This window comes from Streptomyces buecherae (assembly GCF_014295035.1).
GTDB classification, from domain to species: Bacteria; Actinomycetota; Actinomycetes; order Streptomycetales; family Streptomycetaceae; genus Streptomyces; species Streptomyces youssoufiensis.
The window spans coordinates 7,003,759-7,465,131 of the sequence record NZ_CP060404.1; the positions used below are offsets into that span (position 1 = coordinate 7,003,759).

379 protein-coding genes, 1 tRNA gene, 3 rRNA genes, 7 pseudogenes and 2 riboswitches (2 of these 392 cut by a window edge) are annotated in these 461,373 nt (G+C 73.5%); of the genes and pseudogenes, 216 read left to right on the top strand and 174 right to left on the bottom strand.

Annotated features, from left to right (window positions below):
* Nucleotides 1-36: the 5' end (the start) of an endonuclease/exonuclease/phosphatase family protein gene (locus tag H7H31_RS27910; protein ID WP_187061170.1), read on the bottom strand. 1,836 nt of this gene lie to the left of the window's left edge; the window shows 36 of its 1,872 coding nt (coding positions 1-36); it begins with the start codon at nt 34-36; its stop codon lies beyond the left edge, outside the window.
* A gap of 410 nt (nt 37-446) precedes the next feature.
* Here H7H31_RS27910 and H7H31_RS27915 point away from each other — a divergent pair, with 410 nt between their 5' ends.
* The 3 genes from H7H31_RS27915 (at nt 447) to H7H31_RS27925 (ending at nt 5,169) form a co-directional block, all read left to right on the top strand.
* Nucleotides 447-2,003: a hypothetical protein gene (locus H7H31_RS27915; RefSeq protein WP_187061173.1), complete on the top strand. Its 1,557-nt coding sequence runs from the start codon at nt 447-449 to the stop codon at nt 2,001-2,003.
* A gap of 421 nt (nt 2,004-2,424) precedes the next feature.
* Nucleotides 2,425-3,942: an alkaline phosphatase PhoX gene (locus H7H31_RS27920; protein ID WP_187061171.1), complete on the top strand. Its 1,518-nt coding sequence runs from the start codon at nt 2,425-2,427 to the stop codon at nt 3,940-3,942.
* 162 nt (nt 3,943-4,104) lie between these two features.
* Entirely contained in the window at nt 4,105-5,169 is a 1,065-nt protein-coding gene (locus H7H31_RS27925) for an MsnO8 family LLM class oxidoreductase (protein WP_232110121.1), read from the top strand.
* 341 nt (nt 5,170-5,510) lie between these two features.
* On the opposite strand, the gene H7H31_RS27930 is transcribed toward H7H31_RS27925, so the two are convergent.
* Entirely contained in the window at nt 5,511-5,690 is a 180-nt protein-coding gene (locus H7H31_RS27930; RefSeq protein ID WP_187059553.1) for a hypothetical protein, read from the bottom strand.
* Between the two features lie 302 nt (nt 5,691-5,992).
* Nucleotides 5,993-7,240, bottom strand: a complete 1,248-nt coding sequence (locus tag H7H31_RS27935; protein ID WP_187118295.1) for a TerD family protein — start codon at nt 7,238-7,240, stop codon at nt 5,993-5,995.
* A 325-nt stretch (nt 7,241-7,565) separates the two neighbouring features.
* On the opposite strand from H7H31_RS27935, the gene H7H31_RS27940 reads away from it, so the two are divergent.
* Nucleotides 7,566-7,985: a pyridoxamine 5'-phosphate oxidase family protein gene (locus H7H31_RS27940; protein WP_187059985.1), complete on the top strand. Its 420-nt coding sequence runs from the start codon at nt 7,566-7,568 to the stop codon at nt 7,983-7,985.
* On the opposite strand, the gene H7H31_RS27945 is transcribed toward H7H31_RS27940, so the two are convergent.
* The gene (locus H7H31_RS27945; protein WP_187059986.1) at nt 7,933-8,928 is read right to left on the bottom strand and encodes a DMT family transporter; all 996 of its coding nucleotides are present in this window, start codon (nt 8,926-8,928) and stop codon (nt 7,933-7,935) included. The two genes, H7H31_RS27940 and H7H31_RS27945, sit on opposite strands and share 53 nt — an antisense overlap.
* A gap of 158 nt (nt 8,929-9,086) precedes the next feature.
* Between H7H31_RS27945 and H7H31_RS27950 the strand changes: the two genes are divergently transcribed.
* From H7H31_RS27950 to H7H31_RS27960, 3 genes are all read left to right on the top strand, one after another.
* Nucleotides 9,087-9,722, top strand: a complete 636-nt coding sequence (locus H7H31_RS27950) for a TetR/AcrR family transcriptional regulator (RefSeq protein WP_187059987.1) — start codon at nt 9,087-9,089, stop codon at nt 9,720-9,722.
* Between the two features lie 225 nt (nt 9,723-9,947).
* Nucleotides 9,948-11,546, top strand: coding sequence for an aldehyde dehydrogenase (NADP(+)) (locus tag H7H31_RS27955; protein ID WP_187118114.1), 1,599 nt, complete (start codon nt 9,948-9,950; stop codon nt 11,544-11,546).
* A 144-nt stretch (nt 11,547-11,690) separates the two neighbouring features.
* The gene (locus tag H7H31_RS27960) at nt 11,691-12,752 is read left to right on the top strand and encodes an aminotransferase class V-fold PLP-dependent enzyme (protein ID WP_187061503.1); all 1,062 of its coding nucleotides are present in this window, start codon (nt 11,691-11,693) and stop codon (nt 12,750-12,752) included.
* A gap of 126 nt (nt 12,753-12,878) precedes the next feature.
* Here the strand turns inward: H7H31_RS27960 and thpD are convergent, their stop codons facing one another.
* The 4 genes from thpD to ectA form a co-directional block, all read right to left on the bottom strand.
* Entirely contained in the window at nt 12,879-13,790 is a 912-nt protein-coding gene (gene thpD / locus H7H31_RS27965; RefSeq protein ID WP_187061504.1) for an ectoine hydroxylase, read from the bottom strand.
* Nucleotides 13,791-13,882: 92 nt separating this feature from the next.
* A complete protein-coding gene (locus H7H31_RS27970; protein ID WP_176161001.1) occupies nt 13,883-14,287 on the bottom strand; it encodes an ectoine synthase in 405 nt (134 codons plus the stop codon).
* 79 nt (nt 14,288-14,366) lie between these two features.
* Nucleotides 14,367-15,635 carry a diaminobutyrate--2-oxoglutarate transaminase gene (gene ectB / locus H7H31_RS27975; protein WP_187061505.1) on the bottom strand — a complete coding sequence of 423 codons (1,269 nt, stop codon included), beginning with the start codon at nt 15,633-15,635 and terminating at the stop codon, nt 14,367-14,369.
* A 73-nt stretch (nt 15,636-15,708) separates the two neighbouring features.
* Nucleotides 15,709-16,272 carry a diaminobutyrate acetyltransferase gene (gene ectA / locus H7H31_RS27980; RefSeq protein WP_176160999.1) on the bottom strand — a complete coding sequence of 188 codons (564 nt, stop codon included), beginning with the start codon at nt 16,270-16,272 and terminating at the stop codon, nt 15,709-15,711.
* Nucleotides 16,273-16,699: 427 nt separating this feature from the next.
* Here ectA and H7H31_RS27985 point away from each other — a divergent pair, with 427 nt between their 5' ends.
* Nucleotides 16,700-17,800 (top strand): amidohydrolase family protein, encoded by a 1,101-nt coding sequence (locus tag H7H31_RS27985; RefSeq protein WP_187061506.1) that lies wholly within the window; start codon nt 16,700-16,702, stop codon nt 17,798-17,800.
* A 288-nt stretch (nt 17,801-18,088) separates the two neighbouring features.
* A complete protein-coding gene (locus tag H7H31_RS27990) occupies nt 18,089-18,889 on the top strand; it encodes an SCO1860 family LAETG-anchored protein (protein WP_187061507.1) in 801 nt (266 codons plus the stop codon).
* Between the two features lie 249 nt (nt 18,890-19,138).
* Here the strand turns inward: H7H31_RS27990 and cobC are convergent, their stop codons facing one another.
* Nucleotides 19,139-20,284 (bottom strand): Rv2231c family pyridoxal phosphate-dependent protein CobC, encoded by a 1,146-nt coding sequence (gene cobC, locus H7H31_RS27995; RefSeq protein WP_232110122.1) that lies wholly within the window; start codon nt 20,282-20,284, stop codon nt 19,139-19,141.
* 393 nt (nt 20,285-20,677) lie between these two features.
* Complete coding sequence (locus H7H31_RS28000) at nt 20,678-21,214, bottom strand: cobalamin biosynthesis protein (RefSeq protein WP_187118115.1); 537 nt, start codon at nt 21,212-21,214, stop codon at nt 20,678-20,680.
* Nucleotides 21,215-21,402: 188 nt separating this feature from the next.
* On the opposite strand from H7H31_RS28000, the gene H7H31_RS28005 reads away from it, so the two are divergent.
* Nucleotides 21,403-22,218, top strand: coding sequence for a ZIP family metal transporter (locus H7H31_RS28005; protein WP_187064105.1), 816 nt, complete (start codon nt 21,403-21,405; stop codon nt 22,216-22,218).
* 71 nt (nt 22,219-22,289) lie between these two features.
* Here the strand turns inward: H7H31_RS28005 and H7H31_RS28010 are convergent, their stop codons facing one another.
* The 7 genes from H7H31_RS28010 to H7H31_RS28040 form a co-directional block, all read right to left on the bottom strand.
* Nucleotides 22,290-23,807 (bottom strand): cobyrinate a,c-diamide synthase, encoded by a 1,518-nt coding sequence (locus tag H7H31_RS28010; RefSeq protein ID WP_187064106.1) that lies wholly within the window; start codon nt 23,805-23,807, stop codon nt 22,290-22,292.
* Nucleotides 23,801-24,397 carry a cob(I)yrinic acid a,c-diamide adenosyltransferase gene (gene cobO / locus H7H31_RS28015; RefSeq protein WP_187064107.1) on the bottom strand — a complete coding sequence of 199 codons (597 nt, stop codon included), beginning with the start codon at nt 24,395-24,397 and terminating at the stop codon, nt 23,801-23,803. The genes H7H31_RS28010 and cobO overlap by 7 nt, the downstream gene beginning before the upstream one ends.
* Nucleotides 24,398-26,647: a putative cobaltochelatase gene (locus H7H31_RS28020; protein WP_187064108.1), complete on the bottom strand. Its 2,250-nt coding sequence runs from the start codon at nt 26,645-26,647 to the stop codon at nt 24,398-24,400. It abuts the gene before it with no gap.
* A complete protein-coding gene (locus H7H31_RS28025; protein WP_232110378.1) occupies nt 26,647-28,470 on the bottom strand; it encodes a cobyric acid synthase in 1,824 nt (607 codons plus the stop codon). Before H7H31_RS28025 ends, H7H31_RS28020 begins: the two co-directional genes overlap by 1 nt.
* Nucleotides 28,471-28,484: 14 nt before the next feature.
* A complete protein-coding gene (locus tag H7H31_RS28030) occupies nt 28,485-29,492 on the bottom strand; it encodes a cobalamin biosynthesis protein (protein ID WP_187064109.1) in 1,008 nt (335 codons plus the stop codon).
* A gap of 175 nt (nt 29,493-29,667) precedes the next feature.
* Nucleotides 29,668-29,797, bottom strand: a riboswitch (cobalamin riboswitch).
* Between the two features lie 250 nt (nt 29,798-30,047).
* Nucleotides 30,048-30,290 (bottom strand): hypothetical protein, encoded by a 243-nt coding sequence (locus tag H7H31_RS28035; RefSeq protein WP_176160990.1) that lies wholly within the window; start codon nt 30,288-30,290, stop codon nt 30,048-30,050.
* A gap of 102 nt (nt 30,291-30,392) precedes the next feature.
* On the bottom strand, nt 30,393-31,793 hold the full coding sequence (locus H7H31_RS28040) for an inorganic phosphate transporter (RefSeq protein ID WP_187064110.1): 1,401 nt from the start codon (nt 31,791-31,793) through the stop codon (nt 30,393-30,395).
* A 364-nt stretch (nt 31,794-32,157) separates the two neighbouring features.
* Between H7H31_RS28040 and H7H31_RS28045 the strand changes: the two genes are divergently transcribed.
* The 3 genes from H7H31_RS28045 to H7H31_RS28055 all read left to right on the top strand — a co-directional run bounded on the left by H7H31_RS28045 (nt 32,158) and on the right by H7H31_RS28055 (nt 35,994).
* Nucleotides 32,158-32,910 (top strand): class II aldolase/adducin family protein, encoded by a 753-nt coding sequence (locus H7H31_RS28045; RefSeq protein WP_187064111.1) that lies wholly within the window; start codon nt 32,158-32,160, stop codon nt 32,908-32,910.
* Nucleotides 32,911-33,026: 116 nt separating this feature from the next.
* On the top strand, nt 33,027-34,145 hold the full coding sequence (locus H7H31_RS28050) for an alpha/beta hydrolase (protein ID WP_187064112.1): 1,119 nt from the start codon (nt 33,027-33,029) through the stop codon (nt 34,143-34,145).
* Nucleotides 34,146-34,428: 283 nt separating this feature from the next.
* Nucleotides 34,429-35,994, top strand: a complete 1,566-nt coding sequence (locus H7H31_RS28055; RefSeq protein WP_187064113.1) for a hypothetical protein — start codon at nt 34,429-34,431, stop codon at nt 35,992-35,994.
* 268 nt (nt 35,995-36,262) lie between these two features.
* Here H7H31_RS28055 and H7H31_RS28060 read toward each other — a convergent pair whose 3' ends face one another.
* A complete protein-coding gene (locus H7H31_RS28060; RefSeq protein WP_187064114.1) occupies nt 36,263-36,856 on the bottom strand; it encodes a TetR/AcrR family transcriptional regulator in 594 nt (197 codons plus the stop codon).
* An 80-nt stretch (nt 36,857-36,936) separates the two neighbouring features.
* Between H7H31_RS28060 and H7H31_RS28065 the strand changes: the two genes are divergently transcribed.
* On the top strand, nt 36,937-37,947 hold the full coding sequence (locus H7H31_RS28065; RefSeq protein WP_187064115.1) for a saccharopine dehydrogenase family protein: 1,011 nt from the start codon (nt 36,937-36,939) through the stop codon (nt 37,945-37,947).
* Between the two features lie 92 nt (nt 37,948-38,039).
* On the opposite strand, the gene H7H31_RS28070 is transcribed toward H7H31_RS28065, so the two are convergent.
* Nucleotides 38,040-38,453 (bottom strand): VOC family protein, encoded by a 414-nt coding sequence (locus H7H31_RS28070; RefSeq protein ID WP_187064116.1) that lies wholly within the window; start codon nt 38,451-38,453, stop codon nt 38,040-38,042.
* Nucleotides 38,454-38,780: 327 nt separating this feature from the next.
* Between H7H31_RS28070 and abc-f the strand changes: the two genes are divergently transcribed.
* The 3 genes from abc-f to H7H31_RS28085 all read left to right on the top strand — a co-directional run bounded on the left by abc-f (nt 38,781) and on the right by H7H31_RS28085 (nt 41,919).
* On the top strand, nt 38,781-40,379 hold the full coding sequence (gene abc-f / locus H7H31_RS28075; protein WP_176160982.1) for a ribosomal protection-like ABC-F family protein: 1,599 nt from the start codon (nt 38,781-38,783) through the stop codon (nt 40,377-40,379).
* A gap of 375 nt (nt 40,380-40,754) precedes the next feature.
* The gene (locus H7H31_RS28080; protein ID WP_176160981.1) at nt 40,755-40,976 is read left to right on the top strand and encodes a helix-turn-helix domain-containing protein; all 222 of its coding nucleotides are present in this window, start codon (nt 40,755-40,757) and stop codon (nt 40,974-40,976) included.
* A 163-nt stretch (nt 40,977-41,139) separates the two neighbouring features.
* Nucleotides 41,140-41,919, top strand: coding sequence for an enoyl-CoA hydratase/isomerase family protein (locus H7H31_RS28085; protein WP_187064117.1), 780 nt, complete (start codon nt 41,140-41,142; stop codon nt 41,917-41,919).
* A 72-nt stretch (nt 41,920-41,991) separates the two neighbouring features.
* Here H7H31_RS28085 and H7H31_RS28090 read toward each other — a convergent pair whose 3' ends face one another.
* Nucleotides 41,992-42,948 (bottom strand): hypothetical protein, encoded by a 957-nt coding sequence (locus H7H31_RS28090; protein WP_308284313.1) that lies wholly within the window; start codon nt 42,946-42,948, stop codon nt 41,992-41,994.
* A gap of 215 nt (nt 42,949-43,163) precedes the next feature.
* Between H7H31_RS28090 and H7H31_RS28095 the strand changes: the two genes are divergently transcribed.
* From H7H31_RS28095 to amaP, 5 genes are all read left to right on the top strand, one after another.
* Nucleotides 43,164-43,628 (top strand): Asp23/Gls24 family envelope stress response protein, encoded by a 465-nt coding sequence (locus tag H7H31_RS28095; RefSeq protein ID WP_187064118.1) that lies wholly within the window; start codon nt 43,164-43,166, stop codon nt 43,626-43,628.
* 44 nt (nt 43,629-43,672) lie between these two features.
* Nucleotides 43,673-43,864: a hypothetical protein gene (locus tag H7H31_RS28100; RefSeq protein ID WP_187064119.1), complete on the top strand. Its 192-nt coding sequence runs from the start codon at nt 43,673-43,675 to the stop codon at nt 43,862-43,864.
* Between the two features lie 6 nt (nt 43,865-43,870).
* On the top strand, nt 43,871-44,242 hold the full coding sequence (locus H7H31_RS28105) for an Asp23/Gls24 family envelope stress response protein (RefSeq protein ID WP_187064120.1): 372 nt from the start codon (nt 43,871-43,873) through the stop codon (nt 44,240-44,242).
* 218 nt (nt 44,243-44,460) lie between these two features.
* On the top strand, nt 44,461-45,144 hold the full coding sequence (locus H7H31_RS28110) for a DUF6286 domain-containing protein (protein WP_372456074.1): 684 nt from the start codon (nt 44,461-44,463) through the stop codon (nt 45,142-45,144).
* 8 nt (nt 45,145-45,152) lie between these two features.
* A complete protein-coding gene (amaP, locus tag H7H31_RS28115; RefSeq protein ID WP_187064121.1) occupies nt 45,153-45,782 on the top strand; it encodes an alkaline shock response membrane anchor protein AmaP in 630 nt (209 codons plus the stop codon).
* 174 nt (nt 45,783-45,956) lie between these two features.
* On the opposite strand, the gene H7H31_RS28120 is transcribed toward amaP, so the two are convergent.
* The 4 genes from H7H31_RS28120 to H7H31_RS28135 all read right to left on the bottom strand — a co-directional run bounded on the left by H7H31_RS28120 (nt 45,957) and on the right by H7H31_RS28135 (nt 50,869).
* The gene (locus H7H31_RS28120; RefSeq protein WP_187064122.1) at nt 45,957-46,712 is read right to left on the bottom strand and encodes an SDR family oxidoreductase; all 756 of its coding nucleotides are present in this window, start codon (nt 46,710-46,712) and stop codon (nt 45,957-45,959) included.
* Nucleotides 46,713-46,716: 4 nt separating this feature from the next.
* On the bottom strand, nt 46,717-48,576 hold the full coding sequence (locus H7H31_RS28125) for a glycoside hydrolase family 15 protein (RefSeq protein WP_187064123.1): 1,860 nt from the start codon (nt 48,574-48,576) through the stop codon (nt 46,717-46,719).
* Nucleotides 48,577-48,605: 29 nt separating this feature from the next.
* The gene (locus H7H31_RS28130; RefSeq protein WP_187064124.1) at nt 48,606-49,652 is read right to left on the bottom strand and encodes an SURF1 family cytochrome oxidase biogenesis protein; all 1,047 of its coding nucleotides are present in this window, start codon (nt 49,650-49,652) and stop codon (nt 48,606-48,608) included.
* Between the two features lie 206 nt (nt 49,653-49,858).
* The gene (locus tag H7H31_RS28135) at nt 49,859-50,869 is read right to left on the bottom strand and encodes a DEDDh family exonuclease (RefSeq protein ID WP_187064125.1); all 1,011 of its coding nucleotides are present in this window, start codon (nt 50,867-50,869) and stop codon (nt 49,859-49,861) included.
* Between the two features lie 485 nt (nt 50,870-51,354).
* Here H7H31_RS28135 and H7H31_RS28140 point away from each other — a divergent pair, with 485 nt between their 5' ends.
* Together H7H31_RS28140 and H7H31_RS28145 are read left to right on the top strand one after the other, a co-directional pair.
* Nucleotides 51,355-52,398 carry a sterol desaturase family protein gene (locus tag H7H31_RS28140; RefSeq protein WP_187118116.1) on the top strand — a complete coding sequence of 348 codons (1,044 nt, stop codon included), beginning with the start codon at nt 51,355-51,357 and terminating at the stop codon, nt 52,396-52,398.
* Nucleotides 52,395-53,192, top strand: a complete 798-nt coding sequence (locus H7H31_RS28145; protein ID WP_187059810.1) for a lysoplasmalogenase — start codon at nt 52,395-52,397, stop codon at nt 53,190-53,192. The genes H7H31_RS28140 and H7H31_RS28145 overlap by 4 nt, the downstream gene beginning before the upstream one ends.
* A gap of 115 nt (nt 53,193-53,307) precedes the next feature.
* Here H7H31_RS28145 and H7H31_RS28150 read toward each other — a convergent pair whose 3' ends face one another.
* Nucleotides 53,308-54,873: a S8 family serine peptidase gene (locus H7H31_RS28150; protein WP_187059811.1), complete on the bottom strand. Its 1,566-nt coding sequence runs from the start codon at nt 54,871-54,873 to the stop codon at nt 53,308-53,310.
* A gap of 420 nt (nt 54,874-55,293) precedes the next feature.
* Here H7H31_RS28150 and H7H31_RS28155 point away from each other — a divergent pair, with 420 nt between their 5' ends.
* The 3 genes from H7H31_RS28155 (at nt 55,294) to moaA (ending at nt 58,453) form a co-directional block, all read left to right on the top strand.
* Entirely contained in the window at nt 55,294-55,641 is a 348-nt protein-coding gene (locus H7H31_RS28155) for a DUF485 domain-containing protein (protein ID WP_187063572.1), read from the top strand.
* Entirely contained in the window at nt 55,638-57,260 is a 1,623-nt protein-coding gene (locus tag H7H31_RS28160) for a solute symporter family protein (RefSeq protein WP_187063573.1), read from the top strand. The genes H7H31_RS28155 and H7H31_RS28160 overlap by 4 nt, the downstream gene beginning before the upstream one ends.
* Nucleotides 57,261-57,463: 203 nt before the next feature.
* Nucleotides 57,464-58,453: a GTP 3',8-cyclase MoaA gene (moaA, locus tag H7H31_RS28165; protein ID WP_187063574.1), complete on the top strand. Its 990-nt coding sequence runs from the start codon at nt 57,464-57,466 to the stop codon at nt 58,451-58,453.
* Here moaA and H7H31_RS28170 read toward each other — a convergent pair.
* Together H7H31_RS28170 and H7H31_RS28175 are read right to left on the bottom strand one after the other, a co-directional pair.
* Complete coding sequence (locus H7H31_RS28170) at nt 58,436-58,660, bottom strand: hypothetical protein (RefSeq protein ID WP_176160967.1); 225 nt, start codon at nt 58,658-58,660, stop codon at nt 58,436-58,438. The two genes, moaA and H7H31_RS28170, sit on opposite strands and share 18 nt — an antisense overlap.
* A 222-nt stretch (nt 58,661-58,882) precedes the next feature.
* Complete coding sequence (locus tag H7H31_RS28175; protein WP_187063575.1) at nt 58,883-59,257, bottom strand: DUF3099 domain-containing protein; 375 nt, start codon at nt 59,255-59,257, stop codon at nt 58,883-58,885.
* A gap of 216 nt (nt 59,258-59,473) precedes the next feature.
* On the opposite strand from H7H31_RS28175, the gene H7H31_RS28180 reads away from it, so the two are divergent.
* Nucleotides 59,474-59,746 (top strand): GlsB/YeaQ/YmgE family stress response membrane protein, encoded by a 273-nt coding sequence (locus tag H7H31_RS28180; RefSeq protein ID WP_176160965.1) that lies wholly within the window; start codon nt 59,474-59,476, stop codon nt 59,744-59,746.
* Nucleotides 59,747-59,821: 75 nt separating this feature from the next.
* Here the strand turns inward: H7H31_RS28180 and tyrS are convergent, their stop codons facing one another.
* The 3 genes from tyrS to H7H31_RS28195 form a co-directional block, all read right to left on the bottom strand.
* A complete protein-coding gene (gene tyrS, locus H7H31_RS28185) occupies nt 59,822-61,090 on the bottom strand; it encodes a tyrosine--tRNA ligase (protein WP_187063576.1) in 1,269 nt (422 codons plus the stop codon).
* Nucleotides 61,091-61,182: 92 nt separating this feature from the next.
* Nucleotides 61,183-62,610: a metallopeptidase TldD-related protein gene (locus tag H7H31_RS28190; protein WP_187063577.1), complete on the bottom strand. Its 1,428-nt coding sequence runs from the start codon at nt 62,608-62,610 to the stop codon at nt 61,183-61,185.
* A complete protein-coding gene (locus H7H31_RS28195; protein WP_187063578.1) occupies nt 62,607-64,130 on the bottom strand; it encodes a TldD/PmbA family protein in 1,524 nt (507 codons plus the stop codon). The genes H7H31_RS28190 and H7H31_RS28195 overlap by 4 nt, the downstream gene beginning before the upstream one ends.
* Nucleotides 64,131-64,486: 356 nt before the next feature.
* On the opposite strand from H7H31_RS28195, the gene fabG reads away from it, so the two are divergent.
* The 3 genes from fabG (at nt 64,487) to H7H31_RS28210 (ending at nt 66,534) form a co-directional block, all read left to right on the top strand.
* Nucleotides 64,487-65,191, top strand: a complete 705-nt coding sequence (gene fabG, locus H7H31_RS28200) for a 3-oxoacyl-[acyl-carrier-protein] reductase (RefSeq protein WP_176160961.1) — start codon at nt 64,487-64,489, stop codon at nt 65,189-65,191.
* Nucleotides 65,192-65,196: 5 nt separating this feature from the next.
* A complete protein-coding gene (gene fabI / locus H7H31_RS28205) occupies nt 65,197-65,970 on the top strand; it encodes an enoyl-ACP reductase FabI (protein WP_176160960.1) in 774 nt (257 codons plus the stop codon).
* A 258-nt stretch (nt 65,971-66,228) separates the two neighbouring features.
* Nucleotides 66,229-66,534, top strand: coding sequence for a hypothetical protein (locus H7H31_RS28210; RefSeq protein ID WP_187063579.1), 306 nt, complete (start codon nt 66,229-66,231; stop codon nt 66,532-66,534).
* Between the two features lie 209 nt (nt 66,535-66,743).
* Here the strand turns inward: H7H31_RS28210 and H7H31_RS28215 are convergent, their stop codons facing one another.
* Nucleotides 66,744-67,418 (bottom strand): FadR/GntR family transcriptional regulator, encoded by a 675-nt coding sequence (locus H7H31_RS28215; RefSeq protein WP_187063580.1) that lies wholly within the window; start codon nt 67,416-67,418, stop codon nt 66,744-66,746.
* Between the two features lie 192 nt (nt 67,419-67,610).
* Here H7H31_RS28215 and H7H31_RS28220 point away from each other — a divergent pair, with 192 nt between their 5' ends.
* The 4 genes from H7H31_RS28220 (at nt 67,611) to H7H31_RS28230 (ending at nt 70,854) form a co-directional block, all read left to right on the top strand.
* Nucleotides 67,611-69,206: a CynX/NimT family MFS transporter gene (locus H7H31_RS28220; RefSeq protein WP_187063581.1), complete on the top strand. Its 1,596-nt coding sequence runs from the start codon at nt 67,611-67,613 to the stop codon at nt 69,204-69,206.
* Nucleotides 69,207-69,248: 42 nt separating this feature from the next.
* A complete protein-coding gene (locus H7H31_RS34675) occupies nt 69,249-69,365 on the top strand; it encodes an SGM_5486 family transporter-associated protein (protein WP_254391602.1) in 117 nt (38 codons plus the stop codon).
* A gap of 329 nt (nt 69,366-69,694) precedes the next feature.
* Nucleotides 69,695-69,940, top strand: a complete 246-nt coding sequence (locus tag H7H31_RS28225; RefSeq protein WP_187063585.1) for a hypothetical protein — start codon at nt 69,695-69,697, stop codon at nt 69,938-69,940.
* Between the two features lie 395 nt (nt 69,941-70,335).
* Entirely contained in the window at nt 70,336-70,854 is a 519-nt protein-coding gene (locus H7H31_RS28230) for a SixA phosphatase family protein (RefSeq protein ID WP_176160957.1), read from the top strand.
* Between the two features lie 223 nt (nt 70,855-71,077).
* On the opposite strand, the gene serB is transcribed toward H7H31_RS28230, so the two are convergent.
* Complete coding sequence (gene serB / locus H7H31_RS28235) at nt 71,078-72,322, bottom strand: phosphoserine phosphatase SerB (protein WP_176160956.1); 1,245 nt, start codon at nt 72,320-72,322, stop codon at nt 71,078-71,080.
* Between the two features lie 1,102 nt (nt 72,323-73,424).
* Here serB and H7H31_RS28240 point away from each other — a divergent pair.
* A complete protein-coding gene (locus tag H7H31_RS28240) occupies nt 73,425-76,184 on the top strand; it encodes an ABC transporter ATP-binding protein/permease (protein WP_187063582.1) in 2,760 nt (919 codons plus the stop codon).
* A gap of 161 nt (nt 76,185-76,345) precedes the next feature.
* Here H7H31_RS28240 and H7H31_RS28245 read toward each other — a convergent pair whose 3' ends face one another.
* Complete coding sequence (locus tag H7H31_RS28245; protein ID WP_187063583.1) at nt 76,346-77,131, bottom strand: transglycosylase SLT domain-containing protein; 786 nt, start codon at nt 77,129-77,131, stop codon at nt 76,346-76,348.
* Nucleotides 77,132-77,454: 323 nt separating this feature from the next.
* On the bottom strand, nt 77,455-78,156 hold the full coding sequence (locus H7H31_RS28250) for a nitroreductase family protein (protein ID WP_187063584.1): 702 nt from the start codon (nt 78,154-78,156) through the stop codon (nt 77,455-77,457).
* A gap of 216 nt (nt 78,157-78,372) precedes the next feature.
* Here H7H31_RS28250 and H7H31_RS28255 point away from each other — a divergent pair, with 216 nt between their 5' ends.
* The 3 genes from H7H31_RS28255 (at nt 78,373) to H7H31_RS28265 (ending at nt 80,577) form a co-directional block, all read left to right on the top strand.
* Nucleotides 78,373-79,533, top strand: a complete 1,161-nt coding sequence (locus H7H31_RS28255) for a GAF domain-containing sensor histidine kinase (protein WP_176160952.1) — start codon at nt 78,373-78,375, stop codon at nt 79,531-79,533.
* A 58-nt stretch (nt 79,534-79,591) separates the two neighbouring features.
* Complete coding sequence (locus tag H7H31_RS28260) at nt 79,592-80,221, top strand: response regulator (protein WP_187063848.1); 630 nt, start codon at nt 79,592-79,594, stop codon at nt 80,219-80,221.
* A gap of 116 nt (nt 80,222-80,337) precedes the next feature.
* Nucleotides 80,338-80,577 (top strand): chaplin, encoded by a 240-nt coding sequence (locus H7H31_RS28265; protein WP_187063829.1) that lies wholly within the window; start codon nt 80,338-80,340, stop codon nt 80,575-80,577.
* A 186-nt stretch (nt 80,578-80,763) separates the two neighbouring features.
* Here H7H31_RS28265 and H7H31_RS28270 read toward each other — a convergent pair whose 3' ends face one another.
* Nucleotides 80,764-81,609, bottom strand: coding sequence for a hypothetical protein (locus tag H7H31_RS28270; protein WP_187063830.1), 846 nt, complete (start codon nt 81,607-81,609; stop codon nt 80,764-80,766).
* A 110-nt stretch (nt 81,610-81,719) separates the two neighbouring features.
* On the opposite strand from H7H31_RS28270, the gene H7H31_RS28275 reads away from it, so the two are divergent.
* The 3 genes from H7H31_RS28275 (at nt 81,720) to H7H31_RS28285 (ending at nt 84,142) form a co-directional block, all read left to right on the top strand.
* Nucleotides 81,720-82,511 (top strand): ABC transporter ATP-binding protein, encoded by a 792-nt coding sequence (locus tag H7H31_RS28275; RefSeq protein WP_187063831.1) that lies wholly within the window; start codon nt 81,720-81,722, stop codon nt 82,509-82,511.
* A 128-nt stretch (nt 82,512-82,639) separates the two neighbouring features.
* Nucleotides 82,640-83,071: an NfeD family protein gene (locus H7H31_RS28280; RefSeq protein WP_187063832.1), complete on the top strand. Its 432-nt coding sequence runs from the start codon at nt 82,640-82,642 to the stop codon at nt 83,069-83,071.
* A 120-nt stretch (nt 83,072-83,191) separates the two neighbouring features.
* Nucleotides 83,192-84,142, top strand: coding sequence for an SPFH domain-containing protein (locus H7H31_RS28285; protein WP_176160948.1), 951 nt, complete (start codon nt 83,192-83,194; stop codon nt 84,140-84,142).
* A gap of 112 nt (nt 84,143-84,254) precedes the next feature.
* Here H7H31_RS28285 and H7H31_RS28290 read toward each other — a convergent pair whose 3' ends face one another.
* Together H7H31_RS28290 and H7H31_RS28295 are read right to left on the bottom strand one after the other, a co-directional pair.
* On the bottom strand, nt 84,255-84,758 hold the full coding sequence (locus H7H31_RS28290) for an HNH endonuclease (protein WP_187063833.1): 504 nt from the start codon (nt 84,756-84,758) through the stop codon (nt 84,255-84,257).
* Nucleotides 84,759-85,085: 327 nt separating this feature from the next.
* Nucleotides 85,086-85,625, bottom strand: coding sequence for a YbhB/YbcL family Raf kinase inhibitor-like protein (locus H7H31_RS28295; RefSeq protein WP_187063834.1), 540 nt, complete (start codon nt 85,623-85,625; stop codon nt 85,086-85,088).
* Nucleotides 85,626-85,725: 100 nt separating this feature from the next.
* On the opposite strand from H7H31_RS28295, the gene H7H31_RS28300 reads away from it, so the two are divergent.
* Nucleotides 85,726-86,067 (top strand): barstar family protein, encoded by a 342-nt coding sequence (locus H7H31_RS28300; protein ID WP_187063835.1) that lies wholly within the window; start codon nt 85,726-85,728, stop codon nt 86,065-86,067.
* Between the two features lie 132 nt (nt 86,068-86,199).
* On the opposite strand, the gene H7H31_RS28305 is transcribed toward H7H31_RS28300, so the two are convergent.
* Nucleotides 86,200-86,982 carry a sporulation protein gene (locus H7H31_RS28305; RefSeq protein ID WP_187063836.1) on the bottom strand — a complete coding sequence of 261 codons (783 nt, stop codon included), beginning with the start codon at nt 86,980-86,982 and terminating at the stop codon, nt 86,200-86,202.
* A 170-nt stretch (nt 86,983-87,152) separates the two neighbouring features.
* On the opposite strand from H7H31_RS28305, the gene H7H31_RS28310 reads away from it, so the two are divergent.
* From H7H31_RS28310 to rrf, 4 genes are all read left to right on the top strand, one after another.
* Nucleotides 87,153-87,836 carry a DNA-3-methyladenine glycosylase gene (locus H7H31_RS28310; protein ID WP_187063837.1) on the top strand — a complete coding sequence of 228 codons (684 nt, stop codon included), beginning with the start codon at nt 87,153-87,155 and terminating at the stop codon, nt 87,834-87,836.
* A gap of 550 nt (nt 87,837-88,386) precedes the next feature.
* Nucleotides 88,387-89,913 (top strand): 16S ribosomal RNA (locus H7H31_RS28315).
* A 316-nt stretch (nt 89,914-90,229) separates the two neighbouring features.
* Nucleotides 90,230-93,353 (top strand): 23S ribosomal RNA (locus tag H7H31_RS28320).
* 132 nt (nt 93,354-93,485) lie between these two features.
* Nucleotides 93,486-93,602 (top strand): 5S ribosomal RNA (rrf, locus tag H7H31_RS28325).
* The 16S, 23S and 5S rRNA genes sit together here, the layout of an rRNA operon.
* 30 nt (nt 93,603-93,632) lie before the next feature.
* Here the strand turns inward: rrf and H7H31_RS34875 are convergent.
* Nucleotides 93,633-94,850 carry a hypothetical protein gene (locus tag H7H31_RS34875; protein WP_187063838.1) on the bottom strand — a complete coding sequence of 406 codons (1,218 nt, stop codon included), beginning with the start codon at nt 94,848-94,850 and terminating at the stop codon, nt 93,633-93,635.
* A 348-nt stretch (nt 94,851-95,198) separates the two neighbouring features.
* On the opposite strand from H7H31_RS34875, the pseudogene H7H31_RS35090 reads away from it, so the two are divergent.
* Nucleotides 95,199-95,829 (top strand): annotated as a pseudogene (locus H7H31_RS35090) (hypothetical protein); the annotation flags it as partial.
* Between the two features lie 461 nt (nt 95,830-96,290).
* Here the strand turns inward: H7H31_RS35090 and H7H31_RS28340 are convergent.
* Entirely contained in the window at nt 96,291-96,920 is a 630-nt protein-coding gene (locus H7H31_RS28340) for a class I SAM-dependent methyltransferase (RefSeq protein ID WP_187063840.1), read from the bottom strand.
* A gap of 86 nt (nt 96,921-97,006) precedes the next feature.
* On the opposite strand from H7H31_RS28340, the gene H7H31_RS28345 reads away from it, so the two are divergent.
* Nucleotides 97,007-97,615 carry a helix-turn-helix domain-containing protein gene (locus H7H31_RS28345; protein WP_187063841.1) on the top strand — a complete coding sequence of 203 codons (609 nt, stop codon included), beginning with the start codon at nt 97,007-97,009 and terminating at the stop codon, nt 97,613-97,615.
* A 49-nt stretch (nt 97,616-97,664) separates the two neighbouring features.
* On the opposite strand, the gene H7H31_RS28350 is transcribed toward H7H31_RS28345, so the two are convergent.
* The gene (locus H7H31_RS28350; protein WP_187063842.1) at nt 97,665-99,116 is read right to left on the bottom strand and encodes an amidase; all 1,452 of its coding nucleotides are present in this window, start codon (nt 99,114-99,116) and stop codon (nt 97,665-97,667) included.
* A 131-nt stretch (nt 99,117-99,247) separates the two neighbouring features.
* On the opposite strand from H7H31_RS28350, the gene H7H31_RS28355 reads away from it, so the two are divergent.
* Complete coding sequence (locus H7H31_RS28355) at nt 99,248-99,874, top strand: TetR/AcrR family transcriptional regulator (protein ID WP_187063843.1); 627 nt, start codon at nt 99,248-99,250, stop codon at nt 99,872-99,874.
* Between the two features lie 89 nt (nt 99,875-99,963).
* On the opposite strand, the gene H7H31_RS28360 is transcribed toward H7H31_RS28355, so the two are convergent.
* Nucleotides 99,964-101,328 (bottom strand): DUF1015 domain-containing protein, encoded by a 1,365-nt coding sequence (locus H7H31_RS28360; RefSeq protein WP_187063844.1) that lies wholly within the window; start codon nt 101,326-101,328, stop codon nt 99,964-99,966.
* A 78-nt stretch (nt 101,329-101,406) separates the two neighbouring features.
* Here H7H31_RS28360 and H7H31_RS28365 point away from each other — a divergent pair, with 78 nt between their 5' ends.
* Nucleotides 101,407-102,507 carry an HAD hydrolase-like protein gene (locus H7H31_RS28365; protein WP_187063845.1) on the top strand — a complete coding sequence of 367 codons (1,101 nt, stop codon included), beginning with the start codon at nt 101,407-101,409 and terminating at the stop codon, nt 102,505-102,507.
* A gap of 160 nt (nt 102,508-102,667) precedes the next feature.
* Here H7H31_RS28365 and H7H31_RS28370 read toward each other — a convergent pair whose 3' ends face one another.
* Together H7H31_RS28370 and H7H31_RS28375 are read right to left on the bottom strand one after the other, a co-directional pair.
* The gene (locus tag H7H31_RS28370; RefSeq protein WP_187063846.1) at nt 102,668-103,603 is read right to left on the bottom strand and encodes a siderophore-interacting protein; all 936 of its coding nucleotides are present in this window, start codon (nt 103,601-103,603) and stop codon (nt 102,668-102,670) included.
* A 204-nt stretch (nt 103,604-103,807) separates the two neighbouring features.
* A complete protein-coding gene (locus H7H31_RS28375; RefSeq protein ID WP_187063847.1) occupies nt 103,808-104,872 on the bottom strand; it encodes an ABC transporter substrate-binding protein in 1,065 nt (354 codons plus the stop codon).
* A gap of 331 nt (nt 104,873-105,203) precedes the next feature.
* Between H7H31_RS28375 and H7H31_RS28380 the strand changes: the two genes are divergently transcribed.
* From H7H31_RS28380 to H7H31_RS28415, 8 genes are all read left to right on the top strand, one after another.
* Nucleotides 105,204-106,247: a FecCD family ABC transporter permease gene (locus tag H7H31_RS28380; RefSeq protein WP_232110380.1), complete on the top strand. Its 1,044-nt coding sequence runs from the start codon at nt 105,204-105,206 to the stop codon at nt 106,245-106,247.
* Between the two features lie 236 nt (nt 106,248-106,483).
* Nucleotides 106,484-107,503 (top strand): FecCD family ABC transporter permease, encoded by a 1,020-nt coding sequence (locus tag H7H31_RS28385; protein WP_187060010.1) that lies wholly within the window; start codon nt 106,484-106,486, stop codon nt 107,501-107,503.
* A 95-nt stretch (nt 107,504-107,598) separates the two neighbouring features.
* Nucleotides 107,599-108,519, top strand: a complete 921-nt coding sequence (locus H7H31_RS28390) for an ABC transporter ATP-binding protein (RefSeq protein ID WP_232110125.1) — start codon at nt 107,599-107,601, stop codon at nt 108,517-108,519.
* A gap of 118 nt (nt 108,520-108,637) precedes the next feature.
* Nucleotides 108,638-109,156: a hypothetical protein gene (locus H7H31_RS35095; protein ID WP_408647986.1), complete on the top strand. Its 519-nt coding sequence runs from the start codon at nt 108,638-108,640 to the stop codon at nt 109,154-109,156.
* Complete coding sequence (locus tag H7H31_RS28400) at nt 109,140-110,042, top strand: TlyA family RNA methyltransferase (RefSeq protein ID WP_187060255.1); 903 nt, start codon at nt 109,140-109,142, stop codon at nt 110,040-110,042. The genes H7H31_RS35095 and H7H31_RS28400 overlap by 17 nt, the downstream gene beginning before the upstream one ends.
* A 122-nt stretch (nt 110,043-110,164) precedes the next feature.
* Nucleotides 110,165-111,061, top strand: a complete 897-nt coding sequence (locus H7H31_RS28405) for an NAD kinase (protein ID WP_187060256.1) — start codon at nt 110,165-110,167, stop codon at nt 111,059-111,061.
* 283 nt (nt 111,062-111,344) lie between these two features.
* Nucleotides 111,345-113,096: a DNA repair protein RecN gene (gene recN, locus H7H31_RS28410; RefSeq protein ID WP_187060257.1), complete on the top strand. Its 1,752-nt coding sequence runs from the start codon at nt 111,345-111,347 to the stop codon at nt 113,094-113,096.
* Between the two features lie 622 nt (nt 113,097-113,718).
* Nucleotides 113,719-114,843 (top strand): glycosyltransferase family 4 protein, encoded by a 1,125-nt coding sequence (locus H7H31_RS28415; RefSeq protein WP_232110126.1) that lies wholly within the window; start codon nt 113,719-113,721, stop codon nt 114,841-114,843.
* A 108-nt stretch (nt 114,844-114,951) separates the two neighbouring features.
* Here H7H31_RS28415 and H7H31_RS28420 read toward each other — a convergent pair whose 3' ends face one another.
* A complete protein-coding gene (locus H7H31_RS28420; protein ID WP_187061452.1) occupies nt 114,952-116,640 on the bottom strand; it encodes a PucR family transcriptional regulator in 1,689 nt (562 codons plus the stop codon).
* An 11-nt stretch (nt 116,641-116,651) separates the two neighbouring features.
* The gene (locus H7H31_RS28425) at nt 116,652-118,454 is read right to left on the bottom strand and encodes a glycoside hydrolase family 15 protein (protein WP_187061460.1); all 1,803 of its coding nucleotides are present in this window, start codon (nt 118,452-118,454) and stop codon (nt 116,652-116,654) included.
* Between the two features lie 501 nt (nt 118,455-118,955).
* On the opposite strand from H7H31_RS28425, the gene H7H31_RS28430 reads away from it, so the two are divergent.
* Both H7H31_RS28430 and H7H31_RS28435 read left to right on the top strand, forming a co-directional pair.
* Nucleotides 118,956-120,644, top strand: coding sequence for a CTP synthase (locus tag H7H31_RS28430; protein WP_302185615.1), 1,689 nt, complete (start codon nt 118,956-118,958; stop codon nt 120,642-120,644).
* A gap of 154 nt (nt 120,645-120,798) precedes the next feature.
* On the top strand, nt 120,799-121,425 hold the full coding sequence (locus H7H31_RS28435) for an NUDIX domain-containing protein (RefSeq protein WP_187061454.1): 627 nt from the start codon (nt 120,799-120,801) through the stop codon (nt 121,423-121,425).
* Nucleotides 121,426-121,614: 189 nt separating this feature from the next.
* Here H7H31_RS28435 and H7H31_RS28440 read toward each other — a convergent pair whose 3' ends face one another.
* On the bottom strand, nt 121,615-122,169 hold the full coding sequence (locus H7H31_RS28440; RefSeq protein WP_187061455.1) for a TetR/AcrR family transcriptional regulator: 555 nt from the start codon (nt 122,167-122,169) through the stop codon (nt 121,615-121,617).
* Between the two features lie 112 nt (nt 122,170-122,281).
* Between H7H31_RS28440 and H7H31_RS28445 the strand changes: the two genes are divergently transcribed.
* From H7H31_RS28445 to H7H31_RS28495, 11 genes are all read left to right on the top strand, one after another.
* Nucleotides 122,282-122,932: an FMN-dependent NADH-azoreductase gene (locus tag H7H31_RS28445; protein ID WP_187061456.1), complete on the top strand. Its 651-nt coding sequence runs from the start codon at nt 122,282-122,284 to the stop codon at nt 122,930-122,932.
* Entirely contained in the window at nt 122,929-123,249 is a 321-nt protein-coding gene (locus H7H31_RS28450) for a DMT family transporter (RefSeq protein WP_187061457.1), read from the top strand. Before H7H31_RS28445 ends, H7H31_RS28450 begins: the two co-directional genes overlap by 4 nt.
* A 110-nt stretch (nt 123,250-123,359) precedes the next feature.
* Nucleotides 123,360-123,842: an RrF2 family transcriptional regulator gene (locus tag H7H31_RS28455; RefSeq protein WP_187061458.1), complete on the top strand. Its 483-nt coding sequence runs from the start codon at nt 123,360-123,362 to the stop codon at nt 123,840-123,842.
* Between the two features lie 77 nt (nt 123,843-123,919).
* Nucleotides 123,920-124,375, top strand: coding sequence for a carboxymuconolactone decarboxylase family protein (locus H7H31_RS28460; protein WP_187061459.1), 456 nt, complete (start codon nt 123,920-123,922; stop codon nt 124,373-124,375).
* 624 nt (nt 124,376-124,999) lie between these two features.
* Nucleotides 125,000-127,108 carry a tetratricopeptide repeat protein gene (locus tag H7H31_RS28465; protein ID WP_187060424.1) on the top strand — a complete coding sequence of 703 codons (2,109 nt, stop codon included), beginning with the start codon at nt 125,000-125,002 and terminating at the stop codon, nt 127,106-127,108.
* A 131-nt stretch (nt 127,109-127,239) separates the two neighbouring features.
* The gene (gene ald, locus H7H31_RS28470; protein WP_187060425.1) at nt 127,240-128,355 is read left to right on the top strand and encodes an alanine dehydrogenase; all 1,116 of its coding nucleotides are present in this window, start codon (nt 127,240-127,242) and stop codon (nt 128,353-128,355) included.
* Between the two features lie 383 nt (nt 128,356-128,738).
* The gene (locus H7H31_RS28475) at nt 128,739-129,857 is read left to right on the top strand and encodes a ParA family protein (protein ID WP_176160924.1); all 1,119 of its coding nucleotides are present in this window, start codon (nt 128,739-128,741) and stop codon (nt 129,855-129,857) included.
* Complete coding sequence (locus tag H7H31_RS28480; protein WP_187060423.1) at nt 129,842-130,423, top strand: hypothetical protein; 582 nt, start codon at nt 129,842-129,844, stop codon at nt 130,421-130,423. The genes H7H31_RS28475 and H7H31_RS28480 overlap by 16 nt, the downstream gene beginning before the upstream one ends.
* Before the next feature lie 90 nt (nt 130,424-130,513).
* Entirely contained in the window at nt 130,514-131,938 is a 1,425-nt protein-coding gene (locus H7H31_RS28485; RefSeq protein WP_232110127.1) for a segregation and condensation protein A, read from the top strand.
* 362 nt (nt 131,939-132,300) lie between these two features.
* Complete coding sequence (scpB, locus tag H7H31_RS28490; RefSeq protein ID WP_372454997.1) at nt 132,301-132,879, top strand: SMC-Scp complex subunit ScpB; 579 nt, start codon at nt 132,301-132,303, stop codon at nt 132,877-132,879.
* Nucleotides 132,879-134,033, top strand: a complete 1,155-nt coding sequence (locus H7H31_RS28495; RefSeq protein ID WP_176160922.1) for a pseudouridine synthase — start codon at nt 132,879-132,881, stop codon at nt 134,031-134,033. Before scpB ends, H7H31_RS28495 begins: the two co-directional genes overlap by 1 nt.
* A 91-nt stretch (nt 134,034-134,124) precedes the next feature.
* On the opposite strand, the gene H7H31_RS28500 is transcribed toward H7H31_RS28495, so the two are convergent.
* Nucleotides 134,125-134,487, bottom strand: a complete 363-nt coding sequence (locus H7H31_RS28500; RefSeq protein WP_176160921.1) for a DUF952 domain-containing protein — start codon at nt 134,485-134,487, stop codon at nt 134,125-134,127.
* A gap of 246 nt (nt 134,488-134,733) precedes the next feature.
* Between H7H31_RS28500 and H7H31_RS28505 the strand changes: the two genes are divergently transcribed.
* The 5 genes from H7H31_RS28505 to der all read left to right on the top strand — a co-directional run bounded on the left by H7H31_RS28505 (nt 134,734) and on the right by der (nt 140,125).
* Nucleotides 134,734-135,819, top strand: coding sequence for a prephenate dehydrogenase (locus H7H31_RS28505; RefSeq protein WP_176160920.1), 1,086 nt, complete (start codon nt 134,734-134,736; stop codon nt 135,817-135,819).
* 146 nt (nt 135,820-135,965) lie between these two features.
* Complete coding sequence (locus tag H7H31_RS28510) at nt 135,966-136,889, top strand: hypothetical protein (protein WP_222625023.1); 924 nt, start codon at nt 135,966-135,968, stop codon at nt 136,887-136,889.
* Between the two features lie 284 nt (nt 136,890-137,173).
* Complete coding sequence (gene cmk, locus H7H31_RS28515; RefSeq protein WP_187061422.1) at nt 137,174-137,896, top strand: (d)CMP kinase; 723 nt, start codon at nt 137,174-137,176, stop codon at nt 137,894-137,896.
* Nucleotides 137,857-138,606 (top strand): lysophospholipid acyltransferase family protein, encoded by a 750-nt coding sequence (locus H7H31_RS28520; RefSeq protein WP_372454993.1) that lies wholly within the window; start codon nt 137,857-137,859, stop codon nt 138,604-138,606. The genes cmk and H7H31_RS28520 overlap by 40 nt, the downstream gene beginning before the upstream one ends.
* A gap of 58 nt (nt 138,607-138,664) precedes the next feature.
* A complete protein-coding gene (gene der / locus H7H31_RS28525) occupies nt 138,665-140,125 on the top strand; it encodes a ribosome biogenesis GTPase Der (RefSeq protein WP_187061423.1) in 1,461 nt (486 codons plus the stop codon).
* A gap of 105 nt (nt 140,126-140,230) precedes the next feature.
* Here der and H7H31_RS28530 read toward each other — a convergent pair whose 3' ends face one another.
* Together H7H31_RS28530 and H7H31_RS28535 are read right to left on the bottom strand one after the other, a co-directional pair.
* A complete protein-coding gene (locus H7H31_RS28530) occupies nt 140,231-140,605 on the bottom strand; it encodes a hypothetical protein (RefSeq protein ID WP_187118117.1) in 375 nt (124 codons plus the stop codon).
* Between the two features lie 194 nt (nt 140,606-140,799).
* Nucleotides 140,800-141,582 (bottom strand): hypothetical protein, encoded by a 783-nt coding sequence (locus H7H31_RS28535; protein ID WP_187063941.1) that lies wholly within the window; start codon nt 141,580-141,582, stop codon nt 140,800-140,802.
* Nucleotides 141,583-142,207: 625 nt separating this feature from the next.
* Between H7H31_RS28535 and H7H31_RS28540 the strand changes: the two genes are divergently transcribed.
* From H7H31_RS28540 to H7H31_RS28555, 4 genes are all read left to right on the top strand, one after another.
* Nucleotides 142,208-143,458: a glycosyltransferase family 4 protein gene (locus tag H7H31_RS28540; RefSeq protein WP_187063942.1), complete on the top strand. Its 1,251-nt coding sequence runs from the start codon at nt 142,208-142,210 to the stop codon at nt 143,456-143,458.
* A complete protein-coding gene (locus tag H7H31_RS28545) occupies nt 143,455-144,399 on the top strand; it encodes a hypothetical protein (RefSeq protein ID WP_187063943.1) in 945 nt (314 codons plus the stop codon). Before H7H31_RS28540 ends, H7H31_RS28545 begins: the two co-directional genes overlap by 4 nt.
* 95 nt (nt 144,400-144,494) lie before the next feature.
* Entirely contained in the window at nt 144,495-144,665 is a 171-nt protein-coding gene (locus H7H31_RS28550; protein ID WP_187063944.1) for a hydrophobic protein, read from the top strand.
* A gap of 260 nt (nt 144,666-144,925) precedes the next feature.
* Nucleotides 144,926-145,927: a helix-turn-helix transcriptional regulator gene (locus tag H7H31_RS28555; RefSeq protein ID WP_187063945.1), complete on the top strand. Its 1,002-nt coding sequence runs from the start codon at nt 144,926-144,928 to the stop codon at nt 145,925-145,927.
* Here H7H31_RS28555 and ctaD read toward each other — a convergent pair.
* Nucleotides 145,887-147,581, bottom strand: a complete 1,695-nt coding sequence (gene ctaD, locus H7H31_RS28560) for an aa3-type cytochrome oxidase subunit I (RefSeq protein WP_187063946.1) — start codon at nt 147,579-147,581, stop codon at nt 145,887-145,889. The two genes, H7H31_RS28555 and ctaD, sit on opposite strands and share 41 nt — an antisense overlap.
* Nucleotides 147,582-148,140: 559 nt before the next feature.
* Here ctaD and H7H31_RS28565 point away from each other — a divergent pair.
* Nucleotides 148,141-148,356 (top strand): proteinase inhibitor I78, encoded by a 216-nt coding sequence (locus H7H31_RS28565; RefSeq protein WP_187063947.1) that lies wholly within the window; start codon nt 148,141-148,143, stop codon nt 148,354-148,356.
* A gap of 147 nt (nt 148,357-148,503) precedes the next feature.
* Here the strand turns inward: H7H31_RS28565 and H7H31_RS28570 are convergent, their stop codons facing one another.
* A complete protein-coding gene (locus H7H31_RS28570; protein WP_187063948.1) occupies nt 148,504-149,460 on the bottom strand; it encodes a phosphatase PAP2 family protein in 957 nt (318 codons plus the stop codon).
* Between the two features lie 759 nt (nt 149,461-150,219).
* Between H7H31_RS28570 and H7H31_RS28575 the strand changes: the two genes are divergently transcribed.
* Together H7H31_RS28575 and H7H31_RS28580 are read left to right on the top strand one after the other, a co-directional pair.
* Entirely contained in the window at nt 150,220-151,959 is a 1,740-nt protein-coding gene (locus H7H31_RS28575; RefSeq protein ID WP_187063949.1) for an MFS transporter, read from the top strand.
* Between the two features lie 184 nt (nt 151,960-152,143).
* Nucleotides 152,144-153,331 (top strand): acyl-CoA dehydrogenase family protein, encoded by a 1,188-nt coding sequence (locus H7H31_RS28580; RefSeq protein WP_187063950.1) that lies wholly within the window; start codon nt 152,144-152,146, stop codon nt 153,329-153,331.
* A gap of 170 nt (nt 153,332-153,501) precedes the next feature.
* Here the strand turns inward: H7H31_RS28580 and H7H31_RS28585 are convergent, their stop codons facing one another.
* Nucleotides 153,502-153,936: a cell division protein SepF gene (locus H7H31_RS28585; protein ID WP_176160906.1), complete on the bottom strand. Its 435-nt coding sequence runs from the start codon at nt 153,934-153,936 to the stop codon at nt 153,502-153,504.
* A 230-nt stretch (nt 153,937-154,166) separates the two neighbouring features.
* Here H7H31_RS28585 and H7H31_RS28590 point away from each other — a divergent pair, with 230 nt between their 5' ends.
* The 8 genes from H7H31_RS28590 (at nt 154,167) to H7H31_RS28625 (ending at nt 165,885) form a co-directional block, all read left to right on the top strand.
* Nucleotides 154,167-155,495 carry a DUF5685 family protein gene (locus tag H7H31_RS28590; protein ID WP_187063951.1) on the top strand — a complete coding sequence of 443 codons (1,329 nt, stop codon included), beginning with the start codon at nt 154,167-154,169 and terminating at the stop codon, nt 155,493-155,495.
* Between the two features lie 942 nt (nt 155,496-156,437).
* Nucleotides 156,438-158,537 carry an FAD/NAD(P)-binding protein gene (locus tag H7H31_RS28595; RefSeq protein ID WP_187063952.1) on the top strand — a complete coding sequence of 700 codons (2,100 nt, stop codon included), beginning with the start codon at nt 156,438-156,440 and terminating at the stop codon, nt 158,535-158,537.
* A 99-nt stretch (nt 158,538-158,636) separates the two neighbouring features.
* Nucleotides 158,637-159,662, top strand: a complete 1,026-nt coding sequence (locus tag H7H31_RS28600) for an LLM class flavin-dependent oxidoreductase (protein WP_187063953.1) — start codon at nt 158,637-158,639, stop codon at nt 159,660-159,662.
* Nucleotides 159,659-160,987, top strand: coding sequence for an NtaA/DmoA family FMN-dependent monooxygenase (locus H7H31_RS28605; RefSeq protein WP_187063954.1), 1,329 nt, complete (start codon nt 159,659-159,661; stop codon nt 160,985-160,987). Before H7H31_RS28600 ends, H7H31_RS28605 begins: the two co-directional genes overlap by 4 nt.
* Before the next feature lie 14 nt (nt 160,988-161,001).
* Nucleotides 161,002-161,991 carry a DUF1684 domain-containing protein gene (locus H7H31_RS28610; RefSeq protein ID WP_187063955.1) on the top strand — a complete coding sequence of 330 codons (990 nt, stop codon included), beginning with the start codon at nt 161,002-161,004 and terminating at the stop codon, nt 161,989-161,991.
* A 291-nt stretch (nt 161,992-162,282) separates the two neighbouring features.
* Complete coding sequence (locus H7H31_RS28615) at nt 162,283-163,206, top strand: S1 family peptidase (protein WP_187063956.1); 924 nt, start codon at nt 162,283-162,285, stop codon at nt 163,204-163,206.
* Nucleotides 163,207-163,393: 187 nt separating this feature from the next.
* A complete protein-coding gene (locus H7H31_RS28620) occupies nt 163,394-164,482 on the top strand; it encodes a slipin family protein (RefSeq protein WP_187063957.1) in 1,089 nt (362 codons plus the stop codon).
* Between the two features lie 338 nt (nt 164,483-164,820).
* Complete coding sequence (locus H7H31_RS28625; RefSeq protein WP_187063958.1) at nt 164,821-165,885, top strand: S1 family peptidase; 1,065 nt, start codon at nt 164,821-164,823, stop codon at nt 165,883-165,885.
* Between the two features lie 258 nt (nt 165,886-166,143).
* On the opposite strand, the gene H7H31_RS28630 is transcribed toward H7H31_RS28625, so the two are convergent.
* A complete protein-coding gene (locus tag H7H31_RS28630) occupies nt 166,144-166,575 on the bottom strand; it encodes an SSI family serine proteinase inhibitor (protein WP_187063959.1) in 432 nt (143 codons plus the stop codon).
* 596 nt (nt 166,576-167,171) lie between these two features.
* On the opposite strand from H7H31_RS28630, the gene H7H31_RS28635 reads away from it, so the two are divergent.
* The 4 genes from H7H31_RS28635 (at nt 167,172) to H7H31_RS28650 (ending at nt 172,936) form a co-directional block, all read left to right on the top strand.
* A complete protein-coding gene (locus tag H7H31_RS28635) occupies nt 167,172-168,140 on the top strand; it encodes an ABC transporter permease (RefSeq protein WP_187063960.1) in 969 nt (322 codons plus the stop codon).
* A 201-nt stretch (nt 168,141-168,341) separates the two neighbouring features.
* Nucleotides 168,342-170,114, top strand: coding sequence for an ABC transporter substrate-binding protein (locus H7H31_RS28640; RefSeq protein ID WP_187060703.1), 1,773 nt, complete (start codon nt 168,342-168,344; stop codon nt 170,112-170,114).
* 18 nt (nt 170,115-170,132) lie between these two features.
* Nucleotides 170,133-171,125, top strand: a complete 993-nt coding sequence (locus tag H7H31_RS28645) for an ABC transporter permease (protein ID WP_187060704.1) — start codon at nt 170,133-170,135, stop codon at nt 171,123-171,125.
* A gap of 50 nt (nt 171,126-171,175) precedes the next feature.
* The gene (locus H7H31_RS28650) at nt 171,176-172,936 is read left to right on the top strand and encodes a dipeptide ABC transporter ATP-binding protein (RefSeq protein ID WP_187060705.1); all 1,761 of its coding nucleotides are present in this window, start codon (nt 171,176-171,178) and stop codon (nt 172,934-172,936) included.
* A 49-nt stretch (nt 172,937-172,985) separates the two neighbouring features.
* On the opposite strand, the gene H7H31_RS28655 is transcribed toward H7H31_RS28650, so the two are convergent.
* Nucleotides 172,986-173,384 (bottom strand): RidA family protein, encoded by a 399-nt coding sequence (locus H7H31_RS28655; RefSeq protein WP_187060706.1) that lies wholly within the window; start codon nt 173,382-173,384, stop codon nt 172,986-172,988.
* Nucleotides 173,385-173,473: 89 nt separating this feature from the next.
* Nucleotides 173,474-174,463, bottom strand: a pseudogene (locus H7H31_RS28660) (Rv2578c family radical SAM protein); the annotation flags it as partial.
* Between the two features lie 145 nt (nt 174,464-174,608).
* On the opposite strand from H7H31_RS28660, the gene H7H31_RS28665 reads away from it, so the two are divergent.
* The 10 genes from H7H31_RS28665 to H7H31_RS28710 all read left to right on the top strand — a co-directional run bounded on the left by H7H31_RS28665 (nt 174,609) and on the right by H7H31_RS28710 (nt 191,497).
* Entirely contained in the window at nt 174,609-175,052 is a 444-nt protein-coding gene (locus H7H31_RS28665; RefSeq protein ID WP_187060708.1) for an SRPBCC family protein, read from the top strand.
* A gap of 501 nt (nt 175,053-175,553) precedes the next feature.
* The gene (locus H7H31_RS28670; RefSeq protein WP_372456028.1) at nt 175,554-178,205 is read left to right on the top strand and encodes an MFS transporter; all 2,652 of its coding nucleotides are present in this window, start codon (nt 175,554-175,556) and stop codon (nt 178,203-178,205) included.
* Between the two features lie 364 nt (nt 178,206-178,569).
* Nucleotides 178,570-181,092 (top strand): SpoIIE family protein phosphatase, encoded by a 2,523-nt coding sequence (locus H7H31_RS28675; RefSeq protein ID WP_187061364.1) that lies wholly within the window; start codon nt 178,570-178,572, stop codon nt 181,090-181,092.
* Between the two features lie 187 nt (nt 181,093-181,279).
* Nucleotides 181,280-182,002: a class I SAM-dependent methyltransferase gene (locus H7H31_RS28680; protein ID WP_187061365.1), complete on the top strand. Its 723-nt coding sequence runs from the start codon at nt 181,280-181,282 to the stop codon at nt 182,000-182,002.
* Between the two features lie 490 nt (nt 182,003-182,492).
* Nucleotides 182,493-184,757, top strand: coding sequence for an MMPL family transporter (locus H7H31_RS28685; RefSeq protein ID WP_187061366.1), 2,265 nt, complete (start codon nt 182,493-182,495; stop codon nt 184,755-184,757).
* A gap of 422 nt (nt 184,758-185,179) precedes the next feature.
* A complete protein-coding gene (locus H7H31_RS28690) occupies nt 185,180-186,013 on the top strand; it encodes a M55 family metallopeptidase (RefSeq protein WP_187061910.1) in 834 nt (277 codons plus the stop codon).
* Between the two features lie 13 nt (nt 186,014-186,026).
* Entirely contained in the window at nt 186,027-187,400 is a 1,374-nt protein-coding gene (locus H7H31_RS28695; protein ID WP_187061904.1) for a M20/M25/M40 family metallo-hydrolase, read from the top strand.
* Nucleotides 187,401-187,403: 3 nt separating this feature from the next.
* The gene (locus tag H7H31_RS28700) at nt 187,404-189,452 is read left to right on the top strand and encodes a S9 family peptidase (RefSeq protein WP_187061905.1); all 2,049 of its coding nucleotides are present in this window, start codon (nt 187,404-187,406) and stop codon (nt 189,450-189,452) included.
* A gap of 229 nt (nt 189,453-189,681) precedes the next feature.
* Nucleotides 189,682-190,062 carry an effector-associated constant component EACC1 gene (locus H7H31_RS28705; RefSeq protein ID WP_187118118.1) on the top strand — a complete coding sequence of 127 codons (381 nt, stop codon included), beginning with the start codon at nt 189,682-189,684 and terminating at the stop codon, nt 190,060-190,062.
* A complete protein-coding gene (locus tag H7H31_RS28710) occupies nt 190,055-191,497 on the top strand; it encodes a caspase family protein (protein ID WP_187061907.1) in 1,443 nt (480 codons plus the stop codon). The genes H7H31_RS28705 and H7H31_RS28710 overlap by 8 nt, the downstream gene beginning before the upstream one ends.
* Nucleotides 191,498-191,708: 211 nt before the next feature.
* Here H7H31_RS28710 and H7H31_RS28715 read toward each other — a convergent pair.
* The 3 genes and pseudogenes from H7H31_RS28715 to H7H31_RS28725 form a co-directional block, all read right to left on the bottom strand.
* Nucleotides 191,709-192,509: pseudogene (locus H7H31_RS28715) on the bottom strand (ABC transporter ATP-binding protein); the annotation flags it as partial.
* 2 nt (nt 192,510-192,511) lie between these two features.
* Entirely contained in the window at nt 192,512-193,675 is a 1,164-nt protein-coding gene (locus H7H31_RS28720) for a FecCD family ABC transporter permease (RefSeq protein WP_372456030.1), read from the bottom strand.
* A complete protein-coding gene (locus tag H7H31_RS28725) occupies nt 193,672-194,772 on the bottom strand; it encodes a FecCD family ABC transporter permease (RefSeq protein WP_187061908.1) in 1,101 nt (366 codons plus the stop codon). Before H7H31_RS28725 ends, H7H31_RS28720 begins: the two co-directional genes overlap by 4 nt.
* A 172-nt stretch (nt 194,773-194,944) precedes the next feature.
* On the opposite strand from H7H31_RS28725, the gene H7H31_RS28730 reads away from it, so the two are divergent.
* The 11 genes from H7H31_RS28730 (at nt 194,945) to H7H31_RS28780 (ending at nt 209,785) form a co-directional block, all read left to right on the top strand.
* Nucleotides 194,945-195,952 (top strand): ABC transporter substrate-binding protein, encoded by a 1,008-nt coding sequence (locus H7H31_RS28730; RefSeq protein ID WP_187061909.1) that lies wholly within the window; start codon nt 194,945-194,947, stop codon nt 195,950-195,952.
* Between the two features lie 273 nt (nt 195,953-196,225).
* Nucleotides 196,226-197,005: a 2,3-dihydro-2,3-dihydroxybenzoate dehydrogenase gene (locus tag H7H31_RS28735; protein WP_176160883.1), complete on the top strand. Its 780-nt coding sequence runs from the start codon at nt 196,226-196,228 to the stop codon at nt 197,003-197,005.
* Between the two features lie 424 nt (nt 197,006-197,429).
* Nucleotides 197,430-198,611 (top strand): isochorismate synthase DhbC, encoded by a 1,182-nt coding sequence (dhbC, locus tag H7H31_RS28740; RefSeq protein WP_187059872.1) that lies wholly within the window; start codon nt 197,430-197,432, stop codon nt 198,609-198,611.
* Nucleotides 198,608-200,326 carry a (2,3-dihydroxybenzoyl)adenylate synthase gene (locus H7H31_RS28745; RefSeq protein WP_187059873.1) on the top strand — a complete coding sequence of 573 codons (1,719 nt, stop codon included), beginning with the start codon at nt 198,608-198,610 and terminating at the stop codon, nt 200,324-200,326. The genes dhbC and H7H31_RS28745 overlap by 4 nt, the downstream gene beginning before the upstream one ends.
* Nucleotides 200,327-200,417: 91 nt before the next feature.
* Complete coding sequence (locus H7H31_RS28750) at nt 200,418-201,050, top strand: isochorismatase family protein (protein WP_187064813.1); 633 nt, start codon at nt 200,418-200,420, stop codon at nt 201,048-201,050.
* A 5-nt stretch (nt 201,051-201,055) separates the two neighbouring features.
* Nucleotides 201,056-201,286 carry a phosphopantetheine-binding protein gene (locus H7H31_RS28755; RefSeq protein ID WP_176160880.1) on the top strand — a complete coding sequence of 77 codons (231 nt, stop codon included), beginning with the start codon at nt 201,056-201,058 and terminating at the stop codon, nt 201,284-201,286.
* Nucleotides 201,283-205,641, top strand: coding sequence for a non-ribosomal peptide synthetase (locus H7H31_RS28760; RefSeq protein WP_187064815.1), 4,359 nt, complete (start codon nt 201,283-201,285; stop codon nt 205,639-205,641). The genes H7H31_RS28755 and H7H31_RS28760 overlap by 4 nt, the downstream gene beginning before the upstream one ends.
* Before the next feature lie 236 nt (nt 205,642-205,877).
* On the top strand, nt 205,878-206,117 hold the full coding sequence (locus H7H31_RS28765; protein WP_187064817.1) for a LapA family protein: 240 nt from the start codon (nt 205,878-205,880) through the stop codon (nt 206,115-206,117).
* Nucleotides 206,118-206,333: 216 nt separating this feature from the next.
* Nucleotides 206,334-207,278: a hypothetical protein gene (locus H7H31_RS28770; protein ID WP_187064819.1), complete on the top strand. Its 945-nt coding sequence runs from the start codon at nt 206,334-206,336 to the stop codon at nt 207,276-207,278.
* Nucleotides 207,262-208,482 carry a hypothetical protein gene (locus tag H7H31_RS28775; protein ID WP_232110129.1) on the top strand — a complete coding sequence of 407 codons (1,221 nt, stop codon included), beginning with the start codon at nt 207,262-207,264 and terminating at the stop codon, nt 208,480-208,482. Before H7H31_RS28770 ends, H7H31_RS28775 begins: the two co-directional genes overlap by 17 nt.
* 445 nt (nt 208,483-208,927) lie before the next feature.
* Nucleotides 208,928-209,785, top strand: a complete 858-nt coding sequence (locus H7H31_RS28780) for an alpha/beta fold hydrolase (RefSeq protein WP_187064820.1) — start codon at nt 208,928-208,930, stop codon at nt 209,783-209,785.
* A 29-nt stretch (nt 209,786-209,814) separates the two neighbouring features.
* On the opposite strand, the gene H7H31_RS28785 is transcribed toward H7H31_RS28780, so the two are convergent.
* A complete protein-coding gene (locus H7H31_RS28785) occupies nt 209,815-210,690 on the bottom strand; it encodes a sigma-70 family RNA polymerase sigma factor (protein ID WP_187064821.1) in 876 nt (291 codons plus the stop codon).
* Nucleotides 210,691-210,776: 86 nt separating this feature from the next.
* Here H7H31_RS28785 and H7H31_RS28790 point away from each other — a divergent pair, with 86 nt between their 5' ends.
* Complete coding sequence (locus H7H31_RS28790) at nt 210,777-211,235, top strand: carboxymuconolactone decarboxylase family protein (protein ID WP_187064822.1); 459 nt, start codon at nt 210,777-210,779, stop codon at nt 211,233-211,235.
* A gap of 54 nt (nt 211,236-211,289) precedes the next feature.
* On the opposite strand, the gene H7H31_RS28795 is transcribed toward H7H31_RS28790, so the two are convergent.
* Nucleotides 211,290-212,405: a MerR family transcriptional regulator gene (locus tag H7H31_RS28795; protein WP_187064824.1), complete on the bottom strand. Its 1,116-nt coding sequence runs from the start codon at nt 212,403-212,405 to the stop codon at nt 211,290-211,292.
* Between the two features lie 261 nt (nt 212,406-212,666).
* Between H7H31_RS28795 and H7H31_RS28800 the strand changes: the two genes are divergently transcribed.
* Nucleotides 212,667-213,215, top strand: a complete 549-nt coding sequence (locus tag H7H31_RS28800) for a DUF1062 domain-containing protein (protein WP_187064826.1) — start codon at nt 212,667-212,669, stop codon at nt 213,213-213,215.
* A 98-nt stretch (nt 213,216-213,313) separates the two neighbouring features.
* On the opposite strand, the gene H7H31_RS28805 is transcribed toward H7H31_RS28800, so the two are convergent.
* Both H7H31_RS28805 and H7H31_RS28810 read right to left on the bottom strand, forming a co-directional pair.
* Nucleotides 213,314-214,555: an FAD-dependent monooxygenase gene (locus H7H31_RS28805; protein ID WP_187064827.1), complete on the bottom strand. Its 1,242-nt coding sequence runs from the start codon at nt 214,553-214,555 to the stop codon at nt 213,314-213,316.
* 104 nt (nt 214,556-214,659) lie between these two features.
* Nucleotides 214,660-216,165: an MFS transporter gene (locus tag H7H31_RS28810; RefSeq protein WP_187064828.1), complete on the bottom strand. Its 1,506-nt coding sequence runs from the start codon at nt 216,163-216,165 to the stop codon at nt 214,660-214,662.
* Between the two features lie 206 nt (nt 216,166-216,371).
* Between H7H31_RS28810 and H7H31_RS28815 the strand changes: the two genes are divergently transcribed.
* The gene (locus tag H7H31_RS28815) at nt 216,372-216,941 is read left to right on the top strand and encodes a TetR/AcrR family transcriptional regulator (RefSeq protein ID WP_187064829.1); all 570 of its coding nucleotides are present in this window, start codon (nt 216,372-216,374) and stop codon (nt 216,939-216,941) included.
* Between the two features lie 34 nt (nt 216,942-216,975).
* On the opposite strand, the gene H7H31_RS28820 is transcribed toward H7H31_RS28815, so the two are convergent.
* Genes H7H31_RS28820 through H7H31_RS28830 form a run of 3 tightly spaced genes read right to left on the bottom strand, consistent with a single transcriptional unit; the run spans nt 216,976 to nt 219,480 of the window.
* Nucleotides 216,976-217,314, bottom strand: a complete 339-nt coding sequence (locus tag H7H31_RS28820; protein ID WP_187064830.1) for an STAS domain-containing protein — start codon at nt 217,312-217,314, stop codon at nt 216,976-216,978.
* Nucleotides 217,315-217,369: 55 nt separating this feature from the next.
* Entirely contained in the window at nt 217,370-218,677 is a 1,308-nt protein-coding gene (locus H7H31_RS28825; RefSeq protein ID WP_187064831.1) for a PP2C family protein-serine/threonine phosphatase, read from the bottom strand.
* Nucleotides 218,674-219,480, bottom strand: a complete 807-nt coding sequence (locus H7H31_RS28830; RefSeq protein WP_187064832.1) for an alpha/beta fold hydrolase — start codon at nt 219,478-219,480, stop codon at nt 218,674-218,676. The genes H7H31_RS28825 and H7H31_RS28830 overlap by 4 nt, the downstream gene beginning before the upstream one ends.
* Nucleotides 219,481-219,688: 208 nt before the next feature.
* Here H7H31_RS28830 and H7H31_RS28835 point away from each other — a divergent pair, with 208 nt between their 5' ends.
* Nucleotides 219,689-220,453: an alpha/beta fold hydrolase gene (locus H7H31_RS28835; protein WP_187064833.1), complete on the top strand. Its 765-nt coding sequence runs from the start codon at nt 219,689-219,691 to the stop codon at nt 220,451-220,453.
* Nucleotides 220,454-220,615: 162 nt separating this feature from the next.
* Here H7H31_RS28835 and H7H31_RS28840 read toward each other — a convergent pair whose 3' ends face one another.
* Together H7H31_RS28840 and H7H31_RS28845 are read right to left on the bottom strand one after the other, a co-directional pair.
* Entirely contained in the window at nt 220,616-225,316 is a 4,701-nt protein-coding gene (locus H7H31_RS28840) for a tetratricopeptide repeat protein (protein WP_187064834.1), read from the bottom strand.
* Between the two features lie 54 nt (nt 225,317-225,370).
* Nucleotides 225,371-225,709, bottom strand: a complete 339-nt coding sequence (locus H7H31_RS28845; RefSeq protein WP_187064835.1) for a trypco2 family protein — start codon at nt 225,707-225,709, stop codon at nt 225,371-225,373.
* A 326-nt stretch (nt 225,710-226,035) separates the two neighbouring features.
* On the opposite strand from H7H31_RS28845, the gene H7H31_RS28850 reads away from it, so the two are divergent.
* A complete protein-coding gene (locus H7H31_RS28850; protein WP_187064836.1) occupies nt 226,036-226,584 on the top strand; it encodes a DinB family protein in 549 nt (182 codons plus the stop codon).
* Between the two features lie 89 nt (nt 226,585-226,673).
* Here H7H31_RS28850 and H7H31_RS28855 read toward each other — a convergent pair whose 3' ends face one another.
* Both H7H31_RS28855 and H7H31_RS28860 read right to left on the bottom strand, forming a co-directional pair.
* Entirely contained in the window at nt 226,674-227,888 is a 1,215-nt protein-coding gene (locus tag H7H31_RS28855) for an MFS transporter (RefSeq protein ID WP_187064837.1), read from the bottom strand.
* Between the two features lie 239 nt (nt 227,889-228,127).
* Nucleotides 228,128-228,334: a DUF397 domain-containing protein gene (locus tag H7H31_RS28860; protein ID WP_187064838.1), complete on the bottom strand. Its 207-nt coding sequence runs from the start codon at nt 228,332-228,334 to the stop codon at nt 228,128-228,130.
* 117 nt (nt 228,335-228,451) lie between these two features.
* On the opposite strand from H7H31_RS28860, the pseudogene H7H31_RS34405 reads away from it, so the two are divergent.
* Nucleotides 228,452-228,684 (top strand): annotated as a pseudogene (locus tag H7H31_RS34405) (transposase); the annotation flags it as partial.
* Between the two features lie 26 nt (nt 228,685-228,710).
* On the opposite strand, the gene H7H31_RS28870 reads toward H7H31_RS34405, so the two are convergent.
* Both H7H31_RS28870 and H7H31_RS28875 read right to left on the bottom strand, forming a co-directional pair.
* Complete coding sequence (locus H7H31_RS28870; RefSeq protein ID WP_232110130.1) at nt 228,711-229,418, bottom strand: hypothetical protein; 708 nt, start codon at nt 229,416-229,418, stop codon at nt 228,711-228,713.
* A gap of 821 nt (nt 229,419-230,239) precedes the next feature.
* Nucleotides 230,240-230,734 carry an RICIN domain-containing protein gene (locus tag H7H31_RS28875; RefSeq protein WP_187064840.1) on the bottom strand — a complete coding sequence of 165 codons (495 nt, stop codon included), beginning with the start codon at nt 230,732-230,734 and terminating at the stop codon, nt 230,240-230,242.
* Nucleotides 230,735-230,974: 240 nt separating this feature from the next.
* Here H7H31_RS28875 and H7H31_RS28880 point away from each other — a divergent pair, with 240 nt between their 5' ends.
* Both H7H31_RS28880 and H7H31_RS28885 read left to right on the top strand, forming a co-directional pair.
* Entirely contained in the window at nt 230,975-233,842 is a 2,868-nt protein-coding gene (locus H7H31_RS28880) for an AfsR/SARP family transcriptional regulator (RefSeq protein WP_187064841.1), read from the top strand.
* Complete coding sequence (locus tag H7H31_RS28885; protein WP_187064842.1) at nt 233,805-234,176, top strand: VOC family protein; 372 nt, start codon at nt 233,805-233,807, stop codon at nt 234,174-234,176. Before H7H31_RS28880 ends, H7H31_RS28885 begins: the two co-directional genes overlap by 38 nt.
* 314 nt (nt 234,177-234,490) lie before the next feature.
* Here H7H31_RS28885 and H7H31_RS28890 read toward each other — a convergent pair whose 3' ends face one another.
* Nucleotides 234,491-236,332, bottom strand: a complete 1,842-nt coding sequence (locus tag H7H31_RS28890) for an eCIS core domain-containing protein (protein ID WP_456300655.1) — start codon at nt 236,330-236,332, stop codon at nt 234,491-234,493.
* 350 nt (nt 236,333-236,682) lie between these two features.
* Here H7H31_RS28890 and H7H31_RS28895 point away from each other — a divergent pair, with 350 nt between their 5' ends.
* Nucleotides 236,683-236,958, top strand: coding sequence for a hypothetical protein (locus H7H31_RS28895; RefSeq protein WP_187064859.1), 276 nt, complete (start codon nt 236,683-236,685; stop codon nt 236,956-236,958).
* Between the two features lie 188 nt (nt 236,959-237,146).
* Here H7H31_RS28895 and H7H31_RS28900 read toward each other — a convergent pair whose 3' ends face one another.
* From H7H31_RS28900 to H7H31_RS28910, 3 genes are all read right to left on the bottom strand, one after another.
* Complete coding sequence (locus H7H31_RS28900; protein ID WP_187064844.1) at nt 237,147-237,347, bottom strand: DUF397 domain-containing protein; 201 nt, start codon at nt 237,345-237,347, stop codon at nt 237,147-237,149.
* Nucleotides 237,348-237,562: 215 nt separating this feature from the next.
* On the bottom strand, nt 237,563-237,769 hold the full coding sequence (locus tag H7H31_RS28905) for a DUF397 domain-containing protein (protein ID WP_187064845.1): 207 nt from the start codon (nt 237,767-237,769) through the stop codon (nt 237,563-237,565).
* Complete coding sequence (locus tag H7H31_RS28910) at nt 237,766-238,590, bottom strand: helix-turn-helix domain-containing protein (protein ID WP_187064846.1); 825 nt, start codon at nt 238,588-238,590, stop codon at nt 237,766-237,768. Before H7H31_RS28910 ends, H7H31_RS28905 begins: the two co-directional genes overlap by 4 nt.
* A gap of 396 nt (nt 238,591-238,986) precedes the next feature.
* Between H7H31_RS28910 and H7H31_RS28915 the strand changes: the two genes are divergently transcribed.
* The 5 genes from H7H31_RS28915 to H7H31_RS28935 all read left to right on the top strand — a co-directional run bounded on the left by H7H31_RS28915 (nt 238,987) and on the right by H7H31_RS28935 (nt 242,146).
* On the top strand, nt 238,987-239,307 hold the full coding sequence (locus H7H31_RS28915) for a hypothetical protein (protein ID WP_187064847.1): 321 nt from the start codon (nt 238,987-238,989) through the stop codon (nt 239,305-239,307).
* Nucleotides 239,307-239,834, top strand: coding sequence for an NUDIX hydrolase (locus H7H31_RS28920; RefSeq protein ID WP_187064848.1), 528 nt, complete (start codon nt 239,307-239,309; stop codon nt 239,832-239,834). The genes H7H31_RS28915 and H7H31_RS28920 overlap by 1 nt, the downstream gene beginning before the upstream one ends.
* Before the next feature lie 119 nt (nt 239,835-239,953).
* Nucleotides 239,954-240,565 carry a GNAT family N-acetyltransferase gene (locus H7H31_RS28925; protein WP_187064849.1) on the top strand — a complete coding sequence of 204 codons (612 nt, stop codon included), beginning with the start codon at nt 239,954-239,956 and terminating at the stop codon, nt 240,563-240,565.
* Nucleotides 240,562-240,930: a glyoxalase superfamily protein gene (locus tag H7H31_RS28930; RefSeq protein ID WP_187064850.1), complete on the top strand. Its 369-nt coding sequence runs from the start codon at nt 240,562-240,564 to the stop codon at nt 240,928-240,930. Before H7H31_RS28925 ends, H7H31_RS28930 begins: the two co-directional genes overlap by 4 nt.
* A 766-nt stretch (nt 240,931-241,696) precedes the next feature.
* A complete protein-coding gene (locus H7H31_RS28935) occupies nt 241,697-242,146 on the top strand; it encodes an RICIN domain-containing protein (RefSeq protein ID WP_187064851.1) in 450 nt (149 codons plus the stop codon).
* Nucleotides 242,147-242,195: 49 nt separating this feature from the next.
* Here H7H31_RS28935 and fes read toward each other — a convergent pair whose 3' ends face one another.
* A complete protein-coding gene (fes, locus tag H7H31_RS28940; RefSeq protein WP_187064852.1) occupies nt 242,196-243,587 on the bottom strand; it encodes an enterochelin esterase in 1,392 nt (463 codons plus the stop codon).
* A 246-nt stretch (nt 243,588-243,833) separates the two neighbouring features.
* Here fes and H7H31_RS28945 point away from each other — a divergent pair, with 246 nt between their 5' ends.
* Nucleotides 243,834-244,313, top strand: coding sequence for a hypothetical protein (locus H7H31_RS28945; protein ID WP_187064853.1), 480 nt, complete (start codon nt 243,834-243,836; stop codon nt 244,311-244,313).
* Nucleotides 244,314-244,539: 226 nt separating this feature from the next.
* Here H7H31_RS28945 and H7H31_RS28950 read toward each other — a convergent pair whose 3' ends face one another.
* On the bottom strand, nt 244,540-244,992 hold the full coding sequence (locus tag H7H31_RS28950; RefSeq protein ID WP_187064854.1) for a MerR family transcriptional regulator: 453 nt from the start codon (nt 244,990-244,992) through the stop codon (nt 244,540-244,542).
* A 96-nt stretch (nt 244,993-245,088) separates the two neighbouring features.
* Between H7H31_RS28950 and H7H31_RS28955 the strand changes: the two genes are divergently transcribed.
* Both H7H31_RS28955 and H7H31_RS28960 read left to right on the top strand, forming a co-directional pair.
* A complete protein-coding gene (locus H7H31_RS28955) occupies nt 245,089-245,916 on the top strand; it encodes an oxidoreductase (RefSeq protein WP_187064855.1) in 828 nt (275 codons plus the stop codon).
* A 253-nt stretch (nt 245,917-246,169) separates the two neighbouring features.
* A complete protein-coding gene (locus H7H31_RS28960) occupies nt 246,170-248,296 on the top strand; it encodes a DUF5107 domain-containing protein (RefSeq protein WP_187064856.1) in 2,127 nt (708 codons plus the stop codon).
* Between the two features lie 213 nt (nt 248,297-248,509).
* On the opposite strand, the gene H7H31_RS28965 is transcribed toward H7H31_RS28960, so the two are convergent.
* The 5 genes and pseudogenes from H7H31_RS28965 to H7H31_RS28985 form a co-directional block, all read right to left on the bottom strand.
* Nucleotides 248,510-248,869 (bottom strand): VOC family protein, encoded by a 360-nt coding sequence (locus H7H31_RS28965; RefSeq protein WP_187061604.1) that lies wholly within the window; start codon nt 248,867-248,869, stop codon nt 248,510-248,512.
* 24 nt (nt 248,870-248,893) lie between these two features.
* Nucleotides 248,894-249,724, bottom strand: coding sequence for a methyltransferase domain-containing protein (locus H7H31_RS28970; RefSeq protein ID WP_187061605.1), 831 nt, complete (start codon nt 249,722-249,724; stop codon nt 248,894-248,896).
* A gap of 259 nt (nt 249,725-249,983) precedes the next feature.
* Nucleotides 249,984-251,900, bottom strand: a complete 1,917-nt coding sequence (locus H7H31_RS28975) for a bifunctional phosphatase PAP2/diacylglycerol kinase family protein (RefSeq protein WP_187061606.1) — start codon at nt 251,898-251,900, stop codon at nt 249,984-249,986.
* 295 nt (nt 251,901-252,195) lie between these two features.
* Nucleotides 252,196-252,615, bottom strand: a pseudogene (locus H7H31_RS28980) (CBS domain-containing protein); the annotation flags it as partial.
* Between the two features lie 658 nt (nt 252,616-253,273).
* Complete coding sequence (locus tag H7H31_RS28985) at nt 253,274-254,008, bottom strand: dienelactone hydrolase family protein (protein WP_187061608.1); 735 nt, start codon at nt 254,006-254,008, stop codon at nt 253,274-253,276.
* A 414-nt stretch (nt 254,009-254,422) separates the two neighbouring features.
* Here H7H31_RS28985 and H7H31_RS28990 point away from each other — a divergent pair, with 414 nt between their 5' ends.
* Nucleotides 254,423-255,010, top strand: a complete 588-nt coding sequence (locus H7H31_RS28990) for a TIGR03086 family metal-binding protein (protein ID WP_187061609.1) — start codon at nt 254,423-254,425, stop codon at nt 255,008-255,010.
* A 127-nt stretch (nt 255,011-255,137) separates the two neighbouring features.
* Here the strand turns inward: H7H31_RS28990 and H7H31_RS28995 are convergent, their stop codons facing one another.
* Complete coding sequence (locus H7H31_RS28995) at nt 255,138-255,686, bottom strand: type 1 glutamine amidotransferase domain-containing protein (protein ID WP_176160841.1); 549 nt, start codon at nt 255,684-255,686, stop codon at nt 255,138-255,140.
* A gap of 453 nt (nt 255,687-256,139) precedes the next feature.
* Between H7H31_RS28995 and H7H31_RS29000 the strand changes: the two genes are divergently transcribed.
* Complete coding sequence (locus tag H7H31_RS29000; RefSeq protein ID WP_187061610.1) at nt 256,140-256,934, top strand: SigB/SigF/SigG family RNA polymerase sigma factor; 795 nt, start codon at nt 256,140-256,142, stop codon at nt 256,932-256,934.
* An 88-nt stretch (nt 256,935-257,022) separates the two neighbouring features.
* On the opposite strand, the gene H7H31_RS29005 is transcribed toward H7H31_RS29000, so the two are convergent.
* Nucleotides 257,023-258,804 (bottom strand): PAS domain-containing protein, encoded by a 1,782-nt coding sequence (locus tag H7H31_RS29005; protein WP_187061611.1) that lies wholly within the window; start codon nt 258,802-258,804, stop codon nt 257,023-257,025.
* 180 nt (nt 258,805-258,984) lie between these two features.
* Here H7H31_RS29005 and H7H31_RS29010 point away from each other — a divergent pair, with 180 nt between their 5' ends.
* Entirely contained in the window at nt 258,985-259,923 is a 939-nt protein-coding gene (locus H7H31_RS29010) for an ANTAR domain-containing response regulator (protein ID WP_187118297.1), read from the top strand.
* On the opposite strand, the gene H7H31_RS29015 is transcribed toward H7H31_RS29010, so the two are convergent.
* Nucleotides 259,862-260,419, bottom strand: a complete 558-nt coding sequence (locus tag H7H31_RS29015) for a hemerythrin domain-containing protein (RefSeq protein ID WP_222624737.1) — start codon at nt 260,417-260,419, stop codon at nt 259,862-259,864. The genes H7H31_RS29010 and H7H31_RS29015 overlap by 62 nt on opposite strands.
* Before the next feature lie 361 nt (nt 260,420-260,780).
* Between H7H31_RS29015 and H7H31_RS29020 the strand changes: the two genes are divergently transcribed.
* Both H7H31_RS29020 and H7H31_RS29025 read left to right on the top strand, forming a co-directional pair.
* Nucleotides 260,781-262,106: an aminotransferase class I/II-fold pyridoxal phosphate-dependent enzyme gene (locus H7H31_RS29020; RefSeq protein WP_187118120.1), complete on the top strand. Its 1,326-nt coding sequence runs from the start codon at nt 260,781-260,783 to the stop codon at nt 262,104-262,106.
* A 424-nt stretch (nt 262,107-262,530) separates the two neighbouring features.
* Nucleotides 262,531-263,634: an MBL fold metallo-hydrolase gene (locus H7H31_RS29025; protein ID WP_187060169.1), complete on the top strand. Its 1,104-nt coding sequence runs from the start codon at nt 262,531-262,533 to the stop codon at nt 263,632-263,634.
* Nucleotides 263,635-263,725: 91 nt separating this feature from the next.
* Here the strand turns inward: H7H31_RS29025 and H7H31_RS29030 are convergent, their stop codons facing one another.
* Nucleotides 263,726-264,295, bottom strand: coding sequence for a hypothetical protein (locus H7H31_RS29030; RefSeq protein ID WP_187060170.1), 570 nt, complete (start codon nt 264,293-264,295; stop codon nt 263,726-263,728).
* Between the two features lie 175 nt (nt 264,296-264,470).
* On the opposite strand from H7H31_RS29030, the gene H7H31_RS29035 reads away from it, so the two are divergent.
* The 3 genes from H7H31_RS29035 to H7H31_RS29045 all read left to right on the top strand — a co-directional run bounded on the left by H7H31_RS29035 (nt 264,471) and on the right by H7H31_RS29045 (nt 268,022).
* Nucleotides 264,471-264,983, top strand: coding sequence for a GNAT family N-acetyltransferase (locus H7H31_RS29035; RefSeq protein WP_187060171.1), 513 nt, complete (start codon nt 264,471-264,473; stop codon nt 264,981-264,983).
* A 292-nt stretch (nt 264,984-265,275) separates the two neighbouring features.
* Nucleotides 265,276-266,487, top strand: coding sequence for a serine hydrolase domain-containing protein (locus tag H7H31_RS29040; RefSeq protein WP_372455994.1), 1,212 nt, complete (start codon nt 265,276-265,278; stop codon nt 266,485-266,487).
* Nucleotides 266,488-266,846: 359 nt separating this feature from the next.
* Complete coding sequence (locus tag H7H31_RS29045; protein ID WP_232110131.1) at nt 266,847-268,022, top strand: serine hydrolase domain-containing protein; 1,176 nt, start codon at nt 266,847-266,849, stop codon at nt 268,020-268,022.
* Between the two features lie 76 nt (nt 268,023-268,098).
* Here the strand turns inward: H7H31_RS29045 and H7H31_RS29050 are convergent, their stop codons facing one another.
* Nucleotides 268,099-268,980: an alpha/beta fold hydrolase gene (locus H7H31_RS29050; protein WP_187060663.1), complete on the bottom strand. Its 882-nt coding sequence runs from the start codon at nt 268,978-268,980 to the stop codon at nt 268,099-268,101.
* Between the two features lie 107 nt (nt 268,981-269,087).
* On the opposite strand from H7H31_RS29050, the gene H7H31_RS29055 reads away from it, so the two are divergent.
* Nucleotides 269,088-269,591 carry a CGNR zinc finger domain-containing protein gene (locus tag H7H31_RS29055; protein ID WP_187060664.1) on the top strand — a complete coding sequence of 168 codons (504 nt, stop codon included), beginning with the start codon at nt 269,088-269,090 and terminating at the stop codon, nt 269,589-269,591.
* Between the two features lie 29 nt (nt 269,592-269,620).
* Here the strand turns inward: H7H31_RS29055 and H7H31_RS29060 are convergent, their stop codons facing one another.
* Together H7H31_RS29060 and H7H31_RS29065 are read right to left on the bottom strand one after the other, a co-directional pair.
* Nucleotides 269,621-270,241 (bottom strand): DedA family protein, encoded by a 621-nt coding sequence (locus tag H7H31_RS29060; RefSeq protein ID WP_187060665.1) that lies wholly within the window; start codon nt 270,239-270,241, stop codon nt 269,621-269,623.
* Nucleotides 270,238-271,020: an MBL fold metallo-hydrolase gene (locus tag H7H31_RS29065; protein WP_187060666.1), complete on the bottom strand. Its 783-nt coding sequence runs from the start codon at nt 271,018-271,020 to the stop codon at nt 270,238-270,240. Before H7H31_RS29065 ends, H7H31_RS29060 begins: the two co-directional genes overlap by 4 nt.
* Before the next feature lie 342 nt (nt 271,021-271,362).
* Here H7H31_RS29065 and H7H31_RS29070 point away from each other — a divergent pair, with 342 nt between their 5' ends.
* From H7H31_RS29070 to H7H31_RS29080, 3 genes are all read left to right on the top strand, one after another.
* Nucleotides 271,363-272,793 carry a DHA2 family efflux MFS transporter permease subunit gene (locus tag H7H31_RS29070; protein WP_187060667.1) on the top strand — a complete coding sequence of 477 codons (1,431 nt, stop codon included), beginning with the start codon at nt 271,363-271,365 and terminating at the stop codon, nt 272,791-272,793.
* Nucleotides 272,794-273,003: 210 nt separating this feature from the next.
* Nucleotides 273,004-275,427 (top strand): phage holin family protein, encoded by a 2,424-nt coding sequence (locus H7H31_RS29075; RefSeq protein WP_187118121.1) that lies wholly within the window; start codon nt 273,004-273,006, stop codon nt 275,425-275,427.
* A 99-nt stretch (nt 275,428-275,526) separates the two neighbouring features.
* Nucleotides 275,527-276,966: an amino acid permease gene (locus tag H7H31_RS29080; RefSeq protein WP_187064020.1), complete on the top strand. Its 1,440-nt coding sequence runs from the start codon at nt 275,527-275,529 to the stop codon at nt 276,964-276,966.
* A gap of 40 nt (nt 276,967-277,006) precedes the next feature.
* On the opposite strand, the gene H7H31_RS29085 is transcribed toward H7H31_RS29080, so the two are convergent.
* Nucleotides 277,007-277,828: a class I SAM-dependent methyltransferase gene (locus tag H7H31_RS29085; RefSeq protein ID WP_187064021.1), complete on the bottom strand. Its 822-nt coding sequence runs from the start codon at nt 277,826-277,828 to the stop codon at nt 277,007-277,009.
* 192 nt (nt 277,829-278,020) lie between these two features.
* Here H7H31_RS29085 and H7H31_RS29090 point away from each other — a divergent pair, with 192 nt between their 5' ends.
* A complete protein-coding gene (locus H7H31_RS29090) occupies nt 278,021-278,620 on the top strand; it encodes a TetR/AcrR family transcriptional regulator (protein ID WP_187064022.1) in 600 nt (199 codons plus the stop codon).
* Between the two features lie 66 nt (nt 278,621-278,686).
* Here the strand turns inward: H7H31_RS29090 and H7H31_RS29095 are convergent, their stop codons facing one another.
* The 3 genes from H7H31_RS29095 to H7H31_RS29105 all read right to left on the bottom strand — a co-directional run bounded on the left by H7H31_RS29095 (nt 278,687) and on the right by H7H31_RS29105 (nt 280,847).
* Nucleotides 278,687-279,448 carry an SDR family NAD(P)-dependent oxidoreductase gene (locus H7H31_RS29095; protein WP_187064023.1) on the bottom strand — a complete coding sequence of 254 codons (762 nt, stop codon included), beginning with the start codon at nt 279,446-279,448 and terminating at the stop codon, nt 278,687-278,689.
* A 143-nt stretch (nt 279,449-279,591) separates the two neighbouring features.
* Nucleotides 279,592-280,203 carry a TetR/AcrR family transcriptional regulator gene (locus H7H31_RS29100; RefSeq protein ID WP_187064024.1) on the bottom strand — a complete coding sequence of 204 codons (612 nt, stop codon included), beginning with the start codon at nt 280,201-280,203 and terminating at the stop codon, nt 279,592-279,594.
* A gap of 227 nt (nt 280,204-280,430) precedes the next feature.
* Nucleotides 280,431-280,847, bottom strand: a complete 417-nt coding sequence (locus H7H31_RS29105) for a hypothetical protein (RefSeq protein WP_187064025.1) — start codon at nt 280,845-280,847, stop codon at nt 280,431-280,433.
* Nucleotides 280,848-281,368: 521 nt separating this feature from the next.
* On the opposite strand from H7H31_RS29105, the gene H7H31_RS29110 reads away from it, so the two are divergent.
* The 3 genes from H7H31_RS29110 to H7H31_RS29120 all read left to right on the top strand — a co-directional run bounded on the left by H7H31_RS29110 (nt 281,369) and on the right by H7H31_RS29120 (nt 285,873).
* Entirely contained in the window at nt 281,369-282,220 is an 852-nt protein-coding gene (locus H7H31_RS29110) for a helix-turn-helix domain-containing protein (RefSeq protein WP_187064026.1), read from the top strand.
* Complete coding sequence (locus H7H31_RS29115) at nt 282,217-282,444, top strand: DUF397 domain-containing protein (RefSeq protein ID WP_187064027.1); 228 nt, start codon at nt 282,217-282,219, stop codon at nt 282,442-282,444. Before H7H31_RS29110 ends, H7H31_RS29115 begins: the two co-directional genes overlap by 4 nt.
* Nucleotides 282,445-282,639: 195 nt before the next feature.
* Nucleotides 282,640-285,873, top strand: coding sequence for a chondroitinase family polysaccharide lyase (locus tag H7H31_RS29120; protein ID WP_187064028.1), 3,234 nt, complete (start codon nt 282,640-282,642; stop codon nt 285,871-285,873).
* A gap of 134 nt (nt 285,874-286,007) precedes the next feature.
* On the opposite strand, the gene H7H31_RS29125 is transcribed toward H7H31_RS29120, so the two are convergent.
* Nucleotides 286,008-286,364 (bottom strand): winged helix-turn-helix transcriptional regulator, encoded by a 357-nt coding sequence (locus H7H31_RS29125; protein WP_187064029.1) that lies wholly within the window; start codon nt 286,362-286,364, stop codon nt 286,008-286,010.
* An 89-nt stretch (nt 286,365-286,453) separates the two neighbouring features.
* Here H7H31_RS29125 and H7H31_RS29130 point away from each other — a divergent pair, with 89 nt between their 5' ends.
* Both H7H31_RS29130 and H7H31_RS29135 read left to right on the top strand, forming a co-directional pair.
* Nucleotides 286,454-287,014 carry a carboxymuconolactone decarboxylase family protein gene (locus H7H31_RS29130; protein WP_187064030.1) on the top strand — a complete coding sequence of 187 codons (561 nt, stop codon included), beginning with the start codon at nt 286,454-286,456 and terminating at the stop codon, nt 287,012-287,014.
* A 155-nt stretch (nt 287,015-287,169) separates the two neighbouring features.
* On the top strand, nt 287,170-287,463 hold the full coding sequence (locus H7H31_RS29135) for a DUF1330 domain-containing protein (RefSeq protein ID WP_187064031.1): 294 nt from the start codon (nt 287,170-287,172) through the stop codon (nt 287,461-287,463).
* 37 nt (nt 287,464-287,500) lie between these two features.
* Here the strand turns inward: H7H31_RS29135 and H7H31_RS29140 are convergent, their stop codons facing one another.
* The 3 genes from H7H31_RS29140 to H7H31_RS29150 all read right to left on the bottom strand — a co-directional run bounded on the left by H7H31_RS29140 (nt 287,501) and on the right by H7H31_RS29150 (nt 289,950).
* On the bottom strand, nt 287,501-287,896 hold the full coding sequence (locus H7H31_RS29140) for a VOC family protein (protein WP_187064032.1): 396 nt from the start codon (nt 287,894-287,896) through the stop codon (nt 287,501-287,503).
* A gap of 144 nt (nt 287,897-288,040) precedes the next feature.
* The gene (locus H7H31_RS29145; protein WP_187064033.1) at nt 288,041-288,769 is read right to left on the bottom strand and encodes a response regulator; all 729 of its coding nucleotides are present in this window, start codon (nt 288,767-288,769) and stop codon (nt 288,041-288,043) included.
* Nucleotides 288,770-288,774: 5 nt separating this feature from the next.
* Nucleotides 288,775-289,950, bottom strand: a complete 1,176-nt coding sequence (locus H7H31_RS29150) for a sensor histidine kinase (protein WP_187064034.1) — start codon at nt 289,948-289,950, stop codon at nt 288,775-288,777.
* 274 nt (nt 289,951-290,224) lie between these two features.
* Here H7H31_RS29150 and H7H31_RS29155 point away from each other — a divergent pair, with 274 nt between their 5' ends.
* A complete protein-coding gene (locus H7H31_RS29155; protein WP_187064035.1) occupies nt 290,225-292,624 on the top strand; it encodes an MMPL family transporter in 2,400 nt (799 codons plus the stop codon).
* 165 nt (nt 292,625-292,789) lie between these two features.
* Nucleotides 292,790-293,635 carry an EamA family transporter gene (locus H7H31_RS29160; protein WP_187064036.1) on the top strand — a complete coding sequence of 282 codons (846 nt, stop codon included), beginning with the start codon at nt 292,790-292,792 and terminating at the stop codon, nt 293,633-293,635.
* Between the two features lie 142 nt (nt 293,636-293,777).
* Here the strand turns inward: H7H31_RS29160 and H7H31_RS29165 are convergent, their stop codons facing one another.
* The 5 genes from H7H31_RS29165 to H7H31_RS29185 all read right to left on the bottom strand — a co-directional run bounded on the left by H7H31_RS29165 (nt 293,778) and on the right by H7H31_RS29185 (nt 302,890).
* Nucleotides 293,778-295,049, bottom strand: a complete 1,272-nt coding sequence (locus tag H7H31_RS29165; protein ID WP_187064037.1) for an acyltransferase family protein — start codon at nt 295,047-295,049, stop codon at nt 293,778-293,780.
* A 99-nt stretch (nt 295,050-295,148) separates the two neighbouring features.
* The gene (locus H7H31_RS29170; RefSeq protein ID WP_232110132.1) at nt 295,149-297,323 is read right to left on the bottom strand and encodes a PIG-L family deacetylase; all 2,175 of its coding nucleotides are present in this window, start codon (nt 297,321-297,323) and stop codon (nt 295,149-295,151) included.
* Between the two features lie 247 nt (nt 297,324-297,570).
* Nucleotides 297,571-298,770, bottom strand: a complete 1,200-nt coding sequence (locus tag H7H31_RS29175) for a L,D-transpeptidase (protein WP_187064038.1) — start codon at nt 298,768-298,770, stop codon at nt 297,571-297,573.
* 357 nt (nt 298,771-299,127) lie between these two features.
* Nucleotides 299,128-301,458, bottom strand: a complete 2,331-nt coding sequence (metE, locus tag H7H31_RS29180; protein ID WP_187064039.1) for a 5-methyltetrahydropteroyltriglutamate--homocysteine S-methyltransferase — start codon at nt 301,456-301,458, stop codon at nt 299,128-299,130.
* A gap of 177 nt (nt 301,459-301,635) precedes the next feature.
* Nucleotides 301,636-301,819, bottom strand: a riboswitch (cobalamin riboswitch).
* Nucleotides 301,820-302,032: 213 nt separating this feature from the next.
* Nucleotides 302,033-302,890, bottom strand: coding sequence for an RNA polymerase sigma factor SigF (locus H7H31_RS29185; protein ID WP_187064042.1), 858 nt, complete (start codon nt 302,888-302,890; stop codon nt 302,033-302,035).
* Between the two features lie 344 nt (nt 302,891-303,234).
* Here H7H31_RS29185 and H7H31_RS29190 point away from each other — a divergent pair, with 344 nt between their 5' ends.
* From H7H31_RS29190 to H7H31_RS29200, 3 genes are all read left to right on the top strand, one after another.
* On the top strand, nt 303,235-303,642 hold the full coding sequence (locus H7H31_RS29190; RefSeq protein ID WP_187064040.1) for an ATP-binding protein: 408 nt from the start codon (nt 303,235-303,237) through the stop codon (nt 303,640-303,642).
* Between the two features lie 513 nt (nt 303,643-304,155).
* Nucleotides 304,156-305,955 (top strand): ATP-binding SpoIIE family protein phosphatase, encoded by a 1,800-nt coding sequence (locus H7H31_RS29195; protein WP_187061028.1) that lies wholly within the window; start codon nt 304,156-304,158, stop codon nt 305,953-305,955.
* Between the two features lie 329 nt (nt 305,956-306,284).
* Nucleotides 306,285-306,698 carry a nuclear transport factor 2 family protein gene (locus H7H31_RS29200; protein ID WP_187061029.1) on the top strand — a complete coding sequence of 138 codons (414 nt, stop codon included), beginning with the start codon at nt 306,285-306,287 and terminating at the stop codon, nt 306,696-306,698.
* Nucleotides 306,699-306,744: 46 nt separating this feature from the next.
* Here H7H31_RS29200 and H7H31_RS29205 read toward each other — a convergent pair whose 3' ends face one another.
* Nucleotides 306,745-307,548, bottom strand: a complete 804-nt coding sequence (locus H7H31_RS29205; protein WP_187061030.1) for a helix-turn-helix domain-containing protein — start codon at nt 307,546-307,548, stop codon at nt 306,745-306,747.
* 69 nt (nt 307,549-307,617) lie between these two features.
* Here H7H31_RS29205 and H7H31_RS29210 point away from each other — a divergent pair, with 69 nt between their 5' ends.
* On the top strand, nt 307,618-307,923 hold the full coding sequence (locus tag H7H31_RS29210; protein WP_187061031.1) for a 4a-hydroxytetrahydrobiopterin dehydratase: 306 nt from the start codon (nt 307,618-307,620) through the stop codon (nt 307,921-307,923).
* Nucleotides 307,924-308,111: 188 nt separating this feature from the next.
* Here H7H31_RS29210 and H7H31_RS29215 read toward each other — a convergent pair whose 3' ends face one another.
* The gene (locus H7H31_RS29215; protein WP_187061032.1) at nt 308,112-308,603 is read right to left on the bottom strand and encodes an Asp23/Gls24 family envelope stress response protein; all 492 of its coding nucleotides are present in this window, start codon (nt 308,601-308,603) and stop codon (nt 308,112-308,114) included.
* Between the two features lie 344 nt (nt 308,604-308,947).
* Here H7H31_RS29215 and H7H31_RS29220 point away from each other — a divergent pair, with 344 nt between their 5' ends.
* From H7H31_RS29220 to H7H31_RS29235, 4 genes are all read left to right on the top strand, one after another.
* Nucleotides 308,948-309,493: an RNA polymerase sigma factor gene (locus tag H7H31_RS29220; RefSeq protein ID WP_176160799.1), complete on the top strand. Its 546-nt coding sequence runs from the start codon at nt 308,948-308,950 to the stop codon at nt 309,491-309,493.
* Between the two features lie 2 nt (nt 309,494-309,495).
* A complete protein-coding gene (locus H7H31_RS29225; protein ID WP_187061033.1) occupies nt 309,496-310,320 on the top strand; it encodes a hypothetical protein in 825 nt (274 codons plus the stop codon).
* Nucleotides 310,317-310,697 carry an Asp23/Gls24 family envelope stress response protein gene (locus tag H7H31_RS29230; protein ID WP_232110133.1) on the top strand — a complete coding sequence of 127 codons (381 nt, stop codon included), beginning with the start codon at nt 310,317-310,319 and terminating at the stop codon, nt 310,695-310,697. Before H7H31_RS29225 ends, H7H31_RS29230 begins: the two co-directional genes overlap by 4 nt.
* A gap of 192 nt (nt 310,698-310,889) precedes the next feature.
* Complete coding sequence (locus tag H7H31_RS29235) at nt 310,890-311,864, top strand: class I SAM-dependent methyltransferase (RefSeq protein ID WP_187061034.1); 975 nt, start codon at nt 310,890-310,892, stop codon at nt 311,862-311,864.
* A 311-nt stretch (nt 311,865-312,175) separates the two neighbouring features.
* On the opposite strand, the gene H7H31_RS29240 is transcribed toward H7H31_RS29235, so the two are convergent.
* Nucleotides 312,176-313,345, bottom strand: a complete 1,170-nt coding sequence (locus H7H31_RS29240; RefSeq protein WP_187060398.1) for a S1 family peptidase — start codon at nt 313,343-313,345, stop codon at nt 312,176-312,178.
* Nucleotides 313,346-313,681: 336 nt separating this feature from the next.
* Between H7H31_RS29240 and H7H31_RS29245 the strand changes: the two genes are divergently transcribed.
* Nucleotides 313,682-314,896 carry an MFS transporter gene (locus H7H31_RS29245; RefSeq protein WP_187060399.1) on the top strand — a complete coding sequence of 405 codons (1,215 nt, stop codon included), beginning with the start codon at nt 313,682-313,684 and terminating at the stop codon, nt 314,894-314,896.
* A 318-nt stretch (nt 314,897-315,214) separates the two neighbouring features.
* On the opposite strand, the gene H7H31_RS29250 is transcribed toward H7H31_RS29245, so the two are convergent.
* Nucleotides 315,215-316,204 (bottom strand): LysR family transcriptional regulator, encoded by a 990-nt coding sequence (locus H7H31_RS29250; RefSeq protein ID WP_176160794.1) that lies wholly within the window; start codon nt 316,202-316,204, stop codon nt 315,215-315,217.
* Between the two features lie 222 nt (nt 316,205-316,426).
* Here H7H31_RS29250 and H7H31_RS29255 point away from each other — a divergent pair, with 222 nt between their 5' ends.
* Complete coding sequence (locus H7H31_RS29255) at nt 316,427-317,203, top strand: SDR family oxidoreductase (protein WP_187060400.1); 777 nt, start codon at nt 316,427-316,429, stop codon at nt 317,201-317,203.
* A 251-nt stretch (nt 317,204-317,454) separates the two neighbouring features.
* Here H7H31_RS29255 and H7H31_RS29260 read toward each other — a convergent pair whose 3' ends face one another.
* Together H7H31_RS29260 and H7H31_RS29265 are read right to left on the bottom strand one after the other, a co-directional pair.
* Complete coding sequence (locus tag H7H31_RS29260) at nt 317,455-318,288, bottom strand: aldo/keto reductase (RefSeq protein ID WP_197995974.1); 834 nt, start codon at nt 318,286-318,288, stop codon at nt 317,455-317,457.
* 161 nt (nt 318,289-318,449) lie between these two features.
* On the bottom strand, nt 318,450-320,273 hold the full coding sequence (locus tag H7H31_RS29265) for an AMP-dependent synthetase/ligase (RefSeq protein WP_187060275.1): 1,824 nt from the start codon (nt 320,271-320,273) through the stop codon (nt 318,450-318,452).
* Between the two features lie 435 nt (nt 320,274-320,708).
* Between H7H31_RS29265 and H7H31_RS29270 the strand changes: the two genes are divergently transcribed.
* The 4 genes from H7H31_RS29270 to H7H31_RS29285 all read left to right on the top strand — a co-directional run bounded on the left by H7H31_RS29270 (nt 320,709) and on the right by H7H31_RS29285 (nt 324,639).
* Nucleotides 320,709-321,245, top strand: a complete 537-nt coding sequence (locus H7H31_RS29270) for a hypothetical protein (protein ID WP_187060276.1) — start codon at nt 320,709-320,711, stop codon at nt 321,243-321,245.
* Between the two features lie 141 nt (nt 321,246-321,386).
* Nucleotides 321,387-322,223: a DUF4097 family beta strand repeat-containing protein gene (locus H7H31_RS29275; RefSeq protein WP_187060277.1), complete on the top strand. Its 837-nt coding sequence runs from the start codon at nt 321,387-321,389 to the stop codon at nt 322,221-322,223.
* Nucleotides 322,224-322,861: 638 nt separating this feature from the next.
* Nucleotides 322,862-323,851 carry an ATP-binding cassette domain-containing protein gene (locus tag H7H31_RS29280; protein WP_187060053.1) on the top strand — a complete coding sequence of 330 codons (990 nt, stop codon included), beginning with the start codon at nt 322,862-322,864 and terminating at the stop codon, nt 323,849-323,851.
* Nucleotides 323,848-324,639, top strand: a complete 792-nt coding sequence (locus H7H31_RS29285; protein ID WP_187060054.1) for an ABC transporter permease — start codon at nt 323,848-323,850, stop codon at nt 324,637-324,639. The genes H7H31_RS29280 and H7H31_RS29285 overlap by 4 nt, the downstream gene beginning before the upstream one ends.
* Before the next feature lie 85 nt (nt 324,640-324,724).
* Here the strand turns inward: H7H31_RS29285 and H7H31_RS29290 are convergent, their stop codons facing one another.
* A complete protein-coding gene (locus tag H7H31_RS29290) occupies nt 324,725-325,591 on the bottom strand; it encodes a LysR family transcriptional regulator (protein WP_187060055.1) in 867 nt (288 codons plus the stop codon).
* A 139-nt stretch (nt 325,592-325,730) separates the two neighbouring features.
* On the opposite strand from H7H31_RS29290, the gene H7H31_RS29295 reads away from it, so the two are divergent.
* Entirely contained in the window at nt 325,731-326,786 is a 1,056-nt protein-coding gene (locus H7H31_RS29295; RefSeq protein WP_187118122.1) for a bile acid:sodium symporter family protein, read from the top strand.
* A 389-nt stretch (nt 326,787-327,175) separates the two neighbouring features.
* Here H7H31_RS29295 and H7H31_RS29300 read toward each other — a convergent pair whose 3' ends face one another.
* Nucleotides 327,176-329,086 (bottom strand): exo-alpha-sialidase, encoded by a 1,911-nt coding sequence (locus H7H31_RS29300; RefSeq protein WP_372455952.1) that lies wholly within the window; start codon nt 329,084-329,086, stop codon nt 327,176-327,178.
* Nucleotides 329,087-329,756: 670 nt separating this feature from the next.
* On the bottom strand, nt 329,757-330,401 hold the full coding sequence (locus H7H31_RS29305) for a TetR/AcrR family transcriptional regulator (RefSeq protein WP_187060358.1): 645 nt from the start codon (nt 330,399-330,401) through the stop codon (nt 329,757-329,759).
* Between the two features lie 129 nt (nt 330,402-330,530).
* On the opposite strand from H7H31_RS29305, the gene H7H31_RS29310 reads away from it, so the two are divergent.
* Nucleotides 330,531-331,142: an NADPH-dependent FMN reductase gene (locus H7H31_RS29310; RefSeq protein ID WP_187060359.1), complete on the top strand. Its 612-nt coding sequence runs from the start codon at nt 330,531-330,533 to the stop codon at nt 331,140-331,142.
* A 94-nt stretch (nt 331,143-331,236) separates the two neighbouring features.
* Here H7H31_RS29310 and fdhD read toward each other — a convergent pair whose 3' ends face one another.
* On the bottom strand, nt 331,237-332,292 hold the full coding sequence (fdhD, locus tag H7H31_RS29315; protein WP_187118123.1) for a formate dehydrogenase accessory sulfurtransferase FdhD: 1,056 nt from the start codon (nt 332,290-332,292) through the stop codon (nt 331,237-331,239).
* A gap of 314 nt (nt 332,293-332,606) precedes the next feature.
* Between fdhD and H7H31_RS29320 the strand changes: the two genes are divergently transcribed.
* Nucleotides 332,607-332,694 (top strand) — tRNA-Leu (locus H7H31_RS29320).
* A gap of 261 nt (nt 332,695-332,955) precedes the next feature.
* Here H7H31_RS29320 and H7H31_RS29325 read toward each other — a convergent pair.
* On the bottom strand, nt 332,956-333,252 hold the full coding sequence (locus H7H31_RS29325; protein ID WP_187061646.1) for a hypothetical protein: 297 nt from the start codon (nt 333,250-333,252) through the stop codon (nt 332,956-332,958).
* 207 nt (nt 333,253-333,459) lie between these two features.
* Between H7H31_RS29325 and H7H31_RS29330 the strand changes: the two genes are divergently transcribed.
* Nucleotides 333,460-333,864, top strand: coding sequence for a RidA family protein (locus H7H31_RS29330; RefSeq protein ID WP_187061647.1), 405 nt, complete (start codon nt 333,460-333,462; stop codon nt 333,862-333,864).
* A gap of 64 nt (nt 333,865-333,928) precedes the next feature.
* Here H7H31_RS29330 and H7H31_RS29335 read toward each other — a convergent pair whose 3' ends face one another.
* Nucleotides 333,929-334,297: a DUF4190 domain-containing protein gene (locus H7H31_RS29335; protein ID WP_187061648.1), complete on the bottom strand. Its 369-nt coding sequence runs from the start codon at nt 334,295-334,297 to the stop codon at nt 333,929-333,931.
* 314 nt (nt 334,298-334,611) lie between these two features.
* Nucleotides 334,612-335,967, bottom strand: coding sequence for a vanadium-dependent haloperoxidase (locus H7H31_RS29340; protein ID WP_187061649.1), 1,356 nt, complete (start codon nt 335,965-335,967; stop codon nt 334,612-334,614).
* A gap of 369 nt (nt 335,968-336,336) precedes the next feature.
* On the opposite strand from H7H31_RS29340, the pseudogene H7H31_RS29345 reads away from it, so the two are divergent.
* Nucleotides 336,337-337,269, top strand: a pseudogene (locus H7H31_RS29345) (TerC family protein); the annotation flags it as partial.
* Nucleotides 337,270-337,830: 561 nt separating this feature from the next.
* Here H7H31_RS29345 and H7H31_RS29350 read toward each other — a convergent pair.
* Entirely contained in the window at nt 337,831-339,516 is a 1,686-nt protein-coding gene (locus tag H7H31_RS29350) for a ribonuclease J (protein WP_187061650.1), read from the bottom strand.
* A gap of 210 nt (nt 339,517-339,726) precedes the next feature.
* Entirely contained in the window at nt 339,727-340,482 is a 756-nt protein-coding gene (locus H7H31_RS29355) for an FHA domain-containing protein (protein WP_232110134.1), read from the bottom strand.
* Between the two features lie 376 nt (nt 340,483-340,858).
* On the opposite strand from H7H31_RS29355, the gene gyrB reads away from it, so the two are divergent.
* The 3 genes from gyrB (at nt 340,859) to H7H31_RS29370 (ending at nt 346,618) form a co-directional block, all read left to right on the top strand.
* On the top strand, nt 340,859-342,910 hold the full coding sequence (gyrB, locus tag H7H31_RS29360) for a DNA topoisomerase (ATP-hydrolyzing) subunit B (protein WP_187061651.1): 2,052 nt from the start codon (nt 340,859-340,861) through the stop codon (nt 342,908-342,910).
* 68 nt (nt 342,911-342,978) lie between these two features.
* The gene (locus H7H31_RS29365) at nt 342,979-345,162 is read left to right on the top strand and encodes a DNA gyrase/topoisomerase IV subunit B (protein ID WP_232110135.1); all 2,184 of its coding nucleotides are present in this window, start codon (nt 342,979-342,981) and stop codon (nt 345,160-345,162) included.
* Between the two features lie 355 nt (nt 345,163-345,517).
* The gene (locus tag H7H31_RS29370) at nt 345,518-346,618 is read left to right on the top strand and encodes a winged helix DNA-binding domain-containing protein (protein WP_187118124.1); all 1,101 of its coding nucleotides are present in this window, start codon (nt 345,518-345,520) and stop codon (nt 346,616-346,618) included.
* 115 nt (nt 346,619-346,733) lie between these two features.
* Here H7H31_RS29370 and H7H31_RS29375 read toward each other — a convergent pair whose 3' ends face one another.
* A complete protein-coding gene (locus tag H7H31_RS29375) occupies nt 346,734-347,117 on the bottom strand; it encodes an RNHCP domain-containing protein (protein ID WP_187085851.1) in 384 nt (127 codons plus the stop codon).
* A 676-nt stretch (nt 347,118-347,793) separates the two neighbouring features.
* Between H7H31_RS29375 and H7H31_RS29380 the strand changes: the two genes are divergently transcribed.
* Both H7H31_RS29380 and H7H31_RS29385 read left to right on the top strand, forming a co-directional pair.
* On the top strand, nt 347,794-351,096 hold the full coding sequence (locus H7H31_RS29380) for a S8 family serine peptidase (protein WP_232110136.1): 3,303 nt from the start codon (nt 347,794-347,796) through the stop codon (nt 351,094-351,096).
* 147 nt (nt 351,097-351,243) lie between these two features.
* Nucleotides 351,244-351,915, top strand: coding sequence for a phosphatase PAP2 family protein (locus tag H7H31_RS29385; RefSeq protein ID WP_187118126.1), 672 nt, complete (start codon nt 351,244-351,246; stop codon nt 351,913-351,915).
* 6 nt (nt 351,916-351,921) lie between these two features.
* Here H7H31_RS29385 and H7H31_RS29390 read toward each other — a convergent pair whose 3' ends face one another.
* The 21 genes from H7H31_RS29390 to H7H31_RS29490 all read right to left on the bottom strand — a co-directional run bounded on the left by H7H31_RS29390 (nt 351,922) and on the right by H7H31_RS29490 (nt 379,846).
* The gene (locus H7H31_RS29390; RefSeq protein WP_187118127.1) at nt 351,922-353,292 is read right to left on the bottom strand and encodes a glutamate-1-semialdehyde 2,1-aminomutase; all 1,371 of its coding nucleotides are present in this window, start codon (nt 353,290-353,292) and stop codon (nt 351,922-351,924) included.
* Nucleotides 353,293-353,298: 6 nt separating this feature from the next.
* The gene (locus tag H7H31_RS29395) at nt 353,299-353,850 is read right to left on the bottom strand and encodes a dTDP-4-dehydrorhamnose 3,5-epimerase family protein (protein ID WP_187118128.1); all 552 of its coding nucleotides are present in this window, start codon (nt 353,848-353,850) and stop codon (nt 353,299-353,301) included.
* Nucleotides 353,847-355,079, bottom strand: coding sequence for a polysaccharide pyruvyl transferase family protein (locus H7H31_RS29400; RefSeq protein ID WP_187118129.1), 1,233 nt, complete (start codon nt 355,077-355,079; stop codon nt 353,847-353,849). Before H7H31_RS29400 ends, H7H31_RS29395 begins: the two co-directional genes overlap by 4 nt.
* Nucleotides 355,076-356,032, bottom strand: coding sequence for a glycosyltransferase family 2 protein (locus tag H7H31_RS29405; RefSeq protein WP_187085845.1), 957 nt, complete (start codon nt 356,030-356,032; stop codon nt 355,076-355,078). Before H7H31_RS29405 ends, H7H31_RS29400 begins: the two co-directional genes overlap by 4 nt.
* Nucleotides 356,029-357,354 (bottom strand): MATE family efflux transporter, encoded by a 1,326-nt coding sequence (locus H7H31_RS29410; RefSeq protein WP_187118130.1) that lies wholly within the window; start codon nt 357,352-357,354, stop codon nt 356,029-356,031. Before H7H31_RS29410 ends, H7H31_RS29405 begins: the two co-directional genes overlap by 4 nt.
* 5 nt (nt 357,355-357,359) lie before the next feature.
* Entirely contained in the window at nt 357,360-358,613 is a 1,254-nt protein-coding gene (locus tag H7H31_RS29415) for a DUF4910 domain-containing protein (protein WP_254391194.1), read from the bottom strand.
* A gap of 17 nt (nt 358,614-358,630) precedes the next feature.
* A complete protein-coding gene (locus H7H31_RS29420) occupies nt 358,631-359,656 on the bottom strand; it encodes an NAD-dependent epimerase/dehydratase family protein (RefSeq protein ID WP_187118132.1) in 1,026 nt (341 codons plus the stop codon).
* On the bottom strand, nt 359,641-360,306 hold the full coding sequence (locus tag H7H31_RS29425) for a PIG-L deacetylase family protein (protein WP_187118133.1): 666 nt from the start codon (nt 360,304-360,306) through the stop codon (nt 359,641-359,643). The genes H7H31_RS29420 and H7H31_RS29425 overlap by 16 nt, the downstream gene beginning before the upstream one ends.
* Nucleotides 360,303-361,109: a glycosyltransferase family protein gene (locus H7H31_RS29430; RefSeq protein WP_187118134.1), complete on the bottom strand. Its 807-nt coding sequence runs from the start codon at nt 361,107-361,109 to the stop codon at nt 360,303-360,305. The genes H7H31_RS29425 and H7H31_RS29430 overlap by 4 nt, the downstream gene beginning before the upstream one ends.
* Entirely contained in the window at nt 361,106-362,341 is a 1,236-nt protein-coding gene (locus tag H7H31_RS29435) for a class I SAM-dependent methyltransferase (RefSeq protein WP_187118135.1), read from the bottom strand. Before H7H31_RS29435 ends, H7H31_RS29430 begins: the two co-directional genes overlap by 4 nt.
* Nucleotides 362,342-363,616, bottom strand: a complete 1,275-nt coding sequence (locus H7H31_RS29440) for a glycosyltransferase (RefSeq protein WP_187118136.1) — start codon at nt 363,614-363,616, stop codon at nt 362,342-362,344. It lies immediately after the preceding gene.
* 7 nt (nt 363,617-363,623) lie between these two features.
* The gene (locus H7H31_RS29445; RefSeq protein WP_187118137.1) at nt 363,624-364,970 is read right to left on the bottom strand and encodes an O-antigen ligase domain-containing protein; all 1,347 of its coding nucleotides are present in this window, start codon (nt 364,968-364,970) and stop codon (nt 363,624-363,626) included.
* The gene (locus tag H7H31_RS29450; protein ID WP_187118138.1) at nt 364,960-366,513 is read right to left on the bottom strand and encodes a right-handed parallel beta-helix repeat-containing protein; all 1,554 of its coding nucleotides are present in this window, start codon (nt 366,511-366,513) and stop codon (nt 364,960-364,962) included. Before H7H31_RS29450 ends, H7H31_RS29445 begins: the two co-directional genes overlap by 11 nt.
* Before the next feature lie 9 nt (nt 366,514-366,522).
* Nucleotides 366,523-368,490, bottom strand: coding sequence for an alginate lyase family protein (locus tag H7H31_RS29455; RefSeq protein ID WP_187118139.1), 1,968 nt, complete (start codon nt 368,488-368,490; stop codon nt 366,523-366,525).
* On the bottom strand, nt 368,487-370,739 hold the full coding sequence (locus H7H31_RS29460) for a bi-domain-containing oxidoreductase (RefSeq protein ID WP_187118140.1): 2,253 nt from the start codon (nt 370,737-370,739) through the stop codon (nt 368,487-368,489). The genes H7H31_RS29455 and H7H31_RS29460 overlap by 4 nt, the downstream gene beginning before the upstream one ends.
* Nucleotides 370,740-370,765: 26 nt before the next feature.
* Complete coding sequence (gene asnB, locus H7H31_RS29465) at nt 370,766-372,694, bottom strand: asparagine synthase (glutamine-hydrolyzing) (RefSeq protein ID WP_187118141.1); 1,929 nt, start codon at nt 372,692-372,694, stop codon at nt 370,766-370,768.
* A 3-nt stretch (nt 372,695-372,697) separates the two neighbouring features.
* Entirely contained in the window at nt 372,698-374,302 is a 1,605-nt protein-coding gene (locus tag H7H31_RS29470) for a Wzz/FepE/Etk N-terminal domain-containing protein (protein WP_187118142.1), read from the bottom strand.
* Nucleotides 374,299-375,681: a Wzz/FepE/Etk N-terminal domain-containing protein gene (locus H7H31_RS29475; RefSeq protein WP_187118143.1), complete on the bottom strand. Its 1,383-nt coding sequence runs from the start codon at nt 375,679-375,681 to the stop codon at nt 374,299-374,301. The genes H7H31_RS29470 and H7H31_RS29475 overlap by 4 nt, the downstream gene beginning before the upstream one ends.
* On the bottom strand, nt 375,678-376,976 hold the full coding sequence (locus tag H7H31_RS29480) for a glycosyltransferase family 4 protein (protein ID WP_372455953.1): 1,299 nt from the start codon (nt 376,974-376,976) through the stop codon (nt 375,678-375,680). The genes H7H31_RS29475 and H7H31_RS29480 overlap by 4 nt, the downstream gene beginning before the upstream one ends.
* 7 nt (nt 376,977-376,983) lie before the next feature.
* Nucleotides 376,984-378,297: a nucleotide sugar dehydrogenase gene (locus tag H7H31_RS29485; RefSeq protein ID WP_187118144.1), complete on the bottom strand. Its 1,314-nt coding sequence runs from the start codon at nt 378,295-378,297 to the stop codon at nt 376,984-376,986.
* 70 nt (nt 378,298-378,367) lie between these two features.
* Nucleotides 378,368-379,846: a sugar transferase gene (locus tag H7H31_RS29490; RefSeq protein WP_187118145.1), complete on the bottom strand. Its 1,479-nt coding sequence runs from the start codon at nt 379,844-379,846 to the stop codon at nt 378,368-378,370.
* A gap of 1,131 nt (nt 379,847-380,977) precedes the next feature.
* Between H7H31_RS29490 and H7H31_RS29495 the strand changes: the two genes are divergently transcribed.
* The 14 genes from H7H31_RS29495 (at nt 380,978) to H7H31_RS29560 (ending at nt 401,505) form a co-directional block, all read left to right on the top strand.
* Complete coding sequence (locus H7H31_RS29495; protein ID WP_187118146.1) at nt 380,978-382,591, top strand: alkaline phosphatase D family protein; 1,614 nt, start codon at nt 380,978-380,980, stop codon at nt 382,589-382,591.
* Between the two features lie 389 nt (nt 382,592-382,980).
* A complete protein-coding gene (locus tag H7H31_RS29500; protein WP_187085828.1) occupies nt 382,981-383,196 on the top strand; it encodes a hypothetical protein in 216 nt (71 codons plus the stop codon).
* Between the two features lie 417 nt (nt 383,197-383,613).
* A complete protein-coding gene (locus H7H31_RS29505; RefSeq protein ID WP_187085827.1) occupies nt 383,614-384,126 on the top strand; it encodes an SRPBCC family protein in 513 nt (170 codons plus the stop codon).
* A 298-nt stretch (nt 384,127-384,424) separates the two neighbouring features.
* Complete coding sequence (locus H7H31_RS29510; RefSeq protein ID WP_187118147.1) at nt 384,425-386,719, top strand: FdhF/YdeP family oxidoreductase; 2,295 nt, start codon at nt 384,425-384,427, stop codon at nt 386,717-386,719.
* A gap of 209 nt (nt 386,720-386,928) precedes the next feature.
* Entirely contained in the window at nt 386,929-387,156 is a 228-nt protein-coding gene (locus H7H31_RS29515) for a hypervirulence associated TUDOR domain-containing protein (RefSeq protein ID WP_187085825.1), read from the top strand.
* A complete protein-coding gene (locus H7H31_RS29520; protein ID WP_187118148.1) occupies nt 387,153-387,494 on the top strand; it encodes a DUF3140 domain-containing protein in 342 nt (113 codons plus the stop codon). The genes H7H31_RS29515 and H7H31_RS29520 overlap by 4 nt, the downstream gene beginning before the upstream one ends.
* 1,224 nt (nt 387,495-388,718) lie before the next feature.
* Nucleotides 388,719-391,337, top strand: coding sequence for a Pls/PosA family non-ribosomal peptide synthetase (locus tag H7H31_RS29525; protein WP_187118149.1), 2,619 nt, complete (start codon nt 388,719-388,721; stop codon nt 391,335-391,337).
* Nucleotides 391,338-391,459: 122 nt separating this feature from the next.
* A complete protein-coding gene (locus H7H31_RS29530; protein WP_187118150.1) occupies nt 391,460-394,810 on the top strand; it encodes a non-ribosomal peptide synthetase in 3,351 nt (1,116 codons plus the stop codon).
* Nucleotide 394,811: 1 nt separating this feature from the next.
* A complete protein-coding gene (locus H7H31_RS29535; protein WP_187118151.1) occupies nt 394,812-395,819 on the top strand; it encodes a TauD/TfdA family dioxygenase in 1,008 nt (335 codons plus the stop codon).
* Nucleotides 395,816-396,883, top strand: coding sequence for a 2,3-diaminopropionate biosynthesis protein SbnB (gene sbnB / locus H7H31_RS29540; protein ID WP_232110137.1), 1,068 nt, complete (start codon nt 395,816-395,818; stop codon nt 396,881-396,883). Before H7H31_RS29535 ends, sbnB begins: the two co-directional genes overlap by 4 nt.
* A gap of 36 nt (nt 396,884-396,919) precedes the next feature.
* Complete coding sequence (gene sbnA / locus H7H31_RS29545) at nt 396,920-397,939, top strand: 2,3-diaminopropionate biosynthesis protein SbnA (protein ID WP_187118152.1); 1,020 nt, start codon at nt 396,920-396,922, stop codon at nt 397,937-397,939.
* 991 nt (nt 397,940-398,930) lie between these two features.
* Nucleotides 398,931-400,013 carry a helix-turn-helix domain-containing protein gene (locus tag H7H31_RS29550; protein ID WP_187118153.1) on the top strand — a complete coding sequence of 361 codons (1,083 nt, stop codon included), beginning with the start codon at nt 398,931-398,933 and terminating at the stop codon, nt 400,011-400,013.
* A 35-nt stretch (nt 400,014-400,048) separates the two neighbouring features.
* Nucleotides 400,049-400,483 (top strand): sigma-70 region 4 domain-containing protein, encoded by a 435-nt coding sequence (locus H7H31_RS29555; protein WP_187118154.1) that lies wholly within the window; start codon nt 400,049-400,051, stop codon nt 400,481-400,483.
* A gap of 194 nt (nt 400,484-400,677) precedes the next feature.
* The gene (locus H7H31_RS29560) at nt 400,678-401,505 is read left to right on the top strand and encodes an SAM-dependent methyltransferase (protein ID WP_176160737.1); all 828 of its coding nucleotides are present in this window, start codon (nt 400,678-400,680) and stop codon (nt 401,503-401,505) included.
* Nucleotides 401,506-401,543: 38 nt separating this feature from the next.
* Here H7H31_RS29560 and H7H31_RS29565 read toward each other — a convergent pair whose 3' ends face one another.
* Complete coding sequence (locus H7H31_RS29565; protein WP_187118155.1) at nt 401,544-402,449, bottom strand: helix-turn-helix domain-containing protein; 906 nt, start codon at nt 402,447-402,449, stop codon at nt 401,544-401,546.
* Between the two features lie 85 nt (nt 402,450-402,534).
* On the bottom strand, nt 402,535-402,774 hold the full coding sequence (locus H7H31_RS29570; protein ID WP_187085814.1) for a DUF397 domain-containing protein: 240 nt from the start codon (nt 402,772-402,774) through the stop codon (nt 402,535-402,537).
* 206 nt (nt 402,775-402,980) lie between these two features.
* Here H7H31_RS29570 and H7H31_RS29575 point away from each other — a divergent pair, with 206 nt between their 5' ends.
* Both H7H31_RS29575 and H7H31_RS29580 read left to right on the top strand, forming a co-directional pair.
* Nucleotides 402,981-403,649 carry an ATP-binding protein gene (locus tag H7H31_RS29575; RefSeq protein ID WP_187118156.1) on the top strand — a complete coding sequence of 223 codons (669 nt, stop codon included), beginning with the start codon at nt 402,981-402,983 and terminating at the stop codon, nt 403,647-403,649.
* 105 nt (nt 403,650-403,754) lie between these two features.
* Entirely contained in the window at nt 403,755-404,219 is a 465-nt protein-coding gene (locus tag H7H31_RS29580; protein WP_232110389.1) for a GNAT family N-acetyltransferase, read from the top strand.
* 52 nt (nt 404,220-404,271) lie between these two features.
* On the opposite strand, the gene H7H31_RS29585 is transcribed toward H7H31_RS29580, so the two are convergent.
* Nucleotides 404,272-404,820 (bottom strand): DapH/DapD/GlmU-related protein, encoded by a 549-nt coding sequence (locus H7H31_RS29585; protein WP_187118157.1) that lies wholly within the window; start codon nt 404,818-404,820, stop codon nt 404,272-404,274.
* A 298-nt stretch (nt 404,821-405,118) separates the two neighbouring features.
* On the opposite strand from H7H31_RS29585, the gene H7H31_RS29590 reads away from it, so the two are divergent.
* Complete coding sequence (locus H7H31_RS29590) at nt 405,119-405,664, top strand: pyridoxamine 5'-phosphate oxidase family protein (protein ID WP_187118158.1); 546 nt, start codon at nt 405,119-405,121, stop codon at nt 405,662-405,664.
* Nucleotides 405,665-405,982: 318 nt separating this feature from the next.
* On the top strand, nt 405,983-407,479 hold the full coding sequence (locus tag H7H31_RS29595; RefSeq protein WP_232110138.1) for an alpha/beta fold hydrolase: 1,497 nt from the start codon (nt 405,983-405,985) through the stop codon (nt 407,477-407,479).
* A gap of 121 nt (nt 407,480-407,600) precedes the next feature.
* Here H7H31_RS29595 and H7H31_RS29600 read toward each other — a convergent pair whose 3' ends face one another.
* Nucleotides 407,601-408,815 (bottom strand): GDSL-type esterase/lipase family protein, encoded by a 1,215-nt coding sequence (locus H7H31_RS29600; protein ID WP_187118159.1) that lies wholly within the window; start codon nt 408,813-408,815, stop codon nt 407,601-407,603.
* Nucleotides 408,816-408,919: 104 nt separating this feature from the next.
* Complete coding sequence (locus tag H7H31_RS29605; protein ID WP_187118160.1) at nt 408,920-409,813, bottom strand: alpha/beta hydrolase; 894 nt, start codon at nt 409,811-409,813, stop codon at nt 408,920-408,922.
* A 240-nt stretch (nt 409,814-410,053) separates the two neighbouring features.
* Between H7H31_RS29605 and H7H31_RS29610 the strand changes: the two genes are divergently transcribed.
* The gene (locus tag H7H31_RS29610) at nt 410,054-410,917 is read left to right on the top strand and encodes a helix-turn-helix domain-containing protein (protein WP_187118161.1); all 864 of its coding nucleotides are present in this window, start codon (nt 410,054-410,056) and stop codon (nt 410,915-410,917) included.
* An 805-nt stretch (nt 410,918-411,722) separates the two neighbouring features.
* Nucleotides 411,723-412,778, top strand: coding sequence for a sporulation protein (locus H7H31_RS34685; RefSeq protein ID WP_187061612.1), 1,056 nt, complete (start codon nt 411,723-411,725; stop codon nt 412,776-412,778).
* Between the two features lie 22 nt (nt 412,779-412,800).
* Here the strand turns inward: H7H31_RS34685 and H7H31_RS29620 are convergent, their stop codons facing one another.
* Both H7H31_RS29620 and H7H31_RS29625 read right to left on the bottom strand, forming a co-directional pair.
* Nucleotides 412,801-414,219 (bottom strand): MFS transporter, encoded by a 1,419-nt coding sequence (locus H7H31_RS29620; RefSeq protein ID WP_187061613.1) that lies wholly within the window; start codon nt 414,217-414,219, stop codon nt 412,801-412,803.
* Between the two features lie 249 nt (nt 414,220-414,468).
* Nucleotides 414,469-415,044 (bottom strand): helix-turn-helix domain-containing protein, encoded by a 576-nt coding sequence (locus H7H31_RS29625; protein ID WP_187061614.1) that lies wholly within the window; start codon nt 415,042-415,044, stop codon nt 414,469-414,471.
* A gap of 120 nt (nt 415,045-415,164) precedes the next feature.
* On the opposite strand from H7H31_RS29625, the gene H7H31_RS29630 reads away from it, so the two are divergent.
* The 4 genes from H7H31_RS29630 (at nt 415,165) to H7H31_RS29645 (ending at nt 418,858) form a co-directional block, all read left to right on the top strand.
* Entirely contained in the window at nt 415,165-416,001 is an 837-nt protein-coding gene (locus H7H31_RS29630) for an EamA family transporter (RefSeq protein WP_187061615.1), read from the top strand.
* 195 nt (nt 416,002-416,196) lie between these two features.
* The gene (locus H7H31_RS29635; protein ID WP_187061616.1) at nt 416,197-416,988 is read left to right on the top strand and encodes a serine/threonine-protein kinase; all 792 of its coding nucleotides are present in this window, start codon (nt 416,197-416,199) and stop codon (nt 416,986-416,988) included.
* Nucleotides 416,989-417,471: 483 nt separating this feature from the next.
* Nucleotides 417,472-418,065, top strand: a complete 594-nt coding sequence (locus H7H31_RS29640; RefSeq protein WP_187061617.1) for a 3'-5' exonuclease — start codon at nt 417,472-417,474, stop codon at nt 418,063-418,065.
* Nucleotides 418,066-418,339: 274 nt separating this feature from the next.
* The gene (locus tag H7H31_RS29645) at nt 418,340-418,858 is read left to right on the top strand and encodes an ArsI/CadI family heavy metal resistance metalloenzyme (RefSeq protein ID WP_187061618.1); all 519 of its coding nucleotides are present in this window, start codon (nt 418,340-418,342) and stop codon (nt 418,856-418,858) included.
* Nucleotides 418,859-419,038: 180 nt separating this feature from the next.
* Here the strand turns inward: H7H31_RS29645 and H7H31_RS29650 are convergent, their stop codons facing one another.
* The gene (locus H7H31_RS29650; protein WP_261801408.1) at nt 419,039-419,512 is read right to left on the bottom strand and encodes an Lrp/AsnC family transcriptional regulator; all 474 of its coding nucleotides are present in this window, start codon (nt 419,510-419,512) and stop codon (nt 419,039-419,041) included.
* 81 nt (nt 419,513-419,593) lie between these two features.
* Here H7H31_RS29650 and H7H31_RS29655 point away from each other — a divergent pair, with 81 nt between their 5' ends.
* Entirely contained in the window at nt 419,594-420,649 is a 1,056-nt protein-coding gene (locus tag H7H31_RS29655; protein ID WP_187061619.1) for an EamA family transporter, read from the top strand.
* Nucleotides 420,650-420,921: 272 nt separating this feature from the next.
* Here the strand turns inward: H7H31_RS29655 and H7H31_RS29660 are convergent, their stop codons facing one another.
* The 4 genes from H7H31_RS29660 to H7H31_RS29675 all read right to left on the bottom strand — a co-directional run bounded on the left by H7H31_RS29660 (nt 420,922) and on the right by H7H31_RS29675 (nt 424,185).
* A complete protein-coding gene (locus H7H31_RS29660; protein WP_187061620.1) occupies nt 420,922-421,524 on the bottom strand; it encodes a dihydrofolate reductase family protein in 603 nt (200 codons plus the stop codon).
* 132 nt (nt 421,525-421,656) lie between these two features.
* A complete protein-coding gene (locus tag H7H31_RS29665) occupies nt 421,657-422,223 on the bottom strand; it encodes a TetR/AcrR family transcriptional regulator (RefSeq protein ID WP_187061621.1) in 567 nt (188 codons plus the stop codon).
* A 665-nt stretch (nt 422,224-422,888) separates the two neighbouring features.
* Complete coding sequence (locus tag H7H31_RS29670) at nt 422,889-423,305, bottom strand: hypothetical protein (RefSeq protein WP_187060915.1); 417 nt, start codon at nt 423,303-423,305, stop codon at nt 422,889-422,891.
* 112 nt (nt 423,306-423,417) lie between these two features.
* Nucleotides 423,418-424,185 (bottom strand): SDR family oxidoreductase, encoded by a 768-nt coding sequence (locus H7H31_RS29675; RefSeq protein WP_187060916.1) that lies wholly within the window; start codon nt 424,183-424,185, stop codon nt 423,418-423,420.
* 197 nt (nt 424,186-424,382) lie between these two features.
* Here H7H31_RS29675 and H7H31_RS29680 point away from each other — a divergent pair, with 197 nt between their 5' ends.
* Complete coding sequence (locus tag H7H31_RS29680) at nt 424,383-425,330, top strand: RNA polymerase sigma-70 factor (protein ID WP_187060917.1); 948 nt, start codon at nt 424,383-424,385, stop codon at nt 425,328-425,330.
* 9 nt (nt 425,331-425,339) lie between these two features.
* Here the strand turns inward: H7H31_RS29680 and H7H31_RS29685 are convergent, their stop codons facing one another.
* From H7H31_RS29685 to H7H31_RS29720, 9 genes are all read right to left on the bottom strand, one after another.
* On the bottom strand, nt 425,340-426,461 hold the full coding sequence (locus H7H31_RS29685) for an LLM class flavin-dependent oxidoreductase (protein WP_187060918.1): 1,122 nt from the start codon (nt 426,459-426,461) through the stop codon (nt 425,340-425,342).
* 40 nt (nt 426,462-426,501) lie between these two features.
* Complete coding sequence (gene ssuE, locus H7H31_RS29690) at nt 426,502-427,059, bottom strand: NADPH-dependent FMN reductase (protein ID WP_187060919.1); 558 nt, start codon at nt 427,057-427,059, stop codon at nt 426,502-426,504.
* A 449-nt stretch (nt 427,060-427,508) separates the two neighbouring features.
* On the bottom strand, nt 427,509-427,583 hold the full coding sequence (locus H7H31_RS35100; protein WP_372454699.1) for a putative leader peptide: 75 nt from the start codon (nt 427,581-427,583) through the stop codon (nt 427,509-427,511).
* Between the two features lie 148 nt (nt 427,584-427,731).
* Nucleotides 427,732-428,829 carry an LLM class flavin-dependent oxidoreductase gene (locus tag H7H31_RS29695; protein ID WP_187060920.1) on the bottom strand — a complete coding sequence of 366 codons (1,098 nt, stop codon included), beginning with the start codon at nt 428,827-428,829 and terminating at the stop codon, nt 427,732-427,734.
* A 95-nt stretch (nt 428,830-428,924) separates the two neighbouring features.
* On the bottom strand, nt 428,925-429,908 hold the full coding sequence (locus tag H7H31_RS29700; RefSeq protein WP_187060921.1) for an ABC transporter substrate-binding protein: 984 nt from the start codon (nt 429,906-429,908) through the stop codon (nt 428,925-428,927).
* Between the two features lie 114 nt (nt 429,909-430,022).
* Complete coding sequence (locus tag H7H31_RS29705; protein ID WP_187060529.1) at nt 430,023-430,775, bottom strand: amino acid ABC transporter ATP-binding protein; 753 nt, start codon at nt 430,773-430,775, stop codon at nt 430,023-430,025.
* Between the two features lie 8 nt (nt 430,776-430,783).
* Complete coding sequence (locus H7H31_RS29710) at nt 430,784-431,794, bottom strand: amino acid ABC transporter permease (protein ID WP_187060530.1); 1,011 nt, start codon at nt 431,792-431,794, stop codon at nt 430,784-430,786.
* 14 nt (nt 431,795-431,808) lie between these two features.
* The gene (locus H7H31_RS29715) at nt 431,809-432,327 is read right to left on the bottom strand and encodes a GNAT family N-acetyltransferase (protein ID WP_187060525.1); all 519 of its coding nucleotides are present in this window, start codon (nt 432,325-432,327) and stop codon (nt 431,809-431,811) included.
* Nucleotides 432,324-433,451 carry an LLM class flavin-dependent oxidoreductase gene (locus H7H31_RS29720; protein WP_187060526.1) on the bottom strand — a complete coding sequence of 376 codons (1,128 nt, stop codon included), beginning with the start codon at nt 433,449-433,451 and terminating at the stop codon, nt 432,324-432,326. Before H7H31_RS29720 ends, H7H31_RS29715 begins: the two co-directional genes overlap by 4 nt.
* An 895-nt stretch (nt 433,452-434,346) precedes the next feature.
* Here H7H31_RS29720 and mtnA point away from each other — a divergent pair.
* From mtnA to H7H31_RS29750, 6 genes are all read left to right on the top strand, one after another.
* On the top strand, nt 434,347-435,495 hold the full coding sequence (gene mtnA / locus H7H31_RS29725; RefSeq protein ID WP_187060527.1) for an S-methyl-5-thioribose-1-phosphate isomerase: 1,149 nt from the start codon (nt 434,347-434,349) through the stop codon (nt 435,493-435,495).
* Nucleotides 435,492-436,178, top strand: coding sequence for a methylthioribulose 1-phosphate dehydratase (gene mtnB, locus H7H31_RS29730; protein ID WP_187118162.1), 687 nt, complete (start codon nt 435,492-435,494; stop codon nt 436,176-436,178). Before mtnA ends, mtnB begins: the two co-directional genes overlap by 4 nt.
* Before the next feature lie 6 nt (nt 436,179-436,184).
* On the top strand, nt 436,185-436,766 hold the full coding sequence (locus H7H31_RS29735) for a 1,2-dihydroxy-3-keto-5-methylthiopentene dioxygenase (protein WP_187062196.1): 582 nt from the start codon (nt 436,185-436,187) through the stop codon (nt 436,764-436,766).
* The gene (gene mtnC, locus H7H31_RS29740; protein WP_187062197.1) at nt 436,763-437,467 is read left to right on the top strand and encodes an acireductone synthase; all 705 of its coding nucleotides are present in this window, start codon (nt 436,763-436,765) and stop codon (nt 437,465-437,467) included. The genes H7H31_RS29735 and mtnC overlap by 4 nt, the downstream gene beginning before the upstream one ends.
* 197 nt (nt 437,468-437,664) lie before the next feature.
* Nucleotides 437,665-437,892, top strand: a complete 228-nt coding sequence (locus tag H7H31_RS29745; protein ID WP_187062198.1) for a hypothetical protein — start codon at nt 437,665-437,667, stop codon at nt 437,890-437,892.
* Nucleotides 437,885-438,469 (top strand): RNA polymerase sigma factor, encoded by a 585-nt coding sequence (locus H7H31_RS29750; RefSeq protein WP_187062199.1) that lies wholly within the window; start codon nt 437,885-437,887, stop codon nt 438,467-438,469. The genes H7H31_RS29745 and H7H31_RS29750 overlap by 8 nt, the downstream gene beginning before the upstream one ends.
* A gap of 78 nt (nt 438,470-438,547) precedes the next feature.
* Here the strand turns inward: H7H31_RS29750 and H7H31_RS29755 are convergent, their stop codons facing one another.
* Complete coding sequence (locus tag H7H31_RS29755) at nt 438,548-438,901, bottom strand: ArsR/SmtB family transcription factor (RefSeq protein WP_187062200.1); 354 nt, start codon at nt 438,899-438,901, stop codon at nt 438,548-438,550.
* Nucleotides 438,902-439,188: 287 nt separating this feature from the next.
* On the opposite strand from H7H31_RS29755, the gene H7H31_RS29760 reads away from it, so the two are divergent.
* Nucleotides 439,189-440,151 (top strand): D-2-hydroxyacid dehydrogenase family protein, encoded by a 963-nt coding sequence (locus H7H31_RS29760; protein ID WP_187062201.1) that lies wholly within the window; start codon nt 439,189-439,191, stop codon nt 440,149-440,151.
* Nucleotides 440,152-440,289: 138 nt separating this feature from the next.
* Nucleotides 440,290-440,700, top strand: coding sequence for a YunG family protein (locus H7H31_RS29765; protein WP_187062202.1), 411 nt, complete (start codon nt 440,290-440,292; stop codon nt 440,698-440,700).
* 90 nt (nt 440,701-440,790) lie between these two features.
* On the opposite strand, the gene H7H31_RS29770 is transcribed toward H7H31_RS29765, so the two are convergent.
* The gene (locus H7H31_RS29770; protein WP_187062203.1) at nt 440,791-443,631 is read right to left on the bottom strand and encodes a SpoIIE family protein phosphatase; all 2,841 of its coding nucleotides are present in this window, start codon (nt 443,629-443,631) and stop codon (nt 440,791-440,793) included.
* Nucleotides 443,632-444,060: 429 nt separating this feature from the next.
* Here H7H31_RS29770 and H7H31_RS29775 point away from each other — a divergent pair, with 429 nt between their 5' ends.
* Nucleotides 444,061-445,425: a radical SAM protein gene (locus H7H31_RS29775; RefSeq protein ID WP_187062204.1), complete on the top strand. Its 1,365-nt coding sequence runs from the start codon at nt 444,061-444,063 to the stop codon at nt 445,423-445,425.
* Between the two features lie 148 nt (nt 445,426-445,573).
* Nucleotides 445,574-446,164, top strand: a pseudogene (locus H7H31_RS29780) (phosphatase PAP2 family protein); the annotation flags it as partial.
* A gap of 111 nt (nt 446,165-446,275) precedes the next feature.
* Here the strand turns inward: H7H31_RS29780 and H7H31_RS29785 are convergent.
* The 3 genes from H7H31_RS29785 to H7H31_RS29795 all read right to left on the bottom strand — a co-directional run bounded on the left by H7H31_RS29785 (nt 446,276) and on the right by H7H31_RS29795 (nt 449,865).
* On the bottom strand, nt 446,276-446,971 hold the full coding sequence (locus H7H31_RS29785) for a response regulator transcription factor (RefSeq protein ID WP_187062205.1): 696 nt from the start codon (nt 446,969-446,971) through the stop codon (nt 446,276-446,278).
* Nucleotides 446,972-446,978: 7 nt separating this feature from the next.
* Nucleotides 446,979-448,565, bottom strand: a complete 1,587-nt coding sequence (locus tag H7H31_RS29790) for a sensor histidine kinase (RefSeq protein WP_408647998.1) — start codon at nt 448,563-448,565, stop codon at nt 446,979-446,981.
* Between the two features lie 94 nt (nt 448,566-448,659).
* On the bottom strand, nt 448,660-449,865 hold the full coding sequence (locus H7H31_RS29795; protein WP_187062206.1) for a DUF1266 domain-containing protein: 1,206 nt from the start codon (nt 449,863-449,865) through the stop codon (nt 448,660-448,662).
* Between the two features lie 615 nt (nt 449,866-450,480).
* Between H7H31_RS29795 and H7H31_RS29800 the strand changes: the two genes are divergently transcribed.
* On the top strand, nt 450,481-451,008 hold the full coding sequence (locus H7H31_RS29800; protein WP_187061931.1) for a hypothetical protein: 528 nt from the start codon (nt 450,481-450,483) through the stop codon (nt 451,006-451,008).
* Between the two features lie 183 nt (nt 451,009-451,191).
* On the opposite strand, the gene H7H31_RS29805 is transcribed toward H7H31_RS29800, so the two are convergent.
* The 6 genes from H7H31_RS29805 to H7H31_RS29830 all read right to left on the bottom strand — a co-directional run bounded on the left by H7H31_RS29805 (nt 451,192) and on the right by H7H31_RS29830 (nt 458,791).
* Nucleotides 451,192-451,452 carry a DUF5988 family protein gene (locus tag H7H31_RS29805; RefSeq protein ID WP_232110140.1) on the bottom strand — a complete coding sequence of 87 codons (261 nt, stop codon included), beginning with the start codon at nt 451,450-451,452 and terminating at the stop codon, nt 451,192-451,194.
* Nucleotides 451,453-451,653: 201 nt separating this feature from the next.
* The gene (locus H7H31_RS29810) at nt 451,654-453,363 is read right to left on the bottom strand and encodes an ABC transporter ATP-binding protein (RefSeq protein WP_232110141.1); all 1,710 of its coding nucleotides are present in this window, start codon (nt 453,361-453,363) and stop codon (nt 451,654-451,656) included.
* The gene (locus tag H7H31_RS29815) at nt 453,360-454,232 is read right to left on the bottom strand and encodes an ABC transporter permease (protein WP_187061932.1); all 873 of its coding nucleotides are present in this window, start codon (nt 454,230-454,232) and stop codon (nt 453,360-453,362) included. Before H7H31_RS29815 ends, H7H31_RS29810 begins: the two co-directional genes overlap by 4 nt.
* Nucleotides 454,233-454,249: 17 nt before the next feature.
* Complete coding sequence (locus tag H7H31_RS29820; protein ID WP_187061933.1) at nt 454,250-455,314, bottom strand: ABC transporter permease; 1,065 nt, start codon at nt 455,312-455,314, stop codon at nt 454,250-454,252.
* Nucleotides 455,299-456,849, bottom strand: a complete 1,551-nt coding sequence (locus tag H7H31_RS29825; RefSeq protein WP_187061934.1) for an ABC transporter substrate-binding protein — start codon at nt 456,847-456,849, stop codon at nt 455,299-455,301. The genes H7H31_RS29820 and H7H31_RS29825 overlap by 16 nt, the downstream gene beginning before the upstream one ends.
* 199 nt (nt 456,850-457,048) lie before the next feature.
* A complete protein-coding gene (locus H7H31_RS29830; RefSeq protein WP_187061935.1) occupies nt 457,049-458,791 on the bottom strand; it encodes a transcriptional regulator in 1,743 nt (580 codons plus the stop codon).
* 429 nt (nt 458,792-459,220) lie between these two features.
* On the opposite strand from H7H31_RS29830, the gene H7H31_RS29835 reads away from it, so the two are divergent.
* Nucleotides 459,221-460,084, top strand: a complete 864-nt coding sequence (locus H7H31_RS29835) for an isocitrate lyase/PEP mutase family protein (RefSeq protein ID WP_187061936.1) — start codon at nt 459,221-459,223, stop codon at nt 460,082-460,084.
* Here H7H31_RS29835 and H7H31_RS29840 read toward each other — a convergent pair.
* Nucleotides 460,056-461,054: a PP2C family protein-serine/threonine phosphatase gene (locus H7H31_RS29840; protein ID WP_187061937.1), complete on the bottom strand. Its 999-nt coding sequence runs from the start codon at nt 461,052-461,054 to the stop codon at nt 460,056-460,058. The two genes, H7H31_RS29835 and H7H31_RS29840, sit on opposite strands and share 29 nt — an antisense overlap.
* Nucleotides 461,047-461,373, bottom strand: the 3' portion of a protein-coding gene (gene ssgD / locus H7H31_RS29845; RefSeq protein ID WP_176160686.1) for a spore wall synthesis regulator SsgD. Its footprint extends 87 nt past the window's final position; the window shows 327 of its 414 coding nt (coding positions 88-414); its start codon lies off the right edge, out of view; it ends in the stop codon at nt 461,047-461,049. Before ssgD ends, H7H31_RS29840 begins: the two co-directional genes overlap by 8 nt.

A 461,373-nucleotide genomic window follows, 5' to 3' on the forward strand; every position in this document is an offset into this window, starting at 1 on the left:
GACCGGATGCGGCGACGAGGGGGACAGCGGCGACATGGCGGAGCCTTTCGGGGAGCGGGAGCGGGAGCGGGAGCGGGAGCGGGAGCGGACGGCGGCACGCGGCGGACGCCGCGTGCCGGGTGGTACCAGCGGGTCGGCGCGGGGCCGTGGGCCGGACGTGCGAGGGGACGGGCGGAACGAGCTGCGGGCAGTGGACGGGGCGGCGGAGGCCCACCGAGCGGCCGGGCGCCCGGGACGCCAGGCCCACGGACGGGTGCGCGCGGGCGTACCAACCCCTCTACGCGCGTCAATCTCGTGTGCGCGTCAGGGTGTTGTCAAGGCTCGCCGGATGGACGGCGGCTGACGGATACGTGAACCGGATGACCCCCCGCGAATCCGTCTACGCTGGGACACCGTGCCGTCACACGACTCGTACGGCCGCAACCCCCGAGGAGATGACCCAGCAGATGCCCGAAGACCGCCCCACCATGCCGCCGGTCATGCTGCACACCGAGGCAGAGCTCGCGCGGGACGCGCTGAGCGCACCGCTGTTCGTCCGCGCGGTGCGGCTCGCCCGCTGGGCCGATCCGCACAAGCCGGTGGGGGCGGGCGGCGAGCTCCTGGCCGACGAGTTGCGGGAAGCGGTCAAGGAACTGGGCCTCGACGACGACGAGGACGGCCCCGGCTACGCCGCCGAGGCGTGGCAGCTCGCCCTGGACATCGGGCTCGTCGAGGTGGAAGGCCCCGCAGGCCCCGAAGACGCAGCCGAGACAGCCGAGGCGGTCGACGCCGACGGCGCCCCGGCCGACGGGACGCCGCTCACCCCCGGCGCGGACGCGCCCGAGCCGGCCGGCACCGCGCGCCCGGGCGAGGAACTGCCCCGCTTCGCCGGCGGCGCCCCGCAGGAGGTGCTGGAGCTGTGGCTGAACGGGCTCGAGACGGTCCTGGCGGACGCGGCGGCCCCCGACCTGGCCGACATCATCGACCAGTTGAGCGAGGGCGACGAACTCGACCTCGACGCGCTCGACTGGAACCCCGAGGAGGAGGCCGACTTCCTCGACGGCGTGCTGGGCAACCTCTACCTGCTGACCGCGCTGGACGAGGAGACCACCGACCGCGCGGTGCCGCTGCCCGCGCTCGCCGCCTCCATGATCGTCCCGGACGACATGGACGAGCCGACCGACGCCGTCCTCGAAGAGGTCTCCGACGCGATGATGCGGCTGGACGAGCAGTTCCGCATGCTCGCGCCCACCGGCATCGTGGACTACCGGCCGGTCGACGAGGAGTTGATCGAGGAGGTCGACGGCGAGGGCCGGGTCTCCGAGCCCGAGCGCGGCATCGCCGAGACCGAGGTCGACGAGGAGGATGTCGCCCGCTACGGCATGGTCAGGCTCACCCCGCTCGGCCTGTACGCGGTGCGCTCGCGGATGCTGGAGGCGGGCGTGCACGCCCCCGTCGTCGGCGAGCTGGCGCCGGCCGACGCGCAGACGCTGCTCGCCGCCCTGCCCGGCTTCCCGGACGCCGCCGCGCGCGCCGAGGCCGAGCAGTGGTTGGCCGGGCGCACCGCGACCGACGCCGCGGCCGAACTGCTCGCGGCGGCCCGCGGCGACGACCCCGAGGCGCCGCTGCGCCGCCTGACCTGCCAGCAGACCCTGACCCTGGTCGGCCCGGAGGCGGAGCCGGCGCTGCGCGCGGTGCTCGAAGACCCGCATCTGGGCGGGCTCGCCCGCGTGTGGCTCGCCGAACACGGTGTGGACCAGGTGCCCGAGCCGTCGGAGGAGATGGTCTTCTGGCTGACCGTGGACACCATCGCGGCCCAACTGGCGGCCGGCGGCGACTCGGAGGAGCTGCGGGAGCTGGTGCAGGGCCTGGTGGACCGCAGCGCCGGCTTCTTCGACTCGGTGTGGCGCGTCGAGCACCCGGCGACGGCGGAGATCCTGGAGGCGATGGGCCGGCTGCACCCGGACAAGAAGACCGCCAAGGAGGCGCGCAAGGCCGCGTTCAAGGCCCGCTCGCGACACTGAGCCGGGGTGATCGGCGGCCGACGTGACCGACGGCCGGTGTGGCCGGTCCGGCCGGTGAGGCCGGTCCGGCTGGTGCGGCTGTCGAGGAGGGCTGGCTGTGCCGTCGGCCGTCGGGTGGCCTGTGGTCGCGCGGCCTGATGTCGCCCGCGCGCGGGTGGCCGCCGGGCGCGCGGCGGCGTGCGGTGCGGCGTGCGTGGCGGGTGGGTGCGCCGTACGGCGGCGGGCGGTGCGGCGGCGTGCGGTGTGCCGTGTGGTGGGGCCGGGCGCGGCGTTCGACCGCGCGCCGGGCGGGACGATCCGGGCGTACGGTACGGCCAACCGGTCCTCCCGATGTCGCACCGCGTTCAACTGGTGTTCGGCCGGGCGCGGCAGCCTGACCGCGGCACGTCAGGCGGACAGTTCCGGCCACCAGGAGATGAAGATGCCGCTTACTCGCAGGGATTTCGCGAAGCAGTCCGCGTACACCGGGGCCGGTGTCGCGCTGGTCGGCACGGTCGATGTGCTCGCCACCGCCCCCGGGGCCCTCGCGGCGGAGGGCGTGGATGAGCGGGGGCACCGGCCCTCGCTCGGCTACGGGCCGCTCGTCCCCGACCCCAAGGGCCTGCTCGCGCTGCCCGCGGGCTTCTCGTACCGGGTGATCACCCGCACCGGCGAGACGACGCTGGAGTCGGGCGAGTCCACCCCGTCCAACCACGACGGCACCGCCACCTTCGAGGGCCCGCGCGGGACGACGCTGCTGGTCAACAACCACGAGCTGAGCGGCCCGCGGTCGAAGTGGGCGCACCCGGTGCCGCTGGTGGAGGGCCTGGTCTACGACCCGGCCGCCTCCGGCGGTTGCACCGTCGTCGAGGTCTCCCGGCACGGCGACCACGTCAGCGAGTGGGTGGGCATCGCGGGCACCGCCACCAACTGCGCGGGCGGTCGCACCCCCTGGGGCACCTGGCTGACGTGCGAGGAGACCGAGGACAAGGCCGGCGAGAACGGCATGACCAAGGACCACGGCTACGTGTTCGAGGTCGACCCGCACGACCGACCGCGCGGCCACCGCGGCGCGGCGGAGGCGGAGGGCGCACACGCCCAGCGGGGCCCGAAGCCGATCAAGGCACTCGGCCGGTACGCGCACGAGGCGGTCGTGGTCGACCCGCGGCGCGGGCACTTCTACCTGACCGAGGACGCCGACGAGCCCAACGGCCTGTTCTACCGCTGGGTCCCGCCGCGCGGCTTCACGCCGGGGCGCCGCGCGCTGCGCCACCTCGCCGACGACGCGGGCGTGCTGCAGGCCCCGCAGTGCTACGACTCGGGCGGCCGGTTCGTGGACGACCTCTCCCGGGCGCGGAAGGTGGGCACCGTCTACGGCGTGGACTGGATCGACGTGCCCGACCGCGACGCCCAGCGGGTTCCGGTGCGCAAGCAGTTCCGGGACCACCAGGTCACGCGGGCGCGCAAGCTGGAAGGCATGTGGTGGGCCGACGGCGGTGCGTACATCGTGGCCTCCTTCGCCCGCGACGAGAGCCCGGTCGCGCACGACGGCCAGGTCTGGTTCTACAACCCGCGCCGCCGCACGCTCACCCTGAAGGTGCTGCTCGGCGTGAACCAGGACCCGGACAAGGACGGCGCCTTCGACGGCCCGGACAACATCACCGTCTCCCCGTACGGCGGCCTGATCATCGCCGAGGACGGCGACGGCATCCAGCACCTGTTCGGGGCGACGGACCGGGGCGAGACCTACCCGATCGCCCGTAACGAGCTGAACATCGGCACCGCCGAGAAGCCCTCGTACAGCGAGTTCACCGGCGTGGTCTTCTCGCCCGACGGGGACACCCTGTACGCGAACATCCAGGTGCCGGGCATCATGCTCGCGATCACCGGCCCGTGGCGGCGCCAGCCCCACCGACCGCACGGCCACGGCCACGATCGTGCGCAGGAGCAGAACAGCTAGCCGCCGCCCTCACCTCCGGCCTCGCCCGCCCGGCGCCCCGCGCGCCCGGGCGGGCGCTGTCGTGAGGGCGCTGCCCGGGTGACCGGCGGCTCCGGGTGGCCCGGGGCGGGGGTGGGGGAATCCTGGCCGGCGTGAGGTGTTGACATCCATGTGACCCCACGCGTGACGAGCACCCCGTTCTCCGTCCTCGACCGCTCCCGCACCCGGCAGGGCCGGGCGGAGGGCGAGGCGCTGCGCGACACCGTCGCCTTCGCCCGCCTCGCCGAAGAACTCGGCTACCACCGGTTCTGGGTCTCCGAGCACCACAGCGTGCCCGGGGTCGCGGGCTCGGCGCCGACCGTGCTGGCCGCCGCCGTGGCCGCGGCGACCGACCGCATCCGCGTCGGCACCGGTGGCGTGATGCTGCCCAACCACCAGCCGCTGGTCGTCGCGGAGCAGTTCGGGGTGCTGGCGGCGCTCCACCCGGACCGGATCGACATGGGCCTCGGCCGCTCCGTCGGCTTCACCGACGGCATCCGGCGCGCGCTCGGCCGGGACAAGGAGGCGGCCGGCGACTTCGGCGCCCAGTTGGCGGAGCTGCTCGGGTACTTCACCGGGCGGCAGCAGGTGCACCCGCAGGTGCACGCGCGGCCGGCGGAGGGCCTGCACGTACCCGCGTTCGTGCTGGCCACCGGCGCGGGCGCGACGGTGGCCGCCGAGGCGGGGCTGCCGCTGGTGATCGCCGCCGTGGTGGGCGAGGACCGGATGCTGGAGGCCATCGAGCGCTACCGGGCCGCCTTCCGTCCCTCCGCGCAGGCCGAGCGCCCGTACGTGGTGGTGGCCGGGACCGTCGCGGTCGCCGAGACCACCGAGCGGGCCCGCCGGCTGTTGGTGCCCGAGGCGTGGTCGAGCGCCTACTCGCGCACCCACGGGGTGTTCCCGCCGCTTGAGCCGGCCGAGGAGATCGAGGCGCGGACCATGTCGCCGCGCGAGCGCGAGCGGTACGAGGAGTCGATGCGCGGCCACATCCACGGCACCGAGCAGGAGGTGACCGCTGCCCTCGACGCCCTCATCGAGCGCAGCGGCGCCGACGAGATACTGGTGACCACGAGCACGTACGACCGCGCGGGGATGCTCGACTCCTACCGTCGGCTGGCCCGCGTCGCCCACCTGTCCGACGCGCGGGGGACGCGGGGGAGCGCGGCGGGCCCGCCACGCGGCTCGGCCGAGTTGGCCGGCACGCGCTGAGCGCACCGCGACGGGGGTGGACCGCGCCCGAGCCGACAAGCGGAGGCGGTTGCCGCCTGCCGGAAGCGGCCTGACCGAGCTGGCCCGACCGGGTTGGCCCGACCGAGCCGGCCCGACTCCGGCCTGAGGGAGCCCACCCGAGCTGTTTCGGCTGAGCCCGCCCGGGGCGTCCCGGGATGAGGCCGCCTGGGTGTGCCCCGGTGAACCCCGCCTGACTGGATTGGGCCTTCCGGGGGGCTGGCCCGGAGCGGCCGGCGGGTGTGCCGGCGGTCGGGTGGGGGCCGGGCGGCCGGCGCGTTGGGCGGCGGTACGCGGCGGGGGCGGGGCCCGGGCGGTGGGGCTCAGGCCGCCGTGACGACCTCTTCGCGTATCGCCTGCCACCACACCGCGCGCAGCCGGTCCAGCTCCCGCAGCTCCGCGGGGGACCAGGATCGCTTGCCTGCCACATACGCCCGGATGGCTTCGTTGGCGAGGGCGGCGGGCGAACGGGGGCCGGTGGATGGAGGGTTGGTGGGAACCATGCACACCACCATAGGGCCGGGGACTGACAACGGACTCACGGCGGGTGTCGCGCAGGCGTCGGCCACATGAGCTGACCGCCGCGCGCGCCCCGTACGCACCGCCCGCCCCGTAGACACCGCACGCACCACGCCACGCCCGCGCTCGCGTCCACACCCCGCCCGCGCCACGGTCACGCTCGCGCGCCGCCCGCCACCGGTGTCGGCGCGGCCGGGCCGGGCCGGTCCCACATCGGGTGCCGCGACCGCCGCCCGCGCCCGGAAACAGGGGCGGGGGCGGCGGCGCGGGCCGTCAGGGTGGGCCGTCAGAGCGCGGCGCCGCCGGGCTTGGCCATGCCGCGGACGGTGCGCGCGTCCACGTACTCGCCCAGTGCCGTCATCTCCCACTCGCCGCTGAACTGGCGAATCATCTTCGCCATCAGCACGCCCGTGCGCGGTTCGGCGTTGGTGAGATCGAAGCGGACCAGCTCCTCGCCGGTGCCGGCGTCGATCAGCCGGCAGTACGCCTTGGCGACGTCGGTGAACTTCTGGCCGGAGAAGGAGTTGACCGTGAACATCAGCCCGGTCACCTCCGGCGGCAGGCCGCCCAGGTGCACCGTGATGACCTCGTCGTCGCCGCCGCCCTCGCCGGTCAGGTTGTCGCCCGAGTGCTGGATCACGCCGTTCAGGATGGAGAGCTTGCCGAAGAAGCAGGCGTCGATCTTCTTGCGGTTGGCGCCGTACGCGATGACGGACGCGTCCAGGTCGATGTCCTTGCTGCGGAACGCGGGCTCCCAGCCGAGGCCCATCTTCACCGAGGTCAGCAGCGGGCGACCGCCCTTGACCAGCGACACCGTCTGGTTCTTCTGCAGGCTGACCCGGCCCTTGTCCAGGTTGATCTTCCCGCCGCCGGCCGGCGGCGGCGGGGGCGCGGCGGGGGCCGTGTGCGGCGCGGGCGGTGTCTGCGGCTGGGGGGCGGCGGCCGGCGGCGCGGGCGGCGCGGCCGGGAAGCCGGTGGCGGCCGGGGCGGCGGGCGGAGCCGGGGCCGCGGGGGCGGCGGGCTGCGGGGCGGGGGCCGCCGGCTCCTCCACGCTGACGCCGAAGTCGGTGGCGATGCCCGCGAGGCCGTTCGCGTACCCCTGGCCGACCGCGCGGACCTTCCAGGCGCCCGCCCGCCGGTAGACCTCGACGACGACCAGCGCCGTCTCCGCGCCGAGCTGCGGCGGCTTGAAGGTCGCGATGACCGAGCCGTCGTCGGCGCCGCGCACCGTGGCCGTCGGCTCCGTGCCGGCGAAGGTCGCGCCCGGGGCGTCCAGGCTGGCCGTCACCACGATCTTCTCGATGTCGGCGGGGACGGCCGCGGTGTCCACGGTGATCGAGTCGCCGGTGCCGCCCGCCGCCGCGCGGTGGCTCACGCCGGGCCCGGTGGGCTGGTTGTAGAAGACGAAGTCGTCGTCGGAGCGCACCTTGCCGTTGGCGGTGAGCAGCAGGCCCGACACGTCGAGCCGCGCCGGAGCGGTGACGTCCACCGTCACGCGCGGGACGGAGAGAGGAAGATTCGAGCCGGGTGTCATAGCGGTCATGTCCCGGGTAACGACCGGGCCCGCTTTACGGTTCCTTGACCAGCGCACCCGGTCAGGACCGGGAACGCGGGCGTCGGGCGGTGGCCGCCCACGGCCGGGCCGGCCTCTCCCGCCGGGTGCGGCGGCTGTCTCGATCTCGCCCTCGTCGGCCGGGCGGGGAAATAGCCGCGCCCGGCGGCGCGCTGGCCTCGGTGTGCGTGTCGGCCCGCGAACCGTCGGGCCCGGGGCGCACCGCCAACAGCGCCCCGCACCCCGTGGCGCGCCCCTGGCACCGGCGCCGCCGCGCGCCGGTGCCGCGAACGCGAGGAGGACGCGGATGCCCCTGTCCCTGTCGGAGCGTCAGGACTTTCTCGCCGAGCCGCACGTGGCGGCCCTGGCCGTCGCCGAGGCCGGCCGCGCGCCGTTGACCGTGCCCGTGTGGTACGCGTACGAGCCGGGCGGCGACGTGCTGGTGATGACCGAGCGCGACTCGCGCAAGGCGCGGCTGATAGCGGCGGCGGGCCGGTTCTCGCTCCTGGTGCAGCGGACGGAGCCGACGTACCGGTATGTCGCGGTGGAGGGGCCGGTGGTGGCCGTGGAGTCCGCGACGGAGGCGGAGCTGCGCGCGCTCTCCGCCCGCTACCTGCCCGCCGAGCGGGTCGACGACTACGTGGCGGGGATGGTGGCCGGCACGACGGATCTGGTCAACCTCCGACTGCGCGTCGAGCGGTGGCTGTCGGCCGATCCGGGGACGTGACCGGGTCGGCGCCGGTGTCCGCGGGCCGACCGGCCTCGGCGGTGGTGTCGGTGGTGGGCGCCGGGCGGGGCCGGTTGCCGAGCGTGGCAGCCGCCACGCCGGCCACGCAGACCGCCATGCCCACCAAGCCCAGCGCCGCCGGCCGCGTGCCCCACATCGCGTACGCCCACAGGGCCGTCGTCGGCGGGGTGAGGTAGATGAGCGCGCTGGTGCGGGTGATGCCGTCGCGGCGCAGGCTCAGCCAGTAGAAGCCGTAGCCGCCCAGCGTGGAAAGCAGGACGACCCAGCCGACGGCCACCCAGAAGGCGCCCGTGGCGGGCGCGTCGGCGTGGCCGGCGCCGCCGGCCACGGCGGAGAACAGCAGCGCGCTGGTCACGCAGTGCAGGGGCAGGGCGTCGGTGGGCGAGAGCGGCGCGCGGGCCCGGCGTTCGAGGAAGCTCGCGGCGAGCAGGGCCGCCATGCCGGCGAAGGGCAGCGCGTACGCCCACGCCGGAGCCGTCGCGCCGGACAGGTCGCCGCGCACCACCAGCGCGACGCCGACCAGCCCGACACCGAGCCCCCACCACTGCCGCGCGGTGACCCGCTCGCCGAGGAGCCGGCCGGCCAGCGCGCCCACGGCCAGCGGTTGCAGGGCCGCGATGAGCGCACAGGTGCCCGAGGGCACGCCGAGCCCGACGGCCCACACGATGGGTCCGACGTAGCAACCCTGCGAGAGCACGCCGATCAACGACTGCTCGGCCACCGCGCGGGCGGGCAGCCGCCTGCGGCGCAGCGCCAGCCAGGCCGCGCCGAGCAGCGCGGCGGCGACGGTGAACCGCCACATCAGCAGGGTGTCCACGGGGGCGTGCCGGGTGCCGAGCTCGGCCCCGACGAAGCCGGAGCTCCACATCACCACCAGGCCGCTGGCCAGGGCCGCCGAACCGATCGCGCTGGATGCGGGCATGGGAGTTCCCCTCGTCGGTCGCGGGCGCACGCCGGCGACGCACCCGGCGTGCGGAGGTAAACCGATCGGTTTACCTGACTCTCCCACTACACTAAACAGATCGGTTTACCGTCAAGCGGTCAACGCGTCGCGGGTACGACGAGCGGGAGGCGAGCGCGATGGGCTCTGGGGCCACGGGAGCGGCGGCGCGGCGCGCCGCGCTGACGCCCGGGGCGCGGCGGGTCCTCGACGCGGCGGCCGAGCTGTTCTACGAGCGCGGCATCAACGCGGTCGGCGTCGACCTCATCGCCCAGCGGGCCCAGGTCACCAAGAAGACGCTCTACGACCGGTTCGGCTCGAAGGAGGCGCTGGTCGCCGCGTACCTCCGGGAGCGCGACGAGCGCTGGCGCCGCTGGCTGCCGGCCCGCCTCGACGAGGCGGCGCGGGCGGGCGGGCCGGACCCGGAGGCCGTCGCCATCGCCCGGGTGCTGGCGACCTTCGACGCGCTGGAGGTGTGGACGTGCCGCGAGAACCCGCGCGGCTGCGGCTTCGTCAACGCCGCGGCCGAGCTGCCCGACCTCACGCACCCGGGGCGCGTGGTGATCGCCGAGCAGAAGCGGTGGTTCCGCGACTACCTGCGCGAACTGTGCCGCGCCACCTCCGCGAGCGACCCGGACGACCTGGCCGACGAACTCGCGCTGCTGCACGAGGGGGCCATGGTGCTCGGCGGCCTCGACGCCGTGGCGGAGCCGGTGCCGCTGGCGCGCCGGCTGGCCGTACGGGCCCTGACCCAGCGCGGCCTGCCGGCGGCGTGACCCGGGGCGGGCGCGCCGGGTACGGCCCGGCGAACCCACGGCCCGACAACCCCTCGGCGTACGCGGCCGACTCGGCCTTGGCCCCGCCCGCGACGGCCGCCGACCGGCGCCCTTGACCCCCCGGAAACGACGGCCCTAGAGTCCCCGGAGATTCGCCGTCGCGGTGGGCGAAAACGGAGCGGGAGCGGCCCCGGCGGGGCGCGCGCACGAGGGAGGGAGCCCGCCGTGCCGGTACCAGTGTGGAGCGTCGACCCGCGCACCGGGCAGCGGCGGGAGCAGGCGGCCACCGAGGCCGACGCCGCCGCCGTCGACCGGGCGGTGGACGCCGCCCACGCGGCCAGCGCGGCCCTCGCCGACCGGGCGACCCGCGCCACCTTCCTGCGCGCCGCCGCGGCGCTCTTCGAGGAGGAGGCCGAGGCCGTGGTGGCCGTCGCCGACGCGGAGACCGCGCTCGGCCCCGGCCGGCTCAACGGCGAACTCGCCCGTACCGCCTACCAGTTGCGCTCCTTCGCGGACGTGGTGGACGAGGGCGAGTACCTCGACGTGACCATCGACCACGCCGCCCCCGAACTCACCCCGCCCCGCCCCGACCTGCGCCGCTACAAGCTGCCGCTGGGCGTCGTCGCCGTCTACAGCGCCAGCAACTTCCCGCTGGCCTTCTCCGTGCCGGGCGGCGACACCGCGAGCGCCCTGGCGGCCGGCTGCCCCGTCGTCGTCAAGGCCCACCCCGACCACCCCGCCACCTCCGAGCTGTGCGCCGCCCTGCTGCGCCGCGCGGCCGAGCGCGGCGGCCTGCCCGCGGCGGTGCTCGGCCTCGTGCACGGCTTCGACGCCGGCGTCGCCCTCATCAACCACCCGCTGGTGCGGGCCGCCGGGTTCACCGGCTCCGTGCGCGGCGGCCGGGCGCTGTACGACGCCGCCGCCGCGCGCCCGCACCCGATCCCGTTCTACGGCGAACTCGGCAGCCTCAACCCGGTGGTGATCACCGAGGCGGCGGCGCGGGAGCGGGCGGAGACGATCGGCAAGGGGCTCGCGGGCTCGATGACGCTCGGCGTCGGCCAGTTCTGCGTCAAGCCCGGCCTGGTGCTCGCCCCGGCGACCGAGGCCGGCGACCGGGTCCTCGCCAGCCTGACCGAGACGGTCGGCGCCACCCCGCCCGGCGTGCTGCTCGACGCCCGGATGCGGGACGCGTTCGTGGCGGGCGTGCGGGAACGCGCCGCGCTCCCCGAGGTGCGCGCCGACCTGCCGGGTGAGGGCGCCGGGGAGCCGGGGCAACGGTCGCCGGACGGCTCGGTCCGCGCCGGGGTGCTCACCGTGCCCGCCGCCCACCTGGCCGCCGAAGGCCCGTACGACCTGCTGCTTGAGGAGTGCTTCGGCCCGGTCACCGTCGTCGCCCGCTACGCGCGGGAGGAGGAGATCGGCGCGGTGCTGCGGCGGCTGCCGGGGAACCTCACCGCCACCGCGCAGCTCAGCGCCGCCGAGTGCGGGGCCGACGAGACGGACGGTGCCCGGGCGGCGGAAGAGCCGGATGAGGCGCGGCGGCGGGCGGCTCGGCTGCTCGAACAGCTCACCCCGCTCGCCGGGCGGCTGCTGGTCAACGGCTGGCCCACCGGCGTCGCCGTCGCGCCGGCCCAGCACCACGGCGGCCCGTACCCGGCCACCACCTCCACCACCACGTCCGTGGGCACCCGGGCCATCGACCGCTGGTTGCGCCCGGTCGTCTACCAGGACACCCCGCCCGCCCTGCTCCCGCCCGAACTGCGCCCGCACAACCCGCTGGGCCTGCCCCGGCGCGTGGACGGACGCTTCGAGCCGCGCGCCTGACCGCGACGCCCGCCCGCGCGCCCGAGACGACTCCCGAGACGGCGCGCGGGAGCGCGGCACGGGCCGGGCAGCGGCGCGTACGGCGTGGTGGGGAGTGGCGATGCGGCATGGACGCGCCAGGCGCACGCCCCGCATAGTGAGGTCATGGAGAGCCTGGCAACGGATCGCACGGTCCGCGAGCAGTTCGCGGCGGAGACCACCTACCTCAACACCGCCTCCCTCGGCGTCCTGCCCCGGGACGCCGCCGACGCCGTACGCACCGCCATCGCCGAGTACAGCGTGGGGCGGCCGTACGTCCGCGAGGGCTTCGAGGCGGTGCAGGAGGCCCGCGAGTTGTTCGCCCGGCTGGTCGGGGTCGACGCCTCGCGGGTGGCGGCCGGCGCCTCGGTCGCGGTGTACGCCGGACTGCTGGCCACCGCGCTGCCCGCGGGCGCGGAAGTGCTCGTCGCGGACGACGACTTCAGCTCGCTGGTCAACCCGTTCGCCGTGCGCGGCGACCTCAAGCTGCGCAGCGTCCCGCTGCCGGAACTGGCGGACGCCGTGCGGCCCGGCACCGCGCTGGTCGCCGTGAGCGCCGTGCAGTCGGCGGACGGCCGGATCGCCGACCTCGCCGCGATCCGGGACGCGGCCCGCGCGCACGGCGCGCGGACCTTCGTCGACGCCAGCCAGGCCGTGGGCTGGCTCCCGCTGCGCGCCGACGACTTCGACTACCTGGCGACGGTGGGCTACAAGTGGCTGCTGGCCCCGCGCGGCGCGGCCTTCCTGGTCACCCCCGACGACCGGTCCGACGTCACGCCGGTCTTCGCGGGCTGGGTCGCCGGCGAGGTGCCGTACGACTCCTGCTACGGGCCGGTCACCCAGCTCGCGCGGTCCGCGCGGCGCTTCGACGAGAGCCCCAGCCTGCTCGCGTACAGCGCGGCCCGGCACACGCTCGCGCTGATCGAGCGGCTCGGCCCGCAGCGCATCGGCGCGCACAACGCCGCGCTCGCCGACCGCTTCCGCGCCGGGCTCGCGCGGCTCGGGCACGAGCCGGTGGCGGCCCCCGGTTCGGCGATCGTCGCGGTGCCGGGGCTCGGGCACGCGGCGGAGCGGCTGGCCGCGGCGGACGTGCTGGTCTCCAGCCGGAACGGCTTCCTGCGGGCGGCGTTCCACCTGTACAACACCGACGCCGACGTGGACCGGGCGCTGGACGTGCTCGGCGGCTGAGGCGCCACGGCCGAAGGCCGCACACCGCGGCCGCACGACACGACCGCACCACGCACCACACACCACGCGCCGCGGGGCGGCGGTGGCCCAAGGCCACCGCCGCCCCGCGGCGCTGCCGCCGGTTGCCTAGCGCACCGGCGTGAACGGTGGACGCGCGCCGATGAACTCGGGGCGCGGCACCGGGGCGGCGAACGGATCGGTCGCCGGGTTGTCCATGCTGTTGAAGACGATGAACACGTTGCTGCGCGGGTACGGGGTGATGTTGTCCCCGCTGCCGTGCATGCAGTTGCAGTCGAACCAGGTCGCCGCGCCGGCCTTGCCGGTGAACAGGCGGATGCCGTGCGCGTCGGCGAGCTTCGTCAGCGCCTCGTCGGACGGCGTGCCGGCGTCCTGCATCTGGAGCGACTTCTTGTAGTTGTCCTTCGGCGTCGCCCCGGCGCAGCCGAGGAACGTCTTGTGCGACCCGGGCATGATCATCAGGCCGCCGTTGGTGTCGTAGTTCTCGGTCAGGGCGATCGAGACGGACACCGTCCGCATGTTGGGCAGGCCGTCCTCGGCGTGCCAGGTCTCGAAGTCCGAGTGCCAGTAGAAGCCGGACGCGCCGAAGCCGGGCTTGACGTTGATCCGGCTCTGGTGGACGTAGACCTCGGAGCCGAGGATCTGCCGCGCCCGGCCGACCACGCGCGGGTCGCTGACCAGCTTGGCGAACACCTCGCTGATCTTGTGCACCTCGAACACCGACCGCACGTCCTGGGACTTGGGCTCGATGATGGAACGCTCGTCGGCCCTGATCGCGGGGTCCGAGACGAGCCGGTCGAGCTCGGCGCGGTAGGTGGCCACCTCGTCCGGCGTGATCAACTGATCCACCGTCAGGAAGCCGTCGCGCTCGTAGCCCATCAGGTCCGCGTGGTCGATGGGGCCCTGCGCCCATTCGCCGTCCGGCATCGCCCACACCACCGGGTCCTGCCGCGGGGTGGACACCTCGGTGGTCCCACGGGTCGGGTACAGGTCGGCGGTGCGCTCGGGTGCGGTGGTCATGGTGTTGCCTTCCTCTCCTCTCGTACGGTCCGTACGTGGCGGGCCGCAGCGGCCGGCAGCAAGCCGGCGGGCGGCCGGTCGCCGCCCGTGGCTCAGGCGTCCGCGGGCTCCGTGAGCAGCGGGTACACGCCGTTCTCGTCGTGGTCCTCGCGGCCGGTGACCGGCGGGTTGAACACGCACACGCAGCGGAAGTCGGTCTTCGGCCGCATCGTGTGCTTCTCATGGCCGTCCAGCAGGTACATCGTGCCGGGCGTGATCCAGTGCTTCTCGCCGGTCTCGTCGTTGGTGAGCTCGGCCTCACCCTCCACGCACAGCACGGCCTCGATGTGGTTGGCGTACCACATCGACGTCTCGGTGCCGGCGTAGAGGATGGTCTCGTGCAGGGAGAAGCCGACGCGCTCCTTGGCGAGCACGATGCGCTTGCTTTCCCAGGTGCCCGACGCGGCCTTCACGTGCCGGTCGGTGCCCTCGATGTCCTTGAACGAACGGACGATCACGGTGAGTTGATGCCTTTCTCTCGCGTGCCCGGGGGCACGGATGGCCTCCGCGCGGCGGCCTGCCGCGGGGGTGAAGGGGTCAGGCGGTCTCGCGGACGGCGCGCGCCAGCGTGCGCAGGCCCTCGTCGAGCTCCTCCGGGGTGATGGTCAGCGCCGGTAGCAGCTTGACGACCTCGCTCTCCGGGCCCGAGGTCTCGATCAGCAGGCCCAGCTCGAAGGCGCGGCGGGCGATGGCCGAGGCACGCGACTTCTCGGTGAACTCCAGGCCCCAGACCAGGCCGCGGCCCCGGTACTCGGCGCCGAGCCGGGTGTGCTCGTCGCAGATGGCGCGCAGCGCCTCCTCGACCTGCTCGCCGCGGGCCAGGGTCTGCTTCTCCATCTGGCCGTCGGCCCAGTAGGTGTCGAGGGTGGCGGCGGCGGTGACGAAGGCGGGGTTGTTGCCGCGGAAGGTGCCGTTGTGCTCGCCGGGCTCCCAGACGTCGAGTTCGGGCTTGAAGAGGGTCAGGGCCATGGGCAGGCCGTAACCACTGATCGACTTCGAGACGGTGACGATGTCGGGGACGATGCCGGCCTCCTCGAAGGAGAAGAAGGCGCCGGTGCGTCCGCAGCCCATCTGGATGTCGTCGACGATGAGCAGCATGTCGCGGCGCTTGCACAGGTCGGCCAGTTCGCGCAGCCACTGCGCGCGGGCGACGTTGATGCCGCCCTCGCCCTGCACCGTCTCCACGATCACGGCGGCGGGCTGGTTCAGGCCGGAGCCCTGGTCCTCGAGGAGGCGCTCGAACCACAGGAAGTCGGGCACCCGGCCGTCCAGGTAGTTGTCGAACGGCATCGGCGTGCCGTGCACCAGCGGGATGCCGGCGCCGGCGCGCTTGAACGCGTTGCCGGTGACGGCCAGCGAGCCGAGCGACATGCCGTGGAAGGCGTTGGTGAAGGAGACGATCGACTCGCGGCCCTTGACCTTGCGGGCCAGCTTCAGCGCGGACTCCACCGCGTTGGTGCCGGTCGGGCCCGGGAACATCACCTTGTACGGCAGGTCGCGCGGGCGCAGGATCGTCCGCTGGAAGGACTCCAGGAAGGCGCGCTTGGCCGTGGTGGACATGTCCAGGCCGTGCGTGACGCCGTCGCGCTCGATGTAGTCGATCAGGGCGCGTTTGAGGACCGGGTTGTTGTGGCCGTAGTTGAGTGATCCGGCCCCGGCGAAGAAGTCGAGGTAGGTGTGGCCGTCCTCGTCGTACATGCGGCTGCCCTGGGCGCGGTCGAAGACGGTGGGCCAGCTTCGGCAGTAGCTGCGCACCTCCGACTCCAGGGTCTCGAAGACGCTCAGGTCGGGTTGGGTGATGGTCACAGCGTGCTCCTGGAAGTTCAGTGGCGAGGGGTGACGAGTGGGGGAAGTGGTTCGGGGTGGGCCCGGGCCCGGGTCAGGGGCGCTCGGCGGGTGGGGCCAGCGGCCCGATGCGGTACAACACCTCGGGTTCGTGAGTCCCCTCGGGGAACATCTGCCCGTCGAACAACACCTCACGCTCCACCGTGGCTCCATGCCGCTCGGCGAACGACGTGAACAGCCGGTTCGAGGCGGCGTTGTCCGGCGTGATGGTGGTCTCCACGCGGCGGACGCCGCTCTCGGCGGTGACCCGCGCGGTCAGTCCATCAAGCAGTGCTCCCGCGAGCCCTCGGCCTCGGCAGGCGTCGTCGACGGCGACCTGCCAGACGACGAGAGTCTGCGGGCGCTCAGGGCGGATGTATCCGGTGACGAAGCCAACCGGCTCGCCACCATCGGAGCGGGCCACCACGGAGGTGGAGGCGAAGTCCCGGCACCACAGGAGGTAGCTGTACGAGGAGTTGAGGTCCAGCGCCTTGGAGTCGCGGGCGATGCGCCAGATCGCGGCTCCGTCTTCGACGCCTGGGGTGTCGAGCTCCAGGCCCTCCGGAATTTCCAGGAATTCGCTGTGGGCACGTGCAAGGTCTGCTTGTGCGGCGGTCATGCAAATTGAATTTACCCAGCTGAATCGAAAATTGCATCGCGAGATGGGGTTACGTGGGAGGGGGGATCTGTGGTATCACGCGGGGACGCGCGGGCGCGCAACCGGTCGGCGGAAGGTCCCGGTTTGACCCGTATTTACGGGGCGAAACGGGCGCGCTATGCGTTACGTCACAGATGCGTAACGGCCTTGAGGTGCCGCGGAATTGCCTACTCACCGCTAGCGAAACCTTGGCGTTTAGGGTCCGGGAAAGCGGGCAGGAGAATATGGGTTGCTGAGCTGAATAAGTATCTTCGCGGTGCTGGGAATTCATTAGCATAAGCGCAGAGTGGATGCTTCGGTTGAGTGTTCATCGGTCTTTTGGGAGCCCCCGTCGCGGCTGGGACGGAGCCTGTCCGGGCCGGTTCGCGGGGCTCGTAGAGTTCCGTCCATGAGTGAGAGCGCGGTGCTGCACATCAAGGGGCGGGTACTGGCCGGGCCGGTCGCCGACGACGATGTCCATGACGAACTCTGGGTCGTCGACGGAAAGATCACCTTCGACCGTCCGACCGGGGCCCGGGACGTACGGGTCGTGGAGGGCTGGGCGCTGCCCGGCCTGGTCGACGCCCACTGCCACGTGGGTCTCGACGCGCACGGCCCGGTGGACGCGTCGACCAGCGAGCAACAGGCGGTGACGGAGCGGGACGCGGGGGTCCTGCTGCTGCGGGACGCGGGCTCGCCGTCGGACACCCGGTGGATCGACCATCGAGACGACCTCCCCCGCATCGTGCGCGCGGGCCGCCACATCGCCCGTACCCGCCGGTACATCCGGAACTACGCACACGAGATCGAACCCGCCGATCTGGTCGCCTACGTGGCCGAGGAGGCGCGCCGCGGCGACGGCTGGGTGAAGCTCGTCGGCGACTGGATCGACCGGGAGAGCGGCGACCTGTCGGCGTGCTGGCCTCCCGGCGAGGTGGCGGCGGCGATAGCCGAGGCGCACCGGCTGGGCGCCCGGGTGACCGCGCACTGCTTCGCCGAGGAGTCGCTGGCCCCGCTGGTGGAGGCGGGCATCGACTGCGTCGAGCACGCCACCGGGCTCACCGAGGACACCATCCCGCTCTTCGCCGAGCGCGGCGTGGCCATCGTGCCCACCCTGATCAACATCGCCACCTTCCCCAAGCTGGCCGAGGGCGGCGAGGCCAAGTTCCCGCGCTGGGCGGCCCACATGCGCCGGCTCCACGCGCGCCGCTACGACACCGTACGGGCCGCCTACGACGCGGGCGTGCCCATCTACGCCGGCACCGACGCGGGCGGCTCGCTGGCCCACGGACTGATCGGCCAGGAGGTGGCCGAGCTGGTGAAGGCGGGCATTCCCGCCGTCGACGCGCTGTCCGCCGCCACCTGGGGCGCGCGCGACTGGCTCGGGCGCCCCGGCATGACCGAGGGCGCCGCCGCCGACCTGGTGGTCTACGACGCCGACCCGCGCGAGGACGTGCGCGTGCTGTCCGCGCCGCGCCGCGTGGTGCTGCGCGGGCGCGTCGTCGGCTGAGTCGCGCTGCGCCGAACGGGTGAGCCGGGCGGATGGGCCGGACGGGGGATCCATCCGCCGTCCGGGTCACCCGTGGGCGGGTGCGGGGCGGCATCGCGGGTGAGCCGCGTGGGGCGGAGGGGGAGGACGGAAGAAACAGGGACCGGATTCACCCGATGCGGTGAACGCGCAACGGGTAGCCGTCCGTTCACCCTTCGTGCGCCAGCATGGCGGAGCCAAGGTCGTCGGCGTGCGCGCGTCCTGCCGACCGCGACCGGCGACTCCGTGTCTGCCGTGGGGGTTCCACACGTGTCCCGTTCCAACGATTCCCTCTTAGCCGTCTCCGCGCGGCGCGCCGCCACCCTGGCCGCCTGCTGCGGCCTGCTGTGCGCCGCCACCGGCGCGCCCGCGCGGGCCGGCGACGGCGACGGGCGCGCCGACACCGGCGCGGCGAGCGCCGTGGTGCTGCGCGCCGGGCTCGACGTCGCGCTGCTCGACGGCGCGCTCGGGGTGCCGGTCACGGCCCCCGTCAACGAGGTGCGCGCGCCGCTGAGCGGGGAGAAGACCGCGCTCACCGTGCTGCTCGACGGCGTGGCGGAGGGCCGGCCGGTGACCGTCCTGCGCGCCGACGCCGTCACCGCCCGTACGACCCGTACGGCGCGCGCGGCGACCGGGTACGCCAGCCTGAGCCAGGCCCGGGTGTACGTTCCCGGCCTGCCGGCGCTGCCCCTGATCGAGGCCGAGCAGGTCGCCTCCCGCGCGGTGTGCGAGGTCGGCGCCAGGCCGGTCGCGACGTCCGCGCCGCTCGGCACGGTCACCGTGCTCGGCAAGCGGGTCACGCTCGGCGCCAGCCGTACAGGGAAGGTCACCGTGCCGGGCGTCGGCGAGGTGCGGCTCGCGGTGGCCGAGACCACCACCACCTCGCGTACGGCCGCGTCGGCCGCCCTCGACCTGCGGGTCACGGTCAACCCGCTGCGGCTGAACGTGGCCTCGGTCACCGGCCGGATCACCCTCGCCGAGGCGACGTGCGCCACGCCCGGCAGCCGCGCCGCCGCCCGCCCCGACGCGGGCGGGCCCAAGGCGCCGGGAACCCGCTCCGCGACGACCTGACGGGTCCGGTCGGTCTCATCGGCCTGGCAGGTCCGGACAGGTCGGACAGGTCCGACAGGCTTGACCGGTCAGACCTGCCCGACAGCCTGAACTGGCGTCCCGGGCCAGCGCCCGGGACGCCATCCGCCCGACCCACCACGCCCGCCGGCGCGGCGGCCCTCGCCGCCCCGGCCGTACGCCTCGGCCCGTACGCCCCGATCCGTACGTCCCAGCCCGACGCCTCAGTCGTCCGTCCCCAGCCCGTACGCCTCAGTCCGTGTGTACTCCCGGCAGGGCGCGGGCCAGAGCCGTCACGAAGCGGTCGGTGGTGGCCCGGTCCCGGACGGCGAGCCGTAGCCAGTCCAGGCCCAGGCCCGGGAACGTGTCGCCACGGCGGACCGCGAAGCCCAGCTCCCGCAGCCGCGCGCGCACCGCGTCGGCGCCCGGCAGGTGGATCAGGACGAAGGGCCCGGCGGCCGGCTCGCACACCCGGATCGACGGGAACTCGGCCAGCCGGGCGATCAGATGGGCCCGGTCGGCCGCGATGCGGTGGGCCGCGTGGGCGGCCTCGGCGCGGGCCGGCGGGGCGCTGCACGCCTCGGCCGCGGCCAGAGCCGGCGAGGAGACGGGCCACAGCGGCTGGGCCCGTTCGAGGGCCTTGACGGTCGGCGGGTCGGCGATGACGTAGCCGATGCGCAGGCCCGCCAGCCCCCAGGTCTTGGTGAGGCTGCGCAGCACCACCAGGCCCGGCACGTCGGTGCGCTCGGCCAGCGACGCGCTCTCGCCCGGCACCGCGTCCATGAACGCCTCGTCCACCACGAGGGTGCGCCCGGGGCGGGCCAGTTCGGCGATCGCCTCGGCGGGGTGCAGCACGGACGTCGGGTTGGTCGGGTTGCCGATCACCACGAGGTCGGCCTCGTCGGGCACCGCGTCCCGGCGTAGCCGAAAGCCGTCGGCCGACTCCAGCAGCACCCGCCGCACGGCGCGCCCCGCGTCCCGCAGCGCGGCCTCGGGCTCGGTGAACTGCGGGTGCACCACCACGGGGTGGTGGCCCGGCAGCGCCCGGGCGATCAGCACGAATGCCTCGGCCGCGCCCGCGGTGAGCAGCACCCGCTCCGGGGCGAGGCCGTGCCGCTCGGCCACCGCGGCGCGTGCGGCCGTCCCGTCCGGGTAGGCGGCCAGGGTGTCGATGGAGGCGGCGATGCGGGACCTGAGCCAGTTCGGCGGGGTGTCGGCGCGCACGTTGACCGCGAGGTCGGTCAGCTCGCCGGCGGCGCCGCGCACCTCGGCGTCACCGTGGTGGCGCAGGTCGGGCGCCGGGTCCGGCGCGGCGTCGGGGCGGTCGGCGGTGGGACGTTCACTGTCGGGGCGGTCGGTGGCGGGGCCCCGCGCGGTCGCGGCGCGCGACATCGGCATCGTCACGCTCCCCACGCCCCCGCCACGGCGGACCGACCAGCCGGTCGCCGACCTGGTACGCCACGGCCTGGTAGGCCACGACCTGGTACGCCACGACCTGGTACGTCACGACCTGGTACGTCACGGCCTGGTACGCCCTGGCCTGCGGGCCGCGGCGCTGGCGGGCTCATCACGCGATCTCCTCCGTGCTGGTGCTGGTGCTGGTGCTCGTGCTGGTGTGCCGGGTGGTGCTGTGCGGTGGGGGTGCCCGCGCCAGGCGCCCGGGCGCGGGGTGTCGCGCGCGGGGGCGGGTTCCGTCGTACCGGCGCCGCTGTTGGGCCTCGCGCGCGGGGCGGGGTGCGTCGCGCGCGGGTCGGTGGGGCCGTGGCGGGTGGCCGGGCGGCGCTCGTGACGTTACCGCTGGTCGCTCGGGTGCCGTCGGGCAGGTCCGGCGCCGGGCCGCCGCGGGGCGGGTGGCGGCTTCCGGCCGCCGGTCGGCGCGTCGGCCGGCGGGGCCGGGCCCGGCCCCGGCAGGGCCAGCGCGCAGGTCGCGGCCGGTGGGCCGCAGGGCGGGGCGGACTTGCGCTTGTCCACGACCAGCCAGGCGCCCGGGCCGGCCGCGAGGAGCGCGGCGGCCTCCGCGACGCTGGGCGTGCCGACGGCGGCGAGCGCGGCGCGGGTGGGGTGCGGCACCGCCACCGCCGCGAGGGCGGCGGCCGGATACGTCCACAGCTCCACCCCGAACCGCTCGGCCGCCTCGCGCAGCGCGGGCTCGTCGGCCTTGACGTCCACCGTGGCCAGGGCGGCGACGGCGGCGGGCGCGCGGCCGGCCTCGGCGAGGCAGTCGACGATGAGCCCGAGCACCTCGTCCACGGGCGCGTCGCGACTGGCCCCCACGCCGACGAAGACCGGCGCCGAGGGGCTTTCGGCGGTGGGTCGCGGGGCGGTCATGGCATCGCCCGCGAGCCCCGCGTACGCTGCGTGTCCGTCGTGGCACGCTGTGGCACCGGCGACCAGGCCGGGGCCGGACGCCGCGAACGGTGCCGTGGGCTTGGCGGGTGGGGGCGGGGACGCACCGTGGCGAGCACGGGGCGTCGCGGGCGGCCCGGGGGCGTGGTGAGCGTGAGAGGAGCGAGTCCATGCCGGTGGTGATCGCGCTGGGCGCGTTGGTGATGACGCTGCTCGGCGGCTGGACCGCACACCGTGTCACCGACCGCAGGCACCTGATCCTGGGCCTGGCGGGCGGCCTGATGCTCGGCGTGGTGGGGCTCGACCTGCTGCCGGAGGCGCTGGAGGTCGCCGGGGACGAGGTGTACGGCGTGCCCGCCGCCCTGCTGTGCTTCGTCGGCGGCTTCCTGCTCGCCCACGCGGTGGAACGCCTGTTGGCCGAGCGCGTCGCGGCCCACCACGTGGTGGAGCCGGCGCCGGTGGCGACGGGCGGGGCCGGGGTCCGTGCCGAGGCCGGGGCCAGCGCCGCCGGCCGGCCGTCCGCGCCGGCGAGCGCGCTGCCGGGGCGCGCGCCGCAGGTGGGGCTGACCGCAGCCGCGGCCATGGTCGGCCACAGCGCCATGGACGGCGTCGCGCTGGGACTGGCCGCCCAGGTCAGCGACGAGATGACGCTGGCCGTCGCGGTCGCCGTCATCGCCCACGACTTCGCGGACGGCTTCAACACGTACACGCTGACCAGCCTGTACGGCAACGCCCGGCGCAAGGCCGTGCTGATGCTGGGCGCCGACGCCGTCGCGCCCGTCGTGGGCGCCGCGTCCACGCTGCTGTTCACCGTGCCCGACCAGGCGCTCGGCATCTACCTGGGCTTCTTCGGCGGCGTCCTGCTCTACCTCGCCGCCGCCGACATCCTGCCCGAGGCGCACCACGACCACCCGGCGCTGTCCACGCTGGGCTGCACCGTGGCCGGGGTGGGGTTCGTGTGGCTGGTGGTCGGCGTCGCGCACTGAGCGGTGCGCCGGCGCGCACGGGCCGGGCCCGGCGCCGGGGCCCTGTCGCCCCGCGCCGGATGGTGCGCGGCTCACCGCGCGCAGCTCCGTACGAAGGACGCCGCGATGCCGGGTGTGGCCGTCCAGTGCACGTGCAGGTACGAGGCGTGCACGCCGCCGCGTACGAAGCCCTCGACCTGCCGGGTGGGGCGTACGACACCCCACGCGGGCAGCGCCGCCGGGCCACCCCCGGCGCCGTCTCCGGGCCCGTCGGGGCCCTCGCCCGCGCCCGGCGTGATGACCGTGCGGTGGAACTCGTGCCCGCGCACCCGGGCGCCGACCGGCAGCAGCGGGCTCGGCGACAGGGCCACCGCCTCCCGGTAGCCCAGGGTCAGCCGGCCCGACATGCGCGCGTCGGCCGGCAGCACGCCGCACATGGGCAGCGGCGCGGCCCTGGTCCCGGCTTCGGCGTCCGGCTCCGGGGTGAGCGAGCGGGCCAGGTAGAGCAGGCCGGCGCACTCGGCGGCGATCGGGGCGCCGGAGGCGGCGAGCGCGGCGACGGCGGCGCGCAGTGGCTCGTTGGCGGACAGCTCGGCCGCGTACACCTCCGGGAACCCGCCGCCGATGACCAGCCCGCGGGTGCCCTCGGGCAGCCGGGTCTCGCGCAGCGGGTCGAAGGTGACGACGTCCGCGCCGGCCGCGGTCAGCAGCTCGGCGTGTTCGGCGTACGAGAACGTGAACGCCGAGCCGCCGGCCACGGCCACCACGGGCCGCGCCCCGCGCCCGGAGCCCGACTCAGGGCCCGTACCCGACTCCGCATCCGGCTCGGCCGCGTGGCCGGCGTCCGCCGACCGCGCCTCGCGCAGGCTGTGCGCCGGGTCCCAGGCGGGCCCGGGCAGCGGGGGAGCCGAGCGGGCCAGCTCCAGGAGGCCCGGCAGGTCGCAGCCCGCGCGCACCCGGTCGGCCAGCGCGGCCACCGACTCCACGGCTTCCGCGTGGCGCTCGGCCACCGGGACGAGCCCCAGGTGCCGGCTCGGGGTGTGCACGGCGCCCACCCGGCGCAGCGCCCCGAAGACCGGCACGCCGGAGCCCGCGAGCGCCTCGCGCAGCAACTCCTCGTGCCGGTCCGAGCCGACCTTGTTGAGGATCACCCCGGCGACCCGTACCTCCGGGTCCCAGGACGCGAAGCCGTGCACCAGCGCCGCCACCGAGCGCGACTGCGACGCGGCGTCCACGACCAGCACCACCGGGGCCCGCAACACCTTGGCGACCTGGGCCGTGGAGGCCAACTCGCCCTGGTGCGCGGCCCCGTCGTACAGTCCCATCACGCCCTCGACCACGGCCAGGTCCGCGCCGCGCGCGCCGTGCCCGAACAACCCCGGCAGCGCCTGCGGCCCGCACAGGTACGCGTCCAGGTTGCGGCCGGGGCGGCCGGTGGCCAGCGCGTGGTAGCCGGGGTCGATGTAGTCCGGGCCGACCTTGTGCGGCGAGACGGCCAGGCCGCTCGCCGCGAAGGCCGCCATCAGCCCGGTCGCGACGGTCGTCTTGCCGCTGCCCGACGAGGGCGCGGCGATGACCAGGCGGGGGACGGAGGTCGTGCCTGTCACCACTCGATGCCCCGCTGGCCCTTCTGCCCGGTGTCCATCGGGTGCTTGACCTTGGACATGTCGGTGACCAGGTCGGCGAAGTCCACCAGCGGCTGCGGGGCGTTGCGCCCGGTGATCACGACGTGCTGGGTGCCGGGCCGGTCCCGCAGCGTGGCGACCACCTCGTCGACGTCCACCCACCCCCAGTGCATCGGGTACGCGAACTCGTCCAGCACGTAGAGCTGGTACGTCTCGGCCGCCAGGTCCCGCTTGACCTGCTCCCAGCCCTCGCGCGCCGCCTCCTCGCTGGAGGCCAGGTCGCGCTGGACCCACGACCAGCCCTCGCCCATCTTGTGCCAGGCGACGGTGCCGCCCTCACCGGAGTCGCCGAGCACGCGCAGCGCCCGCTCCTCGCCCACCTTCCACTTGGCGGACTTCACGAACTGGAACACCCCGATCGGCCAACCCTGGTTCCAGGCGCGCAGCGCGAGCCCGAAGGCGGCCGTCGACTTGCCCTTGCCGACGCCGGTGTGCACGAACAGCAGTGGCCGGTTGCGGCGCTGGCGCGTGGTGAGCCCGTCGTCGGGCACCATCGAAGGCTTTCCCTGTGGCATTTACGCGACCCTCTCCGTGATGTCGGTCCGTCGCCCCGGCCGCGCGCCCCGGTGCTGGGGCCCGTGCTCGGTCGTGGTTCGTTCACCCTGCCGGGCCCGTGCGGGGGCGCCGTCGCGCGCCGCACGCGCCCCGCGGACGAGCGCCGTGACGCTGTCTGCTCGCAGCTCCTCCAAGGTCACCGCGGGTCCGCGCAGTTCGCCGGCGAGCTGCGCCGCGAGGCCCAGGCGCACCATCCCCGACTCGCAGTCCACGACCACCGAGGCCACGCCGTCGGCCGCGAGCAGCCGCGCCGCGCGGGTGGCCTGGGCCACCGGTTGGCTGCCGCCGGTGGCCCGGCCGTCGGTCACCACCACGAGCAGCGGGCGCCGCGAGGGGTCCCGCAGCCGCTCGACCCGCAGCACCTCGCGGGCGCTGAGCAGCCCGGCGGCCAGCGGCGTGCGGCCACCGGTGGGCAGTTTCTCCAGGCGGGCCGCCGCCGCGTCCACGGACGACGTCGGCGGCAGCGCCAACTCCGCGCCGCGTCCCCGGAAGGTGACCAGGCCGACCTTGTCCCGCCGCTGGTAGGCGTCGAGCAGCAGCGAGAGCACGGCGCCCTTGACGGCGCTCATCCGCTGCCGCGCGGCCATCGACCCGGAGGCGTCCACGACGAACAGCACGAGGTTGCCCTCGCGGCCCTCGCGCACGGCCTCGCGCAGGTCGTCGCGGCGCAGCAGCAGGCCGGCGCCGGTGCGCCCCCGGGCCCGCTGGTGCGGGGCCGCGGCCCGGACCGTCGCCGACAGGTGCAGCTTGCCCAGCGCCCCGTGCGGGCGGCGCGAGCCGGTGGTGCGCCCGTGCGCGGTGCGGGCCCGCGAGCGCCGGCCGGCCGCGCCCTCGCCGAGCCCCGGCACGTTCAGCATGCGCGCGGCGAACGGCTCGCCGGCGGCCACGGCGGGCCGCTCCGGCGCCGCGCCCCGCGCGTCCACGCCCTGCCCCTCGCCGCCCTCGCCGGTGGCCGGGGCCTGGCGCGGGTCGGCCTCGGGTGCCTCCGGCCGTGCCGGGTCGTCCGCGCGCTGTTCCGGCACCGGCGGCTGCTCGGCGGGCTGTTCGGGCCCGGAGCCCTGGCCGTCGCCGTCCCGTGGCGGCCCGTCGTCGGGGGAGCGACCACCGCCGGGGCCGTCGGGACCATCGGGATCAGTGTCGTCGTCGCCGCCGTCGCCCTCGCCGTCCCCGTCATCGGGCGCCTGGCCCTCGGCCTCCGGCTGGTAGGCGTCGAGGATCTCGTCGAGCCTGTCCTCGTCCAGGCCCGGCGCGTCGAAGGGGTTGCGGCGCCGGCGGTGCGGCAGGGCAAGCAGCGCGGCCTGCCGTACGTCCTCGGTGGTCACCTCGGTGCGGCCGGCCCAGGCGGCCAGCGCGGTGGCGGTGCGCGCCGTCACGATGTCCGCGCGCATCCCGTCGACCTCGAACGCCGCGCACACGGCGGCGATCTGGCGCAGCGCCCCGTCGCCGAGCACGACGCTCGGCAGCAGCGCGCGGGCCGCCGCGATGCGCGCGCGCAGCTCGGCCTCGTCCTCGGCCCAGCGGGCGGCGAAGCCGGCCGGGTCCTCCTCGTAGGCGAGCCGGCGCCGCACCACCTCGACCCGCTCGTCGGGCTCGCGGGAGGCGGCGACCTCCACGGTCAGCCCGAACCGGTCCAGCAACTGCGGGCGTAGCTCGCCCTCTTCCGGGTTCATGGTGCCGACAAGCAGGAACCGCGCGGCGTGCCGTACGGAGACGCCCTCGCGCTCCACGTACGAGGAGCCCATGGCGGCGGCGTCGAGCAGTAGGTCGATCAGGTGGTCGTGGAGGAGGTTGACCTCGTCGACGTAGAGGATGCCGCGGTGGGCGTCCGCGAGCAGGCCCGGTTCGAAGGACTTCACGCCGTCCGCCAGCGCCCGCTCGATGTCGAGCGCGCCGACCAGGCGGTCCTCGGAGGCGCCGACGGGCAGCTCGACCAGGCGCGAGGGCCGGGTGGCGCCGGTGCCCGGCTCGTGCGGGCCGTCCGGGCAGCCCGGGTCGGGCGCGGCCGGGTCGCAGGAGAATCGGCAGCCAGGGACGGTCTCGATGGTGGGCAGCAGCGAGGCGATGCCGCGCACCATGGTCGACTTGGCGGTGCCCTTCTCGCCGCGCACCAACACCCCGCCGATCGCGGGCGATACGGCGTTGAGCAGCAGGCCGAGCCGCATGTCGGCCATGCCGACGACGGCGGTGAACGGGTAGGTGGCCGAGGTCATCAGCTGGTGCCCCTTTCGCGGGTGGTGCTCTGGCGGGGTGCGCCGTCGGTGGCGGCCCGCGCCACCGGATCGGCCTGGACCCCGCGCTCGCGGGGGTGCTCGACGGACGGCGCGGCCTGCGGCGCGCGCGGCCCGGGTGGTGCTGGTGGGACTGGTGGGGTCGGTGGCGCGGCGGCCTGACGCGGTGCGGGCATCCCGCCGTCAGTGCGGCCCGCACGGTCAGCGCGGCCGGCGCCGCCAGCGCGGTCGGCGCCGTCGGTCGGCAGGGGAGCGGGGGACGCGGGGGCGCCAGGTGGGACGAAGGGCAGCTCGGCGGGCGGCCCGTGCTCGATGAGGCGCAGCAGGGCGTCGGTGTCGGCGTGCTCCTCGATCAGGTCGCCGAGCCGGTCGAGCTGCTCCTCGCGCAGCGCCCCGAAACAGGTGTCGGGCGCCGGGACGAAGCGCCGGCCCGCCGCCTCGGCCACCTCGCGCAGGAACGCGCGCCGGAAGCCGTCGCTCTCCAGCGAGCCGTGCCAGTGCGTGCCCCACACGGAGCCGACCCGGCAGCCGTCGAGGAACGCCGTGCCGCCGCCGACCTCCGCGACCCCGTGGTGGATCTCGTACCCCTCCACGCGTTCGCCCAGGGCCTCGCCGACCGGCCTGGCCAGCGTCTTCTCGCGCGCGAAGCGCACCCGCACCGGCAGCAGCCCAAGCCCCGTGACGGTGCCCGCCCGTGACTCGACCTCGTCCTCGATGCGTTCGCCCAGCGCCTGGAAGCCGCCGCAGATGCCGAGCACGGGCCGGCCGTCGGCGGCGCGTCGGACCAGCGCGTCGGCGAGCCCGCGCTCGCGCAGCCAGGCCAGGGCGCGCACGGTGCCACGGGTGCCGGGCACCACGACGAGGTCGGCGTCGGCCAACTCGGCGGGCCGGTCGACGAACCGGACGAGCACGCCCGGTTCGGCCGCGAGCGCGTCCACGTCGGTGAAGTTGGACATCAGCGGCACGGCGCACACCGCGACCCGCAGCACGTCGTCGCCGACCGGCGGGGCGACGGGCGCCTCGCGGACGGCGCCGCGCAGCGAGACCCGCAGCCCGTCCTCCTCGTCGATGCCGAGGCCGGACGCGTACGGCAGGACGCCGAAGGTGCGGCGGCCGGTGAGCCCGCGCAGCATCTCCAGGCCCGGTTCGAGGAGGGTGACGTCGCCGCGGAACTTGTTGACCAGATAGCCGGCGACCAACTCCTGGTCCTCGGGCGCCAGCAGCGCGGTGGTGCCGAAGAACTGGGCGAAGACCCCGCCCCGGTCGATGTCCCCGACCACGACCACCGGCAGGCGGGCGGCCCGGGCGATGCCCATGTTCACGATGTCGGTGCGGCGCAGGTTGATCTCCGCGGGGCTGCCGGCGCCCTCGCAGATCACCGCGTCGTGCGTGCGCCGCAGCTCCTCGAGGCAGGCCACGACCGGCTCGAAGAGTGCCTGCCGCCCGCCGGGCACCGGGCTCGGGTCCTGGGCGCCGGGGGCCCGCTCGCCGAAGAAGCCGCGCGCGCTCAGCTCGCCCACCGGCTTGCCCAGCAGCACGACCTGGCTGGAGCGGTCGCTGCCGGGCTTGAGCAGCACGGGGTTCATCAGCGCGGTCGGCTCGACGCGGGCGGCCTGCGCCTGCATCGCCTGCGCCCGCCCGATCTCCGCGCCGTCGCGGGTGACGAAGGAGTTGAGGGACATGTTCTGCCCCTTGAACGGCGCGACCTTGACGCCCCGGCGCGCCAGCCAACGGCAGATGCCCGCCGTCACGACGCTCTTGCCGGCGTCCGACGTCGTCCCGGCGACCAGCAACCCACCGCCCATGCGTCCCGTCCCCCTCATCGGTCCCCCTGGTGCGTGCCCATGGTGGCGGCGCCGTACGCCAGTCGTCCGGCGACGGTCACCGCGAGAGCCAGCGCGCTCACCCGGCGCGAGAGCCGTACGGCACGCTCGATGTCGGCCACCTCGACCGGCCGGTTCTCCGCGCCCAGCACCGGCCGGTGCTCGACGCGGCCCGCGTACGCGAGGGTGCCGCCGAGCCGCACGCCGAGCGCGCCGGCGAACGCGGCCTCCACCGGGCCCGCGTTGGGGCTCGGGTGGCTGCCGGCGTCGCGCCGGGCGACGGCCCAGGCACCGCGCGGGTTCGGCCCGGCGAGCACGGCCAGCGCCGCCGTGAGCCGGGCGCCGGGCCAGCCGACCACGTCGTCGAGCCGGGCCGAGGCCCAGCCGAACCTGCGGTAGCGCGGCGAGCGGTGCCCCACCATCGCGTCCAGCGTGTTCACCGCGCGAAAGCCGAGCAGCCCCGGCACGCCGCCGGCCGCGCCCCACACCAGGGCGCCGACCACCGCGTCCGAGGTGTTCTCGGCGACCGACTCCACGACCGCCCGCGCCATCTGCTGGGTGTCCAGGGCCTGCGGATCGCGCCCGCACAGCCGCGGCAGCGCGTCCCTGGCCGCGTCGACGTCCGCCGCCGCGAGCGCGGCGCCGATCACCCGGGCCTCCCGCCCGAGCGTGGTGCCGCCGAGCACGGCCCAGGTGGCGGCGGCGGTCAGCGCCGTCTCGGTGGCGAGGCCGCCCAGCGTCGTGGCCGGGCGCGCGGGCCGACCGGTGACCGGGCGGCGCGCGGCGCGCGCCAACAGCGCCCCGGCGAGCACCGTGCCGCCGGCGCACACGGCGGTGTGCAGGGCCCCGCGGCCCCGGTCGTCGCGCCACAACCGTCGTTCCACGGCGCCGGCGGCGCGCCCGAAGGCGGCCACCGGGTGGCCCCGGCGCGGATCGCCGACGACACGGTCGCCCAGAAAGCCGAGGACGGCACCGCAGGCGTACGCAACATGATCGGTACGCATCGGTCAGTTCGCCGTCGCGCCTCGGAGGGGGAGGGCCGCGCCGGGTTGCCGTGGCCCGATGGGGCGGCGGCGACGTGGCGACGGGGGCAGGGCGAAGGGCGCTGGACGGCAGCAGGCCATGGCGGTGTGTCCTCACTCAGGGTCCGCGCCCTGGTTCGACGTGATCGGCGGCGAGAGTCTCCTGGCTCCCGGATCGACGCCGCACCCCGGCCTTCCAGCCCGCCGTGTGCGAGCCGTGACCATGCGCTGGGGGAGCGCTCCCCGGTGACAGTGGCGGGACCGCGCCGGACTCACACCGGCTTCCTCTGCTGTCGCCGTTTGGCCCCGGCAGTCCACCACGGCCCGGGAAGACCCGTCAACTCGCCGTTGACCTGCGACGGGACGGCCCACCGCGCGCGGCGCGCCCGAGCCGAGGGGCGCCCGGTGCGCGCGCCGCACGCCACGCACGCGCCCCGGGCGGGCGCCGCCGTGTCGACACGGCGCCGCCCGCCCGGGGCGAGGTGCCCGCGGCGGCGACCGCCGCAGGCGAGAAACTACGAGCTACGCACCACGGGCTCAGGCGACGATCAGATAGATCCCATACGCCACCGCCGCCGCGCACAGCGCGAAGCAGGCGTACGCGCCGGAGCGGGCCAGCGCGCCGGAACCACCGGCCGTGCCGGCGGCGCCCGTGGCCGCGTCGCGGGAGGGCTTGGCGGAGGTGCCGACGATGCCGAGCGTGAAGACGCCCACCATGGCGACGGTCACCACCAGGCTCACGCCGAAGACCTGGCCGAGTGCGGCCCAGTCGATGTTCATGGCACTGCTTCCTTGTCGTCGGGGCGGTTGCGCCACGTCGTACGGGGCTCGGGCGCGCGGCGCGTACCCGTGCCCCGTACGGAGGGGCGGGGCCGGCCGCTGCTAGACCGTGGCCTTGGCGGGCGCGGCGGCCGAAGTGACGGGTGTGGCGGCGGCCGGCGCGGCGCCGCGTGCCTCGCGCTCGGCGCCGATTGGCCGCGCCGGCAGCGAGTCGGCGGCGGTCGCCGACGGGGCGGCCGGGGCCGCGTCGCTGGCCGACTGGGCGAGGGCCGCGTCGGTGGGCGGCGGGGCGACGCTGCGCACCGCGGCGGTCACGATCCCGACCGGCTCGGCGGCGTCCGCCGTGGCGGGGGCGGTCGCGTCCGCGGCGACGGCCGCGACGGCCGGGGTCGGGGCGCCGTCGACGTCGTTGACGTTGGTGTGGTCGACCGGCTTGCGGCGCGAGGCCAGCCAGATGGCGCCGCAGGCGATGACGGCCAGCACGGCGACCGTGGCCACGCCCCAGTCGCCCTGGTCGGCGAGGAGGGCGGCGGCGCCGGCGACGAGGCCGGCGGCCGGCAGCGTCAGACCCCAGGCGATGACCATCCGGCCGGCGGTGGACCAGCGCACCACGCCGCCCTTGCGGCCGAGACCCGAACCCATCACGGAGCCGGAGCAGACCTGGGTGGTGGAGAGCGCGAAGCCGAGGTGCGAGGAGGCCAGGATGACGGTCGCGGCACCGGTCTGGGCGGCGAAGCCCTGCGGCGGCTGGATGTCGGTAAGGCCCTTGCCCATGGTGCGGATGATGCGCCAGCCGCCGAGGTAGGTGCCGAGCGCGATGGCCACACCCGCCGAGACGATGACCCACATCGGCGGGTCGGAGGCGGGCGCGACGACGCCGCCGGTGACCAGGGCCAGGGTGATGACGCCCATCGTCTTCTGCGCGTCGTTGGTGCCGTGTGCCAGCGAGACCAGGGCGGCCGAGGCGATCTGCCCGGCGCGGTAGCCCTTGGCGGTGTCCCGCGGGTCGCGGTCGCGGGCGATGCGGTAGGTGAGCCGGGTGGCGACGAGGGCGGCGACGCCGGCCACCAGCGGGGCGGCGACCGCGGGGATGAGGACCTTCATGACGACCGCGTCGCCGTTGACCCCGTCCATGCCGACGGAGACCAGGGTGGCGCCGATGAGGCCGCCGAAGAGGGCGTGGGAGGAACTGGAGGGCAACCCGGCGAGCCAGGTGAGCAGGTTCCAGACGATTGCGCCGACCAGACCGGCGAAGATGACTTCCGGTTGGATGCCGGACCCCTCGTCGATGATGCCGCCGGAGATGGTCTTCGCGACCTCCACCGACAGGAACGCGCCGACGAGGTTGAGCACCGCCGACATGGCCACCGCGGTCTTGGGCCGTAGCGCCCCCGTCGAGATGGTGGTGGCCATGGCGTTGGCCGTGTCGTGGAAGCCGTTCGTGAAGTCGAACACCAAGGCCGTGATGATCACGATCCCGATGAGAAGCGTGATGTGTTCCATTCACCCAGGCAATCGTTGAGGGAGCAACGTCCCGGCGACCGTAGGTACGAAGAGTGAACGGAAGGTGAACTGGATAGGGCATCGTGGTGACGCGGCCCGGGGGGTGTGGCGGGGACATGCTCACGCCTCCGCGTTGGCCGCCCAACGGCGCAGGTCAGCGGCGTGCGAGCGGCCTGCGGCGGACCTCAATCTGTTGTACATGTGACGGACATCCGATCTCCCGTTTCTGTTCTCCCGTCACCCGTATAGAGCACCCTTCCGCACCGTCCGTGACGACCCGGCGGAACGGCTCCGCCGGCCCCCTCGCCCACCGGCCGGCGCGCGGGGCGAGGGGGCCTGACAGGATCGGGCCCGGAGGTGGCCCATGGCACGGGAGACGGACGAGCGAGGCGTCGGGGACGAGCGGCACGAACGGGACGAGCGGCGGGCCCCGAGCGCCGTCCCGGACCCCGCGGCGCTCGCGCCGGCCTGGCGCGAGGTGGTGGCCACGGCCCGGCGCAGCACGCGCGACGGCCTGGTCGTCGGCACGTCGGGCAACGTCTCGGCGCGGGTGGGCGACACCGTCCTCGTCACCCCGAGCGGCGTGCCCTACGACGCGCTCGGCCCCCGGGACATGGTCGCCGTCGACCTCGACGGCCGCGTCCGCGTCGGTCACCTGCGCCCCACCAGCGAACTCCCGCTGCACCTCGCGATCTACCGCGCCACCGACGCCCGCGCCATCGTGCACACGCACGCCGTGCACGCCACCGCCGTCTCCACGCTCGTCACGGAGTTGCCCGCCGTCCACTACATGGCCGGCGCGCTCGGCGGCCCCGTCCGCGTCGCCCCGTACGCCCTCTACGGCAGCGACGAACTCGCCGGGCACGTGCTCGCCGCCCTCCGCGACCGCACCGGCTGCCTGCTGCGCAACCACGGCACGGTCGTCTACGCGGACACCCTGCGCCGGGCGTACGAGCACACCGCCCAACTGGAGTGGATGTGCCAGGTCTGGCTGGCCGCCGCCGCCGTACCCGGCCGCGCCCCCGCGCTGCTCACCGCCGCGCAACTCGACGAGGCCACCGACCGCCTGCGCGGCTACGGCCAGCCCCCCGGACCAGCCGGCGCGCCGCCCGCCTGACACCCTCCCGGCCGCGCGGCCCACGCCCGGCACCGGCGCCCCGGGCGGCGGGGCGGCTCACCCGGCGGACGGGTGCCCACTGGCCGGCGGGCCGCTCCCCGCCCACACTGGGGAGGATGCGCCCGCGTACCGCGGCGGCCGTCGCCGCCACCACCGTGCTGGGTGCCGGGACGGCCGTGCTGGCCGGCCGGTACGCCAGCGGTGCCGCCCTGACCCCCGGCCGCCCGCTGCCCGGCGAGCCCAGGCTCACCGTGCACTCGACCGCCGCCGGCCAGGTCACCCTGACCCGCACCCTGGCCTCCCAGCGCCCCGGGACGTACGGGCTGACCGGCGACGGCTGCCACGCCGCCGTCGGCCCCGTCGTCGAGGGGGCGCCGCACCCCGCCGACTGCGTCGTGCGCCGCCTGGAGTCGGTCACCCGCGGCACGCTGGAGCCGGGCGCGCGCGTCTGGTTCACGCCGCAGGTGTACGCGGGCGACCCCGGCCAGGCGCTCGGCCTCGCCTACGAGGACGTGGAGGTCCCGGGCGAACTCGGCGCGCTCCCCGCCTGGTACGTGCCGGCCGCCCGCGACACCTGGGTGATCACCGTGCACGGCCTGGGCGGCACCCGCGAGCACCCGCTGGTCGTCCTGGGGTTCCTGCACGACAAGCAACTCCCGGTGCTCGACGTGTCCTACCGAGGGGACGCCGGGGCGCCCCCGTCACCCGACGGGGTGAGCCACCTGGGCCACACCGAGTGGCGCGACCTCGACGCGGCCGTCGCCTACGCGGCACAGCGCGGCGCGCGGCGCGTCGTGCTCCACGGCTGGTCCACCGGCGCCTCGATGGCCCTGCGCACCGCGGCGCACTCGCCGCTGCGCCACCTGATCAGCGGCCTGGTCCTCGACTCGCCCGTGCTCGACTGGCAGGCCACGCTGCGCGCCATCGCCGCCGCCCGTGGCACGCCGGCCCCGCTGCTGCCGCTCGTGGTGCGCGCCGCGCAGGGCCGCGCGTCCCTGCACGCGGAGCACTTCGCCGAGTTGGCCGACGCGGGCCGCCTTGAGGTCCCCACGCTGATCGTGCACGGGCCCGACGACCACCTGGCCCCCTGGGCCGGCTCCCGCGCCCTCGCCGAACGCCGCCCGGACCTGGTCACCCTGCGGAGCGTGCCGCGCGCCCCGCACGCGGCGATGTGGAACGCCGACCCCGTCGGGTACGAGGAGGCGCTGCGCCGCTTCCTCACCCCGCTGGTCTGAGCGCCCCCTTACTCCGACGGGCCCGTCGGCCGCGCGCCCCGCCGTGGGCCTCGGCAGGGCGCGCCCGAGCGCGGCCGACGCCCGCCCTTCACCTGGCCGCCATGCCGCGCTCGCCCGACTTTCGCGCCACGGCCGTGTTCGGCTCGCGCGGGCGTTCGGATCGGCCGCCGCCCATACGGCCCAGGGAGGCGGCTCATCCGCCCCAACCGCCACACCCGTTGCGGGAACGCGGCCGGATGACCACCGATTGGGTTTTCGGGCCGTCAGGGGCAAGACTGCTCTTGTGACGTCCCGTACCCCGCGCGACTCCCGACTCCGACTCGTCCCCCACCGGCCGATCGCCGGTGCCCGCCGGGCAGTGCCGCAGCGCGGCACCCGCCCCGCTCCACGACCACCGGAGGGCACCCCGCCACCCGCGGAACTTGCCCGCCAGGCACGGGCCTCGCTCGCCGGTGCCGCCCGCGTCGCCCGCTGGGCCGCCGCCGAGCCGAACGGTGACGCGGCGCTGCGGCCAGGGGCGTACGGCGCCCTGTCCGACGTGGCCGCCGACCGCGCGGCCACGGCCCTCGGCCTGACGCCCGCTCAGGTACGTACCGACTGGGACCGGGCCCGGCTCGCCGGCCTGATCGAGTTGCACGGCGGCGCCGCCCGGGCGGGCTGGCGGCTGCGCGCCTGGGACCGCGACGACTCGGCCGTGCTCCGCGGCTGGGTCGCGCTCTTCGACGCCTGGTCCATCGCCCACCCCTGGCTGCCGGACGACCGGAGCCCGCGCGGCCGGACCGACGCGGAGGCCACCCCGGCCGCCGTCGCCGAAGTCATCGAGGCCGTGCCGCAGTTGCTCTCGCTGTTGCAGCTCTCGGCGGGCCCCGTGGGCTTCCCCGCCCTGCTCGACCTGTTGCGCAAGCGGGTCGCGGAGCTGCGTACGGAGCGCTGCGAGGTCCCCTACGGCCAGCGCGCCCCGCAGCGCGGCGCCGCCGAGCCGGGCCCTCGCCTGGCCGCCCCGCCCGAGCCGCTGCCCGGCCCGCACGCCGGCCTCGACCTGGCCACGGCCGCGCCGCCGAGTACCGCGGCGGCGGGGGAGCGGGCCGGCGCGGGTGCGTCCGCCTGTGAGGTTCCCGAGTCGCTGCTGACCTGGGCGCTGGGCGGGCTCGCCGAGGTCGACGCGCTCGTCGTGCGCGACGCCGACGCCGTGGAGGACCGCGAGGCCGAGCTGACCGCGCTCGGCAACTGGGCGGTGTGGGTCAAGCTGGAGCAGATCTGCGTCGCCGCCCAGAGCCCCGCCGGCAACATCGAGCAGCCCGCCGAGGACATGCTGCGCGGCTGCGCCCAGCTCACCCCGGGCCCGGCCCGCGCCGAGTACCGCGCCTGGCTCGCCGCCCGCCCGGTGGGCAGCGCGGTCACCGAACTGCTCGACGCGGCGCGCGGCGACGACGCGCTGCTGCGCGGACTCGCCTTCGAGGCGCTGCGGGTGGTCGGCGCCCCGGCCGAGCCCGCGGTGCGCGCTGCCGTGGACGAGTCCCGGCTGCGGCCCTACGCCCTGCTCTGGCTTGCCGAACAGGAGGGCGCCGACCCGGAGGACACCCTTGAGGTGCTCACCCGCGAGGAGGCCACCTGGCTCTGGGTGGACACGGCGGCGGCGATCGCCGACCACGGCGAGATAAGACTGTTGGTGCGCCACCTCGAATCGGCCGTCCAGGGCACGGTTCCCGCGCTGCTGGCCGAGGTCCGCGAGGTCGGCCACCCGCGCACGGTCCAGGTGCTGGTGGCCCTGGCCGCCGCCCACCCCGACCCGGCCCTGGCCAAGGCGGTGCGGCGCGCCGCCTTCCAGGTGCACACGGGCGGTACGTGAGGGGGCCGGCCCGGGCCCGTCAGCCCCACCGACCGGGCCCGCGCCCGGCCATCCCGGCTCACGGCTCACGCCCGGCCATCCCGGCTCACCGCCCGGCTCTGGCCACCCCGGCTCACCGCCCGCGCCCGGCCGTGCCCAGGCACGGCCGGGCGCGGCCCGGCGGCTCAGCGAGCCGTGAGCCGTAGGCCGCCCCGAGAACCGCGCCCGCCCGCCGACCAGTCCGGTCGGCGGGCGCTTCGCGTTGCCGCGCCCCTGCGCGCGGCGGCTGCTAGCGGTCGGTGGCGTCGCCGGTGAGGCCGCTCGCGATCAGGTCGGCCAGCGCGGTGGTGGCCTCGGCGGCGGTGGTCCGCCCCCGGTTCAGCTCGGTGGCCAGCGCCTCGGCCGCGCCCAGCAGGCCGACGCAGCGGAGCTGGATCGCCTCCGGGGCCAGCCCGGAGTGCGGGGCGAACGCGTCGGCCATCGCCCGCGTGTAGCTCTCCAGCATCTCGTGCCGCGCCGCCTCCATCTCCGGGTCGCCCTTCAACGCGGCGGAGACGGCCGCGAACTCCGGCATGTCGGTGGCGCAGGCGAAGTACGCGGCGCTCAGGACGTCGGCGATCGCCTCGGCGGTCGGCGCGGCGGCCGCCAACGCCCGGGTCGACGCCGCGCGATGCCGTTCGTCCAGCCGCCGGTAGAGCGCGAGCAGCAGCCCGGCGCGGGTGCCGAAGTGGTCGTACACGATCGGCCTGCTCACCCCTGCCGCCTCGGCGAGGGTGACCAGCGTCAGACCGTCGGCGCCGCGGGCGCGTACGAGCCCGAGCGCCGCGTCGAGCAGTTGCTCCCGCCTGGCCTGCTTGGACAGCCGGGTCGGTGATGTGGCCATGGCTCCCTCCTTGCGTCTGCGGCCCAGTCTAGCTACAAAATGTAAGCTACGAAATGTAACTTAGGGCTTGGAGGCCACTGATGGAACAACGATCGGTGTTGATGCTGGGCGGATCGGGGCAGGCGGGGACGGAGACGGCCGCCTTGTTGCGGCGGTGGTACCCGACGCTGCCGCTGACGATCGCGGGCCGGGACCTGGACCGCGCGCGGCGGGTGGCCGACCGGCTCGGCGCCGCCACCGCCGGCCGCGTCGACCTGACGCGCGGCGACCTCGGACGCCCGGCCGACGAGAGGTACTCGGCGGTTGTCGCCGCGCTGTGGGACGAGCGCCTGCACGGGCTGCGGTACGCCCAGCGGCGCGGGCTGCCCTACCTCAGCGTCTCCAGCGGCCCGGTGGACATCGCGCCGGAGGTCGTCATGGGGGCCCAGAACGCCGGTGCCGCGCCCATCCTGCTGGCCAGCCACTGGTGCGCCGGCGCCCTCACGCTGGCGGTCTCCCACCTGGCCCGGGAGTTCGAGCGGGTCGACGCCGTCCGGATCGGCGCCGTACTGGACGAGCGGGACACCGGCGGGCCGGCCGGCATGGCCGACCTGGAACGCTGGTCCGCCACCACCTCCGCGGCCCTGGTGCGCCGCGACGGCGTGTTCACCTGGCTCCCCGCCCCCGACGCGCGGGCGGAGGTGATCGCCTCCGACGGGACCGCCGTGCCCGGCGCGTACATCGCCATCCTCGACGTGCCGAGCATCGCCCACGCGACAGACGCGCCGAACGTCCACTTCGCCTTCGCCGTCGGCGTCTCCACGAGCCGCCGCCGCGGCGGCCCCGCCTCCCTGGAGGTCCGCATCGACATCGAGGGCGCCGCCCCGGGCGGCGCGCCGCTCCGCGCGGGCCGCTACCTCACCCACGCGGCGGGGCAGCGCCCCCTGACCGCGCTCGGCATGGCGCTCGGCGTCGAGCGGCTGCTCGCGCTGCGCGGCGCCCCCGTACCGCCCGGCATCCACACCCCGGAGGCGCTGGTGGACCCGGCCCACGCGGTCGAACGGATGCTGGAGGGCGGGGCCGTCCTCACCGACGCGCCCGGCGCCGGGTAACCGCGCGGGCCGCCGGCCCCGCTCGCGCACGACCGGCCCGGCCAGGGCAGCCCGACCCGGGCGGCCCGACCGGTCGTGCGCGGGCGCGGGCGTCAGCCGGCCGTGGCCGGGGCGTACGTGCCGAAGCTCCAGACGTTGCCCTCGATGTCGCGCGCCATGTAGTCCCGCGAGCCGTGCGCCTGGTCCGTGGGCGGCATGAGGATCTCGGCGCCGTGCTCGCGGGCCCGTGCGTGGTGCGCGTCCGTGTCCTCGACGACCACATAGATCCCGGCCGGCCCGGCGTCCGCCATCGCCCTGGCGAACGCGCCCTCGGTGCGCCGGGAGCCGAGCATCACCGTGCCGTTGCCGTAGGCCAGTTCGGCGTGCAGGACCACGCCGCCGTCTTCCTCGTACACCGCCTGTCTGGTGAAGCCGAAGGCCGTCGTGAGCTGTGCGATGGCGGCCTGGGCGTCGCGGTAGAGGAGGGTCGGGTAGGGCGTCGGGCGGCCGGTGGCGGTGCCTGCCATGGTGATCACCTTCCGGGTGCTGGTGCTTCCGGGGCGCTGGGGCGGCGGCGCGAAGCGCCTCATGACTGTGACTCGCTTCACAGTCTGGCACCGGGGTACGACAACGCCGGGAGCGGCGCGTTCCCGTCCTACCCCCGGTAAAGCACTTGCCGCGCACCGCTACAGTGGACGGCATGGCCATTCTCCTTGCGCACTAGACGGCTTCCGCCCGGCCCCGCCCTCGTCGCTGGGGTGCGCCGTCCGCCGCCGTCGCCCGGAGCGCCGCGTGCGGTCGTGGTTGCGCGCCTGTCCCTTCCGCCGTCCGTATTCCGCCCTGGAGTCTTCCCCGTGATCACCGCCACCGGCCTTGAGCTGCGCGCAGGCGCCCGAGTTCTCATCGAGTCCGCCTCGTTCCGTATCGCCAAGGGCGACCGTGTCGGCCTCGTCGGCCGCAACGGCGCTGGCAAGACCACGCTCACCAAGTGCCTCGCCGGCGAGGGCACCCCCGCCGCCGGCACCATCACCCGCTCCGGAGACGTCGGCTACCTCCCGCAGGACCCGCGCACCGGCGACCTGGACGTGCTCGCCCGCGACCGCATCCTCTCCGCCCGCGACCTCGACGTCGTGCTGCGCAAGATGCGCGAGAACGAGGAGCGGATGGCCGGCGGCCAGGGCGCCACCCGGGAGAAGGCGATGAAGCGGTACGAGCGCCTGGAGACGGAGTTCCTCACCAAGGGGGGCTACGCCGCCGAGGCCGAGGCCGCCACGATCGCCGCCAGCCTCGGGCTGCCCGACCGCGTGCTCGGCCAGCCCCTGCACACGCTCTCCGGCGGTCAGCGCCGCCGCGTCGAGCTGGCCCGCATCCTCTTCTCCGACTCCGACACGCTGCTCCTGGACGAGCCGACCAACCACCTCGACGCCGACTCGATCGTCTGGTTGCGCGACTACCTCAAGACCTACCGCGGCGGCTTCATCGTCATCTCGCACGACGTCCAACTGGTCGAGACGGTCGTCAACAAGGTCTTCTACCTGGACGCCAACCGCGCCCACATCGACATCTACAACATGGGCTGGAAGCTCTACCAGGCCCAGCGCGAGGCCGACGAGCGGCGCCGCAAGCGCGAGCGGGCCAACGCCGAGAAGAAGGCCGCCGCGCTCAACTCGCAGGCCGACAAGATGCGCGCCAAGGCGACCAAGACGGTGGCCGCGCAGAACATGGCCCGCCGCGCCGAGAAGCTGCTCGCCGGCCTCGACGAGGTGCGGGTCTCGGACAAGGTCGCCAAGCTCCGCTTCCCGGACCCCGCGCCGTGCGGCAAGACCCCGCTGACCGCCGAGGGCCTGTCCAAGTCGTACGGGTCGCTGGAGATCTTCACCGACGTCGACCTGGCCATCGACCGTGGCTCGCGGGTGGTGATCCTGGGCCTCAACGGCGCCGGCAAGACCACGCTGCTGCGGCTGCTCGCTGGCGTCGAGAAGCCCGACACCGGCACCGTCACCCCCGGCCACGGCCTCAAGCTCGGCTACTACGCGCAGGAGCACGAGACGCTGGACCCGGACCGCACCGTCCTGGAGAACATGCGCTCGTCCGCGCCCGACCTGGACCTCGTGGACATCCGCAAGACGCTGGGCTCGTTCCTGTTCTCCGGCGACGACGTGGACAAGCCCGCGCGCGTCCTGTCCGGCGGCGAGAAGACCCGGCTCGCGCTGGCGACGCTCGTGGTCTCCTCGGCCAACGTCCTGCTGCTCGACGAGCCCACGAACAACCTCGACCCGGCCAGCCGCGAGGAGATCCTGGGCGCGCTGCGCACCTTCACCGGCGCGGTCGTGCTGGTCACCCACGACGAGGGCGCGGTGGACGCGCTCCAGCCCGAGCGCATCATCCTGCTGCCCGACGGCGTGGAGGACCTGTGGGGCCAGGACTACGCCGACCTCGTGGCCCTCGCCTGACGCCCGCGAGCTGGCCCCTCGGGTCGCGTGCCGCCGCTTGATCCAGATGTTCTGGATCATTCGGCCGAGACGTGATCCTTCATCTGGGTGAGAAGGGCTCATCTCCCGGCGTGCCGGCGCCACCCGCGCGTGCGCACGCAGAGTAGCGCTCGGCGATCGTCGGGAGCCCCGTTGGTGCCCTCCCTGACCTGCCGCTTCGCCGCGCACTCCGAATGGCCGCACGCGCGCCGACATCCGGAATTCCGCCTTCCAGCGGCCTTTCGGCCGCTCGCCGCCGGCAAGCCGGTCACGCGGACCTTGTCGAATGGGTGGCCAGGAGCGCGGCTAGGGGTGATCATGAGAGTCCCATAGCGCACTTCCCATGAGGAGGCACGGGTGGCCGAGACTCTGAAGAAGGGCAGCCGGGTGACCGGCGCCGCGCGCGAAAAGCTCGCGGCAGACCTCAAGAAGAAGTACGACTCCGGTGCGAGCATTCGAGCGCTGGCCGAAGAGACCGGCCGTTCCTACGGCTTCGTCCATCGAATGCTCAGCGAGTCCGGAGTGACGCTGCGTGGTCGCGGCGGAGCGACAAGAGGGAAGAAAGCCGCCTCGACCTGACTCATGCAGCGCGTGTCCGTCCCAGGTTCGAGCGCGCGTCACGTCGCCGCGGCGTACCGGTCACGTCGTCGGCGGCACCCGGTCGGTGGTTCGGTCGGCACGCTGGTTACTGTGCAGTTAACTTAAGGCCGCAGTGACCGCTGCCGACCGACCGGAGGCTTCAGTGACCCTGCTCGACACGGACGGCGTACGCCTGACCGTCGATGACGCCATCGCCACGGTGACCTTGACCAACCCGGCCAAGCGCAACGCCCAGACGCCCGCCCTGTGGCGGGCCCTGATCGAGGCCGGACGGTTGCTGCCGGGCACCGTGCGCGTCGTGGTGCTGCGCGGAGAGGGCAGGTCCTTCTCCGCGGGGCTCGACCGGCAGGCGTTCACCCCCGAGGGCTTCGAGGGCGAGCCGTCCTTCGTCGACATGGGGCGCGGCCCCGAGGCGGAACTCGACGCGACCATCGCCGCCTACCAGGAGGCGTTCACCTGGTGGCGGCGCAACGACATCGTCAGCATAGCCGCGGTCCAGGGGCATGCCATCGGTGCCGGATTCCAGCTCGCGCTCGCCTGTGACCTGCGCATCTGTGCCGACGACGCGCAGTTCGCGATGCGCGAGACGAGCCTTGGGCTGGTGCCGGACCTCGCGGGCACCCACCCGCTGGTCTCCCTCGTCGGGTACGCCCGCGCGCTGGAGATCTGCGCCACCGGTCGGTTCGTGCACGCCGAGGAGGCGGAGCGGACCGGGCTGGCCAACCTCGTGGTGCCGGCCGCCGAGCTGGACGCGACCGCGCGGGACCTGGCCGCCGCGCTGCTGGCCGCGCCGCGCGACGCCGTCATCGAGACCAAGGCGTTGCTGCGCGGCGCGTCGGACCGCACCTTCGACGAGCAGCGCGCGGCCGAGCGCGCCGCCCAGGGCCGCCGCCTGCGAGACCTCGCCCAACCGGCCGAGTAGCCCACAGCCGCCGCGCCGGCCGCCCGACGGCCGCGCTCGCGCTCGCGCGGTACGGGCCTCGGTCTCGCCTCCTCAGGCGCGGTCCGCCGTGCGCTCGGCGCTCGTAGCGCTCCCAGCGCTCTCGGTGGCCTCGGGGTTCTGCGGGCCCCGCCCGTCCTCCGGGCGCTCTCGGGTCGCCGTATCCGCCGCGTCCACGGCCGTGACCAGCACCGCGACCGTCACCGTGCCCGGGGCCTCGGCCAGCAGGGCGGCGCGGGCCCGTTCGCGTACGGCGCGGGCCACCTCGACCGCCCGGTGTCCCGCCGCCACGGCCACCTGCACCTGCGCGTGGCGGGCCGGCGCGGGGACGGTCGCCGTCGGGGTCTCGGCCTCGGTGGCGGCGCGCGGGCCCTCGATCCGTACCGGGCGGGTCAGACCGCCGAGCGCGGGCGCGAGCCGGGCGACCCCCGGCACAGCCGCGACGGCGCCGGCCACCCGGCCCTCGACCGTGGCGTCCGAGACCGGGCGGGCGGCGGACGGGGCCCGCCCCGCGCGCGGTCCGAGGCGGCCCTCCGCACCGGCCGGGCCGGCGCCGCCGGGCGCCTCGCCCGCCGGCCCGGCCCCGCCTGGCGGCTGCGTGGCGTGCGCCGCCCGCGCCTCGTCCAGCAGGCCCGTGACCTGGAGGTCCACCGCGCCGACGACCAGGCCGAGCCGGTCGGTGGCCACCGCGTACAGGGTCGCCCGCAGCCGCTCCGCCGACGTGGGCAGCGGTTGCTCCGCCGCCGCGAGGAACTCGCCCGCCACCCGCAGCGGCCCCGGCCGCAGCGCGGTCGGCGGCGCCGGAACGGTGGGCTCCGCCGCCTGGTCGGGGGCCAGCAGATCGATGTGCAGCGCGGTCACGCGGACCTCGGGAAGTTCCGCCGCCGCCGCGCGCAGCACGGCCGTGGCCGCGTGTTCCGTCACCCATGCCCCGTCGTGTTCCGTGCCGAGCGGCAGCAGCCTGCCGAGCCCCAACTGCTGCCGTACCGCCTGTGCCAACGCGTCTGCCACCACGGCCCGCCACCCTTCCCGCCGTACGGAAACTCCGTCACCCGCTGCCGCTCACCCTGCCGTACCGTGGCGCGCCGGCCGACCGCGACCCACCCGTCGCCGGCGCGTTCCCGCGACTGCCACGTCCCGAGCGCGGTTCGCCGCGCGCCCGCTTACGGTGACATGAGGAACGGTCAGGCCGCTCCCCTGAGGCTCCGCAGGAAGGGACATGGGCGATGACGGACACGACACAGAAGCAGCAGGCGGGAGGCGCGACTGCCCCGGGAGCTTCGACTCCCCGAGGTGGCGGGCCCCCGGCGTCCCGAGGCAAGACGACGATCGCCGACGGCGTGGTGGAGAAGATCGCCGGCATGGCGGCCCGCGAGGTGCCCGGCGTGCACGCCATGGGCAGCGGCTTCGCGCGCACCTTCGGGGCGGTGCGGGACCGGGTACCCGGTGGCGGGCGCTCCGTCACGCGCGGCGTCAAGGCCGAGGTCGGCGAGGTGCAGACGGCGCTGGACCTGGAGATCGTGGTGGATTACGGCGTCTCCATCGGCGACGTCACGCGCGGCGTGCGGGAGGATGTCATCTCCGCGGTCGAGCGGATGACCAGCCTTGAGGTGGTCGAGGTCAACATCGTGGTAAGTGATGTGAAACTGCCTGACGAGCAGGACGACGAGTCCGACTCGCGGCTCCAGTAGCCGGAGTGGACCGACCGGGCGCGGTGGAGGCAAGGGAGTACACGATGAGCATGGCCGTGGTCGGCCTGGCCGCCGGGATGGCACTGGGCTTCGCCGGATACTTCGGCGGCTTCGGGGCCTTTCTCCTGGTGGCGGCGCTGGGCCTGATCGGGTTCGTGGCAGGCAAGTTCCTCGACGGAGATCTGGAGTTGGGCGATTTCTTCCGCCCCCGCGAGCGCGACGGCCGACGGCGGTGAGGCCGCGTGGTGCGATCGGGTGAACGCGGCTCGACGCGGATCGCCGACCGGGTCATCGCGAAGATCGCTTCGCAGGCGGCCCGGGAGGCGCTCGGTGACGCGCGGGAGGTACGCGGGGCCGGTGGCAAGCCACCGCAGGCCGCCGTCGCGGTGCGCGACCGGCCGGCCCGCGACGGGCTGCGCGGCGAGGCCCGGGTGCGGGTCGCCGTCGAACTCGGCTACCCCTCGGACATCGGCGCCCAGTGCGGCGCCGTGCGTCGTCAGGTGAGCGGACGGGTAAGGGCGTTGGCGGGCATGGACGTACGGGACGTGGCCGTCACGGTCGAGCGCTTGCACGCGCCGGAGCGGACGGGCGTCGGCCGGGGGAGGACGCGGTGAGCAACGAGGAACCAGCCGCCGGCGAGGGCTCCACCGGCGGCGAGGGCGAGGACACCGCCGCGCGGCGGCCCGGCGGCGCCCCGGGGCGCACGCCCCCCGGCGGCACTGACGCGGCCAGCGACGCTGGTAGGTCCGGTGACGCGGGCCCGGTGGGCGAGACGCGTGCGGCCAGCGGCGCCAGCGCGGCGGGTGGCGCGGGCGCGGAGACCACCCGGCGACTGCCACTGCTGGAGAAGGACCCCACGGGCGGCGGCGCCACGCTCGCCAGCCCGGACGGTGACGCCGACGCGGACGAGGGCGGTGGTACCGGGCAGGAGCGGCGCGCCTCCGCCGCCAGGTACACGCCCGCGCGCGGCGAGCACGAGCGCGCGCGGCGCTTCTGGGCCAGCCGCCGGCTGCCCGCCGCGCTGCTCGCGCTGGTCGTGCTCGGCGCCGCCGGCCTGCTGCTCTACGACGTGGCGGCGGTACGGGCCGACCGGAGCGCGATGCGCTGGCGGCGCCGGCTCAGCGACGAGTTGGCCACCCGCCCGCTGGACGACCCCTGGATCGTGGCCGGAGCCTGCGTCGCGGTCGTCCTCGGCCTGTGGCTGATCATCCTGGCGCTCACCCCCGGCCGGCGCGGCGTGCTGCCGATGCGCCCCGACCCGCGGGTGCGCGCCGGGCTCGACCGCTCCGCGGCGGCGCTGGTGCTGCGGGACCGCGCCATGGAGGTGCCCGGCGTACGGACCGTCCGGGTGGACGCGGGGCGACGCCGGGTCAGGGTGCGGGCCCAGGCGCACTTCCGGGAGCTCGACGAGGTGCGTACCGACCTGGACCACGCGCTGGATGATGGCATCCGACAGCTCGGCCTGGCGCGCCGCCCCGGGCTGCGGGTCCAGGTCCGCCGGCCGACGAGGAGATGAGGCGGAAGATGGCGGCGAAGCCGGTACGGGTGGGGCGTTCCAGGGTGCGGGTCGTCAACCGGGTGCTGCTCGGCCTGGCCGGGCTGCTCCTGCTGGCGCTGGGGGCCGCCGTCCTGGTCGGCGGGCTCGACCTGCCGCGCCGGTGGAACTTCGGTCTGCCCGGGAGCTGGCCCTTCGACGGGCCCGACGACGTGTTGCTGACCCATGACGATCGGCGGCGTTGGCGGGACGAGGGTTGGTGGTGGCCCACCGTCATCGCCGCCCTCGCGCTGATCGTCCTGCTCACGCTCTGGTGGCTGCTGGCCCAGGCGCGGCGGCGGCGCCTGCGCGAGGTGCTGGTCGCCAGCGGCGAGGGGGAGGGCGCGGTGTTGCGCGGCCGGGCCCTGGAGGGCGTGCTGGCCGCCGAGGCGGAGGCGATGGACGGGGTGGACCGCGCGCGCGTCACGCTGCGCGGACGCCGCACCGCCCCGGAGGCCCGGGTGCGGCTCGTGCTCGCCGCACACGCCCAACCCGCCGAGACGCTGGCCCGGTTGCGGGCCGAGGCCCTGGAGCACGCCCGGGCGTCGGCGGGCCTCGACCGGTTGCCCGCCGAGGTCAGGATGCGCGCGGTGCGCCACCGGGCGGAACGGGTGAGCTGACGCGCCCCGCTCGCGCGCCCGGAGTCCACGGGCTCGGAGCTGACGTGCCCGGGCTCCGGGTGCCCGGCGCCCGCGCACCCGGAGCCCGGGCCGTCGGGCCGTCGCCGGGGCCGCCGCTCCTCGCCGCGAAGCGAGAAAGCGGCGGCGTCGTCGGAGCGGCGATCCCGGCCGGGGTTACAGGCCGCGTAGCGCCCCGCCGTCCACCGGCACCATGAGGCCCGTCAGGTAGGAGGCGGCCGGCGAGAGCAGGAACGCGGCGGTGCGGCCGAACTCCCGCGCGGTGCCGTAGCGGCCCAGCGGGATGTTCGCGACGTTGCGCTCGCGCGCGGCGTCCGCGTCGCCCGTCGACGCGTCCAGCTCCCGCACCCGGTCGGTGTCGATGCGCGCGGGCAGCAGGCCCACCACCCGGATGTCGCGCGGGCCCACCTCGTCCGCCAGCGACTTCGCGAAGCCGGCGAGCCCGGGGCGCAGCCCGTTGGAGATGGTCAGGCCCGGGATCGGCTCGCGCACCGAGCCGGAGAGCACGAGGCCGATCACGCCGCCGGCGGTCAGCTCGGCGGCCGCGGTGCGGGCCAGCCGCACCGCGCCGAGGAACACCGACTCGAAGGCCGCCTGCCACTGGTCGTCGGTGTTCCCGGCCGCCGAGCCGGCGGGCGGGCCGCCCACGCTGATGAGGATGCCGTCGAAGCGGCCGAAGCGTTCCCGGGCGGTGGCGATCAGCCGTTCGGCGGCGCCCGGGTCGGCGTTGTCCGCCGGCAGGCCGTACGCGTTCGGCCCCAGCTCGCGCGCGGCGGCGGCCACCCGGTCGGCGTCGCGGCCGGTGATCACGACCTTCGCGCCGTCGGCCACCAGTTCGCGTGCCGTGGCGTTGCCGAGGCCGCGCGTGGCACCCGTGACGACGTACACCCGGTCTTTGAGTCCAAGATCCATGGCCTCAGTCTGCCGTGGCCCGCCCCGACAGCGCGAGGGCGGTACCCACCAGGCCGATGTGGCTGAACGCCTGGGGGAAGTTCCCGAGTTGCCGACCGCGGTGGACGTCGTACTCCTCGGCGAGCAGGCCGACATCGTTGCGCAGCGAGAGCAGCCGCTCGAACAGGGTCGTGGCCTCCTCCGTACGGCCGATCAGGTACAGCGCGTCCGCCAGCCAGAACGAGCACACCAGGAACGGCGCCTCCGTGCCGGGCAGCCCGTCGACCGACGTGCCGTCCGTGCTGTAGCGGAGCAGCAGGCCGTCCTCGCACAGCTCCTCGCGGACCGCGTCCACCGTCCCGACGACGCGCGGGTCGTGCGGCGGCAGGAACCCGACCCGGGGGATGAGCAGCGTCGCCGCGTCCAGCTCCGTCGAGCCGTACGACTGGGTGAAGGTGTTCCGCTCGGCGTCGAAGCCCTTCTCGCACACCTCGCGGTGCACCTCGTCCCGCATGGCGCGCCAGCGGTCCGGATCGCCGGGCAGCGAGGGGTCACGCTCCATGGTGCGCACCGCGCGGTCGGCCGCGACCCAGGCCATCACCTTGGAGTGCACGAAGTGCCGACGCGGGCCACGCACCTCCCACAGCCCCTCGTCGGGCTCGCGCCAACGCGATTCCAGGAACTCCAGGAAGGCGTTCTGCAAGCTCCACGCCGTGGGCTTGTTCCGCAGCCCGAAGCTGCGGGCGAGGGCGAGGGAGTCGATGACCTCGCCGTAGATGTCGAGCTGGAGTTGGTGGACCGCGGCGTTGCCGATCCGTACCGGTGCCGAGCCCGCGTACCCGGTCAGCCAGTCGAGTTCCGCCTCGGGCAGCCGGCGTTCGCCGCCGAGCCCGTACATGATCTGCAGGTCGGCCGGGTCGCCGGCGACCGCGCGCAGCAGCCAGTCACGCCAGGCGCCGGCCTCCTCGATGTACCCGGTCCGCACCAGCGCGCTCAGCGCCAGTGTGGAGTCCCGCAGCCAGCAGTACCGGTAGTCCCAGTTGCGCACGCCGCCCAGCTCCTCCGGCAGCGAGGTGGTCGGCGCCGCGACGATGCCGCCGGTCGGGGCGTAGGTGAGCCCCTTGAGCGTGATCAGCGAACGCATCACGGCCTCGCGGTAGGGCCCCTGGTACGTGCACTTCGCGGCCCACTCCTGCCAGTCCTCGCGGCTCTGTTCCAGGGCCTCGTACGGGTCGACCAGGTCGGGCTGCGACTCGTGCGAGGGGTGCCAGGTCAGCACGAACGCCACCCGCTCGCCCGCCGCGACGGTGAACTCGGAGCGGGTGCTGAAGTCCTGCCCGTACGTGTGGACCTCGGGCACGCTCCGCAGCCAGACCGAGTCGGGGCCGGCGACGGCGACGCGGTGCCCGTCACACCGGCGCATCCACGGCACCACGTGCCCGTAGTCGAAACGCAGTCGCAGCACGCTGCGCATGGACACGTGGCCGGTGACGCCCTCCACGATGCGCATGACGTCGGGGGTCCGGTCGCGCTGCGGCATGAAGTCGTACACCCGGACGGAGCCGGTGGCGGTCTCCCACACGGTCTCCAGGATCAGCGTGTCGGGCAGGTAGGAGCGGCTCGCGCAGCGGGCGGGTACGCCGTCTCCGTCGTCGGTGGCGTTGGTGCCGTCGGAGCCGTCGGTGCTTGTCGTGTTCTCCGTGCCCTCGTCGGGGGCCGGCGCCAGGGTCCAGTGACCGTTGTCGCGGTCGCCGAGCAGCGCCGCGAAGCAGGCGCCGGAGTCGAAGCGGGGCAGGCAGAGCCAGTCGATCGAACCGTCCCGACCGACCAGCGCGGCGGTCTGGAGGTCGCCGATCACGGCGTAGTCCTCGATGGGTTGGGCCATGCCCGAACTGGTTCCCGCTGAGCTGGGCCCTAGTCCGAAGCCGCAGCCGACCGGGCCACGGACGCGGTGTGCTCGGCGGGCGCGACGGGCTCGGCACCCGGTTCCATGTCGGCCTTGGCGTCGGGCCCGGCGTCGGACCTCGCGGCCTCGGCTCCGGGCTCCGCGGTTTCGGCTTCGGGCTCCGCGGCGTCAGCCTGGGCATAGGGGCGGGAAGTGGTGTCGGCGCCGGCGGCGGCCGGGGCGGCGTCGCTGGCGCCAGGGGCCTCGGGCTCGGCCGCCGCCTTCTCCCTCGCGGCCTCCGCGTCCTTGGCCGCCTTGGCGGCTGCCGCCGCCTGGTCCCGCAGCTCCCGACGGAAGAGCACCACCCAACCGACCGGCACCGCCGCGGTGAACAGCCACCACTGGACGGCGTACGCCATGTGGGAGCCGATGCCGCTGGTGTCGGGGGCCGGGACCGGCTCCGGCTGGTGGGCGCCACGGGGCTTGGAATCGGTCAGCTCCACGTAGCCGCCGAGCAGCGGCCGGCCCACCGTCTCGGCCTGGCGCTCGCTGTTGATCAGCATGACCTGGCGCGGCGGCAGGCCCTTCTTGTCCTTGATCCCGCTGCTGCCGGTGGTCTCGTCGGCCTTGAGCCGCCCGGTGACGGTGACCTCGCCGGTCGGCGGTGCCGGCACGTCCGGGAACTGGGTCAGGTTGCCGGGCGCCGGAATCCAGCCACGGTTTACCAGCACCGCGTTGCCGTCGGCCAGCAGCAGCGGGGTGACGACGAAGTAGCCGATGGACTGGTCGTCGGAGCCGGTGCGCTGGCGGACCACCACCTCGTGGCGGGGGTCGTAGGTGCCGGAGACCGTGACCTTGCGCATGGCGGTCTGCTTCGGCACGTCGCGGCCGACGCCGGTCAGCTCGCCGATGGGGACGGCCGGGGCGTCCAGGCTCTTGGACACCCGCTCGTTGTGCTCGACCCGCTGCTCGTGCCGGCCGAACTGCCAGAAACCCAGCTCGATCATCACGGGGATGAGGACGAGACCCACCAGCGTGAGGATCACCCACTGCCGGGTCAACAGAAAGCGGTACACCCCATGACCGTACAACTCGGTCGCGGGGCGGCGGTGAGCGGGGCGACCCCGTGGCCGGCCAACGGCGTCGGTGATCTTCGCCCGCCGAGCCACGGCCCGACCGGCACCCGGCCCGCGTCGACCGACGCCCGACCGACGCCCGACCGGCACTCGACGGCGCCCGGCCGAGGGTGCGCGCTCCCGCGCGGGGCCCGGTGGCGCGCCGGTCAGCCGCAGCCGGTCGGGGCCGGCGCCACGTCCTGGAGCAGTTGCATGAACGCCGCCTCGTCGACCACCGGTGTGCCGAACGAACGGGCCTTGACCACCTTCGAGGTGGGCGAGTCGGGGTCGTTGGTGACCAGCAGGCTGGTGAGCCGCGACACGCTGGTCGCCACGTGCATCCCGGCCTCGACGGCCCGGTCCTCCAGGAGTTCCCGGTCGACCGAGGTGTCGCCGGAGAACGCCACCCGCATGCCCTGCGCCAACCGGCCACCGGGCTCGTACCGGCCGGGGTTGGGGTACGGGCAGGCGGGCCGCTTGCGGCTGGGGCGCCAGCTCGTCTGGCCGAACCCGGAGCGCTGCCCCGGCGGGCGGGCGGTCGGCGCGTCCGACCACTCGGTGAGCGGCTGGCAGGCGAGCAGCGGCAGGCGGATCTCGGCCGCCGCCGCCAGGTGCAGGCTGGGCCGGAAGGTCTCGGCGAGCACGCGCGCGTCGTCGAGCGCGTGGTGGGCCCGCTCCTGGACGACGCCGTAGTGCGCGGCCAGCGACTCCAGCTTGTGGTTGGCCAGCGGCAGCCCCAGCTCCTTGGAGAGGGCGATGGTGCACAGCCGCTGGCGGACGGGGGCGGCGCCCCTCGCGCGCGCGTACTCCCGGGCGATCATCGACCAGTCGAAGACGGCGTTGTGCGCGACGAGGACCCGGCCGTCGAGGCGCCGGGCGAACTCGTCGGCGATCTCCGGGAAGAGCGGGGCCCGCGCGAGCTCGGCGCTGGTGAGCCCGTGGATCCAGACGGGGCCCGGGTCGCGCTGCGGGTTGACCAGCGTGTACCAGTGGTCCTGCACCTCGCCGCGCGCGTCGAGCTGGTAGACGGCGGCCGACACTATGCGGTCATCGCGGGCGAGTCCGGTGGTCTCCACGTCAACGACCGCGTACCCGTCGGGGTAGGCGGTCGGCCACGGGGGTGGCGGGGCGGACTGTGGGGGAATCCGCGGAGCGGCGGCCGGTCGGTCTTCAAGCATGGTTCACGAGGATACGGGCCACCCCTGACACTCGGTCGCGGCGGGCGGGCCGAGCACCTGTCAGGGGCCGCGGCCCCCGGGCCGGTCGCGGCGACCGGGCCCCGTGCGACCTGGGCCAACCTCCTTGGCGGGCGGGCTCGCTGGGGATGTGGTGGCGTCAACTGATCGGCCGAAAAGCGCGGTTGCCCGGCGCCCGGCCCGCCGTTCACGCCCCGACGACCCCGACGACCCCGACGACCCCGACGACCCCGACGACCCCGACGACCCCGACGACCCCGACGACCCCGACGGCGTGTGGGGAGCCGGGGGAGTGGCGCGGGTGGCGGCGGGGGCGCGCGCGTCGGGCGGGTCCTTCGGCACCGGGGTGGCCGGACGACGCGCTGGCGCGACGCGAACGCCGTGCCGGGGCGCTTACTTACCGAGTTTCGAAACTCGTCAGTAACAACATCTGTTCATCGCCTCGGGACCGCCCTTATCGTGCGGACATGCCGCACCTACCCGATGCCGTGCTCTGGTCCATACCGGCGTTCGTCCTGCTCACCGCCATCGAGATGGTGAGCTATCGGCTGCGCCCCGACGAGGACGCCGCGGGCTACGGGGCGAAGGACGCCGCGACCAGCGTGACGATGGGCGTCGGCAGCGTCTTCTTCGACCTGCTGTGGAAAATCCCGATTGTGGCGATTTACACCGCCCTGTACGAACTCACCCCGCTGCGCGTGCCCGTGCTGTGGTGGACGCTGCCGCTGATGCTGCTGGCCCAGGACTTCCTCTACTACTGGTCGCACCGGGGCCACCACGTCGTCCGCGTCCTGTGGGCCTGTCACGTGGTGCACCACTCCAGCGAGAAGTTCAACCTCACCACGGCCCTGCGCCAGCCGTGGACCTCGCTGACGGTCTGGCCCTTCTACGTGCCGCTGGTGCTGTGCGGCGTGCACCCGGCCGCGGTGGCCTTCCTGTCCGGGGTCAACCTGGTCTACCAGTTCTGGGTGCACACCGAGCGCGTCGGCAAGCTCCCCAGGCCGATCGAGTACGTCTTCAACACCGCCTCCCACCACCGCGTCCACCACGCCTCCCAGGGCGGCTACCTGGACCGCAACTTCGGCGGCATCCTCATCGTGTGGGACCGGATGTTCGGCAGCTTCGTCGCCGAGACCGAGCGGCCCGTCTACGGCCTCACCAAGAACATCCACACCTACAACCCGTTGCGGGTCGCCACCCACGAGTACGCCGCCATCGGCCGTGACCTGGCCGCCGCCGCCGACTGGCACGAGCGCGCGGGCCTCCTCTTCCGCGGCCCCGGCTGGCAGCCCGAACGCCGCCGCGCCGCCCACGCGCCCGACGACACGGCGCGCACGGGCCCCGTCGCCACGCGCACGGACCCCGTCGTCCCGGGCACGGACCCCGTCGCCACGCGCACGGCCGACGACGCCTCGCCGGCGCCCCCGCCCCCCGCGACCGGCGCCCAACCCGCGGCGGAGCCCGCCCAACCCGCCGCCGAGCCTGGCCGCCGCGTCAAGCGTGCCGCATGAGCGGCGAGGCGGCCCGCGCGCCCGGGTCCGCCCGGCCCGCCCGGTTCGGCGGTCACCTGACCGGCGGACACCGGCACGGCCGGGCCGTGTTCTCCTGTGCCGTCCTGTTCGTCCTGCTCGCGCTGGCGCACCTGACCGCGCTGCTGGTCCCGGCCGTCTCCGGCGCCTCCGCCGAGCCCGTCGAGTACGCCACCAAGCCCGCGTTGATGCCGGCGCTCGCGGCGTACGCGCTGCTGCGGGGCGGGCCGCGACCGCTCGTGGGCGCCCTGCTGTTCGGCTGCGGCGGCGACACCCTGCTGCAAGTCGGCGGCGAGCCGGCCTTCCTCGCCGGCATGGCCTCCTTCGCCGCGGGCCACGTCTGCTACCTGGTCCTCTTCGCCCGCCTCGGCACGAACACCGCGCCCCGCCGCACGGTGGCGCTCATCGCCGCCGGTTACGCGACGGCCTGGCTGGGCACGGTGGCCCTGCTGTGGCCGGGGCTCGCGGCCGACATGCGTGGGCCGGTCGCCGCGTACAGCCTGCTGCTGACGGCCATGGCCCTGGCGGCGTTGCGCCTCGGCCCGTGGGCGGGGGCGGGCGGGGCCCTGTTCCTGCTCTCCGACACGCTCATCGCCACCGGTATCGCCGACTGGCCCCAGCCCCCGGCGCCGCAGTTCTGGATCATGCTGACGTACGGGGGCGCCCAACTGGCCCTCACCGTGGGGGTGTTGCGCGCGTCGGGGGAGGCCGGGGCGCGCGAGGTCTCCGGCGCGGGCGTACCGGGCCCAGGCCGCGCGGCCCGGCGCGGCGCGTAGCGCGGCCGGGCTGCCGGGCTGCCGGGCACCGACGCGTCCCGGACGCACGAGGGCCGGGCCGCCGACGATCGGCTGCCCGGCCCCGCGCGCGTCCGCTGACGCCTCCAGCTCGCCGTTACTGCGTGACGGCCTTCAGCGCGTTGACGATGCCGTAGCCGTAGAAGCTGTTCACGTGCTTGGTGCCGGTGCAGGTGGCGTCGGCCTTGCCGTCACCGTTCGGGTCGTACGGGGCGGTCGGGCAGCCCGGGTTGTCGGCCTGCTGCTTGAGGAGCCACTGCACCTCCTGCGGGCTGGCGTTCGGGTGCGTGCTGCGCACGAGCGCGGCCACGCCCGCGACGTGCGGGCTCGCCATCGAGGTGCCCTGGAGGTAGGCGTAGTCGCCGCCGGGCATGGTCGACAGGATGCGGCCGTCCTTGGCGGGCAGCTCGGGCACCTGGTTCCGGTCGCCGCCGGGGGCCGCGACGTCGATCTGGCCGGAGGCCACCGACGGGTTGAGGCCGTAGTTGGAGTAGTACGACTTCAGCGACTTGACGCCGGTCGCCGAGACCGTGACCACGCCGGGCAACTGGGTCGGCGCGTCCAGGCACGTGGCCGGGTCGATCTCGCGGTCGACCTCCTGGGAGTCGTTCGGGCTCGACGTGTCCTTGATCGACTTCCCGCCGAGGTCGAAGTTGGAGTTGCCAGCGGAGGCGACGTTGACGGCGCCCTTGTCCTGCGCGTACTTGGCCGCCCGGCCCACCGCGTCAAGGATGGCCCGCTGGTCGGCGTCGTTCTTGCAGTTGAACATCCACGGGTCGACGTAGTAGCTGTTGTTGGTGACCTCGACGCCCTTGTCGGCCGCGAAGACGAAGGCGCAGACCACGTTCTCGGCGTAGAACAGGCCGGTCTTCTGGTCGCTGACCTTGATGGCGGAGACCTTCACGTTCGGCGCGACGCCGGCGACGCCGACCCCGTTGCGCGCGGCGGCGACCGAGCCGGCCACGTGGGTGCCGTGGTAGTCCGCGTCCGCGTCGTACGGGCGCCAGGTGCCCTTCGAGGTGTCCAGGACGCCGTTCGCGCAGTTGGCGGACGCCCGCCGGTCGAAGTTCGGGGCCAGGTCCGGATGGGTGTCGTCCACGCCGGTGTCGATGACCGCGACGGTGACGTTCCTGTCGCCCGGGTCGACCTTGGCCGCCTCGTCCGCCTTCATCGCGGGCAGGTGCCACTGCAGGGGCTCCAACGGCTCCTGACCGGCCGCTCTCGCCTTCGCCGCGCCCTGCGCGCTGGCGCGCGGGGCCTTGACCTTCTCCGGCTTGCCGACCTCGGTGGTCGCGGCCTGCGTCAGCGGCGAGGTGCGGGTCGCGCCCGCGGACTGCACGCCCTTGACGGACCGTATCTGCGCCGCGAAGTCGGGCGCCGACGCGTGGGCGACGAGCACCCCGATCTTCGGGTAGCTGGCGACGATCGTGCCGCCCGCCTTCGCTATCTCCTTCTTGACCTTGCCGACGGTGGCCTTGTCGGGGGCCGTGTTCACCACGTACGACAACGCCGGGCCGGCCGCGCGCGGGGCGCTGGCGGAGGAAGGCGCGTCCTGCGAGGAGGCCGAGGCCGCGCCGGGCAGGAACCCGATGGACGCGGTGAGCGCGAGTCCTGCGGGCACCGCGAGCAGGGCGCGCCGGCGTCTGGATCGCAGATGAGCCATGGGTTCTCCCCATCAGTCGTCAGGGCCGTCCGGGCGCGGAGCGCGACCGGACCGGTTATATGACGAGTGAAGCTAACGCCGAGCGAGGCCGTCCATCAATGGCTGACGTGGAAAAACTCGTTACGGCCAACGGAGTGACACACGGCGTCACCATCCCGAAATGGATCTTCTCGGATTCCGTCGCCTGCCCCCCTGTTCGGCGGCGCTACCTCGGCCTACGATGCGTGACCCGGATCACTCACCACCCGCCCGACGCCCCGTCCCCTCCACCCGCCACCCCCGACCCGCTGCCCGTCCCCGCCCCGCGCCCGGCGGCAACGCCCTTGCCCAGCACGCCAGTCGCCGCCCCCGTCGCCCCGCTCACCGCTTCCGCGCCCGCCCGTGATCCGTCCCCAGCCAGTCGCCACGTCAGGAGAGACCGTGGACCCCGCACCGCCCCAAGGTCCGGACCGCAAGGCCGGACGACCCGACTACATCAAGGTGCAGTCCAGCGAGGAATTCGCCGAACTGCGCCGCGCCCACCGCTCGTTCGCCTTCCCGCTCACGATCGCGTTCGTCAGTTGGTACCTGCTCTACGTACTGCTGTCGAGCTACGCGGGCGACCTGATGGGCAAGCAGGTCGTCGGCAACGTCAACGTGGCCCTCGTCTTCGGCCTGCTGCAGTTCCTGTCCACCTTCGCCATCGCCTGGTGGTACGCCCGCCACGCCAACGCCAAGCTCGACCCGCGCGCCAGCGCGATCAAGGCCCGCCTGGAGAGTGAGTCGTGACGGATACCCTCCACCTCGCCGCCGAGGGCGTCAGCGACCACCGGCCGCTGATTATCTCGCTGTTCGCGACGTTCGTCCTGGTGACCCTCGGCATCACGGTGTGGGCCGGCAAGCAGACCAAGGACGCCACCGACTTCTACGCGGGCGGCCGGCAGTTCTCCGGTTTCCAGAACGGCCTCGCCATCTCCGGCGACTACATGTCCGCCGCGTCCTTCCTCGGCATCGCCGGCGCCATCGCCCTCTACGGCTACGACGGCTTCCTGTACTCCATCGGCTTCCTCGTCGCCTGGCTGGTCGCCCTGCTCCTGGTGGCCGAGCCGCTGCGCAACTCCGGCAGGTTCACCATGGGGGACGTGCTGGCGTACCGCATGCGGCAACGCCCGGTGCGTACCGCGGCCGGCATCTCCACGATCGTCGTGTCGATTTTCTACCTGCTGGCCCAGATGGCCGGCGCCGGCGTGCTGGTCTCGCTGCTGCTCGGCATCACCAGCGAGGCGGGCAAGATCCTCATCGTGGTGCTGGTCGGCGTGGTGATGATCCTTTACGTCTCGATCGGCGGCATGAAGGGCACCACCTGGGTGCAGATGGTCAAGGCGGTGCTGCTGATCGCCGGCACCCTGCTGATCACGTTCCTGGTCCTGCTGAAGTACGACTTCAACATCTCGACGCTGCTCGGCGAGGCCGCGGACAACAGCGGCGCCGGCAGCGCCTTCCTCGAACCCGGCCTCAAGTACGGCATCGACGCGACGACCAAGCTCGACTTCATCTCGCTCGGCATCGCGCTGGTGCTCGGCACGGCCGGCCTGCCGCACATCCTGATCCGCTTCTACACCGTGCCCACCTCGCAGGCCGCGCGCCGCTCGGTGAACTGGGCGATCGGCATCATCGGCGGCTTCTACCTGATGACCATCGCGCTCGGCTTCGGCGCCGCGGCGCTCCTGAAACGCACCGACATCATCAGCTCCAACAAGGCGGGCAACACCGCGGCGCCCCTGCTCGCGCAGGAGATCGGCGGCGGGCCCGACTCGGCGGGCGGGGCGATCCTGCTCGCGGTGATCTCGGCCGTGGCGTTCGCCACCATCCTCGCCGTCGTCGCCGGGCTCACCCTGGCCTCCTCGTCCTCCTTCGCGCACGACCTGTACGCCAACGTCATCCGCAAGGGCCAGGCGACGCAGAAGGAGGAGGTCTCCGCGGCCCGCTGGGCGACGGTCGGCATCGGCATCGCGGCCGTGGCGCTCGGCGTCTTCGCCCGCGACCTGAACGTCGCCGGCCTGGTGGCACTGGCCTTCGCCGTCGCCGCCTCGGCCAACCTGCCGACGATCCTCTACAGCCTCTTCTGGAAGCGCTTCACCACCCAGGGCGCCCTGTGGTCGATCTACGGCGGGCTGTTCTCCTCGGTGTTCCTGGTGCTCTTCTCGCCGGTGGTCTCCGGCAAGGCGTCGTCGATGTTCCCGGACGTGGACTTCTACTGGTTCCCGCTGGAGAACCCGGGCCTGGTCTCCATCCCGCTCGGCTTCCTGCTGGGCTGGGTCGGCTCGCTGGTCTCCAAGGAGCCGGTGGACAGGGAGAAGTACGCGGAGCTTGAGGTGCGGTCGCTGACCGGCCACGGGGCGCACTGACCCCGCTGCTCCGCCCCCGCCGCGCGGGCCCGACGCCACCCGGCGCCTGGCCCGCGCCGCGCCTGGCCGCTCCCCGCAATCGCACGTTCTGTTGGGTTACGGGGAGATCGCGTACGCTGCGAGACACTTGACGCGGGGCCCCTCCGGCACAGGAGACCCGCCGGCAACGTCAGGTCGTGCGTCACGCGAGAAGGGTCGCCACCATGCTGCTCGATACCTACGGTCGGGTCGCGACCGACCTCCGGGTGTCCCTCACCGACCGCTGCAACCTCCGGTGCACCTACTGCATGCCCGCCGAGGGCCTGAACTGGCTGCCCAAGCCCGAGCTGCTCACCGACGACGAGATCGTCCGGCTCGTCTCCATAGCCGTCACCGAGCTGGGCGTCACCGAGGTCCGCTTCACCGGCGGCGAGCCGCTGCTGCGCCCCGGCCTGGTCGCCATCGTCGAACGCTGCGCCGCCCTCACCCCCCGCCCCCAGATCTCGCTGACCACCAACGGCATCGGCCTCGGCCGCACCGCCACCGCCCTGCGCGAGGCCGGCCTCGACCGGGTCAACGTCTCCCTCGACACGCTGCGGCCCGACGTCTTCCAGACCATGACCCGGCGCAAGCGGCACCAGGACGTGCTCGACGGCCTCTCCGCCGCCCGCGCCGCCGGCCTCGTACCCGTCAAGGTCAACGCCGTCCTGATGCCCGGGCTCAACGACGACGAGGCCCCCGACCTGCTGGCCTGGGCCCTGGAGAACCGCTACGAGCTGCGCTTCATCGAGCAGATGCCGCTCGACGCCCAGCACGGCTGGAAGCGCGAGGGCATGGTCACCGCCGGGGACATCCTGGCGAGCCTGCGCACCCGCTTCGCGCTCACCCCCGAGAACGAGGACGAGCGCGGCTCCGCGCCGGCCGAGCGCTGGCTGGTGGACGGCGGCCCGGCGCGGGTCGGCGTCATCGCCTCCGTCACCCGCCCCTTCTGCCGCGCCTGCGACCGCACCCGGCTCACCGCCGACGGCCAGGTGCGCACCTGTCTGTTCGCCCGCGAGGAGACCGACCTGCGCGCCGCGCTGCGCTCCGGGGCGCCGGACGCCGAGGTGGCCGAGCGGTGGCGGCGCGCGATGTGGGGCAAGAAGGCCGGCTCCGGCCTCGACGACCCGTCCTTCCTCCAGCCGCAGCGGCCGATGTCAGCTATCGGGGGCTGACCACTCGGCCAGCGGCACGGTGTCCTTGAGGAAGCCGCGGATGCTGAGGAACCGCGAGAGGTACTCGCGGTGGGCCGGGCACGCCAGCCACGTCTTGCGGCGCTCGGGCGTGTGCAGCTTGGGGTTGTTCCAGGCGAGCACCCACACCGCGGGCTCGCGGCAGCCCTTGGCTGAGCAGATGGCATCGGAGGTGTCGGACGCGTTCACGACTGCGACCCTACGCGACGGCAACCGGGGTGATCGGCGGCCCCGATATTGGTCTGGACATGACGACGCCGGGCAGCCACGGGGGGAGCCGCCCGGCGTCAGTCCGTCGCTCCGACGGGGGATGCGGAGCGCCTACGAAGTATGTCACGCGGGACCCAGTGCGGTGCAGCGGAACCGCGTGATTGATCTGAGGTTTTCCTGAGGTTGCCGCGCCGTCCCAGGTCAGCCGCGGTGCTCCCGGGACTCGCCCGGAGCAGGCGCCGCCTTCTCGTGTCCGGATTCCGGTGCGGAGGGCCGATTCGGAGCCATCAGCACGGGCCGGGCGGGGGACGGAATGAACGTGGACGGCAGCCGCGGCGCGTTCTCCCGCCCCGCGTTGGCGATCACCACGGAGAAGTACGGCAACAGGATGCCGAGCGCGAGGGCGACGAAGGCGACGTGCCGCTCCACGTTCCACAGCACGGCCGCCAGGACGACGGACAGCGTACGCACGGACATCGAGATCACATAGCGTCGCTGCCTGCGCCGCACGTCATCGGCCAGGCCCTCCCTGGCTCCAGTGATCCGGAAGACCTCGGGGCCGTTGTGCTTCCGCATCTCGCTCCACCACCTACCTGACGGGTCGAACGTACCCGGCTCCGGACACCGTCAACGGTACGCCGCGGCCGGTCCCGGTACGAGACCGGGGCACACCCAATGCGCCCGCTCAGCCGACGCCGGCTTGCCCCGAGCCCGTCTCCTGACATGCGGCGTGGGCGAACCGGTCGGACACTTGGACCGGGATGCGCACACCACGCCGACAGAGGAGGCGACATGAGCTGGTTGTGGGCCATCATCGTGGGTCTGGTCCTGGGCCTGCTGGCCAAGGCCATTCTCCCCGGCAAGCAGAACATCCCGATCTGGCTGACGATCATCTTCGGCATCATCGGCAGCATCATCGGCAACGCGGTCGCTGCCGGGATTGGAGTGGATGACACCAAGGGGATCGACTGGATTCGGCATCTGCTGCAACTGGCCGGTGCCGTGCTCGTCGTCGGCGTCGGCGACCGGCTCTGGGCATCGATCAAGGGCAAACGCCACGCCTGACCCGGTCGGCGACGACCGGGCAGCCCCGTCGGGGGCCGACCACGCGCCGCGCGGCCGGCCCCCGACGGCACCCGGTCAGTCGGCCACGACCTCGATCGCGGCCAGGTTCTTCTTGCCGCGCCGCAGCACCAGCCAGCGGCCGTGCAACAGGTCCGCCTCGTCGGGCACGGCGTCCTCGGAGGTCACCTTGGCGTTGTTCACGTAGGCGCCACCCTCCTTCACCGTGCGCCGCGCGGCTGACTTGCTGGCCACCAGGCCCACGGCGGCGAACAGGTCCACCACCGGGGCCAGCGTGCCCATCCGGGCGTGCGGCAGTTCGGACAGCGCGGCGCTCAGCGTCGCGGCGTCCAGCTCGGCCAGGTCACCCTGCCCGAACAGGGCCCGGGAGGCGGCGATGACCGCGGCGCACTGGTCGGCGCCGTGCACCAGCGTCGTCAGCTCCTCGGCCAGCGCGCGCTGGGCCGCCCGCGCCTGCGGGCGCTCCTCGGTCGACTTCTCCAGCTCCTCCAGCTCCTCCCGGCTCCGGAAGGAGAGGATGCGCGCGTACCGGGTCACGTCCCGGTCGTCCACGTTCAGCCAGAACTGGTAGAACGCGTACGGCGTGGTCATCTCCGGGTCGAGCCAGACGGAGCCGCCCTCGGTCTTGCCGAACTTGGTGCCGTCCGCCTTCGTCATCAGCGGCGTCGCCAGCGCGTGCACCGACGCCCGCGGCTCCAGGCGGTGGATCAGGTCGATGCCCGCCGTGAGGTTGCCCCACTGGTCGCTGCCGCCCTGCTGGAGCGTGCAGCCGTGGCGCCGGTACAGCTCCAGGAAGTCCATGCCCTGGAGCAACTGGTAGCTGAACTCGGTGTAGCTGATGCCCTGCTCGGACTCCAGCCGGCGGGCGACCGAGTCCTTGGTGAGCATCTTGTTCACCCGGAAGTGCTTGCCGATGTCCCGCAGGAACTCGATCGCCGACAGGCCCTCGGTCCAGTCCAGGTTGTTGACCAGCACGGCCGCGTTCTCGCCGTCGAAGGTCAGGAACGGCTCGATCTGGGCGCGCAGCCGGGTCACCCAGTCCGCGACCGTCGCCGGGTCGTTCAGCGTGCGCTCGGCGGTGGGCCGCGGGTCACCGATCTGCCCGGTCGCCCCGCCCACCAGCGCCAGCGGCCGGTGCCCGGCCCGCTGGAGCCGCCGCATCGTGAGCACCTGCACGAGGTGCCCGACGTGCAGCGACGCCGCGGTCGGGTCGAAGCCGCAATAGAAGGTGACGGGACCGTCCGCGAGGGCCTTGCGCAAAGCGTCCTCGTCCGTGGACTGGGCGAAGAGCCCACGCCACTTCAGGTCGTCGACGATGTCCGTCACGGTTCTCGTATCTCCTTGTATGGCTTGTTCGTCTGGAGCGTCCGCGGGCCGGCCCGATCCGCTGGGGCGAGCCGGCTCGCTCCGGTACGAGGTTATACGCCCTGGCTGACCGAGCTCATGTGGAAGTCGGGCACGCGTAGCGCCGGCATCGCGGTCCGGGGGAAGTAGTCGCCCCACTCGCGCGACAGCGTCCGATCGGTACGCCCCGCCTCGCTGGCCCGGGAGAGCAGGCCCACCGGCGACTCGTTGAACCGGAAGTTGTTCACCTCGCCGACGACCTCGCCCCGCTCCACCAGGTAGACGCCGTCCCGGGTCAGCCCCGTCAGCAGCAGCGTCGCCGGGTCGACCTCGCGGATGTACCACAGGCAGGTGAGCAGCAGCGCGGGCCCGTCCTGTCCGGCGTCGGCCACCAGGTCGGTGAGGGAGCGCGAGCCGCCCCCGTCCAGGATCAGGTTGTCCACCGCGGGGGCCACCGGCAGGCCGGTCAGCGCGGCGCTGTGCCGGCTGGTCACCAGGCGGGACAGCGCGCCGTCCCTGATCCACTCGGTGGGGCCCAGCGGCAGCCCGTTGTCGAAGACCGACGCGTCGCCGCCCGAGCTGTGCGCCAGCACGAACGGCGCCGCCTCAAGGCCGGGCTCGCCCGGGTCGCTGCGCAGCGTCAGCGGCAGCCTGGCCAGCCGCTCGCCGATCTTGGTGCTGCCGCCCGGCTTGCTGAAGACCGTACGGCCCTCGGCCGCGTCCCGCCCCGACGACGACCAGAGCTGGTAGATCAGCAGGTCCGCCACGGCCGTCGGCGGCAGCAGCGTCTCGTACCGCCCGGCGGGCAGCTCCGTGCGGCGCCGCGCCCACTCCAGGCGCTGGGCCAGCTCCGCGTCGAGCGCCAGCGGGTCCACGTCCGTGAAGTCGTTCGTGGCGCGCCCGGCCCAGGCGGAGCGCGGGACGGCCGCGTCGCCCACCCCCGGCGCCTTCGCGTTCAGCTCCAGCGTGCCGCTGGGCTGGTCGTGCCGCAGCCGCAGCCCGGTGGAGGTGCCCAGGTAGCTGGAGACCAGCTCGTGGTAGGCGAAGCCGTACAGGTCGCGGCCGGCCGCGCGGGCCCGGCCGAACGCCTCGCCGAGTGCCGGCGCGAACGCCGCGAAGACCTCGGACGAGGTCTCGGCCGGGGCCTGGTTGAAGGTCGCCGACGGCGTGCCGCCGCTCACCAGCGGCCCCGCGTCCTCGGCGGGGCCGGCGCCGCTGGCCGCCGCCTCGGCCGCGCGCACCAGCGGCTCCAGGTCGTCGGCGGTCACGGCGGAGCGGGAGACGACGCCGGAGGCGGTGCCCTCGCGGCCGTCGACCGTCGCGATCACCGTGAGCGTGCGGTCGCGGGTGACGCCGTTGGTGGTCAGCGCGTTGCGGGCCCAGCGCAGGTTGGCGCTGGAGCGCTCGTCGGCGATGACCACGCAGCCGTCGGCGCGGGACAGGTCAAGGGCGCGCTCGACGATCTCGTGCGGCGCGGTGGTGCGGTGCGTGGCGGCGCTCATCGCCCGGCCTCCTGCGTGGTGTTCAGGATGTTCACGTTGCGGAACAGCGCGGAGGGGCAGCCGTGCGAGACGGCGGCGACCTGACCGGGCTGGGCCTTGCCGCAGTTGAACGCGCCACCCAGCACGTAGGTCTGCGGCCCGCCGATGGCCGACATGGAGCCCCAGAAGTCGGTGGTGGTCGCCTGGTAGGCGACGTCGCGCAGTTGGCCGGCGAGCCGGCCGTTCTCGATCCGGAAGAAGCGCTGGCCGGTGAACTGGAAGTTGTACCGCTGCATGTCGATCGACCAGGACCGGTCGCCCACGACGTAGATGCCCCGCTCCACCTCGCCGATCAGCTCGTCGGTGCTCGGCCCGTCCGGCGCCGGCTGGAGCGAGACGTTCGCCATCCGCTGGACGGGCACGTGGCCGGGGGAGTCCGCGTAGGCGCAGCCGTTGGACCGCTCGAACCCGGTGAGCCGCGCGATGCGGCGGTCGAGCTGGTAGCCGACCAGCGTCCCGTCCTTGATCAGGTCCCAGGACTGGGCGGCCACCCCCTCGTCGTCGTAGCCGATGGTGGCCAGGCCGTGCTCGGCGGTGCGGTCACCGGTCACGTTCATGATCCCGGAGCCGTACTCCAGCGAGCCGAGCTGGTCGAAGGTGGCGAACGAGGTGCCCGCGTACGCCGCCTCGTAGCCCAGCGCCCGGTCCAGCTCGGTGGCGTGCCCGATCGACTCGTGGATGGTCAGCCACAGGTTGGACGGGTCGACGACCAGGTCGTACGTGCCGGCCTGTACGGAGGGGGCGCGCATCTTCTCCGCGAGCAGCTCGGGCATCCGCGCCAGCTCCGCGTCCCAGTCCCAGCCGGTGCCGGTCAGGTACTCCCAGCCCCGGCCGACCGGCGGCGCGAGCGTGCGCATCGAGTCGAACTCGCCGCTCTTCGGGTCCACGGCCACCGCCGTCAGCGTCGGGTGCAGCCGCACCCGCTGCTGGGTGGTGACGGTGCCGGCGGTGTCCGCGTAGAACTTGTTCTCGTGCACGGTCAGCAGCGACGCGTCCGCGTGCGCCACGCCCTCCGCGGCCAGCAGTCGCTCGCTCCACTGCGCCAGCAGACCGGTCTTCTCCGCGTCGGGCACGGTGAACGGGTCGATCTCGTACGCGGAGACCCAGGTCCGGTCCGCGTGTACGGGCTCGTCCGCCAGGCGCACGGACTCGGTGCTGCCGGCCGCCTCGATCACCTTCGCGGAGAGCCGGGCCATGGCCACCGCCTGCCCGGCCACCCGCGCCGCCGCGTCCATGGTCAGATCGACGCCCGAGGCGAACCCCCACGCCCCGCCGTGCACCACCCGCACCGCGTACCCCAGCTCGGTGGTGTCCGACGAACCCGCCGGCTTGGCGTCACGCAGGCGCAGCGACGCGCTGCGCACCCGCTCGAAGCGGAAGTCCGCGTGCTCGACGCCCAGCGCGCGGGCCCGTGCGAGCGCGGCATCGGCCAGCGCGCGCAGCGGCAGCGCGAGGAAGGTCTCATCAATCTCGTGCGCCACGGGCGCCTCACCTTCTCGATGACTCGATTCGTCCCGGCAGTGAATCATGTCGCCGCACTGGTCCGGCATGGTTTTGTGCCAGCGCGACGAGCCGGGCGGGGCGGCGGCCGGGGCCTCTCCTCCCGGCCGCCGTCGCGACCCGTGACGCCCGCCAGCGGCCGGGCACGCGCTGGTGTGCGCCGATCCACGCACCGTAGCCGTCAGCGCGCGAAGCGGGCCCTTGGCCGGTCGGATGGCCGGTTCTGTAGGGACCCGACAGCGCGCGCCGTACGCCCCTGTCGGAGGCGGCTTCTCCGTCGGGACCGGGGGACCGATAGCTTTCGGGTATCCAGACCGCTTATCGAAAGGGTGGACCCTTGAGCCGCTCGGTTCTCGTCACCGGTGGAAACCGGGGCATCGGCCTCGCTATCGCTCGCGCGTTCGCCGACGCGGGGGACAAGGTCGCCATCACCTACCGCTCCGGCGAGCCGCCGGCCGGATTCCTCGCCGTCAAGTGCGACATCACGGAGCCGGAGCAGGTCGAGCAGGCGTACAAGGAGATCGAGGAGAAGCAGGGCCCGGTCGAGGTGCTGATCGCCAACGCCGGCGTGACCCGTGACCAGCTTCTGATGCGCATGTCGGAGGAGGACTTCAGCTCCGTGCTGGAGACCAACCTCACCGGCACCTTCCGCGTCGTCAAGCGCGCCAACCGCGCCATGCTGCGCGCCCGCAAGGGCCGTATCGTGCTCATCTCCTCGGTCGTGGGTCTGCTCGGCTCGGCGGGGCAGTCGAACTACGCCGCGTCCAAGGCCGGTCTGGTGGGCTTCGCCCGCTCCCTCGCCCGCGAGCTCGGGTCGCGCAACATCACCGTGAACGTCGTCGCCCCCGGCTTCGTCGACACGGACATGACCCGGGTGCTCAGCGACGAGCAGCGGGAGAGCATCGTGAAGCAGGTGCCCCTGGGCCGCTACGCCCAGGTCGAGGAGATCGCCGCCTCGGTCCGCTTCCTGGCCTCCGAGGAGGCCGCGTACATCACTGGAGCCGTCATTCCCGTCGACGGCGGATTGGGCATGGGTCACTGAACGACATGAGTGGAATCCTCGCAGGCAAGCGCATCCTGATTACCGGCGTCCTGACCGATCACTCCATCGCCTTCCACGCCGCCAAGGTGGCGCAGGAGGAGGGCGCCGAGGTGATCCTCACCGGCTTCGGCCGGGTCACGCTGGTGCAGCGGATCGCCAAGCGGCTGCCCAAGCCCGCGCCGGTCATCGAACTGGACGTGCAGAACCCGGAGCACCTGGCCTCGCTCGCCGACAAGATCCGCGAGCACTCCAGCGACGACACCGGCCTCGACGGCGTGGTGCACTCGATCGCCTTCGGGCCGCAGGGCGCGTTCAACTTCCTGGAGGCGGACTGGGAGGACGTCTCGACGGCGCTGCACGTCTCGGCGTACTCGCTCAAGTCGCTGACCATGGCCTGCCTGCCGCTGATGGAGAAGCGCGGCGGTTCGGTCGTGGGCATCACCTTCGACGGCTCCATCGCCTGGCCGAAGTACGACTGGATGGGCGTCGCCAAGGCCGCCCTGGAGTCCACGGGCCGCTACCTCGCGCGCGACCTGGGCGCCAAGAACATCCGCTGCAACATGGTCTCGGCCGGCCCCATCAAGTCGATGGCCGCCAAGTCCATCCCGGGCTTCGAGGAACTGGCCGACGTGTGGAACCACCGCGCCCCGATCGGCTGGGACCTGTCCGACCCGGAGCCCGCTGGTCGCGGCGTGGTCGCGCTGCTCTCGGACTTCTTCCCGAAGACCACCGGCGAGGTCGTGCACGTCGACGGCGGCGTGCACATGATGGGTGCCTGACCCCGATGGGTGCCTGACCCACCGCCACCGCCACCCGGCGCCCACCGGGCGCCGCACGCGCGCGTAGGGACGACGCCCGCTCCGCCAGAACGGCGGGGCGGGCGTCGTCCGTCGTCAGCGCGGTCAGCTCCGGTCTCCGTCTCGGGCGCCCTTCTCAAGCGGCCCTCCCGAGTCGTGCGCCGGGGCCGTGCCGGCGACACTGTGAGGGAGTCGGGGGAGACCCCTCGGCAACGCGCTAAGAGAGGTGTCGGCGTGCGCATGTCCCGTCGCCGAATAGCCGCCCTGGCGATGGCCGCGGCCGGCCTCGGCCTGTCGCTGACGCCGCCCGCCGACGCCGCGCCCACCGAGGCGGACTGCCGCACCGCGGTGCGCGGCAGCATTGGAACCGCGACCTGCTTCAACCCGGACGCGGACGCGGACCACGTCCGACTGCACATCGAGTGCCGCCGCTGGTGGGACCCCGACGTCGACGGTCGCCCCGTCGAGCTGGGCCCGACCCAGGGCGTGACGCTGGCGGACCGCTGCTGGAAGGAAGTCCAGAGCGTGTGGATCACGCACGGCTGACGAGCGCCCCAGCGCCCGGGGCACCCCCGCGCTCGTATCCGCGCGCGGACGCGGCGCACCCGAGCCGGGCGCGGGCCCCGCTCCCCTGATCCGGCCGGCGCCAGGTGCTGGCTCCCTGGCGCCGGTCGCACCGCCCTGGACGGTCGCACCGCCCCCGGACGCGCGCCACGGCGCGCGGCGCGGCGGATGCCCGACCGGGGGCGCCGGCCTCACGCCTCCACGAACCGGCATCCGAAGGGGTGCGCCGACGCCTCCGCCGCGGCCCGCTCCTCGTCCCGGTCCCGGATCGCCGCCACCAGCCGCGCGTGGTCCACGTACGCCTCCGGACGCAACCGCTCGCCGACGTTGGCGCGCAGGAACTCGCGCAGCACCATGCCGAGGTCCGCGTACAACTCGGCCAGCACGTCGTTGTGCGAGGCCGCCACGACCGCCATGTGCAGCGTGCCGTCCGCCTCGACGAAGCTCGCCGCGTCCCCGGACTCCCAGGCCCGCTCGCGCCGCTCCAGGAGGACGCCGAGCTGGCGCATGTCCGGCTCCGTCCGCCGCCGCGCGGCCAGCCGGGCCGCCTCCGCCTCCAGCGCGCTGCGCAGCTCCGCGATGTGCTGCGGGTCGGCTCCGGCGAACCTGCGGTTCATCACGCCGGCCAGCTCGCTGGTGGCCACCACGTACGTCCCCGAGCCCTGCCGGATGTCGAGCAGGCCGTTGTGCGCGAGGGCGCGCACCGCCTCCCGCACCGTGTTACGGGCCACCCCGAGCTGCTCGACGAGCTCGGGCTCGGTGGGGATGCGCGAGCCGACCGGCCACTCGCCGGTGGTGATCTGGGCGCGGAGCTGGGCGATCACCTGGTCGGCGAGTGCGGAACGCCGGGGCGAGGTCAGCGGCATGACTCTCCTGGTCGGGGGCGGCCGAACCCTCCTGGGCGGGGGCGTCCGACGGGCTGGCGAAGTCCCCATTCTGTCGCCCCGCCGCGGCCCCGCACACGGGGCGGCCGGCCGTGGCGCGCGGAGGACGGCGCGGACGCGACCTCCGAAGCACGGAGTGGACAGGGATTCATCCCATGATTCTATGATGGCCGCATGACAGAAGACCACCTTGCGGAGGCCGGGCGTACGCCCGCGCGCGACCGGTCCACGGCCGAGCACGGCCGCACGCCCGCCGCGGGCGACAGCGCGGCGCGACACACGGGAACCGTCGCGCCGCCCGCGCCCGCCGTGCGCGAGAGCGCAGGCGAGGGCGCCATCGCGGGCAAGGGCGCACCGACCGCCGCCGGCGAGCGGCCCAGGACGGCGCTCCCGGGATCGCCCTGGCAGCGCCGGCTGCTGGTCGCCGGGCTGGTCCTGGCCGCGCTCAACCTGCGGCCCGCGATCACCAGCCTCGGCGCCCTCCTCGAAGAGGTGCGCGACGGCCTCGGGATGAGCGGCACCGTCGCCGGAATGCTCACCTCCATGCCCGCCCTGTGCTTCGCGATCTTCGGTCTGACCGCGCCCCGGCTGGCCAGGAAGTGGGGCCAGGAGACCGTCGTCTGCGCCGGCCTAGTGGCCATCGGCCTCGGCGTCCTGGTCCGCCCGTTCGCCGGCGGCACCGTCGGCTTCCTGCTCGCCAGCGCCCTCGCGCTCGCCGGCATAGCCGTCAGCAACATCCTGCTGCCGGTGATCGTCAAGCGCCGCTTCCCGGACCGGGTCGGGCCGATGACGGGCGTCTACACCATGGCGCTGGCCCTCGGCACCTCCATCGCCGCGGCCAGCACCGTGCCCCTCACCGACGCGCTGGGCGGCGACTGGCGCACCGGCCTCGTGCTGTGGACCGTGGTGGCCGCCGTCGCGGTGCTGCCCTGGGTCGTCATCGCCAGGTCCAGCCGCGCCGCCCGCCCCGCGGTGCCGGCCGGCCCGGCCGACGCGGACGGCTCAACTCCTACGGCTGGCCCGGCCGGTCCGGGCGGTTCGGCTGGCGCGGACGATTCGGCCGAGCCCGCGCGGGAGGCCGCGAGCGTGCCGGCCTCGCAGGGCCAGCCCGCCGCGCAGGGTCAGCTCGCCGCGCGGGGGCGGTCGGCCGCCGACGGCGACGCCGACGCCGGGCCGCAGGCCACGCCGGGGCGACGGATCACCCGCAGCCCCACCGCCTGGGCCCTGGCCGTCTTCTTCGGACTCCAGGCCACCGGCGCGTACATCACCATGGGCTGGATGCCGCAGATGTTCCGGGACGCCGGCGTCTCCGCGTCCACCGCGGGCGTCCTGCTCGCGGTCACCATGGCGCTCGGGGTGCCGTTGTCCTTCGTACTGCCCCGGCTCGCGGCCAGGCTGCCCCACCAGGGCGGGCTCGTCGTCGCGCTGGGGGCGTGTGGGCTGGTCGGGTACGCGGGGCTGTGGAGCGCGCCAGCCGGCGGCGCCTGGGCCTGGGCCGTGCTGCTCGGCCTCTCCAACTGCGCCTTCCCGCTCGCGCTCACCATGATCGGCATGCGGGCCCGCAGTAGCTCCGGGGTGGTGCGCCTGTCGGCCTTCGCGCAGAGCACCGGCTACCTGATCTCCATCCCCGGACCGCTCCTGGTCGGGGCGCTCTACCAGCACACCGACGGCTGGGACCTGCCGATCGCGTTGATGGGCGGGCTGCTGGTGTTGCAGATCGGCGCGGGTGTGCTGGCCGGGCGCGACCGCATCGTCGAGAACGAGCTCTGACCCCGACGCGCCCCGCGATCCGGCAGTGGGACACTGGGCCACATGTCTGTTCTCGACCCGAACCCCCAGAACGGTCAGAAGAAGCTGCTGACCATCCTTGGCGTCATGCTCGGCATCACCGTCGTCATCGGCATCATCGCGACGATCGCCTCCCCCTGATCCACCCGCCTCCGGGCGCCGTCTCCGCCAGAGCCTCGCCAGGCCCGGCGCCCTGAGGCACGCCGTCGACCAGTGGTACCGCGTCCGCGCCGAGCGGCCCGCGCGCAGGTCGGGGCCCGCCCGCGCGCGGCGCGGAGCCCGCGCGGCCGGGCGCCGTGGTGGGGCTAGCACCACCATCCCCTAGGGGGTCAGGCTCAGGGGCAACTGGGTGGATCACCGGATGGGCGCGGGGGCCGCGCTTTCGTAGGTTCGATGTACACCGCGCACAGCGGTGGGCGTGGCCGTGGCAGGCGGTCGCGCCGCCCCATCGTTCCCCGGAGGCGATCCCCATGGCAGCCCCTGCGTACAGCCACGCCGGACGGTCCGACCGCGCGCGGGCCACCGGCGCCGAGCAGCCGGCCGTACGGGAGGTGGAGCTTCCCTGGTGGGCCATCGCGCTGCCCGCCGTGGTCTTCGCCGCGCTGCTGTTGCTGCTCGCCGGCCCCTCCGACGCGCAGGCGGCCGAGGGGAGCACGGGACACGTGACGCGGTTCGTGATCCTGCTGCGCGACTCGATAGTCCAGCTCCTGTCCTGAGCCGGCGCCGCCGGCCGGCGGTGGAGCCCCGCCCCCCGCCCCAGCCCAGCCCAGTGCCGCGCCGGACCCGGGCCGCCCGCGCCCCGCGCCGCGACGGCCAGCCTCCGCGACGACCGGGCCGCGTGCCGGGAGCGGGCCTCGCGGGCCGCGCACGCCCGCGCGAGGAGCCGCGGAGCGCACGACTCCGCACATCGGTGGTGTGCGGTCCCGTTGAACCTGCCCCCGCCCCACCGCCGAGCCGATCCCGCCGCACGTGGCAGCCGGTTCTGTCCCCGCACCCGCCTCGTACCAGCGCGCATGCCCGGTAACACGGGGTCCTGGGCGCCGTCCCCCGTACCGAGTGCGCGTCCCAACACCCCGCGCCTTACGGCGCGTTTCATGCGAAGCTGGACGACATGAGCGTCGATGTTCCCCGCAGGATCGTCATTTTCCGACATGCGAAGGCCGACTGGTCCCAAGAATCCGATCATGAGCGGCCCCTCGCGGAGCGTGGCCGCAGGGACGCCCCGGCCGCCGGTCGCTGGCTCGCCTCGGCCGGCATCGCTCCGGAACTTACCCTCTGCTCCAGCGCGGTTCGTACCCGTGAGACGTGGAAGCTCGCGGTGCACGAGCTGCCGCAGCGCCCCAGGACGGTCTACGAGGACCGGATGTACGAGGCGTCGCTGGGCGAGCTCATCGCCCTGGTCAACGAGACCGCCGAGGACGTCAACGAGCTCCTGCTCGTGGGCCACAACCCCGGCATGCACGCCCTGGCCGACGCGCTGGCCGGCGACGCCGAGGGCGACGCCCTGGCGCGGATGAACCGTGCCGGCTTCCCGACCGCGGCCATCGCGGTGCTGACCTTCCAGGGCACGTGGAAGTCGGTCGAGCACGGCGTGGGCCGCCTCACCGCCTACTGGTCGCCGCAGGAGTAAGGACCCGCCGCCGCCCCGACGCGGTGCGCGCGGCCAGCCCGACGCCGCCCACCGCCTCGGGCCCGCCCCCGCCGGGCGGGCCGCCGGGCGGCGCTGCCCACCCCGCCTGAGCGAGCGGCCTCACGAGCGAGCGGCCCTCCGCCGCCGGACCACCGGCTGGCGGAGGGCCGCAGCCGCCTCGTATCCCGTACGTGACGGGGTGGGCCCGGTGCGTAGCGGAGGGTTACGCGTCCTCGGGCGAGTGCGTCTCCGCGGCCTCGACCTCTTCGCGGGTGATGCCGAGCAGGTAGAGAACGGTGTCCAGGAAGGGCACGTTGACGGCGGTGTGTGCCGCCTCGCGGACGACCGGCTTGGCGTTGAAGGCGACGCCGAGCCCCGCCGCGTTGAGCATGTCCAGGTCGTTCGCGCCGTCGCCGATGGCCACGGTCTGCGCCAGCGGCACCCCGGCCTCGGCGGCGAACCGGCGCAACAGGGCCGCCTTGCCCGCCCGGTCCACGACGTCGCCGATGACGCGCCCGGTGAGCTTGCCGTCCACCACCTCAAGGGTGTTCGCCGCGGCGAAGGCGAGTCCGAGCCGTTCCTTGAGGTCGTCGGTGACCTGCGTGAACCCGCCGGAGACCACGCCCACTTGGTAGCCGAGGTGCTTGAGCGTACGGATCAGGGTCCGCGCCCCGGGCGTGAGGCGCACCTCGGCCCGGACCTTGTCCACCACGGACTCGTCGAGCCCGGCGAGCAGCGCGACCCGCTCGTGCAGCGACTCCTCGAAGTCCAACTCGCCGCGCATCGCGCGCGCCGTCACCTCGGCGACCTCGGCTTCACAGCCCGCGTGCGCCGCGAAGAGTTCGATCACCTCGTCCTGGATGAGCGTCGAGTCCACGTCCATCACCACCAGCCGCTGCGCGCGTCGCTGGAGCCCGGAGGCCACCACGGCGACGTCCACGCCGAGCGCCGCGGCCTCCAGTGCGAGGGCCGTGCGCAGCGGCTCGGTCTCGGTGCCGGACACCGCGAACTCCACGGCGGTCACCGGGTACTTGGCGAGTCGGAAGATACGGTCGATGTTGCCGCCGACGCCGGTGATGCGGGCGGCGATGGCCGCGGTCGACTCGGCGGTCAGCGGGTGGCCGAGCACCGTGACGTGCGAGCGCCCGGTGCCGCGTGGCCGGTTGTCGCCGATGCCGGAGATGATCTCGGCCTGGAGGCGCTGCGCGTCCGCCCAGCTGTGCACGGTCGAGCGGAGTTCGCCGGCCGTGGCGCCCTTCTCGTCGGGAGCTGTGACGAGCGCGCACAGCACTATCCGGCCACGGGTGACGACCTGCTCCAGATCGATCACATCAACGTCGAAGGCGGCGAGCGTGTCGAAGAGCCCGGCGGTGATGCCGGGGCGGTCCTTGCCGAAGATCTTGACGAGGAGAGTGGGCACGTCGTCGCCGGTAACGGACGTGACGGGGGTGGTCTGCGGTGTGCTCATGGTGTTTCCACGGTAGCGGGCCAGGGACATCTGTCGTCCGCCTGTCCGGACCGCGGACAGTCGTACGGCCACTGGTCGCCGGACCGTTACCAGTGTGTGAGGTTCCGTTTCGGTACGGTCTGACCCCGTCTGCGCGGTGACGTAGACGGGGTACGCCAAAGATCGCCCCACCGCTCGCCGGGTCCGACACCCCGTGCTGCGACGCCTGGGCCACACGTGACGGAGGGGCGGGCCCGGGGCCGCTGGTCCGTTCCGCGCGGGCGGACCTGGACGCTCCGGAGCGTCCAGGTGGCAGGTGGCAGGTGGCAGGTGGCAGGTGGCAGGTGGCAGGGGACGGTGACAGGCGCCCGGCGACGGATGGCGAGCGGTGTGGGGCGGGTGCCACGTGAGCGAAGTCGGGAGGCGGCGGAGCATGTGCCGTCGCGCGCGAGCCCGGGTCGGGGACACGGCGGATCGGGGGATAGTCGACGGGCCGCGGTACGCGACGTGGCGGGGGATTCGATCATGTGGGTCCGCGGTCAATATCGCCGAAATCGGCGGCGACCCGGAGTTCACGCGGCGCGCCCTTTGCCGGGGATTTTGCCGACATCGCCTTCGGCGACTGCGCGGAAATCATCACGCGTGCCTCACGCGTCTTACGCGCGTAACACACGACGTCGATCGTGACCGTATCGTTGCGCCGTCGGACGCGAGGGGACCGCGTCGGTGGAAAACGCCGCTGTTACGGGCGCGATGCCCGCCGGCGCCGATGCCGACGTGCTTCCCGACCCGTGCCGGGCGCCCGGCCCCGCGTGGCCGCGCCGGGAGGCCGTGGGCCGCGGCGAGTCGGGCCGCCCGCCACCCGTCGCCCGGTGCTCGGCGCCGGTTCGGCCCGCGCGACAACGGCCGGGCCGGGCCCGCCAATTGCCCGGATACGTATGGTCCGTACGCATCCGTGGGTTCTTATTCCTCTCCGGGGGTCTTTCTCCGTACTGGGCGTCACCCGTTACAGGGCCGTGGCAAGGCCCGACTTTCCGTTGGGGGACCGAGCCTGAAATAGTTCCTCACGATGTTCGCCATCCCTAGACTCCCTGCCACAGGGGGTAACTCGGGGGACAAGTAATTGGGGCATGGAGTGCCGGAAGTCGTACTGGAATTGAATGGACAGACCTGGACGCTGGACCCGTCCAGGTCCTATAGCCTCGGGCGCGATCCGCAGGGCGACGTGGTGCTGGAGGACGCCCGGGTCTCGTGGCGGCACGCCACCGTGCACTGGAACGGGCGCGGTTGGGCCATCGAGGACCACGGCAGCACCAACGGCACCTACGCGCAGGGCCAGCGCGTCCAGCACCTGGAGATCAGCCCGGGTACGACCATTCACCTCGGAAACGCCTCCGACGGGCCGCGGTTGAACTTCACCGGCGCGGCCATGGCCGCCGGGCCCGACGCCCATCCGGGAGCCGGCGGCTACGCCGCTCAGCACGGGATAGCCGGGCAGCAGCAGGCCGCCGCGCCGCAGCAGCCCGCGGGCTGGCAGTCCGCCGGGCAACAGCAGGGATGGCAGCAGGCCCCGCAGCCCCAACATCCCCAACAGGCCGTTCCGCCCCAGCACGCGGCCCACCACCAAGCGGTCCCGCCGCAGCAGTTCCACGGGCAGCAGCAGACTCCGCACGCACAGCCCCCGCAGGCGCCGCAGCACCAGCACCCCGCGCAGCAGGCGCAACAGCACCAGCAGGTGCCACCGCAACACCAGCAGCAGGCGCCACACGCACAGTCCGCTCAGCCGCAGCAGCACCCGGTGCAGAAGGTCCAGCACCCCCACCAGCAGGCGCCGCAGGGCTTCCCCGGCCAGTCCGGGCCGGGCGCGGGGGGCGCCCCGGTGCACGGGGACCGCAGCCCGACCACGTTCCACCAGATCGCCGTCGGCCGCGTGATGCGGATCGGTCGTGCGCTGGAGAACGAACTCGTCGTCTCGGACCTCCAGGTCTCCCGGCACCACGCCGAGTTCCGGGCCATGGCCGACGGCCGGTTCGAGATCGTCGACCTCGGCAGTCACAACGGCACCTACGTCAACGGTCAGCCGGTCCGCCGCCAGATCATCGGCCCCAGCGACATCGTCGGCGTCGGTCACTCGGCCTTCCGGCTGGTCGGCGACCGCCTTGAGGAGTTCGTCGACACCGGCGAGGTCTCCTTCTCGGCCCGCCACCTGACCGTGACGGTCGACGGCGGCAAGCAGATCCTCAAGGACGTCACCTTCGGCGTTCCCGAGAAGTCGCTGGTCGCCGTCATCGGCCCGTCCGGCTCCGGCAAGTCCACCCTGCTGCGGGCGCTCACCGGCTACCGCCCGGCCGACCAGGGTGACGTCCTCTACGACAACCGGAACCTGTACAAGCAGTTCGCCGAGCTGCGGCAGCGCATCGGACTCGTTCCGCAGGACGACATCCTGCACAAGGAACTCACGGTCAAGAAGGCGCTGCGGTACGCGGCCAAGCTCCGCTTCCCCGGCGACACCGCCGAGGCCGAGCGCGAGGCGCGGATCGGCGAGGTGCTGCGCGAGCTCAAGCTCGACATCCACGCCGACAAGCGGGTCACCTCGCTCTCCGGCGGTCAGCGCAAGCGCGTGTCCGTCGCCCTCGAACTGCTGACCAAGCCGTCGTTGATCTTCCTGGACGAGCCGACCTCGGGCCTCGACCCGGGCATGGACCGCGACGTGATGCAGTTGCTGCGCGGCCTGGCCGACGACGGCCGTACCGTGCTCGTCGTCACGCACTCCGTGGCCGAGCTGGCGCTGTGCGACAAGCTGCTGGTCATGGCCCCCGGCGGGTCCGTCGCCTACTTCGGCCCGCCGGAGGAGGCGCTCAACTTCTTCGGCTACGAGACCTGGGCCGACGTCTTCTCGGCCTTCGAGAACTACCGCGACTACGACTGGGCCGGCCGCTGGCGCGGCTCGCAGCACTTCCAGATGTACGCGGCCGACATCGACGCCGTCGCCCCGCAGTCGGTGCACGTCCAGCCGCCGCCGGCCCGCACGCAGAAGCCGCAGAGCTGGGCCTCGCAGTTGTGGACCCTGATGCGCCGCTACGTGTCGGTGATCGCCTCCGACCGCGGGTTCATCGGCCTCATGATCATCCTGCCGGCGGTGCTCGGCGCGGTCAGCGTGGTCATCCCCTCCGACTACGGTCTGGTCGCCGGGCCCAAGGGCCAGTTCAACCAGGACGCTGGCACGATCATGCTGATCCTCGCGGTCGGCATGTGCTTCTCCGGCGCCGCCAACTCCGTACGAGAGCTGATCAAGGAACGGGTGATCTACGAGCGGGAACGGGCCGTCGGCCTGTCCCGGTCCGCCTACCTGATGTCCAAGGTCATCGTGCTGGGCCTGATCACCGCGCTCCAGGGCGTGATCATCTGCGCGATCGGCTTCTCCACCCGCGACCTGCCGGACGAGGGCCTGATCTTCCCGCCCGCCGTCGAACTGTGCCTGGTGATCATCGCCCTCGGCTTCACCTCGATGATGTTCGGCCTGGTCATCTCCGCGCTGGTGAAGACGGCCGAGAAGACCATGCCGCTGCTCGTGATGTTCGCGATCGTGCAGGTCGTCTTCACCGGCGTGCTGTTCAAGATCTTCGGCTCGCTCGGCATCGAGCAGTTCGCGTACCTGATGCCCTCGCGCTGGGCCATCGGCGCCTCGGGCGCGACGCTGGACCTCTCGCACGTCATGGCGCCCTGGGACCGCAAGCAGCCGAACGACCTCGACCCGCTGTGGGAGCACTCGGTCGGCCAGTGGACCATCGACATGCTCGCGCTGATCGCGCTCGGCGTCGCCTGCGGCTTCGCCGTCGCCCGGCTGCTGCGCCGCCACGAACCGGAGGTCATGCGCAAGTAGCGCCCCGGCCGCCGGCTCGCGCGGGCCATACGAACGCCGCAGGGCGGCACCCCGGGGAGGGTGCCGCCCTGCGGCGCGTGATGGAACAGGTGCCGCCTGCTGGCGCGGGCCGTGAGCGGTGGGCCCGCGCCGCCGGATTCGGCGGGTGGCCGAACGTCGGCTCAGTACGCCGAGTCGACGTTGTCCATGGTGCCGTACTTCTGGGCCGCGTAGTTGCAGGCGGCCGTGATGTTGGCGACCGGGTCGTAGATGTCCCAGGACGTGCCCTCGACGTGGAACGCCTTGAAGGTCGGCGGGATCACCTGGAGCAGGCCCTTGGAGGGAATGCCGGCGATGGCGTTCACGTCCCAGTCATTGATCGCCCGCGGGTTACCGCTGGACTCACGCATGATGTTGCGGTGAATGCCCTCGTAGGTGCCCGGAATACCGTTCTTCTTGAGAATGGCCAGCGATTCCTTGATCCAACCGTCGAGGTTGTCGGAGTAGGTGACCGGAGCCGCCTTGCGGGGCGCCGAACGGCTGGCGGTCTTGCCGGAGCGCTCCTTGGCCGCGCTCTGGGTGGAACGCTCCTTGGCCGCACTCTGCGCCGCGCTGCGCTCCCTGGCCGTCTGCATGTCGGCGGCGGCCCGGGTCTGCTCGGAGCGCACCGCCTCGGCGGCGGCCTTCCTCTTGTCCTGGGCGGCCTTCTGCAGGGCCTCGACGGCCGCGGTGCGCGGCAGGTCGGACTGCGCCTGCTGCGGGACGCCGGAGGACAGCGCCTTGCCACCGAAGGCGGCCTGGTTCACGGCGACGCTCTGCACGGACGGGGTCGCGTTCGACTCGGCGTGGGCGTCGCTGGGGACGGCGGCGAAGGCGATGGCGACGACACCGGTAGCGGCGATGCCGGCGGCGGAAAGCTTATGGGCCTTGGGCAGGCGGTGATAACCACGAATGCTGGGGACGAGCATGCGGAGAAAACCTCTTCCAATCGCGGGGGTCGCAGTCGCCGTGACGTCGGCGCAGAAGAAGAGCGCCGCGTCTGATGACGGCGCCGTGCGACTCCGCAATTGTTAGCGGTTGGAAAATCCCCTGGCAAAGGTGTGACGTACTATCTGGCTTCGTGGCAAAGGGGGGTTATCGAGAGCCCTCGATCGCGGCTATTTTCCCCGTGCGAGGCCATGGGAATTCAACTAATCCCATTCGTAGGTGATCTCGGTCCTATGCGCGGGCTCACACCGGACCCCCCGTGAGGTGGCCCGGTGTGAGCGGGCGCGTACCGAAAGTGGACGGTCTAGATCTCGACCAGGACCTGGGACAGCGACTTGCGCACCAGGTCGGGCACCGCGCAGTCGTCAGCCGGGTAGCCGACCGGGATGACGGCGAACGCCTTCTCGTTCTCCGGCCGCCCCAGCACCTGGGACAGGAACCGCATGGGGCTCGGCGTGTGGATCAGCGCGGCCAGCCCCGCCAGGTGCAGCGCGGACAGCAGCATGCCCACCGCTATGCCCACCGACTCGTCCACGTAGTAGTGCTTGCGCTTGGTGCCGTCCTCGCCCAGCCAGTAGCGCTGCTGGAAGACGATGACGAGGTGCGGCGCGTCCGTCAGGTGCGGCTTGACCTCGTCCGTGCCGAGCGGTCGCAGCGCCGCGAGCCACTCCTCGCCGAGCCGCCCCTCGTAGGAGCGGCGTTCCTCCTCCTCCGCCGCCTCCCTGATCCTGCGCCGCACCTCCGGGTCCTTGACCAGGACGAACGTCCAGGGCTGCTGGTGCGCCCCGGAGGGCGCGGTGGCCGCGCAGGCGATGGCGTCGCGCACCACCTGCTCGGGCACCGGATCGGTGGAGAACTGTCGTACGGTCCTGCGCTCGTCCATCCGGCGCCGCAGCTCGGCGGCGCGCTCCAGGGACTGTGCCGGGTCCATCCGCGCGGGGCGGTAGGGGACCGGCTGGTAGGGGTCGCCGTGGGTGGGGGTCCAGTTCCGCGTAGGTACAGACATATGCCGAGTCTGACTCCGCCCCGCCCGGAATGCGGGCCGGATACGAGAATTCGCCGCCCCACCCGCCCCTCGAACCCCGTACGACCCCGCATCCCGCTCCAGCGTCCGCCGCCCGGCCCCGCCCGGCGCAGGGTCCAACGGCCTAGGTCCCACGGCCTAATCACCGGCCGCCGCCGGCCCGATACGGCCCGCTGATCACGCCGGTACGGTGAAGCCATGACCAAAGGACCGGGAATCGGCCCCGGAACCGGGCTGGCGGCCGTGAGCACCGCGCTGCTCGCCATGAACCGGCAGTTGGAGGTCCGCGACGTCCTCAAGACGATCGTCGTCTCCGCCCGCGAGCTGCTGAACGCCAGGTACGCGGCGCTCGGGGTCCCCGACGACCACGGCGGCTTCGCACAGTTCGTCGTGGACGGCGTCAGCGAGAAGCAGTGGAAGGCCATCGGCCCGCTCCCGCGCCAGCACGGCATCCTCGCCGCGATGCTCAAGGACGCGACGCCGCAGCGCCTCGCCGACGTCCGCACCGACCCCCGGTTCGAGGGCTGGCCCGACGCCCACCCCGAGATGTCCGACTTCCTGGGCCTGCCCATCGCCGACGGCGACGAGGTCCTCGGCGCCCTCTTCCTCGCCAACAAGCAGTGCCCGAGGCCCACCGGCGGCTGCGGCTTCACCGCGGAGGACGAGGAACTCCTGGGCATCCTCGCCCAGCACGCCGCCATCGCCCTCACCAACGCCCGGCTCTACGAGCGCAGCCGCGAGCTGACCATCGCGGGCGAACGCGCCCGCCTCGCGCACGAGCTGCACGACGCCGTCGCCCAGAAGCTGTTCTCGCTGCGCCTGACCGCCCAGGCCGCCACCGCCCTCGTGCACCGCGACCCCGACCGCGCCAGGAGCGAGCTCCAGCAGGTCACGGCGCTGGCCGCGGAGGCGGCCGACGAGTTGCGCGCCGCCGTGGTGGAGCTGCGCCCGGCCGCGCTCGACGAGGACGGCCTCGTCGCCACGCTGCGTACCCAGACCCAGGTCCTCGACCGCGCCCAGAGCACCCGGGTCACCTTCTCCGCGCACGGCGTGCGCGCGCTGCCCTCCGCCCAGGAGGAGGCGCTGCTACGGGTCGCCCAGGAGGCCCTGCACAACGCGCTCCGGCACGCCGGGGCCTCCCGCGTCGAAGTCACGCTCGCTCGGCACGGCGCCAGCGGCGCGCTGCTGTCCGTACGCGACGACGGGCGGGGCTTCGACCCCTCGGCCGTCCGCCGCGCCGGCCGTCACCTCGGCCTGGTCTCCATGCGCGACCGGGCGGCGGCCGTCGGCGGCGCGCTCACCGTGGAATCCGCGCCCGGCAAGGGCACCCTGATCGAGATGGAGGTGCCCGGTGGCTGAGCCGGAGAGCACAGAGCAGACCGCGGCGGCCCACCCACCGCGCCCCGAACGCCAGCGCATCTCGGTGCTGCTCGTCGACGACCACCAGGTGGTACGCCGCGGGCTGCGCACCTTCCTCGAGGTCCAGGACGACATCGAGGTGGTCGGCGAGGCGTCCGACGGCGCCGAGGGCGTGGCCCGCGCCGAGGAACTGCGCCCCGACGTCGTCCTGATGGACGTCAAGATGCCGGACACCGACGGGATCGAGGCGCTGCGCCGGCTGCGCGAGCTACAGAACCCGGCCCGCGTGCTGGTCGTGACCAGCTTCACCGAGCAGCGCACCGTCGTCCCGGCCCTGCGCGCCGGCGCGGCCGGCTACGTGTACAAGGACGTGGACCCCGACGCCCTCGCCGGCGCCATCCGCTCGGTGTACGCCGGGCACGTGCTGCTCCAGCCGGAGGTGGCCGGGGCGCTGCTCTCGCAGGAGGAGGCGGGCGGCGGCCAGGGCCGCGGCGCCTCGCTCACCGACCGGGAGCGCGAGGTGCTGGCCCTGATCGCGGACGGCCGCTCCAACCGGGAGATCGCCCGCGCCCTGGTGCTCTCCGAGAAGACCGTGAAGACCCACGTCTCGAACATCCTGATGAAGCTCGACCTCGCCGACCGCACGCAGGCCGCCCTGTGGGCCGTCCGTCACGGGGTGGGCGACTGAGAATTTCATACGGTCGTGTGATCGACGGAGCGCAGGCGCAACTCCTCCGGCGGTTGGCCGTTCTCCAGTGCACGCCGCGGTGGTTCGCCGCGGCGAAAGCCGAGAAGGGTTCAGCAGTGAAGAACATCAAGAGGGCCGCCGCCGTAACGATCATGATGGGCGGCCTCGCCATGGCCGGGGCGGGCGTCGCGTCGGCCGACTCCGCGGCGCGGGGCGCGGCCACGGCCTCGCCGGGCGTGGGCTCCGGCAACCAGGTCCAGGTCCCGGTGCACGTGCCGGTCAACGCCTGCGGCAACTCGGTGGACGTCGTCGGGGTTCTCAACCCCACCTTCGGGAACTTCTGCACCAACATCTGATCGCGGAACCGCGGCACTTCGGCGCTCCTGGTACGGGTCGATAACGGCCCGACCAGGGGCGCTATCCACGCCCGCCGCCTTCCGCGCGCTTCTCCCAGCACCACCGGCCCCGCGGCGACCGTCGCGGGGCCGGACCGCTTCGCCCGCCGACCGCCCCGACGGGCAAGGGGTGACCGGCCGGCGCGGCTACGCCTGCCGCAGCCGCTGCTCCACGTACGCGTTGTACGCGGCCACCTGGGCCCGGCGCGCCGTGCGTTCCACCGGGCGCAGCGCCTCGGAGCGCGCCGCGATCTCGGACGCGCTCACCGCGCCGCCGTGCTCCGGCCCGTACGCGATGTCCACCAACGCCCCCACCCGCTGCGCCAGCTCCAGCACGCGCACCGCGCGCGGCGGATAGCCCGGGGCCAGCACCTCGCGCCCCCGCTCGGCGCGCGCCCGGTACGCCTCCAGGGCCGCCGCCGCGACCGGACCGGACCCCGCCACGTTCAGCCGGGCCAGCGCCTCCGTCGCCTCCCGCAGCGCCTCGGCCAGCTCCCGCTCCGCCTCGCCCAGCGACGGCACGTCGGCCGGCGGCGCCTCGCGCACCGGCAGACAGCGCCAGAGCACCTCGGTGTGCACGTCGCTCTCGGAGACCGGGCCGCCGTCCACGCCCACCTCCCGCGGCCCCGCCCGGTGGACGTCGGGCACCAGGCCGAGGCCCACGCCCACCGCGATGACCGCCTCCCCGGCCTCCAGCGCCCGCGCGTTGAACTCCGGCGGTCCGCTCAGCCCGAGCGGGTGCCCCGCCACGGGCAGCGCCACGCACAGGCCGGTGGCGCCCAGTGCGCGCAGCCGCCCTATCGCGAGGGTCAGGCCCACCGGCGCGGGGTCCGGCGCGGCGCCGGGCGGGGCGGATCTCTCCGGCAGGTCCACGACGCGGTGTGACGCATCCGTGCCGGTGATACGGTGCGCCGCGTCATCAGGTGAGACAAGTCCGGCAAGCAGGGCGTTTCCCCACGCGGCCAGGCGTCCTGAGCGAGGTTCGTCGAGCATGCCACCAGCCTAAGGACTGGCACCGACAACGGGTGGCGTAGGTTTTGACTGCGAGCTGTGCCCGCCGGCACACGCGACATGACGAGACTGCAATGGGAGACAACGCGCTCATGAGCGATGTTCTGGAGCTGGTGGACGTATCCGTGGTCCGCGACGGCCGGGCTCTGGTGGACCATGTCTCGTGGTCGGTCGCCGAAGGGGAACGCTGGGTGATCCTCGGCCCCAACGGCGCGGGCAAGACGACGTTGCTCAACATCGCCTCCAGCTATCTCTTCCCCACCACCGGCGCGGTGCAGATCCTCGGCGAGAAGCTCGGCGGCGTCGACGTCTTCGAACTCCGCCCGCGCATCGGCATGGCCGGCATCGGCGTGGCCGACAAGCTGCCGCGCAGCCAGACGGTGCTGCAGACGGTCCTCACCGCCGCGTACGGCATGACCGCCTCCTGGCGGGAGAGCTACGAGGCCGTGGACGAGGACCGCGCCCGCGCCTTCCTCGACCGGCTGGGCATGAGCGAGTACCTCGACCGCAAGTTCGGCACCCTCTCCGAGGGCGAGCGCAAGCGCACCCTGATCGCCCGCGCCATGATGACCGACCCCGAACTCCTGCTGCTCGACGAGCCCGCCGCCGGCCTCGACCTCGGCGGGCGCGAGGACCTCGTACGCCGCCTCGGCCGGCTGGCCCGCGACCCGTACGCGCCCTCCATGATCATGGTCACGCACCACGTCGAGGAGATCGCCCCCGGCTTCACCCACGTCCTGATGATCCGCCAGGGCGAGGTGCTGGCCGCCGGCCCCATGGAGACCGAGCTGAACTCCCGCAATCTCTCGCACTGCTTCGGGCTGCCGCTCGTGGTCGAGCGCCGGGGCGACCGGTGGACCGCGCAGGGCCTGCCGCTGAAGTGACCCGACGCCGGTAGCGGCCCCGTCGCCGCGGCGGAGCGCGGGGCCGAGGTCCGTGCACCGGACAGCGGTCGACTCACGATGGCGTGGAGTGAGCGGTCCCCTGTCCCCGGTGCGGGCCGAGAACTACCATGAACCACGTGGACGCATGGGTGTGGTGGCTGATCGCCGCCGTCGGACTGGGAATTCCTCTCGTACTGACGGCGATGCCCGAGTTCGGGATGTTCGCCGTGGGCGCCGTCGCTGGCGCGATCACCGCCGCGCTGGGTGGTGGCATCGTGCTCCAAGTCGTCGTCTTCGTCGTCGTCTCGGTCGCCCTCGTGGCCGTCGTACGCCCGATAGCCGCGCGCAACCGATCCCAACGCCCCGCGCACGCCAGCGGAATCGACGCCCTGAAGGGTCGTCAGGCCGTCGTGCTTGAGCGCGTTGACGGTGACGGGGGACGCATCAAACTCGCGGGCGAGGTCTGGTCCGCCCGTGCCTTCGACACAGGTCAGGCGTACGAGCCGGGCCAGCAGGTCGATGTGGTGGAGATCGACGGAGCAACGGCCGTCGTGATGTGAGCCGTACGCGTGGGGCGGAGGCCGCCGTCAGAGCGGCGGCGAAGCTGCGCGGCGGTGCGCTGATCTGACAGACTCACCTATCCAAGATCGACCGACAACCGAAGGGCACGGGGAGCCACTGTGGAACCGATCATCATCGTCCTGATCATCCTGGTGGTGCTCGTGTTCATCGCCCTGATCAAGACGATCCAGGTCATCCCGCAAGCCAGCGCGGCCATCGTCGAACGCTTCGGGCGCTACACGCGGACCCTCAACGCCGGGCTGAACATCGTCGTCCCGTTCATCGACTCCGTCCGCAACCGCGTCGACCTGCGCGAGCAGGTGGTCCCCTTCCCGCCGCAGCCGGTGATCACCCAGGACAACCTGGTGGTCAACATCGACACGGTCATCTACTACCAGGTCACCGACGCCCGCGCGGCCACCTACGAGGTCGCCAGCTACATCCAGGCCATCGAGCAGCTCACCGTCACCACGCTGCGCAACATCATCGGCGGCATGGACCTGGAGCGGACCCTGACCTCCCGCGAGGAGATCAACGCGGCCCTGCGCGGCGTGCTCGACGAGGCCACCGGCAAGTGGGGCATCCGCGTCAACCGCGTCGAGCTCAAGGCGATCGAGCCGCCGACCTCCATCCAGGACTCGATGGAGAAGCAGATGCGCGCCGACCGTGACAAGCGCGCCGCGATCCTCCAGGCCGAGGGTGTCCGGCAGTCGGAGATCCTCCGCGCCGAGGGTGAGAAGCAGTCCTCCATCCTCCGCGCCGAAGGTGAGGCCAAGGCCGCCGCGCTGCGCGCCGAGGGTGAGGCACAGGCGATCCGTACGGTCTTCGAGTCCATCCACGCCGGCGACCCGGACCAGAAGCTGCTCTCGTACCAGTACCTCCAGATGCTGCCGAAGATCGCCGAAGGCGATGCCAACAAGCTCTGGATCGTGCCCAGCGAGATCGGCGACGCCCTCAAGGGCCTCGGCGGCGCGCTCGGCAACTTCGGCCCGGGCGGCGGTGGCAACGGCGGCGGTGGCGGTACGGAGGCCGCGCCCGCCCCGCGTCGCGAACAGCCCAGGATCGACTGACCGGCGCCCCACGGCAGTGGGGACACGAGGGACAGTGAGGCGCGGGGCCCCGGCGTTCGACGTCGGGGCCCCGCGCCATGTCGCGCGCCATGTCCGCACTCTGGGCGCGGGCTCAGGCAGGCACCGGCAGCCAGTCCGGCAGCGCACCCCGCCCCGTGCCCCCGAGCGCCAGCACCAGCGCGTCCGACGGCGACGGCTCGTACGGCGTACGCAGCAGCCGCATCCCCGCCTGCTCCGGCGTACGGTCCGCCTTGCGGTGATTGTCCTCCGCACACGAAGCGACGGTATTCAGCCAGGTATCACCGCCCCCGCGCGACCGTGGCACCACATGGTCCACGGTCGTCGCCCGGCGACCGCAGTACGCGCACCGGTGCCGGTCCCTGACCAGCACCCCGCGCCGCGACCACGGCGCCCGTCTTCGAAACGGCACCCGTACGTACCGGCTCAGCCTGATCACCCGCGGCATGGGCAACTCCACCGTGGCGGCCCGCACCCGCAGCTCCGGGTGGGCCTGCTCGACCACGGCCTTCTCCTGTAGCACCAACACCACCGCACGCCGCAGCGTCACCGTCGACAGCGGCTCGAAGCTGGCGTTGAGCACCAGAGTCTCGCGCATCCCCCACACCTCCCGCGTCCGGCCTGCCCCCTTCGGGCACGGCACAACTCTGGACGCGCGAGCGGGGGAGGACAACGCAATTTCACGCGCGATCCCGCGCGCGAGGGCCGCTCGGCACCCGCCCCGACCTCCCGAACTCCCGCACACCGCCCCGGAGATGGGCCACCGCACCCCCGGCCCACCGCACCCTGAGCCCGCTCGCGTGGCGCGGGTCCGGGACACGCGAGCGGGGCGGACCCACCCGGGCCCGCCCCTCACACCGCTCACCGCCCGCCCCGGTCGGCCGAGCGACTCCGCGCCCGGCCCACTCCCGCGGGGCGGCGTCACTCAGCCCTCGGAGGGCGCCTCGTACTCGCCGATCAACTGGGCGCGCCCCAGCGTGTGGAAGCGCAGGTTGAAGCCCACCACGGCCGGCGACGCGTCCGCGTCCGGGCCCAGCTTCTCGGTGTCCACGGCGTACACCGTGAACACGTAGCGGTGTGAGCCGTCACCCGGCGGCGGCGCGGCGCCACCGAAGTCCCGGGTGCCGTAGTCGTTCCGTACGTGCACCGCCCCCGCCGGCAGCCCGGGGAAGCCTTCGCTGCCCGCGCCGGCGGACAGCTCGGTCACGTCGGCCGGGATGTCGAAGAGCGACCAGTGCCAGAACCCGCTGCCGGTCGGCGCGTCCGGGTCGAAGCAGGTGACGGCGAAGCTCTTCGTCCCCTCGGGAAAGCCCGACCAGCGCAGGTGCGGCGAGCGGTTGCCGCCGCTGAACACCTGGTCGTCCTTCAGCACACCGCCGTGGGTCACGTCGTCGCTCTGCACGGTGAACGAGGGCACCGCGGGGTGGAAGTCATGGGGGAGCGGGCGCCGGTTCTGCTCGGACACGTCGAATCCTCTCTGCTCGGCTCACGCGACTGTGCGATCACGGCCAGCGTAGCGAGATCGTCCGCCGCGGGCGGGCGCGCGGGCTGCGACGATGTCCCACATGACCGCATCTGAGCCCGGCACCCCCAGCACCGGCCCGCACCGTGCGGAACTCGACCTCGACGGCGTGCGCGACGAGCCGACGTTCCTCGACCGCTGCGCCCGTGACCTGGCCCTCCCCGAGTGGTTCGGCCACAACTGGGACGCCCTCGACGACTGCCTGCGCGACCTGTCCTGGTGGGGGCGGCCCAACGGCTACGAGATCCGGATACGCGGCTGGCAGCGGTTCCGCGCCGCCGCCCCCGAAACGGCCCGCACCGCGGCCGACGTGCTGGCGGACGCCATCGAGTACTGGGCGCCCGGGGACACGCCGCTGACGGTGACCTTCGACGACCAGGAGTAGGCCGGCCCCGGAAACCGGCGCGCACACGACGCGCGGGGCGTGCCCCGACCCGGTCGGCGCACGCCCCGCGCGACACCCGGACAACGGGCGCGTCGCCGACGTCAGAGGCTCACGGCCAGCACCGTGGCGACGTCAGAGCCAGTTGCGCTTGCCGCCCACGTCGGCCAGCCACTGGTTGAGGTAGGCCGCCCAGTCGGTGCCCTGGTAGTTGGACAGCTCCACCGTGAAGGCGCGGTAGGAGTCGCTGCCCTCGGTGAACAGACCGGGCTTCTTGTCCATCTCCAGTACGACGTCCATCGACCGGTCGTCGGCGATGAAGGTCAGCTCGACCTGGTTCAGCCCCCGGTACTGCTGCGGGGCGTAGAACTCGATCTCCTGGTAGAAGGGGAGCCGCTGCCGCGTGCCGCGGATGTGACCGCGCTCCAGGTCGGCACTCTTGAAGCTGAAGCCCAGACTCCCGAACGCGTCGAGAATGGCCTGCTGGGCGGGGAGCGGGTGCACGCTGATCGGGTCGAGGTCGCTGCTGTCGACGGCCCGGGCGATGGCCAGCTCCGTGGTCACCCCGATGTTCATGCCGGTGAGGTGACGCCCCAGGAACGTCGTCACCGGCGTCTCCCACGGGACCTCCAGCGCGAACTGCACGGCGTGCACCGCGCCGGGCTGCACCTCGAAGGCCCCGCCGAGGGTCTGCTTGGTGAACTCGATGTCCTGCTTGGTCTCCTGGTCGTTGCCCTCGACCTCGACCCTGGCCTGGAGCCCGACGGAGAGCCCCTCGATCTGCTGAGCCGCGGAACCACCCTGGATGCGGACCTCGCCCTGGACCACGCCGCCGGGTACGACGTTCTCCTCGGTGAGCACCGTCTCCACCGAGGCGCCGCCGGCCCCCAGGCTCGCGAGCAGCTTCTTGAAGCCCATGTTCTTCCTCCCCAGGACGCGACGGACTCTCGTCGCCTCATCGTGATGTGTATCGATCGGCTCGATCGGTACTCACGCGAAACCGTGTCGGCCGGTTCCGCGCCACACACCCTGGCAGCTCGCCGCGCGCACTCCAAGGTTCGCACCGCGGTCCCGTACCCTCGGAGCGCGTGACTGTGGGATGTGACCGTACGCCGCTCGACCGTTCCTTCTTCGACCGCCCCGTGCTCCAGGTGGCCCCCGACCTGCTCGGCCGGATACTCGTCCGCACGACGCCACAGGGGCCGATCGAGGTGCGCCTCACGGAAGTGGAGGCGTACGCGGGGGCCTCCGACCCCGGCTCGCACTGCTATCGGGGGCGCACCGAGCGCAACGCGTCGATGTTCGGCCCGCCCGGCCACGCCTACGTGTACTTCACGTACGGCATGTGGCACTGCCTCAACCTGGTGTGCGGTGCCGAGGGCACCCCGAGCGGCGTGCTGCTGCGCGCGGGCGAGATCATCCGTGGCCAGGAGCTGGCCCGCCCGCGACGTGCCGCCGCCCGCAAGGACCGAGAGCTGGCCCAGGGCCCGGCGCGGCTGGCCACGGCGCTCGACGTGGGCCGCGTACTGAACGGCACCGACGTCTGCGCCGGGCCACAGGCTCCCCTGAGCGTCCTGCACGGTGACCCGGTCCCCGCCGACCACGTGCTGAGCGGCCCGCGTACGGGAGTGGGAGGGGAGGGAGCGACCCATCCCTGGCGCTTCTGGATCGCCGACGACCCGACGGTCAGCCCCTACCGCGCGCACGCTCCCCGACGCCGCAATCGCTCAGCATCGGCGACGAAGCTTGACGCGAGGCGGCCGGGCGCCTAACGTAGCCCGAGCCGCTTGAGAAGGGCAGCGCTGTCGGCGCGATCGTAACGATCATGCAGACGCCACCTGAGCGGTAAAAAACCACTACTGCACGGCTCCCCAGACTGGGATGGATTTCGGCATGCCGGAATTCGATTCGAAAGCTTCGATTATGAGGCTCGGGGGAAATCCGCTAACGTAGTGGACACGCCGGAAGGCGCGAAACAAACCCCGCTCCAACAGGGGACCGGAAACAAATTCCCACCGGAAACGGCAGGAAAAAGGATCTGGTAAGGTTGGAAGCACCGAAGGGAAGCGCCCGGAGGGCCCGGTGAAACGGGACCGAAGGAAGCGTCCGTTCCTTGAGAACTCAACAGCGTGCCAAAAGTCAACGCCAAATATGTTGATACCCCGTCTCCCAACACTGTTGGGGACGAGGTTCCTTTGAAAAGTCCTCCCGACACCTTCAACGGGTTGGGGGGCGACACAGCGAGGACGCTGTGAGCATCGATCTTATTCCGATCGGTGTTCCGCTCTTATCGTGTGTGTGTGCCGGGATATCCCGGAGGCATTCATGGAGAGTTTGATCCTGGCTCAGGACGAACGCTGGCGGCGTGCTTAACACATGCAAGTCGAACGATGAAGCCGCTTCGGTGGTGGATTAGTGGCGAACGGGTGAGTAACACGTGGGCAATCTGCCCTGCACTCTGGGACAAGCCCTGGAAACGGGGTCTAATACCGGATATGACTACCGATCGCATGGTTGGTGGTGGAAAGCTCCGGCGGTGCAGGATGAGCCCGCGGCCTATCAGCTTGTTGGTGGGGTGATGGCCTACCAAGGCGACGACGGGTAGCCGGCCTGAGAGGGCGACCGGCCACACTGGGACTGAGACACGGCCCAGACTCCTACGGGAGGCAGCAGTGGGGAATATTGCACAATGGGCGAAAGCCTGATGCAGCGACGCCGCGTGAGGGATGACGGCCTTCGGGTTGTAAACCTCTTTCAGCAGGGAAGAAGCGAGAGTGACGGTACCTGCAGAAGAAGCGCCGGCTAACTACGTGCCAGCAGCCGCGGTAATACGTAGGGCGCGAGCGTTGTCCGGAATTATTGGGCGTAAAGAGCTCGTAGGCGGCTTGTCACGTCGGATGTGAAAGCCCGGGGCTTAACCCCGGGTCTGCATTCGATACGGGCAGGCTAGAGTTCGGTAGGGGAGATCGGAATTCCTGGTGTAGCGGTGAAATGCGCAGATATCAGGAGGAACACCGGTGGCGAAGGCGGATCTCTGGGCCGATACTGACGCTGAGGAGCGAAAGCGTGGGGAGCGAACAGGATTAGATACCCTGGTAGTCCACGCCGTAAACGTTGGGAACTAGGTGTGGGCGACATTCCACGTCGTCCGTGCCGCAGCTAACGCATTAAGTTCCCCGCCTGGGGAGTACGGCCGCAAGGCTAAAACTCAAAGGAATTGACGGGGGCCCGCACAAGCGGCGGAGCATGTGGCTTAATTCGACGCAACGCGAAGAACCTTACCAAGGCTTGACATACACCGGAAACGGCCAGAGATGGTCGCCCCCTTGTGGTCGGTGTACAGGTGGTGCATGGCTGTCGTCAGCTCGTGTCGTGAGATGTTGGGTTAAGTCCCGCAACGAGCGCAACCCTTGTTCTGTGTTGCCAGCATGCCTTTCGGGGTGATGGGGACTCACAGGAGACTGCCGGGGTCAACTCGGAGGAAGGTGGGGACGACGTCAAGTCATCATGCCCCTTATGTCTTGGGCTGCACACGTGCTACAATGGCCGGTACAATGAGCTGCGATGCCGTGAGGTGGAGCGAATCTCAAAAAGCCGGTCTCAGTTCGGATTGGGGTCTGCAACTCGACCCCATGAAGTCGGAGTCGCTAGTAATCGCAGATCAGCATTGCTGCGGTGAATACGTTCCCGGGCCTTGTACACACCGCCCGTCACGTCACGAAAGTCGGTAACACCCGAAGCCGGTGGCCCAACCCCTTGGGGAGGGAGCTGTCGAAGGTGGGACTGGCGATTGGGACGAAGTCGTAACAAGGTAGCCGTACCGGAAGGTGCGGCTGGATCACCTCCTTTCTAAGGAGCACTTTGACTGCCAGGTTCTGCTTGGTGGTCCAAGAGCCAGTTCGTCGGCGAGTGTTCGACGCTGGTTGCTCATGGGTGGAACGTTGACTATTCGGCATGGGGTCTTGTGATGGTTGCTAGTACTGCTCTTCGGAGCGTGGAACGCGCCAGAGCGGTGACCTTGTGTTGGGCGCGCTGTTGGGTGTCTGAGGGCATGGCCGTGAGGCTGGGTCTTCGGTTGCCGGTCCCAGTGAACTCGCCTGTTGAGGGTGGGGTGGTGGGTGGCTGGTCGTTGTTTGAGAACTGCACAGTGAACGCGAGCATCTGTGGCCAAGTTTTTAAGGGCGCACGGTGGATGCCTTGGCACCAGGAACCGATGAAGGACGTGGGAGGCCGCGATAGGCCCCGGGGAGCTGTCAACCGAGCTTTGATCCGGGGGTGTCCGAATGGGGAAACCCGGCAGTCGTCATGGGCTGTCACCCGTACCTGAATATATAGGGTATGTGGAGGGAACGCGGGGAAGTGAAACATCTCAGTACCCGCAGGAAGAGAAAACAACCGTGATTCCGGGAGTAGTGGCGAGCGAAACTGGATGAGGCTAAACCAGTCATGTGTGATACCCGGCAGGGGTTGCGTGGTTGGGGTTGTGGGATCGTACTTCGATGATCTGCCGGTCGTCGGGTGAGTCAGAAACCGTAGGTGTAGGCGAAGGGCATGCGAAAGGCCCGGCGTAGAGGGTAAGACCCCCGTAGCTGAAACATCTATGGCTTGCTTGTACGACACCCAAGTAGCACGGGGCCCGAGAAATCCCGTGTGAATCTGGCGGGACCACCCGCTAAGCCTAAATATTCCCTGGTGACCGATAGCGGATAGTACCGTGAGGGAATGGTGAAAAGTACCGCGGGAGCGGAGTGAAATAGTACCTGAAACCGTGTGCCTACAAGCCGTGGGAGCGTCGCTATGTGTGTTTACATGCATGGTCGTGACTGCGTGCCTTTTGAAGAATGAGCCTGCGAGTTTGCGGTGTGTTGCGAGGTTAACCCGTGTGGGGGAGCCGTAGCGAAAGCGAGTCCGAATAGGGCGTTGGAGTAGCACGCTCAAGACCCGAAGCGGAGTGATCTAGCCATGGGCAGGTTGAAGCGCGGGTAAGACCGTGTGGAGGACCGAACCCACCAGGGTTGAAAACCTGGGGGATGACCTGTGGTTAGGGGTGAAAGGCCAATCAAACTCCGTGATAGCTGGTTCTCCCCGAAATGCATTTAGGTGCAGCGTCGTGTGTTTCTTGCCGGAGGTAGAGCACTGGATAGGCGATGGGCCCTACCGGGTTACTGACCTTAGCCAAACTCCGAATGCCGGTAAGTGAGAGCGCGGCAGTGAGACTGTGGGGGATAAGCTCCATGGTCGAGAGGGAAACAGCCCAGAGCATCGACTAAGGCCCCTAAGCGTACGCTAAGTGGGAAAGGATGTGGAGTCGCAGAGACAACCAGGAGGTTGGCTTAGAAGCAGCCACCCTTGAAAGAGTGCGTAATAGCTCACTGGTCAAGTGATTCCGCGCCGACAATGTAGCGGGGCTCAAGCGTACCGCCGAAGTCGTGTCAATCCAGCATGTACCTCCAACGAGGGCTGGGTTGGGTAGGGGAGCGTCGTGTGCCGGGTGAAGCAGCCGCGTAAGCGAGTTGTGGATGGTTCACGAGTGAGAATGCAGGCATGAGTAGCGATTCACACGTGGGAAACGTGTGCGCCGATTGACTAAGGGTTCCTGGGTCAAGCTGATCTGCCCAGGGTAAGTCGGGACCTAAGGCGAGGCCGACAGGCGTAGTCGATGGACAACCGGTTGATATTCCGGTACCCGCTTTGAAGCGCCCAATACTGAATCTTCTGATGCTAAGGCCGTGAAGCCGCCCTGATCTCTTCGGAGTTGAGGGGAGTGGTGGAGCCGCTGACCCTAGGGGGTAGTAGGTAAGTGATGGGGTGACGCAGGAAGGTAGTCCAGCCCGGGCGGTGGTTGTCCCGGGGTAAGGGTGTAGCCCGTTGTCCAGGTAAATCCGGATGACATGAGGGTGAGACCTGATGCCGAGCCGATTGTGGTGAAGTGGATGATCCTATGCTGTCGAGAAAAGCCTCTAGCGAGTTTCATGGCGGCCCGTACCCTAAACCGACTCAGGTGGTCAGGTAGAGAATACCGAGGCGTTCGGGTGAACTATGGTTAAGGAACTCGGCAAAATGCCCCCGTAACTTCGGGAGAAGGGGGGCCATTTCTGGTGATCACTTTTGCAGTGTGAGCTGGGGGTGGCCGCAGAGACCAGCGAGAAGCGACTGTTTACTAAAAACACAGGTCCGTGCGAAGCCGTAAGGCGATGTATACGGACTGACGCCTGCCCGGTGCTGGAACGTTAAGGGGACCGGTTAGCTGACTTTCGGGTTGGCGAAGCTGAGAACTTAAGCGCCAGTAAACGGCGGTGGTAACTATAACCATCCTAAGGTAGCGAAATTCCTTGTCGGGTAAGTTCCGACCTGCACGAATGGCGTAACGACTTCTCGACTGTCTCAACCATAGGCCCGGTGAAATTGCATTACGAGTAAAGATGCTCGTTTCGCGCAGCAGGACGGAAAGACCCCGGGACCTTTACTATAGCTTGATATTGGTGTTCGGTTCGGCTTGTGTAGGATAGGTGGGAGACTGTGAAGCATGCACGCCAGTGTGTGTGGAGTCGTTGTTGAAATACCACTCTGGTCGTGCTGGATGTCTAACCTGGGTCCGTGATCCGGATCAGGGACAGTGTCTGGTGGGTAGTTTAACTGGGGCGGTTGCCTCCTAAAGGGTAACGGAGGCGCCCAAAGGTTCCCTCAGCCTGGTTGGCAATCAGGTGTTGAGTGTAAGTGCACAAGGGAGCTTGACTGTGAGACTGACGGGTCGAGCAGGGACGAAAGTCGGGACTAGTGATCCGGCGGTGGCTTGTGGAAGCGCCGTCGCTCAACGGATAAAAGGTACCCCGGGGATAACAGGCTGATCTTCCCCAAGAGTCCATATCGACGGGATGGTTTGGCACCTCGATGTCGGCTCGTCGCATCCTGGGGCTGGAGTCGGTCCCAAGGGTTGGGCTGTTCGCCCATTAAAGCGGTACGCGAGCTGGGTTTAGAACGTCGTGAGACAGTTCGGTCCCTATCCGCTGTGCGCGTAGGAGTCTTGAGAAGGGCTGTCCCTAGTACGAGAGGACCGGGACGGACGAACCTCTGGTGTGCCAGTTGTCCTGCCAAGGGCATGGCTGGTTGGCTACGTTCGGGAGGGATAACCGCTGAAAGCATCTAAGCGGGAAGCCTGCTTCGAGATGAGGGCTCCCACCCACTTGATGGGGTAAGGCTCCCAGTAGACGACTGGGTTGATAGGCCAGATATGGAAGCCTCGTAAGGGGTGGAGTTGACTGGTACTAATAGGCCGAGGGCTTGTCCTCAGTTGCTCGCGTTCACTGTGTGGTTCCCGGACTGCGAACAGTCGCACCGGTGCACCACTTAATAACCTTGTTGTTCAAGGCATTAAGTTACTCAATTGAAGAGTGTGCTTGTTCGCTAGAACCCAAAAGGGTTTCGGTGGTCATTGCGTTAGGGAAACGCCCGGTTACATTCCGAACCCGGAAGCTAAGCCTTTCAGCGCCGATGGTACTGCAGGGGGGACCCTGTGGGAGAGTAGGACGCCGCCGAACAATCTTTGACAGGACCTGTGGTCCCAGCGTTCACGCTGGGACCACAGGTCCTTTTTGTTTTGCCCGAAGCGCGCCGCCAAGTCCGGTGCGCGAGAATGATCGCAGTACCCAAAGACAGGAGTCACGCCGATGTCCACCAACTCTCCCGACGATCGATCGGATCGCGGGCCGCGCCGACGGGACGGCGGAGACCGGCGGGATTTCCGTGCCCCTGGCGGTGCGCGGCGGGACGACCGAGGAAGCAGCGGCCCGCGACGGGACGATGAGCGCGGTGGGCGTTCTGGTGGTGGCGGGTTCGCGCGGCGTGATGACCGGCCGCCGTTCCGTCGTGATGACCGGGACCGTGATCGGGACGCGCGTGGGCGTGGCGACCGGCCGCGTGGGCCGCGTCCGGACGACCGTGACCGTGGGCCCCGTCGCGACGACCGCGACCGTGGACCGCGCCGCGACGACGGACCGCGCCGTGACGACCAGCGCGGCGGCTTCCGGCGGGACGGGGACCGGCCGCGACCGGTCGGCCGGCCCGACGACCGCCGTGATGCCCGGGGCGGAGACCAGCGGCGCGATGACCGCAGCCGTGGTCCGCGCCGGGACGACGAGCGTGGCGGCTTCCGACGTGAGGGTGGTGGCGCTCGGGAAGGCTTCCAGCGCGACGACAACCGCGGTGGCTTCCGTCGGGACGACGATCGCGGTGGGTTCCGTCGCGATGACAACCGTGGTGGGTACCGCCGGGACGACCGCGGCGGGCCGCAGCGCGGCGACGACCGTGACCGTGGCGGGTTCCGCCGGGATCGGGACGACAACCGCGGTGGGTTCCGCCGCGACGACGACCGTGGTGGCTTCCGTCGGGATGACGACCGGGGTGGTCGGCGCGATGACCATCGCGGCGGGTTCCGGCGCGATGACGACCGTGGTGGCTACCGTCGGGATGACCGTGGTGGGCCGCAGCGCGGCGACGACCGTGCTCGCGGTGGCTTCCGCCGGGACCGGGATGACGAGCGTGGTGGGCGCCCTGGTGGTGGCGGGTTCGCGCGGCGTGATGACCGGCCGCCGTTCCGTCGTGATGACCGGGACCGTGATCGGGACGCGCGTGGGCGTGACGACCGGCCGCGTGGGCCGCGTCCGGACGACCGTGACCGTGGGCCCCGTCGCGACGACCGCGATCGCGGACCGCGCCGCGACGACGGACCGCGCCGCGACGACCAGCGCGGCGGCTTCCGGCGCGAGGGCTTCGACCGGGGTGGCCACGGTGGCGGGCAGCGCGACGACCGTTCCGGCGGCGCGTACCCGCGGCGTGACGACCGCTCCGGTGGCGGCTACGCCCGGCGCGATGACCGGGCCGGTGGCGGTGGCAGCGGCTACGGAAGGCGGGAGGAGCGCTCCGGCGGTGGCGGCGGCTACGGGCGGTACCGGGACGGGGAACGCTCGGGTGGCTCAGGTGGCTCGTACGGGCGGCGTGACGACCGGGCCGGTGGCGGGCACGGGCGGCGCGACGACCGGGGCGGCTTCGGCGGCCGGCGGGATGAGCGCGAGCGGGAGCCCGTACGACGGTTGCCGATCCCGGACGAGGTGACCGGCGACGAGATCGACAAGAGCGTGCGGCAGGAGCTGATGAGCCTGCCGAAGACCCTGGCCGAGGACGTGGCCAAGAACCTCGTCATGGTGGCGAAGCTGCTGGACGAGGACCCGGAGCAGGCGTACGCGTACTCGCGGATCGCGCTGCGTCTGGCCTCGCGGGTGGCGGCCGTGCGGGAGGCGGCGGGGTTCGCCTCGTACGCGACCGGGAAGTACGCGGAGGCGCTGGCCGAGTTCCGCACCGCGCGTCGGATGACCGGCTCCGCCGAGCTGTGGCCGGTCATGGCCGACTGCGAGCGGGGCATGGGGCGGCCGGAGCGGGCGCTGGCGATGGCCGGTGAGCCCGAGGTGCAGAAGCTGGACCGGGCCGGGCAGGTGGAGATGCGGCTCGTCGCGGCCGGCGCGCGCCGCGACATGGGCCAGACCGATGCCGCCGTGGTGACGTTGCAGAGTTCCGAGCTGGCCTCGTCCGCCGTCCACCCGTGGACCGCGCGGCTGCGGTACGCGTACGCCGACGCGCTGCTCGCGGTCGACCGTGCGGACGAGGCGCGCGAGTGGTTCGCGAAGGCGCTGGAGGCGGACCAGGGTGGTACGACGGACGCCTCGGACCGGCTCGCGGAGTTGGACGGCGTGGAGTTCGTCGACGTCCTGGAAGGCGAGGACGCCGAGGTGGCGGGCGAGCCGGCCGAGCGCGGCCGGGAATCGTACGAGGTCGCCGAGCGGGACGTGCCGGAGCAGGATGGTGCGGAGCGGGACGCCGCGACCGACGTGGACGACGAGCGCGGCGACGTGAGCGGTGAGCGTGGCGCGGACCTCGACCCCGAGTCCGTACCGGCCGAGGAGGCCGAGGCGGAGAGCGCTGACCGTGGCACCGATGCCGATGCCGATGCCGATGCCGATGCCGAAGCCGGTGCCGGTGCCGGTGTTGACGGTGATGTCGCGGCGGGTGAGGACGCGCCGGGTGCGGGTTCCGCTGAGGCGCGTGGCGTCGATGAGGAGGCCGCGGAGCGGCGGTCCGACGACATCTGATCGTTCGCGTGTGCGCCCGAGGGCGGAACCCATGGCGGGTTCCGCCCTCGGGCGTTTGTGGTGTGGGGCGCGGGTGGGGTCGCGTCAGGCGGTGCGGCGGATGAGGAGGACGTGGTCGGTGACCTCGGCGGTGCGTCCGTCCGGCCCGGTCGCGGTGCGGCGGGGCGTGTCGGCCCGCTCGATCCGCCAGGTGTCCGGGGCCAGGCCGATGCCGGCGGCGACCTCGCGGGGGCTCGGGAAGTGGTGGTCGGGGTCCTGGTTCCACGACCACGGCGCGGTCGAGCCGTGGTCGACGACCAGCAGCAGTCCGCCGGGGCGCAGGGCGTGCGCGGCCGAGCGCAGGACGGCCGCGCGGTCCAGGGTGTACGGGGTGTGCAGGTAGTGGGCGGAGACCAGGTCGAAGCGGCCGGGCGGGAAGGACGCGTGCAGGTCGACCCGGGCGGCGGTGACGCGGTCGCCCAGGCCGTACGAGCGGGCCAGGGTGGCCAGTCGGTCGACGGCCACGGTCGATATGTCGACGGCGGTGACGCGCCAGCCCAGGCGGGCGAGGGCCAGGGTGTCGCCGCCCTCTCCACAGCCGAGGTCCAGCGCGTCGCCGGGCGGCAGGTCGGGCACCGTCTCGGCGAGGCGGACGTTGGGCTGCGGGCCGCTGGCCGCCGGGCGGGTCGCGTAGACGTCGTCCCAGAAGGCGAGCGCGTCGGTGGTGGTGTCCATGGAGGCTCCTCGTGTCGGGGGTGCTCACTCTCGCCGGGGGTGTCGCGGTCTGGCACGGAAACTTGCGGTTCCGGCAAGATGGCGCGATGGGCGACGAGCGGGACGACGCGGTACTCGACGCGGTGGGGCCGAGGCTGCGCGCCTTGCGGCGGGCGCGTGGCCTGACGCTCGCCGGGGTCGCGGCGTCGATCGGGGTGTCGGAGAGCACGCTGTCCCGGTTGGAGAGCGGCCAGCGTCGGCCGAGTCTGGAGCTGCTGTTGCCCCTGGCGCGCGGCTACGACGTGCCGCTGGACGACCTCGTCGGCGCGCCGCGTACCGGCGACCCCCGGATTCATCTCACGCCGATCAGCCGGTTCGGGATGACTTTCGTGCCGCTGTCCCGGCGTCCGGGTGGGGTGCACGCGTTCAAGATGATCATTCCGGCCCGGCCGGCGCCGCTCGAACCGACGCCGCAGACCCACGACGGCTTCGAGTGGCTCTACGTGCTCAGCGGGCGGCTGCGGCTGGTGATCGGCGAGCGCGACCTGACGTTGCCGCCCGGTGAGGCGGCCGAGTTCGACACGTCCCTGCCGCACTGGCTGGGCAGCGCCGACGGCGGCGCGGTCGAGTTGCTCATCCTGTTCGGCCCGCAGGGCGTGCGGGCGCACGTGCGCGCCCAGACCCAGCGGTCGGTTCGGGCCGGGGGCCGGCCGTGAAGCGGGCGCGGGTGCGCCTCGCCCGTTTCACGGCTCGGCGCGCACGCCCTCAGCGGCCCGGGTGGTTGCCCGCCCACACCGTGGGGGTGCGGTCGGCCCACGGGCTGGCCTGTTCGAACTGGCCGGCGAGGCGGAAGAGGCGGTCCTCGCGGCCGTAGTCGGCGGCGAACTGCATGCCGACGGGGAGCCCCGTCGTGGGGTCGGGCGGGGCCGGCACGGACATGGCGGGGGTGCCGGCCACGTTGAAGGCCGCGGTGAACGGGGCGAGGTCGAAGAGGCGGCGGAGCCAGCCGAGGCCGTCCAGGGTCTCGGCGTCCTTGGCGTACGTGCCCAGCGGTACGGGGAGTTCCGGCAGGGTCGGGGTGAGCAGGATGTCGTGGGTCTCGAAGTACCGGGCCACGGCGCGGGAGAGGCGGTTGCGCAGCGCGAGGGCCGTGACGAACTCGGTGCCGGTGACCTGCCGGCCGTAGTGGTAGCTGGCCAGGATGGGCGGCTCCAGGGTCGAGGAGTCGATGGGGCGGCCGGTGGCGGCGGCCAGCTCGTCGATCGAGACCGCGAGGTTGGCCGTCCACTGTCGGGCGTTGGCCAGCAGGAACTCCTCCCAGTCCACCCCGAGATCGACCGTCACCTCCTCCACCCGGTGGCCGAGGGAGGCGAGGAGCCGCGCGGTGCCGGCGAGCGCGTCGGCCACCGGCGGCGCGGTGCGGTGGCCGCCCCAGGCATGGGTGAGGACGCCGACGCGAAGCGTGCCGGGGTCGCGGGTGACCTCTTCCGCGTACGGCCGGGAGGGCTGTGGGGCGACGTAGGGGTCACCGGGCTCCGGGCCGCGCATCTGGTCGAGCAGGGCGGCGCTGTCGCGCACGGTGCGGCTGACGCTGCCGTGTACGGCCAGGCCGTTGAAGATCTCGTCGAAGGCGGGGCCCGTCGAGACCCGGCCACGGGTGGGCTTGAGGCCGAAGAGGCCGTTGTACGCGGCGGGGACGCGGATCGAGCCGGCGGCGTCGGTGGCGTGGGCGATCGGGACCACCCCGGCGGCGACGGCCGCGCCGGCGCCGCCGCTGGACCCGCCCGCGCTGCGTTCCAGGTCCCAGGGGTTGCGGGTGGCGCCGTAGAAGACGGGTTCCGTCGTGGTGCTGTAGGCCAGCTCCGGGGTCGTCGTACGGCCGAACGTCACGAGGCCGGCCCGGCGGAAGCGCCGCATCAGGCTGGAGTCGGCGGCGGCGACGTGGCCGGCCGCCAGGCGGCTGCCCAGCTCCATGCGCTTGCCGGCCATGGCGACCGCGATGTCCTTGATCAGGAAGGGGACGCCGGCCAGCGGGCCGCTGCCCGGGCGGGGCGGGTCGTCGGCTTCCCAGGTCTCCACGATGGCGTTGATCCGCGGGTTGACCGCCTCGGCGGCCTCGCGGGCGGCTGCTTCGACCTCGGCGGGGGTCAGTTCGCCGTCGGCCATCAACGCGGCGAGCCCGACCGCGTCGAAGGTCACGTACTCGGTCACTCTCATCGGACACTCCCAGCAGGCAGAACGATACCGTTGCGTCCCGAGTGATACCCGACGGTATCGCTCGGGACGGACTGGTACCGTAGCAGGGCGTGGCGCGGGGCCCGCACCGGATCGGACGTCACGGAGCAGTCATGGCAGCGACCACGAGTAGGCCGAGCAGGGTGGCCAAGCTGCCGCCTCGGGAGCGCATCCTCGACGCGGCGGAGGAACTGTTCCAGCGCGAGGGCATCCGGCGGGTGGGGGTGCAGGCGATCGCGGAGCGGGCCGAGACCACCAAGATGGCGATCTACCGGCACTTCGAGACCAAGGACGCGCTGGTCGCCGAGTGGCTGCGGATCGTCGCCGCCGACTACCAGGCGGCCTTCGACCGGGTCGAGGTCGAGCACCCGGACCGGCCCCGGGAGCGGATCCTGGGCCTGGCCCGTTTCATCGCCGAGGGGCTGCCGTCGCTCTCGTACCGGGGCTGTCCGTTCATCAACTCCCTGGCCGAGCTGCCCGACCGGGCCCATCCCGCGCGGCAGGTGATCGAGGAGCACAAGGCCCGGCAGACCCGCCGACTGGTGGGCATGTGTGCCGATGCGGGGTTGCCCGATCCCGAACAGGTCGCGGCCGAGATCACGTTCGCGCTCGAAGGCGCGCAGGTCAGCATGCAGAACGGCAGCATCGACCGGGTGGGGGAGCGGCTGCTGCGGATCGTCGCGGGGATCGTCGACCGCCACCGCCCCCCGCGCGGCGCCGCCCGGCCGGCCACCGACTGACCGCCGCGCACGCGGGGCCTGGCCGGGTCAACCGGCCGCGCGTGCGCCCCGGTTGGGCGCGGCGGCCGGCCGTCGGGGCCGGGGCCGGATCAGCCCAGTTCGAGGCTGCGCAGGACCAGGCCGGTGGCGGGCTTGGGCCCGAACGACGTGGACTTGTGCGGCATGGCCACGCCCTGCCGCGCGAGGTCGCGTACGACGCCCTCCTCGACGGGGCGCATCAGCACCGCCGTTCCGCCGTGCCGCTCCGTCTGTTCCACGGCGGCGGTGGCGTCGTGGATGTACCCGATGTGCTCCGGGGCGTCGGAGATCCGCCAGACGCGGTCGAGCAGCAGCGCGTGCAACACCGTCGCGTCCAACGTGCGCCACGCCTCCGGGCGGTCCCGTGGGACGGCCGCGTCCAGCAGGGCCGGGTCGGGCCGGTCCAGGAGGTGGAAGCGGCCACCGCCCGCGAGGAGGAAGGCGTTGCGCGGGGCGCCGGCCCGCGCGGCCTCGTCCTGGGCCGTGGCCAGGGCGTCGAGGGCGGCGGTCAGCGGGCCGGCCACGGGGCGGACGCGGAAGGCGTCGCCGACGGCGGCGAGGGCGTCGGCGGGGGACAACCGCCGCAGCAGCCGGTGGATGGCGCGGACCCGCAACGGGTAGCGGGCGCTGTCCACGAGCAGCACTAGGCCGAAGTCCCAGGGCCCGGGATCGCGCCGCTCGTCCCGCAGCCGCAGGTAGGTGGCCCAGCGGTGGTGGCCGTCGGCGATCAGGGCCTGGCGCTGGCGCAGGTCGGAGGTGGCCTCGGCGATCTCGGCCGGGTCGGCGATCCGCCACAGCCGGTGGGCGACCCCGTCCTCGGTGGTGGTGGCGAGCAGCGGCGGGCGGCGCACCGCGCGGTCGATGACCGCGCTCGCGCCGGGCGCGGCCTCCGGGACGTGGCCGCCCGACCGGGCCCCGCCCCCGTTCAGCGCGTCGGCCCCGTGCGCGCCGGCCTCGTGCCCGTCGTAGGAGAGCAGCAGCGGTTCGAGGTTGGCCGCGGTCGCCCGCATCAGGGCGGCCCGGTCCTCGACGACGTGCGGCATGACGTTCTCGTGCGGGAGGACGACGCCCTCCCGTGGCGGGCTCAGCCGCAGGGCGCCGATCAGCCCGCGCTGGAGCAGCCCCTGGTCGCGCTGTTCGTAGACGTACAGTGCCGGCTCCGGATCGGGGGTCAGCACGCCCTCCGCCTGCCAGCGGCGCAGCGTCTGCGCGGCCTGCTGGTGGCGGGCCGTGGGCTCCCCGGTCTGCGGGAGGATCAGGCGGACGATGTTGTACGGGTCGGCCGTCTCCAGATGCCGCAGACCGTCCGGCCGCACGACGACGTCGTAGGGCGGCGAGGTGACGGCGGCAAGGCTGCTGACTCGCTCCGAGGCGTACCGCAGGCCACGGAACGGGGCGAGCTGAAGACCTTGCCCGACAGGTCCTGGAGTGCTCATTGGGGAATGCTATGCCGCTCCACAGGATGCGCGATGATCGGGGGACAAACATATGAGCCTATGAGGAGCGACGACCCCATGAGCGAGAGCACTCGTACTCGACCTGGCGACAGCGCGCGACCGCTACACGAGGCGTATGACACTGCACTCCTCGACCTGGACGGGGTCGTGTACGCGGGCGGGGAGGCCATCGCGCACGCGGTGGAGTCGCTGGACGTCGCTCGGGCGGCCGGGATGCACCTGGCGTACGTCACCAACAACGCGCTGCGCACCCCGCAGACCGTCGCCGAGCACCTGACCAGCCTGGGCGCGCCCGCGCAGCCCGATGACGTGATCAACTCGGCGCAGGCGGTGGCCCGGCTCATCTCCGAGCAGGTGCCGGCGGGCGCGCAGGTGCTGGCCATCGGCGGCGAGGGGCTTCGGGTGGCGCTGCGCGAGCGCGGCCTGGTGCCGGTGGACTCGGCCGACGCGGACATCGCGGCGGTGGTGCAGGGGTACGGCGGGCCGCAGCAGCCCTGGGAGCGGCTGATGGAGGCGGGGTACGCCGTGGCGCGCGGCGTGCCGTGGTTCGCCTCCAACACCGACCTGACCATCCCCACGGCCCGGGGCATCGCGCCCGGCAACGGCGCGGCGGTGGAGGTCGTACGGTTCGTCGCCGGCGGGGCCCCGCAGGTCGCGGGCAAGCCGCAGCCGCCGATGCACCGCGAGACCATCCTGCGCACCGGGGCCAAGCACCCGTTGGTCGTCGGCGACCGGTTGGACACCGACATCGAGGGGGCCAACGGTGGGGGCGTGGACTCCCTGCTCGTGCTCACCGGGGTGACCGACGCGGCGCAGCTCCTGGCCGCCGAGCCCGTGCACCGGCCGACGTTCGTCGCCGCCGACCTGCGCGGGATGCTGACGGCACACCCGGAGGTGCGGGCCACGGACGAGGGGTTCGCCTGCGGCGGCTGGACCGCCCGGGTACGGGACGCGCGGGCGGAGATCGACGGTGCGGGCGACCCGCTGGACGGGCTGCGGGCGCTGTGCGCGGCGACCTGGACCGCGAACGACGCGGATCGCGAGCGCACCGGTGAGCCGGCCAGGCGCGCGGGCGGGGCCGGGCCGGGCCTGAGCGCGGCCCACCGGGACGGCCACCGGATCAACGCCGACAAGGCGCTGGCGAAGCTGGGCCTGTGAGCGCCGCCGCGCGTTGAGGCCGCGCCGGGCCGGGCGCGCCGGCGCCCGGGGTCGGGCGCCGGCGCGTGCCAGCGGGGGCGGGGCCTGGCGTCGAAGCGGGCCAGCGGGGCGGCCCCGGGGCGGGGGCCACGGGCCGCCCCGACGCTCGGGCGGTGTCGCCTTACTCGTCCCCGGCGTCCGCGACGTCGTCCGTCTCGTCGGCCTCCTGGTCGAGGAGCTGGTCCTCGCTGGTGCCCTGCCGCCAGTAGCCGGTGAACTTGACCGCCCTGCGGTCGAAGCCGCGCTCGCCGACCAGGTGGCGACGGAGCGCGCGAACGGTGCTGGACTCGCCCGCGACCCAGGCGTACGGGGTGCCGTCGGGCAGCTCGGCGGCGCGCACCGCGTCCAGCGTGCGCTGGCCGTGCGCGAGCTGGACGTCGGCGGCGGCCGGTTCGGGCGCGGGGGTCTCGTCGCGCACGAGCCAGGTGACGTCCGCGTCGGCCTTGGTCGGGAGGGCCTGGCGGTCCTCGGCGTGCTGGACCTCGATCCACACCTTGGCGGGCGTGCCGGCCGGCAGCCAGGCGAGGGTGCTGGCCACGGCGGGCAGCGCCGTCTCGTCCGCCGTGATCAGCACCCAGGTGGTGGCCGGCCGCGGGTTGCCGCGCGCGTCGGTCGCGGGAACGCCGCCGAGGCCGGGGGGCTGGAAGTCCACCCCGCCGTTCTCCTCGGCACTCGGGCCGAGGAGGGTCACCCGGTCGCCGGGGGCCGCGGTGGCGGCCCAGCGGGAGGCGGGGCCGGTGTCGCCGTGGAGGGCGAAGTCGATGTCCACCTCGTGCGGGTCGCGGCGGTGTTCGCGCACGGTGTAGGTGCGCATGACGCCGCGTACGGCCGGGTCCATCGCGCGCCACTCCGGGTACCAGGACAGGTCGGCGGAGCGCGGCACCACCGGGGCCTCCTGGCCCGGCTGCGGCAGGAAGATCTTGAGCCGCTGGTCCCGCCCCCCGTTGACGAAGGAGGCCAGCTCCGGGCCGCCGAAGGTGACGCGCACGAAGCTGGGGCTCAGTCGCTCGGCCCGGACGACCCGCAGGTCAAAGAAGCTGTAGGGCGTGTTCGCCATGGTGGTTCCCTTCGGTCATGGGGTGGGGCTGCTGCCTGCGGGCAGGCGGTGCTGGGTGTGTCGCGTGCTGGGTGTCCTGCGTGCTGCGTCTGCGTGTCCTGCGTGTGCGCGCCGGGCGTTCGGCGGCTGGTGTGGGGGCTGGGGTCGCGGGGGTGAGGCCGCGCGGTTCCCGGCGGGCCGCCCGGGCCGGGATGCTCGGGTGCCTCAGCCGCCCTTGACCTCCCTGGCCTCCCGTACGGCCTTGGCCAGTGCCTCCAGGTGGGGCGCGAAGCCGGCGTAGGAGAGGCGGGGCTCGTAGGCCCACGGGACGACCTGGCCGGCCCTGACCGCCGGCAGTCGCCGCCAGGTGGGCTTGGCCTTCAGGTCGGCCGGCTGGAGGGACTGGCTCCGGTTGTCCAGGAGGATCAGGTCGGCGTCGTAGGCGTCGGCGTTCTCCCAGCTCAGGTTCTCGAAGAAGCCCTGGCCGCTGACCTTGTCGGGCGTGACGAGTTCGACGCCCAGCTCCTTGAAGTAGGTGAGGTCGGCGTACACCTTGGGGTCGGAGACGTAGAGGAGGTCGTTGCTGGCGGAGACGGCGAGGACCCGCAGGCCGCGCCGTTCCCGGGCGGCCCGGCGCAGGCTCTCGGAGGCGCGCTCGAAGCGGGCCTTGGCGTCGGTGACCCGGCGCGACCCCAGGTCGGCGCCCAGCGACGCGGCGAGCGCCGCGTACCGCTGGACGACGGCGGGCAGCGAGGTGTGGGACGCGGCGAGGCCGACGACGTTGGGGGACAGGTCGAGGATCTTCTCGCGGCTGTCCTCCGGGACGAACCACAGGTCGTCCTTGGCGTACATGTTGGTGACCAGCAGGTCCGGCCGGAGGGCCGCGTACTTCTCGATGCTGAACTCGCCCCAGGTGTCGCCGATGACGGTCGTCTTGTCGACATCGAGTTCGCCGGCGAGCACCTCCGGCCTGCCGTCCTCGCGCTTGGTCGGGCCGAAGACGCCGACGCACTCCACGCCGAAGTCGTGCAGGGCGGCGGCGGTGCCGACGTAGGCGACGATGTTCCTCGGCGTCGTCTCGGCCTTGGCGGTGACGCCACGGTCGTCCTTGAAGGCCCACGGGCCGCGCTGGCCGCCCGGGCCCGACGGGTCGTCGGCGCGGTTTCCGGCGCCCTTGTCGCTCTTGTCGTCCTTGCCGCAGGCGGCGAGCAGGGCGCCGGCGCCGAGCGCGCCACCGAGGGCGAGCAGGCCGCGGCGGGACATCGACGGTGCGGTGCGAGACGGGGTCATGGGATTCCTTTGGCCGGTCGCGTGCGGTGCGCCGGGCGCGGTCGGCGCACCGGGTCCGCTCCGGGGCTGGTCGGGGGCGGCGCGGGGCCGCCGCGGGGCGCCGGGCGGGTTCTTCGGTGGGGGTCGCGGGACGGCGTGTCGGCGTGGTGGTCGTGTGGCCGCGGCGAGTTGGGGGAGCCGGGCTGGTGAGGGTCGGGGACGGGGTACGGCGTACGCGGCTCGACAACGTACGCCAAACGAGGGTTAGGCTAACCTAACCTTCTGTGGGGTGGCGGGTCTGGTCGCCCCGTTGTCCCAAGAGGTGGAGTTCCGCGTGACCGTGGTGAGCCCCGTGACGGCCGCGGCGCCGACGGGGGCGGAGACTCCCGAGCCCCCGCCTCGCCGCCGCCGCGCGGCCCGGGCGGCCGGACTGGCCGTCGCGCTCGGCGTGCTGCTGCTCGTGCTCGCGGCCAGCGTCGCCGTCGGCGCCAAGCCGCTCGCCCTCGGTGAGGTGTGGCACGGCCTCGCGCACTACTCCGGAACCGACGCCGACGTCGTGGTCCGCGACGTGCGGCTGCCGCGCACGCTGCTCGGCCTGCTGGTGGGCGTCGGCCTCGGCCTGGCCGGCGCGGTGATGCAGGCCCTGACCCGCAACCCGCTCGCCGAGCCCGGCATCCTCGGCGTCAACGCCGGCGCCAGCGCCGCCGTCGTCTCCGCCATCAGCTTCCTCGGCGTCACCTCGCCGACCGGGTACGTCTGGTTCGCGTTCCTGGGCGCCGCGGTCGTCTCCGTGCTCGTGTACGCGCTCGGCGGCAGCCGCGGCGCGACGCCGGTGCGGCTCGCGCTCGCCGGGACCGCGGTCACCGCCGCCCTCTTCGGGTACGTGCAGGCCGTGCAGCTCCTGGACTCGGCCGCGCTGAACACGATGCGCTTCTGGACGGTCGGCTCGCTCGCCGCCGCCAACGAGGACGTGCTGAGCCAGACGGCGCCCTTCCTCGCGGCCGGCGCCCTGCTCGCGCTCGCCCTGGGCCGACCCCTGAACGCCATCGCGCTCGGCGACGACGCGGCCCGCGCCCTGGGCGCGCGGCTGAACCGCACCCGCGTCCTCGCCGTGCTCGCCATCACCCTGCTGTGCGGCGCGGCCACCGCGGCCTGCGGCCCGATCGCCTTCGTCGGCCTCCTCGTACCGCACCTGGTCCGCGCGCTCACCGGCCCCGACGTGCGCTGGACGCTGGCGTACGCGGCCGTGCTCGCGCCCGTCCTGCTGCTGGGCGCCGACATCGTCGGGCGCGTCATCGCCCGACCCGGCGAACTCCAGGTCGGCGTCGTCACCACGCTCATCGGCGGCCCGGCCTTCATCTACCTCGTACGCCGCCGAAGGCTGGCCCACCTGTGAACGCCGACGACCAGCCCACCGCCCGCACCACCGCCGACCAGCCCACCGGCGGCGGCAAGCCGCGCCCCGGCGGCGCTGCCCAGGGCACGAGCGCTGCCCAGGGCACAGGCGCTGTCCAGGGTAGACACGCCCCGGCGGGCCGCCGTGCCCGTGGCCCGGCTCCGGCCCGTACGCCCGCCGCCGGCGCGCGCCCCGGCAGCGGGTCGGCCGGGCGCGGCCACCGGCGGAGCGCCACGCTGCGCACCCGGGGCGGCCTCTCGGTCCGGGTGGACGTGCGGGCGAGCCTGGTCGGGCTGGCGCTGACGACGCTCGCCCTGGCCATGGGCGTGGTGCTGATCGGCACCGGCGACTACCCCATCGGCTTCGCCGACGCGGTGCGCACCCTGCTCGGTGACGGCACCGTCGCCCAGGACTACATCGTGCGCGAACTGCGGCTGCCCCGCGTGCTGGTGGCGCTGCTGGTCGGCGCCGCGCTCGGGCTCGCCGGCGCCGTCTTCCAGAGCCTGGCGCGCAACCCGCTGGGCAGTCCGGACGTCATCGGCTTCGGCCAGGGCTCGGCGGCCGGCGCGCTCACCGTGATCGTGCTCTTCCAGGGCACCAGCGCCCAGGTCGCCGCCGGCGCCGTGCTCGGCGGGCTGCTCACCGGCCTGGCCGTGTACGCGCTGGCCTGGCGGCGGGGCATCCAGGGCTACCGGCTGGTGCTGGTCGGCATCGGCGCCGCGGCCATGCTCAGCGCCGTCAACGGCTATCTGCTCACCAAGGCGGAGCTGGTGGACGCCGCGCGCGCCGTCGTCTGGCTCACCGGCTCGCTGGGCGGCCGCGACTGGGACCAGGTCTGGCCGCTGCTCCTGGTGTGCGCCGTGCTCGTGCCGGTGGTCATCGGCCACGCCCGGGCCCTGCGGATGCTGGAACTGGGCGACGACAGCGCGTACGCCCTCGGGGTACGCGTCGAGCGCACCCGGCTGGTCATGCTGCTGGCCGCCGTCCTGCTCACCGCCGCCGCGACGGCCGCGGCGGGCCCGGTCGCCTTCGTCGCGCTGACCTCGCCGCAACTGGCCCGCCGGCTGACCCGGTCGCCGGGCCCGAACCTGCTGCCCGCCGCCTGCATGGGGGCGGCCCTGCTGGTCACGGCCGACTGGGGCACGCAGCGGGCGTTCGGCGCCGACCAGCTCCCGGTCGGCGTGCTCACCGGGATGCTCGGCGGCACGTACCTGCTGTGGCTGCTGGTGGCGGAGCGCCGGGCGGGCCGGGTATGAGGGGCGGCGGGGGCGCACGGGCGCCCGGCGAGCCCGGCGGCCCCGGCCGCGCCGCGAGCACTGGCACCGACGACGACAAGGACACCGAGACCACCGTGGCTTCCTCTTCCGCATCCCCCGTGGCACCCGACGCGCGACAGCGGCTCACCGGGCAGGACCTCACCCTCGCCTACGACCGGCGCACCGTGGCCGAGCACCTGTCCGTGTCGATACCCGACCACTCCTTCACGGTCGTGGTCGGGCCGAACGCCTGCGGCAAGTCCACGCTGCTGCGCGCCCTGTCGCGGATGCTCAAGCCGACGGCGGGCTCGGTGCTGCTCGACGGGCAGGCCATCTCGTCCCTGCCGGCGAAGAAGGTCGCCAGGACCCTGGGGCTGCTGCCGCAGTCGTCCATCGCGCCGGACGGCATCACGGTGGCCGACCTGGTGGCGCGGGGCCGCTACCCGCACCAGGGGCTGCTGCGGCAGTGGTCGGAGACGGACGAGCGGATCGTCGACGAGTCGATGGCGGCCACCGGCGTCGCCGAACTGGCGGATCGCTTTGTCGACGAACTCTCCGGCGGGCAGCGGCAGCGGGTGTGGATCGCGATGGCCATCGCCCAGCAGACGCCGCTGCTGCTGCTGGACGAGCCGACCACCTACCTCGACATCCAGCACCAGATCGACGTGCTCGACCTCTGCGCCGAGCTGCACGAGGAGCAGGGCCGCACGCTGGTGGCCGTCCTGCACGACCTCAACCACGCGGCCCGGTACGCCACGCACCTGATCGCCATGCGGGACGGCGAGATCGTCGCCGAGGGCGAGCCGGGCGAGATCGTCACGGCCGAGCTGGTGGAGCGGGTCTTCGGCCTGCGCTGCCAGGTGATCGAGGACCCGGAGAGCGGCACGCCCCTGGTCATCCCCGCCGCCCGCCGCCCGCGCCGCCAGGCCACGGCCGTACCGGAGCCGGCCACCGGGACGAAGGACGCCCAGGCCCCCGAGCGGGTGGCGGCCGGGGAACCGACGCCGGGTCGCTGAGCACCGGGGCGCTGGCCGCGCCGCCGCCCGCGTGCCCCGCGATCCTGCTGCCGACCGTTCCCGGGCGCGGCCAGCGGGCCGCCTTGGCGAGGGCGTGCCGCACGGTAGCGTCGGGGCCATGGATGAGCCGATGTCCAGCGCGCCAGCCCACCCGGCGCAGCCCCACCCCACCACGGCCGACGCCCCCCACCCCACGGGGCCCGCCGCCGGGCCCGGCGCGCCCGGGCCCGTAAGCGTCGTACCCGGCCCCGCCGCCGCGCCGGCCGCCCCCACGGCGGTACCGGCGCCGGAGGGCGCCGCGCCACCCGCCGCCCCGTCCGGGCCGCACGAGACACCGCCCGTACAGCGCCGGGAGCAGCCGGAGCCGGAGCAGCCCCCGGTCGAGCGGCGGGAGGAGACGGGGGGACCCGGGGAGGAGACCGCCCCGCTCGGCCTCGTGCGCACGCCCACCGGCGACCCGACGGTCGACGCCGGCCTGGAGCGCCTCGGTGACCTCGACCACCTGCCCGTCGACGGTCACCTCGAGGTGTACGAGGATGTACACCGGGGCCTGCGCGACGTGCTCGACGCACTCGACCAGCGCCCCGGACCCGGCCGGCTCGTACCGGCACCGTCCCCGCATGATCACAGGAGCTGAACCGCACGTGGCAGTGAGCCGTCCACGCCGTAACCGACTCGACGCGGAGCTGGTCCGCCGTGAGCTGGCGCGCTCGCGCGAGCACGCGAGCCAGTTGATCGCCGCGGGCCGGGTGACCATCGGCGGGACGACCGCGACCAAGCCCGCCACCCAGGTCGAGACGAGCGCGGCCGTCGTCGTCACCCAGGACGACAGCGACCCGGACTACGTCTCGCGCGGCGGGCACAAGCTGGCCGGGGCCCTCCTCGCGTTCAGCGACGAGTACCGCGCCCGCACGGCCCCCGACCAGCCGCCCGCCCCCGACGGCGGCGCCGGGCGCGGCCTGCGGGTCGCCGGGCGCCGGGCGCTGGACGCCGGCGCCTCCACCGGCGGCTTCACGGACGTGCTACTGCGCGCCGGGGCGGCCCAGGTGGTGGCGGCGGACGTGGGGTACGGGCAGCTCGCCTGGTCGCTGCGGAGCGACGAGCGGGTGGTGGTGAAGGACCGTACGAACGTCCGCGAGCTGACGCTGGAACAGCTCGACGGCCAACCGGTCGACCTGGTGGTGGGCGACCTGTCGTTCATCCCGCTCGGCCTGGTGCTGCCGGCGCTGGTGCGCTGCTCGGCGCCGGACGCCGACCTCGTCCTGATGGTCAAGCCGCAGTTCGAGGTCGGCAAGGAACGACTGGGCAGCGGTGGCGTCGTACGCAGCCGGGAGCTGCGCGCCGAAACGGTGCGCACCGTCGCCGCCCGGGCGGCGGAACTCGGGCTCGGGGTGCTGGGCGTGACGGCCAGCCCGCTGCCGGGCCCGTCTGGCAATGTCGAATACTTTCTGTGGCTTCGCGCCGGTGCGCCTGACCTGGACCCGGCGGACGTTGACCGCGCAGTGGCGGAGGGGCCCCGTTGACCACTTCACAAGCAGCAGCACAGGAGCCGCCCACGGGCGCGGCGGCGCGACCGGCCGCGCTCGGGGCGGACTCGTCCGCGCCGGTGCCCGCGCCGGCCGAGCTCCAGGCCGGGACGGACGGAGTGGCGGGGGAGCGCACCGTCTTCCTGCTCGCCCACACCGGCCGGCCCGCGGCCGTCCGCAGCGCCGAACTCGTCGTCCAGGGCCTGCTGCGCAGCGGCATCGGCGTACGGGTGCTGGCGGCCGAGGCCGCGGACCTGCCGCTGCCCTCGCAGGTGGAGCGGGTCGACGCGACGCCGCGGGTGCTCGACGGCTGCGAACTCCTCATCGTGCTCGGCGGCGACGGCACCCTGCTGCGCGGCGCGGAGTTCGCCCGCACCTCGGGCGTGCCCATGCTCGGGGTCAACCTGGGCCGGGTGGGCTTCCTCGCCGAGGCCGAGCGGGACGACCTGGACCAGGTCGTGGAGCGGGTGGTCTCGCGCGCGTACGAGGTCGAGGAGCGGATGACGCTCGACGTGCTGGTCCGCAACGACGGCCACGTCGTGCACACCGACTGGGCCTTGAACGAGGCGTCGGTCGAGAAGGCCGCCAGGGAGCGCCTGCTTGAGGTCGTCACGGAGGTGGACGGCCGCCCCGTCACGGGCTTCGGCGGCGACGGCGTCGTGTGCGCCACCCCCACCGGCTCGACGGCGTACGCGTTCTCGGCGGGCGGGCCCGTGGTGTGGCCGGAGGTGGAGGCGCTGCTGATGGTGCCCATCAGCGCGCACGCCCTGTTCGCCAAGCCGCTGGTCACCGCGCCCGATTCGGTGCTGGCGGTGGAGGTGCAGCCGCAGACCCCGCACGGGGTGCTGTGGTGCGACGGGCGGCGGACCGTGGAGCTGCCCGCGGGGGCGCGCGTCGAGGTGCGGCGCGGCGCGGTGCCGGTGCGCCTGGCCCGGCTGCACCACGCCTCGTTCACCGACCGCCTGGTCGCGAAGTTCGCCCTGCCGGTGGCCGGCTGGCGCGGCGCTCCGCACTGATGCCGCACCGGCCCCGCCCGCCCCGGGCAGCCGCCGCGAGCGCCCGGCCCGAGCCGGCGCCCACCGGCCGCTTCGCCGATCGGCGCGTTCGGCCACTACGCTCGGCTCAAGCCGGAGGCGGGCGGGAGGAGGCGCGAAGCGCTCGCTACCCTCCTCGGTGGACAGAACGACGCGAGCGGGAGTGTGGAACAGGCTCCCCAAGATTTCCCCAGAGGGGCAAGTGAGCACTCGCCGAGAGGAAAAGTCGCAGGTCATAGCGGGTGCGCGCCCGCATCTCGAAGAGATGCGGATTCAGTCGCTCGGGGTGATCGACGATGCCGTCGTGGCACTGTCGCCCGGATTCACCGCGGTGACCGGCGAGACCGGGGCCGGCAAGACCATGGTGGTCACCAGCCTCGGTCTGCTGCTCGGCGGCCGGGCCGACGCCGCCCTGGTGCGGATCGGCCACAAGGCGGCGGTCGTGGAGGGTCGGATCGTCATCGCCGACCGGGGCACGGTCGCCGACCGGGTGCGGGAGGCCGGCGCCGACGTCGACGAGGGCACCCTGCTGATCAGCCGCACCGTCTCCGCCGAGGGCCGCTCGCGCGCCCACGTCGGCGGCCGGTCGGTCCCGGTCGGGCTGCTCGGCGAACTCGCCGACGAACTGGTGGCCGTGCACGGCCAGACCGACCAGCAGGGCCTGCTCAAGCCGGCCCGGCAGCGGCAGGCGCTCGACCGGTACGCCGGCGACGCCGTCGCCGCGCCGCTGGAGGCGTACGCCGGCGCCTACCGCCGGCTGCGCGCCGTCACCGCCGAGCTGACCGAGCTGACCACCCGCGCCCGGGAGCGGGCGCAGGAGGCCGACATGCTGCGGTTCGGCCTGGAGGAGATCGCCGCCGCCGAGCCGCGCCCGGGCGAGGACGCCGAGTTGGCCGCCGAGTCCCAGCGGCTCGGCCACGCCGAGGCCCTGGCCTCCGCCGCGAGCCTGGCGCACGCCGCGCTGGCCGGCGACCCGGAGGACCCGGAGGGCGTCGACGCGGCCACCCTGATCGCCGGCGCCCACCGCGCCGTCGAGGCCGTACGGGCCCACGACCCGGCGCTGGCCACCCTCGCCGACCGGCTGGGCGAGATCGGCATCCTGGCCGCCGACGTGGCGGGCGAACTCGCCGGATACGCGGACAACCTGGACGCCGATCCGCGACGCCTGGCGGCCGTGGAGGAACGCCGGGCCGCGCTGGCCCAGCTCACCCGGAAGTACGGCGCGGACATCGCGTCCGTACTGAGCTGGGCCGAGACGAGCGCGGCCCGGCTCGGCGAACTCGAGGGCGACGACGACCGGATCGGCGAACTGACCGCCGAACGCGACGCGCTGCGCGCCGAACTCGGCGCCCGGGCCCAGGAGTTGACCGAGGCCAGGAACGCGGCGGCCAAGCGGTTCGCCGACGCGGTCACCGGGGAGCTGGGCGAGCTGGCCATGCCGCACGCCCGGGTGACCTTCGCGATCCGGCAGACCGAGGTCGCCGACCCGCAGGAGGGCATCGAGGTGGACGGCCGGGCCGTCGCCTACGGGCCGCACGGCGCCGACGAGGTCGAGCTGCTGCTGGCCCCGCACCCCGGCGCGCCGCCCAGGCCCATCGCCAAGGGCGCTTCCGGCGGTGAACTTTCGCGCGTGATGCTCGCGGTCGAGGTGGTGTTCGCCGGCTCCGACCCCGTGCCCACCTACCTCTTCGACGAGGTGGACGCGGGCGTCGGCGGCAAGGCGGCGGTGGAGGTGGGCCGACGGCTCGCCAAGCTCGCCGAGTCGGCACAGGTCGTGGTGGTGACCCACCTGCCGCAGGTGGCCGCCTTCGCGGACCGGCACCTGGTGGTCGAGAAGACCCACGACGGGTCCGTGACGCGCAGCGGCGTCCAGGTGATGGAGGGCGAGGACCGGGTGCGCGAGCTGTCCCGGATGCTCGCCGGCCAGGAGGACTCGCAACTGGCCCGGGCGCACGCGGAGGAACTCCTGGAGACCGCCCGCGCGGCGGCCCACACCACGCGCCGCCCGCGCGACTAGAACCCGCGGGCCCGCAGCCCGCCGCCCGCGCCCGCGGCCCGCGCCGGTTCGTACGGAGCGGCCGACTCACCCGGCCCAGCGCCGGGACGGGCACGGGCGGCGGCGTCGGTCGCGTCGAGGCGCCGGCGCTCGGGGGCGGACCGACGGGACAGCCGAGGGGCGCCGCCCTCCGACCCGTGGGACGCCGACGCGGACGTGCCGACTCGCTCGTGTGAGTGAATCCGCCGGCAACCGGGCGGCGGGCGTGAGCAAAAAGGCGGAAACAGTGGTGCCGCGGCGCCGGCCGCGGCTGGCATCCTGGGCGCGGCACATGTCACCCGCGCATGCCACCCGCCGCACCCCGCCCCACCCGTTCCGCCCCGCCTCTCCCCACGCTCTTGTCCGCCCCGCCCCGTGACGCCGTCACGCTACGCGCATCACTCGGCCCAAATCACCCCCAATCGCCCCCACCGTCACCCCCGGCACCCCGCACCCCGGCCCCGCGCCGTATGGCCGCCGCCCCCAGCGACTCCCGCCCGACCCGCTCGTCCTGTCCCGCCTGCCCGTCCGCCCATCCCAGCCGCCCAGCCGTCCGCCCCCCACGCCGTCCCCGCCGTGCCGTCAACCGAGGAGCAGTGCCCGCGTGAGCCCTACCGTGAGCAGCCCCACGGCGTCAGCGCCGGGACCCGGTGTGACGCACGCGGTCCAGGTGCTCGGCAGCGGGGCGTCTGAGAGCGGCGCGCAGGTGCGTTCGCTCGCGGCCGGGCTCGTGGCGCGGGGCCTGCGGGTGACCGTGTGCGGGCCGGGCGGTTCCGAGGCGGCCTACGGGTTCCGGGCGACCGGGGCGCGGTTCGTCCCCGTGGAGCCGCGCGCCAGCGCCGCGACGCTGACCACGCTGCGGGCCGTGTGCGCGGACGCCGCGATCGTGCACGCGCACGGCACCGGCGCCGGCCTCCTGACCTCGCTCGCCCGTCGCGGCGGGACCGCGCCGCTGGTCGTCACCTGGCACGCCCGTTCCCCGGTCCACGGCGCCCGCGCCCACCTGCGCTACCTGGCCGAGCGGCGGGTGGCGCGCGGCGCCCGCGTCGTCCTGGGCACCTCGGCCGACCTGGTGGACCTGGCGCGCCAGCGCGGTGCCAGGGACGCCAGGCTGGCGCCGGTCGCGGTGCCGCCGCCCCCACCGGTGCCCCGGGAGGAGGACCCACGGCAGCACAAGGCGCGGGCCGAACTCGGCGCCGTCGACCGGCCGTTGCTGTTCGCCGCCGGCCGCCTGGAGGAGCGGCAGGGGTTCGACGTACTGCTCGACGCGGTCTGGTCCTGGCGCTCGGACGACCCGCCGCCCCTGCTGGCCATCGCGGGCGAGGGCCCGGAGCGCCTTCGGTTGCAGCGCCGGATCGACGCCGAGGGGCTGCCGGTGCGGCTGCTCGGCCGCCGCGACGACGTGCCCGAACTGCTGGCGGCGGCGGACGTGGTGGTGCTGCCGGGCCGTTGGGACGCGCGCCCGCACCTCGCCCACGAGGCGCTGCACGCCGGGGTGCCGCTGGTGGCGACGGCCGTCGGCGGCGTGCCCGACCTAGTGGGTGACGGCGCGGAACTCGTCCCGTACGGCGATCCCGAGGCGCTGGCCCGTACGGTGCTCGCGCTGCTCGCCGACCCCGCCCGGCGCGACCGTCTGGCCGCGGCCGGGCGCGCGCAGGCCGCGCAGTGGCCGACCGAGGACGACGCGGTCGCGCATGTGCTGGGCGTCTACGACGAGTTGACGGGTTGATGCGCCGACACCCACCCCGTCCCCTCCCACCTGGCCCGGACGGCCACCCCGGCACCCGCCCCGCCCGCGCCGCCGGGCGGGCTGCCGCCGCGCCGCCAGGGCCACGGTCTACGGCAGGTGGCGGCGGGCCTGGAGGGCCAGGCTGAGGGCGAGCACGGTGCGCGGTTCGTCCAGGTCGGTGCCGAGCAGCCGGGTGATCCGGGCCAGCCGGTCGTAGAGCGTCTGCCGGTTCACGTGCAGGGCGCGCGCCGTCTCGGCCTTGCGCCCCGCGTGGGCCAGGTACGCCATGAGCGTCGGCAGCAGCGGTGGCTTGGCCGTCTGGTCGTGTTCGAGGAGCGGGCCGATCATGCGGTGCACGAAGGCCGCGAGGTCACCGTGTTCGCGCAGGCGCCACAGCAGCAGGTCCACCTCAAGGCCGCGCACGTCGTGCCACGGCCGGTCCGGCAGCCCGCGCGCCGCGCTCGCCGCCGACGCCGCGTGCCGCAACTCGGCCCCGACCGCCTCCCAGCCGCCCACCAGGCCCACCACGACCACCGGCGGCCCCGAGCGCGCACCGCGTTGCCCGAGCGCCGGCGCCCGCTCGGGCCAGGCCCGCTCGACGCCGGCCCGCAGCGCGCCCGCCACCCGCTCCGCGACCGGCACCCGCTCGTCGGCCCCGCGCAGCCCGACCAGCAGCGGCACCCGCGCCTCCGGCAGGCGCACGCCCAGCAGCGCCGGCACGCCGACCGAGGCCAACTCCTCCCGCAGCGCCGCGGCGAGCGCCGCCCAGTGGTCGCCGCCGCCCAGCGGGGCCGTGGCGGTCGGCAGCGCCATCACCACCGGCAGCAGCGGCCCGTCACTCGGCCGGAAGCCCAACACCCGGGCCTGCGCGGGCGCGTCGGCCGCCGCGATCCGCTCCTCGGCCAGGTCGGTGAGGAAGTCGCCCCGGCCCCGCGCGGCCAACTCCTCCTCCTGCCGGGCCTGGAGCAGCACCAGGGCCAGCAGCGTGGCCGTGCGCTCGGCCGCGATCCGGTGCACCGGCGCGAGCGGCCCCGCCGCGGGCAGCACCACGAGCCGGGCCCGCACCGCGCCCGGCCCGGGGCCTCCGCCGGGCACCTCGACCAGCACGCTGCCGGCGGGCGGCTGCGGCGTCTCCAGGGTGTGGGCCGCGTCCTGGGTGGTTCCGGGGCGCCGGGCGCGCAGCCCGTCCCAGATCTGCAGCGGGTCGGCGAGCCCGGCCCGGCCGGTGGGCCCCGCCGCGTACAGCAGTCGCCCGTCCGCGGTCTCCAGGAAGACCGGGTTGTCGGCGAAGCGCGCGAACAGCCGCAGGATCTCCGGCACCCCGCCGCCGCGCAGCCGCACCTCGGTGCACTGCCGGTGCACCTCGTCGGCCTGGCGCAGCAGCGCGTAGTGCGCGTTGACCAGTTCGGTGTGGATCTCCTCGGTGACCGCCACGAACGGCACCTCGTGGCGCAGTTGGACCAGCGGCAGCCCCAGCGAGCGGGCGGTGTCCACGACGGCGGCGGGCAGCGCGGTGAACCGCGAGCCCAGCTCCACCACGAGGGCCGCGATGCCGCGCTCGGCCAACGTGCGGACGTACGCGCGCTGTTCGGCCGCCCGGCTGCCCAGTCCGATGCCGGTGGTCAGCAGCAGCTCGCCGCCCTTGAGTAGCGAGGCGATGCGCGGCGTCTCGCCCGCGTGCACCCAGCGCACCGGGCGCTGGAGTTCGCCCGGTGCGGTCAGGATCTCCGGCAGGCCACGGCGCAGCGCGGGCAGCTCAAGCGCCCGCGCCACGGTGATGGTGCCGGGCTCCGACACCGCGCCGGGAGTCAGCCGCCGTAGGCGCCGGAGGCGGTGAGCCGTAGCGCCGTGTCGATGAGGGGCACGTGGCTGAACGCCTGCGGGAAGTTGCCCACCTGGCGCTGGAGCCTCGGGTCCCACTCCTCGGCGAGCAGCCCGAGGTCGTTGCGCAGGGCGAGCAGGCGCTCGAAGAGCCTGCGGGCCTCGTCCACCCGGCCGATCATCGCCAGGTCGTCGGCCATCCAGAACGAGCAGGCCAGGAAGGCGCCCTCGTCGCCGGGCAGGCCGTCCAGGTTCTCGTCGCCGCTGCTGGTCGGGTAGCGCATGATGAACCCGTCCGGCGTGGACAGTTCGCGCTGGATGGCCTCGATGGTGCCGATGACCCGCTTGTCGTCCGGGGGCAGGAAGCCCATCTGCGGGATGAGCAGTAGCGAGGCGTCCAGCTCCTGGGAGCCGTAGGACTGCGTGAAGGTGTTGCGTTCCTTGTCGTAACCCTTCTCGCACACGTCGCGGTGGATGGCGTCGCGCATCTCGCGCCAGCGCTCCAGCGGGCCGTCCGCGTCGCCGGCCTCGATGAGCTTGATGGTGCGGTCCACCGCGACCCAGGCCATCACCTTGGAGTGCACGAAGTGTCGGCGCGGCCCGCGCACCTCCCAGATGCCCTCGTCGGGCTCGTACCAGTGCTTCTCCAGGTAGCTGATCAGCTTGAGCTGCAGGACGCTGGCGTAGTCGTTGCGGGCCAGGCCGGTCATGTGCGCCAGGTGCAGCGCCTCGGTGACCTCGCCGTACACGTCGAGCTGGAGCTGACCGGCCGCCCCGTTGCCCACCCGTACCGGCTGCGAGCCCTCGTAACCGGGCAGCCACCCCAACTCGGTCTCGCCCAGCTCCCGTTCGCCCGCGATGCCGTACATGATCTGGAGGTTCTCCGGGTCACCGGCCACCGCCCGTAGCAGCCACTCGCGCCAGGCGCGGGCCTCGTCGCGGTAGCCGGTGCGCAGCAGCGAGGACAGGGTGATGGCCGCGTCCCGCAGCCAGGTGAAGCGGTAGTCCCAGTTGCGCACGCCGCCGACCTCCTCGGGCAGCGAGGTGGTGGGCGCGGCAACGATGCCACCGGTGGGCGCGTACGTCAGGGCCTTGAGCGTGATCAGGGAGCGGACCACGGCGTCCCGGTAGGGGCCGTGGTACGTGCAGTGCTCGACCCAGTCGCGCCAGAAGTCCTCGGTCGCCTCAAGGGACGCCTCGGGCTCGGGCAGCGGGGGCTGGCCCTTGTGCGAGGGCTCCCAACTGATCGTGAAGGCGATGCGCTCACCGGGCGAGACGGTGAAGTCCGAGTAGGTGGTGAGGTTCTTGCCGTACGTCTCGGCGCTGGTGTCGTGCCACACCGAGTCGGGCCCGGCGACGGCCACCGTGCGGCCCTCCACCTTGTGCACCCAGGGCACCACGCGGCCGTAGGAGAAGCGCATACGCAGCTCGGAGCGCATGGGGACGCGTCCGCTGACGCCCTCCACGATGCGGATGAGCTGCGGCGCCCCGTCGCGCGGCGGCATGAAGTCGATGATCCGCACGGTGCCGCGCGGGGTGTCCCACTCCGATTCCAGGACCAGCGAGTCACCGCGGTAGCGGCGCCGGTCGGCGTGCGGCGCGGCGGTGTCGGCCGGGTGGGCCGGACCGAGCCGCCAGAAGCCGTGTTCCTCGGTGCCCAACAGCCCCGCGAAGATGGCGTGGGAGTCGAAACGGGGCAGACACAGCCAGTCGGCGCTGCCATCCCTGTTGATCAAGGCGGCGGTCTGCATATCGCCAATGAGTGCGTAATCTTCGATGCGCCCGGCCACGTGCATCCCCATTCGAACGGCCACCTCGCCCCGCGGGGCGTCTTGCGGTCTTACGGCTTTGGATCTTGGACGAGCTGGTACTCCGGAGGCAAACGGGGTTTGGTGCCACACCGGTCGGCTCGCAGCGTGCGTCCGTGCAGGATACGTCCCACGGACTTGATCCGTGGGCAGAGTCCCACATGGTGGCCGCGGCCTGGTGCGCCGATCGGGTGGTGCGGTAGGGGCGGCTGCGGACGATGTGTGCCCACCGTGTGCGCCCCGTGTCGAGGCCCGACGCTCCGGCGCAGGTCAGCGACTTCTCGGGCAGTCTGTTCCAGAAGCCGGGGCACTCCCTTCGGGAGCGGCGACCCCGGCGCGCTGATAGCCTGGTATCCCGTGGAAACCGGTGGGCACCCCAGCGACATTTCGGGTGACCCCGGACCGCAGCGACGGCAACGCCCGACTTCGGGACGGTGTCGGACGCACCTCACTTCGCGATCCCACGGGAGCCCCCTCTTGGCACTGCCACCCACATCCATGACGACCAAGCACATCTTCGTCACCGGGGGTGTCGCCTCCTCCCTCGGCAAGGGGCTGACGGCCTCCAGTCTGGGTGCGCTGCTGAAGGCGCGGGGCCTGCGGGTCACCATGCAGAAGCTCGACCCGTACCTGAACGTCGACCCCGGCACGATGAACCCGTTCCAGCACGGTGAGGTCTTCGTCACCAACGACGGCGCCGAGACCGACCTGGACATCGGCCACTACGAGCGCTTCCTCGACGTGGACCTCGACGGCTCGGCCAACGTCACCACCGGCCAGGTCTACTCGCAGGTCATCGCCAAGGAGCGGCGCGGCGAGTACCTCGGCGACACCGTCCAGGTCATCCCGCACATCACCAACGAGATCAAGCACCGCATCCGGCGCATGGCTACCGACGACGTCGACGTGGTGATCACCGAGGTCGGCGGCACCGTCGGCGACATCGAGTCGCTGCCGTTCCTGGAGACCGTCCGCCAGGTGCGGCACGAGGTCGGCCGGGACAACGTCTTCGTGGTGCACATCTCGCTGCTGCCCTACATCGGCCCCTCCGGCGAGCTCAAGACCAAGCCGACCCAGCACTCCGTGGCGGCGCTGCGCAACATCGGCATCCAGCCGGACGCCATCGTGCTGCGCGCCGACCGGCACGTGCCCACCGCGATCAAGCGCAAGATCTCGCTGATGTGCGACGTGGACGAGGCGGCCGTGGTGGCGGCGATCGACGCCAAGTCGATCTACGACATCCCCAAGGTGCTGCACACCGAGGGCCTGGACGCCTACGTCGTGCGCAAGCTGGACCTGCCCTTCCGCGACGTCGACTGGACCACCTGGGACGACCTGCTCGACCGGGTGCACAACCCCGACCACGAGGTGACGGTCGCCCTCGTCGGCAAGTACATCGACCTGCCCGACGCCTACCTGTCGGTGACCGAGGCCATCCGCGCCGGCGGCTTCGCGAACAAGGCGCGGGTCAAGGTCAAGTGGGTCACCTCCGACGACTGCACCACCCAGGCCGGGGCCCACGAGCAACTCGGCGACGTGGACGCGGTCGTCATCCCCGGCGGCTTCGGCGAGCGCGGCGTCAACGGCAAGGTGGGCGCGATCCAGTACGCCCGCGAGGCGAAGATTCCGCTGCTCGGCCTGTGTCTGGGCCTGCAGTGCATCGTCGTGGAGGCCGCGCGGAACCTGGCGGGCATCGGCGGGGCCAACTCCACCGAGTTCGAGCCGGCCGCCACCGACCCGGTCATCTCCACCATGGCCGAGCAGCTCGACATCGTGGCGGGCGAGGGCGACATGGGCGGCACCATGCGGCTCGGCATGTACCCGGCCAAGCTCGCCGAGGGCTCCATCGTCCGCGAGGTCTACGCCGACCAGCCCTACGTCGAGGAGCGGCACCGGCACCGCTACGAGGTCAACAACGCCTACCGGGCCGAGCTGGAGAAGAAGGCCGGCGTCGTCTTCTCGGGCACCTCGCCCGACAACAAGCTGGTCGAGTACGTCGAGTACCCGCGCGAGATCCACCCGTACCTGGTCGGTACCCAGGCCCACCCGGAGCTGCGCTCCCGCCCGACCCGCCCGCACCCGCTCTTCGCCGGCCTGGTCAAGGCCGCCGTCGCGCGCCAGCGCGCCGCGGGCGAGCAGGCCGGGACCGAGGGGCGGACCAGCGCGTCGTAACGCCGCGTCGCACCGATACGGTTGCCGGGGTACGGGCCGCTCAGCGGCGCGTACCCCGGTGTCGTACCCGGGCCGCCGGCCCGCCCCGGCGGGCTCGCGCCGCGCGGCACCGGCGCAGCTCCACACCGCACAGCCAGCTCAGGAAGGCGCACAGATGGGCATCAAGGACACCGCTGAGGAATGGCGGGTCGTGGCGAGCAGCACGCCGTTCACCGGCAACAAGACCAGCGTCCGCACGGACGAGGTCGTCATGCCCGACGGGTCCACCGCGACCCGCGACTACCAGGTGCACCCCGGCTCCGTCGCCATCCTCGCCCTCGACGACGAGGACCGCGTGCTGGTCCTGCGCCAGTACCGGCACCCGGTCCGCCACAAGCTCTGGGAGATCCCGGCCGGCCTGCTCGACGTGCCGGGCGAGAACCCGCTGCACGCCGCCCAGCGCGAGCTGTACGAGGAGGTGCACGTCAAGGCCGAGGACTGGCGCGTGCTCACCGACGTGTACACCACGCCCGGCGGCTGCGACGAGTCCGTGCGCATCTTCCTGGCGCGCCAGATCTCGGACGCCGAGGGCGAGCGCTTCGAGGTCTCCGCCGAGGAGGCCGACATGGAGTTCGCCCGCGTTCCGGCCGCCGAGCTGGCCCGTGGCGCCCTCGCTGGCGAACTGCACAACAACTCCCTGGTGGTGGGCGTGCTCGCGCTGCTGGCCGCCAAGGCCGGCGACGGCCTCGACGCGCTGCGCCCGGCCGACGCCCCCTGGCCGGCCCGCCCGTTCGACGCCTGACGGCGGTCCCGGGCCGCCCGGTGCGTGTCACCGGGCGGGCCGGTGGAGAGATCCCGACGGGGGAGACCGGCGTCCTCGGCGAGCACCGTCCGCGTGCCCCACGGCAGACCGCAGGTCCCACCGGTCCCGCCGGCCCCCGTGCTCCCCGCCCGCTGACCGGCCTTCGCCCGCTGGCCGGCGTGCCGGCGCTCAGCGGTCCAGGACGCGGGCGAGTTCGGCGAGCGCGGCGGTCAGGCGCGCCGGCGTGACGCCGCGCTCGCGCTGGTAGGCGAAGACGTCGGGCGCCAGCGGGGCCAGCAGGGCATCCGCCAGCGCGTCCGGGTCGGCCACCTCGGCCGCGCGCAGCAGGGCGATGACGTGAGCGCGCCAGAAGCCGTAGGCGCCGGTGACGTACCGCCTGGCGCCGGTCTCGGCACCGAGCGCCAGGTGGACGTGGCGGTCGAGGAGTTCGACCATGGCCGCGTAGAAGGCGGCCAGCCGTTCGCGCGGCGGCGCCCCCGGGCCCAGCGGCGGCGGGCCCTGGAGCAACTCGTGTTGCAGGGCCTTCTCGTGCTCGTCCAGCAGCGCGGTGGCGATGGAGGCGACGTCCGGGTACCGCCGGTACAGCGTCCCCCGGCCGACGCCGGCGGCCCGTGCGATGTCCTCCATCGTGACGGTGCGCGGGTCCTTCGCGGCGAACAGCTCGGCCGCGGCGGCGAGCACTTTTTCCCGGTTGCGAGCGGCATCGGCGCGTTCCTTGGTCACGGGGTCAGCCTAGAACCCTCTCCGGAATAAGTGGACGGCGTGTCCAGTTGCTAGTCTTCGATCGTGCAACCGGACACCGTGTCCGCTTCGCCTGACTCCAGGGAGGCACCTCATGAGCTCCACCCTGCTGCACCTCGACGCGAGCGCGCGCCGCGCTTCCTTCAGCCGCGAACTGGGCGACGCCGTCGCCGACGCCTGGCGCGCGTCACACCCGGACGGCACCTACCTCCACCGCGACCTCGCGCGCGATCCCGTCCCGCACATCGACGAGGCGTGGACCGAACTGTGCGACCACCTCCTGGAGCACCGGATCACCGACCCGCACCGGTACCGGGAGGCGGTCCGCACCCCGGCCCAGGCCGCGACCTGGGCCGTCGTCGAGCCGCTGCTGGCCGAACTCCTCGCCGCGGACGTGGTGTTGATGACCGCGCCGATGTACAACTTCTCCATACCCTCCGCCCTCAAGGCGTGGATCGACCAGGTGACCTTCCCGAAGATGTCCCTGGCCCCCCGCCGCTTCGTCGTCGCCCACGCCCGCGGCGGCGCGTACGGGCCCGGCACGCCGCGCCACCCGTACGACCACCAGGAGCGGTACCTGCGCGACTTCGTCCAGGGGCACTACGCCGTCGACGACATCACCTTCGTCGGCACCGAACTGGTCAACTCCCGCCTCGACCCCGCCCTGGCGGCCCGCCGCGCCCAGCACGACGACTCCCGGGCAGCCGCGCTCGCCGCCGCCCGGAAGCTGGGGAGCACGCTGTGAGCTGGCTGTTGCTGCTGGCCGCCGGCGCCGTGGAGGTGGCCTGGTCGCAGAGCATCAAGCCCACGGCGGGCTTCACCCGACCGCTGCCCACCCTGGTCTGCTTCCTCCTCGCCGCCGGCGCCGTCTACCTGCTGTCGTTGGCGATGCGGGACCTGCCGGTGGGCACGGCGTACGCGGTGTTCACCGGGATCGGCGCCATCGGTGCCATCGCCCTCGGCATCGCGCTGCACGGGGACCCGGTGAGCGCCGGCCGGGTGGCCGCGCTGGCGCTCATCATCGCCGGCGTCGCCCTCGCGCGCGTCACCTCGCCCGAGTAGGGAGACCGGGCGGACGAGGCGCGGGGAGGCGAGGGGAGGCGGCCGGTGTGGTCGTACCAGCCGCCTCCCCGGCGTTGATTGCCGGAGATCCTGAATGTTTAATGTCGAGTATGCAGATGAGCGAGGGCGTCGAGTGGGCCCTGCACAGTTGCCTCAACCTCGCCTGGGCGGAGCACCAGGCCGTGACGGCGCGGAAGTTGGCGGCGTTCTACGACCTGCCGCCGGCGTACCTGAACCGGCAACTCCAGGCGTTGGCCCGCGCCGGCATCGTCGCGTCGACCTCCGGGCCGCGCGGCGGCTTCCGACTGGCGCGGGCGCCGGAGGAGATCACGCTGCTGGACGTCGTGGTGGCGATCGAGGGCGGCCGAGACGCCTTCCGGTGCCAGCAGATCATGCGCGACGGGCCCGGCGGACGGTCGGACGTCGACTACCGCAGGCACTGCCTGGTCTCCCAGGCGATGAGCCGGGCGGAGTTGGCGTGGCGGCGGGAGCTCGCCGCCCAGACGCTCGCCGACATCAGGGACTCGGTCGAGGAGAAACACCCTGACGCGCCACGGATGGCGCGCAACCGCCTGGCCCAACCCGTGCGCTGAGCCGCAACAGGCCGTGCCCCGGCCCTCGCGGCGAAGAACCTGAATATTTTTTGTTCAGAAACGAAAGGACCACCGAGATGCAACCTCGCATGGAGAACGTGTACAAGGTCGCCGGCCCCGGCTACCAGGCCCTGGCCGCGATGGAGGAGTTCCTGCGCGACAGCCCCGCGCCCGACGACATCCTGGAACTGGTCCGCCTGCGGGTCAGTCAGATCAACGGCTGTTCGCTCTGCGTCGACATGCACGCACACCGGGCCAGCGACGCGGGCGAGACCAACGAACGGCTGTGGTCGGTCGCCGCGTGGCGGGACACGCCGTTCTTCACCGACCGGGAACGCGCCGCGCTGGCGCTCGCCGAGGCGGTCACGCGCATCGCGGACAACCCCGAGGGCGTGCCCGACGACGTCTGGGACACCGCCGCCGACCACTTCGCCCCGGACGCGCTCGCCGCCCTCGTGATGGCCATCGCGTCCATCAACGCCTGGAACCGCGTCAACGTCGCCGCGCGACTGGTGGCCGGTTCCATCCGTTGAGGGCCTGACACCCAGCGCTGACCCCGTTCGTGGGCGGGGCGTCCACCCCGGCGGGCGCCCCGCCCAGCGGCACCGACGCCGCGCCCGACGCGCCCCGCACGGCGCCGGCCTGACGGCCTGACAGAAGTGCGCGGTCGCCGCGCGAGGACCCGCGGCCCGGCGCCGATCCGATCAGGTGATGTTCGGGGTACGCGGCCCGCCGAGGCCGCCCGCCGCGCGGGTGTCGGTGAACTACGCTCGTCTCGCCCGGCCGCGCCCGCGGCCGGCGTATGCGCAGGACTGGGTCTCCCCGCGCACGGCGGGGAATAAGGAGCGTGGCCCGTGGCGGAGCAGGCGGTGGACACCCGGGGGGACGTCCCGCCGGACGAGCTCGCGACACCGCAGTCAGAGGTGCCACCGGGGGACATACGAACCCCGCGGCCCGACCCCGACCCCACCGCCGCGCCACACGCGCCCGCGGCGGAGCCGGCGGCGACAGCGGAGCCGGAGCGCACGGCCGCGCGCGCCCCGGGCACCGAACCCGCCGAGCCCGCGAGCCCGCCGCCCGCCTCCCGGCCACCCGCCGCGACGGCACCCGCGCCGGCGTCCGCGAGCCGCGCCCCGGGACGGCTCGGACCGGCCGCGCTGCCCAGCGGGTTCACGGGACGCCGGCAGGAGCTGGCCTCGCTGCGCGCCGACATCGACCGGGCCGGCCTCGACACGCTGGCCGGCCGCAAGGCCCCGCGCGGCCGGGTGCTGCTCATCGCGGGCCGGCCGGGCTCCGGCCGTACGGCGCTCGCCGAGGCGTTCATCGCGCAGGTCGCCGACCGCTACCCGAGCGGGGTGCTGCGCGCCGGGCTGACCACGCCCGACGGCGAGCCGGTGCCCGTCGCCCGCGCCGCCCGCGACCTGCTCACCGCGCTCGGGGTCGGCGCGCCGCCGGGCGCCGACAAGGACGAGCTGACCGAGGCGCTGCGCGCCGCCCTCGCCGGGCGGCGCGCGCTGCTGCTCCTGGACGACGCGGACAGCGCCGAACAGGTCGACGCCCTGGTGCCCGACGCGCCCGACTGCCTGGTCCTGGTGGTCAGCCGTGGCCCGCTGACCGGGGTGCCCGACGTGCGGCCGTGCACCGTCGGCGGCCTGGACGGGCAGGCCGCCATCGCGCTGCTCACCCAGTACGCCGGGCCCACCCGGATCACCGTCGACCCGGTGGCGGCCAGCACCGTGGTCGAGGAGTGCGGCGCGCAGCCCGCCGTGCTCGCGCTGGTCGGCGGCTGGCTCGCGGCCCGCCCCATGGCCTCGGTCTCGGACGCCGCCGCGCGGCTGCGGGAACTGTCGGCCGAGGTCGGCTCCGAGCACTCGGGGCGCCCGCTGGCCCGCGCCCTGCGCCTGGTGCACGCGTCGCTGCCGGCGCGGACCGCCCGGCTGCTGCGGCTGCTCGCGCTGGCCCCCGGCGGCTGGGCCGACGCCCACACCGCGTCGGCGCTCGCCGGCTGCTCCGTACCCAGCGCCCAGGAGACGCTGGCCGACTTCCTGGCCCACGGGCTGCTGCGCCCGCTGCCCCCCGAGGGCGCGGCCCGCACCGGCGCGCGCGACGTGATGCCGCCCCGCTACCAGGTGCCCGGCTGCCTGATGCCCGGACTGACCGCGCTGCTGCACGAGCACGAACGGGCCGCCGAGGTCGAGTTGGCCCGGGCGCGCATGCTGGAGCGCTCCGTACGGCTGTTGCACTCGGCCCACCTGGCCGCGGCGCCGGACGGCGAGGCCAAGGAGCAGCAGAGCGCCGAACTCCCCGCGGCGCTGCGCTTCCCCGACCGGGCCGAGGCCGCCCGGTGGCTGCGCTCGCGCCAGCCCGCGCTGCTGGCCGCCGCCCGCCTCGCGGCCGGCGACGGCGGCCTGGACACGCTGGCCAGGCGGCTGCTGTCGGCGCTGACGCACGCGCTGGCCGCGCACCGCGGCGCCGGCGGCGCGGCGCCCGAGCTCTACGAACTGCACGGGTTGCTGCTCGACGTCGCCACGCGCAGGGACCTGCCGTTGGAGCGGGCGGCGGCGCTGTTGAACCTCGGCGACCTCGACGCGCGGGCCCAGCGCGCGGACGCGGCGCTCGCCCGCTACCGAGGCGCCCTCAAGGCCGCGCGGGTGGCCGACGACCCGTACTCCATCGGCCGCGCCCTGGAGTCCATCGGCGCCACCTACCACGAGCTGGGCGACTGGGACCGGGCCGCCGACTGGTACCGGCGCGCCCTCGAACTGCGCCTGACCCGGCGCGAGCTGGCCGACCAGGCGCGGCTCTACGGGCGCCTTGGCACGGTGCACGCGTGCGCCGGCCGCTGGAGCGAGGGGCTGCGCGGCTGGCGGGCCTCGGCCGCGGCGCGGCGCAGGCTCGGCGACCAGGCCGGCTACGCGCGGGCGCTGGCCGAGGTGGCGCGGGTGTGGGAGGTCGCGGGCCGGCCGCACGAGGCGTTGCGCACCTGTCAGGAGGCGCTGGAACACGCGCGGGAGGCGGGGGACGCGCGGGCGCTCGCGGCGGTGCGGCTGCGGCTCGCGGACGCCCTGCAGCGGCTCGGCGACCAGCCGGTCGCGGAGTTGCACCGGCGGGAGGCCGGCCGGCTCCTCGGGCCGCGAAATCCGCGCAGGGTACCGGCGACCGCTGAAGCCGTACCGGAGGCCGAAGCGGAGGGCGCTGGAGAGCCGGTCCATAGGGGCAAGCCGGACTCGACCTGCGAAACCAGTAGCACTCCCCGGCAAGATTGATGCAATGCAAGGCTAGACAGCGCGACATCCTTCATTAGACTGGGATTACCGCGACCGCCACGGTCGTTTCCGGCATGCACAAGCATTGCCGATATTGTCCGGAAAATCCCAGAACAAGGACCGTGATCGACGTGAAGGTCGGCATCCCCCGCGAGGTCAAGAACAACGAGTTCCGGGTGGCCATCACCCCCGCTGGCGTGCACGAGCTCGTGCGCCATGGCCACCAGGTCTTCATCGAGCAGGGCGCCGGCCTCGGCTCCTCGATCGCGGACGAGGAGTACACCGGCGCCGGTGCGACCATCCTCGGCACCGCGGACGAGGTGTGGGCCACGGCCGACCTGCTGCTCAAGGTCAAGGAGCCGATCGCGGAGGAGTACCACCGCCTCCGCAAGGACCAGACCCTCTTCACCTACCTCCACCTGGCCGCCTCCCGCGAGTGCACGGACGCCCTCCTGGAGTCCGGCACCACCGCCATCGCGTACGAGACCGTGGAGACCGCGGGCCGCCAGCTTCCGCTGCTCGCGCCGATGTCCGAGGTCGCCGGGCGGATCGCCCCGCAGGTCGGCGCCTACCACCTGATGCGCTCGGCCGGTGGCCGCGGCGTGCTGCCCGGTGGCGTCCCCGGCGTGCAGGCCGGCAAGGCCGTCGTCATCGGCGGCGGCGTCTCCGGCTGGAACGCCACGCAGATCGCGGTCGGCATGGGCTTCCACGTCACGCTCCTCGACAAGGACATCAACAAGCTGCGCGAGGCGGACAAGGTCTTCGGCACCAAGGTGCAGACCATCACCTCCAACGCGTACGAGCTGGAGCGCGCGGTCCTCGACGCCGACCTGGTGATCGGCGCCGTCCTGATCCCCGGCGCCAAGGCCCCGAAGCTCGTCACCAACGAGCTGGTGTCCCGGATGAAGCCCGGAAGTGTACTTGTCGACATTGCGATCGACCAGGGTGGCTGCTTCGAGGACTCGCACCCGACCACGCACGCCGAGCCGACCTTCCCGGTCCACAACTCGGTCTTCTACTGCGTCGCCAACATGCCCGGCGCGGTGCCCAACACCTCCACCCACGCCCTCACCAACGCCACGCTGCCCTACATCGTGGAGCTGGCGAACCGTGGCTGGCGCGAGGCGCTGCGGCGCGACCCCGCGCTCGCCAAGGGCCTCAACACCCATGACGGCCAGGTCGTTTACGGCCCCGTCGGCGAGGCGCACGGCCTGGCCACCGTCGAACTGGGCACCCTGCTCGGCTAGATCGACGCCGAAGAACGCAACACCGAATCCGTGGCCGGGTCTTGCCGTGTGGCGAGGCCCGGCCACGGGTGCGTGCGACGCGCCCGGGGAACCACGCGATCCGGCGCCGTGTCAACTCGCCTTGAACGTAACTTTTTAGCCGCTATGGGCGGCTGGGAATCCTCGACGCGGGGCGCCTCTCACCCTTGACATCCGGGTGTTCCCTTGCCGACACATCGGGCCGGGTCCGGTGGATTGTGTTGCTGCGAACCGCCGACACGCCATAGAGTCGCCAATCGTCGGCATGGTGTCACGCTGACCAATCGAGAAATTTCCTGGTCACCAAGGAGGTAGGACGACTTGTGGTTGAGTCGACATTTTCTCCCGGGGGTGGTCAACCAGGAATGGGTGCGCGGGGCCAGAGTCCCTCGGGGCAACGGGCTGTCGGCTCCGTCGCTGTCCACACCTTCGCTGCCCACCAGAGCATGACGAGAGCCCACCAGAGCATGGACGGCCAACACGTGAACGCCATGGCCGGCGAGCAGGGCGGGACCGACCCCGCGACCTTCGCCGACTACGACGCAATGCCCGAGGGGCGCTTCTACGACCCCGACGCCGAGTACGAGCCCGATCCCGAGTACGCGGCCACCCTCGCGCCCGACGCGGCCCGTCAGCGCCGCGAGCGCATCGGCCCCACCGGGCGCCCGCTGCCGTACTTCCCGATTCCGGGACCGCTCACCGAGCACGGCCCCGCGAAGATCATCGCGATGTGCAACCAGAAGGGCGGGGTGGGCAAGACCACCTCGACCATCAACCTGGGTGCCGCGCTCGCCGAGTACGGCCGCCGCGTGCTGCTGGTGGACTTCGACCCGCAGGGCGCCCTGTCGGTCGGCCTCGGCGTGAACCCGATGGAGCTCGACCTCACGGTCTACAACCTGCTCATGGAGCGGGGCATGTCGGCCGACGAGGTGCTGCTCAAGACGGCCGTGCCCAACATGGACCTGCTGCCGAGCAACATCGACCTGTCGGCGGCCGAGGTGCAGTTGGTCAGCGAGGTGGCCCGCGAGTCCACGCTCCAGCGCGCGCTCAAGCCCCTGCTGGCCGACTACGACTACATCGTCATCGACTGCCAGCCCTCGCTCGGCCTGTTGACGGTGAACGCGCTCACCGCCGCGCACAAGGTCATCGTGCCGCTGGAGTGCGAGTTCTTCGCGCTGCGCGGTGTGGCGCTGCTCACCGAGACCATCGAGAAGGTCCAGGAGCGGCTCAACCCCGACCTGGAGCTGGACGGCATCCTCGCCACGATGTACGACTCCCGCACGGTGCACAGCCGTGAGGTGCTCGCGCGCGTCGTCGAGGCGTTCGACGACCACGTCTACCACACGGTCATCGGCCGCACCGTGCGCTTCCCGGAGACGACGGTGGCCGGCGAGCCGATCACCACGTACGCGTCCAACTCCGTCGGTGCCGCCGCCTATCGCCAGCTCGCCAGGGAGGTGCTCGCCCGGTGTCCCGCCGAGTGAGTCTGCCCGGAGCCGACGAACTGTTCCGTACCACCGGAGGCACCGCCCTCCAGGCGTCCTCTCCGCGCCGCCAGGCGGGCGGCGAGGAGCGGGCGCTGCCCGCCGACGGCCGGGGCCGGGTGCCGGCCCCGGCGTCCGAGGGGGACGCCGAGGCGGCGCGGCGCGCGGCCGAGGCCGACGAGCGGGCCGGCGCCGGCCACGAGGGCCGGGACGGGCACGAGAGCGCACCGGAGCAGCCGGGCGAGCGCCGCGCGTCGGCCGTGCAGGAGCGGCCCAAGGGGCGCCAGACCCAGGAGGGCCCGACCCCGCCCGCGCAGACGCGCCGCCGCGGCCGGGCCGCCGGCCGCCGGCCCAGCGGCCGGGAGCGTCACGACGAGAAGATCACGGTCTACGTCTCCGCCGAGGAGCTCATGGACCTCGAACACGCGCGCCTGGTGCTGCGCGGTGAGCACGGCCTGGCCGTGGACCGCGGGCGCATCGTCCGCGAAGCGGTCGCCGTCGTCCTCGCTGACCTGGAGTCGCGCGGCGACGCGAGCATTCTCGTGCGCCGGCTGCGCGGTCGCTGACCGGCGCGGAGATCCCGCACATCGCGGGGTGACGGCGGTAACCTGCCCGCTCGTACGGGCCTTTCGCCCGCCCCCGCACCTTGGACCCCCATGCCCACGAACGACGACCCCGCCCCGGCCCCGCCGCCGCGCGTCCCGCGCCGCGGCCTCGGCCGGGGCCCGGGCACGCACCAGGGCAGCACCCCACCGCCCCCCGGCACCGCGACCGGCGGGCCCGCCGCGCCCCCTGAGCCCGTCGACCCCGCCGGCACCCCGGAGCCCGCCACACCCGCCGAACCCGCTGAGTCGCCGCGGGAGGCCGCGCCGGAGCCCGCTGGCCACACGGGGGCCACGGAGCCGCGCGCGGGCGCTGACGGCGCCGCCCAGGCCCCGCACGGGGACGCCCCGCCCCAGCCGCCCGGCGCCGACGCGCCCCCGGCGGCGCCCGGCGACGAGGCCGTACCTCCGGGTGACCTGCCGCCGGACGACGTACCGCCGGGCGCGGAACCCGAAGCGGAGGCCGTCAAGGCGGCGGACGGGGGCGGCGAGCCACCCGCCGACGACGGCCGGTTCACGGTCCGCCTCGCCAACTTCGAGGGCCCCTTCGACCTGCTGCTCCAGCTCATCTCCAGGCGCAAGATGGACGTCACCGAGGTGGCGCTCTCGCAGGTCACCGACGAGTTCATGGCCCACATCCGCGCCATGGGGCCGGACTGGGACCTCGACCAGACGACGGAGTTCCTGGTGGTGGCCGCGACCCTGCTCGACCTGAAGGCGGCCCGGCTGTTGCCGTCGGCCGAGGTCGAGGACGAGGCCGACCTGGCCCTCCTGGAAGCCAGGGACCTGCTGTTCGCGCGGCTGCTCCAGTACCGGGCCTACAAGCGGATCGCCGACATCTTCCAGGAACGGCTGGACGGCGAGGCCCGCCGCTACCCGCGCACCGTCGGCCTGGAGGCGCACCACGCCGAGTTGCTGCCGGAGGTGGTGATCCGGATAGGAGCGGACGGCTTCGCGAAGCTGGCCGTGAAGGCGATGCAGCCCAAGGCCAAGCCGCAGGTGTACGTCGACCACATCCACGCGCCGCTGGTCAGCGTCAGGGAACAGGCCGAGGTCGTGATCGCCCGGCTGCGCCAGCTCGGCGCGACCGACTTCCAGACCCTGACCGCCGACGCCCCCGACACCCTCACCGTCGTGGCCCGCTTCCTCGCCCTCCTCGAGCTCTACCGGGAGCGCGTCATCACGCTCGACCAGGAGGAGGCGCTCGGCGCGCTGCGCGTCCGCTGGACCGGCGCGGAGGGGGAACGGCCGCGCGTCACCGACGAGTTCGACCAGCAGCCGGGCGAGCGCGAGCCGGCCACGCCCGCGCCACCGGCCGCCGACCCCGAGCCGGCGCCCCGTACCGCGGGGGCGGACCCCGGCGGTGCGGCGGACGAGCGGGTGGCCGGTACGAGCGCGGCGGTGCCGGCCGATCCGGGCGCGGCCGACCAGCAGCCGGGAGGACCCGGACCAGGCAGCGAGTGGGAGGCGCGGCGATGACCGAGCGGGACGAGGCACCGGAGCGGCAGGCGTCACGGGAGCCCGCCGACCGCGCGGCGCGGGCGCCGGGCGGTACGGACCCGGCCGAGGCGTACCCCACCCGGGAGCCGGACCCGGCACGGGCGGCCGACCTGGACGCGCCGTACGCGGCCGACCCCACCGATCCCGCCGACCCCACCGATCCCGCTGACCTCACCGATCCCACTGGCCCCGCCGACGCCGACACCGACCCCGCCGCCCCCGCCGACATCGACGACGCCGGAGAGGCCAGGGACGCCGGGGGAGAGGGGGCCCCCGACGGTGCCGGCGCCGCGGAGGGGGTGGCCGGGCTCGCGTTGCGGCCCGCGCTGGAGGCCGTGCTGATGGTGGTCGACGAGCCGGCCACCGAGGAACACCTGGCCAAGGTGCTCGGCCGGCCCCGGCGGGCGGTGGCCGACGCCGTGCGGGAGCTGGCCGACGAGTACACCCGTCAGGGGCGCGGCTTCGAGCTGCGCCTGGTGGCGGGGGGCTGGCGGTTCTACACCCGGCCCGAGTACGCCGCGGCCGTCGAGGGGTTCGTGCTCGACGGCCAGCAGGCCAGGCTCACCCAGGCCGCGTTGGAGACGTTGGCCGTCGTCGCGTACCGTCAACCGGTCAGCCGTTCGCGTGTCTCCGCCGTACGCGGAGTGAACTGCGACGGCGTGATGCGGACCCTCCTGCAGCGCGGTCTGGTGGAGGAGGCGGGCACGGAACCCGAAACAGGTGCGATCCTGTACAGGACGACGAACTACTTTCTGGAGCGGATGGGCCTGCGGGGCCTGGACGAGTTGCCCGAGCTGGCACCGTTCCTGCCGGAGGTGGACGCCGTCGAGGCGGACTCGCTTGAGGGGGTCCCCTCGTTCGACCCGGACGCACCGGACGACGCAGACACCACGACGGCCCACTCGACTACGGAACCTTGATGCGAAGCAGTGACAGGAACAGCGGCGGCAACCGGAACCCTCGGAGCGGGGGTGGCGGCAGGCGTGACGACAAGCCACGGCGCTCGGGCACGCCCCGGCCCGAGGAGCGCCGCTACGACGTCGGCAGCACGGGGCAGTCGGGCGCGAACCGGCCGGGCGGCGTCGGCGGCGGCGGTGGCAAGGGCGCGCCGAAGGGCGGCCCGAAGGCGGGTGGCCGCGGCGGCCCGGCGGCCGGCGGTCGCGGGGGTGCCCCGGCCGGTGGTCGTGGCGGCGCCCCGGCGGGCGGTCGCGGTGGCGCGGCCGGGCGGCCCGGCGGCAGCCGAGGGCGCTCCGTCCCGGCCCGCCCGCGCGAGCTGGACGCCCAGATCGAGGAGCGCAACCGGGCTCGGCACGACAAGCCGAAGCTCAACCTGCCCAAGACCTTCGGCGACCAGGACGGCGAGCGGCTGCAGAAGGTGCTCGCCCGCGCCGGCATGGGCTCGCGGCGCGCCTGCGAGGAGCTGATCGACCAGGCCAGGGTCGAGGTGAACGGCCAGATCGTCACCGAGCAGGGGCTGCGCGTCGACCCGGAGAAGGACGAGATCAAGGTGGACGGCCTGACCGTCGCCACCCAGTCGTACCTGTTCTTCGCCCTCAACAAGCCCGCCGGCGTCGTCTCCACCATGGAGGACCCGGACGGCCGCCAGTGCCTCGGCGACTACGTCACCAACCGCGAGACCCGGCTCTTCCACGTCGGGCGCCTCGACACGGAGACCGAGGGCATCATCCTGCTCACCAACCACGGCGAGCTGGCGCACCGCCTGACCCACCCCCGGTACGGCGTGAAGAAGACCTACCTCGCCGCGATCCAGGGCCCCATCCCGCGCGACCTCGGCAAGCAGCTCAAGAACGGCATCGAGCTGGAGGACGGGTACGCGCGCGCCGACCACTTCAAGGTCGTCGAGAACGTCGGCAAGAACTACCTGGTCGAGGTCACGCTGCACGAGGGCCGCAAGCACATCGTGCGCCGCATGCTCGCGGAGGCCGGGTTCCCGGTCGAGAAGCTGGTCCGCACGAACTTCGGCCCGATTCCGCTCGGCGACCAGAAGTCGGGCTGGCTGCGCCGGCTGACCAACACCGAGGTCGGGATGCTCATGCGCGAGGTGGACCTCTAACCACGCCGCACGGCCCGGGGCCCGTGCGGCGCGGGCGGGCCAGGCGGCCCGCCCCTGGCGTGGCCGGCCCCGGGGCCGGCCACGGCCCCGGTCACGACCAGGGGCCGAGCGACACCGCGCGCCCCTCCTCGTCCCGCTTGACCTCCATCATCCCGGCCACCGCGGTCCGGTTGACGTGCCCGTACACGTGCGGGAACCGGGTCGTGGCCGGCACGCCGGGCGGCGGCGCGGGGTCGGCGGCCTCCCAGCGCACCATCACGTCGAGCTTCCCCTCGTCGATGAGCAGCACCATCAGCGGGCCGACGGCGTACCGGAAGCGTGCCGTGGCCACGGCCAGCGTCGTGGCCTCGTCGGGCGAACAGTGCACGAATCCGTCCTCGGCGAGCGAGCGCGGGGCGTACGGACGGTCGGGCGCGACCAGCCAGTCGTCCAGGGGAACCACGTGGTAGATCATGCGGAACGTTCTACCGGAACCGGGGCGCTTCGTACCCCCTCCGCCCCGCGGGACGGCGCATCGCACCCCACTTGCCCGCCCCGGCCACCGGCCGCACACGCCCCCGGCGCGCGGCCCACTCGCGCCCCCGCCACGCGCCCGTCTCGGCTGTTGGGCGGCGGGCCATCGGCCGGCCGGCGCTGGTTAGGGTGGCGGTAAGCGGTAGGTGACAGCGCCAGCCCGTAGCCCGCAGAAGGACACCACTTCGTGAGAACCGCCCTCGTCATCGGTACCGGCCTCATCGGCACCTCGGCCGCCCTCGCGCTGGCGGGCCGGGGCGTCCACGTACACCTGGCCGACCACGACCCGGCACAGGCCCGCACCGCCGCCGCCATGGGCGCCGGCAGCGACGCCGAACCCGAGGGGCCGGTGGACCTGGTCATCGTTGCCGTGCCCCCCGCGCACGTCGCCGACACCCTCGCCGACGCGATGCGGCGCGGCCTGGCCCGCGGCTACCTGGACGTCGCCAGCGTCAAGGGCGGCCCGCGCCGCGAGCTGGAGGCCAAGGGCTGCGACCTGACGCACTACCTGGGCACGCACCCGATGTCGGGCCGCGAGCGGTCGGGGCCGCTGGCCGCCAGCGCCGACCTCTTCGAGGGCCGCCCCTGGGTGCTCACGCCGTCCCGGGACACCGACACCGAGGTGCTGAACCTGGCCCTGGAGCTGGTGGCGCTGTGCCACGCCGTGCCCGTGGTGATGGACGCCGACGCGCACGACCGCGCCGTGGCGCTGGTCTCGCACACCCCGCAGCTCGTCTCCAGCATGGTGGCGGCCCGGCTGCAGAACGCCGACGAGACGGCCGTGCGGCTGTGCGGCCAGGGCATCCGGGACGTCACCAGGATCGCCGCCTCCGACCCGGCGATGTGGATCGACATCCTCTCCGCCAACCCGGGCCCGGTCGCCGACGTGCTGGCCGAGCTGGCCGACGACCTCGCGGAGACCGTACGGGCCCTGCGCTCCCTGGAGTCCGGCGCCGAGGACGCGCGCGAGGACGGCGCGGCCGGCATCGCCGACGTGCTGCGCCGCGGCAACGCGGGCCGGGTCCGGGTGCCGGGCAAGCACGGCGCCGCGCCCGCCGCCTACGACACGGTGACCGTCCTCATCGGCGACCAGCCGGGCGAGCTGGCCAGGATCTTCGCCGACGCGGACCGGGCCGGCGTCAACATCGAGGACGTACGGATCGAGCACGCGACCGGCCAGCAGGCGGGCCGCATCCAACTGGTGGTCGAGCCGAACGCGGTGCAGCCGCTGACGGTGGCGCTGCGCGAGCGGGGCTGGCCGCTGCGCCCGTGAGCGCGCCGCGTCGCGACAGCCGGTTCTCGGCCATTGTGGTGGCCGAAGTGTGACGCCTCGCCCCGGGCCCGGCGGCGTGGGCGTGTACGCCGCCGGGCCCGGGGCACCCGCGTTTACCGACAGTCCACATGACCACGGGAGGCAGGATGCGCGCACGGCGGCTCACTCGACGGACAGGCAGCGGCACGGGCGCCGGGCCGGCGTCCCGCCGGGGGCGTACGACGATCGCCGCCCTCGCGGTGACCGGCCTCGCCGCGTGTACGGCCCTGACCGGGTGCGGAAGTGACGACGGCTCCGACGACAAGACGGACAAGGCGGGCGGCGGGAAGAGCTCGGAAAGCCCGGAGACGCCCGGCGCGGGGGCGGATCAGAGCCAGGTGGTCCAGACGGCCTACGAGAAGACCGCCGAGGCGGAGACCGCGAAGATGCGACTGGTCACGAAGACCAGCGCGGGCTCGAAGGACGTCACGGTGCGGGGCGAGGGCGTCATCGACTTCGACGACGGCGCGTCGAAGCTGAGGCTCTCCGGGGACGGGAAGCAGCTCGAACAGCGGGTCGTCGACGGCGTGCTCTTCCAACAGCCGCCGAAGGAGGAGCGCAAGCAGATCCCCGGCGGCAAGCAGTGGATCAAGGTGGACCTGGCGAAGGTCGCCGAGCGGAACGACCGCTCCGGAGGAGACCAGATCAGCGACCCGGCGGCGTCCGCCCAGTACACCAAGGCCATCTCCGACGGGAAGGTCAAGAAGCTCGGCAGCCAGGAACTGAACGGTGTGCGGACCACCCGTTACCAGGTGAGCATCGACGTGGACAAGCTCGCCGGCCCCCACAAGGCCGAGGCCGCCCAGCTCAAGAAGCAGTTCGGCCGGCACCTGCCGATGGACCTGTGGCTCGACGACGACGGCCGTATCCGGCGGCAGCAGATGGAGCTGACGCCGAAGCAGGGTGAGATGAACGCGCAGCGCGTGACGGCCCGCACGGTCATCGACTTCACCGACTACGGCACCGACGCGGAGGTCGAGGCGCCGCCGCGCGGCCAGACCGCCGACGTGACCAACAAGCTGACGGGATGACGTGGTGACGGGGTGACGGAGTGACGCGTGTGGGGCGGGGCGGCCGGAGCCGGCGGTTCTCGGGTCGTCCCCGCACCGCCGCCGACCCGGGTGAGACCCCGGGTGGGCCCCGGGTGGGGGCCCGCGCGGCGCTCGGGGCCGGTCGCCACACCACGGGTGGCGGCCGGCCCCCGGCCTACGGCGGTGGGCTCGGCTGCACGGGGTGGTCATTTCAACCAGTAACCTTGTCGGAGACCTCTCGTTTCGCGATCACTCCGCGTCCGCCCCGTAGTAACGCCCCGTGCATGAGGAAGGTGTCTGTCACCGTGGAAACCGCCGCCCGGACCGCATCGGCAGCAGTCATTGTCGGCATCGACGGCCCCTCCGGCACGGGCAAGTCCAGCACCTCCAAGGCCGTCGCCGCCAAGCTCGGCCTGCGCTACCTGGACACCGGGGCCCAGTACCGGGCGATCACCTGGTGGATGCTGAGCAACGGCATCGACGTGAACGACCCGGCCGCCGTCGCCGACGCCGCGGCCAAGCCCGCCATCGTCTCCGGTACGGACCCGGCCGCGCCCACCATCAGCGTGGACGGCGCCGACGCCGCCGGCCCCATCCGCACCGCCGAGGTCACCGCCGCCGTCAGCGCCGTCAGCGCCGTGCCCGAGGTGCGCGCCCGGCTGACCGCGTTGCAGCGCACCATCGCCGCCGAGGCGCCGCACGGCATCGTCGTCGAGGGCCGCGACATCGGCACCACCGTGCTGCCGGACGCCGACCTCAAGATCTTCCTGACCGCTTCGGAGGCGGCCCGCGCCGCCCGCCGCAGCGGCGAGCTGGGCAGCAGGAGCGCCGCGGACATCGCCGCCACGCAGGCGGCGCTGGCCAAGCGGGACGCGGCCGACTCGGGGCGCAAGACCTCTCCGCTGGCCAAGGCCGCCGACGCGGTCGAGGTGGACACCACCGAGCTGACCCTGGAGCAGGTCATCGAGTGCGTGGTCACCCTGATCGAAGACAAGCAGGGCGCGTGAGCACGGCCGCGGCACAGCGGGCGACGGGGCCGCGGCAGGCACCGAGCGGGCCGGGTGCCGCGGTCGGTCGCCGCATCGGCATCGGCCTGATGTACTCGCTGTGGCGACCGCGCGTGCTCGGCGCCTGGCGGGTGCCGACCAGCGGCCCGGTCATCCTCGCGGTCAACCACGCGCACGGCGTCGACGGACCGATGCTGATGGGCACCGCGCCCCGGCCGGTGCACTTCCTGATCAAGAAGGAAGCGTTCGTCGGACCGCTCGACCCGTTCCTGCGCTCCATCGGCCAGCTCAAGGTGGACCGGGAGATCGCGGACCGGACGGCGATCACCGACGCGCTCGCCGTGCTGCGCCGCGGCGACGTGCTCGGCATCTTCCCGGAGGGCACCCGGGGCGAGGGCGACTTCGCCGCGCTCCGCGCCGGCCTGGCCTACTTCGCGGTGCGCGGCGACGCCCCCATCGTGCCGGTGGCGGTGCTGGGCACCAGCGAGCGGCGCGGCCGGGCCATAGCGGCCCTGCCCCCGCTGCGGTCCCGCATCGACATCGTCTTCGGCCCGGCCTTCCGCGCCACCGACGACGCCGGCGGCGACCCGACCGGGGCGGGCGCCCCCCGCGCCCGGGCCACCCGGGCAGTCCTGGACGCGGCGACCGTCCGCATCCAGGCGCGGCTGAGCGAGCACCTGGCCGACGCCAGGCGCCGCACCGGCCGCTAGACAGACGTGAGCGGTGGGCCGTGAGGGCCCGCCGCCGAGGGACGACGAGGAACACTTCATGAACGACCAGATCCACACCGGCGACGAGCACGGTGAGCTTGGCGACGCCGAGTACGCGGAGTTCATGGAGCTCGCCGCGCAGGAGGGCTTCGACCCCGAAGAGGTGGAGAGTGGCATCGCGGCGGCCGGCCACGGCCCGCTGCCGGTGCTCGCCGTCGTCGGACGCCCCAACGTCGGCAAGTCGACCCTGGTCAACCGCATCCTCGGGCGCCGCGAGGCGGTCGTGGAGGACCGCCCGGGCGTGACCCGGGACCGGGTGACGTACGAGGCCGAGTGGGCCGGGCGCCGCTTCAAGGTGGTGGACACCGGAGGCTGGGAGCAGGACGTGCTCGGCATCGACGCCTCGGTGGCCGCGCAGGCCGAGTTCGCGATGGAGGCCGCCGACGCGGTCGTCTTCGTCGTGGACTCCTCCGTCGGCGCCACCGACACCGACGAGGCCGTGGTCAAGCTGCTGCGGCGGGCCGGCAAGCCCGTCGTGCTGTGCGCCAACAAGGTGGACGGCCCCGCGGCCGAGGCGGACGCCGCGGCCCTGTGGTCGCTCGGCCTCGGCGAGCCCCACCCGGTCTCCGCGCTGCACGGCCGGGGCACCGGTGACATGCTCGACGCCGCCCTGAACGCGCTGCCCGAGGCCCCGGCCCAGACCTTCGGTACGGCCATCGGCGGCCCGCGTCGCGTCGCGCTCATCGGCCGCCCGAACGTGGGCAAGTCCTCGCTGCTGAACAAGGTCGCGGGCGAGGAGCGGGTGGTCGTCAACGAGCAGGCCGGCACCACCCGCGACCCGGTGGACGAGCTGATCGAGCTGGGCGGCAAGACCTGGAAGTTCGTGGACACCGCCGGCATCCGCCGTCGCGTCCACCTCCAGGAGGGCGCCGACTACTACGCGTCGCTGCGCACCGCGGCGGCGCTGGAGAAGGCGGAGGTCGCGGTCGTCCTCATCGACGCCAGCGAGTCCATCAGCGTGCAGGACCAGCGGATCATCACGATGGCCGTGGAGGCCGGTCGGGCGCTGGTCATCGCGTACAACAAGTGGGACACCCTCGACGAGGAGCGCCGCTACTACCTGGAGCGGGAGATCGAGCGGGACCTCGTGCAGATCCCGTGGGCCCAGCGGGTCAATGTCTCGGCGCGTACAGGGCGGCACATGGAGAAGCTGGTCCCGGCGATCGAGACCGCCATCGCCGGCTGGGAGACCCGGGTCCCCACCGGGCGGCTGAACGCCTTCCTCGGCGAGATCGTGGCCTCCCACCCGCACCCGATCCGCGGCGGCAAGCAGCCGCGCATCCTGTTCGGTACGCAGGCGGGCATCAAGCCTCCACGGTTCGTCCTGTTCGCCTCCGGCTTCCTGGAGGCCGGCTACCGCCGCTTCGTGGAGCGCCGGCTGCGCGAGGAGTTCGGCTTCGACGGCACCCCGATCCACATCTCGGTGCGGGTCCGCGAGAAGCGCGGGCGCAAGAAGTAGCGGCCCGGGGTCAGACCCCAGGCCGCCGCGCGCACGGGCCGCTCCGGCGGCTCCGCCAAGCCGGTGCCCCCGCCGCCGCGTCCAGCCGACGCGGCGGCGGTCTTCCTACAGGCCGCGTCGCCTGCCGTCCCGGGGCGCGGGCGGCAGCGCCGCCGGCAGGTTGGTGCGCTGGTGGCGCCCGTTGCCCGACCAGCCGCCGCCGTCCCAGGTGCCGGTGCGCTCCCAGCCGCCCGGGCGCTCCCACGCGCCACGCTGCTCGCGGTGGCCGAACGCCGTGAACCCCAGGTCCTCCTCGCCCGAGCGGTCCCCCGGCAGGGCCCGGAAGGACCTGCGGTACTCCGCGTACAGGGCGTCGAAGATGGGCGTGGCCGACGCGACGTGCTGGTGGGGCCGCGCGTGGTCGGGTCCCTCGTGCGGGGGCCGCATGCTGGGGATCGGGGGCTGGTAGGGGTCGCGGGGGGCGGGCTCGTATGTGTGCACGTAAGCGCCAACGACCCGATCGCTCGTCGGATGCGGGGAGTATGGCGAATGCGCCACCCGTGAGGCGTATGGGGGAGTGTGTCCGAAGTGGGCGTTCGGGCGGGCGCGTTCCCGGTCCGGCGTCACGGACCGGGAACCGTACGGGGCGACGCCGTACGGCTGCGGGCCCTGCCCCCGCGCGGGCGCGGCCCGCATCACGTGCCCGCGAGCGGCATCGCCGCGGCGACCAACTGCCCGCTCGCCGCGGCCCGCTCCAGGGCCGAGCGGAGCAGGTCCTCGCGCGGCTGCTGGCCGATGACGCCGGCCGGGGCCGCGTAGACGAACACGGTGTTGCTCTTGTTCGCGGCGGCCCGCCACCCCTCGGTCACGTGCAGCGGCTGGTGGGCCTGCCACCACGCGGTGGACGCGGTGCCGTCGGCGCCGGGGGAGAGGACCGCGTGCAGTTGGCCCATGGCCAGCAGCACCGACCAGCCCGAGTTCCGCTCCGGCCGCTGCTCCAGGTCGGTGACCGGCCGGAAGCCCTGCTCGGTGAGGAGGGTCAGGAAGTCGTCGCCCGGGCCGTCGGAGCCGGGCCGGACGATGGGCCCGGTCGGCTCGACCACGAGCCCGGGGTGGACGTCGCCGTCGAGCAGGATCAGCCCGCTGGTGACGCCGAGCACCGCCTGCCGTGGGTCGCTCTTGGTGATGCTGTCGGCGTCCTGGCTCGCGGTGATGGACCGCACGGCCCCCTGCAACTGCTCCTCGGAGACCGTGACCACCTGCGAGGGGATGCAGGAGGCGTGCGCGAAGGCGAGGACGGCGGTCTCGTCACCCACGAACAGGACCGTGCTGGTGGGCTCCTGCGCGGCGTCGCCGGGGGTGCGACACGAGGTGCAGTCGTAGTTGCCCGGGGTGTTGTCGCCGACGAGCAGCCGTTCGGCCTCTTCGTCGCCGATCTCGGCGCGTACGTCGTCGCTGACGTCGAGCATGCGCGGCACGGGTGGCTCCTCGAAATCGTCTTCATGCGCCGGGTGGACCCCCGGCTCGTAATGAGCACAACGGGGGACCAGCGGCGGGGGTCACGCCGGGCGCGACGCGGAAACGCGCCGTCCCCGGGCCGCCGCCAGCCCCGCCTGGAAGCGCTTGCGGGCCGCTGTGACCCGCCCCGCCGCTGGCCCGCGAGGGGCCGGGCACGGGGCGGCTGGGCCCTGTGGGGCGGCCGGATCACGCCCCCGCGAACCGCCGCGCGCGAGCCCGACCGGCCGGCGCGGTGGCGCGTACGCGCTCGGGCGGGCACCCTTGGGCAGCGAGCGAACGATCGTCATGGCCTCGGGGCACCCGCTCCGAGCGGCCGGTGGTCCGGGTGCGCCGGGCGCGGGAGCGACCGCGCCGGTTCGCCCGACCCGGTGACGCCCGGCAGCGCGGCGCCCCGGGACGGACCGCGCCGACCGGCCATGATGATCACTCGGCTGGGAAAGTTCCCGTGGGGTGCTACCGATTGCACATCGCTTGGGGAACAAGATGGTGTGCGGGGCCAACCCCGCAACCGTTTTCCTGGTCTTACCCAGAAGTTAAGGCGGACGAGCGACCGTCCGCGGGGAAACCGTGGGATGACGGGGACGGATGCATATCTCATTCCTGATTCACAACGCGTACGGGATCGGCGGGACGATCCGCACCACGTACAACACTGCCCGCACGCTCGCGGAGCAGCACGACGTGGAGATCGTCTCCGTGTTCCGGCACCGCGACGAGCCGGTCTTCGACCCCGGCTCCAAGGTGACGTTGCGGCATCTGGTGGACATCCGTAAGAACAGCCCGGACTACGAGGGCAACGACCCGCGGTACACCAAGCCCGCCCGTGTGTTCCCGTACACCGAGGGCAGGTACAAGCAGTACAGCGAGCTGACCGACCTGCGCGTCGCCGAGCACCTGGCGGGCCTGGAGACGGACGTGGTGGTCGGCACCCGGCCCGGGCTCAACTGCCACATCGCGCGCGAGGCGCGGCGCGGGATCGTGCGCGTGGGGCAGGAGCACCTGACCCTGAGCACGCACTCCAAGGGCCTGAAGAAGACGCTGCGCGGCCTGTACCCGAGGCTGGACGCGGTCACCACGGTCACCGAGGCCGACGCGCGCACCTACCGGCGCCAGATGCGGCTGCCCGGGGTGCGGGTGGAGGCGGTGCCCAACAGCGTTCCGGAGCCGGGGATCACCCCGGCCGACGGCACCGGCAAGTGGGTCGTGGCCGCCGGCCGGCTGGCCCCGGTGAAGCGGTACGACCTGCTGATCAAGGCGTTCGCCAAGGTCGTGGCGCAGCGCCCGGACTGGCGGCTGCGGATCTACGGCGCCGGCACGGAGCGGGACAAGCTGCGTGCCCTGATCGACCGCCTCGGGCTCTACAACCACGTCTTCCTCATGGGCCCCGCCAACCCGCTGGACCCCGAGTGGGCCAAGGGCTCGATCGCCGCCGTCACCTCCAGCCTGGAGTCGTTCGGCATGACGATCGTCGAGGCGATGCGCTGCGGGCTGCCGGTGGTCTCCACCGACTGCCCGCACGGCCCCGGCGAGATCATCGACGACGGCGTGGACGGCCGGCTCGTCCCCGTCGGCGACGTCAACGCGATCGCCGGCGCCCTCCTCGACCTGATCAACAACGACGAACTGCGGCAGCGCATGGGCGGCGCCGCGCTCGCGAACTCGGCCCGCTTCGACCCCTCCCAGGTCGCCGGCCGGTACGAGGCGCTCTTCAGTGACCTGATGTCGCGCGGCGGACTGCGCGGCTCGCTCCACCGCACGCGAGGCGCCCTGCTCAGTGGCGTGTACGCGACCAAGGACGTCGGACGACAGGCGTTCAGAAAGGTACGTGCCGCATGACGACCCCCCCTGCACAACTGCCCACGCCCGCCTCCCGGCCCGAGGCGAGCGCGCCGCTGCGCGCGGACAGCGTCGCCGACTCCGCGGGCGGCCTCACCTTCGACATCGTCGACCTCGCGCTGCCCGACCCCGCCGACTGGAACGCGGCGCTCGTGCTCAGGCTCCGGGGCGACGCGGAGGGCGCCGACGAGGTGCGGCTGCCGCTGTCGCCGGCCGGCGAGCGTCGGGTACGGGCCGTGCTGCCCAGCACGGTCGCGCTGCCCGAGGGCCGCTGGGACGTGTACGTGGCCGTGGGCGACGAGCGGCCCCGGCGGCTCGCGCCCGGCCTGAACGACCTGCGCTCGCTGGTGGACCGCAGGCCGGGCCCGAGCCTGTCGCCGCTGGCCGTGTGCATCCCGTACACCACCAAGCACGGCAACCTCTCGCTGCGAAGCTGGCTGCGGGCCCCGCACGCGGAGGCCGGCGAGCTGCGGGTGGCGGACGGCACGCTGACCGGGCGTGGCCGGCTCTACCGGGTGGAGCGCCCGGTGGCCTGGCTGTCCGGCGCGGTGGTACGGGCCCGGCTGCGCCGCGACCCGTCGGTGGCGCACGAGGTCCCGGTCACCGCGGACTGCGCCGACTTCGACTTCTCGCTGGCCTACGCGGACCTGGCCGCGCACTGGGACGGCGGGCAGGACGTGTGGGACCTGTGGCTGGCCCGGGCCGACGAGGACGAGGAGGCCGACGGCCGGGCGGCGGCGGAAGCGGCGGCGGAGGCCGCCCCGGCGGACCGGCCGCCCGCGACGCGGGTGCGCATCGCGCGCATCCTGGACGACGTCGTGGACAAGAAGCCGGTCTTCGCCTACCCGGCGCTGTCGTTGAGCACCGACCGCGGCACGGTCCGCGTCACCCCGTACTACACGGCGGACAACGACCTCTCGGTGCGCGTCGAGGGGGCGTAGCGGCCGTCGGTGTGAGTCATGACACCGCCGCGGGGCGGGGCATTTTGCATGAGCCGTGGTGGGCGGGGCACTCGATTGTCCTGGAGGTGTGAACTATGGTTCCTGTTCTACTGGTTCTGCTGCTGGCCCTGATCCTGTTCGGCGCCGGCTTCGCGATCAAGGTGCTGTGGTGGATCGCCATCGCCGTGTTGGTCATCTGGCTGCTCGGCTTCCTGGTGCGCTCCACCACGCCGAGCGGCCACCGCTCCCGCTGGTATCGATGGTGAGCGGGTCGGTCCGGGCGCGCGGCACCCCACCACGGTGACCGCCGCGCCGGCGAGCCGTCCGGCGACCGGGCCGGCACCGAACGACGCGTTCGGTGCCGGCCCGGTCGTCACCTGTGGGCCCGTGCCCGCGCCCGACCACCGGGCGCGGGCACGGGCGCGCCGGGCCGAGGTAGCGGGCGATGACGGCGCCTCGCGTCCGCCCACCCCTACCGGTTCCTCGCGGACCGTAGCTGTCCGCGGTGGCTGGCAGACTGCTGCCCATGTTGGAGACCTCGGCCCGACTCCTGCGTCTGCTCTCGCTGTTGCAGACCCACGGCGGCCTCGCATCGACGGACCGGTACGGCGCGAGTGGCGGGCGCCGCAGTTGGGCGGGCGCGGAGCTGGCCGAGCGTCTCGGTGTCACCCCGCGCACCATCCGCCGCGACGTGGACCGGCTGCGCGAACTCGGCTACCCGGTGCACTCCGTGCCCGGCACGGCGGGCGGCTACCAGCTCGGCGCGGGCGCCGAACTGCCGCCGCTGCTGCTCGACGACGACGAGGCGGTGGCCGTCGCGGTGGGGCTGCGGATGGCCCCCGCCGGGGTGGAGGGCATGGACGAGAGCACCGTGCGCGCCCTGGCCAAGCTGGAGCAGGTGCTGCCGGACCGGTTGCGCCGCCGGGTCTCGGCGCTCAACACGTACACGGTGCCGATGGTCGGCGCGCAGGGTCACGCCGCCATCGACCCACGGGTGCTGACCGAGTTGGCGCACGCCTGCCGGGACCGGGAACGGGTCCGCTTCGAGTACCGCGACCACGGGGGCGGGGTGAGCCGCCGCACGACCGAGCCGTACCGCCTGGTGTGCTCGCGGGCGCGCTGGTACCTGGTGGCGTGGGACCTCGACCGCGCCGACTGGCGCACCTTCCGGGCCGACCGCATCACCCCCAAGCCGCCGCACGGGCCGCGCTTCGAGCACCGCGAGCCGCCCGCCGAGGACCTGGCCGCCTACGTGTCGCGGGGGGTGTCCGTGACCGCGTACGCGCACCGCGCCACCGTGCTCTTGCGCGTCCCGGTGGAGCGTGCCGCGGAGCGGATATCGCCGACGGCGGGCGTCCTTGAGGCGGTGGACGAGCACTCCTGCCTGCTGCACACCGGCGCGCACGCGCTGGACGTGCTGGTGCTGCACATCGTCCTGACGGGCTTCGACTTCGAGGTGCGCGAGCCGGCCGAGCTGCGCGAGCACATCAGACGGATTCGCGACCGCCTCGATCGGGCTCTGCCTTGATGCTCGCCTCTTCAAGGCGCGCCACGCGCGGGTGGTGCAGGTCGAAGGCGGGGGACTCGGAGCGGATGCGGGGCAGGGTGAGGAAGTTGTGCCGTGGTGGCGGGCAGGAGGTCGCCCACTCCAGCGAGCGGCCGAACCCCCACGGGTCGTCCACGGTCACCGGCGGCGCGTAGCGCGCGGTCTTCCAGACGTTGTAGAGGAACGGCAGCGTGGACAGGCCGAGCAGGAAGGCGCCGACGGTGGAGACCATGTTGAGCGCGGTGAAGCCGTCGGCCGCCAGGTAGTCCGCGTATCGGCGCGGCATGCCCTCCACGCCCAGCCAGTGGTGGACCAGGAACGTGGCGTGGAAGCCGACGAACAGGGTCCAGAAGTGGACGCGGCCCAGGCGCTCGTCGAGCATCCTGCCGGTGAGCTTCGGCCACCAGAAGTAGAAGCCGGCGAACATCGCGAAGACGACGGTGCCGAAGACCACGTAGTGGAAGTGGCCCACCACGAAGTAGCTGTCGGTGACGTGGAAGTCCAGGGGCGGCGAGGCCAGGATGACGCCGGTGAGGCCGCCGAACAGGAAGCTGACCAGGAAGCCGATCGACCACAGCATGGGCGTCTCGAAGGAGATCGACCCGTGCCACAGGGTGCCGATCCAGTTGAAGAACTTCACCCCGGTCGGCACCGCGATCAGGAAGGACAGGAAGGAGAAGAAGGGCAGCAGCACCGCGCCGGTGGCGAACATGTGGTGGGCCCAGACGACCACGGACAGCCCCGTGATGGCCATCGTCGCCCCGATCAGCATCACGTAGCCGAAGATCGGCTTGCGGGAGAAGACCGGGATGATCTCCGTGACGATGCCGAAGAACGGCAGCGCGATGATGTAGACCTCCGGGTGCCCGAAGAACCAGAACAGGTGCTGCCACAGGATCGCCCCGCCGTACTCGGCCTCGAAGACCACCGCCCCGAAGCGCCGGTCCGCCTCCAGGCACAGCAGCGCGGCGGCCAGCACGGGGAAGGCGACGAGCACCAGGATCGAGGTGAACAGCACGTTCCACGTGAAGACGGGCATCCGGAACATCGTCATGCCGGGCGCGCGCATCCCGATGATGGTGGTGAGGAAGTTGACCGCGCCCAGGATCGTGCCGAAGCCCGACATCGCCAGGCCCATGATCCACAGGTCGGCGCCGATGCCGGGCGAGTGGGTGGCGCTGTTGAGCGGCGCGTAGGCGAACCAGCCGAAGTCGGCCGCGCCGTTCGGCACCAGCATGCCGCTGGTCACCATGAGCCCGCCGATGAGGAACAGCCAGTACGACAGCATGTTCAGGCGCGGGAAGGCCACGTCGGGGGAGCCGATCTGGAGCGGCATGATCTCGTTGGCGAACCCGGCGAAGGTCGGCGTCGCGAACAGTAGCAGCATGATCGTGCCGTGCAGCGTGAACGCCTGGTTGAACTGCTCGTTCGAGATGAGCTGCAACCCGGGGCAGGCCAGCTCGGCCCGCATCACCAGGGCCAGTAACCCCCCGAGCAGGAAGAAGCCGAACGAGGTGATCAGGTAGAGGTGGCCGATCTTCTTGTGGTCGGTCGTCGTCAGCCAGTCCACCACCACGCGACCGGGCCGCCGCTCCCGAACCGGCCCGGTAGCCGCCTGGGCGGTCTCCGTTCCCATGCGTGCTCCCTCTGGGCGTCTGCTCTGCCGGGCTTCGGGTACCCGCCATGATGCGGGGCGCCCGCGGCGGGGGCGGCGGTACGACACGCGCACGGCGCGCCGTTTCGCCCCCTTCTGCCCTGTCCGCGAGCTACTTATGAGGACCTGTGTGGGGATCGTTGTCGGGCTTGTCTGGTGTGTCTGGCATGTGGGCGTCAGTGGGGGAAGTCGGTACGTGTAGCTATGGCCAAACCTGTGTGCGAACGGCCAGATCAATGTGGTGGAACTGTGCGCTCCCTGTGTGATGCGGTATGCATTTCCGTTAGCCGTTCAATTTCCTACGCGTAGCCGCCCGACGGCGCGCGACGCGGCCCTTTTCGGGCGCCGGAATGAGAAATTGATGAGAACTCGGCCGCCCCTTCCGACGGGGAACGGAAGGGCCTTACGGGTGACGCGGTACGCGGCAAACCGGGCCGTGTTTTCTGTGACCCAAGTGTGACCAGTGAGGCGCCCGTGGGCCATGTTCCGCTGGCAGGGCCCCGCCTTCCGTCACCCGGCGGGGGCGCCTACGGTGGCTGGCATGGCACCTCTACCGAACCCCCCGGCCGAACCGGCCGACGACCTGGACTCCTACGTGGGCCTCGCCGGCGAGGCCGCCGAGCGGCGGGCCAGGGAGCGCGGCTGGACCACCGTCAGGTCGCTGCCGAAGGGCGCGATCATCACCATGGAGTACCTGACCGGCCGACTGAATTTCACCGTCGAGGACGGCGTCGTCGCGCGCTGCTGGAAGGGCTGAGCCGGTGGCGGCGAAGCCCCGGCGCGGACGACGAAGGCCCCGACGCTCCATCGAGCGTCGGGGCCTTCGCCGTCGGGTGGCCCGCCGGTGTGCGCGCCGATCGTGCGGGCCGCGGTCGCGCGGGCGGCGCCGCGCGACCGCCGGCCGTCAGCCGCCGGTGCGTCCGCGCGGGGCGCCGGCCGAGCCGAGCGGCGCGCTGCGGGAGCGGTCCGCGTGCGGCGGGCGGCGGCTGCCGGTCGGGGTGACGGGGGTGCGCTCGGAGCGCGCGGTGTGCGGCCGGGCCGGATGGTGCGGCCAGCTCTCCGGGGCCCGCGCGGCACCGCCGGCGCGGCCGGCCAACGGCAGCCGCTCGCGGGGGTGGTGCTCCTCGTCCGAAGTGGCCCGCGGCGTGCTCAGCGCCGGGTTGGCCAGCGCGGCCGTCGGCTGCGGGGTGAACAGGGAGCCCGCGCGCAGGCGCGCCCAGGCGATCCGCAGCACCATCTCGGCCCAGGCCATCGGCGCCTCGAACATCGGCAGCGCCAGCAGGATCAGCAGGCCGGCGGCCCAGCCGAGGAGCACGTCGCTGACCCAGTGCGTGCCGAGGTAGACCGTCGTCATCCCCACGCCCAGGGTGACCACGGAGGCGATCACCGAGGCGACCCTGCGGGCCCCCGGCGTGGTCGCCAGGTAGGCCAGCACACCCCAGGTGACCACGGCGTTCGCGGTGTGACCCGAAGGAAATATATCGCCGTCGGCCCACATCTCGTTCGAGCCGACCACGGTCGCGTAGTGCGGGCCCAGGCGGCCCATGCCCAGCTTCGCGGCGCCCACGGTCGCGTTCAGCAGCAGCAGCGAGGTGCCGAGCAGCAGCAGCGGGCGCGGGCTGCGCTGCCGCCAGCAGCACCAGCCGAGCCAGGCGGTCACCATGACGGCCGTGGGCCCGCGCTGGCCGAGCACGACGAAGTAGTCCAGGAAGGTGTGGAATTCCGGCCACTGCTTGTACGGCCGGAACAACATGACTTGCCAGTCGAGCCTCACCAGCCAGGAGGTGGTGAGCACGCCGACCACCGTGGCCACGTAGACCGCGAGAGTGGACCCCAGCAGCCAGCCCCGCGTCCGCGTCATGCGCGGTCGCGCGACTTTGGCTGGGCGCTCCTCCGCCTGAGGAAGCTTGTCATCGGTACGCACTCAATCGACATTACATTGCGTGACAGGTGACATCGGTCGATCACGTCTCTTTGTGATGACGATGTGATGTGGAGAGGGTCTCGTTCTCGGCATTGCCGTTCACGATTTCACGGAATGCCGGGAGTGCTTGTCTATTCCCGTAGCGCTTCTCATCGGGATCGCGCGGAACCCGTTTATTCTATTAGCGCTCCTCTGTTTATCGCTGATTGGCCCTGGCGTTCCCCGCCGTTTCCCATCCGGTTGCCGGGCGGCGGCCGACCCCACCGGACGCGCGGTGATCATCTCGGTGAACGGCCGGTGTCGCGGCCCGAGTCCCGCGCGACGGCTCCTGGCGCGCGATCACATCCGGCCATAGTGCGCGCCGGTGGCCTCCGCGCGCGCCGCGGCCCCGGCCGGGGGCGCGAGGCTCGGGCGGATGTCCGACCGCCGACGGCTTGGTCGGGCCGTCGCCGAGCCCGGTACGGGCCCGGGCCGTGCGGGTCGGGCGGGGTGTGAGCGCAGGTCAGACGAATGGTTGGGGCAAATGGGGCAAGGGGCTCACAGGGCGGTGAGGTACGTGGCCCCCACCGCGACTCGCGTACGCTGACGTCTCACTCGCCCAATCCGCAGGGCCACCGGACTGCCTTCTCGACGTCACGTCGACGTCATGCCCCGAGCAGGTCCCGCGCCGCGAGCGCACCACAGGGAGGTACCTCTATGACCGGGACGACCACGACCGGCAACCGGCGGTCAGCGGGCGTTTCCCGGTCCGGGCCCGGTGCCTCGCGCTGGCGCGACGCGAGCGGCGGCGCCGACCGCTGGCTCGTGCTCGTGGTGCTGTGCGTGAGCCTGCTGCTGGTCGCCGTGGACGCCACCGTGCTGCACGTCGCGGTCCCGGCCGTCAGCGAGGACCTGCGCCCCGGCTCCATGGAGCTGCTGTGGATCGTGGACGTCTATCCACTGGTGTGCGCGTCGCTGCTGATCCTCTTCGGCACCCTCGGCGACCGGGTGGGCCGCCGGCGCGTCCTGCTCCTCGGCTACGGACTCTTCGGCCTGGCCTCCGCGCTCGCCGCCCTGGCGACCACGCCCGAGGTCCTGATCGTGGCCCGGGCGCTGCTCGGCGTGGGCGGCGCGATGATCATGCCGGCCACGCTGTCGATCCTCCGCCAGGTCTTCCCCGACCGGCGCGAGCGCGCCGTCGCGATCGGCGTCTGGAGCGCCGTCGCGGCCGTCGGCGCCGCGGCCGGCCCCCTGCTCGGCGGCTTCCTCCTGGAGCACTTCTGGTGGGGCTCGGTCTTCCTGATCAACATCCCGCTGATGGTCGTCGCCCTGCCCGTCGGCCGCTGGCTGCTGCCCGAGTCCACCGGCGACGGCAACGGCCCCTGGGACGTGACCGGCGCGCTGATGGCGGCCTTCGGCCTGTTCGGCGCCGTCCTCGGCGTCAAGCGGCTGGGCAACGGGCAGGGCCTGGCCGAACTCGGGACCGCGTGCCCGACGCTGCTGGGCGGCGTCCTCCTGGTGCTCTTCGTGCGCCGCCAGCGCCGGCGCGACAACCCGCTGGTGGACCTGGCCTTGTTCGCCCGGCCCGCGTTCGGCACGGCGGTGGGCTGCATCGTGCTCGCCATGCTGGCCCTGGTCGGACTGGAGCTGATAGCCGCCCAGTACCTGCAACTGGTCCTCGGCCTCACCCCGCTGGAGACCGGCCTCCGGCTGCTGCCGCTCACGTTCGCGGCCATGGCCGCCGGCCTCGTGGGCTCCCGCATGCTGCACCGGCTCGGCCCGCGCACCATGGTCGCCCTCGGCTTCGCGATCACCGCGGGCGCCGTCCTGTCGCTGACCGCGATGGGCCAGCACGACCGCCCCGCCGTCCTGGTCTGCGGCTTCGTCCTCCTCGGCTTCGGCCTGGAGACCACCCTGTTCGGGGCGTACGAGTCGATGCTCAGCGAGGCGCCGGCCAAGTGCGCGGGCGGGGCCGCCGCCATCGGCGAGACCTCCTACCAACTCGGCGCCGGCCTCGGCATCGCCCTGCTCGGCAGCGTCATGAACGCCGCCTACGCCCCACGGGTCGCCGCGACACCGGGCATACCCGACGACTCCGCCAGGGCCGCGAGCCATTCGCTCGGCGAGGCGTACGAGGTCTCCGACGCGCTCGGCGGGGCGTCCGGCGCGGCGCTGCGGGCCGCCGCCCGCGACTCCTTCGTCACCGGCCTGCACAGCACGCTCTGGGTCAGCGCCGGCCTGCTGCTGCTCGGCGCGCTCGCCGCGCTGTGCCTGCCGCGCACCATGGACGGCCCGGCGGACCCGGACGACGACACGACCCGCCCGACCCCCGCGCCCAAGCACGCGCGCGGCAAGGAAAACACCGTGCCGCGCCGGCGCCGGCATCCCGACGCGCCCGACGCGGACGAGCACGCCGTGCCCGACACGACCCCGGCCACCTCGTCCGCACGCCGCTGACACGCGCGCCCCGCGCCGACGCCGACGCCGAACCCGCGACGCTGGCGGCAAAGGGGGGCTGGACGCCGTCTCGTACCCGGAAGTAGCGTCGGACGCAACGGGATGATCACCCCGGTCGCCGAGGCGGTACGGGCCCCGGCCGCCGGTCCCGACCCAGACCGCACCCGAGCCGGAGGCCGCCCTCATGTCCGCGCGCACCTTGCCGCCGTTCGACCCGACCGACCCGCTGGGCATCGACGACCTCCTCGCGCCCGAGGACCTCGCGGTGCGCGACACCGTCCGTAACTGGGCCACGGACCGGGTGCTGCCGCACATCGCCGACTGGTACGAGCGCGGCGAACTGCCCGGCATCCGCGACCTGGCCAGGGAACTCGGCTCCATCGGCGCGCTCGGCATGTCCCTCACGGGCTACGGCTGCGCGGGCGCGAGCGCCGTCCAGTACGGGCTCGCCTGCCTGGAGCTGGAAGCTGCCGACTCCGGCATCCGCTCCCTGGTCTCGGTGCAGGGTTCCCTGGCCATGTACGCCATCCACCGCTACGGCTCCGAGGAGCAGAAGCAGCGCTGGCTGCCGCCGATGGCGGCGGGGGAGGCGATCGGCTGCTTCGGCCTGACCGAACCCGACCACGGCTCCGACCCCGCGGGCATGCGCACCACGGCCAGGCGCGAGGGCTCCGACTGGGTGCTCACCGGCCGCAAGATGTGGATCACCAACGGCTCGGTGGCCGCCGTGGCCGTCGTCTGGGCGCAGACCGACGAGGGCGTCCGCGGCTTCGTCGTGCCGACGGACGCGCCCGGGTTCTCCGCCCCCGAGATCCACCACAAGTGGTCCCTGCGCGCCTCGGTCACCAGCGAACTCGTCCTCGACCAGGTGCGGCTGCCGGCCGATGCGGTGCTTCCCGAGGTCACCGGGTTGCGCGGCCCGCTGAGCTGCCTCAACCACGCGCGGTACGGGATCGTGTGGGGCGCGCTGGGCGCCGCGCGCTCCTCGTTCCACGCGGCCCTGGACTACGCGAAGACCCGCGAGCAGTTCGGCAAGCCGATCGGTGGCTTCCAGCTCACCCAGGCCAAGCTCGCCGACATGGCGGTCGAACTCCACAAGGGCCTGCTGCTGGCGTACCACCTCGGGCGTCGGATGGACGCCGGCCGGCTGCGGCCCGAACAGGTCAGCTTCGGCAAGCTCAACAACGTGCGGGAGGCGATCGAGATCTGCCGTACGGCCCGCACCATCCTGGGCGCGAACGGCATCTCGCTGGAGTACCCGGTGATGCGGCACGCCACCAACCTGGAGTCGGTGCTCACCTACGAGGGCACGGTGGAGATGCACCAGCTCGTGCTGGGCAAGGCGCTGACCGGGCTCGACGCGTTCCGCTGACGGGCCCGGCGAGGCGGGTGGGCCGAGCGCGACGAGCGGGATGAGAGGCGCGAAGGAATCGAGCGGGGCGCGTGGGATGCGCGGGACGGGCGGGGTGGCGGCGCAGGTCGGGTGACCGGGGCCGGACCCGGCCCGGCGGCGTGCGCCGCGAAGGCGCGCACGCCGCCAGGTCAGCTCTGGTTGAAGAAGCCGCTGTTGCCGCGGCGGGCCTCGCCGCTGACGACCTGGTAGTCAGGCGGTGTGAGCAGGAACACCCGAGTGGCGACCCGCTCGATGGAGCCGCGCAGCCCGAAGGTCAGCCCGGCGGCGAAGTCCACCACGCGCTTGGCGTCGGCGGGCTCCATGGCGGTGAGGTTCACGATCACCGGGATGCCCTCGCGGAACAGTTCGCCGATGCCCCGCGCGTCACGGAAGCCGTCCGGGGTGACCGTGGCGATGCGCGAGCCCTGGTCCTGCGCGGCCTGGTCGGCGACCCGCACCCGCGGGTCGGTCACCCAGGCGTCGCCGGGCTCGGGGCCCTCGGAGTAGTCGTCGTCGTAGTAGCGCTCATCATCGCTGTCGTCGACGAGGCCAAGCCAAGCACTCGCCTTGCGCACCGATCCCATGGACGCCTCCTCTCACGTGCGGTGGGTACTGTCCGCTCCTCTATGGTCGGCCATGTTGTAGATGATGTGCCAAGCGGATTGCCGCCGCACAGGGGATTCGTGACGGTACTGGTGCACAACGCATGCCCAGGAATCAGAGTTCCTCCCCTGCAGGGGGCCTGACGGCATGGTAGTTAGACTCGCCGGCTAAATGAGTGACGCCACGCGGCGTACGGGGGAACGAGGAAGCTTTGTTTGGGATTGTCCGACCATGTCGGCATCGCTTGTCGGATCGTCTCCGCACCGACTGGATGGCACATCTGTGCGGGCTGTGCCTGGCGCTACGGGCCGACCACGGCCAGTTCGCCCGAGTTGCCACCAACTATGACGGCCTGATTATTTCCGTCCTGGTGGAGGCCCAGTCGCCGGAGGTCACCCGCGCGGCCGGGCGGCGCACCGCCGGGCCCTGCCCGCTGCGCGGCATGCGCACCGCGCCCGTCGCGCGCGGCGAGGGCGCCCGACTGGCCGCCGCCGTCTCCCTCGTGCTGGCGTCGGCGAAGGTCCGGGACCACATCGCCGACGGCGACGGCGCGCTGGGCCGCCGCCCGGTGGCCGCCGCGGCCCGTCGGGTGGCCACCCGCTGGGACCGGGCCGGCGCGCTCACCGGCTCCGACCTCGGCTTCGACACGGCCGTGCTGGTGGCGGCGGTGGACCGGCAGCCGGACATCGAGGCGCTCGCCGGCCGCGGCACCCCGCTGCTGACCATCACCGAACCGACCGAGACCGCGACCGCCGCGGCCTTCGCGCACACCGCTGAGCTGGCCGGCCGACCGGCGAACCGGGCCCCGCTCGCCGAGGTCGGGCGACTCTTCGGCCGTCTCGCGCACCTCCTGGACGCGGTGGAGGACCTGGACGAGGACGCGCGCACCGGCGCGTGGAACCCGCTGCTCGCCACGGGCGCGACGCTCGCCGAGGCGCGGCGGCTGTGCGAGGACGCGGTGCACGGGGTGCGGCTGGCCCTGCGGGACGTGGAGTTCACCGACGGCAAGCTCGCCCACGTGCTGCTCGCGCACGAGCTGCGGCACGCCGTGGATCGCGCGTTCGGCCCCACCTGCTCGCACCCGGCGGGCCACCCCGCGAACCCGTACGGCCCCGGAACCCAGCAGCCGTACGGCAATCCGTACGCCCAGCCGCACGGCGGCCAGCCCGCGCACGGCAACGGTCCGTACGCCCCGTACGGCGGCCTGAACGCGCCGCAGGGCTCCCACGGCACACCCCAGCCGCTGCACCCGGGGCCGGGCCACGGCGGTCCGGACGGGGACTGGTTCGGTGGCGGGGGCGGCGACGGCGGCGGAGGTGGCGACGCCGGCGGCTCCCCCGGCCGCCCGCCGCGCCGACGCTCACTGGTCCCCGGCTGCGCCGTCTGGCTCGGCCTGTGCTGCACGTGTCAGCTCTGCTGCCGCGAGGAGTACCACGACCCGTGGAGCGGCGACAAGCGCGGCGGCTGGTGCCACAAGTGCGAATGCTGCGAGTGCTGTGAGTGCTGCGAATGTTGTGAGTGTTGCGACTGTAGTTGCTGAGTACCTGCCTGCCCGCGCGGGCGGAACTGCTCGGTGGGGCTGCTGACCTCCGCCCGCTTTCGGCCCTCGCCGCGCTCGCGCGGCGGCTCGCGGTTCCGCTGACGCGGATCGAGCGCTCGGGGCACGAGCCCTGGCTGGAGCGGCCGGCGGCGGTACGCGCGCATGTGCGGCGCTTCGTCCGTGGCGCGGTTGGTTCTGGCGGGTAGTGGCGCGGCGAGTCTCCGATGGGTTACTCGGGTGCGGGTGTGGTGAGGGTGGCTGGTGGTGTCGGGGGCGGCGTGGAACCTCGTCACGCGCGTGAGTGGGCGCCGGAGGCGACGGTCGGTGGGTGGCCGTCGCCTCCAGGGTGGGGCGAGGTCGGGTTCAACAGGTAGCAGCGGCATGGGAGTTGAGAGGCCAGTGTCGTACGGCCGTGAGGTGGGTGGAGTTCGGGGCGGGACGGGCCGAGTCGTGGTGTGGGCGAGGGTGGGTGAAAGTCCGGGGGAGCGACGTCAGGACAGGGTGGTGCGTGAGCAAGGCGAGGGGAGGCCGAGCGTTGACCGTGTGGGGATGCGTGCCGAAAAGCGTGGGTGCGGGGCGCGTTCGCCCGCGCGGGGGTTGGGGCCGTAACGGCTGAGGTCACGGGGGGCCGAGCGCGGCCGGGCCGGTGAGGGCGGGCGCTCAGGCGTGAAGGAGCAGTGTCAGCCCGAACAGGAGGAGGACCACACCCGACCGAAGTCGATGTGGTCGCGGGTGACCAGGCGCTGCCCTGAGTACATGGGCCAAGTGGAGCAGGCTTCCGTTTGTCCGTCAACTGACGTGAGACGCGCCGTTCACAGTATGGACAGCCTTGACAGCGGGCAGTGGCCAACGCATAGCCTTCACAGTCCGGTCCTGCTGAGGGGCTCGACCGGTGTGTGGACAGGACGCGTGCTCGGATTCGAGCACCCACGGAGTCTTCGCATGTCCGTGTCACCGGATAGCTCCCTTCTCCCCCGACGCCCCCGCCCGCCAGCCATCGCGATCGTCGGCGCGGGCCCGCGCGGTGTGGGCCTGATCGCCCGGATCGCCGCGCGCGCCGCCCAACTCCTGCCGGCCTCCGCCGACCTGGTCGCCTCGCCGGCCGGCGCGTCCTCGCACGTCGGCGCGGGTTCGCCGGTCGGCGGTCGGCCGCGCGGCGGCGCGGGCCCCCTGCCCTCGCGACCTCGACGGGTCGGCGCCGGCGCGGGCCCGGGCGGCGGCGCGACGCCGTGGGGCGGGCGGCTCGTGCTGCACCTCGTCGACCCGCACCCGCCGGGCGGCGGTCGGGTCTGGCGACCGCGGCAGTCGCCGCTGCTGTGGATGAACTCGATGGCCGCCGACGTGTCCGTGTTCGACGACGGGAGCCGTGGCTGGGACGCCGAGCGGGACGGGCCGCCGGACTCCGGGCCCTCGCTCGCCGAGTGGGCCGAGGACATCCGCGCCGGGCGGCTGGCCGTGCCGCTGGCGCCCGAACTCGCGGCGGAGGTCGCCGCGTTGACCGGGCGCACCTTCGCCACCCGGCGGCTACAGAGCGCGTATCTGCGCTGGGTGTACGAGCGGGCGGTGGCCGCGCTGCCGGCCGGCGTCGAGCTGCGCGTCCACCGCCGTCGCGCGGTGCGGCTGACCGGCCCGCGCGACGGCGCGCAACGCGTGTGGCTGGAGGGCCGCGAACTGCCGCTCGTCGCCGACGCCGTCGTGCTCGCCCTCGGCCACCTCGACGCCGAACCCGACGCGCGAGAGCGGGAGTTGGGTTCGTTCGCGGCCCGGCACCGGCTGACGTACCTGCCGCCCGAGTACACCGCCGACAGCGACCTGCGGGCGCTGCGCCCCGGCCAGCCGGTACTGGTGCGCGGCTTCGGGCTGGCCTTCGTGGACCTGATGGTGCTGCTAACCGAGGGGCGCGGCGGGACGTACGCCGAGGCGCCCGGCGCCCGTGGCGAGGGGCCGGGCGACGGCCCCGAGCTGGTCTACCGGCCGTCGGGACGGGAGCCGGTGCTGTACGTCGGGTCGCGGCGCGGCGTGCCGTACCACGCCAAGCTCGGCTACGACTGGACGGGCGAACTGCCCCCGCTGCCCCGCTTCTTCGGGCCCGAGCAGGTGGCCGACGCGCTGCGCCGGCAGCGGCCGGTCGACTTCGCCCGGGACGCGTGGCCGCTGGTGCGCAAGGAACTGGGCTACGTGCACTACCACCGGCTGTTCGCGGCCCACCCGGAGCGCACGGTCGGGAGCTGGGCGGAGTTCGAGGCGGCGTACGCCGCCTGCGAGGTGGACGGTCCCGCGCTGGCCGCGCTGGTGGCCGACGCAGTGCCCGACCCCGCCGACCGGCTCGACCTGACCCGCCTCGACCGCCCGCTGGCCGGGGTCACCTTCGCGTCGCACGCCGCGCTCCAGGAGGGGCTGCGGGACTACGTCACCGCCGACCTGATACGCCGCCACGACCCGGAACACAGCCCCGACCTGGCCGTCTTCCTCGGCCTGTTGGCGGTGTACGGGCAGGTCGCCGGGCTGGGCGACATCGGCCCGTGGTGGCACGGCTTCTTCAGCTACCTCGCCTCGGGCCCGCCCGGCCCCCGGCTGCGGCAACTGCTCGCCCTGTCCCGGGCCGGCGTCGTGCGCTTCGTCGGGGCCGACATGAGCGTCACCGCCGATCCGGCGCGCGGCGCCTTCGTGGCGACCAGCGCCTCCGTGCCCGGCCACCGGATCGAGGCCGCCGCGCTGGTCGAGGCCAGGCTGCCCGACCCGTCGGTGGCCCGCTCCCGCGACCGGCTCCTGCGCGCCCTGCACGAGGAGGACCCGGACGGGCTGCGCGTGACGCCCGGCGGGCTGGTCGCCGTACGCCCCGAGGACGCCCGGCTGCTCGACCGGGCCGGCCGGCCGCACCCGCGCCGGTTCGCGATCGGGGCCCCCACCGACGCCCGGGTCGCCGCGGCCTTCGCCCGACCCGGCACCGGAGCCCCCGCCGTACGCCAGAACGACGCGGTGGCCCGGGCCCTGCTGCGCCTGCTCACCGAGGACGCCCGGCCGGCGCGGCTGACCGCCTGACCGGCCCCGGCGCGGCCCGGGCTCGCGCGCAGCGCCGGCCCGGGCCGACGCGAGAACGACCGCCCGACGCCTATCCACCCACGGACCCTGAGGACCCCCATGCCCCCCTTGAACCGTCCGCTGCGACTGGCCGTCGCCATCGACGGCGGCGCGCCCCAGACCGCGTCCGCCTTCGTCGACCGGGCCCACCTCGCCGAGCGTGGCGCCTTCGACTTCGTCACCCTGGACGACTCGCTCGGCCAGCCCGCGCCCGGCGTGGCGCGGCTCGACGCCCTCGCCGTGCTGGCCCGCGTCGCCCCCACCACGGACCGCATCGGCTTAGTGCCGACCGTCACCACCACCCACACCGAACCGTTCCACGTCTCCACCCAGGTCGCCACGTTGGACTGGGTCAGCCGTGGGCGGGCCGGCTGGATCGTCGAGGTCTCCGCCACCGAGGCCGAGGCCCGGCTCGTCGGCCGCCGGCCGGCGGCCCCCGCGCCGGAGCTGTGGCACGAGGCGGGCGAGGTGGTGGACGTCGTCACCCGGCTCTTCGACAGTTGGGAGGACGACGCGGAGATCCGCGACGTGGCCACCGGTCGCTTCGTCGACCGGGACAAGCTGCACTACGTCGACTTCGAGTCGGCCACCTTCTCGGTGCGCGGCCCCTCCATCGTGCCCCGCCCGCCACAGGGGCACCCCGTGACCGTCATCGACGCCACACCGTCCCACGCCCGCGCGGCGGCGGCCCGCCACGCCGACGTCGCCCTCATCCGCACCGATGACCCCGACGTGGTCCGCACCGTCCGCGCGGACCTGCGCGAACGCGCCCGCGCCTGCGGCCGGGAGCCGGACCGGCTGATCGTGCTCGCCTCGCTGCCGGTGGACCTCGACGCGTCGGCCGACGCGGTCGCGCTGGCCGAGTTCGCCGCGAGCTGGCACACCGACGGCGTCGCCGACGGCTTCCACTTCCGCCCCCGGAACCCCGAGCGCGACCTGCGGCTCCTGGTGGACGGCACGGTGCCCGTGCTGCAACACCGCGGCCTGGCGCGCCACTTCTATCCGGGCGCCACGCTCCGCGAACACCTGGGCCTGCCGCGCCCGGCCAACCGTTACGCCCTCGCCAGGGAGGCATCAGCGCGATGACCGACACCTCGGGCACCCCGCGTACCAGCCGTAAGCCCATCCACCTCGCCGCCCACTTCCCGGGCGTCAACAACACGACGGTGTGGACCGCGGCGCCGCAGGCGCTCGGCAGCCAGATCGACTTCGCGTCCTTCACGCACCTGGCCCAGACCGCCGAGCGCGGCCTGTTCGACTTCTTCTTCCTCGCCGAGGGGCTGCGGCTGCGCGAGCACCAGGGCCGCGTCCACGACCTCGACGTCCTCGGCAGGCCCGAGGCGATCACGGTGCTCAGCGCGTTGGCCGCCGTCACCGAACGGCTGGGGCTCGCCGCGACCGTCAACGCCACCTTCAACGAGCCCTACGAACTCGCCCGCCGCCTGGCCTCGCTCGACCACCTGAGCGGGGGGCGCGCCGCCTGGAACGTGGTGACCTCATCCGACGCCTTCACCGGCGAGAACTTCCGGCGCGGCGGCTTCCTGGACCGCGCCGACCGCTACACCAGGGCCGCCGAGTTCGTCGCCACCGCGCGCGAGCTGTGGGACTCCTGGCCGCCGGGCGCCGAGCGCGCGCGGGCCGGCGCCTTCGCGCACCACGGACGCCACTTCGACATCGAGGGCCACTTCAGCGTGGAGCGTGGCCCGCAGGGCCACCCGGTCGTCATCCAGGCCGGCGACTCGAGCGAGGGGCGCGAGTTCGCCGCGGCCACCGCCGACGTCGTCTTCACCCGGCACGGCACGTTGGAGGCCGGCCGGCGGTTCTATGCCGACGTCAAGGGCCGGCTCGCCGCGCACGGGCGCCGCCCCGCGGACCTCAAGATCATGCCGGGGGTGACGTTCGTGCTCGGCGACACCGCGGCCGAGGCCCAGGAGAAGGCGGCCGAGATCCGGCACCAGCAGATCTCGCCGCAGACGGCGCTGCTCACGCTGGAGCAGATCTGGGGAGTCGACCTATCGCGATATGACCCGGATGGCCCATTGCCGGACATCGAACCCGACTACGACGCCCAGCTCAGCCAGGGCCGGGTGCGGCACGCCGACCCGCGCGCCGTCGTCGCCTCCTGGCGGGCGCTGGCCGAGGAGAAGGGGCTGTCCATCCGGCAGACCGTGATCGAGGCCACCGGGCGGCAGTCCTTCATCGGGACGCCGGCGGCGGTCGCCGAGGAGATGGACACCTTCGTCCAGACGGATGCCGCCGACGGCTTCATCCTGGTACCGCACCTGACTCCGGGCGGGCTCGACGACTTCGTCGAGCAGGTGGTGCCGTTGCTCCAGGAGCGCGGGTCGTTCCGTACCCGGTACACCGGCAGCACGCTGCGCGCCCATCTCGGGCTCGCCCAGCCCTCGTGAAAGGACACAACAGCATGACGGACACAGCGGCACAGCGCGGTACGGCGGCCACCCCGGCGCGGCCCGCGGAGACGGCCTCGCCCAAGGGCGCCGTGCGGCCGGGAACGATCCTGCACTCCACGGCCCGGACCGGTAGCGAGCCCGGGGCCGGCGGTGAGCCGGAGATACCGGGGCCGGACGCGGCCCGGCACCAGCCGTCGGGCGAGACCTCCGAGCGAGCCGAGTGGCGCGCCTGGCTGCGGGAGCGAACCGAGGCGGTCGCCGCGCCGTACGGCCCGCTGTCGGTGACCGGCACCCACTGGCTGGCCGACGCGCCGGACGGCAGGCTGCCCGGGGTGCCGGGGCGATGGACCGAGGACGGCGAGGAACTCGTGGTCAGCGCCACCGCCGAGGACCTGCTCGCGGTGGACGGCCAGCCGCTGGAGGGCGAGGCCAGGCTCGGGCCCGAGCACGGACCGCTGGACGCCCGGGTCACCAGCGGCGACCGGCACCTGGTGGTGCTGCGCCGCGAGGGCCTGTGGGCGGTACGGGTCTTCGACCCCGACGCGGCGGCCCGGCGGGCGTTCGCGGGGATCGACGCGTTCGACTACGCCGAGCGCTGGGCGGTGCCCGCCGTCTTCCGGCCGTTCCCCGAGGGGCGCACCATCCAGGTGGCCAACGCCGACGGGGCGCGACGGGGGCTCGGGCTCACCGGCGAGGTGGTGTTCACGGTGGAGGGCGTGGAACACACGCTGGTGGCCGGGGACGAGGGGGACGGCTCGCTGTGGATCGTGCTCGCCGACGCCACCAGCGGGCGGGCCAGGGCCGAGGGCGGCAGCTACCGGTTCCGCTTCCTGCGTCCCGGCGCCCCGGGCGTCGACGGGAGGCTGACGCTGGACTTCAACCGCACCCTGCTGCCGCCGTGCGCGTTCACCGACCACTTCCTGTGCCCCTTCCCGCCGCCCGGCAACACCCTCCCGTTCCCGCTCACGGCGGGTGAGCGCAACCCGCTCGCGACGGGCTGAGCGGGGCCGGCCGCCGGCTCGACGGGGAAGTGGGCCGGTGGGGCGGCGGGGGAGCGGGCCGTTCCGGGCGCGGTGGGCGCCGGGCGCCGTCGAGGGCGGGTCAACACCCCCTTGTGCGGCGCCGGCCGCAGCCCGAATACTTCCGGGCAGCGCTCGTCAGGGGGGACGTGAAGCGTGGCGGAAGCGTCGTGTAGCTGTGCCGTGCCGTGCCGGCCGGGCAGCCGTACCCCCGTGGCCGTGCCACCCGGGGCCCGGCGCGGCAGCCGGCCCACGACTTCCCCGGAGGAAGAGTTGAGGAACACCCGCACCACGCTCCGCTCCCGCCCGCGCGGACGCGTCCGCCTCATCGGCGTGACCTGCGGACTCGCCGCCGTCTCCGCACTCGCGGTGCCGGCCGCCGGAGCCGCCACCGACGCGCCGGCCGCGCCCACCGCGGTCCGGGCGGTCACCGCGGGCGACGCGGTCCGCTCGGCGAACGTGCCCGGCACCGCCTGGTACGTCGACCAGGCCACCAACACCCTCGTCGTCACCGCCGACAGCACCGTCAGCCGGGCCGAGATATCCCGGCTCAGGCGCGCGGCGGGAGCGCACGCCGGCGCGATCCGCGTCGAGCGCACCCCTGGCACCTTCAACAAGCTCATCGCCGGCGGCGACGCCATCTACGCGGGCGACTGGCGCTGCTCGGCCGGGTTCAACGCGCGCAACGCCAAGGGCGAGTACTTCATCGTGACCGCCGGCCACTGCACCGACGGCAAGCCGCCCTGGTACACCACGTCGAACCACCGCACGAAGATCGGCAAGACCGTCGGGTCCAGCTTCCCCGGGAACGACTACGGCCTCATCCGCTACGACAACCGCTCCCTCAAGCACCCGGGGACCGTCAACCTGTACAACGGCTCGTCGCGCGACATCAAGAAGGCGGCCAACGCCACCGTCGGCCAGAAGGTCCAGCGCAGCGGCAGTACCACGGGGCTGCGCGGCGGCAAGGTCACCGGCCTGAACGCCACCGTCAACTACGGCGGCGGGGACGTGGTCTCCGGCCTCGTCCAGACCAACGTCTGCGCCGAGCCCGGCGACAGCGGCGGCGCCCTGTTCTCCGGCACCACCGCCCTCGGCCTCACCTCCGGCGGCAGCGGCGACTGCTCGTCGGGCGGCACGACGTTCTTCCAGCCGGTCAAGGAGGCCCTGAGCAAGTACAAGGTCAACGTCTACTGACCTGACCTGACCTGACCGGGCCCGGCCGTACGTGGTGGGTCGCCGCGGCCGAGAGGGCGGCGGCCCCGGCCGGGCCCGCCGCCCTCTCCACCTGGCATTACGGGGCCAATCGGGTGAATCGGGGCTATCGTGGACATCAGTAGCCCGGATGGGGCATCGCTCGCGCTACGGACGGCAGGTGGCCGTGATGATCGAGACGTTGCTGACGGTGTTGGTGGTGCTGCTCTGCTGCGGCGTGGCGTACGCCGTGGCGGGTGCCCGGGTGGTCAAGCAGTACGAGCGGGGCATCGTCTTCCGGCTCGGCCGGCTCCGGCGCGAGGTGCGGCAGCCCGGCTTCACGATGATCGTGCCGGCGGTGGACCGGCTGCGCAAAGTGAACATGCAGATCGTCACCCTCCCGGTCCCCGCCCAGGAGGGCATCACCCGGGACAACGTGACGGTCCGGGTGGACGCCGTCGTCTACTTCAAGGTCGTGTCGCCGGCGGACGCGGTGGTGGCGGTGGAGGACTACCGGTTCGCGGTCTCCCAGATGGCGCAGACCTCGCTGCGCTCGATCATCGGCAAGAGCGACCTCGACGACCTGCTCTCCAACCGGGAGAAGCTCAACCAGGGCCTTGAGCTGATGATCGACAGCCCGGCCGTGGGCTGGGGCGTGCACATCGACCGGGTGGAGATCAAGGACGTGTCGCTGCCGGAGACGATGAAGCGGTCGATGGCCCGGCAGGCGGAGGCCGACCGCGAGCGGCGGGCCCGCGTGATCAACGCGGACGCGGAGTTCCAGGCGTCCAGGAAGCTCGCCGACGCGGCCAGCGAGATGTCCCGGCAGCCGGCCGCCCTGCAATTGCGCCTGCTCCAGACGGTGGTGGCGGTGGCGGCGGAGAAGAACTCCACGCTGGTGCTGCCCTTCCCGGTGGAGTTGTTGCGCTTCCTCGAACGGGCCCAGCAGCCGGCCGCGCCGCCGCCCGCCGGCGTCCCTGACGGCTCCACCGGCTCTCCCGCGAACGGCCCCTCGGCGGACGGCTCCGCCGCGCGGGGCTCCCCAGCCGACGAGCCGATGGCCGAGCCGTCCGGCGCCGCCCCGGCCGGCGTGCCGAGTGCGGGTCGGGCTCCGGCGCGCGCCGGGGCGCTCGCGGGCGTCACGGCCCGGCGCGCGGCCGGCGAGGCGCCGGCGTCCACGGCGCGGGCCCGTACCCAGGGCACCCCGGCGCGGGCCGGCGGCGAAGCCGGGCCGGGCGCCGTCACGTCCCGCGACGAGCGGCGCGACGAAGGGCGCTAGCCGACCCGCGCGCGCCGGCCGCGCCCCGCCGGGCCAGACGGCGAGCGGGCGGCAGTATCAGCCACGCGCGGCGATCACCGCAGGTGTACGGCCCCGCACGGCGCGTGTCCGGGTGCGAGTCTGACGTGGGCGCGGTAGGTGTGTTCTGTGACTCGGGTAGCGCGTGGGGCGCGTCAAGGCAGCGACGTGAACGCGACCTTGTGTGCCGCGCGAGAGCCTGGGAATACTCAGCGGAGCAACTTGGCATGGACGCGTCCTCCTGGTGAGCGGCCCGTGCATGCCTCCTCCGGGTCCGAACCCCCACAAGCCGGGCCCATCCCCCCACTGGAGGTTTTGAGTTGAAGCGCACTAGCGTACGCCGTTCGGCCATCGCCGGCGTCGGCGTAGCGGCACTGATCACCACCACCCTCACGCTCCAGAGCGCCAACGCGGCGCCCACCGCCCCCGACCCCCTCACGGCCACCGCCGCCGGCGCGCTGGCCACCGACATCACCGCCGACCTCGGCGCTGACACCGCTGCTGGCTCGTACTACGACGCCAAGGACCGCAAGCTCGTCGTGAACGTGGTGGACGACTCCGCCGCCGAGCGGGTGCGCGCGGCCGGCGCCGAGCCCCGGATCGTCAAGCACTCGCTGGCCGCGCTGAACCAGGCGCGCGGCACCCTCAAGGCCAAGGCCACCATCCCCGGCACGTCCTGGGCGATGAACCCGAAGAGCAACACGGTCGTCGTCACCGCCGACCGCACGGTGCGAGGCGGCAAGCTGGCCAAGCTGACCAAGGTCACCGACTCGCTCGGCGACCGGGTCACGGTCAAGCGCTCGACCAACACCCTCAAGCCGCTGCTCGCGGGCGGCGACGCGATCTGGGGCAGCGGCTCCCGCTGCTCGCTCGGCTTCAACGTCACCAAGGGCGGCGAGCCGTACTTCCTGACCGCGGGCCACTGCACCAACGCCGTCTCCGGTTGGTCGGACTCGCAGGGCGGCCAGCAGGTCGCGGCGACCGAGGGCGGCAGCTTCCCGGGCGACGACTACGGCATCGCCAAGTACACGGCCGACGTCCCGCACCCGAGCGAGGTCAACCTGTACGGCGGCACGCAGGCGATCGCCAAGGCCGGCGAGGCCACCGTCGGCCAGAAGGTGACCCGCAGCGGCAGCACCACCCAGGTGCACGACGGCGACGTCACCGCGCTCGACGCCACCGTCAACTACCAGGAGGGCACGGTCGAGGGGCTGATCCAGACCACCGTGTGCGCCGAGCCCGGCGACAGCGGCGGCTCGCTCTTCGCGGGCGACACCGCGCTGGGCCTGACCTCGGGCGGCAGCGGCAACTGCGGCTCGGGCGGCGAGACCTTCTTCCAGCCGGTGACCGAGGCCCTGCAGGCCACTGGGACGCAGATCGGCTGACCGGCGCGTGGGCGTCGGCGCGGCGCACGGCCGTGGGCCGTACGACCCATCGGCGGGCGCCGCGCGCCACGACGCCCCGCACGGGGAGCGGCCCCCGGACACCCACACCGTGTCCGGGGGCCGCTCGTGCGCGCGGCGCTCACCGCCGCCGGCCCGACGTACCCGTGGGACCGCCCGGTGGGCGGGGTCGATCACGGGTCGCGCCCGGCGGGTGGATCGCGCTCAGCGGGCGGATCGCGCTCGGCGGACGGGCCGGGCTCAGAAGTGGAAGACCGTGCCCCGGGCGGCCTGCTGGAGGCAGGAGTTGCCGAAGGTGTGCGTGAAGGAGACGTTCCGTCCCTCCCACACGCCCTGCGCCACGACGGTGACCGGGTCGTACTCGCGGGTGCAGAACGAGCCGTCGGCCGACTCGGTCATGTGGGCGAAGTCCGCGCCGGTGACGCCCAGCTCGGCGCAGGCGGCGGTCGGCGCCGGGTGGCTGCCGCCCGCCTTGGGCTGACAGGTCAGGGTCACGGCGCGGGTGGCGACGGCCGTGGCGTCCTCGCCCGGCGCGACCGAGAGCACCAGGGACGAGGGCGGGTACAGCGAGGTGGTGCCTGCGGGCGCGGCGTGCGCGGTCCCGACGGCGGTGGCCAGGCAGCCGATGCTCAGCGCCGCGGCCAGTGCGAGTCCCCCAGCGATCTTCCGCATGTCGAACACTCCCTTGTTCGAGGTGGCAGATACGGACCGGAGTCTTACGGACGCATGCGGTGATCGCACGCGCGATGGCTCGCTTCCGGTCACCACTCGTAATCGAACGGTGGCTTATCGTGGCGTTACGCCTGGATGTGTCGGGCCGTGGTCGCGATGCGGGGACCTGGGGCGCGTCGGTGCGTCCGGGTTGATCGCGGGCGTGGCGTGCGCCGTGTGGGTTCGAAAGCCGGCGGGCGCGGATCGGCTGGAACGCATCGCTCGCACGCTCGCCCGTCGTGGATGGACAGGCGCACGCCGTCGATTGTCCTCTCAATCAAGGTCGATTGTTCGTTGAACCTTGGAACTGAAGGCAGTGTGAGCGGAATCTCAGCGTCGGCCCGCATGTGACGTCCGCCGGGTGCTGTGTGGCTTTTGTCCCGGTTTTTATTTCGGGTGCGTTACGTAAGCGTGAAATAAAGCCGCCTCCGTGAAATGTTTTCTTCGTCGTTTATGAGCCATCGAAAGAGATGATTTGCCACTGCATCGAGCCGTCGTTCTAATAGTCGCGAACTGGTTGCGGGCGATCCCCGCTGAGATTCAGGAGAACGGCAGCGATGGCCGAAGTGATGGCCGAAGTGAAGTCCAGTGGGCCCGCGGGCCCACTCGTCACCGCCGCCCGCGCGCTGCGTCGCGACCGGGTCGGGATGGCCGCCCTCGGTGTCGTCCTGCTGTGTGCCGTGCTCGCCGTCTGCGCGCCCCTGATCGCCGCGCTCTACGGCAAGAACCCCACCGAGCACTACGGCCAGAACGACCCTGACCTGCTCAGTCCCGAGGGTCTTCCGGTGCGGCCGAACGGCGGCATCTCCGCCGACTTCTGGTTCGGGATCGAACCGGGGCTCGGCCGCGACGTGCTGACCCAGTTGCTCTACGGCATGCGCACCTCGCTGCTCATCGCCCTCGCCTCGGTCGCCGTCATCGCCGTCATCGGCATCGTGCTCGGGGTGACCGCCGGTTATCTGAGCGGAATCACGGACCGGGTATTCGGCTTTATCTGCAATGTGCTACTCGCATTTCCCACGTTGCTGCTTCTGCTCGCCCTCAGCCCCATCATCCAGACCCGATTCGTGTCACCCGGCGAAAACGAACCCGCCTGGATGCAGTTCGCGGTCCTCATCGCGGTCTTCTCCGCCTTCGGCTGGGTGCCGCTGGCCATGGTGCTGCGGACGACCGTGCGGTCGCTGCGGGAGCGCGAGTTCGTCGAGGCGGCCCGGGCGGTCGGCGCGGGGCGGCGGCACATCATCTTCCGGGAACTGCTGCCCAACGTCTGGGCCCCGGTGCTGGTGCACGTCACGCTCGCCGTGCCGGGCATCGTCACCGCCGAGGCCGCGCTGTCCTTCCTCGGCGTGGGCATCAACGAACCGATCCCCGACTGGGGCCGGATGATCTCGCGCGGCTCCGAGGTCTTCTACGACGACCCGACCTACATGGTCTTCCCCGGCGTCACCATCCTCGTCTTCGTCCTCGCCTTCAACCTGCTCGGAGACGCCGTGCGCGACGCCATTGACCCGCGCACGGCCCGCTGACCCGCCGGCGGCGCCCCCGGGCCGCGCCGGAAGCGCCGCGAGCGCCCGCCCACGCGGCGGGCACCGACCCCGAGCGCCGCGCACCCGCCCCGGGCCCGCGCGCCAGCACCTCCCCCCTCACCCCACCCCCACGCCACTCTGCGCTCTCTCGTCACACCCACCCAACTCGCCCCATCCGCACCTCCCGCATCGGAGTTCCGCATGCCCAGCAAGCCCAGCCACCGCCCGCGCACCGTGGCCGTGCCGGCCATTGCCGTCGTCGCCGCCACGCTGCTGTGCTCCTGCTCCGCCGGTGCGGGCAAGAGCGGTGACGACCCGGCGCCGAAGGAGACCGCCCCGCTGACGGCGGCCCTCGGCACCGCCAAGGACAGCACCGGCCCCGCCCCCGCAATCGACGGGGCCCGTAAGGGCGGCACCATCCACATCGCCAACCCCACCGGCTACGCGCACCTGGACCCGCAGAAGATCTACGCCGGCGAGACGTACAACACCTCGCTGCTGTGGGGCAGGCAGCTCACCCAGTACCAGGTGGTGGACGGCAAGCCCACCCTCGTCGGCGACCTGGCCACCGACACCGGCACCTCGTCGGACGGCGGCCGGACCTGGACGTACCGCCTCAAGGACGGCATCGCCTGGGAGGACGGCAAGCCGGTCACCGCGCAGCAGGTCAAGTACGGCATCCAGCGCACCTTCGCGCCCGGCTTCGAACTCGGGCCCACCTACTGGCCGGAGTGGCTGACCGGCTCACCCGACCGCACCGCGGCGGTCAAGAAGTACGGCGGCCCCAAGGACGGCGACCTCGACGCCATCGAGACGCCGGACGACAAGACGATCGTCTTCCACTTCCCCAAGCCGCAGGCGGACGTGCCCTACATGGCCGCCCAGTCCTCCTCGTCACCGGTCCGCGAGGACAAGGACACCGGCACCGGGTACGACATCAAGCCGCTGGCCACCGGCCCGTACCGGATCGTCGAGCACCGGCAGAACCAGCGCCTGACGCTGGAGCGCAACCCGCACTGGAAGCCCGAGACCGACTCCATCCGGCACCAGTACGCCGACCGCTTCGAGTTCACCTTCGGCAAGAAGGCCCTCAACACCAGCCAGGAGATCCTCGCCGGACGCGGCGACGGCGCCTCCTCCGTCACCACCCGGGCCGACCTGCCGCCCGAGCTGTTCCGCGAGACCGAGCGCGACCCGGCCAAGCGGAAGCTCGTCGTCAGCGGCCGGCAGGGCGCGTACGTCAACGACCTGTACATCAAGAACAGCCGCGTCACCGACCCCGAGGTGCGCAAGGCCATCGCCTACCTCTTCCCGCGCCAGCAGGCCCGCCAGGTGATGGGCGGCCCGCGCGCCGGCGAGTTCGCCACCACGCTCTCCTCGCCGGCCGTCGTGGGCTGGAAGAAGTACGACCTGTTCCCCGCGCCGCCCACCGGGGACATCGCCAAGGCCAAGGAGCACCTGGCCAAGGCGGAGAAGCCGGTGACGAAGCTGACGTACGCCTACGAGAGCGACCCGGTGCAGGACCGCCTCGCCCAGGTCCTCGTCGACGCCTTCGGCAAGGCCGGCATCACGCTCGTCACCAAGCCGCTTGACCCGGCCTCCTTCACCCACCAGGTCTTCCGCGGGCCCGCCCCGTACGACCTGTGGCTGAGCACCAACTCCGTGGACTGGCCGACGCCCTCCACGCTGCTGCCCGACGGCTACCACAGCAAGCTGGACGCGCTCTCCAACGGCATCCGGTACAACAACCCGGCCGTGGACAAGGAGTTGGAGCGGATCGAGAAGATCGGCGACGCGGGGCAGAAGGCCGCGGCCCTCATCGATCTCGAACAGGTCGTGATGAAGGACGCCCCCGTGGTGCCGTTCCTGTACCCGCACGTCTCCCAGGTGCGCGGCGAGAACATCGGCGGCGCGTTCATCCACCCCATCTACGGCAGCATCAGCGCGGCCTGGCTCTACCGCGCCGACTCCTGATCCCGGGACCCACACTCCATGCTCAGCTACGTCCTCCGACGGACCCTCCAGGCGGCGGCGGTACTCCTGGCGATCACCGCCGCCGCCTTCGGGCTCTTCTACGCCGCGCCGTCCGACCCGGCGCTCATCGCCTGCGGGCCCAAGTGCGACACCGCCCAGGTCGAGGCCGTGCGCCACAGCATGGGCCTGGACCAGCCGCTGGTGGCGCAGTACGTCGACTACCTCGGCGGACTGGTCACCGGGCGCACCATCAACGACGTGGACGGCACGCCCATCGAGTGCGGCGCGCCCTGCCTCGGCTACTCGTACACCCTGCACCAGCCGGTCACCGAGGCCATCGCCGACCACCTGCCGGTCACCCTGTCGCTCGCCGTCGGCGCGCTCGCGGTGATCGTGGTGCTCGGCGTCGGCACCGGCCTGGTCTCCGCGCTGCGCCGCGGCAGCCGCACCGACCGGATGCTGTCCGCCTTCACCCTGATCGGCGCCAGCGTGCAGATCTACTTCCTCGGCTACGCGTTGCAGTACCTGCTCGTCTACAGCACTGATCTCTTCCCGCTGCCCGGGTACGTGCCGCTGGCCGACGACCCGGGTGGCTGGGCCGCCGGGCTGCTGCTGCCGTGGCTGGTCCTCGGGTTCGTCAACGCGGCCGTCTTCGCCCGGCTCTCGCGCGCCCAACTCCTGGAGGTCATGCACGAGGGGTACGTGCGCACCGCGCGCGGCAAGGGGCTCAGCGCGCGCCGGGCCCACCTGAAGTACACGGCGCGCGGCGCGGCGCCGCCGCTCGCGCAGTTGCTCGGCCTGGAGGCGGGCGCGCTGTTCGGCGGCGCGTTCATCACCGAGACCGTCTTCGGCCTCGGCGGTGTCGGCAAGCTGGCCGTGGACGCGGTGGTCGGCAACGACCTGCCGACCGTGGTGGGCACCGTGCTGCTGGCGGCGCTGTGCGTGGTCGTCTTCGTCGCCGTCGCCGACCTCGTCGTCGCCTGGCTCGACCCCCGGGTACGGCTCGCGTGAGCGCCACCGCCGCCCGGCAGCCGGGCCGCCCGCCCCGAGAGGAAGCCCCCATGGCCGAACCAGACCACCCCGCGCTGCGGGTTCGCGACCTGTCCGTCTCCTTCACCCGCGCGCGCGACGCCCACGGCGGCGCCGACGCGGTGCCCGCCGTACGCGAGGTGACCTTCGAGGTGGCGCCCGGCGAGGTGCTCGGCCTGATCGGCGAGTCCGGCTCGGGCAAGTCCACCGTCGGCCTGGCCGCCCTCGGCCTGCACGACGCGGCCCGTACCCGCGTCACCGGCAGCATCCAGGTCGGCGGCACGGAGATCGTCGGCGCCAGCGAGAAGCGGCTGTGCGCCGTGCGCGGGTCCCGGGCCGCCATGGTCTTCCAGGACGCGCTGGCCGCGCTCTCGCCCTTCCACACCGTCGGCGCCCAACTCGCCGAGGCGTACCGGCTGCACCACCCGGGCGCCGGTCGAGCCGCGGCGCGCGAGCGGGCCAGCGAGATGTTGGAGCGGGTCGCCATCCCCGCCGCGCGCGCCCGCGACTACCCGCACCAGTTCTCCGGCGGCATGCGGCAGCGCGTCATGCTTGCCATGGCCCTGATCAACTCGCCGGACCTGCTCATCGCCGACGAGCCGACCACCGCGCTCGACGCCCGCGTCCAACGCCAGGTACTGCGCCTCCTCGACGAGCTGCGCCGCGAGCACGGCACCGCCGTGCTGCTCGTCACCCACGACGTCGGGGTGGTCGCCGAGATGGCCGACCGGATGCTGGTGCTGCGCGGCGGCCGGGAGGTCGAGCAGGGTCCGGCGGAGAAACTGCTGACCGCCGCGAGCGAGCCGTACACCCGGGCGCTGATCGGCGCCGCGCCCACGCTGCGCACCGAGCCGGGCACCCGGCTGCCGACCGTGGACGACCCGGACCCGTCGCCCGCGCCGGCGCGCGCCCCGTCCGCGCGGCGGGACGGGGCGGCGCCCGCGCGGCGCTCCGGGCGCGAGGAACCCGCCGCCCCGACCACGGTGCCGGCCGCCGGCAAGCCCGTGCCGCCCATCGCCGAGGTGCGCGACCTGCGGGTGGAGTTCCCGGCGCGTGGGCCCCGGCTGCCGGGCCTGCGCCGGCCGCCGCTCCAGGCCGTACGCGGCATCAGCCTGGCCATCGCGCCCGGTGAGACGCTGGGCCTGGTGGGGGAGTCCGGGTCGGGGAAGTCCACCACGGCCCGGGTGCTGGCCGGCCTCCAGCGGCCGACCGCCGGCACGGTCCGCTTCGACGGGCGGGACATCTCCGCCGCCGCCCGCTCCACCGCCCTGCGCCGCGAGCTGAGCCGCGAGGTGCAGCTCGTCTTCCAGGACCCGTACGCCTCCCTCAACCCGCGCCGCACCGTCGAGCAGATCGTCACCATGCCGCTCCAGGTCCACACCCGACAGGGCGCGGCCGAGCGGCGGGAGCGCGCGGTGTGGCTGCTGGAGCGGGTGGGGCTGGGGGCGGAGCACCTCGGGCGCTATCCGCACGAGTTCTCCGGCGGCCAGCGGCAGCGCGTCGGCATCGCCCGGGCGCTGGCCGTCGAACCGAGGCTGCTGATCGCCGACGAGCCGGTGTCCGCGCTCGACGTCTCCGTCCAGGCCCAGGTGCTGAACCTGCTGATGGACCTGCGCGAGAAGTTCGGCCTCTCGCTGCTGTTCGTCTCGCACGACCTGGCGGTGGTGCGGCACTTCTGCGACCGGATCGCGGTGTTGCGCGGCGGCGAGATCGTGGAGACCGGCACCCGCGACGAGGTCTTCGACCAGCCCTCGCACGACTACACCCGGGAACTGCTGGCCGCGACCCTGTGACCGGCGCCGCGCCACGGGCGCCCCGACCGTCGGGGCGCCCGGCCGTCGCTCAGGCGCGGAGCACGGCCAGCGCGTCGACCTCGACCAGCAACTCGGGCCGGATCAGCCCGGCGACCTGGACGGCCGAACTGGCCGGGGGCCGCGCGGTGTCCACGTACGCGTCGCGGGCGGCGCGCACGGCCGGCAGGTGGGCGACGTCGGTGACGTAGAAGGTCAGCTTCACCACGTCGGTGAAGCTCGCGCCGGCCGCCTCCAGGCAGCGCTGGAGGTTCGCGAACACCTGACGGGCCTGGGCCTCGGGGTCGTTGCGGCCCACCAGTTCGCCCTGGGCGTCCACGGCTATCTGTCCGGAGACGGCCACGAGCGTGCCCGTGCCGATGACGACGTGGCTGAAGCCGTTGCCCGGCGCGACGCCGTCCGGTGCGGTGATGTGCTGGTGCTCGGCCATGGGACTCCTCGCGGTGCGGGTGGGTACGGCGGCTGCCGCCGACCCGTTTCTACAACAGCGCGAGCTGCGTCCCGGCGGCCGGGTCGGGCGGGGCGGGCGCGGCCCGGCGGCCGGGGGAGCGCGCGGGCGGCGCCGGGGCCGGCCGGGCCGATGCCGTACTCGGTGGCCAGCTCGTGCACCTGACGGGTGATGCGGCGCTGGTACCAGGTCGGCGCGTACGCCCCGTTCGCGTACAGCGCGTCGTAGCGCCGGCGCAGCCGAGGGTGGTGCTGGTCGAGCCAGGCGAGGAACCACTCGCGGGCGCCCGGCCGCAGGTGCAGCACCAGCGGCGTGACCGAGGTCGCCCCGGCCGCGGCGATGGCGGCCACCGTGCGGCGGAGCTGCTCGGGCGCGTCCCCCAGGTACGGGATGACCGGGGCCATCAGGACGCCGCATGCTATGCCGTGGTCGGTCAGGGTGCGCACAGTGTCGAGCCGCCGCTCGGGCGAGGGCGTGCCGGGCTCGACGGTGCGCCACAGCTCCGGGTCCGTGAAGCCGACGGACATCGATACGCCCACGTCGCTACGGGCCGCCGCCGCCCGCAACAGCTCCAGGTCGCGCAGGATCAGCGTGCCCTTGGTGAGGATCGAGAAGGGGTTGGACCGCTCGACGAGGGCGGACAGAATGCCGGGCATCAACCGATATCGGCCCTCGGCGCGCTGGTAACAGTCGACGTTGGTGCCCATCGCGATGTGCTCGCCCGTCCAACTCCCGGCGGCCAACTCGCGACGCAGCACCTCGGGCGCGTTGACCTTCACCACGATCTGCGAGTCGAAACCGATACCGGTGTCCAGGTCGAGATAGCTGTGCGTCTTGCGCGCGAAGCAGTACACACACGCGTGTGAGCAGCCGCGATAGGGGTTGACGGTCCACTCGAACGGCATCCGGGACGCGCCCGGCACGCGGTTGACCAGCGAGCGGGCCCGCACCTCGTGAAAGGTGATGCCGCGGAACTCGGGGGTGTCGAAGGTGCGCGTCACGCTGGCCGTGCCGAACAGCGCGGGTGCCGCCTTCTCCTCCGCCAGGGTCTCCCAGCGCATGTGCACCTCCTCGGTCGTACGCCCTGCCTAATAGAACATACGTGCTATCCGGAGGGTGTCAACCTCCGATTTGGGCGGATGCCGGGAAGGTGGTTGGCTTGCCGATCACGCACGACAGCACGCGCACAGGACCGGAGGAACAGCGATGGCGCAGGTCGAGGCCACCACGGAGCGGATCATCAGGGCGGGCGCCGAGGACGTGTTCGATGCGCTCGCCGACTACAACGGCACCCGCCAGCGGGTCATGCCCGAGCAGTTCAGCGAGTACGAGGTACGCGAGGGCGGCGACGGCGAGGGCTCCCTGGTGCACTGGAAGCTCCAGGCGACCAGCAAGCGGGTGCGCGACTGCCTCGTCGAGGTGACCGAGCCCACCGAGGGCCAGCTCGTCGAGAAGGACCGGAACTCCACGATGGTCACCACGTGGATCGTGACGCCCGCCGGCGAGGGCTCCTCGCGCGTCGTGGTCACCTCCACCTGGGCCGGCGCCGGCGGCATCGGCGGCTTCTTCGAGAGGACCTTCGCCCCCAAGGGGCTCGGCCGCATCTACGACGCCCTGCTGACCCGCCTCGCCGCGGAGCTGGAGAAGTGACCCGCTGACCGACCGGCGGCAGCGGAGCTGACGGGGCGACGCCGGGCGCGCCCCGTCGGCGGCACGGCGCCGCACGGCGCCCAACCCACCGCCCCGGCCCGCCGACGGGCCACCCGCCCGGCCCTGCCGAGCCGCCTCGCGGGCCACGTCCGTCCGCCCAGTCAGTCGCCTCGCGCGGCCCCGTACGCCCGGCCCGCCCCGCGACGTTCGCCCGGCCCGCCCGGCCCGCCGCGCCCGCCCGGGAGTCGCCCGCCCGCCCCGGAGCCGACGCCGAGCGCGCGGGGTGCCCACTCACCGGAACGAGTGGACTTGTCGACGCCGAGCCGGCCCCGCCCGTCCCCGCCGTGGGCGGTGAAACCCCTGATGGGCGCGTGACAGGCGCTTCAAGCAAGGGAGTTGGGGCCCGCCGCCGCCATGTTTCAGGGATTCGTCGCGGTTGCTCGCGGTTGTCGCGTAATGCGAGAAATGGTCGCGGTGTAGACGTGACGACGGGAGCGGTACGTGGGCGGGACCACCCTGGCGGACCGGGACGAGCCAAGCGCGGCGCTCGGCCCGGACCCCGCGACCCAGGACGACAGGACGGCGCGGGAGCCGACGGTTGAACCCGCCGTCGCGGCGGGTCAGGCGCGGCCGGCGCCCACCGGGTGGGGCGCGGCCGAGACGGCCGACCCCGGGCAGCCGGACGAGCCGCACCCGGCCGCTCCGGCGCCCGGCGCGCCACCGTCCGGCGCTGCCGACTCCCAGCCGCTCGGTCCGGGCCGGGCCGCGCTGGTCCGCGCCGGGTCGCTGCTGGCGCTGCTGCTCGCGGGCCTCGGCCAGACCGTCACCGCCGGCGCGCTGCCCGCCCTCGCGGCGGACGCGCACGGCGGCGACAGGCTGCCCTGGGTCGTGCTCTCCTACCTGCTGGCCGCGGCGCTCGCGCTGCCGGTCTACGGCAGGCTCGGCGACCTCGTGGGCCGCAAGGGCCTGTTCCTGCTCGCCCTCCTGGTGTTCGTCGCCGGCTCCGCGCTGGCGGGCTGGGCCCGCACGATGGACGAACTCATCGTCTTCCGCGCCCTCCAGGGCGCCGGCGCCGGCGGTCTCGTCATGGGAGCCCAGTCGATCGCCGCGACCGTCGCCCCGCCCCGGTGGCGCGGGCGCTTCCCGGCCCTGCTCGGCACCGTGTTCGGGCTCGCCGTTGCCGCGGGGCCGGCCGTCGGCGGCCTTGTCACCGACCACGCCTCCTGGCGCTGGTGCTGCTACCTCGGCGTGCCGCTCGGCCTGTTGGCGCTGGTCGCCACCCTGTGCGCGCCGCGAACGCCGCGCCCGGCCGGCCGGTCCGGGGCCGCCACGTTCGGCGCCCTGCTCATGGCCGCGGCCACCCTCTGCCTGGTGCTGCTGACGAGTTGGGGCGGCACGGACGGCGCCTGGGACGGGCGGACCGTCCTCGGCATCGGCCTCGGTGCCCTCGGCACCGTGCTCCTGTGCGTCGTCGTGCGGTACTTCGCCCGCCAGCGCACCGCGCCGCCGTCTCGGGCGCGCGGCTCGCTCCTGTCCGTCGACACGCTGGTCGGCGCGGCCGTGGGCATCGCGCTGTACGGGGCGAGCGACCAACTGCCCGCCCACCTCCACAGGATGGCCGGCGCCAGCGCGACGGAGACCGGGCTGCTGACGCTGCCGCTGTTGGGCGGCGCCGCCCTGGCCGCGCTCGTGGCGGGGTGGCTGGCCAGCCGTACGGGCCGCTTCCGCGCGTACCCGATCCTCGGCTGCGGCGTCGCGGCGGTCGGCATGTGGCTGCTGTCCCACCTCGCCGCGGACACCTCCCGGCTGACGTACGGCCTGTGGACGGGCGTGCTCGGCCTCGGTGTCGGGCTCGTCCTGCCGGTTCTGGTGCTGGCCGTCCGGGGCGCCGGCGGGCCGGCGAGCGCGGGCCCGGCCACCGGCGGGCACCCGGGGTTGCGGCGGGTCGGCGGCGGCGTCGGCGTGGCCGTGTTCGGCGCGGTCCTCGCGCACCGGGTCGCCGACGCCGTGGCGCGTCACCTGCTCTCCGACCTCAGGGCCCCGGAGGTGGTCCGCTCGCTTCCCGGGGCCCTGCGCGACGGACACATCGCCGCCCATGTCGACGCGCTGCCGCGCGTCTTCGGGTACCTCGTGCCCGTACTCGTCCTCGGCTTCCTGCTCGCCCTGCTGCTGAAGGAGAATCCCTTGGCGTCCCAGACCGACCAGCACGACCCGGCCGTCCCCGCCGCGCGCGGCCTGGCCGACACCGTCACCAGCGGCTCCCCGTCGCCCACCGCGGACCAGCGGGCGCCCGAGTCGTACGCCGACGCGTACAGCACCGACCCGTACGCCAACGACGCGTACGCCACCTCCTACGGCGCCGGCGACCAGCCGCGTCCCGACGCCCAGTCGCTGGCCGGCCCGCCGGTGTGCGGCACCGTGGCCCACCACGACGGCAGCACCGTCCCGCGCGCCGCGCTCACCCTGATCGACGTCGGCGGGCGGCAGGTCGGCCGGGGCGCGACGGGCGAGGACGGGCGGTACGCGCTGAGCACGCCGGGCGCGGGCGCCTACGTGCTGATCGCGGCGGCCAGCGGGCACCAGCCGCAGGCCGTCAGCGTCACCGTCGGCGACCGCCCGGTCGAACTCGACGTGGTGCTCGGCGGCGCGGGGCGGCTGGCCGGCGCGGTGCGCACGGCCGACGGCACGCCGGTGCGTGACGCGATGGTCACCCTCACCGACGTGCGCGGCGAGGTCGTCGCCTCCACCCGCAGCGGCCGGGAAGGCGGCTACCTGATCACGGAGTTGGTGGCCGGCGAGTACACGCTCGCCTCCAGCGCCCCCGCCTACCGGCCGGCCGCGCTGCCGGTGAGCGTGCAGGCGGCCCGCGAGACCCGGCAGGACATCGAGCTGGCCGGCGGCGCGGTGCTGCGCGGCACGGTGCGGGCCGGTGGCGGGCGCACCGTGGAGGACGCGCGGGTGACCCTGCTGGACGCGGCGGGCAACGTCATGGACACGGCCACCACCGGGGCGGACGGCGTCTTCCGCTTCATCGACCTGTCGGCCGGCGAGTACACGGTGATCGCGGCCGGCTACCCGCCGGTCGCCACCGTGCTGCGGGTCGCCGGCGGCGGGCGCACGGAGCGCGATCTGCAACTGGGCTACGAGGACTGAGCACCGCTCGCGGACGCGACGGCCACGGGACGGCCGCGCGCCGGGGGCGCCGCGTGCGGCCCGGCGCGGCCCGGTGGCGTGCGCGAAGCCCACCGGGCGGTAGCGCGGGGCCCGGGGAGCGAGGGGGCCGGGTCGGTGCGCCGACCCGGCCCCCAGGCGTGCGGCCGGACGGTGCCGGCGGTCCGGGCCACACCGGGCACGGGCGGCGGCGCGGTGTCGCGACGTTGTCCGGCGGCGTGGGGCGCTCACGGCGTGCGCCGGGCGCACTCCTATTCCGACAATGCCGCACGCCGTGCCGCGCCCAGGCCGTACCGTAGCCGCGGGGGCGCAGATCTTGCGTACGCGTACGAAGGAGACTTCGCCAATGGACCACGGCGCGTCGCCGGGTGAGGGCGACGACAGGGTGACCCCGGAGCCACCGGCCCGGGCGGCGCAGTCGCCTGCCCCGGGGCGGATACCGCTCGCGGTGGTCGTGGTGGACGGCGCCGGGCTCGTCACGCACTGGAGCATCGGTGCGCGCAAGCTGTTCGGCTACGACCGGGAGGAGGCCGTGGGCGCGCCCGCGGTGGACCTCATGCCGGTCTCCGGCGCGTTCCGCGACGGCCGCGACGGCCGGGGAGACGGCGGTGTACCGCGGCCCGCCGACGCATCGGACGAGGGCGGTGCCCTCGCCGACTTCGCCGATCTCGCCGACTTCGCGGGCCTCGGCCCCTCCCTCGACCTCTCGCTGACCGGCGGGTCCGGCTACCCCACCGCGGGCCGCGCGCACCTGGCCGCCACCGAGCGCGGTCCCGGCCAGGTGCTGTGGTGGGCCTACCCGCTGGTGGGGCCCGGGCCCGAGCGGCTGCTGCTGTTGGCCGCCGACGCGCGGCGGCTGGCCGGCGACCGGGACTGGCACGAGCGGGTGGCGCCCGGGTTCGCGCTGCACACCGAGTTCGGCGAGGCGCGGGAGCTGGCCCGCCGGCTGCCCGAGATCCTGCCGAGCATGAGCCCGCGGGAGAGCGCCCGCATCGTGGCGCAGGTGCTGGAACTGGGCTATCCCGTACTGGAGATCAGCCAACACGAGCGGGTGCCGGTCACCCCCGACTGGGGCGTGCCCAAGCGGGTCGAGCGACGCGCCCGGCTGGAGCGGGTGGTCCGCGACGAGGCGGCGGACCCGCGGACGGCCGCCGCTGCCGCCGCCGAACTGGCCTCCGACCTGGAGTACGCGGCGGTCCGCGAGCGGCTGGAGTTCCTGAACGAGGTCAGCGGCGCCATCGGCACCTCGCTCGACCTCGCCCGCACCATCGAGGAGGTCAGCGCGGCGGTCGTGCCGCGCTTCACCGACGTGGCGGGCACCTACCTGCGCGAACAGGTCGTCGCCGGCGAGGGCTTCCCGGACGGCCCGCCCGACGCGACCACGATGTGGCACCGGGTGGCCGTGGAGCACAACGACGAACCGGGCCGCTGGGAGGACGTCATCCCGGTCGGCGAGTCGATGCCCTTCCCCGTGCACACCCCGTTCTTCCAGTGCATGACCAGCGGCCAGCCGGTCCTGGTGCCGCGCATCTCCGAGCAGATGGGCAACGCGATCGCCGCGCAGTTCGAGAAGCGCGACATCAGCCCGCTGATCAACAACCGCTCCATGCTGGTGGTGCCGCTCAAGGCCCGCCAGGTGGTGCTGGGCTTCATGATCCTGCTCCGGCACCAGGAGCGGCCCGAGTTCAACGACATGGACCGGGTCACCGGCGCCGAACTCGCCGCACGGGCCGGGCTCGTGCTCGACAACGCGCGGATGTACACCCACCAGGAGAACGTCGCCGAGACGCTCCAGGACAGCATGCTGCCGCACATCGCCCCGCGCATGGCCGGCTGCGACACCGCCACCCGGTACCTGCCCGGCACCCGGCTCGGCCGGGTCGGCGGCGACTGGTTCGACAGCGTCAAGCTGCCCGGCTCGCGCACCGCCCTGGTGGTCGGCGACGTGATGGGGCACGGCCTGAACTCGGCCGCGATGATGGGCCAGTTGCGCACCGCCGTGCAGACCATGGCCGGCCTGGACATGCCGCCCACCCAGTTGCTGCGCCACCTCGACGACCTCGCCCAACGGCTCGGCGAGCACTACCTGGCCACCTGCCTGTACGCGGTCTACGACCCGATCGGCGGCGAGTTGGCCATCGCCAACGCCGGGCACATCCCGCCCGTCCTCGTCCGGGCCGGGGACGGCCGCAGCGAGCTGCTCAACCTGCCCACGGGCGCGCCGATCGGCGTGGGCGGCGTGCCGTTCGAGACGGTGCGGGTGCCCGTCGAGCCCGGCGACCGGCTGGTGCTGTGCACGGACGGCCTGGTCGAGGTGCGCGGCGAGGACATCGCGGTGGGCCTGGCCGCGCTGTGCGAGTCCGCCGCTCACCCGGCCGCCTCCATGGACGACGCCTGCGACACCATCATCCGCTCGCTGGCCGGGACGTTGAACCGGGGCCGTGGCGGGCGCAAGGACGACGTGGCCCTTCTCATGGCCCGGTTGAACGGCATCGCCGCCGAGGACGTGGCCGACTGGGAGCTGGCCCCGCAGCCGCGCTCGGTGCGCGCCGTGCGCCGCTACGTACGCGAGCAACTGTGCCGCTGGGGCCTGGACGAGGCCGTGCCCACCGCCGAGCTGCTGGTCAGCGAGGTGGTGACGAACGCGGTGCGGCACGCCAGGCAGGTCGTACGGGTGCGCCTGGTGCGCACGGACGCGCTGCTGTGCGAGGTGCGCGACGACGACCACACGCTGCCCGCGCTGCTGGACGCCGCGCCCGACGCCGAGTTCGGGCGCGGGCTGCGGGTGGTGAGCAGGCTGGCCAGCGAGTGGGGCACCAGCCGCACGGCCGAGGGCAAGACGGTCTGGTTCGAACAGTCGCTTGGCTAGCCGTACCGCCCTGTGAGGTGGGGGACGCGGCTGGCGCCCGCGTTCGGCGTCGGCCGGTCGGTGGACGCGGTTCCGGGTGGCGGCCCGTCGCGGGCGAGGCGGCGGGACGGCGGCTGGCCGGTGGCGGAATGGGGAAACTTTCGATCGGCCGCTTGTGCCGGCCGGCCCCGGCCAGTAGCAATTGGGCATGACTGAGTCGACCGGCTACGTACGGGCCTGGGAAGAGTACTGGCGGGACGCCCCCACCGAGCCGGGCGGCGTCCTGTGGGACGCCCCGGCGCAGCACACCGCGGGGTTGCACCTGCCGTTGTTCCAGGCCGAGTTCGACCCGGAGTTGCCGCTGCTCGACGTCGGGTGCGGAAACGGCACCCAGAGCCGCTACCTGGCCCAGCACTTCGACCGGGTGATCGGCGTGGACCTGTCGCACGCGGCCGTGACCCGCGCCCGCGCCGACGACCCGGCGGGCGTGGCCAGTTACCGGCAGTTGGACGCGGCCAACCTGCCGGCCGTACGGGCGCTGCACGCCGAACTCGGCGACGCCAACATCTACCTGCGCGGCGTGCTGCACCAGTGCGACAGCCGCGACCTGGCGCGCGTCGCCGAGGCCATCGCGGTGCTGACCGGCGCGCGCGGGCGGGCCTTCGTCGTCGAACTGGCCGAGGAGGCCGGGCGGGTGCTGCGGGGCCTGGCGAGCGGGCCGGGCGGGCCGCCGCCCAAGCTCGCCGCGGTCTTCGAGCACGGCATCGCCCCCGGCGAGGTCTCCGACCAGGTCGTGCCCGACCTGCTGAGCGCCGCGCGGCTGCACTGCCTGGCGAGCGGCGAACTCCCCCTCACCACGACCGAACACGCCCCCGACGGCACGCTGATCGTCCTGCCGTCCGCGTGGTGGCTGGTGACGCGCGCCGCCTGACCGTCCGTGACCGACCGTGATCGGCCCGGCGGGCCACCGGCCCGCCGGGCCGTCGTGCTGCCCGGACCCGACCGCGGCGAGGGGCGCGCGGCGCGTCGCCGTGCGGGCCGGCGCGCCCCGGTGTCATGGTGCCCGGCGCTCCGGGCGGGGTCGCGGCGGTGGTGGTGGGAGTCCACGGAGCGGGCGGGTCATGTGCCGTCGCCCACACCCCGTCCGCACGTGACGTTCGGTCATATCCGCATACCCAGGAATATGTCGGACCGTTCGGGCGGTGATCGGCGCCGGGCGTGCTCCGTTCGGCGGGTCCCAGGCGCCTGGTGGGGCGCCTGGGGAGGGGGGTCCGGTAGCGGGCCTTGAACCTGTGGGGCAGACTGTTCCACAGGGGCAGCTTGTTCCACAGTGCGTGGACGGGCGGCTCTGACATGCGCCGCCGTCGTCCTGGCCGCCGCCAGTCACCGCGGTCGATCGTTCGAGTTGAAGGAATTGTCAGATGTTCGCTTCCCTGGCCCGGTTCACCTCCGGTCGCAGCAGACTCGTTCTGTATCTCTCAGGTGTCCTCTTCCTCGTCGCGGGTGCGCTGGGCGGCGGAGTCATCTCCAAGCTGTCCTCCGGCGGCTTCGTCGACAGCTCCACCGAGTCGGCCAAGACCGCCGAGGTCATGGACGAACGTTTCCACGCCGGCGCCCCCAACCTCACCCTGCTGATCACCGACAAGCGCGGCGTGGACGCCCCCGAGGTGGCCAAGGCCGGCCAGGACATCACGGCCCGCCTCGGCAAGGAGCCGCACGTCGAGCAGGCCGTCTCCTACTGGTCCCTGGGCAAGGCCGAGTCGCTGCGCGGCAAGGACGGCGACAGCGCCCTGGTGATGGCGCGCATCCTGGGCAACGAGGACGAGGTCCAGGACCGGTTCGACAAGTTCGCCTCCCGGTACGAGGGCAAGGTCGACGGCGTCGAGGTCGAGATCGGCGGCACCGTCCTCGCCAACAAGGAGATCTTCGACATCACGGAGAAGGATCTCGTCAAGATCGAGATGATCACCTTCCCGATCCTGCTCGTCGTGATGCTCTTCGTCTTCCGCAGCCTGGTGGCGGCCACCGTGCCGCTCATGGTCGGTGGTCTGACGATCGTCTCCGTGCTGCTGACGATGCGTATCCTCACGCTGTTCACCGACGTCTCCGTGATGGCCACCAACGTCGCCACCGGCCTCGGGCTCGGCCTCGCCATCGACTACAGCCTCATCCTCATCAAACGCTACCGGGAGGAACTCGGGCGCGGCGTGGACACCGACGGGGCCATCTCCATCGCGCTGCGCACCGCGGGCCGCACCGTCGTCTTCTCCGCCGTCACCGTGGCGCTGGCCATGGGCGCGCTGCTCGTCTTCCCGTTCTACTTCCTGCGCTCCTTCGCCTACGCCGGCATCCCCACCGCGCTGCTCGCCGCGCTGGTGTCGGTGACCTTCCTGCCCGCGCTGCTGAAGGCGCTCGGCCCGCGTATCGACAAGGGCCGCATCCTGGGCAAGAAGAAGCCCACCACGCCCAGGCCGGAAGAGGGCTTCTGGCACCGTACGGCGATCACCGTCATGCGCTTCCCGGTGCCGATCGCCGCGGTCGTCATCGGACTGCTGCTCTTCCTCGGGGCGCCGTTCCTGGACCTGAAGATGAGCCTGGCCGACGAGCGGGTGCTGCCGACCAGCACCCAGTCGCGTCAGGTGGGCGAGACGCTCCGGAAGGACTTCAACGCCCAGGAGACGCAGGCCCTCAACGTCGTCCTGAACGATACGCCGGGCAAGGGCGAGCGCGGCAACGTCGCCGGCTACGCCGAGCGGCTGTCCACGCTGCACAACGTGGCCCGCGTCGACACCGAGATCGGCACCTTCGCCGGCGGCCAGCGCGTCGCCCCGCCGACCCCGGCCGCCGACCGGTTCGGCGTCACCGACAGCACGTACCTGTCGGTGGTGCCCAAGAGCCAGTCGCTGTCCGAGAAGGGTCGCCAGCTCGTCCAGGACATCCGCGCCGTCGACGCCCCGTACGACGTGCAGGTGGGCGGCCCGGCGGCGGAGCTGCACGACGCCATCGAGTCGATGAACGACAAGCTGCCGCTGGGCCTCGGCGTCATCGCGATCAGCTCGTTCATCGTGCTGTTCCTGTTCACCGGCAGCATCGTGCTGCCGCTCAAGGCGCTGGTGCTCAACTGCCTGAGCCTGAGCGCCACCCTCGGCGTGCTCGTCTGGGGCTTCCAGAACGGCCACCTGGAGGGGATCGTCGGCGACTTTGCGGTCACCGGGACCATCACCTGGACCGTGCCGATCCTGCTGTTCTGCGTCGCCTTCGGCCTGTCCATGGACTACGAGGTCTTCCTGCTCTCCCGGATCAAGGAGGAGCACGACCTCACCAAGGACAACACCCAGGCGGTGGCGCGCGGCCTGGAGCACACCGGGTCGACGGTCACCGCCGCCGCCGTGCTGATCGCGATCGTCTTCCTCGGCTTCATCATGAGCTCCATCAGCTACATGAAGGCCATCGGCGTCGGCCTCTCGCTCGCGGTCCTCATGGACGCCACGCTGGTACGTGGCGCCCTGGTGCCCGCGTTCATGCGGCTCGCCGGCCGCGCCAACTGGTGGGCACCGGGCCCGCTGCGGGCGCTGCACGCCAAGATCGGCCTGCGCGAGGGCGACGCGCAGCCCCTCCCGGCGCCGGTCAAGCCGGACGACTCGGGCGCGCCCGAGCGTGACCTGGAGCCCGCCAACCGCGACTAGCGCGCGGCCGGGCCCCGGGACGGGGGCGGGCGGGACCGAGCCGGTCTCGCCCGCCCCCGCTTTCTTGCCTCCCCGCCCCGCGCGCACTCGCCACGGCCCCCGCCGCCGACCCGCGCCCACCGCGCCCCGGCGGATACTCCGGCGGCCCGCCGGCCCGGCGCGCGTTCCCGCGCCCGGGGCGGCCCCACGCCGCGAGACGGTGGGACGCGGGCCGTCACAGGGGGTGCGCCGACCCGGCGTGCCGGGTCATCATGGGGCACGGTCGTGCCGGCGTGCCCGGCCGGCCGTCCGGCGCGCGCCGCGCCGGTCCGCGCGCGTCCCGGGCCGAGCGGGGGCCGGTGGGGTGTTCGGGTGCCGGCGGCGAACAACTGACGTCGGGGTTCGTGCGCGGCCCCTTCCGCCTGCGGTAGAACGGGTTAATGGTGAAGATCCTCATCTCCGCGGACATGGAGGGCGCCACCGGCGTGACCTGGCCCGCCGACGTCCTGCCCGGCACGCCCCAGTGGGAACGCTGCCGCGCGCTGTTCACCTCCGACGTGAACGCGGCCGTCCTCGGCTTCCTCGACGGCGGCGCCGACGAGGTGCTCATCAACGAGGCGCACTGGACGATGCGCAACCTGCTCCTGGAGCAACTGGACGAACGCGCCCTGCTCCTCACGGGCCGGCACAAGAGCCTCAGCATGGTGGAGGGCGTGCAACACGGCGACGTGGACGGCATCGCGTTCGTCGGCTACCACACCGGCGCCGGCAGCGAGGGCGTCCTGGCCCACACCTACCTGGCCAACTCCATCACCGGCGTATGGGTCAACGGTGTCCGAGCCAGCGAGGGCCGGCTCAACGCGCTGGTGGTCGCCGAGTACGGGGTGCCGGTCGTCCTGGTCACCGGCGACGACCTGACCTGCGAGGACGCCAAGGGGTACGCCCCGCGTGCGCGGATGGTCGCGGTCAAGGACCACGTGTCGCGGTACGCCGCGGTCTGCCGCCCCCCGGCCCGTACGGCGGCCGACATCCGGGCCGCGGCGCGCGAGGCGACCGCGCTGGCCGCGCGCGGCGAGCCGGAGCGGGCCGGGCCGCACGAGGTGGTGGTCGAGTTCGACGCCGAGCACCTGGCGGGCGCCGCGACGGTGGTGCCGGGCGTGGAGCGGCGCGGCGAGCGGCGGGTGGCGTACACCTCGCCGACGATGTACGAGGGCATCCGCTGCTTCAAGGCGGTGACCACCGTCGTATCGGCGGCGGTCGAGGAACAGTACGGCTGAGCGGGGGAGAGACATGACGCCGACGCGAGGCGGCAACGACACCACGGGCGGGCCCGCCCTCGACGGGCAGGCGCTCGACGAGGTGGTGCGCTTCACCTCGGACCTGATCCGGATCGACACCACCAACCGGGGCGGCGGCTCCTGTTGGGAGCGGCCGGCCGCGGAGTACGTGGCCGAGCGGCTGAGCGACGCGGGCGTGGAGGCGCACCTGCTCGAAGCGGCGCCCGGGCGCACCAACGTCGTGGCCCGTGTCGAGGGCCGGGACCGCGCCGCGCCCGGGCTGCTGGTCCACGGGCACCTGGACGTGGTGCCCGCCGAGGCGGCCGACTGGAGCGTGCACCCCTTCTCCGGCGAGATCCGCGACGGCGTGGTCTGGGGCCGAGGCGCCATCGACATGAAGAACATGGACGCGATGATGGTCGCCGTCGTCCGCGCCTGGCAGCGGCTCGGCCTGCGCCCGCGACGCGATGTCGTCTTCGCCTTCACCGCCGACGAGGAGGACAGCGCCGACGCCGGCTCCAGCTTCCTCGCCGACCGGCACGCGGACCTCTTCGCCGGCTGCACCGAGGGCGTCAGCGAGTCCGGCGCCTTCACCTACTACGGCACCACGCCGGGCGCCGAGCGGGTGCGCCGCCTCTACCCGGTCGCCGCCGGCGAGCGGGGCACCGCCTGGCTGCGGCTGACCGCGCGCGGCCGGGCCGGACACGGGTCGAAGATCAACCACGACAACGCGGTCAGCCGACTGGCCGCCGCCGTGGCCCGGATCGGGGAGCACCGCTGGCCGGTGCGGCTGACCCCGACGGTGCGCAGCGCGCTGACCGAACTGGCCCAGCTCTACGGCGTCAAGGCCGAGCTGGACGCCCCCGACTTCGACGTGGACGCCCTCCTCGCCGAACTCGGCAGCGCCGCCGACCTGATCGCCCCCACCGTGCGCAACAGCACCAACCCCACGATGCTCGACGCCGGCTACAAGGTGAACGTCATCCCCGGCAGCGCCACCGCCTACGTCGACGGGCGGGTGCTGCCCGGCTGCGAGGCGGAGTTCGAGGCCACCCTCGACGCGCTGACCGGACCCGGCGTCGACTGGGAGTACCACCACCGCGAGGTCCCGCTGTCGGCCCCGGTGGAGGCGCCCGCGTTCGCGGCCATGCGCGCGGCCGTCGAGCGCTTCGACCCGGACGGGCACGTCGTCCCGTACTGCATGGCGGGCGGCACCGACGCCAAGCAGTTCTCGCGCCTGGGCATCACCGGGTACGGCTTCTCACCGCTGAAGCTGCCCCCGGGCTTCGACTACGCGGCGCTCTTTCACGGCGTGGACGAGCGGGTGCCCGTCGAGGCCCTGCACTTCGGCGTCCGCGTCCTCGATCACTTTCTGCGGGAGGCATGAGAGATGGTGTCCACGGCCCCGTACGGAGCCTGGCGGTCCCCGATTGACGCGGCGCTCACCGCGGCGCACGACGGCAGCCCCGAGCATGTGGGGGTGGTCGGCGACGAGGTGTGGTGGACCGCCCCGCGCCCGGCGGAGGGCGGCCGGCGCACGCTGGTGCGCCGGCGCCCCGGCGGCGCCGAGGAACCGGTGCTGGCCCGGCCGTGGAACGTCCGCAGCCGGGTCATGGAGTACGGCGGCGCGCCCTGGGCCGCCGTCGCGCGCGCCACCGGCGGGCCGCTGCTGGTCTTCAGCCACTTCGACGACCAGCGGCTGTACGCGTACGAACCCGACGCCGCGACCACCGACGCCGCCGAGCCACGCCCCCTGACCCCGGTGTCCGCCGTCGGCGGCGGGCTGCGCTGGGTCGATCCGGTGCTGGTGCCCGAGCGGGACGAGGTGTGGTGCGTCCTGGAGGAGTTCACCGGCCCGGCCCCGAGCGACGTGCGCCGGGTGCTGGCGGCCGTGCCGTTGGACGGCTCGGCGGCGCGGGACCGGGGCGCCGTGCGCGAACTCACCGACGACGCGCACCGGTTCCTGACCGGCCCGCGCCGCTCGCCCGACGGGCGGCGGGTGGTGTGGATCGCCTGGGACCACCCGCGGATGCCGTGGGACGGCACCGAGTTGAAGATCGCCGACGTGGCCGCGGACGGCGCCCTCACCGGCGTACGCACCCTCGCCGGCGGCCCGCGCGAGTCCATCGTGCAGGCCGAGTGGGCCGCCGACGGCACGCTGATCGCGGCGAGCGACCGGACCGGCTGGTGGAACCTGCACCGGGTGGACCCGGACAGCGGGGCGGCGGTCAACCTGTGCCCGCGCGACGAGGAGTTCGCCGGGCCGCTGTGGAAGGTCGGCTTCCGCTGGTTCGCGCCGCTGCCCAGCGGGCTGATCGCGGTCATCCACGGCCGGGGCGTCACCACGCTCGGCATACTCGACCCGGGCCAGCGCGACGACCCGGCCCAGCAGCCCGGCGCGGCAGTCGACGGCGGCCCGGCCGGGGCGGGACCGGTGGACGTGGTCGGCCCGTGGAGCGAGTGGCAGCCGACGCTCGCGGTGGCCGGCACCCGGGTGGTGGGCGTGGCGGCGAGCCCGACCAGCGGGTACGAGGTGGTCGAGCTGGACACCCGTACCGGCCACGCCCGCGTCATCGGCGAGCCGCACACGGACGTCGTGGACCCGGCGTACTACCCCGAACCGGTGGCCCGCACCTTCCCCGGCCCCGACGGCCGGGAGGTCCACGCGCACCTCTACCCGCCGCGCAACCCCGACTACCAGGCGCCCGACGGCGAGTCGCCGCCGTACGTGGTGTGGGCGCACGGCGGGCCGACCAGCCGCTCCCCGCTGGTGCTCGGCTTGCCGATCGCCTACTTCACCTCGCGCGGCATCGGCGTCGTGGACGTCAACTACGGCGGCTCGACGGGGTACGGCAGGCGCTACCGCGAGCAGTTGCGCGGCCGGTGGGGCGTGGTGGACGTCGAGGACTGCGCCGCGGTGGCCGAGGCGCTGGCCGCCGAGGGCAGCGCTGACGGCGACCGGCTGGCCATCCGGGGCGGCAGCGCGGGCGGCTGGACCACCGCGGCGTCGCTGGCCGGCACCGACCGGTACGCGTGCGGCACCATCATGTTCCCCGTGCTCGACCTGACGAGTTGGGCGGCCGACGACACCCACGACTTCGAGGCCCAGTACCTGGAGAGCCTGATCGGCCCCCTTGCCGAGGTCCCGGACCGCTACCGCGAGCGCTCCCCACTCCACCAGGCCGACCGCCTGCGCGCCCCGTTCCTGCTGCTCCAGGGGCTCGACGACGCGATCTGCCCCCCGGTGCAGTGCGAGCGCTTCCTCGCGGCGATCGAGGGCCGCGACATCCCGCACGCCTACCTCACCTACCCGGGCGAGGGCCACGGCTTCCGGCGCGCGGAGACCATCGTCAGCGCGCTGGAGGCGGAACTGTCGCTCTACGGGCAGGTCTTCGGCTTCGAGCCGGCGGGGGTGCGGGCGGTGGCGTTGGCGCCGTAGGGCGCCTCTGGCCGGGCCTCGGCTGGAAGGCCGCGACGGGAGCCCGGGGTCGGCGGCGTGCGCGCCCCCGGCCCCGGGCTCTCGTCGGCCGCGGGTCCACGACCCACGCGCGTACGTCGGGGGCGGGGGAGCGGGGCGAACGGGCCACGGGAGCCGCCGACTTCACCCGATCGATTGCCGTTTCGTGGTTTCCGGGACCGGTCCCGGGCCTTGTGGCCAGGCTGCTCGTATGCCTGTACTAGACGGTGTGTCCGAAGGTGAGCTGAGACTGTCGGTGCGGGGTGCCGACAGTGATTCCCTCCTGCGTTCGCTGCGCGACTGGCTGAGCCGCGAGGACGCCCTGCGCGGCCGGGTGGCCCTGTGTCCCCGCCCCATCGCCGAAGGGGAGATGGGTGGCCTGGTGGAGGCCCTGGTCGTGAGCCTCGGTTCCGGCGGCGCCGGGGCCCTGATCGTGCAGTCCGTGTCCACCTGGCTCGGCCAGCGCCGCTCGGACGTGACGGTGACGATCAAGGCGAGCGACGGGCGTGAGGTGACGGTGGACGCCCGTGGCGTCCGCGATCCGCAGGCGATCATCAGTGAGGTCGAGCGACTGGCAGCCTCCGATGAGTGAGGCGGACGGGTCCGCGACGGGCGAGGTGCCACGGGCGGGCATCTGGTTCCCGAACGGCGCGACAAGCCGCGTCGTGCTGATCGGGGCGAGCACCTTCGCGTCGAAGGACCTGCCGGACATCCCCGCCGTCCGCAACAACCTGGAAGACCTGAAGGCCGCCTTCCTGCACCCCCGGCACGGGCTCTTCGCCGACACGCGGCCCGAGCACTGCACCGTACTCGGGCTCGACGAGAAGGAGGCGCTGGACCAGCGCGCGATCGGCGGCGCGCTCGGCAAGGCCCGGGCGGCGGCGGACGACCTGCTGCTGGTCTACTACACCGGGCACGGCCTGGTCGGTGACGACTCGAAGCTGCACCTGGCGCTGGAGCACACCGATCCGGACCAGACCGGCTTCACCGCGCTCCCACTCAGCGTGCTCCAGCGCGAACTGGCCGGCGCCCGGGCGGCGGCCCGCGTGCTGATCCTGGACTGCTGCTTCTCCGGCCGGGCGGTCGAGTCCATGGGGGCGAACCACCCGCTGGTGTCGGCGCCGCCTCCGACCAGGGGTGTGTACGTGCTCACGTCCACCAGCGCCAACAGCCTGTCCATGGCGCGGAAGGGCCACCGCAACAGCATCTTCACCGGCGCCCTGTTGCAGGCGCTGGCCCAGCCCGAGCCGCTGAGCCTCGGCGACGTGTACCAGTTCGTGCGCCACACCCAGCGGGTGCTCGAGGTCGCCGAGCCGCAGACCGGTGGCGTCGGCGACGCGCACCGGGTCGCCCTCGTACGCGGACCGGTGCCGGCCGGGCCGTCCCCCGTCCCGCAGCGCTGGTGGCGGCTCCCGCGCCGACGGTTGGCCTCGCGGTGGCTACGCGGTGGCGTGCTCGTCGCGCTGACGAGCGCGGGGGCGTTCGTCTACGCGACCCTGGACAACGGCACGGCGGAACCGAAATCGAAACCGCCGCCCAGCGCCACGCGGCCGACCCGTCCACCCGAAGCCCGGCAACCGCGCCCGGCAGAGCGTCCGACGGAGGGGAAGCCGTATGCCACGCGGAAGCTGACCGTGGTGTTGAACAAGACGAAACGCACGCCGGAGGGTGTGCTGGTCGGGGTGAACGGGTTGGTGGGCGACGTCTACCACAACGGCTCGAAGTCCGCCTTCGGCGGGGGACAGGGTCAGATCGGCGGCAGCTCAGCGGCGCGCTCCGACGACGGGAAGGGGGCCAACACCAGCGGACTCGTCTCGTTCTTCGTCGACACCTCCGCCCGCGGTTGCAGGGCGCACGGCGTGGCGATCGGGGAATCCACGGTCGTGCCCGGACCCTCGAAGGAATGGACGAAGGTGCTCGTCGTCGACGTGACGCCCAAGGTGCCGGGCACGGACGAGATGGGCGCCACGTTCGAGGTGACCCAGGGCCGCGGCCCGGCCCCCGAGGGCGACAAGACGTGCGCGTGACGGGCGTACGAGGTCGGGGGAGCGGGGCGCCTCAGGGCTGAGGCACAGCCACCGGCCCGTTCGCCGGCGGCTCGCCCGCGTCCGCCACCGTGACCGGTCCCGCCTTCGCCAGGGCGGCGTCGGCTGCCTCGGGCGCGTCGGCTGCGTCGGGCGCGTCGGCTGCCTCGGACGCGTCGGGCTCCCGGGCCTCCTCGGGCCCGGGCCCAGCCGCCACCCGCGCCCTCGGCACCACCACCGGCGAGCCGTCCACCGGGGCGGCCAGCACGTCGGCCGGGACCCCGTACAGCCGCTCCACCAGCGCGGCGTCGACCACCTCGCGGGGCGGGCCGCTGGCCACCACCTCGCCGTCGCGCATGGCCACGACGACGTCCGCGTAGCGGGCGGCGCTGGTCAGGTCGTGCAGGACCATGACGACGGTGCGGCCGGCGGTGGCCACCTCGCGGACCAGTTCGAGGACCTCCACCGCGTGGCCGAGGTCGAGCGCGCTGGTGGGCTCGTCGAGGAGGACCACCGGGGTCTCCTGGGCCAGCACCATCGCCAGCCAACAGCGCTGCCGCTGGCCGCCGGAGAGCTGGTCGAGCCGGCGTTCGGCGAGGTCGGCGACGCCGGTGGCGGTCAGCGCGGCGCGCACCGCGCGCTCGTCCTCGCGCGACCACTGGCGGAACAGGCCCTGGTGCGGGTGGCGCCCGTACCGTACGAGGCCGGCGACGGTGACCGCCTCCGGGGCCTGTGGGGACTGCGGGAGGAGCGAGACGCGGTGGGCGGCGTCGCGCTGGCGCAGTCGCCAGACGTCGTCGCCGCCGACGGTGACGGTGCCCGCGTGCGGCTGGTGCAGGCGGGCCATGGCGCGCAGCAGCGTGGACTTGCCGCAGCCGTTGGGGCCGACGATCGCGACGACCTGGCCGGGCGCGATGGTCAGGTCCACGCCGCGCACGGCGAGGTGGGCGGGTTCGGCCTTGCCCCGGGCGCCTGCCGGGTAGCCCGCCTTGAGCTGTTGGACGACGAGTTCCACGGTCATGCCTTTCGCGAGGGGGAGCCGCCGAACAGCACCCACAGCAGGAACGGTCCGCCGAGCACGCTGGTGATGACGCCGACGGGGATCTCCACGGGGGCCACCACCCGGCCCAGCGCGTCGCTCGCGGCCACCAGTGCCGCGCCCACCAGGGCCGATCCGATGACGGGGACCCGGGTCGGCCCGTACAGCTTGGTCGCGATGACCGGCGCGGCGAGTGCGACGAAGGCGATCGGGCCGCCGATGCCGACCGCGATGCCGGCGAGCGCGACGGCGAGGGCGAGCGTGAGGCCGCGCAGCAGCGGCACGTTGAGGCCGAGGGCCGCGGCCACGTCGTCGTCGAAGCGCAGGACGTCCAGCCGGCGCCCGGCGACCAGCGCGAGCGGGACCAGGACCAGCAGGCACAGGGCGAGCGGTTCGCCCACGCCGTAGTCGCGCCCGCTGAGGCTGCCGACGCTCCACAGGAAGACGCCGCCGGCGGTGTTGTCGTTCTGGCGCGACATCACCAGGTCGCTGATGGCGCCGATGATGGTGGAGACGCCGATGCCGACGACCAGGACCCGGTAGCCGCGGGTGCCGGCGCCGCCCGCGCACAGCACGACCAGGGCCGCCGCGCCCGCCGCGCCCAGCGGCCCGAGCCACCAGTCGCCGACCATGGCGGTGGAGCTGCCGACGACGGAGGCGACCACGGCGGCGGTGGCGCCCTCGTTGACGCCGATGATGTCGGGGGTGGCCAGCCGGTTGCCGGCCAGGGTCTGGGTGAGGCAGCCGGCGATGCCGAGGGCGGCGCCGACCAGCAGCCCCACCACGATGCGCGGCAGCCGGAACTCCTGTACGAGCATCACGGTCAGCCGGTCGCCGGTGCCCAGCAGCCCGCGCAGTGAGGTGCCCACGCCCATGCCGGTCGAACTGGCCAGCGTGGCCAGCGCGACGATGACGGCGATGACCGCGAGCAGGCCGAGCGAGACGAGCGCGGCCCGGTGCGGGAAGAGCCAGGACCAGGTGCCCGTGCGCAGCACGGTGCTGTCGGCCGGCGCGACGCGCGGCACGGCGTCGCCGCCCGCGGGGGCCGTCGCCGGCGGGGTCGGCGCGGGCGCGTCGGGCGCCGGTCGCGTGTCGGGGTCGCGGTGGGCGTCGGGCGCCGGGCGCGCCTCGGGGGGCGTCACGCGCCACCGCCGGGCGCGCCGAGGCCGAGCATGCGGTTGGTGCGGGCGATCCAGATCAGCAGCGGTCCGCCGATCAGCGCGAGTAGCACGCTCACGGGCGTCTCCCAGGGGCGGATGACGACGCGGGCCGCGATGTCGGCCGCGACCATGACGTTGGCGGCCACCAGCGCGGACAGCAGCAGTTGGGCCGCCAGCCGGGGGCCGGTGACCAGGCGCGCGGCGTACGGGGCGAGCAGGCCGAGGAAGGCGATCGGGCCGGCCAGCGCGACGGCGGCGCCGGCGAGGAGCGTGACCGCGCCGGCCACCACGAGACGGATGCGGCCCGGGTGGTGGCCGAGGGCCCGGGCGCTGTCGTCGCCGAGGGCCAGCGCGGACAGCGGGCGGCTCGCGCCCACGGCGATGACCAGGCCGACGACGATCAGCGGGGCGATCGACAGCGCGGTGCGCGTCTCCACGCCGGCCAACGAGCCGATGGTCCAGTAGCGGTAGACGTCGAAGGTGGACTGGGTGCCCAGGAGCACGTACGAGGTCATGCCGTGGAAGGTGGCGCCGAGCGCGGAGCCGGCGAGCACCAGGCGCAGCGGCGAGGTGGTGGCCCGTCCGGACGCGGCGAGCAGCAGGACGACGGCGCTCGCGGCCATGCCGCCGACCAGCGCCCACACGAGGATGCCGTAGGCCGACGTCACGTCGAAGTAGGTGAGCCCGATGACGACGCCGAGGGCGGCCCCGGAGTTGACGCCCAGCAGTCCGGTCTCGGCCAGCGGGTTGCGGGTGACGGCCTGGAGCAGGCAGCCCGCGGTGCCCAGCGCCGTGCCCACCAGGACGGCGGCGATGGTGCGCGGCAACCGCACGTCCACCACGGCCAGCCGCAGCGCGGCGTCCGCGCGGGCCGACGGGTCGCCGAGGAGGTAGTCCAGGGCGCGGCCCATCGGGGTCTTGCCCGAGCCGATGAGGAGGGACAGCAGACACAGGGCGAGCAACAACGCGACGAGTGCGGCGGCGGCCCACGCGGTGGGACGGTGCCTGGGCCGCACGGACTTGGTCAGCGTGGGCCTCGTCACGTCGATGGGAGGCCCGGCCTCTTGCGCAACGGACATGAGGTTAGCCTAACCTCGCTCTTGACCCGGGGTGCCGGGTGGGTCGCCAGACCCACCCGTCGAATGCCATGCCCCGGTGGTGCGGGCTTCCCGTCGCGACCAGCGGCGCGGCTCGTACGGCAGGACCGGTGGTGGCAACTGCCCTCCGCCGGCTGACACTTCGGAGAACCGCATGTCCCCGTCCCCCTCGTCCGCTTCTTCGCCCACCTCCCGCCCCGGCCTGGCGCGTTCCCCGCGCGCCCGGCTGACCGCGCTGGCCGCCCTCACCGTCGTCTCGGCCCTCACGCTCTCGGCGTGTGGGTCGGATGATTCGGACAAGGGGGATGACAAGGGCAAGTCCCGCGTCGTCAAGGACGTGACCGGCGCCGACGTGAAGGTGCCCGAGAAGGTCGAGCGGGTCGTGGTGCTCAGCGAGATGGACCTCGACTCCTCGCTCGCCCTCGGCGTGCAGCCGGTCGGCCTGACGGCGGGCCGCGGGCAGAAGGGCGCGCCGGAGTACCTGGCGGACAAGGCCAAGGACATCGAGGTCGTCGGCGCGGTCACCGGCCCCGACCTGGAGAAGGTCCTGGCGGCCAAGCCGGACGTCATCCTGGCCGGCCAGATCGCCGACGCCCAGGTACTCAAGCAGTTGCGCGGCATCGCGCCGACCGTGATGACGGTGGGCAAGGACAAGAACTGGAAGTCGGCGCTCACCCTCACCGGCGAGGTGCTGGGCAAGCAGAACGAGGCCAAGACCTTCCTCGCCGACTACGACAAGCGCGTCGCGGAGGTCAGGAAGTCGCTGGGCGACAAGGCCGGTTCGACGGTGAGCGTGGCCCGCTACTCCGCCAAGGGCACCGCCGTGATGCAGCAGGGCGTCTTCATCAGCGACGTCCTCAAGGACCTGGAGTTCAAGCGGCCGGCGCTGCAGAACAAGAAGGGCGCCGGGCACTCGACGCCGCTCAGCGACGAGGACATCCAGCAGATCGACGCCGACTGGCTGTTCATCGGCACGCTCTCCTCCAAGGGCAAGGACGCCGACCTCTTCGGCGAGTTGCGCAAGAAGCCGGCCTACCAGCAGCTCGGTGCCGTCAAGAGCGGCCACGTGACGCAGATCGACGGCTCCAAGTGGACGAGCCTGGGCGGTTCGCTGGCGGCCATGTCGGTGCTGGACGACGTCGAGAAGGCGATGGGCAAGTAGTCGCGTCCGGCCGGGGCGGGGCCGCTCCCGGGCGGCGTCCCGCCCCCGCGCCCCGCGTCCGCGTTCCGACGGGGCGTCACGCCTCGCGCCCCGCAAGGTCCCCGGTACGCGAGGGGGCCGTGTCCGCCCGGAGGGCGGCGCTCCGAAGGGTGCGGGAGGCGGCCGGGTCGCCGGCCGTCGCGGTGCCGCGACAGGCCCGCTACCTGGGGCGAAGCGGGCAACCCATGCTAGGTTAGGCTTACCTAAGTAAGGTCACGCCGAGGGGGCAACACCGTGCAGCAGCCAGAACTTTCCGGGCGGATCGCGCTGGTCACCGGCGCGGGCCAGGGCATAGGCGAGGCGGTGGCCAGGGCCCTCGCCGACCGAGGGGCCAAGGTCGCCGCCCTCGACCGCGACGCCGACGGCGTCACGGCCCTGGAGAAGGAGTACGGGGCGCCGCGCGTCAGCGCGTACGCCGCCGACGTCACCGACAGCGCCGCCGTGGACGCCGTCGTGTCCGTCGTCGAGGACCAGGTGGGGCCCATCGACATCCTCGTCAACGTCGCCGGGGTGCTGCGCCCCGCGCCGGTCGCGGAGCTGACCGACGAGGACTGGAGCCAGACGTTCGCCGTGAACACCACCGGCGTCTTCCACACCTGTCGCGCCGTCACCCGCCGCATGAGCGAGCGCCGCCGCGGCAGCGTCGTGACCGTCGGCTCCAACGCGGCCGGGGTGCCGCGCACCAGCATGGCCGCGTACGCCGCGTCCAAGGCCGCCGCCACCATGTTCACCAAGTGTCTCGGCCTCGAACTGGCCCGCAGCGGCGTGCGCTGCAACGTGGTCTCGCCGGGCTCCACCGACACCGCCATGCAGCGGCAGTTGTGGACCGACCCGCAGGCCCCGTTGCGCGTCATCGACGGCGACCCCGCCTCCTACCGGGTGGGCATCCCGCTCGGCCGCATCGCCGAGCCCAGCGACATCGCCGAGGCCGTCGCCTTCCTCGTCTCCGACCGCGCCCGCCACATCACCATGCACGACCTGTACGTGGACGGCGGCGCCACGCTGCGCGCCTGACCACGCGTCGGCCGCGACCCCGCCCGGCGGCCGGCCGGCCCGTACGCCGCCGCGCCGACACCGCCGGGCGCCACCGGGCGCCCCAGGCGCCGCGACCGACACCGGCCCCCGCCCGACGACCGGCCCCGCCCGACGAGCCCGCGCGTCAGGCGAAACGGCCCCATCGACACCCCGACCGGTGCCCCCGCACCGAACGAATGGAGTAGCAGGTGACGACGACACACGAGGTCGCCGAGCGCCCGATATCCGGCCCGTCCGAGCCGGATGCCACGCCGGGGCGGCCCGCCCCGCACCCCGCCCCGCCCCGCGCCGGGCACGCCGCCCCGCACGCCGCGAGCGCCGCGCGCCGGCCGAGGCGGCCCGTACGACCCGGGTGCGACCGGCGCGCGGCAGTGGCCGTGGCGCGGCGCCCGCCCAACGGCCCGTGCGCACGGTGGACACCGACGCCGTCGGCTCGGCCACCGCCCTGCTCGACGCCTACCCCGCGGGCGACGCCCGGTTCTTCGCCTCGCCCACCAGGACCCTGCTCACCCACGGCGTACGCGCCGAGGTCCCGCACGACGCCCGCCCGCTGCCCGAGCGGGTCGCCGCCACGCTCGCCGAGCAGGCCGGCGCCGGCGACCAGGCGCCGCTGGTGGTCGGCGCCGTGCCCTTCGACCACACGGCACCCGCGGCCCTCGCCGTCCCCGACGCCGTCCAGTGGGCCCCGCCGCTCGCCCAGGACCCGCTGATCGCCCTGCCCGCCGCCGCGCCCGAGGCCGCCGGCTGGTCGGTGCGCCCGGTGCCGGAGCCCGCGGCGTACGGGGCGGCCGTCGCCGCGGCCGTGGCCCGCATGCGGCGCGGCGAGTTCAGCAAGGTCGTCCTCGCCCGCACCCTGGAACTCACCTCGCCGGACGACCTCGACCTGCCCGCCATGGTGCAGCGGCTGGCCCGCCGCGACCCGCGCGGCTACACCTTCGCCGTGCCCGCCGGCGCGGGCCGCACGCTGCTCGGCGCCAGCCCCGAACTGCTCGTCAGCCGGCGCGGCGGGCAGCTCGTCGCCAACCCGCTGGCCGGCTCCACGCCGCGCAGCGCCGACCTCGCCGAGGACGTCCGCCGCGCCGCCGCGCTCCTGGAGTCCGAGAAGGACCTGCACGAGCACGCCGTCGTCGTGGACGCGGTGCGCGCCGCCCTCGCCCCGTACTGCGCGAGCCTGCACGTGCCCGAGCGGCCGACGCTGGTGCGCACCGCCGCGATGTGGCACCTGTCCACCACCGTCACCGGCGAGCTGGCCGAGCGCGACGGGCGCGCCGCCAGCGCCCTGGAGCTGGCCTGCGCGCTGCACCCGACGCCGGCCGTCTGCGGCACCCCCACCGCACTGGCCCGCGAGGTCATCGGCGACCTCGAACCCTTCGACCGCGGTCTGTATACCGGCATGGTCGGCTGGGAAGATGCCAGCGGAGACGGCGAGTGGGTCGTCACCATCCGGTGTGCCGAGGCGGAACGGCGCACGCTGCGCCTGTACGCGGGCGCCGGCGTCGTGGCCGCCTCCACGCCGGAGGCCGAGACCGCCGAGACCGGCGCGAAGTTCCAGACGTTCCTGCACGCGGTGGGGGTTGACCAGTGAGTACGCCGACCTGGCCGAGCGAGTTCGCCGAGCGGTACCGGGCCGCCGGCTGGTGGCGCGGCGAGACGTTCGGGCAGATGCTGCGCGAGCGCGCGGAGCGTCACCCGGACCGGATCGCGATCGTGGACCCGGCGCCCGCGCCCGGCTCCCCGGACGGCCGCCGCCTGACCTACGGCGAACTGGACGCCCGCGCCGACCGGCTCGCCGCCGGCTTCCTGGCCCGTGGCATCGGCAAGGGCGACCGGGTGGTGCTGCAACTCCCCAATGTCGCCGAGTTCTTCGAGGTGATGTTCGCGCTCTTCCGCGTCGGCGCGCTGCCCGTCTTCGCGCTGCCCGCGCACCGGGAGAGCGAGGTGCGCTACTTCTGCGAGTTCACCGAGGCCGCCGCGTACGTCATCCCGGCCACGCACGGCGGGTTCGACTACCGCGAACTGGCCACCGCCGTCCGCGCGCAGGTGCCCACGCTGCGGCACGTGTTCGTCGCGGCGGACCCGGCCGAGGCGGGCGGGCACACGCCGCTGTCCGACGTACCGGCCGAGCCGGTGCCGATCACCGACCCGCCCGCCCCCGGTGACCTGGCCTTCCTGCAACTCTCCGGTGGCAGCACCGGCGTGCCCAAGCTCATCCCGCGCACCCACGACGACTACATCTACTCGCTGTGGGGCTCCAACGAGATCTGCGCCGTGGACGAGACCAGCGTCTACCTGTGCGCGCTGCCCGCCGCCCACAACTTCCCGCTCAGCTCGCCGGGCACGCTGGGCGCGCTGTACGCCGGGGCCCGCGTCGTGCTGGCCCCGCAGCCCAGCCCCGACGTCGCGTTCCCGCTCATCGAGCGCGAGCGCGTCACCCTCACCGGGCTCGTGCCGCCCCTGGCCCTGGCCTGGATCGAGGCCGCCGGGCGCGGCGAACACGACCTCTCCAGCCTCCAGGTGCTCCTGGTGGGCGGCGCCAAGTTCAGCGAGGAGGCCGCCCGCCGCGTGCGGCCCGCTCTGAACTGCACGCTCCAGCAGGTGTTCGGCATGGCCGAGGGGCTGGTCAACTACACGCGCCTGGACGACGACGAGGAGACCATCGTCACCACCCAGGGCCGCCCCATCTCGCCCGACGACGAGGTGCGCGTGGTGGACGACGAGGACAACGACCTGCCCGTCGGCGCCACCGGCCACCTGCTCACCCGCGGCCCGTACACCATCCGCGGCTACTGGCGCGCCCCCGAGCACAACGCCACCGCCTTCACCGCCGACGGCTTCTACCGCACCGGCGACGTGGTGCGGCTGACCGAGGACGGCTACCTGGTGGTGGAGGGCCGGGCCAAGGACCAGATCAACCGGGGCGGCGAGAAGGTCGCCGCCGAGGAGATCGAGAACCACATCCTGGCCCACCCGGCCGTGCACGACGTCGCCGTCGTCTCCATGCCCGACGCCTACCTCGGCGAGCGCACCTGCGCGTACGTCGTACCCCGGGCCGGCGCCGAACCCGTGCGCCCCATCGCCATCAAGAAGTTCGTCCGCGAGCGTGGCCTGGCCGCGTACAAGGTGCCCGACCGGGTCGAGTTCATCGACGCGTTCCCGAGCACCGGCGTCGGCAAGGTCAGCAAGAAGGACCTGCGCGCGGCCATCGCCGCCCAGGTCGCCGCCCGCGCGGCGGAACAACCGGGACAGGCGCCGGCCGACCCGTCGCGGGCAGCGCCGCCCGCGACGGCCCCGACCCCCTGACGCCCCGCCGCCGCCCCGCGGGCCGCCACCCCGCACCGGCGGGGGCGCGCACCGCTCCACCCGCTCGACCCGAAGCCTGAAAGGCCCCGTCATGGCTCTGCCCGCCATCGCGCCCTACCCCATGCCCGCCGCGGCCGACCTGCCCGCCAACAAGGTGGCCTGGACGGTCGACCCGAGCCGCGCGGTACTGCTCGTACACGACCTGCAGAACTACTTCCTGTCCGCGTTCGACCAGAACGCGTCGCCGGTGACCGAACTGCTCGCCAACGTCGCCCGCGTCAAGAAGGACTGCGCCCGCCTGGGCGTGCCCGTCGTGTACTCCGCCCAGCCCGGCGGCCAGAGCCCCGCCGAGCGCGGGCTCCAGCAGGACTTCTGGGGGCCGGGGCTGCCCGACGACGAGCACGCCAAGGCCATCGCCGCCCCGGTGGCGCCGGAGCCCGGCGACACCGTGCTCACCAAGTGGAAGTACAGCGCCTTCGTCCGCTCCGACCTGGCCGAGCGGATGGCCGCCCAGGGCCGCGACCAGTTGGTCATCGTCGGCGTGTACGCCCACATCGGCGTGCTGCTCAGCGCCGCCGACGCCTGGATGCGCGACATCCAGTCCTTCCTGGTCGCCGACGCCGTCGCCGACTTCTCCGCCGCCGACCACGCCATGGCCCTGCGCTACGCCGCCGCCAAGTGCGCCGTCGTCACCACCACCGACACCGTTTTCGAGGGGAAGTAACCGCGATGGCCCTGACCGTGGAGCAGATCCGCGCCGACGTCGCCGACGTGCTCGGCGAGGACCCCGCCGACATCCCCGACGACGAGAACCTGGTCGACTACGGCCTCGACTCCGTCCGCGTCATGGCCCTGGTCGAGCGCTGGCGCCGGGACCACGGCGTCGAGGTGACGTTCGTGGACCTCGCCGAGGAGCCCGCCATCGAGCGGTGGGCCCCCCTCCTGGGGGCGCGGACATGACCACCCTGCTCGATCCGGCCGTGCCACGGCGCGGGGCGGCCACCGACGCCGCGCGGCCCGCGCCCGGACTGCCGCTGACCTCGGCCCAGTCGGGCATGTGGTTCGCGCAGGCCCTCGACCCGGACAGCCCGGCCCAGAACACCGCCGAGTACATCGAGATCCACGGCCCCATCGACCCGGCCGTCTTCGCCGAGGCCCTGCACCGCACCACCGGCGAGGCCGACGCGCTGCGGGTGCGCGTCATCGCGGGTGACGGCGACGGGGACGCCGACGGGGAGGCGGCCGGACCCCGCCAGGTGCCCATCGAGATCGAGCCGCCCGGCCGCCCGGCCGCGACCCGGTCCGCGCACCCGGACGGCGCGGCCCGCCGCGCCTTCCCGCTGCACCAGGCGGACCTGCGCACTGCGGCCGGCACCGACGCGGGCCCGGTCGCGGCGGCCCTGGCCTGGATGCGCGCCGACCTGGCCAAGCCCTTCGACCTGGCCAGCGGCCCGCTGTTCCAGCACGCCCTGTTCCGGGTCGGCGACCAGCGCTGGCTGTGGTACCAGTGCGTGCACCACCTCGTCATGGACGGCTACGGCTACTCGCTCCTGGCCCGCCGCGTCGCCGAGGTCTACACGGCCCTGGCCACCGGCGCCGAGCCCACCCCCAGCCCCTTCGGCCGGCTGACCGACCTGGTCGCCGACGACCAGGCGTACCGCGCCGGCGACGGCTACGCCAAGGACCGCGCCCACTGGGCGGCCACCTTCGGCGCCGCGCCCCCCGCCGGCACCGACCCGGCCACCGCGAGCGAGCCCGGCGCCGGCGCCCCGCGCGCCCTGGACCTGCCCGACGCGCCCAGCCTCGCCGGCCGCACCGCGCTGCCCGACCACACCTTCCTGCGCCGCACCGCGCACCTGGGCCACCAGGAGACCGAGCGGTTGCGCGCGCTGGCCACCGAACTCCGCGCCACCTGGCCCGACCTGCTCTTCGCCGCCCAGGCGCTGTACCTGTCGCGGGCCACGCACAGCGAGGACGTCGTGCTCGGCGTGCCGATGATGGGCCGCATGGGCTCGGCCGCGCTGCGCATCCCCGGCATGGTGATGAACGTGCTGCCGCTGCGACTGCGGGTGCGCCCCGAGGACACCCTGGCCCACCTGGTGCGCCAGGTCGTCCTCGGCATCCGCGCCGTCCGCCGCCACCAGCGCTACCGGTACGAGGACATCCGTCGCGACCTGGGACTGCTCGGCGACGGCCGGGCCCTGGTCGGCCCGCTGGTCAACGTGATGCCCTTCGACTACGGGCTGACCTTCGCCGGCGCCCGCTCGGACGCGCACAACCTGTCCACCGGCCCGGTGGACGACCTCACCGTCAACATCTACGACCGCGCCGACGGCGCCGGCCTGCGCATCGACTACGACGGCAACCCGAGGCTGTACGACGAGGACGACCTCGCCGGCCACCAGCGCCGCTTCCTGGACCTGCTGGCCCGCATCGCCGACCCCGCCACCGACGCGCACGCGCCGCTGGGCGAGCTGTCCGTGCTCACCCCGGCCGAACGCACCCTGGTCCTCACCGACTTCAACGACACCGCCCGCGCCCTGCCGCCCACCACGCTGATCGGCCCCATCGAGTACCGCGCGGCCCGCGTCCCGAACGCCCCCGCCCTCGTCTTCGGCGACCAGACCCTGACGTACGCGCAGCTCAACACCCGGGCCAACCGGGTCGCCCGGCGCCTGACGGAACTCGGGGTGCGCCCCGGCGTGCTGGCCGCCGTCGCCCTGCCGCGCTCGGTGGACCTGGTGGTGGCGCTGCTCGCGGTCCTCAAGGCGGGCGGCGCCTACCTGCCGCTCGACCCCGACTATCCGGCCGAGCGCCTGGCGTACATGCTGGGCGACGCCTCCCCGGCGTGCGTGCTCACCGACCGGGCCACCCACGGCGCGCTGCCCGAGACCGCCGTGCCGGCCCTCGTCCTCGACGACCCCGAGGTGCGGGCCGACCTGGACCGCTTCCCCGGCACCGACCCCGGCCGCGCGCTCACCCCGCACCACCCCGCGTACGTCATCTACACCTCGGGTTCCACCGGCCGCCCCAAGGGCGTCGTCGTCCCGCACCGGGCGATCGACAACCGGCTGCGCTGGATGCAGGACACCTACCCGCTGCGCGCCGACGACCGCGTGTTGCAGAAGACCCCCTCCGGCTTCGACGTCTCGGTGTGGGAGTTCTTCTGGGCGCTGCGCGAGGGCGCCACGCTGGTGGTCGCCGAGCCCGGCGGACACCAGGACCCGGCCTACCTCGCGCGCACCATCCGCGACCAGCGCATCACCACCGTCCACTTCGTGCCGTCCATGCTCGGCGTCTTCCTCACCGAGCCGGGCGCCGCGCACTGCGCCGGCCTGCGCCGCGTCTTCTGCAGCGGCGAGGCGCTGCCCCGGGAGACCGTCACCGACTTCCACCGCCTGCTGCCCGGCGTGCCCCTGCACAACCTGTACGGCCCGACCGAGGCCGCCGTCGACGTCACGTACCACCCGTGCGTGCCCGGCGAGAGCGGCCCGGTGCCGATCGGCAAGCCGGTGTGGAACACCCGGCTGTACGTCCTGGACGCCGCGCTCCAGCCCTGCCCGCCCGGCGTCGCCGGCGAGCTCTACCTCGCCGGCACCCAACTCGCCACCGGCTACCTCGGGCGGCCCGACCTGACCGCCGCCCGCTTCGTGGCCGACCCGTTCGCCGCCGAGCCCGGCGCCCGCATGTACCGCACCGGCGACCTGGCCCGCTGGCGGGCCGACGGGGCCGTGGAGTACCTGGGCCGCACCGACCACCAGGTCAAGCTGCGCGGCCTGCGCATCGAACTCGGCGAGATCGAGGCGGCCCTGGCCGCCACGGACGAGGTCGCCGCCGCCTGCGTGCTGGTCCGCGAGGACCGGCCGGGCGACCAGCGCCTCGTCGGCTACGTGACGGGCCACCAGCCCGCCGCGCGGACCGGGCGGTCGGCTCCGGCGGATGCCGCCGCCGGGGCCGACCGTCCAGCGATGGAGAGCGATGAGAGCACGCACGTGGCTGCCGCGCCGACGGCGCCGGAGCGGGCCGGTCATGCGGGGCCCGACGCTGCCGCCCGAGCCCGGCGCACAGGCGCCGCTGTCCCCGAGGGGACGCCGGGTCTGGGCCGCGGCCCGGACCCCGCCCTGCTCCGGGAGCACCTCGCGGCGCGGCTGCCCGACTACATGGTGCCGAGCGCCATCGTCGTTCTGGACGCGCTTCCGCTGAGCCCCAACGGCAAGCTCGACCGCAAGGCGCTCCCCGCGCCCCCGGCCGCCACCACGGGACCCGGCCGCGCCCCGCGCAGCCACCGCGAGGAGACCCTGACCCGGCTGTTCGCGCGGGCGCTCGGCGTGGACCAGGCCGGCGTCGAGGAGAGCTTCTTCGACCTCGGCGGCAACTCGCTGCTCGCCATGCGGCTCGTCGCCGCCATCCGCGAGACGCTGGGCGTCGAACTCGCCCTGGGCACCCTCTTCCAGGCCCCCACGTCCGCCGCGCTCGCCGAGCGGCTGCGCGCCGCCACCGAGGGCGAGGGCGGCGCCGGCGCCGCGGACGACGCGTTGGGCGTCCTGCTCCCGCTGCGCCCCGGCGGTGCCAGGCCCCCGCTGTTCGTCTTCCACCCGGCGGGCGGCATCAGTTGGTGCTACGCGGGCCTGCTGGCCCCGCTCGGCCCCGACCAGCCGGTGTACGGGCTCCAGGCCCGCGGCCTGACCGCCCCCGAGCCGCTGCCCGCCACCATGGAGGAGATGGCCGCCGACTACCTCGACCACATCCGCACCGTCCAGCCACACGGCCCCTACCGGCTGCTCGGCTGGTCGGTCGGCGGGGTCGTCGCCCACACCGTGGCCGTCCGCCTCCAGGAGGCGGGGGAACGCGTCGAACTCCTGGCCCTCATGGACGCCTACCCCTCCGACCAGTGGCGCGACCTGGCCATCCCGGCCCAGGCGGACGCCCCGCGCGCGCTGCTGCGGATGGCCGGCTTCGACATCCAGGAAGGCCGCGCGCTCACCCGCGAGCAGGTGCTCGACACGCTGCGCCGCGAGGGCAGCGCGCTGGCCAGCCTGCCGGAGTACACGCTCTCGGCGGTCGTGGACATCGTGGTCAACAACGCGACCCTGATGCGCAAGCACGAGCACCGCGCCTTCGACGGCGACGTCCTGTTCTTCACGGCCGCCGCCCCCCGCCCCGAGGACTGGCTGACCCGCGACGCGTGGCAGCCCTACGTCACCGGCCGCCTGGTCAACCACGACATCGACTGCCTGCACCCCCAGCTCACCCAGCCGGACGCGCTGGCGGTGGTCGCGGCGGCGATACGGGACTGGCCGACCGGCAGCGCCTGAGCACGCCGAGTGGCCAGACCCCCAGGGGCGCGCGAGCGGGCGCGCCCCTGGGCCTTCCCCGGCCCGTCCCTCACCCGTCTGGCCTACGCCCCGCCGCCACGCGGTGCGCGCCGCCGGCCGCGCCGCATCCTGGGAGGTAAGCCGCACTCCAGGCGTGACCGGACGTTGCCGGACGCGACGCGACGGGCCGCGACCGGACGTGCGGTGCGGTCCGACGTTCGAGGGAAGGGCGCGTCATGAGTCCCAAGACAAGGCCGGACACCGGCGGAGGCGGGCGCACACACGAGTTCTTCACGCCCGGCAGGATCGCCCTCCTCGTGCTGGGCGTCCTCGGCCTGATCTTCATCTTCGAGAACACCCGCCAGGTCAAGATCCGCCTGCTGATCCCCGAGGTCACCATGCCGCTGTGGCTGGTGCTGGCCGCGGTGGCGGTGATCGGGGGGTTGTGTGGGGCGTATCTGTTCCGGCGACGGTGATCCGGCTCCGGTCGGCGGGCGGCCCGTGAGAGGCCCCGCCCGGCCGAGTGGGCCAGATGGCGCGACGCCGGGCGGGGTGTCAGCTCCTGACCGGTGCCCTCCCGACCACGGCCCAGGCGACGCGACGTCACTCGATCGGCTCAACCATCGGGGCGGAACGAAGACGCCAGCCATGGCGGGGCGGACGCGTCGACATTCCTCGGTGAGGACAGCGATATGGCAGACAGCGGCTACTACGTGATCAGCCCGGCAGCGCAGGAGGAGAACGGCGACCTGGTACTGACGGCCGGAGCCGATGGGCGCCTGTGGCAGTCACCCGGAAAGAAGATCACACCCAGTCAGGTCTTCCACGTCAACGCGGACGGGTTGATCAGGCCCACCCTCCACGGGACGAACCGTTTCGCGCACTCGGGCAGTAAGACGAAACACGACCTCGACTACAACAGGTACGACTCGCTGCACGGCACGAAGGCGTCCGCCGCCACGCACTGGGCCACGACGTATTTCGGTGACGACGCCACTTACTCCATCGCGGGAACATCCCTGGTCGAAGGCGTGCTCTACAGCCGGGTGTGGACCGGTGGCGGCAAGCGGGACGAGGAGGCGCGGGTCTACTGGGCGGATTTCGGCGCCACCGTCGCCGACAGCCGTTGGTGCCTCCAGAAATCCGCGCCGGTCCCCAAGGTCGCCTGGGCGGACTGCTCCGTCGGGAAGTTCGGCAAGCTGGGTTCGACCTGGTGGCGAGAGGTGCGGTTCCAGCTACCGACTGGACAGTACAAGCTGCCGGAGGGAACGAAGCTGGCGGTCGGGGCCAAGGACCAGTACAACGTCCCCTGGTTCTGGGTGAACGGCTGGTTCCCCAAGAAGATCAACGTGGCGAAGAAGGGTCACGCGTGGAAGGTCCCCGGATGGGGTATTCCGCTGCCGCTGTACGCGTCGGGGTACTACGACAGCGGCACCAACATCTTCCGCCTGAAGTCCGGGGGAAAAGAGGTCAGCGACACGAACTCCAGCTTCCCGAGCAAGCAACACAGACTGCACTCGTTCCAGTACGTGTTGCCGGGCAACATCATGGGTCCGCCGGCCATCATCGACTTCCATGACGTCATGGATGTCAGATGCGGCGCGGACATCGAAAGGCAGGGTGAGGAGTTCTGGTGATCACGCGGCCCGCTCCTCGCACCGCTGGCGGAAGCGGCAGCTCCGCGAGACGAAGGACAGGACCCAGGGCATGGTCACCCGCAGGGCATTCATCGACGCCACGTCCGCCGTGGGAGCCACCGCGCTCCTCGGTACCACCCCGGCCGCAGCCACCACCGCACCGCCAGCCGCGGGCGTGACGCACGCCGAGGCGCGGGCCCGTGACGCGATCCGGGCGGCAAACGTCGGCATGCGTGCCAGCTACGCCGCCCTCAAGTCCGAACTGAGCACGCGTCTGAGTCCCGTGATCGTCGTCCAGAACGACGCCACGGGCGGACGGTTCACGCTCATCCGCGACGGAAGCCCACCCGAGACCACCTGCCCGGTGCCGGAGCTGTTCGAGCTGGCGAAGTCGATCAGCCACGTACCCCAGGGCCTCTTCTCGATCCTCGCCGCGTACGTCAGCGACACCGTGCCCAACCTCCCCAACGCCAGCCGCATCGACCCACACGACCTGGACATGGTCGCGTTCAAGGGGCCTGGGTCGGTCGACTGGATCGGCCCCCTCCAGGAGTACGCCACCACGCTCACCACCGCGCGTCGGCAGCTCGTGCATGCCAACCTGCCAAAGGAGTTGGAACTGTCCTGTCGAAAGATCCTCGACGAGTCACTCACGTTCATCCGCGATTCCGTGAGGAACGAGACCTTCGACATGGCGTCGTTCACGAGGTTCTCCGCCGCGACCTACCCGAGCATCCGCACCAACATGGAGTACGCGGCCTCGGCCCAGATCTCCGGGGTGGAAGGTCTCATGCGGAAGTGGCGGGCGACGGTCGGCGACGAACAGTGGAAGGACCTGTACACGGTCGTGCTGTCGATCTGGACGACATCCGAGTTGAACCAGGCTTCGATCATCATCAGGCGGTGCATGAATCCGGCGAAGGTCGCCACCCATCTCATCGACCTGTCGACCGTCGAGATTCCGCGCGACCCCATTTTCGTCGCCCTGGACAATCTCGCCCGGATCGTTCTGGACAACGTCTCGGCCGAAATGGTCCTGCCCACCGACCCGGTGGTCGCCGACGCCTTCAAGGGCAAAGAGGACCTGCTCTCGGTGGAAATCCTGCGTCAGCTCGGCGGCCCGGCCGGGGCACCCGCGACTCCCGCTTCGGCGACGGAATCCGCCTGCCCGCTCCTCGGGAAGAAGACCCGGCCCCCGGTGTGACCCCGGCGGCGAACTCACCGGCCCACCCTCACCAGTCACCGGCCCACGCACGCCCGGTCGGGGTGTGGAAGCCTTCCCCGTGCCAGGCGATGATGTTGACCATGAGCCTGTCGCCAGCGCCGGTCATCCCCACGGGGAGGCTGTCCCACTCCGCACAGCCCACGCTCGAATCGCCCGACGGCGCGCTGCTGTCGCGGCCGTGGGCGGCGGCGGACGCCGACGTCGTGCACGGGGCGTACCAGGACGCCGGTATTCGGAAGTGGTCGCTGCGCCGCATGGCCTCGCGCGACGAGGTCCTCCGGTGGATCGCGGTCCAACGACCCGCGCCTAACCGCCGGTTGCCGGGCGTCAACCGGCGTCGCGAGTGTGACCATCTGCCACACCAACATCAACGCGGTCTACGCTGCCGGTCGGTGCCCCCTTCGCCCGAACGTAAGAGGAGACGATGAACAACTCCCTGCCCGTGGTCCTGGTACACGGTTTCTGGCACGGCAGTTGGTGCTGGAGCCCGGTGGTCGAGCGGTTGGCCGCGCGGGGCGTGCCGTCGGTCGCGGTCGATCTGGAGGGGCACGGGCTGCGCGGCCCCGCGCCGCGCGCCCGCTGGGCGCGGCCGTTCGACGCGGCGTCGTTCGCCACCGAGCCGTCGCCGGTGGCGGCGGTCACCGCGTCGTCCGCGGCGGCCGTACTCGCCGAGCAGATACGGACCGTCGGCGGCGGCCAACCCGTCCTCGTGGTGGCCCACAGCATGGGCGGCGTGGTCGCCACCGCCGTGGCCGAGCTGGTCCCCGAACTCGTGGCCGGCCTGGTCTACGTCTCCGCGTTCGCCCCGGTGAGCGGGGCGCCGGCGGGCTACTACAACACCTGTCCGGAGAACACGGGTGAGATGGTGAGCCGGCACCTCGCGGCCGATCCGATGGTGGTGGGCGCGGCCCGCATCGACTTCGGCGACCCGGAGCGGCGCGACCAGATCAAGGAGACCTTCTACAACGACGTCGACGACCGCACGGCCGACGCCACCATCGCGCTGCTGAGCACGGACGGGCCGGCGGGGATTCCGCTGGAGCCCCTGACCGTCACCCAGGAGCGCTACGGCAGCGTGCCGCACGCGTACGTGGTGTGTGGCCGGGACAACGTGATCCCCGCGACCCTGCAGTATCGCTTCGTCAAGGAGATCGACACCGTCTCGGCCACGCCCACCCAGGTCACCGAACTCGACTGCTCCCACTCGCCCTTCCTGTCCCAGCCGGACGCGCTGGCCGAGGCGATCGTGTCCGCCGGACGGGTGGGGGTGCGGGCGGGCTGAGGGCCCGGTCGCCGTGGCCAAGCGCGAACTCACACCGGGCGTGGCAGGTCCAGGCGCGCGAGTGTGGCCGGGTCGACGACGGCGACGATGTCGGTGATGCGGCCGTCCGCGACGGTGAACGCGAGGAGGGCGAGCGGGGTGCCGTCCTCGTCCCAGGAGATGACCCCGGGGAGGCCGTTGACGGTCGCCGCGTGTCCGCGCGCCGCGCTGCCGGCCAGGCGCGCGCGGGTGGCGACCTCGGTGGCTCCGATCGTGACGAACGGGCCGTCCGGGGTGTGGACGGTGAACGTCACCTCGGGGTGCAGGACCCGGAGCAGCTCATCGAACCGGCCCTCGCCGGCCGCGGCCAGGAAGGCTCGGACCACCTCGCGCTGGTGTCGGCCGGGGCCTTCCGGCCGCCGGGCGGCCCGTGCCTTCCTGCGGGCGCGGCTGGTGAGCATCTTGGTCGCGTCGGCCGACTTGCCGAGGATGGGGGCGATCTCCGCGAAGGGCACGGCGAACACGTCGTGCAACACGAAGGCCAGCCGTTCGTCCGGGCGCAGCGAGTCGAGGACCGTGCGGAGCGCGAGGCCGACGGAGTCGCCGAGTGCCACGAGTTCGTCCGGGGTCGGAGCGTCGTCGAGTGTCACGGTGAACTCGGGGGACCGGTCGTCGAGCGAGACCTCCGGGCGGGCCCGGCCCGAGCGCAGGACATCGAGGCTGAGCCGGCCGACGACGGTGGTCAGCCAGCCGCCGAGGTTGTGGATGGTGTCGGCCTCCTGGCGCGAGAGTCGCAGCCACGCCTCCTGGACCACGTCCTCCGCGTCGGCGTGGGAGCCGAGGACGCGGTAGGCGACGGCCTTGAGCCGGTCACGCTGGGACTCGAAGGCTTCGGCGATCGAGTCCGTGGGGTGGGTGCCGGGCATGGTGTTACCTCTCCGCGAGCCGCTTCGTCATAGGGGTGACGGGCACCGGCCCGGCAACGTAACTCGATGACGGAGAGCACTCTCACATGGAAAACCGGCTCACGAACAAGAACCCGAACAACCCCGATGTGTGGACCGCGATCCAACACCTCCACAAGGCGGTCGCCGCCGGGGGCGTGGACCCGAAGCTGCTCGCGCTCGTCCACCTGCGCGCCAGCCAGATCAACGGCTGTTCGGCGTGCGTCTACGCCGGTGCCGCCGCGGGAGTGAAAGCCGGCGACACCGACGAGCGGCTGCACAACGTGGCGGCGTGGCGCGAGGCGCCGTTCTACACCGAAGCGGAGCGCGCGGCCCTGGCGCTGACGGAGGCGGCCACCCGGCTACAGGACGGCGCGGCGGGCGTCACCGACGAGATCTGGGAGGAGGCCGGCGCCCATTTCACCGAGGAGGAGGTCGGCGCGATCACCCTGGAGATCGCGCTGACCAACTTCTTCAACCGGATCAACCGCACCATAAAGGAGCCGGCCGGCAGGACCTGGGCCTGAGCCCGGCGCGGCCCGTGCCCGCACGGGCCGCCCGGCGGCTCCGCGCGCCCCCGCTCAGGCGACGAGCAGCCGCAGGCCCAGCTCCGCCGCGTCCAGGTCGACCAGGTGGCGGTTGCGCTCGGCCCAGCGGCCCGATGACAGGTCCTCGCGGAGCGTGGCCACCGCTCGCCGCTCGACCTGCGGGCCGACGCGGGTCCACACGGATATCGCGCGGCGTACGTGCTCCTCCAGGTACGCCTCGGGGCGGCGCCAGTACGCCTCGAAGAAGCCGTCGGCGCAGTCCCACGGGATGAGGACCGGCTCCAGGCGCGCGCCGAACGCGCGGGCCAGTCGGTCCACCGAGGGGCGGCCGGCGACGAGGTGGCCGACCTCGGGCAGGTAGTCGCGGCTGAGCCAGAACCGGTCGCGCCAGCCGGCGTCGGTGGCGTCGTGCGTGAAGACCACGACGCGCCGGGCCACCCGCCGCATCTCGCGCAGCCCGGCGATCGGGTCCCGCCAGTGGTGCACGGTGCTGAACGCCATGGCCGCGTCGAAGGACCGGTCGGGGAACGGCAGCCGCTCCGCGGCGGCGGCCACGCACGGTGCCGATCCCTCGGGGCGCTGGGCCCGCATGACCGCCGAGGGTTCCACCGCGATCACGTCGCGGTCCGGTGGCTCGTACGAGCCGGTGCCGGCGCCCACGTTCAGCACCGTCCGCGCGTCCCCGAGCGCCTGCCAGACCTGCGCGGCGATCCGCGGCTCGGTGCGCCGCGTCGCCGGATAGGCGGACCCGATGTTCTCGTACAACTGCGCGCCGAAAGGGTGCAGTCGCTCCTCCGACGTCGTCCTGACTCCCATGGCCCGTGCCTCCAGTTCCTCGTCGATGGCGGTGACCATGGCGGCCGCGCGGTCGCGTTGGTCCAGCAGCAGGCCGCGCAGTCGGTGCAGGCGCGCGACCGCGTCGGTGTGCGGGTCGTCCACCAGGTCCGCTATCTCACGCAGGCCGAAGCCCAGTCGCCGGAAGGCGAGTACCTCCCGCAGTCGCTCCACGTCGCTCGCTGAATAGGCCCGGTAGCCGGCCGCGGTCCGCGCGGACGGCTGGGCGAGGCCGATCTCGTCGTAGTGATGCAGCGTGCGGACGCTCACCCCGGCCAACTCGGCCACGCGTCCCACGGTCAGGTGCTCTTCCACGCCCCTGACAATGCGGCATCACGCCGCGTGAGGGTCAAGCGACCGCCCGGTCCCGGAACGCGCGGCGCGGCGCCATCGGAAAACCAGTGGAACGGCGTCGGCATCAGCCCCTACCGTGTCGGCGGAAACACGTCGTCCAGGCAAGGACATGCCGTTGTACACCCTGTGAGACCTCCCGAGCGCTGAATCGTCGCGCGTCGCGCCCTGTGCGTGCCGCGCTCCTTTTTGCTGCGGACTTCTCACTGAAATCGGTGTACTTCTGTGCTCACCAGTTGGGTGGTCATGCCCACCTGCCTGCCGCTCATTGTCCGACGCTGCCACACGTGCGCGTCCGAGCGTCTGCGGGCGAACGGAAAATTTCGCGTCAACGCCCACCACAAGCTCCTCGACGCCTGGCTCCTCGCGTTCTGTACGGGGTGCGGGGCGACCGCGAAGCTCCCTGTTCTGGAGCGGGTGAACGTGCGTGCCGTACGACCCGCGTTGTTGGCTCGGCTGCACGGCAACGATCCCGGGTTGGCGGCCGAGTTGCTGCGGGACCCGGTGGTACGGCGCCGCGATCGGATCGCCCTGGATTGGGATGATGCCTGGCGCCTCGATACCGGGGGATCGGATTACCTGGACCGCGAGGTGATCGATGTCGAGGTGCGTTTCGCGGCGCGGATTCCCGTCCGCCCGGTGCGGCTGATCGCCGAAGGCTGCGGTCTTTCGCGGGCCGAGGTCGAGCGGCTGATCGTGGCGGGCAAGCTCGTTTCGGGCGTACGGCTGACCGGCAAGCTCTCCGACGGCTTCACTTTCACGCTCAAGCGCTGAGTGGGCGGTGAAGCCTGGGACGGTCATGCGCGTTCCCTGCTTTCCCTTTCGGGCCCAGGGCCTGTCCGGTGCGCTTTTCGGGCAGGCCCTGGGCTGGGTCAGCGCCCTGCGGCTGGATGTGCCGGTGAAGCCGACCCGGCGGCATCGACGGGGTCGGGCAGGGTGAGGGCGGTGTGGGCCGGGCGGCCGGTTCTCGGGGGCGTGGTGGTGAGGCCGCGGAGTTTCCGGTTGCGCTTTTCCAGGGCTTCGGCGGTGGTGGGAAAGAGCGCGGCGTCTCCCGTACTGACCTGTGCCTGGTTGAGTTCGACGAACGCGCGGGCTTCGCGTTCGTAGGCGGCGAAGGCGGCGGTGTGGTCGCCGTGGTGGGTGGCCAGCGACGTGGCGAGCAGATAGGCGCCGACGAGGGCGAGGCTGGAGCCCTGGCCGGTGAGGAACGACGGGGCATAGGCGGCGTCGCCGAGAAATGCCGTGCGACCGCTGGACCAGCGCGGCATGCGGATCTGGCTCACGGTGTCGAAGAACGGGTCGGTGGCGCGGTGCATCGCGGCCACCATTCCCGGTATTTCCCATCCGTCGTGGGCGAAGGTGGCGGCGACGAGTTCGCGTTGTGCCACGGGGTCGCGAAGGGCCTCGTACGGCGGTCGCGGGTGGGCGAAGGCGAGGAACGCGTGGAGTTCCGCGCTGTCCCGGACCGCGTAGAGCGCGGCGGCTCGACCGGGGGTGTTCCAGATCAGCGCTTCGTGGGAGAGCCCCAGGGTGTTGGGCATCGCGAAGATGGCGAAGCAGTACCCCAGGTAGTGGTGGAATCGCCGCTCCGGGCCGCAGACGATCTCCCGGGTGCGCGAGTGCAGCCCGTCCGCGCCCAGGACCAGGTCGAAGCCGCGTCGGACGCCGCTGCGGAAGGTGACGTCGACGCCGCGCTCGTGGTCCGTGAGCGTGTCGACGGAGTCGTCGAACACGAACTCCACCTCGTCCCGTACGGCCCCGTACAGAACCTCGGTCAATTCCCCGCGCGGGACCTCGACATCGTGTCCCTCGACGCCGCCGGCCACGGCCTGGGGGTGCGCCGAGGCGACCGTGCTGCCGTCGGCGTGGAGGAAGGTCAACTGCCGTGACGCGATGTGCGCTTCCCGAAGTCGCGGCAGGATTCCCATGCGGCGCGCCACCTCCACGGCGGTGCCCCGTACGTCGATCGGATATCCGCCGTTCCGCACTCCGGCGGACTTCTCCACCACGGTCACCGCGTATCCGTACCGGTTCAGCCAGAACGCCACGGCGGTCCCCGCGATGCTCGCGCCGGAAACCAGGACCGTGCCCTGCGACGTCGTTCGTGTGCCCATGCGTCAACTCCTCGACGGGTGGTGAGAGATGCGCGGGCCAATGCGGTAGCACCTGGCCCGCGACGGAACTGTCCGACTCTGCTGGCGGTTTCCTTTCGGCCCGCTCACGGATTTCCGGCGACCGCGTCCCGTCCGAGGTCGTGATCGTGGTCGCGCTCGCGGTTCCGGTCGGGCGACGGTGAAGGGGAGCCCGGGCGGGTGGCGCGTACGAGGAGGAAGACCAGCACCGCGGCGCTGGCGAAGGCGCCGCAGGCGATCGCGAGGTAACTGAGAACGCCCGTGGACGAGTTCATGGATTCGCCGTCGACGTCCACTGCGGTCGACGTGAGCACGGCCGCGCCCACGAAGTTCAGCACCACCGAACCGACCGAGACCATGACCATCACCAGGCTGGACACGATTCCCTGACGTTCGGCCGGCGCCAGGCTGCCCGCCATGGTGAAGCCGGACGTTCCGAGCCCGCCCACCGTGACGCCCAGCAGGAAGGTGAAGCAGAGCGCGGCGGAGAGGTGGGAAACGCCGAGGAACATGCCGATGGTGGCCACCGTTCCGAGCGCGACCGACCCGGCCAGGGTCCTGGCCGGCCCGACGCGTGCGGTGAGCCAGCCGGCCACCGGGCCGCCGAGCGTGACGCCCAGCCCCGGCGCCGAGAGCAGGAGTGCCACCGTTCCCTGGCCGGCGAGTCCGTATCCGAGATCCTGTTCGGCCGAGACGTCGCTGATGAGCGGGACGAGTTGCAGGGTGCTCTGGTACGAGCCGGCGCCGAGAAAGACGACGAGAAGTGTCAGCACCAACGGCCGGCCGAGATCCCGTACGTCGATCAGGGGATCGGGCTTTCGGCTGGAGAAGAGGGACCACCGGGCCAGTGCCGCGCCGCCACCGACGAGGAGAGTCAGCGGGCCGACGGCGAGCCAACCGAGGTCCGATCCCAGGCTGACGTAACCGAGCACGCCCGCCAGTCCTCCGCCGAGGAGAAGGGCGCCGCCGACGTCGATGGTGCCCGGCGTCCTGGCGAGGGATTCGGGGACGAAGCGGTGCACACAAAGGGCCATGGCGACGGCGACGAAGGCCGATACGAGGAACAGGACCTGGAATCCGAACTCCCTGGCCATGTCCTCGATGAGAAACCGGGACGCGATGTTGAGCACCGCGGAACCGGAGGTCACGATGCCCACGATCAGCATCCCGATGCGGGGCGCGCAGACGCTCCGTACGATGGCGACGGCGAGGAACACGGCCGCCAGCGACGCTCCTTGCAGCATGCGGCCCGGCACGAATAACCAGACGGTGGGGGCGACGGCGCATAAGAGGGCGCCGGCGCAACTCAGCAGCAGGGTCAACACGAGCACCCGGCGCTTTCCGTGGATATCGGCGCTCTTTCCGAGCAGGGGCGCCCACATCACGCCCGCCAGCATCGCGGTGGCGTTCAGCCACGCCGCCTGGTCGGTGTCGAAGTGGTCGAGCATCTCCGGCAGGACGAGCAGCGGCGCGGCGATGGCCGAGTCGACCACGAAGTTCACCAGGGCCAGGACGGCCACCAGGCCGATGAGTTGGCCGTTCCATCTCGTGTGCGGCCCGGCATCCGCGCTTCCGGTCCTGCTCTGCTGCATGAAGGGCTCCTTACTCCGGGACCGCGACGGTGCCGGCACGGCCGGAGGTGGGTGCGGAGGGGGGCGACTACGCGGGCGGTGGCGCCCGGGGCGCTCGTCCGGGCTCTGACGAAGACGCGCGCGAAGGTTTTTAAGGTACGTACTAGTTTCTTATTCGTCAGAGTAGGGTGCGCCGACAAGAAACGTCAAAGGTTCTAAGGAGTGTTGTGGGACGACGGCGGGGCGAAGCGCTGGAGGCGGCGATCCTGGACGCGGCCTGGGAGGAGTTGAGCGAGCGGGGGTACGCGCACCTGACCGTCGACTCCGTCGCCCGACGGGCCGGCACCAGCAAGCCGGTGCTCTACCGGCGTTGGGCGGACAAGCAGAAGCTGGTGGAGGCGGCGGTCGTGCGCCGCAACGACGCGCAAGTGGCCCCGCCGGCGGACACCGGGTCGCTGCGCGGCGACCTGATCGCCACCCTCACCGAGTTGAGCGAGACGCGGGGGCCGTTTCTCACCCAACTCAGCCTGCTGCTCGTCGACTACTTCGCCGAGGCCGAGTCCAGCTTCGCCGAGCTGCGCGAGATGTTCGTGGCCGGGCGCCGCTCCGGGCGCGACGAGATCATGCGACGCGCCACCGAGCGCGGCGAGATCGACCCGGCCAAGCTCACGCCACGGATCGCCTCGCTCCCGTTCGACCTGCTGCGCGGTGAGACGATGATGACGCTACGGCCCGTCGCGCCCGAGGTGATCGAGGAGATCGTCGACACGATCTTCCTTCCGCTGGTCCGTCGCTGACTCGGCCTACGTCCCGACGTGGCCTTGCCGCTGGTCAGGCGAGGGCGGTGGGGTCGCTGTCGGGGTGCAGGGGGATGATGGTGTCCAACCCGATGAGACGCAGGATGCGCAGGGTGGGAGCGGGTACGGCCGCCAGGGCGATGTTCGCCCCCAGGGTGGTCGCGTGGTGGTGGGCCGCGATCAGGGCGCTGATGCCGCTGGAGTCACAGAACTCCAGGCCGCTCAGGTCCAGGATCAGGCGTTGGCCCGGTCGCAGGACGGTCGCGGTGGCGCGTTCCCTGAGGTGGGTGGCGTTGCGGTAGTCCAGGTCGCCGGACACCTCCAGGACAGGACCCGTCGCGGCGTCTCGGGCGGTGATCTTCAGCATGCTCACGGGCTGTTCTTCAGGTGAGGGTGGCATCACAGGGTAAAGGGGAGGAGGGCCAGGGCTAGGGCTGTGCGGTGAGGGGTGGGACACCCAGCGCGAGCAGGGCGGTGTCGTCGTCGAGGCCGTCACCGAAGCTGGCGAGCAGGTCGGTCAGGGCCCCGATGACGTCCACGGTGGACTTGCCGGCGTGGTCGGCGGCGAAGGCCAGCAGGGCCTCGTCCCCGTACAGGCTGGTGCGGTCGGCGCCGGTGCGGGCCTCGGTGAGCCCGTCCGTGTAGAGCAGGAGGGTGTCGCCGGGGGTGAGGACGGTCTCGGCGGTGGCGAAGTGCGCGTCGGGCAGCACGCCGACGAGGAGGCCGCCCGGGGTGGGCAGGAAGGCGGCTGTGCCGTCGGCGCGCAGGACGACGGCCGGAGGATGGCCGCCCGAGGCGAGTTGGATGGTGAGCCGTCCAGGGCTGGCACCGGGGGTGAGGATGCCGAAGATGGCGGTGCAGTAGCGCGGGTCCCCGCTGCCGGTGTAGCGGTCGTGCAGCACGGTGTTCAGCGTGGCCAGGGCCGAGGCCGGGTCGGCGTCGTGCAGGGCGGCGGCGCGCAGGGTGTAGCGGGTCAGCGAGGTGACCGCGGCGGCCTGCGGCCCCTTGCCGCACACGTCGCCGAGGAAGAAGGCGAAGCGTTCGCCGTCGAGGGGGAAGACATCGTAGAAGTCGCCGCCGAGCCGGTCGGGCGATGCGATGTGGTAGTGGGCCGCCGTCTCCACCCCGGGGATCGTCGGCAGGGTGTCGGGCAACAGGGACTTCTGCAGCACGGTGAGGGCGTCCTGGAGCCGAGCGCGGTCGGCCTCCGCCTGCCTGCGGGCCTCTTCGGCCGCCTTACGCCCGCGAAGCAGTTCCTCCTCGTACGCGCGGCGGTCCCGGGCGTCGAAGAGGGTGGTGCGGATGAGCAGGGGCTCGCCGCTCTCGCCGTACTTGACCACCGAGGAGACCAGGACGGGCATCCGGTCGCCGTTGGCACACCTGAGTTCCATGGCGATGCCGCTGATGTCGCCCTGCATCCGCAACAGGGGGGCGAAGTGTGTCTCGTGGTACAGCTTGCCGCCCACGGTCAGCAGGTCGGCGAACCGCATCCGGCCCAGCACCGCGTCCCGCTCCAGGCCGAGCCAGTCCAGCAGCGTGGCGTTGATCTTGGCGATGGTGCCGTCCATCAACGTGGAGAGGTAGCCACAGGGCGCTGCCTCGTACAGTTCCTCGGCGCTGTCTTCCAGCAACGCGGCGAAGGCCGCGTCTGGCGTGGAGTCGCGGTGGCTCTGGATGTCGGGGGCTCCTTCGTTTTGGGACTCGTACGGCTCCGGCTGTTGATCGGTGTGGATCAACGAGGTAGGCCGGCCAGGAAGTCACGGATGGCCTCGTTGGTGGCCTCGGGCGCGGACAGGTGCGGGCAGTGACCCGTCGTGTCGAGCGTGACCAGCGACGAACCGGGGATCGCCTGGTGCACGAAGGCGCCGACCTCCCGGGGCGCGATCACGTCCTGGACGCACTCCAGGACCAGCGTCGGGACCTTGACCCGCCCGAGGTCGTCCCTGGTGTCGGACAGGAACGTGGTGCGGGCGAACACGCGGGCCATGTCCGGGTCGGTCGCGCAGAAGCTGTTCTTCAGCTCCTCGCCCAGTTCGGGCCGGTCCGGGTGCCCCATGATCACCGGTGCCATCGCCGCCGACCAGCCCAGGTAGTTCGAATCCAGGGACGCGAGCAGTTCGTCGATGTCCTGCGCGCTGAACCCGCCGTGGTAACCCTCGTCGTCGACGTACCGGGGGGACGGCGCGACCATCACCAGCGAACCGATCCGCTCCGGAGCCGTCTCCGCCGCCAGCACGCCGACCATCGAGCTGACGGAGTGCCCCACGAACGTCGCGTCCCGCAGGTCGAGCGCCTCGCACACCTCCACCACGTCCCGAGCGTAACCCTCCAGCGAGGCGTAGCGCTCCTCGGAGAAGGCGGTGAGGTCCGAGCGGCCACACCCCACGTAGTCGAACAGCACGAGGCGGTACGCATCGGCCAGCGCGGGCACCGTCAGCCGCCACATGTTCTGGTCACAGCCGAACCCGTGGGCCAGCACGACCGTGGGGCCCTGCGGGTTGCCGGCGACGGTGACGTTGTTCCTCCGGAAAATGTCCATACCAGGCAGTCTGACAGGCCCGGCAAGTCACCGGAGCATCGCACTGGCCGGGCCACCGAGTGGGTCGATCTGAGGGTGCCGGTCCGGGTGTGTCGGTACGGGTGGGCAGGTTGGTGGGACGGGCTGGGCTGGCCCCGGAGGTGGGGCCGGTCGGGCGGGTGGCGTTACCGGGAGGCGCCGCGAAGGGTTACTGCGTAGGGTCTGCCGGATGACTCTCTCTCATGACGTGGCCGGCGACGGTCCCGCGGTGCTGCTGCTGCATTCCGGGGTGTGTGACCGGCGGATGTGGGACGCGCAGTGGCCCACCCTGATCGATGCCGGTTACCGACTGGTCCGCTGTGACCTGCGGGGCTTCGGCGAGACCCCCGCTCCGGACCGGCCTCACAGCAACGCCGACGACGTGCTGGACCTCCTGGACGGCCTGGGGATCGAGCGGGTGGCCCTGGTGGGGTCCTCGTACGGCGGGCGGGTCGCCCTGGAGGTCGCCGCGCGGTGGCCGGAGCGGGTGAGCGCCATGGCGCTGCTGTGCTCCGCCTTTCCCGGGCACGAGCCGTCGGCCGACCTGCGGGCGATCGGTGAGCGCGAGGACGCGCTGCTCGAAGCGGGGGACGTCGCCGGCGCGACGGAACTGATGGTGGACACCTGGCTGGGCCCGGAGGCCGACGAGGCCGCCCGGGAAGCGGTACGCCGGATGCAGCGGCACGCCTTCGAGGTGCAACTGGCCGTCGACGAGGAGTTCTGGCCGCTCCAGGCGGAGATCGACCTGACGGCGATCGAGGCCCGTTGTCTCGCCGTGTCGGGCCGGCACGACGTGATCGACTTCCGCCAGATCGCCGCCCGGCTGCCGGGCCTGCTCGCACACGCCGACCACGTGGAACTGCCGTGGGCCGGCCACCTGCCCAGCCTGGAGCGGCCGTCCGACACCACGGACCTGTTGCTCGGTTTTCTGCGCCAACCGGCGCCCGTCGGCTGAGGCCACCGCTGGCACGCCGCCTGGCACGCCCCGGCGCGCGGCGCGGGTACGCGGTTCAGTCACCGACCCCGACCAGGCGGCACCCGCCCAGGCGGCACCCGACCACGTGCCGCCTGACACGCGGACCACGCGCCGCCCGACCGCACAGCGCACCCGCCGCGCTCAGGGCGACGGAACTGGCTGCTCCGCCGCTCCCGCGCGGCCCGCGTGCAGCAGGTCGTGGACCTCCCGCGCCTCGCTCGCGTGCCGGGCCATGGCCAGGGGCTCTTCCGCGACGAGGTCCTGGAACAGGGTGAGGGCCTCGGCGGACGTGGCGCGGGCGGCGTCGGAGCGGTCGCCCGCCGCCAACCGGGCGCGGGCCAGGCTGGCCAGCGCGTGGGCGAGCAGTTCACGGCGGGCGTGGGGCTCCCCGGCCGCGTGCTCCCGCGCCCGCCGGACCGCCTCCCGCGCCACCTCCGTGGCCTGCCGCGCCCGCCCGGTCAGGGCCAGCACCCGAGCCTGCCCGGTGAGGAACTCGGTCAGCACGAACCTCAGCGGAGCCGGCCCGTCGTCGAGGTCGCGCAGGACGCCTACGGCGTTCTCGCTCGCGGCGACGGCCTCCTCCCGGCGGCCCGGAACGGCCACCGCGCACAGGGCGAACGCGTGCAGCGACCCGGCGCGCAGCGCCGTGCCCCAGGCGTCGTCGGGTAGCGCCGCGCAGAACTCGACGGCCTCGGCCAGCAGCGGCAGGGCGGCCTCCGGCGGGGCCGTGTCGGAGGTGGCGGCCACCTCGAAGCGCACCATGGCCCGTTGCAGCAGGGCGTCCCCCACCGAGGCGTCGGCGAGCGGCGGCTCGGCGTCGGTGCGGGCCACCGCGAGCGCCTCCTCGACACTCGCGAGCGCCTCCTCGACGCTCGCGACCGCCGTCGCCGGGCCGCCGGTACGCCACAGCAGGCCGGCCCGGCGCAGGAGCACGGTCGACAGTTCGGCGCGCAGGCCGGACGGGTCACCGGCATGGTGGGCGCGAAGCCCGGCGAGGGCGCTCTCCACCGGGGCCAGGGCCTCCCGCCGGCGACCGCAGGCGTCCAGCATCTCGGCGTGCAGCGCCTCGGTGAGCGCCAGGGCGAGCCCGGCGGCTACGTCGCCCCGGTGCCGGTGTTCCGCGCGCCGGTGCGCGCACAGCTCGGCGGCGGTCGCGGCCGCTTCCGTGGTGCGGCCGAGCCACCACAGCCGCCGCACGTGCCGCTCCAGGTCGCCGGCCTGCTCGGCCCGGTGAGGTTCGGTCTCGCCCCGCCGGACCCAGCCGTCCCTGATGTCCAGCGCCTCGCGGGACCGCTCGACGGACTCCTCGTGCTGTCCGCCCATCCACAGCCACTCCCCGGTGGTCGCCAGGACGCTCCACAGGTCGGTCTCGTAACGCAGGGGCGCCTCGACGGACAGCGTGCGCAGCCGGCGCAGGGCCTCCTCGGCGGCTTCGAGCGCGTTCTCGGCGTCCCCGAGGTCGTAGTGGATGCGCATGGCGGTCAGCCAGTTCCTGAGCATCGGCTCTGCGAAGGCCGCCGGCAGGTCCCGCTCCGCCCCGCTGTTGACCGCCATGGCCTCCCGGACCGTCGCCAGGGCCGCGGCGGGTTCGCCGAGTGCGAGGTGGGCGCCCGCCAGGTTGTTCAGGCAGCCGGCGAGGTCCGGCAGGTGGGCCCCGGGCGCGGAGTCGGCCAGCTCCCGCAGGATGTCCGCGGCCTCCCGGAAGTGACCGGCCGCGCGAGCCGTCTCCTGTGGCGTCCCGTCCTCGGACCGCAGCGTGCCGGCGAGGGTGGTGAGGGACATGGCCAGGAGGTTGCGGAAGCCGTCCGGTTCGACGCGGGCCAGCTCGCGGAAGAGGTGGACGCTCTGGCTCGCGACCCGGTGCGCCCGGTGGCGGTAGCCGTTGGCCTGGCGTTGCGTGGCGAGGGTGTTGAGGGCCAGTGCCAGGCGGGGGGTGTGGATGTGTGGTCGCCCGTCGGCCAGGTCGCGGTAGAGCCCCACCGACTCCTCGGCGGCGTCGAGCGCCTCGGCGAGGTTCCCCAGGTTGCCCAGGTCGATGGCGAGGCTGTTGAGGCTGTTCGCCAGATCGGCCTGGTAAGCGCGCGGGCGCGCCTCGGCGAGCCGTCTGCGGAGGGCGACGGACTCGCGGATGTCGGCCAGCGCCTCGCGGTGCGAACCGGCCAGGTGGGCCGCGGAGGAGGCGGTGGCCAGGATCAGGGCGAGCCCCGACAACTCGGCGTCGGGGTTCTCGTCGGCGAGCCGCCGCTGGAGCCTGACCGCCCTGCGGGTCGACGCCAGGGCGATGTCGCGGCGGCCGGACTCCATCGCGACGATGGCGTGGTTGTTCAGGTGGTTCACCATGAGGGAGTCGTGCGCCTCGGGGTCGTCGTCCCACAGGGCCTCACACAGTCGCCGGCTCTCCTCGATCACGCGCCAGGCCGTGTCGTGGTCGCCGAGCGAGCGCGCCGCCGTCGCGCGCGTGTCGAGGGCCTTCACCAGGTCCACCCGGCTCTGGGTGTCGTCCGGGCGCAGCGCGGCCCGCAGCAGTTCCACGCCCTCCGTCGCGGCCTCGTACGCCTCCCGCCGGCGCTCGACGTCGGTGAGGAAGATGGCCGCGTTGACCCGGCACGCTCCGCGTTCGGCCTGGTGGCGCGGGTGGTCCGGCGGGATCTCCCGCCACAGTTCGTACGCCTCCCGCACCGCCTCCAGGCACTCCTCCCGCTCGCCCACGGACGACAGGCGTTTGGAGAGTTCGCGCAGCGCGACGGCCAGGCCCGGGCGCGCCGTGGGGTCGGCGGCGGCCCGCAGCCGGTGGGCCGCGGCGATGCGCCGGTGCAGGGTCAGCACCCAGGGGGCCAGCAGGTACGGGTGTGGTGGGACAGCCGAGGCCAGGTGCTCCAGCTCGTCGAGACCGACACCGGGGCGGTCGACGAGCGCTCGCAGCGCGACCAGCAGCGGGGCCGGGTCCTCCAGGCGGGACGCCAGGGCGACGGCCGCCGGGCCGAGCACCGCCGGGTGCCGCAGGCACCAGTCGGTCAGCGTTTCGGTGTCGGGGCCGGCGTCCCGTACGCAGGCCCGGGTGGTGAGGGCGAGGAAGCTGGTGGCCTGGTCGGGCGTGGCGGCCGGCAGCAGCGCGTCGACCAGGTCCGGGCTGTCCCGGACGTGCTCGCCGACCAGCCGTTCGGCCAGCCGGTCCGGTCGCAGGCGTACGACGGCGTCACCGTCGGTCAGGAGCGCGGCCCGCACCCAGGCGTGCACGGCCCGCAACCCACCGGGTGCCCCGCCGCCGTGGTCGGCGCCGAGCACGCGGGCGAGCACGGCGGTCGTCTCGCGCGGCCCGCTCGGCCCCAGGGCCACGACCGCCACCACCGCGTCCTCCAGCGTCCGCCACAGCAGGGGAGGGCAGAGCCGGTGTGCCTGGGCGGTGCCGCGCCAGTGCGCCCGCTCGTGTCGGAGCAGCCGCTTCTCGACGGCCTGGGTGTCTCCCGCGCTGGCCGTCACTCCCTGCGCCGCGTCCAGCAGGTGCACCAGGGCGGCCATGTGCAGGGTGAGCGGGGAGCCGTGGGTGCCCTCGGGAAGGGGCGGCGGGGTGCGCGCGGCGAACCCGCGCCACGCCGGCCCGTCGTGACCGGAGAGCGCCTCCAATCCGTGGGCCAGGGCTCGGGCGGTGCTGCGGTAGCCGTCGAGACCGCCCAGCGGCAGTTCCGGGAGTTCACGCACCAGCGCGGTCGAGAGCATCGCGCCGCGCTGGAGGGAGTCCCCGGCGACCTCCTCGATCCAGTCGCCGGCCGAGCGGGCGAGCAGGACCGCCTTGACCGGCGCCTCGCGGTGGCGCGCCGCGAAGTCCAGCACGGCCCGCGTCTCCTCCACGCGACCGTCGGCCCCGTCGACGACCACCAGCAGAGGCAACCCGGGCGCGCACGTGTCGTGCCCCGGCTGGGCACCGGGCTTCAACCACACGATGGACCACCGAGGTGGGAGGCTTCGGGCCAGCTCCACCACGAGCCGGGTCTTGCCCCGGCCGCCGGGGGCGTGCACGACGGCGACCTCGCTGTCGGCCTGCTCGGTCCACGCGGTCAGCGCGCGCAGTTCGGCCGCCCGGCCGTGGAAGGGCACGACCGCGCGCGCCGGATGGAGCAACTCCACGGCCGAGCGCGGAGGGTGGCACATCACGGTGTGGTGGTCGGGGTCGGCGAGGTCGGCGTACTCGACGGGCTGGGGCACGTGCGGGCCGCGCGCCCCGTGCGCGTCCAGGGCGGCGAGGAACGACGCGTCGTCCAGCAGGACGACGGCCGGTTCCGCCTCCAGCCGCGCCGGGACGCGGTCGGGTATGTCGACGACGACGACGCCCACGACGAGTTCGCCGCACAGCACGGCCGCCCCCGACATCCCGTTCCAGGCGGAATCCTCGGCCCCCCTGGGCCGGTAGGTCGTGCCGTCCAGCACGTACACGCCGCCGACCAGACCGCTGAGGGGGCTGATATGGCCCCGTGCCTGCTCCGACTCGCGGGAGCGGTGCTCGGTGTGCGGGAATCCGGTGGCGCGCCACGCGACGGGCGCGCTGTCCCCGGCGATCCGCCCCCACAACACCCGGGCCGGCCCGGCGGGCTCCCAGCTCTCCGAGGTGACACGCACCAGCGCGGCGTCCTTGTGGGACGCGTGCTCGCCGGCGCCGGCGCCCTCCGGCATCCCGCGCCACACGACGAGCCCGGGATGGTCGACGCTCGTCCCGACCCGGGCGACGCCGACCGGCGAGTCGACCCCGCCCACGACGTGTGCGGCCGTCAGCACCAGCCCGGGCGCGATCTCGTAACCGGCCCCCCAGCCCGCCCACGCCACCCGCACCACACGGCTACCACTCACCGGACGCCCCCGTTCCGTACCGATGCCACCGCGAAACGCTGGAAACGCGCCCCGTCACCTGGGCCGCCGGCCGCCAGCGCCGCCGCCCGGGAACGGGCCGGCCGCAGGGCCCTGCCCCTGCGCGGCGATGCGTACCGGGCCGTCGCCGCGCCGGGGGGTGAGGGTCACCATCACCCGGTGGCTGCGGCTGCGCGCCGCGGAACCCTCCGTGTCCGCGGTGACGACCCAGGCGCGCAGCCCTCCACCCGCCCGCGCCTCCCGGCGGACCTCGACCAGGAACTCCAACTCGATCGGGCCGACGTCGAAGGTGATGCCCTGCCCCTCGCCGCGCCGCCCGGCCTCCACGAGACTGTCGCGCACAGCGGCGACGGCGTCGGCCAACTCGATCTCCACGTGATCCCCCCGGATTCGACCGTGGCACGCGGAACCCTGGCCCTCCGCCCGGCGCCCCACCACGGCGGACTGACTGTAGCCAAGCGGCGGTTGACCTGTCCCGTGGATCGGGAAGGTGGGAGTGGTCCGCACGGCCGTCGGCGCAGGCGAAGGTCCCCGCCGGTCCGGGTTGGAGCGCGGCAGCATGCCGGGGTGGTGCGTGCGGGGGTTACGCGCCGAGGCCACCGACCCTGACGGGGAACGGGACGCCTCAGGTGTCCTCCCCGGAAAGACGCTCCAGGCGTCCTCCCCGGGAAGCGCACACAGCCGCATGCGAGGATCACACGATGAGCAACCCCCGCCGTGATCTGTTGCGTTGGCAGTTCGACATGACCTGGTCGCTGTTCGAGTACCACCTGGAGCGGCTCGCGCCCGAGGCGTTCCTGTGGGAGCCCACCGACCTGACCTGGACCGTGCGCCCGGACGCCGCCGGCAACTGGCTGCCCGACTGGGCCGACACCGAGCCCGACCCCGTCCCCGTGCCCACCATCGGCTGGGTGAGCTGGCACATCGGCTGGTGGTGGAGCACCGCCATCGACCACGCACAGGGACGTACGCCCCGGGAACGCACCGACATCACCTGGCCGGGCGACGGGCCGGCGGCCGTCGCCTGGCTCCGGGACCTGCGGGAGCAGTGGTTGACGGTCCTCGACGGGCTCACCGACGCCGACCTGGACGCCACCTCCGCACTGCCGTGGCAGACACCTCCGGACAACACGGTCGGTCACATGATCGCCTGGCTGAACGCCGAGCTGATGAAGAACGTCGCCGAGATCGGCCAGCTACGCCTCATCTGGGCGACCTCGACGTCGGCCCCCGAGCGGCACGGGGGTTGAGCGGAGGGAACGCCGTCCGGCCCGGGGGTTGAGCGGAGGAACGCCGTCCGGCCCGGCAGCCGCGACATCGAGTTCACCCGGCCGCGGGTTCAGGGCCGAGCGGCGCGGCCCGGCCCTACGCGGTGCGCTCCTGCCGCCAGGACCGCGAGCACCGCGACGCAGCCGCCCAGCAGCATGACGGCGGACGGGGAGGAGCGGTCCAGGAGAACTCCCCCGGTGAGCGCGCCCAGGGAGATCGTCGCCTGGAACGAGGCGGTGAACAGGACCGATGCCGCTTCCGGGGCGTGCGGCGCCGCCTTGGCGAACCAGGTCTGCGACGCGACCGGTACGGCGCCGTACGCGATGCCCCACACGATCAGCAGCGGCACCGCGCCGGCCTCCCAGCGGCCCAACGCGGGGAGCAGCAGGATGACGGCGGCGATCAGGGCCGCCGCGAGCCCGAAGGCGGTGCGCGGGTACCGGCCCACCCAGGCGCCGCCCAGGAAGTTGCCGAGGATGCCGGCGGCGCCGAAGAGCAGCAGGAACGTGGTGATCAGACCGCCGCTGGCGTGGGTGACCTGTTCCAGGAACGGCGTCACGTAGGTGTACGTACCGAAGTGCGCCAGCACGACGAGGAACGTCAGCAGGAGCGCGAAGCGGGTGGTGGCGCCGCGCAGCAGGCCGCTCAGCACGCCCAGCCGAGTGGCCTGGGCCGGGGGAAGCGGTGGCACGAACAAGACCAGCATGACCAGGACGCCGACGGTCAGCGCTCCCATGACGGCGAAGGCCGTTCGCCACCCGGCGAGATCCCCGATGAGCGTGCCCGCCGGCACCCCGAGGACCGACCCCAGCGGGACGGCCGAGAAGATCACAGCGGTCGCCCTGCCGACAGAGGCCGGCGGCACCAGCCGTTCGGCCAACCCGGCTCCGATCGACCAGAAGCCGCCGATCGTGATCCCGACCAGGACCCGGGAGACCAGCACGAGCCAGTAGTCGGGGGCCACGGCGGCGAGGAAGTTCGCGAGTGCCAGCAGGAACATGAAGACGCACAGCATCAGTCGCCGGTCGAAGCGTGCCGTGGCCACGGTCACCAGGGGAGCGGAGACCGCCGCCAGGAAGCCCGGCATGGTCATCATCAGCCCGGCCATCCCGTTCGTGACGGTGAAATCGGACCCGATCGAGGTCAGCAGCCCGATCGGCAGGATCTCGGTGGTGACGATGACGAAGATCCCCGACATCACCGAGACCACGGCCAGCCACCCGCTCAACGGGGTGCGTGGAGGCAGGCGTTCGTCATCGACCGAAGCGGTGGTGGTGGCGTGCATGGCGGTTCCGTCCTGTGGAGGCAGCGCGTTTCGCGCCCAGTCCAGCAGGGCCCACCACGAGGTGGCTGGCAGTTCCGCGACAGCGACCTCGCACGTCACGGTGGTGTCGCATTCCGGCTCACGGCGGTCTGCGCGGCGGCGCGCGGGAGCTGTCGTGACATGCGAAAGCCCCTGCCTCGTCTCGGGTGAAGAGCGGCAGGGGCCGGGGTGGTACGGGGTGCGGGGTGAGAGGTGCGTGGTTACGCGGTGAAGTCGCCGGCCTTGACGCCGGCCACGAACGCGGTCCAGGCCGTGGTGTCGAAGGCGAGGGTGGGACCGTACGGGTCCTTGCTGTCGCGGACGGGGACGGTGTCGTACGCGGCGGCGAGGTTGGCGGCGACCTCAACGCATGCGCCGCCGTTCTCGCTGTACGAGGACTTGAACCAGCGGGGAAGTTCGTTCGTCATGGAGCGTGCCCCTTCGCGCTTGCGTGGTGCCCGTGGACTCATGCCGTGGGCAGCGGACCGTGCAGAATCTGGTTCATGGGCAGGGTGAGCGTGAACCGCCTTTCGATGACGGTGATTGACAGCTCCCACGTCAGTGCGCTCAAAGGCGGCCCACAACCGGACGGAGCCCGGTCGATCGCGGCCGACCGGGCTCCAAACACCATGTGATCTGCGATGCCACCGGCATCCCACTGGCCGTGACGTTGACCGGCGGCAACCGCAAGGACGTCACACAGCTCATCCCCCTGCTGGCAGCCATCCCACGCATCCGCAGCACACCAGGCCGCCCCCGCCAGCGGCCCAAGGAGGTCTGCGTGACGGTGCGTTCGGGCCTGGCTCAGGCCAGGGTGTAACCCAGTACGCCTCCGCGAATCTGACCCTCGCAGTTCGACTGGATGGAGTCGAAGATCTGGCGGTTCTCGTTCCGCAGGCACCGGAGCAGTGGAACGGTGGCGACTCCGTCCGGCTGGGTTGTGTAGAGCCAACCGAGACGGGTCACATACTGCTGGCCCTCACAGTTGACGTCTGTGCTGGTGAAGTGGTCGCCCCTGACCTGGCAGAGGTACAACGGTGTGGTGCCCGCGGCTGCGTAGGTGTACAGCGACCCGAGCGGCCCCTGAAGCTGGTAACCGTTGGGGTGGTACCAGGTGTTGCTCTGGGTGTCGGAGCTTTTGTGATAGCGGTTGAGGACGAAAGTGGGCCCGGGAGCGTACGGTTCTCCCGCACAGAGGTACTCGACCGCGACCTGCACATATCCGTTCGGGAGCTGATTGACCACGGTGGGGCCCTTAACCAGGTTGCACCGGGCGGGGTCGAACCCCCTGGACACGGCATTGTCCATCGCGGTGCCGACGGCTGACTGCACCGCGACGTTGTACGGGCCGCTTCCCAGGCCCCCGATGTAGAGTTGTACCGGTCCGACGGACGCGGCAGTCCGCTCGGCCGAGGCCGGGGCGGCAGATGCCGGGGTGATGAGGGCCATGGTGATGGCGGCGATGGCCGCGGTTATTACGCTGAGACGGCGCACTAAATCCATGAAGGCCATTTCCTCAGGTCAGTGGAATCATGCGGTGAGTACGGGCAATGCTTGGCATGCCAGAAACGGAGGAGTGCAATCCGTGGCAACCCCGCGCGCCAAGCTAAGCACGGACACGCCTCCTCAACCAGAACGCCTGCGGCGTAAAGCTCGTCACACGATGTTGTCCAGATGCGCCGGTAGCCATAACTCGTGTGGCGATTCGGCCGTTCGTGATGGAGTGGGTTTGCCCGGGGGACGGGGATGTTGGCCGGTTTCGAGATCCTCAGGCAGAGGCCCGACGAGTACTTGCAGGCGTTCGTGCCAGCTCGTTAACGATCAAACAGAACGGCGACCCGTAGAACGACGAGGGCCTGCAGGCACCGGAGAAGAGCGGCTTCAAGGTCCCTGACGCCCCGGCCTCCTCCACGGCAGAGCAGCCACCCAAGGCGCCCAAGGTAACGGCCGAAAAGCCGTCTGGCTGCAAGTAAACGCACGGACACGAGTGGTCAGGGGCGTCCTCGCCCCCGACCACTCAGCTGTTTGTACCGGGAGCAGCTGCCCCTACCGGTCGCGGTGATCCCCCCGCTGGCGAATCCGGGTTGACGTGGTGCCCGCGTACGAATGCTTTCGACGGCTCGGGGGACGAACCGGCTGGTCCGTCCCCCGAGTCTGCCCCACCGTGACGTCACCGCGCGGGCGCCCAAGTGCCGAGCGGCGGCGCCTCGATGTACGCGTACCGCTTGCCGTGAGCGCGGGCCGTCAGCGCGGACCCTCAGCGTGAGCCGAAAGCGCGAGCCGTCAGCACGGACCCTCAGCGCGAGCCGTCAGTGAGGCTCCGGCCCCCGCACTCACAGGTCGATCCAACCCACCTGGTCGATCACCCAGCGAGACGCCGTCTCCTTGGTGGGCTGGAAGACGACCTGGGCCCCGACCGCTCCGTTCGCGTGCAGCCACTTGCCGCTCTGGTCATGCAGGATGGACTTCGGGCTGCCGGAGGTGGTCCTCCATTCCTGGAATTCCCCACCGTTGCACGGCTTCGTGTAGACGTCCGCGCCGTTTCCGTCGAGGCAGTGATCGGACTGGTGATTTTTGAAGACGCCGTCGATGACGGTCCACACCTGCTTCGCGCTCCGGTCGCAATTTCCGAGGACCACGTTCTTTTCGTCCGCCTGGGTCCCCGCCAGCTGAAGGCAGGAGTTGCTGCTGTTTCCGTTGATCACCTGGTAGATCGGCACCAGCGCCGCCGCCTGCGCCGAAGCCGGTGCGCCGACCAGCAGCGTCGATCCCATTGCCAGCGCCGCCCCGGCGCCGGCGAGACGCGCGAGATTCCCCTTGTTCCCCATTGACGTATCCCCTTGAGTTCGGCGTATCGGTGGGCCTTTTTCTGGGTGGCCTTGAGACATCCACAACCTCTCGCACGCCGTCCTCACGCCGTCCTCACACCGTCATCAACGGCCGGTGGGGGGCGTTGCCCCGAATGCTGTGCTTTGCTCTTCTCACTGGTGGCAAGGGGGGAGGCCGCAAGGATGGACTTTCGCATTCTCGGTGCGCTGGATGTCCGGACAGGCTGTGAGAGGGTGCCGGTGCCCGGGGCGCGTCGCCAACGGTTGCTGGCAGCACTGCTGTTGGCGCCCAACGCGGTGGTGTCGCTGTCCAGGCTCATCGAGATGACCTGGGACGACGAGCCGCCCCCCACCGCCACCAAGCAACTGCGGAACTCCGTCTCGGCGCTGCGGGAATGCCTGGACGACACCGACCGGCGGCTCATCCTCACCGAGGAGCCCGGCTACCGCATCCGCCTCGACGCCGCCCGGCTCGACTCGCTCCGCTTCGCCGCCGGGGTGGCCGAGGGCCGCCGCCACGCCGCCGGGGGGAGACTCGAGCGGGCGGTCCAACTGATCCGGCCGGCGCTGGGCCTGTGGCGTGGGCCCGCACTCGACGGGCTGGGCACGGCGGTCTTGGCTAGATCCGCCGCGCGCCTGGACGAGCAGCGGCTCAGCGCGCTGGAGCAGTACGCCAAATGGCGGCTCGAACTCGGCGAGCACCACGAGGTCGTGGACGATCTGGCGGACCTCGTGCACGACCATCCCCTGCACGAGGGCCTCCACGTCCAACTGATGGCGGCGCTGGACCACTGTGGCCGACGAGCTGACGCGCTGGGTGTCTTCCACCGCCTCAGAACCCGCCTCGCCGAGGAACTGGGGGTCGGCCCCGGCCCCTGCACCCAGCGGCTGCACGAGCGGATCCTGCGCGGTGAATCCGGGGTCCGCCGGGTCGACCGGATGCCGCGGGACGACCGCGGCGGGGTGGTCGGCACGCTGCCCGCCCCGGGGCCACCCCAGTCCGTCACGCCACGGGTGCCCCGTGAGCTGCCGCAGGCGATTCGCGACTTCACCGGTCGTGCCGATCACGTGGCGGCACTCGACGCGCTGCTACCGCCCGCCGGCGGTCAGGCCGTGGTGATCTCCGCCCTCGACGGTTCCGGCGGAGTGGGGAAGACGACGCTCGCCGTGCACTGGGCCCACCGCGTCCAGGACCGGTTCCCGGACGGCACACTGCACACCAACTTGCGCGGTTACGGGCCCGGGAAGCCCGCGACCCCGGACGAGGTCCTCGACGATTTCCTGGTCGCGCTCGGCGTACACCCGGCCGCTGTGCCGGTCGGGACCGGCGCCCGTTCGGGACTGTTCCGCACGCTGGCGACGGGGCGACGCATGCTGATCGTGCTGGACAACGCCAACAGCGCGGAGCAGGTCCGGCCCCTGCTGCCGGGAGCGCCCGGATGCATGGTGCTGGTGACCAGCCGCGACAGCCTGACCGGGTTGGTGGTCACCGAAGCCGCGCACCGGATCACCCTCGACGTGCTGTCTCCGGACGAGGCGTCGTCCCTGGTCGTGAGCATCATCGGCCCCGCTCGCGCCCAGGCGGAGCCGGCCGCGGTGGAGAGCCTCATCCGGCTGTGCGCGCGATTACCGCTCGCGCTGCGGATCGCCGCCGGGCGTGCCGCCGCGTACGAACATGTCACCGTCGCCGACATCGCCGACGAACTCGCCGACGCGGACTCCACACTCGACGCACTGAGCTGGGGCCAGGACCCCTACGCCGCGGTCCGCAACGTACTCCAGTGGTCCTACGCACAGCTACCGGCAGCGCACGCGAGCCTGTTCCGGCGCCTCGGCCTGCATCCCGGCCCGGACATCTCCACACCCGCCGCCGCGGCCCTCGCGCGCCTGTCCCCGCACACGACACGGCGACTGTTGCGGGCGCTGGCGGACGCGCACCTCATCGAACCGGTCGCGCACGACCGATACCGCTTTCACGATCTACTGCGCGCCTACGCCGGCGAACTGGCCGGTGCACACGACTCCGAGGCCGACCGGGGACACGCTCTCGACGCGATGCTCACGTGGTACGCCCACACCGCGCACACCGCCGACCGCCTGCTCTACCCCACCTGCACCCGTGTGGTGACCAACCCCACCGAGCCAGCCCACCCACACCCCCTGGCCGGCCGTGACGACGCCTGGGCGTGGTTCACCGCGGAACGGGCCAACCTCGTCGCCGCCCTGCACCACGCTGTCGACACCGCCATGGACCGGTACGCGCTGCACCTCGTCGACGCTCTCTGCTTCCTGGTGCTCATGGGCGGCTGGCAGGAGCGCGTCGACACCGCCACCGCGGCCCTGCACGCGGCGCGGCGCTCCGGCCGGACCGAGCACGAAGCCAACGTCCTGCTCGCTCGTGGGGAAGCGTTGGCACACCTTCAACATCCGGACGCGGAGCGGGATCTCACCCGCGCCCACGCCCTGGCCAAGGACGTCGGCAACAACCACATCCGCATCGCCGCCCGCACCGAACTCGGCCAACTGCTCCGCCGACAGACCCGCCTCGTCGAGGCACTGCGCCACTTCGACGAGGCGCTTGTGCTCAGCCGGGGCTTCGACACCGGGCGTTGGGAAGCGGTGGCGGAAGGCAACATCGCCGAACTCCACGCTGATCTCGGCAACCCCCGCCGCACCATCGAGCACGGCATCCGAGGTGCTCGACTGCGCCGTCGGCTCGGTGACAAGGACGGTGAGGCATGCGCGCTCTCGGCCATCGCCAGGGGCATGCAGGGCATTGGCGACCATGACAGGGCCGTCGTCCTGTGCCGGCGCGCCGTCGACCTCGGTCGCAGGTCCATCGGCAGCCACGACGAGACACTGGCCTGGCCCTTGGCGGTCCTCGCCACGTCATGGGACGCCCTCGGGCGTACGGACGAGGCCCTCGCCTGTCGGCGAGAGGCCGCCGCGATCTACACCGATCGGGGCCTGGACGCCGAGGCCGACGCGATGCGGCAGCACATCCGACGCTCGCTTCGTCGTGGGGGACGTGGTTCGTCCTGGGGCCCTCGGTGTCTGCCAGAATCGGCGAATGCTGAGCATCGGAACGATCGTGATGGGGGCCGCTGATGTGCGACGGGCCGCGGAGTTCTGGAGTGGGGCACTGAGCTACGCCCCTCGCGATGGTGAGGTGAAGGACGACTGGGTGGTACTGGTGCCGACCGATGGCTCCGGTGTCGGACTGGCCCTCGGCCGTAGTGCGACGCCCGTGCAGGAACATCCGAGAATCCACCTCGACCTCTACGCCGGCGACGCTGCCGATCAGGAAGCCGAAGTGGCGCGACTGATTTCCCTCGGCGCTGAACGCGTCGACTGGGACCTTTATCCGGACGACGCCGACTTCATCGTGCTCGCCGACCCCGAGGGCAACCGCTTCTGCGTCATCGACACCAGTCACGGCTGACGACCAGCGCCCACGTGCCGTGGTCACCAGGGCAGACGCCGCCTGATGTGGCGCTGGTCGTGACACGCGAAGACCCCTGCCTGTCTCGGTCGGAGTGTGGCAGGGGCCTGGGGGTGGTGCGTGGTTACGCGGTGAAGTCGCCGGCCTTGACGCCGGCCACGAACGCGGCCCAGGCCGTGGTGTCGAGGGCCGTGACAGCCTGGGGTCAGGTGATGGTGAGCGGCCCGCCAGCCAGGCGCGCCGGCGGAGTACTTGCACCCGTCTCGGGAGTTCTCGCTCCCCGAGCTCCGGCGACGCGGGCCGCAGCCGACCGGTCACCCCTTCTTGGGATCCGTCGGTCCTATCCCGTACTCCTTTGCCACGACGACGAGGCACCCACGCGCGACCAGATCCGCGAGCGCCTCGTCCGCCCTGTCGATGGCCCGCGGCGTCGGCTCGATGTTGTAGACGATGCCGAGGTCCCTGACGATGTCGCTCTTCGTTACAGCACCCCGGAGGACCACGTACCAGATCTGCACGTCCAGCTCGGTGGTCATCGGCGGCGCGAGACGCCTGGGATCCACGAGCTGGTTGATGCTCTTGACCCGGTCCAGCTTGTTGTTCAGCTCCCAGCTGACCACGCGGGCGTTGGAGTACGCGTTCGAGCCGCCGGCCGATCTCGGGATGATGTGGTCGATCTCGGGATAGTTGGCTGTCCCGTCCTCGTCGAGCACCTTGTGCGGATCGTTCGGATCGTCCGACCTGAGTTGGCCGCCGTTCCGGGCCAGGTTCGCCTGCAGGATGAGCCGGCGCTGATCCTCGGTGAAGACGGCGTGCGGCAGGATGGGATTCACTGGCATCCCGTTCTGGTCGCCGCGCATCGCGCCGAGCATCTGCAGGTCGAGGTGCTGGTACGGGCGGTGGTGGCCGTGGGGCGGGCCGCCCGGAAACGGCTGGTGGAGTGCGTCGGGCCACTGGGCCTTCGAGGCGTTGGGCATCGTGTGGAGGTTCAGCGCGTTCTGGGCCTCGGGCTGGTCTGTTACCAGGTCACCGAGTTGTCTGACTTCGATCGGCGTGGGCGGAGTATGCGTCAGTAACTCCTTCTGCGCGTCCGTGGGGAGCGGCGTGCGTTCCGCTTTGTGGACGAGTATCGCTCGGCCCTGGGGAAGCACCTGTGGCACGTCGAGCGGCTGCCAGGTCCCCGTCGACTCGGATTCTTCCAGGATGCAGCTGATCCGGCTGGGAACGCGGGGATCCGGCCCGGCGTACTCCAGTTCGACACGGAGTCGCACCGTGCCGCGAGTGCGCGCGTCCGCGGCCTGCCGGACGGCCCGCTCGACCGCCCGCCAGGGGCCGCCGTGGTTGAAACCCGGCTTCATCGGCACGATGTTGTAGGAGGCGTTCTCGCCCCCGACCTCCAGTGCGGCCACGTGCCCGCGCTGCCAGCCGATGTCGGGGTCCAAGCCGTTGGCCGGTGACAGGAAACTCATCGGAGGCGGTGTAGCGGAACGCCCGGCGGGAGCGCTGACGATCACCTCGACATGCTCGGGCCGCTCCCGCCGCTCACCGCCCGGGGAGAAGTCGGCGGTCGTGTAGTTGTTGCCCTGTGAATCCGTGTACACGGCACGCTGGATCACGTCGGGTGCTCGGCTCGCCCCGGCGGTGACCGGCGCGGGCTCACCCGCGAGGTGCGCGGTGTGGGCGGCGGGCGCCCGCATTACCCGCGTCGCGTTCGCCTCCGCTTCGCGCTCGAACCGGTCGGACGGATCGGAGACCTTGACCCCGGCGCCGTTGTCGGTTCCGGAGACGGGGCCTCGGCGCTGCTGGATGACGTGGGTGAGCTCGTGGGCGAGGGTGTGCTGGTCGGTGCCGCTGTTGCCGATGACGATGTGGTTTCCGGAGGTGTAGGCGCGGGCGCCGATCTCGGCGGCGGAGGCCGTCGCGGCGCTGTCGCTGTGGATCCGCACGTCGGAGAAGTCCGCGCCCATGCGGGCTTCCATGTCGGTACGGGTCGCCTCGTCCAGCGGCCGGCCACTGGTACGCAGGACTTCCGGCACGGCGGAACGCTGCACCATACCCTCGGCCGGCGGTTCATGCCCGCACCCGGCACCGTGCCGGTGCTCCTCGGGTTTCGTTCCGGCCCTGTGCAGCATCTGCACCACGGTCGCGTTGCCCACGCTGCGCTGCAGCGCGAGCGGACTCCGCACGCCCATCGGCAGCCCCCCACCGGGGCGACTGGCCGCGGGCGCGGCCCGCCGCTGTTGCTGGTCAGTCGGCTGTTCCTTTCGGCCCTGCGCTCGCAACTGCTACTCCTCGTGCCGGGGAAGGGCGGATGCGTGGCCGAGTGGCCACGGCCTGTCCTACTACGGACCAGCCTTCCCCAGCACCTTGTGAAGGGCGGTCAGCCCTTTCACACCAAGGAAATTGCCCGCAAGGGCCAGATCTGCCGGTTGGCCGGGTTCAAGCGGTCGGGTCCCGATGTCCACAGACGCTGAGCCTAGGACGTCCGGGTGGGCGGACATGTGTAGTGGTCCATGCTGGTGGACAGCTCATTTCCTTCCTCGCCGCTCTCGCGGCCGACGTGACACCGGCCAGGACCGCCGATCAGAACCGCCCCGCCCGCAGCACCGACCCGATCGGCCTGACCGTCCCGGAGGTCCGTCATCTGCTCGGTGCCCTGCTGATCCCGGCGAACACCTCCCCTCGCGGGCTGCTGCGCTGGTCGAACTGGCGCAGACGTCACCAGGCCGGTGCTCGCGGCAGCCACCACGGGCGACGGCTCGCCGAACCCTCAACCGGATAGATCACGAAGCCGCACTGGAGTACTCACCGATGGTAGGCCGCCGGCGCGGGTTCCGGGGAAGTGGCCTCCCGGCCAAGTGGCATTGTTGCTTGTGTCAACGGCGATCACTGAACCGCCAGTTGGGGCGTGCAAGAGGCCCCCGCCGGTCTTGGTCAGAGTGCGGCAGGGGCCTGGGGGGTGGTGCGTGGTTACGCGGTGAAGTCGCCGGCCTTGATGCCGGCCACGAACGCGGTCCAGGCCGTGGTGTCGAAGGCCAGGGTGGGGCCGTGCGGGTCCTTGCTGTCGCGGACGGGGATGGTGCCGTGGGTTGCGAGGTTGGCGGCGACCTCAACGCACTGGCCACCGTGTTCGCTGTACGACGACTTGATCCAGTGGGGGGATTCGGTCATCACGGGTGCCCTTCGCGCTTGCGTGGTCATGGTTACGGGCAACGCTTGCCATGGCGCTTCGGCGTAATCGACGGTAGGTCGCTGGTGTGTCCGCGTGGAAGTGCCCTACGGGCCATGTGACTCGACGGGCTTGCACTCACCGGTCGTTGGCGCAGAGGAGGCCCCTGCCAGTCGCGGTTCGCGAGTGGCAGGGGCCCGGTGTGGTGCGCGTGGGGTTACGCGGTGAAGTCGCCGGCCTTGATGCCGGCCACGAAGGCGGTCCAGGCCGTGGTGTCGAAGGCCAGGGTGGGGCCGTGCGGGTCCTTGCTGTCGCGGACCGGGACGGTGCCGTGTGCGGCGGCGAGGTTGGCGGCGACCTCGACGCATGCGCCGCCGTTGTTGCTGTAGGAGGACTTGAACCAGCGGGGAGATTCGGTCGTCACGGGGAGCCCTTTCGCAACTGGTTGATCGCGGCCACAGATTCCGCCTGCGGGCAGGCTTCGGCCTGTAGCTGATGGTAGGCCGTCAGTATGGGAAGCACGAACGAGCTTTCGCGCTCTACGTGGCCTCGATGCGCAGACTCGGCGTACGACATGAGCGAGCGATCTGCCATGGTCAGGATGTAGAGCGGCAGGTCGAACGTGCGACGTGCTCCCATGCCGTATGGCGCGATCTGGAGCACGGTGGTCGGCAGCTCGGCGAACTCCAGCAGCCTCTCATACTGCGCCTTCATCACCTGTGATGCCCCGATAGGGCGTCGGACGCAGCTCTCGTCCATGACGACGAAGAGCATGGGCGGGGATGACCGAGCGACTGCGGATTGCCTTTGCGCAACAAGTGATACGCGCTCGTGTGCCTGCTCTTCCGTGATCGCTCCCCGCTGCACAGCATGCTCGGCGAGTACCGACGCGTACTCCGGCGTCTGAAGCAGTCCAGGGATGATCCCGATCTCAAACAGCCGAACTTCCGCCGCCCGCCCCTCGTAGTCGACGTACTCCGGGAAGCCCTCCAGCAAGCTCCCGTTCCGCATCTCGCGCCACTCGCGCTCGTACGCGTCGCCGCCGAGGAAGCGATCCAGACTGCGCGAAAATCGGAGAGTCGGGGGTTTGCGGCCGGTTTCGATCGCTGACATGTGGGTGCCGGAGTACCCCACCTTTTCGCCGAACTCCTCCTGCGTCCACCCGCGTTCCTCGCGCACCCTGCGTAAACGCGCGCCGAAGGCCGCTTGTGGCGAGCTGTCCGGGTTCAAGTCCTTCAGGTTCAAGGAGTGATCACCAACTGTTCGTTCGTCTCTCACAAGTTGAAGACCCCCCGACTCTAGGGGACCCTCGGTGCTCCCGGTAGTGACATCACTACGGAGAGGAGCGGACCCCACCGTGTCCAACACCCCCGCCCCCACCCCTCCCGACGCCAAACTTGCCGCGTTGCTCGACAAGCACGATCGCGAGGCACGGGGCAGCACCCCACAGGAAGACACGCGGACGCGTCAGCAGGCCAACTCGCAGGTTGAAGCGTCAAGTTCGTGTGCCACGTGCAGGGCCATCCGGACGGTCGCCGAACGGGCAAGAGCGTTGCGCGATGCCATTCAGCACCGTAAGGCCATCGAGGCTTTGCATGTCCACCGTCTTCGCCAACATGCCCCCGAACGAGGTGACGGCGCGTGCTGACCCACCTCATCTTCGAGGACGCGCACCGCGTCCTCGTGCAGGACGTGGCGCTCCGGTTCTTCCTGCGGACCGGTGACACGTGGGCGCCGGTCACCGACACCGACTTCCGGCACGCCTACGAACTCGCCCTCTTCGACCCCGACGCCCTCCGCAAGGACGTGCTCTGCCCCAACGCGCGACGCGTCGAGTGCACCACCGGCGAGGGGTGGTTCTGGTCCGACGGGAGCCGATCCGCGGGACTGTGCACCTTCGGTGACCGCAGTCCCCAGGAGTGCGCCAGCATGGCCCAGTTCATGGTTGGCGACACCTCGTGATGGCCCGCCAGACCTGGGTTCACCTCCTCGTATGGCGTCCCGTCGAGCCAGCCCGACCGCTCGACGTCAGCCGGGCCTGGCCGCGCGTCCTCCAGGTGTTGGGCGGCGGCGGTGCGCCCGCGCCGCCGGGCGTCATCCTGCGGCCCGACGAGTCCATACGGGCCGCCGCCGGTCGCATCGCCACCGCGCTGGGGTTGCGACCGCCCACCCTGCCGCGCGTGCTGGCCGTGGACCAGCGACCGGCCGAGGGTGACTGCCCGGAGGAGCTGTCGCTGATCGTGGACGGTGGCTGGCTCGCGGACGACGTCCCCGTCGCCTGCACCTGCGGTCAGCATCCCTGGTCCTGGACGCCCGTGGCCGAGCTGGGTCGCCTCGCCTTGGTGCACGCCCTGCGCGGCCTCGTGGTCGGTCAGTCACCCCCGGCCCTCTGGAACGGCACGCCCTTCCGCCTGGCCACCGACCCCGACCCCGATTCCGTCCCCGGACCCGAACCCGGCCCCGATCTCGGTCGCCGGCCTACGTCCTGATCCAGGGTGCTCCAATCCAGTCGCCCCGTCACCCAGCCGTCCGCGCGCGGGGGAGTGGGGCGAGCGGGGCGGGCCCGGCCTGACTCGCGGGCCCGTAGCCCACTTCGTACGATGGGTCGATGCCCGCCTCACACCGCAAACGGCCACCTCACGAGCGTCCCGTCGCGTCCGGCGGCGGGTATCTCGCCGTGGGCGAGCGTACGGCGATCCGGCTGCTGCGCCGGGGCGACGAGGCGGAGTTCACCGCCCGCGCGCGGGAGAGCGTCGCGCTGCACCGGCCGTGGCTGTTCCCACCCACGACGACCGAGCAGTTCGCGCACTACGTGGCGCGGCTGGAGGAGCCGGCGCGCGCCGGGTTCGTGGTCTGCGAACGGGCCACGGACGGGATCGCCGGCTACGCGACCATCAACAACATCGTCGGCGGCGTCTTCCAGTGCGGGGCACTCGGCTATGGAGCCTTCTCGCACGCCGCCGGTCGTGGGTTGCTCACCGAGGGGCTCGGGTTGGTCATCGAGTACGCCTTCGGGCCCCTGGGGTTGCACCGGCTGGAAGCCAACATCCAACCCACCAACGCCCGCTCGATCGCGCTGGTCAAGCGGATCGGCTTCCGGCTTGAGGGCCTGTCGCCCGACTTCCTCTACGTCGACGGAGCCTGGCGCGACCACGAGCGTTGGGCCATCACCAGCGAAATGCCCCGCCGTGGCGGGCCGCAGGGCACAGTGGGGCCATGACCGTCACCTTTCGCCGTACCGTCCCCGTACTACGGGTCTTCGACTGGGCCAAGGCCCACGCGTTCTACGTCACCTACCTCGGCTGCGCCGTCGACTGGGAGCACCGCTTCGCCCCCGACCTGCCCCGCTACGCCCAGGTCTCCCGGGGCGCGCTGGTGCTGCACCTGTCGGAACACCACGGCGACGGGACACCCGGTACGGCCGTGTACGTGGAGCTGGACGGGGTGCGCGAGCTGCACGCCGAGCTGACGGCCAAGGAGTACCCGTATCTCAGGCCGGGCCTCGAAGAGGACGAGATCGGACTCTCGGTCACCCTTCTTGACCCGTTCGGCAACCAGATCCGGCTCAGCCAGCCGGTGGACTGACCCACCCTGTGCCTGGCCCTGCCATGGCCAAGCCCCCTGTCTGCCGAGCGGGCGGCGGGCGGGGCCCCGCCGGTGTGGGGACTCCGGTCCGAGCATGGGGGTGGCTGCTTACGGGTGTCGGGCGACGTTCCTGTCGCCGTTTCGCGCTCGTGGTCGGTCGGAATTCCGGTAGGGCCTGGCTCGACTGGCCGCAATAGGGGGAGTGGTCTCGGCGGGCTCGTTTTTTGTCCCTGCCATGTCATGTTTCGCGATGCTCGCTATTGCGCCATCCCCGTGAAAAAACATCAGGAGATGCGCGAGACAGGAAGCTGTCACGTATTTCCCGGCGGGTTTCCCTGTGCGGGTGGGTCGTTGACGCCGCGAATTCGGGCGGATGCGTCGGGGGCCGCGACGCTGGAACGGCTTTCCGTATCACCTGGTGAACACGGCACCGAGAGCGGACGCCTATGTGAACCGCACTCGATCGGCCCACCAACGGTGGCCACGGCGGAATTCCCTGGCCCAATACGATCTGGCGGTGCCACGTAACGGCCTGGGAGGCTGTGCACGCCGGTCAGTCACGACGGCGGTGGAGCAGTGGCCATCCCGGGACCCGTGTCCCGGGGCAGCCGACGGGTGTTCAACGTTCATTTCCCTTTTACGGTCGGGCTTTTGACGTGGTGGTGCCGCATGGGGTCGCACGCTCTCCCCCGGAGTTCGCCGACGGGCCCGTCGTGAACGGCGTACGGAAAACGCGTCTCATCCCTTTCAAGCAGGAGGTTCTGTCATGCGCTTTCGGACCACGGTAGTGGCGGCCATGGGCATGGGTTGTGCCCTGGCGGGAGTGTTCTCCAGCACGGCCTACGCCGCTCCGCAGGTGCAGTTCAAGAACGTGGCCACGGGTAAGTGCCTGGACAGCAACGGCGCCGGTGACGCCTACGCCCTTGGCTGCAACGGAGGGAACTACCAGCGCTGGACGGTGTCGTTCAACAGCATCGGTGGTGGGGAAATCAGAAACGTGGCCACGGGCAAGTGTCTCGACAGCAACGGCGCCGGTGACGCCTACACGCTCGGCTGCAACGGCGGCAACAACCAGCGCTGGACGGTACGGGAGTCGGGCGCCGGCATCGTGGTCTGGAAGAACGTGGCCACGGGCAAGTGCCTGGACAGCAACGGCGCCGGTCACGTCTACACGTTGGGTTGCAACGGCGGCAACAACCAGCGCTGGGGAGGCTGACCCGCAGGTCGGACAGCACCTGGGTGCTGGCTGACGCAGGCTCGGCCCGTCAGGCTGGTTCGCCTCGCCGCTCCCCCTCACCCCGCCCCGGGCCGAGGAGGGCGGTGAGGCCGTCGGCCAGTTCGGTGCGCCAGCACAGGTAGTCGTGGCCGCCGTTGAACTCCCGGTACTCCGCCGCGTAACCCCGGGCCCGGAGGACGTCGGGCAGGCGGCGGTTGGCTGGGAGCAGCACCCACTCCTGCTCGCCGGCCGACAGCCAGCAGCGCACCGGGTGGTCCGGGGCCGCCGGGGTGGCCTCGACCAGGGAGGTCAGCCACTGCGCCGCGGGGCCGTCCGGCCACCAGAAGGAGCCCGACTGGGACAGCGCGTTGCCGAACCGGTGCGGGGCGCGGATGGCGGCGTACGTGGCCATCAGGCCGCCCAGGCTCTGGCCGGCCAGTACGGTGCGCGTCGGGTCGGTGGTCAGCGGCCAGCGCTCGGTGGCCCAGGGCAACAGGTCGTCGGTGAGGAAGTCCACGAACCGGTCGTTGCAGGCCAGCTCCGCCCAGCGGGTGTCGCTGTCCAGCGACTCGGGCAGCAGCGCGACCAGCGGCGGAACGCGCCCGTCGGCGATCAGGTTGTCGAGGAGCGTGGCGACGTCCAGCTCGGGCTGCCACATCTCGCCGTCGAAGAGGACCAGCACGGGCAGGCCGGCCTCGGCCTCCGGGCGGGTACCGGGCCCGTCGCCGGCCGCTGCAGGTGCGGGTTCGTACACCCACACCCGACGCTCGTTGCCGAGTCCCGTACACCCCACCGTGTGACGGCTGACCGTGCCCCGTGGCACGTCCGCGCGCCGCTGCCAGGCGGTGTCGGGCGGCGCGGCCGGGAGGCGGACCACGGACTGCGGGGGGCCACCCCAGCGGCGCGGCAGCGTGCGGGGGTTGCGCGGGTCGGGGCGGCCCTGGCCGCGCAGCCAGGCGAGGTAGCCGGGGTCGGACGGGGAGAGCGGCGCCCCCTCGTCCACGCAGAGCGCGTACGTGGCCTGCCAGTCCCGCCGCATGCGGATCGACCAGTGCCACACGTCGCTGTCGGGCAGCCGCTCCATCAGGTTGTGCTCGGGCGCGCGCGGGTCGATCACCTTGTTGGGCAGCACCAGCACGGACCGGGTGGCCGGGGTGCCGCGCCACAGGAAGGTGACGACGGCGTGCTCCGGGTCGCCCAGCGGGTCCGGCTCGACCAGCGGCGTGCCCGCGGCCTCGACCTCGCGCCAGAAATCGGGCACCGCGTTCGTGGCCGCCGCGTCGCGCCGGCGCCGCCGCCGGTCCAGCTCCGCGACCCGGGGGCTGGCCACCCGGGGCACGGGCGCGGGGCGCGGCACGCGCGGGGGGCGCTTGGGCGCGTCGGTCGGGGCGCCGCCGCGGGCGTGGGCCGACGCGTCGGTCGGTGGCGGGGAGGCGGACATGGCGTGGAACCTCCGGCGCGACGAAGGGCGGTCGGGTACGGGCGAGAACCGGCAGCCGGGCCGACGCCGGGCCGGCGAGGCGCGGACCGGCGGCTGACGAGGTCCCGCTACGGGTGAGGGTCACCTTACCTGGCGCCTCCTCTGGCCCGTCGGCCGGCGGGCCACCGCGACCCGGGAAGGCGGCGTCGGCGTCCCGTACGGCACCGCGAATCCTCGTACGCCGGGGCTCGCGTGCAGGATGGCCTCATGAACGGTGAGGACGTGAGCTTCCAGATCCCGCGCGGAGCGTCCGGCTTCTTCCGCCCGCGGGACGGCTCGTTGCCCGTCACCGACCTCGCGGCCTTCCGCACCGCGCTGTACGCGGGCGCCCGCGTCGCCGGGGGCACGGTGGGTGGGTGGGAGCGGCAGACGTACCCCCGCACGTTCCACACGGCGACGGTCACCTACCCCCACGCCACGGACGAGTGCGTCGTCCTCTGCCACGCCCACCACCCCTGGGTCGCGTTCGCACGGGAGGACCGGAACTGGTACACCGACGAGTTCCTGGCGCCACCACCGTGGGCCCACGTCTTCGGTGACCTGGGCTTCACCGTACTGTCGCGCGCACAACTCACCACGGCCCTGTCAGCCGTCGACACCTCGGTCCTCACCCGGACGGAGTGGCGCCAGGTCCGCGCCTACGGCGTCACCACGCTGGGCGGAGTGCTCTTCAACGCCTGGGCCTGACGGGTGACGGCTCAACGCCCGAGCCAGGGGCTCCGGTCCGGCGGCGACGGCACGGGCAGGGGAGTCGGCCCCCTGGGAGGCCATCCGCGTACCGATCGATGGAGCTGTCGGTTCGAGCGGGGCGCCGGGTGGTGCGTCGGCGGATGACGTGGGCCGGCGAACTGGGGACCGCGGGTGAGGGAGCGGTCGATGGCGTGGCCGACTCCACAGGGTCGTAGCCGGGCGATCACGCGTGCCCTGGCGGATCGCACTTCTGGTGAGTGTCGGCCCGCGCGGCATCCGAGTGGGACGGATTCCAGAGCCGGTCGGCCTCACCGCGGGCGACATGGTCCGCGTACACGCGCACCTTGTGCCGCATCACCTCCAGGGTCTCCCGCAGCTCGCGGATCCGCGCCTCCACGTGGTCTTCGTGTCGGCGCAGTAGCTGAAGGCGCTCCTGTTCGTTGCCCGGGCCCTGACGGGCCAACTCGATGTACTGCCGGATCGTCGCCAGGGACATGCCGGAGGAGCGCAGCTTCGTGCAGATGGCCAGCCATTCCAGATCTTCTTCGTGGTAGATCCGGCGGCCGTTGGACAGGCGGCGCACCGGGTTGGCGAAAAGCCCCTCCCGCTCGTAGAACCGCAGTGTGTGCACGCTCAGCCCACTGCGCCGTGCCACCTCGCCGATGCTCAGGTCCACGAAAACCCCTCCCGCACCCAACTGTTGATCTAGACCCGACTCTAGGTTCTAGCGTCGTGTTCTCCGCCATCGGAACCATCGGAAGCAGGAGAGAACATGAGCGTTTGGTTTGTCACCGGGGCGTCGCGTGGGCTCGGCGCGGAGATCACCCGGGAAGCGCTGGACCGAGGCCACAGCGTGATCGCCACGGCCAGGGACGCGTCGGCGGTGCTCCGGGCGTACCCGCAGGCGCCGAACGGACTGCTGGCGGTGAACGCGAACGTCACCGAACCAGAGCAGCTCATGACCGCGGTGCGGGCTGGCCTGGCGGAGTTCGGCCGGATCGACGTCGTGGCCAACAACGCCGGCTACGGCCTCATCGGCGCGATCGAGGAGACCTCCGACCAGGCCGCCCGGGCACTGTTCGACGTCAACGTCTTCGGCGTGCTCAACACGTTGCGGGCGACCCTGCCGACGTTGCGCGCCCAGCGGACCGGACACGTCCTGAACATCGGCTCCGTGGGCGGCTTCGCCACCGCTCCGGCGGCGGGCTTGTACGGCGCGTCGAAGTTCGCCCTGGAGGGCATCTCCGAAGCGCTCCAGGGCGAGTTGGCCCCGCTCGGCGTCCGCGTCACGATCGTGGAGCCGGGTGGGTTCCGCACCGACTTTCTCAGCGGATCGAGCATGCGGGTCGAACCGGCCTCCATCGCCGACTACACCGCCGGCGCGGGGCCGGTACGCGAGGCACTGGCCGAGCACGACGGCCGGCAGCCCGGCGATCCGGTGAAGGCGGCGAAGGCCATCGTCGACATCACCGAGGTCGCCGAACCGCCGCTGCGCCTGCAACTGGGCGCGGACGCGATCGAGCGCGTCGAGGCCAAGCTGGAACTGGTGCGACGGGAACTCGACCAATGGCGCCACGTGGCCCTCTCCACCGGGATCTGAGCGGCGACCTCCGTACCGTGCTGTCGGTTCGAACGCGACTGCCTGGTCGGGTGATCGCGCGGGGGCCGGCGCGTGAGGACGCGGCCTCGTGGTGGCTCGGCGATGCGAGACCCGCCGTTTCCGGACCAAACGATCATGTTCGGAAAGCGGAAGCCTTTCTGAAGCCCTGTTCAGCGGCGCTCACACCATGTTCCATGGTGATCACGCGGTCGCAGCGAGGCGGTCGCGGGTGTAAGGACTGAGAGAGGCAGTAGTGGTAACGAGCGTGCGACGCACCACCCTCACCCTTCCCGCCGCCGCGCTGGGCCCGGAGAACCCGCTGCCCGCTCTGCGTCCGTTGGACGAGGTCCACCAGATCGACGACCACACCCGCGCGGGGCTGCCCGACCAGATGGCCCGGCAGGTCGCGTACGAGCCGCTGCGCTCGATACTGCCCACCAGGCTGCGCGACGCGTACACCCGAGACCGGGTACCGACCGAGCTGGACGCGATCGTGATCGAGAACGACCGGCTGCGGGCGACCGTGCTGCCCGGGCTCGGCGGGCGCGTCGCCTCCCTCTTCCACAAGCCGACCGAGCGCGAACTGCTCTACCGCAACCCGGTCCTGCAACCCGCGGACTTCGCGCTCAACGGCGCCTGGTTCTCCGGCGGCATCGAGTGGAACATCGGCGCCACCGGCCACACCACCCTCTCCTGCGCCCCCGTGCACGCGGCGACCGTGCCCGCCCCGGACGGCTCCGGCGGCCGGATGCTGCGCCTGTGGGAGTGGGAGCGACTGCGCGACCTGCCGTTCCAGGTGGACCTGTGGCTCCCGGACGGCTCGGACTTCCTGTACGTGGGCGTGCGGGTGCGCAACCCGCACCCGCACCCGGCGCCGGTGTACTGGTGGTCCAACATCGCCGTCCCGGAGACCGAGCGCACCCGGGTGCTCGCGCCGGCCGAGGCCGCGTACCACTTCGGCTACGAGCGCGACCTGCGCCGGGTGCCTGTGCCCCACTGGCGCGGCGTGGACCACACGTACCCGCTGCGCGGCACGCACGCCGCGGACTACTTCTACGACCTGCCCGCGGGCGCCCGGCGGTGGATCGCCGCGCTGGACGGCGACGGGCACGGCCTCGTACACACCTCGACCGACCTGCTGCGGGGCCGCAAGCTGTTCCTGTGGGGCGCCGGCAGCGGCGGCCGGCGCTGGCAGGACTGGCTCACCGAGCCCGGTACCGGCGGTTACGCCGAGATCCAGGCCGGCCTCGCCCGCACCCAGCTCGAACACGTACGGCTCGGCGCCGAAGAGGACTTCAGTTGGCTGGAGGCGTACGGTCCGCTGAGCGCCGACCCGACCACCGTGCACGGCGACGACTGGGCCGCGGCGCGCGGCGCGGTCGCCGAGCGGCTGGCGCGGGCGCTGCCCCGGGCCGACGTCGAGGCCGCGTACCAGGCGTGGCTGCCGAGCGCCGACACCGAGCCCGACGAGGTGCTGGCCAGCGGCTCGGGCTGGGGCGCCCTGGAGGTGGAGCGCGCCGGGTACGCGCTGCCGGGCACGCCGTTCGCGCCCGCCTCGCTGGGGGCGGACCAGCAGCCGTGGCGCGAACTGCTGCGCACCGGCGCGCTGCCGGCGCCCGAGCCGGCGACACCACCCGGCACCTCGCTGGTCTCCCGACCCTGGCGCGAACTCCTGGAGACCGCCGACGCGGACGTGTTGGTGGACCCGCACCTCAAGTACCACCTCGGGGTGGCCCAGTGGCACGAGGGCGACCGCTCGCAGGCCGTACGGAGCTGGGAGCGGGCCATCGAGATCAGCGACTGGTGGCCCGTACTGCGCTGCCTGGCCGTCGCCGACCAGACGGACGGCCACCCCCACCGCGCCGCCGACCGCTGGCTCGCCGCGTTCCACGGCGCGGTGGGGGAGTGGCGTGAGCGGTACGGGGACGGCGGGGACGGCGGCCCCACGACGGCCGACCGGGAGGCCGGTGCGGAAGGCGATGACGAGGGCGGCGCCGAGTGGCGGGCCGCGCTCGCCGGGCTCGGGCGCGAGACGGTGACCGCGCTCCTCGCGGTGGACCGGGGGGCGGAGGCGCGGGACGCGCTGGCCGCGCTGCCGGCGGCGGTGCGTGCCCGTGGCCGGTTCGTCCTGCTCACGGCCCAGGTGCTGGTCGCGGACGGCGACGCGGCGGGCGCCCGCGCCCTGTTCGACGCCGGCTTCGAGGTGGACGACCTGCGCGAGGGCGACGAGACGCTGAGCGACACGTGGTTCGCCGTGGCCGAACGCCTTGTGGCCGCCGACCCGGAGTCGGCCGGCCTCGACGCCGACGCGCTGCGGGCCCGCGCCAGGGAACTGCACCCGCTGCCCGACCGCTACGAGTTCCGCATGCGGCCCGCCTGATGGCCGGCTGACGTTCGGCGGGTTGGTGGTGGGTGGTTGGGTGATGGGCAGTGGGTTGTCGGGGGTGGGTTGCGGTGCGGCTGGTGGAGTGGGAGCCGGTTGGTGGGTGGCTCCGGGGGGTGGGTGGAGACGGTCGAGCCGGCCGCCGCGTGGGTGCGGTGGCCGGCTCGGGGGCGCGCGGGGCGCGTGGCGCGTGCGGCGCGGGGTGGTGGGTCAGGCGGTCGGCTGGGGGTTGCGGTCCACGTACTCGAAGACCGAGCCGTCCGGGTGCCGGGCGACCAGGTTGCGGCCGATCGGGGTCGGCAGCGGGCCGGCGATGATCTGCGCGCCGACGGCCTTGAGGTCCGACACGGCCGCGTCCACGTCCCGGACCGCCAGGGTGGCCGTGACCTTCTTCAGGATCTCCATCTCGGCCGCCGGGCCGCTCATGAGGAAGAAGCAGCCGACCGCGGCCACCGAGACGTTGCCCCGTTCGAAGCGCATCGCCTGCGCCCCGGTCAGCCGCTCGTAGACGGCGATCGCGGCGTCCAGATCCGCGACGCACACCCGCAGTGAAGTCCCCAGAATGTCCATGCGAACGAGCCTAGTTGAGCCAGGTCACACGCGACACAAGAGCTCTCCGTGGAGTACGGCGAACCAGCCGTCGGCCGCCGCGCCCCACGTCCGCCAGGCGTCGGCCGCCGCCCGCAACTCCTCCTCGGTGGCGTGCCCACCGGCCACCACGCGCTCCTGGTAGGCGGGCACCAGCGTCCGGTCCGCCCACAGCCCGCTCCACCAGGCGCGCTCGTCCGGCGTCGCGTAGCACCAGGTGGCGGCCGACGCCGTGACGTCGGTGAACCCCGCCTGCCGGGCCCAGGACAGCAACCGCCGCCCGGCGTCCGGCTCGCCACCGCTGGCGCGGGCCACCGCGCGGTAGGTGGCCAGCCAGGCGTCGAGCGCGGGCACCCGCGGGTACCAGGTCATGGCGGCGTAGTCGGCGTCGCGCACGGCCACCACCCCGCCCGGCCGGCACACCCGGCGCATCTCGCGCAGCGCGGCCACCGGGTCCGCCACGTGCTGGAGCACCTGGTGGGCGTGGACCACGTCGAACGAGGCGTCCGGGAAGGCCAACCGGTAGACGTCGCCGACGGCATACGTGACGTTGTCGAGGCCGCGTTGGGCGGCCACGGCGCGGGCCTGGTCGAGCACGGCGCCGGCCGCGTCCACGCCCGTGACCCGGCCCGGCGCGACCCGGGCCGCGAAGTCGGCGGTGATGGTGCCGGGCCCGCAGCCGACGTCGAGCACCGAGCGCCCGGCGGTCAGCTCGGGCAGCAGGTAGCCGGCCGAGTTCTCGGCGGTGCGCCAGGTGTGGGAGCGCAGCACGGACTCGTGGTGGCCGTGCACGTAGTGCGCGGCGCGACGCGGCGTGCCGGTGGGCGACGAGGGCATGGCGAACCTTCCGTGACTCCGGTCAGAGCGCGGCGACCCGAGCGGGCGCCACTCCCGCACCGTACGCCGCCGTCTCGCTCCGCGAGAGGGGCGTCTTGGTATGTGAGAGGCGCCGAACGCCCGGGTATCTCGTCTCCGGCCCGGCCGGGCGCGGCTTCGGCATCGCTGGCCCGCCTGCTCGCAGGCCCGCCTGTTCGCCCGGCCGGGGCGTCGCTGTTCCCGCCGTCGCGGTCGCTGCTCTCGTCGCTGTCGTCGTCGCTCAGACTTCGAGCGGGCGGTAGACGCGCAGCGCCTCGTTCACCTTGTCCAGCGTCAGGCCGCGCGGGGCGCGCGTGATCTCGCCGTCGTACGCCAGGTCGGCGCCCTCCGGGATCTCGTCCACGCGCAGGTGCCGCAACCGGGCCTCCGCGTGGACGGGGGAGCGGCGCAGGACGCCGAGCAGCGCGGCCGACAGGAGCCGGGCGCGGGGCAGCCGGCCGCCGTGCACCATGCGCACGTCGAGCAGGCCGTCGGCGAGGTCGTGCCGGCTGGCCGGAGCCGAACCCACGCCGCGGTACGAGCAGTTGCCCACGAAGAGCATCCACACGGCGCGGCGCTTGCCGTTGATGACCAGGTCGAGCGGCTCGGCCGTGCGCAGCACCTGGGCCGCGGCCAGCACCTCGGCCGCCCAACTGCCCACGCGTCCCGACCAGCGCTCGCGAATGCGCACCATCTCCGGGTAGCAGCCGATGCTGAAGGTGTTGACGTAGTGCGTGGCCGTCGACGTGGCCGCCCCGTCGGCCGTGAACCGCGCCAGGTCGACGGCGACCGCCTGACCCGCGGTCACCGCCCGGCAGGTGTCGTCGACGGTCTCCAGGCCCAGGTCGTACGCGAAGTGGTTGAGCGTCCCGCCGGGCAGCACGGCCAGCGGCAGCCCCTCGCGCGCGGCCACCGCCGCCGCGGCGCTGACCGTGCCGTCGCCGCCGCACACCCCGAGCGCGCCGCCGACCTCGGCGGCCCGGCGCGCGGCCTTCTCCAACAGCTCGAGCAGCGAGGGCGGTTCGGCGTCGGGTGCCGTGTGGGACGCGGCCGCGCCACCGACGCTCCGCTCGGCCGCCGTCCGCGCCCGCTCCTCCTCCGGGACCAGGTCCGGCTCCGGGTCGGGCGTGAAGGTCCAGAACTCGGCCTCGGGCAGCGCCTCGCGGATCGGGTCCAGCGGGTCGGTGCGCGGCGGCCACACGCTGGTGGCGCCCGAACCGGAGTTGGCCACGACGATCAGGCCCCGGCCGCGCGGCAGCGCCGGGGCGTCCGTGCGGGGGCGCGCGGCGGGCGGCAACTGGGACCGGGTGGGCACCAGGCCGCGCACGGCGAGCGCCGCGCCGGCGCCGAGTGCCGAGCCCACCAGGACGTCGCTGGGGTAGTGCGCGCCGGTGTAGATGCGGGAGAAGGCCACCGACGCGGCGATCGGCGCCACCACGGCGCCCCAGCGCGGCGACTCGAGGGCCACCCCCACCGCGAAGGCGGCGGCCGACGCGGAGTGACCGGAGGGGAAGGATGTGGTGATGGGCTGCCGACGCAGCCGGCGGACCATCGGGACAACGTGCACCAGCGGCCTGGTCCGCCGCACCGAGCGCTTGGCCACCGTGTTGACCGTCAGCGACGCCAGCGCGAGCGAGGCCACGCCGCGCACCGCGGCCCGGCGCGTGGTGCGGTGGCCGGTGGCCGCCATGCCCGCCGCCAGGGCCAGCCACAGCCGCCCGTGGTTGGCGCTGTGACTCAGCCGGGGGAGCACGCGCTCGGCACCCGGCCAGTTCCGGGACGCCACCGTGTGGAAGAGCTTCTTGTCGAGCCCGACCAGCCAGTGGTCACCGACGCCGGGGTGGCCCGGCGTGGGCGTGACGTCGGTCGCCGCGGCGTCGAACGCGGCGCGGGCGGCCCGCGTCGCCCGGGTGCGCCGCCACGGCGTGCGGCGCGCACCGCGCCACCCCTCGGCCGCGGCGGCGGCGCGCGACAGCAGGGCGTCGGGCGCGCCGACCACGGCCGACAAGGCGAGGGGGCCCGCCGGCCGCAGCCGGGCCGGCCACGAGGCCCGGCCGCCCGCGCGCCGGGGCGACGCCCACGCCGCCGCCAGGCCCGACGCCCGGTCACCCCCACGCGACCGGCGCGCCGTGCCCCGTACCCCGCCCTGACCTGCCATGCGTGACTCCTTCGTTGAACCTGCGCGTGGCCGTGCCACGGCTGTTCCCGCCTACCCAGCACCGGCCAGCGTAGGCCGGACCGGTCCGTAGGCGCTGGTCAGGGCGGGCCTGGCCGGGCCGGGAGAGCGGCGCCTCGGCCAGGCCCGCCGGGGCGCGACCGGGTCGGCCGCGCGCTGGGGGCGGGCGTCAGTCGACACCGGGCCCGCCCGTGAGGCCGCCACCGAACCCGTCCGTACGGTGGTGGCCGGTCTGTCCGTCCACGGAGCCGCCGAGACCGCCGAGGACGCCCGGGTGGCCGTCGGTGGGCGCGGCTCGGCTGACGTCGGCGAGGGCCGAGCCCGGGTCGTCCTGCTCGGCGAGGTCCCCCATGCTCACCATGCCGAGCGGCTGACCGTCCTCCACCACGGGGAGCCGGCGGACGGCGTACCGGCGCATCAGGTACACCGCCTCGGCCACCGTCGTGTCAGGGGTCACCGTGACCGGCTCGGGCGTGCAGATCGCGCGGCAGCTCACGGTGAGGGGGTCGGCTCCGTCGGCGACCGCGCGCACGGTGATGTCGCGGTCCGTCAACACGCCGAGCACCCGTCCGTGCTCGGCGACGAGAACGTCTCCGACGCCCCTGGCGCGCATGAGTTGAGCGGCCTCCACCAGCGACGCGTCCGGCGATACCGCCGTCACCTGGGGAGTCATCACCTGCCGTACGTTCCGTGCCATCTCGCTCCGCCTTGTCCGTGGGCTTGGGGCGTGGGTCCGCGCCCCCGCTGCTCGGGGCTACCGCCCCGGGCCTGGCCCGTCCAGGCCCATCGCCGAGCGCGAGTACCCGAGGGCCGCCAGGTCACACGGGAGGCTGGTGACAACGTTGTGCCGCCGCGCCCGGGCTCGCGCGCCGGCGAGCCCGGACCGCCGTGCCGGGGGTACGGGGAGTACGCGCGCGGGATGCGCGGAGGCCGTACGCGGTGGGTGTGCGGGGCGCGCGTGCGGCCTGGGTGTGCGGAGCGCGCGGTGGGCGGGCGCCCCGTACGCGATACGCGGTGTGGGCGCGCTCGGGGAGGGGACCCGGGCGCCGGCTGAGCGGCCACCTGTCGGCGCGGTGCGCGCCGGCGGGCGCCGGGCGCGGGTGTCAGGGCTCGCGCCGGCGCGTTGCCGCGCTGGCTTCGTTTGCGGGAACCGACAGCACCTGTGCACGAGTGCGGGCAGCACTCGAAGCTCCGCGCAAATCGAACGGTTCACGACTTCAGGCAGCACGGGCCCCTGCCGGGAGTTCAGCAGGGGCCCATGGTGTAGAGAGCTGCGGAGGGCCGGAACCTGTCCTCGATGAGCGGCATGCCGGCCGACATCAGCTACCTCTTGTTGCCGGTCTGACGGCCCGACCTCACTTCAGGTGTCGAGTGAAGAACTTGGCGGCGGCGTCCCCCGCGGACTGCGGGACGCCGGTGTGCCCGCCCATGTTGGCGTGCAGGGACTTCTCCTTGGAGCCGAAGGCGTCGAACAGGTCCAGGGCCGCCTGCCGGTCGTTGCCTTCGTCGTCCCACTGCAGCAGGACGTGCAACGGAATAGTGACCTGGCGCGCCTCCTCGAACATGGCGCGCGGCACGAAACTCCCGGCGAACAGACCGGCGGCCGCGATGCGCGGCTCGACCACCGCCAGCCGGACGCCGATGGAGATCACTCCCCCCGAGTACCCGACCTTGCCGCCGATCTCGGGCAGCGCGAGGAGGGCGTCCAGGGCGGCCCGCCATTCCGGGACCGCCCTCTCGACGAGCGGGAGGATGAGGGCGTCGATGATCTCGTCGCTGACCGGCTCGCCGGCCGCCATCACCCGGCGCAGGTCGGCGCGGGCTTGCTCGGCGGCGGCCCATCGGGGCCGGTCGCCGCTTCCGGGGAGCTCGATGGTGGCCGCGGCGAAACCATCCGCCACGCAGTGCTGGGCTCGGGCCACCAGTCGGGGGTACATCGTGCGCAGCCCGAGGGGAGGGTGGCCAAGCAGGATCAGTCGCGCCGGTGCGGATGCGGATACGGGTGTCCACAGGATGCCGGGGATCCCACCGAGGGTGAATTCGCGTTCGAGGACGCCGTCGTCGAGGCGCTGCTCGGAAGTGAAACGCATGGTCGTGCCTTTCGGGAGTGCACTGGAACGGCGCTCCCGGACGACCTGTCTATCGCCCGACCGTGACCCCGGAGGGGAGCATCCATGTCGATACTGCGTTCACGGGTACCACCTCCTCGATCTCTCGCACGGCCTCCGGAAACGTAGCAGTGGTCACCCTCGCCCGCCCAACGGGTTTTTACGGAGTCTCCGTGGCCGGATTCCACGGAGACACCGCGCACAGCTCGTGGGGTGGCGTCGCGACTCCCCGAGTGGCGGCTCCGCGACGGCGGGGCGCACTGACGCTGTCGTTTCTCCTGAGCATCGAGCACGCCGTACCGGCGACGCCGCGTACGGCCCGGCCGGTGCGCCACCGGTGGCGGCGCGCGGTGGCGGAGCGGGCGGGTGGGGAGATGTGTGGGGACAATGGGGCGCATGGCTGAGACGAGGGACGAACACCGGGTGGCGCGGCGACACCGCGAGGCCATCGAACTCTTCACCGAGCGCGTGCACGCCGTCGGCGAGGGGCAGTGGTCCGCCCCCACGCCCTGCACCGACTGGTCCGTGCGGGAGCTGGTGAACCACCTGACGGTCGAACAACTGTGGGTGCCGGCGCTGGTTCGCGACGGCTCCACCATCGAGGAGCAGGGCGACCGCTTCGACGGCGATCAGTTGGGCGACGACCCCGTCGCGACCTGGGACCGCGCGGCCGAGGGGGCGCTCGCCGCGTTCGCCGAGCCGGGCGCGCTTGAGCGGACCGTGCACCTCTCCTCGGGGACGGACAGCGCGCTGGCCTACTGCTCCCAAATGACGATGGACGCCGTCGTCCACGCGTGGGACCTGTCACGGGCGATCGGCGCGGACGAGCAACTGCCATGGACGCTCGTGGACTTCGCCGTACGCGAGGTCTCGCCGTACGCGGCGGACCTGGCGCGCACCGGCCTGTTCGCCCCGGCCGTCACCCCGCCGCCGGGCGCCGACGCGCAGACCAAGCTGCTGTCCCTGCTCGGGCGGCGCCCCTGATCTGACCTGATCTGAGCCGGCTCGCGCCGTCGAGCCGCGCGCGCCCCGCGCTCCGGCCCGGGCGCCGGGGCGCGCGGCGTGGCCACGGGCCCCGCCGGTCGCGCCCCGGTCGGCGCGGGAGTGGCCGCTACCGGTCCCCCGAGACTCGGCCGAACTCCGCCAGGAACGCCTCGTTGAACGCGGGCAGGTCGTCCGGCTTGCGGCTGGTGATCAGCACGTTCGGGCCGCCCGAGCAGACCTTGACCTCCTCGTCCACCCACTCGCCGCCCGCGTTGCGGATGTCCGTACGCAGGCTGGGATACGAGGTGAGGGTGCGGCCCCGGACGACGTCGGCCTCGACCAGGGTCCACGGCGCGTGGCAGATCGCGGCGACCGGCTTGCCCGCCGCGAAGAAGTCCCGGACGAACGCCACCGCCTTCGCGTCCTGCCGTAGCGCGTCCGGGTTGGCCACGCCGCCGGGCAACACCAGACCGTCGAAGGTCTCGATGTCGGCCTCGCCGACGAGTTCGTCCACCGGGAACGTGTCGGCCTTGTCGAGGTGGTGGAACGCCTGGACCTTGCCGGAGGCGGTGGACAGCAGGGCCGGGGTGCCTCCCGAGGCCCGTACGGCCTCCCAGGGGTCGGTCAGTTCGACCTGCTCGACACCCTCGGGAGCGGTGAGAAACGCGACTCGCATGGTGGAAGTCCCTCTCTGATCTCGTGCTGGCTGTGCTCTGTTGCTGGTGGTTGCTTGTGGTTGCTGTTGCTGTTGCTGTTGCTGTTGCTGTTGCTGTTGCTGGTGTCCGGCCGCGGCCCGGTGAGGCCGAGTGCGGCCGGACAGGTCATGTGTGCCCCCGCTCCCTCGATAGTTGCTCGACGCCGTGTACGCCAATCGAGGGGCTTGGTCGGAGGAGGTGCCACACCCGATCGGGCACCCCGCTCTCCCGACTTCCCAGGGAAGCGGGGTTTGCCCCCGCGGACCCTCGGGCACCCGAAGGACTGTGCTTCGGACCGGAGGCACAACCCGCGGGAGGCCCTGGCCACCTGTGCGGGCCCCGTCCGGTCCGCGTGCGCCACTCCCGCGATGACATCCACGCTCGCCGTCCCCCACGGCGACGCACCGATGCACTGACTTCAGGGAGAGCGGAACATGACGTCCGTACGTGCACGCAAGCGGCACCCGCACGACGATGCCCCGGACACCTCGGCCGAGTTCCGACGCATTGACGAACTCCCCGACGGCCCGGAGAAGGACGCGCTGCGCCAGCGCGTCGTCTGCGCCTGGATGCCGATGGCCGAACGTATCGCCGCCACCTACCGCAACCGCGGCGAGAGTGGCGAGGACCTCAAGCAGGTCGCCATGCTCGGCCTGGTCAAGGCGGTCAACCGCTACGAATCGGGCCGTGGCACGGCCTTCGAGAGCTACGCCGTGCCGACCATCGTCGGCGAGGTCAAGCGGCACTTCCGGGACCACCTGTGGAGCCTGCACGTGCCGCGCCGGGTACAGGAGCTGCGGCAGAAGGTGCGGGCCGCCATCCAGGAGCTGACCCGCACCCCCGATGGCCGGCGGCCCTCGGTCGAGGACGTGGCACGCCACACCGGGCTGTCCGAGGACGACGTGCGCACCGGCATGGGCGCCCTGGACAGCTTCGCGGCCCTCTCGCTCGACGCCGAGCTGACCGGCGCCGCCGACGGCTACTCGCTGGTGGACACGCTCGGCGCCCCCGAGCCCGACTACGACCGCATCGTGGACCGCGAGGCCGTCAAGCCCAAGCTGAACGCCCTGCCCGAACGCGAGCGGCGCATCCTCTACCTGCGCTTCTTCTGCGACATGACGCAGAGCCGGATCGCCGACCAGCTCGGCATGTCCCAGATGCACGTCTCCCGGCTCATCAACCGCACCTGCGCCCGGATCGGCGAGCGGGTGCTGGCGGACGCCGCGTGAGAGGGGTCACGGCGCGCGGCGCGGACCGCGCCGCGCGCCGTGACCCCCGGCCGGGCCGCCCACCACGCGGTGGGCGGCGGCCGGCGCCTCAGCGCCCCGGTGGGCGCATCGGGTCCGACGGGTGGCGCGGCTCCGGCGCCCGGGGCGCGCCCCCGGGCCCGGCGCCCGGCTCCGTGGCTGGGGTGTGGCAGACCTGCTGGCTGACCTGGCCCTGGTCCGGGCCCGCCGCCGCGCCGGCGTGCCCCGCGCCTCCCACGGGGCCGGCGGCGCATGCCGTGGTGCCCGCTGGGGCGGGGGCGCCGGTACGGTCCCCACCGGTGGGGACGGCACCCGACGCGGTGGCGCACATCGTGGCGGCGACCGCCGGCGACCCCTCGGGTCTTTCGGGTCTCTCAGGCCGGTCGGGTCTGTCCGGCGCGTCCGGCGCCCCGGGCGCGGCCGGCCCGTTCCGGGTCGCGGCGCCGGAGGTGGCGGCGCGGTCCAGGGCGAGCGCCAGGTGTCGTGCCGCGCGGTCGAGCGCGCCCGCCTCCGCCATCCCGAACGCCCCCCGGGCGCCGGTCCGGAACACGGTGAGCGCGCCCTGAGCGGGCCCGGCGTCCGCGACCCGCAGCGGCACGCACAGCAGCGACGTCACCTCGGCGGCCACCAGCACCGGCGCGCCCGACGCGTCGCGGCCGAACGCCGTCACCTCGTCGGGGCGCACCTGGAGCGCCGAGGTGCCGCTGCGTACGGCCCCCGCCACCAGCGGGCAGTCGGCCGGGTCCTGGGCGGCCACGGCGGCCACCAGGCCGCTGCCGTCGTCCGGGCCGCAGGCCACCAGGCGTCGCAGCGGGAGCGCGCCCCCGGGCCCTGCCTCGACGGGCGTGCCCGGCGGCGCGACCTCGGCCGCCGTGGGGACCGTGGCACCACCGGTGCCATGAGCGGTGCCCCCGAAGGTCGCGACCTCGGGGGCACCTGCGGTGGTGGGCGTCTCGATGTGTCGCCCACCACCACCGGTGCCGTCGCGGTTGGCCCAGTCGACGACCACCCAGTCGGCGAAGCGCCGGTGGAGCACCTGGGCGGCGCGCAGGGCGACCGCCTCCGGGTCGGCCTCGGGCGGCGCGCTCAGCAGCGCCGTTGCCGCCTCGTCCACCAGGTCGAGCACCTCCGCCTGGCGCGAGACCTCGGCGAGGTCGGGCTGGGCCGGCGAGCGGCTGGGGCCGAGCGAGAAGCCCGCCGCGGTCGGGCCGTTCGTCGCGCTCGCGCCGTCCGCGGGTTGGAAGACCGCGAGCACCGCGAGCTGCCGCTCGTCCGGCGGGCGTATCGCGCCCAGCGTGACCCACAGCGCGTCCGGGGCGCTGTCCGGCCCCGCGTTCTCGGCCTCCGCCGCCCGGCCTGGCAGCCCCGGCGCGGGGTCCGTCGCGCCGGGCCGGCCCGGGACGCGCGCCAGCAGGACGCGCCCGCCCTCCCCCCGGGCCACCGCCGCGATCTGCGAACGCAGCGCGGCCCGACCGTCGTGCCGGAACCAACCGGTCAGCGTGCGGCCCGTGGCGTATCCGGCCTGGGTGCCGAAGAGCTGGGTGGCGGCGAAGTTCATCCGCCGTACGACCGCCTCCCGGTCCACCAGGGCGACCGCCACCGGCAGCCGCTGGAACAGGGCGCGCAGCAGCCGCTGTTCCTGCGCGTTGCCGCGCCCGTCGCCGCGTACGGCCGTCCAGCGCTCGAAACGCGGCCACAGGACGTCGGCGGCGTGCTGGAGCTCCACCAGCGCCGCGTCCAGCGCACCAAGCCGTTCCGCCGCGGGCAGCGCCCGCACGGCGCGCAGTTCTTCTACTCGTCGGCGAAAGTCGGTCAGCTCTTGGCTGAACCCCTCGTCCTCACCCTCTGTCATGGCCACACGCTAACCGTTGCCCGACCCTTCCGGTCCCGTCCCGCCATGTCCGGACGGCAGGAACAGGCTCGCTCGCGCGTCGTTCACCGATTCGTTTCCACCGCGTCGACCCGGGCAACCGAGGAAGCACGAGGAGAGGAGCAGGGGAAGGCCACCGCCCAGGAAAGGAAGCTCGTGAACATGCTCGACCGCACCTCCGCCGTTCCCCACCAGTCACTCGCTCCGCCGCCGGACGCCGGAGTCGCCCTCAGCCGCGAGCTGACGCGGCTCGCCGAGCAGGCCGTGGCGCACACCCCCGGCAGTTGTGGCGCCACCGCGACCGCCGTCGCCGCCCGCGACGTCGCCGCCCTGGCCGGGCCCGGCGACCCGCCCCGCGTCCCGCGCCAGGACATGCCCGCCGGCCGCGGCCGGCCGCCCGCCTCCCGCCCGCCCGCCGAGACGCCGGAGAGCGACGGTGGGCCCGCCGCAGCCGGCGCGGCGGAGGCGGAGGTGGCCGAGGCCGAGGTGGAGCAGCAACTGACGGCCGCCACCCACCCCGACCTGTCCGCGCTGGTCGCCGTGCAGCTCAGCCAGGGCGACGGCCCCATCCCCGCCGCCCTGCACACCGGGCGACCCGCCGTCACTGACGACCTGCTGTACGAGGGCCGCTGGCCGGAGTACCGGGCCAGGGCCCTGGCGGCCGGCGTACGGGCCAGCGCCACGCTGCCCTTCGAGCACGACGGGCTGGCCGTCACCATCACGCTGTACGGGCTGCGCCCGGGAGTCCTCGGCCCGGCCGACCGGGACACCGCCGAACTCCTGGGTGACCTGACCGTCGCCAACCTGGTGTGTGCCCAGCGCTACCGGGCGGCGCTCGCCGAGGTCGACCAGTTGGACACCGCGCTGCGCACCCGACCGGTGGTGGACCAGGCGTGCGGCATCCTCATGCACATCGTGGGCTGCGACGCGCAGGCCGCGTTCGACATGCTGCGCCGGATGTCCCAGCGGTCCAACCGCAAGCTCGCCGAACTGGCCGAGACGGTGGTCCGCAGCCGGGGGCGCGGCCTGGAACCGCAGCTCATCGAGTTCGGCCGGACAGCCAGTCCCGCACCCGGTCGACGAGCCCGACCCCGGGGTTGATCAGCTTGTTGAGCGGCGGCCGGTCCGGCGCCTCCGGATGCGGGTGGGTGGGCGCGGTGCGCTTGGCCGACAACAGACGCAGGCCGAGCCCCATGCGCCGCTCGGCGCTCAGCCGCTCCCGCAGCCCGGGGAAGAGCCGCCCCTCGGCGAACGCGATGTGCGCGGCCACCTCGTCCGTCAGCCGGCGCACCAGCGGTTCGAACCGCTCGTTGACCGGGTCGAGCCCGTCCAGCTCGTTGAGCGTGGCCTCGATCGCCGCCTGCCGTCCCAGGTCGGCGTCGGCCAGCCCGTCGCCGTCCGGCAGTTCCTCGCGCACCACCGGGTACAGGTACTCCTCCTCGGCCACCATGTGCCGCACCACGAGGACCGTCACGCGCTCGACCAGGGCGAGCTGCTCCTCGGGTTCGAGGTCCGGCCCGTACGCGGCGAGCAGTCCCTCCACCGCCCGGTGGTCGCTGGCCAGCACTTCCAGGCCGTCCCGCTGCCCCTCGGGCATGGTCGTCACGGTGTGCCCCCTTGTCGTCGCTTCTCCGCCTGCCGGGCCGCGCGCCGCGACCGCCCCGACCGGGCGCGCTCGACGGCCACCCTCGCCACGCGGGCACCCACGCGCCCGAGGCGCGGGTCGCCGCGGCGTTCGGACGCCGTGGCGCCGGGGCCGCTCCTGGCACCGGCCGAGTGCCCGCACCCCCGACGGGCAAACGCCGCGGTCGAGCCCTCACGTGTCGTGTCGGCCCGGTACCGGAAGCGGGCGACCCGCAGAGGTGGCACCGTACGGCGGGTAGGGGAGTATGTGTTGATATGCGTACGCGTTCAGCGCGTGGCAGACCGCCCCGCCCCGCTCGTCGACGGAGGTACCGATGCAGCGGCCCGCCCCGGCTCCGCACAGCGCCCTGACCCCCTGGGCGGCGGAGGGCGCGCTGCCCCCGCTGCCGGAACTCGCCGCCCGCCTCGCCGCCGCCACCGGCCGCAGCCAGCCGGAGCCCGTCGGCGGCGCTCCGGAACTGCACCACGCGGCCTGCGGCTACTGGGCCCGGCGCGGCCTGCACACCGCCCCTGACCAGGTGTTCGCCGGGGCCGGAGGCCAGCCGCTGCTGTTGGCCCTGCTCGCGGCCAGCGGCGGCGACGTGCTGCTGACCCGCCCGTCGGCGGCCTGGTACGCGCCGCTCGCCCGGCTCGCCGGCCGCCCCACCTACCACGCCCCGGCGCCGGCCCCGAGCGGCGGAGTGCCCGACCCGTTCGCGCTCCTTGAGACCGTGCGCCGGGTCCGGGCCGAGGGCGGCGACCCGCGGGTGCTGGTGCTCGCGGTCGCCGACGACCCGACCGGCACGGTGGCGCCGCCCGAGCTGCTGCACGAGGTATGCGAGGCCGCCGCGGCGGAGGACCTGCTCATCATCAGCGACGAGACCTGGCGCGACACCGTGCACCCCACCGCCGCCGATCCGCCGCCCACCGCCGCGACCGGCCCGCCTCCCCGCCCCGGCGGCGCGGCGTCCCCCGAACCGGCGGACCGTCCGGAGCGGCCCGTCACCGGGTGGCCGGGGGAGACCGTCGTCGTCAGCCCGGCCGAGATGGTGCCCGACCGGGTGGTGGTGCTGACCGACCTCGCCGGCGCGCTCACCCCGCCGAGCTGGCCCGCCGCCATCGCCCGCCTGCCCGCCTCCGACCGCGGCGCCGAACTGCACGCCGGGCTGCTGGCCGCGCTCGGCGCCGTACGCGGCGAACTCCCGGCCCCGGTCGCCGCGGCGGCGCTGCACGCGCTGCGCGAGCCGGCGCCGGTGCGGGCCAGGACGGCCGCGGCCGCCCGGGCCTACGGGGCGGTCGGCGGTGCCGCCTATGACCGGCTGACCGACCTCGGCGTGCTCAGCCGCCCACCGCGCGCCGGCCACCACCTGTACGTCGACCTGGCGGAGCTGCGCGGGCCGCTCGCCGAACGGGGCATCGCCGACGCGGTGGACCTCGAACGCCACCTGACCCGGCGCCTCGGGCGGCCGGTGCCCGGCGGACACCGGTTCGGGGACGCGCCGGACGACCTGCGGGTGCGGCTGTCCACGCTGCCGCTGCTCGGCGTCGACGACGAGCAGCGGCTCGCCACCCTGGCGGCCCGCGACCCGCTGGAACGTCCGCACGTCCGCGCGGCGTTGACCCTCCTGGAGTCGGCCTTCAGCGAGCTGGCGGCCGACTGACCCGCCCGCCCCCGCACACCCCTCGACCGCACCGAGCCCCGCCGCCGACCGCCCAGCCTCGCCCCGCGCGGTGCCTTGCCCCGCCATACCGTGCCCTGCCCCCGCCGTGCCGTGCCCTGCCCCGCCCGGCCTCGTCCGCCGTCTCTCGCCCCGCCTTCCTCCGCCTCGCCTCGCGGACCGCCATCGGGCGGGCCCCGCACGCCGATGGCACTCATGGCGCGGGACCCGTCGCCGGTCGGAGTCCGCCGCGCCGCGCTGCCGCGCCCCCGGTGCCCCGCCCCGCGCACCCGTCCGCGCCCGCCCGCGCCCCTGGGCGTGCCGCGGGCGCGCCGGACGCGTCGGTTGACGGGCGTGACGGGGTAGCCGTGTGAGGGGACGTATCGCCGCGCCCGAGTCCGTTCCCCCGACGAATGGAGTCCTGCCGATGACCGATCAGACCGAGCGGTCCCGCACTGACGCCGGCCCCCGTGGCGCGGGCCGCCCGCACGCCGTGCGCCGCGCGCGCCCCGCGACGGGCCCGCGCCCGCTGCCGGCGCCCCGCCCGCTGGGTGAAGTGCGCCGTTGGCCCCGGACGTTCGCGCACCGGCTGACCGCGCCGCTGCCCGGCGTGCGCGCGCTGGCCAGACTCGCCCGCGAGGGGCTGCTGCGCCCCTCCGACCGGGCCCTGCACACCGTTCCGGAGCTGCCGTTCGCCCCCGGCCCGCTGCCGACGCCCGGGCCCGGCGCGGTGGCGGTCACCTGGGCGGGGCACGCCAGTTGGGTGATCCGCGTCGGCGGGCTGACCGTGCTGACCGACCCGGTCTGGTCCCGAAAGATCCTGGGCACCCCGGCCCGGGTGACGCCGGTGGGGGTGCGCTGGGAGGACCTGCCGCGCGTGGACGCCGTCGTGATCAGCCACAACCACTACGACCACCTCGACGTGCCCACCCTCAAGCGGCTGCCGCGCGCCACCCACCTGCTGGTGCCGGCCGGGCTCGCCGCCTGGTGCCGCCGCCGGGGCTTCACCCGCGTGACGGAACTCGACTGGTGGGAGGCGGTCGAGCTGCCCGCCCCCGGTGGCGGCGCCGTCCGCTTCGACTTCGTGCCCGCTCACCACTGGAGCAAGCGCGGCCTGACCGACACCTGCCGCTCGCTGTGGGGCGGCTGGGTGATCACTGCCCCGCGGACGGTGGGGGAGGGGCCGGCGCACCGGGTCTACTTCGCCGGCGACACCGGCTACGGCCACTGGTTCGCCGAGATCGGCGACCGCTACCCCGGCATCGACCTGGCCCTGCTGCCGATCGGCGCGTACGAACCGCGCTGGATGCTGCGCCCGGTCCACACCGACCCCGAGGAGGCCGTGCGCGCGCTCGGCGACCTCGGGGCGCGCCGGATGGCGCCGATGCACTGGGCGACGTTCCTCCTCTCGGCCGAGCCACCGGTGGAACCCCTGCGCCGGGTGCGCGCCGCGTGGGAGGCGGCCGGGCGGGACCGCGAGGACCTGTGGGACCTGCCGGTGGGCGCCTCGCGCGTGCTGGAAGCGCCCTGAACGACGCGCCTCCGACGCCCCGCCGACGTCCTGCCGCTCCCCGCCGGTGTCCCGACGCCCCGCTTCGCCGACCGGCCGTGGGCGCGGCCGGTCAGCCTCCCGTGGGCGGCGTCGCGCACCGGCGGCGGTGGTAGGCGAGGGCCAGGGCGATGGTGACGGGTCCCCAGAGGCTGGTCGGGGCGACGCAGACGGTCGCGAGCGTCTCCCAGGCGTCGTGGGAGTAGTCGACGGTGTCGACGACGCCGTACGCGGTGAGCCTGCGGCCGTCGCTGAGCGGCAGGTCGGTGAAGAGCGCGGTGAGGACCAGCCCGCCGACCACCGCCGGGACGACGGCCGCCAGCGGCCGGACGCGCCGGCCACCGATGAACGGCATCCAGCCGGGCGCCACCTCGCCCCACCCGCGCACCAGCCCGATGGCCAGGATCGCCGTCACCTCGGTGAGCACGCTGAGCCCGAGCACGTACGGGACGCTCACCCAGTACGGCGGCATGCCGACGTCCTGGATCTGCCCCATCTCGAAGTGCAGGGCGAAGGGCAGCCGCCACAGACACGACGGCAGCAGGAGCAGCGGAAGCGCGTACGCCAGGCGTATCGCCCAGCGCGGAGGCGGCCGTTCGGTGTCGCTGACGGGCGGGGGCAGGTGAAGGATCTTCAGGGACATGGCGAGATCCTCGCGTGGTGGACCCACCTGGGGGATCAACCCGTAGGGCGGAACCCGTACCCCGGTTGAAGGAGAAGGGCCAGCGACCACAGGCTGACCCGACGGCGCCGGACCACCACCATCGGCGGGGCCACAGCGCCGAGACGGCACCGGCGCCCGCCCGTACGGTGGCCGGATGACAGCGAACTTCACGGTCCTCCCGGCCACCCCGCGCGACGGCGACGCCATCGGTCAGATCCACGCCGCGTCCTGGCGCGCCGCCTACGCCGACTTCTTCTCCCCGGAGTTCTTCGCCGAGGCGCTGCGCCGGCGCCGCCACCGCTGGCAGGCCGTGCTCACCGAGCAGCCACGGAACACGTGCCTGCTCGCCACGGCGCACGGGCGGCCGTTGGCGTTCTCCTACTTCGGCCCCTCGTCACCGGAGCCGGGCGCGGTCGAGGTCCTCGGCTTCTACGGCCACCCGGACGGCTGGGGCACCGGCGTCGCGCGGGCCCTGATGGCCAGCACGCTGACCGCGATCCGGGAGCGGGGCGCGCGCCACATCCACCTGTGGACGCTGCGGGACACGCCCCGGTCGCGCCGCTTCTACGCCAGGCACGGCTTCACCGAGTCGAGCGTCGTCCGCGACTTCGACTACGGGGACGGCAACCCGCTCCCACAGGTCGAGTACGCCCTGACCGTCGACTGACCCACGGTCGCCACGACCCCACGCGACGGGTGCCCCTCGCGGACAGCACCACCCACCCAGGCCCGTGGTCCCGCCCTCCTCCCGCGAGTTGGGACCCTCATCCCAGCGGCGTAGCCACGGCCGGGACTTGGGGCCCTCGTGCCCACGGTCGATGTGCTCGGCGGCGGCTCCTCCCTAGCCTCCTCGTACGCGACCGTCGCACCGCCGCCGCCCCGAGCGGGGCCCGCACGCGCCGCACCGACCTGTTCCGTGTTTCCCGCGCCCGACAGGGCGCGACCAGGAGGTTCCCCCCGTGACCACGCGCCACCGTCCGCCGCGCACCCACCCCCGCCCGGCCGGCTTCCGCTCGGCACACCCGCGCCCGTTCCGCTCGCGGCGCGTCGTCGCCGTGGTCGGAACGCTCGCCGCGGCCCTGGCCGTCGGCGGCACGCTGCCCACGCCGGCCGCCGCCGACCGCAGCTCCCGGGACGTCGTACGCCAGGGCCTCGAACGCCTGGTCCGCGACGACAAGTACCCAGCCGCGCTGGCCGCCACCACGCGCCCCGACGGTCGGGTGCGGGACTACGCGGTCGGCGTCGCCGACCTGCGGACCGGGGCCAGGGCGCCGCTCGACGGCCGGGTGCGGGCGGGGAGCAACACCAAGGCGTTCACCGCGACGGTCGTCCTCCAGTTGGTCGGCGAGGGGAAGGTCTCGCTGGACGCCCCCGTCGAGACGTACCTGCCCCGCCTGGTGCGCGGCGACGGCATCGACGGCCGCCGGATCACGGTCCGCCAACTCCTCCAGCACACCAGCGGGTTGCCGGACTACGTCCCGTACATCGACGACCTCACCGGCAAGGGGCGCCACACCTACGTCCAGCCCCGCACCACGCTCGACCTGGGGCTCGCGCACAAGGCGCTGTTCGCGCCCGGGAAGGGGTGGGCGTACAGCAACACCAACTACACGCTCGCCGGCCTGATCATCGAGAAGGTCACCGGGCGGCCCCTGGCCGAGCAGATCACCCGCCGGATCATCGACCGCGTCGGGCTGCGCGGCACCTACTTCCCCGGCGTCGGCGACGAGCGCATTCACGGCGCCCACCCCCGGGGGTACTTCGCCGAGCGGCCCGGGGCGCCGCTGGAGGACATCACGACGATGGACCCCTCCTGGGGCTGGGCCGCGGGGCAGCTCATCTCCACCCCGTCCGACCTGAACCGGTTCTACAAGGCCCTGTTCGGCGGCGCGTTGCTGGCCCCGGCGCAACTCGCCCAACTGCGCACCACCGTCTCCACCGACGGCAAGCTGTGGCCCGGCGCCCGGTACGGGCTCGGGGTGATCAGCTCGCCGCTGAGCTGCGGGGGCCTGGCGTGGGGGCACGGCGGCGACATCCCCGGATACCAGACCAGCGGCGGCGTGACGGACGACGGCCGCGCCGTGTCGATCGCCGTCACCGCCGACACGCCCACGGTGGCACAGGGCCCCGACGACGTCCGGGCCCTGGTGGACACGGTGCTGTGCCGATGAAGGGCCGTCAGGAACGGTAGCGCGGGCCGACGGGCGCGCCAGGCGGCGTACGGCTCACGGGCTCAACTCCCGTGAGCCGTAGGGCCGTTGTGGGACCTCGGACAGCCGCCGGTCCGCGCGCCGGGCCAAAAACCCGGCGGCGTTCGCGTCCGCCCCCGGGCAGGATGGGAGGGTCCTGCCCGCCCGGGCGCCGGGGACGCGGCGAGCGGCTGACGGCGCGGGGGCGGCGGGACCGACCGAAGCACAGGCCGGAGCCGCCCGTCGGGGGCGTGCGCCGGCGCTGAAGAGGGGGACCGGTGGGGGGCACGACGGGGGCGCGTGGACGCGGCGGGTGGGCGTCAAGGCGGGTGCGGCTGGGCGTGGGTCTGGGTGTGGTGGTGGCGGTCGCGGCGGGAGCGGTGGCCACGGCCACCGGCACGGCGCCGGACCGCTCCCCCGTGGACCGGCGCGAGTTGCGGCGGGACACCAACGCGGTGCGCGTGGCCGGCGCCACCGGGGTGGTGGCGGAGGTGCGGACCCCGGACGGCCGGGCGCGCGCCCGCGCGGGCGACGGGAACGTGGCCACGCGGCGGCCGGTGCCGTGGCGCGCGCACTACCGCGTCGGCGGCGTCGGCCGGCCGTTCGCGTCCGTGGTCGCGCTCCAACTCGTCGGCGAGGGCAGGCTGCGGCTGGCCGACCCGGTGGAGCGGGTGCTGCCCGGCGTGGTGACCGGCCACGGCAACGACGGCACCCGGATCACGGTGGCCGACCTGCTGCGGCACACCAGCGGGCTCGCCGACTACGCCGACCACCTGCCGGGGGCCCGCGAACTCACCCCCCGCGCGTTCGAGGCCAGGCGCTTCACCGCGTACGAGCCGGTGGAGCTGGTGCGCCTCGCGACGGCGCGCGGGCCGAGGTGGCAGCCCGATCCCAGCGCGCCGGTGGCGACCAAGCGCTGGGGCTACTCCCGCACCAACGACCTGCTCGTGGACCTGGTCATCGAGAAGGTCACGGGCCGTCCGGTCGCGCGGGAGATCCACGACCGGGTGATCGCCAGGCTCGGGCTGCGGCACACGTCCACGGCCGGCACGTCCGCGTACCTGCCGCGGCCGGCGGCCACCGGTTACACCCGCTTCCCGGGGACCGACCAGCTCACCGACACCTCGGTGTTCGTGCCGCTGCCGGACACCTCCGTCATCAGCACCACCGGCGACGTCGCGGAGTTCTTCCGCGCGCTCTTCGACGGGCGGCTGCTCGGCGACGCGGAGCGGGCCCGGCTGCGGGAGACCACGGCCGCGCGGGACGGGTGGGGCGGCGAGTCCGGCGTCCGGTTCGGGCTCGGCGTGTACTGGCGGCCGGTCGCCGGGTGCGACGCGGGCGTCTGGTACCACGGCGGCTCCTCGCCCGGCCACGTCGCGGCGGCCGGCGCCACCGACGACGGCCGGCGCGCGGTCGCCACCGCCGTGACCACCTGGCGCCCCGGCTCGGCCCAGCAACGACGCCAGGACGAGGCGACGTCGCGCCTGGTGGACCACGCGCTGTGTGACGCCCGCTAGGCCGGCGCGCGGCCGGCGCCCGTGACCCGGGCCCCCGGCTGCGCGCCGGCCCCGGGCCGGCCCGCGCCGCGCGCCGTCAGCTCCGGGCCGTCGGCAGCGCCCGGGCCAGGAAGTCCCGGATGTGGCCGACCGCGGTCGACAGGTGGCTCTCCAGCAGGAAGTGGCCGCCGCCGGGCACCAGGTGGATCTCGGCGTCGGGCAGGTCCCGCGCGAAGGCGCGCGCGCCGGCCGGGGCGAAGATGAGGTCCTCGGCTCCCCAGACGGCCAGCAGCGGGACGCGGCTGTCCCGGAAGTACGCGTGCAACCGCGGGTAGAGCGGCCGGTTGGTGGCGTAGTCGCGGAACAGGGCGAGTTGGACCAGGTCGTTGCCGGGGCGGCTGACGTCGCGGTGGTCGGCCGTCCAGGTGTCGGGGTCGACGCGCTCGGGGTGGTCGACGCCGTGCAGGTACTGCCAGCGGATGGCCTCCAGGTCGAGGGCGGTACGGACCGCGGGCTCCGTCGCCGGCCCCGGGTCCTCGGCGTACGCCCACAGGGGCGCCCAGAACTCGGGGACGAACCCGTCCTCGTAGGCATTGCCGCTCTGGGAGATCACCGCGGTGACCGCCGCCGGGTCGCGCAGCGCGAGCCGCCAGCCGATGGGGGCGCCGTAGTCCTGCACGTACATCGCGTACCGGGAGACGCCCAGCTCGGCCAGGAGCGCCTCGGTGATGTCGGTGAGCGCGTCGAACGTGTACGGGAAGGCGTCGGCGGGCGGGGCGTCGGAGTGGCCGAAGCCGAGGTGGTCGGGGGCGATGACGCGGTACCGGTCGGCGAGCGGCGGAATCAGCCGGCGGAACATGCGCGAGTTGGTGGGGAAGCCGTGCAGGAGCACGAGGGTCGGCGCGTCGCGGGGACCGGCCTCCCGGTAGAAGACGCGGTGCCCGCGCACGGTGGCGTACTGATGACGAACGTCCGTCATGACTAACCCTCTTAAGTCGCTGTGGTGGTTATCGGCGCCCTCAGTGGACCCGATGCGAGGTAACCTGTCAAGTGCGTGAAGAGGGTTAGGTGATGGGGTGGTCGGAGATGATCGACGAAACGGCGCTGCTCGCGGCGCTGAACAGCACGCCCGTACGGGACGGCCGGCCGCGGGACCTGTGGGCCGATGACGCCGCGCTGCGGCAGTGGGCGCACGAACACGGCGGCCGGGGCGACGCGCGGGCGCTCGACTGGCTACGGGCGGCGCGGGACGCCCTCCAGACCGCCACCCGCGACGCGGTGCCCGAGCCCGAACTGCGGCGGCTGCTCGCCGAGGTCCGCCAACTGCCCGAGGTCGACGGGGCGGAGTTGCGCTGGCGCCTCACGGCACCGCCCGAGCGGTTGCTCGCGGTGGAACTGGTGCTCGCCTGGTACGACGTGCGACAGCGCCGGCCCGGCCGGCTGCGCCCGTGCGGCAACGACGAGTGCCGCCTCTTCCTCCTCGACCACAGCCGCGCCAACACCGCCCGCTGGTGCTCGATGAAGACCTGCGGCAACCGCCTCAAGGCCCGCCGCCACCAGGAGCGCGCCCGCCAGAACCCCACGCCCTGACGGGCGCGCGCCCGACTGGGGCGCGCCGGCTACCCGGCCGGTGACCTGCGCAGTCGGCGCCAGATCGCGGGCGCCACGGTGACCACGAGGGCCAGCCCGACCGCCGCGGCCACGCCCTCCCACGGCTCGGCGAACAGCGAGCCGCCCAGCAGGCCGATCAACTGGTAGGTGACGGCCCAGGCCAGCGCCGCGGGGGCGGCGCCGCGCGCGAACTGGCGCAGCGGCACGTACGAGAGCAGGCAGGCGAGCATCACCGGAATCCGGCCCGCCGGCAGCAGCCGGGACAGCACGAGGACGGCGATGCCGTGCTCGTCCAACCTGGTGCGCGCCTGCTCAAGCCGCTCCGGCGCCGCCCGTTCGCGCAGCCGCCCCAGCCACAGCGAGCCGTTCTTGGAGCGCACCCCGCGCTGGCCGAGCCAGTACAGCGCCAGGTCGCCGAGGAAGGCGGCCAGCGAGGCGATGGCGAAGACGATCAGCAGCGCCAGCGGCGAGGTCTGGTGTATCGCCACCACGGCGGCGGAACTGACCACCGCGCCCGTGGGCACCACCGGCACCAGCGAGCCCACGACCACGAGCAGGAACAGCGAGGGGTAACCGGCGGCCTGCTGGGTGGACTCGGGCGGTACGGCGCGGGCTAGTTCGGCGATCACCGAGCGGCCTCCAGGCGCACGCTCTCGCCGTGGTACAGCCGGTGCACCGCCGACTGGGGCGCCAGGTGGGCCGCGTGCCGTACGAACTCGTCGCCCGGCGCGTGGAACTCGTGCGGCCGGACGGCGTCGAGGCCGATCGGCCAGAACGTGCCGTAGTGCACCGGCACCGCGCTGCGCGCCCCGAGCCGCTCCAGGGCCCGCGCCGCGCGCCGCGCGTCCAGGTGCCCCGGGCCCAGGTAGGGGCCCCAGCCGCCGACCGGCAGCAGCGCCACGTCACACGGCCCGACCACGGTGGGCATCTCGTCGAAGAGGCCGGTGTCGCCGGCGAAGTACGTGGTGGCCGCGCCGCGCAGGACGTAACCGAGCGCGGGCGCCCGGTGCCGCCCGTACGGCAGCCGCCGCCCGTCGTGCGCGGCGGGCACGGCCCGCACCCGCACCTCGCCGACCGTGACCTCGTCGCCGGGCAGCACCTCGGTGACGCGCAGGGCCCGCGCGCTGGCCACCCGGCGCAGCGCCGGCACGGCCACGCCCGCGCCGCGCGGCACGATCAGCCGGGTGCCGGGCGCGAGGCGCGCGAGCGAGCCGGGGTGCAGGTGGTCGGCGTGCAGGTGGGAGACGAGCGCGAGGTCGGCGACCAGCGCGCTGTCCGGCGGCACGGGGCCGCGCCGCCGCCGCAGGTGGGCCAGGCGCTGGACGAGCAGCGGATCGGTGAGGACGCGGACTCCGGAGTCCACCACCGTCGCGGTGGCATGTCCCCACCAGGTGATCTCCACCGACACCCGGATCTCCCGTCTCGACGCTGCCGCACGCTGACCGGCGTCAGCTCACCCGAGCGTAGTTCAGATGCCGGGGCGCCCGTGCGGGAGTACGGTGCGCGACCCACGCCACCCGCCGGGTCGGCCCGCCCGGCGCGAGCGCGTGCGGGCCGGGTACGGCTCGGGTCCGTCAAGGTCGGGTCATGTACGGGTCATGGGACGGCCACGGGGGAGACATGGGTGGGTGAATTCGCGCCGGAGAGGGCGGGCGGCGGGCCAATGGTCGCCGCGGGGGCCGTAAGGGGCGCGAGAGCTAAGTTAGCCTTACCTAACTTGGATCTCGGGGGTTGGCGGAAAGGGGAGGGCATGTCGCCGCGCGCCGTGTCGCGGGTCTTCACCAAGGTCGGTGCGAAGGGGGTGCCGGCCGCGCCGCGCGCCGGCGGGGCCGCGCCGCCGTGGCTGCTCATGCTGCTCTCCTGCGGCGCGCAGTTCCTCGTCGTCCTGGACGCGACCATCGTCTCGGTCGCGCTGCCGCCGATCGCCGCCGCCCTCGGCTTCACCACCTCGTCCGTCGGCTGGGTGGTCAACGCCTACACCCTCGCCTTCGCCGGCTTCCTGCTGCTCGGCGGCCGGCTCGCCGACCTGATCGGCACCCGCGCCGTCTTCCTCACCGGCCTCGGTATCTTCACCGCCGCCAGCCTCTGGTGCGGCCTGGCCACCGCCCCCTGGCACCTGGTGCTCGCCCGCGCCGTGCAGGGCCTGGGCGGCGCGCTGCTCATGCCCACCACGCTGACCATCGTGCACCTGGCCTACGCCGACCCCGCCGGGCGGGCCCGCGCGCTCGGCCTGTGGAGCATGGTCGGGGCGGTCGGCGCGGCGGCGGGCACGGTCTTCGGCGGGCTGCTCACCGACTCGCTCGGCTGGCGCTGGGTCTTCCTCGTCAAGGTGCCCATCGGCGTCGCGGTGCTCGTCGTCGCCTGGCGCGCGCTCGCCCGAAGGCCCCGTACGGACGCCGCGCGCGAGCCGCTGGACGTGCTCGGCGCGCTCCTGGTGACCTGCGGGCTCGCCGCCCTCGTCTACGGCGTCGTCGCCTTCGGCGAGCCGGCCGGCACGGCGCGGGCGGTGGCGTTCTCGGCCGCCGCCGTCGTCCTGCTCGCCCTCTTCGTGGCCCGCCAGCACCGGTGGGCCCGCAGCCCGCTGATGCCGCTGCGGATCTTCGGGCACCGCGCGGTCAGCGCCGCCAACGCCGTGATGTTCTGCCTGGGCGTCGGCTACCTCGCCAGTCCCGTGGTGCTCTCGCTCTACCTCCAACACGTGCTGGACTACTCGCCCTCACGCGCCGGGCTCGGCTTCCTGCCCACCGCCCTCGCGGTGATGGTCGGCGCTCAGGTCACCGGCTGGATGACCACCCACTGGGGCACCAGGCGCACCGCCAGCCTCGGCCTCTCGCTGGTCACCGCGGGCTTCCTGCTGCTCGTACGGCTCGGCCCCGACACGTCGTTCCTCCCCACCATCGTGGTCCCGCTGCTCCTCGTCGGCCTCGGCGCGGGCGTGGCCTTCACGCCGATCACCGTGGCGGCCACCAGCAGCGTCGAACCCGCCCTGACCGGGCTCGCCTCCGGGCTGCTCAACACCACGCGACAGGTCAGCACGGCGCTCGGGATCGCGGTCCTGACGGCGGTGGCGGGCGCGCTCGGCGGGGCCCACGGCTACGGCGTGGCCTTCCTCATCGCCGGCCTGCTCGCCGCGCTCGCCACGGCCGGGGCCGCGACGCTGCTGCCCAGGGAGCGCGGATAGCGCCCCGATGTGGGCCGGCCGGGCCGGCCGGGCCGGCCGGAAGGGAGGCCGCGCGGCCCGAGCCCGCCGTCCGTTCCGAGCCCGAGGCCGGGGGAGCGTCGGGGTGCGCGCGGCCCGCTCGGCGGTCGGCCGACGCCGGCGGCTCCGACATGACAGGCTGGTCGCCGAGCCCGGGCACCAGGCGGGCGGAAACACGAGGTGAGACGACGCGTGCAGTGGCCCCGATGGAAGACCGTGGGCGGCACCCTGCTGCGGGTGACGGTGGTGTGGGCGGTCAGCACGCTGACCATGCTCGTCCTCGCCGGCATCCTGCCCGACTTCCGACTCCAGTCCGCCGACGGCGACAGCACCACCCGGATCGCCGTCACGGCCGCCTCCGGGGCGGGCGCCTTCGGCGTACTCAGCGCGCTGGTCTGGCCGGCGCTGGTGCGCGCCCTGCTGCTGGTGCCCGCCTTCGTCCTCGGGCTCCTCGTCTTCTTCCTCAACGGCTCGCTGCTGCTGGTCGCCCTCAGCCTGATACCCGACGGGCGGGGCCAGGTCGAGCCGGAGACCGCCGTCGTCGTGGCCGCCGTCATGTCGGCCGCCTCCTCCGCGACGAGCACGGCCCTGGCCGTACGCGACGACGGCGCCTACCGCCGGCGACTGGCCCGGCTCGCCTACCGCAGGCACCGCCGCGGCGGCCTGCCCGGCGCCCCGCCCTGGCGCGGCCGACCCGCCGCCGGCCGCGCCCACCCCGACGCCCCGGACACCGCCCCCGGCACGGTCTTCCTGCAACTCGACGGCGTCGGCCACGACCTGCTGCGGGCCGCCCTGCGCGAGCGCCCCGCGACCCGCGGCCGGGCCAGACCCAGGCCGCCGCTCATGGAGACCCTCGCCGCCTGGGAGGGCACCACCCACACCCTCACCCGCTGGCGCACCGACTGGTCCAGCCAGACCGGCGCCAGCCAACTGGGCATCCTGCACGGCTCCAACGAGGACGTGCCCGCCTTCCGCTGGTACGAGAAGGACACCGGCGAGCTGATGATCAGCAACCGCCCGACCAGCGCCGCCGAGCTCCAGCGCCGCGCCGCCGCCCGCGCCGGCCACCCGGGCCTGCTCGCCGAGGACGGCGCCAGCCGCGGCAACCTGTTCACCGGCGGCGCCGACCAACTCGCCCTCGTCCTGTCGGTCGCCGGCCGGCGCGGCCGGCACAACCGCTCCCGCGCCGGCTACTTCGCCTACTTCTCCGACCCCGCCAACGCCACCCGCACCGCGGGCTCCTTCGTCGCCGAGGTCTGCCGCGAGATCGGCCAGTCAACCCGCGCCAAGCTGCGCCGCGAACGGCCTCGGGTGCGACGCGGCGGGCTCTACCCCTTCATCCGCGCCTTCGCCACCGTCGTCGAGCGCGACGTGGTCGTGGCCGCCGTCATCGGCGACATGCTCGCCGGGCGCGGCGCCGTCTACGCCGACCTGGTCGCCTACGACGAGGTCGCCCACCACTCGGGCCCGTACAGCCGCGACACCCACCAGGTGCTGCGCCGCCTCGACCGCAGCATCACGCTGATCGCCAAGGCCGCCCGGCACGCGCCCCGCGACTACCGCTTCGTGCTCCTGTCCGACCACGGCCAGACCCCGGGCGAGACCTTTGCGGCGCAGTACGGGCTCACCCTGGAGGACCTGGTGCGCGCCGGCTGCGGGCTGCCGGTCCCGCGCCGCGCCGGGCGCACCCGCAGTGGCGCGGAGGCTCGCGCGGCGGCCCGCGTCGCGCTGCACCGGCCCGAGGAGACGCACGAACGCGAGCAGGCGCCCGCCGGCGCACCGCCCGCGGGCCCCGACGCGACCGCCACCACCCCCGGGCCGCGCCCCCCGGCCCCGACCCCGACCCCGGACCCGGCGCCGCCCGCCGCCGAGCCGGTCGCGACGCTCCCCGCCACCGACCCCGCCGAGCCACCCGCCACCACCGCCCCCGCCGAGTCGCAGCGCCGGCGCGGCCGGTCCGGGCCGCTCGTGCTCGGCTCGGGCAACCTGGGCCTGATCTCCTTCCCCGACGTGCCGCACCGGCTGACCCGCGAGGAGATCGACCGCCGCCACCCCGCCCTGCTGCACGCCCTCGCCGAGCACCCCGGGATCGGGTTCCTGCTCGTACGGTCCGCGCGGCACGGCCCGGTGGTGCTCGGCGCGCACGGCAGCGAACACCACCTGGCCACCGGGCACGTCGTCGGCGCCAGCCCGCTGGCACCGTTCGGCCCCGGCGCGGCGGAGGCCGTGCTGCGCACCGACGGCTTCCCGCACGTCGCCGACATCATGGTCAACTCCGCCTACGACCCGCGCACCGGCGAGGTGCACGCCTTCGAGGACCAGATCGGCTCGCACGGCGGCCTCGGCGGCGACCAGGCCCACGCCTTCCTGCTGTGGCCGAGCGAACTGTCCCCGCCCACCGCCGACGGCACGGAACTGGTCGGGGCCGAACGCGTCCACCAGGTGCTGCGCCGCTGGCTCGCGGAGGCGGAGCGATCCGCCTCCGAGCACCGGTCCGCGGACCTGCTCCCGGCGGCGGAGCGGCTCGCGGAGCCGGTGGACGAATCCCCGATCACACCCGGTGTGACCGGCGCTTTTTCCACGACGGAGCCCGTCGCACAGGACAAATCCCGCTGATTTTGCGAGCCGCTCCCGGTCCCTGACCATATTGCGCGGTCCGTCCCGTCCGACACCTTCGGGCGATGTGCGCGACCCGCACCGAGAGGCTCACCCCCCATGCACGACCGCCACTCCCGCCGCTTCGGCCTGCCCACCGCGACCGCCCTGGTCATGGGCAACATCATCGGCGGCGGCATCTTCCTGCTGCCCGCCCTCGTCGCCCCGTACGGCACCGTCAGCCTGGTCGCGTTCGTCGTGCTGACCGCGGGCGCGCTCGCGCTGGCCCTGGTCTTCGGGAGGCTGGCCCAGCGCGACCCGCGCACCGGCGGGCCCTACGTGTACGCGCGGGCGGCCTTCGGCGACTTCGCCGGCTTCCTGGCCGCCTGGAGCTACTGGATCACCACCTGGGTCAGCAACGCGGCCCTGGCCGTGGCCGCCGTCGGCTACCTCGACGTGCTGGTCCCGGTGCACGGCGCGACCTGGCGGACCGTGCTGGCCGCGCTGGTCATCCTGTGGCTGCCCGCGCTCGCGAACCTCGCCGGCACCCGGTACGTCGGCGCGGTGCAACTCGTCTCGACGGTGCTCAAGTTCGCGCCGCTGCTGCTGGTCGCGATCGGCGGCCTCGTCTTCTTCGACCCGGCCAACCTCGGCCCGTTCCAGGCCGGCGACCAGGGCCTGACCGGCAGCGTCTCGGCAGCGGCGGCGATCCTGCTGTTCAGCTACCTCGGCGTGGAGTCGGCCGCGATGAGCGCCGGCGAGGTACGCGACCCGCGCCGCAACGTCGGCCGCGCCACCGTCCTCGGCACGCTCGGCGCGGCACTGGTCTACCTCCTCGGCACGCTCGCGGTCTTCGGCACCGTCGCCCACGCGGACCTGGTGGACTCCACGGCGCCGTTCTCCGACTCCGTGAACGCCATGTTCGGCGGCGACTGGGGCGGCGTCGTCATCGCCTGCGCCGCGCTCGTCTCCATGACCGGCGCGCTCAACGGCTGGACCCTGATGAGCGCCCAGGCGCCGTACGCGGCGGCGCGCGACGGCCTGTTCCCCGCGGCGTTCCTGCGCAGGCGACGCGGCGTGCCGACCACCGGCGTACTGGTGGGCACCGTACTGGCCTCACTGCTCACCGTCGCCGCCTACACCCTGGGCACCGGCGGCGCCTTCGAGACGCTGGTCCTGGTCACCACCTTCACCGCCACCGTCCCCTACCTCCTGGCGACCGCCGCCCAGCTCTACTTCCTCCTCTCCGGCCAGCGCGACCGCGTCCGCCCCGCCCGCCTGACCCGCGACGCGGCCCTGGCCCTGACCGCCTTCGGCTTCTCCCTGTGGCTGGTCGCCGGCGCCGGCTACGCGGCGGTCTACCAGGGCGTGCTGTTCCTGTTCGCCGGCGTCCTGGTGTACGTGTGGCTGGCGGCACGGCGGACGCGGGTGGGCTCGCCGGTTGGCGCGGAGCCGGCGAGCGCGGCGCCCCTCGTCGAGCCGTCGGGCCAGGCGCCGCCCGATCAGGCATCGCCCGACCAGGTACCGGCCGGGGTGGGCGCGGGCGGCGGCAGGCCGTGACCCGCGGGGCCGGCCACCAGTACGCCCCGCGCGCCGCGACTCACGGCCCGTCGGTGCGGACCGCGCTGGTCGCCAGGGTGGTGTAGCGCATCGTGAAGCGACCCCCGAGGGCGTCGACGGCGTCGCCCACGGCGCCCAGGATCTCGGCCAGTTGGTCGGCGGAGAGCCGGGTGAGCCCGCCGGTCGTGGGGAGGAGTTCCAGCCACTGCGCGCGGGTGTAGGTCCGCTCCCAGTCGAAGCGCCACTGCTCCGGTTCGGCGAACCGCCCCGTCCCACGGATCGCGTCGGCGATCCGCGCGTACCCCGCCTGGTACGTCTCCAGCGCCCGCCGCGCCGGCTGCTGGCCGAACGGGGAGTCGGGCGCCACCCGCCGGTAGGCGGCCGCGAACGGCTCGGCCACCTCGGCGGGCGGCTCGAAGACGTGCCCGAAGATGGCCAGGCGCCCCCTCGGGCGCAGCACCTCGGCCGCCTTCGCGGCGCCGGCGACCGGGTCCACCCAGTGCCACACCTGGCCGGCGACCACCGCGTCGAACACCCGCCCCGCCGGCTCCCAGTCCTCGAAGGTCGCCACCTCCACCGGCAGGCCACGGGCCCGCGCGAAGTCGGCCATCCGCGCGTCCGGCTCGACGCCGAGCACGGTGCGGCCGGCGGCCTGGAACTGCCGGGCCGCGATCCCCGTGCCGCACCCGACATCGAGCACCTCGGGCCCCGGGCTCCCGTCGACGACCCGGGCCACCAGGTCATCGGGGTACGCGGGCCGGGCCCGGTCGTAACGCTCGGCCTGCGCTCCGAACGACTCGGCCACCTGTCGCGCCTCATGCGGGTGCGCTGGCTCTGACTGCTCTGGCGGTAAAGTGGGCATGCGGTCACTCTAGTGGGCAAGCGCCCACACAGGGCAAGGGCGCACACGCGACGAGGGCGTGTACGTGAGGGGGGCGTGTTCGTGACACGCGCCCGCGCATGGCAAGGTGCCCGCACGGGGCAGATGCCCGCACGGGGCGAGTGCCCGCACGCCGACGGATGCCAGGGGACTGGCGCGGGAGAGGACCGGTACGTGCCGACCGGAGTGCACCTTCGCGATGCGCGACAGCAGTTGTTCGACGCCGCCGAACGCGTACTGCTGCGCGCCGGCCCGACCGGGCTGACCAGCCGGGCCGTCACGGACGAGGCGGGCTGCGCCAAGGGCGTCCTGCACCGGCACTTCACCGACTTCGACGGGTTCCTCGCCGAGCTGGTGCTGGACCGGGCCGCGCGGCTTGAGGCGCGGGCGCACGCGCTGCGCGAGGCCGCCGGCACCGGCGCGGTGGCCGACAACCTCACCGCCGCGCTGACCACCCTGTTCGAGCCCGTCCCGGTGGCGATCATCCCGCTCATCACCTTCCGCGACGAGCTGCGCGCCCGGCTCCGCCAGGCCAGGCCCGGCGGCGGCATCGCGATCCTCGCGGAGGTCACGACGGCGGTCTCCGGCTACCTGGCCGACGAGCGCGCCCGGGGCCGCATCGCACCCGACGCCGACCTCGACTCCCTCGCCCTCTCCCTGGTCGGCGGCGGCCACCTGCTCTTCGCCGACCGCGACCCGGGCCCACCGACCAGGGCCACCGTGCGCAGGCTCGTGGTATCGGTGCTGGCTGGTCACGTCCGGGGTGACGGGTAGCCGTACGGCTCACGCCCGCGACAGCGCCCGTCGTCCGCCAGTGAGCCCCGCCGGGAGCCCTTCCGTTCAGGCCGTCGAGCCGCCGTCCACGACCAGGTCGGCGCCGACCGTGGAGGCCGCGTCGTCCGAGGCGAGGTAGAGCACCGCGGCGGCGATCTCCTCGGTACGGGCCACCCGCCCGTTGGGCACCTGCTGCCGCATCCGCTCGGCCTTCGCCTCCGGGCTCTCGCCCGGCAGCGTGGACATCGAGGTGTCCGTGGAACCGGGGCTCACCGCGTTGACGCGTACGCCGTCGCCGATGTGGTCGAGCGCGGCGTTGCGGGTCAGCGCGCTGACGGCGGCCTTGCTCGCGACGTACGCGGCCATGTTGCGGCGGCGCGAGTGGGCGCCGAGCCGGGAGGCGATGTTGACGATGGCGCCGCCGCCGTGCGCGCGCATGTGCTGGATCTCGTGCTTGAGCGACAGCCAGACGCCGGTCACGTTGACGTCCACGACGCGCCGCCAGTCCTCCTCGGCCACGTCGGCGACCGGCGTCGCGGGCAGGATGAGCCCCGCGTTGTTCACGGCGACGTGCAACCCGTCGAACCGCTTCACCGTCTCCCGCACCAGCCGCTCCACGTCCGGCCCGTGCGTGACGTCGGCCGTGATCGCGGCGGCCACCCCGCCCGCCCGCTCGACCAGGCCGACGGTCTCCCTGAGCGACTCCGCCGTACGGCCGGCGACCACGACCCGCGCCCCCTCACGGGCGAGCGCGACGGCGACGGCCCGGCCGATGCCGGTGCCGCCGCCCGTGACAAGGGCGGTCTTGCCGGTGAAGCGTGCGGACATGAGGGTGACTCCTCGTATGTCAGGCATCTCCGGGGCGGAGACGCGAGGAAAAATAGCAGACCGATCGGTCTCGAATAAGGGCATGTGGGTCGCAGGGCGTGAGGTGCGATGCGTGGGGGAGTGCCCCACCGGGACGCCGTGGGCTACGGCTGGTCGGCGGTCGCGGGCTCGGCCGGGTCGAGCAGGGCCAGCGCCTGCGTCGCGGCGTCCGCGAGGCGGCCCGGCTGGTCGGTGGACCTGCCGATGACCCGCAGCCCCTGGAGGAGGACGAGCAGCATGCGGGCCAGCGCTCGCGGATCGCGCCCCGCCGGCAGTTCGCCCTGCGCCTTGGCCCGGATCAGCGCCGAGGTGAGCGCGGTCTCGATGGAGTCCCAGCTCGCCCCGACCCGCCGGGCCATGGCGGCGTCGTGCGGGGCCAGCTCGATCGCGGTGTTGGTGACGAAACAGCCCCGCCGCTCGTGGTCGGCCGCGGCCTCGTCGGCGAACCGACGCACCACGGCCCGCACGGCGGGCAGCGCCGGCCCCGGCTGGGACAGCTCCACGACGATGTCGGGCCCGTGCTGCTCGCTGTAGCGTTCCAGGGCCTTGGCATACAGCTCGCGCTTGCTGCCGAACGTCGCGTAGATGCTGGCCCGCGCGATGCCGAGGTGCGACACGAGGTCCGCCATCGACGTCGCCTCGTACCCGCGCCGCCAGAACAGTTCGAGCGCTGCCTGGAGCGCGGCGTCCGGATCGAATTCCTTGGTCCTGGCCACGGGGCGAGGTTAGCTGTATCGAGAACGGGTGGTCAATAAACGTCGAGCCCCGGCCTGCATGTCCGGCCCCGGCGTGGTCGCGGGCCCTGGGGTGGGCGTGCGCGGTCCGCAAGCTCCTGGTGGACTGGTGATCTTGGTTGCGAACCTGTCCGCCAGGAGTTCTTCTTCGTGCCCACCGCCGGGGCATCCGCCCAACCACCCGCCAGCGTGGAAACGGCTCAGTGGGCTCAGTACTCCCGCGTGCAACCGCTGCGAGTGCAGTACAACCGGGCCAGCCCGCTGTTGTTCTCGTCGTACATCGTGATGTAGACGCGCACGACGCCGCCCGGCTTCGGGATGTTCAGTGATCCGTCGAGGGTCGTGTTCGGCCCACCGGCGTACGCGTACGGGCTGCAGATGAGGCCCGACGTCGTGCTGCCGTTCACTCCGTAGGCGCAGATCCGGCGGGCTCCGCTCGCCGCGTGGACGGTGCCGGACACGCTGGCTGTGTACCCGTCGGTGAAGTGGATCTTTCCGGTTGTGGTGCTGTTGCCGTAAGCCATACCGAAGGGCATGTCCACGGCGTTCACGGTGGCTTGTGCTGGCGCGGCGAAACCGATGGCCGCCATCACGGCCACAACTAAAACCATCAGAGGCTTGCGCACGACTCTTCCCCTCTCGTCGGACGAACAGGGAGCGAACAGGCGCCTCCACCATGGCACGCGTGACCGGCTGTGAACATGCGCAGGCGCCTGCGGGGCGAATTCTTCGCCTTCATGACAGTGGCTTTCCAAGTTGACGATGCTTACCGCGCTGGCGGCCCCGTCCGATTACCGTTTCGGGGCCACCACCCACGTCAAGATCCGCTGGTGTCGAGTCGGTGTGACGGTCGGTTCGCGGATATTCAGATTCCGCCCCTCGCCTGTCGAGTTGAGGCAATGTGAAGCGAGCGCAATCGGCTTCGGGGTGCTGTTGGAGAAGGTGCGGCAACTCTTGCCTGTTTTCTTGGGCGGCTAAATGTGCATGCCGAACCGTCCTTTCGCATTCCGTCACTCGATCGGGCTAAACCCGGTGTTGGGCTGGATGTTGTCGGTACGGTGGCCAGTATTGCCGGTGATGGGTGTGCTGCCTACGCGTTGCCTGTGACCAACAGGCAACTGGGGGCACGGGATTGGGGTCTTCGCTGATGGAGCTGAACAACGAGGACGAGGCCGGGCTCGCGCCTCGGGTCCTGCTGGGGCGTAGGTTGCATCGCCTGCGCGAGCGGGCGGGGGTGTCGCTGCGTAGCCTGGCCGATGCGGTTCATTACCCGCACTCGTACATCAGCAGGGTGGAGCGCGGAAAGCAACTGCCATCCCAAACGCTCGCTGAGGCGTTGGACGCGTACTTCGGTACGGACGGGGTGATGGTGGAATCGCTAGCCACGGCCCGTAGGACAACGATTCCCAGGTACGGCCGTGCGATCGTGAACAACGAGCTGGCGGCGACTCGTATTCAGGTGTTCGGCGGCAGCGTTATCCCGGGACTTCTGCAAACCGAAGGTTACGCGCGTGCCCTGTTCCGCGCCTCCCTGCTCGACGCGTCCGATGAGCAACTCGAAGGCCATGTGGCGACTCGCCTCAAGCGCAAGGCGGTGTTGGAAGAGTCGGACCAACTCCGCTACGAGGCCGTGGTCGATGAGGTCGTGCTGGAGCGGAAGGTGGGTGGGGCTGCCTGCATGGCCGACCAGTTGCGGGCCTTGTTGCACGTCGCCGAGATGCCGCGCGTGACGGTCCAGGTGTTGCCGTTCGAACGGGGAGGGCATCCGCTGCTGGGCGGCAGTCTGAGCCTGCTGACCTTCGCCAACGGAGCCATGGACGGCTACGTCGAGAGCTTCTTCTCCGGGAAGCGGGCGAGGACCGCGCGTGATATGCGGAGGATGACGCAGATGTACTCCGCCGTCCACGGCGCGGCGCTGTCCACTGCTGAGTCGCGCACGGTGATCAGAGAGCACTTGCTGAAATGCTCCCAGGGTGCGCGCTCACCTGAAAGAGTATGAGCATGAACATGATTCCTGACGCGTCCGCCGTGTCGTGCTGGCGGAAGTCCAGTTACAGCAACGGTGAGCCCGGCGGCGAATGCATCGAGGTCGCCGACGGTCACCCCGGTGCCGTCCCGGTTCGTGATTCGAAGGACCCACACGGTCCGGCGCTCGTCTTCGCCGCGCCAGCCTGGTCAGCGTTCGTTTCCGCCGTCAAGGCCGGGGAGTTCGCCGGCAGTTGATGTCCCGGTGTCAGATACTCCCGGAAGCCGCATCTCGGAGGCCCCCGTCTGGATGACGGGGGCTTCGTCGTGCCCCCGCCCGAGCCACATCCCCCCGACCGCCACGCACCCTGTGCCCACCCGCCCCCTCGCCCGCACAATCGAAGCGCGGGGGCACAGCAGGGCAGCACCGGCCGGCGACGGAAGGAAACTCCAGTGGAGCGTGGGCCCCAGGTCGAACCCAGCAGAGTCACCCGGCGCAGGCTGCTCGCCTACGGCGCCGCGGCCACCGGCGCAGCCGCGACGCAGGCCGCGCCGCTGCTCCCGTTCGCCCCGGCGAGCCCCGCGGTAGCACACGCCCCAGGGGCGACAGCCGCTGGCCAGGCGGCCACCACCACACAGGCAGCCACCCTGGAGGAGCGGGCGCTCGCCCTCACCCCGCCCGCGTTCCTGCTGGAGACCGCCGTGCCCAAGGCGTTCGCGGCCGGTACGGGCAGCGCGCTGGCCATCGACGCCACGCACGGCTCCGTCTGCGGGCGGCACGCGCTCCGCTGGGACCACGGGCCGCGCACCCAGCTCACCGTCACCGCCGACCTGGCCTGGGCCCCCGACCCGTACCGCACCAACCCGCTCGCCGACCAGGCGTGGCAGGGGACCGTGGACACCTTCGCGGTGTGGGTGCACAACGAGCGGGCCACCGGCGACGCGCTCCGCTTCGAGTTCGGGCGCGGGGAGCGGGTGGACTGCTGGTTCGAGTTCCGGTTGGACTTCACCGGCTGGCGCACCGCCTGGGTGCGGTACGCGTACGACATGCACGGCCGGCCGCGCGCCGACATGGACACCTGTCGTATCACCGCCCCGCGCCGCGCCGGCACGCTCTGGCTCGATCAGCTCCTGCTCAACGTCGCGCTGCGGCCCGACGCGCCCTGCCGCGACGCGCAGGTGGACCACGTCGGCATCGAGGGGGACAACTGGGACCAGCAGCACTGGCAGGCGCTCTACCTCTTCGACCGGCTGCTGACCCGCCAACCCATCGAGGCGCCGACCCCCACCCCGGCCGAGCGCGCGGGGCTGCGCACCGTCGCGCGCCGCTACCACGACGACTACCTGGCTGGCGGGCCGCCCGTCACCGACGCGTACGTCGAGCAACTTGCCAAGCAGGCAGAAGAGTTGACGCGGGACCGGGCGGTCTTCTCCTTCCAGGGGCAGATCTATCCGCCCGAGATCGCCGCCGACCTGACCGCCTTCGTCGGGGCAGCCGACCTGAAGGAGGTGACCGGGTTGCTGCGTACCATCGCCCAGGCGTACGACGCGGCGGGCCCCGGCACGCCGCAGGCTGACACGCTCGGCGAGTTGTACCTACGTATCGTGCGGCGGCTGCGCGCGTTGGGTTGGACGTACGGGAGTTGTCAGGGGACCATCCACCACCTCGGCTTCGCCATGGTGGGTTACTACGACTCGGTCGTGCTGATGCGCGAGGTGTTGCGCGAGGCGGGTTTGCTCGCCGCGGTGCGGGCCGACCTGACGTGGCTGGTGGGGCTGGGACGGCTGCGGCGCGGCTTCGACTTCCGTAACGGGCACGGCTCCACGGTGGACATCCTCAACACCAACGTACGGGGCATCTTCGCCGTCGCCCTGCTCCAGGACGGCGCGGCCCGTCAGGTGGGTCACCTGCGCACCCTGAGCGACTGGTTGAGCCGCTACCTGCTGCCCACCGACGGCATCCAGGACGGGCTCAAGGTCGACGGCACCACCTTCCACCACGTCGGCTGCTACCCGGACTACGCGCGCGACGGGTTCTCCGGTGTCGCGCCCATCGTCTACCTGCTCAGCCGTGGCCCGTTCCGCGTCACCACCGAGGCCCACACCGCGCTGCGGCGCGCCGCGCTGACGCTGCGGATCATGGCCAACGCCCTGCACTGGCCGATCCCGCTGAGCGGTCGCAAGCCCGAGGGCACCACCGGCCTGTCCGTCACCCCGTACCAGTGGCTGGCCATCGCCGGCACCCCGGACGGGCGCGCGGCCGTCGACGCGGAGGTCGGCGCGGCCTTCCTGCGGCTGCTGCCCGCGCGGCCCACCGACGCCCAGCACAGGGTCGCGGAGCGGCTGCGGGCCGCCGGGGTGCGCGCGGAGGACCCACCGGCGGGCGCCTGGGCGTACAACTACGCGGCGCTGGCCATCCAGCGGCGCGACGCCTGGCAGGTCGTGGTGCGCGGCCACAACCGCTACCTGTGGTCGACCGAGGTGTACGAGGGCGCCAACTGGTACGGCCGCTACAACACCTACGGCCACATCCACGTACTGCACCGGGGCGATCCCGTCACCAACCGCGACAGCGGCTTCCGGCAGGAGGGTTACGACTGGAACCGCCGCCCCGGCACCACCACCCTGCACAAGCCGTGGGACGCGCTGAAGGCCGATCTGACCGGCACCATCGAGGAGATGCTGCTCAGCGAGGAGGCGTTCGCGGGCGGCCACACGATCGACGGGCGCAACGGCATGTTCGCGATGCGGCTGCGCGAGCACCCCAAGCACGACGAGAGCCACCACGCCCGTGTCTCCGTCTTCCTCTTCGACAACCGGGTCATCGCCCTCGGCACCGGCATCGGCAACGACGACCGCCACCACGAGACCGAGACCACCCTCTTCCAAACCCACCTGGCACGCCCCGACGACCCCACGTACCTCGGCGGCCCCGAGCCGATCACCGCCTTTCCCCACCACCACCCCGACGGCGTCCTGGCCGCCGACACCTGGCTCCTGGACGACAAGGGCCTCGGCTACTACGTGCCGTCCGGGCAGCGCCTCGCGCTGACCCGCTCCACCCAGCACTCACGCCGCCACGGCAACGGGGCCCCCACCAGCGGCGACTTCGCCACCGCCTGGCTTCGGCACGGCCGGGCCCCGCGCGCCGCGCGCTACGCGTACGCCATGGTCATCGGGGCGACGCCGGCGACCATGACCGCCTTCACCCGCCAGATGGCCGACCCGGCGACGGCCCCGTACACCACGCATCGCGCCGACGACGGCGCGCACATCGTCACCGACCGCGCCACCGGCCTCACCGGCTACGCCGCGTTCCAACCCACCGGCGGGTTGGACGCGGGTGGCGGCCCCGTGCGCGGCGTGGACACCCCCGCGCTGCTGCTGTGCCGCCCGGACGGGGACGGCGCGCTCGCACTGTCGGTGTGCGACCCCGACCTGCGCCTGTACGAGGGCCGGGACGCCGACCAGTACGAGGGGGAGCGCTACGTCGGCCACTGGAGTCCCTTCTCCCGCCCGTGGCTCACCAACCCGAGCCAGGAACACACCCTGCGGGTGCGACTGCGCGGCCGGTGGCGGCTCGCGACGGGGGAGGGGTGCCGGGTGACAGCGGCGGCGGAGGACACCGTGTTGAGCGTACGTACGGTGCACGGGCGGCCGGTGCAGGTGCGGCTGGTGCGCGCCTGAGAGTTCGCCGGGTGACGGGTTGGCTCACGCGAAGTCGCGGCCGTGGGTGGCTCCGGCGTGAGCGGTGCGCGGTGGCGCGGGGTGGGAGGGGTGGCGGTCGGAGGCGCATCGGCAGCAGACCGGCCACGCGATGGTCATTCCGGCCCGCCCGCCGTCGCGGGCCCCATCTCCTCGGCCCAGCGTTGGCTCCAGGCGGCCAGGGGGCTCAGTGACTCGACGAGGTCCCGGCCGAGTTGGGTGAGGCGGTAGCCGTCCCCGTCCAGGGTGAGCAGGCGGGCGCCGGTCAGTTCCTCGACGCGGGTGCTGAGCACGCTGGAGGACATGCGCTCGCATCGGCGCTGCAACTCACGGAAGCCGGCCGGCGCTTGGCTCAGTTCCCACAGGATGCGCATCGTCCAACGCCGGCCGAGCAGGTCGAGTGCGGCCATTACCGGACGACCCGACTCGGACCCCCGGACGGGCACTCCGGGACGCGGCGTGCTGGCTCCCATGGTCACTCCTTATTCACTCCTAGCCACTCCTTGCGCTTCGACTCTCGAAGCATCATAGTGATTCGGAAATCGAAGCAGGAGGTGTCGTGATGTCACGCATCGAACCGCTCACCCCGCCGTACGGCGCCGATGTCGACCGGGCGCTGCGCCGATGGATGCCGCCGGGTGTGCCACACGAGCCGCTCGCGCTGTTCCGCGTGCTGCACCGCAACCCGGAGCTGGCCTCACGCATGTTCGCCCTCGGCGCCGGACTGCTGGGCCACGGCCTGCTCCCCGCTGTCGACCGGGAGCTCGTCATCGCCCGCGTGACCGCGCGATCCGGCTGCGCCTACGAATGGGGCGTCCACGCCGCGACCCTGGCGCCGCAGGCCGGACTCAGCCCGGAGCAACTCCGGGCCACCCCCCGACCCGACGCGGCGGCCAGTGCCCCATGGTCACCACGCCACACGGCACTGCTGCGCGCCGTGGACGAACTGGACGACACGACCCAGCTCACCCAGTCCACCTGGGACGCCCTGCGCGGGCACTACGAAGAGGCTCACCTACTCGAACTGCTCGTACTGATCGGCTGGTACCGCACCATCAGCTACCTGGCCAACGGGCTCCTCCTGGAAGAGGAACCCTGGGCCGCCCGGTTCCCCGCGGGGTGACGACGTTCCGCGCCCCGCCCACCACCGCGGCGCTGGCCGGTCGGCATCGGCGCCAGGGCGATCACGACGCTGACACGCCGCGCTCTCGCCCGCCGGCGCTCGTCCGAGACCACCCCACACGTCAGACGCACTCATCTCAACACCGGAGGTTTTCCATGCCCAAGGGTTACTGGGTCAGCGTCTACCGCACCATCTCGGACCCCGAGAAGCTGGCCGCCTACAACAAGCTGACCCCTCCCGCCGTCAGGGCCGGGGGCGGTCGGACCCTCGCGGTGGGCGGCCGGGGCCTGGCGCGTGACGCGGGAATCGCCGAACGGACCGTCCTGGTCGAGTTCGACAGCTTCGAGCAGGCCGTCGCGACCTACGAGAGCGCGGCCTACCAGGAGGCGCTGGTCGCCCTGGCCGACGGCGTCGAGCGCGACTTCCGCATCGTCGAAGGCGTCGACTGATCGAGGTGCGGGCCGGAGCCCGCTCGCCGCCCCCGTGTTATCCGCGCGCGTCCAGCACGTCGAGGTAGTGCGGGTTGTACATGAAACCCAGGATGTTCCCGAAGGGATCTGTCACGGATGCGGTGACGAACCCCGCGCCCCGGTCCGTGAGTGGTTCGTACTCCTTCGCCCCCAGGGACAGCAGCCGTGCGTGAGTCGCGCTCACGTCGTCGACGTGCCAGTACACGACCGCGCCGCCCGGCCCGGTCGCCGAACCGGGCGGTGCGTAGCGGCTGTCGATCAGCCCCAGCTCGTCCTGGGAGTCGCCGATGCGGAACTCCGCGTATCCCGGGCGCTCGAAGTACGGCTCCACGCCCAGCAGTTCCGTGTACCAGTCCTTCGCCGCCGCCAGATCGGCGGTCCAGAAACTGACGGTGGCAAGCCCTCGCAGCATGGATGCCTCCCTTCCTTCGCTCCGCGGGTACCGCACCCCGGACCGTGCCGTGACCGTAGCCGTCGACGAGGTCAGCTTCTGTCCGCATGTCCTCGTTCGGGGCATGTCTCTCGGCGTGCCGAGGCTACCCGCCGCCCGCCAGGGCTACCCGCCGCCCACCTCGACCAGCCCGCTCTCGTACGCGGCGATCACGGCCTGGGCGCGGTCGCGCACGTTCAGCTTGCCGAAGACGCTGGTGATGTGGTTCTTCACGGTGGAGACGCTGATGTCGAGAGCCGCCGCCAACTCGGCGTTGTCCAGGCCCAGCGCCATCAGGCGCCACACCTCAAGCTCGCGCGGCGTGAGGTCGCCCGAGGTCGTGGCCGGGGGCTGGGGGCGGTGCGGGGCCCGTACGTAGGTGGAGATCAGCCGGGAGAGCAGCCGGGGCGCGACCGCCGCCTCTCCGGCGTGCACCACCCGCACCGCGGCGACCAGCTCCTCCGGGGAGATGTCCTTGGGCAGGAACCCGTACGCGCCGGCGCGCAGCGCGGCCACCACGTACTCGTCCATGTCGAAGGTGCTCAGCGCCAGCACCCGGCACGCCGGGAGTTCCCGCGCGAGTCGTTCGGTGGCGGCGACCCCGTCCAGCACCGGCATGCGGATGTCCATCACGACGACGTCGGGTCGCAGTTGGTGGGCCAGGGCCACCGCCTGGGCGCCGTCGCCCGCCTCGCCCACCACGTCGAAGGCCGGGTCGGGGGTGAGGATCAGCGCGAGGCCGCGCCGCACCAGCGGCTGGTCGTCGGCGATCAGCACCCTGATCACCGGCTCGGCCGCGCCGGCGCCCACCGCGTCCCTCGCATCCGTCGCGTTCACTGTGTTCCTCGCGTTCATCGCGTTCATCGTCGTACCCCCTCGCCGGCCGTCAGCGGCAGCCGGGCCGCGACCCGGAACCCGCCCTCGTCGCGGGGGCCGGTCTCCAGCGTCCCGCCGTGCAGCACCACGCGCTCCCGCATCCCGACCAGCCCGTAGCCGGAGCCGGCCGGATGGCGCGTGCTCACACCCTCGCCGTCGTCGGTCACCTCGACCGCCACCGCGTCCGGCTCGTACGTCAGCCGTACGGACGCCCTCGCCTGGCCCGCGTACTTGCGCGCGTTGGTCAGCGCCTCCTGGACGATGCGGAACACGGTCAGGCCCACGCTCGGTGGCAGCGGGCGCTCGGCGCCGCGCGTGTCGAGCACGGCCGGCAGCCCGGCCCGGCAGGAGTCCTCCACAATGCGTTCCAGGTCGCCGACGCCGGGCTGGGGCGAGGTCGGCTCGTCCTCCACCTCGTCGCCGGCCCGCAGCACGTCGAGGAGTTGCCGCATCTCGCGCAGCGCCATCCGCCCTGAGCCCTCCAGGGTGACCAGCGCCTCCCGGGCCACCTCCGGGTTCCGGCCGAGGTTGGCCCGGGCGCCGCCGGCCATGAGCTGCATGGTGGTGATGTGATGGGCGACGATGTCGTGCAGCTCGCGGGCGATGCGCCGGCGCTCGTCGGCCAACGCGCGGTCGGTGAGCATCTGCCGCTTTGCCGCCTGCTCCCGCTGCCAGCGGTTCACCAGGGACGCGGCGATCAGCACCAGCGCGCCGCCCGCCATGTTGGCCAGCGTGTCAGCAAGGCCCGGGCGCGGCCAGGTGTTCTCCGCGATCAACGTCACCACCACGGTCACGGGCGCCGCCACCGCCGTCACCGCGGGGCGCTTCGCCCGCGCCACGGTGTAGAGGGCGACCGCTGCCGAGGCGTTGAAGTGCTGGGGGACCGGCACGGTCAGGTTGAGGGCCAGGCCGATCAGCAGCACCGCCGCCAGCGTGAGCAGCGGGGCGCGGCACCGCATGAGCAGCGGCACCGCGGCGCCCACGATGAGCAGACAGCCCTTGACCGGGACATACCCCAGCTCGGTCTGGATGGTGATGGTGAAGCCGATCAGGTCGACGACTCCGACCGCGACGGCGACCAGCGCGTCGTTGCGCGTCCAGGGCAGGCCGTCGCCTGGGGGCGGCGCGGGGGCACCGGGCGTGGGGCGCGCTGTCGACATGTCGTTCTTCCCTCCGAAGGGCCCTGCCGACCGCTTTCGGTACGCCACGGCTGTGCTGTGCGCTCCATTTTGGCACCGGACCCGGACCCACCAGCCGGCCGCTGAGCCGACCTCGTCCTGGGACCTGGGTCCTGGTCGGTGGCGCCGGTCGGCCCGGGCTCCCAGGCCGTTTCTCGTTCCGTACTCGGACGATACGGGCGCCGACCGCTGATGAGCTGGACACGGCCGGGAGAACTCGGCGCTTCACCCACCATCGCCATCATCGGAGGACAACGTGATCCGGGCCCTGACCGGGTTCTCCACCCGCAACCCGTGGAAGGTCATCGCCCTGTGGGCCGTGGTCGGCATCTTCCTCACCCTGCTCAGCCAGGCGCTGATCTACCGCGTGACCCAGTCGCAGAGCGGCGACTTCCTCCCGGCGAAGTACGACTCGGCGGCGGCGCTCAAGGTCGCCGAGGAGCGGTTCGACGTCAAGCCCGACGCCAACGCGGTGACGGTGCTCGTCGCCCGCACCGACGGCAAGCCGCTGACCAAGGCCGACGAGCGGCGCGTCGGTGCCGTCGCCAAGGAGCTGGCCGGCAAGCGCGTCGAGATGCCGGAGCCGAAGGACGACGCGCCGACCTTCCTGACCGAGGACTACTCCCAGACGCCCAGGGTCAGCCCCGCCATGGTCGCGCCCGACCGCGGCTTCCAGTTGCTGACCGCGCAACTGACCGGCAACTCCACCGACCCGGGCATGCAGGACCTCTACCGGGCCTTCCGGGACGACGCGAAGGAGGAGTTCGCCGAGGCCGGGATGCGCACCGGCTTCACCGGCGGCCTCGCCGACCTCGTCGACACCGGCGAGAAGCAGGAGACCACCGAGAAGGTGGTGGGCGCGCTCATGATGGGCCTGATCGTCCTCATCAACGTGCTCGTCTTCCGTAGCGTCCTCGCCGCCTTCGTGCCCCTGCTCGCGGTCGTGATCGTGGGCGGCGCGGCGGCGGGCGCGGTCGTCGGCGCGGCGATGCTCACCGGCATCAAGCTCGACACCTCGACGCCCAGCATGATCAGCGTCGTGCTGATCGGCATCGGCATCGACTACTTCCTGTTCCTGCTGTTCCGCTTCCGCGAACAGTTGCGGGCCCACCCCGACCTGCCGGCCCGCGCCGTGGCCGGCGACGTCAGCGCCCGCGTCGGCACCGCGATCACCTCGGCGGCCCTGACCATCGTGGCCGCCTTCGCGACGCTGGCCGTCGCCAGCTTCGGGCAGTTCCGGGTGCTCGGCCCGTCCATCGCCGTCGCGGTCCTGGTCATGCTGCTGGCCAGCCTCACGCTGATGCCCGCGCTGCTCGCCGTCACCGGGCGCAAGATGTTCTGGCCCTCGCGCGCCCTCAAGCGCGAGCCCCGCGCCGGCCTCGCCGCGCGCGTCGGCGACCTCGTCGCCCGCCGTCCGCTGGCCCTCGTGCTGGCCAGCGTGGCCCTGCTCGGCGCGCTGACCGCCGGGTTGGTCGGCATCCGGATGGACTTCGACACCAGCGGCGGCAACCAGGACACCCCGGCAGCGGCCACCGCCAAGGAGGTCTCCCGCGCGCTGCCGGCCGGCGTGTCCGACCCGACCACGGTGTACGTCGCCGCGCCCGAGGGGCAGCGGCTGACGGCCGAGCGGATCGCCGCGCTGCCCCGGGCGCTGGCCAAGGTCGAGGGCGTTGGCCAGGTCGGCAAGACGGAGCTGAACCCGGAACGCGACGCCGCCCGCTTCGACCTGTACCTCACCGTCGAGACGCAGAGCCAGGCCGCCCGCGACCTGGTGTCGGGGCCGGTGCGCGACGCCGTGGCCCAGCACGCGCCGGCCGGCCTCAAGGCCCACGTCGGCGGCACGGCGGCGATCTTCGCTGACGTGTCCACCGCCGTCGATCACGACCTCAAGATCGTCTTTCCGGTGGCCGCCGTGCTGATCTCGCTGATCCTGCTCATGCTGCTGCGCAGCCTGCTCGCGCCGGCCATGCTCATGCTCGCCGTCGGACTCGGCTTCGCCGCCACCCTCGGCGCGTCCACCCTCTTCTTCCAACACATGCTGGACAAGCCGGGCGTGAACTTCGTGCTCCCGCTGGTGCTGTTCCTGTTCGTGGTCGCGCTCGGCACCGACTACAACATCCTCATCAGCGACCGCATCCGGGAGGAGATGGACCGCCCGGGCCCGGCCCGCGCCGCCGTGGCCCGCGCCGTGCGGCACACCGCGCCCGCCATCGCCACCGCGGGCGTCGTCCTCGCCGCGTCCTTCGGCAGCCTCGCCGTCAACGCGGTGCCCTCCACGCAGCAGATCGGCTTCGCCACCGCGCTCGGCATCATGCTCTCGGCGTTCGTGCTGTCGATCGTGCTCGTGCCGGCGCTGGCCGCGCTGCTCGGCCGCTCCACCTGGTGGCCGATCCGCCCGGGCCGCGGCGACCGGGGCGCCCAGCACGCCGCGCCGCACGCGGGTGCGTCGTACGGGGAGAAGCCGTACGCGGAGAAGTCGTACGCGGGTGCGTCGTACGCGGGCCAGCCGCACGCTGACCAGCCGTACGCCGACCAGCAGTATCCGGGCCAGTCGTACGCCGGGCAGCCCTACCCGGGTCAGCCGCACGCGAGTGAGCCGTATCCGGGCCAGCCGCGCGCCCACCCGCCGTACTACGACGACCTGAACGCGCGCTGACGCGCGACAGATCCCCGCCGGGGCGGTCGACATCGTCGGCGACCCCCGGGGCGGAGAGGTGACGTCGGTCTCCGTGGCCCCGAAGGGCGACGGAGACCGACGTCGTGTACGAAGAGGGCGTCGATCTCGGCGGGTTGGGGCGGCGGCATCGGGCACACGGAGCGGATGGGTGCTCTTCTCGCGTTGGCTTCCGCGGTCGCTTACGGCTTTGTCGACTTCGCCGGCGGACTGCTGTCCCGCCGGGTCCACTTCGCCGTGGTCACCTTCCTCGGGCAGGTCGGAGGTCTGCTGCTCGCGCTCGCGGCCGCTCTGCTGTTACCGGCCGAAGCGGTCGGATCAGCCGACCTCATATGGGGGGCGCTCTCCGGTGTGGGCAGCGCCACGGCCATGCACTTCCTCAACCGAGGTCTGAGCCGTGGCGCGATGAGCGTGGTGATACCCGTGAGCGCCGTCACCGGGGTGGCCCTGTCCGTGGTGTGCGGGGTGTGCTTCCTGGGGGACCGCCCCACCCCGCTCGCCTGGCTGGGCATCTGCGTCACCGTACCCGCCCTGTGGCTCGTCTCCACCGGCGGCGGTCACGGCGGCGAGGGTGGGAGCGGGCCGGGGTCGGTGGTCACAGACGGCCTGGTCGCCAGCCTGGGGGTAGCCGTGCAGTACGTCGCCCTCGCCCAGGCGGCTCCGGCGAGCGGCCTGTGGCCCGTGGCCGTCGGCCGCCTCGCCGCGGTGCTGCTCCTGCTGCCGGCCACCTGGCGCCACACGTCCGAGTTCGGGAAGTCCGCGAGGTCGGCGGGCCTGGCCGCCCTGATCGGCGCGGGAGCCGCCCTCGGCCTCATCCTCTACCTCTGGTCCACCCGCATGCAGATGCTGGCCGTCGCCGTCGTCCTGGCCTCCCTCTACCCGGCCGTCCCGACGATCCTCGGCCTCACGGTCCTGCGCGAGAAGGTCACCCGCGCGCAGGCGGTGGGCCTGGCGGGTTCGGCAGCCGCGGTGGTCCTGCTCAGTCTGGGGTGAACGCCCCGCTCCGCCCGTGCGCGCGCGACCGGGCCCGGGAGCGGGCGACGGGGGAGCGCGATGGCGCCACGGGCGGGCGGCCCGTGGCGCCATCGCGGCCTCGCGGGTCGGTGCTCGGCCTCGTGCCGCCCCCGCGAGGTGCTCACACCCGTTCGTGCACCGGCCGCTCCGCCGCCACCAGGGACTCCGGGCCGGCGCCCGCGCTCGCGCCGGCGGCCACCGCCCGGTCCGCGGTCGTGGTCCCGGCGCCGGTCGCGCCCACCCGGTCCGAATCGGCCGGTCGGCCCCGCCAACCCGTCGCCGGTCGCGGGGCCGAGTGGCGCCGCATGTCGTCGATGCCCCGGCGCATCGCCCCGCGCAGCCAGGCGCCGAGCGGGCGCTCGACGCAGCGGTGCAGCGCGTACGCGGCCAGCAGCATCACCACGACCACCATGAGCACGATGTAGGGCGCCGGCAGCAGCCCCCGCAGCCAGTGGATCATCGTGAGACCGATGTACATGTGCACCAGGTACAGCGGGTACGTCAGCGCCCCCGCCGTGGCCAGCCAGCGCCAGCGCACCCGGTCGAAGGCGCCGAGGGCGATCAGCGCCATGGCGCCGAAGGCGAGGACCACGATCAGGTGCGCGGGCCAGTGCGCGATGGGCTGCTCGGGGTCGGCCAGGTTGTCGGTGATCCGCTCGCCGAGGTGGTGGTGGGCCAGCAGCATCGAGAACAGCACGATGCCCCACAGCAGCGCCGTGGGCCGGAACCGGTGCATCAGGTAGAAGGCGATGCCCGCCACGAAGTACGGCGAGTACAGCGGCATCGCCCACATGTCGAGCAGCGTGTTGTCCGCCGTCGGCGCGATCACCGCCGCCGCCGTCCAGATGCCGCAGAACATCACGCACTTGCGGTACGTGACCCCGGTGGCGACCACCACCGCGAACAGCGCGTAGAACTTCAGCTCGATGAACAGCGTCCAGTACACGCCGTCCACGTCCGAGACCCCGAGCCCCTCCTGGAGCATGGTCAGGTTGGTCACCACCTCGCCCCAGCCCGCCACGCTGCGCACCTGCGGCCACACCGTGACGACGGCCGCGGTCAGCAGCACCGCCACCCAGTACGCGGGGTAGATCCGCGAGACCCGGGAGACCACGAAGTCACCGAGCGAGCGCCCCCAGGTGCTCATGCAGATCACGAAGCCGCTGATCAGGAAGAAGACCTCGACGCCGAGCCAGCCGTAGCGCGCGTAGGCGTGCAGCGAGGGGAAGACCGCGCGCGGGTTGTTCTCCCAGCCGCCGTAGAGGGCGACGTAGTGGAAGAGCACCACCATGAGAGCCGCGACGAGCCGCAGCCCGTCGAGGACGTAGAGTCTGGGCGCCGACCGCTTGTGGTGGGTCGCCCCATCGACATCGCCTCGGTCGGCGTGGCGCATCGTCTCTTCCCCTCCTCGAAGCCCGGGCCGCTGAACGCGGAATCCATTCCGGGCATGCTGACATGCCAGGCCCCTGGTCCGCCGCAGCCGGTCCGGAAGTCAGACATCCGATGTCGGGTGGGATTGCCAGACCCATGGCGCCGCGCCTGCCCCCATCCCGGCCACGCACACCTGCTGATCCACGCCCGCGACCAGCGCACTCGTGCCCACCGGCAGCGGCCCGGCGGGCGCCCGTACCGGCGCGGCACCGTTCGTCAGGCCCTGCTGTATCTGCACCCGCCCGTCCGTCGCCCGACCGAGCAGGACGACGGTGTCACGGCCGCCGCGCGCGGCGAGGACGCCGGCGCCGATCGCCCCGTAGCCCTCGAACTCCCGCAGCGGCGCGGCGGCGTCGCCGGCGGAGCGGCGGGCCGCGCCGCCGCTGCCCGGCACGAAGCGGTAGGCCACCGGGCGCACGGCCGCGGGCGCGCGGTAGACCACGGTCAGCGAGCCGTCGGAGGCCGGCACCACGCCCGGTTGGTGGCTGGGCGTGGGCAACCCGATGAGTGGCCGGAAGGAGAGGGGCCCGCCGGGGACGTCCTGCGACCAGTGGTGCACGGTGTCGTGGCCCGCGGCGAAGACGTGCACCCGGTGCTCCGCGTCCACCACCGCGGACAGCCCGTCCTGCACGCTGGCGCCGCCGAGGTCCTGCCACGGCCCCCACCGGCCGTCGCCCGAGCGCACCCGGGTGGCCAGCCCCTTGGCGGCCGTACGGGCGAACAGGTGCACCCGGCCGTCGGGCGTGGCGACCGCGGTCGGGGTGCCGACCCGGCGCCCGCGCACCGGCCGCGCCTCGGGCGTGCCCAGGCCGCGCCAGCGGCCGAACGCGCCGCCGGGCGAGCGCTGCTCCAGGGCCACGATCTCGCGGGTGTTGGCGCCGCCCTGACCCTCCAGGCGCGCGAAGCGCAGCCCGAACAGCACGGTGCGCCCGGCCACGTCGGTGACCTGCGCCAGGGTCGGCGCGAGCGGCCCGCCACCCAGGTTGCGCGGCGGCGCGAAGCGCCCGCTGCCCGGCGCGGTCTCGCGCCAGCAGGCGGCCTGCGTGCCGAGCACCCCGTACGCGGTCAGCCGGCCCGACCGGTCGGTGTCGAGGGCGAGCTGCGGACCCGGGTAGCGGTGGTGGGTGGAGCGGATCCACGCCTTGCGGCTGCGCAGCGCCCGGCCGCCGCCCTGGCCGTAGTCGCCGCAGCCGGCCTCGTTGCCGCACTCCCAGCGCGGGTCGCCACCGTAGGCGTCCACCAGGCGCAGCTTGTCCTCGACGACGCTCGGTGGCAGGTTGAAGGGCCAGCGCTGGTTGTAGTAGCCGCGGAAGGCGAGCGTGGTGAAGCGGGGCGCGCGTCGCTCGCGGCGGGTGACGTCGGCCACCCACTGCGACATGGCCTTCCAGGTGAACAGGGCGGTCGGGGTGTGGTCCCGGTGGTCGGAGCAGGAGCCGTAGTCGTTGTCCTTGGGATGGGCGGCGTCGTGGGCCTGGAACTCGGGGTCCGGGTCCAGCGTGTGGATCACCGTGGGGCGGCAGCCGTCCATGATGGCGGCCAGCACGTCGACCAGCGTGTCGTGGTGGTACGTGCTGACGTCCTGGCACGGCGAGCCGGTGGCCGGCAGGGTGCGCATGACCGCGTCCGGCTCGGCCCACAGCGCGGGGATGCGCACCTGTCCCGGCGAGAGCATCGCGATGTTCAGGAAGATCAACTGGGCCCGGCGGCGGCCGTTGGTCAGCACGTTGGTCTCGGCCCGCACACCCCCCGGCAGGTCGAGCACCGAGGTCCGCCAGGGCGTGAAGGCGTCCAGGCCGAGCATGGTGGCGTACGCCTGGCGCAGCCCCTGGTGCCGGGCGGCGGAGTAGGCGGCCTTGTCGAGCACCGGCTTCGGCATGCCGGGCACCCAGTTCTTGCCGATCGCCTCGCCGGCCGTGACGTAGACCGAGACCACCGGCACGCCGGCGCGCACCAGGTGCTCGGCGTCCGGGTTCATGAAGTACAGGTCGTCGTCGGGGTGGGCCATGACCTGGAGCAGCGCGGGCTCGCCGCCGGTCGCGTAGGCGTCGGTCGAACTCGGGTCCACCGCTCGTACCGGCCGGTGGACGGGGCGCGGGTGTGCGGAGCCGCCGCCCGCGCACCCGGCGGCGGTGGCGGCGGCGACCGCCGCGAAGCCGACCAGCGCCGAGCGCCGCGCTATGCCGGTACGTGAGGAGTTGTGCACCTGAGTGGTCCCGCGTCGTTCTGCGGTGGCCACCTGGAGGCCACCCTGGCGTGCTGAGAGATGTCGCAGGGTTCAACGGGGTTGCCTGCCGCGCCGCCCGTGACCGTCACGTATCGAAATGACGTACGAATGCGTGCCCACCCGGATAAGTCGGGCGTGGACGTGTCATAGCGCACGAAAACGCCGATGGTCCCTGACCGACGTCAGGGACCACCGGCGTCACGGGCCCGCCCCCCGGGGACGCGCGGGGGCGGGCACCACCGCGGGGCGCGCCGCGGGCTCAGCCGCGCAGCGCGCTCTTGGCCTGCCACGCGTCCCAGCTCAGGTTCCACTCGCCGAAGCCGTTGTTCGGCGCGATCAGGCCCTTGGTCTCCTGGCCCTTGATCTCGAACGGGTCGCCGACGCGCACCTGCCCGTAGAGCGCGGCGGCGTCCGCGTCGCTCATCCCGATGCAGCCCGAGCTGTGGTTGGCCCGGCCGAAGTAGGCCGCGTTCCACGGCGCGGCGTGCGCGTAGGTGCCCGACCAGCTCAGCCGCATCGAGTAGTCGACCATCTTGTTGTACGAGTTGCCGAGCCCCACCGTCTCGGAGTTCATGTTGATGGTGCCCTCCTTCGACATCAGCACCGTGGTGCCCCGCCAGGACGCCTTGTCGCCGCCGGGGGTGCCGCCCGAGATCGGGATCGTCCGCACCCGCTGGCCACCCCGGGTGAGCGTGAGCTGCTTGGTGTCCAGGTCCACCGAGACCACCTGGCGCTCGCCGACGGTGAAGTCCGTCGCGTAGTCACGGACGAACCAGCCACCCTCGCCCGAGTCCACGCCCGCGAGCTGCGCCTTCAGCTTCACCTTGGTGCCCGGCTGCCAGTACTCCCTGGGCCGCCAGTCCACCCGGTCCTTGCCCGACCAGTCCTGCATCCAGCCCCAGGAGCCCTCGGTGTTGTTCGAGGTCTCCACCTTGAGCTGCTTCTCCACCTCGGCCTTGTTCTTCACCGGGTGGTCGAAGACCAGCGATATGGGCTGGGCCACGCCCACGGTGGACTTGGCGCCGGGCCGCCAGTCCAACTTGTTGACCTTGTCCGCGGCCACCGTGCGGAACGAGGAGGTCTTCGAGTCCTTCGCCCCGCCGTCGCCCTTGGACTGCACGGTGACGGTGTAGCTGGCGCCCGGGGCGGTCTTCCGGTCCGAGGTCCACGAACTCCCGTCCTCGGCCAGGCGCCCGGTCAGCTTGGTGCCCTTGGTGTCGGCGACCGTCACCTCGGTCAGCTTGCCGCCCCGCGCCGTGACCTTCACCTGCTCGCCGGCCTTGACCTGGGAGCCGGAGAGGTTGACCGCCACCGTCGCGGGCTTGTCCGACGCCGTGTTGGCGTCCGCGCTGGAGCAGGCGGTCAGGGCGGCGGCAGCCAGCGCCGCCGTGCCGGCCAGGGCCGCGGTACGACGGCGCTGGAGCGAGGTGCGGTACTGCGGGCGTCGAACGTGAAGCATGGCGATTCCTCCGTGCGCTGGCTGTCGAGGGGGAAGAGCGGATATCGGGAACGGTGGTTGCCATTCCGTCCGGAAAACTCCGTAACGCCTCTGTGACAGCCATCGGGGGACAACCCCCGCGAATCGAGCGCCCCGAAGGCCCCGCGCTACTCGACCAGGCCACGCGGCGCCGCGTCCGTTCGCCACGCCAGGGCGCCCGTGCACGCGCCCCGGCGCGCCCCCTCGCGCGCGCACGCGGCGACACGGGGCGGCGCACCACGGCGCGCCGCCCCGCCTCCGCCGCCCCGCCCGGCTAGGCGGGCGGTGGCGTGGGGTGGCGCCGCGACGGGCGAGCCGCGGCGCCACCCCACGGAGCCGCTACGGTTGGCCCGCCGTCCCGGGCAGCTCCGCCCGCACCTCCCGCGCCGCCGCCACCAGGTGCTCCAGCGACCTGCGGGTCTCCGGCCAGCCGCGCGTCTTCAGGCCGCAGTCCGGGTTGACCCACAGCCGGTCGGCCGGAACGGCCACCAGGCCCGCGCGCAGCAGCCCGACCACCTCGGCCACCTCCGGCACCCGGGGCGAGTGGATGTCGTACACGCCGGGCCCCACCTCGCGCGGATAGCCGGCGGCGGCCAGTTCGTCCGCCACCCGCATGTGCGAGCGGGCCGCCTCCAGGCTGATGACGTCCGCGTCCAACGCGTCGATGGCCGACAGGATGTCGCCGAACTCCGCGTAGCACATGTGGGTGTGCACCTGGGTCTCCGGCCGTACCCCGCTGGTGGCCAGCCGGAACGCCTCGGTGGCCCAGGCCAGGTACGCGGCGCGGTCGGCGGCGCGCAGCGGCAGCGTCTCGCGCAGCGCCGGCTCGTCGACCTGGATCACCGAGGTGCCCGCCGCCTCCAGGTCGCCGACCTCGTCCCGCAGCGCGAGCGCCACCTGCCGGGCGGTCTCGGCCAGCGGCTGGTCATCGCGGACGAACGACCAGGCGAGCATGGTTACGGGCCCGGTCAGCATGCCCTTGACCGGCCGCTCCGTCCGCGCCTGCGCGTACCGGGTCCAGCGCACGGTCATCGGCCCGGGCCGCGCGACGTCGCCGGCCAGCACCGGCGGGCGCACGTAGCGCGTGCCGTACGACTGGACCCAGCCGTGCTGGGTGGCGAGGTAGCCGCTGAGCTGTTCGGCGAAGTACTGCACCATTTCGTTGCGTTCGGGCTCGCCGTGTACGAGGACGTCGAGGCCCGCCCGCTCCTGGAAGTCGATGACCGCGCGGATCTCCGCCTCGACGCGCGCCTCGTAGGCCGCCGCGTCCACGCGCCCCGCGCGCAGGTCGGCGCGGGCCGCGCGCAGCTCGGAGGTCTGCGGGAACGAGCCGATCGTGGTCGTCGGCAGCAGCGGCAGCCGCAGGTGGGCGCGTTGCGCCGCGGCGCGTTCCGCGTACGGCTGGCCGCGGCGGGCGTCCGCGTCGGTGACGGCGGCCGTGCGGGCGCGCACCGCGGGGTCGCGGGTCAGGGCGGAGCCGGCGCGCGAGGCCAGGCCCGCCCGGTTGGCCGCGAGCTGGGGCGCGACGGCCTCGGTGCCGTGGGCCAGCGCCCGGGCCAGGGTCACCACCTCGTCGACCTTCTGCCGCGCGAAGGCGAGCCAGCGGGCCACCTGCGGGTCGATGTCCCGCTCGGCGGTGGCGTCCAGCGGCACGTGCAGCAGCGAACAGGAGGCCGCCACGTCCACCCGGTCGGCGAGCCCGAGCAGGGTGCCGAGGGTGGCCAGCGACTTCTCCAGGTCGTTGATCCAGACGTTGCGCCCGTCCACCACGCCGGCCACCAGCCGCTTGCCCGGCAGCCCGCCCACCGCCGCGAGCCCGGCCAGGTTGGCGGCGGCCGGCCCGGTGAAGTCCAGCGCGAGCCCCTCCACCGGGGCCGCCGCGAGCACCGGCAGCGCCTCGCCGAGCCGGTCGAAGTACGAGGCGACCAGGAGTCGCGGGCGATCCGTCAGCGCGCCGAGGTCGCGGTAGGCGCGGGCCGCCGCGTTCAGCTCGGCCGGCGTGCGGTCCTGTACCAGCGCCGGCTCGTCGAGCTGCACCCACCGCGCCCCCGCGGCCCGCAGGTCGGCCAGCACCTCCGCGTACACCGGCAGCAGCCGGTCGAGGAGCGTCAGCGGCGCGAAGTCCGCGGCCACGTCCGGGGCGGGCTTGGCCAGCAGTAGGTAGCTGACCGGGCCGAGCAGCACCGGCCGCGCCGCGAGCCCGAGCGCCGTCGCCTCCGACGCCTCGGCGACCTGCTTGCTCGAGTCGGCGGCGAAGACGGTGTCCGGACCGAGTTCGGGCACCAGGTAGTGGTAGTTGGTGTCGAACCACTTGGTCATCTCCAGCGGCGCGCTGTCCTGCGTGCCGCGGGCCATGGCGAAGTAGCCGTCCAACGCATCCGCCGCCACGGCGGCGCGGTGCCGGTCGGGGACGGCGCCGACCATGACGCTGGTGTCCAGGACGTGGTCGTAGTACGAGAAGTCGCCGGTCGGCACCTCGTGCAGGCCGGCGTCGGCGAGCTGGCGCCAGACCTCGCGGCGCAGCCCCGCGGCGGTCTCCCGCAGGGCGGCGGCGTCGACCCGGCCCCGCCAGTAGCCTTCGACGGCCTTCTTCAGCTCCCGGTTCGGGCCCTGCCGGGGGTAGCCGTACACGGTGGCGCGATGTGCCGCGGACGCGGACGTGGTGGTCACGGAACTCTCCTTCGCGAGCGTTGTCCCAGGACCCCGGGCCGGGCCGAACGCGCGATGCGGGAGAACAGGGCCGACCGGGACCGCCACGGCCTGTGCCGCGCGCGTCCGCCCGCCCTGTACGCCGATCCGCCCTCGCGGTCACCGGAATCCACCGTGCGCGCGGTCGCGCACGGGCAGCGGCAGGTCTTCGGACTCGCGGGCGCGCCTGCCCAGGGCAGACCCCTACTGGTCGCCGCTTCCCAGGTCCGACCGGACCCAGTGCTCATGACGACTGTCGTTCCCACTCACCGCTGCGGGGCAGTCCCGGATTCCCACCGGGTTCCCTCTTACGACGCGCCTGCCTGGCGGGCAGGGCGAACCGGCTGCACCCCCCACCCTACGGGCTCAGCCCGACACGACCCGGGCGACCTCGGCCGCTCCCGGCACCGGCGCCACCCGGGCACGGCACGGCCCCGGTACCGGCCGGGACGTGGTGTCCCGACCGGTACCGGGGCCGTGGGCGGGTGCGCGACCGCCACCAGCAGCCGTACCCGCCCGCGCGGTCCGCGCGCTCAGCGCGAGGTGATCCGCGCGCTCAGCGCGAGGTGAGCAGCCCGCGGTGCAGCCGGTTGATGATGCGCGACAGCAGTCGCGAGACGTGCATCTGCGAGACGCCGAGCTGCTCACCGATCTGAGCCTGTGTCAGCTCCTCGACGAACCGCAGGTGCAGGATGCGCCGCTCCCGCTCGTCCAGCTCGGCGATCAGCGGCGCCAGCGACTGGAAGTCCTCGATCAGCTCCATGGCCGGGTCGTCCATGCCGATGAAGTCGGCCAGCGCCGCCGCGCTGTCCTGGTCGTCGCCGCTGATGGCGGCGTCCAGGGAGGCCGAGTTGTAACCGTTGGCCGCCACCCGGGCCTCGATCACCTCTTCCTCGGTCATCTGCATCAGCTCGGCGAGCTCGCGCACCGTCGGCGCGCGCCCCAGCCGGCTGCTCAGCTCCTCCGACGCCTTGGCCAACTCGATCCGGGCCTCCTGGAGACGCCGGGGGACGTGCACGGACCAGCTCGTGTCCCGGAAGAAGCGCTTGATCTCGCCGACGATGTACGGAACGGCGAAGGTGGGGAACTCCACCTCGCGGGAGAGCTCGAACCGGTCGATGGCCTTGATCAGGCCGATCATGCCGACCTGGACGATGTCCTCCATCTCGTCGGCGCGGTGGCTGAACCGCTTGGCCACGTACCGCACCAACGACATGTTGATCTCGATGAGCGTGTTGCGCGCGTACTGGTACTCGGGAGTGCCCTCTTCGAGGATGGTCAACCGGTCGAAGAAGAGCTTGGAAAGCGACCGAGCGTCCTTCGGCGCGAGCTTGTGCGGCTCGGCGAGCTCCGGCAGACCTCCGCCCGACTCCCGGGCGTCCGTGCTGGTCCCCAAGGGGGTCACGGGCTCCATCCGCGCCGTGTTCATCGCTGTGGCCATGACCTGCGCCGTCATGAGTCCTCCCCGAAAATCCGCTAGACGCTGGCCGCCGTTCTCGGCAGCGAGCGTCGCCTACCCGCCCGTAATCGAGTCATGCCCCCTTTTTTTCGATTCGGCTGGCCGGCCCCCTGGCGAACCGTCGACGAGCCGCCCGTGGCGGCCGTACGAGCGCGGCTCCAAGGGGCGCTCCGGCCGGCGGGGCGCGTGGATAATCCCCATGTGCCGGCTTGCGCCGGGCGCGAGCGGGCAGCCGCATCACAACGGAAACAACGCGTCATTACGGGGGTGACGGTATGGACGCCACGAGGTATAGCCGCGTGCGACCTCCCGTCCGGAGTCGATATGCCATTCCGCGCAATGCAAGTGAGGCACGGCGCCTGATCGAGAACCTGGTGCGCGCGCAGGTCCCGGCGCACCACGAGGCCGGGCCAGCCGCCGAGACGGTGACGGACATGCTGCTCGTGACCTCGGAGTTGGTGACCAACGCGATCCGGCACGGTGGCGGCGTCGTCGGCCTGTGGGCCCAGCTCGACGCCGACGGGCTGCGGCTCGCCGTACGCGACCGCAGCGACGACCTGCCCTTCGTCAGAGCACGCACACCGGGCGACCCGGTCCCCATCGGGGGCTACGGGTGGCCCATGATCCGCCGACTCGCCAGCGAGGTCCGCGTCGTCCCGTGCCCGGGCGGCGGCAAGGAGATCCGCGTCGTCCTGCCCGTCACCTGACGCCGCCCCTCCGGCCCGGGCGCGCGCCCGGAGCCCGGGCCCAGCGCGGCCCCGGAGCGAACGGTGCGCCGCGGCCGAGCGACCACATGGCGGACAGGCGGCCGGCCCGCCCCCCGGCCCCGACCCGCCGCCGGCCACACGCCGCGCCCGCCTGCCCGGCCCGCCGTGCGGGTCGGCCAGGCACCCGCCCACGCGTGTCCCGTACGACCACCGTGGCGGGCGGCGCCACCCGCGCACCGGGCGGTGTCCCCCGCGCATCGGGGGGCGCACGGCGGGGTTCCGAGCGCCCCGATCAGCCTCCACGAGGCGTCCCCGGAGCAGGTCGGGCGTGTCAGGAGGGTGGCCGGAGCAGGTCCGAGCCGTTGAACATTGCAGGAGAGCGACATACGCTCGCTGTCCCACAACAACAGTCACGAACAGCCACCCGTGGACGGCGCCCGGGCGGCGCGGACGCCGCTTTGCCGGCACACTCGTAGAGCAACGGCGGCCTGGGCGCGATGGGAGGCCAGCACGGTGAACGACGGCAGCCGCACTCGGCGTCTGACCAGTCGGCTGGCCACGCAGAGTGCCGCCCGCGGCCGGGGTGCCGCGCGCCGCCGCGTGCGCGTCAGCCAGGACCAGGGCGGCGCGGCGAGCCAGTTCACCACCCGCAGCAAGCTGGCCTGGCTCAGCGCCGCCAGCACGCGCATCGGCACCACCCTCGACCTGCGGCGCACCGCCCAGGAGCTGGCCGAGTTCGTCGTCCCCCAACTGGCGGACGCCGTGGCGGTGGACTTGCTGGAGGTGGTGCTGCGCGGCGAGGAGGGCGACCGCCGGGCCGAGGGCGCCAAGCTCGCCACGCGGCGGGCGATGGCCGTCAAGGCCGTGGACGCGCTGACCAACCTGGAGCCCGACCCGGTCGGCGAGATCATCGTCCGCGACGAGAAGCACCGCGACACGCTGCTGACCACCGTGTGCCTGGCCCAGCGCAAGCCGGTGCTCGTCTCGCGGATGACCGACCGCGACTTCTCGCGGGTCGCCTCCACCGACAGCGCCGCGGACAAGATGCGCCGCGGCAACGTGCACAGCTACATGGCGGTCCCGCTGATCGCCCGCGGCCTCCTGCTCGGCAGCGCCGACTTCGTGCGCGCCGGCAGCAGCCCGCCGTTCACCGCCACCGACCTGGCCCTGGCCGAACAGCTCGCCTCCAAGGCGGCGGTGTTCATCGACAACGCCCGGCTCTACGGGCGCGAGCGCGAGCACGTGATCTCCCTCCAGCGCAGCCTGCTGCCCCGGGCCGCGCCGCACACCCCGGGCCTGGCCGTGCACACCAGCTACGCGCCGGCGGCGGACGCCCGCGGCGTGGGCGGCGACTGGTACGACCTGATGGCGCTGCCCGGCGGGCGGACCGCGCTCGTGGTGGGCGACGTCATGGGGCACGGCGTGTCCGCGGCGGCCACCATGGGGCGGCTGCGCACCGTCGCCCGCACCCTGATGATGCTCGACACCGCCCCCGACCGCGTCCTGGCCCGCCTCGACCTGGCCACCCGCGACCTGGAGGACGACCAGGTCGCCACCTGTCTGTGCGCCGTCTACGACCTGGCGGACTCCACCTACACGCTGGCCAGCGCCGGCCACCCGCGCCCGCTCCTCGTCGACGGCGACGGCAAGCCCACCTACGTGGACGTGCCCACCGGCGCCCCGCTGGGCGCCGGCGTGATCCCGTACGACCCGCTGCGCATCCGCGTCTCGCCGGGCAGCCGGCTGATCTGCTACACCGACGGCCTGATCAAGACCCGGGACGACGACCCCGACACCCAGTTCGGGCGGCTCCTGGAGACCGTGGCGCAGATGCCGCCCCAGCGCCTGGACGACGGCAGCCTGCTGACCGCGCTGCCCGGCAGCGACCGGCGCTTCGACGAGGCGGTCCTGCTCACCGCCGCGTCCGACGCCGAGACGCCGGTCCGGCTCAGCGTGTGGGACCTGCCCCCCGACGGCACCGCCGCCTCGATAGCCCGCCGCCACGTGACCGACCAGCTCGACCAGTGGGACCTGGCGGCGCTCGCCGATGTCGCCGAGCTGATCGTCAGCGAACTCGTCGGCAACGCCCTGCGCTACGGGCAGGGCCCAGGCCGGCTGCGCCTGCTCCAGGGCGAACGGCTCATGATCGAGGTCTCCGACACGGGCCCCGACCTGCCGCAGATCCAGCACGCCGACGTCAGCGACGAGGGCGGGCGCGGCCTCCAGCTCATCAACATGCTCTGCCGCCGCTGGGGCTCCTGCCGCACCCCCACCGGAAAGATCGTCTGGGCCGAGCAGGACATCCCGCGCTAGCCGCACCCCGGCCGACCCCGGACGCGTACTCCCGCCCCGACAGGCCCTCGGGCGAGCGCCGGGCCCAGCCCACGCGCGACAGCCGACGCCCACGGGCCACGCCACGCGCCCGCCGCCGCGCCCCGCGTCCCCGGCCCGGCTTCCGCACCATGACCTCAGGGGTAATCGCCCCGGCGCCGGCCGACCGGCAGAGTGAGGGCAACGGAATCCGGTCCGGCGCACTCCGGATCGGGTTCCGCCCCGCCCGTCCCGCAGGAGTCGGGACCGGCGGGACCCGCTCAGCCATCCGCGGCCCGCCCGGGCCGCTCCCACCACCCACGGAGGACCCGATGTCCCAGGCCACCACCCCGACCACCCCCGCGACCGAGGGCCAGGGCCTCGACTACGAGGCCGCCGTCAACCGCTACTTCGCCGCCTGGAACGCCACCGACCCCGCCGAGCGGGAGCGCGCCGTGGCCGCCGCGTGGACGCAGGACGGCTCGTACACCGACCCGCTGTGCGACGTCAGCGGCCACGCCCAGCTCGCGGCCGTGATCACCGGGGCGCGGGAGCAGTACGCCGGCTACACGTTCCGGGGCACCGGCCTCGTCGACGGGCACCACCACATCGTCCGGTTCTCCTGGGAGCTGGTCTCGGACGCCGACGGCTCGTCGCCGGCGGCCGGGTCCGACGTGATGACGTTGGACGAGGACGGCCGCGCCCGCGCCGTGCTCGGCTTCCTGGACCGGGCACCCGCCGCCTGAACGGGCCGGCGCGGGCCGACGCGGGCCCCTGGCGGAGCGGTGGTCGTCAGGGGCGCGCCTCGTGCAGGAAGCGGGCCGTCTCCGAGTCGGCGGGAAGGAAGGTCTCCACCGCCAACTCGGAGACGGTCACGTCCATCGGCGTGTTGAACGTCGTGACCGTCGAGATGAAGGACAGCACCCGGCCGTCGTGCTCGATGACCATCGGCAGCGCGAACGGCACGTGCGTGGCGTCGGAGTCGGTATGCCGGTCGCTGCCCGCCGGCAGCGGATAGGCGCTGACCTCCTCGTACAGCGTGCGCAGCGGCTCCGAGCGGAGCAGCGCGAGCTGGCGCTCCATCTGCTCCAGCAGGTGCCCGCGCCACTGGCGGTAGTTGAGGATGCGGCGCGCGATGCCCTCCGGGTGCATCGTCACGCGCATGGCGTTCACCGGCGGGTGCGTCAGGTGCGCGGGCAGGCCGGCGAGCAGCATCGCGGTGCCGGCGTTGGCGGCCACCACCTCGTACGTGCCGTTCATGACCAGCGCCGGGTACGGCTCATAGGCCGTCAGCAGCCGGTCGAGACCGGCGCGCAGCCCGGACAGCGAGGGGTCGTCCAGCGAGGATTCCGGGTAGTGCGGGGCGTAGCCCGCCGCGACGAGCAGCGCGTTCCGCTCCCGTACGGGTATGTCGAGGTGGTCCGCGAGGCGTAGCACCATCTCCTGGCTGGGGCGGGCCCGGCCGGTCTCGATGAAGCTGATGTGCCGCGCGGACGAATCGGCCCGCAGCGCCAGTTCCAACTGGCTGATGCGGCGCCGGCCGCGCCAACTCCGCAGGAGGTTACCCACACCCGAGCCAACCGTGGCAGTCGTCATCCCCAGACCGTAACCCGTGGCGTGGCACGCTGGTCACCCAGTATCCGCAGTGACGAAGGGGAAGCCCGCATGGCCGCAGAACCGTTGTCCCGGCGAGAGATCGACGCGCGCCTGCGCGAACTGCCCGGCTGGAGTACGGACGGCGACCGCATCACGCGCACGTACGCCCTCGCCGGCCACCCACAGGCCGCCGCCCTCGTCGTGCACGTCGCCCAGCTCCAGGAGGAGCTGAACCACCACGCGGACCTGCTGCTCAGCTACGACAAGCTGACCGTCACGGTGAACACGCACAGCGTCGGCGGCAAGGTCACCGACCTCGACCTCGAACTCGCCCGCCGCCTGGAGACCATCGCCCCCGCCCACGGCGCCCGCTAGACCGCACGGACCTGGCCGCCCACCGCCAGGCACCCACGCCCCGCCAGGCGCCACACGCCCCGCAAGGCACCCCACGCCCCGCCAGGCGCCACACGCACCGCCGAGGTCCCGGACCGCTGTCCCCGGTCCGGGGCCTCGGTGGTTTCGGGGGAGTGCCGCCGGGCCGGCCGTCGGGCCCGGAAGCGGTGTTACTGGACGCGGGCCTCGGCGTCGTCGTCGTCCTCGTCGAAGGGGAGATGGACATCGACGGCGGCGATGTTGACCTCGACGACCTCAAGGCCCGTCATGCGCTCGACGGCGGCGATGACGTTCTCGCGGATGTCGGCGGCGACGTCGGTGATGGGGACGCCGTACTCGACGACGATGTCGAGGTCGATGGCGGTCTGGCGCTCGCCGACCTCGACCTTGACGCCACGGGCGACGTTGGGGCGCCCGCCGGGGACCCGGTCGCGGACGGCGCCGAGGGTGCGGGCGAGGCCGCCGCCGAGGGCGTGGACGCCGGAGACCTCGCGGGCGGCCATGCCGGCGATCTTCTCGACGACGCCGTCGGCGATGGAGGTCTTGCCGCGGGTGGCGGGCTGGCTGTCGGCACCGGACGAGTCCTCGATGGTGGTGGTGCCGGTGGCGGGCTTGCTGTCGCCGGTGCGGGGCTCGTTCACCGCGGGGGTGGCCGTCGTCATGGGGCTCTTCTCCTTGTCTGGTGCTGTCGTCGGCAGCCGATGCCGTCGATGCGGTCACTGCCGGCGATGGAGTCGGTGCGGGTGGGCGGCGCCCCGTCGGGGGCGGATGGCCGGCCGGTGCGCCCGCCGCCGGTACGCGACGCGCCGCGCGGATGGGCCGGCACGTGCTTGGACCCGTCCAGTACCCCGTTCGTCACGCGAGAACCGAGATCTTTCCCCTGAGATGTGCGGAACGTGGCGTGACCCAGCCCACGCGTGACGGGTGAGCCCCCGCCGTGTCGAACCCGGAGAGCGGTGCCCGAGGGAGCAGGCTGTAGCGGTATGGAACGGAGAGGAGCCGATGAGTGCCCGAACCCAGCGACAAGCTGCTGGCCGTCCGGGCCGGGGAAGGCGACGAGGCGGCGTTCGAGTTGCTGGTGCGCCGGCACAGTGGGCAGTTGCTCAGCCTGGCCACCCGGCTCCTCGGCAGCCGGGCGGACGCGGAGGACGCCGTGCAGGACGCGTTCGTGAGCGCGTGGCGCAGACTCCCGGAGTTCCGGGCCGACGCGGCGTTCTCCACCTGGATGTACCGCATCGTGACCAACCGGTGCCTCAACCTGCTCCGCGCCCGCCGACCCACCCAGGACCTCAGCACGGTCCCCGAGCTGAGCGCGCCCGAACACGCGGCGTCCCCGGTGCGCGCCGCCGAGTCCACCGAGGTGGTCCGGGCACTCTCGGACGCGCTCGACGGCCTCACCCCCGAGCAGCGCGCCTGTTGGGTGCTGCGCGAACTGCACGGCCTGTCGTACGAGGAGATCGCTGACGTGACCCACATCAGTCAGCAGGCCGTACGCGGCCGGATCTTCCGAGCACGGCGCTACCTGACGGAGGCGATGGGCGCATGGCGGTAGGCATGAACCCAGGTCCGCCCGGCGACGGGCCGGACCGGGACCACGAGACCACCCACCCCCGACCCCAGCACACCCCGGACCCCACCAGCCAGGTCCCCGAAACCACCCCACGGCCCGACGCCGGCGCGGGCTCCGAACCCGGCTCGCGCTCCGACGCCGTGCCCGACGACCTTCCCGAGACCGATCCCGAGGGCGCGGAGGAGGACGAGATCCTGCTGTGCGGGCGCTCGCTGTCGGCCGTGTGGGAGGCGGAGGAAGCGGACGAGCACACCACCGGCTGCCCCTACTGCCGCGAGGCGCTGACCGGCCTCGGCGTGCTCGACCGGTACGTACGGGAGGCGCGCGCCGAGCGGGAGCCGCCCGCCGAGGCGGTGACGGCCCGGGTGATGAACCTGGTCAGGACCGAGCTGCGGCCCGGCCGGATGCTGCCGCTCGGTGAGCCCGTGGACGACGCGTGGATCGCCGAGGTCGCGGCGGCCAAGGTGTTCCGGGAGACCGCCGAGTCGCTGCCCGGCGTGTTCGCGGGGAGTTGCAAGGTCATGCCGATCGACCCCGCGGCGGCCCGCCGCTCGCTGCTCCCCGGCGGCCCGCGCTACCGGGGGCCGATGCGCGTGGCGCTGGAACTCACGGCGGCGCTGGACTGGACGGTTCCGGAACTGGCGTCGCTCGTACGGCAGTTGATCGCCGATGCCGCGCGGGACGCCGTCGGTATGGACATCGTGGAGATCGACGTGTCCGTCGTGGACGTCCTGGGTGACGACCTCGGCGACGCGCTGGGCGGCGAGCCGCCGTACTCCGACGAGACCCGCGAAAGGAGAGAGCGGTGATCCCCTCGCAGGAGGAAGCCAAGGAGCACACCAGCGTCCTGGAGGCGGCTGCCGACGCCGCCCGCCGGACGCCCGGTGTCGCGTACCTGCGGCCCGGCTTCGGCGACCTGGTGCGCGGCGCCGCGGTGCGCTACCGCTCCCGCGACGACCAGACGCCGGCCGCCCACCGGATAGCGGGCGTCCGCGCGCAGCGCACCGACCCCCCGCGCGGCTGGAACCTGCGCATCCACCTCGCGGTCGCCCGTGGGCACCGCGCGCTCGACGTCGCCCGCGAGGTCCGCACGGCGGTCACCGAGGCCGTGCGGGAACTCGCGGCGGCGTCCGGCGCGCCGGAGCCCCGGGTCAGCGTCACCATCACGGTCACCGACATCGCCTGAGGGGCGGCCCCGGTCCGGGACCGGCGCCGAATGCGGACAGGGCGCCGGCCCGGGCGGTTCGGGTCGGCGCCTCCCGCGTTGCCGAACCAGCAACGATGTTTGCCGGCACATCGCCCCTGGCGGCAGGCTCGTCGCAGGTGGCCGCGCAACGGCCGGTACACCGCGACACCGTCACGAGCCGGAGGCAGCGTCATGACCCAGGTGCACTCCCACCCGCACGCCCAGCAACCCGGGGACCAGCCGCCCACGGGCCAGCACGGGCACGCCCACCACCACGCGGACCTGGACTGGGCGACGGAGGGGCCCCGCCTGGTGCGCGAGGCCGAGGTGTACCAACCCGTCACCGAGCAGGTGCTCGACTGGCTCCGCGACCAGGTGGCCGCGACGGGCAGGCGGCCCGGCGCGGTGCGGCGGGTGCTCGACATCGGCAGCGGCCCCGGGGTCGCCACCTGTCTGCTCGCGGAGGCGTTCCCGGAGGCCGAGGTCGTCGCGGTGGACGCGGCCCAGCCCCTCCTCGACCTCACCGCCGAGCGCGCCGCGCGGCGCGGCCTCGGCGACCGGGTCAGCACGCTGCTGGCCGACCTCCCGGACGGCGTCGCCGGCGCCGCGCCCGAGGAGGCGGGCCATGTCGTGGCCGGCATCGGCGAGGCCGACGTCATCTGGTCCCGCAAGGTGCTGCACCACGTCGGCGACCAGGGCGACATCGTGCGGCGGCTGGCCCGCGCGCTGCGACCGGGCGGGCTGATGGCCCTGACCGAGGGCGGGCTGCCGCTGCGGTTCCTGCCCCGCGACTTCGGCCTCGGCCGGCCCGGCCTCCAGGCCCGGCTGACCACGGCCACCGAGGACCGGTTCGACGGCATGCGGGCCGGGCTGCCGGGCAGCACCCGGGTGGTCGAGGACTGGGCCGGACTGCTCACCGAGGCCGGTCTGCGCGAGGCCGCCAGCCGCAGCTTCCTGCTCGACCTGCCGGCGCCGCTCGGCGCAGACGGGCGCGCCTACCTCGCCTCCGTCCTGTCCCGCTTCCAGGAGCACGCGCCGGAGCTGCTGGGCGCGGAGGACGCGGCCGTGCTCGACCAGTTGCTCGACCCCGTGAACCCCGAGGGCATCGCCCGCCGCCCGGACGCGTTCGTGCTGACGGCCGAGACCGTGCACACCGCGCGCGCGTGAGCCCGGTCGCTACCGGGCGGGCCTGAAGCGGACGACGGGCGCACCCGACCCGTCCCCTCCGCCCCCTCCGGCCTCGCCCGTCGCGTACGCCGAGCGCCGCCGCCCCGGTGCGGGGCGGCGGCGCTGGTGGTGTGGGGCGGGGGCGAGCGGCGCTGGCGTGGGGGCGCGGGCGCTGGGTTGGTGGGGGGCCGGGAGTGCGGGGGCCGACGCGCTGGGCGTCGGCCCCCGGTCGTGTCGCTGGCCGTTCATCGGGTCGGTCAGCGGGTCCGGGTGGTGCGGGCCGGCGGGCCCGCACCACGGTTGGGGGTGGGTCAGCCGGTGACCAGCCTCAGCCCGTAAGCGCTCAGGATCGGGTTGATGGGCTGGTGGTACGTGGTGCCACCGCTGCTGCAGTTGCCGGAGCCACCGGAGGTGACGCCCTGCGCCTGGCTACCGGAGATGTACGAACCACCGGAGTCGCCGGGCTCGGCGCAGACGCTGGTGCGCGTCACGCCGGAGACGGTGCCCTGCGGGTAGCTGACGCTGGTGTTGTGCTGCTGCACGGTGCCGCAGTGCCAGCCGGTGGTGGAACCGGAGCGGCAGATCGAGCCGCCGACGGCCGTCTGCTGCGAGCCGGAGACGGTGACGTTGCCGCTCGGGCCCTTCACCCACGGGCGGGCCGTCCACTGGCTGTTGACGGCGACCCAGGCCATGTCGGCGCCGGGGAAGCGGGACGCCTGGAAGGTGCCCTGCGCCACGCGGTTGTAGCCGGTGGTGGAGGCGCCGGCGCGGCCACAGTGGCCGGCGGTGGCGAAGCCCTGCTGGGTGCCCTTGGTCACCGAGAAGCCGACGGAGCAGCGCGAGCCGCTGCCGATGTAGTAGGCGTCGCCGCCGCGCACGTCGTAGAACGTCTGCGGCTGCTCGGCGGACTTGACCACGCGCACCAGCGAGCTGTCCGCACCGCTCTTGGCGATCAGGGTGCGGGCGGCGGCCGGGTCGGAGGCGCGGACCACGACGCTGTTGGACTTGACGTCCACGTACCAGACCGGGGCGGCCTTGGTGGAGTTGCTGCGGGCCGCCCGGTCGAGCGCGCTCTTCGCGGCGTCCAGTTCCTTCAGGGTGTGCTTGACGACCTGGGCCTTGGCGCCGGTGGCGGAGATGGGCGCGCTGTCGGCCGGGTCGGTGGTGGCGACGACCAGGCGGGCGTCGTCGCCGGTCAGCCAGGAGCCGCCGAAGTCGGCGCCGACCGTGCCGCGGAGCTTGGCCTCCAGGGTGGCGGCCCGGTACTCGTTCGCTATGCGCTCCTTGGCCTCAGTGGGGGTCAGGCCGAGGTCGCGCTCCATCGCCTTGAGCATGCCGGCCGGCAGCGCGGGTGTGGCGCTCTCGGCGGCGACGGTGGAAGCGGAGGAGGGGCCGTTGTCGGCCACGGCAGGGAGGGTGGTCAGGGAGAAGGCGCTCATGGCGATGGCGCAACCAGCGATCAAGCCACGTCTGCGGAGCATCTGGTGTTCTCCTCATGTCGGGGGTGGCGTCACCGTAATCCGGACGCGCTTGGGCGTGGACCTGTCAACTTCCTCATATCACGACGGTATGGCGCCGATCACGCCGTCCGGCCGGTAAGGCCCCGTTGCGGAACGCGGCGTTCGGCCGCGGGCCACGGATCGCCGGCCCCGGATCGCCCCGGCCAGCGGGGTTTCCACACGGCGTACGGGTTCGGGGCCGGCCCCGTGGGACCCGTACTCTCGCGCGCTTTGACAGCCGGGGGCGCGTTATGTCTACAACTTGTCATGACGACATCACCTGTTGATCCGACGGGCAGCCAGTCGGCGCCCGTGAGAATGCCACTGCGCGAAACGCGGAATTTCCGAAACCTCTGGCTGTCCCGGGTGCTTTCCGTATGGGGTTCTTCCGTCACCCTCGTGGCGATGCCGGTGCTGGTGTATCAGGAAACGAAGTCCCCCTTTCTCGTTTCCCTGGTCGCCGCGAGCGAGGCCCTGCCCTACGTCCTGTTCGGGCTGCTCGCCGGCGCCGTCGCCGACCGGGCGCACCGTCGCCGGCTCATGGTCGGCGCCGACCTGCTCAACTGCGCCTGCGTGGGCAGCGTGCCCCTCGCCGCCGCCTTGGGCGCGCTGACGCCCGCCCACGTCCTCACCGCCGCGTTCCTGTCGTCCACGCTGTACGTCTTCTTCGACGCCGCCGGCTACGGACTGGTCCCGGCCGCCGTGGGCCGCGACCGGCTCGCCGAGGCCAACAGCGCGCTGTGGGGCGGCGAGACGGCCGTACGGATCGCCGGCACGGCGATGGCCGGCACCCTGATCGCCGTCACCAGCGCCTCCGGCGCGCTCGCCCTGGACGCGCTGTCCTTCCTCGCCTCCGCGCTGCTGCTCCGGGGCATCGGCTACGCGCCGACCCACCGGGGCGATGGCGCGGCGGACCGGCCCGGGCTGCTGGCGTCCATCCGCGAGGGGGTGCGCTTCCTGTGGGGGCACCCGGTGTTGCGGACCATGACCGTCGCCGGCGGCCTCCAGTCCTTCGCGGGCGGCGCCTTCATCGGCCAGTTGGTCATCTTCGCCGACCGCGAGCTGGACATCGGCGCGTCGGACGCCAGGATCGGGCTGCTCTTCACGTCCTGGAGCGCCGGCGGCATCCTCGGATCGCTGCTGCTGCCACGGTTGCGGCGCCGGGTCAGCGCGCTGCGCATCATGCTGTTCGCGCTGCCGGCGAGCGCGGTGCTCGGCCTCGCGGCCGTGCTGGCCACCGACTGGCGCGTCGCGCTGGTCGCGATCGCCGCATGGGGCTCGACCTACCTGCTGGTCATCGTCAACACCATGACCTACGCCCAGGAGGTCACCCCCGAGGAACTCCAGGGCCGGGTGAACACGACCCGGCGCATGCTGTCGTCCGGCCTCGGCGTCCCGCTGGGAGCGCTGGTCGCCAGTGCGGTGACGGTCGCCGTCCACGTACGCGCCGGGCTGCTCCTCGCCCTGGCCTCGGTGATCGTCTGGGCCACCTACCCCCGGGCGCGCGCCGAGGCCGAGGAAGCGGTCACCTGACGCCGACGGCCCGCCGAAAACGAGAGCCGGCCCGTTCTCGCGAGGCGGGAATCGCGCGACGCGGGCACGACGCCACGATTTCCGCCGGGCCAGTCAGCGCGTACGGAAAAAGCCTCAACCAGCCGCGTTCCGCGTGCCGGGGCCGCGCGTCCCGGGCGAATTCCGCGAGCGTCGCCTCAATTCCGTACGCCTCGGAACTCGACCACCGGCAGATAGGCCGGAGTGAGAGCAGATATGTCGGCGTGAAACGAGAGCGGGTGCGTGACGGCGGCGGGCGGTCAGCGGGAAACAGCGGTCGAACCGGCCCCGGCCGCCCTCTCAGGGCGCGGCCGGGCCGACCGTGGCCGTGCCGAAGGCCGCGCTACATCGCGCGTGGGACCGGAGCCAGGTCGCGTACGGCTCGCTGCGTCGCACCGCGTCCGCGTGCGCCGCCCTGGCGTGCCCCGCGACGGCGGGCGCGGTGTCGGCGGCCGGCGCGCCGGGGTGCCAGCCGATCATGTGCCGCCAGCTCAGCGGCGCCCCGGCCAGCGGCCGGATGACCACGCCGGGCGTCGGCGGGAAGGTGGCCCGGCACAGGCCCACGGCGCGGCCCACCTGGACGAGGTGCACGCAGGAGGCCGTATCGGTCTCGAAGACGGAAACCGGTGTGAAGCCGGCACGTGCGCAGGCCGCCGCGAAGCAGTCGCCGAAACACCCGTCACCGGGCACGTCCGTCCACGACTCCGACGCCAGCGCGCTCAGCTTCAACTCCACCTCGCCGGCCAGCGGGTGGTCCTCGACCAGCATCACGAAGACCGGGTCGGTGCCGATCGGCTGCCAGGTCAGTTGGTCGGCCACCGGCGGCGGGCTCTGCCCGCACACGCCGATGAGCGCGTAGTCCAACCGCCCTTCGACGACCATCGTGCTCAACTCCTGGACGGACCAGGAGGTGTACGTGCTGACCGGGGCGGACGGGTGGGCCGTCGCCAACCGGTCGATGAGGCCGCCGAGGAGTGGCCCGTGGGTGCCGCCGATGCGGAACCGCTGGATGTGCGCCCATGCGTTCGCGAACCGCACGGCCTCCTCCTGCAGCTCGCGCACCGCGGGCAGCAGCACCCGGGCCCGGTCCAGAACCAACTCACCCAGCGGGGTCGGTCTCGCCCCGGTGCGGTCCCGAACGAACAGCGGCCCGCCCAGTGCCCGCTCAATCCGCTTGAGTTGGGTACTGAGGGCGGGCTGCGCGAGTCCTAGTGAGGCTGCGGCCTTGGTCAGCGAGCCGGTGTCGGCTATCGCGCGTATCGCTCTGAGGTGCCGCAACTCAAGCTCCATATGCGAAAGCTATGGCGGCATCTGCGTGGCAGCAATACACGTGCCTGACCTTCTCGCGTAACCTCCCTTTCCGCCACGGCGCCCCGGGGCGGCGGCGGCCTGGCAGGAATGCGGGGGTGTGCTCGGCGAGTTGGCATCTGCGAACCCTGATCAGCGGGGTGGGTGGCGCCCCGCGCGGGGCACCACCCACCCCCGCGCACCGCCATCGAAAGGCAGGACCTGATGTCCACCTCGGACAACTCGGACACGACGACAGCCCCCGCCCCGGCCCCCGTCCCGAACTCGCCGCTCGCCGACCGCACCGTCGTCATCCTCGGCGGCGGCTCCGGCATGGGATACGCCGTGGCGCGCCGCTCGGTGGCGCACGGGGCCCGGGTGGTGCTCGGCGGGCGCACGGCCGACCGGCTGGCCGCCGCTGCCGAGGCACTGGGGGAGCGGGCGAGTTGGCGCACGGTGGACACCACCGACCAGGCGTCGCTGGCGGCCTTCTTCGCCCCGCTGGAGCGCGTGGACCACCTGTTCACGCCGGCCGCCTCCTACCAGACGGGTCCCATGCTGGAACTGGACGACGAGGCGGCCGAGTCGCCCTTCACCTCGAAGTTCTGGGGGCAGTACTACGCGGTCAAGCACGCCGCGCCCAAGCTGGCCCGCGACGGCTCGGTGGTGCTGGTCTCCGGCGCGGCGAGCGTGCGCCCGTTCGGCGCGGCCCCCGCGTACGCGGCGTGCAACGCGGCCGTCGAGGGCCTCGGGCGCGGCCTCGCCGTCGAGCTGGCCCCGGTGCGGGTCAACGTCGTCTCGCCCGGCGCCCTCGACGGCGACCTGTGGGGGCGCCGCCCGGCCGAGGTACGGGAGGAGGGCTTCGCGCGCTACCGCGAGGCCACGGTGCTGGGTCGGATCGGCACGGAGGACGAGGTGGCCGACAGCGTGGTGTTCCTGTTCGGCAACGGCAACATGACGGGCTCCACGCTCTACCCCGACGGCGGATACGCCCTGCGCTGACGACGTGACGTCCGTCCGCGCTGCTCACGGGCGCGCCCCCGCGTGCGGCAGCCCACCTTGGGCAGCGCGCCCGCGCGCGTGGCGGGCCAGCGACGAACGCGCCCCCGCCGCCCGGCCCCGGGAGGGGCGGGCGACGGGGGCGCGTGCTGACGGGGCGCCGGAGGCGCCGACGGTGGGCCGGCGCGGGCATACCGCCATCCCGCCCCGCCGGCTCGGGGCCGCCGCGGGGCGGGGGGGGCGACGGGGTGGGCTCAGCTCACGTCGAAGGTGTCCGGGTCCGGCCCCGTACGCCGACCGGCGTCGAGGCCGGCCAGGGTCGCGAGGTCGTCGGCGTCCAGCTCGAAGTCGAACACGTCGATGTTCTCGCGGATGCGCGAGGGGGTCACCGACTTGGGAATGACCACGTTCCCGAGCTGCAGGTGCCAGCGCAGGACGGCCTGGGCCGGGGACTTGCCGTGCTTGGCCGCGATGGCGCCGATCTTCGGGTCGTCGAGCAGACCCTTGCCGGAACCCAGCGGCGACCACGCCTCGGTGGCGATGCCGTGCTCGGCGTGGAAGGCGCGCAGCGTGCCCTGCTGGAGGTGGGGGTGCAGCTCGATCTGGTTGAGCGCGGGGACCACCGAGGTCTCGGCGAACAGCCGCTCCAGGTGCGCGGGGTGGAAGTTGGACACGCCGATCGCCTTGGCGCGGCCCTCGGCGTGGATCTTCTCCAGCGCCTTGTACGTGTCCACGTAGGCGTCCCGGGCAGGGGCCGGCCAGTGGATCAGATACAGGTCCACGTAGTCGAGGCCGAGCTTGCTGAGCGAGGAGTCGAAGGCGCGCAGCGCCGCGTCGTACCCCTGGTCGGTGTTCCAGACCTTCGTCGTGATGAACAGTTCCTCGCGGGGAATGCCCGACTCGGCGACCGCCTTGCCCGTGCCCTCTTCGTTGCCGTACGCGGCGGCCGTGTCCACGCTGCGATAACCGGCCTCAAGAGCCGTGCTCACCGCGGCGGTGGCCTCGTCGTTCTCGACCTGCCACACGCCGAAGCCAAGCTGCGGCAGCGCGGCGCCGGTGTTCAGGGTGATGGAGGGGACCTTGCTCACGAGCAATCGATCCTTACGTTGGGGGTCGTCGTACTCCAGCGTCAACGCGACGCCCGGTGATCGCATTCCCACCGCGGCCGGATTTCCGCCCCCGCCGGCGCGCCCCCTCGGCCCGCCGCGCGCCCCCGACCTGCGGCGCGCCCGCGCGCGAGGCGCGTACGTCAGGTGCGGTAGAGCGCCTCGACCTCGCTGGCGTACGCCTGCTCGATGGCCTTCCGTCTGAGCTTGAGGGACGGCGTGAGGAGCCCCTGTTCCTCGCTGAACTGGGCGGCGAGTATCCGGAACGTACGGATCGACTCGGGGTGCGAGACCAGCGTGTTGGCCGCCACCACGGCCCGCCGGATCTCGGCCTCCAGGTCGGGGTCGCGGACCAGCTCGGCCGGCGGCAGACGGGGCTTGTCGCGCATCTGGAGCCAGTGCGCGACCGCGTCCGGGTCGAGGGTGACCAGCGCGGCGACGAACGGGCGGTCGTCGCCGACCACGATGCACTGCGCGACCAGCGGATGTCCCCGCACCCGCTCCTCCAGGGCCACGGGTGAGACGGTCTTACCGCCGGAGGTGACCAGGACCTCCTTCTTGCGGCCGGTGATGGTGAGGTAGCCGTCCTCGTCGAGGGCGCCGATGTCGCCGGTGGCCAACCAGCCGTCGCGCAGCGCGGCGGCGGTCGCCTTCGGGTCGCCGAGGTAGCCGGCGAAGACCTGCCCGCCGCGCACCAGCACCTCGCCGTCGTCGGCGAGACGCACCGTGGTGCCGGGGATGGGCTGGCCGACGGTGCCGAAGCGGGGGCGCTCCGGGGGGTTCGCGGTGGCCGCCGCCGTGGACTCGGTCAGGCCGTACCCCTCGAAGACGGTGATGCCGGCGCCCGCGAAGAACAGCCCGAGCCGCCGTTCCATCGCCGAGCCGCCCGACATGGCGTGACGGATGCGCCCGCCCATGGCCTCGCGCAGCTTGCCGTAGACGAGCTTGTCGTAGAGCTGGTGCTGGACGCGCAGGGCGGCGCCGGGGCCGCCGCCGACGCCGAACGCCTTGCGTTCGGCCGCCTCGGCGTACCGCACCGCCACCTCGAACGCCTTGTCGAAGGGGCCCGCCCTGCCCGCCGCCTCGGCGCTGCGTCGGGCCGCGGCGAAGACCCGCTCGAAGATGTGGGGAACCGCCAGGATGAACGTGGGCCGGAAGGCGCGCAGGTCCGGCAGCAGGGCGGCGGCGGACAGCTCCGGTTGGTGGCCCAGCTTCACCCGGCACCGCACGGCGGCGACCTGCACCATCCGCCCGAAGACGTGGGCCAGCGGCAGGAACAGCAGGGTGCTCGCCTCGTCGCCGGGCCGGGAGTGGAACACCGACTCGTAGCGCGCGACGATGTTGTCGGCTTCCGCCATGAAGTTGGCGTGGGTCAGCACGCAGCCCTTGGGGCGGCCCGTCGTGCCCGAGGTGTAGATGATCGTCGCGGTCGAGTCGGGGGTCAGCGCCAGCCGGTGCCGGTGCACCACGTCGTCATCCAGGTCCCGCCCGCTGGCGAGCAGGTCCGCCAGCGCCCCGGCGTCCAGTTGCCAGAGCTGGGTGAGCCGGGGCAGCCGGTCGATGACGGAGCCGACGGTCATGGCGTGGTCCTCGTGCTCGACCACGCACGCCCGGACCTCGGCGTCGTGCAGCGTCCACAGCACCTGCTCGGCGGACGAGCTGGGGTACAGCGGTACGGACTGGGCGCCGATCGACCACAGCGCGAAGTCGAACAGGGTCCACTCGTAGCGCGTGCGGCACATGATGCCGACCCGGTCGCCGAACCGTACGCCCCGCACGAGCAGCCCCTTGGCCAGGGCCATCACCTCGTCGCGGAACTCACCCGAGGTCACGTCCTGCCAGCGGTCGTCGACCTTGCGCGCGAACGTCACCCGCCCCGGGTCGTCGGCGGCATGGTCGAACACGACGTCCGCCAGCCCTCCGACCTGCGGCGCCGTCGCCAAGGGTGGGACGGTGAACTCGCGCAACTACTCACTCCTCGGGCTCCACGCAGCGCCGCGACCGTACCCGATCCCGCGAGCGTCGGGCGGTGGCGCTCCGTATGCGATGGCGATGACATCGCCGCTGGTCAACGCGGTGAGACGGGCCTATTCGTAACCCCTTGGGCGGGCATCGGGGTGGTGGCGCGATCTTTGTGGCCGGATTCTGCACCGAATCTTTCCGAACGAGGCACCCGGGCTCTACACCCGCGCACTGGCTTTCTGTCGTTTCTGTCCTTTCCGTCGCCGAGGCGGGGTCGTCGGACGGTCGGAGTGGCCGGCCGGAGTGGCCTGCCGGCGGGCCCGGTCGAGCCGGCCCGGCATGGGCGCGACGTGGGGCACGGCATCGCTGTGGCGCTGCGGTGGCGCCCGTGGCGCACGCTCGGGCTTGTCATGGCGCCACATTGGCGCCATGATGGCGCCATGGACCTCGCACCGTACGTCGACAACCTCCGACACGAACTGGCGGTGGCCGCGGCGGCGGGCGGCGACGAAGCCCGCGCGCTGGCCGAGCGACTCACCGCCCCGCTGGAGTCGGCCGCCCGGCTCACCCTGTTGAACGCGCTGTCCGCCGCGGTGGACGAGATCACCCGCGAGCTGGCGCCGGGCTCGGTCGACGTGCGGCTGCGCGGGCTCGACCCGGAGTTCGTGGTGACGGCGCCGCCGGAGCAGGAGGTGTACGAGCAGGCGCGGGAGCGCGAGGACGCGCCGAGCGGCGTGCCGGCGTCCCCGCCGCCGCCCGCGCCGGAGGGCGAGGACGGCGGCACGGCCCGGATCAACTTCCGGCTGCCCGCCCACCTCAAGACCCGGATCGAGGAGGCCGCGAGCCACGAGGAGCTCTCGGTCAACGCCTGGCTGGTGCGGGCGGCGGCCACCGCCCTGGAACCCGACGCCGGCGGGCGCGGCCCGAGCCGTGGCCGCCGCCGCGGCGGCCAGAGCTACACCGGCTGGGTGCGCTAGCCGCCGGCGCACGGCCCGCCATCCCGGCGCCCGCCGTGCTCCGCGCGCCCGCCGCGCCGCCAGCGCCGCACCAGCATCAGGCCGCCCCACAAGGCCGCGGCCAGCACGCAAGCCATCACCCAAGCCCAGAACGGGACCGCCATGCCTGAGTTCGACACGCCCGAATCCATCTCCGTGACCATCGAAGGCGACTTCGGCGACACCCGCGTCACGGCCGGCAAGCGCGCCGTGACGGTCGTCGAGGTGCTGCCGGACAACGGCGCCGAGGAGAACGACGTCCGGGCCGCCCAACAGACCAAGGTCACCTACGCGAACGGCACCCTGCTGGTCAAGGGCCCCAAGCGGCGCTCCCTCTTCGGCCGTACCGGGACCCTGGACGTGACCATCGAGTTGCCCGCGGGCTCGCACGTGCAGGGCGGCATGGCCGTCGGGGACGTCATGTGCGAGGGCCGCTTCGGACATTGCGACCTCAAGGTCTCGGTCGGCGACATCCGGGTCGGCGAGGCCGAGCGCGCCCACCTCAGGACCGGACTCGGCGACATCACGGTGGACCGCGTGGTCGGCGACACCGAGATCAACGGCGCGGGCCGGGTCGCCGCCGGGACGCTGGGCGGCGCGGCCACGATCAAGAACCTGCACGGCGAGACGACCATCGGCGAGGCCGGCGGCGACCTACGGGTCAACTCCTCCAACGGCCGGATCTCCATCGGCGTCGCCCACGCCGGGGTCGACGCCAGATCCGCCCACAGCGGCATTCGGGTCGGCGAGGTCGCGCGCGGCACGGTCACGCTCCAGACCGGCACCGGCGACCTGGAGATCGGCATCCGGGAATCCGTCGCCGTCTGGTTCGACGCCCACTCAGGACTGGGAGCGGTCCGCAACACCCTGGCCCCGACCGAGGAACCGCGCGCCACGGACGAGAGCGTCCAGGTACGCGCCCGCACCCGACTCGGCGACATCCTGCTCCACCGCTCCTGACCCACCCCGCACCCCACCCGTCCAAGTTCCCAGCCCCACCCCGTAGTTCACCGCCCCGGCCGCCCTCCCAGGCGGGCGCCTTCCACCGCGTACCGAGCCCCGCCCCCTCGACGCCTCCACGGCCCCGGGTGCGGCCCCGTACGCCTCGGCTCTCCCGCCTCGCCCCGTCGCACCCGCCGCCCGTGCCCGCGACCACCCGCCGCGACCGGATCAACCACGCCCGCGCGCCCGGCGCAGTAGCGCACCACAGACGGGCCACGCGCCACGGGCAAGCCGGCGTAACCAAGTAGCCGCAACAGTCACCGCCGCAGCGGTACGCCACGGACTCCCGGCGCGGACGCGCGACGTAGGCGCACGAAACGAGCGCGACAGCGCCGCCGACCGCTCAACTAGCCCGTATCTGAGGACAGTTGACGGCAAGACGCGCCGCGTACCGGCCCCGCCCGCGCCCCCGTACGACCGCCCGCCGATACGCGCCACCCACCCACACCCGCCGCAACGCCGACCTCCCCTGCCCGCGACGGCACCCCACCCCATCAACCAACCACCCACCCAGCATCACAGCCACACCCACGACGACAGCACCCACCACACCCACCCACCACCACACCCACCCACAACCAAGAAAGAAGAGGCTCATGCCCGCCACTCATACCGGGGCGTCGACTGTCGTCCCCACGGCAGCGGCGATATCCGCAGCCGGGTTGCGCAAGTCCTACGGCGACAAGCTGGTGCTCGACGGCATTGACCTGCGCATCGCCGAGGGAACCATCTTCGCGCTGCTCGGGCCGAACGGTGCCGGCAAGACCACGACCGTGGAGATCCTGTCCACGCTGATCGCCGCGGACGCCGGCGAGGCCCGGGTCGCCGGCTGTGACCTGGCGCGCGAGCCGGACGGCGTACGCGCCGCCATCGGTGTCACCGGCCAGTTCGCGGCGGTGGACAACCTGTTGACCGCCGAGGAGAACATGTTCCTGATGGCCGACCTGCACCACCTCGGCCGCGCCGAGGGCCGCCGCCGCACCGCCGCGTTACTGCGCCGCTTCGACCTGGCCGACGCGGCCCGCAGGTCGGTCGCCACCTTCTCGGGTGGCATGCGACGCAAGCTCGACCTGGCGATGACGCTGGTCGGCGATCCGCGCATCATCTTCCTCGACGAGCCGACCACCGGCCTCGACCCGCGCAGCCGCCGCACCATGTGGGACATCATCCGCGAACTGGTCGCCGAGGACGGCGTCACCATCTTCCTCACCACGCAGTACCTGGAGGAGGCCGACCAACTCGCCGACCGCATCGCGGTCCTGGACCGTGGCACGCTGATCGCCGAGGGCACCGCCGAGGAGCTCAAGCGCCGCATCCCGGGCGGCCACATCCAACTCTCCTTCGCCGAGCCCCATCGCTTCCAACTCGCCGCCGAACTCTTCGAGACGGCCGTACGCGACGCCGAAAGCCGCACCCTGCGCATTCCCAGCGACGGCAGCGTCTCGACGCTGCGGGCCGTGCTCGACATCCTGGACGGCGCCGCGCTGGAGGCCGACACGCTCACCGTGCACACCCCCGACCTCGACGACGTCTTCCTGACCCTCACCAGCCCCGCCCACCCCACCACCAGCCGGAGCGCGTCATGAGCACTGCTTCCCACGCCGTCGCCGACTCGATGACCATGCTGCGGCGCAACCTGCGACACGCCCTGCGCTACCCGTCCATGACGTTCGCGGTCGTCGGCATGCCGGTCATGATGCTGCTGCTGTTCAACTACGTCTTCGGCGACGCCCTGGGCACCGGCATCGCGGACGCGCCGACGGGCAGCGGCGACTACATCGACTACGTGGCGCCCGGCATCATCCTGATGGCGGCCACGTCCGGGTCCCTGGTCACCGCGGTCGGCGTGTGCGTCGACATGACCGAGGGCATCGTGAGCCGGTTCCGCACCATGGCCATCTCGCGCGGCTCGATCCTGACCGGGCACGTGGTGGGCAGCGCGATCCAGACCATGGTGAGCATCGCGCTCGTCGTCGGCGTCGCGCTGGCCATCGGCTTCCGGCCGAACGCCAACCCCGCCGAGTGGATCGCCGTCATCGGCCTGCTCGCCCTGGTGACGCTGGCGCTGTCCTGGCTGGCCGCCGCCATGGGCCTGGTGTCCAAGAGCGTCGAGACCGCGAGCAACGCGCCCATGCCGCTCCAGTTCCTCCCGTTCATCGGCAGCGCCATCGTGCCCCCGGAGTCGATGCCCACCGGCGTGCGCTGGTTCGCCGACTACCAGCCGTTCACGCCCGTCATCGAGACGCTGCGCGGGCTGCTGCTCGGCACCGGGATCGGCAACAGCGGCCTCATCGCCCTCGCCTGGTGCGCCGGCCTCACCGCGATCGGCTACCTGTGGTCGCGGGTGGCGTACGACCGGATCGTCAAGCGGTAGCGCGCCGGGGGACACCCCCACACCGGCCCCCGGTCGAAACCCGCCCCTCCCGCGAGGTTCGGCCGGGGCACGGGCGCGCCCCCGGTCAGCCGCCCCGGTGCAGCCGGTCCCCGGCCGCGAGGAGCGCCGCGGCCAGCGCGTCCGCGCCACCGTGCGCGGCGCCCGCGCCCGCGCCGCGCAGCAGCGCGAACTCCACCGAACCCAGGTCGGGCAGGCCCACCCGGTCCGGCACCCGGACCAGGCCGGGCGGGATCATGCCCCGGGTGTGCGCCATGACGCCGAGCCCGGCCCGGGCCGCGGCGACCAGCCCGTTCAGGCTGCCGCTGGTGCACGCGATCCGCCAGGCCCGGCCGTGCCGCTCCAACACGTCGAGCGCGCGGGCCCGGGTGAGGCCCGGTGGCGGGAACAGGATCAGCGGCAGCGGCCGGTCCGGCTCGATCCGTAGCCGCTCGCTGCCGATCCAGACCAGCCGGTCCCGCCACACGAGCTGGCCCCCGGGCCGGTCGGGCGAGCGCTTGGCCAGGACGAGGTCCAACCGCCCGGCCTCGAGCAACGCGTGCAACGTCCCCGACAGCTCCACCGTCAGCTCCAGGTCAACACGCGGATGGTCACGCCGGAAGCCCTCCAGGACCTCCGGGAGCCGGGTCAGTACGAAGTCCTCGGAGGCCCCGAACCGGAGCCGGCCGCGCGGCCTGGCGCCCGCGAACCAACGCGCCGCGCGCTCGTTCGCCTCCAGGATCGTGCGGGCGAACCCCAACATCGCCTCGCCGTCCTCGGTCAACTCCACGCTGTGCGTGTCACGGAGAAAGAGTTGCCGGCCGGCCGCCGCCTCCAGCTTGCGCACCTGCTGGCTGACCGTCGACTGACGCAGCCCGAGCCGCTGCGCGGCCTGCGTGAAGCTCAGGGTCTGGGCGACCGTACGGAAGGTGCGCAACTGCGCCGGGTCGAACATGCCGCCACCGTAGCCCGTCATCGCGAACCGTGATGACAGTGAGAACGGTATGCGCCTTTCCCGATGAGCGCAGGCTGCGGCAGGGTGGCCGGGTACCGGCCGCAGCGGCCGGAGAGGCTTACGACCGGAGAGGGAGCCCATGCGCCGCCCCGCCCTCGCGATGCCCGGCTGGCTGCCGCTCGACGGGTTCCTCCTGGCGCTGGTGGCCAGCGTCGGGCTGGCCGCCCTGCTGCCGGCCACCGGGCAGGCGGCCGTGGTCGCGGACGACACCACCACGGTCGCCGTCGCCGGCCTGTTCTTCCTCTACGGCGCCCGACTCTCGGCCCGCGAGACGACGGCGGGGCTCGCCCACTGGCGGCTCCACCTGTCCGTCCTCGCCTGCACCTTCGTGCTCTTCCCCGCGCTCGGCCTGGCCGCCGGGGCGCTGGTCCCGCTGGTGCTGACGCCCCAGCTCCACACCGGACTGCTCTTCCTGTGCCTGGTGCCCTCCACCATCCAGTCCTCCATCGCCTTCACCTCGGTGGCCCGCGGCAACGTGGCCGCGGCCATCGTCGCGGGCTCCTTCTCCAGCCTGGTCGGCGTGGTCGTCACGCCGGTACTGGCCGGGCTGCTGCTCGGCGCGAGCGGCGGGTTCTCGGTCGGCTCGCTGCTGTCCATCGCGCTCCACCTGCTGGTGCCGTTCCTGGCCGGACAACTGCTGCGCCGCTGGGTCGGCGGCTTCGTCGCCCGCCACCGGCGCGTGCTCGGGTACGCCGACCGGGGCTCGATCCTGCTGGTCGTCTACACCGCGTTCAGCCACGGCATGGCCGACGGCGTGTGGCAGCAGGTCACCTGGGCGCGGCTGCTCGCCCTGCTCGGCGTGGAGGCGGCGCTGCTCGCCACGATGCTCACCCTGACCTCGTACGGCGCGCGCCGCCTCGGCTTCCCGTACGCGGACCGGGTGGCGATCACCTTCGCCGGCTCGAAGAAGAGCCTGGCGGCGGGGTTGCCCATGGCGAGCGTGCTGTTCGGCGCGGACGCGGGACTCGCGGTGCTGCCGCTCATGCTCTTCCACCAGATGCAGCTCATGGTCTGCGCGGTCCTGGCCAGGCGGTACGCGGCCCGCACCCCGCACACCCCGGCGCCGCCCCCCACCCCAGGCACCACCGCCCCGACGCCCCGGCCGAGCGACGCGGCCCGCGCCTCGTCGGCCTAGGAACCCCGGCGCGGGCCGCGCACGCCCCCGGGGCCTGCCGCCAAACGGTCCGCGTGCCCCGGCCCCAAGGTTCCGCCCCCGGCGCCGCCCCTCACCCCAGGTACCACCGCCCCGACGCCCCGGCCGAGCGACGCGGCCCGCGCCCCGTCGGCCTAGGACCCCCGGCGCACGGGCCGCGCACGCCCCCGGGGCCTGCCGCCGAACGGTCCGCGCCACCCGGCCCGAGGTTCCGCCCCCGGGGCCGGCCGAGCGCGGACCGCCTCGCGGGCCGACCCTCCGAGGGGGCCACCCTCCGAGCGGGCCCACCCTCCGAGCGGGCCGGGCCGCCGGCGAACACGCGTCGGCCCCGGCCGCTCGTGGGCGACCGGGGCCAACGCGCGCGGAGTGCGTCAGGGCTGGCGTACGCGATCCAGCGGCAGCCACAGCACCGCGCCGTTACCGGCGATGCCCTGCGCTGACGTGGAGCCCAACCGCTCGATGTCGGCGTCCGGCAGGGCGCGGTCGACGACCAGCACCTCGTCCAGCGCGCCCGTCAGGTGGGAGCGGCTGTCGACCTTCTGTCCGACGTGCACGCCGAAGACCGAGTTGCGGCTGACCGAACCGGCCGGGGCGGGCACCGAGGTCGGGGTGCCGTCCACGAAGAGGGTGAGTTCGCCGCCGCCGCGACGCAGGGCCAGGTGGTGCCAGCGGCCGTCGTTGTACGCGCCCGCCGTACGCACCGTCGTCGTCGTGGGCGGCGCCGCGCCCGCCACCGTCAGTATGGACGCGGTGATCCGGTCGCTGCCCGGCTCGCCACGCACCGCCACCTGGGGCGACTTGTTGCCGACCCCGCCCATCCACAGGAAGGGTTGCTCGCCGCCGGTGGCCTCGTACCGGAACCACAGGCTGACGGTGAAGTCCCGCTCCCGAAGCGGCAGCGTCTCGCGGAACGGCAGCCGCACCGCGTCGTCGACGCCGTCGAACTCCACCGCCCGTCCGAACCGCCCGTCGCCCGTGCGCGCCCCGCCCAGCACCGCGGCCGGCCGCGCGCCGCGTCCGCCGTCCGTCGTCGTCGGGTCGGGCCCGCGGCGCGGCCCGAGCCAGTCCTCGGTCAGGCGCGCGAAGCGGATCTCGTCGCGGGCGTCCACGGCCCCGCCCTCGTACGCCAGCCCGACCTGGCCGTTCGACAGGGCGACCAGGTCGGAGTAGCCGGACCAGTCGGTGGTCACCACCGCGCCCCGGTCCACGCTCTCCCAGGTGCGGCCCTCGTCGTAGGAGGAGCGGATCATCATCGTGCGCCGCCGGTCCGGGTCGGCCGGCGCGGACAGCAGCAGCCGGTCGGGACCGCGCCGGCCCGCGCTGGGCAGTCGGATCACCGCGCCCTGCACCATCGGCGTGTACAGGTCGGGCAGCGCGCGGAACGGCGCCTGGAAGCTCTCCCCACCGTCCTGGCTCACCGCGGCGTCCCGATGGCCGAGGTCCTTGCCCTCCTGCTCGCGCCCGTTCACGTAGATGCCGCCGTCCACCCGCTCCACCAGCGTCAGTTCGGACGGCTTCTGCCGGAACGTCCCGTCGGGGGCCAGCGGCCACGTGTCCCGCGCGCCGAGCCGCCACGAGTCGCCGCCGTCGTCGCTCAGCGCCAGCGCGGCGTGGTTCTCGGTGATGCGGTCGGTCCCGTAGCTCTCCGCGTTGACGCCGAACACCAGCCGGCCCGCGTGCTTGCCGCGGGTGAGCTGGATGCCGTGCACGGGGCCGGTGGCGTACCACGCGTCCCAGCGCGGATCGCGGATCTCGCCGCTGATGTCGCGCGGCGTCGACCACGTCGCCCCGTCGTCGTCGCTGTGCTGCAGGTGCGGCCTGCGGTCGCAGGGGACCTCACAGTTCCCCGCGTCGGCCCGCCCCTTGTTGTACGTGCTGGCCAGCAGGACGCGGCCGGTCTCGCGATCCACGATCGGTGCCGGATTGCCGTGCGTGTCGCCCGCGCCCTCGTCGATGACCTGGAGCTTGGACCAGGTGCGCCCGCCGTCGAAGGAGCGCTTGAGTACGAGGTCTATGTCGCCCGCGTCGCCGCAGTTGTCCACCCGTCCCTCGGCGAACGCCAGCACGGTCTTGTTTCGGGTCTCGACGAGGGCGGGAATCCGGAAACAGGCGTAGTCGCCGTCATCGGGCGCCTTGAAGAGCACCTGCTGCTCGATGCCCGGCCGAGCCGCCGCCGCTTCCTGCCCCGGCACCACGGCCCGCACCGGAGCGGGCAGCAGGGCCAGCAGCAGAAAGGCCCACAGCGTCGTACGGCGCGCGCGGCGCAGGCGTGCGCGGCGCACGCGCCCGCCGCGGCGAGGAGTGCGCCGGCGGACGCCGCCGCGCCGGCGCTCGTTGGTGTCGTATGGGTCAGCCGAGTCGTACGAACCGGTGGTGTCGTACGAGGTGGGGGCTGACGAGGTGGGGGCTGAAAAGGTGTCGGCTGGGCGCGCCTCGTGTGGAGGCTGAGTGGATGGGGATTGCTGAGATCTACCGCCTCTAGCGGGGTCTGCGTGAAGTTCTGACGCCATACTCGGACCTGCCCTTCGAAGGCATCTGGACATCAAGACATCCCACGTCCCATGTGCGCTGCGCAGAAGTTACTTCTCTCCCGACTACCCCCACAAGAACCGCGCGCCGCGCGGGCTTCACTCGCTCAGGGGAACCAAGAACGCATGGTCGAAGGCGCGGGACGGCGCCGCCCCACGCCGCGCGCCAGCCTCACCCGCCCCCTCCGCCGGCCGCACCCACTGCCACCCGGCTTCCCCTGCGCCGCCCGCGAACTGACGCCGAGTCGGCCACGTCTCGCCACCCCGGCGCGCGCCACGCCCGCCACGCCGGCGCGCGGTCCGCCGCCTGGCACGCCCCCACTGTGGCGGCGTACGGCGCCCGCTGACGATCGGGCACCCCCCTCCGAACGGCCCGGGAGCGGGCCAGCCCGCATCGGAGCTGACGGAGAGCGGGTCCGAGGGGTCAGCGCCGGTACCCGTTGAGGAAGACATGGATGCCGGCGGCGATCCTGTCCTCGACGTCCTCCTGTGTGGGTGTGCCCAAGCCTGGCCGGGCGGGGTCCGCGGCGGAGATCAGCAGCATGAGGTGGATGGCCGCCCGGTCGGGATCGGCGGTGCGGAGCAGCCCCTGCTCCGACCATTGACGGAGGTAGGCGGCGAGCGCGCGGCGGACCCGCAGCGGGCCGGTCTCCTGCCAGACGTCGATGGCGGCCTGCGGGATGTGGCCGGCGTCGGCGTGGACCTGGCGTACGAGCGCGAAGTGCGCCGCGTGCGTGCCGGTCATCGGGGCGGTGAACTCCCGGCCGAAGTCGAGGAGATCGGCCTCCAGGTCGGTGATCTTGCGCAGGTGCCGGTCGATGATGGCGAGCTGGGCTTCGGCGGCCAGCGTGGCGCTCTCCCGGATGGTGGCCTGGAACAGCTCGGCCTTGTCCCCGAAGTGGTTGTAGATGGTGCGCGTGGAGACCCCGGCTTCGGCGGCGATGGCGTCGATGCTGGCCCGGGCGTAGCCGTCCCGGGCGAAGACGGTCAGCGCACCGCCGAGGATCGCCTTCCGCTTGTCCGCCGACCTGCCTCGGGGGCGTCCGGCTGCGGTGTTCTGACTGGTCACGCTGGGTCCTCCAAGTTTTTTGCAGCGAGCGTTTTACTAATTACCACGAGCGTTGTACTTTAACTCGTGCTGAGGCGCACAGCACCGCGGTACGTCATTGCGCCTGGACATCAAGTCGAGGAGAGACCCATGCTCAGAATCGCCATCATCATCGGCAGCACCCGGTCGAGCCGCAGGACGGCCGTCGCGGCCGACTGGGTCGCCCAGGTCGCCGCCCGGCACGCGGCCGTCACCCGCGGAGAGGTGACCTTCGAGACAGTGGACCTGGCGGACCACGCGCTCCCCGTCCTGGACGAGCCGCTCCCGGCCCTGTTCGGTGACTACCGCCACCCACACACCATGCGGTGGGCGCGGGCCGTCGACTCGTACGACGGGTTCGTCTTCGTCACCCCGGAGTACAACCACTCCTTCCCCGGCGCGTTGAAGAACGCGATCGACTTCCTGTACGCGGAGTGGAACAACAAGGCGGCCGGTTTCGTCAGCCACGGCGTACACGGCGGCACCCGCGCCGTGGAACACCTGCGGCTGACCATGACCGAACTCCAGGTCGCCACCGTGCGCACCCAGGTCGCCCTCTCGGCCTTCACCGACTTCGAGATCACCGACCCGTCCGAGCCGGGCGTCATCACCCCGGGCCCCCACCAGGAAACGACGTTGAACGAGCTGCTGGACGAGGTCATCGCCTGGTCCGGGGCGCTCAAGCCGCTCCGTACGCCCACCCCGCAGGCAACACCCGCGTAGCGGCAACGGGCGTCCGGGCCGCTACGCGAACAGCGACGACTCGCCCGCCGAGTGCGCCCCCGGTCACCCCCACCTCACCCCGGCGCCGGCCCGGCTACTCCTCCCAGCTCACCCGCTCCGCGCCCGCGTACACGTTCATGTCCGCGCCCCGCAGGAAGCCGATCAGGGTCAGCCCCGTCTCCTCGGCCAGGTCGACCGCCAGCGACGAGGGCGCCGACACCGCGGCGAGCACCGGAATGCCGGCCATCACCGCCTTCTGCGCCAGCTCGAAGGACGCGCGCCCCGACACCAGCAACACGCTGGAGGACAGCGGCAGCCGCCCCTGCTGGAGGGCGCGGCCGACGAGCTTGTCCACGGCGTTGTGGCGGCCCACGTCCTCCCGTACGTCCAGCAGTTCGCCCTCCGCCGTGAACAGCGCGGCGGCGTGCAGCCCACCGGTGCGCTCGAACACGCGCTGCGCCGCGCGCAGCCGATCCGGCAGCGCGGCCAGCACGTCGGGGGAGAGGACGACCGGTGTGGCCGGATCGCCCACGGGCCAGCGCGCGGTCGTACGCACCGCCTCCAGGCTGGCCTTCCCGCACAACCCACACGACGAGGTGGTGTACACGTTGCGCTCCAGCCCGATGTCAGGCAGCGGCACACCTGGCGCGAGGTGCACGTCGACCACGTTGTACGTGTTGGCGCCCCGGGCCCCGGCGCCACCCGGGGCGCTTCCGGCGCCGCCCCGCGTGTCGATCACGGGCAGCCCCGCGCCACCCCGCCCCACCCCGCCGGCCCGTCGCCCGACGGCGGCGGGCAGCGGCGCGGTCGTCCACCCGGCAGCCACCCCGCCACCCCCGCCCGCCGCGACACCCAGCCCACCGGGCGGCCCGTCGACCAGCTCGTCGGACGGCTCGTCCCGTGGCGCGGCGACCGCCCCCGCGCAGTACGCGATGGTGGCCAGGTCGCTGTCGCTCGCGAGCACACCCTCGCTCACCAGGAACCCGGCGGCCAGCGCGAAGTCGTCCCCCGGAGTGCGCATCGTGATCGCGAGCGGCTTGCCGTTCAGCCGAATCTCCAGCGGCTCCTCGGCCACGAGCGTGTCGGGCCGCGTACTGACCTTGCCGCCACGGATGCGTACCACGCGCCGTCGCTCGGTGACCCGTCCCATGGTGTCGATCCATCCTGGTCGTCCCGATACCGTCGGCCAACCCGCGTACGCGCCGGCCCTGCCTCCCGCATTGTCACCCATCGCGGCACGTCACGAGCCGGACGCGAGTCCGACGAGGTACCCGGACCACGGTCGCCGAAACCGCTCCGCCGACCCGAAGAAGCCGTCACCCTGCGTGCGCACCCCATCGCTCTGCGGCCGTGGGCTGACACGCCTCCCGGACCCCTCGTGAGGTGCGGATACGCAGGTGAAACGCACTGCGAATCCTTGGTATCGTTATCCATGTCGCCGCGGGGAACCGCGGAGCACACCTGGTCCGGGTGGCGGAATGGCAGACGCGCTAGCTTGAGGTGCTAGTGCCCTTTATCGGGCGTGGGGGTTCAAGTCCCCCCTCGGACACCAGCTAAGACCCCAGTTCACCTGGGGTTTTCTGCGTTTCTGGGGTGGGGTGTGACCCACCGCATGACCAACAGCCCAGAGATGTCCCAGGCCAGACCTGAGACGACAGGCCAAGCCTGTTCCGGTCCCCCCGAATCTGTTGGCAGACCCCGTTCCCAGCCTGGCCGACAACCCGTCTCGTGCGCTGCTCCCACCAACCAGCGAAGCGAGCCCCGGCCCACTGCGGGCCGGGGCTGTTTCGGTGCTTCGGCGTGGCGCGCGGCGTCAGTGGTCGCGCTGGGCCTCCTTGGCCGCTTGCCGGGAGGTCTTCGGTGCCTCGTAGCGGACCAGACACCCTGGATAAGGGAAGTGGTGCAGGTTCTTCACTGTGCCGCCCCGGTCGCAGGCCAGGGCCGTGTACTCCCGTTCCTCGTCAATGGGGGCTCCGACCTTTACGGCGACGCGTCCGTGTTCCTTCGACTCCGCTTCCCACACCGTCGATCCGCGCCGCTCAGCAACCAGCCGCGAAGACACGGGCTGGACAGCGCTCAGCACCTCGCCGGGCATCGTCGTCGCAGTCACGTTGGCCGTCCTCTCCGAAACGCGAGGGACCGGTCCCCGGGCGGGGACCGGTCCACTTGCTGGTGTCGAGATCCCTACGTGGTGACGTAGGGCCTCCCGTCATCGCTGTCGCGCTCCCCGCGGCATGCTCGGACCGCGGAGGCCGATGCTGTGAGGAACGGCGAAGTGTCGCGGAATGGACGGGACCGAGCGGGTGTTCGGGCAGGCATGAGCACTGACCAGCGCAGCATCACCAACCCGGACACCCTCCACGATCCGGCACCGTTCGGGTACAGCCATGCCGTGTCGGCGCCCGGCGAACTCGTCTTCATCGGCGGGCAGTACGCCTCGGACGCCACGGGCGCTCCCGTGCCCGGGGACTTCGCCGCGCAGGTGGAGTTGGCCTTCGACCGGCTGCGGTCGGCGTTGGAGGGGGTCGGGCTCGGGTACGAGCACGTGGTGCGCCTCGGTACGTTCATCGTCGACCACGACCTGGACAAGCTGGAGGCTCTCGGCAAGGTGGTGCACGCCCGGTTCGGCGACCGGCTGCCGGCCCAGACGTTGAGCGGTGTCGCCTCCCTCGCGCTGCCGGGGATGCTGTTCGAGGTGGACGCGGTGGCCGTCCGGTCCTAGCCGATGCCGTACGCGGCGAACTCGCCGGCCGGGCCTGCTCGCAGGAGTGGTCGGGCCCGGCCGCTCACGCGCTGTCGACGAGGAGGGTGAGGCCCGCGATGACGCCGACGACCGCCAACAGCAGTACGAGGCACACCAGCAGGACCCCCCAACCGGTCACGAGTCCGGCCAGCGCCAGCCCGCGGCCCTCCCCGCCCAGTCCGCGCCCACGGAAGCGTCCCAGGTGGCCCGCCATGACAGCCACCAGCGCGCACAGGAACGCCATACCGACGAAGATCCCGGGGTTGAGCCAGCCCGCGGGCCCGGCGAGGTTGCCGAGCGCGGCGATGGCGGCGAGCGCGCAGTAGGCGCTGGCCCTCGCGGGGCGGTTCCGCCCGGCCCGCGCCGACCCTTCCTCCTCCGATGCCTGCCGCACGCTCCCGGAAGCGTTCACGACCGTTGTTTCCCCCTGATCCCGTTCGCGTGCGCGTGGACACCTGGTGCCGGCGCCTGGCCCCTGGCGGCGGAGTACGGTGCCCGGTCCGGATGTCGGGGTCATCGACACCAACCCACTCGGCGGACACGGACCCACCCACCCGGCGCTGGATGCTACGGCACGCGCCCGGGCGCCGGAGGAGATCCCCCGCACGGTTGAGACCGGAGATCGGATGCCGGAGACCGGAGGCAGCAACCCGTGCCCCGACACTGGGTGAGTGGGTGAGTGGGTGAGTGGGTGAGTGGGTGAGTGGGTGAGTGGGTGGGGTGGGTTCAGAGGTAGGTGCCGGTGACGTTGCGGGCGACCTTCTCGCCGGTGGCCAGGCCCTGTTCGGCGTCCCACCGGTAGTGGACGCCGAGGTAGATGCGGCTGATGGCGTTCTCGTGGGTGGCGGCCGAGAGCGTGTTGAACCGTCGGGTGGCGGTGCCGCCGTCGGTGGTCGCGCTGAACGCGATGGCGTCGGTCGCGAAGTAGGTCCGCAGGACGCTGCCCCAGGCGCCGGCGAAGGTGGCGTGGCCCGACACGTAGGCGGGGAAGGCGGGCGTGTAGCTGGTGCCGTCCAGGTCGGAGGAGAGCGGGCGCCAGGCCGGGTCGGGTGTCGTGGCCGGATTGCCGTCGCTGTCGGCGAGGTTGATGGCGGACACCGGCCGCCACAGGTCGATCGGCGTGTCGTACTTGGCGTCCCAGGCGGCGACCGCCGCGTCCGCGAGGGCGATCGACAGGACGGCGAAGAGTCGCACGTTCTGGGTGGGTGTCAGCGCCTGCTTGCGGGCGATGATGCGGGCGTGCTGGTAGAGCTGTGAGGTGGGCTTGTAGGTGCCGTCGAGGTCGTTGGCCCAGAACCTGCCGATGTCGCTCTGTTCCGGGGTGCGTACCACCGTCGTCAGCGGTGTACTGGAGTGTCCTCCGAAGACCCGTACCTCGTGGAGTTGTTCGGCGTACTGGCTGCTGCGCAGGAGGTCCTGGTAGGTGGTGAAGCCGCCTGGTGGGCCGGGCCGGAACTGCCCGGGGGTGGACTCGCCGAAGGGCCGCACCCGGCCCCAGTGCGGGGTCACGGCCGGGCCCGAACCGGTGGTGCGCCAGGATCCGGGGACGCCGTCGGGGGTGTAGGTCACCGTGGTCGCCTCCCCGTCGTTCGCGCGGGCCTGGACCAGCGCCTGGGCCGCGCCTCGGCCCACGGCGGCGCCCTTGTCCTTCTCCGTCTGGGAACTGGTGTCCTGGGACAGGGCGAAGCCGTAGTTCCCGTCGAAGGAACCGGAGGGGTAGAGGGCGTGCAGGGCGGTGTACGCGGCGGTGGCGATGGCCGCGTTGAGCGACGCGGTTCCCAGCACCGGCTGCTTCGCCAGGTAGGGGCGACCGATGGAGACGAGCGAGTTCGCCGCGTCGTACATCGCCAGGTGCATGATCGCCGCCGCCCTCGCCGCGGGCCCCGGGGCCCCGCCGGTGGCCTTGACGGCGCCCTCAAGGATCTTGCTCCAGTACAGGACGGGCTCGTACGGCGCGTCCGCGGCGCGGGCCAGTGGCAGGCCGGTGGTCAGCGCGGTGGCGGCCCCGGCCGTGAGGCCGAGGAGGACGGTGCGGCGGCGCGGCGTGCCGCCGCCCGGTATGCCGTCAGGAGATCTGGACACAGTGGTACCCCCCTCTGAGTCTGCGGATCGAGACGGATACTCGCCTGCGCCCCCAGGGGTGTCAACGGCGCGTCCCGGTGCCCCCGGCGCCGGGATCGGACGCGCGCCGCCGCGTCCCGAGGAGGGCGGATCAGCGTGCCGGCCTCCAGGGGTAAGGCGCGTGCCGGCCTCCAGGGGTGCGGTGCGTGCCGGCCGCCGTGGTGGGGTCGGTCGGCAACGGGGTGGGCGGCGGTGCCGGTCTGGCATCGGCGGTCGCACCGGCCGGTCCCACCGGCCGCACCCGCTCCGCGTGCCCCTGCGGGCGTCATGGCGGACACTTCTTCATAAGGGTCGGCGCGATGCGCGCGGGTCGAGGTGAGGGTGTTCGCCGTGCTTGATGTCCCGCTCTGGTTGTGGGGGGCGTTCGCCGCGACGGTGGTGGTGTCGTTGGCGGTGGACCTGCTGTCCCACCGCACCGCGCACGTCATCGGTTTCAGGGAGGCCGCCGCCTGGAGCGGCCTGTGGGTGGGGCTCGCCCTGGTCTTCGGCGCGGTCGTCTTCCTCGTCCTCGGTACCACCGCCGGCACCGAGTACACGACGGCGTGGCTGCTGGAGAAGAGCCTGTCGGTGGACAACCTGTTCGTCTTCGCCGTGATCTTCGCGTACTTCCGGGTGCCCCGCGCCTACCAGCACCGGGTGCTGTTCTTCGGCGTCATCGGCGCGCTCGTCTTCCGAGGGATCTTCCTCTCCCTCGGCGTGGCCGTGGTCAGCCGCTTCACCGCCGTGCTGTTCGCCTTCGCCGCTGTCCTCTTCTACAGCACGTACAAGCTCCTCAGGGACGAGGAGGAGAGCTTCGACCCGGGCCGGAGCTTCGCCGTGCGGATGCTCCGCAAGGTGATGCCGGTGCGGGACGAGTACGCGGGGGCGAAGTTCTTCGTCAGGGAGGCCGGTAAGCGGATGGCGACGCCGCTGCTGGCGGTGGTGGCGGCGATCGAGGCCGCCGACCTGATCTTCGCCGTCGACAGCGTGCCGGCCGTCCTCGCGGTCAGCGACGACGCGTTCATCGTCTACACCAGCAACGCGTTCGCCATCCTCGGGCTGCGGGCCCTCTACTTCATGCTCGCCGGCCTCCTGGACCGCTTCCACTACCTCAGCAAGGGCCTGGCGATCATCCTCGCCTTCATCGGGGTCAAGCTCATCCTCCAGGCGTCCCACAAGCTGATCAGCCCCGACATCCCGGAGATCCCCTCCCCGGTCAGCCTCGCCGTCATCGTCGTCGTGCTGGCCGGGGCCGTGGTGCTCAGCGTCCGAAGGCCGCCCCCGCCGGGGCCTCCGTCAGGCCCTTCGCAAGGGCCTGACGAAGAGGACGCCGACGCAGCCGCCGAGCGGGCCCAGGCGTCCCGCGTACGGCCGGTGGCGGACCCGGCGCCGGCGGCCGGGCCGCCGGGCCGGGACGGTGCGGCCACGCCCCCCGAGGGCGGGCGGGGGAGCGGTGAACTTCCCGACCCGCCAGTACGGAGATACCGTAAAAACATGGTCAAAGCGAAGCGCGAGACCGAAGCGTACGAGTGCCCGACCTGCAAGAAGTCCGTGCCGGCCGCGGTCCACCGCCGCAAGACCCTGGGCGCGTTCGTTCCCGTCTGGGGCCCGGGCGCGTGCCAGAACCGCGACTGCGACGACTTCCGGCTGGAACCGGACCGCAAGCGTCCTTCGGCTCCCTGAGGCAACCGGCAGCGTGGTGCGGGGGCTCCGGCCCCTGCCCGCGCCCCGGGGCGCGCCCGCGCCCGACGGCGGCGGGTGGCAGCCGCACGGCGCGCGCCAGGGCTCGGTCGGGTCCGGATCGGCTCTGGCGTCGTCGCCGGTGCGGGTGCGGGTGCGGGCCCGTCAGGCGTCGATGATGACGGGGATGATCAGCGGCTTGCGGCGGTAGGTGCGGAAGGCCCAGTTGGCCACGGCACGGGCGACGAGTTGTTCGAGCTGGTGCGCGTCTCCGACGCCCTCCTCGGCCGCCTTGGCCAGGGTCTTCTCGATCACGGGGATGACCGGCTCGAAGGTGGCGTCGTCGTGGACGAAGCCGCGGGCCAGGAAGTCGGGCGGCTCGGTGAGGGCGCCCGTGTCGGCGTCGACGATCGCCACGACGGTGACCACGCCCTCCGCCGCGAGGGTGACCCGGTCCTTGAGGGACGCCTCGGTGGCGCCGCCGACCGTCATGCCGTCCACGTACACGTTGCCGGCGGGCACCTTGCCGGTGATCGAGGCGCGGCCGTTGACCAGGTCGACCACGACGCCGTCCTCCGCGATGACGACGCGGTCGGGCGCGACGCCGGTACGGATGGCCAGGTCGGCGTTGGCCCGCAGGTGCTTCCACTCGCCGTGCACGGGCATCACGTGCCGCGGCTTGACGATGTTGTAGCAGTACACCAGCTCGCCCGCGCTGGCGTGGCCCGAGACGTGCACCTTGGCGTTGCCCTTGTGGACGACGTGCGCGCCCCACCGGGTCAGCCCGTTGATCACCCGGTAGATGGCGGTCTCGTTGCCGGGGATCAGGGAACTGGCGAGCAGGACGGTGTCCCCCTCGCCGATGCGGATCATGTGGTCGCGGTTGGCCATGCGGGAGAGCGCGGCCATCGGCTCACCCTGGGACCCGGTGCACACCAGGGTGATCTGGTGGTCCGGAAGGGACTCCAGCTCCTTGGTGCTCACCACCAGGCCGGGCGGGACCTGGAGGTAGCCGAGTTCGCGGGCGATGCCCATGTTGCGGACCATGGACCGGCCCACGAAGGCGACCTTGCGGCCGTGCTGGTGGGCGGCGTCCAGGACCTGCTGGATGCGGTGGACGTGGCTGGCGAAGCTGGAGACGATGACCCGCCGCGGGGCGGTGCGCAGAACCTGCTCGATCGCCGGGTTCAGATCGCGTTCGGAGGTCGTGAAGCCGGGCACCTCGGCGTTGGTGGAGTCGGTGAGGAAGAGGTCGACGCCCTCCTCACCCAGTCGGGCGAAGGCGCGCAGATCGGTGATCCGGTCGTCCAGCGGGAACTGGTCCATCTTGAAGTCGCCGGTGTGCAGCACCATGCCGGCGCCGGTGCGGATCGCCACCGCCAGGCCGTCCGGGATGGAGTGGTTGACCGCGACGAACTCGCAGTCGAAGGGGCCGAAGCCGCGCCGGTCACCCTCGCGCACCCGTACCGTACGGGGCCGGATGCCGTGCTCCTTGAGCTTGGCCTCCAGGAACGCGAGCGTCAGCTTGGAGCCGACCACGGGGATGTCCGCCCGCTCCCGCAGCAGGTACGGCACGCCGCCGATGTGGTCCTCGTGGCCGTGGGTCAGCACCACGGCCACGATGTCGTCCAGGCGGTCCCGGATCGAGGTGAAGTCGGGGAGGATCACGTCCACCCCGGGCTGGTTCTCTTCGGGGAACAGCACGCCACAGTCGACGATCAGGAGCTTGCCGGCGTGCTCGAAGACGGTCATGTTGCGGCCGATCTCACCGAGACCGCCCAGAGCGACGATCCTCAGCCCCCCTTTGGGCAGCGGTGGAGCGGCTTTGAGTTCGGGATGCGGATGGCTCATATCCCGACGCTACCGGAGGGTCACGTGGGTGATCCATCGCAGGGCAACCGAACGGTGCGGCCGGCGGGGCTGCGGTGCGCTGGTGCGGGTGGGTGCGGGGCTGTGGTACGGGCGGCGCGGAGGGTGCGGAGGTCAGGCCCGTCCGGGCGGCAGGCGGGGTGGGTCAGGGACGCGGCAGGCGCGGATCCGCCCTGACGATGGTCGTGGTGGTCAGCAGGTCGGTGATGAGGTTGTGGTTGAGCGCGTGCCGACCGGCTGGGGGACCTCGTCCTCCAGGAGGCCGGGGACACCGTTCTCCCCGCTGCGCCGTCTGCGTACGTTGGCGACGATGTGCGCGGCGCGCTTGGGGCTCCACCGCTCCGCCGGTCGCAGCCGGCTCAGCTCGTCACCCACCTGGGCCCAGGCCAGCGGTTGTGGGTGGGGCCCGTGTCGCAGGCAGTGCTGCGCGAGGCAGACGAGTACCAGCCTCTCCTCCGGGCTCAGCTGCCGGATGTCGGCGCGGGTCTCGCGGGTCTCCTCCTCGTACCGCTCGGGCCCGTCCCGTGGGCCGGGTGGCTGGCCCGGTGCGGTGACGCGGACCTCCAGCAGGTGTTGGTGGCGTGAGGAGACCACGAACAAGGGGGTGTACCCGGTCGGCAGGTGTGCCTGGTCGCCGCCGAGCACCAGCCTCGGGCCGGGGAAGAGGATGGGCAGCCTGCCGGTGTTGTGCAGCACCCAGTGGGCGGACTCGCGGACGATCAGCCCCTGTCGTCGGCTGACGAGCGCGTCGGTCGGGCTGACGCAGACGTGGACCTCGGGCTCGTTGCGCCCGAACAGCAGCCTGGAGTTCGCGTCGGGCGCCACCCGCATGCCGCCGTTCGCGCCCAGTACGAAGAGCGTGTCCGGCAAGGACGCGGGTACCGTGCGGCTCAGGCTGCCGAACCCCCTTGGCAGCAGGCTGTCTTGGTTCGCCGGGATCGCCGTCACCCTGTCTCCTCGACCGGCGCCACGCGGTACGGGGACGCGCTCGCCGGACCGGCCGGAAGAAAGCGTCGTGAGCCCGGCGCGGCAAGGTGTCAGGAAAGCCGCCGTGCGCCTCTCTGTCGCGTTTTCATGGGCTCGACGCAGGGGGGATGGGTGGCCAGCGAGAAAGTTGACTACGGGGCTGCGTGGCCACCTTCTCGGCCCGAGAGTGGGTGGCATCTTCGGTATCGTGGCGCCCGTTCCGACGGTGACTGGTCCCGAGTCCGCAGGGCTCGTGGGTCCTCTTCATGTTGCCGTGTTCCGTTTCCGCCAGGTCTTTGACCGCTCTCCCGCACCGCGGTGTCAGAGCGCGGTCTGTCATGCCCGAAAGAGAGCATCTGTGACCACTTACGACACCCGTACCGGCGCCCACGCCAACACCGACGGAGCTGAGCGGCTCGGCCTCGCCGGGGCCGCGGCGTACGACGCCAACGCGATCACCGTCCTGGACGGCCTCGACGCCGTGCGCAAGCGGCCCGGGATGTACATCGGTTCCACGGGGGAGCGGGGACTGCACCACCTCGTGCAGGAGTTGGTGGACAACTCCGTGGACGAGGCGCTGGCCGGGGTGGCCGACCGGATCGACGTGACGATCCTGGCCGACGGTGGCGTGCGGGTGGCCGACAACGGCCGGGGCATCCCCGTGGGCACGCATCCGGTGGAGCGGCGGCCGGCCGTCGAGGTGGTGCTGACCGTGCTGCACGCGGGTGGGAAGTTCGGTGGCGGGGGATACGCGGTCTCCGGTGGCCTGCACGGCGTGGGCCTGTCCGTGGTCAACGCCCTGTCGACCCGGCTGTCGGTGGAGATCTGGACCGAGGGCCACCGGTGGACACAGGACTACGCGAACGGCGCCCCCGCCGGACCGCTCGTCCGCCACGAGGGCACCTCCCGGACGGGCACGTCGCTGACGTTCTGGGCGGACGGCGCGATCTTCGAGACCACCCACTTCTCCTTCGAGACGCTGGCCAGGCGCTTCCAGGAGATGGCGTTCCTCAACCGGGGGCTCACCCTGACCCTGACCGACGAACGTCCCTCCGCGCGCGCGACGGCCGCGCCCGACGAGGTCGGCACGGACGCCGTCGCGGAGCGGGCGGCCAAGACGGTCTCGTACCGCTACGCCGGCGGCATCACCGACTTCGTCGCCCACCTGGGCGCCCGCAAGGGGGACCCGGTGCACCCGTCGGTGATCTCCTTCGACGCCGAGGAACCCGAGCGCGTGCTGTCGGTCGAGGTCGCGATGCAGTGGAACACCCAGTACACCGACAGCGTCTACTCGTACGCCAACGCCATCCACACCCACGAGGGCGGCACCCACGAGGAGGGCTTCCGCGCGGCGCTGACCACCGTCGTCAACCGCTACGCGCGGGAGCGGAGGCTGCTGCGCGAGAAGGACGACAACCTCGCCGGTGAGGACATCCGCGAGGGTCTGACCGCGATCATCTCGGTCAAGCTGGGCGAGCCGCAGTTCGAGGGCCAGACCAAGACCAAGCTCGGCAACACCGAGGCGAAGACCTTCGTGCAGAAGGTGGTGCACGAGCGGCTGACCGACTGGTTCGACCGCAATCCGAACGAGGCGGCCGACATCGTGCGCAAGGCCCTCCAGGCGGCGACCGCCCGGGTCGCGGCCCGCAGGGCGCGCGACCTGACCCGCCGCAAGGGCCTGCTCGAGACGGCGTCGCTGCCGGGCAAGCTCAGCGACTGCCAGTCCAGCGACCCGGCGCGGTGCGAGATCTTCATCGTCGAGGGTGACTCCGCCGGCGGCTCGGCCAAGTCCGGCCGCGACCCGCGGTACCAGGCGATCCTGCCCATCCGCGGCAAGATCCTCAACGTCGAGAAGGCCAGGATCGACAGAATCCTGCACAACCAGGAGGTGCAGGCGATCATCTCCGCGTTCGGCGCGGGCGTGCACGAGGACTTCGACATCGCCAGGCTCCGCTACCACAAGATCATTTTGATGGCGGACGCCGACGTCGACGGCCAGCACATCAACACACTGCTGCTCACCTTCCTCTTCCGCTTCATGCGACCGCTGATCGAAGAGGGCCACGTCTACCTCTCCCGCCCCCCGCTCTACAAGATCAAGTGGAGCCGGGAGCACGTGGAGTACGCCTACTCCGACCGCGAACGCGACGTGCTCGTCGAACGGGGCCGACAGGCCGGCCGCCGGGTCAGGGACGACTCCATCCAGCGCTTCAAGGGCCTGGGCGAGATGAACGCCGAGGAATTGCGCGTGACCACCATGGACCCCGACCACCGGGTCCTGGGCCAGGTCACCCTGGACGACGCGGCCGTCGCCGACGACCTGTTCTCCGTCCTGATGGGCGAGGACGTCGAGGCGCGCCGCCACTTCATCCAGCGCAACGCCAAGGACGTCCGCTTCCTCGACATCTGACGCCCCCGGGCCCACCGGGCCCGGGGCCCCGCCCCCGCCCCCGCGACCGCCGCCGAGGAGAGCACCGCGTGCGCACGCCCCCCGCCACACCCACGGCCAACTCCGCACCCACGACCACCGCCACACCCACGCCCGACTCCACACCCACGACCACCGCCACACCCACGGTCAACCCACCACGGGACGGCTCCGACTACACCGCACGGCACCTCATGGCCCTGGAAGGACTTGAGGCCGTGCGCAAGCGCCCCGGCATGTACGTCGGCTCCAGCGACAGCCGGGGCCTGACGCACTGCCTGTGGGAGATCATCGACAACTCCGTGGACGAGGCCCTGGGCGGGTACTGCGACCGCGTCGAGGTCGTCCTGCACGAGGACGGCTCGGTCGAGGTCGCCGACAACGGCCGCGGCATCCCTGTCGATGTCGAGCCCCGCACCGGCCTGTCCGGCGTCGAGATCGCCTACACCAAGCTGCACGCCGGCGGGAAGTTCGGCGGCGGCTCCTACGCGGCCTCCGGCGGCCTGCACGGCGTCGGCGCCTGCGTGGTCAACGCCCTCTCCGCGCGACTCGACATCGAGATCGACCGGCACGGCCACACCCACGCCATGAGCTTCCACCGCGGCACCCCCGGCAGGTACGCCGGCCCGGGACCCGACGCCCCCTTCACCCCGGCCCCGGGCCTGCGTCGAACGACCGAGATTCCCGCGTCGCGCACGGGCACCCGGGTGCGTTACTGGGCCGACCAGCGGATCTTCCCGCCGGACGCTCGGCTCCGCCTCGACGCGCTGCACCAACGGGCCCGCCAGACGGCCTTCCTGGTGCCGGGCCTGACCCTCGTCGTCCGGGACGCGTACGGCCTCGGCCCGGACGGCGGCACGGGCGAGGAGTCCTTCCGTTTCGACGGTGGGGTCGGCGAGTTCTGCGCGTACCTCACCGGCGACAGGCCCCTGTGCGACGTGCTCCGCCTCACCGGCCGGGGCACGTTCCGGGAGGCCGTCCCGGTCCTGGACGAGCACGGCCGTTCGACGCCCGCCGAGGTCAGCCGCGAACTCGGCGTGGACGTGGCCCTGTGCTGGGGCACCGGCTACGACACGACCGTGAAGTCCTTCGTCAACGTCATCGCCACGCCCAAGGGCGGCACCCATGTCGCCGGTTTCGAGCAGGCCGTCACCCGGACGGTGAACGAGGCCCTGCGCGCCAGGAAGCTGCTGCGCGTCGCCGAGGCCGACGTCGTCAGGGACGACGCCCTTGAGGGCCTCACCGCCGTGGTGACCGTGCGGCTGGCCGAGCCGCAGTTCGAGGGCCAGACCAAGGAGGTGCTCGGCACGTCGGCCGCCCGCCGCGTCGTGCACCAGGTGGTCGCGAGGGAGTTGGCGGCGTTCCTCACGTCCACCAGACGCGACACCTCGGCCCAGGCCCGTGCCGTGCTGGACAAGGTCGTCGCCGCCGCCCGCACGCGTGTCGCGGCCCGCCAGCACAGGGAGGTCCAGCGCCGGAAGACCGCCCTCCAGTCCTCCGCGCTGCCGGCCAAGCTCGCCGACTGTCGCAGCGGCGACACCGACCGCGGCGAACTGTTCATCGTCGAGGGTGACTCCGCCCTGGGGACGGCCAAGCTCGCCCGGAACTCCGAGTTCCAGGCGCTGCTGCCGATCCGGGGCAAGATCCTGAACGTGCGGCGCTCGTCGGCGGCCGACATGCTGCGCAACGCCGAGTGCGGCGCGATCATCCAGGTCATCGGTGCGGGCTCGGGCCGCACCTTCGATCTGGACCAGGCCCGTTACGGCAGGATCATCATGATGACCGACGCCGACGTGGACGGCTCCCACATCCGCTGCCTGCTGCTCACGCTGTTCCACCGCTGCATGCGGCCGATGGTCGAGGCCGGCCGGGTCTTCGCCGCGGTCCCGCCACTGCACCGCGTCGAGATCACCCAGCCCGGGAAGGGCCGGGACAGGTACGTCTACACCTACTCCGACCGCGAACTGCGGGACACACTCGCGGAGTTGCGACGCCAGGGCGTCCGGTACAGGGACTCGATCCAGCGCTACAAGGGGCTCGGCGAGATGGACGCCGACCAACTGGCGGCGACCACGATGGACCCGCGCCGCCGCACCCTGCGCCGGATCAACCTCTCCGACCTGGACGCCGCGGAGCGCGTCTTCGACCTGCTGATGGGCAACGACGTGGCGCCGCGCAAGGAGTTCATCGCCGGCTCGGCGGCGACGCTGGACCGGTCGCGCATCGACGCGTAGCCACCGCGCGGGCGTACGTACGGGCAGCGCGCGTGCGACCCCGGGGGAGCCTGGCGGGCAGGGCCACGGCCGCCCCCGCACGAGCGGCGGGCTCCGCGCGCCACGGCCCCCGGGGACCCGCCGCACCTCCCACGATCACGCGAACAAAGCGGACACGCCCTGTCCTCATGGCCTGCCATCGTGGGCCCGTGCATCACGACGAGAACAACCAGGAAGAACCCGGCCCCCCGACCGCCTCGCCCCGCTCCCGCCGGGCCGGCGGCCGGGCCGGCCGCCCCGCCGCGCGCACGGCCGCCGTGCCGCGCCCGGTGGCGGCCGGGAGCAGCGGTGACGCGCGGGCGGTGGAGGGGCCGCGATGACCGTGCTGGACACCCGGGCGCTCAACCGCGCCACGCTCGCCCGGCAGTTGCTCCTCGACCGCGCCGACCTGCCGGCCATCGACGCCGTCGCGCACCTGGGCGGCCTCCAGGCCCAGGAGCCGCAGGAACCCTTCGTCGGGCTGTGGTCCCGGCTGCGCGCGTTCGACCCCCACGCGCTCTCGGACCTGCTGACCGAGCGACGCGTGGTACGCACCCACCTCATGCGCCGCACGGTGCACCTGGTCACCGCGGACGACGCGCTGGCCTGGCGGGCGCGGCACGACGCCATGCTCCGGCAGCGGTCCGTCGGGGCCTACCGTCGCGAACTCGCCGGAGTGGACCTCGACGCGCTCGCGGCGGCGGGCCGCGCCCTGTTGGCCGACGGCGAGCCGTGTTCGATGGCCGACCTCGGCCGGGCGCTGGCCGAACGGTGGCCCGAGCCGGGGCCACGGGCGCTCGGCGAGGTGGTCATCGCCGCGCTCGTCCCGGTGGCGCAGATGCCGCCGCGCGGGCTGTGGCGCGTCCGGGCGGGGGTGCGCAACGCGCCGCTCGCGTCCTGGCTCGGCCGCGAGGTGGACCCGCTGCCGCGCACCGGCTCGGACCCGGTCGGCCAGGCGCTGGTGCGGCGCTACCTGGCCGCGTTCGGGCCCGCCGCCTCCGCCGACGTGCGCGCCTGGTGCGGCCTGGCCGGACTGCCGACCGCCCTCGCGGCCCTACGGGACGAGCTGGTCACCTTCCGCGACGAGCGCGGCCGGGAACTGCTCGACCTCCCCGGCGCGCCACGCCCCGACCCCGAGACACCCGCGCCGGTGCGGTTCCTGCCCGCCTTCGACAACGCCGTCCTCGGCTACCACGACCGCGGCCGGATCATCGACGACGCCCACCGTGGCCTGTCTGTCACCGGCGCCCGCTTCGTCCTGCTGGACGGCCGGGTCGCCGCCACGTGGAGCGTTCGGGACGGCACGGTCACGGTCACCCCGCTGCGGGCCTTCTCGCGAGCCGACCGTACCGCCGTGGCCGAACAGGCCGCCGCGCTCGCCTCGTTCCTCGCCGACGGCGAGCGCCACGGATTCGAGATCGAGGCGTCTCCCCGCTGAGCGATCCCCGTGGCCCGCTCCTGCCCCCCGTACGGTGAGGGGACGGCCGAACGCGACGGAAAAGGGCCCGGCGGCCCCTGGGTGGGGTCGCCGGGCCCGTCGCGCGGTCAGCGGCTCACAGGCCGGCCAGCCGCTCGAAGGGGAATGGCGGCTGGGCCAGTGGGCGTACGGCGAGCCGGGTCAGCGGCAGGGCGTTGTCGTCGCCCGCCGTGCGGTTGGCGTGCAGCACGCCGCAGCCGGTGCACCGGTGGATGATCACCCACTCGCCGTCACCGCGCACGGTGATGGCCAGCGGCTCCATCCGGGCGCCGCAGTCGGCGGCCCGGTCGCCCGGGGTGGTGTCGAGGTGTCGGCTCCACAGGCAGTGCGGGCAGTGGTTGCGATGGCTGGTGCCCACGGCGCTCAGGGAGATGTCGAGGCCGCAGTGGAGACAACGGAACGAGGTGGCGTTCCGGGAGCGGCCGTGTGCGGCGCGCTCCCGCTTGCTGGGTCGGGTCATGCGAGGGGACTCCTGGCAGTGTGCGTCACGTGCGAAGCGTGTCGCGCGCGCCGAGGTGCGGCACGTCGCGAACGCGGTCCAGGGGCGGCCGGGTTGGCCGCCGCGAGGTACGCCGCTCGCGTAGGGGAGTCCGCGCGGAGCCGGTCAGCCTCGACCGGGCCGAACGCGTCGGCCGGGTCCAGACGTCACCGGTGCGGACCGTCCTCGTACGCGAGATCCGTTCCGCGACGCCCTGGGCATACAACACCACCTCTTCGGAGGGCCCGACGCCGTGCCGGTGCCCCTTGCCACGCCCATGGAAACCGCTGCGCGGGCCGGCGCACAACCGATTTCCGTCCGCCGAGCCACGCGGGGGCCGCCGGCGGGTGGCGCGGACACCCCCGCGAACAAGCGGGGCCCTGCCCTCCGCCATACCGCCCCTGACCTGGCCGTACCGGAATCCGACCCCCCGCAACGCCACACGGCGGCAACACACCAGATGCCTACCAACGCTTTCAAGTCCTTTTGTTTCAGGAGCACTTGGCTTTTCCGCCACACTCGCGGGTGGGTGCCGCGATCCGGCACATACTCGCCTGTGCACGCACTTGATGTGAGGGGCCTGTGGGGCCCTTCTCGTGAGCTGTCCTCATTGGGGGGAAAGTTGCGTACAGGAAGAAGAGCTGTGTGGGGCGCGGGGGTGGCCGTCGTTGCCGCCACCGCGCTCGCGGCGGGGTTGACCACCCCGACCGCTGTGGCGCGGGAAGGTTCCGCCGCCACGACAGACGGCAAGCGGACGGGCCAGGAGCGCGGGGCCGGCGGTGCCCGCACCTGGGTCACCCTCGTCACCGGTGATCGGGTCGCGGTCGATGCCAAGGGCAACCCGGTCGCCATCCGGCCGGCCGAGGGGCGCGAGCGCATCCCGGTACAGGTGGAGCGGCGGGGCGGGCACGCGTACGTGATCCCGCTCGACGCGCGTCGCCTGATCTCGCGGGGCACGGTGGACCGGCGGTTGTTCGACGTCACCACGCTGAGCCGGCCGGAGTACGTGGCCAGCCAGCGTGAGGGGGTGCGGCTCATCGTCGCTTACCAGGGCGAGCGGCCCGCCGCCAAGGCGAAGCTGCGGGCCGCCGAGGGCCTGGAACTGCGGCGTGCGCTTCCGGTGCTGGGCGCCGATGCGGTGACGGCCTCGCCCGAGCACGCCACGGCTGCCTGGGAGGCGCTGACCGACACGTCCCGGGGCGCCTCACACCGTACGGCGGCCCCCGGGGTGGCGAAGGTGTGGCTGGACGGTATCCGCAAGGCCACGCTCGACAAGAGCGTGCCGCAGATCGGCGCGCCCGCAGCGTGGAAGGCGGGCTTCGACGGCAAGGGCACCAAGATCGCCGTCTTGGACACCGGTGTCGACCAGACGCACCCGGACCTGGCTGGCCAGCAGGTCGCCGAGAAGAACTTCACGGACGCCGTCGACACCAAGGACCGGGTGGGTCACGGCACGCACGTGGCGTCCATCGCGGCCGGTACCGGCGCCAAGTCCGGCGGCAAGTACCGGGGTGTCGCCTCCGGTGCGAAGATCCTCGATGGCAAGGTCCTGGACGACGAGGGGTCCGGCGAGGATTCGGGCATCATCGCGGGCCTGGAGTGGGCGGCGGCCCAGAAGGCCGACGTGGTCAACCTCAGCCTCGGCGGGACGGACCAGCCCGGCCTCGACCCGCTGGAGACCGCGGTCAACAAGCTCTCGGCCGAGAAGGGCATCCTCTTCGCCATCTCGGCGGGCAACGAGGGTGACTTCGGTGCCGGCACCGTCGGCTCCCCGGGCAGCGCGGACGCCGCGTTGACCGTGGGTGCCGTCGACAAGAAGGACAAGCTGGCCAGCTTCTCCAGCCGGGGCCCCCGGGTGGGGGACAGTGCCGTCAAGCCCGATGTGACCGCGCCCGGGGTGGACATCGGCGCGGCGGCGGCGCCCGGCAGCCAGATCGCCGAGGGAGGCACCCCGGTCGCTGACGGCTACGTGGCGGTCTCCGGTACCTCCATGTCCGCTCCGCACGCCGCGGGCGCCGGTGCGATCCTGGCCCAGCAGCACCCGGACTGGAGCGGAGCGCGGATCAAGGCCGCGCTGGTCGGTTCCACGACCCCGGGCCCGTACACCGTCTTCGAACAGGGCGCCGGCCGTATCGACCTGCGCAAGGCCATCACGCAGACGGTGGTCGCCGAGCCGGTCTCGCTCTCCTTCGGCAAGCAGCAGTGGCCGCACACCGACGACAAGCCACAGTCCGGGGAGCTGACCTACCGCAACCTGGGCGACAAGCCGGTCACCGTGGACGTGGCGCTGACCGGTACGGGCCCTGACGGGAAGCCCGCCCCGGCCGGCTTCTTCACCGCCAGAGACAAGCGGCTCACGATTGCGGCGGGCGGTACGGCGACCACCTCCGTGACCGTCGACACCCGGCTGGGTGGCACCGTGGACGGCTCGTACAGCGCGCAGGTGACCGCGACGGGTGGTGGGCAGACCGTGCGCACCGCCGCCGGGGTGGAGCGCGAGGTCGAGTCGTACGACGTGACCCTCAAGCACGTCGGGCGGGACGGCAAGCCCGCACAGACCTTCAGCAGCGCGCTGGACGGGATCAGCGGCCTCGGCACTGGCCAGACCTTCGGTGTCGACGACACCAGCAGGGACGGCAAGGTCCGGGTCCCCAAGGGCCGTTACCTGCTCACCGGCTCGATCAGCGGCAGCGACGAGAGCATCGACTGGATCAACCAGCCCAAGCTGGTCGTCGACAGGAACACCACGGCGACCCTCGACGCCCGCACCACCAAGCCCGTCGACCTGACCGTTCCGGTCCGGGACGCCACCTCGCTGCTCGCCTACGCGGAGATCGGTGTCACCGGGGAGAACGTGTCCTTCGGCTACGGCTACCTGCTGGACTCCTTCGCGAAGTTCAGGACCGCGCACCTCGGCCCCGCCGTCCCGGCCGGCGAGCTGACGCAGAAGTTCACCAGCAGCTTCCAGCGGGCGGGGAACGGCCCCACGTACCACGTGGCCTACGGCGGTTCCGTCACCAAGGCGCCGACCGGGTTCGTCCGGCACGCCAAGCCCGCTGACCTCGCCAAGATCACCGCAAAGCTGGGCGCCCCTGCCCCGAAGAAGACGGGCGCCCTGTACGTCCTCCCTGTCATCGGCAATTCGGGTAGCTGGGTGGTCGGCATCCCCGCCAAGTTGCCGCACACCGCGACCATCTACGTCAACGGCAAGGGGCCGCGGTGGGCGGTGGGCCTTGAGCAGCACAGCGCCGAGGAAGAATACGAGGCCGACTACAACACCGACGAACTCCGGCTGGCCCCGGGCAAGTCCTACTCCCAGCAGCTCAACGTCGGCGTGTTCGGGCCCAAGGTGAGCGCGAACGAGGGCCTCTTCCGCGACGGCAACGACCTGTACGGCGTCCTTCCGCTCTTCGCCGACGGCAGGAACAACACCGGCTACACGGCCACCGACAAGGTGCGGACGACCCTCTACCGCAACGGCAAGAAGGTCGGTAGCAACACCGATCCGCTCATCGGTGGCGAGGCGTTCACGGTGCCGGCCGGAGCGGCCAACTACAAGCTCAGCACCTCGGTCAGCCGTGGCACGGTCGCCAACGTCTCCACCAAGGTCACCGGTAGTTGGACCTTCTCCTCGAAGAAGACCACCGGCGAGGTGAAGCTGCCGACCTCGGTGGTGCGCTTCACTCCCACCCTGGCGCTGGACAGCACCGCCAAGGCGGGGGCGACGGTCAAGGTCCCGGTCACGGTGCAGGGATCGGCCGCCGGTAAAAACCTCAAGTCGCTCGCGGTGTACGTCAGTTACGACAAGGGCGCGCACTGGAAGAAGCTGGCCGTCAGCGGTGGCAAGGTGACCGTGAAGAACCCGGGCGCTGGCAAGAGCGTCTCGTTCAAGGCGAACGCCAGCGACAAGCAGGGCAACACGGTGAACCAGGCCATCTACGACGCCTACCGCACCCGGTAACACCCGCTCGTCCCACGCCCGGTAACACCTCGGGCACCAGCGCACCGGCCCGTCGGGAGCGTCATCCCGGCGGGCCGGTGCCGTCGCGTGTGCGGCGCGGGGTCGGCACGCGGGGTCGGCAACTGAAAGGCTGGCAGCGTGCGACTGTTGGATGATCCTGAGCACGTCGGCCGGCCGGCGCCCGAGGTGCTGCCCGTAACGCTGCGCGCGCGGCTCGGGCTGGTCGCGGCCGTCGCCGCGCTGGTCGTCGCCGTCATCGGCGTCTGGTACGCGGGCGACGGCGGGCCGGGCTGGGTGGACGCGCGGTTCTCGGTGGCGGCGGAGGACGTGCCGCCCCGGTGGCGGTCCGTCGCGCTGGCCGTCGACTTCTGGGGGGAGCCCGCCGGGGCGGCCACGCTGGTCGGCCTCGCCGTGGCGGGCTGCCTGGTGCTGCGGTGGCCGCGCGCGGCGGTGCTCGTCGTGGTCGGCGTCGGGCTGGCCGTGGCGACGACGCGGCTGCTCAAGCCGCTGGTGGGGCGCACCATCCACGGTGACAACCTGTCCTACCCGAGCGGGCACACCGCCTTCGGTACCGCCTTCGCCCTCGTGGTGGCGCTGCTCGTGGCCGGCCGGCTCCGGCTCGGCACGACGGCCGGCACCCTCCTCGCGCTCACCCCGACGCTGGTCGCCGGCGCCGCGATGGGGTGGGCGCAGGTCGCGCTGGGCGCGCACTACCCGACCGACGTGCTCGGCGGCTGGTGCGCGGCGCTCGCGGTGGTGCCGGCGACGGCGTGGCTGGTCGACCGGGCGGCCGACACCGTACGGCGAAAGCGCGGTTGACGGCCCCTACGCCAACCGCCGGAAGACCGGCTTCACCGGCCGCCCCGCCAGCCAGGGCGTGGGGTCGCCGGCGTCCAGCGCCTTCCGGTACACCGCGCACGCCTGGGCCACCACGTCCACGGTGCGGTCGACGTCGGCGTCGCTGAGCGCGCTGCTCACCACGAACGACGGGGCCAGCACCCCGCCCGTGATGAGCTGGCGCAGGAACAGGGTGCGGTACTCCTGCGAGGGCCGCAGGTCCGCGTCGAGGGTGGCGAAGACCAGGTTGCTGGCCCGGCCCCGGACGAGAAGGTGGTCGCCGACGCCCGCGCCGGCCGCCGCGTCCCGGACGCCGGCGGCCAACCGCTCGCCGATGGCGTGCAGGCGCGCGGTGACGCCCTCCTCGACGTAGGTGGTCAGCACGGCCATCGCGGCGGCCAGCGCGTGCGTCTCCGCGCCGTGCGTGGTGGACAGCAGGAACACCCGGTCGCCGGGGTGGCGCAGCCCGCCGCGCTCCATGAGGTCGCGGCGCCCGGCCAGCGCGGCGACGGCGAACCCGTTGCCCAGCGCCTTGCCGAAGGTGGACAGGTCGGGCACGACGCCGTACAGGCCCTGGGCGCCCGCCTCGGACCAGCGGAAACCGGTGATCATCTCGTCGAAGACCAGGACGCAGCCGTGCCGGTCGGCCAGCGCGCGCAGCCCGGCGAGGTAATCGGCAGTGGGGTCTCCCCCGCTCGAACGAAGTGGAGAGCTTGGGGAAGGCCCGGTCTGGCTGGCGGGTTCGAGGATCAGGCAGGCGATCTGCCCCTGGTGGCGGGCGAGCACCTGCTCGGTGGCCGCCAGGTCCGCGTACGGGAAGGTGACGGTGAGTTCGGTGGTCGCGGCCGGCACGCCGGCGGACATCGGTGTGGTGCCGATGAACCAGTCGTCGACCGAGAAGAACGGGTGCGCGTCGCAGACGGCCACCAGCGGGCGCCCGGTGACGGCGCGGGCCAGCCGCACGGCGGCGGTGGTGGCGTCGGAGCCGTTCTTCGCGAACTTCACCATCTCGGCGGTCGGTACCGTGGCCAGGAAGCGCTCGGCGGCCTCCACCTCCACGATGGACGGGCGGACGAAGTTGCTGCCTCGGTCCAGTTCCCGCCGCACCGCCTCCACCACGCGCGGGTGGGCGTGGCCGAGGCTGACCGACCGCAGCCCCGAGCCGTACTCGACGTAGCGGTTGCCGTCGACGTCCCACACGTGGGCACCGCGGCCGTGGCTGATGACCGGGGCCAGGTCCGCGGGGTACTGGTCGTCGCCCTTGGCGTAGGTGTGCGCGCCGCCGGGGACCAGGGCGTGCAGCCGCTCGTTGGCCGCGCGCGACCGGGGCAACGGGAACTCTTCGGCTGGAGCGACCACAGCGCCTCAACCCTCCTCGTGGGTCAGGGCCTCGGCCAGGCTCGGCGCCCGCCGGTCCCGCGCGGACATCGACGTGGCCGGCAGCGGCCAGGGGATGGCGAGCCGAGGGTCGTCGTGGGCGATGGTCACGTCCTCGGCCGGGTCGTGCGGGCGGTCGATCCGGTACGAGACGTCGGCGACGTCGGTCAGCGCCTGGAAGCCGTGCGCGCAGCCCGCCGGCACGTACAGCGTGGTCTGGGCGGCGTCGGACAGCTCGAAGAAGCCCTGGCCGAGATAGGTGGGCGAGTCCGGCCGCAGGTCCACGACGACGTCGAAGACCCTCCCGTACGAGCAGCGCACCAGCTTCGCCTCGCCGGCGCCCGAGCGCAGGTGCAGGCCGCGCAGCACGCCCCGGACCGAGCGCGACAGGCTGTCCTGGACGAACGCGTTCGGGTCCAGGCCCACCGAGCGGACCACGTCGGCGTCGAAGGTGCGGCAGAAGAAGCCGCGCTCGTCGGCGTGCGGCGTCGGTTCGAAGAGGTAGGCGCCGGTGATCTCCGGGACCTCGGTCGCTTTCATGGGGTCTCCCGTGGGGCAGGGGCGTGGTCGGTCGCCGGGAACAGGGACTCGGTCAGGGCGGCGAACTGGCGCTCGACGCGCCGGGCGGCGGCCACGTTCCGCTCGGCGAGGGTCCGCCGTAGCTCGGCCGACCGCCGCTCAAGCGCCCGGAACTGTTCGAGCAGCCGGTCGGCGTCGACGTCGCGGGCGGGGTGGCGGTAGGTGCCGAGTCCCATCCGGGCCATGAGCGCGTCGCTCTTGCCCGAGTAGCTGAGCGCGAGCGTCGGTGTGCCGACCTTCAGCGCGCAGATCAGGTTGTGGTAGCGGGTCGCCACCACGGCGTCGGCGACCGCCATCTCCTTCATCAGGTCGGCCAGCGAGGCCGTCTCGGCCGCGGTGACCAGGGGTGAGTCCACCGCGTCGAGGATCGCGGCGACCACCGGCCGGTCGACCTCGTCGCCGGTGAGCAGCCGGACCGGCCTGCCGTCCGCGACCAGGGCGCGCACGAACGCGGTCGTCCCGTCGAGGTAGCGGCGGTGGATCTCCTCGGCCCTGGCGCGGTCGTCGTTGCCGCCGTGGAACGCCATGACGCCGACGCACACCGTGCCAGGCGGCCCCTGAGCCAGGCCCGCCGCCGGCGTCGGCAGGGCGAACACGAGGTCCTCGTAGACGCCGTCGCGCGCGGTGTCCACGCCCATCGCCCGCATCGCGTCGCGGGACATGGCGTCCCGGTACGACCGGTAGCCGGCGAGCCGCGCCGAGCAGCGCACCAGGGCCCGGGTCGGCCGGCTGCCGATCGGGCCGGCGCCGACGCTGACCAGCGCGACCCGGGTGCCGAGCAGCCGGCCGGCCGCGCAGAGCAGGAACAGCGAGTACGGGAAGCCCCACGGCCGCAGCGGCAGCGTGGTCTCCAGGATGCCCGTGCCCGGCACGATGACCACGTCGTGCCGGCGTACCCAACCGGCGGTGCGGGCGGCGTCGACGAGTTTGCCCACCCCCTTGGCGGCGATGGCGCCCGCGCGGGACGCGGTCCGGTACTCGCCGCGGTACCAGTTCAGCCGCGTGGCGGGAATCCGGTAGCGGAGCGCGACGTCCTCGGCACCGCCGCACATCGCGTCCACGACCGCCCCCGGGTGCTCGGCGGCGAGGTACCCGAGCACCGCTTCGAGCGAGCCGTCGTTGCCGATGTTGCCGGAGCCGAGCAGGCCGAACACCCCGACGCGCACCGGAGTCCGCTTCCCCGACGTCATCCCCGCCCCCCGTCGCGGCCGGCGACGAGCGCGTCGACGGAGACCGTGAGCTTGGCCGGGTCGACCGGGGCCCGGTCCTCGACCCGCTCGCCCGCGCCCGGCCGGGCCCGGCTGGCCATCCACGCGGCCAGGTGGCCGTAGCAGGCGCGCCGGTCGGCCGAGGACAGCGGCGCCCGCCGGATCGCCGAGACGAAGCCGCCGACGTACTCGGCGAGCAGCCGGGGCGTCGGGTGCAGCGGGCCCGCCCGGCGCGGGTCCAGGTTGACGCACCGGGAGCGCTTGGAGGGGTTCGCGCGCTCGGCGCGCGTGGGGTGGTCGCGGCGGAAGTACAGCAGCTCCGGCACCTGGTGGAACGGCCCGTGCAGGCCGATCTCGGCGACGAACGTGCGGTCCGCGTGGTGGTAGCTGTCGTGCGGCTTCACCCGGCGCAGCACGTCGGCCCGGATCACCCCGTAGAAGTCGTCGCCGCCGGGCTCGAAGAGCATGCTGCGGAAGCGCTCGGGCGCGCGCGGCGAGGCGGTGTCGAGCGTGTACGCGTACGGAACCTTCACCGTGCCGTCGCCGTCGATGACCGCCTGGTCGGCGTGGGCGAGGATCACCTCCGGCCGCTCGTCCAGCGCCTCCACACAGCGCCGCAGCAGGTCACGGGCGTACAGGTCGTCGTGTGACGCCCACTTGAACAGCTCGCCGCGGCACTGGGTGAACACGTGGTTGTGGTTCGGCGCCGCGCCGATGTTGCGGGGCAGCCGGAGGTAGCGGACGCGGGAGTCCCGCGCGGCGTACGCGCGGCAGATGTCGCGCGTTCCGTCGGTCGAGGCGTTGTCGGTGATGACCAGTTCGAAGTCCTCGTAGGTCTGGCCGAGCAGGGCGTCCAGCGACTCCGCGAGGTACTCCTCGCCGTTGTACACGGGCAGGCCGATGCTCAGCCGGGGAGTGCGGCCAGAGACAGTCATGACGTCCTCACTTCACGAAGGGTGTTCTGGTGGCGCTCGCGCAGGGCGGAGCGCAACTGCAGCCACCACGCGGCGGAGCCGCACGCGGCGGCCGCGGCGACGCCCCAGGCCGAGCCGGCCGTGCCGGCCACGGCCGCGCCGCCGAGCCCGCCGGCGACGTAGCAGGCGGAGGCGAACAGTTGGCAGCGCAGGCTGCGCCGGGCCGCGGCGAGCGCGCGCAGCCCGGCCGCCGCGCCGGTGCCGAGACCGGCGCCCGCGACGCCGAGGGTGACCGGCAGGATGATCGCCGACGCGGAGTCCCAGACGTCGCCGAGCACCAGCTCGCCGGGCCGGTCGGGTACGAGGAGCAGCGCCGCGCCCCACAGCAGCGCGGCGACGGCCTGTCCGCCGCCCAGCGCGAGGCAGAACCCGCCCAGGCGCTCCGGGGCCCGCCGCAGCACCCGCGCCGCCTCCGCGACGGTGACCAGCGAGAGCCCCATCAGCACGGCGAGGAACGGGCCGAGCAGCAGCTCGGCGCCCCGGATCACCCCCACCGCGCCGACGCCGACGATCGCGCCGAGCCCGTACGCCCGCAGTTGGCTCGCGCCGCTGACGCCGACGTTCTCGGCCAGGTACCGGTAACCGAGGTCGCGGTGGTCGCGCAGCCACCGGCGGGCCCCGGTCATCCGGGGCTGGATGCCGGACTGGTAGCAGCCGTACGCCGCGGCCACCGTGGCGGAGGCGCCCCAGGCGAGCACGTAGGCGGTCACGCTGCCCACGCGGGCCGCGACCACCATGGCCGGCACGAGGGCGACGCCCCACACGACGTCGTTCACGAACGCCTTGCGGCCGTCGCCCGCGGCGAAGAACGAGAACCGCCAGGCGTCCTGCAACAGCAGCCCCGGCAGCACGACACCCAGACCGGCGAAGGCGAACCCCACCCGGCCTCCCAGGGCGAGCCCGAGGACCACGCACACCGCGCCGACGGCCGCGCCGACGCCGAGCGCGGTACCCGACGAACGGGCCACCGCCACGCGCCAGGACGCCACCGGCACACCGCTGAAGCGCACCACGAGCGGGTCGGTGGCCAGGCCACGGGAGACGCTGAGCACCACGCCGTAGGTCACCCAGGCCAGGCTGAACACGCCGAAGGCGGTCAGCCCGAGCGAGCGGGCCACGTAGACGCCCACCGCGAAGTTGGACGCGCTGGAGGCCGCCTGGTCGGCGAGGCCCCAGGACAGCCGGCCGACCATGGCCCGCTTGGCGGTCCGCCCGGCCTTGCTCGACGGGGCCTTGCCCGGCGGGGACTTGGGTGGCGTGGTGCCCTCCTCCTCGGTCGTCATCGGTGTCACGTCGTGATTAGCCCGGCGTTCCGCAGGGCGTCGGCCGCGGCGGCGACGGTGTCGAACGGCAGCCCCGCCCGCTCGGCGACATCCAGCAGGCCGTGCTCGCCGTCGGAGAGGCTGAGCACCCAGAGCATGGCCATCTGCGCCTGCCTGGTGTCGCTTCTGCCGCCGAGCGCGTCGTACAACCCACGCCGGCCCAACTGCGGCTCGCCGTAGGGGCTGAGGTTGCGGTAGCGCCGGTTACGGTCGAGCACGGCGAACGCCTCGCGGCAGACGGCGAGCGTGTCCGCCATCGCGTCCGGGGAGACGAGGTCGAGGTTGTCCGCCGAGGTGTGGTACTCGGGGTAGCCCGCGTACGGGGTCCGGGTGAGCGAGCCCACGCCGAGGTCGAACCCGGGGGAGCAGTACTGCCGCTCGTCATAGCCGTACGGCGTGAACTCCCTTATCTCATGCGGGCGTTGGGAGGTGGACAGCACGTGCTCCAGCACCCGGTCGATCTCCGCGTCACCGCGCCTGCTCCGCTTGTACGTCAGCGAGCCGGAGTCGCCCGCGCAGGCCAGCACGAGGCCGTGCCTGACCCGGTCGATCCGCTCCGCGTTGCGGGCCAGCCAGGTGATCGCCCCGATGGTGCCGGGCGCGTAGATGAACCGGTAGGTGTAGTACGGGTCCCGCTCCGCGAGCGCCCGGGCCAGGAACGTCGCCACCGCGATGCCGGCCAGGTTGTCGTTGGCCAGCGACGGGTGGCAGACATGGCAGGAGACGATCACCTCGTCGGGTACCTGGCCGGGGATGACGTGCTCGGCGTAGGTGAGGTGGCCGTCTTCGAGCGTGGAGTCGACGCGCACCTCGTAGTCGCCCTCCGGCAGCGCGTCCAGGGTCTCCTGGGCCAGGCAGAAGCCCCACGTCGGCGCGTAGTAGCTGGTGCGGTACGGCACCAGGGTCGGCTGGTCGGGCAGGGTGTGCAGGTGGGCGCGTAGCTCGGCCAGCGGCATGGTCGCGGCGACCGGGACGCTGTAGCCGAGCACGTGCAGGTTGGAGGCGGCGAAGTCGATGACCCGGTCGCCGGCGGCGTCGGCGACGTAGGCGTCCCGGATGTTCCACTCCCGTGGCACCGTCCAGTCGAGCACCGGCGTCCCGGTCGGCACCTCGTGCACCTGGAGCGGCAGGTACTCGCCGACGATGTCCAGGGTGGCGCGCACGCCGTCCCCCGTGATGCTCCGGCACAGCGGGTACAACCGCTCCACCAGCGCGTACATCTCCTTGCCCGGCTCGCTCACGACCGCCACCGCAGGGTCTGGTCCACGGCGCCGGCCTCGGACGCCGCGCGCAGCACGGCGAGCCGGGTGAAGCGCCGCTCGAAGGAGTCCCGGGTCAGCCCGTGGGCCCGGTAGGCGTCGGCGAGTTCGAGCGCGCCGCGCTTGACCGGCCACTCGCAGTCGAAGCCGGGTATCGCGGCGCGGAACCGGGAGAAGTCCACCCGGTAGGAGCGCGGGTCGGCGCCCGTCTCGCCGGTGATCACCACGCGCGAGCCGGCCACCGCGTCGGCGACCTGCTCGGCGATCTCGGCGACCGTGACGTTGTTCAGCTCGCTGCCGATGTTGAACGCCCGGTCGTGCACCGCGTCGCGCGGCGCGGTCAGCGCCGCCGCGAAGGCCCGGGCGATGTCGGCGGCGTGCACCAGCGGGCGCCAGGGGGTGCCGTCGGAGAGCACCAACACCTCGCCGGACAGCAGCGCGTGGCCCACCAGGTTGTTCAGCACGATGTCGGCGCGCAGCCGGGGGGAGTAGCCGAAGGCGGTGGCGTTGCGCAGGAAGACGGGGCTGAAGTCGCCGTCGGCCAGCGCGTGCAGGTCGTCCTCCACCCGCACCTTGGACTCGGCGTAGGGCGTTACCGGGCGCAGCGGTGCGTCCTCGGTCACCAGGTCCCCGCCGCCGGCGGCGCCGTAGACCGAGCAGGTGGAGGCGTACAGGAAGCGCCGCACCCCGGCGTCGCGGGCCAGCTTGGCCAGGCGCACGGACGCGTGGTGGTTGATGTCGTAGGTGAGGTCGGGGGCGAGCGCGCCCAGCGGGTCGTTGGAGAGCGCGGCCAGGTGGATCACGGCGTCCACGCCGACCAGGTGGTCGGCCGTGACGTCCCGCAGGTCGACGCGGTACCCCGGCGGGTCCGCGGGGGGCGGGCCGAGCACGCAGTCGGCGAACAGGCCGGCGTCGAGGCCGACGACGTCGTGCCCGGCGGCGGTGAGCACCGGGGCCATGACGGTGCCCAGGTAGCCCTGGTGTCCGGTCAGCAGTATGCGCACGTTCGTTCCCCCAGGTCGAGAGTGAGTTTGGTGACGGCGAACGCCTCGGCGTAGCGCGCGTGGCATTCGATGCCCCGGATGCGGGCCAGGCCCAGGAACGCCTCCCGGTCGTACCAGGGCCGGTGCCGTTGCGAGGGGTAGTGCTCCTGGAGCAGCCGCGCCTTGTCCTCGGCGACCTCCGGCGTCAGCGGCTGGTAGGCCGTCATGCGGCCGAGGTCGCCGTCCCACTTGACGATCTCGTAGCCGAGCACCAGGTGGTCGCGGAAGGCGGTGGTCACCAGCTTCGCCAGGCCGCGGTGGTCCTGGTGGGCGTCGGCGGTGCGCGGCGCCAGGACCAGGTCGGGCTCGGTGCGCTCGCGCAGCTCCTCGACCGCGGCCTTGGCCTGCTCCCAGTGGGCCGGGAGGCGGCCGTCCGGCAGCTTGTCCACGGTCAGCCGCAGGTCGGCGCCGGGGCAGCAGGCGGCGAGCGCGGCCCGCTCCTCCCGCTCGCGCTCGCCGCCGCCGCCGGAGAGCACCAGCGCGTCGACCCGCAGCCCGGGCCGCGCCCGGCACAGCGTGAGCAGGGTGCCGCCGGCGCCGATGGCGATGTCGTCGCAGTGCGCGCCCACCGCGACGACCCGGTCCAGCGGCCCGCCGCCGAGCCGGATCACGCGCGCGCTCCCGAGTTCGCCGGCGCGGCGCCCCGCTCCCACACGGCCCACGGGCGGTCACCCTGGGCGTAGGCGGCGTCGAGCGCGGCCCGCTCCTTCACCGTGTCGGTCGGCTTCCAGAAGCCTCGGTGCTGGTAGGCCACCAGCCGCCCGCGCTTGGCCAGTTGGCCGCAGCCGTCGGCGACCAGATCGCCGCCCTCGGGGAGGTGGTCGAAGACCTCCTGGCGGAGCACGAAGTAGCCGCCGTTCTCCCACAGCGGCATGTCGCTGACCGCGGTGATGCCCCCGACCAGGCCGTCCTCACCCAGGTCCACGCAGTGGAACGAGGACTGCGGCGGCACCACCATCATCGAGGCCCCGGCGTCCCGCCGCGCGAAGGCGTCGATCATCTCGGGCAGTGGGGCGTCGGTGAGCACGTCGGCGTAGTTGGCGAGGAACATCTCGTCGCCGTCCAGGTGGTGCCGCACCCGGCGCAGCCGCTCGCCGATCGGCGACTCGATGCCGGTCTGTACGAAGGTGATCGTCCAGTCGGCGATGTCGGTGGACAGCAGCTCGGTCCGCCCGTCGCGCAGGACGAAGTCGTTGGACGTGGTCTCCTCGTAGTGGAGGAAGAAGTCCTTGATGTGGTGGGCCCCGTAGCCGAGGCACAGGACGAACTCGGTGTGTCCGTAGTACGCGTAGTACCGCATGACGTGCCAGATCAGCGGCCGGGGGCCGACCATCGCCATCGGCTTGGGCACGTCGTCAGCGGCACCGCTGCGCATCCGCAGCCCGTAGCCGCCGCAGAACAGAACGACCTTCACGGCCCCACCTCGACAATGCTCAGTTCCGGGATGGGGAAGACCAGCCGGCCGCCCCAGGCGTGTACGAACGACAGTTGCTCGACCAGCTCGTCCCGCAGGTTCCACGGCAGGACGAGCACGTAGTCGGGCCGGTCGACGGCCAGTTGCTCGGGCGGCAGGATCGGGACACGGGTGCCCGGGGTGAACCTGCCGTGCTTGTACGGGTTGCGGTCCACCGTGTACGCGAGCAGGTCGGGCCGGATGCCGCAGTGGTTGAGCAGCGTGTTGCCCTTGCCGGGGGCGCCGTAGCCGACCACCGTCTGGCCGCGCTCGGCCGCCTCGATCAGGAAGCGCAGCAGGTCCCGGCGGACCTTGGCGACGCGGGCGGAGAACTCGGCGTACCCGGACAGCTCCCGCAACCCGGCGGCCTTCTCCCGGGCCAGCACGTCCACCACCCGCCGCGAGGGCTCGCCGGCCACCTCGGTCGGCCGGGCCCACAGCCGGATGGAACCGCCGTGCGTGGGCAGCGTCTCGACGTCCACGAGCGCGAGTCCGCCGCTGGCCAGGGCGCGGGCCGCGGAGGCGACCGTGTAGTACTGGAAGTGCTCGTGGTAGATCGTGTCGTACTGGTTCTCCTCGATCAGCGTCAGCAGGTGCTGCACCTCCACGGAGACCCAGCCGTCGTCGGCGACCAGGGCGCGCAGCCCCTGGGTGAAGCCGACCACGTCGGGGATGTGCGCGTACACGTTGTTGGCCACCACCAGGTCGGCCGGGCCGTGCTCGGCGCGCACCCGCGCGCCGGTGGCCGGGTCCAGGAACGCGGTGAGGGTGGGCACGCCGGCCTCCCGCGCCGCGGCCCCGACGTTCACCGACGGCTCGACGCCCAGGCAGCGGATGCCCCGCTCCACCACGTGCCGCAGCAGGTACCCGTCGTTGCTCGCGACCTCCACCACGAAGGACCCGGGCCCGAGCCCCAGGCGCCCGGTGGCGTCGGCGACGAAGGCACGCGCGTGCTCCACCCAGGAGGTCGAGTACGAGGAGAAGTACGCGTACTCGCTGAACGTCTCCTCCGGCGTGATCAGCGGCGGGAGCTGCGCCAGCCAGCAGTCGGTGCACACCCGCAGGTGCAGCGGGTAGGCCGGCTCCATCCGGTCCAGTTGGTCCGCGGCGAGAAAGCTCTCGCACGGCGGGGTCGCCCCCAGGTCGACGACGCTGGCCAGCGCCGCCGAGCCGCAGAGTCGGCATCGTGTCATCTACTGCCCCCATCCCTGCTCGCGCGGGCGCTCCCGCCGCGAGCCAGTGCTGTCGTTCGCCACCGGCGGCGGGCCCACCCCGCCGCCGGGCCGCTCCGCGATCGCTGAGCGGTACTCCTCCTCCAGGCGTCGCAGCCCGACGGCCGGGCTGAAGCCCTGTTCGTAGCGGAGCCGGGCCGCCCGGCCCAGCTCCTGGTTGCGGGCCGGATCGGCCGTGATCCGGCGCACCCGGTCCGCGAGCGAGGCGGCGTCGCCCGGCACGTGCAGCAGCCCGGTCACCCCGTCCTCGACGAGTTCGACGAAGGCGCCGTGGCCGGCGGCGATCGGCGGCACGCCGGCCGCCATCGCCTCCACCACCACCAGGCCGAACGTCTCCAGGGACATCGAGGGGGCCAGCACGGCGACCGACCGGGCGATGGCCCGCTGGCACTGGTCCTGGTCGTACAGGCCCACGTACCGCACGTCGTCCCGGCCCTCGGCCCACGCGCTCACCTCCGCCTCCAGCGGTCCGGTGCCGGCGAGCACCAGCGGCACGCCGACCCCGCCGCCCGCCGCGAGCCGGTCCCAGGCGGCCATGAGCAGCCGCACCCCCTTGGCCTCCGCGAGCCGGCCCAGGAAGAGCACGTGCTCGCCGGCGCCCACCCGGCGGGCGCCGGGGTCGGGCACGAAGTTGTGCTTGACCGCCAGCCGCTCGGGCGGCATGCCGGACCGCACCAGGACGTCGCGTTGCGCCGCCGAGATGCACAGGAACCGCCGCACGCCCGACCACCAGCGGCGCCGGTTGACCGCCAGGCTCACCGCGAGCGGCACCGTCGCCAGCCGCGAGTTCCGGTAGCAGCCGTGCCGGACGGCGGGCAACGCCGCCGTGGTGCCGACGCAGTCGGTGCACAGCCGGCCGTCCCGCCGCAGCGTGCCGGGCGGGCAGACCTGGGTGTAGTTGTGCAGCGTCGCGACGGCGGGCACGCCCGCGTCCGCGCAGGCGGCGAGGACCGCGGGGGACAGCAGCGGGAAGACGTTGTGCACGTGCACCACGTCGGGGCGGGTGGCGCGCAGGCGGGCGGCCAACTCGGCGCGCACCGACGGGTTCCACGGCACCAGGAGCGGGATGGTGGCCTTGCCGAGCAGCGAGCGGGCGGCGATGTCGTCGCTGCGCCGCTCGAACAGCTCGACCCGGTGGCCGGCCGCGCGCAGCAGCCCCACCTCCTGGTCGACGACCCTGTTCTCGCCGCTCGGCTGCGCCGACGCGTAGCGGTTGTGCACCACGAGGACGCGCATGGTCACCTCACCTTCGTTCCTGGGCCCAGCGCGGGACGCGCCGTCGGGGGATCGCCGGCGCCCGGCGGGGCGGGACGGTGCCGGCGCTGGTGCCGGGGGCCGCCAACAGCGAGGCGGCCACGGCCAGGTGCAGCAGGTACGGCGAGGCGTCGCCGAGGCCGGCCTCGGTGTACGAGGAGATCGCGCAGTAGCTGATCAGGAAGATCGCGCAGGCCCTCGGCAGCGACGGTGGCCGCAGCAGCGCGACGCCGCCGAGCACGAGGAGGAGCGCCGCCACCAGCGCGATGCCCGTCAGGCCCTGTTCGTGGTAGACGGCCAGCCAACTGTTGTCGATCGGCAGCCCGCCGAAGGACTTGTCGCTCAGGCCCGTGCCGAACAGCTTCTCCGCGGTCGAGCGGGGCGCCGCGAGCAGCGCGTCCCAGACCTTGGCCCGACCGGTGAGGTTGGAGAAGTTCTCCTGGCTCTGCCCGCGCAGGAACCACGCCCGTAGCGCGGAGGCGAACCCCACCGCGGCCACCACGGCGCACAGCACCGCCCAGAAGAAGAACCGGCGGGCGGCGGCGCTGGTCAGCACGAGCGAGCCGATCGCCAGCAGCAGTCCGATGAGCAGGCCGAGGGTGGCCGTGCGGGTGTGCGTCAGCGCGAGCAGGACCAGCGACGGCACGATGATCACCGCCGCGCTGAGCCGGTCGGCCTGCCGGCCGATGACCAGCAGCACGGTGAGTCCGACGACCACCGCCGCGTACTGGCCGATCTGCGGCGGGGTCAGCGGCCACAGCGCGCCGACCAGCCGCCCGCCGTACAGCTCGGGCATGGCCGCGCCCGGCGAGATGAGCAGGCCGGCGGCGGCGGAGCCGAGCACCGCGAAGTACAGCCGGATGTGGGTGCGTACGAACGTCAGGCTCCCGTTCCACCAGCGGCTGAGCAGCCACAGCGTGCCGAGGAACAGGGCCAGCCTGGCGCACCGGAACAGCGCGCCGAGCCCGGACTCCAGGTGCAGGCTGGAGATCACGCTCGGCACCAGCAGCAGGGTGAGCAGCAGCAGGAAGGCGCTGGGGCGGATGCGCAGCCGCGGGTTGAGCGCGAGCGCCAGCGCGAACGCGGTGACCAGCGCGCCCATGGTGACCATCTGGATGAGGGAGCGGGGCAGCGGGACGATGGTCTTCGCCCCGGCGGAGCCGAGCGTGTTGAGGACCAGCAGCCCCCACACGACCCCGACGATCCTCGGCGCGCCCGCCGCGCCCGCCGGTCCGTCGCTCCGCGTGTCCGCCGCCTCCGGCTGGCCCACCGCCTGCGCCTCGCCCATTGCCCGTGCCTGGCCCGGCGGGCCGCCACGTCGCGGGTCACCGTCCATCGCGGTCACCGCCCTCGTGGGCCAGGGTGCTGCCCGCGTCCTGCCGGTACGGTGCACCCCGCCACTGCCCGAAGTCGAGCACCCGGCTCGGGTCGTGGGCCGTGAACGTCCAGGGGCCCAGATAGACGTTGTCGTGCCAGCGGTTGCGCTGCCGGTGGGTGACGGCCGTGGCCACCCGGGTGCCCCGGTACGGCGACCAGTCCGGGTAGCTGCCGTAGTTGGCCAGCACCGCCATCCGCTGGCACGCGTCCGCGCAGCCGGCGACGGAGGCGTCCGCGACGAAGCGGTTGTGGTGGACGTCCACCCGCTGGGTCTTCCACCAGCAGTCGGCGTACAGCGGCGCGGTGGCGATCGCCGGCCGCGCGCAGCGCTCCGGGCGCGGCACCAGCAGCGTGCAGTCACCGGAGGAGGTGTTGGCCGGGCTGTTGCAGAACCGGTCGGCGTTCTCCCACAGGGTGATCCCGGACCAGTTGTCCTCCAGCACGTTCCGGTGGATCTCGATCCTGTCCGTGCGGGCCCGCACCCGTGGCTCGCCGCCGGACTCGGACACGTACAGCGTCGCGTACGGGAAGTCGTCGCCGCGCTCGGCCTCCCGACGGCCCTCGACCCAGTTGTTGCGCCGGAACGTGTTGGCGCGGATGACCGCGTTGTAGCTGGTCTCGTAGATCAGCGCGGCGCCGTCGTTGGCCTCGATCACGTTGTTCTCGATGCGGAAGTCGTTGTTGTTGGTGTCGGCCCACAGCCCGGTGCCCCGGTTGTCGTGCACCCAGTTGCCGCGCACGTCCGCGCCGCCCACGGCCCAGAACTTGGCGCCCCCGGTGCAACCGCAGCCCGGCCGCCGCCGCTCCCAGTCGTCGGTGTTGTTGGCCACGATCTCGTTGCCCTCGACCAGCAGGTCGCGGATGGTGTCGCCGGCCTTGTACGCGTTCAGGCCGTACTGCCCGTTGCCCCGCAGGCAGTTGGCCCGCACCCGCTGGCGGGCGCCGGCCATCAGCCCGGCGCCGGAGTTGTGCTGGATGGTGGCGTGCTCGATCACCCACCCGTCGGCCGAGTCGTGGTTGACCACGCCCTCGTTGTGCGGCGCGACGAAGCCCTGCACGGTCAGGTGGCGGATGGCGACGTCGCGGGCGCCGCCGCCGAACGCGTACTGGTTGGTCCTGCGCCCGTCGAGTACGGCGCCCGGCGCGCCGAGGTAGCGGTTGCCCCGCTTGGGGACGACCTGGGCGTAGCGGTGCGGTTCGAGCCGGTGCCTGCCGGGGCGCAGCCAGAACGTGGTGTGCGGCGGGCTGCCGCGGGTCTTGGCCGCCAGGTCGTCGACGACCGCCGGGTCCACCGGCACCGCGCCGGCCGGCGCCTCGGCCGGACCGGCCACCGGCTCGGCGCACACCCGGGCCACGGCCCCGGCAGCGCCCACGGCCGGTGCCGGCGCCGGCGCGCCGCTCGGCCGGGCCGGGCTATCCGACGCGCTCTCACAGCCGGCCGCCAGCAGGGCCAACGCCAGGGGCGCCGCCGACCACGCCCGATGCCGCCTCTCGATCCCCACCCGCCCCCCTCAGCCGTGGAACCTGAGCACGGTGGTGAACTCGCCCGACCGCGCGGCGCCACCGGCGAAGCCGGTGCCGACCAGCGTGGTGGCGGGTTCCTTGCGCCCGAAGCCGGGGGAGTACCAGCCCAACGGCGGCTCGACCGCGCCGCGCTGGGCCGACCAGCGCAGGTGTCCGGGCAGTTCGAGGACGGCGGAGCGGTGCTCGCCGTCCCGGGTCCAGGTCAGCTCGGCCCGGTCGCCCACCAGGTCAGCGACGATCGTCGGCCCGAGGTGGAACGCCAGCCGCGCGGCCCGGCGCGGCCCGCGCACCTCGTCCACGATCCGCAACTCCCGGGTCGCGGCGGTCAGTTCCACCCGGCGGCGGTGCACCACCGGCCGGTAGCCGTCGTGCTCGGCGCACCAGCGGGCCACCTCGTCCCCGGCGGCGCCGGCCACCTCCGCGACCAGCACCCGGCTGCGGGCCTGCCGGGTCCACAGGAACGGCCCCCCGGAGACGGACTGGTCGGCGCCGCCCAGCTCCAGGGTGTTGTGCCCGAGGGTGGACCGGAAGTACCGCCGCCACGCGGGCTGGCCGTGGTAGCAGTACGTGCCCGGGTCGGCCAGCACATCGACCCCGTCCTGCCGGACCTCCACGGCCAACGCGTCCGCGTGCGCGTGCGCGGCGATGGCCAGGAAGCCGTGCGGGCCACCGTCGCAGCGGCACCAGATCCCCGCCGGTCCGCGCAGGATGGTCAGCCCCGCGTCGGCGAAGTGGGCCAGCCGGCTGGCCGGGCGGGGCGCGGCCTCCCGCTGCGTGTAAGGCCGGATCAGCGCGGCCAGCAGCGGGGTGCGGACGTCGGTGCCGGTCACCGTCGGCCACCAGGCGAGCCGACCGAACACGGCGTCCCCGGTGGCCAGCAGCGAGCCCCAGCGGTCGGTGCCGGCGCCGTCCACGACCAGGCCGTGCCCGTCGTCCGCGTCCCCCTGACGCGGCGGGCGGAGCCGGTCGTCCACGACGGCCGCGAGCGCGTCGGTCATCCGCAGCAGCACCAGGTGGATCGCCGGTGGGACCGGCACACCGGCGGCGTCCGCCTCGGCCACCGCCGCCAGGCCCAGCTCCAGCACGAGGCCGTGGTACTCGGTGGCCAACTCGCGGTTGAGGCCGGAGGCGAAGGTGTTGCTCCGCAGGTGCCGCTCCAGACAGCGCAGCGCGTCGACGCGCCAGCGCGCCGAGTCGGGGAACCAGTCGAACGCGCAGGCCGCGGCGGTCTGCCCGGCGGCCTCGGCGATGACGTGGTTGTTGGCCGACGACCCCCGGCTGGGGAAGACGGCCAGCCAGCGCTGGTGGTGCCAGACCTGGCGGCGCGCCACCGGGTTGTCCTCGAACAGGGCGGCCACGCCCGACCAGCCGTCGAGCAACCGGCGGACCCACACCCAGGAGAGCAGCCGAATCCCCAGCTCGATGCCGCTGATCCAGTGCGCCCCGCGCAGCGGCGGGTTGGCCGCCCACCACGACCGCAGGTGCGCGGCGACGCGCTCGGCGTACCGCTCGTCCCCGCTGATCGCGTACGCGGCGGCGAGCACGGTCAGGTACTGGTGCCGGGACGGCTCCCAGATCTGCTTGATGTCGCCGACCGCGTCCTCGCTCCGGTACGGCACGTCGAAGGCGTACCCCGACGGGGCGCGGCGCCCGGTCTTCGGGTCGTACCACCAGTCGGGGTCCGCGAGGTCGTCGCGGGGCACCCCGAAGAACTCGGCGTGCCCGGCCAGCAGCCGGTCCGCCTCGGCGAGCAGCCGCTTCGCGGCGTCCGGCGGCACCGCGTCGAGCGCCCCGGCGGGCAGCGTCGCGGTGAAGCGGGCGCCGGTCACCTCCGGCGCGACCGGTGGCGCCGACCGCCAGCGCCGCCGGCGCGCCGTGTCGACCACCCGGCCGCCGACCTCCCTCGGCCCCATCCGGGACAGCCGCCGCAGGTACCACCCCGGGCTCCCCGTCATCGCGCCCTCGCCAAGGTCACCGGCGCGCCGCCGACCAGGCTGGTCCGCACGGCGAGGGTGGCCGCCGTGGTGGCGGCCAGCGACTCCAGCGACACCGGCATCGGGCCACCGGTGCGCACCGCCGTGAGGAAGGCGTCCAGTTCGGCGCGCTGGCCCTTGTCCCGGGCCTTGGGCAGCCGCGAGCTGGCCCACCGCCTGCCACGGCCGTCGTACACGAAGGCCCGTACGAAGTCGTCGAGCCGCAGCGCGCGACCGCCCGTGACCACGTCCAGCGTCTCCTTGGGGAAGCCGGCCGGGCCGGTGGTGACGTAGCTGATGGTGGCGGTGGAGCCGCCCGGGTAGCGCAGCACGACCTGGAGGTCGCCGCCGTCCTCGTGGCCGGGCGCGGCGAGCGCGTACACCGCGAGCGGGTCGGCCCCCAGCAGCCAGCTCGCCGTGTCGATGAAGTGGCCGCCCTCGCCGGCGAACCGGGAGCCCTGGGTGCTCTGTTGGAGGTACCAACTGCCGTGTTCCAGGCGGCCCGCGTTGACCAGGTAGCGCAGGTTGCCCGGCCCGGTCCGGGCGCCGAAGCGCTGCCGCGCCTCCCGCAGCAACGGGGCGAACCGGCGGTTGAAGCCCACCTGGAGCCGGTCGTTGCCGGACTCCTCGACCGCCGCGAGCACGCCGGCCAACTCGTCCTCGGTGAGCGCCAGCGGCTTCTCCACGAATACCGCCTTGCCGGCGAGCAGCGCCCTGCGGGTCAGTTCGGCGTGCGAGCTGTGCCGGGTGACCACGAACACCGCGTCGACCGTCGGGTCGTCGAGCACGGCGTCCAGGTCGGTGGTGGCCTCGGCGAAGCCGAACCTGCGCTTGGCGTTGGCGGCGGACAGCGCCGTCGTGGTGACGACCCGGGCCAACTCGACGCCCTCGCGCTGGGCCAGGTGCGGCAGCAGCATCGAGGACGCGTAGTTCCCCGCTCCGGCGAACGCCAGCCGCACCGGCGCGTGGCCGGGCCGGGCCGGCGCCCTGGTGGGCCCGGCGCCTCGGCGCACGGCGGGCACGGTCAGGGTCGGGGTCGCCGCCTCGGCTCCCTGGCTGTCGGGGTCCGGGTGGTCAGCGTGGTCGGGGTGGTCAGGGTGGTCGGAGTGGTTGGGGTATTGGAACAGCACGGCCACGGCCTTCAGGTCGCCGTCCCCGAGGCGTCGGTAGGTCTCGACGGCGTCGGCGAAGTCGGCGACGTGCGAGACCAGCGGCTCCACGTCGATCCGGCCCCGGGCCAGCAGGTCCAGGACGCAGGCCAGGTTGCGCCGCTCGGTCCAGCGCACGTAGCCGATCGGGTAGTCCCGCCCCTCCAGCTCGTACTCCGGGTCGTAACGCCCGGGGCCGTAGCTGCGGGAGAACCGGACGTCCAGCTCCTTCTCGTAGTACGCGTTCCACGGCAGGTTCAGGCTGCACTTGCCGATGTCCACGACCCGGCCCCGGTCCCGGCTCAACCGGGCGGCCAGTTCCACGGGTTGGTTGCTGGCGCCGCCGGCGGCCAGGTACACCTGATCCACGCCGTGCCCGCCGGTCAGCTCGGCGACGGAGCTGGCCACGGCCGCCGACGCCGGATCGCCGCAGGTCATGGCGCCTAACCGGGTGGCGAGTTCGCAGCGCGCCGGGTCGGGGTCGACCCCGACGACGCTCACCCCCGAGGCGGCGAGGAGTTGCACCACCAGTTGCCCGATCAGCCCGAGGCCGATGACCAGCGCCACGTCGCCGAGCTGCGGTTCGCCCCGGCGCACGCCCTGGAGCGCGATCGCCCCGACCGTGCCGAAGGCCGCGTGCCGTGGCGCGAGGCCGTCCGGCACCCGGGCGTAGAGGTTCTGCGGCACCCAGTTCAGCTCGGCGTGCAGGGCGTGCTCGTTGCCGGCGCAGGCCACCAGGTCGCCGACCGCCACGTCCTCGATCCCGGCGCCGACCCCCTCGACCACCCCGCACAGCGAGTAGCCGAGCGGCGTGTACGAGTCCAGCTTGCCCATCACCTTGCGGTAGGTGGCGTGCACCCCGTTGGTGGCCACGCTCTGCACGACCTTGGCCACCTGGTCCGGCCGGGAGCGGGCCTTGCCCAGCATCGACATTCCGGCCTCGGAGACCTTCATCAGCTCGGTTCCGGTGGAGATCAGCGAGTAGGCGCTGCGCACCAGCACGCCGCCGGGCTTGCACCCCGGCACCGGCACGTCGAGCAGCGCCAACTCGCCGCTCTTGTAGTTCTGCACAACCTGTTTCACCCGAGCTCCTCGTGATGTCAACGCCGTCAGGCCGCGGGGGTCCGGCCGGAGCCGGAGGTCGCGGCGCGGTACCAGTGCTCAAGGGAGAGCACGTGCCACAGATGCTTGGAGTAGTCCCGCCGCCCGGCGGCGTCATCGGCGACCATCCGGGTCAGCGCGTCACGGCGCAGGAACCCGGAGTTCACGAGCAGGCCGTCGTGCACCACCTCGCGCACCAGCGGCGCCAGGTCCCGGCTCATCCACGCCCGCAGCGGGGCGCTGAACAGGCCCTTGGGCCGGTAGACGATCTCCCGGGGCAGCGTGGCGCTGGCCGCCCGCTTCAGGGCGACCTTGCCCTGCCGCCCGACGATCTTCCGGTCGCCGGGCACCGCGAACGCCGCCCTGACCACCTCGACGTCCACGTACGGCACCCGCACCTCCGTGGACGCGGCCATGCTGGAGCGGTCCGTGTACGCGAGGTTCAGGCCCGGCAGGAACATCCGCGCGTCGCCCAGGCACATCCGGTTGACGAAGTCGTCCAGGTCGTTGTCCCGGTAGACCTCCGCGTGCTCGCCCAGCACGTCGTCGACCGTCCCGGCCAGGTCCGGGCTGACCAGGGCCAGCAGCTCGTCCTGGTCGTACAGGGTGTAGCTGCGTCGGAACGCGGTCTCCTCCGGCAGCTCGGCGAAGGACAGGAACCGCTTCGCGAACCGCACCGACCGCAGTCCCCGGCGGGAGGTGGCCACCGGCAGCCGGTCCACGACCGCCGCCACGCCGCGCCGCAGGGGCCGTGGGACGCGCTGGTAGCGCAGCGCGAGCACGTTGGCCAGGTGCTTGCGGTAGCCGGCGAACAACTCGTCGGCGCCCATCCCCGAGAGCATCACCTTGACCCCGGCCTCCCGGGCGGCCGAGCAGATCAGGTACGTGTTGATGGCGGCGGGGTCGCCGATCGGCTCGTCCAGGTGGTACGTCATGCGCGGCAGCAGGTCGAGCACGTTCGGGGCGATCTCGATCTCGTGCAGGTCGACGCCGTACCGCTCGGCCACCTGCCGGGCGTAGCGCAGGTCGTCCGGCATCGCCTCGAACCTGGCGTCGGCGGCGCGGAACCCGATGGTGTAGGCGGAGATCCCGGGTTGCTGGCGGGCCGCCAGCGCGGTCAGGTAGCTGGAGTCGAGACCGCCGGAGAGGAACGTGGCCACCGGCACGTCGGAGAGCAGGTGCCGCCGGTTCGAGTCCTCGATGACGGCGGCCAGGTCCGGCTGTTCACCGCCACGCGCCCGCTCCTGACCCTCGCTGGCCACCTCCCGCAGGTCCCAGAACCGGCCGCGCTCCACCCGGCCGTCCGGCCCGCACCGCAGCCAGCTTCCCGGGGGCAGCTTCTCCGCCTCGCGGAACGCGCAGCGCGAGTCCGGCACCCAGTAGTAGAGGAGCGAGGCCACCAGCGCCGCGTGGTCCACCTCCAGCGTCCCGCCGGCCCCGGCGCTGAGCGCCTTCAGCTCGGAGGCGAACATCAGGCCCCCGCCGCGCCGGAGCAGGAACAGCGGCTTGACGCCGAGCTGGTCGCGGACGAGCACCAGGTCACCGGTGCGCTCGTCGAAGATGGCGAAGGCGAACATGCCGCGCAGCCGTGGCAGACACCCCGTGCCCCAGCGCCGCCAGGCGGCGAGCAGCACCTCGGTGTCGGAGGTGCCGCGAAAGCGCACCCCCGCCGCCGTCAACTCGGCCCGCAGCTCGGGCGCGTTGTACAGCTCGCCGTTGTACGTCAGGGCGAGGCCGTCCGAGACCATCGGCTGGGCACCGGTCTCGGTCAGGTCGATGACGGCCAACCGGCGGTGCCCGAGCTGCACTTCGCCGTCCCCGGCCAGGTGGCTGTAGCGACCCGCCCCGTCCGGGCCACGGTGGGCGAGGACGTCGGTGAGCCGATCGGTCACGGCCTTCCCGTCCGGCCACCGGTACGTGCCTGCGATTCCACACATGGGCTACCGCGCCTCCTGATCGCTGTCCGGGACCCGTGCGGCCGGTCCCGCCGGCCACTCCGGCTGCGGCTGGCCTTCCCCCACCGCCTGGACGGCGTGGGCGGTACCCGCGCCGCTCTGACGGGCCAGCCGTCTCGCCCGTAACCGGTCCGCGCCACTCTCCCGGGCCGGCCGCTCGCCGTCGCCGCGCGGCGCGGTCGGCACCCCGTCCCAGAGCGTGCCGTCGGTCCGGTCGCGCGGGTCCGGGTCGATCAACACCACGCCGAGCACCGGAACCCGCTGGTCCGCGAGTTGCCGCGCGACGGTGTGCAGCCACGCGGCGCTGCCGTGTCCGGCCCGTACGACGAGCACGGTCTGACCGCCGAGGTACCGGAGGTCGGTCCACGCCGTGCCGGGGGAGACCGAGCCGACGCCGAGCCGGCGCGTCGCCTCGGGCGCGTCCTCGGCCCGCGCGCCGCTGATCACGGTCGAACCCGCCGGCAGGGCCGGACTGGTGGCGAGGTCCGCGCCCGGCAGCCCGTCCACGATGACCAGCGGCCCGTCCGCCGCCAGCGCCTCGGCCAGGTCCAGGGCGAGCACCCGTACGCCGCGCGCGCAGCCCAGCTCCAGGAGCGAGACCGGCTCCGCCGCGCCGCGCACGGTGCGGGCCAGGGTGGCGGTGAGCCGGGCCCGCGCGGCCCGGGTCCGGCGGCGCCGCCAGGTGGCGGCCGACCAGCGGGGCGCCGGGCGTGCCTCCGCGATGACCGAGGCGCCCAGGTTCGCCGCGATCTCCCGGCGCAGCACGGGGCGGTCCGCCACCACCGTGCCGACCGTGGCCACCGCGATCCCCAGGACGAGCCCGAGGACGAGCCCGATCGCGGCGTTGGTGAGCACGGCCCTGGGCTGGGAGTGCCGCACCACGCGCGGGGCGTCCACGATCTGCGTACCGGAGATGAGCCGGGGCGTGCCGGCGCGGGCCTCGGCGGCGCGCTGGTCGAAGTCGGCGATCCGCGAGTTGAGTTCGGACCGGCGGGCGAAGAGCGACTCGACGCTGGCCGACGCCGTGGGGTCGCTCTCCGGCGATCGGCTGCCGATGGCCTTGTTGACCTCGGCCAGCTCGCCCCGCATCCGGTCGCGCTGTGCGAGCAGGGACGCGGCCTCGGCCTTGGCGGTCTCCTGGACGCGCCGTACGTGGTCCGCGACGAACGCGTCGGCCAGCGCCTTGGCCCGGGCCAGCGCCTGGGCGTCGCTGTCGCCGGTCACGTCGATCTGGAGCAGGTTGTTGGTCAGGCCGGTGCCCCGGTAGTCCCGCATGAAGTCCTCGGGACGCTCCGCGGAGTCGAGGGCCCGCAGGGCCCTGCCGGCGATCTGGGTGGTCTGGAGCAGCGCGACGTCGGTACGGATCAGCGTGCCGGAGTCGTTCGGCTGGTCCTCCCGGTGCGCGACCAGCACCTTGGTCACCGCGGCCGGCGCCGGCGGCAGCAACACCGCCACGGCCGCGCCGGCCAGCATCCCCAGCAGTGCCAGGGCGCACCACAGGCGGCGCCGCCTGCGCACCGCGGCCAGCAGTGCTTGCAGGTCAAGGAGGGGTGCGGCGGCCGACGACTCGACGGCCTGGGTCGTGGTCACTCGGCGCCCCCCGCCTGGCCGGGCACCGCGAGCGCCAACGTGGCGTTCTCCGCCGGCCGCTCGGGCGTCGGCGCCGGATGGGAGCGGACCGCGCCCGCGACGACGACGCCGACGATCTCGTGCCCGCCGTCCGCACACGCCCCGGCCACACCGGCGAGTTCGCCCGCGGTCCAACACCCCGCGCTGATGACGACCAGGACGCCGGACTCGGCGTCGCGGTCCGGCACCATCGGCTGGGCCATCGCCACGTCCACCACCCGCAGCACCGGATGCCCCCGGCCCGCCGGGGTGGCGGCGTCGCCCCTGGTCTCGGCGGCCAGCCGCTCGGCGGCCCGCCGGGCGACCTCGTCGCCGGCCGGTACCACGGCCAAGAGGCGTCGGGCCGAAGGGTGTTGGGATCTCAGGCGAGCGCACACCCGCCGGTAGCGGACGCGCCGGCTGGTCTCGTCCCCGGAGGCCAACGGGGTGGGCACGTCCCACCGGGTGTCGAGGCCGAGGAAGCGGCGCGGCCAGCCCGCCGGGCCCCGGCCCGCCGCGGGCCGCTCGGCCGGCACGTCGACGGTGCCGAGCAGCGGCGAGCCGAGCGCCGCGGCGATGTCGGCCCCGGTACGCGGGCGCCGGTTGGCCCGCGCGGCGGTGAGGTGGCCCACGACCGCGAGCAGGAAGGCCAACGCCGCCCCGCCCGCGACGAGGTGCCCCGTCGTGGGCGGCGCCGCGCTCGCCGGCCGGGCCGCCGGCCCCATGACCACCATGCCGGCCTTGTGCGTCGCCGGATCGGCCTCGTCCAGCTTCTTCACCGCCGTCTCCAGCGCGGTACGCAGCTTCTCCAGCGAGGTGCGGGCCTGCACGCTCTCCACGGTGCGCCCCGGGTCGGCCGCCTGAGCCAGCTCGGTGATGCGCCGGTTGGTCTGCTCCACCCGCTCCCGCAGCGCCTCGGGCCCGGTCGCCGCCTTCGGGTCGGTGCCGTCACCGGTGACCCGCGCGGCGAAGGTGACGAACTGCTGGGCCAGCCGGTCGGTGAGCTGTTGCGCGCGCTCCGGCGATTCGGCCGTGCCCGAGATTCTGATGACGTTCCCGTCGGCGACCTTGGCGCTCACCCGGTCCCGCACCTCGCCGCCGCCGCCGCCCGCCCAGCGCAGCGTGGCGGCCGTGCGGTCCACCACCGTCGAACTGGTCGCGAGGTACGCCTGGGTCAACAACTCGCGCTCCTCCCACTGCCCCGGCAGCAGCACCGACGCGGTGGCCGTGTACCGAGGGGGGAACAGCGCCGAGACGCCGTAGCCGACGAGCGCGCCCACCGCCGTGAGGACGGCGAGCAGGCGCCAGCGCCGTTGGAGCATCCGCCCGATCGTCGCCAGGCGTATCGTGTCCTCGCTCAACGGTGCGGCCTCTTCCCCGCCCGGGCCGACGTGCCCGCCGCCACCGGGGTGTGGCCGCGGCAGGCGGCGGCGTAGGCGGCGAGCAGCGACGCCTGCGAGTTCCGCCAGGAGAGCGGCCCGGTGATCCGCTCCCGGCCGATCGCGCCCATCCGCTCCCGCTGACGCGGATCGTCGAGCAGCCGCGCGATGAGGCCGGCGAACGCGGCCTCGTCGTTGGCGGGCGCGTAGACGGCGGCCTCCCCGGCGGAGACCCGCGCCTCCCTCAGGTCGAACGAGACGATGGGTCGGCCCATCGCCATGTACTCCAGGACCTTGTTCATGGTCGACACGTCGTTGAGCGGGTTGTGCGGGTCGGGGGAGAGGCACACGTCCGCGGTGGACAGGTAGCGCACCAGGTCCGCGTCCGGCACACGCCCGGTGAACCGCACCCGCTCGGAGAGCCCGAGCCGCCGGGACAGCTCCACCATCGCGTCGAAGGAGTCGCCGGAGCCGACGAACACCGCGTGCCAGTCCTCGCGGCCCCACTCGTCGCGCAGCCTCGCCAGCGCCCGCAGGGCGTAGTCCACGCCGTCCTGCGGGCCCATGACGCCCAGGTAGCACAGCAGATGGGGCTTGCCACGCTTCAACTCCGGCTCGGCAGGCACCTGTTGAAACCGTTCGACGGCGGGCGCGCTGCGCACCACGAAGACGTCCGCCGGCCGGCGACCGCCCCGGCGTACCGCGACGTCCCGGTAGCTCTCGTTCGTGGCGATCACCACGTCCGCGGCCCGGTAGGTCAGCCGCTCCAGGGCGCACACGGCGCGGTAGAGCAGGTCCTCGCCACGGTCGAAGCGGGACAGGTACAGCTCGGGCACCAGGTCGTGCTGGTCGAAGACGAACCGCGCGCCGCGTCGCTTCAGCCAGAGGGCCGGCAGGAACAGCAGGTCGGGCGGGTTGCAGGCGTGCACCACGTCGACCGGGCCGACCCGGCGGGCCAGCCGGGCGGTGTGCCACAGCGCCGATCCGTACTCCCGGAGGTAGCCGGCCGGCCCGCCGGTGGCCGCGCGCAGCGGGTAGCGGTGGATGCGCACCCCGTCGATCTCCGCCTCGGGCTCCGTGTCCCGCTTGTCGCCCCGGGGGCAGATGACGTGCACCTCCCAGCCCGCGTCGCGCAGCGTCGTGCACTCCTGCCACACCCGCCGGTCGAAGGGCACCGAAAGGTTTTCCACCAGGATCAGCGCGCGCCGCCCCGGCCCCAGGTCGCCACCGTCGCCGGCGTGGCCGGCCTCGTTGGGCTCGGTGGTCTCGTCGTTCAACGTTCTGTCACCAGGCAAGGCCCACGTACCCCGGTTCGGCCCGGCGCGCGTCGGCGTCGGGAAGGCGGATGAGATCGATCAGCGGGCCGCTGCCGTGCGGCAGCCGCGCGAGGACGGCCGGGTCCCTGGTCCCCACCAGGCACACCTCGGCGTGCTCGAGGACCTCGTCCACGGAGTCCGCGAGCAACTGCGCCAGGTGCGGCAGCCGGGTCTCGATGTACTCGCGGTTCGCGCCGAGCAGCCGCGACAGGCTCACGTTGGCGTCGTAGATTCGCAGGTCGTACCCCTTGCCGAAGAGTCGCTCCGCCAGTTCGACGAGCGGGCTCTCGCGCAGGTCGTCGGTGCCCGGCTTGAAGGACAGCCCGAACAGGCCCACCCGGCGCCTGCCGGTGCGCTCGACCAGCTCCACCGCGCGTTGCAGGTGCGCGGAGTTGGACGGCAGCACGTGGGCCAGGATGGGCACCGAGACGTCGGCCCGCTGCGCCGCGTGGACCAGGCTGCGCAGGTCCTTGGGCAGGCAGGAGCCGCCGAAGGCGAAGCCGGGGCGCAGGTAGGCGGGGCTGATGTTCAGCTTGCGGTCGGCCAGGAACACGTCCATCACCTGGTGCGAGTCCACGCCGAGCGCCTGGCACACCGCGCCCAGCTCGTTCGCGAAGCCGACCTTGAGGCCGTGGAACGCGTTGTCCGCGTACTTGATCGCCTCGGCCGTCGGGATCGGCACCCGGAACACCTCGCCGGGTAACCCCTCGTACAGCGTCAGCAGCGGGTCGCCGCTCGCCGGGTCGAGTTCGCCGATGACGGTCTTGGGTGGGTCGAAGAAGTCCCGCACGCTCGTGCCCTCGCGCAGGAACTCCGGGTTGACCGCGACCCCGAAGTCCACCCCGGCGGTGCCGCCGACGTGCTTCTCCAGGATCGGCACCAGCAGGTTCAGGCAGGTGCCCGGGAGCATCGTGCTGCGGTAGACGACGGTGTGCCGGCCGCCGCGCTCGGCCAGCGCCGCGCCGATCTCCTCGGTGACCCGCTCCAGGTAGCTGGTGGACAGGCTGCCGTTGGGCGCCGACGGCGTGCCCACGCACACCAGCGACACCTCGCTGCCCCTGATCGCCTCGCGCACGTCGCCGGTGGCGCGCAGCGCCCCGGTCCGTACGACCGCGGCGACGAGTTCGCCGATCCGTTCCTCGACCACCGGCGCCCGACCGTCGTTGACCAGGTCGACCTTGACCGGGTTGACGTCCACCCCGATGACCTCGTGCCCCATGTTGGCCAGGCACGCCGCCGACACGCAGCCCACGTAACCGAGCCCGAAAACGCTGATCCTCATGACCCGTCCCTCCCCCCAGGCAGGCCGCTGCGGCCCGCGGTCCGCGCGCCGGCCGGCTGGCCCCCGCGCATCAGTAGGCCCCCTGCCCGTGCAGCACCGCGCGCAGGGTCTTCCACAAGATCACCGTGTCCAGCGCGAGCGACCAGTCCTCCACGTAGCGCAGGTCGAGCCGGACCGCCTCCTCCCACGGCAGGTCACTGCGCCCGCTGATCTGCCACAGGCCGGTGAGCCCGGGTTTGACCAGCAGCCGCCGCCGGATGTCCGGGCCGTACGCGGCGCACTCCTCCGGTAGCGGGGGCCTCGGGCCGACGAGCGACATCGAGCCGGTGAGGACGTTGAGGAGCTGCGGCAGCTCGTCGATCGAGTAGCGGCGCAGCACGGCCCCCACCCGGGTCACCCGCGGGTCCCGGCGGAGCTTGAACAGCAGCCCCGCGCCCTCGTTGCGCTCGGCCAACTCGGCGCGCACCCGGTCGGCGCCGACGACCATGGTGCGGAACTTGAGGATCGTGAACTCGCGGCCGTCCTTGCCCACCCTGCGCTGGCTGTAGAACGCGCCACCCCGGCTGTCCAGCAGTACGAGCAGCCCGACGAGCACCATCAGCGGCGCGAACAGGAGTAGCAGGACCGCGGCGGCCAGCCGGTCGACGACCTCCTTGACCACGCGCCGACCGCCCGTGAAGGTCGGCATGCTGACCCGCAGCAGCGGGAGCCCGAGGACCGTGTCGACGTGCAGCCTCGGTCCCGCCACCTCCATCAGCACGGGCGCCACGACCATCTCGGCGTCGCCGCCTTCGAGGTTCCAGGCTAGCCGCTGGAGCCGGTCCGGCGACCAGTGGGGGTCGGGCGTGATCGCGACGACCCGGTAGCCGTCGCGGTGGACGTGGTCCGCGACGTCCGCCAATCGGCCGACGACCGGCACGCCGTCCACGTGGTCCCCGTCGAGCCCGCGACCATCGGTCGTACACACCGCGTCCACCCGCCAGCCCAGGTGCGGCGACTTCCGGGTGCGCGCGATCAGGTCGCGCACGGTGGCCGGACTCCCGGCCGCGAGCACCGGTCGCAGGCAGCGCCCCTCCTTGCGCTGTCTGTGCAGCCAAAGGCGCAGCAGATAGCGCGCGGTAAGGGTGGTGAGCGCGATCGCGGGAACCGCGACGAAGATCCAGAGCTTGATGTTGCGCGAGGTGAGCGCGATTCCGCCGAGCGCCAGGACGACGGTCGCCGTGAACAAAGCGCGCCCCAGTCGGCGGAATTCCTCGGCACCCTGGCCGAGAACGGCCGGATTCCACGCCCGGCTCACCGCGAGGGCGGCCAGCACCAGAAGTTCGGTGCCGAAGGCGAGAATTCCCCATTTCTCGTGCCAGTTGGCCGCGTCCCGGGCCCCGAAGAAATTGCCGATCGCCGCCACCACGAAGGCGGTGGTCACGGTGTCGCTGGTGATCACGGTACGGCGGTACCGCTGCTCCCATTCCGTCGCGGGTTGGTTGGTGGTCCCGTTCCCCAGACGCCGGTGCGCCGGCGGAAACGGGCTGACTAATTCCCCCTGCTGCACAGAACCCCCCCAGGTCCCCAAAGAATCGAGGTGCCTCTCCTCAGACCGTTCCTCTCCACGGGAGGCCCCCACCTCCCGCGCATGGCGTCGCCGTTGTCGCGGCGCTACGTGAACAACCCGCCCCGGCGGCAACCGCATTCGCCTGGCCCGCCAGACCTTCGAGGTGCGTGGAAACCCGGCGGGACGACCTCGGGTGCTCCCCACACCCGCGGCGCCCGATGGGGCTCCAGGAAATGGATCACCTCGACGCCCCGCGTCGAGGGTGGGACCGCTGGCTGTTCGTGGCGCGAGACCAATAGATCGTTAATGGCCCGCCTCGCCTCCGAACCGCCGAAGCACGGTCAATCTAGACCATCGGAGCCAAGATGAAGAGAGGATGTGTGCGACTTGTGGTCGACTTTTGAAACTGAATGCATCGACGGGAGATCGCCAGTGGGGGCCGTGGGGTGAAGGGTAATTCCTGTGACGGGTGGGAAAAGGCGTTCCAGGGCTCAGCCCCGGCGAAAACAGCCGGTGCGGCGTGATCGACAAGGGTGACCCGGATCGGCCGGCGCGGCCGTGGGTATGGCTGAAGAGGGCCACGGTGACCGCCACGCCGCGTACGGAGCGACGCGCCGACGGCTCGTTCTCCTACGCCCCGTGCGTTGACCGCGTCGACGCACCCATGCGCCAACGCGCCCACGCACTCACCCACCCATGCACCACCGCACTCACCCATTCATGCGCCAACGCACTCACCCACCCATGCGCCAACGCACCACGCGTCACGACTGGAACCCGCCCGAGCCCGGGCCCGGATCCGGCCCGTCGTACCAGGTCAGACGCCATATCGGAGAGGGGCCGGCCCGCGGGCGAGACGCGTGGTCGCCCCCGGGAGCGCGGCGAAGGGGGCATAGCGGTCGAACTGCCGCCGCGATAGCTGTAGTTCGCACCTATGTGGCCCGCTGGAGTTCTGTTCCACCCGCCACCGCAACCTGCCCCCGTGATCGTGGGCCAGTCCGTCGGCGGTGCGGGGAACCGTGGGGACGCACGCGCGTGAACGGGTGAGTGCCCGTACCGGAACGGCGGGTGGCGTGCGTTCCGACGCCCCCTCCGGCCGACCGCTCGCCTGTCATCGAAGGGACCTGATCCATGGACATCAGCAGACGCCGCCTGATCGGCGCCGCCGGCGTGACCGGCGCCGCACTCGGCCTGTTCAGCGCCGGCCTCAGCAGCGGCACGGCCTGGGCCGCGCCGCGTTACCAGGACGACCCCTACCGCCTCGGCGTAGCCTCCGGCGACCCGGCCGCCGACGGCTTCGTCCTGTGGACCCGGCTGGCACCCGACCCGCTGGCCGTCGACAGCCGTGGCGGCATGCCCGAGCGCAAGGTCGCGGTCGAGTGGCAGGTGGCCACCGACGAACGGTTCCGCCACGTCGTCCGGCACGGCCGCGCCTGGGCCGTGCCCGAACTCGCCCACTCCGTACACGCCGAGGTCCACGGGCTGCGCCCGGGCCGCGAGTACTTCTACCGCTTCCGCACCGGCGGCGCGATCAGCCCGGTCGGCCGCGCCCGCACCGCCCCCGCCCCGCACGGCCACGGAGGCTGGGCCTCCGACGTGAGCTTCGCCTTCGCCTCCTGCCAGTGCTGGTACGAGGGCTTCTACACGGCCTACCGCCACATGGCCGACGAGGACCTGGACTTCGTCGCCTTCCTCGGCGACTACCTCTACGAGGGGGGTGTCGGCGCCAACGCCGGTGTCCGCGACATGCGGTTGGACCCCTCGTACCAGCGTGAGACGTACACCCTCGCCGAATACCGCAACCGCTACGCCCTCACCAAGCTGGACACCGACCTCCAGGCCGCGCACGCGGCCTTCGCCTGGATCGTCACCTGGGACGACCACGAGATCGAGAACAACTGGGCCCGCGACACCGCCCAGGTCGACAAGGACGGCTTCCCCGACGACGACATCGCCGCCTTCCGGGCCCGCAAGGCGCGCGCGGCACAGGCGTACTACGAGCACCAGCCGCTGCGCCTGCCGCAGAAGCCACGGGGCGACCGCATGCGTCTGTACCGGCGGCTGAACTTCGGCTCCGTCCTCGACCTGCACGTCCTGGACACCCGCTCGTACCGCGACGACCAGGTCGGCGGCGACGGCACCAAGCCCGGCTACGACAAGGAGCGGCGCGAGAAGTCGCGCACCATGCTCGGTGCCCAGCAGGAGCGCTGGTTGCTGAACGGCGCCGGCCGCTCGCACGCCACGTGGAACGTGCTCGCCAACCAGACCCTCGTCTCCCAGGTCGACCAGGACCCCAACCCCGACATCCTCTCCTCCGGCCTGGACATGTGGGACGGCTACACGGCCGCCCGCGACCGGCTGCTCACCGGCTTCTACCAGCGGGGTGTGAACAACCCGGTGGTGATCACCGGCGACATCCACCGCAGCGTGGTCTCCGACCTCAGGTTGGACTTCGACAACCCGAAGTCGCCCACGGTCGGCACGGAGTTCGCCGGCACGTCCATCAGCTCGGGCAAGGACGGCGCCGCCATGGACAAGGTGGGTCGCGACTGGATGACCGAGGGCGTCAACCCGCACCTGAGGTGGCACAACGCCCAGCGCGGCTACACCCGCGTACGGCTGAACCACCGCGAACTGCGCGCCGACTACCGCGTGCTGCCGTTCGTGACCAAGCCGGACGCGCCGGTGGAGACCGCTGCCTCCTTCCTCGTCCAGGCCGGCCGCCCCGGCGCTCAGCAGCTCTGACACCTGCCCCCTGCCCCTCGGGAGCGGGTCGCTGTCGCGGTCCCGACCTTTGCGGGCTCGAACCCTTCCAGGCCCGCACCGGCCTGGAAGGGTTCCGCCAGCGGACGGCCGGGGCGGCGTGTCGGGGCGGCGTCCGGGGCGGCGAGGTCAGCGGTCAGGCTGGCGAGGGTGGCGGCCAGGTTGGCCACCCGGCCTGTCAGGCTGACCGCCTGGCCTGTCCGGTTTTCGGGGCCGCGTGGCGCGCCCCCGACCGGCTGCCGCTGCCGCGTCCCCGACCGGCGGCTGCTGCCGCGTCCCGTGGACGGATGGGCACGGGTTTTCCGCCGTGGGTGGCACATGACCGAATCGGGTTACTCGGTGGGGACGAGCCGCCGTCCCGAGGAGCTGTCGTGGTCATCGTCGCCATCTTGCTGCCGCCCGGCCTGCTGTGCCTGGTCCTGGTGCTGGGACGCTACGAGGAGTGGCTGCTCGGAGCGCCCGCGCACCCACCACGGCACGCGCGCGGCAGGCGCCATCTCTCCCTGGTGCCGAGGGCCCGAACCGCGCCCACGCCGACGGCGGAGCGCGCCACGGAGCCGGCGCGGCGCGCCGCCGACGCGGCGTGACCCGCCCCGCGCGGCGCCGAGCCCTCTCACGATCTTCACGCTCTCCGGCGGCGCGCCGGCCGAGCACGCGTACCCGGCGTCCGTGCCCGGCCCCCGGTCCGGCACGCCGGTGCCCGGCATCTCCGCATCCGGCACACCCGTACCCGGCACGCCGGTGTCCCGCACACCCGCGCCCGCGCGCGTGGCCCGGTTGGGCGCAGGGCCGGTCGCGGGCCCGTAGGAGTCCGCCGGCCCGCTGGCACACCCGTGGCGACCAGCGGCTTCACGCTGCGCCGAGGCGGCCGGGTCGCCCGCGCGGGTCCGCCGTCGGGGTGGTTGGAAGCGCGCGGAGTGGGCACTCGACGGCGATCAGGTGTGTCCTGGGCTGGCGTGTACGGACTCGCGCGCCCCGGCCCGATGCGGAGGAGGCAGGACAGTATGAGCGTCATCGAGGGCGCCGTCGATGTCGATGTCCCGGTCCACATGGCGTACAACCAGTGGACCCAGTTCGAGTGCTTCCCCCGGTTCATGCGCGGCGTGCGCGAGGTGGACCGCTCGCGGTCGGCCATGACGCACTGGGTGACCAGGTTCGGCGGCGTGACGCGCGAGTTCGACGCGGCGATCACCGAGCAGCGCCCCGACGAGCGCGTGGTGTGGCGCACCGTGCGGACGCCCCGGCTGACCGGAGCGGTGGACTTCCACGCGCTGGGGGAGTCCCGCTGCCGGGTCGCGCTACGCATCGACTTCACGCCCCGCGGCGTCACCGAGCGGGTCGGGGACGCCCTGGGCGTGGTCCGGCGACAGGTGCTGGCGGACCTCGAACGCTTCAAGGAGTACATCGAGGGGCAGGGCCGGGAGACCGGACAGTGGCGGGGAACGATCAGCGGCGGCCACGTCAGGCCCGACGCCGACCACCTGCCGCCGCGGGTGCCGCACTGGCCGACGGGCTGAGCCACGGTCGCCCCGGCCGACCGGCGGGCCCAGTGCCGACCGGCGGGCCCAGCGCCGACCGGTGGGCCCATGGTCGGCCGATAGGGCCGGGGCCGGGTCGGCGGCGACGCCATGACGTCGATGACAGCGATGGCACCAACGGCATCAACGGCGTCGGTGGCATCGACGACGGTGAGGCCGCCCAGACGGTGATGATGCATAACAGGGCATTTCGGGTAAGTTCTGTCCATTATTCACCCCAGCGCTTCGCGCGCGGCAGGACGCGGAGGCCGGGGGCGCGGAGTGGAAGGCCGATGCGGTGCGAGACTCAGTGAACGACGACCCCGGCGGCGAGCAGGCGAAGATCACCCCGCCCAAGACGTGGGCGGCCGGCGTTCCGGCCGTCGCGCACGCGCTCCAGTACTCGCTCGCGGAGACCTCTCCCCGTCGTACGGCGCTGAACCTGCTGGACATCAACCAGACCAAGGGGTTCGACTGCCCCGGGTGTGCCTGGCCCGACCCCGCCCCGGGCCGGCGGCACACGAACGAGTACTGCGAGAACGGCGCCAAGCACGCCAACGACGACGCCACCACGCGGCGCGTCACGCCCGAGTTCTTCCGCCGGTACTCGGTGAGCGAGCTCGCGCGCAGCTCGGACCGGTGGTTGAACCAACAGGGCCGGCTCACCCAGCCCATGGTGAAGCGGCCGGGCGCGGACCACTACGAGCCGATCAGTTGGAGTGCCGCCCTGTCGCTGCTGGCCGAGGAGCTGCGCGCCATGGACTCGCCGGACGAGGCGGTCTTCTACACCTCGGGCCGGGCCGGCAACGAGCCGGCCTTCGTGCTCCAGCTCTTCGCGCGGGCGCTCGGCACCAACAACCTGCCGGACTGCTCCAACATGTGTCACGAGTCCAGCGGCGCGGCGCTGCACGAGACGCTCGGGATCGGCAAGGGTGACGTCAGCCTCCTCGACATCCACCACGCCGACCTGGTGCTCACCGTGGGGCAGAACCCCGGCAGCAACCACCCCCGGATGCTGTCCGCGCTGGAGGAGACCAAGCGCGGTGGCGGGCAGATCGTGGCCGTCAACCCGCTCCCCGAGGCGGGCCTGATGCGGTTCAAGAACCCGCAGAAGCCCCGGGGCGTGATCGGTCGGGGCACCAACATCGCCGACCAGTTCCTCCAGATCCGCCTCGGCGGCGACCTCGCCCTCTTCCAGGCACTGAACCTGCTCCTGCTGGAGGCCGAGGACGCCGCGCCCGGCACGGTCCTCGACCACGACTTCATCGACCAGCGCACCGCCGGGTTCGAGGAGTTCGCGGAGCACCTGCGCGCCACCGTCTCCTGGCCGGACGTGCTGGAGGCGACCGGCCTGACCCGCCGGCAGATCGAGGAGTTGCGGGACCGGGTGCTGGCCAGCGAGCGGATCGTGGTGTGCTGGGCGATGGGGCTCACCCAGCAGAAGCACGGCGTGCCCACCATCCGCGAGCTGGTGAACTTCCAACTCCTGCGGGGAAACATCGGCCGGCCGGGCGCGGGCGTGTGTCCCGTACGCGGGCACAGCAACGTCCAGGGCGATCGGACCATGGGCATCTGGGAGAAGATGCCCCAGGACTTCCTGGACGCGCTGGAGCGCGAGTTCTCCTTCACCCCGCCCACCCGGCACGGCCTGGACACGGTGGACTCCATCCGGGCCATGCTCGAAGGCCGCGTCAGGGTCTTCCTCGGCCTCGCGGGCAACTTCGTACGCGCCGCCCCCGACAGCGAGCGCACCGAGGAGGCGATGCGCCGCTGCCGGCTCACCGCGCACATCTCCACCAAGCTCAACCGCTCGCACGCGGTCTGCGGCGACACGGCCCTGATCCTGCCGACCCTCGGGCGCAGTGAGCGGGACCGCCAGGGAGGTCAGGAGCAGTTCATCACCGTCGAGGACTCCATGAGCGAGGTGCACGCGTCCGCCGGACGCCTGGAGCCCGTCTCCAGCCACCTGCTCAGCGAGGTCGCGATCCTGAGCCGGCTGGCTAGGCAGACGCTCGGCGACAGGGTGCCCGTGCCCTGGGAGGACTTCGAGGCGGACTACGGGAACATTCGTGACCGCATCGCGCGGGTCGTCCCGGGTTTCGAGAACTTCAACACCAGGGCGCGGAAACCGGGCGGTTTCGCCCTGCCCAACCCGGTCAACGAGGGGGTGTTCCCCACCCCCAGCGGCAAGGCGCACTTCACCCGCAACGACTTCACGATGCTGCGCGCCCCCGAGGGGCACCTGCTGTTGCAGACGCTGCGCTCCCACGACCAGTGGAACACCGTTCCCTACACCACCAACGACCGGTACCGAGGCATCCACGGCTCCCGCCGGATCGTCCTCGTCCACCCCGCCGACCTGGCCGCCCTCGGGCTGGCGGACGGCGCGCAGGTGGACGTGGTCAGCGTCTGGCAGGACGGTATCGAACGCCGCGCCGAGGACTTCCGGCTCGTCTCCTACCCCACCACCGCCGGCTGTGCCGCGGCCTACTACCCGGAGACCAACGTCCTGGTGCCGCTCGACAGCGTGGCCGACACCAGCAACACGCCGACCTCCAAGGGCATCGTCGTCCGCCTGGAGCCGCGACCCTGACGGACTGGGCCGACCACGCCGACCACCCGTGGCGAGAGGGACACCGCGCGCCGAGACAGCCACCCGCGTCCAGACGGTCACCGCGCGCCGAGGCGGTGACCCCGCGCGGGCGGGGCGGTCACCACCTGCCGGGCCGGGACGAATGGCGGGATGGCCGGGGGCGGAGCACAGTGGAAGAGACCTGTGACCTGCGGCGCAAGGGGTGCCCCATGGCGAAAGACCAAGAGTTCGGCAAGGGAGACCACGTCTCCTGGAACAGTCACGGACAGTCCGTCCACGGGAAGGTCAAGAAGAAGATCACGAAGCGCACCGAGGCTGCGGGGCGCACCGTGGCCGCCTCCGATGAGGAACCGCAGTACGAGGTCGAGAGCGACAAGAGCGGACGCAGAGCCGTACACAAGCCGAAGTCCCTGCGGAAGCGGGGAGACGGGGCGTGAGCGGCGCGAGCGACACGGACCGCGACGAGACGCGGCGCGAGTTCGGTGAGGCCGTCAACATGACGGCCGGCGACCTCGAAGCGTGGCTGGCGACGGACGAGTCGAAGAGCGTGGGCTGGTCGGACGACGGGGGCGAGAGCGTCGGCCATGCCTCGGGGCGCCGCATCGTCGAGTTGTTGCACACGAAGAAGACCGACCTCAGCGACGACGACCTGGCCCACATGCGGAAGGTCGTCGGCTACGTGCACCGGCACACGGCCCAACGACCCAAGGGCGATGTGACGCGTACCAAGTGGCGCTACTCCCTCATGAACTGGGGACACGACCCGACGAAGTGACCCGTGCCTGGCGCGCGGACGCCCCTCCCGCCGTGGCCGGAAGCCGCCGACGCGGGTGACGACGCACCGGGCGCCCCGTCGCGGCCGCGCGGAGGGCGACACCGGCGGCGGCGGAGCCGCGCCGGGGCGGCCCTGTGCCCGGGGGCGCCGGTCGCGCGACGGCGTGCCCACCCTGGCCGGTTGACCAGGTGCGGGCGGCCCCGTGCGGACATCTCACGCACGGCCCGGACGATATCCCTCCCGGACACGGGACGGCACCCGCGAACCCCGCGTCCGAGCCCATGGGCATGAGGTTACCGAGCGGTTAGAATGCGCACTCCGCCGTCGATATTCGAGGCGCTTTCGCGGACAAATGGCCGATGCGGTGGATATGACTGCCAAATCCGCCCAGCGTCCCGGCGGATCAACCGCCGCCCCACCTGGGCGCAATGTCCCGCACAACGGTGGCGACCTGTGGTTTCCGCGTACCGGTATCTCGCGCTCCGATGTCGACGCGGCGAAACGCCCCACGTCGTCGTGGGCGATTGACATCGGCCATCGTGTGCAGTGGCGCTGAGCGGCATACGGCACGGTGGGACGCCTGGGCTATACCGCCAGCTCGGGGCGGAGATGGCGCACAGGAAGTTAATAGATCTCGTGCGGAAGTCGCACACCCGCCTATCAGTTCCATGTGAATGACTAAGTCACCGCGGGGGCGGCAACCGGAATGATCGGCGGGCATTGTGGCGCCTTGCCGGAGCCGCTGGAGTGCTTTATGGTTCTGGCTCGCGGAGGGGATATGAAGCATGGCCCGGCACGGCCGCACTCGCTCCCGGTTCGACCGCTGCGTCTTCTAGCGAGCTTGTCACCTGCGAAAACGTCGGTGGACGCGGGATGCGTGGGACGCCGGAAAACCGGATTTGTCGGGCGTTCGGCAATGCCCGTATCGCTTCTTTCGGGGGCGCGGTAGTTCGACCGGTACGTGCGGATGCGATCTTTATGGAAGGGGAAAGATCGCGGCGCCGGAAAGGATCACGAAAGCGCCCGGGGGCGTAGAAGTGTGAGGTCAACGTCCATGTCGACAGGTCCATCGGCCAGGTCGCGGCGGAACGAAGAAGATCCATTCAGCCCGGCAGCCGACAAAGCGCCGTGCGCCCTTTTGATCTCCGCGGCCCGAAGATACGAGAGGCACCGTGGTCCGTATTTAATCGTCGGCTAGTGGCGTCTGACTCTCAGGGAGTTCATGTGGCGCGAGAACCCGCCAAATCAGCGAGCGGCGATCCGGAAGAAGTCGGCACAACTTCACAGGAATGGGCAAGTCCGGAGAATCGTATAGCGGAGATCTTCGCCGAGCTGCTGGCCGAGGTCGTGCAGGTCGAAAGCGTGCCGCTCGACAGCCACTTTTTTGATGATCTCGGCGCGGACTCGCTGGTGATGGCACATTTCTGCGCACGCGTCAGGAAGCGGCCGGACCTTCCCGCGGCGTCGATGAAAGACATCTACAAGAGCCCGACCGTGCGCGGTCTGGCGGCGGCGCTCGCGGACGCGGCCCCCGCCCCCGTCAGCTCACCGGCCCCGGCCCCGCAGCCGGCGCCCGAACCGGTCAGCACGGTGCGCTACACCCTGTGCGGAGCGGCGCAGCTCCTCTTCTTCCTCGGCTACGCCTTCCTCCTCACGGTCGTCACCGTGCGGGGCTACGAGTGGATCTCCGAGGCGTCGACCCCGACGGGGGGTTACGGCCGGGCCGTCGTCTTCGGCGCCGCCAACTTCCTCGGCATGAGCCTGCTGCCGATCGCCGCCAAGTGGCTCCTCATCGGCCGCTGGACGGCCCGCGACTTCCCCCTCTGGGGCCCGACCTATCTGCGGTTCTGGATGGTCAAGGTGCTGATCTACAGCAGCCCGTTGGCCCTCTTCGTCGGCAACCCGGTGTACGTGTTCTACCTGCGGGCCCTCGGCGCCAGGGTCGGCAAGCACGTCACGATCCTCTCGCGCAGCGTCCCGGTCTGCGCTGACCTGCTCACCATCGGCGCCGGCACGGTGATCCGCAAAGAGGCGTTCTTCCTCTGCCACCGGGCACACGCCGGACGGATCGAGACCGGACCGGTCACCATCGGCCGCGACGCGTTCGTCGGCGAGCGCTCCGTTCTGGACATCCGTACGTCGATGGGGGACGGGGCACAACTCGGCCACGCCTCCGCCCTGCACAGCGGCATGGCCGTCCCCAGCGGTCAGCACTGGCACGGATCGCCCGCGCAACGCACGGAAGTCGACTACCTCAGGGTCGAGCCGGCCCGGTGCGGCACCCTGCGGCGGGCCGCCTTCGGCATCGGCGGCGTGCTCAAGACGCTGCTCGTGGTCGTGCCACTGACGATGGCCACCGTTGAGGCGCTGCTGACCTGGGTGCGCACGCTGGCCGGCGCGCGCGACTCGGGAGCCGAGTCCGTCACGTCCTCGGCGTTCTACGTCGAGGGGCTGGCGCTCTCACTGGTGCTGTTCGCCGGCTTCCTCGTCCTCGGCCCCGTCCTGCTGTTCACCGTGCCCCGCCTGCTGAGCCTCGCGGTCAAGCCGGACGTGGTCTATCCGCTGTACGGCGTGCGGTACTCCCTGCACCGGACGGTGCAGCGCATGACCAACGCCAGGTTCTTCCTGTGGCTCTTCGGCGACAGCTCGTACGTCGTCCACTACCTGCGCTGCCTCGGGTACGACCTGTCCCAGGTGGAACAGACCGGCTCGAACTTCGGCATCCGGGTGCAGCACGAGTCCCCGTACCTGAGCACCGTCGGCAGCGGCACGATGATCGCCGACGGGCTGTCGATCATCAACACCGACGTCTCCAGCACCTCCTTCCGCCTCTCGCGCACCTCGATCGGCAGCTCCAGCTTCCTGGGCAACCACATCTCGTACCCCTCGGGAGGCCGGACGGGCGACAACTGCCTGCTGGCGACGAAGGTGATGGTGCCGCTCGACGGCGAGGTGCGACAGGGGACGGGCCTGCTGGGCTCGCCCAGCTTCGAGATCCCGCGCACGGTGGAGCGCGACACCCGGTTCGACCACCTGCGCGACGGCGAGGGCCTGCGCCGCGGCCTGGCCGCGAAGAACCGCTACAACATCCGCACGATGGGCGTCGTCCTGTTCCTGCGCTGGCTGCACGTCCTCGCCGTCACGCTGCTCGGCCTGGCGACCATCGGCCGGTACGACACGGTGGGCCAGTTGATGGAGGTCCTGCTGTTGGCGAGCGTGTTCGTCCTCACCGCCCTGTACTACGCGCTGGTGGAACGGTGCATGACGCGCTTCCGGCCCCTGCGACCGATGGTGTGCTCCATCTACGACCCCTACTTCTGGCACCACGAACGCCTGTGGAAGGTGCCCTACGCCCACCTCCAGGCGCTCAACGGGACCCCGTTCAAGAGCGTGTTCTGGCGGCTGCTCGGCGTGCGGGTGGGCCGCCGGGTCTACGACGACGGCTGCGACCTCTCCGAGCGCACGCTCGTCGCCATCGGCGACGACTGCGCGCTCAACGCTGCCAGCGCCATCCAGTGCCACTCCCAGGAGGACGGCACCTTCAAGTCCGACCGCAGCACCCTGGGCGCGGGATGCACCATCGGGGTCGGCGCGCTGGTCCACTACGGCGTGACGATGGGGGACGGCGCGACGCTGGCCGCCGACTCGTTCCTGATGAAGGGCGAGGACGTGCCCGCGCACGCACGGTGGGGCGGCAACCCGGCCGGCGAGCTGCGCGGCCCCGCGCCACGGCCGGTCGTGGCGACCGGCGCGGCGGCGCTCGCGCCGGCGGCCGACCGGCGGGCCTTGCCACCGCGCCCCAGGGCGGACGGCGCGGCCGTCGCGAAGAGCGCGTCGGGGTGACGCCGCGACCACCCGCGACCGGGTGACCACCTGGCCCGCGCACCGCACGATCCACCGCCGCACCGCCGCGTTCCCGCGGCCAGTGACCCGCGGCGCCATGGCACGGCGAGGAGGGAGGCTCGATGAGCGCATCGATGGACGATGACCGGGAGTACTGGCGGAAGGTGCTCACCGCCGGCGGGTTCACCGCCATCCCACGGTGGACGCCCGATCCGGTGACGGGCGTCGTCGACCAGGAGACGGAGATCCCCGACGACCTGGCCGCGGCGCTGCGCCGACGGGCGGGCGAGCTGGGCGTACCACCGCACACGCTGCTGCTCGCCGCGCACGCCAGGGTGCTGGCGGCGCTCTCCGGAGAGCGGACGGTAGGCACCGGCTACGCCACGCCGGGGCCGGGCCCCGCCCTGCCCTGCCGGCTGTCGACCACGCCCACCACCTGGCGCGAGCTGGTGGCCGAGGCGCGCGGGGTGGAGGCCGAACTGCTGGCCCACCAGGACTGTGCGGTGGCCGACCTCGCGCGCGAACTGGGCCTGGACCACCTGCCGTACGAGACCGAACTCGACCTGGCCGGCAGCGGCGGCGACCTGGCTCCCCGCACCGTGCTGCGGGTGGCGGCACGGTGGAGCGGCGAGCGGCTCGCGCTGCGGCTGCGCTACCGGACCGAGGCGCTCGACGCCGCGTACGCAGCCCGGGTCGCGGGCTACCACCGCACCGCGCTCGCCCAACTCGCCGCCGATCCGGACGCCGAGCACGCACGGCAGAGCCTCCTCTCCGCCGCCGAACACCGCTTCCAGCTCGAAGGGTTGGCGGGTCCGGACCGTCCGCTGCCCGACCGCCGGTTCCACGAACTCTTCGAGGAGCGGGTACGGGCCCACCCCGAGGCCGTCGCCGCCGTCCACGGCGACCGGCGGTGGACGTACCGCGAACTCAACGCCCGCGCCAACCGCCTGGGACGGGCCCTGCTGGCGCGGGGCCTTGGCCGCGAGGGCGTGGTGGCCGTGGTCACCGAACGCGACCTGGACTGGATGGCCGCCGTCATCGCCATCTTCAAGGCCGGCGGCGTCTACCTGCCCGTCGAACCGCACCTGCCGGCCGACCGCGTCGCGGCCATGCTCTCCCGCGCCGCCTGCACGCTCGCCCTGACCGGCCCGGGCGGCACCGGCCCCGGCGGCAGCGACCCCAGCGGCACCGCCCCCGGCGGCAGCGACCCCGGCGACACCGGCCTGGGCCCGGCCCTGGAGACGCTGCCCGCCGTCCGCGCCCTGCCCATCGAGGCCGCCTACGCGGAGGACCACGCCGAGGACGACCTCGGCATCGAGGTCGGGCCGGACCAACTCGCCTACATCTACTTCACCTCCGGCTCCACCGGCGAGCCCAAGGGCGCGATGTGCGAGCACGCGGGCATGCTCAACCACCTCTACGCCAAGATCACCGACCTGGGGATCGGCCCGGGACAGGTGGTGGCCCAGACCGCCCCCCAGGGCTTCGACATCTCGCTGTGGCAACTGGTCTCCGCCCTCCTGGTCGACGGCCGGACCCACCTGGTCGAACAGCGGGTGATCCTGGACGTCCAGCGGTTCGTCGACACCCTCGTCGCGGGCCGGGTCAACGTGCTCCAGGTCGTCCCCTCCTACCTCGAAGCCGTCCTCACCGACCTGGAACGCCGCCCGCGCCCGCTGCCCGACCTGCGCTGCGTCTCGGTCACCGGCGAGGCGCTCAAGAAGGAGATCGCCCAGCGCTGGTTCGCGGCCCAACCCGGAATCAGGCTGGTCAACGCGTACGGCCTCACCGAGACCTCCGACGACACCAACCACGAGGTCATGGACCGGGCGCCGGACGGCGACCGGGTCCCGCTCGGCCCCTGCGTCAACAACGTGCGGGTGTACGTCGTGGACGAGCACCTGTCGCCGGTCCCGCTGGGCGCCCCCGGCGAGATCGTGTTCGCCGGCGTCTGCGTCGGCCGCGGCTACGTCAACGACCCCGAACGCACCCGACTCGCCTTCCTGGACGACCCGTTCCACCCGGGCCAACGTCTCTACCGGGGCGGCGACTTCGGCCGCTGGCTGCCCGGCGGCAAGCTCGACTTCCTCGGCCGCCGGGACGCCCAGGTCAAGATCCGTGGCTTCCGCATCGAGATCGGCGACATCGAGAGCGCGCTGCTGCGGGTGCCCGGCGTGCGCGACGGCGCCGTCGTCGTGGCCGGACAGGGCGAGGGCCAGACCAAGCACCTCGTGGCCTTCTGCGCCGGACCCCACGCCGTGGCCACGGAGGACCTGCGCGACCGGCTGCGCGAGTCGCTGCCCGCGTACATGGTCCCGACGGCCTTCCACTGGCGCGACCGACTCCCGCTCACCGCCAACGGCAAGGTCGACAAGAAGGCGCTCACCGCCCTGGCCGCCGAACGCGGCGCCACCGATGACGGCCAGCACGCGCCGCGTACGCCCACCGAACGCCGGTTGGCCGAGGCGTGGACCACGGTGCTCGGCATCCCGACCGACCGCATCGGGCGCCGGGACCACTTCTTCGACCTGGGCGGCACCTCGCTCTCCGCCGTCAAACTCGCGATCGCCCTCGACCGCGCGGTCTCCCTCAACGACCTCACCCGCCACCCCGTCCTGGCCGACCTGGCCGCCCTGGTCGACGGCCGCTCCGCACGCCGGCCGGGACTGCTGCACCCGCTGGCCGAACCGGAGGGCGAGCCCACCGCGCTCCTGGTGTGCTTCCCGTACGCCGGCGGCAACGCGGTCAACTTCCGGCCGATGGCCACGGCCCTGCGGGCCGGCGGGCTCGCGGTCGAGGCCGTCGAGCTGCCCGGCCACGACCTGGCCGCCGAGCGCGCCCCCTTCGCCCCGCTGGAGCAGGTGGTCGAACAGGTCGTCGCCGAACTGGCCGCGCGCCCGCTGCCGCCCCGGCTGCTGCTCTGGGGCCACTCGTCCGGCGCCGCCCCGGCCATCGAGACCGCCCGCGCCCTGGCGGCCCGTGGCATCCCCGTGCACCGGGTGTTCGTCGGCGCGCAACTCCTCGGCGAGGCGGAAGAACGGCGCGCCGCCATCGCCGACTTGGCGCTGCGCAGCAACGCGCAGATCACCAAGGAACTGAGCGCCGACACCGGCTACAGCACCCTCGACGACCTGGACGCGCAGCACGGCGACCACATCGGCGCCGCCTACCGGCACGACTGCGTGGCGGCCCACCGCTACTTCACCGACCTGCTGGAACACCCGCCGGCTGACCGGCTGACCACCCCCCTGACGGCGGTCGTGGCCGCCGACGACCCGATCACCGCGGACGCCACGCACCGCCACCACACCTGGCGACTGCTGGCCGACCGCGTGGAGCTGCACGAACTCGCCGACGGCGGGCACTACTTCCCGCGAACCCGCCCGGCCGATGCGGCCCAGGCCGTGCTGCGCGCCCTACCGGCGCCCGACGCGTCCGTGAACCGCGAAGAGAAGGAACGAAAGGGGTACTGATATGCCATCGCCATCAGCGGCGTCACTGCTCGACGTGGTGCGCGGGCCCGGCAGCCCGCCGGTGCTGCGGCTCGAAACCCGCGCCGACCCGGCCCACTGGGCGGCCCGACACCGGGACGCCCTGCGCGCCACCGTCGCCGAGCACGGCGCCTTGCTGGTCCGCGGCCTGGGCATCGGCGACGTCGGCCAGGCCGAAGCGGTCTTCCGGGCCGTCTCCAACGGCCTCATGGGCGAGGAGAGAGAGGCTTTCGCGCCCCGGCGGACCCACAGCGCGGGGGTGTACTCCTCCTCGAAGTGGCCACAGAACCAGCAGATGTGCATGCACCACGAACTCAGCTACACGTTGGAGTTCCCCGGCCTGATGCTCTTCGCCTGCCTGACCGCGCCCACCACCGGCGGGGTGACCGGCGTGGCCGACGCGCCCACCGTCCTCGACGCGCTGCCCAGGAAGCTGGTCAAGCGGTTCGAACGCCAGGGCTGGCTGCTGACCCGCAACTACAACGACGAGATCGGCGCGTCCGTGGCCGAGGCGTTCGGCACCGAGGACCGCGACGCCGTGGAGGGTTACTGCCGCGCCAACGCGATCGACTTCCGGTGGCAGCCCGACGGCTCACTCCGTACCCGCCAGCGCCGCAGCGCCGTGGTCCGCCACCCGGTCACCGGCCGGCGCTGCTGGTTCAACCAGGTCGCCTTCCTCAACGAGTGGACCATCGAGCCGGAGGTCCGCGAGTACCTGGTCGACGTCTACGGCGCCGACGGCCTGCCGTTCAACACCTTCTACGGCAACGGCGACCCGATCGACGCGGAGGTCGTGCGGCAGTTGAACGCCGTCTACGAGGCCCACACCGCACGCGAGCCGTGGCAGGCCGGAGACCTCCTGGTCGTGGACAACATCCGCACCGCCCACAGCAGGGACCCGTTCGAGGGGCCGCGCGAGATCCTCGTCGCCATGGCCGACCAGGTGCGGCTGTCCGACTGCTCGCCGACGATCGAGGTGACCCACCCGTGATCAGCGAGCGCTCCGCCACCGCACGGCCCGCTTCCGCCGCCGCCACCGTGCCACCGTTCGCGGTGATCTCCGGGGCCCAGGTGCAGCAGGCGATCCAGGGCCGCGAGAACTCGATCGTGGACCTCGTCGCGGCCACCTACCGGCTGCACGGCGAGGGCGACTCGGTCAACCCGCCCTCGTACTTCCTGCGGTTCCCGGACCGCCCCGCGTCCCGGATCATCGCGCTGCCCGCCTCGCTCGGCGGACAGACCAGGGTCGACGGCCTGAAGTGGATCTCCAGCTTCCCGGCCAACGTGCCCGCCGGCATCCCACGGGCCTCGGCCGTGCTCATCCTCAACGACCACGACACCGGCTACCCGTTCGCCTGCCTGGAGAGTTCGATCATCAGCGCCACTAGGACGGCGGCCTCCGCCGCCCTCGCCGCCGACCGGCTCAGCCGTGGCCGGCCCCGCCCGACCCGCGTCGGCTTCCTCGGCACGGGGCTGATCGCCCGCTACATCCACACCTTCCTGGCCGCCACCGGCTGGACGTTCGAGCAGACCGGCGTGCACGACCTGGCCGCCGACAGCGCGGCCGGCTTCCGCACCTACCTGGAACAGTCGAACGCCACGGGCCCGGTCACCGTGCACGACAGCGCCGAGGCACTGATCCGCTCCAGCGACCTGGTCGTCTTCGCCACCACCGCCGGCAGGCCCCACGTCAACGACGCGTCCTGGTTCGACCACCACCCGCTGGTGCTGCACATCTCGCTGCGCGACCTCGCGCCCGAGATCATCCTCGACGCGGTCAACATCGTGGACGACGTCGAGCACTGCCTCCAGGCCGACACCTCGCCGCACCTGGCCGAACAACGCACCGGCAACCGCGCCTTCCTCGCCGGCACCCTGGACGACGTACTCGCCGGACGCGTGCGCGTGCCCACGGACCGGACGGTGGTCTTCTCACCCTTCGGCCTCGGGGTGCTCGACCTCGCCGTCGGCAAGTACGTCCACGACGAGGTGAGCCGCTCCGGCCACCTGCACGTCATCGACGACTTCTTCCACGAACTGCGCCGTCATGGCTGACCGTACGGGCCAGCGACGAAAGCTGAAGGGGGCGATATGACGGTCATCTCCGCTCCGGTGGAGTTCAACGAGGAGGAGCTCTACGTCGACCTGCGGTCGATCGTCGGGCACGCGCTCTTCCTCAAGTGCGAGGGCTTCAACTTCGCCGGCTCGATCAAGCTCAAGGCCGCGAGGGAGATGGTGGAGGCCGCCGAGTGGAGCGGCGACCTGAAACCGGGCTCCGTCCTGATCGAGTCGTCGTCGGGGAACCTGGGCGTGGCGCTCAGCATCATCGCCGCGAGCAAGGGTTACGGCTTCGTGTGCGTCACCGACGCCCGCTGCAACCTGTCGGCCCGCCGCGCCATGGAGGCCCTGGGCAGCCAGGTGCACGTCATCCCCCAACCCGCGACCAACGACGGGTTGCTCGGCGCGCGCATCGCCCACGTGCGAGCACTGTGCGCCGCCGACGCGCGCTACGTGTGGCTCAACCAGTACGCCAACGCCGACAACTGGCGGGCCCACTCCCGCACGACGGCGCCCGCCATCGCCCGCCACTTCCCCGGGTTGGATGTGCTGTTCGTCGGCGCCGGCACCACCGGGACCCTGATGGGCTGCGCGCGCTACTTCAGGGAACTGCGCCGCCAGGTGCGGATCGTGGCGGTGGACAGCGTGGGCTCGGTGACCTTCGGCGGCGAGTCGGGCCGCCGCATGATCCCCGGCCTCGGCACCAGTGTTCGCCCGGCGCTGCTGAACGAGGCGTACGTGGACGACGTGGTCGTGGTCGAGGAGGCGGACACCATCCGCACTTGCCACCGACTGGCCAGGCGCGGCTTCCTCTTCGGCGGGTCCACCGGCACCGTGGTCAGCGGCGCCGAACGCTGGCTGCGCGAGCACGACGCGCACGACCTCACCGCGGTCGCCATCGCCCCGGACCTCGGCGACCGCTACCTCGACACGATCTACCACCCGAAGTGGCTGCGCGAGTTCTACGGCGACGACGTGCTCGCCACCGACGACCTCACCGGCGACCTGGAGCGCGACCTGAGCGCCAACCACTCGGATTCCCCGGCCCGTTGACGCCCCTCGGTCCCGTCGGCGTCACCAGCGAGCGCGCGTAGGGGGGTACCCGGCCCGGGCCGGGTACCCCCCTCACGCACAGCCCGCCACCGAGGACGCGACACCACGGCCAGCGCCCGAATTTCGGCGCCGCGTCACCCGGTGCCGTCACTCGGTCTCGGCGCACTACGGCGAGCGCGAGAGGGCTGGCACCGGGATATCGGGGTGGCGGGTGTGCCCCTGAGGCGGGTGCGTCCGCTCGCGACGGTCCCCACGTGGCCGTTGCCCGGGATGTGCGCCGCGATTTCGGAATTCTGTGCTACTCGCCGCCGGGGAGAATGACCGTACGAGGAATTCCCGAACGCGTGTCGACCGGCGTGGGACGCCCAATCATCTCAAGGGTGGCGGCGAAAAATACATTTCCTGCATAAAGTGCAGAGCCGATGGCGGCGGCTGTCGCGGGAGCGGTACTGTCCTCGCGGAACGAACTGACCGTTGTATGACTCACGTTGAGGTGGCCCCGGACGGCCGGCAAGCAGATCCGGGGTCCTCGTGTGAGACGGTTCACGCGAAAGGGTATTCGATGTGCGAACCACCAGTTCGAAGGGGCCCATTGGGGGGACCCTTTGACGTGCTGCGACCGTAGCATCCAGGGCTTTTGGCCGAGTAATGCCGGTGCGGCAATTGCCAGGGCTGTCATGTGCCCGGCGCGGTTGGCGGCGCCGCCTGGTTGCCAACACCGGCTGATACGCGTGACACACGCGCCGGCGCGGAATGACGGGAGCGCGGGTCGTATGGGTGTGCCGGGCAGGGAAATAGCGCCGTGTCTGCCTGCGGGTTTATCGACGGTTCAACGAGTGGTCGCATCCGGGCGGGTCGGTCACCGCGCCGCACTGGCCACTGAACGCTCTCGCGTGTCCAGGGGCGATGAACTGACATTGCTGTCCCGCGCGGCGCGGAAATGGCAGCACGTCAGGGAGAAAAACGAGGTGGGGGAGAAGGTGGTTTCCCGGTGTCCGAGGTGAAGCACGCCTGCGCGTTCTGCCGCCGCGGCATGGACGTGCGCCAGGGGCCGGGCCGTCGACGGGTCTACTGCTCGACGGCGTGCCGGCGGCGGGCGCAGCGGGCGCGCTCGCAGGGCCAGCGCGAACGGTCGAGCCAGCCGGTGTCGACGGGGCTGGCGCTGTCGGTCGCCGAGGGCCTGCCCGAGGAGGTTGCGGCGCTGCTGGCGGCCGAGCAGGCCGGCGCCGCGTTGGAGGCCGTGTTGGAGCGGGCCAGGAGGCTCGCCCGCGAGGTGGAGTGCTACGTCGCGGCGGCGGTCGAGGACGGGCGCCGCGCGGGGCGGAGTTGGGACGAGGTGGCCGCCGCGGCGGCGGTGAGCACGTACACGGCCCGCACGCGGTGGGGCGAGGGGGAGGTGCGGCGTCTCCTGGGGCGGCGCGACCGCGAGCGCGGGGCGGGCCGCGACGAGGCGCCCCGGATCAGCCCCGGCCGGGCGAGCGCGGCGCGCCAGGGGGAGCACGCCGCGATGGAGCGCGCGGGGCGGGCCCTGGCGGCGGCGCTGAGCCAGTTGCACGGCGACCGCTCCCTGCAGGAGTTGGCCCGGGCGGTCGGGCGCTCGCCCTCGTACATCTCGCGCATCCTCAGCGGGGAGCGCTCGGCGGCCTGGCCGGTGGTCGAGGCCCTGGTGCGGGAGTGCGGCGGGAGGCCGGAGTACGTGCGCCACCTGTGGGAGAGCGCGCACGGACTGGCCCCCCGGACGCGCGTGGGGGTGGACGAGGCGGCCCGCCGGGTGCACGCGGCCGTGATGGGCCTGTACCTGGCCGCCGCCTGCCCCGACGTGGAACGGGTGTGCAAGGCCAGCGAGGCGCTGTCCGCGGAGTGGGTCAAGCGCGTGTTGGCCGGCGTCGAGGTGCCCGACTGGGCGCGGCTCAGCGCGCTCGTCTCCGCCCTGGGAGCGCGCCCCGGTGACCTGCGCGCCGTGTGGGAGGGGCTGCACTACACGCTGCTCGCCACCCTGGACGCCCCGCTGGAGACCCTGGCCGACTGCGGCCCGGCCCCGCGCGGCGCGGCCGGGCGGGACGAGGGTGAGTGACCGTGCGGGCCGGGTGTCCCCAGCGAGCGCCAGCCGTGGAGGCGACCGCGGCCCACCCGGCGTCCCTGGTCATCAGCCTGCCGCTGGAGTACACCGCCTTCTGCCTCCGCCACCAGGAGCTCTACCACCGCTACAGCCGCGTCCGGCTCCGCCACGAGGCCGCGAGCCGGGACGCGGTGGCCGCCGCCCTCGGGGACCTGGCCCTGAACTGGGACGGCGCGCTCCGAAGCGCCTGTCTGCCCGCCGTGGCCTGGCGGTTGCTGCGCGCCCGCGTGCAGGCGGCGGCGCGGGCGAGCGACCCTCGGCCACCCGACACGCTGCACCGGGCCTGGCCCCCGGACCAGGCGGACGCCCTCATCCTGCGCTACCGCCTCTCCCTCACCACCGACCAGTCCGCGCAACTGATGGGCGTGGACCCGGCGGTGATCGCGACGCACCTGCGGACGGCTCTCCGGGACCTGCCGCGGTGAGCGAGCCCGGCTTCGCGGGAGTGCGAGGGGGCGCACGTTGACGAACCCGGCGCGCACGGTTGCGCCCCGCGCCCATCACTGTGGCTGATTCACTTCCCTGCGCCTGCCGGGGTCTCGGCCGGACCTGTCAGGCCAGCGCCGCCCCACCTAGGATGAGCGCGCTCGACGAACCGCGATCGCCTCAAGGGGGCTGTATGGACGGGCACTTCGCGCGGAGCCCCGCCTCACCGCGCGGCGTGGACACGAGCCAGCCCAGCGTGGCGCGCATGTACGACTACTACCTCGACGGCAGCAACCACTTCGCCGCCGACCGCAAGGCGTGCGAGGAGCTTTCCGCTCTCGCGCCGAGCACGAAGATCCTCGCCCAGAACAACCGCCACTTCCTACGCAGGGCCGTGCGCTACCTGGCGCAGGAGTGTGGAATACGCCAGTTCCTCGACCACGGCTCGGGGCTGCCCACCCAGGACAACGTGCACCAGGTCGCGCAGCAGGTCGACCCCGCCGCCCGGGTGGTCTACGTCGACAAGGACCCCATCGTCCTCGCGCACGGGCGGGCGCTCCTTGAGGACCAGTCGCGCACCGCCGTCATCCAGGCCGACATGCGCGACACCGACGCGATCATGGGTGATCCGAGCGTGCGGCGGTTGCTGGACTTCACCGAGCCGATGGCCGCGCTCTTCGTCTCCGTACTGCACTGCATCCGCGACGAGGACGACCCCGCGGCGCTCGTACGCCGCGTCGTGTCCGCGATGCCGCCGGGCAGCTTCCTGGTCATCAGCCATCTCGTCAGCGAGGACCCCGCCACCCGCCAGGCCACCACGGACTTCATGCAGCGCAGCACCGGCGGCGACTGGGGCCGGGTGCGAGAACCGCGCGAAGTGGCGGCGTACTTCGAGGGTCTGCACCTGGTGCCCCCGGGCCTGGTGGAGATCTCCACCTGGCGCCAGGACACGGACCTGGTCCGCAAGCAGCCGGGCGACGAGTGGATCGAGTACGGGGGCGTGGCCCGCACCTCGGGGTGACCCCGCGCCCCGGTGCGGGGCGACAGCGGCGGGCCGGGCTACTCGAAGAAGCGGATGGCCTCGTCCAGCCTGCGGCAGGTCTGCTCGGGGGTGAGCACCGAGGCCGAGAGGTGGTCCAGCTTGGCGCGGTACTTCTCGACGTCATCCGCCTTGTCCAGGTAGATGGCGTCGTCGACCTGCTCGATGTAGACGAGATCGGCCAACTCCGGCTCGGCGAAGTGCAGATGGGTGAACGGCACCCGGGGGCTGAAGCGGGCCTGGTCGAAGGGCACGACCTGGAGGGTGATGCCCGAGCGGTCGGCCAGGGAGCGCAGGCGCTCCATCTGGGCTCGCATCACCGGGCGCGGGGCCACCGCGCGTAAGAGCGCCGCCTCCTCCAGTACGACCCACAACTCCTGTCCACCGCCGTCGAGAACGTTGCGCTGGCGTTGCAGGCGCACCTCCAGGCGCTGCCGGGCCTCCTCGTCGTCCTGGTCACCGTGGGATATGTGCCACGCGTAGTGGTCGGTCTGCAACAGGCCCGGCACCAGCATCGACTCGTAGATGCGAATGCGCTCCGCCGCGGCCTCCAACCCCACCAGCAGCTCGAACCACTTGGGAATCCCGAACGAGCTCCACCAGCCCGGTTCGGTGGAGACGCCGACGAGCTTGACGAGTTGGTCGATGTGGGCCTGCGGCGCCCCGTAGAGCTGGAGGAGGCGCACCACGTCCCATGGCTGGCACGGTCGCCGCCCGTTCTCCAGGCGGCTGATCTTCGACGTCGTGACCTTGAGGTGCGCGGCCGCCTGCTCCATGGACACGCTGGCGGCCAGGCGGCGTTGCCGGAGGTGGCTGGCCAGGGCCACGCGCACCACGACCGGGCCGTGACCCGCCTTGGCCGCGTACTGCTCGATCGACGCCGGAAAGGCCGCTTGTGACGCCGGAAGGGCTGCTTCGGCTTCCATGCACGCTCCTCGGTGGAAGACTCGGACTCAGTATTCCACCGAGGAGTGCGCGCGCTGACGCCATTGGGCGTGAAGGCGGGGCGACTTAGTCGATCATGAAGTCGAACTCGCCACGCTTCGCGCCGTCGAGGAACGCCGCGATCTCGTCACGCGTGTACACAAGGGCCGGTCCGTCCTGGTGGCGCGAGTTGCGCATCGCCACCCTGCCGTCCGCGAGCGCCGCGAGTTCGACGCACTGGCCCTCCTGCGCCGTCCGCTGGCTCTTCACCCACGTCACGCCGGCAATCGCACTGGCCGGCGTCATTCCGTTGTGCACCTGCTGCACGGGTCACCACTTTCCTGCCGTAATTCGAACAAGTTATCCGCCGAGAAATGCGATCGGGCAGCCCAAAGCCTTCGCTATGGCTTCACTGTGAGTCGATCGGGGCAATTTCCAAGAGGCAATTGCCTCAGCGGCTGAGAGGCGACACTATCCAGGGGACGCTTCCCCACTCGATGCCTTCACTGGGAAATCCCTCGGAGGAATGAACCATGCCGGCAGACCCCCACGTGTCAGCGCGCAGCGGCAGGCAGCGCCACCCGCGGACCCCAGTGGCCGAAAGGGAGGCTCCCGAACTCGGCGCACTGCTGCGTGGCGCCCAGCAGGACTGGGCGTGCGCGCTCGGGTTGACGACTGGCAGCATGTCCGCCTTACGCCTCGACGGCACCGCCCAGAACATCCCCGCGTCCCGCCGCTTCGTACGGGCCACGCTCCGGGCCTGGGACCTGGGTGCCTACCTGGACGACGCCGAGATCATCACCACCGAACTGGTCGCCAACGCCCACCAACACGCCTTCGGCACCGCCCACTCGCATGCCGGCCAGCACGCCTGGCTGGCCCTGATCCGCAAGGCCAACGCCCTGCTGTGCGCCGTCGCCGACCCCAGCCCGCGAGCCCCGGTGGTGGGTCCCGACGATCCGCTGGCCGAACAGGGGCGCGGGCTGCACATCATCACCAGGCTCAGCGAGTCCTGGGGTTGGTCCCACCCCACGAGCACCGGCAAGACCGTCTGGGCCCGCATACCGACCATCACCGGCACGGGCGGCCACACCACCGGCGCCTGCCGCTCCGACGGCGACCGGGCCCCCGGTGCGCCGGGCACCGCACGCCGTCACCAGCCCGGGGCGGGGCCCAACTCCCGAGCATTGCTGGGAGTGTGAGGCCGGCGCGTGCACAGCCCGGGCGGCCCGGTGGCGTGACGTGCGGGCCGCCTCCCGACGGCGGCAGACCGAGGCCGTCGGCGCGTCTGCGAAGCTGCCCCCGTGATCACTACGAGAATCGCGCGCGAGCAGGACTTCCCCGGTTTCCTGGAGCTGGCGGCCCAGGTCGAGCACTGGTTCGGGGCGATGGTGGCCGAGCCGGGCTTCCACCGCGCCGTGCGGGAGCACATACGTCGGTCGTCGGCGCTCGTGGCCGTAGCGGAGCAGTCGCCACTGCTCGGCGGGTTGCTGTTCGGCGGGCAGGCGCCGACGTACCACGTGGACTGGCTGGTGGTCTCGGCCCAGGCGCGGGGGAGCGGTGTGGGGCGGGCGCTCATGGCGGACGCGGAGCGGAGGTTCGTCCGGGGGCCGGGCAGCGTCGAGGTCATCACCTTCGGGGCGGACCATCCGGGCGCCGTGGCCAGCGGGGCACGCGTCTTCTACGAGCGCCTGGGGTTCAGCCCCGCGGAGGCCGCCGACCCCGGGCCGGAGGGCGGCTCGCGGCAGGTCTACCGCCGCGCGATCGGCTGAGCGGCGCCCCGCGGCCGTGGCCCCCGGTGGGCGTGCCGCCGGCCCCGCGCGCTCAGTCGTCCCAGCGCTTGCGCGCGAACGCGGCCGTCCCTGTCACCAGCGTGTTGGCGGGCACGTCCTTCGTGACGACGGCGCCAGCGCCCACCACGGCGCCGCGGCCGATCGTCACCCCCGGGAGGACCGTCACGGCCGCGCCCAGCCAGGCGTTGGCCTCGATCGTGATGGGTGCCCGGGTGATGAACGCGCTGCGCTCGGAGGCCGGGAGCGGATGGTCGGACGAGATGAGGTTGGTCTTCGGACCGATCAGGACGCCGTCGCCCAGGCGGATGCCGCCCTGGTCGTAGAAGACGCAGTTCTGGTTGACGAAGACGTGCTCGCCGAAGTCGATGCGGAGCCCGTGGTCGGTGTAGAAGGGCGGATAGACGGTGACGGAGTCGGGCAACTTCCTGCCGATGATCTCGGAGAGCAGGGCCGCGCGGCCGGCCTTGTCGTCGAAGGGCAGGACGTTCAGGCGTGACGTGAGCGTGGTGACGTACTCGATCCGCTCGGCCACCCGCGCGAACTCGGGGGTTTGGACGTAGAGACGGTCTTCGTCGGGCATGCGGGATCCTCCGGTGCTGGCGGGTGGGCGTGGTCGTCGGGTGGCGCCCGTCGGTCGCGGCGACGGGCCGGCGAGCGGCTGACCGCGTCATCAAAGCGATCCGGACGACGGGGAAGCAAACAACGAACACGCAGGTCAGGGTCAACGTCTGGTTGTGAGCCCGGGTGAGCGGCACGAACGCCGTGGCCGTACGCACCCTCGTCGCCGGCAACTCTCCCGCCAGGAACGGACAGTGCGGTGAAACCCGCCACGCTGGCTGATCGTTACGGGGAGAACAAAAGAACGTGAGGAGACCCGCATGCCCGCATCGGAACCCGTAGGCGAGCTGGACGCCCGGTACAGCTCGGCGACCAACCCACGCCCCGGCGCCGAGGCTGTCACGGCCGTCGCGTGGGACGAGGCCCTTCGCCAGTTGGCGGCGGCCGAGATCTTCTGGCTGTCCACGGTGCGCCCCAACGGCCGGCTGCACGTCACCCCGCTGGTCGGGGCCTGGCACGACGGCGCGCTCTACTTCTCCACCGGCCCCGGCGAGCAGAAGGCGAAGAACCTCGCCCACGACCCGCACTGCGCGCTCACCACCGGCCGCAACGCGCTCACCGAGGGGCTCGACATCGTCGCGGAGGGCGTGGCCGAGCGCGTGACGGACCCGGCGCTGCTGGAGGAGGTCATCGCCGCCCACGAGGCGAAGTACGGGGACCACATGACCTCGCCCGACGGCACCTTCTTCGGCATGGCGGACGGCATCCGGAAGGGCGAGGTGCTGGTCTTCGGGTTGGCCCCGGACACGGCGTACGGCTTCGGCCGGGACGGCGGCGTCTACAGCCACACGCGCTGGACCTTCTGAGCGTACGGACCGGGCCCCGGCCGCCAGGCCCTCCGCCCCCGGCCGCCGGCTAGTTGACGGGTGGGGCCCGGGCGGCCGGGGGCCGGGCGGGGGCGGTCCCTCGTCGAGTGGCCACTGGGGTTTCGGCACCGCTTCCGCCCCCGGCGACCCGCCAACCCTTCGGCCCGGCCAGCCCGCCGACCCGCCAGGCGGCGAGGACGAGTTCGGTCGGCGGGTTGGCCGTGCGTACGGAGCGGTGTGCCCAGCCCGCGGGCGTTGTTACGTTCCCATCATGCGCCCATAGCGGGGCCACCATGCGGGGCCGTCACAGTGACGCGCATGAACACGAGCATGCGTACGCGCGGTCAGTTGGGCGCGCGGCGGCGGGTGCCCGCCGTACTCCTCGCCCTGGCGGCCTCCGCCACCCTGGCCGCCCCCGGCGCGGCGGCCAGCGACGGACCATCGCGCGCCAACTCGCCGACGTCGACTCTTCGGTGGGGTGCCTGTCCCAAGGCGGACCCGCCCTATCCCGACCCCAGTCCGAGGGCGCGGTGCGCGACGGTCAAGGTGCCGCTGGACTGGTCGAAGCCCAAGGGGCCCAAGATCGGCATCTTCGTCGCCCGCTACCGGGCCACCGACCCCGCGCGGCGGATCGGCGTCCTGATGTCGAACCCGGGCGGCCCGGGGGCGCCCGGAGCGGATGACGCGCTGTACGCGGACGATCCCATCAGCGGCTACGAGCCGGCCATGCTCCGACGCTTCGACATGGTCGGCTTCGACCCGCGCGGCATCGGCCGCAGCCAGGGCGCCCGCTGCGACGAGACGATCAGGGACGCGACCCCGTCCCGCCCGGCCAACGCGGCTGAGTTCGCCCGACTGCGGGCGCTGAACGGCCGGTTGGCCGACAGTTGCCTCCGCGAGACGGGGCCGCTCGCCGCGCACATGGACGGCGAGAGCGTGGCCCGCGACATGGACGCCATCCGCGCCGCCCTCGGTGAACACCGGATCAGCTTCATCGGCCACTCGTACGGCACCTTCCTCGGCGAGCGCTACGCGCGCCTGTTCCCGACCCGTCTGCGCGCGCTGGCCCTGGACAGCGCGATGGACCCGGCCAGGCCGAACGCCGAGCGCTACCTCACGGACGGCAGCGTCACCACCAACAACACCCTGAAGCGGCTCGCGGCCTGGTGCGAGCGGGACGCGGCCTGTGCGCTCAAGGGGCAGAGCGTGACGGCCGTGACGGATGAACTCTTCGCCCGGGCGGACGCGGGCACCCTCCGCGAGCCGGGCCCGAACGGGCCGACGTCGGTCCCGGTGGACGCGGACCGCCTGTCCGACTTGCTCACCTTCGCGCTCGGCAAGGGCAGTCAGGAGGAGACGGCACGCCAGTTGGCCGCCCTGCGCACCGGCCGGGGCGAGGTGCACTGGGTCCCCGGCGGCTCCTCCCTCGAGACGCAACTCGTACTGTGCCGGGACTACGACTTCCGCATCCGGGACTACGCCGAGTACCGGGCCATCCGCGAGCGGGTCGCCAAGGCCGCCCCGCACGTCCGCTACAACGCCCAGGCCCTGGACGCCGTCCTCGGCTGTCAGGGGTGGACCATGCCACCGCTGCCCCAGCCCGCCCGGGCGAAGGGCGGCCTTCCACCCGTCCTGGTGGCCAACGCCACCCACGACCTGGCGACCCCGCTGCCAGGCGCGCGGCGCATGGCGCGCTCGTACCCGAAGGCGACCCTGCTCACGGTGGACGTCGTGGCGCACTGGCTCTACCGCAGGGGCGGGACCCAGGACACGATGCGCGCCATCGACGCCTACCTGACCAGCCGCGAGGACTGAGACCGCGGCGCACGGCCCGGTAGGGCCGGCGCTGGCGACGACGCGGGCGCCGGGCGCTTCGGGGCCCGCGTCGTCGTGCCGGGCGGGACCCGCGTCGCCGCGGACGGCCGGTCGCCCGCCCCTACGCGGCGAACGGGCCGTCCGCGGCGAAGACGCGGGCCGCGAAGCGCTCGCCGACGCGGCGGTGGGTGGCGGCGTCCGGGTGGAGCGCGTCGGGCAGCGGCAGTTCGGCGAAGTCCGCCTCGCCGTAGAGGAGTCGGCCGTCGAGGTAGTGCAGGTGCGGGTCGTCGGCGGCGCGCTGGGCCACGATGCGGGCCAACTCGTCCCGGATCACGTTGAGGGTCAGCTTTCCGCCGGCCCGCTCCGCCGGGTCGCCGGTCGCCGCGAAGCGCAGCTGCCCCGTGGCGAGCGAGCTGTAGTCGGGGGCCGCGGGGCCGGGAGTGTCCTCGTGGATCGGACAGAACAGGGGGGAAACGACGAGCAGCGGCGCGGTGGGGTGCCCCTCGCGGAGGGTGTCGAGGAAGCCGTGCACCGCCGGGGTGAAGGCGCGCAGCCGCATCAGGTCGGTGTTCACCAGGTTGATGCCGATCTTGACGCTGAGCAGGTCCGCGGGGGTGTCCCGCATCGCGCGGGCGGTGAAGGCGTCGAGCAGCGCCCCGCCGCCCAGCCCCAGGTTGACCAGCTCCACGCCGCCGCGCGCCGCGGCCAGCGCCGGCCAGGTGGTGGAGGGGCTCGCGGCGTTGGAGCCCTGGCTGATCGAGGAGCCGTGGTGCAGCCACACCCGGCGCGTCGGGTGTGTCGCGGGTTGCGCGGGCGCGTTGGTGCGCAGGGCGACCAGGTGGGTGATCTCGTTGTGCGGCAGCCAGATCTCGACGTCCTTCAGGCGGTCGGGCAGGCCGGTGAACCGCAGGGTGCCGACCGGACCGGGCCGGGTCTCGCGGGACCCGGTGGCCATGTCGATCAGCAGGGTGTTGCCGCCCGTGACGCTGGCCTGGTCGGTGAGCTGGCCGTCGATGAGCAGGTCGTACACGCCGTTCGGGCGGGGCGGCGCGCCCTGGTAGACGTTCCTGGTGGGGAGGGCGTCCAGCTCGATGGCCGTGGCCCGGCTGCGGAACGCCAGCCGCACGCCGGACGGCTGCGCCTCGGCCATGGCCAGTTGCCCGTCGGCGCACTGCGCGCGGGCCCGGGCCGGCAGCCGGTGCGGCAGCACGCCGTCCGCGGTGTGCTCCAGGTCGAGCGCGCCCCGCACGAGGTCCGCGCTGAGGGGGGTGGTGATCCAGTCGCCCGCCCGCGGCGTGGCGGCGGGCTCGGCGGAGGGGGTGGACTCGCTGTTCATGCGCCCAGTCTGCCAACCACGGCGCTGGTCCCCGGCCCGCGGCCCCGCAGGCCGGGGAACGCGCCTGGCCGGGCCCCGCCGTACGGAGGGGGTCCGGCGGCGGCTCAGGCCGCCAGGTGGTGGCCGAAGAAGTCGACGAGCCTGGTGACGGCCGGGCCGACGTACTCGCTCCGGTCGTACAGGTCCACGTGCGTGGCGCCCTCGATCACGAACAGTTCGGCGCTGTCGCCCGCGTGCGCCACCGCGCCCTGGCTGAAGGGCAGCGTCTCGGCCCGTGAGCCGGCGATCATCAGCAGCGGTCGCGGAGCGATCTTGTGGACGTCCGCGTACGAGTCGTACTGGTCCAGCTTGTCGACGCTGCGCAGCACCCACATGCCGGTGGAGCGCGGGTGCTGGGCGCGTGGCGTCCGGTAGTAGTCGTAGAACTCGCGCGCGGCGGCGGGGGTCGACTCGTCCACCGCGTCGGGCAGCGCGCTGACCAGCGTCGCCGGCCTGCCCGCCGCCTCCTCGCCGCGCAGCCGCCCGGCCTGCTCGACCATGGCCGCGAAGCCCGCCGGGTCCGCGGCGCGGAAGAACTCCGTCGCGTCGGCGCCACTGACGGTGGCGACCGCCTTCATGCGGTGGTCGGTCTGCGCGGCGTACGGAACGTAGCCCCCCGAGGCGCAGATGCCCAGCACGCCGATCCGCTCGGCGTCGACGTCGTCCCTGGTCGTCAGGTAGGACACGGCCGCCCGGAAGTCGTCGGCCCGCTGGAACGGGTCCTCCAGGCCGTGCGGCTCGCCCTCGCTCTCGCCCTGGTACGCGGCATCGAAGGCCAGCGCGACGAAGCCGTGGTCGGCCAGGTGCTGGGCGTACAGGCCGGCGGTCTGCTCCTTCACGCCGGTCATGGGGTGGCCGACGACGATGGCCGGTGCCGGCCCGGTGGCCGGGGTCTCGGGGGTGTACAGGTGCGCGGCGATCTTCAGCCCGCTGCTGGGAAAGGTGACGTTCGTCCTCATGACCGTGGCCTCTTCCTTCGTCGGAGAGTGGAGGTACGTGGTGACGGAAAGCGGTCCGCTTCCGCGACGGGATTTCCGCCTTCCGGTGGCCCGACTGACGAGTACCTTTCAGCGGCCACACAATCGACGTTCACACGCGCCGACGGCCCGCACAATGGCCCTCTCGTGGACCCGGACACGGCTGTCCAGGGACAGCGCCGGCCCCCTCACACGCGTGGCGTTTCCTGCGAGACTTGTGTCATGAGCGGTGACGCGCACTCGAACGAGCTGGGGGAATTCCTCAAGGCCCGCAGGGCCGAGGTGAGCCCCCGGGAGGCGGGGCTGCCCGACGCGGGGTCGGGGCGCCGGGTCAGGGGGTTGCGCCGGGAGGAGGTCGCCCTGCTGGCTTCGATCAGCCCGGACTACTACACCCGCCTTGAACAGGGCCGTAGGCAGGCGTCCAGCCCGGTGCTCAAGGCTCTCGCCGAGGTGCTGCGCCTCACTGAGGAGGAGCGCGGCTACCTGTTCGAGCTCGCCGGCAAGGACGCCGCCCGCCCTCGTCGGATGGCCGCGCGGCGGGTGCGGCCGCAACTCCGGCGACTGCTTGACGACCTCGCCACGAGTCCGGCATTCGTCCTGGGCCGGGGCATGGACATTCTCGCGTGGAATCCTCTGGCCGCCGCGCTTCTCACCGATTTCGAGGCGGTGCCGGAAAAGCGGCGGAACTACGTGTGGCTGCTTTTCCGTGACCCCTCTTTCAGGACGCTCCACGCGGACTGGGAACGCATGGCCCGCAGCGCCGTGGCCATGCTGCGCAGGGAGGCGGGACGGAATCCGCACGACCAGCGCATGGCGAGCCTCGTGGGTGAACTGTCCATGCGGGACGAGGATTTCCGCGAATGGTGGGGCGACCACCACGTGGCCGTGCGGAGCGGGGGCAGCAAGGTGCTCCGTCATCCCGTCGCCGGCGAACTGACGCTGGACTGGGACGCGCTCGCCTGCGTCAGCGACCCCGACCAGCAACTCGTCGTCTGGTCCGCCGAGCCGGGCACGCCCTCGCACGACGGGCTCCGCTTCCTGGCCTCCTGGGCCGCGAGCGCCGACCACTCGGCCGCCGAAAGCTAGCCGTTCCCCTCCTCGCTCCTCCCCGCAGCCCCACCTGCGCCCCTCGCCCCCGGCACCGGCTCACTCCGTCCGGGGGCGTCGTCCTGCCCGTCCGGGCTGCCGTTCCACTGCCCCGGCCGGCCGCTCCGAGGGGGCCGAGGTGGCGCCAAGGGATAACCGCACGCGGCCAGTTCGGCGGCGGCGTACTCTTCGGATGAGGGGCGCGCTCGCGCTCGTGTGGAGTGGGGTACGGGCGGGTGCGGGGGCGGCGCGGGGGTGTGTTCGCGGTGTGGCCCGTGGGGGCGGTGGGCGGTCGGTTGAGTCGGTGACCGCGGCGCCCTGTCGGCCGTTTCGTCGCCGCCGACGAAAGAACGTGCGAGGGGTCAGACGATCCCTCTATGCTTCTACAGTTGTGTAGAAACGCGGAGTCTGGAGGGGCGCCACTGTGCGGCGCGAACGGGGGGTACGGGGAGGGCGCGGCGCCGTGGCGGGTGCCGTACGTCGCCGCCTCCGCCGGTGCCCGACGGGGATGCGGTGGGCCGGGTGACGGGCGGGCGAGGGGGTGCGCTCGGGCGCCCGAGGCCACGGCGAACGCGCCCCAATGCGCCGGTCACTCGGAAACCGTCGCCGGGGCGCGGGGTGGGCCGGGGCCTGGCGGGGCACGCACCGGGTGGGAGCCCGGTGCGCGGTCGAAGCCCGTGCGGCCGGGTGCCCACGGGCGCTGCTCGCGGTCGCCGAACTGGCAGTGGAGCACCCATCGTTGTCCCGCGACCGCGTGCGGCGTCGCGTACCCGCCCCCGTCACCCATGTGAAGGAGAACGCCGCGATGGTGTTCACGAAGGTGCCTGCCCCTCTCGGCCGGGGCGGCCCCAGTCTCGACGCGACCCTCATGCCGAAGGCCGCGCTGCCCGGCGGCAGTCTCACCGGCCAACTCCAGTTGCTGGGCGGCAACGCCGACTGCGACATCGACCGTCTCACCCTGGAGCTGGTCGCCCAGGTCGGCGCCGCGCCGGGGGCGGGCGGGTCCGCGTCGGAGGCCGTCTGCGCGCGGTTCACCCTGCCCGGCAGCTTCCGGCTCGGCCGGCGCGAGCAGCGCAGCCTCCTCTTCGACGTACGGCTGCCGTGGGAGACCCCGGTGACCGAACTGTCCGGGGCGGCGCTGGACGTCACGCTCGACGTGCGCGCCGAACTCACGGCGACCGGGACCAGGGGCAGGAGCGACCTGGTCCCGCTGCGGGTGGCCCCGCTGCCCGTCCAGGACTCCCTGCTCGCCGCGCTCGACCGGCTCGGCTTCGGCTTCCGCTCGGCCAGGCTGGAACACGGGCTGATCCACGGCACCAGTCAACGCCTCCCGCTGTACCAGGTCATCGGGCTCCACCCGGCCCCCCGTTACGCGGCGGTCATGCGGGAGTTGCAGGTGACGTTCCTGGCCAACCCGGGAGGCGTGGAGGTCATCCTGGAGGCGGACAAGCCCGACGGCCTGTTCGCGCACGGCCACGGGTTGCTCAACCGACACCTCGTCAGCCACGGCGACGCCGACCGGCGCGACTGGGACGCCACGGCCGAGGTGTGGGTGCGCCAGATGGTCGCCAGCCACGGGCACCACAGCCTGCCCGCCCCGTCCGACCCCGGTGCCACCCGTCGACGCGCCCGGCCGGGACGCCAGGGCGCCGAGCCCGTCCCCTCGACCGCCACCGCGACCGACCACGGTCCCGGGCCCGTTCCCCCGGCCGACGAGGGTGCCGGCGACCCGCTGCGGGGCGCGGCAAGCGCGAAGCAGGCGCCGCTGGGCGAGCCCGCGACGGACGTGCCGCACGACGGTTCGCCCGCGCAGCGGGGCGCGGTGACGGCCGCGCCGGGCGAGGGTGCCGGCCAGGCGTGAGCGCGGCGGAGGGCTTGCCGGGCTAGCGGTGGACGGGGGACTCGGGCGGTCCGGAACGGGGAAGGGTCGGCCGGGGCTCAGGTGTGGCGGGGGCGCAGGGCCAGCGGTCGTGCAGGTCGTCGATGACGAACTCGTGCGTGTGCCGCCAGCCGCCGCCCGCCGGCTGGGCGTCGGCCAGATGCGGGTGCCCGTGCGCCAGCGTGGTGTGCACGTGCGGCAGGTACGAGGTGTCGGGCGCGGGCCACAGGCGCCAGGCGGCGAGCGCCGCGCCCAGCGCCACCGCGCCCAACACCAGCGCCACCACGGCCAGTCCTGCGGCCGTCCCCAGCCACCCGGCCACCGGGTAGGTGAGCAGCCAGCAGCCGTGGGCGAGCGAGAACTGCGCGGCGAAGGTGGCGTTGAGGTCGGCGGCGGAGGCCGAGCGGCGGATCAGCCGGCCGGTGGGGGTCATGATGACCGACTCGGTGACGCCGAACGCGCACCAGATCACCAGCAGGACCGGCCACTGCCACGCGCCGGTCCCCGTCCGGGTGAGGGCGGCGAGGGCGAGCAGCAGCGCGGCGGACGCGAAGGCGGCGGGCAGCATCAGCGCGTGGTCGCTGGCGCGGCGCAGCAGCGTGGGGAGCAGCAGCGCCGCGGCGATGGAGCCCGCCCCGTAGGCGCCGAGTGCCACCGGGACGTCGGACGTGGCGCGCCCGAGGTGGTCGCGTACGTAACCGATGGTGTTGACCATGACCATCGCGCCGCCCGCCGCGATCGCCAGGGTGAGGGCGAGCAGCGCCCGTAGCCGCGGCGTGGCCAGGAAGACGCGCGTGCCGCGGGTGATCCGGGCCGCGAGCCCGGGGGTGCCGTCGGCGGGGGCCGCCGCGGGCCCCGGGAGGGCGGCGGACAGGACGAGGGCGGCCGAGCCGAGGAAGCCGGTCACGGTGCCGAGGAAGAGCCAGTCGTAGGTGATCCGTGACAGCAGCGCGGCGGCCAGCAGCGGGCTGAACAGGACCTCCAGGTCGTAGGCCAGGCGCGACAGGGACAGGGCGCGGGTGTAGTCGTCCTCCACGGGCAGCAGTCGCGGGATCAGCGACTGGAAGGCCGGCGTGAAGGTGGCCGAGGCCGCCTGGAGGACGAAGATCAGCGCGTAGACCTGCCAGACCGCGTTCACGAACGGCAGGACGAGGGCGACCGCGGCGCGGACCAGATCGGCGCTCACCAGCAGCGGGCGCGGCGGCAGTTGTCGCGCCAGGGCGCTGATCAGCGGGGCGAGCCCGACGTAGGCCACCATCTTGATCGCCAGTGCCGTGCCGAGGACCGATCCCGCGTGTGAGCCGGCGAGGTCGTAGGCGAGCAGGCTCAGCGCCACGGTGGCCAGGCCGGTTCCGACGAGCGCGATGACCTGCGCGGTGAACAGGCGGCGGTAGCCGCGGTGGCGGCGTAACACGGACAGCATGGCCTTCCCTCCGCCGGTGGCCGGTTGCTCGCCCGTCAACTCTAGCCATCATGTGCGCAAGGGCGCACGTGTTGGCATGAGGTGAAACCGCGGCGGTGGGGGCAGGAGCCGGGGCCGGTCGCCGTGCCCTCGAACGGAGCTGCCGCGCCCGCCAGTTGGGCTCGGGCTCGCCGCCGCGCGGCGGCGGTCGGTCGGTGGCGCCCGGTCGGTTGGGGCGGCGAGCGGTCGAGCAGCCGAGCCGTCGAGCCGTTACGCCGGGCCCGGCGGGAGGTGGACGGTCATGATCAGATGGCAGGGTTCGGTGCCCGAGCCGCGGTAGGCGTGCGCGTGGGCGGCGTCGAAGGTGGCGGTCTGTCCGGCCGCGACCGGGTGCTCGACGCCGTCCACGACGAGCACCATGCGGCCGGCGGTGACGCTGATGGTCTCCGCGACGCCGGCCTGGTGGGGGTGGCTGGGGTACTCCTCGCCGGGTTCCAGCGTCCACCGCCAGACCTCGGTGGGCGCGGGCCCGCTGGTGGTCAGCATCAGCCGGGCCTCGCCGCCCCGCTCGCCCTTCCACAGGGGCATGACGGCGTCGGCGCTCACCACCCGGACGCGCTGCTCGTGGCTGCCCTCCATGAGCGCGGAGACGGAGACGCCGAGGGTGTCGGCGAGGCGGACCAGGGTGGCGAAGTTCGGGTTGCCCTGCGCCCTCTCCAGGGCGACCAGGGCGCCCTTGCTCACCTTGGCGCGGCGGCCCAGTTCGTCCAGGGAGAGGCCGGCGCGGGTGCGGGCCGCGCGGACGTTGTGCGCGAGCGTCCGCAGCGCCGCCTCGGTCTCGGCCATCGCTGTCGCCCCTTCGGTCGGCGGATCGGAGCACCGCACCGTGCGGTCGTTTGATGGAGACCTTCGGTCGTTACGTTGTACGGTGTGGTCGTTCCACTGATAGTAAGGGAAGTGCCGCCTGTGATCGCTCTGCTGCTGGCCCTGGGCAGCTCCCTGGCCTACGGATGCGCCGACTTCCTCGGCGGTCTCGGCGCCCGCAAGGCCCATGTCCTGCGCACCGTCATGATCGCGGCCCCGGCCTCGCTCACCGTCGAACTGCTGCTGTGGCCCTTCCTGGGCGCCTCCTTCGCCCCCGCCACCCTCGCCTGGGGCGCGGCCTCCGGCGTCGCCTCGGCCGCCGCGTTCGCCCTGCTCTACCGCACGCTGGCGATCGGGCCCATGAACGTCCTGTCCCCGGTGACCGCGCTGGTCTCGGCGATGCTGCCGGTCGGCGTGGGCCTGGTGCAGGGCGAGCACCTGGGGCTGACCGGCTTGGTCGGACTGCCGCTGGCGCTGGCGGCGGTGGTGCTGGTCAGCGCCGGGCACGGCGCCGGAAGGGCGCGGCCGTCGCGTACCGCCCTGCTGCTGGCCCTCGGCGCCGGGGCCGCCATCGCCCTGCAACTGGTCTTCCTGCACCAGGCGCCCTCCGACAGCGGCGTCGGCCCGCTGATCGTCGGCCGGGCCGTGTCCTCCGCCGTCACCCTGGCCGCCGCCGGGGTCATGTTCCGGCGGCTGGGTCCGGAGCGGCCCGCGTACGCGATCTCGGCGGCGGCCGGCATGCTGGACTCGGTCGCCAACCTGCTGTTCCTGCTCGCCGCGCGCAGCGGTGACCTGGCCGTCGTCGCCGTGATCACCGCCCTGTATCCGGCCGGCACCGTCCTGCTCGCCCGCGGCGTCCTGGCGGAGCGCATCCACCGAGGCCAGTGGGTCGGCCTGGGCGCCGCCGCCGTCGCCGTCAGTCTCCTCGCCCTGACCTGACCACTCCCGCTGGGTGGCCGAGGTGGGCGCGGCCGGCCGGTCGCTGGCGCATTACCGCCCCCCGGGTTTCTACAGTGCTGTAGATTTCGAGGTCTTGTGGGACGCGACGCCTCGACGGGAACGGTGAAGGCTCGCGGAGAACAGCACAACGGAAGGGCGGACGCGGCAGCTCCGCCCACGACCCGGGGGAGCACCATGACGAGCGCGCCCGAGCTGCGCGGCGAAGACCGGGCCGACTTCGACGACGTGCTGCACCGGGCGTTGGCCACCACGGAGATGCGTACGCGGCTGCGTCGTGGCGTCCACACCACCGCCCTCGCCGACTGGCTGCGCGAGCGCGTCGAGGCCAGCCGGTCGGAGATCGCGGCGAACGCGGCGCCGGAGTACGCGCGTTACCTCAGCGCGCGGGCCGACGCCGGCGGGGGCTCGGCCGCGATGCGGCCCCGCCGGGTGCCGCCGGTCGGCCGGTGGGTGCGGGCGCGCCGCAGGCTGCTGCCCGCTCTCGCCGTCCTCGCCCCGCTGCTGGCCAGCATGGCGGCCGTGGTCTTCCTGCTGCTCGGCCACGTCCTGGAGGTCGCGGACGCGGTGCCGGAGACGGCCGACGCGCTCGTACGCGCCGGCTGGACCGCGGCCGTGATCGCCGTGCTGACCGGGGCGGCGGCGCTGGCCGGCCTCCTCGTCACGGCCCTCCGACACCGCTCCATACCCCGGCCGGGCCCGGACCGCGCGGCACGCGCCTCCGCCGTGGACCAGGCCCGGGAGACCTGGCAGCGGGCCCTGTTGGAGCGCGGCATGCTGCCCTTCCTGCGGGCCCGACTGGCCGAGCGCGAACAGGCGCGACCGGGGCGGCGGACCGACCGCCGCCCGCAGCGCCCGCGCATCGGCTACGCCAGCCCGGACTACGCCAGCCCCGGTTGCGGCGGCCCCGAGCGACTGAGCGGCGACGCTTCCATGCCCCGCGCGGACCGGCACGACGCCGGCGCGTGAGGGCGCCGGCGCCACGGTGCGCCCACCCCGCCGGATAGCGCCGACTCCGCGTCGCCCGTCCCGTCCCGCCGCGTCCGCCGGCCACCTCGCGCGGCGGTGCTACGTCCCTTTCGCACGCCGCCTGGCGGGGCGTCGGCCCCGGTTCGCGTACGGACGGCGAAGTGCGGAAAACCGCACCACAACGGCGCGTGTCCACTGAGTGGCGAAGCGCCGGGATGAAGAGGGGGCGACGCCCGCCGCCGATACGATGACGCCCAGATCTCAACGCCTTTCGCGGGGCGTCGTGCCGCGCCTTTTCCGGGGCTCCGGCGGAGCGCACCGCATGGCTCCCCGCGAGGTGCCACCGCGAAAGGCCAGGGCGCTGGAAAAGAGCGGACGACCGCCTTCCCGACGGATTCCGGACGGCTTTCCGTACGTGTTTCCCACCCCGTGCCCCGCATCGGCGACCTGAGTTCCGGAATTTCCGCGCTAGGAGGAGCTGCTTTGTCGACCTTTGTCATCTTCGACCTCGAATTCACCACGTGGCCCGGGGCGCTGGGGCAGGACTGGGCGGCGCCGGGGCAACTCCGGGAAATCGTGCAGATCGGCGCCTTACGCCTGCGGGACGACCTCACCGTCGCCGAGGAGTTCGAGGTGCTGGTGCGTCCCGTGGTCAATCCCGAGCTGTCCCCGTACTTCACCGGCCTCACCGGCATCACACAGGAGGAGGTCGACCGGGACGGGCTGTCGCCGGCCGCCGCGCTCGGCGATTTCCTCACGTTCTGCCGCGGCCAGTCCGTCCTCTCGTACGGCAACGACATGGTCGTCCTCGGGGAGAACGTGGGTTGGGCGCGTGCGCGTGGCGAAGAGGTGAAGAGCGGATTTCTCGCCGCCCACTTCCTCAATGTGCGCCCCTGGGTGAACACCCTCGCGCCGGCGACCGCCGAGGCCAACGTGGGCCGCCTGTGGAAGGTCCTGGGGCTGCCCAAGCCCTTCGCCGGCGAGGAGCACTCGGCGCTCTTCGACTGCTATTCCTTCGCCGCGGCCATCAGGCACCTGTACGCCGGCGGCGCCACCCTGCCCGCCGGCTGCTTCTAGGCTCGCGAGCCGCGCCCCGCCCCGTTCGGCGACCGGGCACACGGCCTCCGGGCGGGGCGTATCGATCGCTGGCCCCGCCCGTCGCGCTGTATTGATGTTCATCGAATCAGGGCGCATGCTGACGAGGGCGGAGGCGAAGGTTTTCGGCCGTCTGTGGGGTCCGCCGGCCGGTGGTCCGGTTGGCCGTTCCGGGGTTCGCACGGCCCGACAGGCGTGCCGCCTCCGGCGCCGCCCGTGCTGTACGACGGAACGTCATCACTCTTTTGGAGGGGCCATGTCCCGCATCCAGCTCGCCCTGCGCGTCGCCGACCTGGAGGGCTCCATCGCCTTCTACTCCAAGCTCTTCGGCGCCGAGCCCGTCAAGCGCCGCCCGGGCTACGCCAACTTCGCCATCGCCTCCCCGCCGCTCAAGCTCGTCCTCATCGAGGGCGAGCAGGGGCAGCCGACCGCGCTGGACCACCTGGGCATCGAGGTTTCCGAGACGGCGGAGGTCACGGCGGCGGCCGACCGGCTCAAGGAGGCCGGCCTGGCCACGTTCGAAGAGAACGACACCGCTTGCTGCTATGCCGTACAGGACAAGGTGTGGGTGCACGGCCCGGGCCGCGAGCCGTGGGAGGTCTACGTCGTGAAGGCGGACGCCGACACCCTCGGCGCCAGCGCGACGTCATCCCCTCAGGCGCCCGTGGAGGCCGAGTCGAACCCGCCCGCCGCGGCGGAGGACGCGCACCCCATGGCAGGCCCCACCGCGAGCGCCGGCGCGGCCTGTTGCGCCGGCGCGGCGGACGCCGGCTGAGCCACGCGCCGTCGACGCGACCCACCCCGGCGCACCCCCTCGACACGCCCCGGCGGCGGACCGCCCGGGCACGGCCGCCCTGGCCCCGCGCCTCGCCAAGGCGCTCGCGCGCGCCACTCGGCTGTCGCGACCCGCCGCCGGGGCGGCCGGATCGCCGGGGCGAGGCGGTGTCGGTTGGTCCTACCGTGGGCGCGCGGTGTCCGGGCCCAACGGTCGTTCGAAGACCGTACGCAGCACGATGGTGGTGCTCGTGCTGCGTACCGACGGGATCGCCCGGATGCGGTCCAGGGACTCGGCCAGCGCGTGCGTACCGGACACGCGCACCTTGAGCCAGTAGCAGTCCTCGCCCGCCACCTCGTGCACCTCCAACACGCAGTCCTCGTGTTCGAGCCGCTTGTTGATCTGGTCCTTCGCGTCCTGGTTGGGCTCGAAGCGCACCGCGACGAAGGCCGCCGTGGTCGCGTCGACGCTCGCGGGATCGAGCTCCGCGCGGTACCCGGTGATGACGCCGTCGCGCTCAAGGCGCTGTAGGCGCTCACGAACTGACGGCTCGGACAGCCCGACGATCCGCGCCAGCGCCCGGATGGTCTGCCGGCCGTCCGTCGTCATCGCCCGAAGGATCGTCCGATCAATGTCATCCAGCTGTCGTGTCATAGTGACAACTTGCCCTCCGTGGCGGATCAACTTACCCTCGCATAGCCATACTACGTAGCTTGCCTTAGTAAATGAGGCCAGATGCTCACTGAGCCTAAGTTGACGTCTACGCGCCGCTCCCTCCTACCCTGGCTGGCCCTGGTCACGGTGTGGGTCGTGTGGGGGTCCACGTACCTCGGCATCCAGATGGCCGTCGACACCATCCCCCCACTACTCATGGCCGGTTTCCGCTATCTCATCGCGGGCGTGGTGATGTACGCGATCGTCGCGCCGCGCCACGCGAGCGGGGCCAATCGGCCGACCAAGTTGCACGTACGTTCCGCCCTCGTCGTCGCCGCCCTGATGCTGGTCGGCGGCAACGGTCTGCTCAGCGTCGGTGAGACCACCGTGGACTCCGGCCTCGCCGCCCTCATCGTGGCGACCGTCCCGGTCTGGATGGTCCTGATCAACGCCGCGGTGACCAAGACGCGGGTCACCCTCACCATGACCCTCGCGCTACTCCTCGGCACGGTGGGCGTCGGCGTCCTCGTGGGCGGGCCGGGCGCCGACGTGGACACCGGCGGCGCGATACTCGTCCTCATCGGGTCGCTGTGCTGGGCGGCCGGGTCGGTCTACGCCCGCAGCGCCTCGCTGCCGCCCCACCCGCTGGTGGTGGCCTCGCTGGAGATGGTGATCGGTGGGGTGCTGCTGGTCGCCCTCGCCGGAGTCAAGGGCGAGTTCGGCGAGTTGGAGCTCGCGAACGTCTCCACCGAGTCGATCGTCGGGTTCCTGTGGCTGGTCGTCGCCGGCTCCATGCTCGCCTTCACGGCGTACGGCTACGCCAACGCGACCCTGCCCAACGACACGATGGCCACCTACGCGTACGTCAACCCGGTGGTCGCCGTCGCGCTCGGCACCCTGCTCGGCGAGGAGGAACTCAGCCCGAACCTGCTGCTCGGCGGGGCCGTCATCGTCAGCGCGGTGGTGCTCATCGTCGGCGGCAAGGCCATCACGCGACGCATCAAGGGTCGGGGAGCCCCGCCCGGCGACTCGCCCGGGGCGTCGGCCGCCGAAGCGCCGGATGCCGAAGCGGCGGATTCCGAAGCGGCGTCCGATCCGGCCACCGAGTCGTCCGTGCCGAAGGGTTCATCTCGGTGACCCCGCGGCGCGCCGTGCCCGCCTCGGTTGCCGTTCCCTGACCGGGCGCTGACGGAACCCGCTCCAACCGGGCGGGCGTTGGCCGGGCGCGACCGGGTCGGAGGCGGCCCGGCGCACTCGGCCCAGGGGAGCCACCGTCATGGCGTACGGGGGCGGGCGGGTCCTCTCGGCCACCGGAGCCGAGTCGTCCGGAACCCGGAGCGGCCCTGCTGGACCTTCGCCGACCCACACCGGCCGGCCACCGCGCGCGGGCGCGGTGACCGGCCGGTGGCCTACTTCCTGACCCGGTAGCGCAGGTGGGTGACGCCGCCGCCGTCGATCACGGTGCTGGGCCCGTCGAACCGCACCGGCACGGTGCCGAGTTCGCCGAACAGCGTCTTTCCGCCACCCAGGATGACCGGTACCAGCGCGACGCCGACCTCGTCCAGCAGGCCGGCCGCCAGACACTGCCGGGCCATCTCCCCGCCGTTGACCGCGACGTCCTTCTCGCCGGCCAACTCCCGCGCCCTGGCCACCGCCGACTCGATGCCGTCGGTGACGAAGACGAAGTTCTCGTCGTCCTCGGGCCGGTCGTCCGGGCGCTGGTGGGTGAGCACGACCGTGGTCACGTTCATCGGGTGGCGCCCGCCCCAGGCGTTCGTCATGTCGTACAGGCGCCGGCCGACGACCAGCGCGCCGGTGTTCGCCCACTCCCGCCTGAGCAACTCGGCGCTGGCCGCGGAGACGCGGAGCGGCGGCACGTCGGGGCTGGCCGACGGGATCTCGACGTCACCGTCGCCGTACCACTGGAACAGCAGGTCGAAGCCGCTCTCCTCGGGGCCGGCGATGTAGCCGTCCAGGGACATCGTGGTGGCGCCGGTGGTGACCTTGCTCATGTCGTTCGTCTCCTTCGCACGTTCCTGGCGGGTGCCGTAGCGGGGACGTGGCCGGGATCGGGTTCTCGACATCCTGCGCCGAAGTTTTTCTCGCGGGCGCGGCGCACGGCGGTGTGGGCCCCGGTCGCCGGCTCAGTAGTGGCGGATTCCGGTCAGCAACGTGCGCGACCACGGGGCGTCGACCTCGTCCGCGCCCATGGCGATCAGCGCGTCGCACAGGAACCCGCGGGCGAAGAAGCGCTGGATGTCCTCCTCGCCGGCGCCGGAGACCGCTCGCACGTACTCGACCTCGCGCGCGTAGGTCGCGCGGACCGCGTCGCCGATGGCCGGCTCGCTCGCCGCGCACTTGGCCTGCAACATCACCAGCAACAGGTCCTTGTCGGCGACCAACCGCGCGTACGCGTCACCCAGCGCGTCCAGCACGCTGGCCGGATCGCTGCTCGTCGCCCGGGCCGCGGCCTCGGCGAAGGCCGTGCGCATCCGCGTCGAGCAGTGCTCGATCACGGCCACGAACAGGGTCTCCTTGTCGGGGAACAGCCGGTACACGTATGCCTGGGAGATGCCGGCGGCCTTGGCGACCTCGCCCGTCGTCGTGCCGTAGTACCCACGGGCGGCGAACGCGCCGACGGCGGTCCGCAGGACCGTCTCGCGCCGTTCCTCCGCCGTCGAAAGCTGGCGCCCAGCCGGCGATCTCGTCATGTGACTACTTAACCACTGAGCGCCCGGCGCGCCAAGCGAGGCGCCGGCCGGGGGACGCCCAGGGGCCGTGCTCGGCGGGCGCCCGGCCAGGTCGGCGCGGTGGTGGGGAGCGCGCGGGGGCGGGGCGGCGCGAGGTACTGACCAATCACTCAGAGGGCTTCGAGCCTGGTCGGGTCCCCTTCCGGGCCGCGCTCGTCGGGTTCGAGGCGCGCGCCACCGTCAGAGGGTGAGGTGGGGGGCTGGCCGCGCGGGCGTCGACGGGAGGCGGCGCCGGTGGCGGCGTGGCCGGGGTGGCGTACGGGGCCTCGGCGGGTCTGTGGCGCGCCATCCTTCCTTCGGGGCAGGGAAGCGGGTCGACGCGGTGTGAGCGCTCGCTGGCGCGATCGGGCCTACCGGCCTCTACAGTGTCGTCGATTCTGTGACCGTGGCCGACGGAACGGAACCGGAGGAACGCCGTGGCGGCCCTGGCGACCCGAGTTCCCCGACCCCAACGACGTACGACAGACCCCGCGATACGTAACGGTGTTGTCCCGCGCGCGGCGGTGTCGGTGCGGCGTCCCGGCCACGTCGGCCGCGCCGGAACGGAATGGCCGGGATCGGCGGGCAGGTCGTCGGGCTCGTCCGTGGGGGCGCGGCCGGGCGCCGCGCCCCCGGGGCGTTCGCAGTCACGGGGTGGTACGGGCCGACCACACCTGTGTCATCAGGACGGCGCCCGCTCCGAACAGCGCCACGCCGAGCGGCACGTGCAGGGAGAGGTCGCCGCTGCCGCCGACCACGAACTGCACGCTGGTCAACGCGAGCAGCACCACGGTGGTGGCCAGGTACCGCGCCGTCGCGCGATCCGCCCGCCAGGCCAGGACCGCGGCGGTCGTCTGGAGGACCAGCGCGACCGTGACGAAGGCGCCCGTGGTGTGGTGCACCTCGCTGCCGTCCGTGCCGGACATGAGGCGTCCGGCGGTGATCCCCTGCACCAGCAGCGTGGCGGCCAGGAAGGCCGTCGTCGCCTTCATCAGGCCGAAGAACCGGGGAGGCCGGCCCCGCGCCGCGCGGGCCGGGGCAGGTGGCTGGGTCGGTGATGGCATCGCGTCTCTCCGTGGTGGGTCAGGGGTGCTGGTGGGGGCGGCGCGGCGGGCCGTGCGCAAGGCCTCAGCCCGCCCCGCGTCGGGCCGCCCCCTCGGTGCGGGTTCGGGAGGGTCAGGCGCGGGCGTCGAGCCACTCCTGGAAGGTGGGACCGGCGAGCTTGGCGTGCGGGCTGGGCAGGAACCCGCCGGCCGCGGCGATCTCGGCGTCGGGTATGCCGGCGCCGTCGACCTCGACGACGTCGATGCCGCGGCGGGCGCCGAGGAGCCGGGCCGCCTCGGCCATGACCTCCCGGCGGGGCCCGGCGACCTCGGGGATCGGCGTGTCGGGCGCCGCCGGGCCGGGCGCGTCGGCGTCGGTGGCCAGGTCGACCAGCGTCTCGGCCACGGTGCGGCAGGCCACGAGCTGGGTGGGCAGGGCCGGTACGTAGGCGACGTCGCCCTGCCGCCAGTCCAGGAGCTGGTCGACGAACTCGTGGAACTGCGCGGCCCGCAGGACGCGGGCGGGCAGCGGGCCGGCCAGGGTGGCTTCCTCGTGCACCTGCTGGGCGGCGACGAAACCGGCGGTGGCCTTGTCGGCGCCGATGATGGACACGGCGACGAGGTGGCCGACTCCGGCGCGTTGGCCGGCCTCGTGCAGGTTGGCCGTGGCGGTGCGGAAGAACTCCGTGGCCGCCTCCTGGTCGGAGGCGTGCCACGACGCGACGTCGATGATGACGTCGACCCCGGCGAGGGCGTCGGCCAGGCCCGTACCGGTGACGATGTCCACGCCGGTGGCGCGGGACATCGACACGACCTGGTGCCCCCGCTCGGCGAGGACGTCCACGACGTGACGTCCCAGCCGTCCGGTCGCTCCTGCCACGGCGAACTTGACGGTGCTCATGTTCCCTGTCCCTCTTCCTGGGTGCGTGTGCTGGGTCGGTGCGGTGGCGCATCAACGCACACCAGACGCCCGCGTCAGGGCACGCGTAACAACCACGCTCGTGTGACGTAAGCCACCGCGCGAGGGTGTTACGGAGCCAGGGGCACCGACGTCCAGTGCGTGCGGCAGTGTGGAGAGACCAGCGGGTGGGAGTCTGTATGAACGAGCACGGCGATCCGGTCACGAGCCTGGCCGAGCGATTGCGGCCCGGCGGTCGGGCGGAGCCGGTGGACGCGGCCACCGAGGCGTTCGTCGCCCACCGGAACCTGCTGTTCACCGTCGCCTACGAGATGCTCGGCTCGGCCGCCGACGCCGAGGACGTGCTGCAGGAGACGTGGTTGCGGTGGGTGGGCGTGGACCTTGCGACCGTACGGGAGGAGCGCGCCTACCTGGTGCGGATCGTCACCCGGCAGGCGCTGGACCGGATGCGCGCGCTCAGCCGACGCAAGGAGTCCTACGTCGGCCCCTGGCTGCCCGAGCCGCTGCTGACCGCACCGGACGTCGCCGAGGACGTCGAACTGGCCGACAGCGTGTCGATGGCCATGCTGCTCGTCCTGGAGACGCTCCAACCGGTGGAACGGGCGGTGTTCGTGCTGCGCGAGGTGTTCGCCGTCGAGTACGAGGAGATCGCCGAGGCCGTCGGCAGGAGCCCGGCCGCCGTCCGTCAACTCGCCTACCGGGCCCGGTCGCACGTTGCCGCGCGCCGACCGCGCGGCCCCGTCTCACCCGCCCAGACCCGGGCCGCGCTCCGGGCCTTCCAACGCGCCGTCGAGACCGGGGAGTTGCAGAGCCTCCTCGACATCCTCGCGCCGGACGTGGTCGCCCTGAGCGACGGCGGGGGAGTCAGGCACGCCCTGCTCCAACCCGTCGTCGGCGCGGACCGGGTGGCCCGCCTGCTGGCCGCCGGCTGGTGGCGGCGCGACGCCGAGAGGTCGGTCGAACCGGTGCAGATCAACGGCGGCCCGGGGCTCCTGGTCCGGGTGGGTGGGGAGATCGACGGCGTGGTGGCGGTGCGGGTCGAGGACGGCTACGTCACCGGCGCCTACCACGTCCGCAACCCCGAGAAGCTGTCCCGGGTGGCGCGCGAGACCGCCGTCAGCCGCTGAGCTGCCCTCTCACGCCGCTGCGGGCGCGGCCTTCGCCGGGTGGGCCCACAGGCCCCGCGCGGCCAGGCGCGGCAGGACGCCCTCGCCGAACCAGTACGCCTCCTCCAGGTGCGGGTAACCGGAGAGCACGAACTCGTCGATGCCAAGCCGGTGGTACTCGATGACGCGCTCGGCCACCTCGTCGTGGCTGCCGACCAGCGCGGTGCCCGCGCCGCCGCGTACCAACCCGATGCCGGCCCACAGGTTCGGGTGGATCTCCAGGCCGTCCCGCTCGCCGCCGTGCAGGGCGAGCATCCGCCGCTGGCCCTCCGACTCGCTGCGGGCGAGCCCGCTCTGTACCGCGCGCACGGTCTGGGGGTCGAAGCCGTCCAGCAGCCGCCGCGCCTCGGCCCACGCCTGCTCCGCGCTGTCCCGCGTGATGACGTGCAGGCGGATGCCGAAGCGGACGTCGCGGCCCTCCTTCTCGGCCAGCCCCCGCACCCAGGCGATCTTCTCGGCCACCTGCGCGGGCGGCTCGCCCCAGGTGAGGTAGACCCGCGCGTGGCGGGCGGCCACCTCGCCCGCGACGGGCGACGAGCCGCCGAAGTAGATCTCCGGCACCGGGGCGGGCAGGTGGGCCAGCCGCGCGTCCGCCACCCGCAGGTGCTCGCCCGCCAGGTCCACCCGCTCGCCGCGCCACAACCCGCGGACGACCCGCAGGAACTCGTCCGTACGGGCGTAGCGCGCGTCCTTGTCCAGGAAGTCGCCGTAGGCCCGCTGCTCGTGGCTCTCGCCGCCGGTGACCACGTTCAGCAGCAGCCGGCCGCCGGTCTGGCGCTGGTAGGTGGCGGCCATCTGGGCCGCGAGGGTGGGCGAGACGAACCCCGGGCGGAAGGCGACCAGGAACCTCAGCCGCTCGGTGTGCTGGCTGACCATGGCGGTCGTCAGCCAGGCGTCCTCGCACCAGGCGCCGGTCGGCGTCAGCGCGCCGACGAAGCCCAGCTCCTCGGCGGCGCGGGCGATCTGTGTCAGGTAGCCGATGGTCGGCGGGCGGTCGCCGCCGGCCGCGGTGACCGGCGTGCCGTGGCCGCCGCCGACGACGTGGCGGCTGTCGCCGTTGGTGGGCAGGAACCAGTGGAAGGTGAGGCTCATGGGGCGCACGCCCTTCGCGCGAGGGGGTGGGTGGGGGCGCTCATCCGGTGGCCGCCAGTACGGTCGTGCGGCCACCGAGCGCGGCCGAGAACTGGTCCGCGACCTGCTCCAGGGCGCCGGCCGCGGCCGGGGCGATGGTCAGCGCGCCGTCGTCGCCGACGGTGAGGTCCTTGTCGAGCGTGAACCAGCCCTGCACGATGTGCGCCGCGCCCATGGAGTTGAGCACGGGGCGCAGCGCGTAGTCGATGGCCAGTACGTGCGCGGTGGTGCCGCCGGTGGCCAGCGGGAGGACGGTCTTGTCGGCCAGCGCGTACTGCGGCAGCAGGTCGAGCAGCGACTTGAGCAGGCCGGAGTAGGCGGCCTTGTAGATGGGGGTGCCGATCACCACACCCTGCGCCCGCGCGAACTGGGCCGTGGCCGCCACGATCGCCGGGTGCTGGAAGTCGGCCCCGAGCAGCGCCTCGGCCGGGATGGTCCGGACGTCGAGCGGGACCACCTCGTGTCCCTGGGAGGCGAGTCGGGCGTCGAGGTGGCGCAGCAACCTGGCGGTGCGCGAGGTCGCGGACGGGCTTCCGGAGACGGACAGGACGGTGGCCATGACGGGGACCTTTCGAAGACCAGGGGTGCGGTCGAAGCGGCGGCGTACGGACGCCGACCGGCGGGGCCGGGGAGTGCGGGCGGGAACGCGCCCCGGGCGTCGCGGGCGGTGCGGGGCGAGGGTGCCGGGGCCCGGTGACGAGGTGCGCGGCGCATGCTTTTCCGCCGCCTCCACACCAGTCGATGCCGTATGCACGCAGACGTGCGAGGAGATCTGCTGGCGCCGTTCCCTGGGGAGTTGGGGAATCCGTGGAAAAGGGAGGACAGGAATGTGAACAGACGACTCGGCGAGGGAATTCCCGCGCTGTGTCCGCGCCGTCGCGCGGGGAGCGGAAGGGAGAACGAGTGCGCTGGATCGCGGGCTGGTTGGCCCGGGTGATCACTGGTCAGGGACGATACGACCAGGAGCGCCGGGCGGGAGCGGGCTGCTCCGGGAGGCCGCGCTCTATATCACCGGCGACAGCGGGAACTTGAGACGCGCGCGAGATCGACATGGCGTCGCCGCGTGAGTTCCTGTCGCTTCATGTCACCGATCTAACCAGGGGAGAGTTCGGCCGGTCAAGAAGGCCGAAATGTGATTCCGCATGGCGGACGGATTTCCGATCAATTCCCGCTGACACGCGCGCCCGTGTGGGCCCGCCACTCGGCCCGGGGCCCGGCCGCGCACACCCCGTCAGGTCACGGGCGTGCTCCGCTCCTCGTGGGCCGGGCGTTGCCACAGCGTGGTGGGCGCGGCCTGCCGTACGACCGGCGCGACCTCCTCGGCGAACCGCTGGAGTTGCTCGAACTGCGCCGGCAGGGCCAGCCCGGAGCTGTCCACGGTGATGGACTGGAGGTCGTGCCGGTAGACCTGGTGGAAGTCGAGGATCTTGTCGATGACCTGCTGCGGGCTGCCGATCAGGTGCGGGCCGTCGGCGATCGCCTCCTCGATGGTGCGGAAGGGCGTGTTGTAGCCGGGCTTGTCCGCCAGGTGTGGCTTGTACGTCTGGCGCACCCGCGCCTCGTAGAACTCCTTGAACCGGGCGACGGCCTGTTGCGTGGTGTCCGCCAGGAAGAGGCCGCCCGAACCCGCGCCGACGTAGGCGTGGGCCGGGTCGTGCCCGTGCGCGGCGAAGCGCTCGCGGTAGTGGTCGATGAGCCGGACGTACGCCGCGCGTGGCTGGATGGCGTTGGCGCTGAACAGCGGGTCGCCGTGTCGGGCGGCCAGCTCCGGCGAGTTGAGGCTGGTGGCCGAGCCGTGCCAGACGCGCGGCGGGCGCGCGCCGAACGGGCGGGGCACGGTGGTGGCCCCGTCGAGGGCCGGCCGGAACCGGCCCCGCCAGCTCACCTTCTCCTCCCGCCACAGCCTGCGCAGCAACTCGTACTTCTCGGCCTGGTACTCCCACTGCGACTCCTCGTCCAGGCCGAAGAGGTCGAAGTGGCCCATCTCCGCGCCTTTGCCGATCACCAGCTCGACGCGTCCGCCCGAGAGTTGGTCCAGTGTCGCGTAGTCCTCGGCCACCCGGACCGGGTCCAGGATGGCGACCACGGTCACGCCGGTCAGCAGCCTGATCCGGGTGGTGCGGGCGGCCAGCGCGCCGAGCAGCACCGTGGGGCTGGAGGACAGGAACGCCCCGGCGTGCCGCTCGCCGACCGCGTAGCCGTCGAAGCCCAACTCCTCGGCCCGCACGCCGGTTTCCACGACCTCAGCGAGCCGGTCGGCCGCGGAACCGAGCGCGCCGGTCAGCGGGTGGGGGGCGTGCTGGACGATGGTCAGGACCTGGAATCGCACGGGGTACCTCCGGTGGCGTGGGCCGGGCGTGGGCGCGGGCGGGCGCGGCCCCGGCGCCGGGTGGGGAAGCGGGCGCCGGGGCCGCGGCACGAGGGTTACTTGTTGGTCCGCGGCAGCCCCGGCGGGTTGGTCTCCGACTTCGCCACGGCCTCGTTGGTCAGCCCCCAGCGGGCCAGCACCTTGCCGTACGTGCCGTTGTCGATGACCTCGTTCAGCGCCTCGGCCAGCGGCTCGACCAGGCCGTTGCCCTTCTTGGTGGTGGCGGCGATGAGTCCCTGGAGGGAGGTGCCGGCGCCCGAGTGGGTGCCGACGACCTCGGTCTTGCCGGTGGACGCCGCGTGGTAGGCGGCGTTCGGGTTCGGGCCGAGGTAGAGGTCGATGCGGCGGGAGGCGAGCGCGAGATAGGTGTCGGTGGCGTTCTGGTAGTACTTGATGTCCACCGGTTCGCGGCCGGCCCGCTCGTTCTCCTTGCTCCACTCCACCAGCAGCTTCTCCTGGTTGGTGCCCGAGCTCACGGCGACGGTCCTGCCCGCCACGTCGCGCGGCCCCCTGACCGTGAGCCCGCTGCCCTTGCGGGCCTCGAAGGCGAGGTCGTCCTTGCGGTAGGTGGCGAAGTCGTAGCGGTCCTTGCGTTCCTCGGTGACGGTGATGTTGCTCGCGCCCATGTCGTACTTGCCGCTGGAGAGCCCGATGAAGATGTTCTCCCAGGAGGTCGAGGTGAACTGGGGCTTGAGCCCGAGCACGTTCGCGATCAGGGCGGCGATGTCGGTCTCCACGCCGATGAGGGTCTTGTTGTCGGTGGCGTAGAAGTTCAACGGCGCCGAGGAACCGGAGGAGTTGACGATTTTCAGCGTGCCCCGCTCGCGGATCTCCGCGGGCACCTTGGCCGCGATGGCGTCCACCTTGGGGGTGCTGATCCGTCTCTGGTCCGGGCTCAGGTTGATCTTCGTACGGGCGCCGGACTTGGCGGCGACCTCGGTACTGCCGCCGTCCGAGGGGTTGCTGCAGGCAGCGAGGGCGGCGGTGGCCGCGAGGGCGAGCGCCGCGGCCGTGGTGCGGGTGGCGACGAGGGTGCGCATGGGTGTTCTCCTTGCCTGCGGGTGGAGCGTGAGCGGTGCGGGTGCGGGGTGTCGCGGGGGTGGGACGGGACGGGGTGGGGGAGAGGCGAAGCGGGTACGGAGCGCGCGCCGGGGTCAGAGCACCTTGGACAGGAAGGCGCGGGTGCGCTCGTGCCGGGGGGCGTCGAGTACGGCGCCGGGTGGGCCCTGTTCCACGACGACGCCGCCGTCCAGGAACGCCACGGTGTCGGCGACCTCGCGGGCGAAGCCGATCTCGTGGGTCACGATGATCATCGTGGTGCCGGAGCGGGCCAGGTCCTTGATGACGTCGAGCACCTCGCCGACCAGCTCCGGGTCGAGCGCGGAGGTCGGCTCGTCGAAGAGCAGCACCTTCGGTTCGATGGCCAGCGCGCGGGCGATGGCCACCCGCTGCTGCTGCCCGCCGGAGAGTTGGCGGGGGTAGGCGCCGGCCTTGTCGGCCAGGCCGACCCGCGCGAGCAGCCGCTCCGCGGTCGCCACGGCCTCCTTGCGGGGCCGGCGCAGCGCGGCGACCGGGGCCTCGACGACGTTGTCCAGGACGGTCAGGTGCGGGAAGAGGTGGAAGTGCTGGAAGACGAACCCGATGTGGGTGCGCTGGCGCAGGATGTCCCGTTCCCGCAGCTCGTACAGCCTGTCGCCGGAGCGCCGGTAGCCGATCAGCTCGCCGTCGATGCTGATCCACCCCCGGTTGACCTTCTCCAGGTGGTTGATCACGCGCAGCAGCGTGGACTTCCCCGAGCCGGAGGGGCCGAGGAGCGCGGTGACCTCGCCCGCGCGGACCGTGAGGTCGACGCCGCGCAGCACCTTCAGCGCCCCGAAGCTCTTGTGGACGCCGCGTACGTCCACCATGACCTGGCTCACGCGGTGCCTCCCCGGGGTGTGGCGGGCGCCGTGTCGGCCGCGCCGGCCCGCAGCCGGGCCAGGGCGTCGCGGGCCCGCTGGAGCGGGGTCGGCGGTGGGGTGCGGTTGGCGCCACGGGCGAAGCGCCGCTCGACGTAGTACTGCGCGACGGAGAGCACGGAGGTCAGGAACACGTACCAGGCGGTGGCGACCATCAGCAACGGGATCACGTGGCCGTTGCGGCCGTAGATCACCTGCACCTGGTAGAAGAGTTCGCCGATGGCCATGACGTACACCACCGAGGTGCCCTTGAGCAGGCCGATGATCTCGTTGCCGGCGGTGGGCAGGATCGCGCGCATGGCCTGCGGGAGCACGATGCGCCGGATCTGCCGCAGCCGCGGGATGCCGAGCGCCGCCGCGGCCTCCAACTGGCCGTGGTCCACGGAGATGACGCCACCGCGCACGATCTCGGCGGCGTAGGCGGCCTGGTGCAGCGACAGGCCGATCAGGGCCGCGCCGATGGTGCCGATCAGGTCGTTGCTGTCGACGGACCAGAAGACCGGGCCGAAGGGGATGCCGAGGCCGAGCCGCTCGTACAGGGCGCTCAGGTTGAACCAGAACACGAGCTGCACGATCATCGGGATGGACCGGAAGATCCAGATGTAGGCCCAGGCCACGGTCTGGAGGACCGGGTTGCGCGAGAGCCGCATGAAGGCCAGTACGGTGCCGAGGGCGAAACCCAGGACGGTGGCGTACGCGGTGAGTTGGAGCGTGAGGCCGACCGCCGAGACGATCGTCTCGGACAGCACGTACGCGCGGAAGACCTCCCACTCCCAGACGGGGTTGGTGACCAGCCCGTGCGCGAACTGCGCCGTCAGGACGAGCACGGCGAGGGCAGCCGCCCACCGGCCGTAGTGTCGGGTGGGAACGACCCTGAGCGCGGCGAGGTCGCCCGGGTCGGCCTCCTTGCGGGGTGCCAGATCGGTGCCGCCGGTGTCCAGCGGCGCGGGGTCCGTGGTGAGTCCCATGGTGGTGTGCCTGCTCATGGTCGTGGCTGGTGGTCTGCCGGGGCGAGGTGCTTCTCGAACGGGAGCGGGCCGATGGTCTCGGGGTCGGCCTCGGTGTCGAAGAGCGGCGTGTAGCCGGTGGCCAGGTACAGGCCGCGGGCCTCGGGCTGGCGCGGCCCGGTGGTCAGGTAGACGCGCCGGTAGCCGCGCTCGCGCGCCGTGCGCTCCAGCTCGATCACCACCTGTCGGGCCAGGCCGCGGCGGCGGTGCGCGGAGTGCGTCCAGATCCGCTTGAGCTCGGCCGTCGTGGCGTCGTAGCGGCGGAAGGCGCCGCCGGCGACCGGGTCGCCTCCCTCCAGGAGGAGGAGCAGCGTCCCGCCGTGGGCAGGCGTGAACTCCTCGTCGGGGTAGCGGGCCAACTCCTGGTGCGCGTCGCCGCCGTAGCGCGCGGTGTACTCGTCGCCGAGTTCCCGCAGCAGCGGCCTGACCAGCGGGTGGGAGACCGGGACTTCGATGACCGTCAGGTCGGACGGGGACGGGGCTACGGAGGTCACGCGCGCACCGCCGCGAGGCTCCGCTCGGCGCCCGCCGCGCGCTCGGCGTCGCGCTTGGCGACCTCCTCGCGGACGATCGGGATCACGTACCGGCCGAAGTCGATGGCGTCGTCAAGGAGCGCGTAGCCGCGGGCCGAGAGGATGTCGACGCCGAGGTCGTAGTAGTCGAGGAGGGCCTGGGCGACCGTCTCGGGCGTACCGACCAGCGCGTTGGAGTTGCCCGCGCCACCGGTGGCCGCCGCGGTCGGGGTCCACAGCGCGCGGTCGTAGCGCTCGCCCTGCTCGGCGATGGCGAGCAGCCGCTGGGACCCGGTGTTCTCCGGCGCGCCGCCGCGGTGGTGGCGGGGCAGCCCCTGCTCGCGCCGGGCCCTGATGGCGCCGACCGTGCGGTGGGCCTTCTCCCAGGCCAGCTCCTCGGTCGGCGCGATGATCGGGCGGAAGGCGACCTGGATGCGCGGCACGTCGGTGCGCCCGGCCGCCGCGGCGGCGGCCTTCACCGCCTCGATCTGCTGGGCGGTCTCGGCCAACGGCTCGCCCCACAGGCAGTAGATGTCGGCCTCGGCGCCGCCGGCGGCGTACGCGGCGGGCGACGAGCCGCCGAACGAGACGCCGGGGCGCGGCTGTTGGACGGGGAAGACGTCGGCGACGAAGTCGCGGAACCGGTAGTGCTCGCCCTCGTGGTCGAAGGGCTCCGTGGTGGTCCAGATCTTCTTCACGAGCTGGATGTACTCGCGGGTGCGGGCGTAGCGCCCGTCCTTGCTGAGCGTGTCGCCCTCGCGTTGCTGCTCGTGGTCGTTGCCGCCGGTGATGAAGTGCACCGTCAGCCGGCCGTCGCTGATCTGGTCGAGGGTGGCGAAGGTCTTGGCGGCGAAGGTGGGGTACGAGACGTTGGGCCGGTGGGCCAGCAGGATCTGGAGGGAGTCGAGCTTGCTGGCGAGGTACGCGGCGGCCGGGGCGGGGTCGGGCGCGCCGGACGCGTAGGCGAACAGCACCCGGTCCCAGCCGTACTCCTCGTGCGCCCGGGCGAGCCGGATCGTGTACTCCTTGTCGAACGCGGCGCCGGAGCGTGCGGTGGTCTCGGAACCGTCGTTGGTGGCAGCGATGCCAAGAAACTCCACGGGCATGGGAGGGCCTTTCGCGAAGAAACGGGGAGGGCGGCACACCGACGGGCCGGCGCGCGGAGCGGGCCGTCGGCGTGGCACGGAAGTGGTGAGTGAACGGGACGCGGCGAGCGCGGCGCACCGGTGGGTGGCACGGGCTCGGATGGCGGCTCGCGCGGCGGGGTCCGCGGCGGCGCGCCGCTGGGATGCGGGGCCGGCCGGCGAGGGGGAGGAGCCGCGCGAGGGGGAGCGGCGAGCGTCGGGCGGCCCGCGACGGGGCTACCGCAGGAGGGGAGGGCCGGTCAGACGGCCCGCTGCCGCGTTAGCGACAACACGCGGCGGACCACACCCGACCGAAGTCGATGTGGTCGCGGGTGACCAAGCGCTGTTGTCCCTTCACGAAACTAATGGACCAGTAATTTGCGCCTCCCGTCAACTACGTGCCCGGATGTTGGACGGACATTGACCGACTCTGATGCGGTATGTGCACCCATTGACACACCCGCGAGGGGCGCACATACGATCGACCTCGAACCGGCGCCGCCACCAGCGGAGTTGGGACGCGGCGCGGTGCGGGGCGCGGCCCGCCGGTCGCCGCTCGGCCCGTCCCGTACGCCGGCGCACGCCCCGACCGCCCGCCGTCCGCCCGTCGTTCGCCGCGTCTCGGGGTGTGCTCGCTTCGGGGTAGCGGTGGCGTCGTCGGCCGGTTTCGTGAGGTGGTCGCGGCACCCGTATATTTGATTATCGTTTTCATATAGCCTGGCCGTCGGGCGCCGCCACCACGCCGCGCCCGACCGTCGTCCGCCCGCCCCGCGCCGGTCGCGGGGCCGTCTCCGTACGACCGCCGCGGCATGGGCCGCGGGGCACGCCACAGCCCGGGGCCGCACGTGCCGCCCCGGCCCGAGTCGAGGGAACGCCGATGGATGACGCAAGGGGAAGGCGGCCCGCGCCCGCGTCCCGTGCCGCACCGGTTGACCAGCCGTCGCTCGCCTGGGACGACGGCGCCATCGTCGCCGTCGACCAACGCGCGCTCCCAGGGGAGACCCGGGTGCTGCGGCTGACCAGCGTGGACCAACTCGTCGCCGCCATCCGCTCGCTCGCCATTCGCGGGGCGCCGGCCATCGGGCTCGCCGGCGCCCTCGGCGTGGCGCTGTCGGCCCACCGGCACCGCACGGACGACGGGTGCGACCAGGCCGCGGTGCGCGCCGACGCCGCGCGGCTGGTCGCCGCCCGACCCACTGCCGTGAACCTGGCCTGGGCCGTCCGCCGGGCCGCCGGGCGCGTCGCCGCCGGACCCGACGCCGTCCTCGCCGAGGCCCTGACCATGGTCGAGGAGGACGCCGCGACGGGGGCCGCCGCCGTGGAGCGCGCCTGCGAGCTGGTCCTCGCGCGCGTCGGGGCGCGGCCGATGCGCCTGCTCACGCACTGCAACACCGGCCGGCTGGCCGCGGCCGCGGTCGGCACCGCGCTCGGCGTCATCCTCGAACTCGGCCGCCGCGGCCTGGTACGTGAAGTGCTGGTGGGCGAGACCCGGCCGCTGCTCCAGGGCGCCCGGCTGACCGCCTGGGAGTTGGGGCAGGCGGGCATCGCCTACCGGGTGTGCGTGGACTCCGCGGCGCCCGCCGCGATGGCCCGGGGGCTGGTGGACTGCGTGCTGGTGGGGGCCGACCGGATCGCCGCCAACGGGGACGTCGCGAACAAGATCGGCACGTACGGGCTCGCGACAGCCGCCGCGCGCCACGCCATCCCCTTCGTGGTCGTCGCGCCCGAGTCCACCTGGGACCGGGCGACCGCCGACGGCTCGGGCATCGTCATCGAGGAGCGCGACCCCGCCGAAGTCACCGCGTACGCGGGCGTGGTGACCACACCGCCGGGCGCCGCCGCGTACAACCCGGCCTTCGACGTCACCCCGGCCGAACTGATCACCGCCATCGTCTCCGAGGACCGGGTGTTCGTCCCCGGCGACGCACGGCCGCCCGCCGCCTCGGACCCCGCTGACCGGGAACGCGCCGCGCGGCCGGTGGTCGCGCCCACCGCCTCGTACCAGCGTGACGGGGCGGCGACATGACCGGAGCCGAGGCGCGTGCCCACGACGGCGAGGGCGCCGAACTCGCCCGTTACTCGCGGCAGTTGTACGAGCGCGGCTGGATGCCGGGTACCGCGGGCAACCTCTCCGTGCGGCTGTCCGACACCACCGCGCTGATCACCGCGAGCGGTCGGGCCAAGGGCGAGCTGACCGGGCGCGAGGTGGTCGCCGTGCACGCCGACAGCGGGGTTGAGGTGGCCCCCGGGCCGCTGCGCGCCTCGGCCGAGACCACGATCCACTGCGCCGTCTACCGCGCGACCGAGGCCCGCGCCGTCATCCACGTCCACGCGCCGTACGCCACCGCCGTCGCCGCCCGCGTCGGGCACCCCGCGCGCCGGCGCACGCTGCGCGTCGAGCGCCTCGAACTCCTCAAGGGGCTGGGCCTGGCCGACCCGACCAGCGCCGCGCTGCCCGTCTTCCCCAACTGGCCCGACGTGCCCCGGATCGCCGCGGACGTCGCGGGCCACCTCGCCACCACCCCCGACCCGCCTCCCGCCCTGCTCATCACCGACCACGGCGTCACCACCTGGGGCCGCGACCTGGCACAGGCCCGCGACCGGTTGGAGTGCCTGGAGTCGATCTGCCACCTGCTGCTGCTCACCGGCGGGCTGCCGCCGAACACCCCCGACGACGCACACGACGACACAACCGATGCCGAGAGGTGACGTGCCGTGACCCTGCTCCAGGTCATGCCCGACGACGCGCCCGACCAGGTGCTCCTGCGCACCCGTGACCAGGCGCGCGTCACCGACGCGCTGCGCGCGCACGCGGTGGCCTTCGACCGCTGGCCGGTGCGCGGCCCCATCGCGCCCGGCACCGCCCCGGACGAGGTGCTGGCGCGCTACCGCGCCGAGGTGGACGCACTCCAGGCCCGCGACGACCTGCGCCTGGTCGACGTCGCCGGGCTACACCCCGAGGAGAGCGACGCCTGGCGACGGAAGGCCGCCACGGCGCGCGCCACCTTCCTCGAGGAACACCGGCACGCCGAGGCCGAGGTGCGCTTCTTCGCCCACGGTGCGGGGTGCTTCTACCTGCACCTGGGGGAGGAGGTGTACGCGGTGGTGTGCGAGGCCGGGGACCTGCTGTCCGTACCGGCCGGCACCCCGCACTGGTTCGACATGGGCCCGCGCCCCGAGTTCACCGCGATCCGCTTCTTCGCCGGGGAGGACGGCTGGGTGGGCGACTTCACCGGCGACCCGATCTCTCAGCGCTTCCCGCGCCTCGACGCGCTGCTCGCGGCGGACGCGGCGTGAGCGGCCCCGCGCCGCGCGCGGTGGTCTGCGACATCGAGGGCACCACCGGCTCCGCGGACCACGTGCGTGACGTGCTCTTCCCGTACGCGCGCGAGCGCCTCGCGCACTGGCTCGCCACCCACCGTGGCCAGCCGGCCTGGGAGCGGGTGCTGCGCGCGACCCGCGCCCACGCCGGCGCGCCCGACCTCGACGAACGGGGCGTCGCCGCGTCGCTGGCCGCCTGGTCCGACGCGGACGTCAAGGCCCCGCCACTGAAGGACGTACAAGGGCTGATCTGGGCCGACGGCTACGCGAGCGGCGAACTCGCCGGCCACGTCTACGACGACGTGCCCCCGGCCCTGGCCCGCTGGCAGCGCGCGGGCATCGCCCGCTACGTCTACTCCTCCGGGTCGGTGGCCGCGCAACGCGACTGGTTCGCCCACAGCGACCACGGCGACCTCAGCCCCCTGCTGTGCGGGCACTTCGACCTGGCCAACGCGGGGGCCAAGCGCGACCCCGCGTCCTACCTGGCCATCACCGCCCGCATCGGGGTACCGGCCGGCGCCACGCTCTTCCTCAGCGACGTACGGGAGGAGTTGGACGCCGCCCTCCAGGCCGGCTGGCGCGTCGTCGGCGTACGCCGCGCCGGCGACCCGCGCGGCGACCGGGTGCCGGGCCACGCCACCGTGCCCGACCTGCACGGCGTGCTGCCCGACCCGTAATCCGTACGCCCCAACCCTCCCCGGCGCCCCACCCGTGGCGGTCCACCCGCCGCGCCGGTGCGGCGAGTAGTCGCCTCGCACAACGGCGGTGTAGCGGTTTCCCTCCCCTCCCATGTCACACATCGCCACGCCGCGCGCACTCTTCCGCGGGTTCGCGGTGCACCCCGCACCGCGACGCGGAGAGTTGAGGAGGCCACATGGTGGTCGTGGTCACCGGAGCCGTCGTGACGGGACTCCTGGCGGGATGGTATCTGGCATCCCGGTGGATGGAGGGACGGGTGCGCGTCCAGGTGTTCCGGCTGCGCGAGGAGGGGATCAGCGAACGGATGCGGGCCCTGCCGGCGGGCGGCACGCTGGCCGAGTCACACAGCGCTGACGAGGTCAGCGTGCGCGTCGTCCTCCCGAGGGGCACGGCCCGTGGATGACGTACGGCACGGCCCCGGCCCGGCGGTCGGCCCGCCCCGGCCGGGCCGGCGCCAGCCCGCCGAGCCGGCCGCAGCCGCCGACGAGGGGACGCGGGAGGACTTCGCGCGCTACTACCGGCAGCACCGGGCCGGGTTGACCCGGTTCGTCATGCGCCACGGCGCCGGCCCCCACGAGGCGGCCGACGCCGCGCAGGCCGCCTTCATCGAGGCGTTCCGGAGCTGGCACCACATCGACCACCGCGCCGCGTGGCTGCGCACCGTGGCGCTCCGCATGTTCCTGCGCCAGTCCGTGCGCCCGGAGGAGGAACTCACCGACGCGGCCCCGGAGCGCGCGAGCGGCTGCGGCCCGCTGGAGGCCGTGGTCCTGCGCGAGCAGCAGGCCCGGGTGCACGCGGCCCTCGACCGGTTGCCGGGCAAGCAACGGCAGGTCATGGCCTGGTACCTGGACGGAATCAGCACGGACGAGATGGCCGCCGCGCTGGAGACGACGCCCGCCGCGGTCCGCCAGAACCTGGCCCGGGCCCGCGCCCACCTCAGGCAGCACCTGGGACGACGCGCACCGGAAGGCGCGCCGTGACGCGCGCTCGGCCGCGTCGGGAGCACGCGCGTCCCGCGCCGCCCCGCGCGGCGGTACGGGGCGTCCGCCGGGGCCCGGTCAGGGCGCGTCGCTCAGCATGACGGACAGGGCGGCCAGGACGGAGGGGGCGATGCGGTAGTAGATCCAGGTGCCACGCCGCTCGGAGGTCAGCAGACCCGCCTCGCGCAGCTTCTTGAGGTGGTGGCTGACGGTGGGCTGGGAGACGCCGACGTCGGCGATGTCGCACACGCACGCCTCTCCGTCGGGGTGGGAGGCGACCTTGGAGAAGAGCCGCAGCCGGACCGGGTCGCCGAGCGCCTTGAACATGGCGGCCATCGTCGCCGCGTCCGCGGGAGAGAGTTCCTGCCGGGTGAGCGGAGGGCAGCACGGCTGAACGCGCGGGTCCGCGGCCGTCTCCTGAAGCGTGGGCATATGCCTATGGTGACACCGGCACTTCCCGGACGCCAAGGACCGATCAGGCCCCGCATGCCTGGCCAGGCCGCACGGGCCCGCCCGCGAACGGGGAACCACACGGCGGGCCACGGGCCGTTCGGCGCTCCGCCCGGCGGCATGTCCCCGGCGCTCTCCCACAGCGGAACCGATCCCTCCGCGCCCCGGCGGTGAGCGCGCGACGGGGGGCCGGTGCGCCGGCCGGGGCGGCCCGTGCGATAGGCAGGGGGGCACCGTCCGCACCCGCGACCACCAGGGAGAGCACCGAGATGCACCACCGCTGCGCCGTTCTCGACGACTACCAGGGCGTGGCCGCCGCGAGCGCCGACTGGGCGGCCCTGGCCGGCGAGGTCGACGTGGTCACCTTCGCCGAGCACCTGGGCACCGAGGACGAGCTGGCCGCGGCCCTGGCCGACTTCGACATCGTGGTCACGCTGCGGGAGCGGGTGCCCTTCCCCGCCTCGCTCATCGCCCGCCTGCCGAGGCTGCGCCTGCTCGTTGCCTCCGGCATGCGGAACTCCGTCATCGACTTCGCCGCCGCCGAGGCTCACGGGGTGACCGTGTGCGGCACCGAGAGCTCCCCGACCCCGCCGGTCGAGCTGACCTGGGCGCTGCTGCTCGGCCTGGCCCGCGGCCTGGTCCCGGAGAACGCCGCGCTGCGCGCCGGCGGCCCCTGGCAGAGCACGCTCGGCGCCGACCTCGCCGGCCAGCGCCTCGGCCTGCTCGGGCTCGGGAAGATCGGCAGCCGGGTGGCCCGGATCGGCCTGGCCTTCGGCATGGACGTCGTCGCCTGGAGCCAGAACCTGACCCCGGAGCGCGCCGCCGAGGTCGGCGTGGCACACGCCGGCACCAGGGAGGAGCTGCTGAGCGGCAGCGACTTCGTCTCGGTGCACCTGGCGCTCGGGGACCGCACCCGGGGGCTGCTCGGGGCCGCCGAGCTGGCCCTCATGAAGCCGACCGGCTACCTGATCAACACCTCGCGGGCCGCGATCGTCGACCAGGAGGCGCTGCTCGCCGCGCTGCGCGCGGGCACCATCGCCGGCGCCGCCGTGGACGTCTTCGACGAGGAGCCCCTGCCGGCCGATCACCCGCTGCGCACGGCGCCCCGCCTGCTGGCCACCCCGCACCTCGGCTACGTCACCCGGGGCAACTACCGCAGGTACTACGGGCAGGCCGTCGAGGACATCCGGGCCTACCTCGCGGGGGCGCCGATCCGCCGCCTGGAGCCGTGAGTTCCCGCCGCCACCCGCGCGGGGACCACCACCGGGCCCGGGACCGCTGTCGGGCCCGGAATCACCGCCGGGCCCGGGGCCGCCCGGCCCGGGATCGCCCGAACCCGGATTGTCAGTGCCTCGTGTCAGGGTGAGCCCATGACGTACTGGCTGCTCACCGACATCGAACAAGCCGTCCGCGCCAGTTGGGGCGCCGACACCTGCACGCCGGAGTACCGCGACCGGTGGACGCCGGACAACCCCGCCCGGGACCAGTGCGGGGTCACCGCCATGGTGCTCAACGACCTGCTCGGCGGCGAGCTGATCCGCGGCATGGTGCACGTGAACGGCGAGCAGACCGACTTCCACTGGTGGAACCGGCTGGGCATGGGCGTGGAGATCGACCTCACCCGGGAGCAGTTCGCGCCGGAGGAGATCGTCAGCGGCGGGGTGGTCATACCCCGCCCCGCCGAGATCGTGCGACTGCGCGCGGAGTACGAGTTGCTGCGCGAGCGCGTGCTCGCCCGTCTCGACGAGGCCCGGGAACGGCGGGCGGTGGTCGCGGTGTGAGTCGCCGGCGCGCGACCGGCACACCGCTCGCCACCCGGGAGCGGGCCGGCTCGTACCCCTACCGGCCCGTACTCCTACCGGCCCGTACTCCTAGACGTCCGGGAGCGGTTGCTCGGTCCAGATCGTCTTGCCGTGCCGGGTGTAGCGGCTGCCCCAGCGGCTGGTGAGCTGGGCGACCAGGTACAGGCCGCGTCCGCCCTCGTCGGTGGCGCGGGCGCGGCGCATCCTGGGCTGGGTGCTGCTCGGGTCCGACACCTCGCAGATGAGCACGCCGGCCCGGATCAGCCTGAGTTCGACCGGGCCGCCCGCGTACCGGATGGCGTTGGTGACCAGCTCGCTGACCACCAACTCGGTGGTAAAGGTCAGCTCGTGCAGGCCCCACTCCGCGAGTTGGCCCGCGACCAGCTCCCGGGTGCCGGCGACCAGCGCCGGGTCGGCCGCCAGCGTCCAGGCCGCCCGGTCGCTCTCCGGGAGCATCCGGGTGCGGGCCAGCAGCAGCGTGACGTCGTCCGGCAGCCGGCTGGGCGGCAGATCGGTGACGACCTCGCGCGGCAGCCCCGCCAGCGGGCGGTGCAGCGCGTCAGCCCGTAGCAGTCGGGCGCGCAGTTCGGCCATGCCCTCGTCCACGTCGCCGGTGCCCCGCTCCACCAGGCCGTCGGTGTACAGCGCGAGGACGCTGCCCGGGGGCAGGTCGAGTTCGGTGATGTCGAAGGGCAGGCTGCTCACGCCCAGCGGCGGCCCGGGGTCCAGCTCGATGAAGCGGACCGAGCCGTCCGGGGAGATCAGCGCGGGCGGCGGGTGCCCGGCGCTGGCCATGACGCAGTGCCCGGTGACCGGGTCGTACGTGACGTACAGGCAGGACGCCCCGACCGAGTCGGTCATCGAGTTGGGCGCCCCGTCCTCGATGCCGGGCCGGTCGCTGTCGGCCTCCACCGTCAGTTGCAGCACCAGGTCGTCGAGGTGGGTCAGCAACTCCTCCGGGTCCACGTCCAGGTCGGCCAGCGTGCGCACGGCCGTGCGCAGCCGGCCCATGGTGGCCGTGGCCTGGAGGCCGTGCCCGACGACGTCGCCGACCACCAGCGCGACCCGGGCCGACGAGAGCGGGATGACGTCGAACCAGTCGCCGCCGACGCCGCGCGCCGCGTCCGTCGGCAGGTACACGCTGGCCGTCTCGGCCGCCACCACGTCCGTGAGCGCGGGTGGCAGCAGGCTGCGCTGGAGCTTGACCGCGGCCCGTCGCTCGCGGGTGTAGCGCCGGGCGTTGTCCACGGCGAGCCCGGCGCGGGCGGCCACCTCCTCAAGCAGCGTCAGGTCCTCGGCGTCGAAGGGTTCCAGGGCTTCGGTGCGCCAGACCGTCACGCGCCCCAGCAGGATGCCCCGCGCGTGCAGCGGCGCCGTCATCACCGAGTGCGCCCCGGGCACCGACCGGGCCCAGGCCAGCACCTCGTCGCTGGCGTCGGACGCCCCGGCGTGGGCGTCGCCCGAGCCGTCGGCGCCGTGCTGGCCGGGCGTCTCGGGGTCGACCCAGCGTTCGCCCCTGGCGCCCGTGCCGACGTCGGCCAGCGCGCCGGCCGTGGCGCCCCCGCCGGTCGCGCCCGCCCCCTCGCCGGCCGCCTGCTGATCGGCCTTCCGCTGGTCGGCCGCCTGCCGGTCGGCCTCCTGTCGGTCGGCCGCCCGCTTGCCGTCCGCCCGCTTGCCGTCCGCCCGCGCCGCGGCAGGTGACGGCGCGTCGGCAGCCTGGGTGTCGCCCGCGGCGCCGTCCGCCGCGCCCGTGGAGGTCTGCGCGCCGTCGGCGGTCGCCGTGCGCCGCAGGTCGGCGACGAGGCCGCCGTGGCCCGCGCGCTCGGAGGGCCCGCCGCCGCGCGAGACGGCCTCGGCCCGGCTGCCGTCCACGGCCTCGGCAGCCGCCGCGATGTCCGTCGCCCGATGGGTGTCGATGCTGCCGAGCGTCATCGGCCCGGTGGGCAGTGGGCTGTCGTCCGCGCCGGCCACGGCCATCCGGCGCAGCGCGAACAGGTGCTCCCCGTCGTGCGCGGGCTCCTCGCCGATCAGCACCGGGTCCGCCAGGTCGACGGCCGCGAGGTCCGCGAGGCCGGGCACGAGGACGGTCGTCAGGTCCTCGCACGTACGGATGATGGAGAGCGACTCGCCGAGCACCGCCGCCGCGTGGTGCAGCAGGTCAAGGCGCTGCCGCGCGCGGACGTGGTCGGTGATGTCGGTGAAGAACGCCGCCACCCCCACCAACCCGCCGTCGTGCGGGTCGCGCAGCCGGAACGCCGAGATGGTCATGTGCCGCCCGCCCCGCGGGTCCTCCCGGGTGCGGATCAGTACCTCCACGCCGAGCCGCAGGTCACCGGTGCGCAGCACCTCCGCCAGGTGCCGTTCGAGGACCGCCGCGTCCTCGGGGAAGAGGAAGTCGCCGAGCCGGTGGCCGGCCAGGTCGCTCGGGACGCCGGAGTACCAGAGCAGGTGCGCGTTGGTGCGCACCAGTCGCAGGTCCACGTCGAAGAGGAGGACGCCCATCCGGTCCTGGAAGAACAGCTCGTGCGAGAAGGCGATGTCCTGCCGCCAGCGCTCGTAGGTGGGGCGCGCCGCGGCGAGGACCAGGTAGCGGGCCGCGTCGACCCGGCCCGCGTCGCCCCCCAGCGGCAGCACCCGGAAGACGACCGGCACCTCGTGGCCGGCGGCGTGCCGGAGCACCACCCGCCCCTCCCACACGGTGGGCGTGCGGGTCCGCAGGGCCTGCCGCCACTGGTCCCGGTCGGCCAGCAGCGAGGTGACCGGCCGCCCGCACGCCTGGTCACCGGCCAGCCCGAGCAGCGTGGCCGCCTCGTCGGTCCAGCCCAGAATGGTGCCGTGGGCGTCCAGTACGGCCCCGGCGGGGTCGCTGAGAGCGGACACGGGGTCCTCGGTCTTGTCCGCGCGTCGCATACGCGTGCACCTCGCTCGGCGTCCTGGCCGGCGCCCGCCAGACGGCTCACCGGTGCCGGGCGGGCACCGTAGGACACCGAGTGGCCCAGGCCGCGACGGACGTCAGGTCATCGGTCGACGGACGGCCACTGTACGCCCGGCGCCCCCCGCCACGCCGGCGCACGCGTCACCCCGCGCGGCGAGCCGCACCACTCCGCGCCCACTCCGCGCCCGCTCCACGCCAGGCGACCCGCTCCGGGACGGCACACCCGGGGGCCCGCCGCCCGGGTGCCAGGCGCGGGCCACGGGCCGCCCGGCTCGCGGCGGCACGGGCCGGCATCGCGCGGACCCCGCGCTGTGGGCCCGGCGGCTGCTCTGGTGCAATGAGGTGCCAGTGGCCGGCAGCCGGCGAACCGGTGGCCGCCCAGGACGCCAGGGATGGAGCAGCACATGGAGAGCCGAAGCCGGACCGCGCTCGTCGAAGACCTGATGGCACGTTTCCCGCAGGTGCCCGGGGAAGCGGTGATCAAGGAGGACCTGCTGCGCGGCGGTATGGCCTTCGACGAGTCCGCGCTGAGCGGCACGGCCGACGGCGCGTCCGGCGACGTCAAGCCGAAGTCGTACTTCATCTTCTCGTTCGACCACCGCACGCTGCCCGAACTCGGCGCCGCCGCGCTCAACCGGCCGCCCGAGGAGATCGTGCTCACCGGCGGCCCCTACGACCTGCGGCGCACCGTGGTCTCGGTGCGGGTCAACCCCGCGTCGCCGTACGTGGTGCGGGCCGGCGCCGACGGCGCGCTCGGGCTGTACCTGGACGGGGCCCGCATAGCCGACGTCGGGCTGCCGCCGATGCCGGACTACTACCGGCACACGCTCGCCAACGGCAAGTCCGTGATGGAGGTCGCGCCGACCATCCAGTGGGGCTACCTGGTGTACCTGACGGTCTTCCGGGTGTGCCAGTACTTCGGCGCCAAGGAGGAGTGCCAGTACTGCGACATCAACCACAACTGGCGCCAGCACAAGGCGGCGGGCCGCCCGTACACCGGCGTCAAGCCCGTCGAGGAGGTCCTTGAGGCGCTGGAGATCATCGACCGGTACGACACGGCGCGCGCCTCGCAGGCGTACACGCTCACCGGCGGCTCCATCACCTCGCACGTCGGCGGCCGGGACGAGGCCGACTTCTACGGCCACTACGCGAAGGCCATCGAGGAGCGGTTCCCCGGGCGGTGGATCGGCAAGGTCGTGGCGCAGGCGCTGCCGCGCGACGACGTACAGCGCTTCCACGACTACGGCATCCGCATCTACCACCCCAACTTCGAGGTCTGGGACCGGCGGCTGTTCGAGCTGTACTGCCCCGGCAAGGAGCGCTACGTCGGCCGCGACGAGTGGCACCGGCGCATCCTGGACTCCACCGAGATCTTCGGCCCCCGCAACGTGATCCCCAACTTCGTGGCGGGCGTGGAGATGGCCGAGCCCTTCGGCTTCACCACGGTGCGCGAGGCCATCGACTCCACCACCGAGGGCCTGCGCTTCTTCATGTCCCACGGCGTCGTGCCCCGCTTCACCACCTGGTGCCCCGAGCCCACCACACCGCTCGGCAAGGCCAACCCGAACGGCGCGCCGCTGGAGTACCACATCCGACTCCTGGAGACCTACCGCGCCACCCTGGAGGAGTACGGTCTGACCTCGCCGCCCGGCTACGGCCCGCCCGGTCCCGGTCGCGCCGTGTTCTCGGTCAGCTCCTTCATGGACAGCCTCCCGCCGGCCCCCGAGGACGCCGACGCGCCGGAGCCGGCCGGCAGCACCCAGGTCTGACCCGCGCGGCCCCGCGCCGTGCCGTCGGGGTGGTCGCGGCGCGGGCCGCGGCCACCCCGACGCGCGTGTCAACCCCGACGAAGGTGGGGGGCGCGGCCTGCCGTTCGACCCGGGTCTCCCAGCACGGCCACTTCTACGTTCAGTGGCCATGGAACGAACATCTCCCACACTCTCCCGGGCCGCGCGGCGCCCCCTGTTCGCCGTCGGCCTGTTGGCGGCCGTCGGCGGCGTGGTCGGCTGGTTGGCGCCGGGCGGCGTCGGCGAGCCGGACCCGGTCCAGGTCACCGAAGGGCCGTCGGCCAAGGCGTACCGCTCGCTGGGCGACGCGCTGGACGGCGCCCCGTCGTGGTGCGCCACCCTGAGCGAACTGGCCAGCGAGGGCACGCTGGTCCTCCTCGGCGCCCTGCTGGCCTGGGCGTGCTGGCGCGCCGTGCGGCGCGGCGACGCGCGGCAGGTGGCCGGCGCGCTGCTGGTCGGCGTCGGCACCGTGGCCGCCTACGCGGCGAGCGAGGCGCTCAAGCTCGCCGTGGACGAGGAGCGGCCGTGTCGCGCGCTGCGCGGCGCCGCCGTGCTCGGCGAGTGCCCTGAGCCGGGGGACTGGTCCTTCCCCAGCAACCACGCCACGCTGGCCGCCGGCATCGCGGTGGGGCTCGCCGTGCTGCGCCCCCGGCTGGCCGCCGTGACCCTGCCGCTGGCCGTGGCGGCGGCGCTGCTGCGCGTCGTGCTCGGCGTGCACTACCCGCACGACGTGCTGGCCGGCGCGGTGCTCGGCGGCGGCGTCACGGCCGCCGTGCTCGTCGCGCTGGGGCCGCTCGCCGCGCGCGCCATCACGCCGCTGGTCGCCCGGGTCTCACCCGCGGCCGGGGCCCGTGGGGCGCCCGGCCGGGGCGACCACGCCCGCCTCGTGGGCGACGACCGCCGCGGCGGCCCGGTTCTCCACGCCGAGCCCGGCCAGAATGGCGCTGACGTGCGCCTTGACCGTGCCTTCCACCACGTGCAGCCGCCGGGCGATCTGCCCGTTGGACAGCCCGGCGCCCAGGAAGGTGAGCACCTCCCGCTCCCGGGCGGTGAGCGCCTCGACCCGCGCGCGGGCGGCCGACCGCCGGCCCGCCGCGTCCCCGGCGCCGCTGGCCGCGAGGTGCGCGACCACTCGGGCGGCGACCTTCGGTGACAGGTAGGCGGCGCCGTCGGCCACCGCGCGGACCCCCGCGATCAACTCCTCGGGCTCCCCGGACTTGATCAGGAAGCCGACGGCGCCGCCGCCCAGCGCCCGCAGGATGTAGTCGTCCTCACCGAAGGTGGTCAGCATGAGCACGCCCGTTCCCGGCGCGGTCCTGCCGATCTCGGCCGCCGCCTCGATGCCGCCCGTGCCGGGCATCCGGATGTCGAGCACGGCCACGTCGGGGCGGTGCCGCAGCACGAGGTCCACGGCGGCCCGCCCGTCGGCGGCCTCGGCCACCACCTCGATGTCGGGCGCTGTGGTCAGCACGGCTCGTACGCCGGCGCGGATCATCGCCTCGTCGTCGGCGATCAGTACGCGGATCACGGGGTCCTCAACTCGTCAGTACGTCGAGCGACACCAGGCGGTCGCCCCTGAAGCACAGCCGGTACGCGTCGCCCGACCGGTCGTCGAACGGGTCGGCCGTCACCGCGTAGAACTCGCACGTGCTCGGGCCGCCCTTCGGCGGCGCGGCGGGCGGCCGGTGCACCGTCTGCTGGTCCGGCAGCACCCGCTCGACATCGGAACGATCCTGCCCCACCCGCAGCCGGGCGTAGTCGGCCGGGTCCAGGACGGCGCGCGAGGTGGTCACCGCGTTCCACACGACGAGCACGGCGCTCAGCGCCGCTCCCGTGACCAGCGGCAGCATCAGCGCCGCCACCAGCGTGCGGCGTACCCGCCGGCGGGCCCGCTGGTGCTCGCGCGGCAGCGCGCCAGCGTCCGGGTTACCCGGCCCGCCCGGCTGCCCGACGCCACCGGTCGGCCACTCCCAGGGTTCGACCGCCGCCGGTTGGCGCCGCTCGGGGCGGGCGGGGGGTGTGTGCGGGATGCGGGCGGTGACCGCGAAGCCCGCCGCGTGCGGGCCGCAGGCGAAGCTGCCGCCGGCCAGCCGCACCCGCTCGTCGAGGCCGATCAGCCCCCGCCCGCCCCCGGCCACCGCGAGCGGGGCGCCGGGCCCGGCCTCGACGGCGGCGGCCGGGTCCCGGCCGCCCCGGCCCGGCGGCGGCCCGTTCTCGACCCGTACCTCAAGCTCCTGGTCCCCGTAGTCGACCCGCACGGCCACCTCCGCGTCCGGCGCGTGCTTGGCGGCGTTGGTCAGCGCCTCCTGCACGACGCGGTACGCGGCCCGCTCCGCGACCGGCGACGGGCGCGCCGCGGCGGCGTCGCCCGCGACGCGCAGCCGCACCGCGAGGCCGGCCTGCGCCGCCTCCTCCACCAGGCGCTCCAGGGTGGCGGCGCGGGCCCGCTCCGGCGCGGCGTCCGACGCGTCGCGCAGCACGCCGACGACCTCGCCGAGCCGCTCGACGGCCGCCGCGGCGCGGGCCCTGATGTCGCGGGCCGCCGCCCGGTGCCGCTCGTCCAGGTCGGGGCTGAGCTGGAGCGCGCCGGCGGACAGCGCGATCAGGGAGAGGTCGTGGCCGAGCACGTCGTGCATGTCCTGGGCGATCCGGGCGCGCTCGCGCAGCCGGGCCTGTTCCGCGACGAGCCGCTGCTCGCGTTCGAGCTGCCCGGCCCGCTGCCAGCCGGCCCGCACCAGCTCCTGGTACTGCCGCCAGAACCGCCCCGAGAACCAGGGGAGCATCGCGGCGACCACCACCACCGCCACGAAGATGCTCGACAGTTCGAGCCAGGCGGGCACCACGGTGATCGCCACCAGGCCGGCGGCCAACAGGGCGACGAGCACCAGCGCCGTGGGCAGCGTCCTGCCCGGCCGCCGCCCGGCCAGGAACGCGGCGACGGCGGTGGGCAGCGCCCACCACAGGCTGACCACGCTGAGCCCCGCCGTCACCGTCGCCACGGCCGTCAGCAGGTGCCCGGGGTCCACCCCCCGTACCGCCGAGGCCACGCCACCCCGCGCCGACCGCGGCGGGGCCCCGCCGCGGTCGCGCCCGCCATCGATCGTCGTGCTCTCCACGCCCACGACCCTACGAAGACCACGCCACGGCCCGACACTGCCGAAAGTCCAATCCCGCCCCGGCCGCCCACGGGCCCGTGCCGACCCGGGGTCCGGGCTCTCACTCGCCGGGGGCGGCGAAGGCCAGGGTGCGCCAGGGGCTGCCGGGTGTGTCGAGCAGGATGCGGTGCGGGGCGAGCGCCGAGGTGTACATCGGCCCGAACGCCTCCTCGTCGAACCGCAGCACGCGGCCGAGCACGTAGCCGGCGGAGAAGTCCGACCAGGACGTGTAGTGCCGGCGACACAGCGAGCCGGCCCTGATCACGGCGGCCTCGACCTCCGCGCGGTCCGCGTACCGGGCGCCGAGCCCCCAGCGCGCGACGCTCACCGCGCGTCCGAAGTCGTAGCCCGTGGCCGAGGCGACGTGCCCGTCGGGCGGCAGCAGCCCGTCGGCGCGGAACCGCGCCTCGTAGCGCAGGATGCGCTGGATGAGTTCCCGGGCCTCCACCAACTCCGCCTCGGTCGCGCCCCGCTCGTACAGCGTCTCGGCCGCCGCCCGCTGCCAGAGCCGCGGGTCGACGGGCGCGCCGGGGGCGCCGCGGGCGATGCCGCGCCGCACCCGCAGCACGAACTCGGGCTGCGGCGGGCTGTTGCGGCCCCGGAGGAGGAAGTCGAGCTGCCGGCGCCACTGGGCGCGGCTGGACGCGCCCCACGCCTCGCGCAGGATCTTGGTGTCGGCGCGGTAGTCCGCGTAGACGTCGGTGAGGTCGTTCCACAGCGCCCGCCGGTGCACGGACAGGTGCGCCCCGCAGGCGAGGCCCATGGCCAGCCGCCCGCGCAGCGGCCCGGTGTACTTGGTCAGCAGCGCCCCGGCCGCCGCCTCCCCGGCCGGCTCGCGGCTCGGCATCTGGTCCCGCAACGCGAGCCAGCGCCGCCGCTTGCGCCGGGCGCCGGGGAAGAACGCCTCGGTCGGCGTCCCCGGGTTGACCACCATGCCGCGCAGCTTCTCGCCCCACCACACGTACGGCGCCAGTGGCAGCGCGATGGAGCAGGCGACCTCGCCGGCGCGCGGCGTGGTCAGCTCGCCACGGGTGTAGACGGCGAGGTAGCGCGGGCCGTGGGCCACGGTGTGCGGGACCCAGGCGATGAGTTGGTCGTCGTCGACGAGTTGTCTGGGGGCGTACGCGAAGGTCGGCGCGGCGAACAGCACCCGTAGGTAACCGTCCCAGTCCTGGCGTGCCTTCGCCTCGAACAGTGCTCTCTCGACGTCGGTCGGCGGCACCCACGCGGGCACCTGTGCGGCAGCTCCGATGATCGGCGTCCCCATGGCAGTCAGTATTCCCCGCCGGGGCGCCCCGCCATGGGTGCCATCCGCATCCGATACCGGCGCACGGTGCGCGGCCGGCGGTTACGCGCCACCGCGCGCCGGGCCGGGTGAGCCCGCGCCGCGACGGGGTGGGCCGTGTGGGGGTGGCGCGCGGCTCGTCAGCCCGACGGTGCGGGTGAGGGCGCTGGCGTGCCGTACGCGACGGGCCGCCCGGTGCGACGCCCGGGTGCCCGCACGCCGTTCCCGGGCAACTAACGCCACGGGTCTGCACATAGGGGTTCAGGGAGAGATCTAGGGGTCGGGCGGGGTGAGTGGCTAGGGGGGTGTTCGCGTCGCGCGGTGTGCGGCGGTTGCTTCCGCCCGGCGGGCGCGGGTGGTTCGGCGGGAGGAAGGCCAGGTGGGGGCCGGTGCGCGAGGCGGTGGGGCATCGGTGGGGCGGGTGGGGGAGGAGCGGGGTGCGCGGGCTGTGGGGGCGGAGTGGGGTGGTCCGCTGTGCAACGGCTGGATATCGATTGTGTCCCCGAGCCTCGACGGACCCCGCCCGACGGTCTGTTAAACCGCCACGGCCTGCTAGGTTTCCCGGGCAATTGATCGGGGCATGACGGGGGACCTACCGTGCGAAACAAGACAAAGATCGCCGCTGCTGCCGCTGTCGCGGCACTGGCGCTCACGCTGACCGGCTGTGGCGACGACGGCGACGACGGCGGGTCGTTGTTCGGCAAGCCCGACAAGGGTGGCAATCAGGCCATCGGCGGCGGTGAGGGCACCGGCGGCGACGAGATCAAGATCCCGGGCCCCGACTCGACCGGGCTGATCGGTGGTTCGAGTTCGACGGGCACCTCGGGCAGCACCGGCTCGACCGGGGGCTCGGACGCCAGCAGCGCTCAGGGCCTCTGGTACACGACGGAGCGCACCGACTCCGGACAGGTGGGCATCCTCAGCGTCTCCGGCAGCGCGTTCGTCATGCGCATGGGCACCATGACGTGCTCGGGCACCTCCGACGACCAGATGAACGTCAACGCCACCTGCCAGGGCGAGACGATGACCGGCAAGGCGGCGATCAGCGAGGGTGGTCAGAAGCTGACCATCACCTGGAGCGACAGCGGCACCGACGAGTTCTCGCGGCAGATGCCCACCTCGTAGCCCGCGACCCCGTTGGCGTACGCGCGGCGTGCGGCAGGCGGGTACGCCGTCACACGGCACGGCACGGCACGCGAGCACGCGGCCACGGTCCCCCCAGGGGCTCCGTGGCCGCGTGCTCGTGCGGGGTGGTGCCGTCGGTGTGGGACGGGTGGACGCCACGGCCGAAGTGGCCGGGCGGGCCGGCTACTCGGCGACGTACGTGGTACGCGTCCACCGGAACACCCGCAGGGCGTGCTCGCCGTGGGCGACGGTTTCCGTGGTCGGCGCGAAGTGCGCGTAGTGGTTCCCGCGCGGCAGCTTGAACATGGACCCGGGGTCGGGCACGTACCGGACGCGCTCGTCCTCGGGGAGGTCCTCCGCGGGGCCGCCACGGAGGATGATGTTGGCCTCGGTGGGCGCGGGCTGGCGGGGCAGAACGTCTTCGGTCGCGAGTTCGTTGGTCACGAGGGAAAGCTCCTCCGGTGAGCGGCGCGGTGGAGGCGGGTGCACGATCTCCAGCGAGGCGACGGGCCGCCTCTCCCGCAGTTCAGCAGCAGCTCGGCGCCCCAAGTAACCCCTAAATCCGATTCGTCGGGGCCGCCGGTGTTTCTGGGGGCGTTAGGGGCTTGGCAGTGACCTGCGTCACCCGCACCGTGGGGGCGCCGGTCACGCCACCGAGGCCGGTCCGACGGCGGGGAGGCGGCCGGCCAGGAGGGCCTGGGTGACGGCGTGCTCCGGCGCGCGGAACACCCGTTCCGTGGGCCCCGCCTCGACCGCACGCCCCGCGTCGAGCACCAGCACCGTGTCGGTACGGTCGCCGATCAGCCGCAGGTCGTGGCTGATCAGGGCGAGCGCGAGGCCGTGCCGCTCGCGCAGGGCGACCAGCAGGTCCATGATCGCCGTCGCCGTCTCGCCGTCCAGCGCCGACGTCACCTCGTCGCAGACGAGCACGTCGGGGCGGGCCGCGAGGGCCCGGGCGATGGAGACCCGCTGGCGCTGTCCGCCGGAGAGTTCGTGCGGGTAGCGGTCGGCGAAGTCGGCGGGCAGCGCGACCTGTTCGAGCAACTCGGCCACCCGTGCGCGGGCGTCGGCGCCGCCCGTGCGGTGGTGCAGTCGCAGGGGGCGCGCGATGGCGGCGCCGGCCGTGACGCTCGGGTTGAGGGCGCCCAGCGGGTCCTGCGGGACGAGTTGCATCCGGCGCCGCTGGTCGCGGGAGCGCCCGTGCACCGAGGCCGCCAGCGGCGTGCCGCGCAACGCGACGGCGCCCGCCGTCGGCTTGTGCAGCCCGACCACGGCGCGGGCCAGCGTCGTCTTGCCCGACCCCGAGACGCCGACGATGCCGATGGACCCGCCGGCCGGTAGCGCGAGGCCGACGCCGCGCAGCACGGTGCGCCGCGCGCGCCGCGGGCCCACCACCGCGCCGAGGTCCCGCACCGTCAGGAGCGCCGGGGCCGGTGCCACCGGGGTGGCCGGGGCGGCGGTGGCCGGAGCGACGGAAGGAACGGTGGCCTCGGTCGGCGCGGGCGGCCGGGCCGGCGCGTCCGCGCTCGGGGCGGGGCGTCGCGCCGGGAGCGCGGTGCCCGGGGCGTACGGGGCGACCGTGCTCGACGGGCGTGCCGCCGGGCGTAGTTCGACCACCTCGTCGGCGAGCCGGGACACCAGGTCGGCGTCGTGGCACGACAGCGCGATGGCGAGCCGGTGTTCGGTGGCCAGGTGCCGCAACAGGTCGCCGACCTCGTCGCGCAGCGCGGGGTGCAGGCCGGCCGTCGGCTCGTCGAGGAGCAGCACGACCGGCTCCCTGGCCAGCGCCCTGGCCAGGGCGACGCGCCGCTGTTGGCCGCCGGAGAGCGCGCCCGGGCGACGGTCGGCCAGACCCTCGTCCACCGGCAGCCGGACCTCGGCCAGCAGCCGCTCCACCGTGTCGGGCCCGGGTCTGGCCGCCGTCTCGCGGAGCAGCGAGCGCACCCGCATCCGGGGGTTGAGCCGGGACCCGGGGTCCTGGCCGACGTAGGCGACGTGGTGCCGGCGCAACGCCCGCAACTCGCGCTCGGTGAGCCGCAGCACCGGGCGGCCGAGGACCTCGACCTCGCCGCCGGCGCGCTCGGTGCCGGGCGGGAGCGCGCCGCAGACGGCACGCAGCAACGTGGTCTTGCCGGCCCCGGAGGGCCCGGTGAGGGCGACCACGCGGCCGGGCCGTACGGTCAACGAGCCCGCGTCGAGGAGCGGGTGGCCGCCCGTGGTGCTGACCACCGTGAGGTCGGTGACCCGTACGGCCGGCTCGGCGGCGTCGGGCGAGTCGGCCCCCGGCGCCGCGGCCGGTGGTGCGGGGCGCTCGCGCGGGTGCTTCCTGGACGTCCAGCGCGCTCGGTGGGTCACAGCGCGGTCACCGCCTTTCGGCCGGCCTGCGGGACGAGCGCGACGGCCGCCAGGTTGACGCTCATGGCCAGCAGGCCGATGGCGATGCTGGGGGCCACCACGGCCCAGGGGTTCAGGAGGATGCCGGCCGAGTTCTCCCGGATCATCAACGCCCAGTCGGCGGTCGGCGGTTGCGGGCCGACCTGGAGGAAGCCCGCGGTGGCGACGAGGTAGACGGCGGCGACGAAGCGCAGCCCGAACAGCGCGAGCAGTGTGGCCCGCAGGTTCGGCAACACCTCGCGCACCACCAGGTGCCACAGCCCCTCGCCGCCGGCCGTCGCCGCCTCCACGTACCCCGAGGCCGCGATGGGCGCCGCGGCGCCCGCCGTCAGCCGTATCGCGTACGGCACGCCGAGCACCACGGCGGCCGTGACCACCGCGAACCGGTCGCCGTCCGGCCAGGACAGCGAGATCAGCAGGATGCCGAGCACGGCGGGCAGCAGCATCAGCACGTCGGCGGCGCGCTCCACGAAGCGGCCGACGGCGGGACGCAGCGCGCTGACCGCGCCGAGCACCGCGGCGATGCCGGTCACCAGGAGGGCCACGAGCAGCGAGGTGCCGATGAGTTGCCGGCCACCGGCGAGCAGTCGGCTCAGTACGTCGCGGCCGAGCTGGTCGCCGCCCAGCGCCGCGTCGCCGCCGGGTTCGGCGTACGGCGCGGTGACCGGCGCGTCCACGGCGTGCGGGGCCAGCCAGGGGCCGGCCACCGCCAGCGCGACGAGCAGCAGCGCGGGCGCCGTGCGCAGCGCCACGCCCCACGGGCCAGGGCCCGACCGGGTGGCCGGGGCGGGTCGGTGGGTGGGGCCCGTGGGGCGGGCGGAGACGGTCATGCGTGCCCTCCGGAGGTTCATCCGCGCCCCCCGGACGCCTTGGCCCGGACCAGGTCGGCCAGCAGCAGCACGCCGCTGATGACCGCGCCGGTCAGGGCCACCACGCCGGCGATGAGGGGCCCGTCGCGGTCGGTGACGGCCCCGGCGAGCACCGAGCCGACGCCGGGATAGTTGAAGATCGTCTCGACCACGACGGCGCCGCCGAGCAGCATGCCGGTCGAGGTGGCCAGGCCCGCGGCGATGGCCGGCAGCGCGCCCGGCAGCAGGTGGTGGCTGAGCACCCGGTGCCGGGGCAGCCCGTCGATGACGGCGGTCTCCACGTGCGGGGCCGTGGCCTCGTCCGCGAGGGCGGCCCGCACGATCCGGGTGTTCCAGCCGATCTGCGGGATGGCCAGCGCGAACACCGGCAGCACCAGCATGTCCCAGGACGCGGGCGTACCGGCGGCGTCGGCGATGGTCACGGCCGGCAGCCAGCCCGCCCACTGCGAGAACACCAGCACCAGCGCGACCGCCACCACGAACTCCGGCACCGCGAGCACCGCCGTCGCGCTCCCGGACACGGCCCGGTCCACCGCGCCGCCGGGGCGCAGCGCGGCCCAGCAGCCGAGCGCCAACGACACCGCCACGGTCACCAGGAGCGCGAGGCCGCCGAGCAGCAGCGTGTTGGGGAAGGGCGTGCTCAGCAGCGCGGCGACCGACTCGCCGCGCGCCGACGTGCCCAGGTCGCCGGTGGGCAGTGCCGCCATCCAGTCCGCGAAGCGCTCCAGGACCGGCCGGTCGAGCCCGAGCAGATGGCGGCGCGCCTCGATGTCGGCGGCGGACTCGCCGCGTTCGGCGGTGGCGTCGGCGGCGTCGCCCGGCAGCAGTTCCACGGCGCCGAAGACCAGCGCGAGGAGCACGGCGAGCAGCACGGCGCGGCGGGCGAGCAGCCCGGCCAGGCGTGCCGCGGCCGACCCGGCGCGGGCCAGCCCACCGGGCGCGCCGCGCTCCGACGCGCCGGCGTCGGGCGCCGGTCGGTCGGCGCGCGGTCGCTCGGCGGGTGTCACGGGCTGCCGCGCCGCGCCCCTCAGCGAGCCAGCCACGCGCGCTCAAGCTGGACGCGCCCGTACCCGGGCAGCTTGGGCAGGCCGCGTACGGGCGCCGCGGCCAGGTCGATGCCGTCGGCGACGCCCCACAGCAGGTAGCCGGACCTCTCGTGCTGGATCTTCTGGAGTTCACGCAGCAGCGTGGCGCGCTCGCTGGCGTCGGCGGTGCGCATGGCCTTGCGGTACGCGGCGTCGAAGGGCGCGTCCCGCCAACCCGCCTCGTTCTGCGCGGCGTCGGCCGAGAGCGTCTTGCTCGCGAAGAACACGACGGAGTCGTTGGTGCCCCAGTAGGTGGTGTACAGGTCGCCCTTGAGCCAGACGTCGTCGTAGAAGACGGTCGAGTCCCGCTTGACGACCTTGACCTTGACCCCGGCCTCGCGCACCTGGCTGGCGAACAGGGTGGCCGACTCGGCCAGCGCGGCCACGTCCTCGGTGGTGACCAGCTCGTACGTCCTGGACAGGTCGAAGTCCGCCTCGGCCAGCAGCTTCCTGGCCCGGTCCAGGTCGCGGACCCGCTGCGGCAGGGAACGGTCGTACGCCGGGTCGCCGGTGCCCATGATGTCGTTGCCGACCACGCCGTAGCCCGAGAGCGCCTGCTCGACCATGGCCTCCCTGTCGACGGCGAGCCGCAGGGCCTCGCGCACCCGCGGGTCGGCGAACGGGCCGTCGGCCGTGCGCATCACGATCGGCAGCGGCATGTCGTCGCGCCGCCTGACGACCTGGATGTCCTTGCGCCGCTCGGCCGTGCGGGCGGCGACGGCGCCGACGTTGGACGCCAGGTCGAGCTGGCCGGCGAGGAGCGCGTTGGACAGCGCCTGCGGGCTCTCGAAGAGCCGTACCTCGATGGCGTCGAGCAGCACCTCCCCGCCGTGCCACGCGTCGTTGCGCACCAGCCGGGCGTTGCCGCCGCGGTACCAGTCGAGCTTGAAGGGACCGGTGCCCGGGCTCTGGTGGATCTCCTTCTCCGGCGTGCCCCGCTTCAGGATGAAGGTGGAGAGCCGTACGAGTTGGGGCAGTTCGGCGTTGGGGTAGTCGGAGACCAGCTCCACGCCGTTCCTGCCGTACGGCCTGATGTTCCTCGCCGCCACGCCCGGCATCCGGGAGGCGCCCGATTGGGTGTTCCGCAGCCGCTTGAGCGACCAGACCAGGTCGTCGGCGGTGACCGGCGAGCCGTCGTGGAAGGTGGCGCCTTCGGCGATGGTGAACCGCCAGGTCCGCAGGTCCTTGGACGACGTCCACCTGGTGGCGAGCCGGGGCGCGGTGTTGGGCTTCGCGCCGGGTGCGGTGAGCGTGTCGTAGACGAGGGCGATGATGAGGTAGTCGCTCTCGTTCGCCTGCACGCCGTGCGGGTCGCGGGTGACGGCGGAGGCCCGGCCGAGCGCGCCCACCCGCAGCGTGCCGCCCCTGCGGGGCTTCTCGGAGCCGTTCGACCGGGCCGCCGGGGCGGGGTCGTCGCCGCCGCACGCGCCGAGCAGGGCCGTGGTCCCCAATGCGCCACCGGCCCACAGCAGTTGCCTTCTCGTCGCATCCATGCTGTCCCCGATCCGCCGGTGTGTTCGTACTGTTCAGACGCGGATCGAACAGTAGGTAAGGCTTGCCTAAAGCTGCAAGGGCCGGGTTCTCGGCTGGCTGGTGATCGTCGTCGCACGCGCGGCCAAGTGCGCTGGGCAGACGGGCGCGCACCCCCGCGCGGGCGGCGCGCACGCCGTCGTGGGCGGCCACCTCATCCGATCAGCCGCCGTCGCGGAGCCAGCCGCCGTCCGACGACCAGTAGCCGTACTCCGGGCGCCCCTTGAGCCCGCTGGTACGGAACGGTCGGCCGCCGTCGTCGATCCGTACCGTCCCCTGCCGGTCGCCGCTGACCCAGTCCAGCTCCAGGTACCACTGGCAGTCACAGGCGAGCGTACGGGCGTTGACGCGCAGCACCTCCGGATCGGTGGCCGAGACCCGGTACGGGAAGCGCACGGCGGGCAGCGGTCGCTGGCCGTCGTACCCGTCGGTGGGCTTGGCCAGCGGACGGGCCATGTCCAGGTCGACGGAGAACGCGCGCGGCGTGAGCGAACCGCCACACCCGTTCTCCATCGCGAACGCCGGCCACGCGAGCGGCGCCTGCCGCCCGACCACCCGCACCTGGAGCCCGCGCAACACCACCGCCCGCGAGGAGCGCCCGGCCACGGTCACCTCCACGATCGTGGTGCCACCGTGCACGGCCCCGTGCGCCCTGGCCCAACCGGGCGCGTCCTGCTCCACCGGGGGCGGGGCGACCTCGGCGGGCTCGCGGTCCACGAGGTAGCGGTGGTCGCAGCCGTTCTCCCACACGTGCGAGCGGGTGCTGAGCGTCAGCGGCGTGCCCGCACCGGCGCCCGGCCCACCGTGCGCCCCGCCGCGCCCCGCGTCGGCGTCGGGCGTGGCACCGGCGGACGGCGCGCCGGTGCGGGACGAGCCGCCGGGGGTGGGCGTGCGGTCCGGGGCGGCCGTCGTGGGCTCAGGCCGCTTCTCCTCAGCCTGCCCGCGCCGGCCCGCGTCCGTCCGCCGCTCGGCGGCCGACTCGCGGCCCGCCCCGCCCCGCTCGCCCTGCGGCTGACCACTCGGGCCGCCCGGCCGGGTCGCCGCCGTCGCCTCGGGCGCGGCGGCGCGCCCACGCTCCGCGCCGGACGCGGCGCCCCGGCCACCGGTGCCGTCCGGCGGCGAACTCGCCGCCGCGGCGACGCCGATGACGGCCGCCGCGAGCACCGCGCCGACCGCGGACCACGCCACGGCCCGCCGCCCGCGCAGCCGCGCGGCGAGCCCGGAGGCGACCCGCGTGGGCAGCGCCCGCCCCGCGCGCGGCCGAGCCGGCCCACGCGCCCCATCCGGCGCGTCAGTGCCCGCCGCCGGCTCGGCGGGCGCGGGGGCGGTGGGTGTGCCCGCGCCGGGTACGTCGGCGGGGGCGGGCCCGCCACCCGGGGTGCTCGAACCGCCCTCCGCTCCGGCGGGCTCGCCCTCCGCGACGCTGGGCCCGTCGCTCTCGGCCGGGGCCTCGGCCGGCGCACCGGCGGAAGTCCCGGTGGGCGTACGCGCGCCGCCGGGCTCGTCGCCTCCGGCGTCGCCGCCCGCGCGAGGGGCCGGCGCGGCGTCCGCCGCGGCGGCGCTGGCAGGGGAGTCCGCCTCGGGGTCCGGTACGACGGCGTCCCGGCTCGGCGCCGCGCCCCGCGCGGAGCGCGACCCGCGGCCGGGGACGGTGCGGCGGGCCGCGTCCGCGAGCAGCCAGCGGCGGTGCAGCTCCACCAACTCGTCCGGGGCGGCGCCGCAGAGCCTGGCCAGCCGCTCCACCGGGGCGTAGTCCGCCGGCACGGCGTCGCCGTTGCAGTAGCGGTGCAGCGTGGAGGTGCTGACGTGCAGCCGGCGGGCCAGCGCGCCGTAACTCCGCCCCGATCGCTCCTTTAACTCCCGCAGACACTCCGCGAACTTCTCGATCTCGGTCGCGCTCGCCATCCGCGCCACCCCCCGTTTCCCTGTGATCCCGCTCAATCCCACTCGAACCCGCGTGATGCCGACACCGCCGGGCACCGCGCCGTCCCCGCCGCGGTAGCCACGGCCGGTACGCGCCGCGCCCCGTACGGGTGCCGTCCGCACGCCATCCGCCGCCGGCCAGTCGCCGCGCGGACGTGCCGCGCGCGCCGCGTCGTCGGGGTCGGCCGCCCGGGGGCATGCCGGCCCCGTACCGCGTCCGCCCGCGCCCTGTGCGTCGGTGACACCCAAGGTGACCGTCGTACGGCCAAGACGGTTGCGGTCCGGCGGACACTGATCGCACCCTGTTCGGGTCACCCGCCGAGGCCGGCGCTCCGCCGAAGGCCGGAAGTGCGGATGATCATGTCGGAAATCCGCCAGCCGAACGGCCGCGCGGGCTGGTGGACTTGGCGCATGAGCAACGAGACACCCACCACCCTCGCCACCCAGATCGAGCGCGCCCGAACCTTCCGTGACCTGCACACGGGCGAGCGGCCACTGGTGCTGCCCAACGCCTGGGACCCGGCCAGCGCGCGCATCGTCGAAGAGGCGGGGGCCGCCGCCGTGGCCACTACGAGTGCCGGCGTCGGCTGGGGGCTCGGCTTCGGCGACGGGGAGCGGCTGAGCCGCGAGCGGGCGGTCGAGCTGATCGCGCGCGTCGTGGCCACGGTGGACGTGCCGGTGACCGCCGACATCGAGGCCGGTTACGGAGAGGCCGCCGAGGACGTCGCGGCGACCGTGCGCGGCGTGCTCGCCGCGGGCGCGGTCGGCATCAACCTGGAGGACGCCAGCCACGCGCCCGAGGGGCCCGCGGTGCGCTCGACCGAGGAGAACGCCGCGCGGATCGCCGCCGCGCGACAGGCGGCCGACGAGGTCGGCGTGCCGCTGTTCATCAACGCGCGCACCGACGTCTACCTGGCCTCCGTGGGAGAGCCCGAGACCCGGCTGAACGAGACCCTGGAGCGGGCGGCTGCCTACGTCGCGGCCGGCGCCGACGGCGTCTTCGTGCCCGGCGTCGTGGACTTCGAGACGGTGACCGCGCTCGTCAAGGGCGTCGCGGCCCCGCTCAACGTGATGGTGTGGCCGGGGGCGCCGAGCGTCGAGGAGTTCGCCGAGCTCGGCGTGGCGCGGATCAGCGTCGGCGCGGCGATCGCGCAGTCGGTGCACGCACTGACCCGGCGCGCCGCGCGCGAGGTACTGACCTCGGGGACGTACACCAGCTTCGCCGAGGGGCTCGGCTACCCCGAACTCAACGGCCTCTTCGAGCGCCGCGCGTAACCACACCGCGCGGGCCCACGGCGCGCGCCGCGCGGCGCACCGCGACCATCGCCAGATCATCCGAGAGGGTCCGCGCGCCGTGCGCCGCGCCCGTGTGGCGCAGGACATCGCGGTGCAGCACGTCGAGCAGGTCGGCGGGGGCGGCGCCGGCGAACCGGGCCAGCCGCGCCAGCGGGTCGTAGAACACGCCGTGCGCGTCCCGCGCCTCGGTGACCCCGTCGGTGAACAGCAGCAGCGACGCGCCCTCGGGGAAGGCCACCTCGTCGGCGTACGGGCCGGCCGGCGCGGGCACCTGGCCGGCGCCGGAGACCGCACCGAGACCCAACGGCAACAGCCGCTGGCGCGGTTCGAGCCGGCGCACCTGGCCGCGGCGCAGCAACAGCGGCGCCGGGTGGCCCCGGTTGACCAGGCGCAGCGCCTGCCCGTCCGGGCTGATCTCGGCGACCAGCACGGTCGCGAAGTTCTCGGTGGCGTCGTCGGTCGCGTCGGCCCCGTCGGCGCCCGCTCCCGAGGGCCGGGCCGTCGCGCCGACCAACGCCCACTCCAGGGTGTCCACCAGGACGGACAGGGTGGGCACCCGGTCCGCGGCCCGTTCGAACGCCCGACGCAGCGCGGCGGCCCCCACGGCGGCCCGCGGGCCCTTGCCGCGCACGTCACCGATGAGCAGCCGCAGGCCGTACGGGGTCTGCCGGACCGCGCACACGTCGCCGCTGGCCTCGCCGGAGTCGGCCGGGACGTTGCGCGATGCGGCGGTCAGCGTCCGCGGCGCCGGCGCGCCGGCCGCCGCGTCCCGGCCGGCCGGGCCCCGCGGCCGGGAGGCGCCCAGCACGCCGCCACCGGCCGGCGCGGGCTGCGGCAGCCGCGTGGGGCGGCCGGACGCCGGCGCCGGGGCCAGGCCGGGCATCTGACCCAGGCCGGGCGCGGTGGGCGGCGGCGCGGTCTCGCAGCGGGCGCCCATCGGCTCAGGCATCCCGCAGCAGCGCCGCGAGGTCGGCGTCCACATCGAGGTACCCACCCTCCTCGCCCACCGGGACGAGCGCGTACGAGCGGCCGAGGAACTCCCGCACGTCGGCCGAGTTGAGCTGCACCATGGCCATGCCCTCGTCGGCGCGGAACTCCACCACGATCCGCTCCGCACTGCACGGCCAGACGTACACGTCCCCGCTGCCGGCGGGCTGGCGCAACCCCTCCTCCAGCAGGTCGCGGCCGAAGGCCCACTCCACTTCGAACCCGTCGAGGGAGGCGGCGGGCGGGAACGAGACGCGGACCGCGAACGGGTCGGTGGGCTC

Bases quoted from the DNA above. Each gene is read 5' to 3' on its own strand.
- H7H31_RS27915 (WP_187061173.1), top strand. From the start codon at position 447: ATGCCCGAAGACCGCCCCACCATGCCGCCGGTCATGCTGCACACCGAG.
- H7H31_RS29535 (WP_187118151.1), top strand. From the start codon at position 394,812: ATGCCATCGCCATCAGCGGCGTCACTGCTCGACGTGGTGCGCGGGCCC.
- H7H31_RS29250 (WP_176160794.1), bottom strand. From the start codon at position 316,204: ATGGAGCTTGAGTTGCGGCACCTCAGAGCGATACGCGCGATAGCCGAC.
- H7H31_RS28875 (WP_187064840.1), bottom strand. From the start codon at position 230,734: ATGGGGAACAAGGGGAATCTCGCGCGTCTCGCCGGCGCCGGGGCGGCG.
- H7H31_RS29225 (WP_187061033.1), top strand. From the start codon at position 309,496: ATGAACCCAGGTCCGCCCGGCGACGGGCCGGACCGGGACCACGAGACC.
- H7H31_RS28070 (WP_187064116.1), bottom strand. From the start codon at position 38,453: ATGGCAGGCACCGCCACCGGCCGCCCGACGCCCTACCCGACCCTCCTC.
- H7H31_RS29140 (WP_187064032.1), bottom strand. From the start codon at position 287,896: ATGCTGCGAGGGCTTGCCACCGTCAGTTTCTGGACCGCCGATCTGGCG.
- H7H31_RS28555 (WP_187063945.1), top strand. From the start codon at position 144,926: ATGTTGGAGACCTCGGCCCGACTCCTGCGTCTGCTCTCGCTGTTGCAG.
- H7H31_RS29210 (WP_187061031.1), top strand. From the start codon at position 307,618: ATGGCCGCAGAACCGTTGTCCCGGCGAGAGATCGACGCGCGCCTGCGC.
- H7H31_RS27935 (WP_187118295.1), bottom strand. From the start codon at position 7,240: ATGACACCCGGCTCGAATCTTCCTCTCTCCGTCCCGCGCGTGACGGTG.
- H7H31_RS28360 (WP_187063844.1), bottom strand. From the start codon at position 101,328: ATGAGCACTCCAGGACCTGTCGGGCAAGGTCTTCAGCTCGCCCCGTTC.
- H7H31_RS29765 (WP_187062202.1), top strand. From the start codon at position 440,290: ATGACGTACTGGCTGCTCACCGACATCGAACAAGCCGTCCGCGCCAGT.
- H7H31_RS28645 (WP_187060704.1), top strand. From the start codon at position 170,133: ATGCTCAGCTACGTCCTCCGACGGACCCTCCAGGCGGCGGCGGTACTC.
- H7H31_RS29655 (WP_187061619.1), top strand. From the start codon at position 419,594: ATGCTCACTGAGCCTAAGTTGACGTCTACGCGCCGCTCCCTCCTACCC.
- H7H31_RS29840 (WP_187061937.1), bottom strand. From the start codon at position 461,054: ATGCCTGAGCCGATGGGCGCCCGCTGCGAGACCGCGCCGCCGCCCACC.
- H7H31_RS29605 (WP_187118160.1), bottom strand. From the start codon at position 409,813: ATGAGGACGAACGTCACCTTTCCCAGCAGCGGGCTGAAGATCGCCGCG.
- H7H31_RS28290 (WP_187063833.1), bottom strand. From the start codon at position 84,758: ATGCGCGAGACTCTGGTGCTCAACGCCAGCTTCGAGCCGCTGTCGACG.
- H7H31_RS28120 (WP_187064122.1), bottom strand. From the start codon at position 46,712: ATGGATCTTGGACTCAAAGACCGGGTGTACGTCGTCACGGGTGCCACG.
- H7H31_RS29405 (WP_187085845.1), bottom strand. From the start codon at position 356,032: ATGACTGTCTCTGGCCGCACTCCCCGGCTGAGCATCGGCCTGCCCGTG.
- H7H31_RS29485 (WP_187118144.1), bottom strand. From the start codon at position 378,297: ATGAGGATCAGCGTTTTCGGGCTCGGTTACGTGGGCTGCGTGTCGGCG.
- H7H31_RS29650 (WP_261801408.1), bottom strand. From the start codon at position 419,512: ATGACACGACAGCTGGATGACATTGATCGGACGATCCTTCGGGCGATG.
- H7H31_RS29020 (WP_187118120.1), top strand. From the start codon at position 260,781: ATGCAGCGGCCCGCCCCGGCTCCGCACAGCGCCCTGACCCCCTGGGCG.
- H7H31_RS28870 (WP_232110130.1), bottom strand. From the start codon at position 229,418: ATGGCCTTCATGGATTTAGTGCGCCGTCTCAGCGTAATAACCGCGGCC.
- H7H31_RS29575 (WP_187118156.1), top strand. From the start codon at position 402,981: ATGCCGGCAGACCCCCACGTGTCAGCGCGCAGCGGCAGGCAGCGCCAC.
- H7H31_RS29515 (WP_187085825.1), top strand. From the start codon at position 386,929: ATGGCGAAAGACCAAGAGTTCGGCAAGGGAGACCACGTCTCCTGGAAC.
- H7H31_RS29280 (WP_187060053.1), top strand. From the start codon at position 322,862: ATGCCCGCCACTCATACCGGGGCGTCGACTGTCGTCCCCACGGCAGCG.
- H7H31_RS28650 (WP_187060705.1), top strand. From the start codon at position 171,176: ATGGCCGAACCAGACCACCCCGCGCTGCGGGTTCGCGACCTGTCCGTC.
- H7H31_RS28305 (WP_187063836.1), bottom strand. From the start codon at position 86,982: ATGGGCTTCAAGAAGCTGCTCGCGAGCCTGGGGGCCGGCGGCGCCTCG.
- H7H31_RS28350 (WP_187063842.1), bottom strand. From the start codon at position 99,116: ATGAGAGTGACCGAGTACGTGACCTTCGACGCGGTCGGGCTCGCCGCG.
- H7H31_RS29285 (WP_187060054.1), top strand. From the start codon at position 323,848: ATGAGCACTGCTTCCCACGCCGTCGCCGACTCGATGACCATGCTGCGG.
- H7H31_RS28365 (WP_187063845.1), top strand. From the start codon at position 101,407: ATGAGCGAGAGCACTCGTACTCGACCTGGCGACAGCGCGCGACCGCTA.
- H7H31_RS28860 (WP_187064838.1), bottom strand. From the start codon at position 228,334: ATGACGAACGAACTTCCCCGCTGGTTCAAGTCCTCGTACAGCGAGAAC.
- H7H31_RS29660 (WP_187061620.1), bottom strand. From the start codon at position 421,524: ATGAGCAAGGTCACCACCGGCGCCACCACGATGTCCCTGGACGGCTAC.
- H7H31_RS28695 (WP_187061904.1), top strand. From the start codon at position 186,027: ATGACGCCGACGCGAGGCGGCAACGACACCACGGGCGGGCCCGCCCTC.
- H7H31_RS28925 (WP_187064849.1), top strand. From the start codon at position 239,954: ATGCCCGCCTCACACCGCAAACGGCCACCTCACGAGCGTCCCGTCGCG.
- H7H31_RS28575 (WP_187063949.1), top strand. From the start codon at position 150,220: ATGACCGGGACGACCACGACCGGCAACCGGCGGTCAGCGGGCGTTTCC.
- H7H31_RS29400 (WP_187118129.1), bottom strand. From the start codon at position 355,079: ATGACGTCGGGGAAGCGGACTCCGGTGCGCGTCGGGGTGTTCGGCCTG.
- H7H31_RS29310 (WP_187060359.1), top strand. From the start codon at position 330,531: ATGCTCAGAATCGCCATCATCATCGGCAGCACCCGGTCGAGCCGCAGG.
- H7H31_RS28210 (WP_187063579.1), top strand. From the start codon at position 66,229: ATGTCCCGTCGCCGAATAGCCGCCCTGGCGATGGCCGCGGCCGGCCTC.
- H7H31_RS29000 (WP_187061610.1), top strand. From the start codon at position 256,140: ATGACGTCCGTACGTGCACGCAAGCGGCACCCGCACGACGATGCCCCG.
- H7H31_RS28945 (WP_187064853.1), top strand. From the start codon at position 243,834: ATGAACGGTGAGGACGTGAGCTTCCAGATCCCGCGCGGAGCGTCCGGC.
- ectA (WP_176160999.1), bottom strand. From the start codon at position 16,272: ATGACCGCCGCACAAGCAGACCTTGCACGTGCCCACAGCGAATTCCTG.
- H7H31_RS29200 (WP_187061029.1), top strand. From the start codon at position 306,285: ATGTCCCAGGCCACCACCCCGACCACCCCCGCGACCGAGGGCCAGGGC.
- H7H31_RS28215 (WP_187063580.1), bottom strand. From the start codon at position 67,418: ATGCCGCTGACCTCGCCCCGGCGTTCCGCACTCGCCGACCAGGTGATC.
- H7H31_RS29015 (WP_222624737.1), bottom strand. From the start codon at position 260,419: ATGCCCGAGGGGCAGCGGGACGGCCTGGAAGTGCTGGCCAGCGACCAC.
- H7H31_RS28965 (WP_187061604.1), bottom strand. From the start codon at position 248,869: ATGGACATTCTGGGGACTTCACTGCGGGTGTGCGTCGCGGATCTGGAC.
- H7H31_RS28985 (WP_187061608.1), bottom strand. From the start codon at position 254,008: ATGCGTTTCACTTCCGAGCAGCGCCTCGACGACGGCGTCCTCGAACGC.
- H7H31_RS29685 (WP_187060918.1), bottom strand. From the start codon at position 426,461: ATGAGCCTCACCTTCCACTGGTTCCTGCCCACCAACGGCGACAGCCGC.
- H7H31_RS28710 (WP_187061907.1), top strand. From the start codon at position 190,055: ATGAGTGAGGCGGACGGGTCCGCGACGGGCGAGGTGCCACGGGCGGGC.
- cobO (WP_187064107.1), bottom strand. From the start codon at position 24,397: ATGCCACAGGGAAAGCCTTCGATGGTGCCCGACGACGGGCTCACCACG.
- H7H31_RS29625 (WP_187061614.1), bottom strand. From the start codon at position 415,044: ATGGCCGAGACCGAGGCGGCGCTGCGGACGCTCGCGCACAACGTCCGC.
- H7H31_RS28225 (WP_187063585.1), top strand. From the start codon at position 69,695: ATGGCAGCCCCTGCGTACAGCCACGCCGGACGGTCCGACCGCGCGCGG.
- H7H31_RS28100 (WP_187064119.1), top strand. From the start codon at position 43,673: ATGAGCATGGCCGTGGTCGGCCTGGCCGCCGGGATGGCACTGGGCTTC.
- H7H31_RS28245 (WP_187063583.1), bottom strand. From the start codon at position 77,131: ATGCTCGTCCCCAGCATTCGTGGTTATCACCGCCTGCCCAAGGCCCAT.
- H7H31_RS28855 (WP_187064837.1), bottom strand. From the start codon at position 227,888: ATGCACGCCACCACCACCGCTTCGGTCGATGACGAACGCCTGCCTCCA.
- H7H31_RS29035 (WP_187060171.1), top strand. From the start codon at position 264,471: ATGACAGCGAACTTCACGGTCCTCCCGGCCACCCCGCGCGACGGCGAC.
- ssuE (WP_187060919.1), bottom strand. From the start codon at position 427,059: ATGGCCACCGTCCTGTCCGTCTCCGGAAGCCCGTCCGCGACCTCGCGC.
- H7H31_RS28030 (WP_187064109.1), bottom strand. From the start codon at position 29,492: ATGCGTACCGATCATGTTGCGTACGCCTGCGGTGCCGTCCTCGGCTTT.
- H7H31_RS29415 (WP_254391194.1), bottom strand. From the start codon at position 358,613: ATGTACGCGCTGGTGGAGCGGTTGTACCCGCTGTGCCGGAGCATCACG.
- H7H31_RS28850 (WP_187064836.1), top strand. From the start codon at position 226,036: ATGAGCAACCCCCGCCGTGATCTGTTGCGTTGGCAGTTCGACATGACC.
- H7H31_RS29270 (WP_187060276.1), top strand. From the start codon at position 320,709: ATGGACCTCGCACCGTACGTCGACAACCTCCGACACGAACTGGCGGTG.
- cmk (WP_187061422.1), top strand. From the start codon at position 137,174: ATGAGGAAGGTGTCTGTCACCGTGGAAACCGCCGCCCGGACCGCATCG.
- H7H31_RS28620 (WP_187063957.1), top strand. From the start codon at position 163,394: ATGATCGAGACGTTGCTGACGGTGTTGGTGGTGCTGCTCTGCTGCGGC.
- H7H31_RS28125 (WP_187064123.1), bottom strand. From the start codon at position 48,576: ATGGCCCAACCCATCGAGGACTACGCCGTGATCGGCGACCTCCAGACC.
- H7H31_RS28935 (WP_187064851.1), top strand. From the start codon at position 241,697: ATGCGCTTTCGGACCACGGTAGTGGCGGCCATGGGCATGGGTTGTGCC.
- H7H31_RS28460 (WP_187061459.1), top strand. From the start codon at position 123,920: ATGCAACCTCGCATGGAGAACGTGTACAAGGTCGCCGGCCCCGGCTAC.
- H7H31_RS29705 (WP_187060529.1), bottom strand. From the start codon at position 430,775: ATGGTGGACGTACGCGGCGTCCACAAGAGCTTCGGGGCGCTGAAGGTG.
- H7H31_RS34675 (WP_254391602.1), top strand. From the start codon at position 69,249: ATGTCTGTTCTCGACCCGAACCCCCAGAACGGTCAGAAGAAGCTGCTG.
- H7H31_RS29085 (WP_187064021.1), bottom strand. From the start codon at position 277,828: ATGCCCACTTTACCGCCAGAGCAGTCAGAGCCAGCGCACCCGCATGAG.
- H7H31_RS28785 (WP_187064821.1), bottom strand. From the start codon at position 210,690: ATGCCCGGCACCCACCCCACGGACTCGATCGCCGAAGCCTTCGAGTCC.
- H7H31_RS28485 (WP_232110127.1), top strand. From the start codon at position 130,514: ATGCCCACGAACGACGACCCCGCCCCGGCCCCGCCGCCGCGCGTCCCG.
- H7H31_RS29350 (WP_187061650.1), bottom strand. From the start codon at position 339,516: ATGAGCCATCCGCATCCCGAACTCAAAGCCGCTCCACCGCTGCCCAAA.
- H7H31_RS28040 (WP_187064110.1), bottom strand. From the start codon at position 31,793: ATGGAACACATCACGCTTCTCATCGGGATCGTGATCATCACGGCCTTG.
- H7H31_RS28975 (WP_187061606.1), bottom strand. From the start codon at position 251,900: ATGGCAGGTCAGGGCGGGGTACGGGGCACGGCGCGCCGGTCGCGTGGG.
- fdhD (WP_187118123.1), bottom strand. From the start codon at position 332,292: ATGGGACGGGTCACCGAGCGACGGCGCGTGGTACGCATCCGTGGCGGC.
- H7H31_RS28700 (WP_187061905.1), top strand. From the start codon at position 187,404: ATGGTGTCCACGGCCCCGTACGGAGCCTGGCGGTCCCCGATTGACGCG.
- H7H31_RS28175 (WP_187063575.1), bottom strand. From the start codon at position 59,257: ATGCGGAAGCACAACGGCCCCGAGGTCTTCCGGATCACTGGAGCCAGG.
- H7H31_RS28275 (WP_187063831.1), top strand. From the start codon at position 81,720: ATGAGCGATGTTCTGGAGCTGGTGGACGTATCCGTGGTCCGCGACGGC.
- H7H31_RS29410 (WP_187118130.1), bottom strand. From the start codon at position 357,354: ATGACGACCGAGGAGGAGGGCACCACGCCACCCAAGTCCCCGCCGGGC.
- H7H31_RS28495 (WP_176160922.1), top strand. From the start codon at position 132,879: ATGCGAAGCAGTGACAGGAACAGCGGCGGCAACCGGAACCCTCGGAGC.
- H7H31_RS28970 (WP_187061605.1), bottom strand. From the start codon at position 249,724: ATGCCCTCGTCGCCCACCGGCACGCCGCGTCGCGCCGCGCACTACGTG.
- H7H31_RS27960 (WP_187061503.1), top strand. From the start codon at position 11,691: ATGGAGAGCCTGGCAACGGATCGCACGGTCCGCGAGCAGTTCGCGGCG.
- H7H31_RS28835 (WP_187064833.1), top strand. From the start codon at position 219,689: ATGACTCTCTCTCATGACGTGGCCGGCGACGGTCCCGCGGTGCTGCTG.
- H7H31_RS29205 (WP_187061030.1), bottom strand. From the start codon at position 307,548: ATGACGACTGCCACGGTTGGCTCGGGTGTGGGTAACCTCCTGCGGAGT.
- H7H31_RS29185 (WP_187064042.1), bottom strand. From the start codon at position 302,890: ATGGAGCCCGTGACCCCCTTGGGGACCAGCACGGACGCCCGGGAGTCG.
- H7H31_RS28605 (WP_187063954.1), top strand. From the start codon at position 159,659: ATGACCGACACCTCGGGCACCCCGCGTACCAGCCGTAAGCCCATCCAC.
- H7H31_RS28770 (WP_187064819.1), top strand. From the start codon at position 206,334: ATGGCAGACAGCGGCTACTACGTGATCAGCCCGGCAGCGCAGGAGGAG.
- H7H31_RS29680 (WP_187060917.1), top strand. From the start codon at position 424,383: ATGAACGAGCACGGCGATCCGGTCACGAGCCTGGCCGAGCGATTGCGG.
- H7H31_RS28610 (WP_187063955.1), top strand. From the start codon at position 161,002: ATGACGGACACAGCGGCACAGCGCGGTACGGCGGCCACCCCGGCGCGG.
- H7H31_RS29055 (WP_187060664.1), top strand. From the start codon at position 269,088: ATGATCGACGAAACGGCGCTGCTCGCGGCGCTGAACAGCACGCCCGTA.
- H7H31_RS29745 (WP_187062198.1), top strand. From the start codon at position 437,665: ATGGTGGTCGTGGTCACCGGAGCCGTCGTGACGGGACTCCTGGCGGGA.
- H7H31_RS28635 (WP_187063960.1), top strand. From the start codon at position 167,172: ATGGCCGAAGTGATGGCCGAAGTGAAGTCCAGTGGGCCCGCGGGCCCA.
- H7H31_RS28000 (WP_187118115.1), bottom strand. From the start codon at position 21,214: ATGACCGCCCCGCGACCCACCGCCGAAAGCCCCTCGGCGCCGGTCTTC.
- H7H31_RS28065 (WP_187064115.1), top strand. From the start codon at position 36,937: ATGGAACAACGATCGGTGTTGATGCTGGGCGGATCGGGGCAGGCGGGG.
- H7H31_RS29080 (WP_187064020.1), top strand. From the start codon at position 275,527: ATGCACGACCGCCACTCCCGCCGCTTCGGCCTGCCCACCGCGACCGCC.
- asnB (WP_187118141.1), bottom strand. From the start codon at position 372,694: ATGTGTGGAATCGCAGGCACGTACCGGTGGCCGGACGGGAAGGCCGTG.
- H7H31_RS29235 (WP_187061034.1), top strand. From the start codon at position 310,890: ATGACCCAGGTGCACTCCCACCCGCACGCCCAGCAACCCGGGGACCAG.
- H7H31_RS27940 (WP_187059985.1), top strand. From the start codon at position 7,566: ATGCCCCTGTCCCTGTCGGAGCGTCAGGACTTTCTCGCCGAGCCGCAC.
- H7H31_RS29110 (WP_187064026.1), top strand. From the start codon at position 281,369: ATGGAGCTGAACAACGAGGACGAGGCCGGGCTCGCGCCTCGGGTCCTG.
- H7H31_RS29215 (WP_187061032.1), bottom strand. From the start codon at position 308,603: ATGACGACGGCCACCCCCGCGGTGAACGAGCCCCGCACCGGCGACAGC.
- H7H31_RS28435 (WP_187061454.1), top strand. From the start codon at position 120,799: ATGGGCATCAAGGACACCGCTGAGGAATGGCGGGTCGTGGCGAGCAGC.
- H7H31_RS29095 (WP_187064023.1), bottom strand. From the start codon at position 279,448: ATGTCCGCACGCTTCACCGGCAAGACCGCCCTTGTCACGGGCGGCGGC.
- H7H31_RS29620 (WP_187061613.1), bottom strand. From the start codon at position 414,219: ATGCTGTCCGTGTTACGCCGCCACCGCGGCTACCGCCGCCTGTTCACC.
- H7H31_RS28765 (WP_187064817.1), top strand. From the start codon at position 205,878: ATGAGTCCCAAGACAAGGCCGGACACCGGCGGAGGCGGGCGCACACAC.
- H7H31_RS28445 (WP_187061456.1), top strand. From the start codon at position 122,282: ATGAGCTCCACCCTGCTGCACCTCGACGCGAGCGCGCGCCGCGCTTCC.
- H7H31_RS28135 (WP_187064125.1), bottom strand. From the start codon at position 50,869: ATGCTTGAAGACCGACCGGCCGCCGCTCCGCGGATTCCCCCACAGTCC.
- H7H31_RS29375 (WP_187085851.1), bottom strand. From the start codon at position 347,117: ATGACCCGACCCAGCAAGCGGGAGCGCGCCGCACACGGCCGCTCCCGG.
- serB (WP_176160956.1), bottom strand. From the start codon at position 72,322: ATGAGCACACCGCAGACCACCCCCGTCACGTCCGTTACCGGCGACGAC.
- H7H31_RS29445 (WP_187118137.1), bottom strand. From the start codon at position 364,970: ATGGACGGTGACCCGCGACGTGGCGGCCCGCCGGGCCAGGCACGGGCA.
- H7H31_RS28150 (WP_187059811.1), bottom strand. From the start codon at position 54,873: ATGGCTCATCTGCGATCCAGACGCCGGCGCGCCCTGCTCGCGGTGCCC.
- H7H31_RS28805 (WP_187064827.1), bottom strand. From the start codon at position 214,555: ATGGGCACACGAACGACGTCGCAGGGCACGGTCCTGGTTTCCGGCGCG.
- H7H31_RS29835 (WP_187061936.1), top strand. From the start codon at position 459,221: ATGAGCAACGAGACACCCACCACCCTCGCCACCCAGATCGAGCGCGCC.
- H7H31_RS28900 (WP_187064844.1), bottom strand. From the start codon at position 237,347: ATGACCGAATCCCCCCACTGGATCAAGTCGTCGTACAGCGAACACGGT.
- H7H31_RS29370 (WP_187118124.1), top strand. From the start codon at position 345,518: ATGACCGTGCTGGACACCCGGGCGCTCAACCGCGCCACGCTCGCCCGG.
- H7H31_RS28630 (WP_187063959.1), bottom strand. From the start codon at position 166,575: ATGCGGAAGATCGCTGGGGGACTCGCACTGGCCGCGGCGCTGAGCATC.
- H7H31_RS29825 (WP_187061934.1), bottom strand. From the start codon at position 456,849: ATGGATGCGACGAGAAGGCAACTGCTGTGGGCCGGTGGCGCATTGGGG.
- H7H31_RS28780 (WP_187064820.1), top strand. From the start codon at position 208,928: ATGAACAACTCCCTGCCCGTGGTCCTGGTACACGGTTTCTGGCACGGC.
- H7H31_RS27950 (WP_187059987.1), top strand. From the start codon at position 9,087: ATGGGCTCTGGGGCCACGGGAGCGGCGGCGCGGCGCGCCGCGCTGACG.
- H7H31_RS29590 (WP_187118158.1), top strand. From the start codon at position 405,119: ATGCCCGCATCGGAACCCGTAGGCGAGCTGGACGCCCGGTACAGCTCG.
- H7H31_RS29150 (WP_187064034.1), bottom strand. From the start codon at position 289,950: ATGTCGACAGCGCGCCCCACGCCCGGTGCCCCCGCGCCGCCCCCAGGC.
- H7H31_RS29720 (WP_187060526.1), bottom strand. From the start codon at position 433,451: ATGCCCGTGGAGTTTCTTGGCATCGCTGCCACCAACGACGGTTCCGAG.
- H7H31_RS28955 (WP_187064855.1), top strand. From the start codon at position 245,089: ATGAGCGTTTGGTTTGTCACCGGGGCGTCGCGTGGGCTCGGCGCGGAG.
- H7H31_RS29505 (WP_187085827.1), top strand. From the start codon at position 383,614: ATGAGCGTCATCGAGGGCGCCGTCGATGTCGATGTCCCGGTCCACATG.
- amaP (WP_187064121.1), top strand. From the start codon at position 45,153: ATGGCGGCGAAGCCGGTACGGGTGGGGCGTTCCAGGGTGCGGGTCGTC.
- H7H31_RS28045 (WP_187064111.1), top strand. From the start codon at position 32,158: ATGGCACGGGAGACGGACGAGCGAGGCGTCGGGGACGAGCGGCACGAA.
- H7H31_RS28355 (WP_187063843.1), top strand. From the start codon at position 99,248: ATGGCAGCGACCACGAGTAGGCCGAGCAGGGTGGCCAAGCTGCCGCCT.
- H7H31_RS29025 (WP_187060169.1), top strand. From the start codon at position 262,531: ATGACCGATCAGACCGAGCGGTCCCGCACTGACGCCGGCCCCCGTGGC.
- H7H31_RS29665 (WP_187061621.1), bottom strand. From the start codon at position 422,223: ATGACGAGATCGCCGGCTGGGCGCCAGCTTTCGACGGCGGAGGAACGG.
- H7H31_RS29645 (WP_187061618.1), top strand. From the start codon at position 418,340: ATGTCCCGCATCCAGCTCGCCCTGCGCGTCGCCGACCTGGAGGGCTCC.
- H7H31_RS28050 (WP_187064112.1), top strand. From the start codon at position 33,027: ATGCGCCCGCGTACCGCGGCGGCCGTCGCCGCCACCACCGTGCTGGGT.
- H7H31_RS29565 (WP_187118155.1), bottom strand. From the start codon at position 402,449: ATGGAAGCCGAAGCAGCCCTTCCGGCGTCACAAGCGGCCTTTCCGGCG.
- H7H31_RS29115 (WP_187064027.1), top strand. From the start codon at position 282,217: ATGAGCATGAACATGATTCCTGACGCGTCCGCCGTGTCGTGCTGGCGG.
- H7H31_RS27920 (WP_187061171.1), top strand. From the start codon at position 2,425: ATGCCGCTTACTCGCAGGGATTTCGCGAAGCAGTCCGCGTACACCGGG.
- H7H31_RS28655 (WP_187060706.1), bottom strand. From the start codon at position 173,384: ATGGCCGAGCACCAGCACATCACCGCACCGGACGGCGTCGCGCCGGGC.
- H7H31_RS29130 (WP_187064030.1), top strand. From the start codon at position 286,454: ATGTCACGCATCGAACCGCTCACCCCGCCGTACGGCGCCGATGTCGAC.
- thpD (WP_187061504.1), bottom strand. From the start codon at position 13,790: ATGACCACCGCACCCGAGCGCACCGCCGACCTGTACCCGACCCGTGGG.
- H7H31_RS28580 (WP_187063950.1), top strand. From the start codon at position 152,144: ATGTCCGCGCGCACCTTGCCGCCGTTCGACCCGACCGACCCGCTGGGC.
- H7H31_RS28540 (WP_187063942.1), top strand. From the start codon at position 142,208: ATGCATATCTCATTCCTGATTCACAACGCGTACGGGATCGGCGGGACG.
- H7H31_RS29330 (WP_187061647.1), top strand. From the start codon at position 333,460: ATGAGCACTGACCAGCGCAGCATCACCAACCCGGACACCCTCCACGAT.
- H7H31_RS28755 (WP_176160880.1), top strand. From the start codon at position 201,056: ATGGCCCTGACCGTGGAGCAGATCCGCGCCGACGTCGCCGACGTGCTC.
- H7H31_RS28640 (WP_187060703.1), top strand. From the start codon at position 168,342: ATGCCCAGCAAGCCCAGCCACCGCCCGCGCACCGTGGCCGTGCCGGCC.
- H7H31_RS29585 (WP_187118157.1), bottom strand. From the start codon at position 404,820: ATGCCCGACGAAGACCGTCTCTACGTCCAAACCCCCGAGTTCGCGCGG.
- H7H31_RS28025 (WP_232110378.1), bottom strand. From the start codon at position 28,470: ATGGGCGGTGGGTTGCTGGTCGCCGGGACGACGTCGGACGCCGGCAAG.
- H7H31_RS29710 (WP_187060530.1), bottom strand. From the start codon at position 431,794: ATGGGACTCACCACGGACCCCGCGCCGCTGGACACCGGCGGCACCGAT.
- H7H31_RS28730 (WP_187061909.1), top strand. From the start codon at position 194,945: ATGTCCCCGTCCCCCTCGTCCGCTTCTTCGCCCACCTCCCGCCCCGGC.
- H7H31_RS29635 (WP_187061616.1), top strand. From the start codon at position 416,197: ATGACGAGCGCGCCCGAGCTGCGCGGCGAAGACCGGGCCGACTTCGAC.
- H7H31_RS29455 (WP_187118139.1), bottom strand. From the start codon at position 368,490: ATGACGGGGAGCCCGGGGTGGTACCTGCGGCGGCTGTCCCGGATGGGG.
- H7H31_RS28280 (WP_187063832.1), top strand. From the start codon at position 82,640: ATGAACCACGTGGACGCATGGGTGTGGTGGCTGATCGCCGCCGTCGGA.
- H7H31_RS28255 (WP_176160952.1), top strand. From the start codon at position 78,373: ATGACCAAAGGACCGGGAATCGGCCCCGGAACCGGGCTGGCGGCCGTG.
- H7H31_RS28885 (WP_187064842.1), top strand. From the start codon at position 233,805: ATGCTGAGCATCGGAACGATCGTGATGGGGGCCGCTGATGTGCGACGG.
- H7H31_RS28020 (WP_187064108.1), bottom strand. From the start codon at position 26,647: ATGACCTCGGCCACCTACCCGTTCACCGCCGTCGTCGGCATGGCCGAC.
- H7H31_RS34685 (WP_187061612.1), top strand. From the start codon at position 411,723: ATGGTGTTCACGAAGGTGCCTGCCCCTCTCGGCCGGGGCGGCCCCAGT.
- H7H31_RS27930 (WP_187059553.1), bottom strand. From the start codon at position 5,690: ATGGTTCCCACCAACCCTCCATCCACCGGCCCCCGTTCGCCCGCCGCC.
- H7H31_RS29290 (WP_187060055.1), bottom strand. From the start codon at position 325,591: ATGTTCGACCCGGCGCAGTTGCGCACCTTCCGTACGGTCGCCCAGACC.
- mtnB (WP_187118162.1), top strand. From the start codon at position 435,492: ATGACCGGAGCCGAGGCGCGTGCCCACGACGGCGAGGGCGCCGAACTC.
- fes (WP_187064852.1), bottom strand. From the start codon at position 243,587: ATGTCCGCCTCCCCGCCACCGACCGACGCGTCGGCCCACGCCCGCGGC.
- H7H31_RS29700 (WP_187060921.1), bottom strand. From the start codon at position 429,908: ATGCGCACCCTCGTCGCCACCCGCACCACGGCCGCGGCGCTCGCCCTC.
- H7H31_RS28035 (WP_176160990.1), bottom strand. From the start codon at position 30,290: ATGAACATCGACTGGGCCGCACTCGGCCAGGTCTTCGGCGTGAGCCTG.
- recN (WP_187060257.1), top strand. From the start codon at position 111,345: ATGCGGATTCAGTCGCTCGGGGTGATCGACGATGCCGTCGTGGCACTG.
- H7H31_RS28705 (WP_187118118.1), top strand. From the start codon at position 189,682: ATGCCTGTACTAGACGGTGTGTCCGAAGGTGAGCTGAGACTGTCGGTG.
- der (WP_187061423.1), top strand. From the start codon at position 138,665: ATGAACGACCAGATCCACACCGGCGACGAGCACGGTGAGCTTGGCGAC.
- H7H31_RS28760 (WP_187064815.1), top strand. From the start codon at position 201,283: ATGACCACCCTGCTCGATCCGGCCGTGCCACGGCGCGGGGCGGCCACC.
- H7H31_RS29125 (WP_187064029.1), bottom strand. From the start codon at position 286,364: ATGGGAGCCAGCACGCCGCGTCCCGGAGTGCCCGTCCGGGGGTCCGAG.
- H7H31_RS28545 (WP_187063943.1), top strand. From the start codon at position 143,455: ATGACGACCCCCCCTGCACAACTGCCCACGCCCGCCTCCCGGCCCGAG.
- H7H31_RS27945 (WP_187059986.1), bottom strand. From the start codon at position 8,928: ATGCCCGCATCCAGCGCGATCGGTTCGGCGGCCCTGGCCAGCGGCCTG.
- H7H31_RS28370 (WP_187063846.1), bottom strand. From the start codon at position 103,603: ATGGCGAACACGCCCTACAGCTTCTTTGACCTGCGGGTCGTCCGGGCC.
- H7H31_RS28930 (WP_187064850.1), top strand. From the start codon at position 240,562: ATGACCGTCACCTTTCGCCGTACCGTCCCCGTACTACGGGTCTTCGAC.
- H7H31_RS28810 (WP_187064828.1), bottom strand. From the start codon at position 216,165: ATGCAGCAGAGCAGGACCGGAAGCGCGGATGCCGGGCCGCACACGAGA.
- H7H31_RS29240 (WP_187060398.1), bottom strand. From the start codon at position 313,345: ATGCTCCGCAGACGTGGCTTGATCGCTGGTTGCGCCATCGCCATGAGC.
- H7H31_RS28920 (WP_187064848.1), top strand. From the start codon at position 239,307: ATGGCCCGCCAGACCTGGGTTCACCTCCTCGTATGGCGTCCCGTCGAG.
- H7H31_RS28500 (WP_176160921.1), bottom strand. From the start codon at position 134,487: ATGATCTACCACGTGGTTCCCCTGGACGACTGGCTGGTCGCGCCCGAC.
- H7H31_RS28995 (WP_176160841.1), bottom strand. From the start codon at position 255,686: ATGCGAGTCGCGTTTCTCACCGCTCCCGAGGGTGTCGAGCAGGTCGAA.
- H7H31_RS29030 (WP_187060170.1), bottom strand. From the start codon at position 264,295: ATGTCCCTGAAGATCCTTCACCTGCCCCCGCCCGTCAGCGACACCGAA.
- moaA (WP_187063574.1), top strand. From the start codon at position 57,464: ATGCTGCTCGATACCTACGGTCGGGTCGCGACCGACCTCCGGGTGTCC.
- H7H31_RS27985 (WP_187061506.1), top strand. From the start codon at position 16,700: ATGAGTGAGAGCGCGGTGCTGCACATCAAGGGGCGGGTACTGGCCGGG.
- sbnA (WP_187118152.1), top strand. From the start codon at position 396,920: ATGACGGTCATCTCCGCTCCGGTGGAGTTCAACGAGGAGGAGCTCTAC.
- fabI (WP_176160960.1), top strand. From the start codon at position 65,197: ATGAGTGGAATCCTCGCAGGCAAGCGCATCCTGATTACCGGCGTCCTG.
- cobC (WP_232110122.1), bottom strand. From the start codon at position 20,284: ATGCCGATGTCGCGCGCCGCGACCGCGCGGGGCCCCGCCACCGACCGC.
- H7H31_RS28790 (WP_187064822.1), top strand. From the start codon at position 210,777: ATGGAAAACCGGCTCACGAACAAGAACCCGAACAACCCCGATGTGTGG.
- H7H31_RS28190 (WP_187063577.1), bottom strand. From the start codon at position 62,610: ATGAGCGCCGCCACGCACCGCACCACCGCGCCGCACGAGATCGTCGAG.
- H7H31_RS28600 (WP_187063953.1), top strand. From the start codon at position 158,637: ATGCCCCCCTTGAACCGTCCGCTGCGACTGGCCGTCGCCATCGACGGC.
- H7H31_RS29755 (WP_187062200.1), bottom strand. From the start codon at position 438,901: ATGCCCACGCTTCAGGAGACGGCCGCGGACCCGCGCGTTCAGCCGTGC.
- H7H31_RS28595 (WP_187063952.1), top strand. From the start codon at position 156,438: ATGTCCGTGTCACCGGATAGCTCCCTTCTCCCCCGACGCCCCCGCCCG.
- H7H31_RS29175 (WP_187064038.1), bottom strand. From the start codon at position 298,770: ATGCTTCACGTTCGACGCCCGCAGTACCGCACCTCGCTCCAGCGCCGT.
- H7H31_RS28095 (WP_187064118.1), top strand. From the start codon at position 43,164: ATGACGGACACGACACAGAAGCAGCAGGCGGGAGGCGCGACTGCCCCG.
- H7H31_RS28550 (WP_187063944.1), top strand. From the start codon at position 144,495: ATGGTTCCTGTTCTACTGGTTCTGCTGCTGGCCCTGATCCTGTTCGGC.
- H7H31_RS29010 (WP_187118297.1), top strand. From the start codon at position 258,985: ATGCTCGACCGCACCTCCGCCGTTCCCCACCAGTCACTCGCTCCGCCG.
- H7H31_RS28180 (WP_176160965.1), top strand. From the start codon at position 59,474: ATGAGCTGGTTGTGGGCCATCATCGTGGGTCTGGTCCTGGGCCTGCTG.
- H7H31_RS29600 (WP_187118159.1), bottom strand. From the start codon at position 408,815: ATGAACAGCGAGTCCACCCCCTCCGCCGAGCCCGCCGCCACGCCGCGG.
- H7H31_RS29775 (WP_187062204.1), top strand. From the start codon at position 444,061: ATGGAGAGCCGAAGCCGGACCGCGCTCGTCGAAGACCTGATGGCACGT.
- H7H31_RS28270 (WP_187063830.1), bottom strand. From the start codon at position 81,609: ATGCTCGACGAACCTCGCTCAGGACGCCTGGCCGCGTGGGGAAACGCC.
- H7H31_RS28565 (WP_187063947.1), top strand. From the start codon at position 148,141: ATGGCACCTCTACCGAACCCCCCGGCCGAACCGGCCGACGACCTGGAC.
- H7H31_RS29245 (WP_187060399.1), top strand. From the start codon at position 313,682: ATGCCACTGCGCGAAACGCGGAATTTCCGAAACCTCTGGCTGTCCCGG.
- H7H31_RS28750 (WP_187064813.1), top strand. From the start codon at position 200,418: ATGGCTCTGCCCGCCATCGCGCCCTACCCCATGCCCGCCGCGGCCGAC.
- H7H31_RS28005 (WP_187064105.1), top strand. From the start codon at position 21,403: ATGCCGGTGGTGATCGCGCTGGGCGCGTTGGTGATGACGCTGCTCGGC.
- H7H31_RS29050 (WP_187060663.1), bottom strand. From the start codon at position 268,980: ATGACGGACGTTCGTCATCAGTACGCCACCGTGCGCGGGCACCGCGTC.
- H7H31_RS29495 (WP_187118146.1), top strand. From the start codon at position 380,978: ATGGACATCAGCAGACGCCGCCTGATCGGCGCCGCCGGCGTGACCGGC.
- H7H31_RS28300 (WP_187063835.1), top strand. From the start codon at position 85,726: ATGACCGCATCTGAGCCCGGCACCCCCAGCACCGGCCCGCACCGTGCG.
- H7H31_RS29815 (WP_187061932.1), bottom strand. From the start codon at position 454,232: ATGACCGTCTCCGCCCGCCCCACGGGCCCCACCCACCGACCCGCCCCG.
- ctaD (WP_187063946.1), bottom strand. From the start codon at position 147,581: ATGGGAACGGAGACCGCCCAGGCGGCTACCGGGCCGGTTCGGGAGCGG.
- H7H31_RS29135 (WP_187064031.1), top strand. From the start codon at position 287,170: ATGCCCAAGGGTTACTGGGTCAGCGTCTACCGCACCATCTCGGACCCC.
- scpB (WP_372454997.1), top strand. From the start codon at position 132,301: ATGGTGGTCGACGAGCCGGCCACCGAGGAACACCTGGCCAAGGTGCTC.
- H7H31_RS28990 (WP_187061609.1), top strand. From the start codon at position 254,423: ATGGCTGAGACGAGGGACGAACACCGGGTGGCGCGGCGACACCGCGAG.
- H7H31_RS28145 (WP_187059810.1), top strand. From the start codon at position 52,395: ATGAGCGGCGAGGCGGCCCGCGCGCCCGGGTCCGCCCGGCCCGCCCGG.
- H7H31_RS28060 (WP_187064114.1), bottom strand. From the start codon at position 36,856: ATGGCCACATCACCGACCCGGCTGTCCAAGCAGGCCAGGCGGGAGCAA.
- H7H31_RS28375 (WP_187063847.1), bottom strand. From the start codon at position 104,872: ATGACCCCGTCTCGCACCGCACCGTCGATGTCCCGCCGCGGCCTGCTC.
- H7H31_RS28665 (WP_187060708.1), top strand. From the start codon at position 174,609: ATGGCGCAGGTCGAGGCCACCACGGAGCGGATCATCAGGGCGGGCGCC.
- H7H31_RS28725 (WP_187061908.1), bottom strand. From the start codon at position 194,772: ATGTCCGTTGCGCAAGAGGCCGGGCCTCCCATCGACGTGACGAGGCCC.
- H7H31_RS29595 (WP_232110138.1), top strand. From the start codon at position 405,983: ATGAACACGAGCATGCGTACGCGCGGTCAGTTGGGCGCGCGGCGGCGG.
- H7H31_RS28230 (WP_176160957.1), top strand. From the start codon at position 70,336: ATGAGCGTCGATGTTCCCCGCAGGATCGTCATTTTCCGACATGCGAAG.
- H7H31_RS29070 (WP_187060667.1), top strand. From the start codon at position 271,363: ATGTCGCCGCGCGCCGTGTCGCGGGTCTTCACCAAGGTCGGTGCGAAG.
- H7H31_RS29675 (WP_187060916.1), bottom strand. From the start codon at position 424,185: ATGAGCACCGTCAAGTTCGCCGTGGCAGGAGCGACCGGACGGCTGGGA.
- H7H31_RS29560 (WP_176160737.1), top strand. From the start codon at position 400,678: ATGGACGGGCACTTCGCGCGGAGCCCCGCCTCACCGCGCGGCGTGGAC.
- H7H31_RS29255 (WP_187060400.1), top strand. From the start codon at position 316,427: ATGTCCACCTCGGACAACTCGGACACGACGACAGCCCCCGCCCCGGCC.
- H7H31_RS29670 (WP_187060915.1), bottom strand. From the start codon at position 423,305: ATGCCATCACCGACCCAGCCACCTGCCCCGGCCCGCGCGGCGCGGGGC.
- H7H31_RS28140 (WP_187118116.1), top strand. From the start codon at position 51,355: ATGCCGCACCTACCCGATGCCGTGCTCTGGTCCATACCGGCGTTCGTC.
- H7H31_RS29160 (WP_187064036.1), top strand. From the start codon at position 292,790: ATGGGTGCTCTTCTCGCGTTGGCTTCCGCGGTCGCTTACGGCTTTGTC.
- H7H31_RS28585 (WP_176160906.1), bottom strand. From the start codon at position 153,936: ATGGGATCGGTGCGCAAGGCGAGTGCTTGGCTTGGCCTCGTCGACGAC.
- H7H31_RS28250 (WP_187063584.1), bottom strand. From the start codon at position 78,156: ATGTCTGTACCTACGCGGAACTGGACCCCCACCCACGGCGACCCCTAC.
- H7H31_RS28830 (WP_187064832.1), bottom strand. From the start codon at position 219,480: ATGGACATTTTCCGGAGGAACAACGTCACCGTCGCCGGCAACCCGCAG.
- H7H31_RS28340 (WP_187063840.1), bottom strand. From the start codon at position 96,920: ATGGACACCACCACCGACGCGCTCGCCTTCTGGGACGACGTCTACGCG.
- H7H31_RS28570 (WP_187063948.1), bottom strand. From the start codon at position 149,460: ATGACGCGGACGCGGGGCTGGCTGCTGGGGTCCACTCTCGCGGTCTAC.
- mtnA (WP_187060527.1), top strand. From the start codon at position 434,347: ATGGATGACGCAAGGGGAAGGCGGCCCGCGCCCGCGTCCCGTGCCGCA.
- H7H31_RS29395 (WP_187118128.1), bottom strand. From the start codon at position 353,850: ATGAAAGCGACCGAGGTCCCGGAGATCACCGGCGCCTACCTCTTCGAA.
- H7H31_RS29830 (WP_187061935.1), bottom strand. From the start codon at position 458,791: ATGGCGAGCGCGACCGAGATCGAGAAGTTCGCGGAGTGTCTGCGGGAG.
- H7H31_RS29440 (WP_187118136.1), bottom strand. From the start codon at position 363,616: ATGCGCGTCCTCGTGGTGCACAACCGCTACGCGTCGGCGCAGCCGAGC.
- H7H31_RS28400 (WP_187060255.1), top strand. From the start codon at position 109,140: ATGATCACAGGAGCTGAACCGCACGTGGCAGTGAGCCGTCCACGCCGT.
- H7H31_RS29435 (WP_187118135.1), bottom strand. From the start codon at position 362,341: ATGACACGATGCCGACTCTGCGGCTCGGCGGCGCTGGCCAGCGTCGTC.
- H7H31_RS29275 (WP_187060277.1), top strand. From the start codon at position 321,387: ATGCCTGAGTTCGACACGCCCGAATCCATCTCCGTGACCATCGAAGGC.
- H7H31_RS28475 (WP_176160924.1), top strand. From the start codon at position 128,739: ATGGGTGCGCGGGGCCAGAGTCCCTCGGGGCAACGGGCTGTCGGCTCC.
- H7H31_RS28345 (WP_187063841.1), top strand. From the start codon at position 97,007: ATGGGCGACGAGCGGGACGACGCGGTACTCGACGCGGTGGGGCCGAGG.
- H7H31_RS35095 (WP_408647986.1), top strand. From the start codon at position 108,638: ATGGATGAGCCGATGTCCAGCGCGCCAGCCCACCCGGCGCAGCCCCAC.
- H7H31_RS29165 (WP_187064037.1), bottom strand. From the start codon at position 295,049: ATGCGCCACGCCGACCGAGGCGATGTCGATGGGGCGACCCACCACAAG.
- H7H31_RS29530 (WP_187118150.1), top strand. From the start codon at position 391,460: ATGAGCGCATCGATGGACGATGACCGGGAGTACTGGCGGAAGGTGCTC.
- H7H31_RS28510 (WP_222625023.1), top strand. From the start codon at position 135,966: ATGCGCGCACGGCGGCTCACTCGACGGACAGGCAGCGGCACGGGCGCC.
- H7H31_RS28675 (WP_187061364.1), top strand. From the start codon at position 178,570: ATGGACCACGGCGCGTCGCCGGGTGAGGGCGACGACAGGGTGACCCCG.
- H7H31_RS29795 (WP_187062206.1), bottom strand. From the start codon at position 449,865: ATGGGGACGCCGATCATCGGAGCTGCCGCACAGGTGCCCGCGTGGGTG.
- H7H31_RS28685 (WP_187061366.1), top strand. From the start codon at position 182,493: ATGTTCGCTTCCCTGGCCCGGTTCACCTCCGGTCGCAGCAGACTCGTT.
- H7H31_RS28680 (WP_187061365.1), top strand. From the start codon at position 181,280: ATGACTGAGTCGACCGGCTACGTACGGGCCTGGGAAGAGTACTGGCGG.
- H7H31_RS29760 (WP_187062201.1), top strand. From the start codon at position 439,189: ATGCACCACCGCTGCGCCGTTCTCGACGACTACCAGGGCGTGGCCGCC.
- H7H31_RS29145 (WP_187064033.1), bottom strand. From the start codon at position 288,769: ATGAACGCGAGGAACACAGTGAACGCGACGGATGCGAGGGACGCGGTG.
- H7H31_RS28455 (WP_187061458.1), top strand. From the start codon at position 123,360: ATGCAGATGAGCGAGGGCGTCGAGTGGGCCCTGCACAGTTGCCTCAAC.
- H7H31_RS29295 (WP_187118122.1), top strand. From the start codon at position 325,731: ATGCGCCGCCCCGCCCTCGCGATGCCCGGCTGGCTGCCGCTCGACGGG.
- H7H31_RS29005 (WP_187061611.1), bottom strand. From the start codon at position 258,804: ATGACAGAGGGTGAGGACGAGGGGTTCAGCCAAGAGCTGACCGACTTT.
- H7H31_RS28220 (WP_187063581.1), top strand. From the start codon at position 67,611: ATGACAGAAGACCACCTTGCGGAGGCCGGGCGTACGCCCGCGCGCGAC.
- H7H31_RS29770 (WP_187062203.1), bottom strand. From the start codon at position 443,631: ATGCGACGCGCGGACAAGACCGAGGACCCCGTGTCCGCTCTCAGCGAC.
- H7H31_RS29610 (WP_187118161.1), top strand. From the start codon at position 410,054: ATGAGCGGTGACGCGCACTCGAACGAGCTGGGGGAATTCCTCAAGGCC.